The sequence below is a fragment of the Streptomyces sp. NBC_00986 genome (genome assembly GCF_045162565.1).
Taxonomy (GTDB): Bacteria; Actinomycetota; Actinomycetes; order Streptomycetales; family Streptomycetaceae; genus Streptomyces.
Genome location: NZ_CP108733.1, coordinates 4,135,916 through 4,597,288, shown reverse-complemented (window position 1 = coordinate 4,597,288; position 461,373 = coordinate 4,135,916). Strand labels below are relative to the sequence as shown.

The 461,373-nt window shown below is 69.6% G+C and carries 405 protein-coding genes, 3 tRNA genes, 3 pseudogenes and 1 riboswitch (2 of these 412 only partly in view); of the genes and pseudogenes, 227 read left to right on the top strand and 184 right to left on the bottom strand.

The window, feature by feature from the left end; all coding sequences use genetic code 11:
* Positions 1-498: the 3' portion of a hypothetical protein gene (locus tag OG504_RS19795; protein WP_403583959.1), read on the top strand. Its footprint begins 294 nt before the window's first position; only the last 498 of its 792 coding nucleotides appear in the window; its start codon lies beyond the left edge, outside the window; the stop codon is at positions 496-498.
* Positions 499-511: 13 nt separating this feature from the next.
* On the opposite strand, the gene OG504_RS19790 is transcribed toward OG504_RS19795, so the two are convergent.
* Together OG504_RS19790 and OG504_RS19785 are read right to left on the bottom strand one after the other, a co-directional pair.
* The gene (locus OG504_RS19790) at positions 512-1,891 is read right to left on the bottom strand and encodes an ATP-binding protein (protein WP_405990996.1); all 1,380 of its coding nucleotides are present in this window, start codon (positions 1,889-1,891) and stop codon (positions 512-514) included.
* Positions 1,892-2,129: 238 nt separating this feature from the next.
* Positions 2,130-2,792, bottom strand: coding sequence for a response regulator transcription factor (locus OG504_RS19785; protein ID WP_405990995.1), 663 nt, complete (start codon positions 2,790-2,792; stop codon positions 2,130-2,132).
* A gap of 118 nt (positions 2,793-2,910) precedes the next feature.
* On the opposite strand from OG504_RS19785, the gene OG504_RS19780 reads away from it, so the two are divergent.
* Complete coding sequence (locus OG504_RS19780; RefSeq protein ID WP_405990994.1) at positions 2,911-3,735, top strand: hypothetical protein; 825 nt, start codon at positions 2,911-2,913, stop codon at positions 3,733-3,735.
* A 21-nt stretch (positions 3,736-3,756) separates the two neighbouring features.
* On the opposite strand, the gene OG504_RS19775 is transcribed toward OG504_RS19780, so the two are convergent.
* The 3 genes from OG504_RS19775 to OG504_RS19765 form a co-directional block, all read right to left on the bottom strand.
* Positions 3,757-4,386 carry a hypothetical protein gene (locus OG504_RS19775; protein ID WP_405990993.1) on the bottom strand — a complete coding sequence of 210 codons (630 nt, stop codon included), beginning with the start codon at positions 4,384-4,386 and terminating at the stop codon, positions 3,757-3,759.
* Between the two features lie 39 nt (positions 4,387-4,425).
* Entirely contained in the window at positions 4,426-5,862 is a 1,437-nt protein-coding gene (locus OG504_RS19770; RefSeq protein WP_405990992.1) for an NAD(P)/FAD-dependent oxidoreductase, read from the bottom strand.
* 123 nt (positions 5,863-5,985) lie between these two features.
* Positions 5,986-6,402 (bottom strand): SsgA family sporulation/cell division regulator, encoded by a 417-nt coding sequence (locus OG504_RS19765; protein ID WP_318018619.1) that lies wholly within the window; start codon positions 6,400-6,402, stop codon positions 5,986-5,988.
* A gap of 208 nt (positions 6,403-6,610) precedes the next feature.
* Between OG504_RS19765 and OG504_RS19760 the strand changes: the two genes are divergently transcribed.
* The gene (locus OG504_RS19760; RefSeq protein ID WP_405990991.1) at positions 6,611-8,296 is read left to right on the top strand and encodes a sigma-70 family RNA polymerase sigma factor; all 1,686 of its coding nucleotides are present in this window, start codon (positions 6,611-6,613) and stop codon (positions 8,294-8,296) included.
* Here the strand turns inward: OG504_RS19760 and OG504_RS19755 are convergent.
* On the bottom strand, positions 8,258-9,850 hold the full coding sequence (locus tag OG504_RS19755; protein ID WP_405990990.1) for a hypothetical protein: 1,593 nt from the start codon (positions 9,848-9,850) through the stop codon (positions 8,258-8,260). The genes OG504_RS19760 and OG504_RS19755 overlap by 39 nt on opposite strands.
* A 96-nt stretch (positions 9,851-9,946) precedes the next feature.
* The gene (locus tag OG504_RS19750; protein WP_405990989.1) at positions 9,947-10,855 is read right to left on the bottom strand and encodes a LysR family transcriptional regulator; all 909 of its coding nucleotides are present in this window, start codon (positions 10,853-10,855) and stop codon (positions 9,947-9,949) included.
* A gap of 89 nt (positions 10,856-10,944) precedes the next feature.
* On the opposite strand from OG504_RS19750, the gene OG504_RS19745 reads away from it, so the two are divergent.
* Complete coding sequence (locus OG504_RS19745) at positions 10,945-11,775, top strand: oxidoreductase (protein ID WP_405990988.1); 831 nt, start codon at positions 10,945-10,947, stop codon at positions 11,773-11,775.
* Positions 11,776-11,875: 100 nt separating this feature from the next.
* A complete protein-coding gene (locus tag OG504_RS19740) occupies positions 11,876-14,089 on the top strand; it encodes a DEAD/DEAH box helicase (RefSeq protein ID WP_405990987.1) in 2,214 nt (737 codons plus the stop codon).
* A 25-nt stretch (positions 14,090-14,114) separates the two neighbouring features.
* Here the strand turns inward: OG504_RS19740 and OG504_RS19735 are convergent, their stop codons facing one another.
* The 3 genes from OG504_RS19735 to OG504_RS19725 all read right to left on the bottom strand — a co-directional run bounded on the left by OG504_RS19735 (position 14,115) and on the right by OG504_RS19725 (position 19,465).
* Positions 14,115-16,739: a discoidin domain-containing protein gene (locus OG504_RS19735; RefSeq protein WP_405990986.1), complete on the bottom strand. Its 2,625-nt coding sequence runs from the start codon at positions 16,737-16,739 to the stop codon at positions 14,115-14,117.
* A 220-nt stretch (positions 16,740-16,959) separates the two neighbouring features.
* A complete protein-coding gene (locus tag OG504_RS19730; RefSeq protein ID WP_405990985.1) occupies positions 16,960-18,192 on the bottom strand; it encodes a serpin family protein in 1,233 nt (410 codons plus the stop codon).
* Between the two features lie 73 nt (positions 18,193-18,265).
* Complete coding sequence (locus OG504_RS19725; protein ID WP_405990984.1) at positions 18,266-19,465, bottom strand: serpin family protein; 1,200 nt, start codon at positions 19,463-19,465, stop codon at positions 18,266-18,268.
* A 114-nt stretch (positions 19,466-19,579) separates the two neighbouring features.
* Here OG504_RS19725 and OG504_RS19720 point away from each other — a divergent pair, with 114 nt between their 5' ends.
* The 6 genes from OG504_RS19720 (at position 19,580) to OG504_RS19695 (ending at position 26,398) form a co-directional block, all read left to right on the top strand.
* A complete protein-coding gene (locus tag OG504_RS19720; protein ID WP_405990983.1) occupies positions 19,580-20,983 on the top strand; it encodes a DUF4190 domain-containing protein in 1,404 nt (467 codons plus the stop codon).
* Positions 20,984-21,130: 147 nt separating this feature from the next.
* A complete protein-coding gene (locus OG504_RS19715) occupies positions 21,131-21,883 on the top strand; it encodes a GntR family transcriptional regulator (protein ID WP_405990982.1) in 753 nt (250 codons plus the stop codon).
* A 342-nt stretch (positions 21,884-22,225) separates the two neighbouring features.
* Entirely contained in the window at positions 22,226-22,417 is a 192-nt protein-coding gene (locus tag OG504_RS19710; protein ID WP_033286475.1) for an SPOR domain-containing protein, read from the top strand.
* Between the two features lie 31 nt (positions 22,418-22,448).
* Positions 22,449-22,859: a (deoxy)nucleoside triphosphate pyrophosphohydrolase gene (locus OG504_RS19705; protein ID WP_405990981.1), complete on the top strand. Its 411-nt coding sequence runs from the start codon at positions 22,449-22,451 to the stop codon at positions 22,857-22,859.
* A gap of 154 nt (positions 22,860-23,013) precedes the next feature.
* A complete protein-coding gene (locus tag OG504_RS19700; protein ID WP_405996380.1) occupies positions 23,014-23,421 on the top strand; it encodes an ATP-binding protein in 408 nt (135 codons plus the stop codon).
* Positions 23,422-23,683: 262 nt separating this feature from the next.
* Positions 23,684-26,398, top strand: coding sequence for a SpoIIE family protein phosphatase (locus OG504_RS19695; RefSeq protein ID WP_405990980.1), 2,715 nt, complete (start codon positions 23,684-23,686; stop codon positions 26,396-26,398).
* A 137-nt stretch (positions 26,399-26,535) separates the two neighbouring features.
* Here OG504_RS19695 and OG504_RS19690 read toward each other — a convergent pair whose 3' ends face one another.
* Positions 26,536-28,020, bottom strand: coding sequence for a hypothetical protein (locus OG504_RS19690; protein ID WP_405996379.1), 1,485 nt, complete (start codon positions 28,018-28,020; stop codon positions 26,536-26,538).
* Between the two features lie 433 nt (positions 28,021-28,453).
* Here OG504_RS19690 and OG504_RS19685 point away from each other — a divergent pair, with 433 nt between their 5' ends.
* The 4 genes from OG504_RS19685 to OG504_RS19670 all read left to right on the top strand — a co-directional run bounded on the left by OG504_RS19685 (position 28,454) and on the right by OG504_RS19670 (position 31,353).
* Positions 28,454-29,683 carry a hypothetical protein gene (locus OG504_RS19685; RefSeq protein ID WP_405996378.1) on the top strand — a complete coding sequence of 410 codons (1,230 nt, stop codon included), beginning with the start codon at positions 28,454-28,456 and terminating at the stop codon, positions 29,681-29,683.
* An 82-nt stretch (positions 29,684-29,765) separates the two neighbouring features.
* Complete coding sequence (locus tag OG504_RS19680) at positions 29,766-30,053, top strand: hypothetical protein (RefSeq protein WP_405990979.1); 288 nt, start codon at positions 29,766-29,768, stop codon at positions 30,051-30,053.
* Positions 30,050-31,051, top strand: a complete 1,002-nt coding sequence (locus OG504_RS19675; RefSeq protein ID WP_405990978.1) for a phosphotransferase family protein — start codon at positions 30,050-30,052, stop codon at positions 31,049-31,051. The genes OG504_RS19680 and OG504_RS19675 overlap by 4 nt, the downstream gene beginning before the upstream one ends.
* Complete coding sequence (locus OG504_RS19670; protein WP_405990977.1) at positions 31,048-31,353, top strand: hypothetical protein; 306 nt, start codon at positions 31,048-31,050, stop codon at positions 31,351-31,353. The genes OG504_RS19675 and OG504_RS19670 overlap by 4 nt, the downstream gene beginning before the upstream one ends.
* On the opposite strand, the gene OG504_RS19665 is transcribed toward OG504_RS19670, so the two are convergent.
* Genes OG504_RS19665 through OG504_RS19650 form a run of 4 tightly spaced genes read right to left on the bottom strand, consistent with a single transcriptional unit; the run spans position 31,334 to position 35,198 of the window.
* A complete protein-coding gene (locus OG504_RS19665; protein ID WP_405990976.1) occupies positions 31,334-32,104 on the bottom strand; it encodes a succinate dehydrogenase/fumarate reductase iron-sulfur subunit in 771 nt (256 codons plus the stop codon). The two genes, OG504_RS19670 and OG504_RS19665, sit on opposite strands and share 20 nt — an antisense overlap.
* On the bottom strand, positions 32,101-34,068 hold the full coding sequence (locus tag OG504_RS19660; protein ID WP_405990975.1) for a fumarate reductase/succinate dehydrogenase flavoprotein subunit: 1,968 nt from the start codon (positions 34,066-34,068) through the stop codon (positions 32,101-32,103). The genes OG504_RS19665 and OG504_RS19660 overlap by 4 nt, the downstream gene beginning before the upstream one ends.
* Positions 34,068-34,889 carry a hypothetical protein gene (locus OG504_RS19655; protein WP_033287170.1) on the bottom strand — a complete coding sequence of 274 codons (822 nt, stop codon included), beginning with the start codon at positions 34,887-34,889 and terminating at the stop codon, positions 34,068-34,070. Before OG504_RS19655 ends, OG504_RS19660 begins: the two co-directional genes overlap by 1 nt.
* An 18-nt stretch (positions 34,890-34,907) precedes the next feature.
* On the bottom strand, positions 34,908-35,198 hold the full coding sequence (locus OG504_RS19650) for a hypothetical protein (protein WP_019058435.1): 291 nt from the start codon (positions 35,196-35,198) through the stop codon (positions 34,908-34,910).
* A 293-nt stretch (positions 35,199-35,491) separates the two neighbouring features.
* Here OG504_RS19650 and OG504_RS19645 point away from each other — a divergent pair, with 293 nt between their 5' ends.
* The 7 genes from OG504_RS19645 to OG504_RS19615 all read left to right on the top strand — a co-directional run bounded on the left by OG504_RS19645 (position 35,492) and on the right by OG504_RS19615 (position 47,355).
* The gene (locus OG504_RS19645; RefSeq protein ID WP_405990974.1) at positions 35,492-37,672 is read left to right on the top strand and encodes an ABC transporter family substrate-binding protein; all 2,181 of its coding nucleotides are present in this window, start codon (positions 35,492-35,494) and stop codon (positions 37,670-37,672) included.
* A gap of 844 nt (positions 37,673-38,516) precedes the next feature.
* Entirely contained in the window at positions 38,517-40,424 is a 1,908-nt protein-coding gene (gene typA, locus OG504_RS19640; RefSeq protein ID WP_405996377.1) for a translational GTPase TypA, read from the top strand.
* A gap of 684 nt (positions 40,425-41,108) precedes the next feature.
* Positions 41,109-42,143 (top strand): ABC transporter permease, encoded by a 1,035-nt coding sequence (locus tag OG504_RS19635; RefSeq protein WP_405990973.1) that lies wholly within the window; start codon positions 41,109-41,111, stop codon positions 42,141-42,143.
* Positions 42,144-42,268: 125 nt separating this feature from the next.
* Positions 42,269-44,077: an ABC transporter substrate-binding protein gene (locus tag OG504_RS19630; protein WP_405990972.1), complete on the top strand. Its 1,809-nt coding sequence runs from the start codon at positions 42,269-42,271 to the stop codon at positions 44,075-44,077.
* A 94-nt stretch (positions 44,078-44,171) separates the two neighbouring features.
* Positions 44,172-45,152 (top strand): ABC transporter permease, encoded by a 981-nt coding sequence (locus OG504_RS19625; protein ID WP_405990971.1) that lies wholly within the window; start codon positions 44,172-44,174, stop codon positions 45,150-45,152.
* 8 nt (positions 45,153-45,160) lie between these two features.
* Entirely contained in the window at positions 45,161-46,222 is a 1,062-nt protein-coding gene (locus OG504_RS19620) for an ABC transporter ATP-binding protein (protein WP_405990970.1), read from the top strand.
* A gap of 11 nt (positions 46,223-46,233) precedes the next feature.
* On the top strand, positions 46,234-47,355 hold the full coding sequence (locus OG504_RS19615) for an ABC transporter ATP-binding protein (protein ID WP_405990969.1): 1,122 nt from the start codon (positions 46,234-46,236) through the stop codon (positions 47,353-47,355).
* 1,182 nt (positions 47,356-48,537) lie between these two features.
* Here OG504_RS19615 and OG504_RS19610 read toward each other — a convergent pair.
* The 6 genes from OG504_RS19610 to OG504_RS19585 form a co-directional block, all read right to left on the bottom strand.
* On the bottom strand, positions 48,538-49,290 hold the full coding sequence (locus OG504_RS19610) for a class I SAM-dependent methyltransferase (protein WP_405990968.1): 753 nt from the start codon (positions 49,288-49,290) through the stop codon (positions 48,538-48,540).
* A gap of 163 nt (positions 49,291-49,453) precedes the next feature.
* Complete coding sequence (locus OG504_RS19605) at positions 49,454-50,500, bottom strand: ABC transporter ATP-binding protein (RefSeq protein ID WP_405990967.1); 1,047 nt, start codon at positions 50,498-50,500, stop codon at positions 49,454-49,456.
* 25 nt (positions 50,501-50,525) lie between these two features.
* The gene (locus OG504_RS19600; protein ID WP_405990966.1) at positions 50,526-51,566 is read right to left on the bottom strand and encodes an ABC transporter ATP-binding protein; all 1,041 of its coding nucleotides are present in this window, start codon (positions 51,564-51,566) and stop codon (positions 50,526-50,528) included.
* Positions 51,567-51,615: 49 nt separating this feature from the next.
* A complete protein-coding gene (locus OG504_RS19595) occupies positions 51,616-52,596 on the bottom strand; it encodes an ABC transporter permease (RefSeq protein WP_405843835.1) in 981 nt (326 codons plus the stop codon).
* Between the two features lie 102 nt (positions 52,597-52,698).
* Positions 52,699-54,429, bottom strand: coding sequence for an ABC transporter substrate-binding protein (locus OG504_RS19590; protein WP_405990965.1), 1,731 nt, complete (start codon positions 54,427-54,429; stop codon positions 52,699-52,701).
* 94 nt (positions 54,430-54,523) lie between these two features.
* Complete coding sequence (locus OG504_RS19585) at positions 54,524-55,549, bottom strand: ABC transporter permease (RefSeq protein WP_405990964.1); 1,026 nt, start codon at positions 55,547-55,549, stop codon at positions 54,524-54,526.
* 448 nt (positions 55,550-55,997) lie between these two features.
* Between OG504_RS19585 and OG504_RS19580 the strand changes: the two genes are divergently transcribed.
* From OG504_RS19580 to OG504_RS19560, 5 genes are read left to right on the top strand one after another with little or no spacing between them, the layout of a single operon-like run.
* Positions 55,998-57,632 (top strand): ABC transporter substrate-binding protein, encoded by a 1,635-nt coding sequence (locus OG504_RS19580; protein WP_405990963.1) that lies wholly within the window; start codon positions 55,998-56,000, stop codon positions 57,630-57,632.
* 60 nt (positions 57,633-57,692) lie between these two features.
* Complete coding sequence (locus tag OG504_RS19575) at positions 57,693-58,616, top strand: ABC transporter permease (RefSeq protein WP_405990962.1); 924 nt, start codon at positions 57,693-57,695, stop codon at positions 58,614-58,616.
* A complete protein-coding gene (locus OG504_RS19570; protein ID WP_318018654.1) occupies positions 58,609-59,589 on the top strand; it encodes an ABC transporter permease in 981 nt (326 codons plus the stop codon). The genes OG504_RS19575 and OG504_RS19570 overlap by 8 nt, the downstream gene beginning before the upstream one ends.
* A gap of 8 nt (positions 59,590-59,597) precedes the next feature.
* Positions 59,598-60,572 (top strand): ABC transporter ATP-binding protein, encoded by a 975-nt coding sequence (locus OG504_RS19565; RefSeq protein ID WP_366489662.1) that lies wholly within the window; start codon positions 59,598-59,600, stop codon positions 60,570-60,572.
* Positions 60,565-61,638, top strand: coding sequence for an ABC transporter ATP-binding protein (locus OG504_RS19560; RefSeq protein ID WP_405990961.1), 1,074 nt, complete (start codon positions 60,565-60,567; stop codon positions 61,636-61,638). The genes OG504_RS19565 and OG504_RS19560 overlap by 8 nt, the downstream gene beginning before the upstream one ends.
* A 238-nt stretch (positions 61,639-61,876) precedes the next feature.
* On the opposite strand, the gene OG504_RS19555 is transcribed toward OG504_RS19560, so the two are convergent.
* Positions 61,877-64,000 (bottom strand): prolyl oligopeptidase family serine peptidase, encoded by a 2,124-nt coding sequence (locus tag OG504_RS19555; protein WP_405990960.1) that lies wholly within the window; start codon positions 63,998-64,000, stop codon positions 61,877-61,879.
* A gap of 217 nt (positions 64,001-64,217) precedes the next feature.
* Between OG504_RS19555 and OG504_RS19550 the strand changes: the two genes are divergently transcribed.
* From OG504_RS19550 to OG504_RS19515, 8 genes are all read left to right on the top strand, one after another.
* Complete coding sequence (locus OG504_RS19550) at positions 64,218-64,412, top strand: hypothetical protein (protein WP_019058412.1); 195 nt, start codon at positions 64,218-64,220, stop codon at positions 64,410-64,412.
* A 23-nt stretch (positions 64,413-64,435) separates the two neighbouring features.
* Positions 64,436-65,344 carry an N-acetyl-1-D-myo-inositol-2-amino-2-deoxy-alpha-D-glucopyranoside deacetylase gene (mshB, locus tag OG504_RS19545; RefSeq protein ID WP_405990959.1) on the top strand — a complete coding sequence of 303 codons (909 nt, stop codon included), beginning with the start codon at positions 64,436-64,438 and terminating at the stop codon, positions 65,342-65,344.
* On the top strand, positions 65,344-65,760 hold the full coding sequence (locus OG504_RS19540) for a DUF6113 family protein (protein ID WP_405990958.1): 417 nt from the start codon (positions 65,344-65,346) through the stop codon (positions 65,758-65,760). Before mshB ends, OG504_RS19540 begins: the two co-directional genes overlap by 1 nt.
* Positions 65,761-65,910: 150 nt before the next feature.
* Positions 65,911-68,538: a hypothetical protein gene (locus OG504_RS19535; RefSeq protein ID WP_405990957.1), complete on the top strand. Its 2,628-nt coding sequence runs from the start codon at positions 65,911-65,913 to the stop codon at positions 68,536-68,538.
* Positions 68,539-68,688: 150 nt separating this feature from the next.
* Entirely contained in the window at positions 68,689-69,615 is a 927-nt protein-coding gene (locus OG504_RS19530) for an ABC transporter ATP-binding protein (RefSeq protein WP_405990956.1), read from the top strand.
* A complete protein-coding gene (locus tag OG504_RS19525; protein WP_405990955.1) occupies positions 69,612-70,352 on the top strand; it encodes an ABC transporter permease in 741 nt (246 codons plus the stop codon). Before OG504_RS19530 ends, OG504_RS19525 begins: the two co-directional genes overlap by 4 nt.
* Positions 70,349-71,563, top strand: coding sequence for a sensor histidine kinase (locus OG504_RS19520; protein WP_405990954.1), 1,215 nt, complete (start codon positions 70,349-70,351; stop codon positions 71,561-71,563). Before OG504_RS19525 ends, OG504_RS19520 begins: the two co-directional genes overlap by 4 nt.
* Positions 71,560-72,174, top strand: a complete 615-nt coding sequence (locus tag OG504_RS19515) for a response regulator (RefSeq protein WP_405990953.1) — start codon at positions 71,560-71,562, stop codon at positions 72,172-72,174. The genes OG504_RS19520 and OG504_RS19515 overlap by 4 nt, the downstream gene beginning before the upstream one ends.
* Before the next feature lie 132 nt (positions 72,175-72,306).
* Here the strand turns inward: OG504_RS19515 and OG504_RS19510 are convergent, their stop codons facing one another.
* Entirely contained in the window at positions 72,307-73,179 is an 873-nt protein-coding gene (locus tag OG504_RS19510) for a tetratricopeptide repeat protein (protein WP_405990952.1), read from the bottom strand.
* Positions 73,176-74,189 (bottom strand): GNAT family N-acetyltransferase, encoded by a 1,014-nt coding sequence (locus tag OG504_RS19505; protein WP_405990951.1) that lies wholly within the window; start codon positions 74,187-74,189, stop codon positions 73,176-73,178. Before OG504_RS19505 ends, OG504_RS19510 begins: the two co-directional genes overlap by 4 nt.
* 140 nt (positions 74,190-74,329) lie before the next feature.
* On the opposite strand from OG504_RS19505, the gene fdxA reads away from it, so the two are divergent.
* Together fdxA and OG504_RS19495 are read left to right on the top strand one after the other, a co-directional pair.
* Entirely contained in the window at positions 74,330-74,650 is a 321-nt protein-coding gene (fdxA, locus tag OG504_RS19500; protein ID WP_019058397.1) for a ferredoxin, read from the top strand.
* A 143-nt stretch (positions 74,651-74,793) separates the two neighbouring features.
* Complete coding sequence (locus OG504_RS19495) at positions 74,794-75,888, top strand: bifunctional succinyldiaminopimelate transaminase/glutamate-prephenate aminotransferase (RefSeq protein ID WP_405990950.1); 1,095 nt, start codon at positions 74,794-74,796, stop codon at positions 75,886-75,888.
* A gap of 118 nt (positions 75,889-76,006) precedes the next feature.
* On the opposite strand, the gene OG504_RS19490 is transcribed toward OG504_RS19495, so the two are convergent.
* Both OG504_RS19490 and OG504_RS19485 read right to left on the bottom strand, forming a co-directional pair.
* Positions 76,007-76,459, bottom strand: coding sequence for an ATP-binding protein (locus OG504_RS19490; protein ID WP_266861847.1), 453 nt, complete (start codon positions 76,457-76,459; stop codon positions 76,007-76,009).
* A 297-nt stretch (positions 76,460-76,756) separates the two neighbouring features.
* Positions 76,757-77,734, bottom strand: coding sequence for a heavy metal transporter (locus OG504_RS19485; RefSeq protein ID WP_405990949.1), 978 nt, complete (start codon positions 77,732-77,734; stop codon positions 76,757-76,759).
* Positions 77,735-77,819: 85 nt separating this feature from the next.
* Here OG504_RS19485 and dapE point away from each other — a divergent pair, with 85 nt between their 5' ends.
* Together dapE and OG504_RS19475 are read left to right on the top strand one after the other, a co-directional pair.
* Positions 77,820-78,899 carry a succinyl-diaminopimelate desuccinylase gene (gene dapE, locus OG504_RS19480; protein WP_405990948.1) on the top strand — a complete coding sequence of 360 codons (1,080 nt, stop codon included), beginning with the start codon at positions 77,820-77,822 and terminating at the stop codon, positions 78,897-78,899.
* A gap of 76 nt (positions 78,900-78,975) precedes the next feature.
* Positions 78,976-79,734, top strand: coding sequence for a TIGR00730 family Rossman fold protein (locus OG504_RS19475; protein WP_318018671.1), 759 nt, complete (start codon positions 78,976-78,978; stop codon positions 79,732-79,734).
* Between the two features lie 144 nt (positions 79,735-79,878).
* Here the strand turns inward: OG504_RS19475 and folP are convergent, their stop codons facing one another.
* Positions 79,879-80,739 carry a dihydropteroate synthase gene (gene folP, locus OG504_RS19470; RefSeq protein ID WP_405990947.1) on the bottom strand — a complete coding sequence of 287 codons (861 nt, stop codon included), beginning with the start codon at positions 80,737-80,739 and terminating at the stop codon, positions 79,879-79,881.
* 135 nt (positions 80,740-80,874) lie between these two features.
* Here folP and OG504_RS19465 point away from each other — a divergent pair, with 135 nt between their 5' ends.
* The gene (locus OG504_RS19465; RefSeq protein ID WP_405996376.1) at positions 80,875-81,225 is read left to right on the top strand and encodes a DivIVA domain-containing protein; all 351 of its coding nucleotides are present in this window, start codon (positions 80,875-80,877) and stop codon (positions 81,223-81,225) included.
* A complete protein-coding gene (locus OG504_RS19460; protein WP_405990946.1) occupies positions 81,222-81,803 on the top strand; it encodes a DNA-3-methyladenine glycosylase I in 582 nt (193 codons plus the stop codon). Before OG504_RS19465 ends, OG504_RS19460 begins: the two co-directional genes overlap by 4 nt.
* A gap of 75 nt (positions 81,804-81,878) precedes the next feature.
* Here the strand turns inward: OG504_RS19460 and OG504_RS19455 are convergent, their stop codons facing one another.
* On the bottom strand, positions 81,879-82,682 hold the full coding sequence (locus OG504_RS19455) for an enoyl-CoA hydratase/isomerase family protein (RefSeq protein WP_405990945.1): 804 nt from the start codon (positions 82,680-82,682) through the stop codon (positions 81,879-81,881).
* Between the two features lie 375 nt (positions 82,683-83,057).
* Here OG504_RS19455 and OG504_RS19450 point away from each other — a divergent pair, with 375 nt between their 5' ends.
* Positions 83,058-83,225, top strand: a complete 168-nt coding sequence (locus tag OG504_RS19450; RefSeq protein WP_003966491.1) for a DUF3117 domain-containing protein — start codon at positions 83,058-83,060, stop codon at positions 83,223-83,225.
* 120 nt (positions 83,226-83,345) lie between these two features.
* On the opposite strand, the gene OG504_RS19445 is transcribed toward OG504_RS19450, so the two are convergent.
* Positions 83,346-84,044 (bottom strand): O-methyltransferase, encoded by a 699-nt coding sequence (locus OG504_RS19445; RefSeq protein ID WP_078622928.1) that lies wholly within the window; start codon positions 84,042-84,044, stop codon positions 83,346-83,348.
* A 270-nt stretch (positions 84,045-84,314) separates the two neighbouring features.
* Between OG504_RS19445 and sigE the strand changes: the two genes are divergently transcribed.
* Both sigE and OG504_RS19435 read left to right on the top strand, forming a co-directional pair.
* On the top strand, positions 84,315-85,016 hold the full coding sequence (sigE, locus tag OG504_RS19440; protein WP_019072074.1) for an RNA polymerase sigma factor SigE: 702 nt from the start codon (positions 84,315-84,317) through the stop codon (positions 85,014-85,016).
* Positions 85,013-86,029, top strand: a complete 1,017-nt coding sequence (locus OG504_RS19435; protein ID WP_405990944.1) for an anti-sigma factor family protein — start codon at positions 85,013-85,015, stop codon at positions 86,027-86,029. Before sigE ends, OG504_RS19435 begins: the two co-directional genes overlap by 4 nt.
* A gap of 695 nt (positions 86,030-86,724) precedes the next feature.
* Here OG504_RS19435 and OG504_RS19430 read toward each other — a convergent pair.
* Positions 86,725-86,895 carry a hypothetical protein gene (locus OG504_RS19430; protein WP_405990943.1) on the bottom strand — a complete coding sequence of 57 codons (171 nt, stop codon included), beginning with the start codon at positions 86,893-86,895 and terminating at the stop codon, positions 86,725-86,727.
* Positions 86,896-87,338: 443 nt separating this feature from the next.
* The gene (locus tag OG504_RS19425) at positions 87,339-88,433 is read right to left on the bottom strand and encodes a hypothetical protein (RefSeq protein ID WP_405990942.1); all 1,095 of its coding nucleotides are present in this window, start codon (positions 88,431-88,433) and stop codon (positions 87,339-87,341) included.
* 82 nt (positions 88,434-88,515) lie between these two features.
* Here OG504_RS19425 and OG504_RS19420 point away from each other — a divergent pair, with 82 nt between their 5' ends.
* From OG504_RS19420 to OG504_RS19410, 3 genes are all read left to right on the top strand, one after another.
* Entirely contained in the window at positions 88,516-89,910 is a 1,395-nt protein-coding gene (locus tag OG504_RS19420; protein WP_405990941.1) for a trypsin-like peptidase domain-containing protein, read from the top strand.
* A gap of 201 nt (positions 89,911-90,111) precedes the next feature.
* On the top strand, positions 90,112-90,552 hold the full coding sequence (locus tag OG504_RS19415) for a sec-independent translocase (protein ID WP_405990940.1): 441 nt from the start codon (positions 90,112-90,114) through the stop codon (positions 90,550-90,552).
* 334 nt (positions 90,553-90,886) lie between these two features.
* On the top strand, positions 90,887-91,549 hold the full coding sequence (locus OG504_RS19410; RefSeq protein WP_318018677.1) for a hypothetical protein: 663 nt from the start codon (positions 90,887-90,889) through the stop codon (positions 91,547-91,549).
* 74 nt (positions 91,550-91,623) lie between these two features.
* On the opposite strand, the gene OG504_RS19405 is transcribed toward OG504_RS19410, so the two are convergent.
* Genes OG504_RS19405 through OG504_RS19395 form a run of 3 tightly spaced genes read right to left on the bottom strand, consistent with a single transcriptional unit; the run spans position 91,624 to position 94,745 of the window.
* The gene (locus OG504_RS19405; RefSeq protein WP_405990939.1) at positions 91,624-92,757 is read right to left on the bottom strand and encodes an Mrp/NBP35 family ATP-binding protein; all 1,134 of its coding nucleotides are present in this window, start codon (positions 92,755-92,757) and stop codon (positions 91,624-91,626) included.
* A 43-nt stretch (positions 92,758-92,800) separates the two neighbouring features.
* On the bottom strand, positions 92,801-93,394 hold the full coding sequence (locus OG504_RS19400) for a DUF1003 domain-containing protein (RefSeq protein ID WP_405990938.1): 594 nt from the start codon (positions 93,392-93,394) through the stop codon (positions 92,801-92,803).
* On the bottom strand, positions 93,384-94,745 hold the full coding sequence (locus OG504_RS19395) for a magnesium transporter MgtE N-terminal domain-containing protein (protein ID WP_405990937.1): 1,362 nt from the start codon (positions 94,743-94,745) through the stop codon (positions 93,384-93,386). The genes OG504_RS19400 and OG504_RS19395 overlap by 11 nt, the downstream gene beginning before the upstream one ends.
* A 209-nt stretch (positions 94,746-94,954) precedes the next feature.
* Between OG504_RS19395 and OG504_RS19390 the strand changes: the two genes are divergently transcribed.
* Positions 94,955-95,674, top strand: a complete 720-nt coding sequence (locus tag OG504_RS19390) for a hypothetical protein (RefSeq protein WP_405990936.1) — start codon at positions 94,955-94,957, stop codon at positions 95,672-95,674.
* 6 nt (positions 95,675-95,680) lie between these two features.
* Here OG504_RS19390 and OG504_RS19385 read toward each other — a convergent pair whose 3' ends face one another.
* Both OG504_RS19385 and OG504_RS19380 read right to left on the bottom strand, forming a co-directional pair.
* A complete protein-coding gene (locus OG504_RS19385; protein WP_405990935.1) occupies positions 95,681-96,196 on the bottom strand; it encodes a hypothetical protein in 516 nt (171 codons plus the stop codon).
* Between the two features lie 22 nt (positions 96,197-96,218).
* Positions 96,219-97,337: a magnesium and cobalt transport protein CorA gene (locus OG504_RS19380; RefSeq protein WP_405990934.1), complete on the bottom strand. Its 1,119-nt coding sequence runs from the start codon at positions 97,335-97,337 to the stop codon at positions 96,219-96,221.
* A 521-nt stretch (positions 97,338-97,858) separates the two neighbouring features.
* Here OG504_RS19380 and OG504_RS19375 point away from each other — a divergent pair.
* On the top strand, positions 97,859-98,455 hold the full coding sequence (locus tag OG504_RS19375; protein WP_405990933.1) for a suppressor of fused domain protein: 597 nt from the start codon (positions 97,859-97,861) through the stop codon (positions 98,453-98,455).
* 41 nt (positions 98,456-98,496) lie between these two features.
* On the opposite strand, the gene OG504_RS19370 is transcribed toward OG504_RS19375, so the two are convergent.
* Complete coding sequence (locus OG504_RS19370; protein ID WP_405990932.1) at positions 98,497-99,735, bottom strand: MFS transporter; 1,239 nt, start codon at positions 99,733-99,735, stop codon at positions 98,497-98,499.
* A gap of 147 nt (positions 99,736-99,882) precedes the next feature.
* On the opposite strand from OG504_RS19370, the gene OG504_RS19365 reads away from it, so the two are divergent.
* The 3 genes from OG504_RS19365 (at position 99,883) to OG504_RS19355 (ending at position 102,219) form a co-directional block, all read left to right on the top strand.
* Entirely contained in the window at positions 99,883-100,524 is a 642-nt protein-coding gene (locus OG504_RS19365) for a DUF6758 family protein (protein ID WP_033282004.1), read from the top strand.
* A gap of 172 nt (positions 100,525-100,696) precedes the next feature.
* Complete coding sequence (locus OG504_RS19360) at positions 100,697-101,554, top strand: PHP domain-containing protein (RefSeq protein WP_405990931.1); 858 nt, start codon at positions 100,697-100,699, stop codon at positions 101,552-101,554.
* A gap of 59 nt (positions 101,555-101,613) precedes the next feature.
* Positions 101,614-102,219 (top strand): MarC family protein, encoded by a 606-nt coding sequence (locus OG504_RS19355; RefSeq protein WP_033282006.1) that lies wholly within the window; start codon positions 101,614-101,616, stop codon positions 102,217-102,219.
* Between the two features lie 168 nt (positions 102,220-102,387).
* On the opposite strand, the gene OG504_RS19350 is transcribed toward OG504_RS19355, so the two are convergent.
* Positions 102,388-102,540: a hypothetical protein gene (locus tag OG504_RS19350; RefSeq protein ID WP_019058373.1), complete on the bottom strand. Its 153-nt coding sequence runs from the start codon at positions 102,538-102,540 to the stop codon at positions 102,388-102,390.
* Positions 102,541-102,735: 195 nt separating this feature from the next.
* Between OG504_RS19350 and OG504_RS19345 the strand changes: the two genes are divergently transcribed.
* Complete coding sequence (locus OG504_RS19345; protein WP_033282007.1) at positions 102,736-103,629, top strand: NYN domain-containing protein; 894 nt, start codon at positions 102,736-102,738, stop codon at positions 103,627-103,629.
* A gap of 4 nt (positions 103,630-103,633) precedes the next feature.
* Here OG504_RS19345 and OG504_RS19340 read toward each other — a convergent pair whose 3' ends face one another.
* Positions 103,634-104,512 (bottom strand): alpha/beta fold hydrolase, encoded by an 879-nt coding sequence (locus OG504_RS19340; protein WP_405990930.1) that lies wholly within the window; start codon positions 104,510-104,512, stop codon positions 103,634-103,636.
* Between the two features lie 129 nt (positions 104,513-104,641).
* The gene (locus OG504_RS19335) at positions 104,642-107,287 is read right to left on the bottom strand and encodes a DEAD/DEAH box helicase (protein ID WP_405990929.1); all 2,646 of its coding nucleotides are present in this window, start codon (positions 107,285-107,287) and stop codon (positions 104,642-104,644) included.
* Positions 107,288-107,767: 480 nt separating this feature from the next.
* On the opposite strand from OG504_RS19335, the gene OG504_RS19330 reads away from it, so the two are divergent.
* Positions 107,768-108,505 (top strand): ferritin-like fold-containing protein, encoded by a 738-nt coding sequence (locus OG504_RS19330; protein WP_033282009.1) that lies wholly within the window; start codon positions 107,768-107,770, stop codon positions 108,503-108,505.
* 6 nt (positions 108,506-108,511) lie between these two features.
* On the opposite strand, the gene OG504_RS19325 is transcribed toward OG504_RS19330, so the two are convergent.
* The 4 genes from OG504_RS19325 to OG504_RS19310 form a co-directional block, all read right to left on the bottom strand.
* Positions 108,512-108,781 carry a hypothetical protein gene (locus OG504_RS19325; RefSeq protein ID WP_327407088.1) on the bottom strand — a complete coding sequence of 90 codons (270 nt, stop codon included), beginning with the start codon at positions 108,779-108,781 and terminating at the stop codon, positions 108,512-108,514.
* A 191-nt stretch (positions 108,782-108,972) separates the two neighbouring features.
* Complete coding sequence (locus tag OG504_RS19320; RefSeq protein ID WP_019072095.1) at positions 108,973-109,200, bottom strand: DUF3107 domain-containing protein; 228 nt, start codon at positions 109,198-109,200, stop codon at positions 108,973-108,975.
* A gap of 171 nt (positions 109,201-109,371) precedes the next feature.
* Positions 109,372-110,016 carry a TetR/AcrR family transcriptional regulator gene (locus OG504_RS19315; protein WP_366489710.1) on the bottom strand — a complete coding sequence of 215 codons (645 nt, stop codon included), beginning with the start codon at positions 110,014-110,016 and terminating at the stop codon, positions 109,372-109,374.
* Positions 110,017-110,264: 248 nt separating this feature from the next.
* Positions 110,265-110,450, bottom strand: coding sequence for a hypothetical protein (locus OG504_RS19310; protein ID WP_405990928.1), 186 nt, complete (start codon positions 110,448-110,450; stop codon positions 110,265-110,267).
* A 163-nt stretch (positions 110,451-110,613) separates the two neighbouring features.
* Between OG504_RS19310 and OG504_RS19305 the strand changes: the two genes are divergently transcribed.
* The 12 genes from OG504_RS19305 to moeZ all read left to right on the top strand — a co-directional run bounded on the left by OG504_RS19305 (position 110,614) and on the right by moeZ (position 126,784).
* Positions 110,614-111,828 carry an alpha/beta fold hydrolase gene (locus OG504_RS19305; RefSeq protein ID WP_405990927.1) on the top strand — a complete coding sequence of 405 codons (1,215 nt, stop codon included), beginning with the start codon at positions 110,614-110,616 and terminating at the stop codon, positions 111,826-111,828.
* Between the two features lie 981 nt (positions 111,829-112,809).
* Positions 112,810-114,330, top strand: coding sequence for a DUF3152 domain-containing protein (locus OG504_RS19300; RefSeq protein WP_405990926.1), 1,521 nt, complete (start codon positions 112,810-112,812; stop codon positions 114,328-114,330).
* 56 nt (positions 114,331-114,386) lie between these two features.
* On the top strand, positions 114,387-114,479 hold the full coding sequence (locus OG504_RS19295; protein WP_317773309.1) for an Ms4533A family Cys-rich leader peptide: 93 nt from the start codon (positions 114,387-114,389) through the stop codon (positions 114,477-114,479).
* Between the two features lie 207 nt (positions 114,480-114,686).
* On the top strand, positions 114,687-116,405 hold the full coding sequence (locus OG504_RS19290) for an ABC transporter substrate-binding protein (protein WP_405990925.1): 1,719 nt from the start codon (positions 114,687-114,689) through the stop codon (positions 116,403-116,405).
* A gap of 4 nt (positions 116,406-116,409) precedes the next feature.
* Positions 116,410-117,507 carry an ABC transporter permease gene (locus OG504_RS19285; RefSeq protein ID WP_405990924.1) on the top strand — a complete coding sequence of 366 codons (1,098 nt, stop codon included), beginning with the start codon at positions 116,410-116,412 and terminating at the stop codon, positions 117,505-117,507.
* On the top strand, positions 117,504-118,502 hold the full coding sequence (locus tag OG504_RS19280; protein WP_405990923.1) for an ABC transporter permease: 999 nt from the start codon (positions 117,504-117,506) through the stop codon (positions 118,500-118,502). The genes OG504_RS19285 and OG504_RS19280 overlap by 4 nt, the downstream gene beginning before the upstream one ends.
* A 14-nt stretch (positions 118,503-118,516) precedes the next feature.
* Complete coding sequence (locus tag OG504_RS19275; protein WP_405990922.1) at positions 118,517-120,118, top strand: dipeptide ABC transporter ATP-binding protein; 1,602 nt, start codon at positions 118,517-118,519, stop codon at positions 120,116-120,118.
* Between the two features lie 281 nt (positions 120,119-120,399).
* On the top strand, positions 120,400-122,136 hold the full coding sequence (locus OG504_RS19270; protein WP_405990921.1) for a DUF3492 domain-containing protein: 1,737 nt from the start codon (positions 120,400-120,402) through the stop codon (positions 122,134-122,136).
* A complete protein-coding gene (locus OG504_RS19265; RefSeq protein WP_405990920.1) occupies positions 122,133-123,701 on the top strand; it encodes a hypothetical protein in 1,569 nt (522 codons plus the stop codon). Before OG504_RS19270 ends, OG504_RS19265 begins: the two co-directional genes overlap by 4 nt.
* A 144-nt stretch (positions 123,702-123,845) precedes the next feature.
* Positions 123,846-124,805 (top strand): NAD(P)-dependent oxidoreductase, encoded by a 960-nt coding sequence (locus OG504_RS19260; protein WP_033282020.1) that lies wholly within the window; start codon positions 123,846-123,848, stop codon positions 124,803-124,805.
* Positions 124,793-125,542 (top strand): spherulation-specific family 4 protein, encoded by a 750-nt coding sequence (locus OG504_RS19255; RefSeq protein ID WP_405990919.1) that lies wholly within the window; start codon positions 124,793-124,795, stop codon positions 125,540-125,542. Before OG504_RS19260 ends, OG504_RS19255 begins: the two co-directional genes overlap by 13 nt.
* A gap of 63 nt (positions 125,543-125,605) precedes the next feature.
* Positions 125,606-126,784 carry an adenylyltransferase/sulfurtransferase MoeZ gene (gene moeZ / locus OG504_RS19250; protein ID WP_384162523.1) on the top strand — a complete coding sequence of 393 codons (1,179 nt, stop codon included), beginning with the start codon at positions 125,606-125,608 and terminating at the stop codon, positions 126,782-126,784.
* A 98-nt stretch (positions 126,785-126,882) separates the two neighbouring features.
* Here the strand turns inward: moeZ and OG504_RS19245 are convergent, their stop codons facing one another.
* From OG504_RS19245 to OG504_RS19235, 3 genes are all read right to left on the bottom strand, one after another.
* Positions 126,883-128,439, bottom strand: a complete 1,557-nt coding sequence (locus OG504_RS19245; protein WP_405990918.1) for an alpha/beta hydrolase — start codon at positions 128,437-128,439, stop codon at positions 126,883-126,885.
* 138 nt (positions 128,440-128,577) lie between these two features.
* Positions 128,578-130,122: an alpha/beta hydrolase gene (locus tag OG504_RS19240; RefSeq protein WP_405990917.1), complete on the bottom strand. Its 1,545-nt coding sequence runs from the start codon at positions 130,120-130,122 to the stop codon at positions 128,578-128,580.
* Positions 130,123-130,253: 131 nt separating this feature from the next.
* The gene (locus OG504_RS19235) at positions 130,254-133,019 is read right to left on the bottom strand and encodes a lysylphosphatidylglycerol synthase domain-containing protein (protein ID WP_405990916.1); all 2,766 of its coding nucleotides are present in this window, start codon (positions 133,017-133,019) and stop codon (positions 130,254-130,256) included.
* Positions 133,020-133,205: 186 nt separating this feature from the next.
* On the opposite strand from OG504_RS19235, the gene OG504_RS19230 reads away from it, so the two are divergent.
* The 7 genes and pseudogenes from OG504_RS19230 (at position 133,206) to OG504_RS19200 (ending at position 144,080) form a co-directional block, all read left to right on the top strand.
* Positions 133,206-133,592 carry an MGMT family protein gene (locus OG504_RS19230; RefSeq protein ID WP_405990915.1) on the top strand — a complete coding sequence of 129 codons (387 nt, stop codon included), beginning with the start codon at positions 133,206-133,208 and terminating at the stop codon, positions 133,590-133,592.
* Positions 133,593-133,849: 257 nt separating this feature from the next.
* Entirely contained in the window at positions 133,850-137,224 is a 3,375-nt protein-coding gene (locus tag OG504_RS19225) for an ATP-dependent helicase (RefSeq protein WP_405990914.1), read from the top strand.
* A gap of 100 nt (positions 137,225-137,324) precedes the next feature.
* Positions 137,325-140,903: a UvrD-helicase domain-containing protein gene (locus OG504_RS19220; protein WP_405990913.1), complete on the top strand. Its 3,579-nt coding sequence runs from the start codon at positions 137,325-137,327 to the stop codon at positions 140,901-140,903.
* Between the two features lie 10 nt (positions 140,904-140,913).
* A complete protein-coding gene (locus OG504_RS19215) occupies positions 140,914-142,326 on the top strand; it encodes a dipeptidase (protein WP_405990912.1) in 1,413 nt (470 codons plus the stop codon).
* A 155-nt stretch (positions 142,327-142,481) separates the two neighbouring features.
* Positions 142,482-143,426 carry an NAD(+) diphosphatase gene (gene nudC / locus OG504_RS19210; RefSeq protein WP_019058345.1) on the top strand — a complete coding sequence of 315 codons (945 nt, stop codon included), beginning with the start codon at positions 142,482-142,484 and terminating at the stop codon, positions 143,424-143,426.
* Between the two features lie 31 nt (positions 143,427-143,457).
* A pseudogene (locus OG504_RS19205) lies at positions 143,458-143,777 on the top strand (class I SAM-dependent methyltransferase); the annotation flags it as partial.
* 12 nt (positions 143,778-143,789) lie between these two features.
* Positions 143,790-144,080: a hypothetical protein gene (locus OG504_RS19200; protein ID WP_405996645.1), complete on the top strand. Its 291-nt coding sequence runs from the start codon at positions 143,790-143,792 to the stop codon at positions 144,078-144,080.
* 89 nt (positions 144,081-144,169) lie between these two features.
* Here the strand turns inward: OG504_RS19200 and OG504_RS19195 are convergent, their stop codons facing one another.
* Positions 144,170-144,427 (bottom strand): mycoredoxin, encoded by a 258-nt coding sequence (locus OG504_RS19195; RefSeq protein WP_328679211.1) that lies wholly within the window; start codon positions 144,425-144,427, stop codon positions 144,170-144,172.
* 184 nt (positions 144,428-144,611) lie between these two features.
* Here OG504_RS19195 and OG504_RS19190 point away from each other — a divergent pair, with 184 nt between their 5' ends.
* From OG504_RS19190 to OG504_RS19170, 5 genes are all read left to right on the top strand, one after another.
* On the top strand, positions 144,612-146,810 hold the full coding sequence (locus OG504_RS19190; RefSeq protein WP_405990911.1) for an ATP-dependent DNA helicase UvrD2: 2,199 nt from the start codon (positions 144,612-144,614) through the stop codon (positions 146,808-146,810).
* Between the two features lie 168 nt (positions 146,811-146,978).
* On the top strand, positions 146,979-147,296 hold the full coding sequence (locus OG504_RS19185) for a hypothetical protein (RefSeq protein WP_366433828.1): 318 nt from the start codon (positions 146,979-146,981) through the stop codon (positions 147,294-147,296).
* 173 nt (positions 147,297-147,469) lie between these two features.
* Complete coding sequence (locus OG504_RS19180; protein WP_019058340.1) at positions 147,470-147,838, top strand: WhiB family transcriptional regulator; 369 nt, start codon at positions 147,470-147,472, stop codon at positions 147,836-147,838.
* Positions 147,835-148,161 carry a hypothetical protein gene (locus OG504_RS19175; protein WP_405990910.1) on the top strand — a complete coding sequence of 109 codons (327 nt, stop codon included), beginning with the start codon at positions 147,835-147,837 and terminating at the stop codon, positions 148,159-148,161. The genes OG504_RS19180 and OG504_RS19175 overlap by 4 nt, the downstream gene beginning before the upstream one ends.
* A gap of 134 nt (positions 148,162-148,295) precedes the next feature.
* Positions 148,296-148,505, top strand: coding sequence for a hypothetical protein (locus OG504_RS19170; protein WP_405990909.1), 210 nt, complete (start codon positions 148,296-148,298; stop codon positions 148,503-148,505).
* Positions 148,506-148,575: 70 nt separating this feature from the next.
* Here OG504_RS19170 and OG504_RS19165 read toward each other — a convergent pair whose 3' ends face one another.
* Both OG504_RS19165 and OG504_RS19160 read right to left on the bottom strand, forming a co-directional pair.
* Positions 148,576-149,964: an ABC1 kinase family protein gene (locus tag OG504_RS19165; RefSeq protein ID WP_405990908.1), complete on the bottom strand. Its 1,389-nt coding sequence runs from the start codon at positions 149,962-149,964 to the stop codon at positions 148,576-148,578.
* Entirely contained in the window at positions 149,957-151,183 is a 1,227-nt protein-coding gene (locus tag OG504_RS19160) for a TOMM precursor leader peptide-binding protein (RefSeq protein ID WP_405990907.1), read from the bottom strand. The genes OG504_RS19165 and OG504_RS19160 overlap by 8 nt, the downstream gene beginning before the upstream one ends.
* Positions 151,184-151,401: 218 nt before the next feature.
* Here OG504_RS19160 and OG504_RS19155 point away from each other — a divergent pair, with 218 nt between their 5' ends.
* The 4 genes from OG504_RS19155 to OG504_RS19140 all read left to right on the top strand — a co-directional run bounded on the left by OG504_RS19155 (position 151,402) and on the right by OG504_RS19140 (position 155,259).
* A complete protein-coding gene (locus OG504_RS19155) occupies positions 151,402-151,998 on the top strand; it encodes a M48 family metallopeptidase (RefSeq protein ID WP_328679205.1) in 597 nt (198 codons plus the stop codon).
* A 113-nt stretch (positions 151,999-152,111) separates the two neighbouring features.
* A complete protein-coding gene (locus OG504_RS19150) occupies positions 152,112-153,794 on the top strand; it encodes a TerD family protein (RefSeq protein WP_405990906.1) in 1,683 nt (560 codons plus the stop codon).
* Positions 153,795-153,805: 11 nt separating this feature from the next.
* On the top strand, positions 153,806-154,486 hold the full coding sequence (locus OG504_RS19145; protein WP_405990905.1) for an AIM24 family protein: 681 nt from the start codon (positions 153,806-153,808) through the stop codon (positions 154,484-154,486).
* Positions 154,487-154,503: 17 nt separating this feature from the next.
* Positions 154,504-155,259 carry an AIM24 family protein gene (locus OG504_RS19140; protein ID WP_033282040.1) on the top strand — a complete coding sequence of 252 codons (756 nt, stop codon included), beginning with the start codon at positions 154,504-154,506 and terminating at the stop codon, positions 155,257-155,259.
* Positions 155,260-155,335: 76 nt separating this feature from the next.
* Here OG504_RS19140 and OG504_RS19135 read toward each other — a convergent pair whose 3' ends face one another.
* Positions 155,336-155,857 (bottom strand): NUDIX hydrolase, encoded by a 522-nt coding sequence (locus OG504_RS19135; protein ID WP_405990904.1) that lies wholly within the window; start codon positions 155,855-155,857, stop codon positions 155,336-155,338.
* A complete protein-coding gene (locus OG504_RS19130) occupies positions 155,854-157,293 on the bottom strand; it encodes a zinc-dependent metalloprotease (RefSeq protein WP_405990903.1) in 1,440 nt (479 codons plus the stop codon). The genes OG504_RS19135 and OG504_RS19130 overlap by 4 nt, the downstream gene beginning before the upstream one ends.
* Before the next feature lie 192 nt (positions 157,294-157,485).
* Between OG504_RS19130 and OG504_RS19125 the strand changes: the two genes are divergently transcribed.
* The 4 genes from OG504_RS19125 to OG504_RS19110 all read left to right on the top strand — a co-directional run bounded on the left by OG504_RS19125 (position 157,486) and on the right by OG504_RS19110 (position 160,621).
* The gene (locus OG504_RS19125) at positions 157,486-158,598 is read left to right on the top strand and encodes an SDR family oxidoreductase (RefSeq protein WP_266772347.1); all 1,113 of its coding nucleotides are present in this window, start codon (positions 157,486-157,488) and stop codon (positions 158,596-158,598) included.
* A 112-nt stretch (positions 158,599-158,710) separates the two neighbouring features.
* Positions 158,711-159,172, top strand: coding sequence for a molybdenum cofactor biosynthesis protein MoaE (locus OG504_RS19120; RefSeq protein WP_405990902.1), 462 nt, complete (start codon positions 158,711-158,713; stop codon positions 159,170-159,172).
* Positions 159,173-159,272: 100 nt separating this feature from the next.
* Positions 159,273-159,470: a hypothetical protein gene (locus tag OG504_RS19115; RefSeq protein WP_405996644.1), complete on the top strand. Its 198-nt coding sequence runs from the start codon at positions 159,273-159,275 to the stop codon at positions 159,468-159,470.
* 53 nt (positions 159,471-159,523) lie between these two features.
* Positions 159,524-160,621, top strand: coding sequence for a PDZ domain-containing protein (locus OG504_RS19110; RefSeq protein ID WP_405990901.1), 1,098 nt, complete (start codon positions 159,524-159,526; stop codon positions 160,619-160,621).
* Positions 160,622-160,726: 105 nt separating this feature from the next.
* Here OG504_RS19110 and OG504_RS19105 read toward each other — a convergent pair whose 3' ends face one another.
* Positions 160,727-161,269, bottom strand: a complete 543-nt coding sequence (locus OG504_RS19105; protein ID WP_405990900.1) for a PPA1309 family protein — start codon at positions 161,267-161,269, stop codon at positions 160,727-160,729.
* Positions 161,270-161,443: 174 nt separating this feature from the next.
* On the opposite strand from OG504_RS19105, the gene OG504_RS19100 reads away from it, so the two are divergent.
* The 4 genes from OG504_RS19100 to OG504_RS19085 all read left to right on the top strand — a co-directional run bounded on the left by OG504_RS19100 (position 161,444) and on the right by OG504_RS19085 (position 166,831).
* Positions 161,444-164,389, top strand: coding sequence for a UPF0182 family protein (locus tag OG504_RS19100; protein WP_405996375.1), 2,946 nt, complete (start codon positions 161,444-161,446; stop codon positions 164,387-164,389).
* Positions 164,390-164,432: 43 nt separating this feature from the next.
* A tRNA-Met gene (locus OG504_RS19095) sits at positions 164,433-164,506 on the top strand.
* A gap of 205 nt (positions 164,507-164,711) precedes the next feature.
* Positions 164,712-166,550 (top strand): tetratricopeptide repeat protein, encoded by a 1,839-nt coding sequence (locus OG504_RS19090; RefSeq protein ID WP_405990899.1) that lies wholly within the window; start codon positions 164,712-164,714, stop codon positions 166,548-166,550.
* Between the two features lie 207 nt (positions 166,551-166,757).
* Positions 166,758-166,831, top strand: a tRNA-Met gene (locus OG504_RS19085).
* A gap of 48 nt (positions 166,832-166,879) precedes the next feature.
* On the opposite strand, the gene OG504_RS19080 is transcribed toward OG504_RS19085, so the two are convergent.
* The 6 genes from OG504_RS19080 to hisN all read right to left on the bottom strand — a co-directional run bounded on the left by OG504_RS19080 (position 166,880) and on the right by hisN (position 171,718).
* A complete protein-coding gene (locus tag OG504_RS19080) occupies positions 166,880-168,025 on the bottom strand; it encodes an ABC transporter substrate-binding protein (protein ID WP_405990898.1) in 1,146 nt (381 codons plus the stop codon).
* The gene (locus tag OG504_RS19075) at positions 168,022-168,885 is read right to left on the bottom strand and encodes an ABC transporter permease (protein ID WP_405990897.1); all 864 of its coding nucleotides are present in this window, start codon (positions 168,883-168,885) and stop codon (positions 168,022-168,024) included. The genes OG504_RS19080 and OG504_RS19075 overlap by 4 nt, the downstream gene beginning before the upstream one ends.
* Positions 168,882-169,649 carry an ABC transporter ATP-binding protein gene (locus OG504_RS19070; RefSeq protein WP_405990896.1) on the bottom strand — a complete coding sequence of 256 codons (768 nt, stop codon included), beginning with the start codon at positions 169,647-169,649 and terminating at the stop codon, positions 168,882-168,884. The genes OG504_RS19075 and OG504_RS19070 overlap by 4 nt, the downstream gene beginning before the upstream one ends.
* 151 nt (positions 169,650-169,800) lie before the next feature.
* Positions 169,801-170,217, bottom strand: a complete 417-nt coding sequence (locus tag OG504_RS19065) for a Fur family transcriptional regulator (RefSeq protein ID WP_405990895.1) — start codon at positions 170,215-170,217, stop codon at positions 169,801-169,803.
* Positions 170,218-170,305: 88 nt separating this feature from the next.
* Positions 170,306-170,680 (bottom strand): cyclic nucleotide-binding/CBS domain-containing protein, encoded by a 375-nt coding sequence (locus OG504_RS19060; RefSeq protein ID WP_033282054.1) that lies wholly within the window; start codon positions 170,678-170,680, stop codon positions 170,306-170,308.
* 237 nt (positions 170,681-170,917) lie between these two features.
* Positions 170,918-171,718, bottom strand: a complete 801-nt coding sequence (gene hisN, locus OG504_RS19055) for a histidinol-phosphatase (RefSeq protein ID WP_366433843.1) — start codon at positions 171,716-171,718, stop codon at positions 170,918-170,920.
* 218 nt (positions 171,719-171,936) lie between these two features.
* Here hisN and OG504_RS19050 point away from each other — a divergent pair, with 218 nt between their 5' ends.
* Complete coding sequence (locus OG504_RS19050) at positions 171,937-172,554, top strand: TetR/AcrR family transcriptional regulator (RefSeq protein ID WP_405990894.1); 618 nt, start codon at positions 171,937-171,939, stop codon at positions 172,552-172,554.
* A gap of 9 nt (positions 172,555-172,563) precedes the next feature.
* On the opposite strand, the gene OG504_RS19045 is transcribed toward OG504_RS19050, so the two are convergent.
* From OG504_RS19045 to OG504_RS19030, 4 genes are all read right to left on the bottom strand, one after another.
* Complete coding sequence (locus tag OG504_RS19045; protein ID WP_033282057.1) at positions 172,564-172,887, bottom strand: multidrug efflux SMR transporter; 324 nt, start codon at positions 172,885-172,887, stop codon at positions 172,564-172,566.
* 87 nt (positions 172,888-172,974) lie between these two features.
* Positions 172,975-173,985 (bottom strand): ribosome small subunit-dependent GTPase A, encoded by a 1,011-nt coding sequence (gene rsgA / locus OG504_RS19040; protein WP_318018722.1) that lies wholly within the window; start codon positions 173,983-173,985, stop codon positions 172,975-172,977.
* Positions 173,986-173,997: 12 nt separating this feature from the next.
* Complete coding sequence (aroA, locus tag OG504_RS19035; protein ID WP_405990893.1) at positions 173,998-175,326, bottom strand: 3-phosphoshikimate 1-carboxyvinyltransferase; 1,329 nt, start codon at positions 175,324-175,326, stop codon at positions 173,998-174,000.
* Between the two features lie 124 nt (positions 175,327-175,450).
* Complete coding sequence (locus OG504_RS19030; protein WP_393763259.1) at positions 175,451-176,173, bottom strand: M50 family metallopeptidase; 723 nt, start codon at positions 176,171-176,173, stop codon at positions 175,451-175,453.
* Between the two features lie 50 nt (positions 176,174-176,223).
* Between OG504_RS19030 and OG504_RS19025 the strand changes: the two genes are divergently transcribed.
* The 10 genes from OG504_RS19025 (at position 176,224) to OG504_RS18980 (ending at position 186,323) form a co-directional block, all read left to right on the top strand.
* Positions 176,224-177,039: an SOS response-associated peptidase gene (locus OG504_RS19025; RefSeq protein ID WP_405990892.1), complete on the top strand. Its 816-nt coding sequence runs from the start codon at positions 176,224-176,226 to the stop codon at positions 177,037-177,039.
* A 1-nt stretch (position 177,040) separates the two neighbouring features.
* Entirely contained in the window at positions 177,041-177,700 is a 660-nt protein-coding gene (locus OG504_RS19020) for an alpha/beta family hydrolase (protein WP_405990891.1), read from the top strand.
* 236 nt (positions 177,701-177,936) lie between these two features.
* Complete coding sequence (gene sigR, locus OG504_RS19015) at positions 177,937-178,629, top strand: RNA polymerase sigma factor SigR (RefSeq protein ID WP_033282150.1); 693 nt, start codon at positions 177,937-177,939, stop codon at positions 178,627-178,629.
* Entirely contained in the window at positions 178,626-178,928 is a 303-nt protein-coding gene (gene rsrA / locus OG504_RS19010) for a mycothiol system anti-sigma-R factor (protein WP_366433849.1), read from the top strand. Before sigR ends, rsrA begins: the two co-directional genes overlap by 4 nt.
* Before the next feature lie 133 nt (positions 178,929-179,061).
* Positions 179,062-180,369 (top strand): HD-GYP domain-containing protein, encoded by a 1,308-nt coding sequence (locus tag OG504_RS19005; protein WP_405990890.1) that lies wholly within the window; start codon positions 179,062-179,064, stop codon positions 180,367-180,369.
* Between the two features lie 4 nt (positions 180,370-180,373).
* Entirely contained in the window at positions 180,374-181,624 is a 1,251-nt protein-coding gene (locus OG504_RS19000; RefSeq protein WP_405990889.1) for an HD-GYP domain-containing protein, read from the top strand.
* Positions 181,625-181,728: 104 nt separating this feature from the next.
* Positions 181,729-182,709 carry a tetratricopeptide repeat domain-containing protein gene (locus OG504_RS18995; protein ID WP_033282065.1) on the top strand — a complete coding sequence of 327 codons (981 nt, stop codon included), beginning with the start codon at positions 181,729-181,731 and terminating at the stop codon, positions 182,707-182,709.
* Between the two features lie 201 nt (positions 182,710-182,910).
* A complete protein-coding gene (def, locus tag OG504_RS18990; protein ID WP_393763249.1) occupies positions 182,911-183,561 on the top strand; it encodes a peptide deformylase in 651 nt (216 codons plus the stop codon).
* Between the two features lie 297 nt (positions 183,562-183,858).
* Positions 183,859-184,956 (top strand): epi-isozizaene synthase, encoded by a 1,098-nt coding sequence (gene cyc1, locus OG504_RS18985; RefSeq protein ID WP_405990888.1) that lies wholly within the window; start codon positions 183,859-183,861, stop codon positions 184,954-184,956.
* Positions 184,953-186,323 carry a cytochrome P450 gene (locus OG504_RS18980; protein ID WP_405990887.1) on the top strand — a complete coding sequence of 457 codons (1,371 nt, stop codon included), beginning with the start codon at positions 184,953-184,955 and terminating at the stop codon, positions 186,321-186,323. The genes cyc1 and OG504_RS18980 overlap by 4 nt, the downstream gene beginning before the upstream one ends.
* 16 nt (positions 186,324-186,339) lie before the next feature.
* Here the strand turns inward: OG504_RS18980 and OG504_RS18975 are convergent, their stop codons facing one another.
* Positions 186,340-187,302 carry a GlxA family transcriptional regulator gene (locus OG504_RS18975; RefSeq protein ID WP_405990886.1) on the bottom strand — a complete coding sequence of 321 codons (963 nt, stop codon included), beginning with the start codon at positions 187,300-187,302 and terminating at the stop codon, positions 186,340-186,342.
* 87 nt (positions 187,303-187,389) lie between these two features.
* Here OG504_RS18975 and OG504_RS18970 point away from each other — a divergent pair, with 87 nt between their 5' ends.
* Complete coding sequence (locus tag OG504_RS18970; protein ID WP_329257156.1) at positions 187,390-187,554, top strand: hypothetical protein; 165 nt, start codon at positions 187,390-187,392, stop codon at positions 187,552-187,554.
* Here the strand turns inward: OG504_RS18970 and OG504_RS18965 are convergent.
* The 10 genes from OG504_RS18965 to OG504_RS18920 form a co-directional block, all read right to left on the bottom strand.
* Complete coding sequence (locus tag OG504_RS18965) at positions 187,532-187,990, bottom strand: hypothetical protein (RefSeq protein WP_405990885.1); 459 nt, start codon at positions 187,988-187,990, stop codon at positions 187,532-187,534. The two genes, OG504_RS18970 and OG504_RS18965, sit on opposite strands and share 23 nt — an antisense overlap.
* Before the next feature lie 127 nt (positions 187,991-188,117).
* Positions 188,118-190,202: a putative Ig domain-containing protein gene (locus tag OG504_RS18960; protein ID WP_405990884.1), complete on the bottom strand. Its 2,085-nt coding sequence runs from the start codon at positions 190,200-190,202 to the stop codon at positions 188,118-188,120.
* 298 nt (positions 190,203-190,500) lie between these two features.
* Entirely contained in the window at positions 190,501-191,514 is a 1,014-nt protein-coding gene (locus OG504_RS18955; RefSeq protein ID WP_365305138.1) for a ribonucleotide-diphosphate reductase subunit beta, read from the bottom strand.
* Complete coding sequence (locus tag OG504_RS18950; RefSeq protein ID WP_405996374.1) at positions 191,514-193,904, bottom strand: ribonucleoside-diphosphate reductase subunit alpha; 2,391 nt, start codon at positions 193,902-193,904, stop codon at positions 191,514-191,516. The genes OG504_RS18955 and OG504_RS18950 overlap by 1 nt, the downstream gene beginning before the upstream one ends.
* A gap of 175 nt (positions 193,905-194,079) precedes the next feature.
* Positions 194,080-194,239, bottom strand: a riboswitch (cobalamin riboswitch).
* Between the two features lie 17 nt (positions 194,240-194,256).
* Positions 194,257-194,763 (bottom strand): GNAT family N-acetyltransferase, encoded by a 507-nt coding sequence (locus OG504_RS18945; RefSeq protein WP_405990883.1) that lies wholly within the window; start codon positions 194,761-194,763, stop codon positions 194,257-194,259.
* A gap of 120 nt (positions 194,764-194,883) precedes the next feature.
* Positions 194,884-196,494: a monocarboxylate uptake permease MctP gene (mctP, locus tag OG504_RS18940; RefSeq protein ID WP_405990882.1), complete on the bottom strand. Its 1,611-nt coding sequence runs from the start codon at positions 196,492-196,494 to the stop codon at positions 194,884-194,886.
* The gene (locus OG504_RS18935; RefSeq protein ID WP_405990881.1) at positions 196,491-196,742 is read right to left on the bottom strand and encodes a DUF3311 domain-containing protein; all 252 of its coding nucleotides are present in this window, start codon (positions 196,740-196,742) and stop codon (positions 196,491-196,493) included. The genes mctP and OG504_RS18935 overlap by 4 nt, the downstream gene beginning before the upstream one ends.
* A gap of 136 nt (positions 196,743-196,878) precedes the next feature.
* Positions 196,879-197,079, bottom strand: a complete 201-nt coding sequence (locus tag OG504_RS18930) for a YbdD/YjiX family protein (RefSeq protein ID WP_405990880.1) — start codon at positions 197,077-197,079, stop codon at positions 196,879-196,881.
* A complete protein-coding gene (locus OG504_RS18925) occupies positions 197,051-199,195 on the bottom strand; it encodes a carbon starvation CstA family protein (protein ID WP_405990879.1) in 2,145 nt (714 codons plus the stop codon). Before OG504_RS18925 ends, OG504_RS18930 begins: the two co-directional genes overlap by 29 nt.
* Positions 199,196-199,296: 101 nt before the next feature.
* The gene (locus tag OG504_RS18920; RefSeq protein ID WP_033282079.1) at positions 199,297-200,061 is read right to left on the bottom strand and encodes a GntR family transcriptional regulator; all 765 of its coding nucleotides are present in this window, start codon (positions 200,059-200,061) and stop codon (positions 199,297-199,299) included.
* A gap of 309 nt (positions 200,062-200,370) precedes the next feature.
* Between OG504_RS18920 and OG504_RS18915 the strand changes: the two genes are divergently transcribed.
* From OG504_RS18915 to OG504_RS18900, 4 genes are all read left to right on the top strand, one after another.
* Positions 200,371-201,657, top strand: coding sequence for an extracellular solute-binding protein (locus OG504_RS18915; RefSeq protein ID WP_405990878.1), 1,287 nt, complete (start codon positions 200,371-200,373; stop codon positions 201,655-201,657).
* 106 nt (positions 201,658-201,763) lie between these two features.
* Positions 201,764-202,747 (top strand): carbohydrate ABC transporter permease, encoded by a 984-nt coding sequence (locus OG504_RS18910; RefSeq protein WP_405990877.1) that lies wholly within the window; start codon positions 201,764-201,766, stop codon positions 202,745-202,747.
* Positions 202,744-203,607: a carbohydrate ABC transporter permease gene (locus OG504_RS18905; RefSeq protein WP_405990876.1), complete on the top strand. Its 864-nt coding sequence runs from the start codon at positions 202,744-202,746 to the stop codon at positions 203,605-203,607. The genes OG504_RS18910 and OG504_RS18905 overlap by 4 nt, the downstream gene beginning before the upstream one ends.
* 8 nt (positions 203,608-203,615) lie before the next feature.
* On the top strand, positions 203,616-205,136 hold the full coding sequence (locus OG504_RS18900) for a glycoside hydrolase family 3 protein (RefSeq protein WP_405990875.1): 1,521 nt from the start codon (positions 203,616-203,618) through the stop codon (positions 205,134-205,136).
* Positions 205,137-205,244: 108 nt separating this feature from the next.
* Here the strand turns inward: OG504_RS18900 and nagB are convergent, their stop codons facing one another.
* Positions 205,245-206,030, bottom strand: a complete 786-nt coding sequence (gene nagB / locus OG504_RS18895; RefSeq protein WP_405990874.1) for a glucosamine-6-phosphate deaminase — start codon at positions 206,028-206,030, stop codon at positions 205,245-205,247.
* Between the two features lie 213 nt (positions 206,031-206,243).
* On the opposite strand from nagB, the gene OG504_RS18890 reads away from it, so the two are divergent.
* Together OG504_RS18890 and OG504_RS18885 are read left to right on the top strand one after the other, a co-directional pair.
* A complete protein-coding gene (locus OG504_RS18890) occupies positions 206,244-207,314 on the top strand; it encodes an SIS domain-containing protein (protein ID WP_405990873.1) in 1,071 nt (356 codons plus the stop codon).
* Positions 207,315-207,675: 361 nt separating this feature from the next.
* Positions 207,676-209,142: a sensor histidine kinase gene (locus tag OG504_RS18885; RefSeq protein ID WP_405996373.1), complete on the top strand. Its 1,467-nt coding sequence runs from the start codon at positions 207,676-207,678 to the stop codon at positions 209,140-209,142.
* A gap of 258 nt (positions 209,143-209,400) precedes the next feature.
* Here OG504_RS18885 and OG504_RS18880 read toward each other — a convergent pair whose 3' ends face one another.
* Both OG504_RS18880 and OG504_RS18875 read right to left on the bottom strand, forming a co-directional pair.
* Complete coding sequence (locus OG504_RS18880; protein ID WP_006142322.1) at positions 209,401-209,658, bottom strand: WhiB family transcriptional regulator; 258 nt, start codon at positions 209,656-209,658, stop codon at positions 209,401-209,403.
* Between the two features lie 320 nt (positions 209,659-209,978).
* Positions 209,979-210,947: a diacylglycerol kinase family protein gene (locus tag OG504_RS18875; protein ID WP_318018745.1), complete on the bottom strand. Its 969-nt coding sequence runs from the start codon at positions 210,945-210,947 to the stop codon at positions 209,979-209,981.
* Between the two features lie 116 nt (positions 210,948-211,063).
* Here OG504_RS18875 and OG504_RS18870 point away from each other — a divergent pair, with 116 nt between their 5' ends.
* Positions 211,064-211,522, top strand: a complete 459-nt coding sequence (locus OG504_RS18870; RefSeq protein ID WP_405990872.1) for a hypothetical protein — start codon at positions 211,064-211,066, stop codon at positions 211,520-211,522.
* Positions 211,523-211,535: 13 nt separating this feature from the next.
* On the opposite strand, the gene OG504_RS18865 is transcribed toward OG504_RS18870, so the two are convergent.
* The 3 genes from OG504_RS18865 to OG504_RS18855 form a co-directional block, all read right to left on the bottom strand.
* On the bottom strand, positions 211,536-212,669 hold the full coding sequence (locus OG504_RS18865) for an RNA polymerase sigma factor SigF (RefSeq protein WP_405990871.1): 1,134 nt from the start codon (positions 212,667-212,669) through the stop codon (positions 211,536-211,538).
* Complete coding sequence (locus tag OG504_RS18860) at positions 212,666-213,079, bottom strand: anti-sigma regulatory factor (RefSeq protein WP_004925829.1); 414 nt, start codon at positions 213,077-213,079, stop codon at positions 212,666-212,668. Before OG504_RS18860 ends, OG504_RS18865 begins: the two co-directional genes overlap by 4 nt.
* A gap of 266 nt (positions 213,080-213,345) precedes the next feature.
* Positions 213,346-213,606: a UBP-type zinc finger domain-containing protein gene (locus OG504_RS18855; RefSeq protein WP_405990870.1), complete on the bottom strand. Its 261-nt coding sequence runs from the start codon at positions 213,604-213,606 to the stop codon at positions 213,346-213,348.
* Positions 213,607-213,668: 62 nt separating this feature from the next.
* On the opposite strand from OG504_RS18855, the gene OG504_RS18850 reads away from it, so the two are divergent.
* Positions 213,669-215,264, top strand: coding sequence for a Na+/H+ antiporter (locus OG504_RS18850; protein ID WP_405990869.1), 1,596 nt, complete (start codon positions 213,669-213,671; stop codon positions 215,262-215,264).
* 32 nt (positions 215,265-215,296) lie between these two features.
* Here OG504_RS18850 and OG504_RS18845 read toward each other — a convergent pair whose 3' ends face one another.
* Both OG504_RS18845 and OG504_RS18840 read right to left on the bottom strand, forming a co-directional pair.
* Complete coding sequence (locus OG504_RS18845; protein ID WP_405990868.1) at positions 215,297-216,214, bottom strand: 1-aminocyclopropane-1-carboxylate deaminase/D-cysteine desulfhydrase; 918 nt, start codon at positions 216,212-216,214, stop codon at positions 215,297-215,299.
* A gap of 659 nt (positions 216,215-216,873) precedes the next feature.
* Positions 216,874-217,464 carry an N-acetylmuramoyl-L-alanine amidase gene (locus tag OG504_RS18840; protein WP_405990867.1) on the bottom strand — a complete coding sequence of 197 codons (591 nt, stop codon included), beginning with the start codon at positions 217,462-217,464 and terminating at the stop codon, positions 216,874-216,876.
* Between the two features lie 297 nt (positions 217,465-217,761).
* On the opposite strand from OG504_RS18840, the gene OG504_RS18835 reads away from it, so the two are divergent.
* The 5 genes from OG504_RS18835 (at position 217,762) to OG504_RS18815 (ending at position 221,869) form a co-directional block, all read left to right on the top strand.
* On the top strand, positions 217,762-219,168 hold the full coding sequence (locus tag OG504_RS18835; RefSeq protein ID WP_405990866.1) for a family 2B encapsulin nanocompartment shell protein: 1,407 nt from the start codon (positions 217,762-217,764) through the stop codon (positions 219,166-219,168).
* Positions 219,169-219,305: 137 nt separating this feature from the next.
* Positions 219,306-220,382, top strand: a complete 1,077-nt coding sequence (locus OG504_RS18830; protein ID WP_405996372.1) for a family 2 encapsulin nanocompartment cargo protein polyprenyl transferase — start codon at positions 219,306-219,308, stop codon at positions 220,380-220,382.
* A gap of 318 nt (positions 220,383-220,700) precedes the next feature.
* A complete protein-coding gene (locus OG504_RS18825) occupies positions 220,701-221,297 on the top strand; it encodes a GNAT family N-acetyltransferase (RefSeq protein WP_405990865.1) in 597 nt (198 codons plus the stop codon).
* Positions 221,298-221,306: 9 nt separating this feature from the next.
* The gene (locus OG504_RS18820; protein WP_405990864.1) at positions 221,307-221,654 is read left to right on the top strand and encodes a DUF952 domain-containing protein; all 348 of its coding nucleotides are present in this window, start codon (positions 221,307-221,309) and stop codon (positions 221,652-221,654) included.
* Positions 221,642-221,869 carry a hypothetical protein gene (locus OG504_RS18815; RefSeq protein WP_405990863.1) on the top strand — a complete coding sequence of 76 codons (228 nt, stop codon included), beginning with the start codon at positions 221,642-221,644 and terminating at the stop codon, positions 221,867-221,869. Before OG504_RS18820 ends, OG504_RS18815 begins: the two co-directional genes overlap by 13 nt.
* Here the strand turns inward: OG504_RS18815 and OG504_RS18810 are convergent.
* The 4 genes from OG504_RS18810 to sodN form a co-directional block, all read right to left on the bottom strand.
* Complete coding sequence (locus tag OG504_RS18810; RefSeq protein WP_405990862.1) at positions 221,866-222,615, bottom strand: VOC family protein; 750 nt, start codon at positions 222,613-222,615, stop codon at positions 221,866-221,868. The genes OG504_RS18815 and OG504_RS18810 overlap by 4 nt on opposite strands.
* 76 nt (positions 222,616-222,691) lie before the next feature.
* Positions 222,692-223,108: a VOC family protein gene (locus OG504_RS18805; protein WP_318018756.1), complete on the bottom strand. Its 417-nt coding sequence runs from the start codon at positions 223,106-223,108 to the stop codon at positions 222,692-222,694.
* Between the two features lie 10 nt (positions 223,109-223,118).
* A complete protein-coding gene (locus OG504_RS18800; RefSeq protein WP_019058262.1) occupies positions 223,119-223,529 on the bottom strand; it encodes a helix-turn-helix transcriptional regulator in 411 nt (136 codons plus the stop codon).
* Between the two features lie 147 nt (positions 223,530-223,676).
* Positions 223,677-224,072 carry a superoxide dismutase, Ni gene (sodN, locus tag OG504_RS18795; RefSeq protein WP_019058247.1) on the bottom strand — a complete coding sequence of 132 codons (396 nt, stop codon included), beginning with the start codon at positions 224,070-224,072 and terminating at the stop codon, positions 223,677-223,679.
* Positions 224,073-224,217: 145 nt separating this feature from the next.
* On the opposite strand from sodN, the gene sodX reads away from it, so the two are divergent.
* A complete protein-coding gene (sodX, locus tag OG504_RS18790) occupies positions 224,218-224,652 on the top strand; it encodes a nickel-type superoxide dismutase maturation protease (RefSeq protein ID WP_405990861.1) in 435 nt (144 codons plus the stop codon).
* Here sodX and OG504_RS18785 read toward each other — a convergent pair.
* Positions 224,556-225,185, bottom strand: a complete 630-nt coding sequence (locus tag OG504_RS18785) for a CGNR zinc finger domain-containing protein (protein WP_405990860.1) — start codon at positions 225,183-225,185, stop codon at positions 224,556-224,558. The two genes, sodX and OG504_RS18785, sit on opposite strands and share 97 nt — an antisense overlap.
* A gap of 100 nt (positions 225,186-225,285) precedes the next feature.
* On the opposite strand from OG504_RS18785, the gene OG504_RS18780 reads away from it, so the two are divergent.
* From OG504_RS18780 to OG504_RS18770, 3 genes are all read left to right on the top strand, one after another.
* Positions 225,286-226,044 (top strand): class I SAM-dependent methyltransferase, encoded by a 759-nt coding sequence (locus OG504_RS18780; protein ID WP_405990859.1) that lies wholly within the window; start codon positions 225,286-225,288, stop codon positions 226,042-226,044.
* Positions 226,045-226,173: 129 nt separating this feature from the next.
* Positions 226,174-226,668: a SigE family RNA polymerase sigma factor gene (locus OG504_RS18775; RefSeq protein WP_405990858.1), complete on the top strand. Its 495-nt coding sequence runs from the start codon at positions 226,174-226,176 to the stop codon at positions 226,666-226,668.
* A complete protein-coding gene (locus tag OG504_RS18770) occupies positions 226,665-227,456 on the top strand; it encodes a hypothetical protein (protein WP_405990857.1) in 792 nt (263 codons plus the stop codon). The genes OG504_RS18775 and OG504_RS18770 overlap by 4 nt, the downstream gene beginning before the upstream one ends.
* 56 nt (positions 227,457-227,512) lie before the next feature.
* Here OG504_RS18770 and OG504_RS18765 read toward each other — a convergent pair whose 3' ends face one another.
* Genes OG504_RS18765 through OG504_RS18755 form a run of 3 tightly spaced genes read right to left on the bottom strand, consistent with a single transcriptional unit; the run spans position 227,513 to position 230,242 of the window.
* Positions 227,513-228,265 carry an amino acid ABC transporter ATP-binding protein gene (locus tag OG504_RS18765; protein WP_328686347.1) on the bottom strand — a complete coding sequence of 251 codons (753 nt, stop codon included), beginning with the start codon at positions 228,263-228,265 and terminating at the stop codon, positions 227,513-227,515.
* Between the two features lie 53 nt (positions 228,266-228,318).
* The gene (locus OG504_RS18760; protein ID WP_405990856.1) at positions 228,319-229,257 is read right to left on the bottom strand and encodes an amino acid ABC transporter permease; all 939 of its coding nucleotides are present in this window, start codon (positions 229,255-229,257) and stop codon (positions 228,319-228,321) included.
* 34 nt (positions 229,258-229,291) lie between these two features.
* On the bottom strand, positions 229,292-230,242 hold the full coding sequence (locus OG504_RS18755) for an ABC transporter substrate-binding protein (RefSeq protein WP_405990855.1): 951 nt from the start codon (positions 230,240-230,242) through the stop codon (positions 229,292-229,294).
* Positions 230,243-230,742: 500 nt separating this feature from the next.
* On the opposite strand from OG504_RS18755, the gene OG504_RS18750 reads away from it, so the two are divergent.
* The 4 genes from OG504_RS18750 (at position 230,743) to OG504_RS18735 (ending at position 234,307) form a co-directional block, all read left to right on the top strand.
* Positions 230,743-231,966, top strand: a complete 1,224-nt coding sequence (locus OG504_RS18750; protein WP_405990854.1) for an NADP-dependent malic enzyme — start codon at positions 230,743-230,745, stop codon at positions 231,964-231,966.
* A 470-nt stretch (positions 231,967-232,436) separates the two neighbouring features.
* Positions 232,437-233,402: a zinc-binding dehydrogenase gene (locus OG504_RS18745; RefSeq protein ID WP_405990853.1), complete on the top strand. Its 966-nt coding sequence runs from the start codon at positions 232,437-232,439 to the stop codon at positions 233,400-233,402.
* 123 nt (positions 233,403-233,525) lie between these two features.
* Positions 233,526-233,735 (top strand): helix-turn-helix domain-containing protein, encoded by a 210-nt coding sequence (locus tag OG504_RS18740; protein ID WP_266772466.1) that lies wholly within the window; start codon positions 233,526-233,528, stop codon positions 233,733-233,735.
* The gene (locus OG504_RS18735) at positions 233,735-234,307 is read left to right on the top strand and encodes a Clp protease N-terminal domain-containing protein (RefSeq protein WP_405990852.1); all 573 of its coding nucleotides are present in this window, start codon (positions 233,735-233,737) and stop codon (positions 234,305-234,307) included. The genes OG504_RS18740 and OG504_RS18735 overlap by 1 nt, the downstream gene beginning before the upstream one ends.
* A gap of 129 nt (positions 234,308-234,436) precedes the next feature.
* Here the strand turns inward: OG504_RS18735 and OG504_RS18730 are convergent, their stop codons facing one another.
* Both OG504_RS18730 and OG504_RS18725 read right to left on the bottom strand, forming a co-directional pair.
* Entirely contained in the window at positions 234,437-235,558 is a 1,122-nt protein-coding gene (locus OG504_RS18730) for a helix-turn-helix transcriptional regulator (protein ID WP_405990851.1), read from the bottom strand.
* A gap of 397 nt (positions 235,559-235,955) precedes the next feature.
* Positions 235,956-236,786, bottom strand: a pseudogene (locus OG504_RS18725) (DUF4097 family beta strand repeat-containing protein); the annotation flags it as partial.
* 184 nt (positions 236,787-236,970) lie between these two features.
* Between OG504_RS18725 and OG504_RS18720 the strand changes: the two are divergent.
* Positions 236,971-237,816 (top strand): hypothetical protein, encoded by an 846-nt coding sequence (locus tag OG504_RS18720; protein WP_405990850.1) that lies wholly within the window; start codon positions 236,971-236,973, stop codon positions 237,814-237,816.
* Positions 237,817-237,842: 26 nt separating this feature from the next.
* On the opposite strand, the gene OG504_RS18715 is transcribed toward OG504_RS18720, so the two are convergent.
* From OG504_RS18715 to OG504_RS18695, 5 genes are all read right to left on the bottom strand, one after another.
* Positions 237,843-238,025: a DUF6104 family protein gene (locus OG504_RS18715; RefSeq protein WP_019075209.1), complete on the bottom strand. Its 183-nt coding sequence runs from the start codon at positions 238,023-238,025 to the stop codon at positions 237,843-237,845.
* A gap of 85 nt (positions 238,026-238,110) precedes the next feature.
* Positions 238,111-241,938: a multifunctional oxoglutarate decarboxylase/oxoglutarate dehydrogenase thiamine pyrophosphate-binding subunit/dihydrolipoyllysine-residue succinyltransferase subunit gene (locus tag OG504_RS18710; protein WP_405990849.1), complete on the bottom strand. Its 3,828-nt coding sequence runs from the start codon at positions 241,936-241,938 to the stop codon at positions 238,111-238,113.
* Between the two features lie 281 nt (positions 241,939-242,219).
* On the bottom strand, positions 242,220-243,326 hold the full coding sequence (locus tag OG504_RS18705; protein ID WP_405990848.1) for a sensor histidine kinase: 1,107 nt from the start codon (positions 243,324-243,326) through the stop codon (positions 242,220-242,222).
* Complete coding sequence (locus OG504_RS18700) at positions 243,323-244,063, bottom strand: response regulator transcription factor (protein WP_033282112.1); 741 nt, start codon at positions 244,061-244,063, stop codon at positions 243,323-243,325. Before OG504_RS18700 ends, OG504_RS18705 begins: the two co-directional genes overlap by 4 nt.
* A 113-nt stretch (positions 244,064-244,176) precedes the next feature.
* Entirely contained in the window at positions 244,177-244,872 is a 696-nt protein-coding gene (locus OG504_RS18695) for a spermidine synthase (protein WP_405990847.1), read from the bottom strand.
* Between the two features lie 171 nt (positions 244,873-245,043).
* Here OG504_RS18695 and OG504_RS18690 point away from each other — a divergent pair, with 171 nt between their 5' ends.
* Positions 245,044-245,982: a rhomboid-like protein gene (locus tag OG504_RS18690; RefSeq protein ID WP_405990846.1), complete on the top strand. Its 939-nt coding sequence runs from the start codon at positions 245,044-245,046 to the stop codon at positions 245,980-245,982.
* A 22-nt stretch (positions 245,983-246,004) separates the two neighbouring features.
* On the opposite strand, the gene OG504_RS18685 is transcribed toward OG504_RS18690, so the two are convergent.
* Genes OG504_RS18685 through OG504_RS18670 form a run of 4 tightly spaced genes read right to left on the bottom strand, consistent with a single transcriptional unit; the run spans position 246,005 to position 248,167 of the window.
* Entirely contained in the window at positions 246,005-246,856 is an 852-nt protein-coding gene (locus OG504_RS18685) for a GNAT family N-acetyltransferase (protein WP_405990845.1), read from the bottom strand.
* A gap of 41 nt (positions 246,857-246,897) precedes the next feature.
* The gene (locus OG504_RS18680; protein ID WP_405990844.1) at positions 246,898-247,086 is read right to left on the bottom strand and encodes a DUF397 domain-containing protein; all 189 of its coding nucleotides are present in this window, start codon (positions 247,084-247,086) and stop codon (positions 246,898-246,900) included.
* A gap of 20 nt (positions 247,087-247,106) precedes the next feature.
* Positions 247,107-247,304 carry a DUF397 domain-containing protein gene (locus OG504_RS18675; RefSeq protein ID WP_405990843.1) on the bottom strand — a complete coding sequence of 66 codons (198 nt, stop codon included), beginning with the start codon at positions 247,302-247,304 and terminating at the stop codon, positions 247,107-247,109.
* Positions 247,305-247,315: 11 nt separating this feature from the next.
* The gene (locus OG504_RS18670; protein ID WP_405990842.1) at positions 247,316-248,167 is read right to left on the bottom strand and encodes a Scr1 family TA system antitoxin-like transcriptional regulator; all 852 of its coding nucleotides are present in this window, start codon (positions 248,165-248,167) and stop codon (positions 247,316-247,318) included.
* A 146-nt stretch (positions 248,168-248,313) separates the two neighbouring features.
* On the opposite strand from OG504_RS18670, the gene OG504_RS18665 reads away from it, so the two are divergent.
* Positions 248,314-248,679 carry an ATP-binding protein gene (locus OG504_RS18665; RefSeq protein ID WP_405990841.1) on the top strand — a complete coding sequence of 122 codons (366 nt, stop codon included), beginning with the start codon at positions 248,314-248,316 and terminating at the stop codon, positions 248,677-248,679.
* Positions 248,680-248,830: 151 nt separating this feature from the next.
* On the opposite strand, the gene OG504_RS18660 is transcribed toward OG504_RS18665, so the two are convergent.
* From OG504_RS18660 to OG504_RS18650, 3 genes are read right to left on the bottom strand one after another with little or no spacing between them, the layout of a single operon-like run.
* Entirely contained in the window at positions 248,831-249,034 is a 204-nt protein-coding gene (locus OG504_RS18660; protein ID WP_317773233.1) for a hypothetical protein, read from the bottom strand.
* A 29-nt stretch (positions 249,035-249,063) separates the two neighbouring features.
* Positions 249,064-249,474, bottom strand: coding sequence for a hypothetical protein (locus OG504_RS18655; protein ID WP_405990840.1), 411 nt, complete (start codon positions 249,472-249,474; stop codon positions 249,064-249,066).
* A gap of 48 nt (positions 249,475-249,522) precedes the next feature.
* Positions 249,523-249,948 carry a DUF4259 domain-containing protein gene (locus OG504_RS18650; protein ID WP_405990839.1) on the bottom strand — a complete coding sequence of 142 codons (426 nt, stop codon included), beginning with the start codon at positions 249,946-249,948 and terminating at the stop codon, positions 249,523-249,525.
* 335 nt (positions 249,949-250,283) lie between these two features.
* Here OG504_RS18650 and lon point away from each other — a divergent pair, with 335 nt between their 5' ends.
* The gene (gene lon / locus OG504_RS18645; RefSeq protein ID WP_405990838.1) at positions 250,284-252,701 is read left to right on the top strand and encodes an endopeptidase La; all 2,418 of its coding nucleotides are present in this window, start codon (positions 250,284-250,286) and stop codon (positions 252,699-252,701) included.
* Between the two features lie 78 nt (positions 252,702-252,779).
* Here the strand turns inward: lon and OG504_RS18640 are convergent, their stop codons facing one another.
* On the bottom strand, positions 252,780-253,598 hold the full coding sequence (locus tag OG504_RS18640; RefSeq protein WP_405990837.1) for a lysozyme: 819 nt from the start codon (positions 253,596-253,598) through the stop codon (positions 252,780-252,782).
* A gap of 237 nt (positions 253,599-253,835) precedes the next feature.
* Between OG504_RS18640 and OG504_RS18635 the strand changes: the two genes are divergently transcribed.
* A complete protein-coding gene (locus OG504_RS18635) occupies positions 253,836-254,381 on the top strand; it encodes a MarR family winged helix-turn-helix transcriptional regulator (protein ID WP_405990836.1) in 546 nt (181 codons plus the stop codon).
* A 158-nt stretch (positions 254,382-254,539) separates the two neighbouring features.
* Here OG504_RS18635 and OG504_RS18630 read toward each other — a convergent pair whose 3' ends face one another.
* On the bottom strand, positions 254,540-255,328 hold the full coding sequence (locus OG504_RS18630; protein WP_405990835.1) for a protein phosphatase 2C domain-containing protein: 789 nt from the start codon (positions 255,326-255,328) through the stop codon (positions 254,540-254,542).
* A gap of 341 nt (positions 255,329-255,669) precedes the next feature.
* Here OG504_RS18630 and OG504_RS18625 point away from each other — a divergent pair, with 341 nt between their 5' ends.
* Genes OG504_RS18625 through OG504_RS18605 form a run of 5 tightly spaced genes read left to right on the top strand, consistent with a single transcriptional unit; the run spans position 255,670 to position 261,405 of the window.
* Entirely contained in the window at positions 255,670-258,555 is a 2,886-nt protein-coding gene (locus tag OG504_RS18625) for a nitrate- and nitrite sensing domain-containing protein (RefSeq protein WP_405990834.1), read from the top strand.
* Entirely contained in the window at positions 258,552-259,055 is a 504-nt protein-coding gene (locus OG504_RS18620) for a roadblock/LC7 domain-containing protein (RefSeq protein ID WP_328679099.1), read from the top strand. Before OG504_RS18625 ends, OG504_RS18620 begins: the two co-directional genes overlap by 4 nt.
* Positions 259,052-259,462 carry a DUF742 domain-containing protein gene (locus OG504_RS18615; protein WP_019058213.1) on the top strand — a complete coding sequence of 137 codons (411 nt, stop codon included), beginning with the start codon at positions 259,052-259,054 and terminating at the stop codon, positions 259,460-259,462. Before OG504_RS18620 ends, OG504_RS18615 begins: the two co-directional genes overlap by 4 nt.
* On the top strand, positions 259,443-260,126 hold the full coding sequence (locus OG504_RS18610) for a GTP-binding protein (protein WP_405990833.1): 684 nt from the start codon (positions 259,443-259,445) through the stop codon (positions 260,124-260,126). Before OG504_RS18615 ends, OG504_RS18610 begins: the two co-directional genes overlap by 20 nt.
* A 25-nt stretch (positions 260,127-260,151) precedes the next feature.
* Positions 260,152-261,405 (top strand): styrene monooxygenase/indole monooxygenase family protein, encoded by a 1,254-nt coding sequence (locus tag OG504_RS18605; RefSeq protein WP_405990832.1) that lies wholly within the window; start codon positions 260,152-260,154, stop codon positions 261,403-261,405.
* Here OG504_RS18605 and OG504_RS18600 read toward each other — a convergent pair.
* The 4 genes from OG504_RS18600 to OG504_RS18585 all read right to left on the bottom strand — a co-directional run bounded on the left by OG504_RS18600 (position 261,378) and on the right by OG504_RS18585 (position 264,701).
* Complete coding sequence (locus tag OG504_RS18600; protein WP_405990831.1) at positions 261,378-262,526, bottom strand: NlpC/P60 family protein; 1,149 nt, start codon at positions 262,524-262,526, stop codon at positions 261,378-261,380. The two genes, OG504_RS18605 and OG504_RS18600, sit on opposite strands and share 28 nt — an antisense overlap.
* Positions 262,527-262,629: 103 nt before the next feature.
* Positions 262,630-262,956, bottom strand: a complete 327-nt coding sequence (locus tag OG504_RS18595) for a hypothetical protein (protein ID WP_405990830.1) — start codon at positions 262,954-262,956, stop codon at positions 262,630-262,632.
* Between the two features lie 10 nt (positions 262,957-262,966).
* On the bottom strand, positions 262,967-263,614 hold the full coding sequence (locus OG504_RS18590; RefSeq protein WP_405990829.1) for a TetR/AcrR family transcriptional regulator: 648 nt from the start codon (positions 263,612-263,614) through the stop codon (positions 262,967-262,969).
* A gap of 148 nt (positions 263,615-263,762) precedes the next feature.
* On the bottom strand, positions 263,763-264,701 hold the full coding sequence (locus OG504_RS18585; protein WP_405990828.1) for a diiron oxygenase: 939 nt from the start codon (positions 264,699-264,701) through the stop codon (positions 263,763-263,765).
* 144 nt (positions 264,702-264,845) lie between these two features.
* Here OG504_RS18585 and OG504_RS18580 point away from each other — a divergent pair, with 144 nt between their 5' ends.
* Positions 264,846-265,604, top strand: coding sequence for a hypothetical protein (locus OG504_RS18580; RefSeq protein WP_405990827.1), 759 nt, complete (start codon positions 264,846-264,848; stop codon positions 265,602-265,604).
* Between the two features lie 17 nt (positions 265,605-265,621).
* Here the strand turns inward: OG504_RS18580 and OG504_RS18575 are convergent, their stop codons facing one another.
* From OG504_RS18575 to OG504_RS18545, 7 genes are all read right to left on the bottom strand, one after another.
* Complete coding sequence (locus tag OG504_RS18575; RefSeq protein WP_405990826.1) at positions 265,622-266,143, bottom strand: DUF3291 domain-containing protein; 522 nt, start codon at positions 266,141-266,143, stop codon at positions 265,622-265,624.
* A 44-nt stretch (positions 266,144-266,187) separates the two neighbouring features.
* A complete protein-coding gene (locus OG504_RS18570) occupies positions 266,188-267,645 on the bottom strand; it encodes a penicillin-binding transpeptidase domain-containing protein (protein ID WP_405996371.1) in 1,458 nt (485 codons plus the stop codon).
* 8 nt (positions 267,646-267,653) lie between these two features.
* Complete coding sequence (locus OG504_RS18565) at positions 267,654-269,012, bottom strand: FtsW/RodA/SpoVE family cell cycle protein (protein ID WP_405990825.1); 1,359 nt, start codon at positions 269,010-269,012, stop codon at positions 267,654-267,656.
* Positions 269,013-269,073: 61 nt separating this feature from the next.
* Entirely contained in the window at positions 269,074-269,532 is a 459-nt protein-coding gene (locus OG504_RS18560) for an SH3 domain-containing protein (RefSeq protein ID WP_405990824.1), read from the bottom strand.
* 191 nt (positions 269,533-269,723) lie between these two features.
* On the bottom strand, positions 269,724-270,968 hold the full coding sequence (locus tag OG504_RS18555) for an ATP-binding protein (protein ID WP_405990823.1): 1,245 nt from the start codon (positions 270,966-270,968) through the stop codon (positions 269,724-269,726).
* Positions 270,968-271,732, bottom strand: coding sequence for a hypothetical protein (locus tag OG504_RS18550; protein ID WP_405990822.1), 765 nt, complete (start codon positions 271,730-271,732; stop codon positions 270,968-270,970). The genes OG504_RS18555 and OG504_RS18550 overlap by 1 nt, the downstream gene beginning before the upstream one ends.
* A gap of 100 nt (positions 271,733-271,832) precedes the next feature.
* A complete protein-coding gene (locus tag OG504_RS18545) occupies positions 271,833-272,339 on the bottom strand; it encodes a dual specificity protein phosphatase family protein (RefSeq protein ID WP_405990821.1) in 507 nt (168 codons plus the stop codon).
* A 96-nt stretch (positions 272,340-272,435) separates the two neighbouring features.
* Between OG504_RS18545 and OG504_RS18540 the strand changes: the two genes are divergently transcribed.
* On the top strand, positions 272,436-273,239 hold the full coding sequence (locus OG504_RS18540; RefSeq protein ID WP_405990820.1) for a nuclease-related domain-containing protein: 804 nt from the start codon (positions 272,436-272,438) through the stop codon (positions 273,237-273,239).
* 684 nt (positions 273,240-273,923) lie between these two features.
* On the opposite strand, the gene ligD is transcribed toward OG504_RS18540, so the two are convergent.
* Positions 273,924-274,805 (bottom strand): non-homologous end-joining DNA ligase, encoded by an 882-nt coding sequence (gene ligD, locus OG504_RS18535; RefSeq protein WP_405990819.1) that lies wholly within the window; start codon positions 274,803-274,805, stop codon positions 273,924-273,926.
* 77 nt (positions 274,806-274,882) lie between these two features.
* Here ligD and OG504_RS18530 point away from each other — a divergent pair, with 77 nt between their 5' ends.
* On the top strand, positions 274,883-275,926 hold the full coding sequence (locus OG504_RS18530; protein WP_405990818.1) for a Ku protein: 1,044 nt from the start codon (positions 274,883-274,885) through the stop codon (positions 275,924-275,926).
* Positions 275,927-276,094: 168 nt separating this feature from the next.
* On the opposite strand, the gene OG504_RS18525 is transcribed toward OG504_RS18530, so the two are convergent.
* Complete coding sequence (locus OG504_RS18525; protein ID WP_405990817.1) at positions 276,095-278,008, bottom strand: beta-ketoacyl-[acyl-carrier-protein] synthase family protein; 1,914 nt, start codon at positions 278,006-278,008, stop codon at positions 276,095-276,097.
* A 400-nt stretch (positions 278,009-278,408) separates the two neighbouring features.
* Between OG504_RS18525 and OG504_RS18520 the strand changes: the two genes are divergently transcribed.
* Complete coding sequence (locus tag OG504_RS18520) at positions 278,409-280,799, top strand: endonuclease/exonuclease/phosphatase family protein (protein ID WP_405996370.1); 2,391 nt, start codon at positions 278,409-278,411, stop codon at positions 280,797-280,799.
* A gap of 527 nt (positions 280,800-281,326) precedes the next feature.
* On the opposite strand, the gene OG504_RS18515 is transcribed toward OG504_RS18520, so the two are convergent.
* Entirely contained in the window at positions 281,327-282,661 is a 1,335-nt protein-coding gene (locus tag OG504_RS18515; protein ID WP_405990816.1) for an acyltransferase, read from the bottom strand.
* A 253-nt stretch (positions 282,662-282,914) separates the two neighbouring features.
* On the opposite strand from OG504_RS18515, the gene OG504_RS18510 reads away from it, so the two are divergent.
* From OG504_RS18510 to OG504_RS18490, 5 genes are all read left to right on the top strand, one after another.
* Positions 282,915-284,582 carry a chitinase gene (locus OG504_RS18510; protein ID WP_405990815.1) on the top strand — a complete coding sequence of 556 codons (1,668 nt, stop codon included), beginning with the start codon at positions 282,915-282,917 and terminating at the stop codon, positions 284,580-284,582.
* A 152-nt stretch (positions 284,583-284,734) separates the two neighbouring features.
* Entirely contained in the window at positions 284,735-287,401 is a 2,667-nt protein-coding gene (locus OG504_RS18505; RefSeq protein ID WP_405990814.1) for an MGH1-like glycoside hydrolase domain-containing protein, read from the top strand.
* Between the two features lie 27 nt (positions 287,402-287,428).
* Positions 287,429-288,982: a glycoside hydrolase family 16 protein gene (locus OG504_RS18500; protein WP_405990813.1), complete on the top strand. Its 1,554-nt coding sequence runs from the start codon at positions 287,429-287,431 to the stop codon at positions 288,980-288,982.
* A 329-nt stretch (positions 288,983-289,311) separates the two neighbouring features.
* Complete coding sequence (locus tag OG504_RS18495; protein WP_405990812.1) at positions 289,312-289,863, top strand: lamin tail domain-containing protein; 552 nt, start codon at positions 289,312-289,314, stop codon at positions 289,861-289,863.
* 156 nt (positions 289,864-290,019) lie between these two features.
* Positions 290,020-290,247 carry a hypothetical protein gene (locus OG504_RS18490; RefSeq protein ID WP_405990811.1) on the top strand — a complete coding sequence of 76 codons (228 nt, stop codon included), beginning with the start codon at positions 290,020-290,022 and terminating at the stop codon, positions 290,245-290,247.
* Positions 290,248-290,395: 148 nt separating this feature from the next.
* Here the strand turns inward: OG504_RS18490 and OG504_RS18485 are convergent, their stop codons facing one another.
* The 4 genes from OG504_RS18485 to OG504_RS18470 all read right to left on the bottom strand — a co-directional run bounded on the left by OG504_RS18485 (position 290,396) and on the right by OG504_RS18470 (position 292,975).
* The gene (locus tag OG504_RS18485) at positions 290,396-290,962 is read right to left on the bottom strand and encodes a hypothetical protein (RefSeq protein ID WP_405990810.1); all 567 of its coding nucleotides are present in this window, start codon (positions 290,960-290,962) and stop codon (positions 290,396-290,398) included.
* Positions 290,963-291,646: 684 nt separating this feature from the next.
* Positions 291,647-292,348: a hypothetical protein gene (locus OG504_RS18480; protein ID WP_405996643.1), complete on the bottom strand. Its 702-nt coding sequence runs from the start codon at positions 292,346-292,348 to the stop codon at positions 291,647-291,649.
* A gap of 37 nt (positions 292,349-292,385) precedes the next feature.
* On the bottom strand, positions 292,386-292,658 hold the full coding sequence (locus OG504_RS18475) for a DUF6313 family protein (RefSeq protein ID WP_405990809.1): 273 nt from the start codon (positions 292,656-292,658) through the stop codon (positions 292,386-292,388).
* Positions 292,655-292,975, bottom strand: coding sequence for a DUF6313 family protein (locus tag OG504_RS18470; RefSeq protein WP_405990808.1), 321 nt, complete (start codon positions 292,973-292,975; stop codon positions 292,655-292,657). The genes OG504_RS18475 and OG504_RS18470 overlap by 4 nt, the downstream gene beginning before the upstream one ends.
* A 742-nt stretch (positions 292,976-293,717) precedes the next feature.
* On the opposite strand from OG504_RS18470, the gene OG504_RS18465 reads away from it, so the two are divergent.
* Positions 293,718-294,880 (top strand): IS3 family transposase gene (locus tag OG504_RS18465; RefSeq protein ID WP_405990807.1). Its coding sequence is split into 2 segments (ribosomal slippage): positions 293,718-294,002 and positions 294,005-294,880, totalling 1,161 coding nucleotides; the frame shifts between segments, so codons are not numbered across the junction.
* Between the two features lie 137 nt (positions 294,881-295,017).
* On the opposite strand, the gene OG504_RS18460 is transcribed toward OG504_RS18465, so the two are convergent.
* Positions 295,018-295,941 carry a hypothetical protein gene (locus tag OG504_RS18460; RefSeq protein ID WP_405990806.1) on the bottom strand — a complete coding sequence of 308 codons (924 nt, stop codon included), beginning with the start codon at positions 295,939-295,941 and terminating at the stop codon, positions 295,018-295,020.
* A 984-nt stretch (positions 295,942-296,925) separates the two neighbouring features.
* Here OG504_RS18460 and OG504_RS18455 point away from each other — a divergent pair.
* Positions 296,926-297,279 carry a hypothetical protein gene (locus OG504_RS18455; protein ID WP_405990805.1) on the top strand — a complete coding sequence of 118 codons (354 nt, stop codon included), beginning with the start codon at positions 296,926-296,928 and terminating at the stop codon, positions 297,277-297,279.
* Between the two features lie 731 nt (positions 297,280-298,010).
* On the opposite strand, the gene OG504_RS18450 is transcribed toward OG504_RS18455, so the two are convergent.
* The gene (locus tag OG504_RS18450; protein ID WP_405990804.1) at positions 298,011-298,199 is read right to left on the bottom strand and encodes a hypothetical protein; all 189 of its coding nucleotides are present in this window, start codon (positions 298,197-298,199) and stop codon (positions 298,011-298,013) included.
* A gap of 114 nt (positions 298,200-298,313) precedes the next feature.
* Entirely contained in the window at positions 298,314-298,799 is a 486-nt protein-coding gene (locus OG504_RS18445; protein WP_405990803.1) for a DUF4265 domain-containing protein, read from the bottom strand.
* A gap of 462 nt (positions 298,800-299,261) precedes the next feature.
* On the opposite strand from OG504_RS18445, the gene OG504_RS18440 reads away from it, so the two are divergent.
* A complete protein-coding gene (locus OG504_RS18440) occupies positions 299,262-300,635 on the top strand; it encodes an AAA family ATPase (RefSeq protein ID WP_405990802.1) in 1,374 nt (457 codons plus the stop codon).
* 37 nt (positions 300,636-300,672) lie between these two features.
* Entirely contained in the window at positions 300,673-301,479 is an 807-nt protein-coding gene (locus OG504_RS18435) for a hypothetical protein (protein WP_405990801.1), read from the top strand.
* Between the two features lie 202 nt (positions 301,480-301,681).
* Here the strand turns inward: OG504_RS18435 and OG504_RS18430 are convergent, their stop codons facing one another.
* Positions 301,682-302,422: a GntR family transcriptional regulator gene (locus tag OG504_RS18430; RefSeq protein ID WP_405990800.1), complete on the bottom strand. Its 741-nt coding sequence runs from the start codon at positions 302,420-302,422 to the stop codon at positions 301,682-301,684.
* A 204-nt stretch (positions 302,423-302,626) separates the two neighbouring features.
* On the opposite strand from OG504_RS18430, the gene OG504_RS18425 reads away from it, so the two are divergent.
* The 8 genes from OG504_RS18425 to OG504_RS18390 all read left to right on the top strand — a co-directional run bounded on the left by OG504_RS18425 (position 302,627) and on the right by OG504_RS18390 (position 309,434).
* Positions 302,627-302,968, top strand: a complete 342-nt coding sequence (locus tag OG504_RS18425; RefSeq protein ID WP_266772555.1) for a hypothetical protein — start codon at positions 302,627-302,629, stop codon at positions 302,966-302,968.
* Positions 302,968-304,290, top strand: a complete 1,323-nt coding sequence (locus OG504_RS18420; RefSeq protein WP_405990799.1) for an FtsK/SpoIIIE domain-containing protein — start codon at positions 302,968-302,970, stop codon at positions 304,288-304,290. The genes OG504_RS18425 and OG504_RS18420 overlap by 1 nt, the downstream gene beginning before the upstream one ends.
* 12 nt (positions 304,291-304,302) lie before the next feature.
* Positions 304,303-304,497, top strand: a complete 195-nt coding sequence (locus tag OG504_RS18415) for a hypothetical protein (RefSeq protein WP_019060840.1) — start codon at positions 304,303-304,305, stop codon at positions 304,495-304,497.
* A 44-nt stretch (positions 304,498-304,541) separates the two neighbouring features.
* Entirely contained in the window at positions 304,542-304,832 is a 291-nt protein-coding gene (locus OG504_RS18410; RefSeq protein WP_405990798.1) for a hypothetical protein, read from the top strand.
* 358 nt (positions 304,833-305,190) lie between these two features.
* Complete coding sequence (locus OG504_RS18405) at positions 305,191-306,552, top strand: replication initiator (protein ID WP_405990797.1); 1,362 nt, start codon at positions 305,191-305,193, stop codon at positions 306,550-306,552.
* Positions 306,542-306,745 (top strand): helix-turn-helix transcriptional regulator, encoded by a 204-nt coding sequence (locus OG504_RS18400; RefSeq protein ID WP_405990796.1) that lies wholly within the window; start codon positions 306,542-306,544, stop codon positions 306,743-306,745. The genes OG504_RS18405 and OG504_RS18400 overlap by 11 nt, the downstream gene beginning before the upstream one ends.
* A complete protein-coding gene (locus OG504_RS18395) occupies positions 306,742-308,133 on the top strand; it encodes a tyrosine-type recombinase/integrase (RefSeq protein ID WP_405990795.1) in 1,392 nt (463 codons plus the stop codon). The genes OG504_RS18400 and OG504_RS18395 overlap by 4 nt, the downstream gene beginning before the upstream one ends.
* A gap of 884 nt (positions 308,134-309,017) precedes the next feature.
* On the top strand, positions 309,018-309,434 hold the full coding sequence (locus OG504_RS18390; RefSeq protein WP_405990794.1) for a hypothetical protein: 417 nt from the start codon (positions 309,018-309,020) through the stop codon (positions 309,432-309,434).
* Positions 309,435-309,705: 271 nt separating this feature from the next.
* Here OG504_RS18390 and OG504_RS18385 read toward each other — a convergent pair.
* Positions 309,706-309,777: transfer RNA gene (locus OG504_RS18385), tRNA-Arg, on the bottom strand.
* Positions 309,778-309,929: 152 nt separating this feature from the next.
* On the opposite strand from OG504_RS18385, the gene OG504_RS18380 reads away from it, so the two are divergent.
* From OG504_RS18380 to OG504_RS18255, 26 genes are all read left to right on the top strand, one after another.
* Positions 309,930-310,469 (top strand): response regulator, encoded by a 540-nt coding sequence (locus tag OG504_RS18380; RefSeq protein ID WP_405990793.1) that lies wholly within the window; start codon positions 309,930-309,932, stop codon positions 310,467-310,469.
* Between the two features lie 241 nt (positions 310,470-310,710).
* Complete coding sequence (gene nrtL, locus OG504_RS18375) at positions 310,711-311,895, top strand: ArgS-related anticodon-binding protein NrtL (protein ID WP_405990792.1); 1,185 nt, start codon at positions 310,711-310,713, stop codon at positions 311,893-311,895.
* A 62-nt stretch (positions 311,896-311,957) separates the two neighbouring features.
* Entirely contained in the window at positions 311,958-313,349 is a 1,392-nt protein-coding gene (gene lysA, locus OG504_RS18370) for a diaminopimelate decarboxylase (RefSeq protein WP_405990791.1), read from the top strand.
* A gap of 160 nt (positions 313,350-313,509) precedes the next feature.
* A complete protein-coding gene (locus OG504_RS18365) occupies positions 313,510-314,802 on the top strand; it encodes a homoserine dehydrogenase (protein WP_318018838.1) in 1,293 nt (430 codons plus the stop codon).
* A 6-nt stretch (positions 314,803-314,808) separates the two neighbouring features.
* Entirely contained in the window at positions 314,809-315,867 is a 1,059-nt protein-coding gene (gene thrC, locus OG504_RS18360; RefSeq protein ID WP_033285390.1) for a threonine synthase, read from the top strand.
* A gap of 247 nt (positions 315,868-316,114) precedes the next feature.
* Positions 316,115-317,044, top strand: coding sequence for a homoserine kinase (thrB, locus tag OG504_RS18355; RefSeq protein WP_405990790.1), 930 nt, complete (start codon positions 316,115-316,117; stop codon positions 317,042-317,044).
* A 429-nt stretch (positions 317,045-317,473) separates the two neighbouring features.
* Positions 317,474-319,567, top strand: coding sequence for a transcription termination factor Rho (rho, locus tag OG504_RS18350; RefSeq protein ID WP_405990789.1), 2,094 nt, complete (start codon positions 317,474-317,476; stop codon positions 319,565-319,567).
* A 150-nt stretch (positions 319,568-319,717) separates the two neighbouring features.
* The gene (locus OG504_RS18345; protein ID WP_405990788.1) at positions 319,718-321,559 is read left to right on the top strand and encodes a trypsin-like serine protease; all 1,842 of its coding nucleotides are present in this window, start codon (positions 319,718-319,720) and stop codon (positions 321,557-321,559) included.
* Positions 321,560-321,777: 218 nt separating this feature from the next.
* Positions 321,778-322,914: an LCP family protein gene (locus OG504_RS18340; RefSeq protein ID WP_405990787.1), complete on the top strand. Its 1,137-nt coding sequence runs from the start codon at positions 321,778-321,780 to the stop codon at positions 322,912-322,914.
* Positions 322,915-323,098: 184 nt separating this feature from the next.
* Positions 323,099-323,323, top strand: a complete 225-nt coding sequence (gene rpmE / locus OG504_RS18335) for a 50S ribosomal protein L31 (RefSeq protein ID WP_019060712.1) — start codon at positions 323,099-323,101, stop codon at positions 323,321-323,323.
* 105 nt (positions 323,324-323,428) lie between these two features.
* Positions 323,429-324,505, top strand: coding sequence for a peptide chain release factor 1 (gene prfA, locus OG504_RS18330; RefSeq protein ID WP_033285395.1), 1,077 nt, complete (start codon positions 323,429-323,431; stop codon positions 324,503-324,505).
* Between the two features lie 46 nt (positions 324,506-324,551).
* The gene (gene prmC / locus OG504_RS18325) at positions 324,552-325,397 is read left to right on the top strand and encodes a peptide chain release factor N(5)-glutamine methyltransferase (protein WP_362981927.1); all 846 of its coding nucleotides are present in this window, start codon (positions 324,552-324,554) and stop codon (positions 325,395-325,397) included.
* A 160-nt stretch (positions 325,398-325,557) separates the two neighbouring features.
* On the top strand, positions 325,558-326,205 hold the full coding sequence (locus tag OG504_RS18320) for an L-threonylcarbamoyladenylate synthase (protein ID WP_019060715.1): 648 nt from the start codon (positions 325,558-325,560) through the stop codon (positions 326,203-326,205).
* Positions 326,202-326,870 (top strand): low molecular weight phosphatase family protein, encoded by a 669-nt coding sequence (locus OG504_RS18315; RefSeq protein ID WP_043683118.1) that lies wholly within the window; start codon positions 326,202-326,204, stop codon positions 326,868-326,870. Before OG504_RS18320 ends, OG504_RS18315 begins: the two co-directional genes overlap by 4 nt.
* 274 nt (positions 326,871-327,144) lie before the next feature.
* Positions 327,145-328,383 carry a serine hydroxymethyltransferase gene (gene glyA, locus OG504_RS18310; RefSeq protein ID WP_405990786.1) on the top strand — a complete coding sequence of 413 codons (1,239 nt, stop codon included), beginning with the start codon at positions 327,145-327,147 and terminating at the stop codon, positions 328,381-328,383.
* 129 nt (positions 328,384-328,512) lie between these two features.
* Positions 328,513-329,832, top strand: a complete 1,320-nt coding sequence (locus OG504_RS18305) for an MraY family glycosyltransferase (RefSeq protein ID WP_033285399.1) — start codon at positions 328,513-328,515, stop codon at positions 329,830-329,832.
* 294 nt (positions 329,833-330,126) lie between these two features.
* On the top strand, positions 330,127-330,540 hold the full coding sequence (locus tag OG504_RS18300) for a hypothetical protein (RefSeq protein ID WP_405990785.1): 414 nt from the start codon (positions 330,127-330,129) through the stop codon (positions 330,538-330,540).
* 210 nt (positions 330,541-330,750) lie between these two features.
* Complete coding sequence (gene atpB, locus OG504_RS18295) at positions 330,751-331,587, top strand: F0F1 ATP synthase subunit A (protein ID WP_405996369.1); 837 nt, start codon at positions 330,751-330,753, stop codon at positions 331,585-331,587.
* A 76-nt stretch (positions 331,588-331,663) separates the two neighbouring features.
* A complete protein-coding gene (locus tag OG504_RS18290) occupies positions 331,664-331,906 on the top strand; it encodes a F0F1 ATP synthase subunit C (protein ID WP_093474678.1) in 243 nt (80 codons plus the stop codon).
* A 43-nt stretch (positions 331,907-331,949) separates the two neighbouring features.
* Positions 331,950-332,492, top strand: coding sequence for a F0F1 ATP synthase subunit B (locus OG504_RS18285; RefSeq protein ID WP_317882007.1), 543 nt, complete (start codon positions 331,950-331,952; stop codon positions 332,490-332,492).
* Positions 332,489-333,304, top strand: coding sequence for a F0F1 ATP synthase subunit delta (locus OG504_RS18280; protein WP_405990784.1), 816 nt, complete (start codon positions 332,489-332,491; stop codon positions 333,302-333,304). The genes OG504_RS18285 and OG504_RS18280 overlap by 4 nt, the downstream gene beginning before the upstream one ends.
* Positions 333,305-333,433: 129 nt before the next feature.
* On the top strand, positions 333,434-335,023 hold the full coding sequence (gene atpA / locus OG504_RS18275; RefSeq protein WP_019073174.1) for a F0F1 ATP synthase subunit alpha: 1,590 nt from the start codon (positions 333,434-333,436) through the stop codon (positions 335,021-335,023).
* Positions 335,024-335,043: 20 nt separating this feature from the next.
* A complete protein-coding gene (locus tag OG504_RS18270) occupies positions 335,044-335,958 on the top strand; it encodes a F0F1 ATP synthase subunit gamma (protein WP_405990783.1) in 915 nt (304 codons plus the stop codon).
* A complete protein-coding gene (atpD, locus tag OG504_RS18265; RefSeq protein WP_019060726.1) occupies positions 335,958-337,394 on the top strand; it encodes a F0F1 ATP synthase subunit beta in 1,437 nt (478 codons plus the stop codon). The genes OG504_RS18270 and atpD overlap by 1 nt, the downstream gene beginning before the upstream one ends.
* Positions 337,395-337,504: 110 nt before the next feature.
* Positions 337,505-337,879 (top strand): F0F1 ATP synthase subunit epsilon, encoded by a 375-nt coding sequence (locus OG504_RS18260; protein WP_266772606.1) that lies wholly within the window; start codon positions 337,505-337,507, stop codon positions 337,877-337,879.
* A 138-nt stretch (positions 337,880-338,017) separates the two neighbouring features.
* Positions 338,018-338,464 carry a DUF2550 domain-containing protein gene (locus OG504_RS18255; RefSeq protein ID WP_033285408.1) on the top strand — a complete coding sequence of 149 codons (447 nt, stop codon included), beginning with the start codon at positions 338,018-338,020 and terminating at the stop codon, positions 338,462-338,464.
* Here the strand turns inward: OG504_RS18255 and OG504_RS18250 are convergent.
* From OG504_RS18250 to OG504_RS18240, 3 genes are all read right to left on the bottom strand, one after another.
* On the bottom strand, positions 338,451-338,663 hold the full coding sequence (locus OG504_RS18250) for a hypothetical protein (RefSeq protein WP_405990782.1): 213 nt from the start codon (positions 338,661-338,663) through the stop codon (positions 338,451-338,453). The two genes, OG504_RS18255 and OG504_RS18250, sit on opposite strands and share 14 nt — an antisense overlap.
* A 231-nt stretch (positions 338,664-338,894) precedes the next feature.
* Entirely contained in the window at positions 338,895-340,721 is a 1,827-nt protein-coding gene (locus OG504_RS18245; RefSeq protein ID WP_405990781.1) for a glycosyl hydrolase family 18 protein, read from the bottom strand.
* Between the two features lie 448 nt (positions 340,722-341,169).
* Entirely contained in the window at positions 341,170-341,742 is a 573-nt protein-coding gene (locus OG504_RS18240; protein ID WP_405990780.1) for a cob(I)yrinic acid a,c-diamide adenosyltransferase, read from the bottom strand.
* A 194-nt stretch (positions 341,743-341,936) separates the two neighbouring features.
* Here OG504_RS18240 and OG504_RS18235 point away from each other — a divergent pair, with 194 nt between their 5' ends.
* The 3 genes from OG504_RS18235 (at position 341,937) to OG504_RS18225 (ending at position 346,078) form a co-directional block, all read left to right on the top strand.
* The gene (locus OG504_RS18235) at positions 341,937-342,785 is read left to right on the top strand and encodes a 3-hydroxyacyl-CoA dehydrogenase family protein (protein WP_318018851.1); all 849 of its coding nucleotides are present in this window, start codon (positions 341,937-341,939) and stop codon (positions 342,783-342,785) included.
* Positions 342,786-342,930: 145 nt separating this feature from the next.
* On the top strand, positions 342,931-343,254 hold the full coding sequence (locus tag OG504_RS18230; protein WP_019060737.1) for an STAS domain-containing protein: 324 nt from the start codon (positions 342,931-342,933) through the stop codon (positions 343,252-343,254).
* 289 nt (positions 343,255-343,543) lie between these two features.
* Complete coding sequence (locus tag OG504_RS18225) at positions 343,544-346,078, top strand: ATP-binding protein (protein WP_405990779.1); 2,535 nt, start codon at positions 343,544-343,546, stop codon at positions 346,076-346,078.
* A 97-nt stretch (positions 346,079-346,175) separates the two neighbouring features.
* Here OG504_RS18225 and nucS read toward each other — a convergent pair whose 3' ends face one another.
* Complete coding sequence (gene nucS / locus OG504_RS18220; RefSeq protein WP_405990778.1) at positions 346,176-346,847, bottom strand: endonuclease NucS; 672 nt, start codon at positions 346,845-346,847, stop codon at positions 346,176-346,178.
* A gap of 253 nt (positions 346,848-347,100) precedes the next feature.
* Here nucS and OG504_RS18215 point away from each other — a divergent pair, with 253 nt between their 5' ends.
* Complete coding sequence (locus OG504_RS18215) at positions 347,101-347,493, top strand: SCO5389 family protein (protein ID WP_033285417.1); 393 nt, start codon at positions 347,101-347,103, stop codon at positions 347,491-347,493.
* A 92-nt stretch (positions 347,494-347,585) separates the two neighbouring features.
* Here OG504_RS18215 and OG504_RS18210 read toward each other — a convergent pair whose 3' ends face one another.
* Complete coding sequence (locus tag OG504_RS18210) at positions 347,586-348,614, bottom strand: LLM class flavin-dependent oxidoreductase (RefSeq protein WP_405990777.1); 1,029 nt, start codon at positions 348,612-348,614, stop codon at positions 347,586-347,588.
* A gap of 221 nt (positions 348,615-348,835) precedes the next feature.
* Between OG504_RS18210 and OG504_RS18205 the strand changes: the two genes are divergently transcribed.
* The gene (locus OG504_RS18205) at positions 348,836-349,168 is read left to right on the top strand and encodes an ATP/GTP-binding protein (RefSeq protein ID WP_405990776.1); all 333 of its coding nucleotides are present in this window, start codon (positions 348,836-348,838) and stop codon (positions 349,166-349,168) included.
* A 26-nt stretch (positions 349,169-349,194) separates the two neighbouring features.
* Here the strand turns inward: OG504_RS18205 and OG504_RS18200 are convergent, their stop codons facing one another.
* The 5 genes from OG504_RS18200 to OG504_RS18180 form a co-directional block, all read right to left on the bottom strand.
* Complete coding sequence (locus OG504_RS18200) at positions 349,195-350,067, bottom strand: ABC transporter permease (RefSeq protein WP_405990775.1); 873 nt, start codon at positions 350,065-350,067, stop codon at positions 349,195-349,197.
* Positions 350,064-351,377, bottom strand: coding sequence for an ABC transporter ATP-binding protein (locus OG504_RS18195; RefSeq protein WP_405990774.1), 1,314 nt, complete (start codon positions 351,375-351,377; stop codon positions 350,064-350,066). Before OG504_RS18195 ends, OG504_RS18200 begins: the two co-directional genes overlap by 4 nt.
* 126 nt (positions 351,378-351,503) lie before the next feature.
* Positions 351,504-352,274 carry an ABC transporter permease gene (locus OG504_RS18190; RefSeq protein WP_405990773.1) on the bottom strand — a complete coding sequence of 257 codons (771 nt, stop codon included), beginning with the start codon at positions 352,272-352,274 and terminating at the stop codon, positions 351,504-351,506.
* Between the two features lies 1 nt (position 352,275).
* On the bottom strand, positions 352,276-353,244 hold the full coding sequence (locus OG504_RS18185) for an ABC transporter ATP-binding protein (RefSeq protein WP_405990772.1): 969 nt from the start codon (positions 353,242-353,244) through the stop codon (positions 352,276-352,278).
* Between the two features lie 9 nt (positions 353,245-353,253).
* Positions 353,254-354,618: an MDR family MFS transporter gene (locus tag OG504_RS18180; RefSeq protein WP_405990771.1), complete on the bottom strand. Its 1,365-nt coding sequence runs from the start codon at positions 354,616-354,618 to the stop codon at positions 353,254-353,256.
* A 101-nt stretch (positions 354,619-354,719) separates the two neighbouring features.
* Here OG504_RS18180 and OG504_RS18175 point away from each other — a divergent pair, with 101 nt between their 5' ends.
* A complete protein-coding gene (locus OG504_RS18175; RefSeq protein ID WP_405990770.1) occupies positions 354,720-355,295 on the top strand; it encodes a TetR/AcrR family transcriptional regulator in 576 nt (191 codons plus the stop codon).
* 52 nt (positions 355,296-355,347) lie between these two features.
* Here OG504_RS18175 and OG504_RS18170 read toward each other — a convergent pair whose 3' ends face one another.
* The 3 genes from OG504_RS18170 to mce all read right to left on the bottom strand — a co-directional run bounded on the left by OG504_RS18170 (position 355,348) and on the right by mce (position 360,966).
* Entirely contained in the window at positions 355,348-356,283 is a 936-nt protein-coding gene (locus OG504_RS18170; protein ID WP_405990769.1) for a cellulose-binding protein, read from the bottom strand.
* Positions 356,284-356,467: 184 nt separating this feature from the next.
* Positions 356,468-360,316 carry a polarized growth protein Scy gene (scy, locus tag OG504_RS18165; RefSeq protein WP_405990768.1) on the bottom strand — a complete coding sequence of 1,283 codons (3,849 nt, stop codon included), beginning with the start codon at positions 360,314-360,316 and terminating at the stop codon, positions 356,468-356,470.
* A gap of 209 nt (positions 360,317-360,525) precedes the next feature.
* Positions 360,526-360,966: a methylmalonyl-CoA epimerase gene (gene mce, locus OG504_RS18160; protein ID WP_033285428.1), complete on the bottom strand. Its 441-nt coding sequence runs from the start codon at positions 360,964-360,966 to the stop codon at positions 360,526-360,528.
* A 149-nt stretch (positions 360,967-361,115) separates the two neighbouring features.
* On the opposite strand from mce, the gene OG504_RS18155 reads away from it, so the two are divergent.
* From OG504_RS18155 to OG504_RS18145, 3 genes are all read left to right on the top strand, one after another.
* Positions 361,116-362,318, top strand: coding sequence for an acetyl-CoA C-acetyltransferase (locus OG504_RS18155; protein WP_405990767.1), 1,203 nt, complete (start codon positions 361,116-361,118; stop codon positions 362,316-362,318).
* A gap of 43 nt (positions 362,319-362,361) precedes the next feature.
* Positions 362,362-363,318 (top strand): methylmalonyl Co-A mutase-associated GTPase MeaB, encoded by a 957-nt coding sequence (gene meaB, locus OG504_RS18150; protein ID WP_405996368.1) that lies wholly within the window; start codon positions 362,362-362,364, stop codon positions 363,316-363,318.
* Between the two features lie 289 nt (positions 363,319-363,607).
* Complete coding sequence (locus tag OG504_RS18145) at positions 363,608-364,846, top strand: MFS transporter (protein WP_405990766.1); 1,239 nt, start codon at positions 363,608-363,610, stop codon at positions 364,844-364,846.
* 248 nt (positions 364,847-365,094) lie between these two features.
* Here the strand turns inward: OG504_RS18145 and OG504_RS18140 are convergent, their stop codons facing one another.
* The 5 genes from OG504_RS18140 to OG504_RS18120 all read right to left on the bottom strand — a co-directional run bounded on the left by OG504_RS18140 (position 365,095) and on the right by OG504_RS18120 (position 368,160).
* Entirely contained in the window at positions 365,095-365,571 is a 477-nt protein-coding gene (locus OG504_RS18140; protein WP_405990765.1) for a MarR family winged helix-turn-helix transcriptional regulator, read from the bottom strand.
* A gap of 92 nt (positions 365,572-365,663) precedes the next feature.
* Positions 365,664-366,461, bottom strand: coding sequence for an AIM24 family protein (locus OG504_RS18135; RefSeq protein WP_405990764.1), 798 nt, complete (start codon positions 366,459-366,461; stop codon positions 365,664-365,666).
* Complete coding sequence (locus tag OG504_RS18130; RefSeq protein WP_405990763.1) at positions 366,458-367,108, bottom strand: AIM24 family protein; 651 nt, start codon at positions 367,106-367,108, stop codon at positions 366,458-366,460. Before OG504_RS18130 ends, OG504_RS18135 begins: the two co-directional genes overlap by 4 nt.
* 1 nt (position 367,109) lies before the next feature.
* On the bottom strand, positions 367,110-367,742 hold the full coding sequence (locus OG504_RS18125; RefSeq protein WP_405996367.1) for an AIM24 family protein: 633 nt from the start codon (positions 367,740-367,742) through the stop codon (positions 367,110-367,112).
* Between the two features lie 88 nt (positions 367,743-367,830).
* Positions 367,831-368,160 carry a DUF6191 domain-containing protein gene (locus OG504_RS18120; RefSeq protein WP_405990762.1) on the bottom strand — a complete coding sequence of 110 codons (330 nt, stop codon included), beginning with the start codon at positions 368,158-368,160 and terminating at the stop codon, positions 367,831-367,833.
* Between the two features lie 123 nt (positions 368,161-368,283).
* Between OG504_RS18120 and OG504_RS18115 the strand changes: the two genes are divergently transcribed.
* Both OG504_RS18115 and OG504_RS18110 read left to right on the top strand, forming a co-directional pair.
* Positions 368,284-368,628, top strand: a complete 345-nt coding sequence (locus tag OG504_RS18115) for a DUF3817 domain-containing protein (protein WP_405990761.1) — start codon at positions 368,284-368,286, stop codon at positions 368,626-368,628.
* The gene (locus tag OG504_RS18110) at positions 368,625-368,918 is read left to right on the top strand and encodes an MTH1187 family thiamine-binding protein (RefSeq protein ID WP_405990760.1); all 294 of its coding nucleotides are present in this window, start codon (positions 368,625-368,627) and stop codon (positions 368,916-368,918) included. Before OG504_RS18115 ends, OG504_RS18110 begins: the two co-directional genes overlap by 4 nt.
* Before the next feature lie 113 nt (positions 368,919-369,031).
* Here OG504_RS18110 and OG504_RS18105 read toward each other — a convergent pair whose 3' ends face one another.
* The 3 genes from OG504_RS18105 to OG504_RS18095 are packed head-to-tail and all read right to left on the bottom strand — an operon-like array spanning position 369,032 to position 371,065.
* The gene (locus OG504_RS18105) at positions 369,032-369,301 is read right to left on the bottom strand and encodes a hypothetical protein (RefSeq protein ID WP_405990759.1); all 270 of its coding nucleotides are present in this window, start codon (positions 369,299-369,301) and stop codon (positions 369,032-369,034) included.
* Between the two features lie 8 nt (positions 369,302-369,309).
* Positions 369,310-369,978, bottom strand: a complete 669-nt coding sequence (locus tag OG504_RS18100) for a hypothetical protein (RefSeq protein ID WP_405990758.1) — start codon at positions 369,976-369,978, stop codon at positions 369,310-369,312.
* A 31-nt stretch (positions 369,979-370,009) separates the two neighbouring features.
* Positions 370,010-371,065: a phosphotransferase gene (locus OG504_RS18095; protein ID WP_405990757.1), complete on the bottom strand. Its 1,056-nt coding sequence runs from the start codon at positions 371,063-371,065 to the stop codon at positions 370,010-370,012.
* Positions 371,066-371,303: 238 nt separating this feature from the next.
* On the opposite strand from OG504_RS18095, the gene OG504_RS18090 reads away from it, so the two are divergent.
* Both OG504_RS18090 and OG504_RS18085 read left to right on the top strand, forming a co-directional pair.
* Positions 371,304-373,088 carry a glycosyltransferase family 2 protein gene (locus tag OG504_RS18090; protein ID WP_405990756.1) on the top strand — a complete coding sequence of 595 codons (1,785 nt, stop codon included), beginning with the start codon at positions 371,304-371,306 and terminating at the stop codon, positions 373,086-373,088.
* 3 nt (positions 373,089-373,091) lie between these two features.
* Positions 373,092-375,047: a galactose oxidase-like domain-containing protein gene (locus tag OG504_RS18085; protein WP_405990755.1), complete on the top strand. Its 1,956-nt coding sequence runs from the start codon at positions 373,092-373,094 to the stop codon at positions 375,045-375,047.
* A gap of 29 nt (positions 375,048-375,076) precedes the next feature.
* Here the strand turns inward: OG504_RS18085 and OG504_RS18080 are convergent, their stop codons facing one another.
* Entirely contained in the window at positions 375,077-376,069 is a 993-nt protein-coding gene (locus OG504_RS18080; RefSeq protein ID WP_405990754.1) for a glycoside hydrolase family 6 protein, read from the bottom strand.
* Positions 376,070-376,267: 198 nt separating this feature from the next.
* Between OG504_RS18080 and OG504_RS18075 the strand changes: the two genes are divergently transcribed.
* The 3 genes from OG504_RS18075 to OG504_RS18065 all read left to right on the top strand — a co-directional run bounded on the left by OG504_RS18075 (position 376,268) and on the right by OG504_RS18065 (position 378,968).
* Positions 376,268-376,777 (top strand): MarR family winged helix-turn-helix transcriptional regulator, encoded by a 510-nt coding sequence (locus OG504_RS18075; protein ID WP_405974060.1) that lies wholly within the window; start codon positions 376,268-376,270, stop codon positions 376,775-376,777.
* 67 nt (positions 376,778-376,844) lie between these two features.
* Positions 376,845-377,183, top strand: coding sequence for a DUF3817 domain-containing protein (locus OG504_RS18070; protein ID WP_318018875.1), 339 nt, complete (start codon positions 376,845-376,847; stop codon positions 377,181-377,183).
* Between the two features lie 84 nt (positions 377,184-377,267).
* Positions 377,268-378,968 carry a methylmalonyl-CoA mutase gene (locus tag OG504_RS18065; RefSeq protein WP_405990753.1) on the top strand — a complete coding sequence of 567 codons (1,701 nt, stop codon included), beginning with the start codon at positions 377,268-377,270 and terminating at the stop codon, positions 378,966-378,968.
* A gap of 474 nt (positions 378,969-379,442) precedes the next feature.
* Here the strand turns inward: OG504_RS18065 and OG504_RS18060 are convergent, their stop codons facing one another.
* A complete protein-coding gene (locus tag OG504_RS18060; RefSeq protein ID WP_405990752.1) occupies positions 379,443-380,069 on the bottom strand; it encodes a TetR/AcrR family transcriptional regulator in 627 nt (208 codons plus the stop codon).
* A 214-nt stretch (positions 380,070-380,283) separates the two neighbouring features.
* Between OG504_RS18060 and OG504_RS18055 the strand changes: the two genes are divergently transcribed.
* The 5 genes from OG504_RS18055 to OG504_RS18035 all read left to right on the top strand — a co-directional run bounded on the left by OG504_RS18055 (position 380,284) and on the right by OG504_RS18035 (position 385,210).
* On the top strand, positions 380,284-381,261 hold the full coding sequence (locus tag OG504_RS18055) for a tetratricopeptide repeat protein (protein ID WP_405990751.1): 978 nt from the start codon (positions 380,284-380,286) through the stop codon (positions 381,259-381,261).
* A gap of 645 nt (positions 381,262-381,906) precedes the next feature.
* Positions 381,907-382,557, top strand: coding sequence for a DUF6230 family protein (locus tag OG504_RS18050; RefSeq protein WP_405990750.1), 651 nt, complete (start codon positions 381,907-381,909; stop codon positions 382,555-382,557).
* Positions 382,558-382,674: 117 nt separating this feature from the next.
* Entirely contained in the window at positions 382,675-383,289 is a 615-nt protein-coding gene (locus OG504_RS18045) for a DUF6114 domain-containing protein (protein WP_405990749.1), read from the top strand.
* On the top strand, positions 383,279-384,607 hold the full coding sequence (locus tag OG504_RS18040; RefSeq protein WP_405990748.1) for a hypothetical protein: 1,329 nt from the start codon (positions 383,279-383,281) through the stop codon (positions 384,605-384,607). The genes OG504_RS18045 and OG504_RS18040 overlap by 11 nt, the downstream gene beginning before the upstream one ends.
* A 117-nt stretch (positions 384,608-384,724) precedes the next feature.
* A complete protein-coding gene (locus tag OG504_RS18035) occupies positions 384,725-385,210 on the top strand; it encodes a hypothetical protein (RefSeq protein ID WP_405990747.1) in 486 nt (161 codons plus the stop codon).
* Positions 385,211-385,288: 78 nt separating this feature from the next.
* Here the strand turns inward: OG504_RS18035 and pyk are convergent, their stop codons facing one another.
* From pyk to pta, 3 genes are all read right to left on the bottom strand, one after another.
* The gene (gene pyk / locus OG504_RS18030) at positions 385,289-386,719 is read right to left on the bottom strand and encodes a pyruvate kinase (RefSeq protein WP_405990746.1); all 1,431 of its coding nucleotides are present in this window, start codon (positions 386,717-386,719) and stop codon (positions 385,289-385,291) included.
* A 73-nt stretch (positions 386,720-386,792) separates the two neighbouring features.
* The gene (locus OG504_RS18025) at positions 386,793-388,016 is read right to left on the bottom strand and encodes an acetate kinase (RefSeq protein WP_405990745.1); all 1,224 of its coding nucleotides are present in this window, start codon (positions 388,014-388,016) and stop codon (positions 386,793-386,795) included.
* Positions 388,013-390,127 (bottom strand): phosphate acetyltransferase, encoded by a 2,115-nt coding sequence (gene pta, locus OG504_RS18020; protein WP_405990744.1) that lies wholly within the window; start codon positions 390,125-390,127, stop codon positions 388,013-388,015. The genes OG504_RS18025 and pta overlap by 4 nt, the downstream gene beginning before the upstream one ends.
* Before the next feature lie 271 nt (positions 390,128-390,398).
* Here pta and OG504_RS18015 point away from each other — a divergent pair, with 271 nt between their 5' ends.
* Positions 390,399-391,424, top strand: a complete 1,026-nt coding sequence (locus OG504_RS18015) for an ATP-dependent 6-phosphofructokinase (protein ID WP_405990743.1) — start codon at positions 390,399-390,401, stop codon at positions 391,422-391,424.
* A 60-nt stretch (positions 391,425-391,484) separates the two neighbouring features.
* Here OG504_RS18015 and OG504_RS18010 read toward each other — a convergent pair whose 3' ends face one another.
* Both OG504_RS18010 and OG504_RS18005 read right to left on the bottom strand, forming a co-directional pair.
* Positions 391,485-392,114, bottom strand: coding sequence for an XRE family transcriptional regulator (locus OG504_RS18010; protein ID WP_405996366.1), 630 nt, complete (start codon positions 392,112-392,114; stop codon positions 391,485-391,487).
* 498 nt (positions 392,115-392,612) lie between these two features.
* Entirely contained in the window at positions 392,613-393,161 is a 549-nt protein-coding gene (locus OG504_RS18005) for a flavoprotein (protein ID WP_405990742.1), read from the bottom strand.
* Between the two features lie 117 nt (positions 393,162-393,278).
* Here OG504_RS18005 and OG504_RS18000 point away from each other — a divergent pair, with 117 nt between their 5' ends.
* Both OG504_RS18000 and OG504_RS17995 read left to right on the top strand, forming a co-directional pair.
* Entirely contained in the window at positions 393,279-393,512 is a 234-nt protein-coding gene (locus OG504_RS18000; protein WP_405990741.1) for a hypothetical protein, read from the top strand.
* A 173-nt stretch (positions 393,513-393,685) separates the two neighbouring features.
* Positions 393,686-395,797 carry a tetratricopeptide repeat protein gene (locus tag OG504_RS17995; protein ID WP_405990740.1) on the top strand — a complete coding sequence of 704 codons (2,112 nt, stop codon included), beginning with the start codon at positions 393,686-393,688 and terminating at the stop codon, positions 395,795-395,797.
* On the opposite strand, the gene OG504_RS17990 is transcribed toward OG504_RS17995, so the two are convergent.
* The 5 genes from OG504_RS17990 to OG504_RS17970 all read right to left on the bottom strand — a co-directional run bounded on the left by OG504_RS17990 (position 395,787) and on the right by OG504_RS17970 (position 402,007).
* Positions 395,787-396,626, bottom strand: a complete 840-nt coding sequence (locus OG504_RS17990; RefSeq protein WP_405974068.1) for a carbohydrate ABC transporter permease — start codon at positions 396,624-396,626, stop codon at positions 395,787-395,789. The genes OG504_RS17995 and OG504_RS17990 overlap by 11 nt on opposite strands.
* A 3-nt stretch (positions 396,627-396,629) precedes the next feature.
* Positions 396,630-397,592 carry a carbohydrate ABC transporter permease gene (locus OG504_RS17985; protein WP_405990739.1) on the bottom strand — a complete coding sequence of 321 codons (963 nt, stop codon included), beginning with the start codon at positions 397,590-397,592 and terminating at the stop codon, positions 396,630-396,632.
* Between the two features lie 16 nt (positions 397,593-397,608).
* On the bottom strand, positions 397,609-399,012 hold the full coding sequence (locus OG504_RS17980; protein WP_405990738.1) for an extracellular solute-binding protein: 1,404 nt from the start codon (positions 399,010-399,012) through the stop codon (positions 397,609-397,611).
* Positions 399,013-399,084: 72 nt separating this feature from the next.
* A complete protein-coding gene (locus tag OG504_RS17975; protein ID WP_405990737.1) occupies positions 399,085-401,016 on the bottom strand; it encodes a tetratricopeptide repeat protein in 1,932 nt (643 codons plus the stop codon).
* 97 nt (positions 401,017-401,113) lie between these two features.
* Complete coding sequence (locus OG504_RS17970; RefSeq protein WP_405990736.1) at positions 401,114-402,007, bottom strand: 5'-methylthioadenosine/S-adenosylhomocysteine nucleosidase; 894 nt, start codon at positions 402,005-402,007, stop codon at positions 401,114-401,116.
* Between the two features lie 79 nt (positions 402,008-402,086).
* Here OG504_RS17970 and OG504_RS17965 point away from each other — a divergent pair, with 79 nt between their 5' ends.
* Positions 402,087-402,656, top strand: coding sequence for a hypothetical protein (locus OG504_RS17965; RefSeq protein ID WP_405990735.1), 570 nt, complete (start codon positions 402,087-402,089; stop codon positions 402,654-402,656).
* Here the strand turns inward: OG504_RS17965 and OG504_RS17960 are convergent.
* Positions 402,628-403,326, bottom strand: coding sequence for a response regulator (locus OG504_RS17960; protein WP_405990734.1), 699 nt, complete (start codon positions 403,324-403,326; stop codon positions 402,628-402,630). The two genes, OG504_RS17965 and OG504_RS17960, sit on opposite strands and share 29 nt — an antisense overlap.
* Entirely contained in the window at positions 403,323-405,038 is a 1,716-nt protein-coding gene (locus OG504_RS17955; RefSeq protein WP_405990733.1) for an ATP-binding protein, read from the bottom strand. Before OG504_RS17955 ends, OG504_RS17960 begins: the two co-directional genes overlap by 4 nt.
* A 256-nt stretch (positions 405,039-405,294) precedes the next feature.
* On the opposite strand from OG504_RS17955, the gene OG504_RS17950 reads away from it, so the two are divergent.
* The 5 genes from OG504_RS17950 (at position 405,295) to OG504_RS17930 (ending at position 410,938) form a co-directional block, all read left to right on the top strand.
* Positions 405,295-406,722 carry a cation:dicarboxylate symporter family transporter gene (locus tag OG504_RS17950; protein ID WP_405990732.1) on the top strand — a complete coding sequence of 476 codons (1,428 nt, stop codon included), beginning with the start codon at positions 405,295-405,297 and terminating at the stop codon, positions 406,720-406,722.
* A 215-nt stretch (positions 406,723-406,937) separates the two neighbouring features.
* On the top strand, positions 406,938-407,702 hold the full coding sequence (locus tag OG504_RS17945) for a DUF2127 domain-containing protein (protein WP_318021819.1): 765 nt from the start codon (positions 406,938-406,940) through the stop codon (positions 407,700-407,702).
* 124 nt (positions 407,703-407,826) lie between these two features.
* The gene (locus OG504_RS17940) at positions 407,827-408,213 is read left to right on the top strand and encodes a MerR family transcriptional regulator (protein WP_405990731.1); all 387 of its coding nucleotides are present in this window, start codon (positions 407,827-407,829) and stop codon (positions 408,211-408,213) included.
* Positions 408,213-408,533, top strand: coding sequence for a thioredoxin family protein (locus OG504_RS17935; protein ID WP_405996365.1), 321 nt, complete (start codon positions 408,213-408,215; stop codon positions 408,531-408,533). Before OG504_RS17940 ends, OG504_RS17935 begins: the two co-directional genes overlap by 1 nt.
* 173 nt (positions 408,534-408,706) lie before the next feature.
* Complete coding sequence (locus OG504_RS17930) at positions 408,707-410,938, top strand: HelD family protein (protein ID WP_405996364.1); 2,232 nt, start codon at positions 408,707-408,709, stop codon at positions 410,936-410,938.
* 144 nt (positions 410,939-411,082) lie between these two features.
* Here OG504_RS17930 and glgB read toward each other — a convergent pair whose 3' ends face one another.
* A complete protein-coding gene (gene glgB, locus OG504_RS17925) occupies positions 411,083-413,491 on the bottom strand; it encodes a 1,4-alpha-glucan branching enzyme (RefSeq protein ID WP_405996363.1) in 2,409 nt (802 codons plus the stop codon).
* Between glgB and OG504_RS17920 the strand changes: the two genes are divergently transcribed.
* From OG504_RS17920 to OG504_RS17910, 3 genes are all read left to right on the top strand, one after another.
* Entirely contained in the window at positions 413,460-413,693 is a 234-nt protein-coding gene (locus OG504_RS17920) for a hypothetical protein (protein WP_405996642.1), read from the top strand. The two genes, glgB and OG504_RS17920, sit on opposite strands and share 32 nt — an antisense overlap.
* A gap of 96 nt (positions 413,694-413,789) precedes the next feature.
* Complete coding sequence (locus OG504_RS17915) at positions 413,790-414,437, top strand: hypothetical protein (RefSeq protein WP_405990730.1); 648 nt, start codon at positions 413,790-413,792, stop codon at positions 414,435-414,437.
* Between the two features lie 198 nt (positions 414,438-414,635).
* The gene (locus OG504_RS17910) at positions 414,636-415,787 is read left to right on the top strand and encodes a hypothetical protein (protein WP_405990729.1); all 1,152 of its coding nucleotides are present in this window, start codon (positions 414,636-414,638) and stop codon (positions 415,785-415,787) included.
* Between the two features lie 46 nt (positions 415,788-415,833).
* Here OG504_RS17910 and OG504_RS17905 read toward each other — a convergent pair whose 3' ends face one another.
* From OG504_RS17905 to OG504_RS17890, 4 genes are all read right to left on the bottom strand, one after another.
* Positions 415,834-417,219: a maltokinase N-terminal cap-like domain-containing protein gene (locus OG504_RS17905; protein WP_405990728.1), complete on the bottom strand. Its 1,386-nt coding sequence runs from the start codon at positions 417,217-417,219 to the stop codon at positions 415,834-415,836.
* Positions 417,220-417,339: 120 nt separating this feature from the next.
* A complete protein-coding gene (gene treS / locus OG504_RS17900) occupies positions 417,340-419,040 on the bottom strand; it encodes a maltose alpha-D-glucosyltransferase (protein ID WP_405990727.1) in 1,701 nt (566 codons plus the stop codon).
* On the bottom strand, positions 419,037-421,136 hold the full coding sequence (locus OG504_RS17895; protein WP_405990726.1) for an alpha-1,4-glucan--maltose-1-phosphate maltosyltransferase: 2,100 nt from the start codon (positions 421,134-421,136) through the stop codon (positions 419,037-419,039). Before OG504_RS17895 ends, treS begins: the two co-directional genes overlap by 4 nt.
* A gap of 219 nt (positions 421,137-421,355) precedes the next feature.
* Positions 421,356-422,579: a S8 family peptidase gene (locus tag OG504_RS17890; protein WP_405990725.1), complete on the bottom strand. Its 1,224-nt coding sequence runs from the start codon at positions 422,577-422,579 to the stop codon at positions 421,356-421,358.
* A 279-nt stretch (positions 422,580-422,858) separates the two neighbouring features.
* Between OG504_RS17890 and OG504_RS17885 the strand changes: the two genes are divergently transcribed.
* The 3 genes and pseudogenes from OG504_RS17885 (at position 422,859) to OG504_RS17875 (ending at position 428,232) form a co-directional block, all read left to right on the top strand.
* A complete protein-coding gene (locus tag OG504_RS17885) occupies positions 422,859-425,477 on the top strand; it encodes a glycosyltransferase family 1 protein (RefSeq protein WP_405990724.1) in 2,619 nt (872 codons plus the stop codon).
* A 487-nt stretch (positions 425,478-425,964) separates the two neighbouring features.
* Positions 425,965-427,380, top strand: coding sequence for a hypothetical protein (locus OG504_RS17880; protein ID WP_405990723.1), 1,416 nt, complete (start codon positions 425,965-425,967; stop codon positions 427,378-427,380).
* A gap of 103 nt (positions 427,381-427,483) precedes the next feature.
* A pseudogene (locus tag OG504_RS17875) lies at positions 427,484-428,232 on the top strand (transposase family protein).
* 230 nt (positions 428,233-428,462) lie between these two features.
* Here OG504_RS17875 and OG504_RS17870 read toward each other — a convergent pair.
* The 3 genes from OG504_RS17870 to OG504_RS17860 form a co-directional block, all read right to left on the bottom strand.
* On the bottom strand, positions 428,463-428,972 hold the full coding sequence (locus OG504_RS17870) for a DUF1990 family protein (RefSeq protein WP_405990722.1): 510 nt from the start codon (positions 428,970-428,972) through the stop codon (positions 428,463-428,465).
* An 82-nt stretch (positions 428,973-429,054) separates the two neighbouring features.
* Positions 429,055-430,710, bottom strand: coding sequence for a M4 family metallopeptidase (locus OG504_RS17865; RefSeq protein WP_405990721.1), 1,656 nt, complete (start codon positions 430,708-430,710; stop codon positions 429,055-429,057).
* A 256-nt stretch (positions 430,711-430,966) separates the two neighbouring features.
* A complete protein-coding gene (locus tag OG504_RS17860) occupies positions 430,967-432,994 on the bottom strand; it encodes a M4 family metallopeptidase (protein ID WP_405990720.1) in 2,028 nt (675 codons plus the stop codon).
* A gap of 350 nt (positions 432,995-433,344) precedes the next feature.
* Between OG504_RS17860 and OG504_RS17855 the strand changes: the two genes are divergently transcribed.
* Positions 433,345-434,775 carry an ammonium transporter gene (locus OG504_RS17855; protein WP_405990719.1) on the top strand — a complete coding sequence of 477 codons (1,431 nt, stop codon included), beginning with the start codon at positions 433,345-433,347 and terminating at the stop codon, positions 434,773-434,775.
* 21 nt (positions 434,776-434,796) lie between these two features.
* Positions 434,797-435,132: a P-II family nitrogen regulator gene (locus tag OG504_RS17850; protein ID WP_405990718.1), complete on the top strand. Its 336-nt coding sequence runs from the start codon at positions 434,797-434,799 to the stop codon at positions 435,130-435,132.
* A 27-nt stretch (positions 435,133-435,159) separates the two neighbouring features.
* Here OG504_RS17850 and OG504_RS17845 read toward each other — a convergent pair whose 3' ends face one another.
* Positions 435,160-435,579, bottom strand: a complete 420-nt coding sequence (locus OG504_RS17845) for a Dabb family protein (RefSeq protein WP_405990717.1) — start codon at positions 435,577-435,579, stop codon at positions 435,160-435,162.
* Positions 435,580-435,648: 69 nt separating this feature from the next.
* Here OG504_RS17845 and OG504_RS17840 point away from each other — a divergent pair, with 69 nt between their 5' ends.
* Positions 435,649-436,278 (top strand): TetR/AcrR family transcriptional regulator, encoded by a 630-nt coding sequence (locus tag OG504_RS17840; RefSeq protein WP_405990716.1) that lies wholly within the window; start codon positions 435,649-435,651, stop codon positions 436,276-436,278.
* 61 nt (positions 436,279-436,339) lie between these two features.
* Here OG504_RS17840 and OG504_RS17835 read toward each other — a convergent pair whose 3' ends face one another.
* From OG504_RS17835 to OG504_RS17825, 3 genes are all read right to left on the bottom strand, one after another.
* Complete coding sequence (locus tag OG504_RS17835) at positions 436,340-438,106, bottom strand: ABC transporter ATP-binding protein (protein WP_405996362.1); 1,767 nt, start codon at positions 438,104-438,106, stop codon at positions 436,340-436,342.
* 11 nt (positions 438,107-438,117) lie between these two features.
* A complete protein-coding gene (locus tag OG504_RS17830; RefSeq protein ID WP_405990715.1) occupies positions 438,118-439,830 on the bottom strand; it encodes an ABC transporter ATP-binding protein in 1,713 nt (570 codons plus the stop codon).
* Between the two features lie 179 nt (positions 439,831-440,009).
* Positions 440,010-442,292, bottom strand: coding sequence for an LPXTG cell wall anchor domain-containing protein (locus tag OG504_RS17825; protein WP_405990714.1), 2,283 nt, complete (start codon positions 442,290-442,292; stop codon positions 440,010-440,012).
* A gap of 208 nt (positions 442,293-442,500) precedes the next feature.
* On the opposite strand from OG504_RS17825, the gene OG504_RS17820 reads away from it, so the two are divergent.
* On the top strand, positions 442,501-443,211 hold the full coding sequence (locus tag OG504_RS17820; RefSeq protein ID WP_405990713.1) for a DUF6333 family protein: 711 nt from the start codon (positions 442,501-442,503) through the stop codon (positions 443,209-443,211).
* A 20-nt stretch (positions 443,212-443,231) separates the two neighbouring features.
* Here OG504_RS17820 and OG504_RS17815 read toward each other — a convergent pair whose 3' ends face one another.
* From OG504_RS17815 to OG504_RS17795, 5 genes are all read right to left on the bottom strand, one after another.
* Positions 443,232-443,885 carry a cyclase family protein gene (locus OG504_RS17815; RefSeq protein WP_405990712.1) on the bottom strand — a complete coding sequence of 218 codons (654 nt, stop codon included), beginning with the start codon at positions 443,883-443,885 and terminating at the stop codon, positions 443,232-443,234.
* Between the two features lie 251 nt (positions 443,886-444,136).
* The gene (locus tag OG504_RS17810; protein WP_405990711.1) at positions 444,137-445,048 is read right to left on the bottom strand and encodes an alpha/beta hydrolase family protein; all 912 of its coding nucleotides are present in this window, start codon (positions 445,046-445,048) and stop codon (positions 444,137-444,139) included.
* 37 nt (positions 445,049-445,085) lie between these two features.
* Positions 445,086-446,105: an aldo/keto reductase gene (locus OG504_RS17805; protein WP_405990710.1), complete on the bottom strand. Its 1,020-nt coding sequence runs from the start codon at positions 446,103-446,105 to the stop codon at positions 445,086-445,088.
* A 247-nt stretch (positions 446,106-446,352) separates the two neighbouring features.
* Positions 446,353-448,221, bottom strand: a complete 1,869-nt coding sequence (locus OG504_RS17800; RefSeq protein WP_405990709.1) for an ABC transporter ATP-binding protein — start codon at positions 448,219-448,221, stop codon at positions 446,353-446,355.
* Positions 448,218-450,035, bottom strand: a complete 1,818-nt coding sequence (locus tag OG504_RS17795) for an ABC transporter ATP-binding protein (RefSeq protein WP_405990708.1) — start codon at positions 450,033-450,035, stop codon at positions 448,218-448,220. The genes OG504_RS17800 and OG504_RS17795 overlap by 4 nt, the downstream gene beginning before the upstream one ends.
* A gap of 206 nt (positions 450,036-450,241) precedes the next feature.
* Between OG504_RS17795 and OG504_RS17790 the strand changes: the two genes are divergently transcribed.
* Genes OG504_RS17790 through OG504_RS17775 form a run of 4 tightly spaced genes read left to right on the top strand, consistent with a single transcriptional unit; the run spans position 450,242 to position 453,825 of the window.
* On the top strand, positions 450,242-451,153 hold the full coding sequence (locus OG504_RS17790) for an ABC transporter ATP-binding protein (protein ID WP_405990707.1): 912 nt from the start codon (positions 450,242-450,244) through the stop codon (positions 451,151-451,153).
* Positions 451,150-451,884: an ABC transporter permease gene (locus OG504_RS17785; RefSeq protein WP_405990706.1), complete on the top strand. Its 735-nt coding sequence runs from the start codon at positions 451,150-451,152 to the stop codon at positions 451,882-451,884. Before OG504_RS17790 ends, OG504_RS17785 begins: the two co-directional genes overlap by 4 nt.
* Positions 451,885-451,910: 26 nt before the next feature.
* Complete coding sequence (locus OG504_RS17780) at positions 451,911-453,179, top strand: sensor histidine kinase (RefSeq protein WP_405990705.1); 1,269 nt, start codon at positions 451,911-451,913, stop codon at positions 453,177-453,179.
* Positions 453,172-453,825, top strand: a complete 654-nt coding sequence (locus OG504_RS17775; RefSeq protein WP_405990704.1) for a response regulator — start codon at positions 453,172-453,174, stop codon at positions 453,823-453,825. Before OG504_RS17780 ends, OG504_RS17775 begins: the two co-directional genes overlap by 8 nt.
* 9 nt (positions 453,826-453,834) lie before the next feature.
* Here the strand turns inward: OG504_RS17775 and OG504_RS17770 are convergent, their stop codons facing one another.
* From OG504_RS17770 to glgX, 3 genes are all read right to left on the bottom strand, one after another.
* Positions 453,835-454,566: a hypothetical protein gene (locus OG504_RS17770; RefSeq protein WP_405990703.1), complete on the bottom strand. Its 732-nt coding sequence runs from the start codon at positions 454,564-454,566 to the stop codon at positions 453,835-453,837.
* 9 nt (positions 454,567-454,575) lie between these two features.
* On the bottom strand, positions 454,576-455,526 hold the full coding sequence (locus OG504_RS17765) for a hypothetical protein (RefSeq protein ID WP_405990702.1): 951 nt from the start codon (positions 455,524-455,526) through the stop codon (positions 454,576-454,578).
* A 135-nt stretch (positions 455,527-455,661) separates the two neighbouring features.
* Positions 455,662-457,953 (bottom strand): glycogen debranching protein GlgX, encoded by a 2,292-nt coding sequence (gene glgX / locus OG504_RS17760; protein ID WP_405990701.1) that lies wholly within the window; start codon positions 457,951-457,953, stop codon positions 455,662-455,664.
* Positions 457,954-458,105: 152 nt separating this feature from the next.
* On the opposite strand from glgX, the gene OG504_RS17755 reads away from it, so the two are divergent.
* The 3 genes from OG504_RS17755 to OG504_RS17745 form a co-directional block, all read left to right on the top strand.
* Entirely contained in the window at positions 458,106-459,338 is a 1,233-nt protein-coding gene (locus OG504_RS17755) for an Ig-like domain-containing protein (protein WP_405990700.1), read from the top strand.
* A gap of 166 nt (positions 459,339-459,504) precedes the next feature.
* Positions 459,505-460,752: an Ig-like domain-containing protein gene (locus OG504_RS17750; RefSeq protein ID WP_405990699.1), complete on the top strand. Its 1,248-nt coding sequence runs from the start codon at positions 459,505-459,507 to the stop codon at positions 460,750-460,752.
* A gap of 80 nt (positions 460,753-460,832) precedes the next feature.
* On the top strand, positions 460,833-461,373 hold the 5' portion of the coding sequence (locus OG504_RS17745; RefSeq protein ID WP_405990698.1) for an enoyl-CoA hydratase/isomerase family protein. Its footprint extends 227 nt past the window's final position; only the first 541 of its 768 coding nucleotides appear in the window; it begins with the start codon at positions 460,833-460,835; its stop codon lies off the right edge, out of view.

Below are 461,373 nucleotides of genomic sequence, written 5' to 3'. Positions count from 1 at the left end.
GTCCTGCACGTCGGCCTCGGCGTGCCGTACGCGCTCTCGACACCGTTCTTCATGGTGGTCCTGGCCGCCGTCTTCGCCCTCTGGTACCGCGGCGAGGGCACCCTGTCGATCCACAGCATCCACACCCGGCGCCGCGAGGCCTTCTACTGGGCCGCCGTGCTCGCCACCTTCGCACTGGGCACGGCCTGCGGGGATCTCACCGCCACGATCGGCCTCGGCTACCTGGGCTCCGCCGTCCTCTACGGCGCCGCGATCGCGGTTCCGGCACTCGCGCACCGGTGGGGCAGGCTGAACGCGGTGGCCGCGTTCTGGGCGGCGTACGTCCTCACCCGCCCGCTGGGCGCGTCCGTCGCCGACTGGATGGCCGTCGGCCACCAACGGGGCGGTCTCGCCTGGGGACTCGGTCCGGTCACCCTGTCCTGGACGGTGGCCATCCTCGGCTTCGTCGGCTACCTCGCCGTCTCCCGCAAGGACATCCGGCACGACGCCGTGGCGTGAGCGCGGGGCACGGTCATCCGGCGGGCAGAACGACCACGAACCGCGCGCCGGGGGCGTGCCCGGCGTCGTACGTCACCTCGCCGCCGGCGGAGCGGGCCAGACGGCGCGCCAGCGGCAGTCCGAGGCCCGCGCCTCCGTGGCCGTCGCCGGGATCCGCGCGACGGCCGGGCTCGAAGAGCCGTCCGGCGAACGGGGGCGGTACGCCGGGGCCGTCGTCCACGATGTCGACGCGTACGCCGTCCGGTGCGCCGTACGCGCGGACGGTGACGACGGATGCGGCGTAGCGGCAGGCGTTGCCGAGCAGCGGGCTGACGATGCGTTCGAGGAGGGCGGGCGGTACTCCGGCGACGAGGTGCGGCCCCGCCACGGTGATCGTCAAGTGCCTTGAGGCGTACGGGACTTCGGCCAGGCCGCGCAGTACGGGCAGGACCTCGGCCGTGCCCGGCGCGGTGAGGGTGCCGTCGCGGGCGTCGTCCAGGAGGGTGTCGCAGATGCTGCGCATCGACTCGGCGGCGTCCGCGATGACCTGGTGGGTGGCACGGGTCTGATCGGCCGTGCGGGGGTGGGCCCGCCACCAGTCGAGTTCGGCGATGATCCGGCTCAACGGGGTGCGCAGCTCGTGCGAGAGCTCGCCGGTGAGCTGACGTTCGTAGCGGAGAAGAGTGCGGATGCGGTCCAGCAGGGCGTCCAACGACCCGCCGAGACGGGCGAGTTCGGCCGGATGCCGCATGCTGTCGAACCGTTCCTCGGAGGCGGTCGCGCTCCACTGGGTGGCCTGGTCGGTCATCGTGCGGACGGGGCGCAGCGCGCGGCCGACGGCCAGCCGGGTCAGGGCGTAGGTGCAGGCGAGCATGACGACGTCCAGCGCGAGCGATCCCAGGAGCAGGGTGTCGGCCGAGCTCCGGTAGGGGGAGAGGTCCAGCGCGGTGACCACCGTGGCCCGGCCGCCCGCTCCGGGTACCGGGCGGGAGCACAGGCGGAGCGGGTGGTGGACCGTGGTGGTCACGCACCGCCGTCCGCCCCGCACGGCGAGCGCGTCGGCGACGCGGGTCAACTGGCCTGCGGCCGGCGGCTGTTCGAGCAGGCGCCGGCCGGAGTAGATCCACACGTTCGCGTCGAGGAGGTCGTCGTGGGACGTCTCCAGCACCCGCACCGTCGACCCGCTGGTGTCGACCGTCGTCGCGACGGCGGCGGCCCGGGTGCGCAGCTCATCGTCCGCCTGATGCCGAAGCCTGTGCCCGGCCACGGAGTTGAACACCACGGTGAGCACCAGCATCAGCAACGCTGCCGTGAACAACGCCACGAGGGAGAGCCGACCGCGCAGCGTGCGGGGCGGCAGCCGCCGGAGAACAGCGGCGACGGCGGCCTGCGGCCGGTGCGGGGGGTTGCTCATGACGGGTGCTTGCCGGTGGTGCGGGGTGCCGGGTGGTGGTGGAGGGCGGTCGCGGGGCGCGGGGGCCGGTGCCGGGGGTTGCTCATGACGGGTGGTTGCCGATCGTCAGGTGCGTGCGGGGCGGCAGGTGGCGAAGGGCGGCGCTCATGGTGCCCGCAGCCGGTGTCGGGGACTCGCGCATGACGGCGGCGCCGATCCCGCAGCCCGCAGCCCGCAGCCCGTGATGAACCAACCCCGTTCACGACAGCCGGTGTCCGACCCCGCGGGCCGTCCCGATCGTCCTGGTGCTGCCCGCCTCGCGGAGTTTGCGGCGTAGGCGGGTCAGGTACTGGTCGAGGGTGTTGTCGTGGACCCGGGCGCCTTCGGGCCAGCCCGCGCGGATCAGTTCGCGGCGGCTGACGATGCCGCCGGAGGCCGCCATGAGCGCGGCCAGGAGCCGGAACTCGGTCGGGGTCAGGTCGACCCGGGTGTCCCGCATGTCGACCGTGTGCCGGACGGCGTCCAGCACCAGGTCTCCCGCCGTGGCGGCGGGCGCCGGCGCCGCCCGCTTGAGCGCCGCCCGCAGCCGGGCCGCGAGTTCCGCGAGATGGAACGGCTTGGGAAGGTAGTCGTCGCCCCCGGCCGAGAACGCGGAGAGCCGGTCGGGCAGCCGGTGATGCGCGCTGAGGAAGATGACCGGCGAGAGGAACCCGTTCGCCCGCATCGCCTGGCACACGTCCCGCCCGTCGGCGTCGGGCAGCCCGATGTCGAGTACGGCGGCGGAGACATCGGCGGTGGCCAGGCGCAGGGCGGTGGCGCCGTCCGGCGCGGGGACGGTGTCGTAGTCCTCGTCGCGCAGCCCGCGCATCAGCACGTCCCGCAGGGCGTGATCGTCCTCGACGACCAGGATCGTCCGGCGCATGGTCCTCCCTGACTACAATCCTGTAGACGGTCTACGGAACTGTAGACGATGCTGGGGCGCGAGTGCGCCGCGCGGCAGTCAGGATGCGTTCAGGTGCCCGATGGCACGGTCGGGCCCCATGACATACGAGACATCCGAGACCTCTACGACCGGCACGACCGGCGTCGCACATCCGCCGCGCTGGAACAAGGTGCCCGAGGTCACCGCCTACTTCTGGATCATCAAGGTGCTGTGCACGACCGTCGGCGAGACCGCGGCCGATCTGCTGAACGAGAAGGCCGGCCTGGGCCTGACCGGTGTGTCGGTGCTGATGAGCGGGCTGCTGGCGGTGGTGCTGGTGGTCCAGTTCCGTACGACCGCCTACCGCGCCGGCGTCTACTGGCTCGCCGTGGCGCTGATCAGTGTCGTGGGAACGCTCATCAGCGACAATCTGACCGACAACATGGGCGTGCCGCTGGAGACGAGCACCGCGGTGTTCGCCGTCGCCCTCGGGATCGTGTTCGTGGTCTGGTACCGGCGCGAGCGGACGCTGTCCATCCACAGCATCGACACCACCGGCCGCGAGGCCTTCTACTGGCTCGCCGTGCTGTTCACCTTCGCCCTGGGCACCGCCGCCGGTGACCTGGTCTCCGAGCGCATGAACCTCGGCTACTGGCTGTCCGCGGTCCTGTTCGCCCTGGCCATCGGGGCGGTGGCGGTCGCCCACTTCGCCCTCGGCCTGGACGCGGTGCGCAGCTTCTGGATCGCCTACGTCCTCACCCGCCCGCTGGGTGCCTCGATCGGCGACTACCTCTCCCAGCCGGCCGGCGACGGCGGCCTCGGCTTCGGCACCGTCGTCACCAGCGCGCTGTTCCTGGCGGTCATCCTCGGCCTGGTGGTGTACCTCGCGGTGACCCGCAGGGACGTCATCGACCGCGGGGGTGTCGTGCGACGGACGGCCTGATCCGCCGGTGAGGGGGTGTTCTCACGCGGTTCCCGCCGCCAGCGCCGTCACGATCGCCGGGGTCACGGGGTGTCCCGCGAGGACATGGCGGACGGCATCGAGGGGCACGGGGCGCTCGTAGTAGTCCTCGAAGTGGGCCCGGACAGTCTCCGGGGAACGGTCGGTGAGGAGGTGGAAGAGGAAACCGGAGCCGTCCGGGCTCCCGTGACCCGCGGGGAAGTCGATGCCCGAGCCGGCGCGCCACGCGGTGTCACCGGTCTCGCGCCACAGACAGACGGTGACGCGAGTGAAGTCGAACCCTTCGTCGCGGAAGGCGGGGTCGTCCAGCAACGGGCGTAGCGCGGCGGGCACTTCGTCGACCACACCGGGCCAGACCTCCTCGTCCTCCGTCCCGTACGGACTCATCGCCGACTCGTGGTCGAAGCCGCGGATGAGCACGCCGGCCGGGGCGAAGAGGACGGAGAAGTCGTCCCCCGAGCCGTTGTCCATCAGGGCCGCCTCCTCGTCCGGGCCCCAGTCGGCGTCGAAGGCGTAAACGCAGAACTGCGGATCGTCGCCGATCGTCGAGTCCAGGACCGCCAACGCCCGCAGATGGACGCGGAGTTCGGCGGGATCGGGGAGGAGGGCGGCGGCCTCGTACACGGTGCTCATGCCCTCATGGAAGCAGCCGCCACTGACAATCCCGGCGCGCTACTCGGTGATCCCGGGCAACGAGATCCCCGCCTCGGCCAGCAACGCCCGCTCCCCATCCGTGAACGTCGGCCCGCCGAGTTGTGGTCGCAGCGGCCCGATCGCCGCCGCCGCAAGCACACTTGGCCGGAGCAGTGCCGTGCCCGGGGACTGGAGGGTCAGTACCTCCGTCATCGCGGTCGCCACGCGGTACGAGCCCGTGGCCGTATGCGAGAGTCGGCTGACATAGCGCTGGAGGAGGCGGTCGAGGGTGCCCGCGCTCCGGCCCTTCGTCGTTTCGTAGTGGATGTCCTGGCCCACGGCGAGACTCCAAGCGAGTTCGACAGGTCTCGCGATGGCCCGTTGCGCCTTGCGGGAGAGGCCGTCGGTGAGGCCGAGGGACGTCAGTCGGGCGCGGAGCGCCACCGCGCCGAGGGCCGCCACCGACATGCCGTGGCCGTAGATCGGGTTGAACGCGGCGACCGAGTCACCCAGGGCGACCAGGCCTTCGGGCCAGGACTTCAGACGTTCGTAGTAGTAACGGCGGTTGACCGTGCTGTGGGTCAGGGCGACGTCGGTGAGGGGCTCGGCGTGGGACAGGAGGTCGGCGACGACGGGGTGGCGCAGGGTGCGGGCGTACGGCTCGAACTCGGCCGCCTCGCGGGTGGGTTGGGCGCCCGGGGTGCCGATCAGGCTGACGTGCCAGCGGCCGTCCTCGATCGGGAGGATGCCGCCCGTGCGGCCGGGTTCGCCCGATCGCGGGTCTGCCTGGAGGTTGATCACGGGCCAGTTGAGGGTGGACACCGGGGCGCGGTAGATACGGCTGGCGTACGCGATGCCGGAGTCGATGCGGTCCTCGGCCGGGCCAGGGACGCCCAACTCGCCCAGCCACTGCGGAGTTCGGGACGCTCGTCCGGAGGCGTCGATCACCAGGTCCGCGGTCAGGTCGCTCCCGGTGCCGTCGGCCGCGCGCAGCCGTACGCCGGTGACGCGGCGCGAACTCCCCAGCAGAGCCGTGACTTTGGTGTGCGGGCGCACGCGGACGCGCGGGTCCTTCAGCACCTGTCTGCGGACGACGGAGTCCGTGAGGTCGCGGCTCGCGGTGATCAGGTAGTGGCTGTCCCGCTCCCAGCGGCGGTACCAGCCCTCGGGCGAGCAGATCAGCATGTTCGTGGTCATGGGCACCCGGTTGGCGCCCGCGGACAGCAACTCCTTGAGCGTGCCCGGCAGCAGCTCCTCGATCGCGTTGGCCCCACCGGACAACAGGACGTGGAAATGGGCCGCTTGGGGAACGCCCGGACGTGCCTCGGGCCCTTCGGGCAGGCCGTGCGTCTCGATGATCTCGACGCTGTCGACGAAGTCCCTCACCGCTGCGGCGGCGAGCATGCCGGCGAGGCTGCCGCCGACGACGACGGCACGGGTGGACAACTGGGGCGTCCGGGGCGGCGATTCGCTCATGGGGGGCTGCTTTCTCCAGACGGGCACCGTTCGTGCGGGGCGGGGGTACCGGCGAACCGGATCACATCAAGAGGCCTCGCAGAATATGCCAATCGCAAGGGGACCGGAACGGGGCCGTCGGCCTCACGCGCCGTCGAGCAGCGAGGCGAGGCCCCGGTCGAGGGACGGCTCCAGTGCCTCCCGGCCCGGCTCGGTCACCCGGTAGGTGCGGCGCAGGAAGTGGTGCAGCGCGACCGTGTCGAAGCGGATCATCGCGATGCCCTCCGGCGAGTGGAACTCAACGGCCGTGTGGGCGGGGCCGTAGGGACGGATGTGCACGTTGCCCATCCCGGCCGGGGTGGCGAGCCCCTCCTCCAGGAGTGCCCGTGCGAAGGTCCACGTCACCTTCTTGCCGTCGAGCGATATCCAGGCGGGGAACAGGAGTTGGACGGCGAAGGGGTCGCCGGAGGAGTAGCGCAGGGTGACCGTGACGGCCAGCTCCTGGTCGTCGTCGGCGATCAGGCGGGCGCTGGTGGGCTGTTCCAGGGTGACGTGGCGCATGGACGGTCTCCGATTCGGGTGGGACGGCGGCCGGTTGTGCCGACTCACCCTGCTTGAGCGCGCGGAGGGGCGCTTGATTACGCCGTTGCGCAAGAAGGTTGATGTGATCTGGGTCACCTTCTGGTGGCGCTGCAACTTTAGTTGAAAGTTTCGGCATCTAGGCTTACAAATCTTCCCCGCCCCCCTTGGCAACTGGAGCGTTGCTGCCATGAACGACGGTCCCACCGCCGAGTACGCCCGGATCTACGAGGAGCAGCAGCCGCGCCTCGTCGCCTACGCCCGCTCGCTCACCCGGAACACCTGGGTCGCCGAAGACCTCGTCGCCGAGGCGCACTTCAGGGTGTGGCGCAGGCTGTCCGCCGGCCATGAGATCGACAACGTACCGGCGTACCTCATGACGACCGTGAAGCACCTCGCCACGGCCGCGGGGAGCGCCGCACGCGAGACACCGCGCGATCCGCAGGCCGACGAGCGGGCCGATGTGAACCACGCGCACGTCCACGGGGGCGACCCGGCCGAGCAGGTGTCTTCAACAGACCTGCTGGTACGGGTACTTGAGCAACTGCCCGAGCGCTGGGTGAAGGCACTGTGGCTGGCCGAGGCGGAAGGCCTCCCGCTGGCCGCGATCGGCCCCCAACTCGGCACCAAGCAGGGCGCGACGGCCGTACTGCTGCACCGCGCGCGCGAGGGCATGCGGCAGGCGTTCCTGCGCGAGCAGACCGGCGCCCCGGACGATCCCGCGTGCCAGGTCCACTGGGCCCGTATGCCCGCGTACGTGCGCGGCGGCGCCACCGAGCGGCAGTCCGAACGCCTCCTCGGCCACGTCGACGCGTGCGACGACTGCGCCGCCCGCCTCGCGGCCCTGATGCGCGCCAACGACCGCCTCCCCGCACTCGTCGCACCGGCCCTGCTGGTGTTCGTGCTCGGCGGCACGGGCAAGTTCCTGCTCGCCGCGTTCGGCGCGGGCTCCGCGGGAGCGGCCACGGCCGCGGCCGCGGCGGGTGGCCATGGTGCCGGACTGCTGCACGGCGTACGGCACGCGGCGGTCGGCGCCTCCAAGACACAGATGGCGGCCGCCGTCGGTACGGCCGTGGCGGGCGCCGTCGCGGTCGTCGTCCTCTTCGGCGGCGGCGACGCCACCGAAGTCCCGGTGGCGAAGGGCCCAGTGGCCGAAGTCCCGGTCACCCAGGCCCCGGTGGCGTCCGAGCCGCGCTCGGGGAAGCCCTCGAAGGCACCGGGCAGGAGCACGGGGTCTACGTCCCCTGCGCCGGACGGGTCCATAAGTGCCGTGCCTCCGGCCGCACTTGGCGCCACGGGGGGCGGGTCGGGCGTGACACCGGTGGGGGGTGATGGGCCGACTCCGGTTCCCACGGCTCCTGTTGAGCCGCCGCCGGTGACCACTGAACCGACTCCGGCTCCGACCCCGCCTCCGACTCCTGCTCCACCGGTGACCACGAAGCCGGAACCCGAGCCGACTCCCACGCCACCGGTGGTCACCGAACCGAAGCCGGAACCGACGCCGACGGACCCCACACCGACGGACCCCACACCGACGGACCCCACACCGACGGATCCCACACCGACGGATCCCACACCGACGGAACCGACGCCGACGGATCCCACACCGACGGAACCGACGCCGACGGAACCTACTCCCACGCCTCCGAAGAGCGACGAGCCGACGCCGGAGCCGAGTAACCCCGTGCAGGAGACCCCGGATCCCGTCACCACCCCGGAGCCCACGACCCCGTCCGAGCCCTCGACGTCACCCACGCCCGAACCGTCCAACCCGGCCGGGGACCAGCCCTGTTCAGACGGAGGCGGAGCCGGCGGCCGGGACGGGAACGGGAGCGGATCAGCCGATGGCGTAGGCGCGGTAGACGGTCTCCACTGACGTGCCGCCGGCGGAGTCGGTCACCTGGGAGCGCAGGGCGACCGCGCCGGAGGCCGGGTTGTGCACGGACGCCTTCCAGGAGGAACCGGAGCGGGTGACCGTAGCGGCCTTCCAGGTCTTGCCACCGTCCGAAGACGCCCAGACCTTCAGGGACTTGACCGTCGACTTGGTGAACTTGACGTCCGGGCCCTGGGATCCGCGGCCCGCGCTGACGGTGACCGAGGTGGTGCTGCTCGCCTTGGCCCGGTTGCGGCTGTCGAGGCCGGCGGGCAGGAAGCGGGTCATGAAGACGGGGGCGACCACCGACTTGGCCGGGTCGGCCTTGAACCGCCAGTCCAGGGTGACGCGTGAGGACAGCATGCCGGCCGGGAAGGTGATGCCCGGGCGGTAGCGGTGGGCGTCCACGGTCAGCCGGTAGGTGCCGGCCGAGTGGATGCGGGCGGCGAAGTCGGCGTCGCCGTCACCCCAGTTGGTCAGGGTCTGCTTCTTGACGGTGGCGCTCCCCTTGGACAGGACCACCGTCTCCTTCGTCGGGTCGGCGCCGCTCGTGCCCACGTCGGGGTCGCCGATCAGCGCGTCCGGGACGAAGTTCACCGACTTCTGCCAGACCGTCGGCAGATAGTGCATCGGACTCCACACGGCCCGCCCGAAGGACTGGGTGAAACTCTGCCCCGCCGCCAGCGTCCGCACCGCCGGGAAGCCGCCGCCGATGTCGTCACCGTTGCTCGCGAAGATGTCGTCGCGCGACTGCCAACTCCCGGGCGTCACATGGGTGGTGGCGCTGTAGGGCGCGTTGTCGTCACGTACCTGCGCCATCAGGTCGGTCGTGCAGTTGTCGGTCTTGGGCGTGGCCTGGAGCGCGACGTCGTGCTGGTTCGCCATCTGCGTTCCGCCGCGCACGGAGAACCGCATCGTCGCCAGCTTCGACCGCTTGAACGACCCGCCGGGCGCGGCCGGGATGCCGGTCGTGTTCTTCACCGCGACATAGCTGTCGTTCCCCGACCACTGCGCCAGGTATCCGAACTGCAGCAGCTTGGAGGAGTTGGGGATGGCGTAGAGGGACCCGGCGTAGTTCCAGCCGCCCGCGCTGAAGGCGGAGGGCATGCCGGTACCGGCGGCGCACACCTGCGCGCTGATCCGGGCCGGCTCCGTCACATCGGCCGGGGTGTCCAGCGACACCTCCACGGCCTTGCCCTTACGGGCGTCCAGCGTCACGGACTTGGCCCCCGACACCGTCACCACCTGCGCGCCGATCGTGTCGGTGCCCAGACCGTCGGTGGCGCTCTCGTAGATGTCGGTCATCGCGAGGTACCTGCCCGCCGGCAGGCTGAGCCGCTTGCCCGACTTGACGGTACGTGTCTCACCCGACGACGCGTTGACGACGGTGATCGTCGTCGCGACCTTGGCGCCGTGCCGCCCCAGCGTGGTCACGGTCAGCGAGCCCGACGCCGCCTGCGCGGACGCGGCGGGCACGAGCAACGGCCCCGCGAGCGCGGCCACTCCGACGAACGCGAGCGATGCGACCGGCGTGCGTCTTGCCCCTCGTACGGACATGCTTCCCCCTGTGGACATGGTTCCCCTCCGGGCCCCGAACCCTGAATCCCAACCCCCGAAAACGGCTCATCGTAACCGTGTCGCAGACGCGTTCGATCAGCGCCCCGCCACCAGACGACACGCCTCCGCGTACGCCCGGACCAGCGGCCGTACACCGTCCTCCCGCCGCCACGCGAGGGCATAACGGCTCGGCGAAATCCCGTGCACCGGGCGGGTGATGACACCGCCGAGGGTGATCAGGTGCGCGTTGCCCGTGGCCACCAGGCAGATGCCCAGACCGGCGACCAGCGCCTCGTACGTCTCCTCCGTGCTCGCGATCTCCGCGCCGATACGCGGGAGTTGGCCACCCCGCTCGTCGAGGGCGAGCCAATGGTCGCGCAGGGGACCCGAGTCGGTCGGCAGGGCGAGGAACGGCTCGTCGGCGAGGTCCGCGAAGTCGACCTCGGCGCGAGCGGCCAGCGGATGGCTCTCCGGGAGCGCGACCAGGCGGGGTTCCTCCGCCACGACCGTCCAGTCGTAGCGCTCCGCGTCGGGCAGCGGCAGCCAGACGAACGCGACATCCGCGTCGCCGTCCGCGAGACCCGCCGTCGGATCGTCCCAACTCACCTGCCGCAGCCGTACGGTGCCCTCCGGACGCGTGGCCGTGAACCGGGAGCGGATCGCGGGCAGCAGGCCACCCCGGCCGGGGCTGGTGCTCATGCCGACCACCAGGGTGCTGCGCCCGGCCGCGCTCACCTCCGCCAGCGCGGACGCGCCCTCCGCCCAGACCGCCAACACCCGCTCGGCGTACGGCAGTAGGGCCGCACCGGCGGCCGTGAGCGCCACGCCCTGCCGGTCGCGCCGGAACAGTTCGGCGCCCAACTGCCGTTCCAGCGCCCGGATCTGCTTGCTCAGGGCGGGCTGCGAGACGTACAGCCTCTCGGCCGCGCGTGTGAAGTGGAGCTCCTCGGCGACCGCGACGAAGTAGCGCAGGTCCCGTACGTGGACGTCCGTCGTCATAGCCATGGGTTATCAGCGTAGGTCTTGGACCGGGGAGTGGGGGCGGGCGCAGGCTGGTCGGCAGTTGGGCAACAGGGGATCTCAAGGGAGACGTCATGAACAAGGTGTGGCTGGTCACCGGTGCGAGCAGCGGGTTCGGGCGGGCGATCGTCGAGGCGGCGCTGGCGGCCGGTGACGTGGTGGTCGGTGCGGCCCGGCGGACCGAGGGGCTGGACGATCTCGTCGCCGCGCGTCCCGACCAGATGGAGGCGCTGCGCCTGGACGTCACCGACACGGGGGCGGCGGAGGCGGCCGTACGGGACGTGGTGGCGCGGCACGGGCGGATCGACGTGCTCGTCAACAACGCGGGCCGTACGCACGTCGGGGCCTTCGAGGAGACCACCGAGCAGGAGCTGCGGGACCTGTTCGACCTGCATGTCTTCGGGCCCGCGGCCCTCACGCGCGCGGTGCTGCCGTTCATGCGGGAACGGCGGTCCGGGGCGGTCGTGCAGATGAGCAGCATGGGCGGGCAGATGTCCTTCGCGGGCTTCTCGGCGTACAGCGGAACGAAGTTCGCCCTGGAGGGGCTCTCCGAAGGGCTCGCGGACGAGGTCGCCGAGTACGGCATCAAGGTGCTGATCGTCGAGCCGGGCGCCTTCCGCACCGCCCTCTTCGACACGAGCCGGGCCGGGGTCAGCGCCGACAGCGGGGTGTACGCCAAGGTGAGCGAGACCCGCGGCTTCGTCTCCGGCGGTGACGGCGCCCAGGCCGGCGACCCCGAGAAGGCGGCGGCCCTCATTCTCGCCGCCCTCGACGCCGAGGACACCCCGCTGCACCTGCCGCTGGGTGACGACGCGGTCGACGCCGTGCTCGGGCACCTGGAGCAGGTACGCGGTGACATCGCGGCGTGGGAGAAACGGACCCGGGCGACGGGGTTCGACGCGTGAGGAAGGCGTGAGGAAGGGCTGAGAAGCCGGGCCCGCTCCCGTTGTCAGTGCCGCGTGCCACGATGGGTGCACAGCGAGACGTATGGGGAGCGGGGGTGACATGGAGGGCGAGTTTCCGCGGGCCGGACGGCGGGCCAGGGAGCTGTGCGCACGGGGCACGCGGCTCTACGACGTGGCGCGCGCCCTGCGTGAGGACCACACCCGCGCCCTCGGCACCGTCCGCTCCGCACTGGAGCCGCTGCGGGCCGAACTCGTCGCGCAGGAGCTGGAGTCCATCCCGGTCGCCCGGCTGAAGGACGTCACCGAGGGGCGGTTGCGGCTCGGGGCCGTGGAGGCGGCGGGGCTGACCTCCGTGCGCGCGGTGCACGAGGCGAGCCGGTACGAGCTGCGGCAACTGCCCGGCGTAGGACAGCAGACCGCCGACCGGGCCCTCGCCGCCGCCCGGCAGATCGCGCGGGCCGTCGCGGAGACCGTGTCCGTCCGCATCGACGTCGACCACCCCGAACCCCGCACCACCGCCCTGGTCATCGCGCTGCAACGGCTCGTCGAGGCAGGGCCCGAGCTGCGCCGCGCCCTGGACGCCGCGAACCGGCTCGACGAGCGGCTCGGCGCCCTGCTGCCCGTGGCCCGGCCCGCCAGCAGCAGGCTGCTGATGGCGCTCGCCGGGCGCAAGCGGCGGGAGAGCGCGCTCGCCGCGGTCGCCGAACTCCACGAACTGGTCGCCGACTCGGCCGCCAAGGACGTACGGCTGCTGATCGCCCAGGCCTCCACCGACCTGTTGCGCCCGCCGGTCTCCGACATCGAGGCGTGGGTCGACTTCGAGCTGCGTTCCGCCGAGTACTACAGCCAGCTCGCCGAGGTCGACGGACAGCAGCCGGACCTCGCGGCGAGCGAGGGCTTCCTGCCGGCGGAGCTGGCCGAGCGCGTGCACGCCCAGCCGCTCGACGACACCCACCGCCGGGTCTCCCTGCGCGGATACCAGTCCTTCGGCGCCCGCTTCGCCCTTGCCCAGCGCCGGGTCGTCCTCGGGGATGAGATGGGACTCGGCAAGACCGTCCAGGCCATCGCGGCGCTCGCCCATCTCGCGGCCGAGGGGCAGAGTCACTTCCTGGTGGTCTGCCCGGCCAGCGTGCTGATCAACTGGACCCGCGAGATCGGCGCCCGCAGCACCCTGCGCGCGCTGCCGGTGCACGGCCCGGACCGGCACGAGGCCTACGCGGAGTGGGGTGAGCGCGGCGGGGTCGCGATCACGACCTTCGACACGCTGCACACCTTGCCAACGCCGGCCGACACGTCACCGAAGGGGAAACGGGCGAAGGCTGACGCCCCTCCCGGCCCCACCCCGGGCATGCTCGTCGTGGACGAGGCCCACTACGTGAAGAACCCGGACACCCGCCGCACCAAGTCGGTCGCCCTGTGGACCGAGCGCTGCGACCGCGTCCTGTTCCTCACCGGCACGCCCATGGAGAACCGCGTCGAGGAGTTCCGCACCCTCGTCCGCCATCTCCGCCCCGACCTCCTGCCGACCGTCCGCAACGGCACCGCGGCGGCCGGACCGCACGCCTTCCGCAAGTCCGTCGCCCCCGCCTATCTGCGCCGCAACCAGGAGGACGTGCTCACCGAGCTGCCCGCCCTGGTCCAGGTCGACGAGTGGGTCGAGCTCGGCGTCGCCGACCGTGAGGCGTACGCCCGCGCGGTCGGCGACGGCAACTTCATGGCGATGCGCCGGGCCGCCTACGCCGACACCGAGAAGTCCGCGAAGCTGCAACGCCTGCGCGAGCTGGTCGCCGAGGCCGCGGACAACGGCGTGAAGGTGGTGGTCTTCTCGTACTTCCGGGATGTCCTCGCCGCGGTGGAACAGGCCCTGGAGAAGGGGGTGTTCGGGCCCATCTCCGGAAGCGTCCCGGCGGCCCGCCGACAGCAACTCGTCGACGACTTCACCCAGGCCCCCGGCCACGCCGTCCTGCTCTCCCAGATCGAGGCGGGCGGGGTCGGCCTCAACCTCCAGGCCGCCTCCCTGGTCATCCTCTGCGAACCCCAGGTCAAGCCGACGGTGGAGCACCAGGCCGTGGCCCGCGTCCACCGCATGGGCCAGATACGCACGGTCCAGGTGCACCGCATGCTCGCCACGGACAGCGTGGACGACCGGCTCCTGACCATCCTCAAGAACAAGGACCGCCTCTTCGACGCCTTCGCCCGGCGCAGCGCCCTGGCGGACGCCACCCCGGACGCGATCGACATCTCCGACGCCACGCTGGCCCGCCGGATCGTGGAGGAGGAACAGCAGCGACTGGCGGCGGAGGCCACCAACTGACCGTTCCCTCAGGGGAGTTGGACCGTCACGAGCGCACGTCGAGCTCGGCGAGAGCGGCGCCCTTGCCGCCACTCCGCACGGTGACGCGGACGTACCGGGCGGGTGTCCCGTCGGGCTTGTGCCAGGTATGGCGGTCGGTCGAGACGTCGACGGTGTACGACCCCGGCTGCTTCGTCCACGTGGGCCGAACCGTCCCCACGCGCGCAGACCGCCCCAGGTCGACGGTGAGGGAGGCGCGGTCGGCGTCCGGCGACCAGGCGGTCGCGGGGCTGCCGTCCACGGCCGCCTCCGGGTAGAGGCCGGAGGTCGAGGAGGTCGCCGTCGCCGGGCGGCAGCGGGCCAGGTCGGTGGTGGGGGTGAGGTCCGGACGCCGGGTCCTGAGAGTGACCGTGCCGGCGAGAGTGCGGCGCCCCTCGGGGGTGTCCAGCGAGAAGGGCGCGCCCGACCGCAGCCGTACCGTCGTCGTCTTCGCCCCGATCGCGATGTCGTACGTACGATCCCGCCAGCGCAGCCCCGACAGGCGTACGCCGTCCGGGAGTTGGGGCGGCAGGGTCGGGTCGAGGTGGAGGGCGTCGGGGCGCAGGCGCAGGCCGGTGAGGCCGTGGGTGAAGACCTGGAGGAAGCCGCCCTTGCCGGTGAGGAAGTCCTGCGCGGGGGAGCCCGCGAGGGGGTCGGACGCGCCCGCCTTGTCGCCGCGCGACTCGGAGAAGAGGGCGAACGGGCCGCGCGCGAAGGGCTGGTAGGCCCGCCGCAGGAAGGTGTACGCGGCACAGCCCGGTTCGCCGATCGCCGCCGCGTCGATCGCGTGGACGGCGTCGGTCATGGCGGGGCCGTCCGGGTCGGTGCGCTGGGCGTAGTAGTCGAGGGTGGCGGCCGCGGCACCGGCCGGCATGGGCCACTCCAGCGGATAGACCAGCAGCACGGTGTCGGCCTGCTTGATCTGGGAGCCGTTGTAGCCGTCGTACTGGAGGAAGATCTTGCGCTTCGGGTCGTAGGGGATGCGCAGGCCGTTCGCGACGGTGAGCCAGTCGGCGGGGGCGTCGGTGCCCAGGGCGCGGGCCGCGTCGGTCGCGGCGCGCAGCGCGGTGGAAGCGACGGCGTTGGTGTAGACGCCGTCGTTGACGCCGTTGCTGTACTCGTCGGGTCCGGCGACCTCCTTGACCGAGTACGAGCCGTCGGTGTTCTTGGTCGCCCTCGAAGTCCAGTACTGGGCAAGGCCGTTGAGGAGGGGCCAGCCGCGGGTGCGGAGCCAGGTGCGGTCGCCGGTGGCGAGGTAGTACTGCCAGGCGGCGAGGGCGATGTCGCCCTGGAGGTGGTTCTGGGTGACGCAGTGCGGCGGCTGCCAGCTCTGGCACTCGCTCCACAGCCGCCCGTGACTTGCGCTGGTCCACGGGAAGAACAGGCCCTTCACCGCGGTCTTCGCGGCGTTCTCGGCGGCGGCCGTGCGGGTGCGGTAGCGGTATTCGAGGACCGGGCGGGCGAGCTCGGGGTGGGTGGCGAGCAGCGCGGGGAACATCCAGGTCTCGGCGTCCCAGAAGACCATGCCGGCGTAGTTGTCGCTGGTCAGCCCGGCGGGCGCGATGCTGTTCCGGGCGCCCGGCCGCAGCGCGGACAACAGCCCGTACTGCGCGGAACGGGCCCAGAGTTGCAGATCCGGATGCCCCGGAACCTCGATGTCCGACGACCACAACGCCCGCCAGGCGGCACTGTGCGAGGCGAGCAGCGCACCCCAACCCCGCCGCGCGGCCAGCCCGGCGGCGTCCTGGGCGGCGGAACGGGGGTCGTGGGAGGTGAGGGCGGTATCGACACCGACGTACTTGGTGGCGGTGTAGGTACGGCCGGAGCGGACGGGGAGGTGGGTGGACTGGCTGGCGCTCAACCCACCCTGTTTGGAGGCCTGTTGATGGCTCCCGGGCGCATCCAGCACAGACGCGACGGCACCGTCGACACCCGTCCCCTCCGTGCGGAACGCAACCCCGATGGTGTGTTCGCCGACGTGTCCGCCGTCGGTCTGCGTGATCCGGCGGGCGCCGCGGCCGTCGAGGCGGTCGGTGAGGGTGAGTTCGCCGTCCCAGTGCGGGGTCACGCGCAGGTGTACGGCGCCGGTGTGCGGGGCGTCGCGGGCGGCGAGGACGTCGTAGACGAGGTCGGTGCGGCGGTCGTCGGTGGTGGTCCAGGTGAGGGACGTACGGACGTACCCGCAACGGAGGTTGAGAGTCTGGCGGTAGTGACTGACCCGGCCGCTGTTCTCCCCGCCGTAGGTCTCGGCGCCCGCCGTGACGTCGAGGCCGGTCCAGTTCGGGAGCGCGGCGAGGGCCTCGCGGCCGGCCGTGTTCGCGGGGCCCCGCGCATAGAGGCCGGAGACGAACGCGCCGTCGTAGCGCGGTGTGTAGAGCGGCCAGCCGGTCTTCTCACCGGACGCGGCGTAGCCGGCGCCGGCGGGCGGGACCCGGGTGCCGAGGTAACCGTTACCGACGTAGGGGTGGTACGTGTCGGTCGGGTCGATCCGGGTGGCCGACGGCGCCCAGCCGCGCGCGTCGCAGTCGTCGCGGGGGCGGGGGAGGGGCGCGGCTGACGCCGGGGGGAGCGGAAGGGGGAGGAGCAGGGCGGCGGCGAGGAGCGGGAACAGCAGACGGGTCGGCTTGGTCACCGTTCGACGATGGGGTGCGCTGCGGGGCACAGGCGGGTGGCGCGCGGGGGGTTCCCACGGACGGGGGCGGTCGAAGGGCGGGTGCTGTCCACCGGCCGATGGGGGTACGGCGTCGGATCAGCGCGTGGGGTGCGAGAGGGCTCCGGCGAACGGGGTCGGTCGCGGGGCGGGTGCTCGCCCTGGGCCGCCGGCCACCGGCCGATGGGGACACACCGCCGCGTCAGCGCACGGCATTCGACCCGTTCCCGTACGGCGTCGGATCCGTGACCCAGCCCGCCGTCAGGATCAGGCGGGACTCCCGGTGTACGGCCAGGAAGCCGAACGGGCGGTCGAAGCGGGCCGTGACGACGGTGGTCGTGTGGCGGAGGTCGGGCCGGGCGCCGCCGTAGAGGGGCGCGACCGCGGTCACCGCGGCGGCGCGGAAGCCGAGGGCGCCGAACTGGGCCAGCGTGGACTGTTCGGCCTGGCCGATGGCCAGCGGGGTCGGGCTGATGCCGGGGAAGTGGCCGGCGCCGGTGTCCATCGCCGTCGTGAGCCCGAACAGGCCGTGCAGGTCCAGGAGATCGTGCCGCGCCCGCAGGTCGTACGCCACGGTCGTGATGGACAGCTCCGGCGGTTGCGGTGTGGCGCACCGCTGTTGCTCGACGCGCAGGCCCGGTCCCACGTCGCCGTACGGGAGTTGGCCGCTCGGGACCACGGGGAGCCGGCGGGCCAGCACGTCAACTCCCGTGCCCAGCACCTGGCCTGGCGTCATGCGCTGTTCGCCGAGCAGCAGGTGGACGTCGATCCCGTCGCCGCCGGGGACCTTCAGCTCGGTGACGTAACCGTGCGGGCCGCTCACCACGCCGACCCGGTCGAGGCGGACGCCGGTGCGGTGCAGGCCCGCCAACTGCCGTCCCTGCCAGGGACCGGCGTCCGGGCTGAGCCTCAACCCGCCGAAGGGGCGCGGCCATTCGGTACGGAGCGCGAGCGCGCTCGCCAGGACCATCAGCACGCCCTCGTCCAAGGTGACCGGCATCCGCTCGATCAGCCCGCCCGTCCGTTCGGCCGCCCACGCGTCCAACGCCCGCTGCGAGGCCGGGAGATCCTCGGTGAGCACACCGTGCGTGCCCGCCGCCAGCCCCGCCCGCCACTCCTCCCGGACGGCGAGTTCGCGCCGGGTCCACAGGCCGAGCGCGGAGTTCAGCCCGGGTATCGACCCCATCGCGCCCAGCAACTCCCGTGCGGCGGCGGCCGCTTGGTCGGCGGGCATCCCCACCGCGTCCGCCAGCTCCGCCCGCGCGGCGCCCGACGCCCCGTCGGCGAGGAACGCGAGCAGCGGCCACACCCCGGCCGCCGAGAAGACCGAGCCACCGGTCACCGCGTCCGCCCAACGCGCCGTCAGCCGGTTGACCGCGTCGACCGTCCCCCCGACCGCCGTGCCCCCGACCAGCGCGCCCTGAACCGCTCCCAATTCCGCCCCCGTGAGTGCCGTAGCGCAAGATCGCGCACGGGAAGGCTATCGTCGCCCGCCCGGCATCCGACGCTCAGCCCCAGTCCCCCTGGTCCTGCCCGGGGTAGGACTCCGGTTCCGTGACCCAGCCCGCCGCCAGTACCAACCCCGTGTGGCGGTGCAGGGCGAGGAAGGCGAAGGGGCGGTCGAAGCGGGCGGTGATGGTGGTGGTCACGTAGCGCAGGGCGGGCGCGGCACCGCCGGGGATGGCGGCGAAGGCCGTCACCGCCGCCGCGCGGAAGCCGCGTGCGCCGAATCTCGCCATCGTGGACTGTTCCGCCGACCCGATGGCCAGCGGGAACTCGCTGATCCCGGGGAAGTGACCCACCCTGGAGTCCCGCGCCGTCGTGAGCCCGAACAGGCGGTGCAGGCGCAGGAGATCATGGTGCGCACTCATGTCGTACGCCACCGTCGTCACGTCGAGCGAGGGTGGCTGTGGGCTCGTGCAGCGTTCCTTCGCCACGCTCAGGCCCGGTCCCGGTTCCCCGTAGGGGAGTCGGTCCCCGGGTACTACGGGATGACGCCCGTCCAGGATGCCCACGCCCGCGCCGAGCACCTGCCCGGACGTCATCCCCTCCTCCCCGAGCAGGAGATGGACGTCGACCGCCGCATTGCCCAGCACCTTCAGCCGGGTGACGTGACCGTCCGGTGTGTCGGCCACGCCGATCCGGTCCAGGAGGGCCGTGCTGCGGAACAGGCCGAGCGGGACCCGGTCGCTCCAGTACGCGCTCTCCATCGGCACCTCGTCGAACGGCCGCAGCCACTCCGTGCGCAGGGCCAGCGCGCTCGCCAGGACCAGTTCGGTGTCGTCGGTCAGCGCCACCGGCATCCGCTCGATCAGCCCGCCGGTGCGCTTCGCCGCCCACGCGTCCAGGGCCGCGCCGTCGGCGTCGAGATCGCCCGTGAGTACTCCGTGCGCCTCGGCCGGCAGCCCCGCCGCCCACGCCTCCCGCAGCTCCAGCGTCCGCTTCGTCCACAGCCCGAGCGCCGAGTCCACGCCTCGCATCGCCGCCAGCCCACCCAGCAACTCCCGTGCCGCGGCGGCCGATCGGTCCGCCGGCAGCCCCACCGCGTCCGCCAGCTCCGCCCGCGCCGCACCCCCGGCACCGTCCGCCAGCAGGGCCGGCAGCGGCCACACCCCGGCCGCCGAGAACACCGTGCCCCCGTCGGCGACCCCGGCCCACCGCGCCGTAAGCGCGTTCACCGCCCGTACGGTCCCCCGCGCAACCCGCATTCCGCCCCCACTGATCTCACGCTTACCATGCGCCAAGTCGTACGTCAGTTCCGCATCTGAAGATCTCCAGCTCTCCTTCCGGAGATCCCCGCCTGAACCAGGAGCACGGTACCCGTGTCCATACCTCCGCCCCCGGAGTCCCAAGGTCCGCCCACCCAGGGCCCCGAGAGCCCCCAGGACCAGCCCCCGGCCCAGGCTCCCTCCCCGCAGGCATCCACCCCGTACAACCCGTACGCACCACCGTCACAGGACCCGTACGCACCACCGTCACAGGACCCGTACGCCCCGCCCGCGCAGGACCCGTACACCCCCTACGGCGCGCAGCCCCAACCCCCTTACGGCACACAGCCGCAGAGCCCTTACGCCCCGTACCCCCAAGGTCCGCAGACCCCTCCGGGTCCCCCGAGCCCCAGCCCTTACGGCCCGCAGCCCTACCAGACCTGGGCCCAGGGCTACACCCCGTACAACACCCCCGCGCCCCTCAACGGCATGTCCGTCGCCGCCCTCGTGCTCGGCATCCTGTGCTGCATACCGGGGGTCGGGGTCGTCCTCGGGCTGATCTCGCTGAACCAGATCAAGAAGCGGGGCGAGCGCGGGCGGAGCATGGCGGCGGCCGGGATGGTGCTGTCGGCGTTCGGGCTGATGGTGTGGGTGCTCGGGGCGACGGGTGCGGCGACCGGTTTCTGGGACGAGGTCAAGGACAGCGCGCGGGACAACTCGAGCGCCTCTCCCGTGAAGGGCGAGTGCTTCGACGCGCCCAGCGGTTCGCTGGAGGGCATGACGTACGACTTCGACGTGGTGTCCTGCGACGGCGAGCACGACGGGGAGGTGTTCGCCGTCGTGCGGATGGGCGGCGGCGCGTACCCCGGGGACAAGAAGGTCACCGCCACCGCCGACGACAAGTGCTACGCGCTCCAGGACGCCTACGCCATGGACGGCTGGGCCGTGCCCGACGACGTGGACATCTACTACGTCACCCCGACCTCGCAGAGCTGGAGCCTGGGCGACCGCGAGATCACCTGCGTGTTCGGCAACACCGACGAGGAGGCGAGCCTGCCCGGGGGTTCGCTGCGCAACGACGCCACGACCCTCGACTCCGACCAGGTCGCGTACCTGAAGGCGGCCCACGTCCTCAACTCGGCGCTGGACACGGCCCCCGACGCGCAGTACGTCGAGGACGACCTGCCGGGGCACAAGGCCTGGGCCGGCCGGGTCTCAACTGCCCTGACCCAGCAGGCCGATCTGCTGGAGAGCCATGAGTGGCCCGGCGGTTCCGCCAAGCCCGTCGCGGCCCTGGTCAAGGATCTGCGGGCGGCGCAGAAGGAGTGGGCGAAGGCGGCGAAGGCCTCCGACGCCGACGAGTTCTACGCGCACTACGACAAGGGCGCCGACCTGATCGACCCCCAGAAGTCGGTCACCGCCCGCGAAGCTCTGGGGCTCGCAACGACCCCTCCGACGTACGACCAGAACGACGGCGGCGGGGACGGCGGGGGAGGCGCCGGCGGCATGGAGGTGTGACGGCTCCTATAGCGGGGAGAAAGTGCCTGGGTAAAGCCCACACCGGGGATAAGTCATCACATCGAGTGATTCTCTGGCCTTTGCTTGCATGGCACAACCCACGGTTGCCAGGCTGTTGCTGTCTGTACAACCTGATGGGAGCGGCCAGTGACATTCGGTGAGCAGCCGGCGTATCTGCGCGTCGCGGGTGATCTCCGCAAGAAGATCGTCGACGGCCAGCTGCCCCCGCACACCCGGCTGCCCTCGCAGGCCAGGATCCGCGAGGAGTACGGGGTCTCCGACACGGTCGCGCTGGAGGCGCGCAAGGTGCTGATGGCCGAGGGGCTGGTCGAGGGCCGCTCCGGGTCGGGGACGTACGTGCGCGAGCGCCCCGTGCCGCGGCGCGTCTCCCGCTCCGGGTTCCGGCCGCCGGCCGGCGCGACCCCGTTCCGGCAGGAGCAGTCCGAGGGGGAGGCGCGCGGCACCTGGGAGTCCAGCAGCGAGCAGACCGAGGCGAGCGTCACGATCGCCGAGCGGCTCGCGCTCCAGCCCGGTGAGCGCGTGATGTGCACGAAGTACGTGTTCCGGGACGCCGGCGAGACGATGATGCTCTCCACGTCCTGGGAGCCCCTCGCGGTGACCGGCCGTACGCCCGTGATGCTCCCGGAGGAAGGGCCGCTCGGCGGCATGGGGGTCGTCGAGCGGATGCGCGCCATCGACGTCGTCGTCGACAACGTCACCGAGGAGGTCGGCGCCCGGCCGGGTCTCGCCGAGGAGTTGCTCGCGCTGGGAGGAGTCCCCGGGCATGTGGTCCTCGTCATCCAGCGGACGTACTACGCCTCGGGGCGCCCGGTGGAGACGGCCGACGTCGTGGTCCCGGCCGACCGGTACCGGATCGCCTACCACTTGCCGGTCAAGTAGCGCACTGAGTAGTGCGCTTCGTGTGAAGTAGTCCACCCCTTGCGGCATTTGTCGCCGGAACCGGTCAATCCGCCCTGCCCCGGGCGCCGTTGGATTCCGGTCTTTCTCGCAGGTCGTTCACCGCGCCTGTAGCGTGCCTCTCACCGGATGCATCGAGGTGCGCCAGCGGCGCGTTCGTCATCGTGCGCCCCCTCCGTCCTGGCTGGTTGCGTACCTCTTTGTGAAAACCCGTATTCGCTGCGTGAAGGTTAGGCGTAGGCTCCGGCATATGCGGATTGCGGTTTCCTTATGGGGTGGGGCACGGCACGAACCGCGAGCAGGAGGCGGAGGGGCGCGATGGCGATGAACGACGGCACGATCACTCTTCCCTGGCTCGTGATACGGCAGGACGACAACGGCAATCGCTACCGCGTGGGGCGGTACGCGACCCGCGCCGAGGCCCAGAAGATCGCGGACAGCCTCGACGACCGCGGACACAAGCAGCTGTACTGGGTCGAGCGGATCGGGCAGAGCGAGGACGCCACCCGCAATTGACCGCGCCCCCGCACCCCGTAGGCTCCGGCGCATGACGACACGGATCGTGGTGGTCGGAGCCGCCCTGTTCGACGGCGGCCGACTGCTCGCCGCGCGCCGCAGCGCACCCCCTGAACTGGCCGGGCGCTGGGAACTCCCCGGCGGCAAGGTCGAACCCGGCGAGCGCCCCGATGCCGCGCTGGTGCGCGAGTTGCGCGAGGAACTCGGCGTCGACGCCGAGACCGTCACGCGCGTCCCGGGCGAGTGGCCGCTGAAGCCGCCGTACGTCCTCCAGGTCTGGACAGCCAGGCTGCTTCCTGGTTCGGCGGAGCCCGAGCCGCTCGAGGACCACGACGAACTGCGCTGGCTCGCCCCCGCCGACATCTGGACCGTCGACTGGCTCGACCAGGACGTGCCCGCCGTACGGGAGACGCTCGCGCTGCTCGATGCGGGGGCGCGCTGAAGTCGTCGTAGGCCGAGACGGTGGCGCGCGCCGAACTCGGCGTACGCCGTTCGTGCCACAGTGCGCCCTCGGGGACGGTACCGGGCCCTGAATATCGGGTATGTGCCCATTAACCCCATGAAATCGGACATGGGTGAGCTGGCTGGCCCGGGATGTGATCGGCTTGATCGACACCGAAGGCGACTGCGCCGAGTGGACCTTTCCCGCGGACCCCGGAGCCGTCCGCACCGCACGCACCGCCGTCCGCGGCCAGTTGCGGGACTGGGACCTCGACACCCTCGCCGACATCGCGGCGCTCCTGGTCAGCGAGTTGGTGACCAACGCGCTGCGGCACGCCACCGGCCCCATCGGCGTCCGGCTGGTCCGGCCCGTCGGCCCGGCCGGTGTGCTGCTGGTCGAGGTCTCCGACCCGCTGCCCGACCCGCCCCGCGAGCGCGTCGCCCGCCCCGAGGACGAGAGCGGCCGGGGTCTCCAACTCGTCGCCGGCGCCTGCGTCCGCTGGGGCACCCGGCCCGGCGGGACGGGCAAGACCGTGTGGTTCGAGCTGGCCGTACCCGGGTGAATCCGGGCCGAACACAGCTGTACGGACCGGACAGTCGTGTCCATCGACTGGTTCAGGCCTGTGACGGTTGTCGATCGGCGTGGTTCGACCACGTGTCCGCTGGTTAGAAGACTGGGAGTGTTGTCGCAGGCAGGTCCGAAATGCATCGGGATTGTCCTGTGATCGTGAACACCGTGTTGTGCGGCGCCGTAGTGCTGGATACTGCGGGCAGCCGCCCCCGGTGACCGGTGCCGGACGCGGTGAGCTGGAGGGGACGGTTCGCGTGAGCGAGATACCAGCGAAGGCCACGGAGTCCGAGGACCCGTCGGACCGCGCGAGGGCTGAGGCCGCGGGTTACCTCGACGTGCCCGGAGGCGACGGAGTGTCCGCCGCCGACGTCATGTCGGGTGTGCCCGGCGGTGACGCGATGACCGTCGGCGACGCCATGTGGCAGAGCAGCCCACCCGGTTCGATCTACGACTACATCAAGGTCGCCTCCTTCTCCATAGGCCCCGACGGGCTCGTCGACCAGTGGAGCCTGCGGGCCGAGCAACTGTTCGGCATCCCCACGGAGCGCGCGGTGGGCATGGATCCCATCGAGGCGTTCGTCGACCCCGAACTGCACGAGCGCGGCCAGCGGAAGATGGCCGAGATCCTGGACGGCCGGGAGTGGACCGGAGTGGTCCCCTTCAAGGTGCCGGGGACCGCGGACGGTGAGCCGGGCAAGGAGGGTCTCGCCGAGGTCTATGTGATGCCGACGCGGACCGAGGAGGGCGAGCGGGCCGCCGTCTGCATCGTCGTCGACGTCCGCATCCTGCGTCGTATCGAGACCGATCTCGCCGCCTCGCAGTCGATATTCGGTCAATCTCCGTTCGGGTTCCTGCTGATCGACCCCGACCTGCGGGTCCGGCGGGCCAACCAGCAGATCGCCAACACCTTCGGCGGCAGCCCCGAGGACCACCGCGGCCGGGGCGTCCAGGACTATCTGCAGAGCCCCGAGGCCGAGCGGGTCACCGCGACCCTGCGCCGCGTCCTGGAGACCGGCAACTCCATCACGGACATGCATGTCACCGGCCTCGTGCCGGGCTCCGAGGAGCGCCGCCACTGGTCCATCAACCTCTACCGCGTGCACAGCGGAAGCGGCCGCCCCATCGGCATCGCCTGGCTCGGCACCGACGTCACCGCCCGCCGCGCCGCCGCCCGCGAAGCCGCCTCCGCGCGGCGCAATCTCGCCCTTCTGAACGAGGCCGGCGCCCGCATCGGGAACTCCCTCGACCTGGAGACCACGGCCCGCGAACTCCTCGACGTCGTCGTCCCCGGCTTCTGCGACCTCGCGACCGTCGACCTCTACCAGGGACTCCTGGCCGGCGACGAGACCCCGCCGGGCCGCGCCGACGGCAGCGCGGAACTCCGCCGGGTCGCCTTCGCCAGCGCGGTCTCCGACGCCCCCTTCGTGGGCGGCGGCGCACCCGTGGCCGTGGGCGCGGTCCACCACTACCCCTTCAACTCGCCCTGCGCGGACGCCCTGCGCACCGCCCGCCCGCAGTACGTCCCCGCCGAGGAGGGCGGCCCGGTCCAGTCCACGCTGGCCGTTCCGATGGTCGCCCACGACACCGTCGTAGGACTCGCGCAGTTCGCCCGTACGAAGGGCAGCGAGCCGTTCGGGGACCGGGACCGGGATCTCGCGGTGGAGCTGGCGGCGCGGGCCGCCGTCTGTATCGACAACGCGCGGCTGTACCGGCGCGAGCACGAACGGGCGTTGATACTGCAGCGGTCCCTCCTCCCGCCCGGCGACCCGGAGGCCTCCGGCCTCGACATCGCCTGCCGCTACCTGCCCGGGAACGCGGCGACGGAGGTCGGCGGCGACTGGTTCGACGTCATCGAACTCCCCGGCCACCGCACCGCGTTGGTGGTGGGAGACGTGATGGGGCGAGGTCTACGCGCGGCGGTGGCGATGGGCGAACTCCGCACGGCCGTCCGCACATTGGCCCTCCTGGACCTCGAACCGGCCGAAGTCCTCTCGGCGTTGGACGAGATCGCCCGGGGCCTGGGCACCCCCGGCGGAGTCCAGCAGGCGACGAGGGCGGCCCGCCGCCCCCGCGAGGCGGACCTCGCAGAGGTGTATCTGGCCACCTGTATCTACGCGGTCTACGACTCGGTGACCAGGCGCTGCACGTTCGCCAACGCGGGCCATCTCCCGCCGGTCCTGGTGGAACCGGGCGAGGCCGCGCTGATGCTCGACGTCCCGCCCGGCATGCCCCTGGGGGTAGGCGGCGAGCCCTTCGAGGAGGTGGAGGTCGAACTCCCCGAGGGCGCACTGCTGGCGCTCTACACGGATGGACTGGTCGAATCCCGCGACCACCCGCTGGACGAGGGCCTCCAGGCGTTCGTGGGCGCGCTGACCGACCCGGCGACGCGCAACTCGTCCGACGACCACCCCCACGCCAAGGCGGCCCTGAACGCGGAGACCCACCGCGACCTGGAGGACGTCTGCGACCACGTCCTCAGCACCCTCGACACCCACCACGGCGAGGACGACATCGCGCTCCTCATGGCCCGCGTCCAGGGCCTGCCGGCCGACTCGGTCGGCGACTGGACGCTGCCGCGCGAACCCCGCAGCGTGGGCCGCGCCCGTGAGTACGCCCGCGCCCGTCTCCAGTCCTGGGACCTCGAACCCCTCATCGACACGGCCGAGTTGCTGGTCAGCGAACTGGTGACGAACGCGCTGCGGTACGGCGAGGGCGAGATCCGGCTCCGTCTCCTGCTGGACCGCACCCTGGTCTGCGAGGTCTGGGACGCGGGCCTGGTCCAACCGCGCCGCCGCCGAGCCCGCGACACGGACGAGGGCGGCCGGGGCCTCCAACTCGTCGGCCTCCTGTCGGCGGCATGGGGCTCACGCCGGACGCCACGCGGCAAGACGGTGTGGTTCGAACTGCCGTTGCCGGACGGGGAGAACGGCTTGGTGGATCCGGCGGAGGCGTTGCTGAGCCTGTTCTGACGGCTCCGACGACTGCGCGGGTTCTGATCGATCCGGCTGCCTGGACGGCTTCGGCTGTTCCGGGGCGGCCGGGTGCTGTGCCGGCCTGCCGCGATGGCCGCCGATACCTGCCAACTGCCCATACCGGCTGCGGAGTTCTACGTCGGCGGAGGGACGCGGCGCTTCCGTGTGGCCGGTCCGCCGAAGGTGAGGGGTGGGCCGCCGTCCGGGTCCTCGCCGAGGAGGATCCCGCCGAGGACCGCCCCGCCGACCCCGCTCGTGCGCTCGTCGGCGGCACCGGCGTACGGGTTCCCGTGCACACGGACGTCCTGCTCGGCCAACTCCCGGGCCTCCAGCGCGGGTTCGTCGGCTGCGGCGGGGTCGGTGGTGAGCAGCAGCTCCGCTTCGGCGAGCCGGGTCCGGGCTTCCACGCCCACGGCACCCCGGTGCGTCGCCACGAAACCGTCCGCCGAGCCGATGTCGCTCCGCCCGACGAGCCACGCGGCTGCACCGAGGACGCCGTCCCGCGTCCCGCCCAGCGGCAGCATGGCCTGGACGATGCGGCGCAGGGCGTCGAGGGGGTCGTGGTCGTAGGGGCGGCCGCCGGTGAGTTCTTCCCGTACGGCGGCGAGGGTGGTGTGGGCGTGGGCGAGGCGGGTGTGGAGCGGCCCTGTCGGTGACTCGGCCGTTGTCGCCCTGGCGATGTCGGCTTCCGCGCCGGTGAGTGTGGCGGGCACCAACTCCGTTGCGGCGGCGAGGGAGTCGGCGAGCCGGTCGACGTCGTTCAGGAGGGCGTCGGCCTGACTGATGGCGCCCTCGGCGGAGCGGAGGGAGCGTATGGCCTCGCCGGTGTGTCCCAGGTCGGCTGCCTGGCGGGCCTGGTTGAGGTGGGTGGTGGCGAACACGAGCCGGTCCTTGGCCTGTTCGACGTACCCGGTGACGGTGGTGGTGGTCGCGGTCGCGGCAGCGGGTGCCGAGTAACGGGCGTGCAGGCCGGCGAGGGTGGCGTCCACGCCCCCTGTACGGGCGGCCAGTTCGCGGAACCGGGCCTCCGCGATGCCGAGCGCTTCGTTCATCTCCTGCTCCAACGCCCGGAGTTGATCGAAGGCGGGTGCTTCGGCATCCAACCGCCGCCCGGCCTCGGCACACCGTCCGACGATGCCGGCGAGGGCCTGCCGCCGGGCGGTTTCTTCTTCCGGTTCCGGGACGCCCCGGTCGTAGCGCAGGCGTATCGCGAAGGCGGCGGAGAGCTCGCGCTCGGCGTCCCGCAGGGCCCGTACGAACGGTTCGACGGCCGCCGCCCCGAACCGGGCCTCGGCGAAGGCGAGTTCCTCACGGCTGGTGCGCAGGCAGTCGTCGGCCTGGACGAGGGCGGCACCGGCCTGGCGTTCGAGCACGGGGAGTGGGGTGACGGGGGGTCGGGGTGACACGACCCCGACCCCGGGAGTCGTACGGGTACGGGCCCTACGGGTGCGCCGCACATACCCGTACCCCGCGAGTACGGCTGCTCCGCCGACGGCGACGAGGGGGAGGACGAGGTCGGCGCCGGAGCCCTCGTCAGCCTCTTGCTGCCCGTGTCCACCCGCACCGGCGACGGGCCCGCCCCGGGCGGTCGCAACCGGAACCTCCGCATTGATCGTCATCACCGGCAACACCAGCCACACGACCCCGACCGCCCCACCCAGCACGGCATGCCCCACCCGCACGGATATGTGGGAGCTCCCGCGCCGCGGCCGGCCGCGTATCAAGGATGACGTCACATTTCGGAGCGTATGAGCAGGATTGCGGACGCGCGACCGGGGTGGGCCTGGGGTGAGGCGTGGGGGTGGATGAGGTACGAGGTGTTCGGCTATGGGGAGGGGCGGCGCGGGGATGGGGCGTGCAGGGGGTTCGGGGGCGGAGTCGGGGATGGGCTCGGGGCGAGTGGGTGTGGGGGAAGGGGAAGGGGGAGCGGAGGGTGGGTCGGAGGCCGGGGAGACGGCTGCGTCGGCTGAGCTGGGGATTGATGGGGGAGGTGTGCCGGTGGGTGCGGGTGATCCGGATCCGGAGATACGTGGGGGAGACCTGTCTGCGGGTCTGGAGTACGGGGGGCGGGAGGCGGAGATTGGTCCGGCGGACGGGGACCGGGACCGGGACGTTCCAGTTGGTCCGGAGCCCGGGGAACCGGAGATCGGGGAGCGCGGCGGGAGCGAAGCGAACGGCGGGCTTGCGGCGACCGGTCCGCCCGAGGTTGCCGACGGTGGCGTACCCCCACAAGGGCCACCCGCACCCGACGACGAAAGCAGCACGGGTGGGCGGGGTGGGAAAACCAAGTGGGTTCGGCGGAGCCTCGTCGCGCTGGTGCTTGCCCTGTTGCTGCCTGCCCTCGGTGCCGAGATCGCCCTGCGCGTGAATTACGCCGGTGAGATCGCCGACGGCACGTACACCCGGGGGCAGGACGCGATCTGGCTGGGGCATGCGTGGGTGGACGGGCGTAAGACCGACGCGGACATGGCAGCACTGGCCCGGCGGCTGAAAAGCACCGGTATCCGGGACCTGTACGTCCATTCGGGCCCCCTGGAGCACGACGGCACCCTCCCGGAGTCGGACTACCCCAAGGCGGCGTGGTTGATCGAGTCGGTGCACAGGGAGCTGCCCGGGGTCCGGGTACAGGCCTGGCTGGGTGACAAGCTCGCCACCGAGAGTCCGGACGGCCTGCGCCTGCAGAACCCCGCGACCCGTACCGCCATCGTCACCTCGACCCGCCAGATCCTCGCCGCCGGCTTCGAGGGCGCCCACTTCGACCTGGAACCCCTCCACTCGGGCGACGCGAACTACCTCGACCTCCTCGAGAGACTCCACGAGGTCACCCGGGCCAACCACGCCCAACTCTCCGTCGCCGCCCACCAGATCGACCCGCTCCCCGCCTTCCACTCCTTCTGGGGCACCGTCACCAACCACCCCAAGTGGTGGTCGCAGGCGTACTTCGGCCAGGTCGCCCGCCGCGTCGACCAGATCGCCGTCATGTCGTACGACACGATGCAACCCCTGCAGAGCCTCTACGGCGGCTACGTCGCCCAGCAGACCTCGCTCGCCCTGGAGGTCACTCCGGACTCCACCGACCTCCTCATGGGCCTGCCCTTCTTCCACGAGAACCGCTTCGGCCACCGCGGCGCCGCCGAGACCGTCCCCGCCGCCGTACGCGGCGTACGCCTCGGCCTGTCCCGCACGGACGCGGACCGTCCGAACTTCGGTGTCGCCCTGTACGTCGACTTCGCGGCGACGGAGGCGGACTGGACGGCGTACCGGGAGGGCTGGGTGCGTTGAGCGCAGGCTCAAGTGCCCTGAAAACACAGCGCGGTTCACAGTCGAGGATGCGATGATCTGCCACGTCTGATGGGGGTGGACGATGGTGTGGACGGGACTGGCCGTGGCGGCCTGTCTGCTGATGGCCTTGAGCGGAGTCGTCGCGGTGACGACCGGCCGGATGCTGCCGACGGTTCAAGGCCGAGTCGTACGGCCGGAGTTGTGGGGATACGGGCAGCTGGTCTTCGCACTGGGCATGGCAACGGGGATCTCCCTGCGCTGGTGGGCAGGTTCCCTGGCCGTGGGCGACGCGGGCGCGGCGATGGCGTTCATCCTGATCGTCCTCGGCAGTGTGCTGCAGTGGCGCGCGCAGCGCCCCGCGTTCCCGTGACCACCACCCGCAAGACCCTCACCCGCACCGACCTGGCCCCGTTCGCCCACGCCCTCGGCCACACCCTGAACGACGTGACCCGCCTCCGCGGCGGTTCGAAGAAGGGCGTCTACCGCCTCGCCTTCCAGGGCGGTTCGACCGCCGTGGCCTACGTCTGGTCCCCGGACGAGGACCTCTGGGACGCGGGCCCCGGCGACCCCCGCGACCCCTTCTCCCACGCCTCCGGCCTCACCCTCTTCATCGCGGCGGCGCACCGCCTCGCCGCAGCCGGCGTCCGCGCCCCCCGACTCCTCCACGCCGACCCAACGCACGCCCACCTCCCGGCGGACGTGGCGATCGTCGAGGACCTCCCGGGCGGCACCCTGGAGGACCTGCTGGACGACGACAAGGCCGCCGTACCGAAGTCGAAGGCGGAGTCGCTGGAGCGGACGGCGGCCCTCCTCGACACCCTGCACGCCTGCACGGGCCCGCGCTTCGGGAAGGTCGCGGTCGTGGACAACGGCGGTTCCTCGTACGGCGGTTCGTGCGAGACGGTCGTAGCCGAACGAGCCCTGAGCGACCTCGACGAACTACCGGCCCGTGACCCGCGAGCAGCAGCCGCTCACCCCCAACTGGCCGATGCGATACGGATGTTGGCCGCCCAGGTCCGACCCCGCACCGAGCCTCCCACCCTCATCCACGGCGAACTCGGCCCCGACCACGTCCGCGTGACCCTCGACGGAGACCTCGCCCTCGTCGACATCGAGGGCCTCATGTACTTCGACGCCGAGTGGGAACACGCCTTCCTCCGCCTGCGCTTCGGCCCCCACTACGACCCGCTGCGCACCGAGGGCCTGGACGAGGACCGGCTGCGCCTCTACCGCCTGGCGATGCACCTCTCCCTCGTGGCCGGCCCCCTACGCCTCCTGGACGTCGGGGACTTCCACGACCCGGAGTTCATGCGCGGCATCGCGGAACACAACCTCCGGCAGGCGCTGTCCTTCGTGGAGCGGACATGAGTGGCGTCGAAATGGGCGTCTCCGCGCTGCTGATCACCGTTCTCGCCGGTGTCGGCGCCGGGGCGATCACGCGCGGCTGGACCCCGCTCGTCCGCCGGAACCGCATCGCGCGCCCCCGGTTGTGGGGCTACGGCATCCTGGTCAGCGACGCGGGCCTGGCCGGGTTGATCTACTTCGGCCCCTACTCCAGCCCGGACTCGCTCGGGCCCCTCGCGGTGGCCGGCATGTGCGTGGCGATCGTCGGGATCGTCGTCCAGCAGGTCGCCGCGAGGCCCGCGAAGCCTAGGAAGAACGCCTCCTGATCTTCGACCCCAGCCACACCAGCGGGTCGTACTTGCGGTCAACTGCCCGTTCCTTCAAGGGAATCAGCGCGTTGTCCGTGATGTGGATGCCCTCGGGGCAGACCTCGGTGCAGCATTTGGTGATGTTGCAGTAGCCGAGGCCGTGTTCGTCCTGGGCGGTCTTCTTGCGGTCGAGGCCGCTCTCGGCCGCCGCGTCCAGCGGGTGCATGTCCAACTCCGCGACCCGCATGAGGAATCGGGGACCGGCGAACGCCGTCTTGTTCTCCTCGTGGTCGCGGACGACGTGACAGGTGTCCTGGCACAGGAAGCACTCGATGCACTTGCGGAACTCCTGCGAGCGGTCGACGTCCTCCTGCATCATCCGGTACTCGCCGGGCGCGACACCCTCCGGCGGTACGAACGCCGGAACCTCCCTGGCCTTCTGGTAGTTGAAGCCGACGTCCGTGACCAGGTCGCGGATCACGGGGAAGGCACGGAGAGGCGTGACCGTGATCGTCTCCTCGCGGGTGAACACCGACATGCGGGTCATGCACATCAGCCGGGGGCGGCCGTTGATCTCCGCCGAGCACGAACCGCACTTGCCCGCCTTGCAGTTCCAGCGCACGGCGAGGTCGGAGGCCTGGGTGGCCTGGATGCGGTGGATGATGTCGAGGATCACCTCGCCGTCGTTGACCTCGACCTCGTAGTCCTCCAGGCCGCCGCCCTCGACGTCCCCCCGCCACACCTTGAAGCGGGCCTCGTAGCTGCTCACTCGTAGAGCTCCTCTTCGGCGAGGTACTTGACCAGCTCTTCCTTCTCGAAGAGGGCGAGCAGGTCGGCGCGGATGGGGTCGGTCGTCTCGCGGGCCAGGGTGATCTGGCCGGACACCGGGTCCGTTGCCGCCAACCCGCCATTGGGGTTGGTCAGTTGGCAGATCAGGTTGATGCGGCGCCAGTCGCGGTTCATACCGGGGTGGTCCTCGCGGGTGTGCCCGCCGCGCGACTCGGTGCGCTCCAGCGCGGCCCGGGCCACGCACTCGCTGACCAGCAGCATGTTCCGCAGGTCCAGCGAGAGATGCCAGCCGGGGTTGAACTGCCTGTGGCCCTCGACTCCCGCGCGGCGGGCCCGTACTCGAAGGTCGGCGAGCTTCTCCAGCGCCTGTTCCATCTCGCCCTCGCGGCGGATGATGCCGACGAGGTCGTTCATGGTCTGCTGGAGTTCCTGGTGGAGGGTGTACGGGTTCTCGGGCGGGCGTCCGTTCTCTTGACCGGGTTCAGGGCCCTCCGCCGAGAAGGGGCGCAGTGCCTCCGCCGCCGCCAGGTCGACCTCCGTGTCGTCCACGAGCGGGCGGCTGTCCGCCAGGTCGGCCGCGTGGTCCGCCGCGTGCCAGCCCGCCCGGCGGCCGAACACCAGCAGGTCGGACAGGGAGTTGCCGCCGAGCCGGTTGGAGCCGTGCATGCCGCCGGCCACCTCACCGGCCGCGAACAGCCCCTCCACTCCGCGTGCCGCCGCGGTGTCCGACTCGACCGCGATCCCGCCCATCACGTAGTGACAGGTCGGCCCGACCTCCATCGCCTCCGCGGTGATGTCGACGTCGGCCAACTCCTTGAACTGGTGGTACATGGACGGGAGTCGGCGCCGGATCACCTCCGCCGGCATACGCGTCGACACGTCCAGGAAGACCCCGCCGTGCGGTGAGCCGCGGCCCGCCTTCACCTCGGAGTTGATGGCGCGGGCGACCTCGTCGCGGGGGAGCAGTTCGGGGGGACGGCGGTTGGTGTCGGGGTCCTCGTACCAGCGGTCGCCCTCGGCCTCCGACTCGGCGTACTTCTCCTTGAAGACGTCGGGGATGTAGTCGAACATGAACCGCTTGCCCTCGGAGTTGCGCAGCACCCCGCCGTCGCCGCGCACCGACTCGGTGACGAGGATGCCCTTCACGGACGGCGGCCAGACCATGCCCGTCGGGTGGAACTGCACGAACTCCATGTTGAGGAGGGGCGCGCCCGCCAGCAGCGCCAGCGCGTGGCCGTCGCCCGTGTACTCCCACGAATTCGACGTCACCTTGAAGGACTTGCCGATCCCGCCGGTCGCGATCACCACGGAGGGGGCTTCGAGGACCATGAAGCGGCCGGTCTCGCGCTCGTAGGCGAAGACTCCGGACACCCGGCCCGCGGCGGAGCCGCCAATGGCTGCAGTGTCCTTCAACACCCGTGTGACCGTGCACTCCTGATAGACCTTCAGACGGGACTCGTAGTCGCCGGTCTCTTTGTAGTCCTCCTGCTGGAGCGACACGATCTTCTGCTGGAGCGTGCGGATCAGCTCAAGTCCCGTACGGTCGCCGACGTGGGCGAGGCGCGGGTACTCGTGGCCGCCGAAGTTGCGCTGGGAGATCCTGCCGTCCTTCGTGCGGTCGAAGAGGGCGCCCCAGGTCTCCAACTCCCAGACCCGGTCCGGGGCTTCCTTCGCGTGCAGCTCCGACATGCGCCACTGGTTGAGGAACTTGCCGCCGCGCAGGGTGTCGCGGAAGTGGACCTGCCAGCTGTCGTGGGAGTTGACGTTGCCCATCGCCGCCGCGATGCCGCCCTCGGCCATCACCGTATGGGCCTTGCCGAACAGTGACTTGCAGATCACCGCCGTACGGGCACCGCGCTCGCGCGCCTCGATGGCGGCCCGCAGACCGGCGCCACCGGCACCGACCACGACGACGTCCCACTCCTGTCGCTCGACCACGGACATCAGAAGAACCTCGGATCGTTGAAAGCGCCGGAGGCGACCAGGTACACGTAGAAGTCGGCAGCCGCGACGCTGATCAACGACGCCCAGGCCAGCTGCATGTGACGGTTGTTCAGCTTCCCGACGAACTTCCACGCCTTGTAGCGCACGGGATGCCTGGAGAAGTGCTTGAGCTTGCCGCCGACGATGTGGCGGCAGGAGTGGCAGGACAGGGTGTACGCCCAGATCAGCACGATGTTGGCCACGAAGACGAGGGTGCCCAGGCCCATGTGGCCCCAGTGGTAGTGCTCGTCGCGGAAGGTCAGCACGGTGTCGTACGTCAGCGTGCCCGCCACCAGGAGCGCCGCGTAGAAGAAGTACCGGTGGACGTTCTGCAGGATCAGCGGGAAGCGGGTCTCACCGCTGTACTTCTTGTGCGGCTCGGCCACCGCGCAGGCCGGGGGCGAGGCCCAGAAGCCCCGGTAGTAGGCCTTGCGGTAGTAGTAGCAGGTCAGCCGGAAGCCGAGCGGGAAGATCAGGATGATGATGGCGGGGGAGATGCCCCACCAGCTCCCGAAGAGGTCGGCGTTCGGGCCCGCGTGCATGGTTCTGCAGCGGTCGGCCAGACAGGGCGAGTAGAACGGCGAGACATAGGGCGCCGAGTAGTAGTTCGAGTCCGCGAAGGCCCGCCAGGTCGAGTAGACGACGAAGGCCAGCAGTCCGGCGGCGGTGACGGCCGGGGCCAGCCACCAGCGGTCGGTCCGCAGATGCGGGGCGTCGATCGCGGCGCGCGTACCGGTGTGTACGCCGCCGCTCTTCGGTTGGGGTTCCGTACCAGTGGCCAAGTCAGGACTCCGGTCGGTTCAGGGTGCGTGGCGGTCGTGGGCGCCGAGTCCTTCGTCGTCCGAGTCCGTCCACAGGGTGTTGTCGTAGGGGGTGTCGGGGATGGAGACGAGATCGGGGCGCCGGGGGCGCTCGATCCCTGGTGCGGCGTCTCGCAGCAGCGCGACGCTCTCGCGCAGCCGGTCGGCGTCGGCCTTGACCCTGCGCATCTCCAGGCCGCCGCTGCCGAATTGGTTCTCCAGTCGTCCCACCGACCTGAACAGGTCGTCGAGACAGCGCTGGACTGACGTCAGTTCGTCGTGCACGGACATGACGTGACCTCACTTCCGCGGGCGTCGGCCCTGGACGGCAACGTTCATGCGCCTGCGAGTGTTGCGCGTCACACCTACCGGTGGGAAGCGGTGTGCACGGATTGGCCGGGGTGCGTTGGTGTGTACGGGGGCAGATTCGAACATTGCGCCGCACGGGTGGGCTTCCCGGCGCCCCTCGCCGTGTCGCCCTTCATGGCCGAACCGTTTCCTCTTCAGTGGCCGCAAAGATCTGATCAGCTCCATATACGCCCAAACGTGATCAGAAGTCCCGCGGTCTACCGGAGGTAGCAGTGATGTCCCACGACGGCGTCAGACTGCGCGCGGTCATGCGCTCGGTCGTCTTCCTCACCGCGGGCGCGCTCGCGGTGACCACCCTCGCGGCGTGCAGTTCCGAGGACGAATCGGGCAAGCCGCTGGCCGGACAGGACATCGCGCCGGTCGGCCGTGACCTGGTCGCCGACGGCGGCACCCTGAACTGGGCCGTCGACGACGTACCCGAGACCCTCAACACCTTCCAGTCGGACGCCGACGACGCCACCACCCGCGTCGCCCAGGCCGTCCTGCCCGCGATGTTCCGGCTCGACGCGCAGGGCCGCCCGCAGCGCGACGCCGACTACCTGGAGTCCGCGAAGGTCGTCGACACCGAGCCCAAGCAGGTCGTCCTCTACAAGCTGGACCAGCAGGCGGTGTGGAGCGACGGCCGCGAGATCGGCGCCGCCGACTTCGCCGCCCAGTGGCGCGCCCTGTCCGGCAAGGACTCCGCGTACTGGACCGCGCGCAACGCCGGTTACGACCGCATCGAGAAGATCGAGCGCGGCGCCAACAACCTCGAGGTCAAGGTCACCTTCAGCAGGCCGTACGCCGACTGGAAGGCGCTGTTCTCGCCGCTGTACCCCAAGGACGTCATGGGCACCCCGGACGCCTTCAACGACGGCGCGCGCCGCAAGCTGAAGGTCACCGCCGGGGCGTTCTCCCTGCAGAAGGTCGACCGCAAGGACAAGGAGATCGTCCTCGCCCGCAACCCGCACTGGTGGGGCCGGCCCGCGAAGCTCTCCCAGCTCGTGCTGCACGCCGTACCGCTCGACAAGCGGGCCGCCGCGCTCGCCGACGGCACGGTCGACCTGGCCGAGATCGACCCCGCCGACGCGAGCCGTATCTCGCTCGCGGGCCGTGCGAAGGGGACGAGCACCCCGCTCCAGGGCGCGAGCCCGACGGGCAAGGACGAGAACAAGAACGAGAGCCGGCAGAAGAAGAAGCTCAGCAAGAAGGAGCGCAAGGCGCTCGCCAAGTACCTGCGCCAGCAGGACGAGTTGCGCGCCTTCACCGTCCGCCGCTCCCTCGAACCCGCGTACACGCAGCTCGCCCTCAACGGCTCCGAGGGCCCCCTCGCCGACGAGCGCGTCCGGCGTGCGGTGGCCCGCGCGCTCGACCGCACCGAGCTGGCGAAGGTCGTCCTCAAGCCGCTGGGCCTGCCCGCCGTGCCGGTCGGCAGCCACCTCGCGCTCTCCGGGCAGGCCGCGTACGCCGACAACAGCGGCGCGCTCGGCGACCACGACACCGCGGAGGCGCAGGCGCTGCTCGCCGACGCCGGCTGGGTGCCCGGCGGTCCGCTCAAGGACAAGGGCGAGAAGGCGGCCGGTTCCGAGAGCAAGAAGGGCAAGAAGTCCGACGACGATGCCGAGTCCGAGGGCGGTTCCGACGGGCAGTACATCGTCGGCGAGGACAACAAGGACCCGCAGGACCACACCAAGAAGCACGACAAGGCTTCCGGGCGCGGCGGCGACGAGGGCTCCAAGCACCTCGCCGACGGCAAGCAGTACGACGGCCGCAAGGTGAAGCAGGGCGGCGCGCCCGGCGCGTACGCCCCCAAGGGCACGGCCGCCCCGGCGGGCGCGAAGACCGGGCCGCTCGCCAAGGACGGCAAGCCGCTCACCCTCCGCTTCGTGCTCCCCTCCGGTACCGGTTCGGAGTCGCTGAGCGCGGTCGCCGACAGCATCTCCCGGATGCTGGAGAAGGTCGGCATCCGCACGGAGATCACCAAGGTCTCCGACGACAGCTACTTCAAGGACCACATCGCGTCCGGCCAGTACGACCTCGCCCTCTACTCCTGGCCCGCGTCCGCCTACCCCGCCACCGACGCCCGCCCGATCTTCGCCAAGCCGGTCCCGGCCGCGGACGGCTCCCTGAACGTCGAGCAGAACTACACCCGCGTCGGCACCGACCAGGTCGACCAGCTCTTCGACCAGGCCGCCTCGACCCTCGACCAGGACGAGTCCGCCGCCCTGGTCCGCAAGGCCGACGCCCGCATCTGGGCGGCGGCCGGCTCGATCCCCCTCTACCAGCGCCCCCAGCTCACGGCCGCCCGCAGGACCGTCGTCAACGCCGGCTCCTTCGGCTTCCAGACCCCGGTCTACGAGGACATGGGCTTCCTGAAGAAGGGCGCCCACCCCTCGGCGAGCCCGACCAAGGACTGAGGGATTGGCATCACCCGCACATGACGAGCACGGCCGCCGTCCCGCAGCAACATGCGGGGCGGCGGTCGTCGTACGGGGGTGGGACATGCGGGGCTGGGGAGCGGCGGTGGCCGTGGTGTTGCTGGGTGCGGGTTCGGCGGGGTGTGGTGTCACGGCGGGTGAGAGCCGGCTGTCCGCCGACGCGGCCACGATCTGCGCGCACGGGACGTACGCCTGGTCCGGCATCCGGCACGTCGAGCGGCTGACCGGGCTGCCCGACCGGATCACGTACGCCGACGGCGGGTACCAGGGTGTCATCGAACACGTCTCCGGCACCGTCTACCGCCCCACCGTGACCCGTCCGCCCGAGGGGGTCGGCCCCGCCCGGGTGATCAAGGCCCTGGGTTCCCACCTGAAGACGGACGAGCCGCTCGCCGGACCCTCCGAGAGGGCCGGGGGCGAGGAGACGGATCTCTTCAACGAGATCGGCGGATCCCGGCAGCCGTACTACACCTGGGAGTCGATCGACATGGTTGAGGCCGACTTCACTTATAGCTGCGGACTGAACCCGCCGGTGCACGGCCACGTACACACCTGGGACACGTTCGGCGGCGGGTTCCTGCCCTGCTCCGAGCCCTCCGAGGGCGCCCCGGCCAAGGTCGCCGCCGCGAAACTGTGCCCCGCCGGGTCCCATGCCGTGACGGGCGTCCGACCCCTCCCGCCGCCACCCGTAAGGCCCTGCGGAGGCCCCGTCCCCGTACGCCACGTACGATGGGGTAAGGCCGTGGCGTGTCCAGCCCGGCAGGGTCCGCGTAACACAGACGTACGCGCAGGCCTTCCTCACTCTCCGGGAGTTCGCCGCAATATGGCCACGCGCCACGACATCCGCAACGTCGCCATCGTCGCCCACGTCGACCACGGGAAGACGACCCTCGTCGACGCCATGCTGAAGCAGGCCGGTGCCTTCGCCGCGCACGCCGCCGAATCGCTCGACGACCGAATGATGGACTCGAACGATCTGGAGCGTGAGAAGGGCATCACGATCCTGGCCAAGAACACGGCCGTGAAGTACCACCCGAAGGATGGCGGCGACGTCATCACCATCAACATCATCGACACCCCGGGCCACGCCGACTTCGGTGGCGAGGTCGAGCGCGGTCTGTCGATGGTGGACGCGGTGGTGCTGCTCGTCGACGCGTCCGAGGGCCCGCTGCCCCAGACCCGCTTCGTGCTGCGCAAGGCGCTCCAGCAGCGCCTGCCCGTCATCCTGTGCATCAACAAGACGGACCGCCCCGACTCCCGGATCGACGAGGTCGTCAACGAGACCTACGACCTGTTCCTGGACCTGGACGCGGACGAGGAGCAGATCGAGTTCCCCATCGTCTACGCGTGTGCGCGTGACGGCGTGGCCTCGCTGACCAAGCCGGAGAACGGCACGGTCCCGCAGGACAGCGACAACCTGGAGCCCTTCTTCTCCACGATCCTGTCGCACGTCCCGGCCCCGCAGTTCGACGAGGCCGCCCCCCTCCAGGCGCACGTCACCAACCTGGACGCCGACAACTTCCTCGGCCGTATCGCGCTGCTCCGCGTCGAGCAGGGCGAGCTGCGCAAGGGCCAGACCGTCACGTGGATCAAGCGCGACGGCACGATGTCCAACGTGCGCATCACCGAGCTGCTGATGACCGAGGCGCTCACCCGCAAGCCGGCCGAGATGGCGGGCCCCGGTGACATCTGCGCCGTGGCCGGTATCCCGGACATCATGATCGGCGAGACCCTCGCCGACCCCGAGAACCCGATCGCGCTGCCGCTCATCACGGTCGACGAGCCGGCGATCTCCATGACCATCGGTACGAACACCTCGCCGCTGGTCGGCCGCGGCGGCACCGGCAAGGGCGCCTCCGCGAAGGCGGCCGTCAAGGACCGCAAGGTGACCGCCCGTCAGGTCAAGGACCGCCTGGACCGCGAGCTGATCGGTAACGTCTCGCTGCGCGTCCTGGACACCGAGCGCCCCGACGCCTGGGAGGTGCAGGGCCGCGGTGAGCTGGCGCTGGCCATCCTGGTCGAGCAGATGCGCCGCGAGGGCTTCGAGCTGACCATCGGCAAGCCGCAGGTCGTCACCCAGCAGGTCGAGGGCAAGACGTACGAGCCCGTCGAGCGCATGACGATCGACGTGCCCGAGGAGCACATGGGCGCGGTCACGCAGCTCATGGGTGTCCGCAAGGGCCGGATGGACAACATGTCCAACCACGGCTCCGGTTGGGTCCGCCTGGAGTTCGTCGTCCCGTCCCGCGGTCTCATCGGCTTCCGTACCGAGTTCCTGACCGGTACGCGCGGCACGGGCATCGCCCACTCCATCCACGAGGGCCACGAGCCGTGGTTCGGCGTGCTGACGACCCGTAACAACGGTTCGCTGGTCGCCGACCGCGCGGGCGCCGTCACCGCGTTCGCGATGACGAACCTCCAGGAGCGCGGTGTGCTGTTCACCGACCCCGGCACCGAGGTGTACGAGGGCATGATCGTCGGCGAGAACTCGCGCGCCGACGACATGGACGTGAACATCACCAAGGAGAAGAAGCTCACCAACATGCGCTCGGCCGCCGCCGACTCGTTCGAGGCGATCGTGCCGCCGCGCAAGCTCTCCCTGGAGCAGTCCCTGGAGTTCTGCCGCGACGACGAGTGCGTCGAGGTGACCCCGGAGGCCGTTCGCATCCGCAAGGTCGTCCTCGACCAGAAGGAGCGCGGCCGCTCCGCGAGCCGCGCCAAGCACGGCTGACGCATACGATCGCAGGCGTTCGAGGCGCTGTTACCGGCCAACTGAGCCCGGGTGCCCCCATCTTGGGGGTGCCCGGGCTTTTTGCAACTGATTTTCGCCCTGCTCCCCGGGACGGTCTGTCCGTAATGCGGAGATCCTCGCCCGATACCCATGTAACAAGTCCGTTTCGTGGCCTTCTCGCATCGAACAGTTTGTCCATGTTTTGGAAGATGTACGGGTGAGCTGTGACTGAATTGAGATTTAAAGACAGTGGTCGGCACCTGGCACATGGCAGATAGTTAGCCGCGTAGCGCTCGGGTCAATGGGTCACCGCGCCGTGGGGACGGCGCCGACTCGCGAGCACCAGGGGGTGTCTGACCCTCCGCCAGGGGTGGCGGAGGAAAGACGTGAACCCCCTCCTGTTGGTGAACACGTGGAGTCATGAGGAGGAGCCCCATGCGTGGTGTCACGAACGCCAGGTGGGACACGCCGTCCGTCAGTAGCAACTTCGCCCGCCCATACGGAGATTGGCTCTGAGGAGTCGGCCGGCGGTCTAGTGCCGCCGTTCAACTACGCGCGTCCGGCTGCGGGATCTCCCGCCGCACCGGGACGCTCCGGACCTCTTTCCTAGCTCCGGCCGGTGACCGCGCACACCCTGCGCCGGTCGCCCGCTCGGCACACCCACACCTGTGAAATGGGCGAACAGTGACAAGTCCTATCGACATTGAGGGCGGCGGAACCTCGGTCGTCGTCGACGGCGAACCAGGGCCGCAGGCGGAGCCCGAGGCCAAGAAGATGGAGGGCCGGTCGCCCGGCCAGCTGATGTGGATCCGCTTCAAGCGCGACCGCACCGGCGTGATCTCGGCCTACGTCGTGGCCTTCTTCTTCCTCGTCGGGCTCCTCGCACCACTGATCTCCAAGCTGTACGGCAAGGACCCGTACACCGTGTACGCGGACGAACGCCCCGAGCTCTTCGACAGCGCGGGCGTCCCGCTGCAGCCCAACGGCGGGATCAGCAGCCAGTTCTGGTTCGGCCTCGAACCGGGCAACGGCTACGACGTGTTCACCAAGCTCCTCTACGGCATCCGCACCTCGCTGATGATCTCCATCTGCGTGACGATCGCGACCGTCCTCACCGGCATCCTGCTCGGCGTCGCGGCCGGCTACCTCGGCGGCAAGTCCGACTACTTCATCAGCCGGGTCATCGACTTCCTGCTGGCCTTCCCCTCCCAGCTGTTCTTCATCGCCAGCATGCCGGTCGTCGTGTCGCTCTTCGTGAGCCCGACCGACGAGACACCGACGTACGTCCGTGTCGTGGCCCTCATCGCGGTGCAGTGGTTCCTGGGCTGGATGAGCCTCGCCCGTATCCTGCGCGGCACCAGTCTGGCGCTGCGCGAACGGGAGTTCATCGAGGCGGCGAAGGTCAGCGGGGCCTCGCCCTGGCGGATCATCAGCAAGGAGATCCTGCCGAACGTGGTCACGCCGATCCTGGTGCAGTCCACGTACATGCTTCCCGGCTTCGTGACCGCCGAGGCCGGACTGTCCTACCTGGGTGTGGGCATCGTCGAACCGACGCCGGACTGGGGACAGATGTTCTCCAAGGCGTCCACCGAACTCGTGATGCAGAACGACATCACCTACATGTTCTTCCCGGGTGTCTCGATGATCATCTTCATCGTGGCCTTCAACCTGCTCGGGGACTCGGTCCGGGACGCCTTCGATCCCAAGACGGCACGCTGACCGTCCGTTGGTGGGCGTCCTCGCCCGGATACCGCACGGCAACACAGCACAGCGATCCAGCACGGCGATCCAGCACGGGAATTCCTTTGTGCACTGGTGACACACAGATGGGTGGAAACTGAGTGATGAGTAGGGGCGGACGCCACGTATACGCCGCGCTCTCCGTGCTCGCGGCCGGGGCTCTTGTGCTCACCGGTTGCAGCAAGGGCGGCAGCGACGCGAGCGACAACAACAAGCAGGACAAGGAGAACGCGGCAAGACAGCAGAAGTCGATCAAGTTCGGCGACACCGCGGACTCCACCGGACCGGCCGCGGCCGTGGCCGGCGCCAAGTCGGGCGGCACGATGGAGGTCCTCCAGCGTGACAGCTTCGCCCACCTCGACCCGGGCCAGATCTACGTCTCCGACGAGATGGCCCTGTCGCAGCTGATCCACCGAGGCCTGACCGGTTACAAGGCGACCAGCACCGACGGCAAGTCGCACGAGGTCGTCGGCGACCTCGCCACCGACTCCGGTACCACCACGGACGGCGGCAAGACCTGGAAGTACACGCTCAAGGACGGCATCAAGTTCCAGGACGGCACGCCGATCACGTCCAAGGACATACGCCAGACCGTCGAGCGGCTCTTCGCGCCCTTCATCAACCAGGGCCCGTCCTACCTCCAGCAGTGGCTGGCCAACACCTCCGGCGCCGACTACCGCAAGCTGCTGCCGGACGGCCCGTACAAGGGCAAGCACCTGCCGAGCAGCGTCCTGGAGACGCCGGACGCGAAGACCATCATCTTCCACTTCAAGACACCGCACTCGGACCTGCCGTACGCGCTCGCCATGGCCGGCTACTCGGTCGTGTCCGCCAAGGGCGACACCCAGGCGAAGTACGACAAGACCCCGGTGGTGACCGGTCCTTACAAGATCCAGTCGTTCAAGTCCGGCAAGTCGATGGTGCTCGTGAAGAACACCAACTGGGACCCGAAGACGGACCCGATCCGTCACCAGTACGTGGACCAGTTCAACTTCACGTTCAACCAGCAGTTCGAGACGTCGACGAAGGCGCTCCTCGCGGACAGCGGCGCGGACCAGACCGGTGTGAGCCTCAGCAACCAGGTCGACGCGGGCAACCTGTCCAGCGTGCTCAAGGACCCGAAGATGAAGTCCCGCACGATCTCCGGCTACCAGCCGTACGTGGGACAGATGAACATCAACATGAGCCACCCGGCCATGAAGGACAAGACGGTCCGTGAGGCCATCGCCTACGCGCTGCCCATCACCCCGTTCGTCCGCGCCTTCGGCGGCACCGACGCGATGGAGGTCGCCGGCGGTCTGATCAGCCCGACCGTCTCCGGCTACGACCCCACGTTCGACCCGTTCGGCAAGAAGAAGAAGCCCGCCGGTGACCCGGTCAAGGCCAAGGCGCTGCTGAAGAAGGCCGGCAAGCTCGGCATGAAGCTCACCTTCGGCTACACCAACACCCCCGAGGGCCAGCAGTACTCCACCGCCATGGCGGCAGGCCTGAAGAAGGCCGGCTTCAACGTCCAGCGCCAGGAGATCCCGGCCGAGACCTACTACGACCAGGTCTCCAAGCTGGACAACAACTACGACATCTTCCACACCGCGTGGGGCGCCGACTGGCCGTCCGCCTCGACCGTCATCCCGCCGCTCTACGACGGACGCGTGATCGCCGACGGTGCGCAGAACTACTCGCAGATCAACGACCCCAAGGTCAACAGCGAGATCGACCGCATCAACAAGATCACCGACCCGGTCAAGGCCGCGGCCGAGTGGGAGAAGCTCGACCAGTACATCGTGAAGGACGTCGTCAACGTCGTCCCGACCGCGTACTACAAGCAGACCCAGATCGCCGGCTCCAAGGTCGGCGGACTCGTCTACGACGACGTCATCGGCGGCGTCGACCCGCGACGCCTGTTCGTCAAGTAACCGCAGTCCGTCCGGCACCCGGTGCTCCCGCCCCTCTCCGGGGCGACGCACCGGGTGCCGGACGGCCCGCCGACGTCAGAGAGCTGCCCCTGTCATGCTGCGCTTCCTCTTCCGCCGGTTCCTCGGCGCCGTCGTCATCCTCTTCCTGCTGAGCATCATCACGTTCCTGCTGTTCTTCGGGATGCCACGCGACCCGGGCCTGCTGATGTGCGGCAAGACCTGCAACCCGACCAGCCTCGCGAACATCCACCACGTGCTCGGCCTCGACAAGCCGATCAGCACGCAGTACGGGATCTTCCTGAAGAACCTCGTCATGGGCAGCAACGGCTTCGCCCAAGGTCCCTGCCCCGCCCCGTGCTTCGGGTACTCGTACCACACCAACGACCAGGTCTGGGCCACGCTGATCGACCGGCTGCCCATCACGGTCTCGCTCACCCTCGGCGCAGCCTTCTTCTTCCTGCTCATCGGCCTCGGCACCGGCCTGCTCGCCGCCTGGAAGCGCGGCACGGTCATCGACAAGGCGGCCACGGCCGGGGCGATGGTGCTCAGTTCGATGCAGATCTACTTCCTGGGACCACTGGCACTGGCACTGCTCGTCTACCAGACCCACATCTTCGACAAACCGGCGTACAACAGCTTCACCGCTGACCCGATCACCTGGTTCACCGGCCTGATCATCCCCTGGGTCGTGCTGTCCACGATCTTCGCCGCGCAGTACACCCGTATGGCGCGCTCGGCGATGATCGAACAGCTCCAGGAGGAACACGTCCGTACGGCCAAGGCGAAGGGCATGTCCCGCAGATACGTCTTCTTCCGCTACGCCTGGCGCGGTTCGCTGATCCCCATCGTCACCATCTTCGGCATCGACCTGGGCACACTGCTCGGCGGCGCGATCATCACCGAGGTCACGTTCAGCCTGCCGGGCCTCGGCCAACTCGCCGTACAGTCCGTCTTCTTCAGCGACCTGCCGCTGCTGCTGGGCGTGATGCTGTTCTCCGCCACCATGATCCTTCTCTTCAACATCATCGTCGACGCCTGCTACGCCTTCATCGACCCGCGCGTGCGGCTGGCCTAGGAGCACTCGTGACCACATTGACCAAGGAAGCCGGAGCTCCCTCGCCGGCCGACGCGGGTGCCTTTCTCTCGGTGCGGGACCTGCACGTCAGCTTCAAGACCGAGGACGGCGTCGTCCGTGCCGTCGACGGTCTCTCCTTCGACGTCGAACGCGGCAAGACGCTGGGCATCGTCGGGGAGTCGGGCTCCGGCAAGTCGGTCACCAACCTGACGATCCTCGGCCTGCACAACCCGATGTTCACCACCGTCGAGGGCGAAATCCTCCTGGACGGCCAGGAGTTGACCACGGCACGCGAGTCCGAGATGGAGAAGCTGCGCGGCAACAAGGTCGCCATGATCTTCCAGGACCCGCTGACCGCCCTCTCCCCGTACTACACGGTGGGTCGCCAGATCGCCGAGCCGTACATGAAGCACCTGGGCGCCTCGAAGAAGGCCGCGTGGGCGCGTGCGGTGGAGATGCTCGGCAAGGTCGGTATCCCCAACCCGAAGGAACGGGCGAAGGACTACCCGCACCAGTTCTCCGGCGGTATGCGCCAGCGCGCGATGATCGCGATGGCGCTGGTCTGCGACCCCGACCTGCTGATCGCCGACGAGCCGACAACGGCCCTCGACGTCACGGTCCAGGCCCAGATCCTCGACCTCCTGAAGGACCTCCAGCAGGAGTTCGGCTCCGGGATCGTCTTCATCACTCACGACCTCGGCGTGATCGCCGACATGGCCGACGACATCATGGTGATGTACGCGGGCAACGCGGTGGAACGCGGCTCGACGAACGAGGTCCTCCGCTCACCCCAACACCCCTACACCTGGGGCCTGTTGAACTCCATGCCCCGCCTGGACTCGGACCTGAGCGCGCCCCTGGACCCGATCCCCGGCGCCCCGCCCTCCCTCCTGAACCCGCCCTCGGGCTGCCGCTTCCACCCCCGCTGTACCTTCCAGGACCGGGTCGGCGGCACCCGCTGTGTCACCGAACGCCCGCTGCTCGCCCCCGACCGCGCCTCGGCCTGCCACCTCACGGCGGACCAGAAGCGCAGCATCTTCATCGAAGAGATCAAGCCCCGACTGGGCTAGGAGGAGACGTCATGACAGAGGACCTCGTCCTGCCCGCCCCGCGCGACGCGGTACCGGAAGCCTCCGGCGACCCGTTGCTGGTCGTGGAGGGCCTGACCAAACACTTCCCGGTGAAGGGCGGCTTCCCGATCCGCCGTACCGTCGGCGCCGTCCAGGCCGTCGACGGCATCGACCTGACCGTGCACGTGGGCGAGAGCTTCGGCCTGGTCGGCGAGTCGGGCTGCGGCAAGTCGACGACGGGCCGGTTGATCACCCGCCTGCTGGAGCCGAGCGCGGGCACGATCACCTACAGCGGCCAGGACATCACCCACGCCTCCCGCAAACAACTGGCCCCGATCCGCTCCGAGATCCAGATGATCTTCCAGGACCCGTACTCGTCGCTGAACCCGCGGCAGACGGTCGGCAAGATCATCTCGGGCCCGATGGAGATCAACGACATCCAGCCGGAGGGCGGCCGTGAGGCCCGCGTCCGCGAACTGCTGGAGATCGTCGGTCTCAACCCCGAGCACTACAACCGCTTCCCGCACGAGTTCTCCGGCGGCCAGCGCCAACGCATCGGTGTCGCCCGCGCGTTGGCCCTCGAACCGAAGCTGATCGTCGCGGACGAACCAGTGTCGGCCCTGGACGTCTCGATCCAGGCGCAGGTGGTGAACCTGCTCCAGAAGGTCCAGAAGGAACTCGGCATCGCGTTCCTGTTCATCGCCCACGACCTCGCAGTCGTACGACACTTCTCGCACCGCGTGGCGGTCATGTACCTCGGCAAGATCATCGAGGTGGGCGACCGCGACTCCATCTACACCCGCCCCCGGCACCCGTACACCCACGCCCTGTTGTCCGCGGTGCCCGAGGTGAACCTCAGCGACAACGAGACAGCCGGCCGCGAACGCATCCGCCTCGCCGGCGACGTTCCCTCCCCGATTTCACCTCCCTCCGGCTGCCGCTTCCGCACCCGCTGCTGGAAGGCCCAGGAAAAGTGCGCGACCGAGGAACCGCCACTGATCCAGATCGAGGGCAACCGCCCCGCCCACCTGACGGCCTGCCACTTCCCGGAGGAGCCGACGATCGAGGCGCGGGACGAGGACATCGTGCTGGACCCGGCGTTGGCTGCGCTGGAGGAGTCGTTGGAGGAGTAGGGAGTTGCTGCGGCCCTGGGTTGTGATGTGGACGTTGGGCCGCCCGCTTCTTGGTCAGTGTCGGGATTGCGGGAGCCGAGTAAAGGGCGCTCCCTGCGGTCGCGTCGGCTGCGCCGATTCCGCTGCGCTCCACCCTTGACTCGTCTCCCGCAATCCCGTTTCAGAAGCGAGCGGGCGGCCCAGGGGGATGGGTGGCCCAGGTAGGAATCCCCTTGCCTGTACTGCGTTGCGGGCCGGTGCGGAGGGGACGCGTTCGCGTCTCGCCAGCACGCCGGGCGGGCTTAGCGGCTACCGGCCGGTGGGGTGCGAGGGTGCGAGGGTGCGAGGGTGCGCGCTGCCGCCTCGCCAGCACGCCCCCTCGGCTCAGCGGCCAACGGTGGATGGGGGAGTGGGCGGGGGTGGGTCGATGGGTGGGTGGGTGGTTGCTGGAGGCTGTAGGTAAAACTAACCACCTTCATGCCCTTTGGCTGGTTAGAAAGGACCCCGGCTTCCGGAGGTGGCGGGGTCAAGGTCGGGGTTGGGGGCGTGCTGGCGTCTCGGCTGTATGCCGGTTCGGCTCGGCGGCTGTCGGCCGGTGGGGGCTTCCCGGCCGTCGGTTCTGGGCGACGGCCCGGGCGATGGCCTAGGTGATGGCCTGGGTGAGGGCGCGGGTGGTGACTTCCGCTTGCCAACCGCCTCTCCCGGGGCACCTGGTCCGTAGAAGTGTGACAGTTGAAGCGGAAGTGTCACACTTTCCAGCCCCACCCCACCCCACCCCACCCCACCCCACCCCGGCCCACCCTGGCCCTCGGCCCCGCCCCCTCTTGAGGCTGGGGCCATCTCTAACCAGTCAAAGGGCATGACGGTGGTTAGTTTTACCTGCAGCCTCCAGCAACCACTCATCCACCCACCCCCGCCCACTCACCGTTGGCCGCTGAGCCGACCCGGCGTGCTGGCGAGACGGCAGCGCGTCCCTCCGTACCGGCCCGCAACGCAGTACAGGTACGGCATATGTACCTGGCCACCCGTTCCTCCGGGCCGCTCGCTCGCTTCTGAAACGGGCTGGAGCGGACCGTGTCAAGGGTGGAGCGGAGCGGAATCGGCGCAGCCGACGCGACCGCAGGGAGCGCCCTTTACTCGGGCCGTGGAAGCCCGACACTGGCCAAGAAGCGAGTGGCCCAACGGCAACTGCGAAACGCCGCCCTAGCTACACCGGCTCGTAGTCTCAGCCACGGTAATGATCTCGGGACTGTCCAGCGCCAACGCCCCCCGCCCCCAGTCGCCGTACCGCTCCACGACGACAAACCCGGCCTCGCTCAGGAAGCCGTCGAGGGTATCGGTGTCGAGGAACCTCAGGGTGGTTCGGTCGACTTGAGGCCGTTCCCACTGGGTGCCTTCGAAGGTCTCCGTGAACGTCACGCGTCCCTCGCCGGCCGCCACGGACTCGACCTCGTGCCACACGCGTACGACCCCACCACGCCCGTCGGGAATCTCCCGCACCCGGTCCGGCGTCCACGTCTCCCACGCCCGGGCCCCCGGATTCCGCGTCTCGAACACGAACCGCCCACCGGCCACGAGAGCGGCACGTACGGCCCGTAGGGCGAGGCACAACTCCTCGTCGCCGAGCAGTACTTGGAAGGCGTGTCCGGTCATGACGGCGAGTTCGAACTCACCGTGCCACTCCCGTGCGCGTAGATCTCCGAGCACCCACTCGACGTCAGGTTCATGAGCCCGCGCCTGCACCAGCATTGCCGCGGCGGGATCGAGCCCCATGAGCCGTCCCCGATGCCCCTCTTGCCGGGCCCGCCCGAGCAACCGCCCGGTGCCGCACCCGACATCGAGCACGGAGTCGGCGCGCCTGACCAGCCCGAGACAGAAGTCGTCGCCGGGCCCCCACGGGTTGAGGGTGTCGTACAGGGCGGCGAGCGAAGGATCCGCGAACGAACGATCAACCACCGCGGAAGTGTGTCACGCCGAACCCTGGCACGTCCGTTCATGACGAAGGCCCGCGCCTGGGTGGGCGCGGGCCTTCGTCCCCTGGAAGCGGACATTCATGGGCTCGGGTCAATGGGCCGGTGAAAGTCCGTTCCTGAAGGGGGCGGCTGACTAAAGGGGTGTGTCAGGCCGCCGCCTCGGGGTCCTTGGAGAGACGGGGTGCCGGAACGGTGTCCGCCGTCTCGGGGTAGTGGCATGCGGTCAGGTGGCCCGGCTTGTTGCCCTCGACCTGTACCAGCGGCGGAGCCTCCGTCGCGCACTTCTCCGTCGCCTTCCAGCAACGGGTACGGAAACGGCAGCCCGTGGGCGGGTTGATCGGCGACGGCACGTCACCGACCAGCCGGATGCGGTCCCGGGCGGGCGTCTCGTCCACCGTGGCCTCGGGCACGGCGGACAACAGGGCCCGCGTATAGGGGTGGCGCGGGTTGCCGTACAGGTCGTCGCGGTCGGCGATCTCCACGATCTTGCCGAGGTACATTACCGCGACTCGCTGTGAGAAGTGCCGGACGATCGCCAGGTCGTGGGCGATGAACACGAACGCGATGCCGAGTTCCTTCTGGACCTTCTGGAGCAGGTTCACGACCTGGGCCTGGATCGAGACGTCCAGCGCCGATACCGGTTCGTCCGCGACGATCAGCTTCGGTTCGAGGGCCAACGCGCGGGCGACACCGATGCGTTGGCGCTGGCCGCCGGAGAACTCGTGCGGGAAGCGGTTGTAGTGCTCGGGGTTGAGGCCGACGATCTCCAGCAGCTCACGGACGCGCGCCTCGCGGCCGCCGGCCGGGTTGATGTCGTTGATCTCCATCGGGCCGGCCACGATCTTGCCGACCGTCTGCCGCGGGTTCAGCGAGGCGTACGGGTCCTGGAAGATCATCTGGATCTCGGACCGGATGGGCGCCAACTGCTTGCGGCCCGCGTGGGTGATGTCCTGGCCGCGGTAGGAGATCTTGCCGCCGGTCGGCTCCAGGAGCCGGGTGATCAGGCGGCCCGTCGTCGACTTGCCGCAGCCGGACTCGCCGACCAGGCCCAGGCTCTCGCCCTCGCCGACCTGGAAGTCCAGCCCGTCGACGGCCTGCACGGCACCGACCGTACGCCGGATCGGGAAGCCGCCCTTGATCGGGAAGTGTTTGGTCAGCCCGCTGACGTCCAGGAGGGGGTTCGCGTTGCTCATGATGGGAAGTCCCGTTTCTAGTACGTCAGTTGTGCTGGGCTACGGCGAGAAGGTCGGCGAAGAGTTCCTGGCGCTGCTGGGTGGTGAGGTGGCAGGCGGAGCCCCGGCCGTCGACCACCTCCAGCACGGGCCGCTCGCTGGAGCACAGGCCGCCCTCGACCTTCTCGGCGAAGGTGCAGCGCGGGTGGAAGCGGCAGCCGGACGGCGGATTGAGCAGCGAGGGCGGCGAGCCCGGGATCGGCATCAGCGGTACGTCGACCGGTCCTTCGAGGCTCGGCATGGAGCTCAGCAGACCGAGGGTGTAGGGGTGCTGCGGGTCCGTCAGCACCTCCTTCTTGGTGCCGCGCTCCACACACCGGCCGCCGTACATCACGAGGACGTCGTCGGCGATGTCGGCGATGACGCCGAGGTCGTGCGTGATGAACACGATGGCGGTGCCGAACTCCTGCTGGAGGTCCTTCAGCAGGTCCATGATCTGGGCCTGGACCGTCACGTCGAGGGCCGTCGTCGGCTCGTCGGCGATCAGCAGTTCCGGGTCGCAGACCAGCGCCATGGCGATCATCGCGCGCTGACGCATACCGCCCGAGAACAGGTGCGGGTAGTCGTCCACCCGGACCTCGGGCTGGGGGATCCCGACCCGCTTCAGCATCTCGATCGCCCGCGCGCGGGACTCCTTCTTGGAGGCGCCGGTGTGCTTGCGGTACACCTCGCTGATCTGCTTGCCGACCGTGTGGTACGGCGACAGCGAGGCCAGCGCGTCCTGGAAGATCATGGACATCTTGTTGCCGCGCAGTCGCTCCAGTTCCCGCTCGCTCGCGGTGAGCAACTCCTTGCCGTCGAGCAGGATCTCGCCCTCGATCGCCGTACGGTCGCGGTCGTGGAGGCCCAGGATCGTCAGGTTGGTGACGGACTTGCCGGAGCCCGACTCGCCGACGATGCCGAGCGTCTTGCCCTTGGCGAGGTCGAAGGAGAGCCCGTCGACGGCCTTGACGATGCCGTCCTCGGTGGAGAAGTGGACTTTGAGATCCCTGACGGAGAGGAAGGGCTGCTGATCGGTGCTCGTCACGGAGACGCTCCTGGGGGCGATGCGGGGGGTAGGGGGTACGGCCGGAGGGTCAGGCGAGCCGGATCCGCGGGTCGATGAAGGCGTAGGCGGCGTCGACGATGATGTTGAAGAAGACGATCGCGGCGGCCGCCAGCACGGTGACGCCGAGCAGCATCGGCAGGTCGCTCTGGATGACGGAGATCACCGCGAGGCGGCCGATGCCCTGGAGGCTGAAGACCTGCTCGGTGATGATCGCGCCGCCGATCAGCGTGCCCAGGTCGATGCCGAACACCGTGACGATCGGACCCATCGCGCCACGCCAGGCGAAGCGCAGGAACACGTTGGCACGGGAGAGGCCCTTGGCGCGCGCGGTCCGGACGTAGTCCTCGCTGAGCTGCTCGACCAGCTGGGAGCGGGCCATACGGGTGTAGTTGGCGGTGAAGATGATCGACAGCACCAGCCACGGCAGCAGCAGGCCGGAGAACCACGACACGGGGTTGTCGGTCAGCGGCGTGTACGAGGGCTGGTCGAGGATGCCCGTCTTGAAGACCAGGAAGTACAGCGCGATGTAGCCGACGAAGTAGATCTGGAGCGAGGAGCCGAGCAGCGAGGCCGAGGTGGCGAGCTTGTCCAGGAACTTGCCCTGCTTGAGCGCGGCGATCATGCCGGTGCCCACACCGAAGATCAGGAAGATGACGGCCGAACCGAAGGCGAGCGAGAGGGTCAGCGGCAGTCGGTCCATGATCGTGCCGAAGACGGGCTCGTTGTTGGCGAAGGAGTAGCCGAGGCACGGAGCGTTGCACATTCCGAAGCCGCTGTAGTCCCGCCCGACGAAGATCCCCTTCAGCCAGTACCAGTACTGCACCGGGATCGGATGGTCGATGCCCAGGTTGTGCCGGATCTGCGCGAGCGAGGCCGGCGTGCAGTTCTTGCCGCAGGACATCATGGCCGGGTCACGCGGGACGGCGTAGAAGAGCCAGAAGGTGATGGCGCTGATGATCAGCAGAATGACCAGCGCGCCGATCGTACGGCGGACAAGGAAGCGGAACATGGGGTCAGGACTCTCCGGGCGAGGCGCCGTTGCCGGGGCGTGAGGGGTGTGGGGCCGGTGGGGGGGGGCCCGGTGGGGCCGCCCCCTGGTGGCGTGTGGCGCCTACGCCTTGGCGTAGAGCCTCGTGAGCGCGAGGCCGGTGTTTCCGGCGTCGTAGACGAAGCCGCCGAGCTTCGAACCGTGCATCCAGTTGCGGATGGCGTGGTAGTCCGGGACGCAGGCCGCGAGCTCCATGACCTGCTTGTCGATGGCGCCCCAGGCCTTGTTGGCCGCGTCCGCGTCGGTGATCTGCGAGGCGGCGGCGATCGCCTTGTCGACGCTCGCGTTCTTCAGCTGCGCGTAGTTGCTGCGGCCGTCGCCGATGTTGGCCCCGTCCCAGCAGGGGTAGAAGACCGAGTAACCGCCCGGCCAGTCCGGGCTCCAGCCGGCCGCGAACAGGTCGTACTGGTTGTCGATCTTGCCGATCTGGGTGTAGAAGGTCGACTTGTCGATCTGCTTGTTGACGACCGTGAAGCCGGCCGCCTCCAGCGCGTTCTTGATCGCCACGGCCTGCTTCACCGCGTTGTCCGACGTCTGGTAGGCGATGACCAGCTTCTGCCCGACCTTGCCGGCCTCCTTGAGGAGGGCCTTGGCCTTGACCGGGTCGCCGCCGGGCTTCTTGGTCTTGCCGTACAGGTCGAATTCCGTGTAACCGGGCGTCACCGGGCTGAAGATCGTGGTCGCGATCTCGCTGGTGGACGCGCCACCGCGGATGGTCTGCAACTGCTGGTTCGGCCAGGCGTAGTTGATGGCCTGGCGGACCTTGACGTCCGTGATCCGGGTGGTGTTGATCGGCCAGTAGTAGGTGACCGTGTCGACCGCGGTGAGCACCCGCTGCTTGAGCTTCGCGTTGGTGAGGACCGTGGCGATCCGCTCGGGGGCGACCTCGTTGAAGATCGACATCGTGTACTGGTCGTTGCCCTTGTCCGCTATGTAGCGGTCGGTCGAGGCCAGCAGTTCGAAGCCGAACTGGAAGAGGTACTTGTCCGGGTAGGCGTTGCGGATCGGGTCCGTCGCCGCGTCCCAGTGCTCGTTGCGGGTGTACGTCATGGACTTGCCGACGTCGCGGGCGGAGATCTTGTACGGGCCGCAGGAGAACGGCTGCTTGTCGTACTTCTCCTTGGTGTCCTTCGACTTCTTCACGAAGGAGTACGCCCGCTCGGCGAGCGTGAAGTTGAAGTCACCACGGGCCTCGTTGAGGCGGAAGGTGATGGTCTTGCCGTCGATCTCGATGGAGTCGAGGTTCTTGCCCTCGTAGGGGCCGGTGTACTTGTCGCCGCCCACCAGGAACTGCTGGACGTAGCGCGGGCCCTCGGTGACGAAGGAGGCGAAGAGGCGCTCGAAGGTGTGCCGGACGTCGTCCATGGAGAGGTCGGAGCCGTCCTCCCACTTGATGCCGTCCTTGATGGTGAACGACCAGGTCTTGCCGCCGTCCTTGGCCGTGCCCGCGTCCGTGGCCGCGTCGCCGACCAGGGTGGCGCCGCCCTTGGAGTCCAGCTTGTAGCCGGTCAGGCCGCGCATGATCGGCGTGGTGATGAGGATCTCGGTGGAGACGTAGATCTGCGCCGGGTCCAGGTGGTCCATGTCGAACTGGTCGAGCCCGTAGATCGTCCCACCCTTGACCGCGCCGGCGACCTCGGGAGCCGGGCCGGTCGAGTCGGCCTTCGTGCCGACCTCGATCTTGCTCTGCTTGGCCTTGCTGACGGAGGGGACCTTGCTGTTCGAGGTCGAGTTGCCGCCGCCACAGGCGGTCAGCACCGAGCTCGACGCGGCCACCACGCCGGTGGCGATCATGAAGTTTCTACGGGAAAAAGACACAGTAACCCTGCCTTACGGGTGGGACGGGACCAGCCGGACGACATTGACCGGGCCGGAGATGAGAGATGGGTCAGCGCTTGGACTTCGGGTCGAGCGCATCGCGCGCCGAGTCGCCGAGCAGGTTGAACGCCAGGACGAAGATCACCATGGCCAGGCCCGGGAAGAGCATGAAGGTGAAGTCCTGGGTGTAGAACTGGGCGCCCCGCTGGATCATGACGCCCCAGTCGGGGGTCGGGTCGATCATGCCGACACCGAGAAAGGCGAAGCCCGCCTCAGCGGTCACGTAGGCCGGGAGCATGAGCGTGGACTGGATGAGGATCGGGGTCCACAGGTTGGGCAGCAGTTCCTTGAACACGATGCGCGCCGGTGACGCCCCGGTCACCTTGGCGGCCTCGACGAACTCCCGCTCGCGCAGACCGAGTACCTGGCCGCGCAGCAGACGGGCGATCGACGCCCAGCCGAAGAAGGACATCATGATGATGAGCGCGGTGGCCCGCAGCCAGGTCGGGATGTTGTCGTCGGCGGCGACGAAGAGCCCGAACACCACCGGCATGAAGGCGATGATGAACAGCGTCGAGGGGATCGACAGCACGATGTCGATGATCCGGCCGACGAAGTAGTCCGTCTTGCCGCCCAGGTAGCCCGCGGTCACGCCGACCACGACGCCGACGGCGGTGGTGATCAGGGTGGCGGCCAGGGCGATGCCCAGCGAGGTCCGGATGCCGTAGATCAGGAAGGTGAAGACGTCGCGGCCCAGCTGCGGCTCGATGCCGAACCAGAACTGCGAGCTCATGCCGCCGTTGGGACCCGCCGGGTACGAGAAGGCGTCGAGCAGACCCGGGTCCTGGCTCGCGTACGTCGTGTACGGATCTTTCCCGTAGAGCTTGGATATCAGCGGTGCCGCCAGCGCGATCGCGAAGAAGAAGATCACGATGATCGCCGATATGACGCCCGTACGGTCCCGTTTGAAACGGCGCCACGCGAGCTGACCCGGGGACCGGCTCTCGTTGGCCTTCGAGGCGGGAGAAGTGATCGACTTCTCAAGGCTCTCGTCGGTTACTTCGAGCGGGACCGCGGATGAGGTTGGGGGGATCATGCTGCTCCTGGCCCAAGGGGGTCTGATGAGACTCCGCAGGGCACTCCCCTACGGGCTACGCCGGACTTTTTCAACGCAATTCATGCAAGGTCAATAAAATCTGGGCCGACTTGGGTTTCTCTTTACCTTCTTTACTTCCTCATGGTCAGTCCGTAGCTACGCGGGTAGCATGCCGTGATCGATCCGTGCTTTATATCGGGCCAACTGCACTAAACGGGCAATGAGTTCGTTATGCGGACGCCTCTGTATCGGAATGCGTACACCGGGGCGTCACAATCCAACGGTTCTGCATCGCTTCGTGGTGATCCATTGTGCGCTACACCGAAGATCCTCTGAACGGACGTCAGGGGTCCCCCGAAAGGGTGGGCCCGCAGGCGATGTGCTCCTTTTCGGTCGATATTGACCGGTAACGGATCGGCATGGATCGGCTTTCCTGAGGAGGCACTCGATGCGTGGAGCCACGCACGCCAAATGGGCCGCTTGCGCGGCGGCGGTAGCCCTCGCGGCGACCGCCTGTGGGGGCGGCGGAAGCAGCAGCAGCGGCGGCGGTGACGGCAGCGCGGTGCTCAGCGCCTCCTGGGGTGACCCGCAGAACCCGCTGGAGCCGGCCAACACCAACGAGGTGCAGGGCGGCAAGGTCCTCGACATGGTCTTCCGCGGGCTGAAGCGGTACGACCCGAAGTCCGGCAAGGCCGAGGACATGCTCGCCGACAAGATCGAGACCACGGACTCGCAGAACTTCACGGTGACGATCAAGAGCGGCTGGAAGTTCAGCAACGGCGAGGCCGTCACCGCGAAGTCGTTCGTCGACGCGTGGAACTACGGGGCCAGCCTCAAGAACAACCAGAAGAACGCGTACTTCTTCGGGTACATCGAGGGCTACGACAAGGTCCACCCCGACAGCGGCTCGCAGTCCGCCACCACGCTCACCGGGCTCAAGGTGACCGGCACGGACACCTTCACCATCAAGCTCACCCAGAAGTTCTCGACCTTCCCCGACACCCTCGGGTATGCGGCCTACTCGCCGCTGCCGTCGACGTTCTTCTCGGACCACGCGGCCTGGCTGAAGAAGCCCGTCGGGAACGGGCCGTACACCATCTCGTCGTACACCAAGGGCTCGCAGATGCAGCTCAAGAAGTGGGACGGGTACACCGGGACGGACAAGGCGCAGAACGGTGGGGTGACCCTCAAGGTCTACACCGACAACAACACCGCCTACACCGACCTGATGGCCGGCAACCTCGACCTCGTCGACGACATCCCGGCCTCGCAGCTCAAGAACGTCAAGAGCGACCTCGGCGGCCGGTACATCAACACGCCCGCCGGCATCATCCAGACCCTCGCGTTCCCGTACTACGACAAGAACTGGAACAAGAGCGGCTCGGACAAGGTCCGCCAGGGACTGTCCATGGCGATCAACCGGGACCAGATCACCAACACGATCTTCCAGAAGACCCGCACCCCGGCCACCGACTGGACCTCCCCGGTGCTCGGCACCGCGGGCGGCTTCCAGGACGGGCTGTGCGGGGACGCCTGCAAGTACAACCCGACCGAGGCGAAGAAGCTGGTCCAGGAGGGCGGCGGCATTCCCGGCGGCCAGGTCAAGATCACGTACAACGCGGACACGGGCTCGCACAAGGAGTGGGTGGACGCGGTGTGCAACTCCATCAACAACGCGCTCGGCAACGACAAGGCGTGCGTCGGCAACCCGGTCGGCACCTTCGCCGACTTCAGGAACCAGATCGGTCAGCACAAGATGACGGGCCCGTTCCGCGCCGGCTGGCAGATGGACTACCCGCTCATCCAGAACTTCCTGCAGCCGCTGTACTACACCAAGGCCTCCTCCAACGACGGCCTGTGGTCCAACAAGGACTTCGACAAGCTCGTGAACCAGGCCAACGCGGAGACGGACACGAGCAAGGCGATCAAGCTCTTCCAGCAGGCCGAGGGCGTCGTACGGGACAACATGGCCGCCATCCCGCTCTGGTACCAGAACGGCAGCGCGGGCTACTCCGACCGGCTCTCCAACGTGGCGCTCAACCCGTTCAGCGTCCCCGTCTACAGCGAGATCAAGGTCAGCTGAGCCGTAGCCGTACAGGGGGCGGGCCCGCCGTGGGCCGCCCCCGTGATCCCCGGAGCCCTCATGGGACGGTACGTAATCCGGCGTCTGCTGCAGATGATCCCGGTCTTCATCGGCGCCACACTGTTGATCTTCCTGATGGTGAACGTGATGGGCGACCCCATCGCGGGCCTGTGCGGCGACCGGCAGTGCGACCCGGCGACGGCCGCCCAGCTGAAGCGGGAGTTCGGCCTCGACAAGCCCGTGTGGCAGCAGTACCTGACCTACATGGGGAACGTCTTCACCGGTGACTTCGGGACGGCGTTCAACGGCCAGAAGGTCACCGAGCTGATGTCGACCGCGTTCCCGGTCACCATCCGGCTGACCCTCGTGGCGATCGTCATCGAGGTCGTCGTCGGCATCGCGCTCGGTGTGATCACCGGCCTCAAGCGGGGCCGCCCGATCGACACCGGCGTGCTGCTGCTCACCCTCGTCGTCATCTCCATCCCGACCTTCGTCACCGGCTTGCTGCTGCAACTGCTCCTCGGCGTCGAATGGGGCTGGATCAAACCGTCCGTCTCACCGGAGGCGACCTTCAGCGAACTGCTCGTCCCCGGGCTGGTGTTGGCCTCGGTCTCCCTCGCGTACGTGACCCGGCTGACCCGGACGTCCATCGCGGAGAACCGGCGCTCCGACTACGTCCGTACGGCCGTCGCGAAGGGCCTGCCCAGGCGCCGGGTGATCGTCCGCCACCTTCTCCGGAATTCCCTCATCCCGGTGGTCACCTTCATCGGCACCGACATCGGCGCCCTGATGGGCGGCGCGATCGTCACCGAGCGGATCTTCAACATCCACGGCGTCGGCTTCCAGCTCTACCAGGGGATCGTGCGCCAGAACACGCAGACCGTGGTCGGCTTCGTGACGGTCCTCGTCCTGGTCTTCCTGGTCGCGAATCTTCTCGTCGACCTCCTCTACGCCGTACTCGACCCGAGGATCCGCTATGCCTGAGCAGCCGTTCGAACCGGAGCGCGCCATCGCCGGCACCGGCATGGGCGGCCCGATGGACCTCGCGACGAGCGAGGCGGAGACCTTGGAGAAGACCCCGGGCGGACCGGAGGGAACAGGCCCCGCCGGCAAACCCCGCTCCCTCTGGTCCGACGCCTGGCGCGACCTGCGTCGCAACCCGGTCTTCATCATCTCCGCGCTCGTCATCCTCTTCCTGGTGGTCATCTCCCTCTGGCCCTCCCTGATCGCCTCGGGCAACCCCCTCAAGTGCGACCTCGCCAAGGCCCAGGAGGGCTCCCAGCCGGGCCACCCCTTCGGCTACGACGGCCAGGGCTGCGATGTCTACACGCGCACGGTCTACGGCACCCGTACGTCGGTGACGGTCGGCGTGCTCGCCACGCTGGGGGTCGCGATCTTCGGGTCGGTGCTGGGCGGACTCGCCGGTTTCTTCGGAGGGATCTGGGACTCGATCCTGTCCCGCCTCACGGACATCTTCTTCGCGATCCCGGTCGTCCTCGGCGGCCTGGTGCTCCTGTCCGTGGTGACGAGCAACACGGTCTGGCCGGTCATCGGGTTCATGGTGCTGCTCGGCTGGCCGCAGATCTCCCGCATCGCCCGCGGCTCGGTCATCACCGCCAAACAGAACGACTACGTCCAGGCCGCGCGTGCCCTCGGCGCCTCCAACTCCCGTCTCCTGCTGCGCCACATCACCCCGAACGCGGTCGCCCCGGTGATCGTCGTCGCGACCATCGCGCTCGGCACCTACATCTCGCTGGAGGCGACCCTGTCGTACCTCGGCGTGGGCCTGAAGCCGCCCACGGTCAGCTGGGGCATCGACATCTCCGCCGCCTCCCAGTACATCCGCAACGCCCCGCACATGCTCCTCTGGCCCGCCGGAGCCCTGGCGATCACGGTCCTCGCGTTCATCATGCTCGGCGACGCGGTGCGCGACGCCCTCGACCCGAAGCTGAGGTGACCGGCGTCATGCTGCTCGAAGTGCGGGACCTGCACGTGGAGTTCAGGACCAGGGACGGGGTCGCCAAGGCCGTCAACGGCGTCAACTACAGCGTGGACGAAGGGGAGACCCTGGCCGTGCTGGGGGAGTCGGGGTCCGGGAAGTCCGTGACCGCGCAGGCCGTGATGGGGATCCTCGATGTGCCGCCGGGGAAGATCACCGGCGGGGAGATCCTCTTCCGGGGCAAGGACCTGCTGAAGTTCAAGGAAGAGGAACGGCGCAAGGTCCGCGGCGCCGAGATGGCGATGATCTTCCAGGACGCGCTGTCCTCGCTCAACCCCGTGCTCTCCGTGGGCGACCAGCTCGGCGAGATGTTCATCGTGCACCGGGGAATGTCCCGAAAGGACGCACGGACCAAGGCGGTCGAGCTGATGGACCGGGTGCGGATCCCGGGAGCGGCGCAGCGTGTGCGCGACTACCCGCACCAGTTCTCCGGCGGTATGCGCCAGCGCATCATGATCGCCATGGCGCTCGCGCTGGAGCCGGCGCTCATCATCGCCGACGAACCCACCACCGCCCTCGACGTCACCGTCCAGGCCCAGGTCATGGACCTGCTGGCCGAGTTGCAGCGCGAGCTGCACATGGGGCTCATCCTCATCACCCACGACCTCGGAGTGGTCGCGGACGTCGCCGACAAGATCGCCGTGATGTACGCGGGCCGGATCGTCGAGTCGGCCCCCGTCCACGACATCTACAAGGCGCCCGCCCATCCGTACACGCGCGGTCTGTTGGACTCCATCCCGCGTCTGGACCAGAAGGGGCAGGAGCTCTACGCCATCAAGGGCCTGCCGCCGAACCTCATGCACATCCCGCCCGGCTGTGCCTTCAACCCCCGCTGCCCGATGGCCCAGGACGTGTGCCGGACCGACGAACCCGAGCTGTACGAGGTGGATCAACACCGGGGCAGCGCCTGCCACTTCTGGAGGGAGTGCCTCAATGGCTGAGTCGATCCTGGAGGTGACCGGGCTCGTCAAGCACTACCCGTTGACCCAGGGCATCCTCTTCAAGAAACAGGTCGGTGCCGTCAAGGCCGTCGACGGGGTGGACTTCACGCTCGACAGAGGCGAGACCCTCGGCATCGTGGGGGAGTCCGGGTGCGGTAAGTCAACCGTCGCCAAGATGCTGGTCAACCTCGAGCGGCCGACCGAAGGGTCGATCAAGTTCAAGGGCGAGGACATCAGCAAGATGTCCGGCCGCGCCCTGAAGGCCGCCCGGCGCAACATCCAGATGGTGTTCCAGGACCCGTACACCTCCCTCAACCCCCGTATGACGGTGGGCGACATCATCGGGGAGCCGTACGAGATCCACCCCGAGGTGGCGCCGAAGGGCGACCGGCGCAAGCGGGTTCAGGATCTGCTGGACGTGGTCGGGCTCAACCCCGAGTACATCAACCGGTATCCGCACCAGTTCTCCGGCGGCCAGCGCCAACGCATCGGCATCGCACGGGGGTTGGCGCTGCGCCCCGAGGTCATCGTCGCCGACGAACCCGTCTCCGCGCTCGACGTCTCCGTGCAGGCCCAGGTCATCAACCTCCTCGACCGGCTCCAGGACGAGTTCGACCTGTCGTACATCTTCATCGCGCACGACCTGTCGATCGTCCGGCACATCTCGGACCGGGTCGGGGTGATGTACCTCGGCCGGATCGTGGAGATCGGCAAGGACGAGGAGATCTACGACCACCCGACGCACCCGTACACCCAGGCGCTGCTGTCCGCGGTGCCCGTGCCCGACCCGGACGCGCGGGACCACCGGGAGCGGATCATCCTCGCGGGTGACGTGCCGTCGCCGACGAACATCCCGTCCGGGTGCCGCTTCCGCACCCGTTGCTGGAAGGCGCAGGAGCGCTGCTCACTGGAGGTGCCGCTGCTCGCGGTGCCCGCGGAGTTCCGGCTCGTGAGCGGGCCCGCCGCGCACGACTCGGCCTGTCACTTCGCCGAGGAGAAGACGGTCGTACCGAAGGAGGAAACCCCCGAAGCGACCCCGGACGATCTTGCGGATGGGGCGGAATAACACCACAAACAGGCATCAAACGCGTTAACACGCAGGCAACTCGGCCGACCCGGTCTCGATATACGGACGCGTCAATCTGAATGACGTACGGCCGTGCGGGTGCCGTAAACGGACCGGGGCGCGCCATGTCGCCCCGGTCCGTTGCCCTTTTTTGCGCCTAAACCGGCGCCGCTCTCGCGGACCTGGCTGGTGCTTCGTCGTGGTTCCTCAATTAATGGCTGCGGTGGTCCGTGGAGTACTACCGCCCGGCCAGGCCGAGAGCGCGCCGCAGGAAGTCCACTTGGAGCAGCAGGAGATTCTCCGCGACCTGTTCCTGCGGGGTCATGTGCGTGACGCCCGACAGCGGCAGCACCTCGTGCGGGCGGCCGGCGGCCAGCAGCGCGGAGGACAGCCGCAGGGAGTGCGCGACCACCACGTTGTCGTCGGCGAGACCGTGCACGACCATCAGCGGGCGGTGCGGGTCGGCGGGCGCCGACAGTCCGTCGTCCGTGATCAGACTGCTCTTCGCGTACGACTCCGGGTCCTTGGCCGGGTCGCCGAGGTACCGCTCCGTGTAGTGGGTGTCGTAGAGCCGCCAGTCGGTGACCGGGGCGCCCGCGATGCCCGCGTGGAAGACGTCCGGGCGGCGGAGGACGGCGAGCCCCGCGAGCCAACCCCCGTACGACCAGCCGCGGATGGCCACCCGGGAGAGGTCCAGGGGGTGGCTCTTCGCGAGGTCCTGGAGGGCGTCGACCTGGTCGTCGAGGGAGAGGGTGAAGTCGCGGTGGATCGCCTTCTCCCAGGCCGGTGAGCGGCCCGGGGTGCCGCGCCCGTCGGCGACGACGACCGCGAAACCCTGGTCGGCGAACCACTGCGAGGTGAGGTGCGCGTTGTGCGCGGCGACCACGCGGGGGCCGTGCGGACCGCCGTAGGGGTCCATCAAAACCGGAAGCGGACTGCTGCCGTCGTAGTCCTGTGGCATAAGCAGGGCGCACGGGACGCGCCGTGCGCCCCCCTCGGTGAACGTGATGCGCGGGGACAGGCCGGGATCTTCGGCGTACGACGCGATCGGCACCGCCTTCCTGCCCTCGCGCAGCACCTGGACCTGTGTGCCCGGCCGGTCCGGCACCGCTGAGATCAGCACGGTCACGCCCCCGGCGCGTACCGCCGAGTGCACGCCGGGCTCCTGCGAGAGGCGCTCCAGGCCGAGCTCGTTGACGCGGTAGACGTGCACCTCGCCGGTCTCCGGGGTCGGCGCGTCCTCGCCCGCCGACGCCGAGATCAACACGTGGTCGTCGGAGACGTCGAGCACCGCGCGGACGTGCAACTGCGGCCCTGTGAGCAGGCGTTCACCCACCGCGAGCACCCGCGCGCCACCCTCGTCGGCGATCCGCACGAGCCGTCCCGAGGGGCTCCAGCACGGCACGCCAGGGAAAAGATCAAGCCAAATTGGATCTTCGTCGGCATGCACCATCCGGGTCGCCCCCGAGTCGGGCTCCACGGCGAGGAACAGCTGGCTGCGCTGGTCCCTGGCCTGCACGAGCAGCAGCGGCGCACCCGCCGCTGACCAGTGCACTCGCGCCAGATACGGGTAACGGACGCGGTCCCAGACGACCTCCGTGCGCGTCCCGTCCAGCCCGATCACGTACAGCCGCACGTCCGCGTTGGCCGTGCCCGCCGCCGGGTACGCGACCCGCTGCGGCTCGCGCTCGGGGTGGGCGGGGTCGGCGATCCACCAGCGCTGGACCGGCGTGTCGTCCGCGCGCGCGACCAGCAGTCGGTCCGACTCCGGCGACCACCAGAAGCCGCGCGTCCGGCTCATCTCCTCGGCCGCGATGAACTCGGCCAGTCCATAGGTGACTTGGTCCGACTCCGGCTCGGCGAGCGCCCGGTCACCGTCGCCGTCGGCTCCCACGACGCGCAGGGCGCCGCCCGTGACGTAGGCGATGTGCTGCCCGTCGGGGGCCGGGCGGGGGTCGATCACCGGTCCGGGGACCGGGAGTTCGCGTGCCGTGCCGGCCCGCAGGTCCGCCGTGAAAAGCCGCCCTGACAAGGCGAAAGACGCCAGCTCGGCCTCGCTGTCGGTGGCGTAGCCGATGATCCCCGCGCCGCCCTCGCGGGTGCGTTCGCGGCGGGCCCGCTCCTCGGGCGAGAGGTGTTCCGAGGCGCCGCCCAGGAGGGCGCGCGGGTCGGCCGCGACGCGCTCCTCGCCGACCGCCGGATCGAGGACCCACAGCGCGTTCGCCCGGTCCGTGCCGGAGGGGGAGCGCAGGAACACGACCCGCGAACCGTCAGGTGACACGGTGAACGCGCGCGGCGCGCCGAGCGTGAACCGCTGGGTACGGGCGTGCCGTCGGGGGAAGGAGTCAGCCTCGGTCGTCATGCCCCGACCATATTGGCCATGCGCCCCCTTGTGCGGCTGTGCGCCGAGCGATGCGCGAGCGCGGATAGTTATGATCACTAGCGCTGCGTGGGTATGAACCTGCTGGCTCCTGTATGGATTTGCTCTACCGATTTGCGCTGAGGATCCACCCCATGGATCCATTGCCCCCATAGTCCGACCCCCCCCTAGTCCCTGGGATCATTGGAGGTGAGCCGCCGTGGCACTCTCGATTTCGGCGGTGGTGCTGCTGGCGATCGTCGTCTTCCTTCTGGTCAAGAAATCAGGGCTGAAGGGCGGGCACGCGGTCGTCTGTGTCCTCCTCGGGTTCTATCTGGCCTCCTCGACCATCGCGCCCACGATCAGCGATCTCACGACGAACATCGCGAGCATGATCGGCAGCATCAAGTTCTGACGGCTCGCCTTTAGGGTGGGTCCATGACGGAACTGCCCTCCCCCACCCTGCGGGCGGGGGGACCCCCATCTCGCTGCGCTCGTCGTCTGCTGCTGGTGCACGCGCACCCGGACGACGAGTCGATCAACAACGGCGCGACGATGGCCAAGTACGCGGCCGAGGGTGCCCACGTGACGCTGATCACGTGCACCCTCGGAGAGCGCGGCGAGGTCATCCCGCCCGCACTGCGGCATCTGTTGGGCGCCGGACTGGCCGAGGAGCGGGAGCGCGAGCTCACGGCCGCCATGAAGGCGCTCGGGGTCACCGACCACGGCTTCCTGGGCGGCCTCGGCAGATACCGCGACTCCGGGATGATGGGCACCTCGGACAACGACGACCCCGCCTGCTTCTGGCAGGCCGACGTCGACGAGGCCGCCGGACATCTCGTCGAGGTCATCCGCGAGGTCCGTCCGCAGGTCCTCGTCACCTACGACCCCGACGGCGGCTACGGCCATCCCGACCACATCCAGGCCCACCGCGTGGCCATGCGCGCGGCCGAACTCGCCGGCGACGCGGGGCAGTCGATCGCCAAGGTCTACTGGAACCGCGTCCCCAGGACCGTCGTGGAAGAGGGCTTCGCGCGGCTGCGTGACGCGCTGCCGGAGCTGCCCTTCGCCGAGACGGCCGCCGTGGACGACGTGCCGGGTGTCGTGGACGACGGGCGGATCACCACCGTGATCGACGGCACCGCGTACGCCGCCGCCAAGACCGCCGCGTTGCGCGCGCACGCCACGCAGGTCGAAGTGGCCCCGGAACAGCCGTACTTCGTGCTCTCCAACTATCTCGCGCAGCCCGTGTTCACCACCGAGTACTACGAGTTGGTGCATTCTTCTGTGAACGGCGGGCGCGGCGGGGCGACTGAGTCCGATCTCTTCGAAGGGCTGGGCCTGTGATGAGCGCAACCAACGGCGGGAGTCTGCTCGCGCAGCCGCTGCAACGGCCGTCCGCGCTGCGGGTGTTGGCCTACCTCGGACTCTTCGCGCTCGGCGCGGTCGTCGGGGCGGCCGGGGCCCTCGTGCAGGCCGCGTGGTTCCCGGGCGGGCTGCTGCTCGCGCTCGTGGGAGCCGCCGGACTGTTCCTCGGCGGGGCGAGAGCGACCGACGGGAGGGGCGGGGCCGTGGCGCCCGCCGCGGGCTGGATGGTCGCCGTCATCCTGCTCACCGCCAGCCGTCCGGAAGGAGACTTCCTGTTCGGCGCGGGAGTCGGTTCCTATCTCTTCCTGCTCGGTGGGATGGCCGTAGCTGTGATCTGTGCCACGTTGGGTTTGGGGCGGCAACCAACCAGCCCTGACGTCCGACTTGGCAAGTGACGTACCACTTCGCGGTGACGCGCGCGTGCGAGTCCGGTGTGGGTTTCCCCAGCGGCCGTGGGATAGCGCCAAGAAGTGGCCAGTATGGTGGTGCGCGCCGCCGAGTCGCCCGTGGGTGTCGGGCGGCGGAGCCAACCGGGAGAACCTGCCTTGAGTCGTGAAACTGACACTCCGTCCTCCGGGCCCGACGGGCGCGGCGGAGCCGCTTACCCCTCGGGGACCCCGCCGTACGGGACGCCGGCGGCTTCCGACGACCGTACGGATGCGGGGCGTTCGGCCGCGCAGCCGGAGGAACGCAAGACCGAGACGACGCTGACGACCCGGATCCGGATCAACATCCCCGGTTCGCGGCCCATTCCGCCTGTCGTCGTGCGCACGCCCGTCGCGGACACCGGGTCCGGCGACGGATCCACGACCGCCGAGGTGCAGCTGCCGAGTTCCGCGCTGCCCACCGGCGGCGTCGTCGAGCCGTCCGCCGAACTCGCGCTGCCCGGCGCCGAGGAGAAGACGAGCGACTGGTTCGCACCCCGCAAGTCCGGCCCCGCGAAGGGCGGTCAGGGCGGTGGCGGCACCAACGGCGCCGGGATTCCCGGCGGTTCGGCCGCGGGCACCCCGAGTGCGCCCGCTTCCGGTGCGCCCGGTGCGGGCCGGCCGGGTGCCGGTCGTCCCGGTGGTGTGGTCGGCGGCATGAACGTGACGGGCGCCGCCCGGCAGGCCGCCGCGAACGGCGGCACGAACGGCGCCGGAATGGGCGGCGCCACCGGCGCCGGACCCGTCGCCCCCGGACACGGTGGCGGCACGGGTTCCTTCGACGTGACGGAAGCACTGGCGGCCGGCAACGGGCCGCGCCCGAACGGTGGCGGCCCCAACGGCGGCCCCGGCGAACCGCGCCGCGACGACCTGCCGTACTTCTCGGACAACGGGCAGCAGGGCGGCTACCCCGGGCCCAACGGCCAGGGCGGACAGGGTGGTTACCCCGAGCCCAACGCTCAGGGCGGGCAGGGCGGTTACCCCGAGTCCAACGGCCAGGGCGAGCTGGGCGGTTTCCCTGGGGGCAACGGCCTCGGCGGGCGAGCCGAGCAGTTCCCCGGGCCGAACGGTCAGGGCATGGGTTCCGGAGGCCCGGGCGGTCCCGGTGGTCCGGGTGGACCCAACGGTTTCAACGGCCCGAACGGGCGCGGCGGTCCGGGCGGTCCCGAGGGTCCCGCGGGCCCGACCGGCGGTCCGGTCACCGGCAACGGCCTGATGCTCCCGCCCGGCCCCATGGGCGGAGCACCGGGCGCGCCCAGCGCGCTGAGCGGCTACGCGGACGGGCCTGGACCTGGCGGCACGAACGGAGGCCCCGGTGGACCGGGTGGTCCCGGTGCCCCGGGTGCGCCCTCCGGCCGGCACGGCGGCGGTCGCGGCAGGGGCCCTGGCGGTCCCGGCACAGGGCCTGGCGGTCCCGGCGCGGGTCCCGGCGGCCCGGGTTCGGTCCCCGGCGGTCCCGGCATGGGACCCGGTGGCCCGGGCATGGGCCCCGGCGGCGCGAGCATCCCCGGCATGATCCCCGGCGGTGGTCTCAGCGACGACACCGCGATCCTCACCCCGCAGAAGCCGGCCCCCGAACCCGGTGGCCCCGGCTACGGCGCCCCCGCCGACCAGGTCTCCGGACACACCGTCACCAGCGGGATGCCGGTCATCCCGGGCGCGGGGAACGCGCCGTTCGGCACGGGCACCCACCCCGACGGACCGCTGCCGCACACGCCTCCGAAGTTGCCCGAGCCCGGTGCGGCGCAGAGCGCGCCCGCCGCGGCCAAGAACACCGGCAAGAGCGCGAAGAAAAAGAAGAAGGGCCGCAGCAAGCTGGTCCTGCTCTGCGTCGGCGTGATCGTCATCGGCGGCGGCGCCTACTGCGCGGGCCTGCTGATGAACCACACCGACGTCCCCAAGGGCACCACCGTGCTCGGTCTCGACATCGGCGGCGGCACCCGTGACGACGCCGTCAAGAAGCTCGACGACGCGTTCGGCGACCGCGTGAACAAGCCGCTGAAGCTGTCGGTCGGCGGTAAGACGGTCTCGCTCAAGCCGGACCAGGCGGGGCTCCAGTTCGACACCACGGCCACCGTCAGCGCGGCGGCCACCAGCGACTACAACCCGGTCTCCGTGATCGGCTCGCTCTTCGGCCAGCACCGGGTCGTCGCCCCGGTCATGCCGGTCGACGAGGAGAAGCTGCACGCGGCCCTCTCCGACCTCGGCGGCGGCTCCGGCTCCGGCGCGGTCACCGAGGGCACGATCCAGTTCACGTCCGGCAAGGCCGTCGCGGTCTACGGCAAGGCGGGCAAGGCGATCGACGCGGCCGCGTCCACCGACGCCGTCGAGGAGGCGTACCGCACCGAGGTGGAGACCGGCACGGCCACCGCGGTGACCGTCCCGACGACCACCAAGCAGCCGACGGTCTCGAACGCCGAGGTCGACCGCGAGATGAAGGCCTTCGCGGAACCCGCGATGTCCGCCCTCGTCACGGTCAAGACGGACACCGGCGTCACCCTGCCGCTGAGCCCGAACAAATCCCTGTGGAAGTTCCTCAGGGTGAAGGCCGTGAACGGCAAGCTCACCGACAGCCCCGACCTCACCGCCCTCAAGACGCTCTACGGCAGCACCTTCGACGGCGTGACGATCACCCGGGCCACCGGCCAGAAGACGGCCGTCACCCCCGAGGACGTCTACGGCGCCCTGCGCCAGGCCCTCATCAGCAAGACCAACCGGGTCGGGACCATCGTCACGAACCCCAGCTAGCGCACGACGACCGCACGAAGGGGCACCCGGCACAGCGCCGGGTGCCCCTTCGTCGTAGGAAGGCAGTCGTCGTCCCATGACATCTGTCATGCGGCACACCGGACCGCCGACACTGCCGGGCACCGGCCCCCGGCGGCCACGATGGGTGGCATGACGACAACAGCGGGGACCGCGACCACAGCGGTGGTCGGGTTCGATCAGGTGAGCAAGAGCTACGGCGAGGTCCGGGCCGTCGACGGGCTGTCGCTCGTGCTGCACCCGGGGGAGACGGTGGCCCTGCTCGGTCCGAACGGGGCCGGCAAGTCGACCACCCTCGATCTGCTGCTCGGCCTCAAGCAGGCCGACACCGGCAAGGTCGAGGTCTTCGGGACCAGCCCGCGGGATGCCATCGTCGCCGGGCGGGTGGGCGCGATGCTGCAGAGCGGCGGGCTGATGGACGAGGTCACGGTCGCCGAACTGGTCCGGCTGGCCTGCGACTTGCACCCCAAGCCGTACAAGGTCGCGGACGTGATCGCCCGTGCGGGCATCGCGCAGATCGCCGACCGCAAGGTCAACAAGCTCTCCGGCGGCCAGGCCCAGCGCGTCCGCTTCGCCCTCGCGACCGCGGGCGACAGCGACCTGATCGTCCTCGACGAGCCGACCACCGGCATGGACGTCACCGCCCGCCAGGCCTTCTGGGCCACCATGCGCGAACAGGCCGACCAGGGCCGTACGGTCCTCTTCGCCACCCACTACCTCGAAGAGGCCGACGCCATCGCGGACCGCGTACTGGTCCTGCACCGCGGCCGGCTGCTCGCGGACGGCACCGCCGCCGAGATCAAGGCGAAGGCCGGCGCACGCAAGGTCGCCTTCGACCTGGAGGGCGAGATCGACGAGGCCCCTCTGCGGTCCCTCCCGTTCCTGACGTCGATCGACATAAGCGGCTCCACGATCCGCATCCAGTCCACCGACGCCGACGCGACCGTCCACGCGCTCTACGGCCTCGGTGTCTACCCCCGCAACCTCGAAGTCGCCGGGCTCGGCCTGGAGCAGGCCTTCGTCGCCATCACCGCCGCCGAGGAGGCCAAGCAGTCATGAACAGCCTGATCAAACTGGAACTCACCCGCGCCCTGCGCAACCGCAAGTTCCTGTTCTTCTCGGTGATCTACCCCTCGGCCCTGTTCCTGCTGATCGCGGGCAGCGCGGGCAGCACGGACAAGGTCGACGGCACGGGCCTGACCGTGGCGACGTACATGATGGTCTCGATGGCCTCCTTCGGCGCCCTGACCGCCGTCCTGATGGGCAACAGCGAACGCATCGCGAAGGAGCGGGAGAGCGGCTGGGTACGGCAGTTGAGGCTGACCCCGCTGCCGGGCCGCGGCTATGTGATCGCGAAGACGGCCAGCGCCGCGGTGGTCAGCCTGCCCTCCATCGTCGTCGTGTTCATCGTCGCCGCGACCGTGAAGAACGTACGGCTGGACGCCTGGCAGTGGTTCGCGCTGACCGGCGCGATCTGGGCCGGCAGCCTGGTCTTCGCCGCGCTCGGGGTGGCCATCGGGTACATGGCGAGCGGGGACGCGGTGCGCCCGATCACCATGATCACGTACTTCGGACTGTCGATGCTGGGCGGCCTGTGGATGCCCGCCACGACGTTCCCCGACTGGCTGCAGTCCATCGCGAAGTGGCTGCCCACCCACGCGTACGCTGCCCTCGGCCAGGCGATCGAGCAGAGCCGGTCGCCCCACGCCAAGGACGTCACCCTCCTCGTCGTCTACTTCGCCCTGTTCGCGGGCGGGGCGGCGTGGCTGTACCGGAAGGACACGCTGAAGGCGTGAGCGCGATGACCGAAGACCCGCTGCCGGAGAAGGCCAGGGTGGAGCGGCTGATCCGGATCGGACAGCCGCCCCGCGACCGGGGCGAGGTGCTGCGCAAGCTGGTGTGGATCCTGCCCTGGCTGGTCTTCCTCGGCGCACCCGTGCAGGACCTGCTGGGCGACCACCACACCACCGCTGCCACGACGGCCGGCTGGGCGGGTCTGGTGGCCTTCACCGGGATCTACCTGGCGGTCGTCTTCCGCACCATGGGCCGCCCCTACTCCGGCTGGCTCGTCGGCGCCATGGTCGCCGTCCTGTGGGTACTGGCGGTGGCCCTGACCCTCTCCCTCGGCCACTCCTGGCTCGGCCTCTTCGTCTACGTCTCCGTCACCTGCGGGGTCACCCTCCCGCTGACCGCCGCGTACTGGACGATCCCGCTGACCACCGCCGCGATGATGCTGGCGGGCTGGTTCGTCGACGACCTGGACGACGCCTGGGGCCTGTTCCTGATCGTGCTCCTTGTGGGCTACTCCATGACGGGAGTACGGCAACTCGTGCGCACGACGGTCGAGTTGCGCAAGGCGCGGGCCACGGTGGCCCAACTGGCGGCGAACGAGGAGAGGTTGCGCCTGGCCCGAGACCTGCACGACCTCCTCGGCCACTCCCTCTCCCTGATCACGCTGAAGAGCGAACTGGCCGGCCGGATGCTCCCCGACCACCCCGACAAGGCGGCCCAGCAGGTCACCGACATCGAACAGGTCAGCCGCCAGGCCCTGGTGGACGTCCGCGAGGCGGTCACCGGCTACCGCCGCCCGCGCCTGGCCGGCGAACTGGCGGGCGCGCAGGTCGCGTTGGCGGCGGCGGGAGTCATCGCGGACCTTCCCTCCGAACCAGACCTGACGGCGGCGTCCGAGGGGAGCGAGTCGGCCCTGGCCTGGGCCCTGCGCGAGGCGATCACCAACGTCGTACGGCACAGCGGCGCCCAACGCTGCGTGGTCGAACTGGTGCGGCGCCACACCCTGGACGGCCCGATGCTCGAACTCTCCGTCGAGGACAACGGCTCGGGCGGCTCCGGCAAGGGCCCCGGCAACGGTCTGACGGGCCTCACCGAGCGCCTGGAGAAGGCCGGCGGCTCCCTGGAGACGACCCGCCTCAAACACGGCTTCCGGCTGGTGGCACGGGTGCCCGCCGACGCCCCGGCCGCCGTGACGGACGTAGGATCGCCCGCATGAGCCGTACGATCAAGGTCCTCCTCGCCGAGGACCAGTCGATGGTCCGCGAGGCACTGGCCGCACTGCTCGGCCTGGAGGACGACATCGAGGTCGTCGCCCAAGTGGCCCGCGGCGACGAGGTGTTGGCGGCGGCCCGAGAGCACGCCGTGGACGTGGCCCTCCTCGACATCGAAATGCCGGGCTGCACAGGCATCGAGGCGGCGGCCCAGGTCCACAAGGCACTCCCCGAGGTGAAGTTGGTGGTCCTGACGACCTTCGGCCGCCCCGGTTACCTCCGCAGCGCGATGGAAGCGGGAGCGGACGCCTTCCTGGTGAAGGACGCCCCGGCGGCCCAACTGGCCGAAGCGGTAAGGAAGGTGCTCGCGGGGGAGCGGGTCATCGACCCCACGTTGGCGGCAGCGGCACTGGCGGAGGGGGCCAACCCTTTGACAGACCGTGAGCGGGAGGTTTTGCGGGCGGCGGCGGACGGGTCGACGAACGCTGAACTGGCGAAGGCCCTGCATTTGTCGCAGGGGACGGTCCGCAACTACCTGTCGACAGCGATCCAGAAGCTGGCGGTACGGAACAGGGCAGAGGCGGTGCGCATCGCAAGGGAGAAAGGCTGGCTGTAAAACACAGGCAAGGGCGGTTCCGGCAGGGGCGTGGGGCTGTATCGATGTGCGGCTCCGCCGCGTGGGCGCGACCAGCCCCAACGCGCCATCAGACGCAAGACGACCAAGGCCCCAACGGCGAATAGGCGAAAGTCAGTTCAACATCGCCCGAGCCGAATGAGCCTGCCCCCGCACTCGATCCGCAGCAGGCTCATCCACGGCCGCCACCACCTCGGCATACGCGTCCAGTTCAGCCGCGCCGGTCAAGAAATCCCCGCGCTGAACCAGCAGTTGAGCCCGCTCATACCGCAACCGGGCCGCATGAGACGGCAACACCAACGCCAACTCCACAGCCCACAGGGCGACATCGGACCGCTCAGGCCGAGCCGCAGCCCACGCCCGAATGTTGTTCAGGACGCGCGAAACAACCTCCAGAGGCGCCGCAGGCACAAGCATGGACGGCTCCAGCGCACCCCCCGTCGCCCCCGCCACCAACAACTCCGCATCGCCGCCCGACAACACCCGCCCCCCGTCGAAGGGATCGGCCAGCACCTGCTCCTCCGCCGGCCCGAACCCCACGACAAAGTGCCCCGGCAACGCGACCCCGTACACCGGCGCCCCCGCCCGCCGGGCAACTTCCATCCACACCAGGGAGAGCAGGATCGGCAGCCCGCGCCGCCGCCGCAGCACCGCATGCAGCAACGAGGACTCCAACCGCTGATAGTCACCGGGCGAGCCCCGGAACTCGAACCGCTCGCCCAGGAGTCGACGCAACGCGCTCGCCCAGGCAGCGGGCCCGCCGGGGCGATACGGCACCTGCCCGGCCAGCCGGTCCAGCTCCATCTGCGCCGCGTCGATGCCCGCGTCGTCCAGCGCCCCGTCCGCCGCAGCCCCCACGAGCAGGCACAGCACGGCCAGATCGGGCCGTTCCGACCGCACCTCCTCGGCGAACAGCTGACGTACCTCGGCGGCCCGCTCGGGGGGCGGGGGACAGGGACCGGACACGGCGAACTCGTAACCCGTCACGACGAACCGTCGCCGGAGTCACGGGAGTCGCGGTAGTGGTGATAGGCGTGATGCGCGGAGAACCCCATCCCGGAGTACAACGCCCGCGCCCCCACGTTCTCCGCCTCGACCTGCAACCACGCGGCCGAAGCCCCCTCCTCCAATGCCCGCGAGGCCAACGCGGCCATGACGACCGACCCCAGCCCCCGCCGCCGTAGCGCCGGATCGACCTCGACCGCGGCGAACCCGGCCCACCGCCCGTCGACGACACACCGCCCGATGGCAGCTGGCTCGGCCCCCTCGCCGGGCACGGTCGCGAACCACACCGAGGGCCCACTCCCCAGCACCTTCAGGGCCACCTCGCTCACCCCCTTGCGCTGATAGCGGGCCAGCCACGCCTCGTCGGCGGACCGGGACAGCACGACCCCGGACGCGTCGGCGCGGTCGGCGACCGGGGCCAGGGCCCCGACCCACAGCTCGGCCGTCACCTCGCGGGTCCAGCCGCGCCGTTCCAGCTCGGCGCAGAGCAGCTCCTGGGTGCCCTCCGCGCCGGTCGCGGTCTGGATGTACGCGGGCAGGCCCCGGTCGCCGTACCACCGTCGTACGGCGGTCAGGGCCTCGTCGAGGGGTGGGCCCGGATCGCCGAGGGGCAGTACGGAGTTGGCGCGGCGGGTGTATCCGGCGGCGGCGCGCAGCTCCCACTCGCCGAGCCGCTCGCTCTCCACCGGCCGCCACGCGCGCGAGGAGACGTGGGCCAACTCCCGGTAGCCGGCGGACGGTCCTCGCCGTCGGGCCGGAGCGGCCGGGACGACCTTGCCCGCGACCAGCGAGGATTCCGAAATACGGACGGACGCGCCACCCTTCCGTGTGATCGTCAGCACACCGCTGTCCCATGATGTGAGAACACCCACCGTGTCGGTGAACTTCTCCGTCGTGTCTTCAGCATCTGTCAAGCACCTGACGGACACCCGTTTGCCCACGTCAGCAGCGGTTATGCGGACCTCAAGACGTCCCGCCGCAGAGATTTCCACAGGTCAGTTCACCCCTCCTGTATGGATCACGCCCCGGAACGGAGATACTAGGTGCGGGCATGGACGACGCCGCGCTCCCGCGCGCCGGGCGGCGGAGCCTACGGAGGCCCGCCAGCGCCCTATCGAGGAGGAACGACAGCGTGACCTACGTCATCGCGCAGCCTTGTGTAGACGTCAAGGACAAGGCGTGCATCGAGGAGTGCCCGGTCGACTGCATTTACGAGGGCTCACGGTCCTTGTACATCCACCCGGACGAATGCGTCGACTGCGGAGCCTGTGAGCCGGTGTGCCCGGTCGAGGCGATCTTCTACGAGGACGACACTCCCGAGGAGTGGAAGGACTACTACAAGGCCAACGTCGAGTTCTTCGACGAGCTCGGCTCCCCCGGCGGCGCCAGCAAGCTGGGCCTGATCGAGCGCGACCACCCCTTCGTCGCCGCGCTGCCGCCGCAGAACCAGTAAGAGCGGCCCGCACAGACGCGCCGCCTCGGTCCCGTACGGCCTGATCACGCCCGATCAGCGCCCTACGGGGCCGAGGCGTTTGCCGTACAGCGGTCTGACGACGGCTGTACGGGGCGCACGCACCAGAAAGTGAGCCAGTCATCGTGTCCGCAGTAACCGACCGCCTGCCCACCTTCCCCTGGGACAAGCTGGAGCCGTACAAGAAGACGGCCGCGGCGCACCCGGACGGCATCGTCGACCTGTCGGTCGGCACCCCGGTGGACCCGGTTCCCGACCTGATCCAGAAAGCGCTGATCGCCGCGGCCGACTCGCCCGGCTATCCGACGGTCTGGGGCACACCGGCACTGCGCGACGCGATCACGGGCTGGGTGGAGCGCCGCCTGGGCGCCCGCGACGTGACCCACCGCCACGTCCTGCCCATCGTCGGCTCCAAGGAACTCGTCGCCTGGCTCCCGACCCAGCTGGGCCTGGGCCCCGGCGACCGCGTGGCCTACCCGCGCCTCGCGTACCCCACGTACGAGGTCGGCGCCCGCCTGGCCCGAGCCGAGTACGAGACCTACGACGACCCGACACAGCTGAACCCCGAGGGCCTGAAGCTCCTCTGGCTCAACTCCCCGTCGAACCCCACCGGCGAGGTCCTGCCGAAGGACGAGCTGACCCGGATCGTCGCCTGGGCCCGCGAGCACGACATCCTGATCTTCTCCGACGAGTGCTACCTCGAACTCGGCTGGGAGGCCGACCCGGTCTCGGTCCTCCACCCGGACGTCAACGCCGGTTCCTACGACGGGATCGTCGCCGTCCACTCCCTCTCCAAGCGCTCCAACCTCGCCGGTTACCGCGCGGCCTTCCTCGCCGGCGACCCGGAGGTCCTGGCCCCGCTCCTGGAGATCCGCAAGCACGGCGGCATGATGACCTCGGCCCCGACGCAGGCGGCAGTGGTGGCGGCCCTAGGGGACGACACCCACGTCCAGGAACAGCGCGAGCGCTACCTGACCCGCCGCACGGCCCTCCGCGAGGCCTTGCTGAAGCACGGCTTCCGCATCGAACACAGCGAGGCGAGCCTCTACCTCTGGGCGACCAGGGACGAATCCTGCTGGACGACGGTGGCCCACCTGGCCGACCTCGGCATCCTGGTGGCTCCGGGCGATTTCTACGGCGAGGCGGGCGAGAACTTCGTAAGGGTGGCTTTGACGGCGACGGACGAGCGAGTACAGGCAGCTGTAAACAGGCTCAGCTGAAGGTCTTTTGCTTTTAGGGGCGCGGGGAACTGCGCGACCAGCCCCCACCGGCCGCAAGCCGAAGAACGACGCAAAAAGGGGTCCAGGGAACTCCCTGGACCCCTTCAACGCAGGGCGCTTAGCCGAGCGGCAGCCCCTTCAACGGCAGCTCCTGCGCGGTCGGCAGCCCACCCTTGGTGACCGCGTCCGTCGGCAACCCGCCACCCGCAGTCGCCGTCTTCGCGGTCTCACCGAGCAGACCCCCGGCCTGCCCCGCCGTGTCCCCGGCAACGTGCTGCGCAGCCGGAGCCACCGTCTTGGCAACCTTCCCACCGGTCTTGCCCGCGGCCGGCACCGCCTTCTCCAGGGCCTGGCCACCGGACTTGCCGGCGACCCCCGTGACGTTCTGGCTCGCGCCGTCGACCGTGTTGCCGACGCTCGCCCCGTCCAGGGCGGTCAGTGCGCCCAGGTTCGGGGTGGCCGGCAGGGAGGGGGCCGCACTGGCGGAGCCGGCCGCACCGACCCCGGCTGCCGCTCCCGCTGCGACGAGCAGCGCGGCACGGGCGATCCGGCGGGTCAGGGGGAGGGACATGATGCTCCTTGTGTTGATCTCCGGGCTCGGACGCAGTGACTACCGCTCGAAGCGCGCGAAGGTTGCGGAGCGGCAACGTAAAGAGTTGGCAATGCGTCGCATAATCAGCTACGGATAAAAACGGACAAAGAGCGCCCGGTGTGAAAGCCTGCCAAATGCTCGCAGCCCTTTGTTTTCAAGGACTTCGGTGCACGCCAGGGCGACCGCACGAAAACCTGCGTACGCCCGGACCCGCATCGACCACGCATAACCCCTACGGGTGACGACCCGTACGACTGCCCGGTCATTGCCTCTCGGCTACTTCTGCCCGCCCTGCCGCTCGGTCACTATCCGCACCCCACCGGAGGCCTTCGTGGCGGTCGAGTGCCACGGGTCGTCCGCACTGCCGGCGGCCCACTCGCGGCCGGCGTACGACACGCGCTCGATGTGCAGCACCGAGGAGTTGGCCACCGCCCAGTGCGCGAGCTGCCAGCCGGTCCGCGTGCTGCCGGACCCCACCGGCAGGGTCACCGTGCTGCTCCCGCCGGTCGCACTCGCGCTGGGCGACGGCGTCGACTTGGCCGTCGACTTGGCCTTGGAGGTAGATCCGCCGGTCACCTCCGCGCCCGTCTCCTTCAGCACCGTGCGCCCGAAGTCCCGTACCAGCGCGGCCCGTACGGCGTCCGGGCCGGTGTCCGCCTGGGTGGTGTCCGGGAGGCCCTGGCAGGTCAGCGTGGCGGCCGCCTGCCCGGTGAGGGCGGCGGACAGCAGCGTGGCCTCGGGCTCGTGCTTGGCGTACGCCTCCGGGTAGCCGCTGCGCTGCACGCGCTGCGCGGCGACCGTGAGGGGGAGCGTTTGGTAGTCGTTCACCTTGGCCAGGTGCTCGTAGAAGACGCCCGCCGCGTACGTCGGGTCCAGGATCTCCTTCTTGGTGCCCCAGCCCTGTGAGGGCCGCTGCTGGAACAGGCCGAGCGAATCCAGGTCGCCGTGCTGGATGTTGACGAGCTGCGACTCCTGGAGGGCGGTCGCGAGCGCGATCGTCACGGCCCGCTCCGGCATCCCGCGCCCGGTGCCGACGGCGGCGATCGTCGCCGCGTTCATCGTCTGCTCCTGCGAGAACTCGTACGCCTGGCCGTCGTCCTTGCCGGAGACCACCTTGCAACCGGGCCCGCCCCGGCCGCCGGTGACGTACTGGACGACGAGATAGCCCGCGACCGCGAGCAGCACCACGAGCGCCGAGGAGAACCGGAAGAGGCGGCCGCGTCGACGCTTCTTGGGGGTGGGGGACTGGAGCATCCCCACAAGGTACTGGAGGCTCCTGTTACCGCTGCGCCGGGTGTGGACAAACGGTGGAGAGGCCCTTCGCGTTAGGGTCGATGCCATGGCCGACACCGCACTTGACCTCACGCTGGACGCCGCGCGGCTCACCGCGCAGCTCGTCGACTTCCCCTCGGAGAGCGGCACCGAGAAGCCCCTCGCCGACGCGATCGAGACCGCCCTGCGCACCCTGCCGCACCTGACGGTCGACCGGTACGGCAACAACGTCGTCGCCCGCACGAACCTCGGTCGCCCCGAACGCGTCGTCCTGGCCGGCCACATCGACACCGTCCCGATCGCCGACAACGTCCCCTCGCGCCTCGACGAGAACGGCGTCCTGTGGGGCTGCGGCACCTGCGACATGAAGTCCGGAGTGGCGGTCCAACTCCGTATCGCGGCAACGGTGTTGGCCCCCAACCGCGACCTGACGTTCGTCTTCTACGACAACGAGGAGGTCGCCGCCCACCTCAACGGACTCAAGCACGTCTCCGAGGCCCATCCGGACTGGCTGGAGGGCGACTTCGCGGTCCTCCTGGAGCCGACGGACGGTCAGGTCGAGGGCGGCTGCCAGGGCACGCTCCGGGTGTTCCTGAAGTTCAAGGGTGAACGAGCGCACTCCGCGCGCGCGTGGATGGGCTCCAACGCGATCCACGCGGCCTCAAGGGCACTGGCCAAGCTCGCCGCGTACGAGCCCCGCACACCCGTCGTGGACGGCCTCCAGTTCCACGAGGGCCTCAACGCGGTGCGCGTCGAAGGGGGTGTGGCCACCAACGTCATCCCCGACGCGTGCACCCTGGTTGTCAACTTCCGCTATGCGCCCGACCGCAGCGAGGAGGAGGCGGAGGCCTTCGTACGGGACTACTTCGCGGACTGCGGGGTCGACGAGTTCGTCGTCGACGACCACACCGGAGGGGCCCGCCCCGGCCTGACCCACCCGGCCGCCGCTGCCTTCATGGCGGCCGTCGGCGGCGAGGCCCGGCCCAAGTTCGGCTGGACCGACGTGGCCCGCTTCAGCGCGCTCGGCGTGCCCGCGGTGAACTACGGCCCCGGCGCCCAACTCCTCGCCCACAAGGTCGACGAGCGGGTCGAGGCGGCCCTGATCCCCGAGGCCGAACGGCGGCTCGTGGACTGGCTGACGGGCTGACATCCGTACGTCCCCCCGCTGTAACCCGCGTAGACCTACGCTGAGGTGGAAACACCTGCAAGTGGAGGGAGCGCACATGGCTACAGGCAACCCCGAGGGCAAGCAGCAGCCACCGGAGGAGCAGCGCCTGGGACCGGTCCTCCGGCGGCGCGGCCAGGTGACCGCGAGCACGACCGACCAGCGCCTCCTGGACGCGGGCGGCCCCTCGGACTGGGTCCACACCGACCCGTGGCGCGTCCTGCGGATCCAGTCGGAGTTCATCGAGGGCTTCGGCACCCTGGCCGAACTGCCGCCCGCGATCAGCGTGTTCGGCTCGGCCCGCACCAAGCCGGACTCACCGGAGTACGAAGCGGGCGTACGCCTCGGACGCGCCCTCGTGGAGGCCGGGTGGGCCGTGATCACCGGCGGCGGCCCCGGCGCCATGGAGGCGGCCAACAAGGGCGCCCTGGAGGCCAAGGGCATCTCCGTCGGCCTCGGCATCGAGCTGCCCTTCGAGCAGGGCCTCAACGCCTACGTCGACATCGGGCTGAACTTCCGTTACTTCTTCGTCCGCAAGATGATGTTCGTCAAGTACGCCCAGGGCTTCGTGGTCCTCCCCGGCGGCCTCGGCACCCTCGACGAACTCTTCGAGGCCCTCACCCTCGTACAGACCCAGAAGGTCACCCGCTTCCCGATCGTCCTCTTCGGGAGCGAGTACTGGGGCGGCCTGGTCGACTGGCTGAAGAACACGCTGATCGCCCAGGGCAAGGCGTCGGAGAAGGACCTGCTTCTGTTCCACGTCACGGATGACGTCGATGAGGCGGTAGCGCTGGTGTCGAAGGAAGCGGGACGGTAGTGAACAGCCCGCTCACTTCTGAACTCGGGCCGGCTCCACTCAGCCTGTCCGGCGTTTGAGGACGAGGCCGTCCAGGCCGAAGCGGGGGTCTGGGGGCGCAGCCCCCAGGGATGGGACGGGTAGGGGCGGCGGGGGCGAGAAAACTTACGCCAGCCCCCGCCTGCCCACCGCCGGAGGCCGGTGCCCCGCGATCGACGCCACCATGTCCAACACCTGCCGCGTCTCCGCGACTTCGTGCACCCGGTACACCTGCGCACCCAGCCACGCAGACACCGCGGTGGTCGCGAGCGTGCCGACAACCCGCTCCTTGACCGGCTTGTCGAGCGTCTCGCCCACGAAGTCCTTGTTGGACAGCGAGACCAGCACGGGCCACCCCGTGTCGACCATCTCCCCGAGCCGCCGCGTCGCCTCCAGGCTGTGCCGCGTGTTCTTCCCGAAGTCATGCCCGGGATCGATCAGAACGGACTCCCTGGGGACCCCGAGTTCCACGGCCCGCTCGGCGAGCCCTACGGTCACGCGCAGGATGTCGGCCATGACGTCGTCGTACGTCACCCGGTGCGGCCGGGTACGCGGCTCCGCGCCACCGGCGTGCGTGCACACCAGCCCCACCCCGTACCGCGCGGCGACCTCCGCGAGCCGGGGATCGACACCGCCCCACGCGTCGTTCAGGAGATCCGCGCCGACCTCGCAGACGGCCTCGCCGACCTCGTGCCGCCAGGTGTCGACGCTGATGATGACGTCGGGGAAGCGCCGCCGTACCTCGGCCACGAAGCCGACCGTGCGCTGCGCCTCCTCGTCGGCGGTGACCTCCTCGCCGGGACCGGCCTTGACCCCGCCGATGTCGATGATCGCGGCGCCCTCGGCCACCGCCTGCTCCACGCGCGCGAGGGCGGGCTCGTCGCGGAACGTGGCCCCCTGGTCGTAGAAGGAGTCCGGGGTCCGGTTCACGATCGCCATGATCACCGGCTCGTGCGTGTCGAATTCACGCCTGCCCAGCCTGAGCATCCCCTGTGACCTCTCCTAGTACGTACCGGTCTTCAGCCGCCTGTGACCCTAACTGTCAGCGTCGCATGGCACGATCGGACCCTGACACATTCGGCTTCGGCACGTCCGACATCGACGCCCGTGGAGACCTCAGAGATGTTCATGTTCCTGTTCCTGGTCGTCGGGCTCGCCGTCGTGGTCGGCGCCGTGACCCTCTCGGTGATCGGCGGCGGCGAGAACGCCCCGCTGCCCGACGCCACGCCCGAGCGCCTCGACGACCCGCTGCCCCCGGACCGCCCGGTGAACCACGCCGACATCGAGACCCTCCGCTTCCCGCTCGCCGCGCGGGGCTACCGCATGGCCGAGGTGGACGACGCGCTGGGCCGCATCGCCGCCGAACTCGCCGAGCGCGACGCTCGGATCGCCGACCTGGAGCACGCCCTCGCGGGCGCCCAGGCCAGCGCCCACGTCTCCATGCACAAGCCGGTCGAAGGCGACCAGCAGTGACCGAGGGCGGGGCCGTCGCGGGCCCGGACGGCGCCCTGCGCTGCCCCTGGGCACTCTCCACGGAGGACTACGTCGCGTACCACGACGAGGAGTGGGGCCGCCCGGTCCACGGCGACGACGCCCTCTACGAGCGCCTCAGCCTGGAGGCCTTCCAGTCGGGCCTCTCCTGGATCACGATCCTGCGCCGCCGCGAGGGCTTCCGGGCGGCGTTCGACGGCTTCCAGATCTCCAAGGTCGCCACCTTCACGGACACCGACCGCGAACGCCTCCTCGCCGACGTGGGCATCATCCGCAACCGCCTCAAGATCGACGCGACGATCGCCAACGCGCGCGTGCTGGTCGACTGGGCTCCGGGAGAGCTGGACGAGTTCATCTGGTCCCACGCCCCGAAGCCGGGGCCGGCCCCGAAGAAACTCGGGGACGTCCCGGCGGTGACGGCCGAGTCGACGGCTCTGTCGAAGGCCCTGAAGAAGCGGGGCCTGAAGTTCGTAGGCCCGACGACGGCGTACGCCCTGATGCAGGCGTGCGGGTTGGTGAACGACCACTTGAAAACCTGCGTGGCGAGAAGCGCTCCGTAAGAGGCGCGGGGCTGTGTCGATTTGCGGCTCCGCCGCGTGAGCGCGACCAGCCCCACACACCCGCAGCTTCAGAACTCAGCGACCCAAGTACTTCGGCTTCTCCTTGTTGACGAAGGCCTGCACGGCGATCGCGTGGTCCTCCGACGCGCCCGCCCAAGATTGCAGTTCGTCTTCTTTCTCCAGCGTCTCCTCAAGGGTGTGCGTCAGCCCGAAGGCAACGGCCTCCTTCAGCGCCGCGTAAGCCACCGTCGGCCCGTCCGCCAGCTGCCGGGCCACCTTCTCCGCCTCGGCGTGCAGCTCACCAACAGGGACGAGACGGTTGGCGATCCCGAGGTCGTACGCGTCCTGCGCCTTGATGGTCCGCGGAAACAGCAGCAGGTCGGAAGCACGTCCCGGACCAACGACCCGCGGCAGGGTCCAGGAGATGCCGGAGTCCGCGGTCAGGGCGACCCCCGCGAAGGACGTGTTGAAGCCGGCCGTGTCCGCCACGACCCGGTAGTCCGCGGCCAGGGCGAGCCCGAAACCGGCGCCCGCGGCGACCCCGTTGACCCCGGCGACAACGGGCTTCGCCATCCCGGCCAGCGCCCGCACGATGGGGTTGTAGTGCTCCTTGACCGTGGTCATCGTGGCCCCGGTCCCGGCCTCCCGGTCGGAGGCCAGCAGCGTGATGTGCTCCTTCAGGTCCTGGCCCACGCAGAACGCCCGCTCCCCGGCCGCCGTCAGCAGCACGGCCCGTACGGCGTCGTCGGCCGCCGCGGACCGGACCGCCTCCCGGAGGGCGACCTTGGTCGCGATGTTCAGCGCGTTCATCGCCTCGGGGCGGTTCAGCGTGATCGTCGCGAGTCCGTCGCTCACCTCGTAGAGCACGGTGTCGGCCATGGCGTATCCCCTCGGGTGTCGCGGCTCCGGCGTACCGGTCGGTAGGCCGTACGTCCGTAGGACAGCATGGCGGAGATCGCCGTCCACGACCCGGACCGGACGTGTGACCTGCGTCAAAGAATTCTGGTCCGGATCGGGTCGGCCGGGGTCCGCGCGGCGGCGGAGTATCGCAGTCACATCGGCGAATTGAGTGGTTTTGCTCGCGCGCGTTGCCCAAGCGATGCCGACTGATGTTGGTCATCGGGTCCTGAGATGCGGGATAATGGCTTGGAAGCAATGTGTTCGATGCCGGTGACGCGTGTCTCATTAGGGGCCGCGCGTGCCCTCCATGGGGCCGTCGGCGACGATGAGCTGGTTTCAGGAAGGGGAACGAGCATGGCGGCCATGAAGCCGCGGACGGGCGATGGCCCGCTCGAGGTGACCAAGGAGGGGCGGGGCATCGTCATGCGCGTTCCGCTCGAAGGCGGCGGGCGGCTCGTCGTCGAGCTGACCCCTGACGAGGCCGACGCGCTGGGCGACGCCCTCAAGAAGGTCGTCGGCTGACGCGGCGGAACGCGACCATACCCCTTCAGCTGCCCCGGCATCCGAGACGGTGCCGGGGCAGCTGTTTGCCCGGAGTCCTGAGTTCGGATTTCTACGGCAGGTCCGGCGTTCGGCGCCTGTCTACCGCTTGACGGCGCACAGCAGGCCGTCGCCCACCGGGAGCAGCGACGGCACCAGCTCCGGGCTCTCGCGCACGGCGCGCAGCAGCTCGCGCAGTCGGAGGACCTCGGTGGGCTGGGGGCTCGAGTCGACGGTGCGGCCGTTGGCGAAGACGCCCTCGAAGACCACCAGGCCACCCGGACGCAGCAGGCGCAACGATTCAGCGAGATAGTCCAGGAACTCCAGCCGGTCACCGTCGCAGAACACGAGGTCGTAGCCCGCGTCCGCGAGCCGGGGCAGCACGTCCAGGGCGCGGCCCGGGATGAAGCGGGCCCGGTTGCTGGCGAAGCCGCACGCGCGGAAGGCCTGGCGGGCGAACTGCTGGTGGTCCGGCTCCGGGTCGACGGTGGTCAGTACCCCGTCCGGCCGCATGCCGTACAGAAGATGCATTCCGGAGACGCCCGTCCCGGTTCCGATCTCGGCCACCGCTTTCGCGTCCACGGTGGCGGCGAGCATCCGCAGCGCGGCGCCCGTGCCGGGCGACACCGAGCGCAGCCCTGCCTCGCGGGCCCGGTCCCGGGCCCAGCGCAGTGCTTCGTCCTCGGCGACATAGGCGTCGGCGAACGCCCAGCTCGTCTGCCGGTTGCCGGTAATGACCCTCTCCTGTCCCCGTGGTTGCCTGGGCGTGACTGTATCCGTTGGTGCCGGGAACCTGCTGATGGGACCGGGCGTTTAGAGGGGGAGGAATGCACTCGGGGACGCGACCGGAGGGAAGGGCGGGGGATGACGATGGATCAGGTCGTCGAGCTGGACGTCGAGCAAGGTCGCGAGCATCGGCTCGCACCACCGCCAGGTCGGTATGAGCGTGTATCAAATTCTCGTAAAACCGCTTATCCGGAGCTAACGGGCGAGGTGGCTATGGTAGGGGCTCCACTGGACACCACCAGAGCCGACAGGGGAGGTGCGGCTGTACCTGTGGATCGGGGAGGAGTGCTTCGGCGCTTTCTCGGATCGGCGGGCAGGCCGAAATCCGTGAACGACACCGCTGCTGACCACAGCCACGCCGCTGACCATGCCCAGACCGCGACCTTCTCCACCGACGCGGACGGGCAGGCGTGGACTCCGCCCACCTGGGAGGAGATCGTCAGCACCCACAGCGGCCGTGTGTACCGGCTCGCGTACCGCCTGACGGGGAACCAGCATGACGCCGAGGACCTGACGCAAGAGGTCTTCGTCCGGGTCTTCCGTTCCCTGTCGACGTACACGCCCGGCACCTTCGAGGGCTGGCTGCACCGCATCACCACCAACCTCTTCCTGGACATGGTCCGCCGCAAGCAGCGCATCCGTTTCGACGCGCTGGGGGAGGACGCGGCCGAGCGACTGCCCAGCCGCGAGCCGTCACCCCAGCAGGTCTTCAACGACGCGCACTTCGACGCCGACGTCCAGCAGGCCCTGGACACCCTCGCCCCGGAGTTCCGGGCGGCGGTCGTCCTGTGCGACATCGAGGGTCTCTCGTACGAGGAGATCGCCGCGACCCTGGGCGTCAAGCTCGGTACGGTCCGTTCCCGGATCCACCGCGGCCGCTCCCAGCTCCGCAAGGCCCTCGCGCACCGCTCGCCGGAAGCACGGGCCGAGCGCCGTTCCTTCGTGGCGCGTGTGCCCGCGCTGGGGGGAGGGGGCGCGACCGCGTGAGTGGATCACGTCCTACGCCTGCGGAGCAGCATCTGGGAGACCGACTTTCCGCCCTGGTGGACGGGGAGCTCGGTCATGAGTCGCGCGAGCGCGTACTGGCGCACCTGGCCACCTGTACGAAGTGCAAGGCCGAGGCCGACGCGCAGCGCCGACTGAAGAACGTGTTCGCGGAAATGGCCCCACCGCCCCCCTCCGAGAGCTTCCTGGCCCGACTGCAGGGGCTCCCCGGGGGCGGCGGCGACACGGACGGCGAGGAGCCGCCCGGCGGGGGACTGTTCGCCGCCGGGATCGGCGTCTTCGGCGTCAAAAGAGACGGCCCGCTCGACGCGTTCGAGTTCGGCTACGTCCCCGCGGGCCCACACGTGGCCAGGGCCCTGACTCCGTCGGCCCCGTCTCCAGCTACATCTGCATCCCCGTCTTCGTCCCGGTCCGCCCGCGAAGGCTTCCGTATCCATGACGTCAGCCGGCACGACGCCGACCGCTCCGCCTCGCGCGGGATGCGGTTCGCGTTCGTCGCCGCCGGGGCGGTCTCGTTGGCCGCGATCGCGCTGGGCGGGGTGGCCACGGTCGCTCCTGGCGACACGGCTGCGGAGGCGCGGGGCGGTACGGGTGTGACGCCGGCGCGTACCCAGGGCACGGGCGCGGCGGCCACCACCGACGCCGGGCGCCGCCGCGGGGTCGGCCCCCTGCTCGCCCAGGGCACGAGCCAGCGCTCGATGCTCGGCGACACGGCGGTCCCTACCTCGGTCTCCGCACCGCTGCTCCCCGGAGTGCCGTCGCCCGCGGCGGTCCAGGGTGACGAGGTCATGCACACGTTGACCGCGCCGGTGATGGCCGGAGCGGCGGTCATGTCGCCCCTGATACGCCCGCTCAACGCGACCCCGCCGGTCGCCCTCACGTCCTGGTCCACGGCCCCTGAGGTCATGACCCCGGGCCTGCTCCGAACACCGGCTCCCGACGCCACCTCGTCTCCCTCTTCCGCCCCCTCGTTCCCCGCCCACCCGCTCCACTGACCGGCCTCTGCGCCACGGCCCGCGAACCTGGTTGAATCCGGGGAGTACGGGGTGGCGCGGGCAGTCGTGGGGGGACGGGAACCATGAACGAGGGGACGCCGGAGCGGGGGCCTGCGAGGACGAAGTGGTGGGCTCGGGGTCGGGGCCCCGCGGCGCCGGATCACCCGGTACCGGGCACGGCTGACGCGCAGGATGCTGCACCGGGACCTTTGGGTGATGCCGGGGTCCGTGTCCGTGGGGCTGACGTCGACGGGGATACCGGCGCGGATACCGAGGGTGTCGGGGATGCCGACGGGGACTTTGCGTTGCGGCCGCCGGGTGCGGGGGTTGGCGACGGGGACTTCGAGTTGCGGGCACCTGCTGATGGGCTGAGCGGTGAAGTGGCTTCCGGTGGGGGTGACTTCGAGCTGGGGCGCCCTGTGTCGGGGGGCTTGGCCGGGGGTGCGGCTGAGGATGCCGGCGGTGACGTCGAGTTGGGTCGGCCGGTGGGTGGGGCTCCAACTGGCGGTGCGGTTGCGGGCGTTGACGGTGAGGTCGACCCGGGGCGTCGTGCTGTGGAGTCCCTGGTCGGCGGTGCGGTTGCGGGTGTTGACGGTGATTTCGAGTTGGGGCGTGCCGCGTCGGCGTCCCCGGCCGATGGTGTGGTCGTGGGCGAGGGCGGTGACTCAGAGCTGGACCGGCCTGTGGTCGAGTCTTCAACTGGGCTTGCTGCGGCGGACGTTGGTGTCCAGCTGGGGCATCCGGTCTCGGGGTCCCAGGCCGACGGGGTGGTCGTAGACGCCGGCGGTGACTTCGAGTTGAGCCACCCCGTGTCGGGTTTCCCGGGCGGTGGCGTGGGCGCCGACGGTGTTTCCGGGCTGGGTCATCCCGGGTTGGTCTTCCCGACGGGCGCCGCGGCTGTGGGCGGCGGCGCTGATTTCGGACCGGAACCTTCCGAGGTGGGTCATCCCGTGTCGGTCTCCCCGGCTGGCGCCGCGTCTGTGGGCGTCGGCGCTGATTTCGGACCGGAATCTTCCGAGGTGGGTCATCCCGTGTCGGTCTCCCCGGCTGGCGCCGCGTCTGTGGGCGTCGGCGCTGATTTCGGACCGGAACCTTCCGAGGTGGGTCATCCCGCGTCGGTTTCTCCGACCGGTGTCGCGGCTGTAGGCGTCGGCGCTGATTTCGAGGCGGAACCCTCCCGTCCCGTACCCCCGACGACGCCCAGCGAGGTCCTCTCGCCCACCGGCAGGCCCAAGCCTCTGCACGACCCCGACCCCTACAGCACCCCGCCGTACGGCGAGCCGGGGCCCTGGGCGCCCGCGCCGCCTGTTCAGCACCCGGCGGTCACCTCTGCGCCCGGCGTGGCCACACAGGCCCACACAGCAGCTCCTGACACTCCAGCCCCGGTGGTCCCGTACAGCGCTCCCGCGTCTCCGGGGGCTCCTGCACCATCTCTTGCTGATACCGCGCCCCTCGGTGCTCCCGCCCTGTACTCCGCTCCCGCGGCTGCTGACACTCCTGCGCCGCCGTTCGACGACACCGCGCCTCCAGGCATCCCCGCACCACGTATCGCCGATGCCTCAGCCCGCAGTGCCTCCGCGCCCTCCGTCGCGACCCCGACATCCTCCGCCCCCTCCGCGCCCGCGCTTGGCGTCGATGCCTCAACCGCCGGCGTCTCCGCGCCCTCCGTCGCGACCCCGGCGTCCTTCGCTCCCTCGGTACCGCCCGGCAACCCCGCGCCCGCGCTTGGCGTCGACGCCTCAACCGCCGGCGTCTCCGCGCCCTCCGTCGCGACCCCGGCGTCCTTCGCTCCCTCGGTACCGCCCGGCAACCCCGCGCCCGCGCTTGGCGTCGACGCCTCAACCGCCGGCGTCTCCGCGCCCTCCGTCGCGACCCCGGCGTCCTTCGCTCCCTCGGTACCGCCCGGCAACCCCGCGCCCGCGCTTGGCGTCGATGCCTCAACCGCCGGCGTCTCCGCGCCCTCCGTCGCGACCCCGGCGTCCTTCGCTCCCTCGGTACCGCCCGGCAACCCCGCGCCCGCGCTTGGCGTCGATGCCTCAACCGCCGGCGTCTCCGCGCCCTCCGTCGCGACCCCGGCGTCCTTCGCTCCCTCGGTACCGCCCGGCAACCCCGCGCCCGCGCTTGGCGTCGATGCCTCAACCGCCGGCGTCTCCGCCTCCTCCGTCGCGACCCCGGCGTCCTTCGCTCCCTCGGTACCGCCCGGCAACCCCGCGCCCGCGCTTGGCGTCGATGCCTCAACCGCTGGCGTCTCCGCCTCCTCCGTCGCGACCCCGGCGTCCTTCGCTCCCCCGGTACCGCCCGGCAACCCCGCGCCCGCGCTTGGCGTCGACGCCTCAGCCTCCAGCGCCTCCGCGCCCTCCCTCACAACCCAGGCATCCTTCCCTCCCGCCGCACCGCCCTTCACCGATACCGCGCCTCCCGGCACCCCCGCGCTTGGCGCCGGTGCCTCAGCCCCCGGCGTCTCCGCACCCCCTGTCGCAACCCCGGTGCCCTTCGCTCCCCCCACACCGCCCCTCTCCGACACCTCAACCCCCGCCCCCCTCACCCCTGTTGTCCCGGACCAGGCCCCCGCCCCCGGCCTGAACCCTTCACGCACCCCCACCCCCGCCCGGCACCCTTCACTCACCCCCTCCTCAGCCCTCACCCCCGAACCCACCCCACCCACCAACCCCTGGCACCGCTACGACCCCTGGGCCACCCCCGCCCCCCTCCAGCAGACCGGCGCCCCAGCCCTCACCCCTGAACAGCGCCGCACCCGCACGCGGAAACTCCTGGCTGTCTCCGCCCTTGTCCTGGCTCTTGTCTCCGGCGGTGTCGGTGGTGTCGTAGGTGCGCGGCTGGAGCGGGACGGGATCGGTGGGGGCGTCGTGTTGCCGCAGGCCGGGAAGGAAGACGGTCAGCGGGCGCCCGGGAGTGTGGCCGGGATTGCCGCTCGGGCTCTGCCGAGTGTGGTGACTCTGCATGTGAGCGGGGATGAGGAGTCGGGGACCGGGACAGGGATCGTGCTGGATACGCGGGGGCACATCCTCACCAACAACCATGTCGTGCGGGTCGCCGGTGGTGACGGGGCGATATCCGTCAGGTTCAGTGGGGGGCAGACCGTCAAGGGCACAGTCGTCGGGCGGGACACCGGGTACGACCTCGCCGTCGTACAGGTGCGTGGGGTGCGCGGGCTGACGCCGATGCCGCTCGGGAACTCCGACAACGTGCGGGTGGGGGACCCCGTTGTGGCGATCGGCGCGCCCTTCGATCTCGACAACACCGTGACCTCCGGGATCATCAGCGCCAAGGAGCGGCCCATCACGGCCGGGGGTGAGTCGTCGGACGGGAGTGATGTGTCGTATGTGGATGCGTTGCAGACCGACGCGCCGATCAATCCCGGGAACTCCGGTGGGCCGTTGCTCGACGCGCGGGGGCGGCTGGTCGGGGTCAACTCGGCTATCCGGTCCGCCGATTACGGGGATGGGGGCGGGGACGGGGACGGTACAGAGAGTGGGCAGGCCGGGTCGATCGGGCTCGGGTTCGCCATTCCCGTCAATCTGGCCAAGCGGGTTGCCGAGGAACTGATCAATACCGGGAAGGCGACCCACCCGGTCATCGGCGTCACCCTCGACATGGACTACGCGGGGGACGGGGCCCGTGTCGCCACGAAGGGCAGCGGCGACGGGCCCGCCGTCACCGCGGGCGGGCCCGGTGCCAAGGCGGGACTCAAGGCCGGCGACGTCATCACCCAGGTCGACGGCGAGCCTGTTCACTCCGGGAACGAGCTCATCGTCAGGACGCGCGCTCATCGGCCCGGCGACCACCTGCGGCTGACTTTGCGGCGAGGCGGCAAGGACATGACCTTGACGCTCGTCCTGGGCTCGGCGACCGGTGATTGACAGAAACGTCACAGGTGAGAGGCCCGCGCCCCGTCCCACTAGGCAAACAACCCGGAAAACCGGTGGTGTACACCCACTCGTAGCCCCCGGGACAGTACCGGTCGGGTGGGATCGCCGGGTACCGTGGACCCGGCCCGGACCACGGAAGACCCGCACAGACCACCGAGGGCCGAGGACCGAGGACATCGCAAGGAGCTTCAGGTGTTCAATGACATAGGACCGCTCGAGCTGGTGACGATCATTGTGCTCGCCGTGCTCGTCTTCGGTCCGGACAAGCTCCCGAAGGTCATCCAGGACGTCATGCGGACGATCCGGAAGATCCGAGAGTTCTCGGAGAGCGCCAAGGCGGACATCCGCGAGGAGCTCGGTCCGGAGTTCAAGGACTTCGACTTCGAGGACCTCAACCCCAAGACGTTCCTGCGCAAGCAGCTGGACAACGACGAACTGGGGCTCAAGGAGATCCGCAACGGCTTCGACCTGAAGAAGGAGATGGCCGAGGTCACGGAGGCCGTGCAGAGCGCGGACACCCCCTCCACTTCCTCGCCGTCCTCGTCCTCCGGCAGCGGTCGTCTCGACATGACCAAGAAGCCCGAGGACCCGGAGAAGGACGACCGCCCACCCTTCGACGCGGACGCCACCTGAGCCGTAAACGGACGCCACCTGAGCCGTAAACGGACGCCACCTGAGCCGTAAACGGACGCCACCTGAGCCGTAAGCGGACGACATCCGAGCCGTACGCCACCAGTTGCTTCACCGCGTCCTACGTGACGCGTTTCATACCTCTCCAGCCTCTTCCACGCATCCATAAGGCCTCCGTACGGCCTGAACAAGGCCCCCGTGCGCCTCGCGCGCCGGGCGCTTTCCGGGCTGCCTCGCACGAGGTGGCTATGCTGCCGAGTTGTTGTGCGGACCGGGCGAGTCGCCCGAAGGGGGGCGGGCCGCCCCGGTCCGACGAGAACGAGGAGGCGTCCGGAGCATGGAGACGACGAGTCGGGTAGGCGCGCAGGCGCCGGCCGCGGAGGGTGGACAACAACTCCCCTCCGCCCGGCGCACGGTCGACGGCTACCTGCTGGCGCCCTTCCCGTGGTACGGCCTCGACGAGGCCTTCACGGGACCGCGCTGGCTGATGCAGGTGGGCATGGCGGCGGACGGAGCCGTCGAGCACGGTTCGATCGGGCACGGCGACGAGCCCTCCGTACGCAACGAAGGCACGGAGGACAAGGAGAAGTTCGCGGTGGTCGTCACCGTCGCGGGCAACCCCGCCCGGCGCACCGCCGACGGCACGGGCCTCCTGGAGGCCACCTCGGTCTCCTCGGCGGCCTGGCTCGCCGGTGTGGGGCTGTTGTCCTTCACCTGGCCCGGGCAGATGGACCACACCCTGCGGGACGACTGGCTGGAGCAGCAGACCGAGACGGCCTGGGTCCTGGCCGACGACCTCGCCGGCGACGACTGGTCGACCCTGTCCCTCCCCGTGGACGGCGTGCCGACGCCCTTCCACTACCGCGAGTCCGAGTTCGGCTGGGTGCTGGCCGGGTCGACTCAGGAGGGCGTCCACGTGGGCGCGTACGGCCGGGGCATGAGCGCGTATGGGCTCGGCTTCGCCATGATCAAGGACATCACGACCTACGCAGCCCAGTAGCGGCTACGACGATGGGGGCGCCGTCTCACCGGACGGCGCCCCCATCGTCGTAGAAAAACCGCGTACGAAGATCCCTAGAACTTGTTCCTCGGGGTGATCCCCAGCGACATGCCCGAGAGGCCGCGCTGCCGGCCGCCCAGCTTGCCCGCGATCGCGCGCAGCGCCGCGCCCGCCGGGGAGTCCGGGTCCGTCAGGACGACCGGCTTGCCCTCGTCGCCGCCCTCGCGGAGGCGGACGTCGATCGGGATGCTGCCCAGCACCGGGACGCTGGCGCCCGTCGTGCGGGTCAGGCCGTCCGCCACCGACTGGCCGCCGCCCGTGCCGAAGACGTCGACCATCTCGCCGCAGTGCGGGCACGGCAGGCCCGCCATGTTCTCGACGACGCCGACGATCTTCTGGTGGGTCTGTACGGCGATGGAGCCGGCCCGCTCGGCGACCTCGGCCGCTGCCTGCTGAGGGGTCGTCACGACCAGGATCTCGGCGTTCGGGACGAGTTGGGCAACGGAGATCGCGATGTCGCCCGTGCCCGGGGGCAGGTCCAACAGCAGGACGTCCAGGTCGCCCCAGTACACGTCCGCCAGGAACTGCTGGAGCGCGCGGTGCAGCATCGGGCCGCGCCACACCACCGGTGCGTTGCCCGGCGTGAACATGCCGATGGAGATGACCTTCACGCCGTGTGCCGACGGCGGCATGATCATGTTCTCGACCTGCGTGGGACTGCCGTCGGCGCCGAGCATGCGCGGGACCGAGTGGCCGTAGATGTCGGCGTCGACGACGCCGACCTTGAGGCCGTCGGCGGCCATCGCGGCCGCGAGGTTCACCGTCACCGAGGACTTGCCGACGCCGCCCTTGCCGGAGGCGACCGCGTACACGCGGGTGAGGGAGCCGGGCTGCGCGAAGGGGACCTCGCGCTCGGTCTTGCCACCGCGCAGGGCGGTCGCGAGTTCCTTGCGCTGCTCGTCGCTCATCACGTCCAGGGTCACGTCGACGCCGGTGACGCCCTCGACACCCAGGACCGCCTCCGTCACGCGCTGCGTGATCGTCTCGCGCATGGGGCAGCCGGAGACCGTCAGGTACACGGTGACCGCGACCGCTCCGTCCGCACCGATCTCCACCGACTTGACCATCCCCAACTCGGTGATGGGTCGGTTGATCTCGGGGTCGTTCACCGTCGACAGCGCTTCACGCACCGCGTCTTCCGTAGCCATAGGGTCGATGGTACGGCGCCGCGCGGGGCCCCCGGTAAGCCCGTCACCGGTCGTCTACGTCACGTCCGTGCGACCGTTCCGCCGGGAATACGACGTGTTTGTGGTGGCTGTTCTCGCGTTCCTCGAGCTCTTTCACCAGATCCTGGAGTTCGGAGCGGATCCAGTCCCTGGTCGCGACCTCGCCGAGGCCGATGCGCAGGGCGGCGATCTCGCGGGTGAGGTACTCGGTGTCGGCGATCGACCGCTCGTTCTGCTTGCGGTCCTGCTCCAGGTTGACCTTGTCGCGGTCGTCCTGCCGGTTCTGCGCGAGCAGGATCAGCGGGGCCGCGTAGGACGCCTGGAGCGACAGCATCAGCGTGAGGAAGATGAACGGGTAGTTGTCGAACCGCACGTCCCGCGGCGCGAAGATGTTCCACAGCACCCACGCGATGATGACGACCGTCATCCAGACGATGAACCGCCCGGTCCCCAGGAACCGCGCGATCCGCTCCGACAGCCGCCCGAACGCCTCCGGGTCGTACTCGGGCAGGAACCGCCGCTTGGGCGAACGCGGCTGGTCGAGCCGGGCCCGGGTCCGGGTGGTGGCGGTCGCGCCCGCCGGGGTCCGCTCGCGCGTGGACTCGCGCTCAGGAGTCATGAGCCGCCACCTCCTCGGCCTCTGTCGAAGCGTCTGCCGATGTCTCTTCCGATGCCTCTGCCTCGTTCTCGCGGTCGCCCTCGTTCTCGCCCTCGTCGAGATGGAACTCGGTCTCCCGCCAGTCCTCCGGCAGCATGTGGTCCAGCACGTCGTCCACGGTCACCGCCCCGAGCAGCGACCCGGTCTCGTCGACCACGGGCGCCGCGACCATGTCGTACGTCGCGAAGAACCCGGCGATCAGCTGCAGTGACGCGTCCGGGTCCAGCGGCTGCAGGTCGTCGTCGATGATCGCGCTGACCAGGGTGTACGGCGGGTCGCGCAGCAGCCGCTGGAAGTGGACCGTGCCGAGGTACTTGCCGGTCGGGGTGTCGTCGGGCGGGCGGCAGACGTAGACCTGGGCGGCGAGCGCGGGGGAGAGGTCGGCGCTGCGGACCCGGGCGAGCGCGTCGGCGACGGTCGCGTCCGGCCGTAGGACGATCGGTTCGGTCGTCATGAGGCCGCCTGCGGTGTGCTCCTCGTACGACATCAGGCGGCGTACGTCGGCTGCCTCGGAGGGCTGCATCAGGTTGAGCAGGCGCTCCTTGTCGTCCTCGGGGAGTTCGGACAGGAGGTCGGCCGCGTCGTCCGGGTCCATCGCCTCCAGGACGTCGGCCGCGCGCTCCTCCTTCAGCTTGCCGAGGATCTCGATCTGGTCGTCCTCCGGGAGCTCTTCGAGGACGTCGGCGAGGCGGTCGTCGTCCAGGGCGGCGGCGACCTCGGCCCGGCGCTTGGGGGAGAGGTGGTGCAGGACGTTGGCGAGGTCGGCGGGGCGCAGCTGCTCGAAGGTGGCCAGGAGGCTCTCCGCGCCCTGTCCCTGCTCCTCGAGGGAGAAACCGGTGACGCTGGACCAGTCCACGGTCAGCGTCTCGCCCTTGGCCCTCCTGAAGGCTCCGCCGGTCCTGCCCTTGCGGACGAAGATCCGGTCGATCTCCCAGTCCCGGCGGGCCGGCAGATGCTGCACCGACAGGTCGAGCACGGTGACCTCCTCGTCGGTCTCGACGAGGGTGACGCGCCGGTCCAGGAGCTCGCCGAACACCAGCCGCTCGGTGGGCCGTTGCTCGAAGCGGCGGACGTTCAGCACACCGGTCGTGATGACCTGTCCCGACTCGATACCGGTGACGCGGGTCATCGGGAGGAAGATGCGGCGCCGGGTGGAGAGTTCGACGACGAGGCCGAGCAGCCGCGGGGGCCGTCGGCCGACGCGGAGCATGGCGACGAGGTCGCGGACGCGGCCGACCTGGTCGCCGTTCGGGTCGAAGACGGCGACACCGGAGAGGTGCGACACGAAGACTCGGGGAGCGCCGGCTGCCATGGCCGCACCTCCTTCTTTCTCTTCTGATCTACCGATGGATTCTGTGGTTTCCGGATGTTCCGAAATGCCTGCTCGGACGGGCTTCAGGCTAGCCCGTCCCTATGTGATCCGCGCTGGTGGGCGGTCCGGACGGACTGGCTCCGCCGGCGCCTCGCGGCCCCGGTACGCTGCCGTACGCCATCGCCCCCCGCACGGAAGGCAACCCACCTGTGACTGCGATCCCCCAGGTCCGAAACCGTCGTGCGGCGCTGCTCGGCGCGGTCTGTGTCGTGGCCCTCGCGGGGTGCGGCGGCGGGGACCCGGACGCGGGGACCAACGGGGTCGGCAAGCTGGCCGCCGACAAGATCCAGTCCAGGTCGGTGACGGCCGCGGGCGCCGCCGACGCCGTACGGCTGTCCGGGACCGTCGTCACCAGCGGGCGGACGTACACGCTCGACATGCGGCTGAAGTCCGACGGCGGCAGCGGGTCGGTCACCTCGAAGGGGTCGACCTTCGGGCTGCTGCGGATCGGCGAGCAGCTGTACCTGAAGGCCGACGCGGACTTCTGGAACAGCAACGGGGACTCGGGCGCCGGCGACTCGCTGCACGGCAAGTACGTGAAGGTGCCGCAGGGCGACCCCTCGTACACGAAGTTCAGTGGTTTCACGGACAAGGACGTCCTCCTCTCCAGCTTGCTGACCCTGCACGGTTCACTCGCGACGGACGGGCACCACGCGCAGAACGGCGTCCGGACGATCCGCATCACCGGTGACAAGGGTTCCGGCGGCACCCTCGACGTGTCCCTGGAGGGCAAGCCGTATCCGCTCCGGTTGGTCCGCGCGGGCGGCGCGGGCACGCTGACCTTCTCGGACTGGGGCAAGAGCTTCACGGTGACGCAGCCGAAGGGCGACGACACTGTCGACTACGGCAAGCAACTGCCGTCTTCCTGAAGGCAGTTACCGGCGTTTGCGTTTCTTCAGGAGCAGGCGCGGCAGGCCGGCCGGGACCGGTTGCCGGGTCGTCGCGGGCGACGGCAACGGGGGCTCCGCCAGCGAACCCTCCGGCAGGTCGGCCGTCGCTCCCGTCGGTTCCAGGCGCAGCACCCGGCACTCGCGGGCCCAGCGGGCCGTCATCGCCTCGCCGTCGGGGGCGTTGAGGCGCTTGCCCTTCAGCTCGGCGACGGCCGCCGTCCAGGCCTCGGACTCCGGGGCCAGCTCGACGACCTTCGCCGTCCACGAGACGAGCCGGCCGCCCTTGTCCTTGCTGCGGACCGTGACCTCGGCGGGGCCGCCGTCGGTCAGTCCCGGCAGCGGCTGCTCGCCCGGTCCGTCGCCGATCAGGCAGGCCGCCCCCTCGTGCCAGACGTGCCACAGGGCGCGGGCCGGGACGCCGGGACCGTTGACCCAGACGAGGCCGGACTTCTTCGTGGCCTCCTCGACGAGGGCCTGGTCGAGCAGCTCGCTGCTAGTCATGGGCTCAGCCTATCCAGGCCGCTCACAGCCAGCCGTTGCGCTTCAGCGTGCGGTGGATGGCCAGACAGACGCCGACCGTGAAGGTCAGCACCATCGGGTAGCCGTACTTCGCGTGCAGTTCGGGCATGTGCTCGAAGTTCATGCCGTACACGCCCGTCACCATCGTCGGTACGGCGATGATCGCGGCCCAGGCGGTGATCTTCCGCATGTCCTCGTTCTGGGCGACGGACGCCTGCGCGAGGTTGGCCTGGAGGATCGAGTTGAGTAGTTCGTCGAAGCCGATGACCTGCTCGTGGACCCGGGCGAGGTGGTCGGCGACATCGCGGAAGTACTTCTGGATGTCCGGGTCGATCAGCCGCATCGGCCGCTCGCTCAGCAGCTGCATGGGACGCAGCAGCGGCGACACCGCGCGCTTGAACTCCAGTACCTCGCGCTTGAGTTGGTAGATCCGCGCCGAGTCGACACCGCGCGAGACCCCGCCCTTGCGGCCCGGCGTGAACACCTCGGTCTCGACCTCGTCGATGTCGTCCTGCACCGCGTCCGCGACCGCGACATAGCCGTCGACGACGTGGTCGGCGATCGAGTGCAGCACCGCGGAGGGGCCGCGAGCGAGCAACTCGGGGTCGTCCTGCAGCCGGTGCCGCAGCGCCCGCAGCGAGCCCTGGCCGCCGTGCCGGACGGTGATGAAGAAGTCCCGCCCGGTGAAGCACATGACCTCGCCGGTCTCGACTACCTCGCTGTTGGCCGTGAGTTGGTCGTGCTCGACGTAGTGGATGGTCTTGAAGACGGTGAAGAGGGAGTCGTCGTAGCGCTCCAGCTTGGGGCGCTGGTGGGCCTGCACGGCGTCCTCGACGGCGAGTGGGTGGAGTCCGAACTCCCGGGCGATGACGGCGAATTCGGCCTCGGTCGGCTCGTGCAGGCCGATCCACACGAAGCCGCCGTCACGGCGCACCAGGCGCATCGCCTCGTGCGGGGTGAGCGGCTTGCCGGCGTCGAGGCGGGCGCCGTCGCGGTACACGGCGCAGTCGACGACGGCCGAGGGGGTGCCGGGGTCGCGGGTCGTGTCGTACGCGCCGCCGTCCTTGCGCAGGGAGGGACGGGACGGGCGGACCACGGCACGCAGGTCGCGGATCATCGACATGGCGGGCTCCTTCGCGTCGAGCAACGAAAGGCGCCGGCGGACGGTTGGAACTGCCCGGAATGGGGACGTCCTGAGGTACGGATGTTTGGCACGTCCACAAAGCGGGGAGCACCGCACCGTCGCGGTGGCGAACTTCGCTACTGATACAGGCACTGACTTCGGAACAGACAGATCGGTCGGATCGAACACGCCGGACAGATCAGGCAGATCAGGAAAAAGAAACGAAGTGCTCTTCCGCGACAGTGAAGAAGTGCGAGAGGCGGCGGCAGCCGGCTGGAGGCTAGAAGCAGAGCCAGAGCGACGACATCAGCGGCCGGAAGAGCGGGTGGTACTGCCAGGCCGACTTCGGTCCATTGCAGCCCCACCTCCTCCGGCCGGTCCCCCGTGGGGGAGTGTCAACGGCGTCGGGACTTGATCGCGACGCTTCTGCGTGCTGCCCCGAACGACCGGCCAAGACTATCAGCCGACTGAACTGTCAAGGCGCTGCTTTGCCCGGTACTGACGAGTTCTATGCTCACCGCATGGTTGATGTTCTTGCTCTGGTGGAGGCACGGTTGCGTACCGCGCTGGGCGAACCGGACGCCCGCGCCGCGGTCACCTTCCTCGGCACGGACCGCGTCGAGGTCCTGCGCTTCCCGGGCGACAACCAGGACGGGACCGTCGTCCGCTATGCCACCCTCGGCATGTCGGCGCAGCCGATGAGCGACCCCACGGCGATGCTCGCCGACCCGGTCGCGGGCCCCCGCGCCGAGCTGGTCCTCTCCGTCCGCGCCGGCCTCGCCGACACCGACAAGGTGCTGCGACCCCTTGCCGTGCTCGCCGCGTCCCCGCAGGTCGAGGGCGTGGTCGTGGCCCCCGGCGCCTCGCTCGACGTGGGCGAACCGCTGTGGCCCGGCGCCCCGTTCACCTCGGTGCTGGTCGCCGAGCCGGGCGGGCTGGTCGAGGACCTGGAACTCGACGCGCCCCTCGACCCGGTCCGCTTCCTGCCGCTGCTCCCCATGACCCCGAACGAGGCCGCCTGGAAGCGCGTCCACGGCGCGCAGGCCCTCCAGGAGCGCTGGTTGACGAACGGGACGGACCTACGGGATCCGTCCCGTAGATCCGTCCCGCTCGACTGAGACCCGAGTGAGCAAGCTCACCAACGGCGGCCGGGAATCGGCTAGTTGGCGAACACCGCCACGCTGTCCTCCACCGCGTGCCGCGGCTCCAGCTCCTCGGCCTCGTGCGTGAGCGCGTTCCGTCGTACGAGGACCACCAGCGCGCCCAGCGCCGCGGTGATCGCCGCGACCACGAACGGGATGTGGATGTTGCTCCACCCCTCGATCTTCGGGGCGAAGAACGGTGCGGCCGCCGCCGCGAACCAGCGCACGAAGTTGTAGCCCGCGCTCGCCACCGGGCGGGGCGCGTCCGACACACCCAGGGCCAGCTCGGTGTAGACGGTGTTGTTCACGCCGATGAAGGCGCCGGACAGGATCGTGCAGACGACGGCGGTGGTGTGGCTGCCGTAGCCGAGGACGAGCACGTCGACGGCGAGGAGCACGAGTGAACCGCCGAGCACCTTCAGGGAGCCGAACCGGGCCTGTAGGCGCGGGGCGACGAAGACCGAGAAGACGGCGAGCAGGACACCCCAGGCGAAGAACACGGCACCGGACTTGTACGGGGTCATGTTCAGCACGAACGGGGTGAAGGCCAGCACGGTGAAGAACGTGTAGTTGTAGAAGAACGAGGAGACGGCCGCGGAGGCCAGGCCGCCGTGGCCGAGGGCCTTGAGCGGGTCGAGCAGTGACGTCTTCTGGGCGGGCTTCGGCTGTTCCTTCAGGAACACCGTGATGCACAGGAAGCCGATCGCCATCAGGAACGCGGTGCCGAAGAAGGGGTAGCGCCAGCTCTGGTTGCCCAGCAGGGCGCCGAGCAGCGGGCCACAGGCCATGCCGAGGCCCAGGGCGGACTCGTAGAGCAGGATCGCCGCGGCGCTGCCGCCGGCCGCCGCGCCGACGATGACGGCGAGGGCGGTCGAGACGAACAGCGCATTGCCGAGGCCCCAGCCGGCTCGGAAGCCGACCAGTTCGCCGACCGAGCCGGAGGTGCCGGCGAGACCGGCGAAGACCACGACGAGGGCGAGGCCGAGCAGCAGGGTCTTCTTGCCGCCGATGCGGCTGGAGACGAAGCCGGTCACCAGCATCGCGATGGCGGTGATCAGGAAGTACGAGGTGAAGAGCAGGGACACCTGGCTCGCCGTGGCGTCCAGGCCCTTGGCGATCGACGGCAGGATCGGGTCGACGAGTCCGATGCCCATGAAGGCGACGACCGAGGCGCCCGCGGTGGCCCAGACCGCCTTGGGCTGCCGCAGGATGCTGCCCGAGCCGGTGTCGGCTCCCTTGTCGAAGGGGTCGTCCATGCTTCCTCCCAAGTAGTTGGTATATGCACATAGTAAGTTAGACAAGGTAATGAATGCAAGTTACATCTAGTTTCGCTCCGTGAGTGGCCCGGCCGGACGGGTGATCGTCCTTGACGTGCGCGGGTGAGGGTAGGACCGTGGGGCCCTATGAGGGGCGAACCCAGTTGCCCGAAGTGTGGTGGCCGGGTCAGGGCTCCCGGACTCTTCGCCGATTCCTGGCAGTGCGATGTGCACGGGACGGTGCATCCGTTGCAGCCCGTGATCCCGCCCAGCGTCGAGGCGCTCAGTGTCGTGGTGCATCGGACGAAGGTGCCGGTGTGGATGCCGTGGCCGTTGCCGGTCGGGTGGCTGTTCACCGGTGTGGCCTGCGCGGGGGACGACCGTAGTGGGGGGCGGGCTACGGCCGTTGCGTGTTCCGGGCCGGGGCCGCTTGGGGGAATCGGGGAGTTGATCCTTGTTGCCGAGGAGCTCGGGGTTGGGCTCGGGGCGCGGTATGCGGGGATCGATGGGCCGGATCCTGGGCCCTACATGAACGTCGAGAAGCCTCCTCAGGCGAAGTTGCTTGCCGCGGGGCGGCCTACGCCGTTGTGGCATGTTTCTACGGCGCCGGATGATCGGGCGGTTTTCGCCGGCGAGGCGTTGGGGTTGTGGCTGTGGGCGGTTGTCTGGCCTGAGCAGTCGGGGTTGTTGATGTATGACGAGCTTGTGCTTACGGATTTGCGGGATGCCGGGGCTGAGGTTGATCTGGTGCCGTGTGGGGCGTTGTCGCCGCGCTTGCTGGAGCCGTAGCGCCTAGGGGGGTGCCGGGTTCTGCTGTGGGGCGTGTGCGGGCTCGTTGTGGCTGGTCGCGCAGTTCCCCGCGCCCCTTGGGGGATTGGCCTCAGCGTGTTCGAAGGGGCCCCTGGGATGCCGTTACCCTTGAGTGGTCCCTTGTTGAGTCGTTGCTGTTTGGAGTCTGCGCGTGCGTATCGATCTGCACACCCACTCCACGGCCTCGGACGGTACGGACTCGCCCGCTGAACTGGTGCGGAACGCCGGGGCTGCTGGGCTGGATGTTGTTGCGTTGACCGATCACGACACCAGTCGGGGGTATGCCGAGGCGATCGGCGCGTTGCCCTCGGGGCTCACTCTTGTCACCGGGGCCGAGATGTCCTGTCGGATCGACGGGGTGTCCATGCACATGCTGGCTTATCTCTTCGACCCGGAGGAGCCGGCTCTGCTCGCCGAGCGGGAGCTGGTTCGGGACGATCGGGTGCCTCGGGCTCGGGCGATGGTGGGACGGCTTCAGGAACTGGGGGTGCCGGTCACCTGGGAGCAGGTTGCCCGGATCGCCGGGGAAGGGTCCGTCGGGCGGCCTCATGTCGCCACCGCGCTCGTCGAGTTGGGCGTTGTGCCCACCGTGAACGACGCGTTCACCGTGGAGTGGCTCGCCGACGGGGGGCGCGCTCATGTGGCCAAGCATGAGACCGATCCCTTTGAGGCCATTCGGCTGGTGAAGGCTGCGGGGGGCGTGACCGTGTTCGCGCACCCCGGCGCCAGCAAGCGCGGGCATACCGTGCCCGAAGCCGCCATCGCCGAGATGGCTGCCGCCGGGCTCGACGGGATCGAGGTCGAGCACATGGATCACGATGCCGAGACGCGGGTGCGGTTGCGGGGGCTCGCCAAGGAGCTCGGGCTGCTGGCCACCGGGTCCAGCGACTATCACGGGAGCCGGAAGAGCGTGCAGCTCGGGGAGTACACGACCGATCCCGAGGTGTACGGCGAGATCACGCGGCGCGCCACCGGGGCGTTCCCGGTGCCGGGGGCCGGCGGAGTCTGACCCCCGCCTCCGTCCGTTCGTCTCCGCTCACTCTCACCTGCAAGGCTCGTGGCTCACCCATGTTCGACGTCGCCGTCTTCGGCTCCCTCTTCCTGACCCTTTTTGTCATCATGGATCCCCCTGGGATCACCCCGATCTTCCTCGCGCTGACCGCCGGACGACCGTCCAAGGTGCAGAAGCGCATGGCCTTCCAGGCCGTGTGTGTCGCGGGTGGTGTGATCACCGTCTTCGGACTGCTCGGGCATCAGATCCTCGACTACCTGCATGTCTCCGTGCCCGCGCTGATGATCGCGGGCGGGCTGCTGCTCCTGCTGATCGCGCTCGACCTGCTCACCGGCAAGACCGACGAGCCCAAGCAGACCAAGGACGTCAACGTCGCCCTCGTACCGCTGGGCATGCCACTGCTCGCCGGGCCCGGTGCGATCGTGTCCGTCATCCTCGCCGTGCAGAAGGCCGACAGTGTGGCCACGCAGGTGTCGGTGTGGACGGCGATCCTCGCCATCCATGTCGTGCTGTGGCTGGTGATGCGGTACTCGCTGCTGATCATCCGGGTCATCAAGGATGGAGGGGTCGTGCTCGTCACGCGGCTCGCCGGGATGATGCTCTCCGCCATCGCCGTGCAGCAGATCATCAACGGGATCACCCAGGTCGTTCGCGCGAGTTGAGCCCCCGGTGCCTGGCGCAACGCAGAACCCCCGCACGGCGTCGGTGCCGTACGGGGGTCCTGAAGTGTGGTCGCGATCCGTACAAGGGCCGCGGGCTCTGTCGTAGGTATTACGTCGTCAGTGTTACGTCGTAGGTGTTACGTCGTACATGTTGCTCGGCCTTGAGTGTTACGAGGCCTTGGTCTCGGCGGGGCGGATCCACAGGCGCTGTCCAATGGCGGCGGCCTGTTGCACGATCCGATTGACGGAGGCGGCGTCCACGACGGTGCTGTCCACGGTGGTGCCGTCGACCTCGTCGAGACGCATGATTTCGAAGCGCATGGCTTCTCCCTTCGTCTGGTCATCCTCCTGAGGAGAACTACTTGGTTACTGATGTAGTCAACGGGATGCGTGTTACAAACATTCCCTACGCTAAGGAAATTTTTCGAACGCCTAATTACTGACCGGTAAGAGATCGCCGCGAGACTGACCGGGACCGGTTGTGTTCGCAGCGTGACCGCCGGGACAATGGAGGCGATGAACGACGACCTCGCGGCCCTCAGTGCCCGCATCGACCGCACGAACGAGCTGCTGCAGCGCATGCTCGCCGAAGTGGCGAAGACGCCCTCGACGCATGCGATCTTCGTCGACGCCGGGTATTTGTATGCAGCCGCGGGCCGGCTCGTCTCAGGGACCGAGGACCGACGCACCTTCGACCTCGACACCGAGGGCCTCATCGAGGCCCTCATCGACAAGGCCCGGACCATCTTCGCGGACAGTCGACTGCTGCGGGTCTACTGGTACGACGGTGCGCGGCGGCGGATCCACACCGCCGAGCAGCAGGCCATCGCCGAACTCCCGGACGTGAAGGTGCGGTTGGGCAATCTCAACGCCAACAACCAGCAGAAGGGCGTCGATTCACTCATCCGCTCCGACCTGGAGTCCCTCGCCCGGCACCGCGCCATCAGCGACGCGGCCCTCATCGGCGGCGACGAGGACCTGGTCTCGGCGGTCGAGGCGGCCCAAGGGTACGGCGCCCGCGTCCACTTGTGGGGCATCGAGGCGCCGGAGGGCCGTAACCAGGCGGAGCCGCTCCTCTGGGAGGTCGACAGCCAGCGCACCTTCGACCTCGACTTCTTCAAGCCGTACGTCTCCCGGCGCGCGTCCGCCGTCTACGAAGCCGCCGCCACCCGGCCCACCCGCGACGACGTCCGCTTCGTGGGCGCGCAGATCGCGGCGAAGTGGCTCGCGGCGCGGGGGAGGGAGGCGCTGGTCGAGCTGCTGCCCGGGCATCCGTATCTGCCGGGGTCCGTCGACCAGGACCTGCTGGTCGAGGCGGAAGGGCTGCTGCAGTACTCGTTGCGCGGGCAGGCCGATCTGCGGCGGGCGCTGCGGGACGGGTTCTGGGAGCACCTGCAGACGCAGTACTGATCCCCTAGGGGGCGGTGACGTCCCAGAAGTCGGCTATGGCCTTGGCCGTCGCGGCCGGCTGGTCCGTGTTCGGTGAGTGCTCGGCCCGCGCGATGACCGTCCGCCGCGCCTTCAGCCGTACGGCCATGTCGTCCAGGAGCGGCACCGGCCAGGTGTCGTCGCGCGAACCCGACAGGACGTGGACGGGGAGGGGGACCGCGGCCAGTTCGGCCACCCGGTCCGGCTCCACGCACAACTGGCGTCCCGCGGCGAGGAGTTGAGCCGGCTTGGTGCCCAGCCAGCGGCGGCGCAGGTCGGCCCGGTCGTCGAGCCCCTCGTCCAGCCCGCCGCCGGTCTCGGTCTCCTCCGGTGCCTCCATCGCCTGGATCGCGTCCCACACCTCGGCCATCGACATCACGGCGAGCGCGTCCCGCAACAGCTTCACGCGCTGCTGCTGGGAGGCCGAGATCTCCGCCGGCCCGGACGCCATGAGCGTCAGCGACACGAACGGCGTGGGGTCGAGCAGTACGGCGGCCCGCGCGACCTGCCCGCCGAAGGAGTGCCCGAGCAGATGCACGGGCGCGCCCACGGTCTCGGCCAGCGCGAGCACGTCCCGCGCCAACTCGTCCTGGGCGTAAGGGGATTCGTCCTCGACCGGGCCGTCCGACTCGTACTGGCCCCGTCCGTCCACGGCCACGGACCGGTACCCGCGGGCGCCGAACGCCTCGTGCAAGGGGTTGAAGTCCTCCTTGCTCCCGGTGAACCCCGGCAGCAACAGAGCGACCCCCTTCGCCTCGACACCGTCGCCCACGGGCGAGTCCACGACGGCGAACTCACCGCGAGCGGTCCGCAGCGGGTACGCGCGAGCGCCGGGGGGCGGGGTGAAGGAGGGCGGCTTGCTCATGGGTCGAGGTTAACCGGCGAGGCTGAGCGGGATGGGGACGGGAGGGTGTAACCGGGGTTAACGAGCTGGTGGAACGCCGATGGCCCGACCCACGTGAAGTGGACCGGGCCATCGGCGTTACTGGTTTGGTCAGCTCTCGGTGGCCTCAGCTGCCACCGCGGCCTTGCGCGGACGGCGCACCCTCGGCTTCGCCTCGGGCGCCTCCGCCGTCTCCGTGACGACCGGGGCCTCGGCGGCCTTGCGGGTCGTACGACGACGCGGCTTGGCCTCCGCCTCCTCGGCCACCTGGGCCGGGATCTCGGCGGCGGCTGCCGTCTTCCGGGTCCGACGCGGCTTGGCCTCGACAGCCTCGGCCGTGTCCACGGCGGCGACCGCGGCCTTACGGGTCCGACGCGGCTTGGTCTCGACGACCTCCGCCGGTGCCTCGACGGCAACGGCCGTCTTCCGGGCCCGACGCGGCTTGCTCTCGACAGCCTCGGCCGTGTCCACGGCGGCGACCGCGGCCTTGCGAGTGCGACGCGGCTTGGTCTCGACGACCTCCGCCGGTGCCTCGACGGCAACGGCCGTCTTCCGGGCCCGACGCGGCTTGGCCTCGACGGCCTCGGCGGTGTCCACGGCGACGACCTCGGCCGGAGCCGCGGTCTTCCGGGTCCGCCGCGGCTTGGTCTCCGCCACGACCGGCGTCTCCACGGCTTCCACCACCGGCTCCGCGACCTTGCGGGTACGGCGCCGGGGAGTGGTCTCTACGGCGCTGCCCTGCTCCTCGACCACCTGGGCGGGGATGTCGGCGACGGCCTTGCGGGTCGCGGTACGGCGACGCGGCTTGGTCTCCTCGACGGCCTCGACCGTGTTGACGACCTCGACCGTCTCCACCGGAGCCGCGGTCTTCCGCGCCCGGGTCCGACGCGGCTTGGCCTCGACGGCCTCGGCCGTGTCGACCGCGGCCACGGCGGCGGGTTCGGCAGCAGCGGGGGCTGCGGCCTCGACCGGCTCCGCGGCCTGAGCGGCCTTACGGGTCCGGCGGCGCGGCTTGGTCTCCTCGACCGGCGTCACGACCACGGCGGCCTCGACCACCGGCGTCACGACCACCGGCGTCACGACCTCGGCCTCGACCGCGGCGACCGCAGGCTCCGCCGACTTCCGCGTACGGCGGCGACGAGACGTCGTCGGAGCGTCCAGGGCCGGACCTTCAGCCGAAGCCACGGCGCTTTCCGCGACCTCGGATGCGGGCGTGGAGGTGACTGCCGTGGCCGGCAGCTGCTCTCCCGCCGCTCCGTTGCGCGTGCGGCGACGACGGCGCGGGGTGCGGGTCGCGGTGTCCTCGGAGGCGGCCAGCGCGGTCTCCTCCGGAGTGGACGACGTCACGGCCGTAGCCGCCGAAGTCCCTTCCATCGGGGCGCCGTTGCGGGTCCGACGGCGGCGGCGCGGGGTGCGCGCCGCGCGCTCGGTGTCGGCGGAACGGGACTCGTCGCGGCTGTTGTCACGACCGCTGTCGCGACCGCCCCTGCCGCCGTCACGGCCACTGTCACGACCGCCGTCGCGGCCACCACGACCGCCCCGGCCACGCGGGCCGCCGCGGCCGCCGGTCTCGCCGAGGTCCTCGACCTCCTCGGCGGCCAGCCCGGCGCGCGTGCGCTCCGAGCGGGGCAGGACACCCTTGGTGCCCGCGGGGATGTTCATCTCCTCGAAGAAGTGCGGGGACGTGGAGTACGTCTCCGGCGGGTTCGGGAAACCGAGGTCCAGCGCCTTGTTGATGAGCTGCCAGCGCGGGATGTCGTCCCAGTCGACGAGGGTGACCGCGATGCCCTTGGCGCCCGCGCGGCCGGTGCGGCCGATGCGGTGCAGGTAGGTCTTCTCGTCCTCGGGGGACTGGTAGTTGATGACGTGCGTGACGCCCTCGACGTCGATACCGCGAGCGGCGACGTCGGTGCAGACGAGCACGTCCACCTTGCCGTTGCGGAACGCGCGCAGCGCCTGCTCGCGGGCGCCCTGGCCGAGGTCGCCGTGGACCGCGCCGGAGGCGAAACCGCGCTGCTGGAGCTGGTCGGCGAGGTCGGCCGCCGTGCGCTTCGTACGGCAGAAGACCATGACCGGGCCCCGGCCCTCGGCCTGCAGGATGCGGGCGACGAGCTCGGGCTTGTCCATGTTGTGCGCGCGGTAGACGAACTGCTTGGTGTTCGCGACCGTCGCGCCCTCGTCGTCCGGCGACGTGGCGCGGATGTGCGTGGGCTGCGACATGTAGCGGCGCGCGAGACCGATGACCGCACCCGGCATGGTCGCCGAGAACAGCATCGTCTGACGCTTGGCCGGAAGGAAGTTGATGATCTTCTCGACGTCGGGCAGGAAGCCCAGGTCGAGCATCTCGTCGGCCTCGTCCAGGACGAGCGACCTGATGTGCTTGAGGTCGAGCTTCTTCTGGCCGGCCAGGTCCAGCAGGCGGCCCGGGGTGCCGACGACGACGTCGACGCCCTTGCGGAGCGCCTCGACCTGCGGCTCGTAGGCCCGGCCGCCGTAGATGGCGAGGACGCGGACGTTGCGCACCTTGCCCGCGGTCAGCAGGTCGTTCGTGACCTGCGTGCACAGCTCGCGCGTGGGGACCACGACGAGCGCCTGCGGGGCGTCGGTCAGCTGCTCGGGCTTGGCGCGGCCGGCCTCGACGTCGGCGGGGACGGTCACGCGCTCCAGGAGCGGGAGGCCGAAGCCCAGCGTCTTGCCGGTGCCGGTCTTGGCCTGGCCGATGACGTCCGTGCCGGAAAGGGCGACGGGGAGCGTCATCTCCTGGATCGGGAAGGGGGAGACGATACCGACGGCCTCAAGGGCCTCAGCGGTCTCGGGAAGGATTCCGAGCTCTCGGAAAGTAGTCAGGGTGCTGCCTCTTCTGTGTGCGCGGTGCGAGGCGAGCGCGGGGGTCGTGTCAGGACCGTGCCGGGGACGTCGGCTGCCTTACGGACAACCCGTGAGGGCAAGCCGTACTGCACGGGACCACTGCCGACGCTCTAGCGCTCGAACCGCTGAGGGTCCCCCTCCGAACGACGTACGCAACGTGCCGTACGGGCGAGGAGGGCTGTCGGGTCGGAGCCGATCGGGCCACCGACCGGGCATCCTCATTCGTGCGGCCCGGCGAATACTCGGCGGGCGCATTACCACCATACCCCGGAATCACGCACATGCGTTGGCCGATTTGGTCACGTTGTCGTCGTCACACTGATTGACCAGGGACTTCCGCCGTGCTGTGAGCGGGCTATTGTGCGCTTCATGACGACCGCTGACAACGCCTCCGACGCGCCCGCCGAACCCACCGGAGTCGCCGCCCAGGACTGGGCCACGGCCTCCGTCGACCCGCAGTACCGCAACGCGGTCGTGGACCTGCTCGGCGCGCTCGCGTACGGCGAGCTGGCGGCGTTCGAGCGGCTCGCGGAGGACGCCAAGCTGGCGCCGACGCTCGCGGACAAGGCGGAGCTGGCGAAGATGGCGTCGGCCGAGTTCCACCACTTCGAGCAGCTCAGGGACCGGCTCACGGAGATCGGCGCCGAGCCGACCGACGCGATGCAGCCGTTCGTCGCCGCGCTCGACGGCTTCCACAAGCAGACGGCGCCCTCGGACTGGCTGGAAGGCCTCGTCAAGGCGTACGTCGGCGACTCGATCGCCAGCGACTTCTACCGCGAGGTCGCCGCCCGCCTCGACAAGGACTCCCGCCTGCTGGTGCTCGGGGTACTCGACGATACGGGGCACGCCAGCTTCGCCGTGGAGAAGGTACGCGCGGCGATCGACGCTGACCCGCGCGTGGGGGGCCGACTCGCCCTGTGGGCACGGCGGTTGATGGGTGAGGCGTTGTCGCAGTCCCAGCGGGTTGTCGCCGACCGGGATGCCCTGTCGACGATGCTCGTGGGCGGTGTGGCGGACGGCTTCGACCTCGCGGAGGTGGGCCGGATGTTCTCCCGGATCACCGAGGCGCACACCAAGCGGATGGCGGCACTGGGGCTCGCCGCCTAACCACGGCTATGCGGGGGCGGATCGTCCCCGGAGGCGTCGCGAGGGTCGAAGGAGCAGCGACAGCGAGGCCGCCGAGACGACCGCGGCGCCGAGCAGGCTCGCAAGGCCGCTGCCGGGGCCCAGCGCGCTGTGGGTGACGAAGTCACCGAAAAGGGCTCCGGCGACGCCCGTGGAGAACACCAGGGGGCGGGTCGGCAGACGGTGTGCGAGCCGGTGTGTGGCAGCCCAGGCGAGCAGCACACCCAGCACAGCGGAGCCGAGCGCTTCCAGGATCATCACGGGGGGTCCCTCCCACGGCCGGCGTCGTTGTGCGGTCGTAGCCGGTCATACCCGTGACCTGCGGAATGCAATCCTCCCCTGTGGGTGACTTGTGCTCCATCTGTGGTGAAAACGCAGATAAGAACAGCGGCGGAAACGCGAGGGGCCCGGTGACCTCCACGGTCACCGGGCCCCTCGTCCGTTCGCGACTACAGCGCGCCGAAGCCCACCTTGCGCGGGGCCGCCTCACCGAGCTCGACATAGGCGAGCCGGTCGGCGGGGACGAGGACCTTGCGGCCGTGCTCGTCCACCAGGCTCAGCAGCGGAGCCTTCCCGGTCAGCGCCTCGGCCACGGCCTGCTCGACCTCTTCGGCGCTCTGACCGGTCTCCAGAACGATCTCGCGAGGCGTGTGCAGCACGCCGATCTTGACCTCCACGGCTATGTCCCTCCGACGGTCAGCAAAGTGCGCGATCTTCCGCGCCGTACGCAGCACACACTAGCCCGGCGAGGGGACGTAGATGTTCCGCGCCGGAACGCCAAGAGCGAACAGCGTGTGGGAACAAACGGCCGCCATGGCTCGCGCGGCCTTCATGTCGGTCTACGGCGGTCAGTGGTGCTGTTCGTTGCCGTGCAGCGGGAAACCGGCGATGCCGCGCCACGCCAGCGAGGCCAGCAGCTGGACCGCCTGGTCGCGCGGGACGCTGCGGTCACTGTGCAGCCAGGAGCGGGCGACGACCTGGGCGAGACCGCCCAGCCCCGAGGCCAGCAGCATCGACTCGGCCCGCGACAGGCCGGTGTCCTCGGCGATGACGTCGCAGATCGCCTCGGCGCACTCGTTCGTCACCTTGTCGACGCGCTCGCGCACGGCGGGCTCGTTCGTCAGGTCCGACTCGAAGACCAGCCGGAAGGCGCCGCCGTCGTCCTCGACGTACGCGAAGTACGCGTCCATGGTCGCCCGGACGCGCTGCTTGTTGTCCGACGTCGACGCGAGCGCGGTGCGCACCGCCTGGATCAGTGACTCGCAGTGCTGGTCGAGGAGAGCGAGGTAGAGGTCGAGCTTGCCGGGGAAGTGCTGGTAGAGCACCGGCTTGCTGACGCCGGCGCGCTCGGCGATGTCGTCCATCGCGGCCGCGTGGTAGCCCTGCGCGACGAAGACCTCCTGGGCGGCGCCCAGCAGCTGGTTCCGTCGGGCACGGCGCGGCAGGCGGGTGCCCCGCGGGCGCGCCGCCTCTGTCTGCTCGATGGCTGTCACGCCGCCTCCCAAATGTCGTCCTCATGCGGTGAGCGCCGCGCCGCCATCGTACTTTTCGGTAACCGTGGTGTGCGCGGTGCGAGCGCAGAATTTCACGTACCGGACGATGGTGAAAGCCGTGCGAATGCCCCTAGAAGGGGATGTAGAGGTCGCGGGTGGTCGGAGGTAAGTGGCTTCTTCTTACTGAAGGGGCGCGGTCCGCCTGCTGGATCGCCTACTGGTCCGCTTGCTGAAGGGGCCGGTCGAGGTCACCGGTAGTCGTCCTCGTCGAGGGCGACGACGCGGGCCTGTTCGGCGACATCGGCCTCGTTGGCCTTGGCCGGGTCGAGGTCGGTCGGTTGTTCGTCGGTGGGGTCGTCCTCGGGGGCTTCGACATCGAACGGGGTGTCGCTCTCGTCCTCGAACGTCTCCGGATCGCTGGGGTCGACGGTCATGGCGGGCTCCCTTCCTGCTACGTCCTGAGCCTAGGAGACAGCGGGCAGGGGTGCCATGGCGGACGCCGTAGAGCTGTCGCAGGGCTGTCGGTCGTAGGGCCGTCACAGTGCTTGTGATGGCGAACACACGAGCCATTGCGTGATCGTCTCGTAACATTGCCGCATGTCTTCGACAGAGCTGCCTTCCGTGTCGGCCGCCAGCGTGCTCCCCAAGGTGGCGCCCGTCAGGGTCGGCGAGGGGGAGCGGCTCAGGTCGGTCGGGCTGCCGGGGATCACGCTGACGGTGCGGTCGAGAGCGGCGGTGCGCGAAGGGCTGCCGCCCGCGCTGTACGTCCACGGGCTCGGCGGTTCCTCGCAGAACTGGTCGCAGCTCATGGCCGAGTTCGACGGCCTGGTCGACAGTGAGGCCCTGGACCTGCCGGGCTTCGGCGACTCCCCGCCACCGGACGACGGCGACTACTCCGTCACGGGGCACGCGCGCGCCGTCATCCGTTACCTCGACGCGGCCGAGCGCGGCCCGGTGCACCTCTTCGGCAACTCGCTCGGCGGCGCGATCACCACGCGCGTGGCCGCGGTGCGCCCGGACCTCGTCCGTACGCTCACGCTGATCTCCCCGGCCCTGCCGGAGATCCGCGTCCAGCGCTCGGCGGTGCCGACGGCGCTGCTCGGCGTCCCGGGGATCGCGTCCCTGTTCACCCGCATCAGCAGGGAGTGGACTGCCGAACAGCGCGTCCGTGGCGTCCTCGGCCTCTGCTACGGCGATCCCGGGATGGTGACCCCGGAGGCGTTCCGGTACGCGGTCGAGGAGCTGGAGCGGCGCCTCCAACTGCCGTACTTCTGGGACGCGATGGCCCGTTCCTCCCGGGGCATCGTCAACGCGTACACCCTGGGCGGCCAACACGGCCTCTGGCGCCAGGCCGAACGCGTCCTCGCCCCCACCCTCCTCGTCTACGGCGGCCGAGACCAGCTCGTCGGCTACCGCATGGCCCGGCGCGCGGCCCGCACCTTCCGCGACTCCCGCCTGCTGTCCCTGCCGGACGCGGGACACGTCGCGATGATGGAGTACCCGGAGACGGTGGCGGCGGCGTTCCGTGAACTTCTCGCGGACGCGGGGGAGTTGGGGGAGCAGGGAGAGTTCGGGAAACCGGGGAGGTCGGCAGGCTCCGGTGCGGAAAGCGCCGCCGATGCCGGTCCCGTGCGGGGACGTCGTGCTGTCGAGGCGGATGGTTTCGGCCGAGGTGGCGTGGGCGGTACGCGGGGGTCCCGGGGCGGCGGTTCGGTGAGTACGGTGAGTGATGCCGGCGGCGCGGGAGCGGGCACGGGATCCGGCTCCGGTGCCGGGGGCGATGGCAACGACGATACGAACGCGGGGAGTTGAGGGGGCGACGTGGGACGCCATAGTCGCCGTAGGTCCCCTGCGAAGGGTGACGCCGCGGACGTGGGTACAGAGGTGGGGAAGGGCGGGACAGGTGCGCGGGGCGCGTCTGGGGACGCGCTTGGGGACGCTCAGGGGATGCCGAGGACTCGGGGGGCTCAGGGGGCCAGGGAGTCACAGAGGGGGCAGGGCAGCCGGCCTGGGGCTCCTGGTTCTGGGCCTGGGGTGATACCTGGCCAGCAGCAGTCTTCGGGGAACGGGACTCCGGGATACGGGGCGTCGAGGCTTCCGGACGGGACTCCGGATCGGGGGATACCGGGGTCGGGCGGGGACGACGGCACGGGTGCGCGGGGAGTTCCGCGGGTACCGGGGGCGGCGGCTGGCCAGAGGGGGCCGCGTTCCCAGGGTGGGGCTCCGGCGCATGGCGTGCCGGGTTTTCCGGGTGGGACTCCGGCCCACGGGGTGCCGCGCTATCAGGGGGCGTCGCCCGAGCAGGGTGCACGGCGTCCTGCGGACGGGACTTCCGCTCAGGGGGTGCCGCGCTTCCAGGGTCAGTCGCCGGTTCAGGGTGGGCAGCGTCCTCAGGACGGGACTCCGGCTCACGGTGTACCGGGTTTCGGGGGTGGGACTCCGGCTCATGGAGTGCCGCGCTTCGAGGGGTCGCCTCCCGTGCAGGGTGCGCCGCGTTCCGCGGACGGGACTCCCGCTCAGGGGGTGCCGCGCTATCAAGGTCAGTCGCCGGCTCAAGGCGGGCCGCGCCCTCAGGACGGGACACCCGCTCACGGCGTACCGCGCTTCCAGGGCCAGCCTTCCGGTCAAGGTGGGCCGCGTCCCCCAGAGGGGACTCCCGCTCACGGGGCACCGCGTTTTCAGGGGCAGCCGCCCGCTCAAGGTGGGCCGCGCCTTCCTGACGGGAACCCGGCTCATGGGTCGCCGCGTTTCTTCGGGGGTGGTCCTGCGGCTGATGGCACTCCCGCGCGCGGGGTGCCGCGTTTGCCGGATGGCTGGTCGGCGCAGGGGGTGCCGCGTTCCGCTGACGGCACTCCGGCGCACGGCGTTCCCAGGCTTCCGGACGGCACGCCGGCCCATGGGTTTCCCCGGTTGGCCAACGGCACTCCGGCCCATGGGTTTCCGAGGCTGCCTGATGGCACACCGGCTCGTGGTGTTCCGCGTGCGCCGGACGGTGCCTCCGCGCCCGGCACTGCCCGTTTTCCTGACGGCACTCCGGCCCATGGGTTTCCGAGGCTGCCCGATGGCACTCCCGCGCGCGGTGTCTCGCGGCTGCCCGATGGCACTCCACGCGCGCGTGCCGGGCATCCCGAGCAGCCTGAATCCGGGGGTGCCTGGGGTGAGTTGAGGGGGCGGGGCGGTGTGGGACCCGGCGCTTCGCACGCCTCGCCCGGCGCACCCGGGATGCCCCAGACCCCCGGCGCCGGTTCGGGCCCGGGGTTGCCCATCCCGCGGCAGCGGCAGGCCCCCCAAACCGGTCCCGGGCGAGGCGGGCAGGCCGGTCGTGGGCCTCGTCCTCGGCAGGATTACGTCGACGCCTTCGAAGCGGACGCGGACGGCGACGATGTCTTCGCGCCCCGGACCGAGGTCGCCACGCACCCCTCCGACCCGTACGGCTCCGTCACCACCTGGACCCCCGAGAGCGACGCCGACGCCGACGACGCGACCCCCGCCAGTCCTGACTCCGCGCCCGCCAAGGGCCGTAAGGGACGGACGTACACCGGTATCGCGGCCGCCGCCGTCACCACCGTGCTGGCCGTCATCGTGGCCGGGCAGGTCGCCAAGGACGGTGACAGCGACGGGGCGCGGTCGCAGGCGGCGACCGATCGGGCCCGGGATGCCAGGGAGTCGGCCTCGCCGCAGGCCCGCCCGTCGAGTTCGCCGCGCCTGGTGGCACTGACGTACGCGCAGAAGATGGACAAGAAGTACCCGCTCAGCGCGAAGCTCAAGGGGCCGGACAAGTTCGACGCGGTGCCCGGTGTCGACAAGGCGCCCGGCAAGGGGCGCAAGTACACGTACCGCGTGGACGTGGAGCAGGGGCTCGGGCTCGACGGGACGCTCTTCGCGCAGGCCGTGCAGAAGACGCTGAACGACAAGCGGAGTTGGGCCCACAACGGCGCCCGTACCTTCGAGCGGATCTACACGGGCAAACCGGACTTCGTGATCACCCTCGCCAGTCCTGGTACCACCGCCACGTGGTGCGCCAAGTCCGGGCTCGACACCACCGAGGACAATGTGTCGTGCGACTCGGCGGCCACCGAACGCGTGATGATCAACGCGTATCGATGGGCGCAGGGGTCGTCGACATATGGGGACAAGATGTACGCGTACCGGCAGATGTTGATCAACCACGAAGTCGGTCATCGCCTCGGCTACGGCCACGTCACCTGCGACAAGGACGGCGAGTTGGCTCCGGTCATGCAGCAGCAGACCAAGTTCCTCGACCATGACGGGATCCACTGCCTGGCGAACCCCTGGCCGTACCCGGGCAGTTGACGGGCGACGCTTATGTCACATTGACACGAGCCGCAACTTCCATCATATTTTTGCGCATGTGGTCTAGTCATGTCCCGAACCGCGCCGCCATCGAGCTGGCGCTCATCGGCGTGACCCCGCTCTGCGTGGCCGACATCCTCTGTCGCTGAACACCGCCCCTGGCGTTCGTGTCGCGACCCGCACCACCACGCTCTTGCCCGTGTGACTTCGGCAGGGCTTTCTCGACGACCTGACGCCGGGGCAGACGGCTGTTCACTTCCGTCTCACTCCTCGTCCATCCGTCTCACTATTCGAGAGATCTGCGCGAGATCCGCGAAAGATCCTCGAAGGTCCCCCCTCGAGAGGTCGTCATTCCGATGCGTCAACCGTCCGTCATAGCCCGGCGCGTGGCCGTGGCATCCGTCAGCCTGGCCGTGGCAGCGGGCGCCGCCGCCTGCGGGCCGAAGGACAACGATGCCAAGGGCTCCGGTGGCGACTCCACGCCCCACAAGGGCGGCACGCTCACGGTCCTGAACGCGCAGCCCCAGGAGGACTTCGACCCGGCCCGCCTGTACACCTCCGGCGGCGGCAACGTCCCCTCCCTCGTCTTCCGTACGCTCACCACCCGCAACCGCGAGAACGGCGCGGCCGGTGCCAAGGTCGTCCCGGACCTCGCCACCGACACCGGGCGCCCGAACAAGGACGCGACCGTGTGGACGTACACCCTGAAGAAGGGCCTCAAGTACGAGGACGGTACGGCGATCACCTCGGCCGACATCAAGTACGGCATCGAGCGCTCCTTCGCCCCCGAACTCTCCGGCGGCGCGCCCTACTTGCGGGACTGGCTGGTCGGCGCGGCCGACTACCAGGGGCCGTACAAGGACAAGAAGGGGCTCAGCGCGATCGAGACTCCCGACAGCCGGACCATCGTCTTCCACCTGAACAAGCCCGAGGGCGAGTTCCCGTACCTCGCCACGCAGACGCAGTTCACGCCCGTCCCGAAGGGCAAGGACACCGGGACGAAGTACGAGGAGCACCCGGTCTCGTCCGGCCCGTACAAGGTCGTCAGCAACCAGAACGACGGTGAGACGATCGTCCTGGAGCGCAACAAGTACTGGTCCACGGCGACGGATGCCGAGCGCAAGGCCTACCCGGACAAGATCGACGTGAAGTCGGGGCTCGACTCGTCCGTGATCAACCAACGGTTGTCCGCGTCCCAGGGGGCCGATGCCGCCGCTGTCACCACCGACACCAACCTCGGTCCCGCCGAGCTCGCCAAGGTGACCGGCGACAAGGAGCTCGCGGCGCGCGTCGGCACCGGGCACTTCGGTTACACGAACTACATCGCGTTCAACCCGAAGGTCGCGCCGTTCAACAACGCCAAGGTGCGGCAGGCGATCTCGTACGCCATCGACCGCTCGTCGGTGGTGAACGCGGCGGGCGGTTCGTCGCTGGCCGAGGCCGCGACCACCTTCCTGCCGAACCAGAAGTCCTTCGGCTACGACCCCTACGACCTCTTCCCGGCGGGCGCGTCCGGCAACGCGGCGAAGGCCAAGGAGCTGCTCAAGGAGGCCGGTTACCCGAAGGGGATCACGGTCACGCTGACGCACTCCAACGACAAGGACTTCGAGACCAGCCCCGAGATCGCGACCGCGATCCAGGACGCGCTCAAGAAGGCCGGCATCACCGTCAAGCTCCAGGGCCTGGAGATCAACGACTACAAGGACAAGATCCACAGCGTCAAGACCGAGCCGGGCTTCTTCCTCGCCCACTGGGGTGCCGACTGGCCCTCCGGCGGTCCCTTCCTCGCCCCGATCTTCGACGGCCGCCAGATCGTCAAGGACGGCGCGAACTTCAACACCGGCATGCTCAACGACAAGTCGGTCAATGACGAGATTGACGCGATCAACAAGTTGACGAATCTTGACGAGGCCGCCAAGCGGTGGGGTGCACTGGACAAGAAGATCGGCGAGCAGGCCCTGACCGTGCCGCTGTTCCACCCCGTCTACAAGCGACTGGTCGGCAAGGACATCAGGAACGTCGTCATCAGCGACTGGACCGGCGTCCTGGACATCTCCCAGGTCGCGGTCAAGTAACCCCATGAGCGAGGCACTTGTCGCCTCCCAGACCGCCGGGACGGACCTCTCCGTCCCGGCGGTCTCGGGGGCCCGTCAGTTCTGGCGGCGGCTGCGTGCGCAGCGCGCCGCCCTCGTCGCGGCGGCCGTCGTCGCCCTGCTCGTCCTGGTCGCGCTCGCCGCGCCGCTGCTCACCGCGGTCGAGGACCAGGACCCGTTCACCTACCACCCCTCGCTGATCGACTCCGCGCGCGGAGGTGTGCCGACCGGCTCCTTCGGCGGCCTCACCGGCGACCACTGGCTCGGCGTCGAACCGCAGACCGGGCGCGACCTGTTCGCCCGGCTCGCGTACGGCGCCCGGGTCTCGCTCGGCGTCGCCCTCGGGGCGACCGTCGTGCAGGTCACCATCGGGGTCGTCATCGGAGTCGCCGCCGCACTCGGCAGTCGATGGGTTGATCAACTGTTGAGCCGGATCACCGACATCATCGTGGCGATGCCGTTGATGATCATGTCGTTGGCGCTGCTCGCGATCGTGCCCAGCAGCTTCCCGCGCCCTCTGCTGGTCGCGCTCGTCATCGGGCTCATCGCCTGGGGCAACATCGCGAAGATCGTGCGCGCCCAGACGCTCACCCTGAAGGAACTCGACTACGTCTCCGCCGCCCGGCTCAGCGGCTGGGGCACCTGGCGCATCGCCCGCCGCGAACTGCTGCCCGGGCTGGCCGCGCCCGTCATCACCTACGCGGCGCTCCTCGTACCGATCAACATCACCACCGAAGCCGCGCTGTCCTTCCTCGGCGTCGGCGTGAAGCCCCCGACGCCCTCCTGGGGACAGATGCTCACCGCCGCCGACGTCTGGTACCAGGCCGCCCCGCAGTACCTGCTGCTGCCCGCCGGCGCCCTCTTCGTCACCGTCCTGGCGCTGACCGTCCTGGGCGACGGCATCCGCACGGCCCTCGACCCGCGCGCGGCCTCCCGCCTGCGTATCGGCACGGGCCGCAAGCGCGAGGCCAAGGCGGACGCGAGCGCCAAGAAGGCGACGGCGGACGGGAACTCCGGTCAGTCAACAGTTGACCCGAGCGTCAATGCGGTCAATACGAGCGGCGAGAAGGAGGACCCGGCATGAGCGGCTTCGGAGGCTTCGTCCTGCGCCGCGGCATCGGCACCGTGATCACCCTGCTCGCCATCTCGGTGATCGTCTACGTCGTCTTCTTCGTCACCCCCGGGAACGTCGCCCAGATCACCTGCGGCCCGCGCTGCTCCCCGGAGCAAGTGCACCAGGTGGCCCAGCAGTTGAGGCTCGACGACCCGCTGTACCTGCGCTACTGGCACTTCCTCCAGGGCATCCTCGTCGGCCAGGACTACTCCACGGGCACCTCGGTGGAGCACTGCTCGGCGCCCTGCCTCGGGCTGTCGTACCAGGGCGACCAGCAGGTCACGCAGCTGATCCTGTCGAAGCTGCCGGTCAGCCTGTCCCTCGTGTTCGGCGCGATGGTCCTGTGGCTGATCCTCGGCGTCGGCACGGGCGTCCTGTCCGCGTGGCGGCGCGGCCGGTTCACCGAGCGACTGCTGACCGGCATCACGCTCGCGGGTGTCGCCACCCCGGTGTTCGTGATCGGCCTGGTGCTGATGATCGTCGTCTGCGGGCAGCTGCAACTGCTGCCCTTCCCGCAGTACGTCGCCCTCACCGACGACCCCGAACAGTGGGCCTGGAACCTGCTGTTGCCCTGGCTCTCCCTGGCCCTCATCGAGGCCGCCGCGTTCGCCCGGCTCACCCGGGCGTCGATGCTGGAGACGCTCGCAGAGGACCACATCCGCACCTTCCGCGCGTACGGCGTGGGGGAGCGGTCGATCATCGGGCGGCACGCGCTGCGCGGGGCGTTCGCGCCGATCATCGCGCTCAACGCCAACAACGTCGGCTCGGCGGTCGGCGGCGCGGTGCTCACCGAGACGCTCTTCGGGCTGCCCGGCATCGGACAGGAACTCGTCCACGCCGTCAATGTCGTCGACCTGCCGGTGGTCGTCGGCATGGTCCTGGTCATCGGCTTCTTCGTGGTCATCGCCAACGCCGTCGCGGACGTGCTGTACGCGGTGGCCGACCGACGGGTGGTGCTCGCATGAGCTCGGGTACTGGCATGAGTCCTGTGGACGCCTTGGTGGAAGTCACCGACCTGACGGTCGGGTTCGGGTCCCTGCGTGCCGTGGACGGGCTCTCCTTCCGGCTGGAGAAGGGCGCCGCGCTGGGCCTGGTCGGCGAGTCCGGCTCGGGCAAGTCCACGGTCGCCTCGGCCCTGTTGGGGCTGCACCGCGGCACGGGCGCCGACGTCGGCGGCTCGGTGCGGGTGGCCGGCATCGACGTACAGGAGGCGTCCGACGCGGACCTGCACCGGCTGCGCGGCGGCAAGGCCGCGATGGTCTTCCAGGACCCGCTGTCGTCCCTGGACCCGTACTACGCGATCGGCGACCAGATAGCCGAGGTCTACCGGGTGCACACGCGCGTGTCCCGTCGGGCCGCACGCGCGCGTGCCGTCGACGTACTGGACCGGGTCGGCATTCCGGACGCGGCACGGCGGTCCCGTTCGCGCCCGCACGAGTTCAGCGGCGGCATGCGGCAACGCGCCCTGATCGCCATGGCGTTGGCGTGCGAGCCCGACCTCCTGATCGCCGACGAGCCCACGACCGCGCTCGACGTGACCGTCCAGGCGCAGATCCTCGACCTGCTGCACACGCTGCGCGAGGAGACCGGCCTGGGACTGCTGCTCGTCACGCACGACGTGGGTGTCGCCGCCGAGAGCGTCGACGAGATCCTGGTCATGCGGCACGGGCGGGCCGTCGAACACGGGCCGGTGGGCACCGTCCTCGGGGCACCGACCGAGCCGTACACTCGCGACCTGCTCGGCGCGGTCCCGCGCGTGGACGCGCCGCGCGCCCGCTCAGCGGCGTCCTCGGCGCCCGCGGAGGTCGTCCTGGAGGCGACGGGCCTGCGGCGTGAATTCGGGCGCGGAAAGCGGGCGTTCGCGGCCGTGGACGACGTGTCGCTGACGATCCACCGGGGCGAGACCCTCGGCATCGTGGGCGAGAGCGGCAGCGGCAAGACGACGCTGGGCCGGATGCTGGTCGGGCTCCTGAAGCCGACGGCCGGCGAGATCAAGCCCGGCGGCGGCGTACGCCCCGACGTCCAGATGGTGTTCCAGGACCCCGTCTCCTCCCTCAACCCCCGCCGCAGCGTGGGCGAGTCGATCGCCGACCCGCTCCGCGCGCGTGGAGAACGCGACGAGGAGACCATCCGGGGGCGCGTACACGAACTCCTGGAGCGCGTGGGGCTCGAAGGGGCGCACTACGACCGCTACCCGCACGAGTTCAGCGGCGGCCAGCGCCAGCGCGTGGGCATCGCACGGGCGCTCGCGGCCGACCCGCGCGTCATCGTGTGCGACGAGCCGGTCTCCGCGCTCGACGTCACCACCCAGGCGCAGGTCGTCGCCCTGCTGGGCGAACTCCAGCGCGAACTCGGCCTAGCGCTCGTGTTCGTCGCCCACGACCTCGCCGTCGTCCGCCAGGTCAGCGACCGGGTCGCGGTGATGCGACGCGGGAGAATCGTTGAACAAGGCCCCGCCGACGAGGTCTACGACGCTCCCCAGGACCCGTACACGAAGCAGCTCCTGGCCGCCGTACCGGCCCTCGATCCCCAGGTCGCGGCCCGACGCAGGGCGGCCAGGCGGGAGTTGGCGGCGACGTGACGGTGCCGTCGCGACGACGCGACGGTAGCGTCCCCACGACGTGACGGCATCGTCGCTACGGACCCGTAGCGACGGCACGACCGCGGCCTGACGTTGCGTGCGCGATTGATCTCTTAGCGCGACCGAACGCGAACCGCACGGGAAAGTTACGACCGTTCACCCCTTTTGGTGGCGCGATGGACAACCGTCCGTCGCGCCACCGCCTTGTCCGCATACGTTCGTCCCGCTGCGAGCCGCCGGGTCAACGGCGGCTCCCCATATGGGAGATCGGGGGTGTGCCCGTGCGCATAGGACTGCTTACGGAGGGTGGCTATCCGTATGTGAGCGGTGACGCCAGACTCTGGTGCGACCGGCTCGTACGCGGGCTCGGGCAGCACGAGTTCGACATCTACGCGCTCAGCCGCAGCGAGCGCCAGGAGGACGAGGGCTGGCTCGAACTGCCGCCCCAGGTCGGCCGGGTGCGTACCGCGCCGCTGTGGACCGCCGAGGACGACGGGGTGACCCTCGGGCGCCGTGCGCGCCGGCGGTTCGCCGAGTGCTACGAGGAGCTGGCGGCCGTGCTGTGCGAGGGCGACGGCCAGGCCTCCTCGGAGGTGGCGGAAGGGGTGCCGGGTGAGCCGGGGGTGCTCTCCGCCGATGTGGCGGACCGTTTCGCCAACGCGCTGTACGGGCTCGCCGAACTCGCCCGCGACGAGGGCGGACTCGTGGCCGCGCTGCGCTCCGAGAGCGCCGTGCGTGCGCTGGAACGCGCCTGTCGTGCGCCCGGCGCACTCCGTACGGCACGCGAGGCGCGTGTGCCCGAACTCCTCACCGTCGCCGCGCAGTTGGAGCGCGCGCTGCGCCCCCTCTCGCTCGACTGGTACGAGGACGACGCCCTCGGCTCCGTGGACCTCTGCCACGCGACCGCCGGCGGCACCGCGGCCCTGCCCGGGTTGCTCGCGCGGCACTTCGCCGGCGTACCGCTGCTGGTGACCGAGTACGGCGTACAACTGCGGACGCACTACCTGGCCTCCGCCGACGCGCCGCCCGCCGTACGGGCGCTACTCGCCGCCTTCCACGGCAGGCTGGCCACCGAGACCTACCGGCAGGCTGAGGTGATCACCCCGGGCAACAGCCACACCCGCCGCTGGCAGGAACGCTGCGGCGCCGACCGTACGAAACTCCGCACGGTCCACCCCGGCATGGAGGCGACCCGCTTCGCGGAGGTCGGCGAGGCGCCCGACGGCGCGGACCCGGACACGCTGGTGTGGGTCGGCCGGGTCGAACCCGCGAAGGACCTGATCTCCCTGCTCCACGCCTTCGCGGAGATCCGCAAGGACGAGCCCAAGGCACGCCTGCGGATCGTCGGCGCTCCGTCCGGGGCCGAGGGCGAGGCCTACCTCGGCCACTGCCGGGCGCTGGCCGCCCAGCTCTTCCCCGACGAGGCCGAGGGCGTGCACGCGGTCGGCGACAACCCGGTGTCCTTCGAGGAGATCGGCGGCCCGGAGGCCCCCACGCTCGCCGAGGCGTACGCGGCCGGCACGGTGATCGTCCTGTCGAGTGTCGTCGAGGGCTTCCCCCTGAGTCTCGTCGAGGCCATGTTCTGCGGCCGGGCGACCGTGTCCACGGACGTCGGCGCGGTGGTCGAGGTCATCGGCGGTACGGGGCTGGTCGTGCCCCCGCGCAATCCGCGGGCGCTCGCGGAGGCGTGCGTGAGCCTGCTGCGTGCCCCGGAGCGCCGTGAGCGCCTGGGCGCCGCCGCCCGCGCCCGAGCGCTCGAACTGTTCACCGTCGAGCAGAACATCGCGGCATTTCACGGCATTTACCTGGAGATCGTCTCGCACTCCCCGGTCCGCCGCGTCGTCCTGAACGAGGCAGGCGAACCCCTCCCCTTCGCGGCCCCCGCCGAGTCCCACGTCCCCGGCCGCTGGACCGGCCCGATGGCCCGCGTCGTGGCCCGCGGCGGCCCCACATGGGCGACGACCGGAGCGCCGGTACGCGCCACAACTCCCTTGCCGGCCACGGAGGCAGCCCGATGAGCGGCCTCGGCGAACTCGACCGCCCCGGGACGCCCGGGAGCGCGGGGGCGTGGGACGCGCGGTCGGAGGAGTGGCTCGGGGGGAGTGGGGAGTCGGAGGCGGCGGAGGGAGTGGCGCCGGGCGAGCCGTCGGTTGCCTGGCAGGACGCGGGTGACGTGCGTGGTGCCGTCGCCGGCGACGAAGTCCCCTCACCGGCTGCCGGCGACGGCAACGGTCACGTCCGTGTCGCCGCCGGCCGCGACGAAGCCGTGCCGGTCGCCGACCAGGACACCGGTGACGTCCATGTCGCCGTAGAGCGTGACGAAGCCGCGCCGGCCGCAGGCCCGGACCTCTACGCCTCCGCTCGGATCTCCGCCGCCCCCGCTCCAGGGGCCGCCCGCCCCGCAGTTGACGCGCAGCAGCCATACCCCCGCACGGCGCCCGAACCGACCTCCCGCGCGACCGACCGCAAGCCCGCCCCCACCCGTCGCGGTGCCGCCGACCCCGTGAAGGCGCTGATGCACCGTCACCGCGAGCTGTGCGAAAGGGCCGTCGACCCGCTGGAGATCGCCGCGGGGCTGGAGGCGCACGGCGTCACCGATCGGACCGCCGCCCGCTTCCGGCACCGGGACGTGTTCTCGCTCGCCGAGGAGATGTACGCACGCGTGCCCCGCGACGACGCGGCGGCCCCGCCCTCCGACACCGTGGCCGCGCAGCCACCCCGCGCGGGCTGGGCCGTACTCGCCCTCCTGCCCGGCGTCCTGTGTGCCGCGGCCGTGGTCGGGGTGCGGCTCACGGACGGTCGGCTGCGGCTGACGGTGGCCGTCGTCGGTGTGCTCGCCGTGGCGCTCGCGGTGCGCATCGCCCTCGGCCGCGGCCCGCTGAGCAACCCGCCCGGCACGCACGCGTGGCGCACGCCCCCCGGCACCCGCCTGTGGACGTACTGGCTGCTGGCCTACGCCCTCCTCGGCGACGGACTGCTCCGTGCCGCGGACGACGGCGGGCCCGACGGCCTACCGACCGGCCTCGCGGGCGGAACCTGGTCCACGGCCACCGCACCGGTCCTGGCCCTCACCCTGGCCTGTGCCCCCGCCGCCTGGTGCGCCCACCGCTTCGCCGTACGCGCCCGGCGAAAGCTCGCTACCAGTCGCGGACTTGAGGACTTCGCCGACTCAGTGCGACCGCTGTTGCTCGGCACGTTCGCCCTGTTCCTGTGCGCCCTGACCACCCTCCTCGCCCTCTGCGGCGCGGCCCTGGACGAGCCTGCCGCGTACGCCCAAGCCCTCACCCTGGGCGCCCTGTTGCTGCTCGCCCGCCTCCTCACCGTCCACGGTTTCACCCGCGCCCCGACCCTCGCCCTCGGCGCGGCGGCCGCGACGGAGGCGATGGCCCTGGCCCTGGACCTCATCGGCCGGCTCCCCGGCTGTGGCTTCCTGGCCACCCCCGTCGAAACCGTCCTGGAGTCCTGGGGCCCGGCCGGTATCCCCGTCCTGGCCTGCGGAGCAGCCGCCCTGGCCCTCCTGTTCCACACCACCCGCACGCTGACCAGAGCCTCCGCGCACGCGCCGGCGAACGAGCCGCGGTGACGCCGCCGATGACCCGCACCAACCAGACGCGTCACCCGGCCGCAGGCGCCCGGCCCCACCGCCGGAGGCAACCGCATCACCCTGTGAAGGAGAACACCAGATGATCACCTCCCGATCCGGAGAGTCGGCCCCGGGAGCCGTCCGATGAGGGTCCTGCTGATCGGAGCCAACGGCTACCTCGGCCGCTTCGTCGCCGACCGCCTGCTCGCCGACCCGGCCGTCCAGCTCACCGCGCTCGGCCGCGGCGACGACGCCGACGTCCGCTTCGACCTCGCGACCGGCAGCCCCGGAGCGCTCACCCGCTTCCTGGACGCCGTCCACCCAGGAGTCGTCATCAACTGCGCCGGTGCCACCAGAGGCGGCGCCCGCGAACTCACCCGGCACAACACCGTCGCCGTCGCCACCGTCTGCGAGGCCCTGCGTCGCAGCGGCTGCGGAGCCCGGCTGGTGCAGATCGGGTGCGGCGCGGAGTACGGCCCCAGCCAGCCCGGTTCCTCCACGGCCGAGGACGCCGTACCCCGCCCCGGCGGCCCGTACGGCGTCAGCAAACTCGCCGCCACCGAACTGGTCCTGGGCTCCGGCCTCGACGCCGTGGTGCTGCGCGTCTTCTCACCCGCCGGACCCGGCACTCCCGCCGGTTCCCCGCTGGGTCGGCTCGCCGAGGCCATGCGCCGGGCCATGCAGTCCGGCGACGGCGAACTCAAACTCGGCGGCCTGGGCGCGCAGCGCGACTTCGTCGACGTACGGGACGTGGCCCGCGCGGTCCACGCGGCCTCGCTCTCCGCCGCGCAGGGCGTCATCAACATCGGCTCGGGCCGCGCGGTCCGGCTGCGCGACGCCGCCGCCGTCCTCGCCCGCGTGGCCGGATACGGCGGCGCGCTGCACGAACTCGACGGCCCGCCCGGCCCGTTGAGGGCGGCCATCGGGCACCCCCGCACCGACCCCGACCACGCGGCACCGGTCGCGTACCCGTACCCGGACGGCTGCGGGAGCTGGCAGCAGGCCGATGTGCGCACCGCGCGCGACCGGCTCGGCTGGCGGCCCCGGATCAACCTGGAGGAGTCCCTCGCCGACATCTGGATGGAGGCGGCATGCCGCATCTGACCAGCAGGACCCTGGGCACCGCGAGCACCGGCGTCCGCACCGGCTTCGGCATCCCCGGCTACGCGCACCCCCTGGTCGCACCGACCGAATGGGGCGAACTCACCCGCCCCGGCACCCCCTTGCACTGGGTCGTCCTCAATGTCTCCTCCGGCCCGGGGGCCCGCCCCGACCCGCACTGCCTGGAGGCGGCCGGGCGGCTCCGCAACACCGGCGTCCGCGTCCTCGGCCACCTGGACGCCGCGCACGGCGCCCGCACCTTCGGCGACCTGATCTCCGAGGCGCACCGCTACCGCGACTGGTACCAGGTCGACGGCTTCCTCCTGGACCGCTGCCCCACCGACCGGGCCGCGCTCCCCGAGGCCCGCCGCACGGTCGGCGCGCTCCGTGAGATCCGGGACGGCGCCCACATCGTCCTGGGGCACGGCACCCACCCGCACCCCGGATACGCCGAGTGCGCCGACCAGTTGGTGACCTTCTCCGGCCCGTGGAGCGACTACCGCTGGTCCCAGGTCGCCGAGTGGACCGCCGACTACCCGCCCGAGCGCTTCTGCCACTTCGTGCACGGCGTCCCGCGCGGTCATCTCGACGAGGCGCTGCGCATCGCCCGCTGGCAGGGCGCCTCGACCATCTACTTCACCGACCGCACCGATCACGGCGGCCGCACCGACCCCTGGGAGACCCTGCCCGGCTACTGGGACGAGATCGTCTCGCGGATCGGAACGGGTGTCTCGGAATGAAGAAGGGCATGGCAGTGTTACGGAGAGAACAACTGTAGTGATTGACCGACCAACGGAGTCCCCGTGTCGCTGCCACCCCTGGTCGAGCCGGCTGCCGAGCTCACCGTAGACGAGGTCCGCAGGTACTCCCGCCACCTGATCATCCCCGACGTGGGCATGGACGGGCAGAAGCGGCTGAAGAACGCCAAGGTGCTCTGTGTGGGCGCCGGCGGTCTGGGCTCGCCGGCGCTGATGTACCTGGCCGCGGCGGGCGTGGGCACGCTCGGCATCGTGGAGTTCGACGAGGTCGACGAGTCGAACCTGCAGCGCCAGATCATCCACAGCCAGGCCGACATCGGCCGCTCCAAGGCCGAGTCGGCGCGCGACTCCGTGCTGGGCATCAACCCGTACGTGAACGTGATCCTCCACGAAGAGCGGCTCGAGGCCGAGAACGTGATGGACATCTTCAGCCAGTACGACCTGATCGTCGACGGCACGGACAACTTCGCGACGCGCTACCTGGTCAACGACGCCGCCGTGCTGCTGAACAAGCCGTACGTGTGGGGTTCGATCTACCGCTTCGACGGCCAGGCCTCCGTCTTCTGGTCCGAGCACGGTCCGTGCTACCGCTGCCTCTACCCGGAGCCCCCGCCCCCCGGCATGGTCCCCTCCTGCGCCGAGGGCGGCGTCCTGGGCGTGCTGTGCGCGTCCATCGGCTCCATCCAGGTCACCGAGGCGATCAAGGTCCTGACCGGCATCGGCGACCCGCTGGTCGGCCGCCTGATGATCTACGACGCCCTGGAGATGCAGTACCGCCAGGTCAAGGTCCGCAAGGACCCCAACTGCGCGGTCTGCGGCCCGAACGCGACCGTCACCGAGCTCATCGACTACGAGGCCTTCTGCGGCGTCGTCTCCGAGGAGGCCCAGCAGGCGGCCGCCGGCTCGACGATCACTCCCAAGCAGCTCAAGGAGTGGATCGACGACGGCGAGAACATCGAGATCATCGACGTCCGCGAGATCAACGAGTACGAGATCGTCTCGATCCCCGGCGCCAAGCTGATCCCGAAGAACGAGTTCCTCATGGGCACCGCCCTGGAGACGCTCCCGCAGGACAAGAAGATCGTCCTCCACTGCAAGACGGGTGTCCGCAGTGCAGAGGTCCTCGCCGTCCTCAAGTCGGCCGGCTTCGCGGACGCGGTCCACGTCGGCGGCGGCGTGATCGGCTGGGTCAACCAGATCGAGCCCGACAAGCCCGTCTACTAGACCCACGCTTTCCCGGGAGGGGCTCGGCACGACATGTGCCGGGCCCCTTTCCGCTGCCCCCGTTGTCCCTGTCGCCCCCGTCGCTCCGACCGCCCCGGCTACGAGGCGCAGATCTTCCCGTCCTGGGGAACCGTCCCCTTCAGCAGATACGCGTCCACCGTCGAGTCCACACAGTCGCTCCCACTCCCGTACGCCCCGTGCCCCTCGCCCTTCCAGGTGAGCTCCACACCGACGCCCTTGCCCAGCTCGTCGACCATCTTGCGGGCACCCTCGTACGGCGTCGCCGGGTCCCCGGTGTTGCCGACCACCAGGATCGGCGCCGCACCGGGCGCGCTGACCTCCGGGGTGTCGTACTGCCCGGCCACCGGCCAGTCGTGACACCACCCGGCCGTGTCCCAGCCCAGGAAGTCGCCGAACACGGGGGAGATCTTCTCGAACTCGGGCAGCAGCTTCTCCGTCTGCGCGGGCGTCGGCCGCTGCTTGTCGTCCAAGCACGATATGACCCGTTGGGAATGGGTCGTCGTGCCGTAGTGCCCCGCGCTGTCACGGTCGTTGTAGCCGTCGGCGAGCGCCAGCAGCTCCGAACCGTCGCCCTCCTCCGCGGAGTTCAGGGCGCTGGTCAGCGTGGGCCAGCTCTCCTTGCTGTACAGCGGGAGGACGATGCCGGTCAGCGCGAGGGTGTCGGTCAGCTTCCGGCCGGTCGAGGTGGCCAGCGGCTCGGCGTCGATCCGCTTCAGCAGGGCCGCGATCTTCTTCGAGCCCTGGGCCGGGTCCTGGTCCGTCGACTTGAGGTAGTCGTCCAGCGCGCGCTGGAAACCCCGGGTCTGGTTCAGCGCGTGGCCCACCGAGTCGGCGCTCGGGTCGACGACCGCGTCCAGGATCAGCCGTCCCACGTTCTTCGGGAACAAGTGGGCGTAGACACCGCCGAGTTCGGTGCCGTACGAGATGCCGAAGTAGTGCATCTTCGTGTCACCCAGCACCTGGCGCATCAGGTCCATGTCGCGGGCCGTGTCGGTCGTCGACACATGCGCCATCAGCTTCCCGGCGGCCTTCTCGCAGCCCTTGCCGAAGTCGGCGGCGTCCTGGAAGTACGCCTTCTCCTCGGCCGGTGTGTCCGGCGTCGCGTCGATGTCCTCGGTGGCCTGGATCGCCTTGTCGCTGCGGCAGCGGACGCCCTCGCTGGCGGCGACCCCGCGCGGGTCCCAGCTCACCAGGTCGTAGCGCTCGTGCAGCGCGGAAACCGTGGTGGCGTACGCCGGCATGTAGTCCACGCCCGAGCCGCCGGGGCCGCCGAAGTTGAACAGCAGCGAGCCGATGCGGTCGCCGCCCGTCGACTTGGAGCGGATCAGCGCGAGCCCGATGGTGGTGCCGCCCGGCTTCGCCCAGTCCAGCGGTACCTTGAGCGTCGCGCACTGCCAGTCGCCGCTCGGCGCGGCCGAGTCGGCGGTGGCCTTGCAGCGTGCCCAGTCGAGCTTCTGTCCGGTCAGTGACGCGGGCAGCGCGGCCGTAGTGGAAGAGGACGAGTCGGCTGCGGACGGCTTGGCGTCCCCCGCGCCCGCGCCGTCCTTGCCGTCGTCGGACGAGCCGCCGCTACAGCCGGCCGTCAGCAGTGCGGCGGCGGCCATCAGGGCCGTCCACCGTACGAATCGCGCCATGTGCTTTTCCCCCCTCGCAGGCCGTCCGCGTCACGCAGCGGATGGCGGTCAGGCCATAGTAGGCGGCGCGAGCCGAGCCCGTGACAGCCTGTGGATAACCTTTTGACCTGCGCTTTTGACCGGATTTCGGGGGTGGGTTCAGGAGCAGACGGTGCCGGCCGCCGGGACTTTCCCGTTCAGCAGATAGCCGTTCACCGCGCTCTGCACGCACTTGTTCTTGCTGTCGTACGCCCCGTGCCCCTGGCCCTTGTACGTCAGCTCGACCGCGACGCCCTTGCCCAGCGCGTCCACCATCTTCCGCGCACCTTCGTACGGCGTCGCCGGGTCACCGGTGTTGCCCACGACGAGGATCGGCGCCGACCCGGCCGCGCTCACATCGGGATGGTCGGCCGCGCCCGGCACGGCCCAGTCGGTGCAGCTGACCATTCCCCAGGCGAGGAAGTCGCCGAAGAGGGGAGAGGCGGCCCGGAACTCGGGCAGCTTCCGCTCCACGTCGGCGGCGGTGTATCTCGGCTTGTCGTCGGCGCAGTTGATCGCGATGTTCGCCGCGGTGATGTTGCTGTACTCGCCGTTCTCGCTGCGCCCGTTCATCGAGTCGGACAACGCCATGAGGACCTTGCCGTCACCGCTGTAGGCCTGTTCGAGGCCCTCGGTGAGGTACTCCCAGAAGTCCTTCGAGTACAGCGCCTGCGCGATGCCGTTGGTGGCGGCGGTCTGGGTCAACTGGCGGGGGAAGATGCCCGGGATCGGCTTGCTGTCGAGGCTCTTGAGCAGCTTGGCGATGCGGTCCTTGACGTCCTGCGCGGTGTCGCCGATCGGGCAGTCCGTGGTCTTCGACGTGCAGTCGTCGGCGAAGTTGTCGAGAGCGAGCTGGAAGCCCTCGGCCTGTCCCAGGGAGCCCTGTTCGGAGTTCTGGGTGGGGTCGACGACCGCGTCGAAGACGGCGCGCCCCACGTGCTTGGGGAACAAGTGGGCGTAGACGCCGCCGAGTTCGGTGCCGTAGGAGATGCCGAAGTAGTGCAGCTTGTCGTCGCCGAGGACCTGGCGCATCAGGTCCATGTCGCGGGCCGCGTCGGTGGTGCGCACCTGGGGGAGCATCTTCTTGGAGTGCTTCTCGCAGGCCGCGTTGAACTCCTTGGTGTTGGCCAGGAGCTCGGTGCGCTCGGCCGCGGTGTCCGGGGTCGCGTCCTGCTGGAAGTACTGGTCGAGCTGGGAGTCGCTCTCGCACTCGACGCCGGCGCTGCGGCCGACTCCGCGCGGGTCGAAGCTCACCAGGTCGTAGCGGGTGCGGAGGGTCGCGTAGTCCTCGCCGAACGCGGGCAGCGTGGTGACGCCCGAGCCGCCGGGGCCGCCGAAGTTGAAGACGAGCGATCCGATCCGCTTGCTCTTGTCGCCGCTGGCCTTCGCCCGCACCAGGGCGAGTCCGATCGTGTCGCCCTTGGGCTTGCTCCAGTCGAGCGGCGCCTTCATGGTGGCGCACTGCCACTTGGTGCCGTTCGCCAGCGGCGACGGCGCGGCGCCGCCGCCCTCCGCCTCGGACGGGGCCGGACAGTCCTTCCAGCTCAGCTTCTGGGCCGTCGGATCCTCGTCCTTGGAGTCGCCGCCGCAGCCCGCCAGCGTGGCGGACAGCAGGACGACGGTGGCGGTCAGGGCAGCGGCACGCAGCCGGGAGGGGTTCGGCATGATCCCATCCTGGGGTCGTACGCGGCGCTGCGCTCGGGGCGCGGGCCGTACGAGGTACGCACGCGTGTGTGCCCTGCATGCCTACGTGGTGCGGCACGCGTGCGCGTGCCAAGTGCGTTCCTGCGCGTGCTCTACAGGGAGCCCTTGCGGGACAGGTGGTTGAAGAACAGCCAGCCCGGCAGCACCGGGATCCACAGTGTCAGCAACCGGTACAGCAGCACCGCCGGAGCGGCGACCTCCTTGGGGAGGCCCACGGCGATCAGACCAAGCGTCAGGCTCGCCTCGACCGCGCCCACACCACCCGGGGTCGGCGCCGCGGAACCGAGCGCGTTGCCCGCGAGGAAGACGACCGCGACGCTGGCCAGGCTGAGCGACGTCGAGTCGTCACCGAACGCCCGGATCGACGCGTCCAGGCACATCACGAAGCAGGCCGTCAGCAGCAGCATGCCGCCGATGCCGGTGACCAGTTTCTGCGGCCGCTGGAGCACGTCCAGCATGCGCGGGATGACGCCCGCGAAAAGCGACCGCACGCGCGTGACGAGGAACTTCCGCAGGAACGGCACCGAGGTCACCACGAGCACGAGCACCGCGACCGTCAGCAGACCGGCGATGACAGTCCGGGACGGCGACAGGGACGGCGTCTTCTCGGTGCCGGTCAGATAGCCGAACGACAGCAGCATCAGGATGTGGCAGCCGAGACCGAACAGCTGCGACGCGCCGACACTCGCCACCGCGAGCCCGGGCCGCACCCCGGCACGCTGCAGGAAGCGCGTGTTCAGGGCGACACCGCCGACCGCGGCCGGGGCCACGATCTTCACGAACGACCCGGCGACCTGCGCCCCCACGGCCCGCAGGAACGGCACCCGCTCCGGCACAAACCCCAGGAGGGCCATCGCCGCCGCGAAGTAGCTCAGCGCCGAGAACAGCACGGCCGCGGCCACCCAGCCCCACTGGGCGTTGGCGACGAGCGGGCCGAACTCGATGTGCGTGAGCTGCGTCAGCAGGAAGTACGCGCCGATCGCGCCCGCGATGAAACTGATCAGCGTGCGCGGCCGCACCCGCTCCAGACGCGCCGGTTCGACGTGCGCCTGCGGCCTGATCAGCAGCACCTGATGACGGATCTGGGTGAGCAGATCCTCCTCGCGCGCCTCGTCCAACGCCTCGTCGATGGCCCGCTTCTCGGCCCGCTGCTCCGCGCGCACGGCCTTCTTGTCGGGCTTCTCCAGGACGGGAGTGGAGCCCTCCGAGGCCTCCTCCGCGCGGGCCAGCCTGGTCTGCCGGGACGCCTCCAGGATCGCGTCGCGCTCCCGCTGAGCGCGTTCCCGGGACAGGCGTCGCAGCGTCGCGCGCGTGGAGCGCGACAACGCGATCGGCTGGAGCATCGGCAGACAGTCGGCCACGGCGTCGGGCCCGAGGACACCGACCGCCGAGGCCACCGCGCGCTCGGCGCCCACCCGTAGGCCGATCGTCGTCACCAACTGGGCGACGTCCATGCGCAGCAGCAGCTCACGGGCCGCGATCTCACCGCCGCGCAGGTCCGTGAGGATCACCGTGCCGGAACGATCCACCAGAATCGCGTCACCGGCGAGCCTGCGATGGGCGATGCGCCGCGACTGCAGCGCCTGCACCTGGTGCCAGGTCAGGCGCAGCAGATCGTCGGTGATCTCCTCGTCCGCGAGCGAGTCGAGCGTGCGCCCGCCGGTGTGCTCGTAGACGAGCATCACGGCGTCGGGGCCGAGTTCCGAGGTCGCGATCAGCTTCGGGGCGTTGGCCCCGGCGGCGATCGCCGCGTACGCCAGCAGGGCCTCCTGCTCCAGCGCCTGGCGCAGCGACTGGAGGCTGCTGCGGGTCGCGAAGCCGCGCAGTGTCAGATTGCGCCACGCCCGGTAGAAGAAGCCCTGTGCCTGCTGTTCGCGGTCGACCACGGTGACGTCCAGCGGCGGACCGTCCTCCAGGGTCACGAAGTAGCGCCGGCCGCGGTCGCCGTTCTCCGTGTCGACGACTTCCTCGCGGGCCGCGCCCACGGGGTGGAAGCCGACCGTCCGCAGGCCCGCCATCAGCGTCCGTCCGGTGGGCCGCACGTTCGGCGAGCCCACCGCGTACAGCGTCCCGTAGGCAACGGTCCAGCCGATGAGCACCGTCAGGATGATCGAGAACGGCGTCGTGTACCCGGTGACCAGCATCGAGAAGGCGTCGAGCAGGAGCACGATCCACAGCACGGAGCGCCAGCGCGGCCTCCGGGACATGCCTACGGCCGTCATGTAGGCGATGACGGGCGCCAGATAGCCGTGCACCGGGTCGGTGAGGGCGTGGATGTCGCCGGGGGAGGGCTGGGTGAGTGCCTCCTGGATGGAGCCCGGGGCGGCTTTGGCGACCCACAGGTCCGTGGCGAGTGTCACTCCGTGGGCGAGGACCGCCGCGAGCACGCCGTCGGCGATGCGCAGCCCGTCCCGCTTGATCAGCCGCTCGATCGCGAAGGCGACCGGTACCAGCAGGATGGCGATGCTGGACGCCAGCCCCGCGATCTTGATCAGTAGGTCGGGGGCCTGCCCGGTGCCCTTGTTGATGTCCTGTTCGAGCCCCGAGGTCGTGCCGTGCGCGAACGCGGCGATCGCGAGCAGTACGACGATCGCGAGAAAGCCCACCAGGAGACGCATGAGATCGGAGGGGCGGTGCACGCGCGCGGGGAGCAGCGGTTCGTCGCCCTCGACCTCTTCGACGTGCGGGTCGTCGCCGCAGTCGTCGAGACCGGGCACGGGACCAGGCGTGGGACCGGGCGCGGGCTTCTCGGCGGACCCCTCCGGGGGGTCCTGTTCGTGGGCCTCGGCGGTGTCCGGGCGCGACGCAGCGTCAGAGGTGCCCTCCGCGTCTTCGGGGTGCACACCCTGCTGCTTCATCGTCTCTTCTTGATCTCGTATCACCGGTCACCGCCCGCACGATGGTGGCATGCCCCACCGACACACGGGGGCATCAGGGTGCAAATGCGGGGGCGCACAGTCTGCCCCACGCGCCGCTCCGGGGCGAGGGATACGCACAGTCGCCAGCGCGTCGCACTGTCGGTGGGGTGCGGCAGGATGGGACGGATGAGCGAGGAGAGCCTTCCGGACGACACCGGCCCCGAGCACGGCGACGCGCTGCCCGAGTACGCGGAGCGCGTCCTCGACGTGGCCGAACGCATTCCGCCCGGGCGCGTCATGACCTACGGGGACGTCGCCGAATGGCTGGAGGAGGGTGGCCCGCGCCAGGTCGGCCGCGTGATGGCCCTCTACGGGGGAGCCGTTCCGTGGTGGCGGGTCGTCCGCGCGGACGGCGTGTTGCTCCCCGGCCACGAACTGCGGGCGCTCGACAGCTACCGCACGGAGGGCACTCCTCTGAAGGAGGCGAGCAGATCTGCCGAGGGGCACCTGCCGCGCGTCGACATGAAACGGGCGCGATGGGACGGCGGCGAGCGCGCGGACGGTCACACCTGACAGCTTCCGCCATCGGACGCGCCCCGGGGCGACCTGTGGCCCGTACGGGGGAAACCCGGCACGTCCGCGGCATGCCGTACGTTCGAGGGGCGAGAGACACGAGGGGCGCGCGAGCCGTGAGGGAACGCGCGGAAGTCCTGCTTCCCGGCGACCCGTCGGCGTAGCGTCGGCTGCACCTGTCCCCCTCACCTCGCGGTCACCGCCCTCCACGCGCGGTGGTCAGGCAACCAGCACACCCACCAGGACCGGCGAACCACGTGAGCTCCTCTTCCTCCACCAGGCGCCTGTCGCACCCCCAGGTGCGACAGGGGAACCGTGGCGCTTACCGACTGGTGCGTACCCCGCCGACCCGGCCGGCTCCCCCTCACCTGGACGCGCCGCAGCGCTCCGTGGTTGACCACCAGGCCGGTCCGCTGCTCGTCCTCGCAGGTCCGGGCACCGGCAAGACCACCACCCTGGTGGAGTCCGTCGCCGCACGGATCGCCCGGGGAGGTGACCCCGCGCGGATCCTCGTGCTGACGTTCAGCCGCAAGGCGGCCGTCGAGCTCCGCGACCGCATGGCGCTGCGCATCGGCGCCGCCCACGCGCCCCGCGCGACCACCTTCCACTCGTTCTGCTACGCCCTGGTCCGCGCGCACCAGGACACCGACCTGTTCGTCGAGCCCCTACGGCTGCTGTCCGGCCCCGAACAGGACGTCGCCGTACGCGAACTGCTCGCCGGCCAGCCCGACCTGGAGCGGCTCGGCCTCGCCCACGTGCGCTGGCCCGACGAACTGCGGGCCTGCCTCACCACACGCGGCTTCGCCGACGAGGTCCGCGCGGTCCTCGCCCGCAGCCGCGAACTGGGCCTGGGCCCCGGCTCCCTGGACGCCTTCGCCCGCCGTATCGGCCGCCCCGACTGGCGCGCCGCTGCCGCCTTCCTCGCCGAGTACCTCGACGTACTCGACCTCCAAGGAGTGCTCGACTACGCGGAACTCGTCCACCGCGCGGTGCTCCTCGCCCAGCGCCCCGAGGTCGCCGAGCGGCTCGCCGCGCAGTACGACGCCGTGTTCGTGGACGAGTACCAGGACACCGACCCGGCCCAGGTACGGCTGCTGCACGCCCTGGCAGGCGGTGGCCGCACCCTCGTCGCCTTCGGCGACCCCGACCAGTCGATCTACACGTTCCGGGGCGCCGACGTGAACGGCATCCTGGAGTTCCCGAACGCCTTCCCGCGCGCGGGCGGCCGTCCGGCTCCCGTGGAGGTGCTCCGGACCTCCCGCCGCTCCGGCGCCGACCTGCTGACCGCCACCCGCCTGCTCACCCAGCGCATGCCCCTGACCAGGCTCCCGGTGCAGAAGGTGCGCGCCCACCGCGAGTTGTCCCCGGTACGGGACGGCGGGCGCGTCGAGGTGTACACGTACCCGACGTCCGGCACGGAGCTGGACAACATCGCCGACATCCTCCGTAGGGCACACCTGGAGGACGGCGTCCCCTGGAGCGACATGGCCGTCCTGGTACGCGCCGGCTCCCGGACCATCCCCACGATCCGACGCGCCCTCTCAGCGGCCGGCGTCCCCCTGGACATCGACGGCGACGACCTGCCCCTGCGCCACGAACCCGCGGTGGCACCGCTGCTGACAGCACTGCGGGCGGTGGCGGCAGCGGAGGCGTCCGTGGGCGCTCCCGCCGAAGCGGACGCCCCCAACTCCGACGCGTCCGACGAGAGCCCCACGGGCACCGCTTCCGAGGAGCCGCCCCAGTACACCTCCTGGCTCGACACCGAAGCCGCCCTCACCCTCCTCGCCTCCCCGCTCGCCGCCATGGACGCCGCCGACCTGCGTCGTCTGGGCCGGGCGCTGCGCGAGGAGGAGCGGGCCGGTGGCAATCCCGTGCCGCCGCCCTCGGACGAACTGCTCACGCGGGCGCTCGCCGAGCCGGAGCGGCTGGTCGCGCACGATCCGACGTACGCGCGGGGAGCCCAGCGCCTGGGCGCGCTGTTGCGCAAGGCGCGGGAGCGGCTGGCGGGCGGCGGTACGGCCGAGGAGGCGCTGTGGGACCTCTGGCAGGGCACACCGTGGCCCGGGCGCCTGGAGCGGGCCGCACTGCGCGGCGGCGCGGCCGGGCGCAACGCCGACCGCGACCTGGACGCCGTCTGCGCGCTGTTCGCGACCGCCGCCCGCGCGGAGGAGCGCACCGGGGGCCGGGGCGCCCTCAACTTCCTGGAGGAGATCGACGCCGAGGACATCGCCGCCGACACCCTCACGCGGCGTGCCGTACGCCCCGAAGCCGTACGCCTGATGACCGCGCACCGCTCCAAGGGGCTGGAGTGGCGCCTGGTCGTCGTGGCCGGCGTCCAGGAGGGCCTGTGGCCGGACCTGCGCCGACGCGGCTCCCTCCTGGAGGCCGACCGCATCGGCCGCGACGGACTCGCCGAACCGCTCACCCCGGGGGCCCTGCTCGCCGAGGAACGCCGCCTGTTCTACGTCGCCGCCACACGCGCGCGTGAACGCCTCGTCGTCACCGCCGTGAAGGCACCCGCGGACGACGGCGACCAGCCGTCCCGCTTCCTCACCGAACTCGGCGTCGAGCCCAAGGACGTCACCGGCCGCCCCCGCCGCCCGCTGTCGGTCGCCGCCCTGGTCGCCGAGCTGCGCGCCACGACCGTCGACCCGCGCGTGTCCGAGACCCTCCGGGAGGCCGCCGCGCGCCGGCTGGCCAAGCTGGCCGCGCTCGCCGACGAGGACGGCCGAGCGCTGGTCCCGTCCGCGCACCCGTACCGCTGGTGGGGCATGTACGACCCGACCGAGAGCAAGGTGCCGCTGCGCGACCGCGACCAGCCCGTCGTGCTCTCCGGAAGCGCCCTCGACCAGCTCGCCAACACCTGTGCCCTGCAATGGTTCCTGGGCCGTGAGGTGAAGGCCGACGCGCCCGCGACCGCCGCCCAGGGCTTCGGGAACGTGGTGCACGTCCTCGCCGACGAGGTCGCCTCCGGACGCACCCCCGCCGACCTCGACGCCCTCATGGAGCGCCTCGACACCGTGTGGAACGCGCTCGCCTTCGACGCGCCCTGGAAGTCGGCGCAGGAGAAGGACAACGCGCGCGTGGCGCTCGAACGCTTCCTGAAGTGGCACGTCGACTCCAACGGCATCCGCACCGGCCGTACGCCCGTCGCCAGCGAGCACGACTTCGACGTCACCCTCGAAGCGGGCGACTACGAAGTGCGCATCCGCGGCTCCATGGACCGCGTCGAGGCGGACGGCGAAGGACGTGCCTACGTAGTCGACTTCAAGACCGGCAAGCAGACGCCCACCGCCCGCGAGGTGGAGCGCCACCCCCAACTCGCCGTCTACCAGCTCGCGGTCCGCGAGGGCGCCGTGGACGAGGCCTTCGACGGGGTGCGTCCCGAACCGGGCGGTGCCGAACTCGTCCAGCTGCGCCAGGGCGCCGCCCAACGGGACGGCGGCGAGACCCTGCCCAAGGTGCAGGCCCAGGAGCCCCTGGAGGGGGAGTGGGCCGGTGAGCTGCTGGCCACGGCCGCGGGCAAGGTCCTCGACGAACGGTTCACGCCCACGGCCGGACAGCACTGCACACACTGCGCGTTCCGGGCGTCGTGCAGCGCGCGGCCCGAGGGACGTCACGTCGTCGAGTAACTCGCGTGACGTATCGCACCACATGTGTTGACCTGCGCTTCTTCTGCCCCTGAGGGCGATTGGTCCTCGACTGTCAGTGGCCGCCGCTAGCCTTCCCGACATGCCCGCCCGTATCACCGATCCCGATCAGCTCAAGGAGCTCCTCGGCATCCCCTTCACCCCGGAGCAGACGGCCTGCATCATCGCGCCGCCCGCCCCGCAGGTGATCGTGGCCGGGGCCGGGTCGGGCAAGACGACGGTGATGGCGGCCCGCGTGGTGTGGCTGGTCGGCACCGGCCAGGTGGCCCCCGAGCAGGTCCTCGGCCTGACCTTCACCAACAAGGCCGCCGGTGAACTCGCAGAGCGCGTCCGCAAGGCGCTCATCAAGGCGGGCGTCACCGACCCCGACGTCATCGACCCGGACAACCCCCCGGGCGAGCCCGTGATCTCGACGTACCACGCCTTCGCGGGCCGTCTCCTGACCGACCACGGCCTGCGCATCGGACTCGAACCGACGGCCCGTCTGCTCGCCGACGCCACCCGCTTCCAGCTCGCCGCGCGCGTGCTGCGCGAGGCCCCGGGCCCCTACCCGGCGCTCACCCGCTCCTTCCCGGACCTCGTCAGCGACCTCCTCACCCTCGACGGCGAGCTGTCCGAACACCTCGTACGCCCCGAGGAGTTGCGCGCCTACGACGCCGAGCTGCTGCGCGACCTGGAGGGCCGCAAGCTCAGCAACGCCGAGCTGCGCAAGGTTCCCGAGGCGGCCGCCGCGCGGCGTGAACTCACCGAGCTGGTGAGCCGCTACCGGACCGCCAAGCGCGAGCGCGACCTACTCGACTTCGGTGACCAGATCGCCCTCTCCGCGACCCTGGCCCGCACCCGCCCCGAGGTCGGCGACATCCTGCGCGACGAGTTCCGGGTCGTGCTGCTCGACGAGTACCAGGACACCTCGGTCGCCCAACGCATCCTCCTGGCAGGCCTGTTCGGCGCCGGCACGGGCCACCCGGTGACCGCCGTCGGCGACCCCTGCCAGGCGATCTACGGCTGGCGCGGCGCGTCCGTCGCCAACCTCGACGACTTCCCGGAGCACTTCGCGCACGCCGACGGCCGCCTCGCCGCCCGCCAGTCGCTCAGCGAGAACCGCCGCAGCGGCGGCCGCCTCCTCGACCTCGCCAACAACCTCGCGGAACCCCTGCGCGCCATGCACGCGGGCGTGGAGGCCCTCCGCCCGGCCCCCGGCGCCGAGCGCGACGGCATGGTCCGCTGCGCGCTGCTGCCCACCCACACCGAGGAGATCGACTGGCTCGCCGACTCCATCGCCCACCTCGTGCGGACCGGGAAGGCGCCCGGCGAGATCGCCGTCCTGTGCCGCACCGCCACCGACTTCGCCGAGATCCAGGGCGCCCTCGTAGCCCGCGACATCCCGGTCGAGGTGGTCGGCCTCTCCGGGCTGCTGCACCTCCCCGAGGTCGCCGACCTCGTCGCCGTCTGCGAGGTCCTCCAGGACCCCGGCGCCAACGCCTCCCTGGTCCGGCTGCTGACCGGCCCGCGCTGGCGCATCGGCCCCCGCGACCTCGCCCTCCTGGGCCGACGTGCCCGGCTCCTCGTGTCCCACACGCGCGTGGGGGCCGACGAGGACCCCGACCGCCGACTCGCCGAGGCCGTCGAGGGGGTCGACCCCTCCGAGGTGATATCGCTCGCCGACGCCCTCGACACGTTCCTGGAGACACCCCTCTACGGCGCCGACCGCACCGGGGACGACGACGGGCTGCCCTTCTCGCCGGACGCGCGCGTGCGCTTCGCCCACCTCGCCACCGAACTGCGCGACCTGCGCCGCTCCCTGTCCGACCCCCTGATGGATGTTCTGCACCGCGTCCTCGCCGTCACCGGCCTGGAGGTCGAACTGGCGGCGTCCCCGCGCGCGTTGGCCGCCCGCCGCCGCGAGACCCTGTCGAACTTCCTGGACGTCGCCGCCTCCTTCGCCGCGGGCGACGGTGAGGCGACCTTGCTCGCCTTCCTGGGCTTTCTGCGCACCGCCGCCCAGTACGAGAAGGGCCTCGACAACGCCCTGCCCGGCGGCGAGAACACCGTCAAGGTGCTCACCGCACACAAGTCCAAGGGCCTGGAGTGGGACGTGGTGGCCGTCCCCGGCCTGGTCACCGGGACCTTCCCCAGCAGCCAGGGCCGTGAGAAGTGGACCGCCCAGGGCAAGGTCCTCCCGCACGCGCTGCGCGGCGACACCGCCACCCTGCCCGACGTCGCGTCCTGGGACTCCAGAGGCCTGAAGGCCTTCCAGGAGGCCATGAAGGATCACCAGCACACTGAGGAACTCCGCCTCGGCTACGTCACGTTCACCCGCCCCCGCTCCCTGTTGCTCGGCTCCGGCCACTGGTGGGGTCCCACCCAGAAGAAGCCCCGCGGCCCCTCCGACTTCCTCCAGGCCCTGTACGACCACTGCACGGCCGGACACGGCGAGATCGAGGCCTGGGCGGACGAACCCGAGGAGGGCGAGGAGAACCCCGCCCTGCACACGGCCACCGCCGACCAGGCCTGGCCGCTGCCCCTGGACGACGTGGCGATGGCCCACCGCCACAAGGCGGCCAAGCTGGTCATGAACCACTTGGAGTACCTCGCCTCCCACGACGAGGGCCACCCCGCGGCCACGCACGACCCGAACGCCCACGACGACCCGGACTGGCCCCCACCACCGGAGGACGACGAACCGCCGTACGACGAGCCCCCCTTCGGGGAGCCTCCCTACGAGGAAACGCTCCCCGAAGCCGAAGGCCGAGGCGAACGCGACGACAGCCTCCCGGAGGACGACCCCGCCGACTGGGACGCCTGGACCACGGACCGTCCGACCGTCCCGCACCAGGCGACGGCCCCGCACACCGCCGAACACTCCAGTCCGCCAGGGGGCGCACGCCCACACCCCGCGGATCCGCCCGGCGCACCCCTCACCCCCGAGGAAGCCCGCGCCATCGACTCCTGGGACCGCGACCTCGACGCCCTCACCGGCGAACTCCTGCGCGCCCGCCGAGGCGTCACCGACGTCCCCCTGCCGGCCTCCCTCACGGCCACCCAGCTGATGCTCCTGGCTGCCGACCCGGACGCCCTCGCGCAGGAGCTCGCCCGCCCGCTGCCGCGCCCGCCGCAACCCGCCGCACGCCGGGGCACCCGCTTCCACGCCTGGGTGGAATCACGCTTCGAAGAGCTGACCCTGCCCATGCTGGAGCCGGACGAACTGCCCGGCAGCGAGGCCGAGATCGCCGACGAACGCGACCTGGAAGCCCTCAAGGAAGCCTTCGAACGCACCGAGTACGCCCGGCGCACGCCCTACCGCGTCGAGACCCCCTTCCAGCTCGCGATCGCCGGCCGCGTCGTACGGGGCCGTATCGACGCCGTCTACAGACAGGGCGACGGCGACGGGGCGACGTACGAGATCCTCGACTGGAAGACCAGCCGCACCCGTACCGCCGACCCGCTCCAGCTCGCGATCTACCGGCTGGCCTGGGCCGAGCGGCAGGGCGTGCCCCTGGAGGCGGTCACGGCCGCGTTCCTGTACGTGCGTGGCGGCGAGGTCGTACGGCCGGAGAACCTCCCGGACCGGGCCGCGCTGGAGCGGCTGCTGCTGGAGGAGCCGGGCGCGCAAGCAAACTGTGAGGAACCGCCCACCGAGGATGTCAGTGCGGGCCGATAGGCTCGTGACCATGAGCCACACCGTTGACAGTGCCGTCAGCGCGGTCCGCACGTACATCGAGCAGCACCGCGCAGTCTTCCTCGACGACCTCGCCGAGTGGCTGCGCATCCCGTCCGTGTCGGCGCAGCCCGACCACGCGCCCGACGTCCGGCGCAGCGCGGACTGGCTCGCCGCCACCCTCCGGGAGACCGGCTTCCCCACCGCCGAGGTCTGGCCGACCCCGGGCGCCCCCGCCGTCTTCGCCGAGTGGCCCTCCGACGACCTCGATGCACCCACGGTCCTCGTCTACGGCCATCACGACGTCCAGCCCGCCGCCCGCGAGGACGGCTGGCACAGCGAGCCCTTCGAGCCCGTCATCCGCGAGAACCGCCTCTACGCGCGCGGGGCGGCCGACGACAAGGGCCAGGTGTTCTTCCACACACTCGGCGTCCGCGCCCACCTCGCCGCCACCGGCCGCACCGCCCCGGCCGTGCACCTGAAGCTGCTCGTCGAGGGCGAGGAGGAGTCCGGCTCCCCGCACTTCAGGGCGCTCGTCGAGGAGCACGCCGACCGGCTCGCTGCCGACGCCGTGATCGTCTCCGACACCGGCATGTGGTCCGAGGACACCCCCACGGTGTGCACCGGTATGCGTGGCCTCGCGGAGTGCGAGATCCGGCTGTTGGGCCCCGACCAGGACATCCACTCCGGCTCGTTCGGCGGCGCCGTGCCCAACCCGGCGACCGCCGCCGCCTGCCTCGTCGCCGCGCTGCACGACGAGCACGCACGCGTGGCGGTCCCCGGCTTCTACGACGGCATCATCGAACTCACCGACCAGGAGCGCGAGCTCTTCGCCGAGCTGCCCTTCGACGAGAAGGAGTGGCTGCGCACCGCCAAGTCGCACGCCACCCACGGTGAGGCCGGACACACCACCCTGGAGCGCGTCTGGGCCCGCCCCACCGCCGAGGTCAACGGCATCGGCGGTGGCTACCAGGGCCCCGGCAGCAAGACGATCATCCCGTCCTCGGCCATGGTGAAGCTGTCGTTCAGGCTGGTCGCAGGCCAGGACCCCGACCACATCGAGAAGGTCGTCCGAGCCTGGGCCGACCGGCAGGTGCCCGCCGGAATCCGCCAGGAGATCACCTTCAGCGCGGCCACGCGCCCGTGCCTGACACCCCTGGACCACCCGGCCCTGCAGTCCGTCGTCCGCGCGATGGGCCAAGCCTTCGAGAAACCGGTCCTCTTCACCCGCGAGGGTGGCTCCGGACCGGCCGCAGACCTCCAGGAAGTCCTCGGAGCACCCGTGCTCTTCCTGGGCATCTCCGTCCCCTCCGACGGCTGGCACGCCCCGAACGAGAAGGTGGAGCTCGACCTCCTCCTGAAGGGCGTCGAAACCACCGCCCACCTGTGGGGAGACCTCGCCGACACCTGGCGCCGAGCGCCCTGACGAACCCGCGCGACCGGAACGGCCACGCGCGCGAGGCACACTGGAAGAACCGCCCCGCACACCCCGTCCCCGCCGGACCCGGTCGCCCCTTGCCGTACGTCCCGCTGAACCGCCCGCCGAAACAATCCGCATTGCCGGGGGAGTTGGAAGCACCCGTGACCACCTGGACCGACCACACAGCCGACCGACCCATCTCGCTCACCGCCCCGAGCGGCATCGACCGAGCCGCCCACCACCGGCTCGACGAGGCCTGGCTCGCCGCGGCGTGGAGCCACCCCACCACCCGCTGCTTCGTGGTCTCCGGCGGCCAGGTTCTCATCGACGAGACACCCGACGGCAAGACCGAACTCGTCATGACCCCGTCCTTCGAGGCCCCCCTCACCGAGGCGCACCGCTACTTCCTGGGCACCGACGACGACGGCGTCAGCTACTTCGCCCTCCAGAAGGACGCCCTGCCCGGCCGTATCGACCAGTCGGCGCGACCCGCGGGTCTGCGCGAGGCGGGTCTGCTGCTGTCGCCCCGGGACGTGGGCCTCATGGTGCACGCGGTCGCCCTGGAGAACTGGCAGCGCCTGCACCGCTTCTGCTCCCGCTGCGGCGAGCGCACGGTGATCGCCGCGGCCGGCCACATCCGCCGCTGCCCGGCCTGCGGCGCCGAGCACTATCCGCGCACCGACCCCGCCGTGATCATGGCCGTCACCGACGAGGAGGACCGCATCCTGCTCGGCCGCCAGGTCCACTGGCCCGAGGGCCGCTTCTCGACGCTCGCCGGCTTCGTGGAGCCCGGCGAGTCCATCGAGCAGTCGGTGCGCCGCGAGGTCTTCGAGGAGGCCGGCATCACCGTCGGCCACGTCGAGTACGTCGCCAGCCAGCCCTGGCCCTTCCCGTCCAGCCTCATGCTCGGCTTCATGGCCCGTGCCACCTCGACCGACATCAACGTCGACGGCGACGAGATCCACGAAGCCCGCTGGTTCTCCCGCGAGGAACTACGCGCGGCCTTCGAGTCCGAAGAGGTACTGCCCCCGTACGGCATCTCGATCGCGGCCCGCCTGATCGAGCTCTGGTACGGCAAGCCGCTGCCGACGCGGACCTTCGTCTGAGGCGACCCGGGGCGCGGATGGCAGGGCGCGGATGAGTGGGGCACGGGTTGCCGACCCGTACTGGAACCACAACGTCCACTACCACCCCGTGGTGGTGGACGCCGTGCCCGACAGCTGCCGTGCCGCTCTGGACGTCGGCTGTGGAGACGGCCTGCTCGCCCGCAAGCTGGCGAGCAGAGCCGGGTTCGTGACAGGCGTCGACCGCTCGCCGCAGATGATCCGGCTCGCCCGCGCGCGGACGTACCGCCGGAAAACGTCACCTTCGTAGAGGCCGACTACCTCGACGGCACCGCACTCGACGAAGGCACGTACGACTACGTCAGCGCGGTCGCCGTCGTCCACCACACGGAGTTCGAGGACGCCGTGGCGCGGCTGGTGAGCCTGCTGGCCCCCGGCGGCCGACTGGTGATCGTCGGCCTGGCGTACAACCGCACATTCCTGGATTGGGCGATCAGCGGCTGCGGTCTGCCCGTGAGCCGGTTCCTGGCACGACGGAACGGCGGGAAACTCGGCCCCGTCGGCATGCCGATCGAGGACTCGGCCATGTGCTGGGGAGAGGTACGCGAGGCCGTCCGGAGCCTACTGCCCGGGGCCCGGTTCCGGCGTCGGCTGCTGTGGCGCTACGTCGCCGTATGGGACAAGCCGGTCGCGTGAGGACGACGACAACTTGAGGACGACGGCAAAGAGGGCGGCCCCTGGCATCAGGGGCCGCCCTCTTCGGAGCTGCGTGCGCCGACCGTCGTTCAGGCGCCGAGGGCCTGCTTCACCTGGGCGAGGCTCGGGTTCGTCATGACGACCTCGGAGCCGCCCTGGGAGGGAATTACCAGAACGGTAGGCACCGTCTGGTTTCCGCCATTCGCCTTCTCGACGAACGCCGCAGAAGCCGGGTCCTGCTCGATGTTGATCTCGTTGTACGCGATTCCCTCACGGTCCATCTGGCTCTTCAGCCGACGGCAGTAACCGCACCACGTGGTGCTGTACATCGTCACAGTGCCCGACATTCTCTCGCGCTCCTCAACAGCTCGGGGGATACGACCTCGCAGTCGTGGAAACGTACGCGACACGGCGGCCATTCCCGCCGGGGGCGTCCCGCGGCACGTGACGCCTGCCGCATTAGTACGACTGCGGGGGCCTCCCTGTGGACAACCGACTCACCTGTCTCCGGCGACCTGGCAGCATGGCCGTGTGACAGCAGCAACGCACTCCTCCCTCTTCCCGCAGGTACCGGACTCGGCCGACGCGGTGCTCGAAGGGCTCGACCCCGAGCAACGCGAGGTGGCGACCGCCCTGCGCGGTCCGGTGTGCGTGCTGGCAGGCGCCGGCACGGGCAAGACACGGGCGATCACCCACCGGATCGCCTACGGAGTGCGCGCCGGGGTCCTGCAGTCCTCCAGCGTGCTGGCCGTCACCTTCACCAACCGCGCCGCCGGCGAGATGCGCGGCCGGCTGCGCCAGCTCGGCGCCACCGGAGTCCAGGCACGCACGTTCCACTCGGCTGCGCTGCGCCAGCTCCAGTACTTCTGGCCGAAAGCGATCGGCGGCAGCATGCCCCGGCTCGTCGACCGCAAGATCCAGCTCGTCGCCGACGCGGCCGCCGCCTGCCGCATCCGCCTCGACCGCGGCGAACTGCGGGACGTCACCGCCGAGATCGAGTGGTCCAAGGTCACCCAGACCGTCCCCTCCGACTACGCGGCCGCGGCGGCCAAAGCGGGCCGCGACGTTCCCCGCGCCCCCGCCGAGATCGCCCAGCTGTACGCCACCTACGAGGACGTCAAGCGCGACCGCGCGGTCATCGACTTCGAGGACGTCCTGCTGCTCACCGTCGCCGTCCTCCAGGACCGGCACGACATCGCCGAACAGGTCCGCTCGCAGTACCAGCACTTCGTGGTCGACGAGTACCAGGACGTCAGCCCGCTCCAGCAGCGCCTCCTGGAGCTGTGGCTGGGCGACCGCGACAACCTGTGCGTCGTCGGCGACGCCAGCCAGACGATCTACTCCTTCACCGGGGCGACGCCGGACCACCTGCTCGACTTCCGCACCCGCCACCCCGGCGCCACCGTCGTCAAGCTGGTCCGCGACTACCGCTCCACACCGCAGGTCGTCCACCTCGCCAACGGACTGCTCTCCCAGGCCCGCGGCCGTGCCGCCGACCACCGGCTGGAGCTGATCTCCCAGCGCACTGCGGGCCCCGAGCCCGTCTACGCCGAGTACACCGACGAGCCCGCCGAGGCCGAGGGCGCCGCCCGCCGCATCCGCGACCTCATGGACGCGGGCGTCCCGGCGAGCGAGATCGCGATCCTGGTCCGCACGAACTCCCAGTCCGAGACCTACGAACAGGCCCTCGCCGACGCCGGAGTGCCCTACCAACTGCGGGGCGCCGAGCGGTTCTTCGATCGCCCCGAGGTCCGCAAGGCCGGCATCGCCCTGCGCGGCGCGGCCCGTTTCGGCGGCAACGACTCCCTCCTGGACGACGTCATCGACCTGCCCTCCCAGGTCCGTGCCGTCCTCTCCGGCGAGGGCTGGACCACCGAGCCCCCGGCCGGCTCCGGCGCCGTCAGAGAGCGCTGGGAGTCGCTGGCGGCCCTGGTCAACCTCGCCCAGGACTTCGCCGCGGCGAAACCCGGGGCCACCCTCGCCGACCTGGTCGCCGAACTCGACGAGCGGGCCAACGCCCAGCACGCCCCGACCGTCCAGGGCGTCACCCTCGCCTCCCTGCACTCGGCCAAGGGCCTGGAGTGGGACGTCGTCTTCCTGGTCGGCGTAGCCGAGGGCATGATGCCCATCACGTACGCGAAGACCGACGAACAGATCGAGGAGGAGCGCCGCCTCCTCTACGTCGGCGTCACCCGTGCCAGAGAGCGGCTCCACGTCTCCTGGGCCCTCTCCCGCTCACCCGGCGGCCGCCCCAACCGCCGCCCCAGCCGCTTCCTGGACGGCCTGCGCCCCGGCTCGACCGGCGGCGCGGCCAGACCCGGCACGGTCGCCCCCGGAGGCATCGAGCGCGGCTTCACGGGCAGCGGCCCCAAAGCCGTCCCGCGGCGGCCCCAGCGCACCGTGGCCCGCTGCCGGGTCTGCGGCCGCACCCTCACCGAGGCCGGCGAGATGAAGCTGATGCGCTGCGAGGACTGCCCCTCGGACATGGACGAGGGCCTCTACGAGCGGTTGCGCGAGTGGCGGGAGGTCCAGGCGCAGCGCAGCGGTCAGCCCGCCTTCTGCGTCTTCACCGACAAGACGCTGATGGCCATCGCGGAGACCGTCCCCGACGACGACGGCGAACTCGCGCGGATCCCCGGCGTCGGCGTCCGCAAGCTCAACCGCTACGGAGCCGACGTCCTGGCCATCTGCGGCGGTCAGGAGCCTGCGGAGGGTGTCGCGGAGGACTGATTCAAACTCGTCGAGAAAATAGTTTGCGCATGCCCCAGCAATCCCCATAGGTTCTTAGACACGGGAACAGGGGGCCTTCTCGAAGGCCCTGATTCCGTGCTGTACTTGCCTAACCGAAGGACCGGTCTCACCCCCGGTCCCCCGAGACGCCGAGAGGAGGCGATTCCAGTGATCAGCATCAACACCCGCTCCAGCAGCACCGTGAAAATGACCGATCCCTCGGTCGTCTCCCTGTGCATCCTCGGCGTTTCGAACCTGGGCACCGGTCTGTCCGGCATTTCTGCCGCCCGTCCGGCGTCCGCCCTGTCTCTCGCGGTCCTTCCCGTCCGTGAGCGCAATGAGCGACCGACCAAGGCACTGGAAGCAGTAGGGGCACAGGCGCAGGCCTATGCCTTTGCACCCGGTGCCGGAAGCCGGAAGCAGACGACGCAGCACCACCAGATGTGGGCCTTCCGTGGGCCAGAACCCTGGAGTGATCCAGCCTGATCGATCAGGCCGGCGCCTTCAGGGCCGCGGAACCCCATCCGGGATCCGCGGCCCTTCTGTTTTCCCCGAACGGGGACGACGGAGCGAAGGGGCCTCGGGACAAGAAAAGAACCCGGTACCAAGCCGACAACCGGCCCAACAGGGCCGGACCGACCAGACGAGGAAGAACAACCGTGCAACTCGAAGCGCACGCCCCGTCCGTACCGCCTTCCGAAACGATCCCCCCGCCCGGCCTCACGGAGGACTCCACCTTGACTCCGCTCACTACGCTCACCGCGCTCGACGACGCCATCGAGAACCTGGGCGTGCCCGTCCCCTGCCGTTCCTACGACCCGGAGGTCTTCTTCGCCGAGTCGCCGGCAGATGTCGAGTACGCCAAGTCCCTCTGCCGCACCTGCCCGCTGATCGAGGCCTGCCTCGCCGGCGCCAAGGAGCGGCGTGAGCCCTGGGGCGTCTGGGGTGGCGAGCTCTTCGTCCAGGGTGTCGTCGTGGCCCGCAAGCGGCCGCGTGGCCGTCCGCGCAAGAACCCGGTCACGGCATGAACATCTTCGGAACGATCGACCGCCCCCTCACGCACGACCCCAAGAAGCAGGCCCCGATGAAGCCGTCCACTCCCAGCGAGCCCGCGGGCTCCGCGATCCCAGACTTCACCACCCCGGGTGCGACCGAGTCGCGCCAGAACAGGACCCGAGAGATGCAACTCATCCCAGAAGCCCTGGCTCGTGCGCATATGCACGACCGCCTGCACGAGGCCGAGAGGGAACGCCGGGCCGTGCGCCTGGTGACCGCCCGCCGGATGCAGCGCCGGGCCGAGCGCGCCTCGATGCGCGCCCGCCGTGCGCTCGCCATGGCCGTCATGCAGTAACCGATCCCACCTGAAGCGGTGGCCTCCCGGCCTCGGGAGGTGAAAGCTCCCTCGCGGGGCCGGTCCGTCCGAACGGACCGGCCCCGCGGTGCGTTCCGGCCGCCGATCCCTGGCCGCGGAGATATCGTCGCCGCGTGACGAGTCTTCCCGGAGGCAGTGACACCAGCGCCTCCACCACGGAACCGCGGTCCCTCGTGTGCGCCCGCTGCGGCACCCGGTCCGAAGGCCCACAGCCCACCTGGACCTGCTCCGTGGAGAACGGGACCCGGCACTACTTCTGCGACACCTGCGCCAGGGAGAACCTCAGGGCGATCGAGGGACGGCTGGACTCGGCCTGGTGGTAGGCCGCACCCGCACCACCAGCTACCCGACTCGCGCCGTCGGCGGCCCGGCTCACTTCACCCACGGCTCGGCTCACGCCTCCGCCGCGGGGTCCTCCTCGTCCAGAAACTCGTCGTACGCGTCCGGATCCTCCGGTACGAACCCCGGCAGCCACTCCTCCAGCTCGTCGCGCAGCCGCACCGTCGCGCCCAACTGGCACAGCACGCCGATTGTGCTCAATGTCACCCGGTGTATCAGGAGATACGCCGGAGGCAGGTTGAGCTGCTTGCCCAACTGGTGGGCGGGGGAGCGGGGGTCGGCGATACGGGCCGCCTGGCTGCGCATCCAGCCGCGGCTGAAGGTGAACGCGTCGACCTGGGCCGGCTCGATGATCGGCACGAGGTAGTCGAGGACGGCGTCGGGGTCCAGCTCTATCGACTCCTTGACGAAGCCCTCCGTGCGCAGCAACTCGTAGACCCCCTCGGCGTCGCCGTCGAGCGTCATGCGCAGGGAGTCGCCGATGGGCGTCGGCAGACCGCCGGGGAGGCGGTCGACCGTGCCGAAGTCCAGGACGCCAAGACGCCAGTCGCCCTTGCCGTCCGGATCGGCGGGCAGCAGACGGAAGTTGCCCGGATGCGGATCCGCGTGGAGGAGACCCGTGCGGGCCGGGCCGGAGAAGAGGAAGCGGGCCAGGAGCTGGCCTGCCCGGTCACGCTGCTCCTGGGTGCCGTCGGCGATCACCTCCGACAGCGGGATCCCGTCGATCCACTCCGTGACCAGGACCTGGTCGCACTGGTGGACCACGGCGGGCACCACGACGTCCGGGTCGCCCTCGAACTCCTCCGCGTGCGCCTGCTGGGCCTGCGCCTCCAGGCCGTAGTCCAGCTCCTCGGAGACCCGGTCGCGGAGCTCGGCGATGAGGGGCTTGATGTCCATCCCGGGGATGAGTGGGCCCAACAGGCGGGCGAATCGGCTCAGTTGGGTCAGGTCGGACAGGAGGGCCTCGCCGGCGCCCGGGTACTGCACCTTGACCGCGACCTCGCGGCCGTCGTGCCACACCGCCCGGTGCACCTGGCCGATCGACGCCGCCGCCGCGGGCTTGTCCTCGAACTCCAGGAACAGCTCCCGCCAGTCCTCGCCGAGCCGCTCCGCCAGCACACCGTGCACGGTGCGCGTCGGCATCGGCGGCGCCGCCTCCTGGAGCTTGGTCAGCGCGGCACGGTAGGGGCCGGCGACCTCCTCGGGCAGCGCCGACTCGAAGACGGACAGCGCCTGCCCGAACTTCATCGCACCGCCCTTGAGCTCGCCGAGCACCTTGAACAGCTGCTCCGCCGTGCGCTGTTGCAGCTCGCGGCCGACGATCTCCGCGGACTCGCCCACGATCCGTTTCCCGAGCCCCCACGTCGCTCTCCCGGCGAAGCCGAGCGGGAGCGCGGCGAGCTTGGCGGTGCGGGTGACCGCCTTGCGGGGAAGATCAGACATGCGCCCTCCAAGTCCCGGCCGGCCGGGCCGAGTCTGCCTTACGGCGCACATCCCTCGACGGCCGGTCCCCTCCCATTGTCGCGTGTCGATCCTCGTCCGTAGAGGTGTGTCCCTCCTTACCTTTCTTCGCACCCTTCTCCGCGGCTCCGCACGGGCAGGAGGAATGCGCCCAGACCGGTCGCGCGTGCCAGTGCAGACCGGGCAGCGAGACCTCCCACCGGGCGCCCGCGCTCGACGGAGACCGCCCGTCCAGGAAGGCCAGCGCGTGCGCGGCCGCGAGCCCGGCGACGGCCGTGGCCAGCGTCAGATCGCACGGCCGTACCCGCGGCTGTTTGCCGGAGCGCCACTGCGCGACCAGTCGCGGCCAGGTCGGGTCCCGGTCGGTGCGCGCATGGTGCAGGCAGCCCGCGCAGGACGTCTCGCCGGGCAGGACCAGCGGACCCACGACACCGGTGCCCTCCACCACACCGGCGTACAGATGAGGGGTCCCCGAGACGATCAGGCCGGTGGCGGCGGCCGGGTCGGGCGCATACACGGCGACGTCGTCGCGCGGGGCGAGGATCACCAGGGAGAAACCCGGGTCGCTCTCCTCTGCCGTGGACCGCGAGGTCCGGCGGGGCGGGCGGTCCGGTGCGGCCCGACGTACCGCGCGGCGCGCCGCCTCGTCCCGGCGCTCGCCGACCGCCTCCGCGGGCAGCCCGCCCGGAGCGACGTCCCAGGGCTCGGTGTGACCGCCGTCGCGCACGTCGACCTCGCCGACGCCCGCGCCCGACAACAGCGCGGCCAGCACCGCGCCCACCCGGCCCGCGCCTCTCACCTGTACCCGCAGTTCGCGACGCGCCGCCAGACGGCCCATCGACTCGCCCGGCTCGCCGGTCATCAGGGAGAGCGACGCGAGGTCCGGGCGCAGCCGGTCTAGGACGTCCTTCTTCGCACGGAGCGCGTCGGCCGCAGGCCCGCCGCCCCTCGCGTCGTCGAGCAGTCCCGCGTGCGTGAGCCTCTCCACCAGCTGGTCCACCTGGCCCTCGGGCAGATCTCTCCGGTGGCCCTCCTCGCGCAGGAGGGGCAGTCCGCGCGTGCCGTTGAGCAGGTCCAGGAAACCGCCCGTCGCCGTGTCCATCGGGCCCAACGTCAGGGCGTGCGCCGGTGTCATCCCGAACTGCACGGTGTGGAGATCGCGCCAGCCGCGCCGCAGCGCGGGCTTCACCATCGGATGCATGACAGGCCCCCGTAGCCCTAGGAAGTACGTCCCGTGTGCCGGCGGAACCGGTCGGTGTTCCGCCTGCGATGCCAGCCTGCCCGGCCCGGGCGTCGGGTGCAGAAAGTTGTCCACAGGCTGTGGGATTCGTCGTACAAATCAAACGCTTGGTGGCGGATCGATACCGAAACCGCCCCGGAGTCGGGACTTCCCGCGTGTGCAGAGGGTAACGTCGTGGCGTGCCCGCCGACCCACTGCACAGCGCCGGAAAACCACAGCGCAGTACGACGAGCCAGCCGCCAAGCGGCTCGGGGGCGAGCGCGATCGAGGTCCGCAGGAGTGCGCGTCGGCGCAGAACGGTCTCCGCGTACCGCGAGGGCGATCGCACCGTCGTGCTCATCCCCGCCCGCATGTCCGAGGCGGAGGAGAAGCGCTGGGTCACCGTCATGCTCGACAAGCTGGCCGCCCAGGAAAGCAAACGCGTGCTGGGCGACGCCGAGCTGTCCGAGCGCGCCGAGCGACTGTCGGCCCAGTACTTCGACGGCCGCGCCCGGCCGACCTCCGTGCGCTGGGTGACCAACCAGAACACGCGCTGGGGCTCCTGCACGCCATCCGAGGGCAGTATTCGCCTCTCCCACCGGCTGCAGGGCATGCCCGAGTACGTCGTCGACTACGTGCTGCTGCACGAGCTGGCGCATCTCCTGGTGCCCGGACACGGGCCGCGGTTCTGGCGGCTCCTGGAGGCGTATCCGCGGACCGAGCGGGCCAAGGGCTACCTCGAAGGCGTGGTCGCGGCCGAGCGGCTGCCCCATCCGCCGGGCGCCCGCGACGAGTGAGGCCCTCTTGTGGGGGATTGTGTACCGGGTCTGTACCGACTTCCTCCGGTGTCAGTGATTGCCGTTAGCCTGGCGCGACTCACTTGCATCGGGATGGGGGACGGTCGTTACGCATGGCCAGGGAATTCCAACGCGGCCACAAGGCCAAGATCAGTGACCTCACCGCGGGCACGGATCTGTACGTAGGTGTGCAGATCACCGGCCCCGGACTGACGTTCGACATCAGCTGCTTCGGCCTCGACGCCGAGGAGCGGCTCTCGGACGACCGGTACTTCGTGTTCTTCAACCAGCCGAAGTCCCCCGAGGAGTCCATCCAGCTCCTGGGTGCCCAGGCGGGCGACTCGGAGTCCTTCCGGGTCACGCTCGACAAGATCCCGCCGCAGATCCACAAGCTGGCGTTCACGGCGACGCTCGACGGCGCCGGGCAGATGTCGCAGATCGCCCCCGGGTACGTCCGTATCGTCGCGGGTGGCGAGGAGGTGGCCCGCTATTCGTTCAGCGGTTCGGAGTTCACCACCGAGCGGGCCGTGATGCTGGGCGACTTCTACCTGAAGGACGTCTGGCGGTTCGCGGCCGTCGGCCAGGGCTTCGACGGCGGCCTCGAAGCGCTGCTGAAGAACTTCGGCGGCGAGGTCGCCGAGGAGGAGACCCCCGAGCCGCAGCAGGCGCAGCCCGCGCCGCCGCAGTCCGGTGCCGCCCCCGGCTTCGCCCCGCCAGCGTTCGGCGCCCCCGCGGCTCCGGCACCCGCCCCGGCCCCCCAGCCCGTCGCGCAGGGGTACACACCCCCGCCGGCGCCCGCGCCCTCCGTGCATGCCGCGCCGACCATCATCGCGCCCATGACCCCGCCCGGGGCGGGCACCGTGCCGCCCCCGGGTCCCGTGCCCGCGCCCTACGGTCAGCCGCAGGCGCCGTACGGACAGCAGGCCCCCGGCCAGACCCCGCCTCCGCCGCCCGGCTACGCGCAGCCCCAGGCCCCGCACGCGCCGGGTCCGCCGCCCGGGTACGGTCAGCCGACTCCGCCCCCCGGCTACGGCCAGCCGCCCGCGCCTCCCGGCTACGGGCAGCAACAGCCTCCCTTCGGGCAGGTCCCGGGCCAGGCCGCCGGCTACGGAGTGCCCCAGGGCTCTCCCCAGGGCGCCGGTGTGTCGGCCGCGCTGGAGAAGTTCAAGGAGACGCCCACCGGGCAGCGCTGGACGCAGCAGAACAAGAAGCTCATCCGCGTCGACCTCGGCATCGGCGGCCAGCCCGTGCTGGCCCGTCAGGGCAGCATGGTGCTCTACCAGGGCAAGGTCGACTTCGGCTACAAGGGCGCCGGATTCGCCGGACGGATCGTGGGCAACGCGACCGGCCAGGAGATGCAGCTGATGCGCTGCACGGGCCAGGGCCAGGTGTTCCTCGCCGAGAACTCGACCAACCTGCACCCCGTCGAGCTCCAGGGGGACGCGATCTGCGTCTCCGCCGAGAACGTCCTCGCCTTCGACGAGAGCCTCCAGCACGAGGTCAGACGCATCGAGGGACACGGCATCCCCGGGGGCGCGCTGTTCACGATGCAGTTCCAGGGGACCGGCACCGTTGTCGTGAAGACCCACGGCGAGCCCGTCGTCCTGCCGGTCACGCCGACCACGTTCGCCGACTGCAACGCGGTCGTCGCCTGGTCCGCGGCCGCCCAGGTGATCGTCTCCAGCCAGGTCCGGATGCGCCGCAACGCGTACCCCGGAGACACCGGGGAGAGCGTCAACCTGCAGTTCCGGGCCGCCCCCGGAAACTTCATCGTCGTCCAGCCGTACGAGGTCTGAGGGAGCCCGTCATGAACCAGCCGCTCGCGGGCTACGCCCCCGCACCCGTTTCCGCCCGCATGGAGAACCACGGCAACAACATGCTGAAGGTCGCCATGCAGACCGGAAGCGACCTCTTCGCGCGCGTGGGCTCGATGATCGCCTACGAAGGCTTCATCCAGTACGAGCCCAACCCGCCGGCCGTGCGCCAGATCGCGCGCGACTGGATGACCGGCGAGGGCGCGCCCCTGATGAAGTGCTCCGGGGACGGACTGCTCTACCTCGCCGACTACGGCGCCGACGTCGTCGTGATCAACCTCAACGGCGACGGGATCTCCGTCAACGCCACCAACCTGCTCGCCTTCGACGCCCACCTCACCTGGGGCGTGGAGCGGGTCAAGGGGCTGGCGAAGTTCGCAGGCCAGGGCCTGTGGAACACCAAGATCACCGGCCAGGGCTGGGTCGCGCTGACCTCCCGCGGCAAGCCGATCGTCGTCGACTGCGGCGGCGGCGAGGACGAGACGTACGTCGACCCGGACGCGCTCGTCGCCTGGTCCCCGAACCTCAAGGTGAAGGGCAAGCGCAGCTTCAAGGCGCAGTCGCTGATCGGGCGCGGCAGCGGCGAGGCCTACCAGATGGCCTTCTCCGGGACGGGCTTCGTCGTCGTCCAGCCCAGCGAGGACAGCACCGACCGTCTCCGGTTCCGGGGCTGAGGGGGGAACACGACACCATGCAGAGCCCGCTTTTCGCGTTCAACGACTCGCAGTCCCAGGACCGCTACAGCCTGCAGAACAAGCAGATGCTGCGCATCGTCCTGGAGGGCCACGACGACATCCTCGCCCGCAAGGGCACGATGGTCGCCTACCAGGGGCTCGTCGAGTTCGACGCCGAGTACCAGAACACCCAGCAGGCCTACGCGCGTGCGGCCACCGGCGAGGGCCTCAGCCTGATGCGCTGCCACGGGCAGGGCACGGTCTTCCTCGCCAACCTCGCCCAGCACATCCACGTAGTGGATGTGGAACAGGACGGCCTGACCGTCGACAGCAGCTACGTCCTCGCGATGGACTCCTCGCTGCACCACGAGGTCATCGCCGTGGACAGCCAGTACGGCATCTCCGGCTCCGGGAAGTACCAGCTCAACATCACCGGCCGCGGCAAGGTCGCCCTTATGACCTCGGGCGCGCCCCTGATGATGCAGGTCACGCCCGACAAGTACGTCAACTGCGACGCCGACGCCATCGTCGCCTGGTCCACCGGCCTGCGCGTTCAGATGCAGGCCCAGACGCACTCCTCCGGGGTGTGGCGGCGCCGCGGCAACACCGGTGAGGGCTGGGAGCTGAGCTTCATGGGCAGCGGTTACGCGCTCGTCCAGCCCAGCGAACTGCTCCCGCCGCAGAACGCCGCGATCGGCCAGGGCCTCGCCGCCCAGTTCGGCATGGGCCAGCAGGGCGTGCACGCCCAGAACCAGGGCAACGCCTGGAGCTGACCGTCCGGAAAACCAACGTAAGGGGCGCCCGCAGTCGCGGGCGCCCCTTACACGTTCAACGCTTCCCCCACCCCGCTCAGAGCCTGGCGCGCGTCGCCTCCAGCAGCCGTAGGACCGACTCGTCCGCTACGGCAGCCACCTCGTCGTAGGGGAACCAGCGCAGGTCGAGGGACTCGTCGCTGATCTCCTGGACGGCGCCCGGAGCTGCCACGGCCGCGTACTGGACGTCGTAGTGGAAGTGGCACGGTGCCGGGATGCGATGGAGGTCGAGGCGGACCGGGCCGCCTGGCAGCAGTGTCAGTCCGGTGATGCCCGACTCCTCCGTGGCCTCGCGCAGGGCCGCCGCCTCCAGGGAGGTGTCCTCCGGCTCGCAGTGGCCGCCCATCTGGAGCCACATCCGCAGCTTCTTGTGCAGGGTGAGCAGCACGCGACCCTGCTCGGGGTCGATCACCAGGGCGCTCGCCGTCACGTGCCCGGTGTGGCAGGACTTCCACATGCCGTCCGGGTGGGCGGCCAGGTGGTCCAGGTAGGCCTGGCGCAGGTCCGTCTGGTCCTCGTAGCTCTTCAGTACGAGGACCGCGTCGTCGTACAGGCTCACTCGGTGTCGTCGTCCTTGGAGTCCTCGTCCTTCGTCAGGTTCGGCTTCTCCGCGGTGCCGCTCGCCGCCTCGCCGAGCATCTTGTCCAGCTCGGAGAAGTCCAGCTGCTCGCGGTGCACGAAGCCGTCCGGGTCGTCCAGGTCCGAGGCCGTCGGCAGCATGTCCGGGTGGGCCCACAGACCGTCCCGGCCGTCGACACCGCGCGCGTCCGTGAGCGAGGCCCACAGGCGGGAGGCGTCACGCAGTCGGCGCGGGCGCAGTTCAAGGCCGATCAGCGTGGCGAACGTCTGCTCGGCGGGACCACCCGTCGCACGACGGCGCCGCAGGGTCTCGCGCAACGCGTCGGCGGACGTCAGACGCGGCTTCGCGGCCGCGTGGACCACCGCGTCGACCCAGCCCTCGACGAGCGCCAGAGCCGTCTCCAGACGGGCCAGGGCGGCCTTCTGCTCCGGTGTGTCCTCCGGCTGGAACATGCCCTGCTGGAGGGCGTCCTGCAACTGCTCCGGGTTCGCCGGGTCGAACTGGCCGACCACGTCCTCCAGCTTCGCGGTGTCGACCTTGATCCCGCGCGCGTACCCGTCGACCGCGCCGTACAGGTGCGAGCGCAGCCACGGCACGTGCGCGAACAGGCGCTGGTGGGCCGCCTCGCGCAGAGCGAGGTAGAGCCGCACCTCCTCCTGCGGGACGCCCAGGTCCTTGCCGAAGGCCTCGATGTTCAGCGGCAGCAGCGCGGCCTTGCCGACCGGGCCGAGCGGCAGACCGATGTCGGTCGAGCCGACGACCTCGCCCGCGAGGGTGCCCACGGCCTGCCCGATCTGCGTGCCGAACATGGCGCCGCCCATCGAGCGCATCATGCCGATCAGCGGGCCCGCCATGGCCTGCATCTCCTCCGGCAGGACGTCACCCATGGCCGCGCCGACGCGCTCGGCGACCGGGTCCACGAGCTCCTTCCAGGCCGGAAGGGTGGCCTCGACCCACTCCGCGCGGGACCACGCCACGGCGGTGCCCGCGCCGGACGGCAGCGACGTCGCGTCGTCCAGCCACAGGTCGGCCAGGCGCACCGCCTCCTCGACCGCGCTGCGGTCGGCGGGGCCGATGCTCGCGTCCTTGACGCCGTCCTGCGTGCCCTGGGAGACCGTCTGGCGGGCGATCTGCTTGGCCATGTCCCAGTTCACCGGGCCGCCCTCGTACGAGAGCATCTGGCCCAGCTGCTGGAACGCGGCGCCCAGGTCATTGGGGTTCAGCGAGCCGAACATGGCTGCGAGCGGATTGTCCGCGCCGGGGCCGCCAAAGCCCCCGGCACCTGGCAGGCCGCCAAAACCGAACGGGTTGGCCGGTCCCTGACCACCACCGCTCTCCTGGTCCTTCTTCTTGCCCTCGTCGCCGTCGTCCGGCTCCTCCGGCGGAAGGCCGAATCCGAATGGGGTGTCACTCACGGGATTCCTCGGCTGTTAAGGCCGCCGGTTCTCTCCGACGGCGCGACTGCCCTTCAACACCACCCAGCGTAGACACCGCGGGCCGATCGGGCCTCAGTGCTTCGCCGAGACCCGGCCTGCGGCAGGATGGATGCCACCTGGTCCGGACGCGTCACGCGCATCCGTACTGAAGACAACCGCTGGAGACGCCCGGTGAGTTCCCCAGATCCGCAGGTTCGCGCAGCGCGAAACCACTCAACCAGTCCCGCCGTGCGCGGGCCCGTCGTCGCGGTCACCGGCGCCGCGTCCGGGATCGGGGCGCTGCTGACCGAGCGGCTCGCCGCCTCCGAGGAGATCAAGCAGGTCATCGCCATCGACGAGCGGCGCGGCGAGTGCGCGGCGGCGCAGTGGCACATCCTCGACGTACGGGATCCGGCCATCGCGGAGAAGCTGCGCGGCGCGGACGTCGTCGTCCATCTGGCGCTCGACCTCGATCTGGAGACCGACCCGGCCGCCCGTTCGGCGTACAACGTGCGGGGGACGCAGACCGTGCTGACCGCGGCCGCGGCGGCCGGCGTCCACCGGGTCGTGCTGTGCACCTCGGCGATGGTCTACGGAGCGCTGCCCGACAACGAACTGCCGCTGTCGGAGGACGCCGAACTGCGCGCCACCGCCGAGGCCACCGGCGTCGGCGACCTGCTCGAGGTCGAGCGTCTCGCACGGCGCGCGCCCCGGGCGCATCCCGGGCTCAACGTGACCGTCGTCCGCCCCGGAGTGCTCGTCGGCGGCACCGACACCGCGCTGACCAGGTACTTCGAGTCACCCCGGCTGCTGGTGGTGGCCGGGTCGCGGCCCGCCTGGCAGTTCTGCCACGTCGAGGACCTGTGCAGCGCCCTGGAGTACGCCGTCCTGGAGAAGGTCGAGGGCGAGCTTGCAGTCGGGTGCGACGGATGGCTGGAGCAGGAGGAGGTCGAGGAGCTCAGCGGGATCCGCCGCATGGAGCTGCCCTCCGCGGTCGCGCTCGGCGCGGCGGCCCGGCTGCACCGCATCGGGCTCACCCCGTCCCCGGCCGGCGACCTCGCGTACACGATGTACCCCTGGGTGGTGAGCGGGAGCCGGCTGCACGACGCGGGCTGGCGGCCGCAGTGGACCAACGAGGAAGTGCTCGCGGAGCTGCTGGAGGAGGTCTCCGGGCGGCACACGGTCGTCGGGCGACGGCTCGGCCGCAAGGACGCGACGGCGGCGGGTGCCGCGGGCGCGACGGTCGCACTGCTGGGCGCGGCGGCGGTCGTACGACGGGCACGGAAGGCCCGGCGGCGGATCTGACCCGTTCCCCGGTCGGGAGTCACCCTCCTGTAGGAGGCTCCAAGTCCCCACACGCGTGTGCCTGGTGAAAGTGCTATTCCTCGCTGTCCGCGAGGTGCGGCACGATGGAGGCATGGCACCCACGATCGACCATCCCGGTGAGCAGGCCGCGCAGGATCCCATCAAGCTGATCGGGATCCGGGAGACGCCGCTCTCCGTGGACGAGGTCTTCCGGGCCGTGGGGGACGACGCGGCCGGTGGGATGGCCCTCTTCGTGGGGACCGTGCGCAACCACGACGGCGGGGCCGACGTCGACGAGCTGGGGTACTCGGCCCACCCCAGTGCCGAGGACGAGATGCGGCGCGTCGCCGAGAAGGTCGTCGCGGAGTATCCGGTACGGGCGCTCGCCGCCGTCCACCGTGTGGGGGATCTCGGCATCGGGGACCTCGCGGTCGTCGTCGGCGTGTCCTGTCCGCACCGGGGCGATGCCTTCGAGGCCTGCCGGAAGCTGATCGACGACCTCAAGCACGAGGTGCCCATCTGGAAGCACCAGAAGTTCTCCGACGGCACCGAGGAGTGGGTCGGCGCCTGTTGACGCACGATCACGCGCCTGTCGTCCGCCGCCCTCCGGTTGCGTAACCGCCCCCCGGGCACGAGCGTTGTCAGTGGGGCTGGCTAATCTGCTGATCAGTCAGTTGAGGTCACTCATCCGGGGTTGGGAGGTCGGCATGGCGGCACTCGCCTGGTTGTTGATTCCGCTGGCGGCTGCGATAGGTGCCGGCGTGTGGGGAAGTTGGGCCAACCGGACCCGCAGGATGCGCAGCGACGGCCCGGAACTGGACGGCTATGCCCGGTTCCGCGAGGCCATGGAGAAGTCCCACTCCGGCACATGATCGGAAGGCGGCCCTGACGGTGCGCTGACAGACGCGTCCCGTACTGTCGTGCCATGCCACGCCGCACCGCGACGATGCTCGCCTCCACCCTGATGCTGATCGCGCTCTTGTGCGCGGGAGTCCTCATCAACGTCCCGTACGCGGAGATGTCGCCGGGCCCGACGGTGAACACGCTCGGGGACCACGACGGCGAGCCGGTACTGCAGATCAACGGGCGCAAGACCTACCCGACGACCGGTCACCTGAACATGACGACGGTCCGCGTCACCAGCGCCGACTACAACATGAACCTCATCGAGGCCGTGTACGGCTGGCTCGCCCACGACGACAAGATCGTTCCGCACGACACGCTGTACCCCGACGGCAAGACGGAGCAGCAGTCGACCCAGGAGAACGCCGAGGAGTTCAGCCAGTCCCAGGAGAGCGCCAAGGTCGCCGCCCTGGACCAGCTGGGTGTCCCGGTGAAGTCCTGGGTGATCGTCTCGACGGTCGTCAAGGGCACCCCGGCCGAGGGCAAGCTGCACGCCGGTGACGTCATCAAGGCCGTCGACGGTACGGCGGTGAAGCAGCCCGACGACGTCGCGAAGCTGGTCACCAAGCACAAGCCCGGCGAGAACGTCGTGTTCACGATCGTGCCCGCCAAGGAGCAGGCCGCCGCCGTGAAGGCGAACAAGACGGCCACCGCGACGAAGAACATCACGATCACCACCGCGACCTCCGACGACACCGGCACGAAGCGCGCCATCGTCGGTATCTCCGCCGGAACCGATCACACGTTCCCGTTCACCATCGACATCAAGCTCGCCGACGTCGGCGGCCCCAGCGCCGGCCTGATGTTCGCGCTCGGCATCTACGACAAGCTCACCCCGGGCGACCTCACCGGCGGCAAGTTCGTCGCGGGCACCGGCACGATCGACGACGACGGCAAGGTCGGCCCGATCGGCGGCATCTCGATGAAGACGGTCGGCGCGCGCAGCAAGGGCGCCCAGTACTTCCTGACGCCCGCCGACAACTGTGCTGAAGCTGCCAAGGACACCCCCAGTGGCCTCAGGCTCGTCAAGGTCGACACCATCAAGGACGCGATCAGCGACCTCAAGCTGATCAACAGCGGCAAGACCGACGACCTCCCGAAGTGCAGCACCAAGAGCTGAACGACCCCCTTCTTAAGAAGACCTCGCCTACGACTCCGGGGGCGCCCTGACACAGAGGGCGCCCCCGGAGTCGTACCCGAGGAACCGCAGTCGTAGCGGACGGCGTCAGTCCTCGAAGGTCGCCGACAGGGCCTCCGCGAGGCCGGGGACCAGGGCGCCGCCCGTGAGGACCTCCGTGGGGGAGTCCTTCTCGCGCAGGCGCAGGGCCGAGTCGCGGGTGCCGTCGCGCAGGACCGCGACCGTCATCCGGACCTCCTGACGGTCCGGGTGCTGGGCGACCCACTCGGTGAGCTTCTTCCCGCTCAAGCCCTCCGGGACGGAGGCCTCGGCGGACGGCGGCAGCATCAGGCGCTCGACGGTGAGCGCGCAGCCGGCCACCGCGTCGGGCCAGGCGATCGTGCCGAGGAACTCGTCCAGCGGCTTTCCGGCCGGAATCTCCTCCTGCTCGATCGGGGTGAGAGCGGTGGTCTCGGGCTCGTCCCGCAGGCCGAGTTGGGCCGCGAGGCCGGGTTCCTGGGCCCGCAGCCGCGCGGTGTCTACCAGGGCGAAGAGGCGAGCGGGCTGGTCCCAGCCGAGCCCGGCGGCGTACTCGTCGATCTCGAGTACGGCCCGGGTGAGGGGGTTCGCTGCCATGGGAGTGTTGGACATGGTCACAATCCTGCCTCGTTCATGGCCGGAATCGGGAACCGAGTAAACGGTGAGTAAGTTGCATAGGTGTGGGCCCGCGATCACGTGGGGCTACGGAGGGCCCTCGACACCGGGGACCTGACGCAACGACAGCGACCAACAGCGAACTTCGAGGTGCGCACCTTGGCTTTCCAGATGCCGGACCGCGGCGGAGGCCCGACAGGGCCGCGGATCAGAGTGGGCCGCCCGTCCCGGCGCGTCCGGACTTTGCTCATGACACTGGGCGTCCTTGCCGTACTCGGCATGGCGTTCACGATGTTCGCGGGCTTCTGGACGGACTGGCTCTGGTACCGGTCGGTGCATTACTCGTCCGTGTTCACCACCACCCTGACGACGAAGATCGGGCTGTTCTTCGTCTTCGGCCTTCTGATGGCGGCCGCGGTGGGCGTGAACATCTGGCTGGCGCACCGCCTGCGCCCGCCGCTCAGCGCGATGTCGATGGAGCAGCAGAGCCTCGACCGCTACCGGATGGGCATCGCCCCGTACAAGAAGTGGCTGCTTCTGGCGATCACCGCTCTGGTCGGGCTGATCGCGGGGGCGTCCGCGTCCAGTCAGTGGCGGGTCTGGCTGATGTGGGTCAACGGAGTGCCCTTCCACCAGAAGGACCCGCAGTTCCACCTCGACGTGTCCTTCTACGCGTTCGACCTGCCCTGGTACCGCTTCCTGCTCGGCTTCGGCTTCGCCGCCGCGATCCTCTCGCTGCTCGCCGCAGCGCTGACGCACTACCTGTACGGCGGCCTGCGCATCACCAGCCCGGGCGCGCGCGCCACGGCCGCGGCCACCGGGCATCTGTCGGTGCTGCTCGGCATCTTCGTCGCGCTCAAGGCGGTGGCCTACTGGCTCGACCGGTACGGACTCGCCGTGAAGTCCAGCGACTTCAAGGCGACCGGTGACTGGACGGGCCTGAGATACGTCGACGCGAACGCGTATCTGCCGGCCAAGACGATCCTGTTCTGCATCGCCGTCATCTGCGCGCTGCTGTTCTTCGCCACCCTGTGGCGGCGCACCTGGCAGCTGCCCGTCATCGGCTTCGGCCTGATGGTGCTCTCCGCGATCCTCATCGGCGGCCTGTACCCGGCGATCGTCCAGAAGTTCACGGTCCAGCCGAACGAGCAGGCCAAGGAAGCCCCGTACGTCCAGAAGAACCTCAAGGCGACGCGCGAGGCCTACGGCATCGACGACACCAAGGTCACGGAGTACTCGGGGACGAGCACCACCAAGGACAAGACCAAGCTGCGCTCCGACGTCGACTCCACGGCGAGCATCCGGATCGTGGACCCGAACGTCGTGTCGCCCACGTTCCAGCAGCTCCAGCAGATCAGGAACTACTACGCGTTCCCGACCAACCTGGATGTCGACCGCTACAGCGAGGACGGCAAGGACCAGGACACGGTCATCGGTCTGCGTGAGCTGAACCTCAACGGCATCCCGAAGAACAACTGGATCAACGACCACTTCCGCTACACGCACGGCTACGGCGTGGTCGCCGCCAAGGGCACCGAGGTCGACTCCGAGGGCCGCCCGGTCTTCACCGAGTCCGATCTGCCGTCCACGGGTGACCTCGGGACGTACAAGCAGCAGATCTACTACGGCGAGAAGACCACCACGTACTCGATCGTCGGCGGTCCCCAGAAGGAGATCGACTACTCCGACGACAGCGGCGAGAAGACCACCAGCTACACCGGCAAGAGCGGGGTCAACCTCTCCAACCCGCTCAACCGGGCCGCGTACGCGGTGGCGTTCAACGAGCCGCAGATCCTGTACTCCGGTGCGATCGGCGAGGGTTCGCGGATCCTGTACAACCGCACGCCCAAGGAGCGCGTCGAGGCGGTGGCGCCCTGGTTGACCATCGACGGTGACGCCTACCCGGCGGTCGTGGACGGCCGTATCCAGTGGATCGTCGACGCGTACACGACGAGCAACGGATACCCGTACGCCTCGCGTACGACCCTCGGCGACACCACGGCGGACTCGCTGACGGCGACGAACAACAACCGCGCGGTGGTGGCCCAGCAGAACCAGGTCAACTACATCCGCAACTCGGTGAAGGCGACCGTCGACGCGTACACCGGTGCCGTCAAGCTCTACCAGTGGGACACCGAGGACCCGGTCCTGAAGACCTGGATGAAGGCGTTCCCGAACACGGTCGAGCCCAAGAAGGACATCTCGTCCTCGCTGATGGCCCATCTCCGGTACCCGCAGGACCTGTTCAAGGTCCAGCGCGAACTCCTCACCCGCTACCACGTGACGGACGCGCAGACGTTCCTCAGCGGCAGCGAGGTGTGGCAGGTCCCGAACGACCCGACGAACCAGTCCAACAGTGCGGTGCCGCCGTACTACTTGAGCATGAAGATGCCGGACCAGTCCGCGCAGGCCTTCTCGTTGACGACGACGTTCACACCGAACGGCAGAGACAACCTCAGCGCCTTCATGGCCGTCGACTCCGAGGCAGGCACCCCGGACTACGGCAAGATCAGAATCCTGAAGCTGCCGACCAGTACGACCGTCGGCGGGCCTAAACAGGTGCAGAGCGCCTTCAACTCCCAACAGGACATCGCCGAATCCATCAAGCTGCTCAAGGGCGGCGACTCCGACATCGAGTACGGCAACCTGCTGACGGTGCCGCTCGACGGGGGACTGCTGTACGTGGAGCCCGTCTACGTACGCGGTGGTGGACTCAAGTACCCGCTCCTGCGCAAGGTGTTGGTGGCCTACGGGAACAAGACCGCCTTCGAGGACACCCTGGACGAGGGGTTGAACAAGGTCTTCGGCGCGGAGAGCACCACGACTCCGCCACCGGACGAGACCACCACTCCACCGACGTCCAGCAACCCCACGGTCCAGGCCGCGTTGACCGACGCCCAGAAGGCATTCGACGCCGGGCAACAGGCGTTGAAGAAGGGCGACTGGGAGGCGTACGGGCAGGCGCAGAAGGATCTCCAGTCCGCGCTGCAGCGGGCCGAGGACGCGCAGGCCGCGGCCGACAAGAGCAAGAACGGCAGCGGTAGCAGCGGCAAGAGCAGCAGTAGTCCTAGTCCCAGTAAGAGTCCGAGTCCGAGCAGCAGCCCCAGTAGCGGATAGGGAAAAGCCCACTTCACGCCGTGGTACGGTTGCAACACAACGGCGCGGGGTGGAGCAGCTCGGTAGCTCGCTGGGCTCATAACCCAGAGGTCGCAGGTTCAAATCCTGTCCCCGCTACTGAACGCGAAGGCCCGGATCCTTTAAGGATCCGGGCCTTCGCGCTGTGCGAACGCATGTGCCGACGAGGGTGACGGCCGTGCCGCCGGGGCGAGTTGGTGAAACCGTGTTTGTGTTGTCTCTCTGTGGGCATGTCGACAAAACGCTGTAGAGACCTCACTGGCTGCGGTATACCAGGTGTACCCAGGTTGCAGGTGGTGCGACGATGGACGTTATGGGGGACAAGGCAACTCTGTTGGATACAGGGCGTTTTGTGCAGCCTTCCGACCGGGACGAGACCGGTGACGGGGAGGCTGTCGACGAGGCACGCACACGGCTCGCCGCACAGGCCGGCGACGTCGAGGCGACGAGTGTCCTCGGAGCGATGCTGCTGCGCCGCGGTGATCTCGACGGAGCCGAGCCCCTGCTGCGTGCCGCCACCGCCGAGGGCGACCGGGCCGCGGCCAACAACCTCGGCGTCCTCCTGCACCAGCGCGGATACACCGACGACGCCGCCGGCTGGTGGCGGATCGCCGCCGTGGCGGGATCCGCAGCCGCCGCGCACGCGCTCGGCCGATACCACCGCGAGCGCGGCGACGAACCCGCCGCCGAGTACTGGCTGCGCCAGTCCGCCGAACAGGGCCACGCGCTGGGCGCGTATGCGCTCGCCGATCTGCTGGAGCACCGCGGGGACACCGCGGCCGAGCAGTGGATGCGGTCCGCCGCCGAGCGCGGGCACCGCGAGGCCGCCTATCGGCTTGCGCGGGCGCTTGATCGTCGGGCGCCGCACGAGGACGAGGGTGGGGCTGACAACGGTGTCGGGTCGGCGCCCGGAGCCCCGGAGACCTCAGGGGACCCCGGGAACGAGGCCGAGCAGTGGTACCGGCAGGCCGCCGCGCGCGGGCATCAGCGGGCCGCGCTGCAGCTCGGGGCGATCCTGGAGCGGCGGGGCGAGCTCAAGGAGGCCGGGCGCTGGTACCTGACGTCCGCGAAGGACGGGGAGGCGCGGGCCGCCTGCGCGCTCGGGTTCCTGCTGCGCGACGCCGGCGACACCGAGAGCGCCGCCGTGTGGTGGCTCCGGGCCGCCCAGGACGGCGACGGCAACGCGGCCAACGCGCTGGGCGCGCTGCACGCCGAGCGCGGTGAGACGCAGACCGCCGAGCGGTGGTACCGGGCCGCGATGGACGCCGGGGACGTGAACGGCGCGTACAACCTCGGGCTCCTGTGCGCCGAGCAGACGCGTACCGCGCAGGCCGAGCAGTGGTACCGGCGGGCCGCCTACGCCGGGCACCGGGAGGCCGCCAACGCGCTGGCCGTGCTGCTGCTCCAGGGTGGCGACGCGACCGGGGCCGAGCCGTGGTTCTCCAAGGCCGCGGAGGCCGGGAGCGTGGACGCGGCGTTCAACCTCGGGATTCTCTTCGCCGGGCGGGGTGAGGAGGGCGTCGCGCTGCCCTGGTACGAGCGGGCCGCCGCTGCCGGGCACACGGAGGCGGCGTTGCAGGTCGGGATCGCCCGGCTTCGGGACGGGGACGAGCGGGAGGCCGAGCGGCATCTGCGGTGTGCGGCCGGTGGGGGCAGTGCGGAGGCCGCGTACCGGCTGGCCTCGGTGCTTGACGCCCGGCGGCCGCCTGCGCCCGCGCATGAGCTGGGTGAGCAGGTGCATGAGAAGACCGAGTGCGAGGAGTGGTACGAGCGGGCGGCTTCTCAGGGGCATCGGCGGGCGCAGGTTCGGGTCGGGATGCTGGCCGCTGCGCGGGGCGATGTCGTCGAGGCGGCTCGGTGGTACCGGGAGGCTGCCGAGGCCGGGTCTCGTAACGGGGCTTTCAATCTTGGGCTGTTGCTTGCCCGGGAGGGGAGTGAGCCTGAGGCTGCCGTGTGGTGGGCTCGGGCCGCTGATGCGGGGCATGGGCGGGCGGCGTTGCGGCTGGCCCTGGTGTACGCGCGTCGGGGGGAGCTGGCCGAGGGACAGCGGTGGGCTGATCGGGCGGTGACGCTGGGGCCCCGGGAGGTTTCCGAGCGGGCGGCTCGGTTGCGGGATGCGTTGCGGCAGGAGTTGACGGCGTAGTTTTTCGCCCCCGCCGCCCCTACCCGTCCCATCACTGGGAGCTGCCGCCCCCAGGCCCCCGCTTCGGCCTGGACGGCCTCGTCCTCAAACGCCGGACGGGCTGAGTGAAGCCGGCCTGCGCTCAAAAGTGACGCTGTGAAGCTGGCCTGGGTTGATAAGCGATTTGCTTCTGTCCGGTCGTCTGACGTAGCGTTGCAATCACAACGGCGCGGGGTGGAGCAGCTCGGTAGCTCGCTGGGCTCATAACCCAGAGGTCGCAGGTTCAAATCCTGTCCCCGCTACTGAAGGCCGAGGGCCGGAACCCGAAAGGGTTCCGGCCCTCGGTGTTTCTACGGCTGGTGGCCCACCGCCTCTTCGTACAGCGAGCGGTCGACCGTCTTGGACTCCGGCAGCGCGGGCCCCTTCAGAACGCCCGCTGCCTTGTACGCCGACTGCAGCCGGGTCGTCGTCCCCGCGCGGATCTCCCAGTCCATCGTGAGCGACGGGGTCGACTTGAGGACCGTCTCGTCCGTCTTCAGGAGTTTCGCCAGGTAGGCGACGAAGGACGCGTCCGCCTTGTAGTCGCCCGCGAAGTACGTGTTCACCGTGCGGATGTAGGCGCGGAGGAGGGCCACGCCAGCGTCCACGTCGTCGTTCAGGAGGCTGGGGCCGTACAGCATGCCGCCCAGGGGCTCGCCCAGCGGTTGGCCGCCCAAGAAGGCGTACTGGGGGTTGTCGTCGACCTTGCGCCAGACCGGGTCCAGGAGCCAGGCCGAGTCGACGCCGCCGTTCTGGAGGGCGGTGAGGACGTCGGCCGAGCCGAGTTGCTGGTACTGGATCTTGTCGAGGCCGCCGCCGTGGGTCGCCAGGGCCTTCTCCATGGGGTACGCGATCACCGAGCCCTTGCCGATCATCGTGCCCATCCTGCGGCCGGCCATCCTGACGTCCGCCGCTGCCTCGCCCTTCTTCAGCTTCACCCACAGGCCGCTCTTCGACTGGGGGTCGGGTGAGAAGTTGCCGGCGACCCACTTGACGTCGAAGCCGCCCTTGACGCCGTTCATGACGGCCGCCTCCGGGGCCGCCCACATCGCGTCGATGTCTCCCTTGGCCAGGAGTGGCAGAGCGTCGGGAGTGGGGAGGACCTTGAGGGTGACGTCCAGGCCCTCCTTCTTGAACTCGCCCTTGTCCACGGCGACTTCGAGCGGGGCCACGTACTCCGCGCTCAGTGTTCCCGTCGCGATCGTCAACTTCCGGGTTTTGGTGAGGGGTTGGGGGGAGGGGGCGAGGGGCCGGCAGCGGGCCGGGACGCGGGTGGGGGAGAGGTCCGCCGGGTCCGTCCAGGAGGACTCGCCGCAGCCGTCCACCGGTGTGACCGTGCGGTGGCCCGCGGCGGTTGTGCCCGAAGTCCCGCTGTCCCCCGCGTACTTGGACGAGCAGCCCACCGACGCCAGCAGGGCCGCCACGACAACCGCCGTACCGTACGCACGCCTTCTCATGACTGGCCCCGTCCTCGGTCCCTCGGTGCCCACGGTGTGAGCAACCGGCCTGCCACCCGCACCAGTTCGGAGAAGACGACCCCCAGGACCGCCACGCACACGATGCCCACGAACATCACGTCGTTCTCGAACAGCGCGCGGGAGTCGAAGATCAGGTGGCCCAGGCCGTTCGTCGCCGCGATCTGTTCCGAGGCGACGATGACCAGGACCGCGACGCCCGCCGCTATGCGCGCGCCCACCAGGACCGTGGGGAGGGAGGCGGGGAGGAGGACATGGCGGAACATCTGCCATGGCGTGGCGCCGAAGACCTGGCCCGCGTCACGGTGGCCGGAGGGGATCGCCATCACCGCCGACATCGTCGAGATCCAGACGAAGAAGAAGACCGTCGCCGCCACGAGTGCTATCTGTGGGCCTTCTCCCAAGCCGAACATGTTCAGGAAGATGGGGAGCAGGGCCAGTTTCGGTACCACGTACAGGGCGTCCAGCAGCGGTTCGAGCGCGGCTCGGACCAGGGGCAGGGAGCCCATCAGCAGGCCCAGGGCGTAGCCCGTCGCCGTGCCGATCGTGTAGCCGCCCAGGACGCGTTCGGTGGTGGCCCAGACGTCCGGCCAGAGGTCGCCCGCCGCCGCCCTGGACCAGCCGTCGGAGAGGATCGTGGACGGGGACGGGTAGACGCGGGGGTCTATCCAGCCCTGGGTGGCGGCCAGTTGCCACCAGAGGACCAGGGCCACGGGGACGGCTGCGGCGAGGGTGAGTTCCAGGGCGCGTCGGCGGCGGTGGGTGCGTACGGGGTGGAGTTCGTGGGGGCCGGGGCGGCGGACCAGGACCGACTCCTGGCGGTCGGGGGTGATGGTGGTCATGCCGGTACCGCCTCCTTCCGCAGCAGTTCCCACAACTCGCTTTTCAGGGCGGTGAATTCGGGGGTGTCGCGGATGTCGCCGGTGCGTGGGCGGGGGAACGGCGGGCGGTGCTCGGCGATGATCCGGCCCGGGCGGGCGGACATCACCAGGACACGGTCACCCAGGACCAGCGCCTCCTCCAGGCTGTGCGTGATGAAGAGGGTGGTGGTGTGCAACGTCTGTGTGAGGTCGAGGAGTTCGTCCTGGAGGATCGTGCGGAGCTGGGCGTCCAAGGCGGCGAACGGCTCGTCCATCAGGAGCAGTTCGGGTTCTACGGCCAGTGCGCGGGCGATGGCCACCCGCTGGCGCATACCGCCCGAGAGAGTCGCGGGGTAGGCGTGCGCGAAGTCGGCGAGGCCCATGCGGGTCAGCCACTCGGTGGCGCGGGCGTTCGCCTCGCGGCGCGGGACGCGCTGGATGTCCAGGCCGAAGCGCACGTTCGCCCTGACCGACTTCCAGTCGTAGATGCCGTAGTCCTGGAAGATCATGGCCGCCGGGCGAAGGGTCGATGTGCGGATCTCCAGGGTGCCTGTGGTGGGGCGCAGCAGGCCTGCGGCTATGCGGAGGAGCGTGGACTTGCCGCAGCCGGAGGGGCCCACCAGACAGACGAACTCGCCCGGGGCGACGGTGAGTTCGAGGGGGCCGAGGGCGTCCACCTGGTGTGGGGGGCGGCCGAAGGTGCGGGTCAGTTGGGTGGCGTGGAGTTTTGGGTGCGGGTCTCCCACGGTTGCTCCTTGCGGAGGGCGGTACGTCTGTCGGTACGGGTGGGGGGTGCCGCACGACGATATGACGGACCGTCAGATTCGGGAAGCCCGTACGCAGCACAAAGCCCCGGCGTCCGCGTCGAGCGAATACCGGGGCCTGTAAAGGGAGTTGCTACGCGCTCGCGCAGTTCGGGCACAGCCCGCGGTACGTCACCTCTACGTCCGAGACCGTGAAGCCGAAGCGCTCCGAGTCGGGGAGGTCGGCCAGCGGGTTGCCGTCCGGGTGGACGTCGCGGATCTGGCCGCACTGGGCGCAGACCAGGTGGTGGTGCGGGCGGTGCGCGTTCGGGTCGTAGCGCTTGGCGCGCTTGTCCGTGGAGACTTCGAGGACCTCGCCGAGCGAGACCAGCTCGCCCAGCGTGTTGTAGACCGTCGCCCGGGAGATCTCGGGGAGCCTGGTCACGGCGCGGGAGTGGACCTCGTCGGCGGTCAGGTGGACGTGGTCGCCGTCGAGCACTTCGGCCACGACGCGCCGCTGTGCGGTCATCCGCCATCCGCGTCCGCGCAGCCGCTCCAGAAGGTCACTCATGCTCGCCAGCTTAACAGTCGGGTGACCAGTTTCCGAATAGGTGTGATTTTGGAGAGCTCCTGGACTTGGACTGAATCCAAGCGACTCGTCAGGCCGGTACCTGCTGTCGGGCGGGTGCCCAGCAGCGGATGATGTCGCGGACCGAGACGATGCCGGCGGGCTCGCTCCGGTCGAGGACGATGAGGTGGCGGAAGCCGCCGTGGGCCATCGCGCTGGCCGCGTCCTCCAGGGTCCAGGCCGGGGTGGCGAAGACGACATCGGTGGTGGTGTGGGCGTGGGCGCGCTCGGTGTCCGGGTTCTGGCCCCGGCCCAGCGAGTTGAGGATGTCGCGTTCGGTGAGGATGCCGATGCCGCCGGCGTCCGGATCGAGGACCACGGCCGCGCCGACGTGACGCGAGGCCATCAGGGCGGCTGCCTGGCGGAGGGTGTGGGCGGGGCCGATGGTGAGGACCACCGTGCTCATGGCGTCGCGGACCAGCGTGGACTGTGGAGTCGATTGCGGTGTGGGTTGCGGCGTTGGATGCAGCATGGGGTGAGGCCACCTCCTAGTGGAATCCGCGTGGGTCACGGACCGTGGGTCCGTTAGTTACCGGATTCACAAGTTCACAAGTGGGGGGACTCTCAGAGTTGCAGGTAAAGCACGGGTCAACAAGAGGGCGCGTGCGGCTGGTTGGGGGCGTGGGCAGGCGTCCTGTGGTGCTCAGTAGCGCATGTTGAGATACCCCAGGAACTCGTCGTGCAGGATGCCGTTCGACGCGGCCGCGTTGCCGCTGTGCGGGCCCGGGCGGCCGTCGAGGCCCGTGAAGGTGCCGCCGGCCTCGGTGACGATGATCGCGGTGGCCGCCATGTCCCAGAGGTTGAGTTCGGGTTCGGCGCAGATGTCGACCGCGCCCTCGGCGACCATCATGTAGGGCCAGAAGTCGCCGTACGCGCGCGTGCGCCACACCTCGCGGGTCAGGTCCAGGAAGCCGCCCAGGCGCCCTTGGTCCTCCCAGCCGGTGAGCGAGGAGTACGCGAAGGAGGCGTCCGTCAGCTTCGAGACCTGGGAGACGCGCAGCCGGGACGCGGAGGACAGGCTGCGGCCGGTGTAGGCGCCGTGGCCCTTCGCGGCCCACCAGCGGCGGCCGAGCGCGGGCGCGGAGACCAGGCCGACGACCGGCTGGAAGCCGCCCTCCGCCGCCTCCATCAGGGAGATCAGCGTGGCCCAGACCGGGACGCCGCGTACGTAGTTCTTGGTGCCGTCGATCGGGTCGATCACCCAGCGGCGCGGGCCGGTGCCCTCGCTGCCGTACTCCTCGCCGATGACCGCGTCGCGCGGGCGTGCGCGCTGCAGATGACCGCGGATGACTTCCTCGGCCGCCTTGTCCGCCTCGGTCACCGGAGTCATGTCCGGCTTGGTCTCGACCTTGAGATCGAGCGCCTTGAACCGCGCGGTCGTCGCGGCGTCGGCGGCGTCCGCGAGGACGTGGGCGAGGCGCAGGTCATCGTGATAGTCGGCCATGCGTGAACCGTATCTTCAGGGGTCGCGCCGGGGCTACAGGGTCCGGTGGGCGAAACGGGAGGTGGGGGACCATCGCGTCCCTCCCTGAGCGGCACTCCTCCGTCAACTCCCGCGCGCAATGGCCGAAGTGCGCCCCCCGGCACCGCCGCGAACCCTTGACAGTGCTCCCGTGCGCGTCAAATCTGGGCGCAGAGCCGCTCGCCCCCGGGAGGCGAAAGATGCCTGCAGCGCGGGAATCCCTGCTGGACGCCGCCTATACGGCGCTGGCGCGCCGGTCGTGGTCCACCGTACGGATGGTGGACGTGGCCGCTGCCGCCGGAGTGTCCCGGCAGACGCTGTACAACGAGTTCGGCAGCAAGGAGGGGCTCGCGCGGGCGCTGGTCAGAAGGGAGGCCGACGGGTATCTCGTCGGTGTCGAGCGGGCGCTCGGGAGTCACAGCGACGCCCGCGAGCAGCTGACCGCGACCGCCGAGTGGACCACGTCGGCGGCCCGCGAGAACGCGCTGGTACGAGCCATGCTCACCGGCTGCTGGAGCGAGCGGCTGCCCTCGCCGACCCTGTCCGCGGTGCCGTCCTCCTCCGCCGTACCGGCACAGCGTCGGGCCGACGGGCCGCTGCCCTCACCCGGTGACTTCGTGGCCGTCGTCCGCGACCGTGCCGTGGCGGCACTCGCCGGACCCGGGGCTGCCAAGCCGGACACCGTCGACCTGGCACGGTCCTGCGAACTCGTCGTACGGCTGGCGCTGTCCTGTGTGGCGGCACCGCCGGGCGAGGGCGGGGTCGGTGAGCTGGTGCGCGGCGCGCTGACGCCGACCCATCGGATCCTGGGTGCCTGACGGGCCTGCCTAGTGCGCGGAGCCCGACAGTTGGAGTCCGATCACGCCGATGATGACGAAGCTGATCGACACGATCTTCAGGGTCGACACCAGGTCGCCGAGGAAGACCATGCCGTAGATCGCGGTGCCGGCCGCGCCGATGCCGGTCCACACCGCGTAGGCGGGGCCCACGTCGAGCTTCTTCAGGGAGAGGGTGAGCAGACCGAAGCTGCCCAGCGCGAAGGAGCAGAAGGCGACCGTCGGCCACAGGCGCGTGAAGCCGTGGGACAGCTTCAGGCACACGGCGAACCCGGTCTCCAGAATTCCGGCCACGACAACCAGCAGCCACGCCATTGTGCTGTCCTCCCGTTTGTCCGGCTCGGTGCGATTATGCACTTACCGAACTTGAGTCCCCACAAACACGCGGTGGTCAGGCGGTGATCAGTCGCCCTCGGTTCGCTCACGGGTCGCCAGCAGCCGCCGTAGCGAGTACAGCCGCTGCGGGTCCGCGTGGCCGTCGGCCACCCACTGGTCCAGGGCGCAGTCCGGCTCGTCGTGGCTGCACGCGCGCGGGCAGTTCTCCGTGCCCGGCTCCAGGTCGGGGAAGGCCTTGATGACCCGGGACGGGTCCACGTGGTGCAGGCCGAAGGAGCGGACGCCCGGGGTGTCGACGACCCAGCCCGAGTCGTCGGGCAGCGGGATCATGCGCGCCGAGGTCGTGGTGTGCCGGCCGCGGCCGGTGACGGCGTTGACGATGCCGGTGCTGCGCCGCCGCTCCAGCGAGACCAGCGCGTTCACGAGGGTCGTCTTGCCGACACCGGAGTGGCCGACGAACGCCGTGATCTTGCCGTCCAGTTGCTTGCGGACCCGTTCCACCGCGGTGCCGTTCTCCAGCTCCTCGCGGCTCGTGACGACGTACGGGACGCCCAACGCGCCGTACATCTCCAGGAGTTCGTCCGGGGAGGCCAGGTCCGACTTGGTCAGGACGAGCAGCGGGTCGAGGCCGCCGTCGTAGGCCGCGACCAGGCAGCGGTCGATGAGACGGGGGCGTGGCTCGGGGTCGGCGAGGGCGGTGACGATGGCCAGTTGGTCGGCGTTGGCGACGACCACGCGCTCGTACGGGTCGTCGTCGTCGGCCGTGCGGCGCAGCACCGAGGTGCGCGGCTCGATGCGGATGATGCGGGCGAGGGTGTCCTTGTCGCCGGAGAGGTCGCCGATGATGCCGACGCGGTCACCGACCACCGCCGCCTTCCGGCCCAGTTCGCGGGCCTTGACGGCCATCACGACCCGGTCCTCGACCAGGCACGTCAGCCGGCCCCGGTCGACGGTGACGACCATGCCCTCGACCGCCTCCTCGTGCTTGGGGCGGATGTTGGTGCGCGGCCGGTTGCCCTTGCGGTTCGGGCGCTGACGGATGTCGTCCTCGTCGGTGTTCTTGCCGTAGCGACGCATGGCGTGTGTCCCCTACGCCCCGTCGCTCCCGAGCATCCCGGTCCACAGGTCGGGGAAGTCCGGGAGGGTTTTCGCCGTCGTCGCCACGTTCTCGATCTGCACGCCCTCGACCGCGAGGCCGATGATCGCGCCCGCGGTGGCCATGCGGTGGTCCTCGTACGTGTGGAAGATCCCGCCGTGCAGACGGCGCGGGCGGATGTGCAGACCGTCGGCGGTCTCGGTCACGTCACCGCCCAGCTCGTTGATCTCCTTGGTGAGCGCGGCGAGCCGGTCGGTCTCGTGCAGCCGCAGGTGCGAGACGCCCCGCAGGGTCGAGGGGGAGTCCGCGAGGGCGGCCACGGCCGCGATGCCGGGGGTCAGTTCGCCGACCTCGCCCAGGTCCACGTCAATGCCGTGGATGGCACCCGAACCGGTGAACTCCAGCCCGTACTCGGTGAGTTCGCAGGAACCACCCATCTCGGTGAAGATCTCCCGCAGCCGGTCACCGGGCTGGGTGGTCCGGGCCGGCCAGTCCGGTACGACGACCTTGCCGCCCGCGACGAGAGCCGCCGCGAGGAACGGCTGCGCGTTCGACAGATCCGGCTCGACGGTCAGGTCCCGGCCGAGCAGCGCGCCCGGGGTCACCCGCCAGACGTTGGGCTCGCCGCCCGACTCCGGGGTGTCCACCTGGGCGCCGACCGCGCGGAGCATGTCGACCGTCATCCGGATGTGCGGCATCGAGGGGAGCGAGGAGCCGGTGTGGCGGACCTCCACGCCCTGGTTGAAGCGCGGGCCGGAGAGGAGCAGGGCGGACACGAACTGAGACGACGAGGACGCGTCGATCTCCACCGGGCCGCCGTCCAGTGCGCCGCCGCCGTGCACGGTCAGCGGCAGTGCGCCCCTGCCGTCGTCGTCGATGCGGGCGCCGAGGACGCGGAGGGCGTCGATCACGCCGTGCAGGGGGCGTTCGTACGAGCGCGGGTCGCCGTCGAAGCGGATGGGGCCGTTGGCCAGGGCGGCGACGGGGGGCAGGAAGCGCATCACCGTGCCCGCGTTGCCGACGTCGACCGTGGCCGGGCCGTGGAGGCCTGAGGGGATGACCCGCCAGAACTCGCCGGAGCCCTTCTCCGTGCCGACGCCCTCCTCGATGCCTACGCCCATCGCGCGGAGGGCGGCCGCCATCAGGAGGGTGTCCCGGGAGCGGAGGGGGCGGCGCAGCCAGCCCGGTTCGCTGGCGAGGGAGGCGAGGACGAGGGCGCGGTTCGTTACGGACTTGGACCCCGGGACGTGGACCGTCGCGTCGACGGCTCCGTGGGCGTGGGGAGCGGGCCAGAGGGCGGTTTGGTCGTTGTTCGGGGCCATGTGACCCACTGTATAAGTAGGCCGTCTTTCGGGTGCCGCGCCGTTGGGGCTGGTCGCGCCCGCGCGGCGGAGCCGCGAATAGATACAGCCCCGCGCCCGTGGACGCCTGCCCCTTCGGGGCGCGTCATAGCTCCAGTAGCCAGCGTCCCCCGCCTATCAGAGAGCACAGGGAGACGAGGTGGAACAAGAAGAACCACAGGCCTGCGGGTACGTGGGTCAAGCGCGCCAGTTGGTCCGCGTCCGAGTCTCCCGCGCCGCCCCTCGCCCTCTTTGCCTGGAGCTCGAATGCGGGGCGGACTCCTCCCAGCAACAAGAACCACACCACCGCGTACGCGAAGGCTGCCTGCACCTGGGGGCCCGTCAGCCAGGACACGAGGAGGAAGGCTGCTCCGCTGAGGATGACCGTGAGGGCGCCGTAGGCGTTGCGGATCATCACCAGCATGGCTATCAGCAACAGGGTCGACAGCCACAGGAGGAGCGTGATGTGGCCGGCGCCCAGGAGGGCCGCGCCGCCGAGGCCCAGGAGTGGGGGAGCCGTGTAGCCGGCGGCCGCCGTGAGGATCATGCCGAGGCCGTGGGGCTTGCCTCGGCTGACCGTGAGGCCGCTGGTGTCGGAGTGGAGGCGGATGCCGGTGAGGGTACGGCCGGTGAGCAGGGCCACCAGGCCGTGGCCGCCCTCGTGGGCGATGGTGATGGCATTGCGGGAGAGGCGCCACAGGCCGTGCGGGACGACCACGGCCAGCGCGGCGACCATGGTGGCGATGACCACCCACAGATCAGGGTCGGGCTGACTGCCGAAGACCTCGTCCCAGAGGGCGCTGAACGAGGTGATTGCGGTGCTGTCCATTGGCGGCGGAGGCTCCCGTGGTGGTCGTCGAATCTGGCAGTCTGGCACGTATGTGCGGACGGTATGCAGCGAGTCGTGGGCCCGAGGATCTCGCAGGAGTCTTTGAGGTCGAGAAGTGGGAGCCCGAGGAGGTTCTGGCCCCCGACTACAACGTGGCCCCGACCAAAGAGGTCTATGCAGTCCTCGACCGTCCACTTAAAGACGCGGACAGCCCGAAGCCGGTTCGCCAGCTCCGTCGGCTCAAGTGGGGGCTCGTGCCGAGCTGGTCGAAGACGCCCGAGGGCGGGGCGCGGATGATCAACGCACGTGCCGAGACCGTGCACGAGAAGCCGTCGTACCGTCGCGCCTTCTCGACCCGGCGGTGCATCATCCCCGCCGACGGCTACTACGAGTGGGTCACCGCCAAGGACGAGCGGGAGCTGGAGGTCGAGGGCAGGAAGAAGCGGCAGCGCAAGCAGCCGTACTTCGTGCTGCCCGCCGACGGTTCGGTCTTCGCGATGGCCGGGCTGTACGAGTTCTGGCGGGACCGGACCCTGCCCGACGACCATCCGCTCGCCTGGTGGGTCACCTGCTCGGTGATCACCACCGAGGCGGAGACGACCCCGCTGGCGGTGCCCCCGGCCGAGGGGCCGCAGACGCTGGCCGACATCCATCCCCGGATGCCCCTGATGCTCACCCCGGACCGCTGGGACTCCTGGCTCGACCCCGCCCGCACCGACCCGGACGACCTGCGCGAGCTGCTCGCCCCGCCGCCCGCCGGGCTGATGCGCGCGTACCCGGTGTCCACGGCCGTGAGCAACGTCCGCAACAACGGACCGGAGCTGCTGAAGGAGCTGGAGGGGCCCGAGGAGGGCACACTCTTCTAGCGTGAGCGAGATCATTTCCAGCGAGACCGTCGAGACTGTCGAGACCGTCGAGACCGACGCGGGGACCGCCCGCGTCACCTGGCACCCGGCCGAGAAGGCGCGGCTCGTCCTCGCCGTCAGTCATGGTGCCGGTGGCGGCATCGAGGCGCGGGATCTGCGGGCCCTTGCCGCTGTCCTCCCCGGGCACGGGGTGAGCGTGGCGCTGGTCGAGCAGCCGTGGCGGGTCGCCGGGAAGAAGGTGGCGCCCGCGCCCAAGACGCTCGACGTGGGGTGGCGGGGGATCTGGCCGGCGGTTGCGAAGCCCGGCCTGCCGGTGATCTCCGGGGGCCGCAGCGCCGGAGCCCGCGTGGCCTGTCGTACGGCTACGGAGCTGGGTGCCGCTGCCGTCCTCGCCCTGAGCTTCCCGCTGCATCCGCCGGGCAAGCCGGAGAAGTCCCGCGCCGGCGAACTGCTCGGCGCCGGGGTGCCCACGCTCGTCGTGCAGGGCGGGAACGACCCCTTCGGGAAACCGGCGGAGTTCCCGGAGGGAGACTTCGGGCTGGTCGAGGTGCCGTACGGCGATCACGGGTTCGCGGTGCCGAAGCGGGCGGAGATCGGGCAGGACGAGGCTCTGGAGATCATCACGGGGCGCGTGGTGGAGTGGACTCGAACACTCGGGTAAAGCGCGGGAATGCCGGGGCCCCTACCACTGTTGTGGCGGACATAGAGAGTCGTAGAAAGGAAGTCCGCCGCATGGGTTCGACCTTCTGCCCGGCCCGTAGCAGCCGCCCCGACCTGGACTGGTCGGTGCTGCACGCGACCAAGGCCACCCCCATTGGGGCGGCGGGCGGACCGGATCGTCGTCTATCCTCCGATTCTGGTGGCATCGGCTTCGAGGCCACCCGGAATCTTGAGGAGGTGGGTCCGGTTCCCGGTACCGACGCAGGGACCGAACACGGCCAGGCGGAGCAGCCCGAGGGCCAGGGCACGAGCGAGGTCACAGCGGAATCGACCTCGGAGCGCAGTGCGCGCTTCGAGCGGGACGCGCTCGAATTCCTCGACCAGATGTACTCGGCCGCGCTGCGCATGACGCGAAACCCGGCCGACGCCGAGGACCTGGTGCAGGAGACGTACGCGAAGGCGTACGCGTCCTTCCACCAGTTCCGCGAGGGCACCAACCTCAAGGCGTGGCTGTACCGGATTCTCACCAACACGTTCATCAACTCGTACCGCAAGAAGCAGCGTGAACCCCAGCGCTCCGCGGCCGAGGAGATCGAGGACTGGCAGCTCGCGCGTGCCGAGTCGCACATGTCGACCGGTCTGCGCTCCGCCGAGTCGCAGGCGCTCGACCACCTGCCCGACTCGGATGTGAAGGAAGCGCTCCAGGCGATCCCCGAGGAATTCCGCATCGCCGTCTATCTCGCGGACGTCGAGGGCTTTGCCTACAAGGAGATCGCGGACATCATGGGGACACCCATCGGTACGGTGATGTCCCGGCTGCACCGCGGCCGTCGTCAACTGCGCGGCATGCTCGAGGACTACGCGCGTGACCGCGGACTGGTCCCGGCCGGCGCCGGAGAGTCGAACGAAGCGAAAGGCTCGGGCTCATGAGCTGCGGAGAGCCGCACGAAACGGACTGCAGTGAGGTCCTCGACCATCTCTACGAGTTCCTCGACAGCGAGATGCCGGACGTCGACCGCGCCAAGTTCAAGCAGCACTTCACGGAGTGCTCGCCGTGCCTGGAGAAGTACGGGCTCGAAGAGGCCGTGAAGAAGCTGGTCAAGCGGTGCTGCGGGCAGGACGACGTACCGACCGACCTGCGGGCCAAGGTCCTGGGACGGCTCGATCTGATCCGTTCCGGGCAGACCGTGCCCGAGCACGACCTGACGGCCGCCCCCCAGGAGTCCTGACGCCCCGACGGTTTCCTGAACGGGCGATCGTCACTCGAACGTGCTAATCCGCGGGTGATACGCCCGCAGGCCGCCCCCGACCGCCCTAGGCTCCTCGGCCTGGACAGGCATGGTCGGGGGAAGGGCGTCAGCCATGGAGGCGACACCGGCACGGGCACGTGCGTACGTCGTCTGTGTCGTCGCCGGCGCCCTGTGGTGCCTGCTTCCGCTGCCGACCGTCCACACACCCTGGTGGGCGGTCGCGCTGCTGGCCGCGCTCTACGCCGGCTGCGAGCAGGTCGCCCGGCGCCGCTTCGCGGGCACCTTCTACCCGGTGCTGCTCGCCGCGGCCTTCCTCCTCCCGCCCCCCGCCGCCGCCCTCGTGCCGCTGCCGGGGGCGCTGTTCTCCCGCGTCGAGCAGGGCTCGCCCTGGCTGCGGCGCGGCTGGCGGGCCGCGCAGCTCGCGCTGGGCGTGTGGGCGGCGGCACGCGTGCACTGGGCGCTGGGCGGGCGGAACGCCGTCGTCGCCTCCGACTTCCCGTACGCGCTGGTGCCCGCCCTGGCCGCCGTCCTCGCCTTCTGCCTGGTCCTCACCGTGCTCGACGGCGGGATCCTCGCGCTGGCCGAGCGGATGCCGGTACGGCGGGCCTGGGGCGGTCTGTTCCTACGGTCCCTGGCGCCCATCGGCGTGCACGGGCTCGCCGGGCTGATGATGGCCGTCCTGTGGCGCAGTCCCTACGGCCCTGTCGCCGCGCTGCTCGTGCTGCTGCCGATGGGGGTGTCCTGGTGGGTGTTCGCCCAGTACCACCAGGAACGCGCCGCCCATCAGGCCACCATCCGCGCCCTCGTCCAGGCCGTCGACATCAAGGACGGGTACACCCGCGGGCACAGCGAACGGGTCGGGCAGGCGTCGATGATGATCGCGCGGGAGCTGGGGATGGACGACTCCCGGGTCGAAGTGCTGCGCTTCGCCGGGATCCTGCACGACGTCGGGAAGCTGGGCGTCCCCACGCGGTTGCTGCGCAAGGACGGGCCGCTGACTCCCGAGGAGCGGCGGGTGATCGAGCTGCATCCCGAGTACGGCCACGAGATGGTGCGGGGCATCGGCTTTCTGGGGGAGGCCCGTGCGGCTGTCCTGCACCACCACGAACGGTTGGACGGGAGCGGGTATCCGTACGGGCTGTTGGGGAGTCAGATCCCGGAGTCCGCACGGGTAGTTGCTGTGGCTGATGCGTTTGACGCCATGACGTCTACTCGGTCTTACCGTCGCGCTCGGCCGGTGTCTGTCGCGCTGGAGGAGTTGTCGCGCTGTGCCGGTACGCAGTTCGACCCGTTGATGGTCCGGGCGCTGGCGCGGGCGCTGGGGCGGTGTGGGTGGCATCCGGCGGTGACAGCCGACGAGGTCCAGTCGTCCATTGTCTTCCCACCCGGCCCGCCCGTTTCCACTGTGCTGAGGGGCTGACGAAATGCCCTCACCCCGCCCCCCTCTCATCCTCACCCTCATCCACACCTCCGCCGCCCTCCTCGCCCTCACCTCCCTGACCCTCACCCTCCGCACCGGCCTCGAAGAACCCCCCGTCGCCCTCGCCTTCGGACTCCTCGTAGCCGTAGGCGAGTTGAGCCGGTGGAACGGCACGACCGGTCTCAGGGAAACCGCCCCGCTCGGCGCAGCCGGAGCCCTCTCCTACGCTCTCCTCGGCGCCGACGCAGGCGACCCCACCCACCACGGCGTCTTCCAGACCGTCGCTGTGGTCGTCGCCGCCACCCTCGTCGGCTGCGTCCCGCACATCGCCCGCGGCCACAGCCGCACCCCCGACCACATGGCCCGCCGCATCCTGACGGTCGGCTTCGCGGCCGTCTGCTTCCAACCCCTGTACAACCAGGGCGTGTTCAGACACTGGGGCGGCCCCGCCTACGCCCTGCTCCTGCTCGCGCTGCTCTCCCTCACCGCGCTCTGCGACGCCGTGCTCGCCGCCGCGCTCGCGCACTCGCGCACCCGGTGGCCGTTCGGGCCGCTGCTGCGGGACGAGCTGCGGGGGATGCTCGGGATCGGGTCGGCGGTGTGCGCGACCGGCGCGGTGATGGCGCTGGCGGTCGCCGTCGTGGGGCTGTGGGCGCTGCCCGTGTTCTCGCTGCCGCTGTTGCTGACCCAGCTGTCCTTCCGGCGGTACGCGGCCGTACGGGACACCTACCGGCAGACCATCGCCTCCCTCGCCCGGTCCACCGAGATAGCCGGATACACGCCTGCCGGGCACGCCCGCCGGGTCGCCGCGCTGTGCCAGGCGGTCGGCCGGGACCTGGGGCTGTCCGAGCCCGACCTCACCGTCCTGGAGTACGCAGCCCTGATGCACGACATCGGCCAGCTCAGCCTCGTCGACCCGGTACCGGCCGGCGCCACCGCCGTACTCCCCGCGGAGGAGCAGCGGCGGATAGCCCTGCTCGGCGGGGCCGTCGTACGGCAGACCGGGGTGAGTCCTCAGGTGGCGGCCGTCGTGGAGCGGCAGGCCGACCCGTGCCGGGAGCAGCCGCTGTCCGCGCGGATCGTCCGGGCCGTGAACGCGTACGAGGAGAAAACCCGGGCAGGCGGCCCCGGCGGGCCTCTGCAGGCGCTGGAGGAGCTGCGCCTCGGGACCGCCGGGGACTACGCTCCCGAGGTCGTGGAAGCACTGGCCCGGGTACTGTCCCGGGACTGTCTGACCTTGCCTTCGGCTGGGTAACCCATGGGTAATGAGCGCCCTCCCAGCCGTACGTGGTTGGATGCGAAGAAGAGGGTGTCCGGGGGCAGAGCCAGCCCACTGAACGGAACTGGCAGGCGGGAATCGTGAGGATCTTCGGCAAGGGACGGCACCGGCCCTCCGCCTCCTGGCGGCAGGCCACAGACCGCGCGTTCACGCTGATCGGCGACGGTCGGTACGAGGACGCGGGCGCGCTGCTGACGCGGGCCGCCGATCTGGAGCCCTGGCTGTCCGAGTCCTGGTTCAACCTCGCCCTTCTCCACAAGTTCCGGCACGACTGGGAGCAGGCGCGGGCGGCCGGGCTGCGGGCCGTCGCGCTGCTCGACCGGGAGGCCGGCGCGCCTGACTGGTGGAACGTCGGTATCGCGGCCACCGCGCTCCAGGACTGGCCGCTGGCGCGGCGGGCCTGGCAGGCGTACGGGCTGCGGGTGCCGGGTGGGGTCACCGGGGCGGGTGAGCCGGCGGGCATGGATCTCGGCAGTGCGGCCGTGCGGCTGTCTCCGGAAGGGGAGGCCGAGGTGGTGTGGGGGCGGCGGCTGGATCCCGCGCGGATCGAGGTGCTGTCCATTCCGCTTCCCTCGTCCGGGCGGCGGTGGGGTGAGGTCGTGCTCCACGACGGGGTGCCGCACGGGGAGCGGACGACCGCCGCCGGGCACTCGTATCCCGTGTTCGACGAGATCGAGTTGTGGGCGCCGTCTCCTGTGCCTACGTGGGTTGTCCTGCTGGAGGCTGCCGCCGAGGCCGATCGGGATGCGCTGGAGCAGTTGGCTGCGGATGCGGGGTTCGCGGCGGAGGACTGGTCTTCTTCCGTGCGGTTGCTGTGCCGGATGTGTTCCGAGTCCCGGATGCCCTCCGATGAGGGGGACGGGGAGCATCTTGATCCGCATGATCACAGTGAGCCGGGGCATCCTGGGCCGCTGGGGCATCGGACGGACGGGCAGTTGTGGGTGCCGGAGCGGGAGTGTGGGCTTGCGGCGCCGGCGTCGCTTGTTCGGGGGTTGTTGGACGGGTGGGTTGCCGACAGCCCTGACTCTCGGGACTGGCGAGATCTGGAAGAGGTCTGCTGAGGACTTCGTTCGGCCGCGGGTCCGTTGTGGCTGGTCGCGCAGTTCCCCGCGCCCCTGAAAGACAAAAGACAGGGCGTTGTCGCTGGTGGCGCCCACGCGGCGGAGCCGCATTGAGCACAGCCCCGCGCCCCTGTCGGGGCGCTGCACGTACCCTGTATTCGCAGTAATCCCCCCTTGGTTTTGAGGAAGGCGTTCGTCGGCATGGCGCAGCAGGACACCGATCAGCAGCACGTGGGCGTGCTCCCCGTGGATGACGAGGGTTTTGTCATCGACACCGAGGGGACCGAGGAGCGTGAGGCGGCCTGGCGGGAGCGGGGGGTCTCGCGGGCGATCACGGTCGTCGGGAATCCGGTGCTGCACAAGGAGTGCAGGGACGTCACCGACTTCGGCGCGGAGCTGGAGACGCTGGTGGCCGACATGTTCGCCTCGCAGCGCACCGCCGAGGGCGTCGGCCTCGCCGCCAACCAGGTCGGCGTCGACCTGAAGGTCTTCGTCTACGACTGCATGGACGACGAGGGCAAACGGCACGTCGGTGTCGTCTGCAATCCCAAGCTCGTCGATCTGCCCGCCGACAAGCGGCATCTGGACGAGAGCAACGAGGGGTGTCTGTCCGTGCCGACCGCGTATGCGCCGCTCGCACGGCCCGACTACGCCGAGGTGACCGGGCAGGACGAGAAGGGCAACCCGATCAAGGTCCGCGGCACCGGCTACTTCGCTCGGTGTTTGCAGCACGAGACCGATCACCTCTACGGCTACCTCTACATCGACCGGCTGTCCAAGCGTGACCGCAAGGACGCGCTGCGGCAGATGGCCGAGAACGAGCCCCGCTACCCCGTGGTCGCCAACGACTGATCCGGCCGACCCCATCGGTCGACACATCTCCCTTACGTACGGCGTCTGTTCAGGTGCAACTCCCTGACCAGGCGCCGTTCGTCTGTCCCTCGCACATTCGGTCGTTTGTGCTCGCTTAGTGATCCAAAATCGGTCACGCAAGGGGGGATTCTCGGCACTTGGGGGTAGTGAAGGGAGCAAATCCGTTCCCAGAACGGTCAGTTGTGGTGCTGAATAGGAAGTGCGGGGATACGCAACGGCGCACGCCCGGTACGGCGGGAGGGGCGTGCGCAACTGGCGGCTGAGAGGGGTTTGTTCGTGCCTGCTTTCTCACACAGCACCACATCGACAACGGCAACGGTAACGACGGCGATCGCGGTTCCACCGTCGCTCTCTCTCCCGGTGATCGAGGCCGCGTTTCCCCGGCAACTGCATCCGTATTGGCCCAGGCTCCAGGAGAGGACACGTGTCTGGCTGCTGGAAAAGCGCCTCATGTCGGGGGACAAGGTAAGGGAATATGCCGACGGTCTTTGCTACACGGACCTGATGGCCGGGTATTACTTGGGCGCACCGGACGAGGTGCTCCAGGCGATAGCGGACTACAGCGCGTGGTTCTTCGTCTGGGACGACCGCCACGACCGGGACATCGTGCACCAACGCCCCGACGCCTGGCGGCGGTTGAGGTTCCGGTTGCACGCGGCACTGGATTCACCACGGCACCATCTGCTCCACCCGGATCCCCTGGTCGTCGGGTTCGCCGACAGCATGATGCGGATCTACTCGTTCCTGCCCGACACCTGGAACGCGCGGTTCGCCCGGCACTTCCACGCGGTCATCGAGGCCTACGACCGTGAATTCCGCAACCGCACCGAGGGGACCGTCCCCACGGTCGAGGAATACCTCGCACTGCGCCGGCTCACCTTCGCCCACTGGATCTGGACCGATCTGCTGGAGGCGAGTGCGGGGCTCGAACTCCCGGACTCCGTAAGGAAACACCCGGGATATCGGCGGGCGGCACTGCTCAGTCAGGAATTCGCCGCCTGGTACAACGACCTCTGCTCCCTGCCCAAGGAGATCGCGGGCGACGAGGTCCACAATCTCGGAATAAGCCTCATCAAACACGAGGGGCTGACCCTTGAGGACGCGGTCGCCGAACTGAGGCGCCGTATCGAGGAATGCATAGCCGAATTCCTCGTCGCCGAACAGGACACCTTACGTCTCGCCGAACAGCTCGACGACGGCACCGTGCGCGGAATGGAACTGAGCGCCGCGGTAAGGACCTGCCTCGGCAATATGCGGAACTGGTTCAGCACCGTCTACTGGTTCCACCACGAGTCCGGCCGCTACATGGTCGACAGCTGGGACGACCGGTCCACACCCCCGTACGTCAACAACGAAGCGGCAGGTGAGAAATGACCGTCGAGTCTGTGAAGCCCGCGGCACCCGAGGTGCCGGAGCTGCTTGAGCCGCCCGTCGCGGGCGGCCGGGTCCCGCTTCTCGGCCACGGCTGGAAGCTGGTCCGCGACCCGCTGGCCTTCATGGCCCAACTCCGCGACCACGGTGACGTCGTGAGGCTCCGCCTCGGCCCCAAGACGGTCTACGCCGTCACCGCGCCCGCTCTCACCGGCGCCCTGGCGCTGAACCCCGAGTTCATCATCGCGGGCCCGCTGTGGGAGTCCCTGGAGGGACTGCTCGGCAAGGAGGGCGTGGCCACCGCCAACGGGTCCCTGCACCGGCGCCAACGGCGCATCATCCAGCCCGCGTTCCGGCTCGACGCGATCCCCGGCTACGGGCCGATCATGGAGGAGGAGGCGCACGCGCTCACCGAGCGGTGGAAGTCCGGCGAGACGATCGACTGCACCTCCGAGTCCTTCCGGGTCGCCGTGCGGGTCGCGGCCCGCTGTCTGCTGCGCGGCGACTTCATGGACGAGCGCGCCGAGCGGCTGTGCGTCGCGCTCGCCACCGTCTTCCGGGGCATGTACCGGCGGATGGTGGTACCGGCAGGACCGCTCTACCGGCTGCCCCTCCCGGCCAACCGCCAATTCAACCGGGCATTGGCCGATTTGCATCTCCTGGTCGACGAGATCGTCGCCGAGCGGCGCGAATCCGGTCAAAAGCCGGACGATTTGCTGACAGCATTGCTGGAGGCGACGGACGACAATGGCGACCCGATCGGGGAACAGGAGATCCACGACCAGGTCGTCGCGATCCTCACCCCCGGAAGCGAGACAATCGCGTCCACGATCATGTCGCTGCTCCAGGTCCTCACCGAACACCCGGAACACGCCGACAAGATACGCGAAGAGGTTGAATCCGTAACGGGCGGCCGCCCGGTGGCATTCGACGACGTCCGCAGGCTCACGTACACGAACAATGTCGTCGTCGAGACACTGCGGCTGCTTCCCGCCGTATGGATATTGACGCGGCGGGCGGTCGCCGACACCGAACTGGGCGGCTATCGGATTCCGGCCGGGGCCGACATCATCTACAGCCCCTACGCCATCCAGCGCGACCCGCGTTCGTATGACCGAAACGAGGACTTCGACCCCGACCGCTGGCTTCCGGAACGGTCCAAGGACGTACCGAAGTTCGCCATGAGCCCGTTCAGCAACGGCAACCGGAAGTGTCCCAGCGACCACTTCTCGATGGCCCTGCTGAGCCTGCTCACGGCGGCGGTGGCGACGAGGTACCGCTTCGAGCAGGTGTCCGGCTCGAACGACGCCACCCGCATCGGCATCACCCTCCACCCGCACCGGCTGCTGCTCAGGCCCCTGCCGAGGTGAGGTGACGGGCGTGCGTTCAGGCGGCTTCCGGGCCCCTGAACGTGCGTCGGTAGGCGTTCGGGGTGGTGCCGAGCGCCCGGACGAACTGGTGGCGCAGGGCGGGCGCGGTGCCGAAGCCGGCGCGCCAGGCGATCGCGTCCATCGTCTCGTCCGTCCCCTCCAGCAACTGCTGGGCCAGCAGCACCCGTTGACGCAGGATCCAGCGGTACGGCGTGGTCCCGGTCTCCTGCTGGAAGCGGCGGGCGAAGGTGCGCGGTGACATGAGGGCGCGGGCGGCGAGCTGTTCGACGGTGACCTCCTGGTCGAGGTGCTCCGCCATCCACACCAGCACCTCGCCCACCGTGTCGCACTGCGAGCGCGGCAGCGGCCGCTCGATGTACTGGGCCTGGCCGCCGTCGCGGTGCGGCGGCACGACCATCCGCCGCGCGATGGCGTTGGCGACCTCCGGACCCTGCTCCTTGCGCACGAGGTGCAGACAGGCGTCGATCCCGGCCGCGGTGCCGGCGGACGTGATCACCGGGTCCTCGTCGACGTACAGCACGTCCGGCTCCACGACGACCTTCGGATACCGCCGGGCGAGCAGCTCCGCGTGGTGCCAGTGCACCGCGCACCGCCGCCCGTCCAGCAGTCCGGCGGCGGCCAGCACGAACACCCCCGAGCAGACGCTGAGCACCCGGGCACCCCGGTCCACGCCCCGTCGCAGGGCGTCGAGCAGCTCCTCCGGGTACTCCCGTTCCGTATAGGTCGCGCCGGCCGGTACGGCGATGAGGTCCGCGGTCTCCAGGCGCTCCAGGCCGTGTTCGACCGTCAGGGAGAAGCCCGCGTGGGTGGTCAGGGTCGGGCCCTCGGCCGAGGCGACGGCGAAGTCGTAGACCGGCAGGCCCTCGTCGCTGCGGTCGAGGCCGAACACCTCGCAGACGACGCCGAGTTCGAAGGGGGCGACTCCGTCGAGCAGGACCACGGCCACGTTTTTCAGCATGGGGTCAGTGTGCGCCTCGACTGGCAGTAAATCGAGGGTGTACGGCAGTCCTGCCACTCACGGTAAGGAGTCAAAAGGACGAGACTCATGTCCATGAACACAGCCATGGACAACCTCATCGCCCTCCTCACCGTCGTCGGCATCCTCGTGGCCGTGACCTTCCCGTCGCTGCTCGGCATCGCGCACGACCGGCGCATCGACCGTCAGATCCGGACCGCCCACCGGATGATCACTTCGACACCACGACGGTGACCGACCATTCCTGAATGCCCTTGCACGAGATCTTGTGCGGCGCGGTCGCACACAGCGGCCGGGACGACGTGAGCTTCACGGTCCCGGCCGAGACCGCCTCGTACGCGTTGCTCGCGTCGCCGGGGCGGATCAGGATCCCGCTGTTGGTGGCCTTCAGGCCGCTGCCCACGGTCTTCACCGGCGCCCAGGGACGGGTCGTCGTCCCGTCCAGCAGGATGCGGACGGTGTTGCCGGTCGTCACGCAGAACGTGCCGTTCGTGTCGGTCGCGGCGAGGGTCTCCTTCGCCGTACAGGCCGACCGGCTCTTGCTCGGCGTGGGGGAGGACGACGGCGACACACTGCCGCTGCCGGTGTCGGACTTCGTACCGCCGCAGCCCGTGAGGGCGAGCGCCAGGGTGGCGACGGCGAGGGACGGACCAAGAATCGATCGGCGCATGGGGGGCCTCCTTTGCCCCTTTGACGTGTCACGGACGCATCCGGATCCCTCCTGAGCAGTGCAATATCCGTGGACATGACAGAACCCCGGCCGCTGCGAGACGGCCGGGGTCCAGCTCATACGAGGGTCAGCTGGTCGTCACGGCGGTGTCGTCGACGACGAAGCTGGTCTGGAGCGAGGAGTCCTCGACCCCGCTGAACTTCAGCGTGACGGTCGAGCCGGCGTACGCGGAGAGGCTGATGCTCTTCTGGACGTACCCGGTGGCCGCGTTGAGGTTGGAGTAGCTGGCCAGGGTGGTCGATCCGGCGGTGACCGTCAGCTTGTCGTAAGCCGTGCTGCTGGTCTCCGCCGTGTCGATGTGCAGGTAGAAGGTGAACGTCGTGCCCGTGCAGCCGGACGGGATCGTCACCGACTGGGACAGCGTGTCGGTGTGGGTCGAGCCGTAGCCGTCGAGCCAGGCCTTGTACGAACCGGCGTGGGCCGCCTCGTCGGTGTCGTTGGTGATGACCCCGCTGGTCGCGGTCCAGGTGGTGTTCCCGGACTCGAAGCCCGCGTTGCCCAGGAGCTGGGTCGAGGTGCAGGTGCCGCCGCCACCGGAGGTGCTGACCGTCCAGGTGAAGGAGGCCGAGCCGGAGGCGCCGGTGGAGTCGGTCGCGGTCACCGTGACGGCGTAGGTGCCGGCGGTGGACGCGGTGCCGGAGATCAGCCCGGTGGAACTGCTGATCGACAGGCCGGTCGGCAGCCCGCTCGCGCTGTAGGTGAGAGTCGCGCTCGCGCTGTCGGTGGCGGAGATCTGCAGGCTCGCCGTGGAGCCGGTCACGGTGGACTGGCTGCCCGGGTTGGTGACGGTCACCGTGTTGCCCGTGGTGGTGCCGGAGGTGAAGGCGGCGGTGCCGTCCGGGGTGCCCCAGCCGGTCGGGCCGTCGTAGCCGGTGCCCGCGGTGCAGAAGTAACTCGTCGAGCAGGAGCCGTTGTTGCCGCTCGTGACGTCGTACAGGTTGCTGGTGTGGGAGTAGGGGTACTTCGCCGGGTAGTCACTGGAGCCGGGGGTGCCGGCCAGCGCGTAGACGCCCGCGATGATCGGGGACGAGGCGCTGGTGCCGCCGTAGACCGCCCAGCCGGAGCCGCCGTAGGTGTCGTAGACGGCCACGCCGGTGGCGGGGTCGGCCACGGCGGAGACGTCGGCCTCCATGCGCTTGGTGCAGCCCGTGTCGGTCTGCCAGGTCGGCTTCGCGTCGTAGGCGGAGCAGCCGGAGCCGCCGCCCTCGGTGCTGCTGGTCTTCCACACGGACTCGGTCCAGCCGCGGGAGTTGGACGACGTCGACAGCGCGGTGCCGCCGACTGCCGTCACGTACTGGGACGTTGCCGGGTACTCGGCGCCGTAGGCCTCGTCACCGGAGGAGACGGTGATCGCGACACCCGGGTGCTTGAAGTACGAGGTGTCCTCGGAGGTCTGCGTGGAGGCCTCGTCGCCGCCCCAGCTGTTGGACACGAACTTCGCGCCCAGGGTGACGGCCTCGTTCTCGGCGGTGCCGAGGTTGGCGTCGGTGGCCGAAGTGGCCTCCACCAGAATGATGTTGCAGTTCGGGCAGACCGCGCTGACCATGTCGATGTCGAGCGCTTCCTCGCCCGCCCAGCCGGTGTCGTTCGTCGGCAGGGAGGTGGTCGAGCCGGTCTGGCTGACCTGCTTGAAGCAGCCGCTCGCCTTGGTGCAGGCGGAGAGGCCGAAGTTCGAGCGGTAAGTGGCCAGGTCCGACTCGGCGTTGGGGTCGTTGTACGCGTCGACCACCGCGACCGTCAGGCCGGAGCCACCGGTCGAGGGAAGCGCGTACGCGCTGTGCAGGTTGGCCGGGCTCAGCCCGGACACCGCGGCCGCGGCGTCCGCGTGCACGGCGGAGGCCAGTTGCTGCTTGATGTCGGTGCGCCGCTGGGCGAAGCAGGATGCAGAACCCGGGGCCGCGGTCGCGCAGAGGCGCTCGGTCGGTACCTTCTGCCCGGCCTTGCCGGTCGAGTGGACGGTCTGGGCCGCGGGGGCGGTCAGGGCCTTGGAGTTCTGGGTGACCTTGGAGACCTGGGCGGACTGGACGGCGGCCTGTGGGGCGGGCTGCGCGTCGGCGGGGGAGGCCGCCACGAGCCCGAAGACGCTGAGGGTGAGGGCGGGTATGGCGGCGGTCAGCAGTCTTCGCAGACTCCGTCTGGGCTTTTCACGCATGGGGGTACTGCCTCCATCGTGGGAGTGGGGTTCCTCGGCGTGGTGGCAGGCCTGTGACGCGCGTAGCGGCGGCAGATGGCATCGTCATGGGCATGACACTTTGAGCGTCCTGTGGGGTCATTGGTGAATGACATGAACAGGACGGGTGGAACGTAGCCGGGGTGACGAGACCGCGAACAGACGCGCCCCATGAACTTTGCCGCTCCATAGAAACTCCATGGACGGCCCATGGAAGCTCCATGGGCCGTCCGCGAAGTAAGAGGCAGATAAAGGGGACTGGCGGTCCTCTAGGGGAGTCCTAGAAGTCCTCGTCCAGGTCGACCGTGCCTTCTACGGCCACCTGGTACGCCGACGGGCGGCGCTCGAAGAAGTTCGTCAGCTCCTGCACACCCTGCAACTCCATGAAGGAGAAGGGGTTCTCGGAACCGTAGACCGGAGCGAAGCCCAGCCGCTGGAGCCGCTGGTCCGCGACGCACTCCAGGTACTGGCGCATCGAGTCGGTGTTCATGCCCGGCAGACCCTCACCGCACAGGTCGCGCCCGAACTGCAGCTCCGCCTCGACGGCTTCGCGCAGCATGTCGGTCACCTCCTGCTGGAGTTGGTCGTCGAAGAGCTCCGGCTCCTCCTTGCGGACGGTGTCGACCACCTCGAACGCGAAGCTCATGTGCATGGTCTCGTCGCGGAACACCCAGTTGGTGCCGGTGGCGAGACCGTGCAGGAGACCCCGGCTGCGGAACCAGTAGACGTACGCGAACGCGCCGTAGAAGAACAGCCCCTCGATGCACGCGGCGAAGCAGATCAGGTTGAGCAGGAAACGACGGCGGTCGGCCTGGGTCTGGAGGCTGTCCAGCTTCTCGACCTCGTTGATCCACTTGAAGCAGAACTCGGCCTTCTCGCGGATGGAGGGGATGTTCTCCACCGCGTCGAAGGCGGCCGCCCGGTCCTCCGGGTCGGGGAGGTAGGTGTCCAGCAGCGTCAGGTAGAACTGGACGTGCACGGCCTCCTCGAAGAGCTGGCGGCTCAAGTACAGCCGCGCCTCGGGGGAGTTGATGTGCTTGTACAGCGTCAGCACGAGGTTGTTCGCCACGATCGAGTCACCCGTCGCGAAGAACGCGACCAGCCGCCCGATCATGTGCTGCTCACCCGGCGTCAGCTTCGCGAGATCGGCGACGTCCGAGTGGAGGTCGACCTCCTCGACGGTCCAGGTGTTCTTGATCGCGTCCCGGTAGCGCTCGTAGAAGTCCGGGTAGCGCATGGGGCGGAGGGTCAGCTCGAAGCCCGGGTCGAGGAGGTTCTTTTCGGTGGAGCTCATTACTGGCACGCCTCGCAGGACTCGGGGTTCTCAAGGGAGCAGGCGACCGCGTCTTCGTCGGGGGTCAACTGCTGTACGGGGATGGGGGTTTGGGCCTGGGCCTGGGCCGCGCGGGCGATGCGGGTCGCCGGGCGGGAGCGCAGGTAGTACGTCGTCTTCAGGCCCTGCTTCCAGGCGTACGCGTACATCGAGGAGAGCTTGCCGATCGTCGGCGTCTCCAGGAACAGGTTCAGGGACTGGGACTGGTCCAGGAACGGGGTGCGGGCGGCGGCCATGTCGATCAGGCCGCGCTGCGGGATCTCCCACGCCGTGCGGTAAAGGGCGCGGACGTCCTCCGGGATCCAACTGAAGCCCTGCACCGAGCCGTTGGCCTCGCGCAGGGCCTCGCGGGTGCGGGCGTCCCACACGCCGAGCTGCTTCAACTCGTCGACCAGGTAGGAGTTGACCTGCAGGAACTCGCCGGAGAGCGTCTCGCGCTTGAAGAGGTTCGAGACCTGCGGCTCGATGCACTCGTACACGCCCGCGATCGAGGCGATCGTCGCCGTGGGGGCGATCGCCAGCAACAGGCTGTTGCGCATGCCGGTCTGGGCGATACGTTCCCGCAGTGCCGACCAGCGCTCGGGCCAGGTCAGTTCCACGCCGTAGTGGTCGGGGTGCAGGACACCGCGGGCCGTGCGGGTCTTCTCCCAGGCCGGGAGCGGACCGTTGCGCTCGGCGAGGTCGGCGGAGGCCTCGTACGCGGCGAGCATGATGCGCTCGGCGATGCGGGTGGAAAGGGCCTGCGCCTGCGGGGAGTCGAAGGGGACACGGAGTTTGAAGAAGACGTCCTGGAGGCCCATCGCGCCCAGGCCGACCGGGCGCCAGCGGGCGTTGGAACGGCCCGCCTGCTCGGTCGGGTAGAAGTTGATGTCGACCACGCGGTCCAGGAAGGTGACGGCCGTGCGGACCGTCTCGTCCAGACGCTCCCAGTCGATGTCGTCACCGACCACGAATGCGCCCAGGTTCACCGAACCCAGGTTGCAGACCGCCGTCTCGCCGTCGTCCGTGACCTCCAGGATTTCCGTGCAGAGGTTCGAGGAGTGGACCGTGTGGCCCGGCTCGGCGGTCTGGTTGGCGGTGCGGTTGGCCGCGTCCTTGAAGGTCATCCAGCCGTTGCCGGTCTGCGCGAGGGTGCGCATCATGCGGCCGTAGAGGTCACGGGCCGGGATGGTCTTCTTCGCCAGCCCCTGCGCCTCCGCCCTGCGGTAGGCCGCGTCGAACTCGTCGCCCCACAGGTCGACCAGCTCGGGCACGTCGGCGGGGGAGAAGAGCGACCAGTCGCCGTTCTCGTTCACCCGGCGCATGAACTCGTCCGGGATCCAGTGCGCCAGGTTCAGGTTGTGCGTACGGCGGGCGTCCTCACCGGTGTTGTCCCGCAGCTCCAGGAACTCCTCGATGTCGGAGTGCCAGGTCTCCAGGTACACCGCGGCCGCACCCTTGCGCCGGCCGCCCTGGTTCACCGCGGCGACCGAGGCGTCCAGCGTCTTCAGGAACGGGACGATGCCGTTGGAGTGCCCGTTCGTGCCCCGGATCAGCGAACCCCGGCTGCGGATGCGGGAGTACGACAGTCCGATGCCACCCGCGTGCTTCGAGAGGCGGGCGACCTGGTGGTAGCGGTCGTAGATGGAGTCCAGCTCGTCCAGCGGGGAGTCGAGGAGGTAGCAGGACGACATCTGGGGGTGCCGGGTGCCGGAGTTGAAGAGCGTGGGGGAGGACGGGAGGTAGTCCAGGCGGCTCATCAGGCGGTAGAGCGCGGCCACTTCGTCCAGGGCGCGGGTCGAGTCGTCCTCCGCGAGACCGGCGGCCACGCGCAGCATGAAGTGCTGGGGCGTCTCGATGACCTTGCGGGTGATCGGGTGGCGGAGGAGGTAGCGGCTGTACAGGGTGCGCAGGCCGAAGTAGCCGAAGCGGTCGTCGGCGCCCTCATCGAAGGAGGCGGCGATCAGCGCGTCGAGGCGGGCCGCGTGCAGCGTCGCGAACTCGGCGGTGCGGTCGGCGATGAGGCCCTCGCGGTGGCCCACGGCGACGGACTCGGTGAACGTCGTGACGCCCTGGGAGGCGGCCTCGGCGGCGATGCTGATCGTCAGCAGCCGGGCGGCGAGGCGGGAGTAGACCGGGTCCTCGGAGATGAGGCCGGCGGCCGCCTCCGTCGCCAGCTCGCGCAGTTCCGCCAGGTCCGCGTGCGCGGACCGGCCGCGCAACGTGGCGGCGGCGACCCGGCCGGGGTCGGCGTCGGGGAGGTCGGCGGTCAGCGCGGTCAGGGTCCGCAGGATCGCGGTACCGGGGCCGTCGGCGTCCTGAACAACCGTTCCGGGAAGCTCGGTTCCGGGTCCGGTCGCGGTCGCTGCGATCGCCTCGTTCGCCTGGGTCGCTGATGCCGGCTCTGCTGGCGCGATGGTCACGGTGGGGCTCTCCCTCGCTCGGCACGGGGCCTCGCCGAGGGCAGGCGGCAGTACACGAGCGCACGGGGCGTCGCGTCCACCGGCCCACTCCACGAGGCCCGGACGTCATGCGCCCTGGCCGGGTGGCCGGACGCGCGCCGTCGGCAGGTCCTCGGACTGACCATGCGTGCATATGCACGTAAGTACACCGTTGCGGGACAGTTCCGGATTCGCACCGGATTCCCCTGCGGCGACAGCGAGCATGAGCATACATCTTGTGCCGGGCTGTCGTGGCACCACCAGATGTTGTGTCGCGGCGGTTTCAGAGCGTCAGTTGATAGGTGAGCAGAGTGAGATCGTCCAGGTGTGGCACGGGATTCCAGTCCCGGTCGGGTGTGCGGACGAAACCCAGGCGTTCGTAGATGCGGTGGGCCGCGTGCATGGAGCTCTGGGTCGACAGCACTACGGCCGTGCAGCCCTCGGTGGCTCGGGCGCGGTCGATGCAGGCGCGGACGAGGGCCTCGCCGGCGCCGCGGCCTCTGGCGGTGCGGGCGATCGCGAGGGCGCGGATTTCCGTCTCTCCAGGGCGCGCTATGTCTGCGACGGGGCCGGGGCCGGGGACGAAGGTGACGCCGCCGAGGAGGTGGTCGCCGTCCACCACGACGAGGACTTCGGCGGCTGCGGCTCGGCTTGCTACGTCCTTGAGCACGGGGAGGTAGGGGTCGGTCTCGCCGTAGTCGAGGAGGCCGTCGGTCAGGTAGGCGTCTGCTGTGAGGGTGCCGAGGGGGTCGTATTCGGTGGGGATTGCTCGGCGGATGAGGATGTCCATGTGGGTCAGTGTGTACGAACAGCGGGCCGCCGAGGGGGGTGCTCTCGGTGGCCCGCTATGGGTCGTGTGTGGCTGGTCGCGCAGTTCCCCGCGCCCCTTAAGTTGGCACACTCACCTGCGCTAGTGGGTTGCCCCTGCTGTTGCCGGAGGTAGCTCTACCTCCACGCCCGGGTCGCCCGCGTCTGCCGTGTAGTCGCCGGGGCTCGTCTCGTCCACGCCCTCCGGAGCCTTGAAGGCCTTCAGGGCGAAGGTGAGGACCACTGTCACCACCACGTTCATCACGAACGCCGTCAGGCCGATGTAGCCGATTTCGCCGATGCCGGGGATCTTCTTGGAGGAGCCGCCGAAGTGGTCCTGGGTCGGGGAGGCGACGCCGTAGGCCGCGAGGGTGCCGTAGATCATGCCGACCGCCCAGCCGGCCAGGAGGGCCCAGCGGTGGGGCCAGCGGGTGAAGAGGCCGCCCACCAGGGACGGGAAGGTCTGGAGGATCCAGATGCCGCCCAGGAGCTGGAAGTTGATGGCGACTGTCTTGTCCATCGTCAGGACGAAGGCCAGGGCGCCGACCTTCACCAGGAGGGAGACGATCTTCGAGACCTTTGTCTCCTGGGCCGGGGTTGCGTCCGGCTTGATGAAGTCCTTGTAGATGTTGCGGGTGAAGAGGTTCGCCGCCGCGATGGACATGATGGCCGCGGGGACCAGGGCGCCGATGCCGATCGCGGCGAAGGCCACGCCCGCGAACCAGTCCGGGAACATGTTCTCGAAGAGCTGCGGGATCGCCAACTGGCCGTTGGTGACCTTGACTCCGGCCGCGATCGCCATGAAGCCGAGCAGCGCGAGCAGGCCCAGCATCAGTGAATACAGCGGCAGGATCGTGGTGTTGCGGCGGATCACGTTGCGGCTCTTGGACGACAGGGTCGCGGTGATCGAGTGCGGGTACATGAACAGGGCCAGTGCCGAGCCCAACGCCAGTGTCGCGTACGTCCATTGGCCCGCCGGCGCGGGCACGAGCCCGCCCGTTCCCGCCGCCTTGAACTTGGCGCCCGCCGCGCTGAAGATGTCGTCGAAGCCGCCGAGCTTGATCGGGATGTAGATGATCGCCACCGCGATCACGATGTAGATCAGCCCGTCCTTCACGAACGCGATCAGCGCGGGTGCGCGCAGGCCGGACGAGTAGGTGTACGCCGCCAGCACGGCGAACGCGATCAGCAGCGGCAGGTCCTTCACGAACCAGTTGGAGTTCGCGCTGCCGCCGACGCCCATGACGTCCAACACGGCCTGGATGCCGACCAGTTGGAGGGCGATGTACGGCATCGTCGCGAGGATGCCGGTGACCGCCACCGCCAGCGAAAGACCTTTGGAGCCGAAGCGGCCGCGCACGAAGTCCGAGGTCGTCACGTATCCGTGCTTGTGCGACACCGACCAGAGCCGGGGCAGGAACGTGAAGATGAGCGGGTACACGAGGATCGTGTAGGGCACCGCGAAGAAGCCGGCCGCGCCCGCCGCGTAGACCGCCGCCGGGACCGCCACGAACGTATACGCCGTGTAGAGGTCGCCGCCGAGCAGGAACCAGGTGACCCAGGTGCCGAACGACCGTCCGCCCAGGCCCCATTCGTCGAGGCTCTGCTCGTTGTCGGCCCGGCGCCAGCGCGCGGCCAGGAAGCCCAGGGCCGTGACGGCCAGGAAGAAGAAGATGAAGACGCCGAGGGCGACGCCGTTCACGCCGTCGTTCACCGGTTACCTCCATGGCGGGTCCGCTGGTCGCGCTGCCACAGCTTGTAGGCGGTCATCGTCAACACCGTCGAGATCAGCACCCAGAGCATCTGGTACCAGTAGAAGAACGGCACGCCGATGAACGTCGGGTCGATCTTCGTGTAGGAGCCGACCCAGAGCAGCGCCACGAACGGCGCGAACAGGCACACGGCGATGATGACGCGGACCGGTGTCACCACTGGATGTCTCACTTCAGGCACATCTGACATTTCGTGGCCGTCCCCTCACTGATCGCCTGTGTAACGCGCAGGCAATGTAGGTCACCGTGTCACGTGAGCGAAAGACCTCGTCCGCATATCGTCATGTCGATTTCGTGAAGGCGTGACATCGCTGTCAACCCGGGCGTCAACAGCAGCGGAATCCCTGTCGTGGGTCGGCCTCCTGGCGGTCTGTCCGCATGCGTTCGAAACCCCGGCGACCTGGGACCTCGGCCTCGGGATGGTTCCGGCGTACGTGCGCGACATACCGGTCGTACGCCGACTCGTCCATCAGCTCCCGGACGTACCAGCGCACTCCACTAGTCGCCCGCCTGAACGCCGACCACATCACGTGCCGCCACCTCCTCCTTCTCCTCCCGGGTCGGGATCAGCCCGGCCGGTGCCACGATGTTCGACTCGACGTACGGCGTCTCGCTCAGCGTGGAGAGCGCGGGGCGGCGGATGTGTCGAACGCAGACGCGAAGGGCGTCCGCGATCACGACCACGACCAGCACCGCGAGAATGGCCGAAAGCACCCCGTCCACCGTGGAGTTGGTGACGACGGTGTGCATGTCGTCCATGGACTTGGCCGGAGGCAGGACCTTGCCCGCGTCGATCGCGTCCTGGAACACGGACCGTTGCTTGAAGAAGCCCACCTTCGGGTCGCCGGAGAACACCTTCTGCCAGCTCGCGGTCAGGGTGACCGTCGCGTCCCAGGCGAGCGGAATCCCGGTGATCCAGGCCCACTTGAGGCGCCCGGACTTCACCAGGAGGGTGGTGCAGACGGCCAGCGCGACCGCCGCGAGGAGCTGGTTGGCGATGCCGAAGATCGGGAAGAGCTGGTTGATCCCGCCGAGGGGTTCGTGGACACCGACCCAGAGGAAGTAGCCCCACAGGGCGCACACGATCGCACTCGTCAGGGCCAGGCCCGGCCGCCAACTCACGTTCTTGAACGGCCGGTAGACGTTCCCGAGCATGTCCTGGAGCATGAACCGGCCCACCCGCGTGCCCGCGTCCAGCGCGGTCAGGATGAACAGCGCCTCGAACATGATCGCGAAGTGGTACCAGAAGGCGCGCAGGCTCCCGCCGGTCACCTTGGAGAAGATCTCCGAGACGCCGACCGCGAGCGTGGGTGCCCCGCCGGTACGGGACAGCAGACTCGCCTCGTCGACGTTCTTCGCGGCCTGCGCGAGGTCGGCGGGGGAGATGTGATAGCCCCAACTGCTCACCACCTGCGAGGCGTTCTGCACCGTCGTGCCGATCGCGCCCGCCGGGGCGTTCATCGCGAAGTACAGACCCGGGTCGATGATGCTCGCGGCGACCAGGGCCATCACGGCGACGGACGACTCCATGAGCATGGCGCCGTAGCCGATCATGCGGATCTGGGTTTCCTTCTGGATCATCTTCGGGGTCGTGCCGCTGGAGATGAGCGAGTGGAAGCCGGACAGGGCGCCGCAGGCGATCGTGATGAAGACGAAGGGGAAGAGCGAGCCGGCGAAGACCGGGCCGTTGCCGTGCTTCGCGAAGTCGGTGACGGCGGGCATCTTCAGGGCGGGCAGGGCGACCACGACCCCGATCGCCAGCAGGCCGATGGTGCCGATCTTCATGAAGGTGGAGAGGTAGTCGCGCGGGGCGAGCAGGGTCCAGACGGGGAGGATCGAGGCGACGAAGCCGTACGCCACCAGCCAGATCACCAGCGTCGAGGGCGCGAGGGTGAAGGTGCCGGCCCAGGACGACTCGGCGACCCAGCGGCCCGCGACCAGGGCGAGCAGCAGCAGGGCCACGCCGATGAGGGAGACCTCGGAGACCTTGCCTGGGCGAAGTACCCGTAGGTAGAAGCCCATCAGGAGGGCGATCGGGATGGTCATGCCGATGGAGAAGGTGCCCCAGGGCGAGGAGGCCAGCGCGTTCACGACGACCAGGGCCAGCACGCCGAGCAGGATGATCATGATGGCGAAGGTGGCGAGCAGGGCCGCCGCGCCGCCGAACGGGCCGATCTCCTCGCGGGCCATCTGGCCAAGGGACTTGCCGTCGCGCCGGGTTGAGAAGAACAGCACCACCATGTCCTGGACCGCGCCCGCGAAGATGACCCCGGCGATGATCCACACTGTGCCGGGCAAGTAGCCCATCTGCGCGGCGAGTACGGGTCCGACGAGCGGGCCCGCGCCGGCGATCGCGGCGAAGTGGTGGCCGAGCAGGACGCGGCGGTCGGTGGGGTGGTAGTCGATGCCGTTGTCGAGGCGTTCGGCCGGGGTGGCCCGGGTGCCGTCGACCTTCAGGACCTTGTACGCGATGAACTTCGCGTAGAAGCGGTAGGCGATGGCGTACGAGCCGAGGGCGGCGGCGACCATCCAGGCGGCCGACACGTTCTCGCCCCGCGCCAGCGCGAGCACGGACCAGCCCGCCGCGCCGACGAGCGCGACGAGGGTCCAGACGACGATGGTTCGGACGTTCGCGGTACGCACCGGGGAGTCCTCCCGTCCATGCGGCGACGGGAGGAACGTAGAGCAACCTCGGTAACTCCGTAAGTCCCTTAGTCCTGTGGGCGCTTGAGTCGCGCCACGGACTAGTCCTGCGGGCGCTTGAGGCGGGCCACGAATTTGTACCTGTCCCCCCGGTACACCGACCGCACCCACTCCACCGGCTTGCCCTCCTTGTCGAGGGAGTGGCGGGAGAGCATCAGCATCGGGAGGCCGACGTCGGTGCTGAGGAGGCCGGCCTCGCGCGGGGTGGCCAGCGAGGTCTCGATGGTCTCCTCGGCCTCGGCGAGATGGACGTCGTAGACCTCGGCCAACGCGGTATAGAGAGACGTGTACTTGACGAGCGACCTGCGCAGGGCGGGGAAGCGCTTCGCGCTGAGGTGGGTCGTCTCGATGGCCATCGGTTCGGCGTTGGCCATGCGAAGGCGCTCGATGCGCAGGACCCGGCCGCCGGCGGTGATGTCGAGCAGGTCGGCGAGGGTGTCGTCGGCGGTGATGTAGCCGATGTCCAGGAGCTGCGAGGTCGGTTCGAGGCCCTGGGCGCGCATGTCCTCGGTGTACGAGGTGAGTTGGAGGGCCTGGGAGACCTTCGGCTTGGCGACGAACGTGCCCTTGCCCTGGATACGCTCCAGGCGGCCCTCGACGACCAGTTCCTGAAGTGCCTGGCGGACGGTGGTGCGCGAGGTGTCGAACTCCGCGGCCAGGGTGCGCTCGGGCGGGACCGGGGTGCCGGGCGGCAGCGTCTCCGTCATGTCGAGGAGGTGCTTCTTCAGGCGGTAGTACTTCGGCACACGCGCGGTGCGGACGGTGGCCCCACCCTCGTTCTCCGCACTGCTGACGTCGGTGCTCATGCTCCGCCTTCCCGGCTCCGGACAAGGGTCACTTGGTGATCCCCTCTGTATACCGTCGCCGTCTCTTTTGGTCTAGTCCACAGCGCCAAGTGGTCTAGCGGAAGAGAGTACTCCGGCACCGTTGTTTTCGCTGCCTTCTTACTTAAAGGTTCCTGCATATGTAGGTCGCATAACGGCTGGTCAGGGGTGTTTCGGGGGCTCTTGACAGGCTCTGTGGTCTGGTCCAAGCTCCCGGTACTGGTCTACACCATTGGTTCAGGTCCCGGCTCTTGGGCGGGAGGTGTGGCAGGCATCCCTGAGGAGGGTGGCGTGAAGCGCAAGCTGATAGCCGCGATCGGTATCGCGGGCATGATGGTCTCCATCGCGGCGTGCGGGGGCAACGACGACAAGGGCTCTTCGAACAGCGGCGCCGACGCCAAGGAGCTGACCGTCTGGCTCACCGTCGACGCGCAGAACAACTGGCCCCAGCTGGTGAAGGCGGCCGACGCGGCCGTGCAGAAGGCGCACCCGGGCGTCAAGATCAAGCACGAGTACTACGGCTGGCCGGACAAGAACACCAAGCTCGACGCGGTCCTCGCCACCGACAAGGCCCCCGACGTGGTCGAGATGGGCAACACCGAGATGCTGAGCTACATGGTCAAGGGCGCCTTCGCACCCGTGGACCCGGCCAAGTTCACCAACTCCTCCGCCTGGCTCGACGGCCTCAAGGCCTCCGTGACCTACGACGGCAAGACGTACGGCGTCCCCTACTACGCCGGTGGCCGCGTCGCCAACTGGCGCAAGGACATCGCCGCTTCGGTCGGCGTCAAGGCGCCCCCGACGACGTACACCGAGCTGACCGCCGACCTGGACAAGATCCAGAAGAAGGAAGGCAGCAAGTTCAGCGCCTGGTACCAGCCCACCCGTGACTGGTACGCGGCCATGTCCTTCGTCTACGACGCCGGCGGCGCCATCGCCACCCAGTCCGGCAGTGACTGGAAGGCCAGCCTCTCCTCGCCCGAGTCCATCAAGGGGCTCAACGAGTGGAAGTCGGTCATCGACAAGTACATGCACGGCGACAAGACCAAGGACGAGTCCGACCGTTACATCGTCTACGGCCAGGGCAAGGCGTCCATGATCTTCGCCGCCGCGTGGGAGGGCGCGACCGCCGCCGACCCGAAGAACGACAAGACCGGCGGCAAGCTGAAGACCGACCTCGTCAACTTCGTGATGCCCGGCCCGTCCGGCAAGAACATGCCCGTGTTCCTGGGCGGTTCGGACCTCGCCGTTCCGGTGAAGTCCAAGGCGCAGGCCCTCGCCGCCGAGTGGATCAACGCCTTCACCGGTCCGTCCGGCCAGAAGGGCCTGATGGCCAAGGGCAACCTGCCGAACAACAAGACCGACCTCGCGACGCTGAAGAGCGACCCCGCGACGGCGGTCCCGGCCACCGCGGCCGAGTCCAACTGGTTCGTCCCGATGGCACCGGGCTGGGGCCAGGTCGAGAAGGCCCAGGTCCTGCAGACCATGCTGCAGAACATCGGCACCGGCAAGCAGTCGGTCGAGGACGCCGCGAAGGCCGCGGACACCGCGATCGACAAGGTCATCAACACCAAGTGACCTGAGTGCGGGGCCCTGTTGGACGCCGGGTGCGTCCTCGGGGCAGGGCCCCGCATCTCGTACGAAGCACGGCCGTACGACCTGAGGGATCGCTGAGGAGCGCGCGATGAGTGCCGACACGACCACCCCCGCCAAGGTGCCGCCGCCGCGGCAGGCGCCCCCACCGCGCGTCTCCGGCGCACCCCGCAGACGGCGGACGTCGAGAGGCACCGGGATCCCCTGGCTGCTGCTCGCGCCCTGTCTGCTCATCCTCGCCCTGGTCATGGGCTATCCGCTGGTCCGCCTGGTCACCCTGTCGTTCCAGTCCTTTGGCCAGTCCCAGCTGTGGGGCTTCAAGTCCGCCGAGTGGATCGGCTTCGACAACTTCTCGGGCATCCTCGGCGACGGCGAGTTCTGGGGCGTCGTCGTCCGCACGATCGTCTTCGCGGCCGGCTCGGTCATCTTCACGATGGTCGCCGGCATGGCCCTCGCCCTGCTCCAGCAGAAGGTCTCCGGCTGGGTGAAGACGCTCATCAACGTTGTCCTGGTGGCCAGTTGGGGCATGCCGGTCATCGTCGCGACCACCGTCTTCAAGTGGCTCTTCGACTCGGACTACGGCGTCTTCAACGCCCTGCTCAGCAAGTTGCCCGGCGTCGACATGATCGGCCACAACTGGTTCGCCAGCGGACCGCAGGGCCTCCTCGTCATCATGCTGCTGGTGGTGTGGGGCGCGGTGCCCTTCGTGGTCATCACGCTCAGCGCCGGACTCACCCAGGTCCCCCAGGAGTTGGAGGAGGCCGCCCGCCTCGACGGCGCCGGCGCGTGGGGCGTCTTCCGGTACGTCACCCTGCCCATCCTCAAGCCGATCATCGTGATGCTCACGACCCTGTCGGTGATCTGGGACATGGGCGTCTTCCCCCAGGTGTTCGTGATGCGCGGCGGTCACCCCGAGGCCGACTTCCAACTGCTCAGCACCTACTCGTACGACCGCGCTTTCGTCGTCAACGACTACGGACAGGGTTCCGCGATAGCCCTGGTCACGGTGGTGCTGCTGCTCGGGGTCGTCGCCGTCTACATGCGTCAGATGCTTCAGATCGGAGAGGTCGAATGAGCGCGCTCACGACCGACGCGCCCCGGAAGCCGACCGGTGGGCGCCGGAAGTCCAAGGTCGGCTGGAACCTCCTCGGCCTGCTCGTCTTCGTCGTCGTCGGCTTCCCCCTCTACTGGATGCTCGACACGGCGTTCAAACCGGCGAAGGACGCCATCGACCCGGACCCGAGCCTGCTGCCCACCGGCATCACGCTCGACAACTTCCGCCGGGCGCTGGACATCGCCGACTTCTGGGGCCCGGTCGGCCGCAGCCTCATCGTGTCCCTGTCGGTGGTCGTGATCGGCGTCGTCGTCGGCCTGCTGGCCGCGCTCGCCATCTCCCGCTTCGCCTTCCGCGGCCGCAAGATCGTGATCGTCGGCATCCTCGCGGTCCAGATGGTCCCGCTGGTCTCGATGATCATCCCGGTCTTCCTGCTCCTGAACGACCTCGACCAGTACGACAAGCTCTCGGGCCTGATCATCACGTACCTGACCTTCATCCTCCCGTTCACGGTGTGGACCCTGCGCGGCTTCATCGTCAACATCCCAAAGGAGCTGGAGGAGGCGGCCATGGTCGATGGCTGCTCCCGCACCGGCGCCTTCATCCGGGTCGTCTTCCCCCTCCTCGCCCCGGGCATGGTCGCCACCTCGGTCTACGGCTTCATCCAGGCCTGGAACGAGTACCTGTACGCCCTGATGCTGCTCAGCCAGGAGCACCAGACGGCGACCGTCTGGCTCGGCAACTTCACCACCAAGCACGGCACCGAGTACGCCCCGATGATGGCCGGCGCCACGATGATGGCCGTGCCGATCGTCGTCCTGTTCCTCATCGTCCAGCGCAAGATGGCCGCGGGCCTGACCGCGGGCGCTGTGAAGGGATAACGCCACCGATGACGACACTCGCCAGCGGTACAGACACCCTGACGCGCGACGCCCTCACCGTCCTGCAGCCGGGCTTCCCCGGCACCACGGCCCCCGACTGGCTGCTGAGGCGCCTCGGCGAAGGCCTGGCCTCGGTGGGCCTGTTCGGCCGCAACATCGCGTCACCCGAGCAACTCTCGTCGCTGACGGCCCAGTTGAGGTCCGAGCGGGACGACGTGCTGGTCGCCATCGACGAGGAGGGCGGCGACGTCACCCGCCTGGAGGCCCGTACCGGCTCCTCCTTCCCGGGCAACCACGCCCTGGGCGCGGTGGACGACGTAGAACTCACCAGGGCGGTGGCCCACGAACTGGGCCGCAGACTCGCGGCCTGCGGCGTGAACCTGAACTGGGCCCCCTCCGCGGACGTCAACTCGAACCCCTCCAACCCGGTCATCGGCGTCCGGTCCTTCGGCGCCGACCCTGAACTGGTCGCCCGGCACACGGCGGCCTACGTCACCGGCCTCCAGTCGGCGGGCGTCGCCGCCTGCACGAAACACTTCCCGGGCCACGGCGACACGGCGGTCGACTCCCACCACGCCCTGCCGCGCATCGACGCCGGGTCGACGGTCCTGGAGCAGCGCGAACTGCTCCCGTTCCGCGCGGCCATCGCCGCCGGCTCCCGCGCGGTGATGAGCGCCCACATCCTGGTCCCCACCCTGGACCCGGACCGCCCGGCCACCCTCTCCCTCCGCATCCTCACCGACCTCCTTCGAGGCCAACTCGCCTACGACGGCCTCATCGTCACCGACGGCATGGAGATGCAGGCCATCGCCGCCACCTACGGCATCGAACGCGGCAGCGTCCTCGCCATCGCCGCCGGCGCCGACGCGATCTGCGTGGGCGGCGGCCTCGCGGACGACGAGACGGTACGACGGCTGCGGGACGCGCTGGTGGGGGCGGTGCGGTCGGGAGAGCTGCCGGAGGAACGCCTGGCCGAAGCGGCGGAACGGGTGCGGGGACTGGCACAGTGGACGGCTTCCGCTGCCGCTTCGGAATCGGCACCCGATGAGCGGACGGGCTCCGCCTCAGCGGGAAGCGTGACGCGCGTCGACATCGGTCTCGTCGCCGCCCGCCGCGCCCTCACGGTCACCGGTGCCGAGGACTTCACCCCGCTCACCGAACCGCCGTACGTCGCGCTCCTCACCCCGGTCGCCAACATCGCCGTAGGAGACGAGACCCCCTGGGGCGTGGCCGCGGAACTGGCCCGGCTCCTGCCCGGCACGGAGACGGCCGGGTTCGCCGGGGAGGACGCGGGGGGCGTGATCCTGAAGGCGGCGGGGACGCGGCGCATCGTGGCCGTGGTCCGGGACGAGCACCGGCACCCCTGGATGGCGGCCGCTCTCGACACCCTCCTGGCCGCCCGCCCCGACACCGTGGTGGTGGAGATGGGCGTCCCGCAGGCACCGTCCCGAGGCGCCCTGCACATCGCGACTCACGGCGCGGCCCGCGTCTGTGGCCACGCGGCGGCGGAGGTCATCGCGGGCGCGTGACCGTGAGCCGGGGGGAGTGACCCCGACCAGGGAACACCCCCCGAACACACCGGTGCCGGGCCTTCCACGAGCGGGCCCGGCACCGGCTTGTGCAGATGTGAGACAGCGTCAGATTCCTTGCCAGTCCGGCTTGTTGACGAACGTGTGCCGGAAGTAGTCCGCGAGCTTCAGCTTCGACGCGGCACCCTCGTCGACGACGACCGTCGCATGCCGGTGCAGCTGGAGTGCCGACGCCGGGCACACCGCGGCGACCGGTCCCTCCACGGTCGCGGCGACCGCGTCCGCCTTGCCCTCGCCGGTCGCGAGGAGGACCAGGTGTCGGGCTTCCAGGATGGTGCCGATGCCCTGGGTGATGACGTGGTGCGGCACCTGCTCGATGTCGCCGTCGAAGAACCGCGCGTTGTCCACCCGCGTCTGCTCGGTCAGCGTCTTGATCCGGGTCCGCGAGGCGAGCGACGAGCACGGTTCGTTGAACCCGATGTGTCCGTCGGTCCCGATGCCCAGCACCTGGAGATCGACCCCGCCGGCCTCGCCCAGCGCCCGGTCGTACGCCTCGCACGCCGCCTGTACGTCCTCGGCGGTCCCGTCCGGTCCGAGGAAGGCGTCCATCCCGATTCCGAGCGGCTCCAGCACCTCGCGCCGCAGGACCGAGCGGTACGACTCCGGGTGCTCGGCGGGCAGCCCCACGTACTCGTCGAGCTGGGCGATCCGGGCCCGCGAGGTGTCCACGGCCCCGGCGCGGACCTTGGCGGCGAGGGCTTCGTAGATGGGCAGCGGCGTCGACCCGGTGGCCACGCCGAGAAGGGCGTCCGGCGTGCGCCGGAGCAGCTGTGCCATGGCCTCGGCGATGAGTTCGCCGCCCGACTTGGCGTCCGGAACGATGACAACTTCCACGCTGGCCTGCCGTTCTGCAGAGGGGCTTCGAGGAACCCGGAAGAGCTGTGTGGTTTAGACCAATCCGCGCACCAATCTAACAGAGGAGGCCCTTGCCTCCCAGAGTTCGCCGCCTGTCCGAGAACCGGTAACCGCCCAACAGGGGCGCGTCTCGCGCAGAGGGGGTGAAATGGACACCGCAGCACTGCCCGACCGACCTCCGGAGGACCCCGCATGACCGCCACGACCCCGGCCCCCGACAGCGAACTCCCCGGCCGGATCATGGCCCGCGAGATGGCCGAGCAGCCCGCGGTCCTGCGCCGCATCCTGGAGGAGGGCGCCCCGCGCATCCGCCAGGTCGCCCAGGAGGTCGCCGCCCGCAAGCCCCGCTTCGTGCTGCTCACCGCCCGCGGCACCTCCGACAACGCGGCCCTCTACGCCAAGTACCTCCTGGAGATCCGCCTCGGCCTGCCCTGCGGACTCACCTCGATGTCCACGACCACGGCCTACGGCGCCCGCCCCGACCTGACCGACGTCCTCGTCGTCACCGTCAGCCAGTCCGGCGGCTCCCCGGACCTGGTCGCCTCGACCCGGGCCGCCCGCGAGGCCGGCGCGATCACGGTCGCCGTGACCAACAACCCGGACTCACCGCTGGCCGCCGTGTCCGAGTACCACGTCGACATCATGGCGGGCCCGGAGAAGGCCCTCCCCGCGACCAAGACGTACACGGCCTCCCTCCTCGCGCTCTACCTCTTCGTCGAGGGCCTGCGCGGCGGCGACGGCGCGGCCGCCAAGGCGCTGCCCGACCTCGCCGAGCAGCTCCTCGCCCGCCAGGACGAGGTCCGCGCCCTCGCCTCCCGCTACCGCTTCGCCGAACGCATGGTGATCACCTCGCGCGGCTACGGCTATCCCACCGCCAAGGAAGCCGCCCTCAAGCTGATGGAGACCAGCTACATCCCCGCCCTCGCCTACTCCGGCGCCGACCTCCTGCACGGCCCCCTCGCCATGGTCGACAACGTCTCCCCGGTCATCGCGGTCGTGACGGCGGGCAAGGGCGGCGCAGCCCTCCAGCCCGTCCTGGACCGGCTGCGCGGCCGGGGCGCCGACCTGGTCGTCATCGGCCCGGCCGGCCAGGTCGAGCAGGCCTCGGCCGGTTTCGTCCTGCCCGTCGAGGGCGTCCCCGAGGAACTCCAGCCGATCCTGGAGATCCTTCCGCTCCAGCTCCTGGCCTACGAGGTCACCATCGCCCGCGGCCAGGACCCGGACGCGCCCCGCGCGCTGGCCAAGGTGACGGAGACCCGCTGAGTCCGGGTCCGTGGTGCGGCCAGGGAAATTCCCATGACCAATCAGTCCCGCACAGGACCCGACACCGTTAGGCTCATCAACGTCCTTCAAAGCATGGACACCGCATGTGGTCTAGTCCACAATGTGTTAAGGCGTAAGCCTCCGTCCTCCCCGCACAGGAGGACGGACCGAGGAACCGAGGCTCTCTGCCCTGACTGCCCCGGCTCCTCATCCATCGGCCGATCGGGACCGCACACCCCGTGGCCGTTGCTGCTCCGGGCTGCGGTGCCGAGAGGGCTGAGGGTCCCTCTCAGGCGCCGCGGCCCGCGGGTGTTTTTAGGACAGGTACAGACCGGCGGGTACGCTCGCAGACGTGCCCTCCATGAACGAACTCGTACGCCAGCACACAGCACTCGACGACTCCGATCTCGAGTGGCTCCACCTGCTGGTCTCGGAGTGGCAGCTGCTCTCCGACCTCTCCTTCGCCGACCTGGTCCTGTGGGTCCCCACGCGCGATGGCACCCGCTATGTCTCCGTCGCCCAGATGCGGCCGAACACGGGCCCCACCTCGTACCAGGACGACATGGTCGGCCACCTCGTCCCGCGCGGCCGCCGCCCCATGCTGGACGCGGCCCTGGACGAGGGCCGGATCGTCCGCGAGGGCGACCCCGAGTGGCGCGAAGAGGTCCCCGTCCGGGTCGAGTCGATTCCGGTACGACGGGACGGGCGCGTCCTGGGTGTCATCGCGCGCAACACCAATCTCCTCACCGTGCGTACCCCGAGCCGCCTCGAACTCACCTATCTGCAGAGCGCGTCGGACCTCGCGCAGATGATCGCGGCCGGTTCCTTCCCGTTCCCGAACCAGCAGGTCGACATGGACGCCTCGCCGCGCGTCGGCGATGGACTGATCCGCCTCGACGGCGAAGGCATCGTGCAGTACGCCTCGCCCAACGCGCTCTCCGCGTACCACCGGATGGGCCTCGCCACCGACCTCGTCGGCCAGCCGCTGGGCGTGACCACCGCCGAACTCGCCCCGACCCGGGGCCCGGTGGACGAGGCGCTCGCCAAGGTCGCCAGCGGATGGGCGCCGCGCGAGTTCGAGATCGAGGCACGCGACGGGGTGATCCAGTTCCGGGCGATCCCCCTCAAACCCAAGGGCACCCGCATCGGTTCGCTGGTGCTGCTCCGGGACGTCACCGAACTGCGGCGTCGCGAGCGGGAGTTGATCACCAAGGACGCGACCATCCGGGAGATCCACCACCGGGTGAAGAACAACCTCCAGACGGTCGCCGCCCTGTTGCGCCTCCAGGCCCGCCGCATCGACTCCGAGAGCGGCCGCGAGGCCCTGGAGGAGGCCGTGCGCCGGGTCGGCTCGATCGCGATCGTGCACGAGACGCTGTCCCAGAACCTGGACGAGCGCGTGGAGTTCGACGAGATCGCCGACCGGGTGCTCGCGATGGTCGCGGAGATCTCCCCGGGCAAGGTCACCGGCCGGCGCAGCGGCCGCTTCGGGATACTGGACGCCGAGGTCGCGACCCCGCTCTCCATGGTCCTCACCGAGATCCTGCAGAACGCCCTCGAACACGGCTTCCGCGAGGGCGAGACGGGCACGGTCGAGGTCTCGGCCGTCCGCGGCGGCACCTCGAAGGAGGCCCGCCTCCTGGTCACCGTGCAGGACGACGGCGTAGGCCTCCCCGAGGGATTCGACCCGCACCGCTCGGGCAACCTGGGCCTGCAGATCGTACGGACGCTGGTGGAGGGCGAGTTGGGCGGCACGTTCGACATGGTGCCGGGGCCGGAGCGGGGGACCCGGGTGATCCTGGACGTGCCGGTGCAGGCGCACAAGTGACGTACGTGCACACGACCTTCACACGCGCGTGCGTCAACGGCCGCACGCGTAGCTGTACTTGAAGGGCTCTACGCGCGGGGACACGGATGGTCGTACCCGCCCGGATCTGAACAGCAAAGAGCCCCGGACCAGTTGATGGTCCGGGGCCAGTCGCTCGTTGCTATGCGCATCGGGGGGTACTGCGCGCTGCGGCTCGGGGGCGGGAGATGCGTACTCGCTGTACGCGCCGCCAAGCTCAGGCTGTTAGCGGGGTGGGCGTCAGGCGGAGGCCTGACGGGCACGGTTGCGAGCGGCGCGGCGCTTCATGGCGCGGCGCTCGTCCTCGCTGAGACCACCCCAGACGCCGGAGTCCTGGCCGGACTCGAGCGCCCACTGCAGACACTGGTCCATAACGGGACAGCGACGGCAGACGGCCTTGGCTTCCTCGATCTGCAGCAGCGCAGGACCGGTGTTGCCGATGGGGAAGAAGAGCTCGGGGTCTTCCTCGCGGCAAACGGCGTTGTGACGCCAGTCCATGGCTGCTACCTCTCCTTGGTATTACGTGCGGGTTGCTTGTGAATGTGAACGCTTTCACGAATCCCTCAACAAGTGAAGGGCCGAACGCCAGGTTCACTGGCGGAGGTCCTGTGGATTGAAGAGGGGTTCCGGTGATCCGTGGAGGCCGGTGTTGCGGGCCGTCTCGATCGCCACGTAGAGACTCGCAAACCTCAGCGGCGGATACAACCCCTTCCGGAAAGTTTTTTTTGATTCCTCGGTGTCGACTAGGTCACAGCCGTACTTCCATGGGGTGGACCCTGGTCTAAACGTTCGAGTGAAAGGACTTCAGCCCTTTCTGCTCACACAATCACACGCAGTGCACGGCGTACGCCTGTGAACGTCACGCTCGTACGCAGTCCGAGGTGGTCGCCGTCCATCTGGAGGGGCAGGGGGACCTTCGAATGCAAGGTGAACTCACTCAGGTCGTGCAGAGCCGCAGCGTGCTTGCCATGAGGCCCGCGTTCGGGGGACGAAGTGAGCAACTGCGTGCCATACCGGGCAACCGCGGCGCTGGACAGGCGGCTGAGACCGAGTACGTCGAGGCCTTTATCGAACGACGCCTTAGGTGACGTGTACATCGGGCGATTGCCGAGATACGTCCAGGGCGAGGTGTTCGAGACTATGGCCACCACCAGATCGGTGACCGGGTCCTCGCCGGGCTGCTCCAACGTGATCGTCCCGTGCCGGCGGTGCTGCTCGCCGAGGAACTGCCGGACCACCTGACGCACGTAGAGCGCGTGCGTCGATTTCTTACCCTGCTCCCGCTGCTGCTCGACCCGCCCGACCACTCCCGCGTCGAACCCGAGCCCGGCGTTGAAGGTGAACCAGCGCGAGGGCACGGCCTCGTCCTCGGTGCCGGGCGTCCCGGAGGTCAGCCCGAGGCCGACCGTGCGCTCGCGGCCCTCGCGCAGGGCGTCCAGGATGGCGCCGGTCGCTTCCACGGCGTCGTTGGGCAGGCCCAGGGCGCGGGCGAAGACATTGGTGGAGCCGCCGGGGACCACGGCGAGACCGGGCAGGCGCTCCGGGTCGGGGCCGGTGTGGAGCAGGCCGTTGACGACCTCGTTGACCGTGCCGTCGCCGCCGAGGGCCACGACCAGATCGACGTTCCCGCTCTCCGCCGCCTGCCGGCCGAGGTCCCGCGCGTGCCCTCTGTACTCGGTCGTGACCGCTTCCAGCTTCATCTCGCTCGCGAGCGCGTGGAGCAGGACGTCGCGCGTACGTGCGCTTGTGGTGGTTGCCGCCGGATTGACCACGAGAAGTGCACGCATGAGTTGCAGCGTACCTACTGGGGGGTACTCGGCCCATACCGAGGTAGGCGTTGGGTAAGAGGAGACGGCGTGAGCCTGAACACCTGGGGCCGTATCCCGAGGGCTACCCTTCTGGGGTGAGTGCTGAGCAGACCCCCGCCCCGGAGACCGACGGCCCCGACGGACCCCGCCCGCGCCGCCTGACCTACGCGGCGGTCCTCGTCGCGCTGGAGGGCCTCGCGCTCGCCGTCGCCGGGGTGTGGATTCTCGTCCTGGGACTCACCGGCGAACCGGACGACCGCCAGCAGGCCGTGACCGGGGGCGTGACCCTGGTGGTGCTCGCGCTGCTGCCGCTGCTGGCCGCCCGCGGACTGATCGGGCAGCGCAGCTGGAGCCGGGGCCCGGCCGTCATCACCCAGGTCATGGCACTGCCCGTGGCCTACAACCTGCTCCAGGCCGACAGCGTGGCCATCCCGGCCGGCATCGCGCTCGCGGTGATCGCCATCGCCGCGCTGGTGCTGCTGGTGAACCCGGCGACGACACAGGCCCTCGGAATCCGAGGGCCTGGTCGTGGAGCCGAAGAGCCGAAGAGCTGATCCCGGCCGGGGTCTACTCCTCGACGAGAAGCTTCTCCCGCAGCTGGGCCAGCGTCCGGGCCAGCAGCCGGGACACGTGCATCTGAGAGATGCCGACCTCCTGCGCGATCTGCGACTGCGTCATGTTGCCGAAGAACCGGAGCAGCAGAATGCGCTTCTCCCGGGGCGGCAGGTCCTCCAGCAGCGGCTTGAGCGACTCGCGGTACTCGACGCCCTCCAGGGCCTCGTCGTACGCGCCGAGCGTGTCCGCGACCGCAGGGGACTCGTCGTCCGTGTCCGGGACGTCCAGGGACAGCGTGGAGTAGGCGTTGGCCGACTCCAGGCCCTCCAGGACCTCCTCCTCCGAGATGCCCAGCTTCTCGGCCAGCTCGTGGACCGTGGGGGAGCGGCCGTGCCGCTGCGAGAGCTCCGCCGTCGCCGTGGTCAGCGACAGGCGCAGCTCCTGGAGCCTGCGCGGGACGCGCACCGCCCAGCCCTTGTCGCGGAAGTGCCGCTTGATCTCGCCGACGACCGTCGGGGTCGCGTACGTCGAGAACTCGACACCGCGCTCCGGGTCGAAGCGGTCGACCGACTTGATCAGGCCGATGGTGGCGACCTGGGTCAGGTCGTCCAGCGGCTCGCCGCGGTTGCGGAAGCGGCGCGCGAGGTGCTCGACGAGCGGCAGGTGCATACGGACCAGCCGGTTGCGCAGCTCCGCGTACTCGACGCTGCCGTCCTTGAGCGTGCGCAGCTCGATGAAGAGTGCGCGCGCCCCGCTGCGGTCCTGGGGGTCGTGCCGTGTGACCTGCACGCTCTGCGTGCCCGCCACGTTGTCCCGCTCGTGCTCGCTCATCGCCTGGCCCGTCGCCCCTTCCCGAGCTTTCGCCTCCTCCCCCGCGCTCGACCCAGTCGGAGCGGGGGGACCCCCGGCAACGGGGGAGACCCCACCAATACGCACGCCACCGTCCTGCTCACGTTGACCGTCGTCCATCACACCGGCCTCCGAGGGTTCTTCCTCCGGGTGCGGCCGGGCCTGCTCGGGGATCTGGCCGCGTGGCACGAGGGCGCCGTCGTCCGCCGTGCGGCGGGATCCGCCTGGGCCGCCCTCGGCCGGCAGCTCCCGTGTGCCGCGCTCTTCGTCCCGCACCGGCCCGTCCCCGTTCCTCACGCCGGCCCGGGTCCCGCGCCGCGCTGTTTGTAGAGGCTGATCGAAACGGTCTTGTCCTCGTCGACTGCCGATGAGACCTTGCCCGCGAGGGCCGAGAGCACGGTCCAGGCGAAGGTGTCGCGCGAGGGGGCGTGACCGTCCGTCGTCGGGGCGGAGACGGTGACTTCGAGCGAGTCGTCCACGAGGCGGAAGACACAGCTGAGCACCGAGCCCGGCACGGCCTGCTGGAGCAGGATCGCGCAGGCCTCGTCCACCGCGATGCGAAGGTCCTCGATCTCGTCGAGGGTGAAGTCCAAACGGGCCGCGAGGCCGGCCGTGGCCGTACGCAGCACCGACAGGTAGGCACCCGCAGCCGGCAGCCGGACTTCCACGAAGTCCTGGGTCGCGGGCTCGCCTGCGATCTGGGACACCCTCACCTCCAAGGTGGTACAAGCTCTTTCGGGGGCCCAGGGGTCGCCCCCCGGGGTAACGCGATACTTGGTTCAGCGGTGACGCTACCGCGCTCCGAACTTTTCTGTCCCCGGGACCCCAACCCCATGCTGTCACTCATAGTAAACCTACGGATACGCTCCGTGGCTAGGGGTCCTGCGGGCCCAATTGGGAAGAGCGCGCGCCGGGTTGACGTACCCAGACGTCAGACGGTCGAACCGTCGAAACCGGGGGTCGGATTACGGCGTCACAGGAGGACGTGGTCGACGAAGCACCAGCGCCAGCTCTCCCCGACCTCGAACGTCCGCATCACCGGATGTCCGGAATCCTTGTGGTGAGCTGTCGCGTGACGGGCGGGGGAGGAGTCGCAGCAGGCGACATGGCCGCAGAAGAGGCACAGTCTCAGCTGCACCGGGTGGGTGCCGGCCGCCAGACACTCCAGACAGGTATCGCTCTGGGGCCCCGGTTCAGGGAGCGGCAGCGCGTCGGCGTGCGTGCACTGTTTCATGATTGCCAGATTACGACGGGTGTGCGGTTGGCCGCGCGAAAAAACGAGGGCGGGCGAGAACGATGGACGTGATGCCACTGCTGTTGCTGGTGGCGGGGAGCGCGGTGGTGGCCGCCGGGGCCCGGCGCACCCCGGTTCCGGCGCCGCTGCTGCTGGTCGCGGTCGGGCTGGTCGTCTCGTACGTCCCGGGGGTGCCCGACTACACCCTCGACCCGGAGGTCGTGCTGCCGCTGCTGCTGCCCCCGCTGCTGTACACCTCGGCCACCGACAGCTCGTACCTCGATCTGCGGGCCCAGGTGCGGCCCGTGGCGCTGCTGTCGGTCGGCTACGTGCTCTTCGCCACGTTCGTCGTCGGCTGGGCCGCGTACGTGATCGTGCCGGGGCTGCCGCTGACCGCCGCCCTGGTGCTGGGCGCGGTGGTGGCGCCGCCGGACGCGGTCGCGGCGACGGCGGTGGCCCGCCGGGTGGGACTGCCGTCCCGGATCACGACGATCCTCCAGGGCGAGTCCCTGCTGAACGACGCGACCGCGATCACCGCCTACAAGGTGGCCCTCGCGGCCGCGGTCGGCGAGGGCGCGACCTGGGCCGGCGGCATCTGGGAGTTCCTGCTCGCGGCCGTGGGCGGGGTCGGGGTCGGGCTCCTGATGATGGTGCCGATCCACTGGCTGCGCACGCACCTCAAGGAGGCGCTGCTGCAGAACACGCTCTCCCTGCTGATCCCGTTCGTCGCCTACGGGGTCGCCGAGCAGGTGCACGCCTCCGGGGTGCTCGCCGTCGTGGTCGTGGCGCTCTATCTGGGGCACCGCGCGTGGGAGGTCGATTTCGCGACCCGCCTCCAGGAGGAGGCCGTCTGGAAGATGGTCGCCTTCGTCCTGGAGTCCGCGGTGTTCGCCCTGATCGGGCTCCAACTGCCGGTGGTCCTCAAGGGACTTGGCGAGTACCGGGGCCTGGACGCAGCCTGGTATGCGATCGCCGTCTTCCTGGTGGTCGTCGCGACCCGGTTCGTGTGGGTGTATCCGGCGGCCTTCATCCCCCGCATCCTGTCGGCGCGGATCAGGGAGCGAGAGGACAGCCCCACCTGGAAGGGGGCGATGACCACCGCGTGGGCCGGCATGAGAGGCGTGGTCTCGCTGGCCATCGCCTTCTCGATCCCGCTCACGGTGCACGGCGGCGACCCCTTCCCGCAGCGCAACCTCATCCTGTTCCTGACCTTCACGACGGTCATCGGGACCCTGGTGGTGCAGGGCCTGAGCCTGCCCCCGATCATCCGCCTCCTGAAATTCCCCGGCCGCGACCAGCAGGCCGAGACGCTCGCCGAGGCCAACGCCCAGGCACAGGCCTCCCGGGTCGCCGAAAAACGCCTGGAGGCCCTTCTGGAGGACGAACGCAACGCCCTGCCGCCTCCGCTCGCCGACCGCCTCCGCGAGGTCCTGGAGCGCCGCCGCAACGCCGTCTGGGAGCGCCTCGGTGCCACCAACCCCGTCACCGGCGAGACCGTCGACGACACCTACCGCCGCCTCTCCCGCGAGATGATCAGCGCCGAACGCTCGATGTTCGTCCGCCTCCGAGACGGCCGCTACATCGACGACGAGATGCTCCGCACCCTGCTGCGCCGCCTCGACCTGGAGGAGGCGGCGGCTTACCGGGAGGCGGCGTAGCGGTCCCGGTTTCTACGGCCCCTGAAGTCGGCTTACGGGAACGGTCGCCCGGTGATCACCGCGGCGACCGTGCTCCCGCGCGGGAAGGCGCCTTCACCGGCGAGGGCGACAAGTCCGTACAGCAACTTGGCGACATAGAGACGCTCTACGCCCACCCCGTGCCGCTGCTCGAAGTCCTCGGCGAAGGCGTCGAGTTCGACCGGCACGCGCGCGTAGCCGCCGAAATGGAAGCGGTCGTCGAGGGACCAGTCGCCCCGCCGGCCACCGAAGGCGCGCTCCTGCAGCTCCTCTATGCCGGCGCTCAGGAAGCCGCCCTTGAGGACCGGTATCCCCAAAGCGCGCTGGTCAGGACCGAGACCGGCGGCGAGCCCGGCCAACGTGCCACCGGTCCCGCACGCCAGGGCGACCACATCGACATGGGCATCGACATCGGCACGCGCGCGTAGTTCCTCACCCAGGGCCCGGCAGCCGCGTACGGCAAGGGAGTTGCTGCCACCCTCGGGGACGACGTACGCGTCCTCCGCCTGGGCCGCGCGCAGGATCGCGGCCAGTGTCTCCGGCTCGGACTTGCGCCGGTACGTCGACCTGTCGACGAAGTGGAGGCGCATCCCGTCGGCCGTGCACCGGGCCAGGGACGGGTTGAGCGGGCGGTCGGACAGCTCCTGGCCGCGGACCACGCCGACCGTGGCCAGACCCAGGAGGCGGCCCGCGGCGGCGGTGGCACGCAGGTGGTTGGAGTAGGCACCGCCGAACGTCACGACCGTACGGCCGACCGCCGCCGTGAGGTTCGGCGCGAGCTTGCGCCACTTGTTGCCGATGAGATCCGGGTGGATCAGATCGTCCCGCTTGAGCAGCAGCCGGACGCTGTGCCGTCCGAAACGCCCGTCCGCGATCTCCTCCAACGGCGACGGGAGCCGGGGCCGCAGCGCGGCGAGGTCGGGGCTGGTCACGGCACCATTGTCACCCGAGGCACCTGTGCGGGCCGGGTCGCCCGGGTTGCCAGGGGCGTGCATGCCGGTGGCGGCCGGATCGCCTGGGCTGGCCGAGGGGGCCGTGTCCCCCCGGATCGCCCCAGGCACCCGTGCCGCCCGAGGCACCCGGGTAGTTCGGGAGACCCGGGTAGTTCGGGAGACCCGAGTCACCCGCGTCACCCATGTCGCCGGGGTTGTCCGAGGTGTCCGTGCCACCGATGTCGCCCAGGCCGTCCGAGGCACTCGTATCGCCCGTGTTGCCCGAGGCGCCCGCGTGGCCCATGTCGCCGGGGTTGCCCGAGGTGCGCGTGCCACCGATGTCGCCCAGGTCGTCCGAGGCATGCGTGTCGCCCGGCTAGCTCGGGGGACCTCTGTCAGTCATGTCGCCGGGTTGCCCGAGGCGCCCGCGTGGCCCATGTCGCCGGGTTGTCCGAGGAGCCCGTGCCACCGATGTCGTCCGGGTTGCCCGAGGTCCCCGTGCCACCGATGTCACGCGGGTTGTCCGAGGCATCCGTGTCGCTCGCCCGGGTAGCTCGGGGACCCGTGTCACCCGCGTCACCCGCGTCACCCACGTCGCCGGTATCGCCCGTGGCCCCCGTGGCCCCCGAGTTCCCCGCATGCCCCACGCCACCCGGCGGTCACTTCAGTCGGTCGCGGACCCGGTCCCGTAGCCATGACATCGTGAATCCCCGCGGGTCCACCTTTCCGGGCTGCCACTCCAGATGTCCGATCACCGACCGTTCCGACCAGCCGTGGTGGCGGCAGATCGCCGCGCAGACCTTCTCGATGGTCGCCAACTGGGCCTCGGGCCAGGGGTCCTCGCCGTCGCCGAGGTTCTCGCACTCGAAGCCGTAGAAGTGCCGGTTGCCGTCGGTGTTGGCCTCGTTGTCGTGCGGCAGTGCCTTCTCGGCGATCACCGCGCGGAGCACGTCGTCGTCGCCGAGACCCGCGTGGTTGGCGCGGCCGTAGCCGACCAGGTGGAGGTGGCCGTCCTTGATGATGACGCCGTGGCAGAGCGGGCCGGGGAGGTCCGGGCGGCCCTCGCGGCACAACTCCACCGTGGCCGCGCTGCCCTTGGTGACCGTGTGGTGGATCATCACGCCGTGGACGGGCCCCCACGCGCCCTTGTGGTTGCGGTTGTGGTGCTCCCAGTCGCCGACCTCGACGACGCTGACGCCCTCCGCTTTCAGACCGGCCAGGAAACCGCCCGCGGACATGGGTGAGGCCATGACGCCTCCTTCGTGCTGTGCGACGGCCGCCGTACAAGGCCGTCTCGTATCGCTGCTTGTACCGAAAAAGCGCGGTACGGACGACTTGTTCGTACGGTGTGCGAGCCGATCCGGACACCCCGGACATCAGCCGCCACTCGAACAACATTCGACGTAAACGGCCCCTGTGCCCAGCAGTTGAAGATCCATTCCCGCTCTTTCGGGTAATACCATCAGCACGCTCCGTGAGGAAGGCTGGTGCGCGAGAACGATGCCGGGCGCACAGGTGCCGGGCATGAATGGGGAGGGCATTTCTCTATGTCGGTAGGCGAAGAGGTCCGCGCGGAGCAGAACAAGCCGCAGCAGAGTCTTGGTACGGCGGCTGCGCGGAACCTGGCCACGACCACGAAGTCCGCGCCGCAGATGCAGGAGATCAGCTCGCGCTGGCTGCTGCGCACACTGCCGTGGGTGAACGTGCAGGGTGGCACATACCGGGTGAACCGACGGCTGAGTTACTCCGTGGGCGACGGCCGGGTGACATTCGTGAAGACCGGCGACCGCGTCGAGGTCATCCCCGCGGAGCTCGGCGAACTGCCCGCGCTGCGGGACTACGAGGACGAGGAGGTGCTCTCGGAGCTGGCCACCCGCTGCCGGCAGCGCGAGTACGCCCCGGGGGAGGCGATCGCGTCGTTCGGCGGCCAGGCCGACGAGGTCTACCTGCTGGCGCACGGCAGGGTGGAGAAGGTCGGCACGGGCCCGTACGGCGACGACACGGTCCTCGGGGTCCTCGCCGACGGCGCCTACTTCGGCGACCAGGCACTGCTCGACCCGGATGCCATCTGGGAGTACACGGCCCGCGCGGACACCGCCTGCACGGTGCTGATCCTGGCCCGCGGAGACGTCGAGCAGGTCGCGGAGCGCTCCGAGACCCTCCGGGACCACCTCGCGCAGCTGCGGGCGATCCCGGAGCAGCGCACCAACAAGTACGGCGAGAAGTCCATCGACCTCGCCTCGGGCCACTCCGGCGAGCCGGACATCCCGCACACGTTCGTCGACTACGACGCCCGGCCGCGCGAGTACGAGCTGAGCGTCGCCCAGACCGTCCTGCGCATCCACTCGCGCGTGGCCGATCTCTACAACCAGCCGATGAACCAGACGGAGCAGCAACTCCGGCTCACCGTCGAGGCGTTGAAGGAGCGCCAGGAGCACGAACTCATCAACAACCGCGAGTTCGGCCTGCTCAACAACTGCGAGTACGACCAGCGGCTCCAGCCCCACGACGGCGTCCCCGGCCCGGACGACCTGGACGAACTGCTCAGCAGGCGGCGCGGCACCAGGATGCTCCTCGCCCACCCGCGCGCGATCTCCGCGATCGGCCGCGAGCTCAACAAGCGCGGACTGGTCCCGGAGTCCATCGACGTCGGCGGCAACCGCATCCCGACCTGGCGCGGCGTGCCGATCTACCCGTGCAACAAGATCCCGGTCAGTGACCGGCGGACCACCTCGATCATCGCCATGCGTACCGGCGAGGCCGACCAGGGTGTCATCGGCCTTCAGCAGGCCGGCATCCCGGACGAGATCGAGCCGAGCCTGTCGGTGCGCTTCATGGGCATCAACGAACAGGCGGTCATCAACTACCTCGTGACGGCCTACTACTCGGCGGCCGTCCTCGTGCCGGACGCCCTCGGCGTCCTGGAGAACGTCGAGATCGGCCGTTGGAGGTGACGTTTCAGCAGCTGGACGCGGTGTTCCCGCCCGGAAGGGCGGGTACACCCCGGTCCGACGCGACCGGCCGCGGCGGAAGCGTCACCGTCCGCGGACTCTCCGAGGGGGACCCCGTGGCCGAGTCGAGGGGGGAGTCCATGGCCGAGTTCAGGACGGAGACGAAACAGCACCCCGACGGCGGGCGGCAGCCCGACGGGCACGAGGCGGCGGTGATCCTGGAGGGGGCCAGGACGTCCGTCGACCCCGAACTGCGCGCGGCGATCGACTCGTTGCCCGGCTCGATGCGCAGGGTCGCGCTCTACCACTTCGGGTGGGAGCACGCGGACGGCACACCGGCGGCGGGCAACGCGGGCAAGGCGATCCGCCCCGCCCTCGTCCTGGCCGCCGCCACCGCGCTCGGCGGCGAGCAGGCACGGGCGAGCGCGGTGCGGGCCGCCGCGGCGGTGGAGCTGGTCCACAACTTCACGTTGCTGCACGACGATGTGATGGACCGGGACACCACCCGCAGACACCGGCCCACCGCGTGGACCGTGTTCGGCGACGCCGACGCGATCCTCGCCGGGGACGCCCTCCAGGCGCTGGCCCTCCGGCTGCTCGCCGAGGACCCGCACCCGGCGTCCGCGGCCGCCGCGGCCCGCCTCGCGGACTGCGTCGTCGAACTGTGCGAGGGCCAGCACGCGGACACCGCCATGGAGAAGCGGGCCCCCGCCGAGGTCACCCTCGACGAGGTGCTCGCCATGGCCGAGGCCAAGACCGGCGCGCTCCTCGGCTGCGCCTGTGCCGTGGGGGCCCTGTATGCGGGGGCGTCCGCCGAGGACGTCGAGGCGCTGGACGCGTTCGGCCGCCAGGCCGGGCTCGCCTTCCAGCTCATCGACGACGTCATCGGGATATGGGGCGACCCCGGCCGCACGGGCAAACCGGCCGGCGCCGACCTCGCCGTCCGCAAGAAGTCCCTGCCCGTGGTCGCCGCCCTCACCTCGGGCACCCCGGCGGCCGCGGAACTCGCGGAACTGTACGGACTGCCGTACGAGGAAGGGGAGTTGGAGCGCACCGCGCTCGCCGTCGAGCGGGCGGGGGGCCGGGACTGGGCGCAGGACCAGGCGGCCGACCGGATGGCGCGGGCCGTGCAGGAGCTGGCCCGGGCGATCCCGGACCCGCAGGACGCGGGCGGTCTGCTGGCGCTGGCCGAGTTCGTGACCCGGCGCAGCAGTTGATGACTCCGGAGCCCTCGGGAGCGGTGCGGCCCTGACTCCGCACGGCCACCGGGGCTCCGGACGGGCGGGTCCCGCGCATCCCCACGGTGCGCGGGGCGCGCCTTTTTTGGGAGCTCGGTTCGCCCCAGGGGCGCCGCTGTGTTCAATATGCGCCTACCTGCGCGTGGCGGTGTCGAGAGGCCGACCGTGCTCGACCCTGCGGGCCTCCGCGCGCTCGGCCTCTCGACACCGACGCGCCCCTTCGACTCACTCGCCCCGCAAGTCCCGTTAGGCTCAACACCCTTTCAAGTGACGGTGGTTGAGAGCTAGGGGCGGGACATGGGTGTGGCGATACGGGCGGCGGGCGAGGGTGACAGAGAGCTGGTCGTCCGGCTGTTGGACGAGGCCTTCCAGGACGATCCGGTCAGCGGCTGGGTCTTCCCCGACGCCGAGTACCGCCGCACGACCCACCACAGGCTGATGGCCGCCTTCACCGACGCGGTGTTCGCCGACGGCCGTATCGACCTCGCCGAGGACGGCGCGGCGTGCGCGCTGTGGCTGTCGGTACCGGGCGAGGCGCATGCGGAGGACGGGGAGGACGAAGCCGTAGGGCTACGGGAGTTGGTCGATCCCGACAACGAGCGGGTCGAGACGATCGCCCGCCTCATGGCGGAGTCGCATCCCGCCGGGCGGGCGCACGAATACCTGTGGATGATCGCCGTGGCCCCGGATCGGCAGGGTGAGGGCCTCGGTGCCGCGCTCATCCGGCACGTCCTGGACCGCTGTGACCGCGAGGGCCTCCCCGCCTACCTGGAGGCGAGCAGCGAGCGCAGTACCAAGCTGTACGAGCGCCTCGGCTACACGTTCACCGAGCACACCCTCGACCTCCCGGACGGCCCGCGCATGTACCCGATGTGGCGCGAGCCGAGGCCGTAGCGTGGGCTTATGTCTGAACAGGAACTCACCACCACCCCCATCCTCCACATCACCGAGCGCGCCCTCTGGGACGCGGCCCGCGAGCGGGGGAGCTACGAGTGGTCGACGCGTGGCCGCACCCTCCAGGAGGAGGGCTTCATCCACTGCTCGACCCGCGCCCAACTCCCGCGCGTGGCGGCATTTTTGTACGGTTCCTACGACGGCCCCGACGAGCTGGTGGTCCTGGTCGTGGACCCGGGGAAGCTGGGTGTACCGCTGAAGTACGAGGCGCCGGAGCCGGGTGGGGAGGAGTTCCCGCATGTGTACGGGGCGATTCCGGTCGGCGCGGTGGTGGACGTGGAGGTGTGGACGGCTTGAGCCGGTTGTGGCGCCGGGCCCTGGTCGTGTGGGTGGCCGCGGTGGCCGTCGGGGGCGGGCTCACGGTGTGGTTGCAGGACTCCGGCGCGTCGCACCCGCCCGGCGAGACGCGTACGCCGCTGTCGCGGCAGGACGGGGAGAGCGCCTGTCCCATGCCGACGGACTCGCGGCGTGACGACCATCGGGTGCTCGTCGTCTGCGTCAGGGGCGGTTAGGGCCGGTTAGGGAGCCCGCCGGTCTCCGGGTCGCGGCCCGTCAGGCAGTAGGTGCCGCCGGCCGGGTCCCGCATCACGGTCCAGTGCTTGCCGTGGGCGACGACGGTCGCGCCGAGGCTCTCGTGGCGGGCGACGGCCGTGTCGATGTCCGCGCAGGCCAGGTCGAGATGGGCGGCGGCGGGGCGTTCCTCGCCGAGGCGTTGGAGCAGGATGCGGATCGGCAGGCCGGGCGGGGGCTTGAGCACGTGGAACTCGGGGAGCGCGCCCGACAGCGAGGCCCAGTCGGGCAACAGGGCGCTCCAGAAGGCGACTTCGGCGTCGTAGGAGCCGGGGCCGATGTCGAGGGAGACCTGGTCGAGGCGGGTGCCGGCCACGACGGGCGGCCGTACGGACTCGCCGTGCCAGGGGACCGCGCAGAACAACTCCCCGGCGGGGGACCGGAGTACGGCCCAGCCGTCGTGCTCGGCGACGGTCTCCGCGCCGAGTCGCAGGGCGGCGCCCACGAACGCCGGTACGTCCTCGACGGAGAAGTCGAGATGGGCGCCGCCCGGGCCGGCCTCGACGCCCTGGACCTTTACGCAGGCGTCCGCGCCCTCGGGCAGCAGGGTGACGAACTCGCCCTCGTCACCCCGGAGTTCGGACGGCCGGGTGTCCGTGACCGCCGTCCAGAAGTCGCGGGCGGGGTCGACGCGGCCGTGCGGGCGGTCGACGAAGGCGTAGGTCCAGCGGATGCTCGTAGCGCTCATGGCGTGATGGTAGGCGCGAGGCGGCGACCCGCCCGAGAGTTTTTCAGCCCCCTCGGCCTCCCTTCGGTCCCGTCCCTCAGTCCTCGCTCCGCTGCATGAACCGCAGCATGTTCCCGGCCGGGTCGCGGAACGCGCAGTCGCGGACGCCGTACGGCTGGTCGGTCGGCTCCTGGACCACCTCGGCGCCGGACTCCTGGACGCGGGCGTAGAGGGCGTCGCAGTCGGCGGTGGTGAAGTTGACCCCGCGCAGGGTGCCCTTGGCGAGCAGTTCGGCCATGGCCTGCTTGTCCGCGGGGGAGGCGTCCGGGTTCGCGGCCGGCGGCTCCAGGACGATCTCCACGTCCGGCTGCAACGGCGACCCCACGGTCACCCACCGCATGCCCTCGAAACCGACGTCGTTACGGATTTCCAGCTCCAGGACGTCGCAGTAGAAGGCGAGCGCCTTGTCGTGGTCGTCGACGGCGATGAAGCACTGGCGGAGTTTCAGGTCCATGCAGGACAGGCTAGGGGCGGAGCGGCGGTCCCGCCCGGTTCGGCCGGGTAAAGGTGCGGGCCACACAGGACGGGATCACGGCGCCGGCCTCGTGGGAGCGGGCGCGGTACGCGCTAGGGGTCTCGCCGACCAGCTCGGTGAAGCGGGAGCTGAAGGAACCGAGGGACGTGCACCCGACGGCCATGCACACCTCGGTCACGCTGAGGTCGCCGCGCCGGAGGAGGGCCTTCGCCCGCTCTATCCGCCGGGTCATGAGATAGCTGTACGGCGTCTCCCCGTACGCGGCGCGGAAGCTGCGCTGGAAGTGGCCCGGGGACATCAGCGCGGTCCGCGCGATCGAGGCCATGTCGAGCGGTTCGGCGTACTCGCGGTTCATGCGGTCACGGGCCTGGCGCAGCCGTACGAGGTCGTCGCGGTTCACGTCGTCCAGGATGGCACGGGGGCTGCTGCTGCCGGGCCGGGTACGGGGAAGGGGCCCCGCCGGTGAACCGGTGGAGCCCCTTCCTCAAACCCACTGACCTGCGATGGTGCACCGATCGCCGGTCGGTCGGGACAGGCCGACTGGGTGTCAGGCCTTCTTCGTCTCCCAGAAAATCTTGTCGATCTGGGCGATGTAGTCGAGCGCCTTCTGGCCCGTCGCCGGGTCGGTGGACGCCTTGGCGGCCGAGAGGGCCTTCAGGGTGTCGTTGACCAGCTGGTGCAGCTCCGGGTACTTCTCGAAGTGCGGGGGCTTGAAGTAGTCGCTCCAGAGCACCGAGACGTGGTGCTTCGCGAGCTCGGCGCGCTGCTCCTTGATGACGATGGCGCGCGCCTGGAAGTGCGGGTCGTCGTTGGCGGCCATCTTGTCCTGCACGGCCTTCACCGACTCCGCCTCGATGCGGGCCTGGGCCGGGTCGTACACACCGCAGGGCAGGTCGCAGTGCGCGCTGACCTTCACCTTGGGGGCAAACAGGCGGGAAAGCATGGAGCGTTCCTTCCTCGTGATCGTCTTCTCAGGTGGGACATTACTCCCTGGAGAAGCTGATTTCGCGAGTGCCCCCATGGGCTTAGGACAAAAGTCCAGGGTCGGACTCAGACTGGTGGAGGATAGGACCGGGGAGGTGCCGGGGATGCCGGAGCTGTCGCAGGAGACCGAGCGCGGGAGGGCCGCACTGCCCTTCGGGACGGCCGAGGTGACCGGGCCGTCCATGGTGCCGACACTGCTGCACGGGGATCTGCTCGTGGTGCAGTACGGGGCGCGGATCAGGCCCGGTGACATCGTCGTGCTGCGCCATCCGTTCCAGCAGGACCTGCTGGTCGTCAAGCGGGCGGCGGAGCGGCGGGACGGGGGGTGGTGGGTGCTCGGGGACAACGCGTTCGCCGGTGGGGACAGTACGGACTACGGCACCGTGCCCGAGGATCTGGTGCTGGGCAAGGTGCGTTTCCGGTACCGGCCGCCGAAGGCCGGTCAGCGTTCGCCGGTCGCGCTCGTCCGCTGGGCGCTCTCGGCGGCCAGGCCCGTGCTCCCCGACCGGTCGGCCTCCAGGCGCTTCCGGGCCCGGTAGGCGGCCACGTTGGCGCGGGTCGCGCAGCGGTCCGAGCAGTAGCGCCGGGAGCGGTTCGTCGAGGTGTCCAGGTAGGCGTTGCGGCACGGCGCCGCCTCGCACAGGCCCAGGCGGTCGACGCCGTACTCGGTGAGGTGGAAGGCCAGGCCCATCGCCGCGATCGCCGCGTAGCCGGCCGTCGCGTTCGACGGGTGGTCCGCGAGGTGCATGTGCCACAGCGGGCGGCCGTCGTCGTCCCGGAAGTTGTGGCCCGAGATCTGCGGGCTGACCGGGAACTCCAGCAGGAGCGAGTTCAGCAGGTTCACGGAGAGGGTCTCGTCGCCGCCGTCCGCCGCCTCGAAGACCGCCCGCAGCCGGGCCCGGACCGAGCGGAAGCGGGTGACGTCGGCGTCGGCGGCGCGGCGGGCCGCCTCCTGGTTGGTGCCGAACAGGTCCCGCACGGCCTCGACCGAGGTGAGGGCGTCCTTGCCCCGCGCCGGTTCCTCGGTGTTGACGAGGCGTACGGCGTAGTCCGAGTAATAGGCCAGTTCCACTTGTAGTCCTTACGGAGGCGCTCTATGGTCGTGGATGCGGTCGGGTAACAGCTGATCGTGCTTCCAGGGTATTACGACAGTGAGTGGACAGGGGGTCCTCATGACGACCGGTGTCGGAACCGACTGGCAGGCCTGGCAGGAGAGCTGGGACCGGCAGCAGGAGTGGTACATGCCCGACCGGGAGGACCGCTTCCGGATCATGCTCGACATGGTCGAGGCCCTCACCGGCCCCGCACCCCGCGTGCTCGACCTCGCCTGCGGCACCGGCAGCATCACCGCCCGGCTGCTCGCCCGCTTCCCGGACGCCACCAGCACCGGTGTCGACCTCGACCCGGCCCTCCTCGCCATCGCCGAGGGCACCTTCGCGGACGACGAGCGGGTCACCTTCGTGACGGCCGACCTCAAGGACCCGGAGTGGACGACGAGGCTGCCGTACGACTCGTACGACGCCGTGCTGACCGCCACGGCCCTCCACTGGCTGCACAGCGAACCCCTCGCGGCCCTCTACGGTCAGGTCGCGGGACTCGTCCGCGACGGCGGTGTCTTCATGAACGCGGACCACATGATCGACGAGTCGACGCCCAGGATCAACGCGGCGGAGCGCGCGCACCGGCACGCACAGATGGATCAGGCCAAGCGGAACGGCGCCCTCGACTGGGCCGAGTGGTGGCAGCTCGCCGCCCAGGACCCCGTCCTCGCCGGGCCGACGGCCCGCCGCTACGAGATCTACGGCGAGCACGCGGACGGTGACATGCCCTCGGCGGCGTGGCACGCGCGCGTGCTGCGCGAGCAGGGGTTCGGGGAGGCGCGTGCGGTGTGGTGCTCGCCCTCCGACACCGTGCTGCTCGCGCTGAAGTAGGACCGCGGGAGATCAGACAGAGGCGGTACGGGAAATCCGTACCGCCTCTGCTGCGTCCTGACCGGTGCTCCGCCGCACTGATAGGAGTGAGGCGGCCCCTCGCGAAGTGCGGGCCGGGGAGGGGGAGTGGTGGGGAGAGGCGCGGAGACGGCGTTGCACGCCTTTGTCGAAGGCAGACGCACGGCGCTGTTCCGCAGCGCGTATCTGCTGTGCGGGAACCGGGACGAGGCGGAGGACCTCGTCCAGACGGCGCTGGTGAAGGTGGTGCTCGGCGCGCGCCGGCACGGGCGGCTGGACAACCTCGAGGCGTATGCGCGCAAGACGCTGGTCAACACCTTCATCGCGGGGCGGCGACGGTTCTGGCGGCGCGAGCAGGCGTACGGCGAACTCCCGGACGCGCCGGGGGAGTTGGCGGACAACGACACGGGGCTGGTGGTGCGGGCGGCGCTCGCGACGCTCACGCCCAAGCAGCGGGCCGTGCTGGTGCTGCGCTACTGGGAGGACCTCAGCGTGGCCGCCACCGCGGAGCTGCTGGACATGCGGGAGAGCACGGTCAAGAGCCACGCGGCGAGGGGGCTCGCGGCGATGAAGGCCGCGGTGCGGGAGGAAGGGGAACACGTATGAGGACCGACGAGGTCGAGCCGCCCGAGGTGAGGGAGTGGCTGGGGCAGGCGCTGGAGGGGGTGCCGGTTCCGCAGGGGGGCGGCACGGAGGCGGTGTTCGCACGGGCCGCGCGGGTGCGGGCGCGCCGCAGGGCAGTGCTGGCGGGCGTCGTCACCGCCGTGGCCGCGGGGAGCGTGGTGGTCGGGCCCGGGCTGCTGCCGGGAGGCGGAAGGGGCACGAAGGACGGGAAGCCCCAGGTGACGCAGGCCCCCGGCGCGCGCACCGCGAAAGCGGCCGCCTTCGCGAAGCTGCTGCCCGCGGGCGTCGGGGAGATCCGCGAAGTGAGCATGGACTACGTGCTCTGGCGGGAGACGCACTTCCCGATGTCCGGCCCGGTCGGCTCGTACTACGGCAGCTACGCGGTCAGCAGGGACGGCGGGGTCGGCTTCGTCAGGGTCCTCAACTTCACCAGCCCGAAGGCGGTCGCCGGCTGGAGCCACCCCTGTGACATGCCGACCAAGGAGGACGTCGGGACGTGCAGCTTCGAGAGGCTGCCGAACGGGAACGTCCTGGAGTTCCGCAAGAACTGGACCCACCTCGCTGTCATGCAGGACAAACGCCAGAAGTGGGGCGAGTACCTCATGGTCACGCTCTATCTGAAGAAGGGCGGCACCCTCCAGGTCGACGACACCGCCGGCTTCACGGGCCGGAACTCCCTGGGCCCGCTGCTCACGACCCCGCCGCTGACCAAGAGCCAGCTGCGTGAACTGGCCCTGAATCCGCAGCTGTTGATGAAGAGCCAGCGGTAGGGAACGCCGAAGGGCCGGTACGAGGATCTCGTACCGCCCCTTCAACTCGCCTACTGCTACAGCACCTTGGACAAGAAGCCCTGGGTGCGCTCGTGCTGAGGGTTCGTCAGGACGTCGCGCGGGTGGCCGGATTCGACCACCACGCCGCCGTCCATGAAGACGAGGCTGTCGCCGACCTCGCGGGCGAAGCCCATCTCGTGGGTGACGACGATCATCGTCATCCCGGACTCGGCGAGGTCGCGCATGACGTCGAGGACGTCACCGACCAGCTCCGGGTCGAGGGCCGAGGTCGGCTCGTCGAAGAGCATCAGCTTCGGGTCCATCGCCAACGCCCGCGCGATGGCCACCCGTTGCTGCTGGCCGCCGGAGAGCTGCGAGGGGTAGTTCTGCGCCTTGTCGGACAGCCCCACCCGCTCCAGGAGCTGCATCGCGCGCTCCCTGGCCTGGCCCTTGTTGACGCCCCTGACCTGCACCGGCGCCTCGATGATGTTCTCCACGGCCGTCATGTGCGGGAACAGGTTGAAGCGCTGGAACACCATGCCGATGTCCCGGCGCTTCACCGCGACCTCGCGATCGCGCAACTCGTAGAGCTTGTCGCCCTGTTGGCGGTAGCCGACCAGCTCGCCGTCGACGTACAGCCGGCCCGCGTTGACCTTCTCCAGGTGGTTGATGCACCGCAGGAAGGTCGACTTGCCGGAGCCGGAGGGGCCGATGAGGCAGAACACCTCGCCGGACTTCACCTCCAGGTCGATGCCCTTGAGGACCTCGACCGGGCCGAACGACTTGTGCACGCCCTCGGACTTGACCATCGGGACCGACGGGTCGGTCGTAGCGGCGCCGTCGGTCTTGCTGAGTTCGGGACTCATGCCGCGCCTCCCTTCGGACGGCCGATGGACAGCATGTTCGCCTTGATCTTCTGGTACGGCGTCGCCGGCAGCGCGCGGCTGGAACCGCGGGCGTAGTAGCGCTCGACGTAGTACTGCCCGACGCTCAGGACCGACGTCATGATCAGGTACCAGGCGGCGGCGAGGAAGTACATCTCCACCGGGGCGCCGGAGTTCTGGCCGATGTCCTGGGCGTAGCGGAAGAGTTCCGGATACTGGACGGCCGCCACGAGCGAGGTCGTCTTCAGCATGTTGATCACTTCGTTGCCCGTGGGCGGCACGATCACGCGCATCGCCTGCGGGATCACGATCCGGCGCAGCGTCTTGGCGTGGCTCATGCCCAGCGCGTGCGAGGCCTCGGTCTGGCCCTCGTCGACGGCGAGCAGACCGGCGCGGCAGATCTCCGCCATGTACGCGGCCTCGTTGAGGCCGAGGCCGAGCAGCGCCGTCAGCAGCGGCGTCATGAAGTCCGACCAGTAGTTCTTGTAGATCGGACCGAGGTTGATGTACTCGAAGACCAGGCCCAGGTTGAACCAGAGGAACAGCTGGACCAGGACCGGGGTGCCGCGGAAGAACCAGATGTAGAACCAGGCGATCGACGAGGTCACCGGGTTCTTCGACAGCCGCATCACCGCGAGGCCGATGCCGCCGACGATGCCGATGACCATCGACAGGACCGTCAGGAGGAGGGTCTTGTAGACACCGGTCATGATCCGGTGGTCGAAGAAGTAGTCCGGTACGGCATGCCAGTTGATCTTGCCCTGGCCGAACGCGTAGATGATCGAGACCAGGATGCCGATCGCGATCACGGCGGAGACGTAGCGGCCGTAGTGCCGGACCGGAATGGCCTTGATGGGTTTCGGGGCGGCCGGGGGTGTGTCCAGCGGCCCCGGCGCCCCGTCGATGTCAGTAGTCACGGATGTTGCCTCTCAGCGACGGCGGGTTCCGCGGTCACTTGCCGCCGTTGATCACGGACGACTTGACGGCACCGTCCTCGGCGCCCCACTTCGTCAGGATCTTCTGGTACTCACCGCTCTTGATCACTGCGTCCATCGCGGCCTGCAGCGCGTCCCGCAGCTGCGTGTCGCTCTTGGCGACCGCGATACCGTACGGCGCCGCCTCGACCTGGTCGCCGACGAGCTGGAAGTCCTTGCCGCCGCCGGAGGTCTTCACGGCGTAGGCCGCGACCGGGAAGTCGGAGGAGGCCGCGTCCGCGCCGCCCGAGCGCAGCCGGGTCTGGGCCTGCTGGTCGTCGTCGAAGGGCTCGATGGTGATCTTCTTGCCGCCCGTACACTTCTTCGTCTCGGTCTTGGCGAGGTCCTCGGAGACCGTGCCGCGCTCGACCGCGAGCTTCTTGCCGCACAGGTCGGACCACGAGGCGATGTTCTCGGTGTCGCCCTTGCGCGTGTAGATCGAGACACCGGCGGTCAGGTAGTCGACGAAGTCGACGCCCTCGCCGACCTTCTTGCCCGTGTCGGGGTCGACGCCGTCCTGGCGGTTCTTGTTGTCCGTCATCGCCGACATGGCGATGTCGTAACGGTTGGACCGCAGACCCGTGAGCAGTGCGTCGAAGGTGCCGTTCTGGAACTCGAACTTCACCCCGAGCTGCTTGCCCATCGCGGCGCCGAGGTCCGGGTCGAGACCGACGACCTTGCCGGCGTTGTCCTTGAACTCGACCGGCGCGTACGCGATGTCCGAGCCGACCGTGATGACGCCCTTGTCGCGGATCGCGGAGGGCAGCTTGCTCGCCAGCGGGGCCGAACTGGCGGACGAACTGGAGTCGTCCTTCTTGGTCTGGTCACCACAGCCGGTGAGCAGCAGGGTGCCGGCGACCGCGATCGCACCGACCGCGGTGAGCCGGGTGTGCGCGGCGGTCGTACGACGGGTGAATCGTGCGGTCATGGTGGGTTCCTCCGGCGGATGGATGGCGGTGCCGACGGGTCGGCGAGAACACACACCTTCGGGTGTCGCGACCTCGTGTGATTAGGGCATCTTGCCATTCGGACTGAACCATTCAGGGGAGCAGCCATGTCAAAATCGGATAACGGGTGAACCCCGAATCGCATCAGGTCGGTACATCAGGACGGCCCCACCCCGGACCATCTACGGGAATCACTCCTTCCGGCCGGAAGACCTTCGGCATGTCTCACGATGTGATCGATCATTGTTCCGCCCTAGGCGGACGAGATGTGACCTTGCGCCTATTGGACTCGTCCTCGGCGGTGTCCGTCCGGTAAGAAGGGTCTCTACACCCCTCATCCGGGGCTCAGGGCGCGTGTGCGGCGCGCCCGTCGCGCAGGTGCTCGTACGCATCAATTCTCTGGGCCCTGCGCGGTGCCCGCCCACCCCTCACCAGGGAGTGGCCACCCTCAAATCAATGAAGACTTAAGGGGTAAGACAAAGTGGCAGCGGAGATCGTCAATCCTCGCAGCGACAGCAGTACGGATCAGGACGGCGGGGCCGAGCCCCTCGATTCCTTCGATCCGGCGTTCGCGCTGCACCGCGGCGGCAAGATGGCCGTGCAGGCCACCGTGCCGATCCGCGACAAGGACGACCTGTCCCTCGCGTACACACCCGGCGTCGCGCGTGTGTGCACCGCGATCGCGGAGCAGCCGGAACTCGTCCACGACTACACATGGAAGTCGTCCGTGGTCGCCGTCGTGACGGACGGTACGGCGGTGCTCGGACTCGGCGACATCGGTCCCGAGGCCTCCCTCCCCGTCATGGAGGGCAAGGCGATCCTGTTCAAGCAGTTCGGCGGCGTGGACGCGGTGCCGATCGCGCTGGACTGCACCGGCGTCGACGAGATCATCGAGACCGTCGTGCGGCTCGCGCCCTCCTTCGGGGGCGTCAACCTGGAGGACATCTCGGCGCCGCGCTGCTTCGAGATCGAGCGCCGGCTCCAGGAGCGGCTGGACATCCCGGTCTTCCACGACGACCAGCACGGTACGGCGATCGTGACACTGGCGGCACTGCGGAACGCCGCGCGGCTGACCGGGCGGGAGCTGGGCGACCTGCGGGCCGTCATCTCCGGTGCGGGTGCGGCCGGCGTGGCCATCGCCAAGTTCCTGCTCGAGGCCGGGCTGGGCGATGTCGCCGTCGCGGACCGCAAGGGTGTCGTCTCGCGTGACCGGGACGACCTCACGCCCGTCAAGCGTGAACTCGCCGAGATCACCAACAAGGCGGGTATCTCCGGGTCGTTGGAGGCGGCACTGGAAGGTGCCGACGTCTTCATCGGCGTTTCCGGGGGTACGGTGCCGGAGCCTGCCGTGGCTTCCATGGCGGAGGGTGCGTTCGTCTTCGCCATGGCCAACCCGGATCCCGAGGTGCACCCGGATGTGGCGCACAAGTACGCGGCGGTCGTCGCCACCGGGCGGTCGGACTTCCCGAACCAGATCAACAACGTGCTGGCGTTTCCGGGGATCTTCGCGGGGGCGCTGCAGGTGCGGGCGTCCCGGATCACGGAGGGGATGAAGATCGCGGCGGCGGAGGCGTTGGCGGGTGTTGTCGGGGACGACCTCGCCGCGGACTATGTCATCCCGTCACCCTTCGACGAGCGGGTCGCGCCTGCGGTCACCGCGGCTGTGGCTGCGGCGGCGCGGGCGGAGGGGGTTGCCCGTCGGTAGCGGCGTGAAGGGTCCCGTCCGTTTGGGCGGGGCCCCTTTTCCCACCCGCCCGCCCGTGCGGGTGACTTGGGGGGTGGGCGTTTGCCGTGGGTGGTCCGGGTGCGGTGGCGGCTGCGGGTCGTGGGGGCTTGTGCTTTCCCACCCGCCCGCCCGTTCGGGGGATTGAAGGGGCGACGTTGCCCGTGGGTGGTCCGGTCGTTCGGCGGCTGACGGCTGACGGCTGACGGCTGACGGCTGACGGCTGACGGCTGACGGCTGACGGGTGGCGGGTGCGCTTTGCGGACGGCGGTCGCCCCTCAGCCCGTCCGGCGTTTGAGGACGAGGCCGTTCAGGCCGATAGCGGCGGGGGGTCTGGGGGCGCAGCCCCCAGGAGACGGCCAAGCAGACACCCCGCACCCCTCGTGCAAGAGGGCATGTGTCACAACCCGAGGTAGTTCCCTGGTCAACCGGCGGAGCCTATCGTCGGGGGCATGTTCGCCGTCTACGCCGCCCGAATCGACCGCGACCAGCCGCTCTCCGGCCTTGAGTCGGGGGAGCGCCCCGCCCCCGAGGCCCGGCCGGGCTGGAGTGTCGTCGACGTCAGGGCCGCCTCCCTCAACCACCATGACCTCTGGTCCCTGCGCGGCGTCGGCCTCGCGGAGGACAAGCTGCCGATGATCCTCGGCTGCGACGCCGCCGGTGTCGACGAGGACGGCAACGAGGTCGTCCTGCACTCCGTCATCGGCCAGACCGGTCACGGCGTCGGTCCCAAGGAACCCCGTTCCATCCTCACCGAGCACTACCAGGGCACCTTCGCCGAGCGGGTCGCCGTACCGACGTGGAACGTGCTGCCGAAGCCGAAGGAACTCTCCTTCGCCGAAGCCGCCTGTCTGCCTACCGCCTGGCTGACGGCTTACCGCATGCTCTTCACCAACTCCGGTGTACGGCCCGGTGATTCGGTGCTCGTGCAGGGTGCCGGCGGGGGCGTCGCCACTGCCGCCATCGTCCTTGCCAAGGCGGCGGGACTGCGCGTCTTCGCGACCAGCCGGGACGAGGCCAAGCGGAAGCGGGCGCTGGAGCTCGGCGCCCTGGAGGCGGTGGAACCGGGGGCGCGGCTGCCGCAGCGCGTCGACGCCGTCATCGAGACCGTCGGCGCCGCCACCTGGTCCCACTCGGTCAAGTCCCTGAAGCCCGGTGGCACGATCGTCATCTCCGGTGCCACCAGCGGCGACCGGCCCTCGCACGCCGAACTGACCCGCATCTTCTTCCTCGAACTCAAGGTCGTCGGCTCGACCATGGGCACCAAGGACGAGCTGGAGGACCTGCTCGCCTTCTGCGCCGCCACCGGTGTACGGCCGGTCATCGACGAGGTGCTGCCGATGGACCGCGCCCGCGAAGGCTTCGAACGCCTCGACTCCGGCGGCCAGTTCGGCAAGATCGTGCTCACCAACAGCTAGCCCTTTCCCCCGCGTTGCTAGGCCTGACGGCCGGTCCGGTTCTCCGGGCCGGCCGGCGGCGTTTGCCGGTACCGGTCGTCAACTTTGGTTGACATGCGAAGCGTGTCAACGTAGGTTGACATCATGACCGAAGCAACGGATCTCGCCGAGCGTGCGGGTGACCGTGATCCACGGGTCGGCCTGCGTGCCGTCTCCGCGCTGCGCAGGCTGGTGGAGCAGTTGGAGGCGGTGCAGGTGCGCAGTGCGCGCAACCAGGGCTGGTCGTGGCAGGAGATCGCCGCGGAACTCGGTGTCAGCAGGCAGGCCGTGCACAAGAAGTACGGGAGGCAGTGATGTTCGAACGGTTCACGAAGGACGCCCGCGCCGTGGTGCAGGGCGCGGTGGGGCATCGCGAGCGGTCGGGGCCCGGTTCCGTCGACCCCGAGCATCTGCTGCTGGCCCTCCTCGACCGCCGGGGCAGCCGCGCCTCCTTCGTCCTGACCGCCCTCGGTCTCGCTCCCGAGGAACGCAAGGAGTCCGTACGACAGGCTCTGGGCGACGCGCGTCGGCGTGCGGGGCTCTCGCAGGCCGAGGCCGACGCGCTCGCCGGGCTCGGCATCGACGTCTCGGAGATCGTCGCCCGGGTCGAGGAGGTGCACGGCGTCGGGGCGATGTCCGGCGAGCGGAGGTTCAAGGAGTCGTGGTCGGGCCGCCGCACCTTCAGCCGCGGTGCCAAGAACGTCCTGGAGAAGTCCCTGCGCATCGCCGTCGCCCACCGCGACCGGCACATCGGCGACGAGCACCTCCTCCTCGCCCTGACCATCCTCCCCGGGGTGCCCGGTGAGGTGCTCGCCGACCACGGGGTGACTCACGAGGCGGCGACGCGCGTGCTGTACGGCGGGGGAGAGGCGAGGGCGGCGGGCTGAGGAGCCCGGGGGATGGGGGGCTGGGGGGCCCAGAGCTTGGGGCTTGGGGTATCTGCGCGGCGGGGTGGTGCGCCTGGGGTTGATTCCTGGGCGCACCACCTGCGGTTCGCGGCGTCTCGCGGCGTCGGGTCAGGCCTTGCGGCCGCCGCGCAGCACCGCCCCGATGTGTGCCGCCGCCGCGGACAAGTGGCGGCGGGTGTCGCGGAGTTGGTCCTCGGTGACGCCATGGTCGCGGGCCGCGTCACGGATGTCGTCCCGGAAGCGGTCGAGGAGCCGGTCCAGATCGCGGGCCGGTTCACCGGTGGAGTCCTCGTGGGCCCAGGTCGGTTCGTACTCGGCGGGGAAGTCCTCCGGGGTCTGGCTGTACTCGGGTGCCGACGGAGTGGCCGCTGCCGAGGCCGACTTGCCCGCACCAGCACCAGCACCAGCACCCGCACCCGCGCCTGTCCCCGCACCCGTGCCCGGTCGTCCGAACCCGAAGTCCTTGCCGAACTCCTTCCCGAAGTCGCCGAACTCCTTGGCCAGTTCGGTCAGGCTCTCCCGTACCCCCGTGGGCCAGTCGCCGCGCGCGAAGTGGTCCTGCGCGTGCTCCTGGACCTGGCGGCCGATGCGCTGCATCTCCTCCTGGGCCTGCGCCCACGCCCGCGCCTGCGCCTCCTTGGCCTGGCGCCGGGCCTGCTGGGCCTCCTCGCGGGCCCGTCGGCTCTCGTCCTTGGCGCGGCGGGCCTGTTCCTTCCACTCCTGCTTGGCGCGGCGCATCTCCTCCTTGGCGGCGCGCCACGACTCCTTGTCGGCGAAGTCCGTGAAGTCGCCAACAGGGCCTTCGTGTTCGTTCCGTCGGCCCCGTCCGGCACCGGCTCCCTGCCGGGCCTCGGTGGCCGCCGCGCGCATCTCGCGGCGCAGGTCGCCCGCCGCGCCCCGGACGTCGGCCCGGATCTCGGCGGCGAGTTCGGCGACCGACTCGCGGATCTCCAGCTCCAGGTCGGCCAACTCGCCGCTGCGGTCGGCCAGTTCGGCGCGGCCGGCGTCCGTGATGGCGTACACCTTGCGGCCGCCCTCGGTGGTGTGGGTGACCAGGCCCTCGGCCTCCAGCTTGGACAGCCGCGGGTAGACCGTGCCCGCCGACGGTGCGTACAGCCCCTGGAAGCGCTCCTCCAGGAGGCGGATGACCTCGTAGCCGTGTCGGGGGGCCTCGTCCAGCAGCTTCAGCAGGTAGAGGCGGAGGCGGCCGTGGGCGAAGACGGGAGGCATGTCAGAGCACCTTCTTGTCGGTCGTGCCGTCGGCCACGTCGGTGCCGGAAGCACCGCCCGGGCCGGAAACGGAATTGTCCCCCGAGTCGCTCTGAACCCCGTCCACAGGGGCACCGGAAGCGTCGTCCGAAGCGTCCGGGGCGCTGGTCTCCCCGGGTCCCGCCTCCCCGGCGGTGTCGTCCGCAGCGCCCGGCGCAGGCGCGTCCGCAGAGGTGTCCGACGCGTCCAGCTCCTTCTCCTCGGGCCCGGCGTCCTCAGCCGTGCCGCCCGGGGCACTGTCCTCGGGGCCCGTCGCCGCATCGGGCGCCGCCGTAGCGTCGGGCACCTTCCTCATGTCGGGCCGAGGTGTCTTGTCGGCCCGAGTCGCCGAGACGGTCGCCTCCGTGTCCCCGTCCCACGGCCCGTCGTCCTCGCCCTCGTACTCCGTCGCCGGGCGGCGGAGCAGCGCGATCGAACCGGAGACGGTTGTAGCGCGCAGCTTCCCCGTGCCCGCGCCCAGCCGTCCGGTGATCTTGTGGGCGCCCCACTGGCCGTGCACCCGCAGTCCGTCGAAGGCGTTGGAGATCGAACCGCTCGCCGTGTTGGCCTCGACGTCCGCGTCCGCCGGGTGCGGCAACCGGATGGCGATCTCGCCCGAGACGTTGGTCAGTCGGACGTCGGTCGGGCCGTCCGGGTCGAGGTCCACGATCATCGAGCCGCTCACGGACTCGGCGCGCACGGACGGGCCCGAGCCCTCGACGACGGTGAGATCGCCGGAGACCGAGTTGAAGCGCAGGTCACCGGTGACGGCCTGGGCCTCCAGGTTCCCGGAGACCGTCTCGGCGCGGACGGACCCGGAGAGGCTGACGAGGGTCGTGTCGCCGGTGACCCCCCGCACCACCGAGGGCCCGCTGATCCCGGAGACGACGGCCGCCGCACCGACCACCCCGACCTCGACGCGCGTGCTCGCGGGCACGGCCAGGGAGACCACCGCGCTGCGGCGCCAGCCCTTCCGGTCGAGCCACTTGAGGAAGCCCTTCCAGGGGAGGTCCTCGTACGCCACCGTCAGCGTGCCGTTCTGCTGGGTCACCACCAGAGGCGGCCCGTCGATCTCGGAGATCTCCATGCGGGCGGAACCCTCGTCCGTCCCCACGACATTCACCGTTCCGTTCACGATGCGCACGTGGAGATCGCTCACGGGCTCGTCGAACGTGAGCTTCTTGGGCTCTGCGACGGACCACTCGGACATGATGCAGACCTCCTCGGCCTAACCGGACGGAACACGACGCGCCATATCGCGTCTTCCGAGAAACACGATATATCGCGGATGGGGAAAGTCAAGACACTCGTTCCGGTGATCGGCGGAGGTCGGCTGTCGAGCGCCAGGCGTCGAACAACCGGCGGAAATGGGTGCATTGCCCTAGCGTGTGACCATGTCGACGGAGAAGCCGCAGGCCAGACACCGGACCGGTGCAACCCCGGGCGCCCTGCTGCTGTGCCGGGCGGACCCCGAGTCCGTCGCCCAGGCGGCCCACCCGCTCCGCGAACGCATGCTGCTGACCCGCGCGGGCGACGACTGGAGCGTGCTCGTCCCCGAGGGCAAGCCCTGGCTGCACGGCGGGGAACCGGTCGACCGCGTCCTCACCGGCTGGGCCACCGCGCTCGCCGTCGGCGCCCCCTGGCCCGTGCTCGCCCTGTGGTGGGACGCCGACCGCGCGGGCTACACCCTGGCCTCGGGATTCCGCCGCCCCGTCGGCTACGTCTGGCTCACCGACGGCACCCCGGCCGGCGAGGACGAGGCGATGCGCACCTTCGCAGCCCGCCTGGGCCTGGATCCCGTACTGGACCTGCAGTCCCTGGACCAGCTCACGAAACCGGACTCCGAAGCCGACGCCCGTGCCCGCCTCCGGGGCCTCCTGGCGGTCCTCACGCGCGCGGGAGTGGCTCTCCCCACCGGCCTCACCCCGGGCGAACCCGCCGACCGCCTCCGGGAGATCGCCCGCGTCCGCCCCGATGCCCAGCAGGTCGAATGGGCGGGCTGGCGCGAGGCCGTCCGCGCGGAACTCGACGCCGTCGACAGCAGCCGCCTCGGTCCCTGGATGCCCTGGTCCGGCACCCCCAGGGCACGCGCACTCGCCCTGACCCAGATGGCAGCGGGCCTCCCGCTCACGACCTGGGGCCTACGACGCCGTAGCGGAGGCTGGATCGTCGCGGGGGCACTGCTCCTGGCCCACGGCACGCTGGGCCTCGCCTACGACCTCGCCCGTCCGCGCGACTGACGCTCCCGACGAGGCCGTCGTAGGAACTACTCGTCGTCGTCCTCGTCGTCCAGTCGCGCCAGCCAGGTCGCCAGGCGTTCCACCGGGACCTCGAAGTCCGGGTTCAGATCGACGAACGTCCGCAGCTGTTCGGCGAGCCACTCGAAGGTGACTTCTTCCTCGCCGCGCCGCTTCTCCAGTTCTTCGATGCCACGGTCCGTGAAGTACATGGGTCAAGGATAAGTGCGCGCAAACGGCCGGGCCGCACCCCCGGAGTGGGGGTGCGGCCCGGCCGCGTACGACAGTGCGGGGCGCTTACGCCTCGAACACCTCACGCACCAACTGCTCCTGCTCAGCCTGGTGGCGCTTGGCCGAACCCACCGCCGGCGACGAGCCGTGCGGGCGGGAGATCCGGCGCAGGCGCTCGCCGTGGGGCACGTCCGCGCCGACCGCCAGGTCCAGGTGGTCGATCAGGTTCAGGGCGATGAACGGCCAGGCACCCTGGTTGGCCGGCTCCTCCTGGGCCCAGAGGTACTTCTCGGCGTTCGGGTACTTGGCGATCTCGGCCTGTACCTCGGCACCGGGCAGCGGGTACAGCCGCTCAAGGCGGATGATCGCCGTGTCCGTGGTGCCGCGCTTGGCGCGCTCGGCCTCGAGGTCGTAGTACAGCTTGCCGGTGACGAAGACGACCTTGCGGACGGACGCGGGGTCCGTCACCGTCGCGTCGCCGATGACCGGGCGGAACTGACCCGTCGTGAACTCCTCCGTCTTCGACGCGGCGGCCTTGAGGCGCAGCATCGACTTCGGGGTGAAGACCACCAGCGGCTTGTGGTGCGGGTTGTGCACCTGCCACCGCAGGAGGTGGAAGTAGTTCGACGGGAGCGTCGGCATCGCGACCGTCATGTTGTTCTGCGCGCAGAGCTGCAGGAAGCGCTCCACACGGGCCGAGGAGTGGTCCGGGCCCTGGCCCTCGTAGCCGTGGGGGAGCAGGAGCGTGACGCCGGACGTCTGGCCCCACTTCTGCTCCGCCGCCGAGATGTACTCGTCGACCACGGACTGCGCGCCGTTGACGAAGTCGCCGAACTGCGCCTCCCACATCACGAGCGCGTCGGGGCGGGCCAGCGAGTAGCCGTACTCGAAGCCCATGACCGCGTACTCGGAGAGGAGCGAGTCGTAGACGTTGTAGCGCGCCTGCTCCTCGGAGAGGTACTGGAGCGGGGTGTAGTCCTCGCCCGTCTGACGGTCGATGAGGACCGCGTGGCGCTGGCCGAACGTGCCTCGGCGGGAGTCCTGACCGGAGAGGCGCACCGGAGTGCCCTCCAGCAGCAGCGAGCCGATCGCGATCGTCTCGCCCATGCCCCAGTCGATCGTCCCGTCCTCGACCATCGTCGCCCGGCGCTGCAGCTGGGGCAGCAGACGCGGGTGGACGTGGAAGTTGTCCGGGATGTTGACCTGGGACTCGGCGATGCGCTTGACGACCTCGGAGGAGATCGCCGTGGAGACCGCGACCGGGAACTCCGCCTGCGGGTCCGACATCGGGGCGGCGCCGGGCTGCGCGGTGGCCTCGCGGACCTCCGTGAAGACCTTCTCCAGCTGGCCCTGGTAGTCCTGGAGCGCTTGCTCGGCCTCTTCCAGGGTGATGTCGCCGCGACCGATGAGGGACTCGGTGTACAGCTTGCGCACCGAGCGCTTCTTGTCGATCAGGTCGTACATCAGGGGCTGGGTGAAGGCCGGGTTGTCCGACTCGTTGTGACCGCGGCGGCGGTAGCAGATGAGGTCGATCACCACGTCCTTGTTGAACGCCTGACGGAACTCGAAGGCCAGGCGGGCCACACGGACCACGGCCTCCGGGTCGTCGCCGTTCACGTGGAAGATCGGGGCCTCGATCATCCGCGCCACGTCCGTCGCGTACATCGAAGAGCGCGAGGACTCCGGGGCGGCGGTGAAGCCGACCTGGTTGTTGATGACGATGTGGATCGTGCCGCCGGTGCGGTAGCCGCGCAGCTGGGACATGTTGAGCGTCTCGGCCACGACGCCCTGGCCCGCGAAGGCCGCGTCACCGTGCAGGGCGAGGGGCAGGACCGTGAAGTCCGTGCCGCCCTTGTTGATGATGTCCTGGCGGGCGCGGACGATGCCCTCGATGATCGGGTCGACCGTCTCCAGGTGGGACGGGTTCGCCGCCAGCGTGACCTTGATCTGCTCGCCGTCCAGGCCGGTGAACGTGCCCTGGGCGCCCAGGTGGTACTTCACGTCGCCGGAGCCGTGCATCGACTTCGGGTCGAGGTTGCCCTCGAACTCGCGGAAGATCTGGGCGTACGACTTGCCGACGATGTTCGCGAGCACGTTCAGGCGGCCGCGGTGGGCCATGCCGATGACGACCTCGTCGAGGCGCGACTCGGCCGCGCTGTCGATGACCGCGTCCAGCAGCGGGATGACCGACTCGCCGCCTTCGAGCGAGAAGCGCTTCTGGCCGACGTACTTCGTCTGCAGGAAGGTCTCGAAGGCCTCCGCGGCGTTCAGGCGGCGCAGGATGCGCAGCTGCTCCTCGCGCTCCGGCTTGGAGTGCGAGCGCTCGATGCGGTCCTGGATCCACTTGCGCTGCTTCGGGTCCTGGATGTGCATGAACTCGATGCCGGTGGTGCGGCAGTACGAGTCGCGCAGCACGCCCAGGATGTCGCGCAGCTTCATCAGGGACTTGCCGGCGAAGCCGCCGACCGCGAACTCCCGCTCCAGGTCCCACAGGGTGAGGCCGTGCTCGGTGATGTCCAGGTCGGGGTGCTTGCGCTGGCGGTACTCCAGCGGGTCGGTGTCGGCCATGACGTGGCCGCGGACCCGGTAGGAGTGGATCAGCTCGAAGACGCGGGCGGCCTTCGTCACGTCGTTGTCGTGCGACGCGTCGATGTCCTTGAGCCAGCGGACCGGCTCGTACGGGATCCGCAGCGCCTCGAAGATCTCGTCGTAGAAGCCGCTCTCGCCGAGCAGGAGGTTCGCGACGATCCGCAGGAACTCGCCGGAGGCGGCGCCCTGGATGACCCGGTGGTCGTAGGTCGACGTGAGCGTCATGACCTTCGAGATGCCGAGCTTGTTCAGGGTGTCCTGGGACGTGCCCTGGAACTCCGCCGGGTAGTCCATCGAGCCGACGCCCATGATGACCGACTGACCGGGCATCAGACGCGGCACCGAGTGGACCGTGCCGAGGCCGCCGGGGTTGGTCAACGACACGGTGACGCCCGTGAAGTCGTCCATCGTCAGCTTGCCGTCGCGGGCGCGGCGGACGATGTCCTCGTAGGCCTGCCAGAACTCGAAGAAGTTCAGCGTCTCGGCCTTCTTGATGCCGGCGACGACGAGCTGGCGGTCGCCGTTGGGCTTCACCAGGTCGATGGCGAGACCGAAGTTGACGTGCTCCGGCTTGACCAGGGTCGGCTTGCCGTCCTTCTCCACGAAGGAGTAGTTCATCGACGGCATGGCCTTGATGGCCTGCACCATCGCGTAGCCGATGAGGTGGGTGAAGGAGATCTTCCCGCCCCGGGCACGCTTCAGGTGGTTGTTGATGACGATGCGGTTGTCGAAGAGCAGCTTGACCGGGACCGCGCGCACGGACGTCGCCGTGGGGACCTCGACCGAAGCGTTCATGTTCTTCGCGACCGCGGCGGCCGGGCCGCGCAGCGTGACGAACTCCGGGCCACCGGTGGCCTCGGCCGCGGGCTCCGCCTTCTTCGGCTGAGCGGCCGGGGCCGCCGCCTTCGCAGGCGCAGGAGCCGGGGCTACGGCCTTCACCGGCGCCGGAGCGGCGGCTGCGGGAGCCGGCGCGGGGACCGCCGGAGCGGCAGGCGCGGCGGGCGCAGCAGGTGCGGCCGGAGCTGGAGCCGGGGCGGCGGGTGCCGCCGGGGCCGGGGTGGTTCCTACGGCCCCCGCGGCCGCAGTACCCGCCGAAGTCGAGGTCGGGGCGGCAGCCGCGCCCGGCTTGTAGTCGGCGAAGAAGTCCCACCAGGCTCGGTCAACCGAGTTCGGATCCTGGAGGTACTGCTGATAGATCTCGTCGACGAGCCACTCGTTGGGCCCGAACGCCGCCGCGGGATTCTTACCCGCGGCTTGGTCGGACTCGGTCGAGATGGTCGAGTTACTGGGGGACTGTGACGACACGGCGGCAACCGCCCTCTTCCGCTTCACAAGGTGATGGACAGCGGGAATTAAGGCTACGCCCCCATGACGGCCAAGGTCAGGTCGGGCCGGTCCATCGTCGCGTAAGTCACATCGGAAAGTGTGTTTCGAGCGCTGAAATGGCGGGAAACAAGCGTGGTTCCGCTGCGGAAGGGGCGCGTCGATGCGGGCCGGACGCGCCGATGGCGCGGGCCTGTGCCTGATCACACGTGTCCGTCAGCACGGGCCGTCGTGGATCTTGGGGCTCCGGGTCGAACTTTACGTCAACTTGGCACGGAGGACAGTCCCGGGAGAGTGACGATAATCCTGCAGCCACGGTCGGATTCGGCCACGCCGATCCGGCCGCCGTGCAGATCCACCGCCCAGCGGGCGATCGCCAGGCCGAGGCCCGTACCGCCGTCGCTGCCCGGTCCGTGCGGCGAGCTGACCGCTCCCCGGTTGAACCGCTCGAAGATGTGCGCCCACTGCGCCTTCGGAATGCCGGGCCCCTCGTCCAGGACCTCAAGCTCCAGCGACTCCGGCCGCGACCCGCGCCGCGCCTTCACCGTCACCCGGCCGTGCGCGGGGCTGTGCTTGACCGCGTTGTCGATCAGGTTGGCGACGACCTGGTGGATGCGCTCCGGGTCGGCGAGCGCGGTCAGCTCCGGCGGGGACACGTCCAGGTGCAGATGGACGTCGGTCCGCGTGTGACTGCCCGAGCCCGACGCGATGCCCGCGCGCGCGGAGGCGACCATGTTGGCCTCCTTGAGCACGCCCGAGAGATACGGCCACACCTCGAACCGGCGGGTCTTCAGCGGTACGACCCCGTTGTCCAGCCGGGAGAGGTCGAGCAGCGTCTCCACGAGACGTCCCAGCCGCTCGGTCTGCTTCAGCGCCGTCCGCATGGTCTCCGGATCGGCGGCCGAGACGCCGTCGACGACGTTCTCCAGTACGGCGCGCAGGCCCGCGATGGGGGTGCGCAGCTCGTGCGAGACGTTCGCGACGAGTTCCTTGCGCTGGCGCTCCTGCGCCTCCAGCTCGTCGGCCATGACGTTGATCGTCCCGGCCAGGTCGCCCAGTTCGTCACGGCGGTTCTCGCGCACCCGGCGGGTGTAGTCGCCGCGCGAGATGGACCGGGCCACCGTGTTCATCTCGTCCAGCGGCGCGGTGAGCGAATGGGCCACGAACTGCGTTATCAGCAGTGTGGCGATCATCGAGAAGACCGTGATGAAGCGCAGCTCCGTCGCCGTGCGCATGGCGATCATCATCAGACCGGTGGTGATGAGCACCGCGATGACGACCAGCGCGCCCAGCTTGGTCTTGATCGAGAACGGGCGTACGCCGCCCCAGGGTTCCCCGGGGCTCCTCCGTGACGTCGGCCCTTCGCTCATGGCGTCGGTGTCTCCAGTGCGTAGCCGACGCCGTGCACCGTGCGGATCCGCTCGGCGCCGATCTTCCGGCGCAGCGCCTTGATGTGGCTGTCGACCGTGCGGGTGCCGGAGGCGTCCGCCCAGTCCCACACCTCGGCGAGCAGCTGCTCGCGCGAGAGCACGGCACGCGGGGTGTTCGCCAGGCACACCAGCAGGTCGAACTCGGTGGGCGTGAGATGAACGTCCTCGCTGCGCACCCGTACCCGGCGCTGCGCGTGGTCGATCTCCAGCTCGCCGAGGCGCAGGATGCCCGAGCGCGGGGTGGACGCGGCCACCACGGCACGCTCCACCCGGCGCAGCAGGACGTGCACCCGCGCGGCCAGCTCCCGCATCGAGAACGGCTTGGTCATGTAGTCGTCGGCGCCGACCCCGAGCCCGACCAGCATGTCGGTCTCGTCGTCGCGCGCGGTGAGCATCAGCACCGGCACCGGGCGGGCGGCCTGCACACGGCGGCAGACCTCCAGCCCGTCGAAGCCGGGCAGCATGATGTCGAGGATCAGCAGATCGGGCTGCCAGGCCTCGGCGGTGTCGACGGCCGAAGGCCCGTCGCCCGCGGTCTGCACGAGAAATCCCTCGGCGCGCAGACGGGCCGCGATGGCGTCGACGATCGTCGGGTCGTCCTCGACCACCAGCACCCGGCGCTGCGCGCCCGGCGTGGCCGTGGCCGTACCGTTGTGGGAGGTGTGTGTCTGCTCCATCGCCCGCCCCTGAAGTGTGCTTTCCGGAACCAGTGGGGTGATCCCATGACTGCGCTTGACGCTTGAATGATCGGCGTCAGGGAAGCAGAGTACGGGGAGTGACGTCGCCTTTGCTATCCAGGTCGTACGGCGAGGTGCACGACGTCGGGAACTCCTCGGGCAACCGGGATCTCTTCGGTACGCACCTGCTGGAACCCGGCATTCCATAAGGTTCGCTCAAATTCCGGAGAGGGCTGCGCCGACCACACGGCGAGTACCCCGCCAGGCCTCAACACCCTTGCGCAGCTTGCCAGTCCGGCCTGCGAGTAGAGGTTGTCGTTGCTGTCGGTGACGGTCCAGCCGGGGCCGTTGTCGATGTCGAGACAGAGCGCGTCGAAAGTGGCGCAAGTCTCATTGACGAATGCGACTAGATCCGTTTTCACAATTTCGGTCCGCGGATCGGCGCGAGCGGCCGCGGAGAGGGCCGACAAGGGCCCCGATCGATGCCATTCGACGATCGCGGGTTCCCGTTCGACGACCGTGATGTGACCCCACCGGGCGTCGGCGGCGGCATGCGCGAGCGAGAACCCGACACCGAGCCCGCCGATCAGCACGTGCGGTTCGGGGCGCGGGTCGAGGGCATCGCGTGCGGCGTCGACCAGGAGCCGCTCCGACCGCCCGTCCGAAGTGTCCATCAGGAAGCACCCGTTGGCGATGATCTGGAGCAACTCCCCATGGCGGCGCAGCACGACCTCGCCGTAGGGGCCCTCGCGACGGTCCAGGACAACAGGGGTGTCGTACGCGGGAGCACTGTCGTACGCGGTGGTCATGCGACTCATCCTGGCAGTTTCACCGGATCGTGCAGCCGAATTAACCCAGGGCGAACACGTCCGGGTGCAAGGTACCTGCGGACGCGCAAGAAGGCTTTCAGGTTGCTGTGAATCGGCTCTCGCGTGGCGTCGGTCATAGACAGGTGCAGGTGGGACGGCGAAGGGTGGGGTGTGAACCGGAAGGAGCGCCTCACCGTGGAACGGATCGCGACGGCCGACACCCAGGCCTCCGCCACGCCTCCGGGCGGGCCCCCGGCCGATGAGTCCGGGTCGGCTCTGTCCCTGGATTCCGGGCTGCTGGACGCGATGCCGAGACAGCGGGAAGCGCTGGACGGGGCCGGGGAGTTGAGGTTCGCCACTCCGACTCCGGTGGCGGTCTCGGTCTCCGCGTCCACCCCTGCCGTCCCCGGAGAATCGCGCGCCCTGCTCGCACTCCACCGCCTGCACCCCTGGCGGCTGCTGCCCACGCCCACGGGGACGCCGTTCACCTTCTGTTACGGGCTGCTGCTCGTCGTGACGTCGCTGGTGGCGCAGTACGCCGATCCGACCTTCGTGAACCAACTCCACCAGGCGTCCAGCACCGACGTCACCCACCTCCTCCGCGACCCGTTCCTCGTGCTGGTCGCCAGCGCGCTGTGGATCGTGGGCGGGATGGTCTCGCCGTACGCGTTCCTGTTCCTGCTGGTGCTGACCGCGCTGGAACGCCGGATCGGCGGGATACGGGCGGCCGGAGTCTTCCTGACCGGGCACATCCTGGCCACGCTGGCGACCGAAGGGACCGTGGGAGTCGCCGTGTTGGTGGGCCACCTCCCCAACAGCTCCCTCCACCGCCTCGACTACGGCATCAGCTTCGGAGTGGCGACGAGCATAGGGGCGCTGGCCGGCCTCCTCAGGCCCTGGCTGGGCCTGCCGCTGGTCGCCCTGTTCGGCTGGACCCTGGTCCAGGACCTGATCGCCTTCACCGACCCCATGACGAACTGGGGCCACCTGATCTCCCTGACGATAGGCGTCGCGACCTGGCCGTTGATACGGCGCTGGGCGCGGGCGGCGCAGGTGGAACGGGTGGCAAGGGCGGCTGAGGCGGCTCGGGTTGAGGCCGCGGGGGTCTGACTCCCCGCCTTCCTGGCTGCGTTCAGGTTCTTCTCTGGGCGCGGGATGCCAAGTCGACGATCCTGCTGGTCGGTTGCTTCGGTGACCACACGTACGGCGTGGTCGTGGTGATCGCCCGGAAGCCCAGCCGGCGCAGGATCGGCGCGCTGTCGTCCGTGGCGTCCACCTGTAGATACGGCACTCCGCGGGCGACGGCGAGAGCGGCTCGGGTGGCGACGAGGGCGCGGTAGATGCCCTTGCCGCGCCACTCGGCGAGTGTCGAGCCGCCCAGCATGTTGGCGAACTCCGTGCCCGGCCGGAAGGCGAGCCAGGCCGCGGAGACCATCTCGCCCTCCGCCTCGACGGCGTAGACGGCCATGTCGTCCGGCGCGGCGGCGATCCGGCCGAGCAGGTCGGTGGCCAGCCAGTTCAGGTCCATGTCCCAGATGGCCGACTGGAGGGCGCCGAGCCGTCGCAGGTCGGCCTCGGCGGTGATCCGGCGGATCGTGACCCCGTCCGGCAACACCGGCTCCCGTACGGCCATCTCCTCGGCCGGCCCGATCAGCACGGTCTCCTGCTCCTCGGGCACGAACCCCGCGGCGCGCAGCCGGTCGGTGAGGTCGGCGGGCACGTCATGGGAGCGGGTCTTCCACTCCACGCTCTCCCCGCGAGCCGCGAAGAACTCCCGCTGCCGGGCGATGAGTTCGTCCAGTTCCGGTCCCTCCACCCCCAGGTCGTGCGGGCCGCTCACGAACCCCCGGAACTGCCCGACGATCCGTAGCAGAGGCCCGTCCTTCTCGTACGTCACTCCGGCGGGCGGGGTGGGTGGGGTGGCGCGCAGCTGGTTGTCGTAGGCGGAGAGGAGGGTCTGCGTCTCGGTTTCCGGTTCTGTCACGGGGTGACGGTACGGGGAGGTGTACGAGCCGGGGCAACTGGTTATCGACGGGGGGTGGTGGTCTTGATGTGCCTTAGGAGGGCGGTGAGTTGGGGGTGGTCGGTGTGGAGCACGGTGGTGGGGGCGTCGCTCTCGCGGAGGGCGAGGGTGGTGTCCGATGCCGCGAGTTCGACGCAGTTGTTGTCCGCCGAACCGGAGTAGGACGACTTCTGCCAGGTGATCTCGGACATGTCCCCAACTTTCAAGTGCTTCACGGGGAGACGGTACGAGGGGTGGTGGCCCTGATGTGCCCTAGGAGGGCGGTGAGTTGGGGATGGTCGGTGTGGAGTACGACCGTGGGGTTGTCGCTTTCGCGGAGGGCGAGAGTGTGTGGAGTGGCGCCGATTTCAACGCAGTTCGTCTCTCCCGAGCCGGAGTAGGACGACTTCTGCCAGGCGATCTCGGACATGTCCCCAACTTTCAAGTGCTGTCCGCAAGGGTGCGGATGAATTCCCGTGACTCCTTCACGGGGAGCGCGGCCTTGGTGATGCGCTCCATCAGTGCACGGTAGTTCGCCAGTTGGGTCTGCGCATCAAGGAATTCAGTCGTGGTCGCCCTGTCGAGCTGAACGGTGTCGAGCTGCGGTACCGCGCCGGAGGCGTACGTCACGGTGAGCCCGGGGACGGGGAAGCCGCCCGCGCTGAACGGGATCACCCGCAAGGTGACGTTCCGGCGTCGTGAGGCGTCGACCAGCTCCTGCAACTGGCCCCGCATGATCTCCCGGCCGCCGAACTGGAGCCGTAGCGCTGCCTCGTGGATCACGAAGGTGCAGGTGGGCGGGTCGTCCCGATCGAGGATGTCGCGGCGCCGCATGCGGTATGAGAGCCATCGTCGGAGCTCCGGCATGGGCCAGGCCGGAACGGTCTCGGACAACACGGCACGCGCGTACTGCTCGGTCTGCAGCAGGCCCGGCACGTGCATGGCGACGAAGACCCGCAGACTCGTGGAGTGGTATTCGAGTTCGGCAAGGTCGAGACCGCTCGCCGTGATGGCCCCTCGATAGCCCTCCCACCACCCGCGCGTGCGGTCCCCGGCCATCGCGCCAAGGGCGTCCACGTAGTCGGTGTCCGGGCAGTCGTAGAGGGCGGCCAGCGTGCGCACGCGCTCCGCGCTCACCCCGAAGCGGGCCAGCTCCATGTTCGTGACGTGCGAGCGGTTCGTGCCGAGTCGGTCGGCCGCCTCCTGGATGGTCAGCCCGCAGTTCTCGCGCATGCGCCGTAGCTCGGTGCCCAGCCGCCGTTGGCGCTCGGTGATGAAGGTCCGTGAAGCCATGGCCCTTTCCTACCGGGCGCCGGACGGCATGTCGTCACTCGTTCGGGTTATTCAGCTGCCAATCTGCACCATTCGGTGGCACTAGTTAGGCGTGCCAGCCTACGGTGAGCTTCGAATCAACTCCACCTCGGCATGGGAGAGTTGCCATGGACGAACGCCTGCCCGAACCCCCCTCCGAGTGGCGCTACACCCTCCGCGTCCCCCAGGACCCCCTCGCCCCCGCCGTCCTGTTGACCTCCGAACTCCTCACCAACACCTGGCGTCACGCACCCGGCCCCGCCTCCCTCAGCCTCAAGTGGGCCGACAAGCGGCTGCGGGCCAGCTTCTGGGACGCGGGTTTCCTGGTGCCGTACCCGACGGGCTGTCCGGAGCCGTATGCCGAAGGTGGTCGTGGGCTCGCCCTCGTGGAGCTCTGTGTTGATGCCTGGGGGAGCTTCGCGATGGGGCCGGCCCAGGGCAAGGTCGTGTGGTTCGAGCTGATGTCAGGCGTGCCGGGGCGCGTGGCGGCGTGAGATCGTCGCCGCCCCCCCCCGCCGGAGGAGACCCTCCCCGTAGAAACGTGACACATCGGCCCAAAGTGTCACACTTTCGCGCCTCACCCTCCGTGAGCGCCGAGCCTCCCCGCACGTTCGGGCCGGGCACGCTTCGGCCGAGTCGGTTGGATCAGGAGTAGAAGCCTCGGCCGTATTCGTCCCGGCTCAGATCGAAGTCGTCCGGACGATCACGGCGCAGCCCTTCGTACCGCTCCGCGAAGACATCGATCGCCTGGTGGATGGTGCACCCCAGGGTTTCGCGGATGGTGGCGATCGCGGCGATGATCCGGTGCTCCAGGATGTCCCGGTCCACGCTCTCGGGCAGTTGTTCCATGACGCTGTGAGCCTACCCGGCGAGGATGATCAGCCCTTTTCGGAGGGGCTGAACATGCGGTCGCGAAACTCCTGGAACGCGTGCCAGCCCGAGGACCCTCCCGGAGTGATCAGGTCTCCTGAGGAGCAGTCCAGCACCTTGCAGCCGAGGGCGCCCGCGAGGCGGAAGACGGAGGCGAGCACGTCGTCGCCGGAGCCGCGGATGTGGAGCATGACCGAGTCCACGGGATCATCCGAGCCGATGTTGAGTTCGATGGACCAGGTGGGTCCGGTGAGGTCGCCCCAGGTGGGATCCGAGAGGTCGGCTGAGGGCTCGGCCCGGCTCACGGTCGCGAGGACCTCGTGCAGTGGGCCGAGTGGGCGCGGGGTGTAGTCGTCGGGTATGTCCTGCGCCGAGGTGATGTCGTCGGGCAGGTTGAGGAGAAGAACGTCCCAGCTCATGTGGACCTTCCGGATGAGGAACGGGCGGTTGTGTTGCTGCTGCGCGGGTCAGCTCAGGTGGAGCTGTTCTTCCGGTGGCCGGGGCGTGAGTGTGCCGCGGAGCCGGTTGATCGTCGTCTGCCAGGGGTCGCCGTCCGGTCCGTCCCAGAGCTCCAGGAGTTCGGACGGCTCGGTCATGACGCGGTCGAGGGCCTGGAGGGCGAGGGCACGTAGACCGGTCAGGTCGGGGACGGGCTCGTCCGGTCCGTAGTGGGGGTGGGCGGGCTCTCCGTCGGGGTGTTGTGCGGCGACCAGGGCCGCTGCCGCGATGGCTTCGTCGGCGATGCGTGCGTCGAGGTAATCGATGGTGTCGGCCGCTCGGGCGAGTGCGTCCCGCACAAAGCCCTGACGCGTGTCCGGGGAGGCGTCGTCGAGGTCGCCGCACCAGTCCGCAGCGGTGTCGTTGTCGAAGGGGCCGACGTCCCAGGTGCCCATGCGTCTCTCCTGATCGTGATCGTGATGGCGTCGCGTCAGGGGATCGTGGCAGGCGCCACTGACATCGGCCGCCGAGGTCGGGTGCCGAGGTCGGCCGCCGCGGTCGACCGTCGAAGCCGGGTGTCGAGGTCGGCCGTCGTGATCGGGCGGCCAGCCCCGGCCACCCCGTCAGACCACCCCGTTCCCCGGGAAGCCCCCGCCCCGTTTCCGTGTTGACCTGCGCAGAGCCCGGGGCGCCACGCCTGATCGCTCACGGCGAACAACCGGTGGGGAACAATCGAAGACGCCCAAGCATTGAGTCGGCATAGCTCAACTTGACTGCCTAAGGGGAGATCATGGCTTCGACGTCCACACCGCTCACCCTGCCCGTGCTGCCGCTCGACGACGAGGTCGTGCTGCCCGGAATGGTGGTTCCGCTGGACCTGAACGACACCGATGTACGCGCCGCCGTGGAGGCCGCTCAGGCTGCCGCGCGGTCCGAGCCCGGAAAGCCCAAGGTCCTGCTGGTGCCACGGATCGACGGGACCTACGCGACCACGGGTGTGCTCGGCACTATCGAGCAGGTCGGCCGGCTGGCCGACGGTGACCCGGGTGCGCTGATCCGCGGCCGTAGCCGCGTGAAGATCGGGGCCGGGACCACCGGGCCCGGTGCCGCGCTCTGGGTCGAGGGCACCGCGCTCGACGAGAGCCTGCCCGAACCCTTGCCCGGCTCCGTTTCCGAGCTGGTGAAGGAATACAAGGCGCTGGCCACGGCATGGCTGCGCAAGCGCGGGGCCTGGCAGGTCGTCGACCGCGTGCAGGCCATTGACGATGTGTCCACGCTCGCCGACAACTCCGGTTACTCGCCCTTCCTCACCACCGAGCAGAAGATCGAGCTGCTGGAGACCGCCGATCCGGTGGCCCGGCTGAAGCTCGCCACCCAGCACCTGCGCGACCACCTCGCCGAGCAGGACGTTGCCGAGACCATCGCCAAGGACGTGCAGGAAGGCGTCGACAAGCAGCAGCGTGAGTTCCTGCTGCGGCGCCAGCTCGAAGCCGTCCGCAAGGAACTGCGCGAGCTGAACGGGGACACGAGCGACGGCGAGGAGTCCGACGACTACCGGGCTCGCGTCGAGGCCGCCGATCTTCCCGAGAAGGTCCGTGAGGCCGCGCTCAAGGAGGTCGAGAAGCTGGAGCGGTCCTCCGACCAGTCGCCCGAGGGGTCGTGGATCCGCACCTGGCTGGACACCGTTCTTGAACTGCCTTGGAACGAAAGGACCCAGGACGAGTACGACATCCAGGGCGCCAAGGCGATCCTCGACGCCGAGCACGCCGGTCTGAACGACGTGAAGGAGCGCATCACCGAGTACCTGGCCGTGCGCAAGCGGCGTGCGGAGCGGGGCCTGGGAGTTGTCGGAGGCCGGCGCGGTGGTGCCGTGCTCGCCCTCGTCGGTCCGCCCGGTGTCGGCAAGACCTCGCTCGGTGAGTCCGTCGCGCACGCCATGGGGCGGAAGTTCGTCCGGGTCGCGCTGGGCGGGGTTCGCGACGAGGCCGAGATCCGCGGTCACCGGCGTACGTACGTCGGTGCGCTGCCCGGTCGTATCGTCCGGGCCATCAAGGAGGCCGGGTCCATGAACCCGGTGGTCCTGCTGGACGAGATCGACAAGGTGGGGTCCGACTACCGGGGCGACCCGGCGGCGGCTCTGCTCGAAGTGCTCGACCCCGCGCAGAACCACACCTTCCGCGACCACTACCTGGAGGTCGAACTCGACCTGAGCGATGTGGTGTTCCTGGCGACGGCCAACGTGCTCGAAGCCATCCCGGAGGCGCTGCTCGACCGGATGGAACTGGTCCGGCTGGACGGTTACACCGAGGACGAGAAGGTCGTCATCGCCCGTGACCACCTGCTCCCGCGTCAGCTGGAGCGGGCGGGGCTCAAGGACGACGAGGTCGTCATCGACGAGAGCGCGCTGCGCAAGCTCGCCGGCGAGTACACCCGTGAGGCGGGCGTCCGTACCCTGGAGCGGTCCGTCGCCCGGCTGCTGCGCAAGATCGCGGCCCAGCACGAACTGGGCCAGCGGGAGCTGCCGTTCACGGTGACCGACGCCGACCTGCGCGCGCTGATCGGACGGCCGCACCACGTGCCCGAGTCCGCCCAGGACCCGGCCGAGCGCCGCACGGCCGTACCCGGTGTCGCCACCGGACTCGCGGTCACCGGCGCGGGCGGTGACGTCCTCTACGTCGAGGCGTCGCTGGCCGACCCGGAGACGGGCGCGGCGGGTCTGACCCTGACCGGTCAGCTCGGTGACGTGATGAAGGAGAGCGCGCAGATCGCCCTGTCCTTCCTCCGCTCGCACGGCGCCGAACTGGAGCTGCCCGTGGGCGACTTGAAGGACCGGGGTGTGCACATCCACTTCCCGGCGGGTTCGGTGCCGAAGGACGGCCCGAGCGCGGGTGTCACGATGACGACGGCCCTGGCGTCGCTGCTCAGCGGCCGCCTGGTCCGCACGGACGTGGCGATGACGGGTGAGGTCTCCCTGACCGGTCGGGTCCTCCCGATCGGCGGCGTGAAGCAGAAGCTGCTCGCCGCGCACCAGGCCGGGGTCACCACCGTCATCATCCCGAAGCGCAACGAGCCCGACCTGGACGACGTCCCGGCCGAGGTCCTGGACAAGCTCGACGTCCACGCGGTGACGGACGTCCGCCAGGTCCTGGAGCTGGCGCTGGCGCCGGCCACGAACGGCGCGACGTCGGAGGTTCCGGTGGCGGCGTGACGGACGTCCACCGGTAGGTGAAGGCCCGGGTCCCTTCAAGGGAGGCCCGGGCCTTCGCCGTAGTACGGGGACGGCTCGTCAGCCGTTGGCGAGCGCGACCACCCGGTCCAGCGCGCCGTTGAACTTGTCGTGGTCCCCGACCGTCGTCCCGGACGACGTGTACTGCCACATCGTGTAGAAGCCCCATCCCGCCGGCAGCGTCCCCGGGTCCGAGGCGTACCGCGCGATCCACAGTGGATTGGCCGAAGCGAAGGCACTGGAGTTGCCCGTGCAGTCGCTCCACCAGCTCGTCGCCGTGTAGATCACCGCGTCACGGCCGGTCCGGGACTTGTACGTGGACAGGAAGTCGGCGATCCAACTCACCATCGCCGCGGCCGACTTGCCGTAGCAGGACGCGCCGTACGGGTTCCACTCGATGTCGAGGACACCGGGGAGGGTCCTGCCGTCCTTGGACCAGCCGCCGCCGTGGTCGACGAAGTAGTTGGCCTGGGTGGCGCCGCTCGTCGTGTCCGGGGTCGCGAAGTGGTAGGCACCGCGGATCATGCCGACGCCGTAGGAGCCGTTGTACTGCTGGGCGAAGTACGGGTTCGTGTAGTACGTCCCCTCGGTCGCCTTCGTGTAGGCCCATTTGACCCCGCTGCTCCACAGGGTCGACCAGGCGGCGTTGCCCTGGTAGCCGCTGACGTCGACGCCCTCCGTCTGGGTGGCGTCACCGCCGGTCGGGGTGCCGTCCTGGCCGTCGTGCGCCAGGACGCCGATGCCGAGGTAGGCGGAGCCGCGGGTGGGGACCGTGGCGGCGCCGGCCGGGTGGGAGAGGCCCGCCAGCAGGAGTCCGGAGAGGGCGAGGGCGAGGGAGAGGTGCCGCAGGCGTGGTGTTCGGGGTCTGAGCACAGGCATGGGCGCGGGCATGGCGTGCCTCCGAGGGCGCGGTGGAGCGCGGTGGGGGAGTGGGGGAAGGTGTGTTGATGTTGGCGTGGCCATGCCAGTCGTTGCCTGATAAGGAAGCTACGCACCGAGAAGACCGCGTGGGAAGGGGGTCCGGACGACGCCGTTGGTCTAGCCCTGCGAAATACTGGCGGAGCTGCGGCGATGACGGTGTTTGGCGGAAACTTTCACGATCGGGAAAGCGGACCAATGGGTGCTGACGTGCACAAGGGTGAGGACAGGAACGGCGGTGGGCTTCCCGCGGACGGCGGCGGCCTGTCCGGGGCCGGCGGCGCGCTGCCCGTGGGTCCCGACGGGCTTGCCGTCGACCACGAATACCTGTCCCTGGAGCGCGAGTTGACGTTCCTCTTCCGCCGGGCCCGGGCCAACCAGGGCGAGATGGCCCGTGAGGTCCACCCCGACCTGGAGTCCGCCGCGTACGGCCTGCTGGTCCGGCTGGACGAGTACGGCAGGCAGCGCGCCACCGAGCTGGCCGCCTACATCGGCGTCGGCAAGGCCACCATGTCCCGCCAGCTGCGCGCCCTGGAGGACCTCGGCCTGATCGCCCGCGAGCCCGACCCGGCGGACGGCCGCGCCTGGCTGGTCGACCTCACCGACGAGGGCCGCCGCCGGGTCGCCCACGTCCGCGAGGCCCGGCGGGCCCGCTACGTCAGCCAGCTCTCCCACTGGGACCGCCGCGAGGTCGCCGAACTGGCCCGCCTGATCCACCAGTTGAACGGGGTCATGGAGAAGTGACGCCGGGGTGGCGGCTGTTCGGGGTTCGGCGTGCGCGGGAGAAGCGGCGCCGGCGTGGCGGCCGTTCACAGGTCGACGTACGCGGAGAAGTGACCCGGACGTGGCGGCCGGTCGCAGCTCGTCGTACACCGGAGTAGTGACACCGACACAGCGGCCGTTCACAGCTCGGCGTACACGACCGTCGCGTCGTCGTGCGTCTTGCTCCGGCGCAGATACGTCCGCTCCTCCGCGTCGGCCCGCTCCAGCGCCCGGACCCGGTTCACCAACTCCGGTGCGCCTTCCTTCCGTACGAGGGTGAAGCAGTCCGCCCAGTCGCCCTGGCCGAACTTCTCCACCCAGCGCGTCGCCCCGTCCGTCAGGGCGACGAGGGTGCGGACCTCGGCGCGGGGGAGCGAGCCGGTGACCGCCCGGGCAGCGACCGACGGATCGGCGGCGGCCGTGAAGAAGCCGCCCTCCTTGTTACGGAGCGTGGTGTCGATCATGGCGTCCGTCGCGAGAGCGGAGCGGGGGAGGCGGGAGAGTCGGTCGTCCAGTACGACGGTCACCTCCCCGGACGGGGATTCGGCCAGCAGCGCCGAGTCCGAGAGGACCAGGTATTCGACCTCCTGGGGGGACCAGCGGGCCAGCACCACGGTTGCCTGTGGGGTGCGTGGGTGAGAAAGGTCACAGGTGGTGGCGTGGGCCTCAGCTGTTCGGAGGATCGCCCGGGAGAGAATCTCCGCCAGGGTCAGATCCCGGTAGGAAACGGTCAGTTCGGTCAGCGCTCCACCCAGGCGGGCGGTGTACCAGGGGACCGAATGCAGACACCCCGTCTCGCCGCTCGGCGGTGTCACGCCGTCCAGGACGATCAGCGAACCGCCCTGTCCCGAGGCCGGAAGGCCGACGCTCGCGAAGTCCTCGTTGGGGCGGTCCGGGTCGCCGGGTTCCGACACAAGTTCCGTACGCATACGGCCAGTCTGCACGACCTCTTCACAGGCTCCGCGAAACGTTGGCACTCATGGTCGAATGGGCGCAGTCGTGCAGGTCAGACGCCTGGTTTGGGCTGGAATGGATCACTCCGGGAATGCGTGGCGGCGAATCCTGCCAAAGCATGCCGCTCACGTCCAACCGGCGCGGCGCGCGGGCCCCTTGGACCGCCCGTCGGAACTTGCCCGCCAACTCCCGTCCGGGGTTCACTCCTTCGGGTGGCGGGCCGGACGATGCGCGACCACTGCCTACCGGCACTGGGAGGGTCGCCGTACCGGGATGACGGAGCGTCACCCGGGCCCATGGGTACCACGAGTCAGGAATGCGAGCACCGGTGCAGAAGAAGCGGCCGCGGCGCACAGGCAAGCAGACGGCCCCTCAGGGGGGCGCCACCGGTGCCGCCGTGCCCGACCCCGCGGGCAGCGGGCGCCGTACCCACGTGCGCAACCGGCTCATCATCGCCGTGGCTGTCGTGGCCGCCGCCATCGCCGCGGCCGGTGTCCCCTCCCTCGTCACCGCCTCGGGCCAACTGAGCGACTCCCAGGACCTGGTGACGCTCGCCGGGCAGACGCAGGACGCGCTGTCGCTGGCCCACTCGCTCGCCGACGAGCGGGACGAGGTCACCTCGTACATCGCCGCCGGACGCCCCAAGTCCCAGGCCCCCGACGAGGACCGCAGCGCCCGCGTCGACCGCCAGGTCGAGGAACTCCGCGCCGACACCGACATCTCCGCCGCGCTCCGCTCGGACCTCGACGACGTCGCCGCCGTACGACGGGCCGCGCTCACCGGGAAGAGCAGCGCCCTGGAGGCGCACGACGCGTACTCCGGTGCCATCACCGAACTGCACCGGCTGGCCGAGCAGTTGGCGGAGAAGATGCCGCCGCGGGCCGGTTCCGGCGCCTACGCGCTCGCCGAACTCGACGCCGCCGTCCAACAGGCCGCCGCCACAAGGGGACTGCTCCTCGCGGCCCTGAACGTGCCGTCGACCACCGAGACGGTCACCAGTGCCATCACGGGCCTCCCGGTCACCGAGACCACCTCCACGAAGGCCCAGACGAAGGAGCGCGACGCCCTCAGCGCCGCCGCCCAGCAGGCCCGGCTGCGCTCCGACGCGGCCCTCGCCGACTTCCGTGACGGCGCGACGAAGGACGCCGTAGCGGGCTACGACTCCACGGTCACCGGGTCCGAGGTCAACTCCGCCGAGAAGTACCTCACCTCCCTCACCGCCCAACCCACCCTGTCCGACGACCAGTTGGACACCAGCACGAAGAAGCTCGACGCGGCGCTCTCCGCCCGCGTCGACCTGATGCGCGGCGAGGAGTCCGCGCTCTACGTCGACCGCGCCAAGGACCTCGCCCAACTCCGCGACGACGACGTCAAGGCGCTGGAACTCCGCATCGCGATCCTCGGCGCCCTCATGCTGCTGGCCGTGGGCATCGCGACCGCCATGGCGCGCACCCTCACCCGCCCCCTCTCTGTCCTGCGCCGCGGCTCGACGCGGCTGGCCGAGGCCGAGGACCCGGCGGCCGAGGAGCCCATCAAGTTCACCGGCCGCAACGACGAGTTCGCCCAGGTCGTCCGCTCGGTCAACTCCCTGCACGCGCACGCCGCCGCCCTCCACGAGCGCATCGTCACCCTGGAGGCCGACCGCAAGCACCTCGTCGGCCAGCGCCAGAAGATGGCCGACGCCCGCGAGGAACTCCGCGCCGAAGTCACCGACTCCGCAGGGCAGTTGGAGCGGCTGCGCACCAGCATCGGCGGCACCTTCGTCAACCTCGCGCTGCGCACCCTGGGCCTGGTCGAGCGCCAACTCGCCGTCATCGAGGGCCTGGAGGAGCGCGAGCAGGACCCCGACCGCCTCTCCACCCTCTTCAAGCTCGACCACTTCGCCACGGTCATGCGCCGCCACAGCGAGAACCTCCTTGTCCTCGCCGGCACCGAACACGTCCAACAGCACGCCGGACCCGTCCCGTTGGTCGACGTGGTCCGCGCGGCGGTCAGTGAGATCGAGCGCTACGAACGCGTCCGCATCTCGGCACTCCCCCCGCACGCGCACGTGGCGGGCTTCGCGGCCGACGACCTCAGCCACCTCCTGGCCGAACTGATGGAGAACGCAAGCTCGTTCTCCCCGCCGGACGCCCCCGTGGAGATCTCAGGCTGGCTCCTGGAGAACGGCGAGGTCATGCTCTCCGTCCAGGACGAGGGCATCGGCATGACCGACGACCGCATGATCAGCCTCAACACCCGCCTCACCGAGTTCGACCCGGAGTCCCCCTACGACCAGGAGGGCGAGGAGGGCCTGGGCCTGGGCCTGTACGTCGTGGCCCGCCTGGCCCACCGCCACGGCGTCCGAGTCCAGCTCCGCGACCAGAAACAGGGCGGCATCGCGGCGGTGGTGGTCCTCCCGAGCCCGTTGCTGGCACCGGCCCCCACATTGGCGGTCCCGTCATCCACGCCCCTGTCCGGCGACACCCACTCCTACTCCCTCCCCGGCGCCTCCGCAGAGGCCAACTCCAACGTCCTGCACGGCCGTTCGGACCACACGGACCCCCTGGTGGCCCTGGCGGAACAGGCGGTACGGGAGACCCCGGCGGAAACGTCGACGGAGGCTCCGGCGGGAAACCCGGTGGAGATCCCGCCGGAGTCTCCCGCGGAGATGACGATGGAACTCCTGCTGCCACTGGTGGCGGAGGACCGAGCACCGACGGAAGCCCCGGGAGCGGTAGCCGGACGGGGAGCAGACGCACGGCCGACCGCGCACGAACGGCCGGTCGCGCAAGAACGGCCGACCGCGCACGAACGGCCGGTCGCCGACGGCGAGTTCGCCCCACAGGGGCCACCCGCACCCGACGACGATGGCCGCACGGGCGGTGCGGGTGGGAACAGATTCACGGCTGAAGGCGAAGCCGAAGCCGTAGAACACGAACGAGCCCAGGACGAGGACCCCGTCACGGACAAGGGCCTCCCCAAACGCACCCCCAAGATCACCCACCCCGCCCAAGCCCCGCGCCAGCGGACCGGCACAGTCGACGCGGACGCCCTGCGCCGCAGACTGGGCGGCTTCCGCGCGGGAGCCTCCGCGGGCTACAAGGACGTAGAAGCGGAAATCGCCGAAAAGACCGGCCAGAACCCGGTCCCGGCCCCGCGAAGCGCACCCGCACGATCCGAAGAACGCACGGGGGGCACCGTCGAGGAGGCAAGCAGTTGACCGCGCCCAGTACCTTCGGACTGAGCAGTGAAGCCCGCAACCTGCACTGGCTGCTGAGCAACCTCGTCGAGGAGGTGCCCGGCATCCAGTCGGTCGCGGTCGTCTCCTCCGACGGCCTGCTGCTCCTCTCCTCCGATCCGGGGAGGAACGCCGAGGCCAAGGAAGCCCTCGAAGCCAAGCGCACCGGCCCGCGAGGCTCCGCCGCGGACCTGGCCACCATCGTCTCCGGCATCGGCAGCCTCACCGTCGGCGCCGCGAAGCTGATGGACTCCGGCCCGGTGAAGCACACCATGGTCGCGATGGAGGACGGCAGCCTCTTCGTGATGTCGATCAGCGACGGTTCGCTGCTCGGCGTGCACGGCTCCGCGGACTGCGACATGAGCGTCGTGGCGTACCACATGGCGCTCTTCGTCGGCCGCGCCGGCCACGTCCTGACGCCCGAACTCCGCAGCGAGCTACGGAAATCCCTCGAAGACGCGACCTCGGGGAGTGCGCGATGAGCCGTACGCCCAACAAGCTTCCGGTGCGTGGCGGCGAACGCAAACCCGCCCGGGTACGTCCCTACTCGCTCACCGGCGGCCGTACCCGATTCGGCCATGTCCTCCTCGTGGAGACCTTCGTGGCGGCGCTCGAAGCCCCGGAGGAGCGCAAGGAGTTGACGAACGGCTCCCTCAACACCCGGGTCATGCCGGAGATGCGGGCCATCGTCGAACTCTGCCGCCGTATGCGCACGGTGGCCGAGATCGCCGCGCTGCTGAAGATGCCGCTCGGTGTGGTCCGCGTGCTCCTGAGCGATCTCGCGGACCAGGGAAAGATCCGTGTGTACGGAACCGGAACCGCTCACGGTACGGGCCGTCCTGACCGCGCTCTGCTGGAAAAGGTGCTGAGTGGACTCCGCCGTCTCTGACGCCGCCGCCTACGGCGTCTCCCCGCTCCTCGACGACGAGAAGCGACTGCGCAACGACGAGAAGCAACTCCTCGACGACGAGGAGCAGTTGCGGCCCTGGCAGCAGGACCGCACGCGCGCGCCCGTCGCCACGAAGATCGTGGTGGCCGGCGGCTTCGGCGTCGGCAAGACCACCATGGTCGGCGCCGTCTCCGAGATCCAGCCCCTCCAGACGGAGGCGCTGATGACCGAGGCCAGCGAGGAGACCGACGACCTCACCGGCACCCCGGACAAGGTGACCACCACGGTCGCCATGGACTACGGCCGTCTCACGCTCGACGACGACCTGGTGCTCTACCTCTTCGGTACGCCGGGACAGCAGCGGTTCTGGTTCATGTGGGACGACCTGGTGCGCGGCGCGATAGGCGCCGTCGTGCTGGCCGACACCCGGCGCCTCAAGGACTGCTTCCCCGCGCTGGACTACTTCGAGAGCTGCGGGCTGCCGTACGTCGTCGCGGTCAACCACTTCGTCGGCAGCGAGCGGTTCGAACCGGAGGACGTGCGGGAGGCGTTGACGGTCCCCGCGCACGTACCTGTCATGATCATGGATGCGCGGCGGCGGATTTCGGCCATCGAGACCCTGCTCGCGCTCGTCGCCCACGCGCTGGACGTCACCCCCGAGTAGTCGCGACCAAGGAGCCACCACCCGTATGCGGAAGATACTCGTCGTCGGAGCCGGCCAGTCCGGGCTCCAACTCGCCCTCGGACTCCAGTCGCACGGGTACGAGGTCACCCTGATGTCCAACCGGACGGCGGACGAGATCCGCTCCGGGCGGGTCATGTCGACGCAGTGCATGTTCACCACGGCACTGCAGTACGAGCGCGATCTCCAGCTGAACTTCTGGGAGTCCCAGGCCCCGAAGATCGAAGGACTCGGCGTCTCGGTCGCCGCCCCCGGCTCGCACGACCCGGGGCCGACACAGCGCGCGATCGACTGGGTGGGCAAGCTCGACGGGTACGCGCAGTCGGTCGACCAGCGGGTGAAGATGGCCGGCTGGATGGAGACGTTCGCCCAGCGCGGCGGCCAACTGGTCATCCACGGCGCGGCTGTCGGGGACCTCGACTACTTCTCCCGTACGTACGATCTCGTGCTGGTGTCGGCGGGCAAGGGCGAGTTGGTGTCGATGTTCGCCCGCGACCCGGAGCGGTCTCCGCACACGGAGCCGCAGCGCGCGCTGGCGGTTTCCTACGTCCATGGTCTCGGCCCGCGGCCGGAGCACCCGGAGTTCGACGCGGTCCGCTGCAACCTGGTGCCCGGCGTCGGCGAGTTGTTCGTCATGCCGACGCTCACCACGTCGGGCCGTGCGGACATCCTGTTCTGGGAGGGCATACCCGGCGGCCCGTTGGACGTCTTCAACGGCATCAAGGACCCGGCCCAGCACCTCTCCCTGACCCTGGAACTCATGGAGAAGTTCACGCCGTGGGAGTACGAGCGGGCGCGGGATGTCGAACTCACGGATGCGGGTGGAACGTTGGCCGGGCGGTACGCGCCCACCGTGCGTAACCCGGTCGGTCAACTGCCGGGCGGTGGGCTGGTGTTGGGTGTCGCGGATGTCGTCGTCGCGAACGACCCGATCACCGGGCAGGGGTCCAACTCCGCGTCCAAGTGCGCCGCTTCGTATCTCGCGTCGATTCTTGAGCACGGGGAGAAGGAGTTCGACCGGGACTGGATGACCGCCACGTTCGAGCGGTACTGGGGGACTGCGCAGCACGTCACGAAGTGGACCAACGCGATGTTGGCTCCGCCGCCGGAGCACATTCTCAACCTCATTGGGGCGGCTGGGCAGTTGCAGCCGGTGGCGGATCGGTTCGCCAACGCGTTTGATGATCCGGCTGATTTTGAGAACTTCTTTTATGAGCCGGAGAAGACTGGGGCTTACCTGGCTTCTGTTGCCGGGGCCTGAACGCCGTTGGGGTTGTGGGGAGTTGGCGGCTGCGAGTCCGTTGTGGCTGGTCGCGCAGTTCCCCGCGCCCCTTCAGGGCGACTGTCTGGACGTACTGCTCCAAGGATCGGGTAGGACGCGATGGGTGACACCTGGACCTTCTCGCCTGTGCGGGGGGCCTGCACCACTTGGCCCGCGCCTAGATACAACGCCACGTGTGTCGCCTTGGGGAAGTAGATGACCAGGTCGCCAGGGCGGAGTTCGTTGAGCGGGACTCTGGGCAGCTCGGCCCACTGTTCCTCGCTCGTCCTCGGGATCGGTGTCCCCGCGTAGCCCCAGGCCTCGGATGTCAGGCCTGAGCAGTCGTACGTCTTCGGGCCCTCCGCTCCCCACTCGTACGGCTTGCCGATCTGCTGGACGGCGTAGCGGAGGGCGCGGTCGCCCTCTCGGGAGGGTTCGCGTTGGTCGTCTCCCAGGGCGCCTGAAGTGACGAGCTTCTGCTGGGACTTGTCGACGTCGGTCTTCTCGAAGGCTGCCAGGGCGGTGAGTTGGTCGGGGGTGAGGGACGTGAGGAGTTTCTCGACGTCGGCGAGGCGCTTGTGGACGTCGTCCTGGGCCTTCTTCTGGCGGGTGGCCAGGGTGAGTTGGGTGTCCAGGGCCTTGCGGGCCTCGCGGGCCAGGCCGTCGCTCTTCTTCTCGCTGCCGACCAGCCTGCCGATCGTCTCGGCGCGCTCCCGTGCCAACTGGCCGATGACATGGCCCTCGTCGAGCGCGTGCTGCGGATCGCGGGCGAGGAGGAGGCGGACGTACGGGGAGATGGCGGTGCTGTTCTGGTACTGCTCGCGGGCCAGTCGGCCCGCGGCGCCTCGGCTGTCGTGGAGGGAGAGGCGGGCGCGGGAGAGTTCGGAGTCGAGGCGGTCGACCTCGGCGCGCTGCTTCTTCAGCTTCTCCTCGGTGGCGTTGTACGTCTCCGTGGCCTGTTCGGCGTCCTGGTAGAGGGTCTGAAGGTCTGTCAGGAGTTCGGCCACGGGGCGCTGTCCGGGGGCCGGGGGTTCCGGTACGGCCGCGGCGGGCAGCGGTGCGAGGACGGTGCCGGCCGCCACCGTTGCCGTACAGACCAGACGCAGAAGCCTTCCTGACACGTCATCACCTCCGGTGCGCGGCGGGCCCTCCGCCCCGCACCGTGAGCATCAGTCGGGGGCGGCGGGTCCGCGCGCCGGGTGTGCGCGGTTCGGCGTAACCCGGTCACCCGTGGGTGTCGTCCGGCTTGCCGCCCGGCGTGGCGTCTGGTGCGGAGTCCGGCTTGGCGTCGGGTTTGGTCCAGGGCCAGCGCAGAGTGCCGCCGCGCTTGCCTTCGGGGTCGTATTCGTACTTCCAGCCCTTCGGCAGACCGAGCCGTTTGCTGTGGGCGCGGGGGACCCTGCGGTACACGAGGACCGTGGGCGGGCCGCCGGCGTCGTCGGGGACCGGGATGCGGTACGTCTTCGGCGGGGTGCCGGTCGGGCCGAGCAGCACGGGCAGGGAGCGCCCGTCCATCGGGCCGCCCTCGAACGGGGTCTCTTCGCTCTTCACGGGACCAGTCTCAGCCATCCGCCGCGAGGCCCTGGACCAGCGCGGCCGTCTGCGGGTCCCGCCGCGCCGTCACCGACAGCACCGCCCCGAACTGCTCGACCAGCCAGTCCCGCAACTCGTCGAGCGGCGGCTGCTTGTCCTCGTCGAGCCAGATGAGAGACGCGGCTTCCACGGCTGTGATCCACATCCGTACGGTCATCCGGAGGCGGGGTCCGGGGTCCGTGACTCCGAGGTGGCTGAGGATGTGCAGGGCCGCTGCCCTGCGGACGCCGTCCACGATGGCTGTCGTACGAGAGGTCTCTACGACGCTGCCGCCCTGGAGAAGGGCGCTGAAACCGGCGTCGTGCTGGTCGACGAAGCCGAGGTAGCGGTCCAGGGCGCGGGCGAGGCGGGGGAGGAGCGGGCCCTCGCGGGGTTCGTCGAAGCACTGCTGGAGTTCGTCGGCGGCGGAGCGCAGGGCGGCTTCGTAGAGCTGCTGCTTGCCGCCCGGGAAGTACCGGTACACCAGGGGGCGTGAGACCCCGGCCGCCTCCGCCACGTCGTCGAGGGAGATCTCTTCGGGGGCGCGGTGCGCGAAGAGGGTGAGCGAGGCGTCCAGGAGCTGGCTGCGCCGCTCCTCGACGCCCAGTCGACGGTATGCGGGGGTGGCAGGGGGCATGGGGGAAGGGTAGTCGGGCGGGTGCGGGTTGCGTTGTGGCTGGTCGCGCCGTTCCCCGCGCCCCTAAAAGATGGCCCGTTGCAGCCAGCTTGCTTTTAAGGGGCGCGGGGAACTGCGCGACCAGCCCCCACCGGGCCGCACTCCGAAATCAAGCCAATAGCCCCGAGGCCTTCCACAGCCGTCGCCCCGCACCCCGCAGCACACCAATATCGTCAAGGAAGTCCGTCAGCTTCCTCGACCCGTTCTGCATGACCTCCCGCCGATGCCCACTCGCCCGCACCTGAGCCACCGCCTCCGCCCGATCAAGCCCTACGTTCGTGTAGACATCGGGGTTGACGAAGGCGATGGAGAAGATCCGCGCGAACTCCCCGGAAGTGACCCGCGTGAACTCCTGGGACCACCTGGGCGCGGTGATCATCTGCCGCCGCAACTCCTCCCGGGCGTAACGGACATGGCGAGCCTCCTCGACGACGTGGATACGGGTCACACCCCGGACCAGCGTCTGCACCCGCTCATCCGGAAACGTCAACCTCTGCATCCAGTCGAGGACTTCCTCGCCCAGCAGCGTCGCCGTGAACGAACCAGGCGTCGTGGAGATGGTCTTGAAGAGCCGCCCGAGGTTCTGATGGGCACGGCTCACCGGATACCAGGGCGCGTCCCCACGCGAGATCAACCGGGCGAACATCTTCGAGTGCCGGCACTCGTCCTCGATCTCGGTCAGCGCGTAGCGCACGTGCGCACTCGTCGCCGCCTTGTCGTAGATGTGCCGCACGAGCAGCTGCATCAGGATCAGCTCGAACCAGATACCCAGCGAGGCGAGCGCAGCGGCCTCGTGCTGGGAGAGCAGGATGCGCTGTTCCTCGCCCATCCGTTTCCACAGCGGGGTGTCGTACAGGGACACCAACTCCGGCGGCCAGAACCACTTCCCGTCCTCGAAGGGCGCGTCCCAGTCCAGCTCCTTGTCGGGGTCGAAGGAGTGCCTGGCGGAGGACGCGAGCAACCGCTCGGCCACTTGCTCACGGTCCTTGAGCAGGCCGAGCGCGTCACGCAGCCCGTCGACCGCGTCGGCTTCGGTCAGGGTCGTCATGGTTCTCCCACCTCGCGGATCGGTGTGTTACCCGGGGTCACATCCTCCGACGTCTTATGAGACTGCTTGTCAGCAAGCTCGTCAACCCTCGTGCGGGACTTATTGGCCGCGCGACGACGATCCGCACACCTGTACGGTGCTGGCGTGTCCATGCTTCCCTCGCCGCCGCAGCCCCCGGAGCCGTCACAGCCTCCTCCGCCGGAGAGCCCCTACGGCCCGTCCGCCGCCCACGGCTGGGGAGTTCAGCCCGTCCCGGCACCGCCCTCCCCGCTTCGGCGGAGGACCCAACTCGCCCTGCGGGTCCTGGCCGTGGTGCTCGGGCTCGGCTTCGTGGTCAACGTGGCGATCGTGCGGGTCCGGGAGGCGACCGCGGCCGAATTCCCCAAGGCGGAGTACGAATTGACCCTCCCCGGGACACTGCTCGACGGCCGCTACCGACTCGCGCACGACCTCTCGGGCACCACCGGCCGGGAGCTGGAGGAGAAGCTGTCCCACAGCCGGAACTCCCGGGTCAACCACGCCGTCGTCGCCCGCTACAGCCTCTACGGCGAGGCCCGCCAGGGCGCGTTGGTGATCTCCGGCTTCTCCGGCCGGCTCAGGAACACCGGCGCGATCCGCGCGGGCGCGCTGAAGGGCTTCGGGGCCGGTGCCGGCAAGACGGTGATCGTCCCGCCGAAGGACGTCACCCCGGCCGGCTCGGGCACCGGGATCAGCTGCGAGATCGTCACCGACAACTCGGCCGGCCCGACCTACACCTTCCCGGTTTGCGCCTGGGCCGACGGCAACACGTCCGCGCTGGTCGCCGAGATGACCTTCGGCGGGGTCAGCGCGGACCTGGACCTGAAGTCGGCCGCCAGGACGGTGCTCGTCGTCCGCTCGGAGGTGCGCACGCCGATCAAGTAGGCGGACGGTCCGGTCCGCTAGACCGAACAGCCCAGCCCCTCCGGGATGTTGACCCGTCCGACCGGCTCCGCCCCCTGTGCCGGGAACGACGTCCTCAACGTGAACGCGTACGGCGTCGGGCCGTGCGCCCGCAGGTGCAGCAGGCGGTCCTCCGCCTCCGCGACCGTGGGCCGGTGGCCCGTCGGGACCCACCACAGGACCGCCATCGCCTCCCGCATTCGCTCGAACCACTCACGGCGGCGGGCCAGCAACTCCCGGTGCCGGCCTTGGTACATGAACGTGGTGAGGGCGTCCACGTCGCGCCACACCGACATGTTGATGATCAGCCAGTCGTCGCCGAGGACGGGGACGTCCGTCGCGTTGCCGGAGTCGGACTGGAGGCGCCAGACGAAGCCCTCGGCGGTGTCGGAGGTGGCGTTCACCGGGTCGAGAGCGGCCACGAAGTCCTTCAACTCCGGGGAATCCAGCGGGAACTTGAGGCGGCCGACGTTGGCCTGGGCGAGTTCGTACGCGGGTGTTGTCAAGCGATGGTTGGTCATGACCGAACGGTAGGTCGGCCCGCTCGGGCTTCGGTACCCCCGTCTCAGGAACCGAGCACCGCCTCCATCACCGCCTTCGCGATCGGTGCCGCGTCCCCGCCGCCGCTGATGTCCGACCGGTCCGCCGACGCGTCCTCCACCACCACCGCGACCGCCACCTTCGGCTCGATGTCCCGTTCGCCCTGCGCCCAGGACACGAACCAGGCATACGGCGTACCGGAGTTGCCGATGCCGTGCTGCGCGGTGCCGGTCTTGCCGCCGACGGTCGCGCCGGGGATGGCCGCGTTCGTGCCGGTGCCTTCCGTGACCACGTCCTCCATAAGTTCCTTCATCTGTACGGCGGTTGCGGGGTGCATGGCCTGGCGGACCGGGCGGGACCCGGGCGTCGACACCGTCTCGCCGCCCCGCCTCGTCGTCCGTTCCACCAGGTACGGCTCCCGCACCTGCCCGCCGTTCGCGACCGCCGCCGCGACCATCGCCATCTGCAACGGTGTGGCCCGCGTGTTGTACTGCCCGATCGAGGACAGCGCCAACTGGGCTTTGTCCAGCGTCGTGTCGAAGGTGCTGGGGGAGACGGAGAAGGGGATCCGCGCGTCGGTGTCGTTGAAGCCGAACGCCTCCGCCGTGGTGCTCATGTTCCGCACGCCGACATCCACGCCGAGCTTCGCGAACACCGTGTTGCACGACCACTCGAAGGCGGAGCGGAGCGGCGCGTCCACACAGCCGTCCCCCTCGTTCGTGAGGGTCGTCGTCGTGCCGGGGAGGGTGTACGGGTCGGGGGAGTTGGTCGCCGCGTCGAGGTCCGTCACCACACCGGCGTCGAGCGCGGCCGCCGCTGTGACCACCTTGAACGTCGAACCCGGCGGATAGGTCTGCCGTACCGCCCGGTTGAGCATCGGCTTGTCCGGGTCGGCGTTCAGGCGGGCCCAACTGCGGTTCGCGGCACGGCTGTTGCCCGACAGGGTGGCGGGGTCGTAGGACGGGGTCGAGACGAGAGCGAGGATGCGGCCGGTCGACGGTTCGATCGCGGCCACCGCGCCCGTGCGCGTGCCGAGTCCGGCGTACGCCGCCTGCTGTGCGGCCGGGTTGAGGGTGGTGACGACGTTGCCGCCGGGGTTCTGGGCGCGGGTCAGGTCGTTCCAGAGGGGGAACGGCGAGAGCATCGAATCGGTGCCGGAGAGGATGCCGTCCTCGGAGTGCTCCAGGAACGTCGTGCCGTACTCCTGCGAGGCGAAGCCGGTGACCGGCGCGTACAACGGGCCGTTCCTGTACGTCCGTTCGTAGCGGAGCTGCTCGCCGGAGTCGCGCGAGCCGGTGATCGGTTTGCCGCCGACGAGGATGCGGCCCCTCGGCTGGTCGTAACGGGCGATGGTGTGGCGGCGGTTGGCGATGTTGTCGTCGTAGGAGCGGGACTCGAAGATCTGGACGCGGGTGGCGTTCACCAGCAGGGCCAGCAGGAGCAGGGTGCAGAAGGCCGCGGCGAGGCGGATGTGGCGGGTCATGGAGTCGGTCACGCGGCCACCTCGATGTCGTACTGACGGCGGGACGAGTCGCTCAGCCGGATCAGCAGGGCCACGATGGCCCAGTTGGTGACGACCGAGGAGCCGCCCTGGGCGAGGAACGGCATCGCCATGCCGGTCAGCGGGATCAGGCCGGTCACCCCGCCCGCGATCACGAACACCTGGAGCGCGACGATCGAGGCGAGCCCGACCGCGAGCAGCCGGCCGAAGGGGTCGCGCAGCGCCAGGCCCGCCCGGTAGCCGCGCTCCACGAGCAGGCCGTAGAGGATGAAGATCGCGGAGAGGCCGGCCAGGCCCAGTTCCTCGCCCGCCGTGGCCAGGATGAAGTCCGACTTCGCGGCGAAGCCGATGAGGATGGAGTGGCCGAGGCCCAGGCCCGTGCCGAGCATGCCGCCGGCCGCGAACGCGAAGAGGGACTGGGCGAGTTGATTGGGTCCGTGGCCCGCGTCGATGGACGCGAAGGGGTGCAGCCAGTCCTGGACCCGGCTGTGGACGTGCGGTTCAAGCCAGCCGACGGCGACCGCGCCGAGGGCGGCGAGCAGCAGGCCGACCGCGATCCAGCCGGTGCGGCCGGTGGCGACGTAGAGGAGGGTCACGAACAGGCCGAAGAAGAGGAGCGAGGTGCCGAGGTCGCGTTCCATGACCAGGACGCCGACGCTCAGCAGCCAGATCGCGACGATCGGGCCCAGCACGCGGCCGGTGGGGAGCTGGAGGCGCCAGACGCGGCGGCCCGCGTAGGCGAGCGCGTTGCGGTTGGCCGCGAGGCACGCGGCGAAGAAGACCGCGAGCAACACCTTCGCGAACTCGCCCGGCTGGATGGAGAATCCGGCGATCCGGATCCAGATCCGGGCCCCGTTCACGGCGGGGAAGAGGACCGGGAGGGTCAGCAGGACGAGGGCGGCGGCCACGCAGACGTAGGCGTAGCGCTGGAGCACGCGGTGATCGCGGAGGGCCAGCACTACGACGATGAAGAGGGCCACGCCCAGGGTGGACCACACGAGTTGAGTGGGCGCCGCCCGGTCGCCCGGGGTCTCCAGATCGAGCCGGTAGATGAGGACGAGGCCGAGACCGTTGAGGAGGACCCCGATCGGGAGGAGGAGCGGGTCGGCGTACGGGGCCCGCAGGCGCACCGCGATGTGCGCGAGCAGGGCGAGCACGCCGAGCCCGGCGCCGTAGCCGGCGGCGCCGGGCGGGACCGTGCCGTTCTTGGCGAGACCGACAGCGCAGTAGCCGTACACGGAGAGGAGTACGGCCACGACGATGAGGGTGAGTTCGATGCCACGGCGCCGGGGGAGGCGTACAGCGGGTGTGGGAAGGTCCGCTGTGACGGTGGTTCCGGCGTTGGTCATGTCCGGAACTTACCCAAATGGTGCGGGTTGTGTGCCTTGGGTGGTGCGTGTGTCTCGTCCGTCAGCACCAGCGGGGCGCGGGTCCGATGTTGTCGATGTAGCGCGCCGAGCCCCAGGCCCAGGTGCCGTCCGTGAGGAGGTACCAGAGCGGGTTGCCCTGGACGTTCGAGCCGCCGGTCTTGCAGAAGATCGAGACGTGCTCGCCGCGGTAGGCGTACCGGATGATCCTGCTGCCACGGTCCGGGCGGGAACGCAGGGCGAGTTGACCGGCCGTGACGACACCGCGGTAGAGGCGCGGGTTGTCGTGGTCGCCGTGGTCGCCCTGGTTGTCGTGGTCACCGCGACCGCCGAAGTCGTCGTCGCCCTGCTGGTTCCACCCGCCGTCGTCCTGACGGCTGACGCCCGGGTCTTCGTCGCCCCATTCGTCGTCGGCCACGGCGGGGGTGACAGCGGCGGCGGTGACCAGCGCACCGGCGGCGACCGCTATACCGAGACGGCGGAGGGAGAGGCTGAGGGACATGGGGGAACCTCCAGGGGTGGGGCGAAGCTGACTTATCGCCACATTAGGAGGGGGGAGGGGGGCTTCGCTCATCACGCTGGGCCACACGAGCATGGCCCGCCTGGGCGCGCCCCAAAGGGGCGCGGGGAACTGCGCGACCAGCCACAGCCGGTCCGCACCCGACAACTCACCCGCAGCCCCGAGCTCTCCACTCATCCAAGCGTCAACGTCGCAAGCGCCCCACCACCATCACCGGCGTCCACATTCGAGAACTCCAGCCGCGCCCCCAACACCTCCGCCTGCCCCAACGCGATGGTCAGCCCCAGCCCATGACCCGTAGCCCCACCCTCCGTACGGAACCGCTGAGGCCCATGCTCCACGAGGTACTCCGGATACCCGTCCCCGTGATCCCGCACAGTCACGACCGCCCCGTCGACGGTCACCACAACCGGCCCCCGCCCATGCCGATGCCCATTGGCGACGAGATTCCCCAGCACCCGTTCCAGCCGCCGCCGATCCGTCTCCACCCACTCGTCCCGCACAACCCGGACCTCGGTATCCGTCCCCGCCGCCCGCACGACCCGCTCGGCCACCGCCCCCAACTGCTCGGTGTCCAGCTCGAGTTTCTCCCGCCGCGTATCGAGCCGAGAGATCTCCAACAGGTCCTCGGTCAGCGTCCGCAACGCGGCGACCCGATCCCGCACCAGCTCCGTCGGCCGCCCCGGAGGCAACAACTCGGCCGCCGCATGCAACCCGGTCAACGGCGTGCGCAACTCGTGCGCCACATCCGCCGTGAACCGCTGCTCGCTCAGCAGCTTCCCCTGCAACGACGAGGCCATCGTGTCCAGCGCGGCGGCCACCGCGGCCACCTCGTCCTGTGGCAGGGTCGCGTCCTTCGTGCGGGGATCGTCGACCCGCGCGTCCAGGTCACCCGCACTGATCCGCCGGGCGACCTGCGCCGTCCCGTGCAACCGCCGCGTCACCCGGGTCACCGCGAACGCGCCGACCAGCAGCGTCGCCCCGATCGCCAGCGCGGAGGACCAGACGATCGCCCGGTCCAGTCCGGCGATGGTGCTCGACCCCTGCGAGTAGTCGACCCCGACGGCCAGCACCCGGTCACCGGAGGCCGGGCCCGCCGCCCACATCGTGGGGCGCCCCCGGTGCCTGCCGACCATCGTGCCGCGCTCCCCGGCCCCGGCCAGTTGCCGTAGCGGAACGGGCAGGTCCTCGGGATCGACGCCGGCGCCATGGACGAGCGAGTCCCCGGCCTCGTACTGCGTCGTCGCCTCCTTCAGCCGCGACAACGCGAGGTCACGGGCCTGGCCGACGGTCTGGTCGGTCACCGAGACATGCACGAGTACGCCGAGGAGCGCGGCCAGCGCGCAGCACATCACGGTGATGAACACGCCGGCCTTGAAGGCGAGGGTCCCGGCCCAGCGGGGCAGCGCGAGCCTCATCACGGGGTCGCCGAGGGGGACGTGGGCGAGGTGGGGGAGCCGGGCGGGGCCGGGGTCGCGCGGCGGACTCCGTGCTTGCGGCTGCCCGTGCGCAGGAACTCGTCGTGGGTCAGCAGCATCGCCTTCTGGTCCGCGTCCCAGGTCCACTGCACGCGGTACTCGTACCCCGCGAGCTCCGAAGGCGAGCGGATGATCACGGAACGCCCGGCCAGTTCGACCCCGCTCACGGCGTCGTCGTTGGCCATGACCCGCACGAGCCTGTGCTTCTCGACGGTGTAGACGCGGACGGCGGTCATCTTGGTCGGCAGCAGCCGGAACCCGAGCGTGAGGTCGTCGCGTCCGTCGCCGGTGAGGTCGCGGTAGTAGGGCTTGAGGACGGGACAGGCGCCACGGCCCCCGCCTGTCTCGCAGTCGCCGATCCGCTCGGCGGTCCCCCGGTACGGCGCCTTGGAGCCGGCGTAGTCACTCGGGTTCGCGGCGATCTCGGCGCGTACGACGGCGATCGGGTCCACCTTGCGGATGTCGTCGCCGGGGACGGTGATGCCCTTCACGGTCTCCGTGTCCGCCTCGTCGAAGTCGTAGGCGGGGGAGGAGGCGGGCGACAGATTCGGCCAAAGCTTGGCCGGACTGGTCGCGGTCGGGGTCGCTCCCGCACCGCGCAGGGCGCCGGTGTCGCCGCAGGCCACCGCGGTCGCGAGGAGCAGGGCGACGGCGGTGGTGGTGCGGGCGGCGCGCACGGGACGACCGGGGCGACTGGGGGGCACTGCTCTCCTGCGGGGCGCTGGTGTGGGACCCGTACACCCTATTCGTAGGGAAGTCCTTTTTGTTCATATGTGCGGGTGGGTTGAGGGAACGATTACTCGGCTACTCGGCCAGTTCCTCCAGCAGCCGGGCCGTGGACAGTCCCGTCCGCAGGTACTCGACGAACAGTTCGTTGTGGAGAGCCCACGGGGACCGGCGGGAGCGGATCAGCCGTATCGCCTCGTCGGTGGAGTACCCGCGGCGGACCAGCGCGTGGGCGACGACCAGCCCCGACCTGTTGTAACCGTGATAGCAGCGGACGAGGACCTTCCGCCCCTCGTCCAGCGCGTCGCACGCGGCGACGGCCAGCCGCATCACGCCGGCCAGCTGCGTCCCGTCCAGCGGCCCGTCCGGAATCGGCCACACATGGTGCTCGACGCCGGGGTCGGGCCCGTGCCCGGGCAGCCGTAGCAGCGTCTGTACGAGATCGAACTCGTCCCGCACCACCGCGAACTCCAGTTGCCCCGAGCGCCCCCTGAACTCGTGCCCGCCCATCCACAGACCGGGCGTGATCTCGCTCCACGGACGGTCCGGAGCGGGTACGTCGGGTTGCTTCCTGCGCGTCCGCAACGGCGCCTCCCCAAGCCCCAGCGACTGACCCAAAGGTAACCGGGTTCTTGCCCCTTGAGCACCCCGCCTGTTCCCATGGTCGAGGGGTGATGGTGCATGAGCGGACTGCGCGTCATACCGACCTGGCGCCACGGTCAGGAACGGCTGTACGTCTGTCACACCGACGGAAGGAACGTCGCCTGGTACGACAGGGAGGCGGCCCGGATCAATCTGCTGAGCGAGGACCGCAGGGAGGACGTCCTGCACGCCCTCGGTCCCTTCCTCACCGGCCCGGTCACGGTGGGCCCACCACCGGTACCGACCCCCGCGGAACTGGCCCGCCTGACCCTCCACCCCGACGACGACCTGGCCCCCAACCGCCCCGGCGAGGCCCTCCACGTGGCCCTGGACCGAGACCCGGGCCCGCAACACCGCCTCCGCCCCGACCCCCGCCGCCGAGCCCTGACCGCGGAACAAGCGGTAGGCGAAGCCCTGGACGCTCTCGACGGCGCGGGCTGGCACGCCCTCCACTCGATCCCCCTCCCCGGCGGCGACCGCCTCCATCACCTGCTGATCGGTCCCGGCGGCCTCTTCGCCGTCCACACCCTGCACGCCCGCAAACAACGCGTCCAGATCGCCGACCCCATGGTCACCCTGGGCCGCCGCGACCCGCTCCCCCTGCTCCGCCGGGCCCGCTCCGACGCGGCCCGCGCGTCCTACGCACTGACGGCCGAGGTCCACCCGGTCCTCGCCCTCTCCGGCCCGGCGGACGTCAGGGTGACGACTCCGCTGCGCGAGGTCCGCGTACTCCAGGACACGGAGTTGTCCGGACTGGCAAGAACGGGAGGGGTGTTGAAGCCGGCGGATGTGGAGGCGCTGCACGCGATGGCGAGGGACCGGCATACGTGGGGGAGGGTTTGAGGCTCGCCTCTTGGGGCGAGTTCGTCGCGTGTGTTTTCAAGTGGACGTTGGGCCGCCCGCTTCTTGGCCAGTGTCGGGCTTCCGCGGCCCGAGTAAAGGGCGCTCCGCTGCGCTACGCGTCGCCTGCGGCGATGGCCCTGCGGGCCACCCTTGACTAGGGCCGCTCCAGCCCGATTGAGAAGCGAGCGAGCGGCCCCGAAAGACGGTTGCCCAGGGAGAGGGCCCCTTACGGCGGTTGCGTGGCCGGCCGGTGTTGAGGAGCGCGCTCGCGCCTCGCCAGTACGCCGCGTCGGCTCAGCGGCTAACGCCGGGTGGAGTGGAGTGGAGTGGGGTGGGGTGGGGTGGGGTGGGGTGGCCGGGGGTCGCGTGGGGTGGAGTGTGCTGATGGAGCAGGGCGGAGTGGGGTGGAGTAGGGCTCGGCGGAACGGGCGGAACGGGCGGAACTGGGCGGGGCGGAGCAGGTGGTGTGCGAAGCAGGTGGTGTCAGGAAGCTGTCGCGAAAATAACCGGCTATCTGCCACTTGACCGGTTAGAAGAACACCCAGCTTTCCGGACCCCCTCGCACCGCCTCCGGGCGACATCCTCGAGACCGGGCGAACGCGCCACCCACCACTCGGAGTTGGCCGCCGAGCCGACCCGGCGTTCACTTGAAGAGAGCCATGCGTATCCCCACCCAACCCCTCGTCAAGGCAGGGCTCCTGCTCGTCCGGCGTCGAGCAACGGTTCCAGCAGATCGCCGTACTCAAGCAGTCGTACCTCCAACTCCCTCGCCGTAATAGTGAGTTGATCCGGTTCCCCGCACATCGACACCTCCTCCCACGTCACCGGTGTCGACACGCACTCCGCCGCCCGAGCCCGCAACGTATAGGGCGTGGCCGTGGTCTTCCGCGCGGCGTTCTGGCTCCAGTCGACGAACACCTTTCCCACCCGCAGACTCCGCGTCATCCGATGCACGACAAGCCGAGGCATGGCCGCCTCCGCCTCCACGGCCAACGCCTTCGCATACTCGACGGCCCGTTCCGACGACACCGGCGCCACCCCCGCCAACAGGTGCAACCCCTTCGCCCCGGACGTCTTGACGTACGCCTCGATCCCATCCGCAGCCAGCCGCTCCCGCAGCCACACCGCAACCTCACAACACTCCACGACGGTCGCGGGCGCCCCCGGATCGAGGTCGAAGACGAGCCGGTCGGCAAGGCCGGGCGCCCCGATCACCCACTGCGGCGTATGGAACTCGGTGACAAGATTCGCCGCCCACATCAAGGACGCCAGATCCTGCACCAGCACCATCCGCGCCGGCCCCTCCGACCGGGGGACTTCGGCCGTGGTGACCCAGTCGGGCGTACCCGGAGGCACGTTCTTGGTGAAGAACACCTGCCCCTCGGGCCCGTCCGGATACCGCAGAAAGGACACGGGCCGGTCGCGCAGATGGGGCAGCAGAACCTCGGCGGTGGTCGCGTAGTAGTGCAGAACCTCGCCCTTGGTGAACCCGGTCGCCGGGTACAGCACCTTGTCCAGGTTGCTGAGCGCGACCCTTCGCCCCTCCACCTCTGTGATCGGCGTCATACGATGAGAATCCCATGGAAACGTGACGAACCGGACGCGAGCCGAGAACGTGAACCGGAACCGGATTCGGAAGGCAGGTGCGGCAGGTGCGATCCATATGGAACGGCGCCATATCCTTCGGCCTGGTCAGCATCCCGATCAAGCTGGTGAACGCGACCGAGAACCACTCCATCTCCTTCCGCCAGATCCACACGGAGGACGGCGGCCGCATCCGCTACCGCAAGGTCTGCGAACTGGAGGACCGCGAGGTTGCCCAGGCCGAGATCGGCAAGGCGTACGAGGACGCGGACGGCACGATGATCCCGATCACGGACGAGGATCTGGCGCAGCTGCCGATCCCGACGGCGAAGACGATCGAGATCGTGGCGTTCGTGCCGGCCGACCGGATCGATCCGCTCCAGATGGACGCGGCGTACTACCTCTCCGCGAACGGCGTCCCCGCGGCCAAGCCGTACACCCTGCTGCGCGAGGCGCTGAAGCGCAGCCAGAAGGTGGCCATCGCGAAGTACGCGCTGCGGGGCCGCGAACGCCTTGGCATGCTGCGTGTGGTCGACGACGTGATCGCCATGCACGGCCTGCTCTGGCCGGACGAGATCCGCGTCCCCGAGGGCGTCGCCCCCGACACGAACGTCACCGTCCGCGACAAGGAACTCGACCTGGCGGACGCCCTGATGGACACGCTGGGCGAGGTCGACCTCGCGGATCTCCACGACGACTACCGCGAGGCGGTCGAGGAGATGATCACCGCGAAGGCCTCCGGCGAACAGCCCGCGACGACCCCGTCCCCGGCCCCCGGAGCCAAGGTCCTGGACCTGATGGCGGCCCTGGAGAAGAGCGTCCGCGAGGCCAAGGAATCGCGAGGCGAGGAACCGGAAGCCAAGGAAACGGGAGCGAAGGCCGAGGTCAGACGCATCTCACCCCGAGCGACCCCCAAACAGACCCCCGGCAAGAAGTCGACCTCCACGGCAACGAAGAAGACGACACCGGCGAAGAAGTCCCAGGCCCAGGCCCCGGCAAAGAAATCGACGCGCACCACCAAGAAGACAACGGCGACAAAGTCCACCGCGACCGCGAAGAAGACCCAGGCAAAGAAGGCAACTCCCCGCAAGCGAACGGCTTGAGCCGCAGCCTCCTCGCCGGTCCCCGCACAGGCCACCACCGCGACCACCGCCGCCTCGACCAGCTCACCGCGCCCGCGAAGAAACCCCGGCAGGGACCCAGGCAGAAACCCCGGCAAAGCCCCCCCACAAACAACCAGCCCGAGCCGCCTCCCCCCGCCCCTCGCCGGGCTACCCCACCCGCCGCAACGCCAACACCGCGTTGTGCCCCCCGAACCCGAACGAGTTGCTCAACGCGAGATCCCCGGCCCCGGCCTCGCCCCGAGGCAACTCCCGCGCCACCCCCGTCACCACATCCAGCCCGATCGAGTCATCCAGCTCACTCGCCGCCCCGACGGTCGCCGGCACCACTCCGTGATGCAACGAGAGCACCGTCGCCACAGCCTCAACCCCACCCGCAGCCCCCTGCAGATGCCCGAGATGCCCCTTGATCGCGGTAACAGGAACGTTTCTGCGGCCGAACACCGCCCGCAACGCCCCCGCCTCGGCGAGATCCCCCTCCACCGTCGCCGTCGCGTGCGCGTTCACATGGACGACGTCCACGACATGCCCGCCCGCGTCCCGCACCGCCCGCCGCACGGCGAGCGCGACCCCGGCGCCGGACGGATCGGGCGCCGCCATGTGGTGCGCGTCGGCGGACAGCCCCCACCCGGCGGCCTCGCAGTAGATCCGCGCTCCACGCGCACGTGCGTGTTCCTCGGCCTCCAGGACGAGCACCCCCGCACCCTCCCCGTTCACGAACCCGTCCCGGTCCTTGCCGAACGGCCGTGACGGCGACGACCCGTCCGCCAACCCCCGCGTGGACAACGCCCGCATCGCCGCGAACGACGCCATGATCGCCGGCGTGACGACCGCCTCGGCCCCGCCCGCGAGGGCGATGTCGACACGGCCGTACCGTATGCGGTCGATGGCCGCCCCGATCGCCTCCGTGCCGGAGGCACACGCCGCGGTGACCGTGCGGGCCTCGCCGGTGATGTGCAGGTCGAGGGAGACCTGGGACGCGGCCTGCGACGGAACGGTCATGGGCGTGGTGAGCGGCGAGACACCGCGCGGCCCCTTGTCCCGCAGCTTGCGGTCGCCGCCGACGAGCACGGACGCGTCCCCGAGGATCGCCCCGAGACTGACCCCGACCCGTTCGGGATCGAGCCCGCTCTCCCGCGTCCCGCCCGCCACGAACCCGGCGTCACTCCATGCCTCCCGCGCGGCCAGCACCGCGAACTGCGCGGCCCGGTTCATCCGCCGCGCCGCCTGCCTCGGCAGCAGCTCGGCCGGATCGACGGGCACGGTCCCGGCCACCCGCACGGGCAGCTCAGCGAACTCCTCGTCGTCCAGTTCCCGTATCCCGTGCCGCCCGTCGAGCAGCCCCCGCCACAACTCGTCGACCCCGACCCCGAGCGGCGTCACGGCCCCCAGCCCGGTGACCACGACCCGCCGCGGCCCACCCGCGGCCGCCACCCGCTCAGGCCGCGGATGATGCCGTACGACGAACTCGCCACCGCCCCCCACACCGGCACCCGGCGTTTCGGCACCGCCCCGCGCACCGGCGCCCGGCGTCTCCACACCACCCCCCGCACCAGCACCCAAGTCCTCCGACCCGGCCCGCACGCCGGCCCCCGCCACCGGAGCCGCACCCCACCCCCGAACCTCCGCATCGGTCAGCACGTCATCCCCCGACCCCCCGTCCAGATCCCGGTGCCACACTCCCCACCGCCGCACGTACGACACCTCGTCCGCCCCCGGATCCACCACCCGCAACGAACTCACCCGGTCGCCCTCCCGGAACTCGACGGACGCGAGGTCGTCGGAGACGAGTCGCGGCACCGCACCGACGTCCAGTCGCCGGCACCCGCTGATCACCCGGCGGTCGCGGCCGAGCACCTCGTCGTGGTCCGTGCCGCCGAGCGGTGGCCGCAGGGAGACGCGGATCGTCTCGGGGGTCTCGGGGAGGGTGTGGGTGACGACGTACCAGCAGGCGCGTTCGGCATCGGCCGGGGTCAGGGCGATCAGGTCGCCCGGGATGACCTCGGCGGCGGTCACGGGGTGGGGAGCGAACGGGACTTGTGACGAATCGGATGAATTGGACATATCTCGCACACGCTTCCTGGGGACTGAACGGACTTATGCCCTACGGCAAACCATCCCGAGTGAACTGGACGAAACCGGAAAAAGCCACGGTTGAAAGATGAACCTGTTGCGCCCCGGGAGCTCTCAAGGTCGGCTGAAATAGGGCGAGTTGTCCAATTGGTCACCGGGGTTATGTGTGGAACGTCACTTTCATGGCCGTCACAGCCGCCCCCGCACTCACTTGTTCCCTGGATTTAACGTGAGGCCCTCTGGCAACTCCCTTTCTACGCGCGTAACTTGAGCCGACTCCCCACAGGCACCCGGTATCGGCAGCTACACGAAGCACGAGGAGACCGCCAGCGTGTCCAGACCTGAAGGGCGCAGACCCCGCGCCCGCCGCACCGCCCAAGCGATCGTCTCGGTGGGCGCGGCGGGAGCGTTCGCCTTCACCGCCCTGCCCGCCGCGTCCGCAACTCCCTCCGCCTCGGCGGTCGTTGCCGAGGTGTACGGCGGCGGGGGCAACTCGGGAGCCACCCTGACCCGCGACTTCGTCGAACTCGGCAACGCCGGTTCGGCGGCCTACGACCTGTCGGGCTACAGCGTCCAGTACCTGCCCGGTACGCCGTCCGCCGGCTCCACTTGGCAGGTCACCGCCCTCACCGGCGCGATCGCCCCCGGCGCCCGCTACCTGGTCGGCGAGGGCACCGGCAGCGGCGGCACCACAGCGCTGCCCACCACCGACGCCACCGGCTCGATCGCGATGAGCGCGACTTCCGGCACGATCGCCCTGGTCTCCGGCACCACCGCGCTGACCTGCAAGACCGCCGCGGACTGCGCGGCCGACCCGAGCATCGTCGACCTCGCGGGCTACGGCACCGCGGTCGTCCGCGAGGGCAGCGGCCCGGCCACCGGCGCCTCCAACACGGCCGCGGTCGCCCGCGCCGACTCGCTCGCCGACACCGACGACAACGCGGCCGACTTCACGAGCGCCACCCCGACACCGGTCAACTCGGCGGGCCAGACGCCCGGTTCGGGTGACGGCGGTGGCGATGGCGGCGGCGACGGCGGTTCGCCGACCGACCCCGGCACGGTCCGCGTCCACGACATCCAGGGCACGACCCGCCTCTCGCCGTACTCCGGCCAGACGGTCACCCGAGTCCCCGGCATCGTCACCGGCGTCCGCTCCACCGGCTCCCTCGGCTACTGGATCCAGGACCCGACCCCCGACACCGACCCGCGCACCAGCGAGGCGGTCTTCGTCTACACCGGCTCCACCAAGCCGACCGTGGCGGTGGGCGATTCGGTCCTGGTCACCGGCAAGGTCAGCGAGTACTACCCGAGCAGCACCAGCCAGTCGAACACCGAGATCGGCGGCCCGACCACCACGGTCCTCTCCAGCGGCAACGCGCTGCCCGACGCCGTCGCGCTGAACGCCACCTCGGTCCCGGACGCCTACATCCCGACCGCGTCCGGCGGCAGCATCGAGTCCCTCGCGCTCCAACCGACCGTCTACGCCCAGGACTTCTACGAGTCCCTGGAGGGCATGCGGGTCACCTTCGCCGACGCCCGCGTGGTCGGCGCGAGCGACGCGTACGGCGAGCTGTGGGTCACCGTGAAGCCGAACGAGAACGCCACCGCCCGCGGCGGGACCCTGTACTCCTCCTACGACCAGCCCAACACCGGTCGTATCGAGGTGATGTCGCTCGACACGGCCTCAACCTTCCCCGCGGCCAACGTAGGTGACGAACTCTCAGGTACGACCACGGGCCCCCTCGACTACTCCACCTACGGCGGCTACAACGTCCAGGCCACCCAGCTCGGCACCCTCGTCGACAAGGGCCTGAAGCAGGAAGTGACCCGCCGTCAGAAGAAGGACGAGCTCGCGGTCGCCACGTACAACGTGGAGAACCTGGACGCGCTCGACACCCAGGAGAAGTTCGACCGGCTCGCCGAGGGCGTCGCGGTCAACCTCAACTCGCCCGACATCGTGGCCCTGGAGGAGATCCAGGACGACAACGGCGCGACGAACGACGGCACGGTGACGGCCGAGGGCACCCTGAAGCGCTTCACGGACGCGGTCCGCGCGGCCGGCGGCCCGGCGTACAAGTGGCGTTACATCTCGCCGACGAACAACGCGGACGGCGGCGAGCCCGGCGGCAACATCCGCCAGGTCTTCCTCTACAACCCCAAGCGGGTCTCCTTCACCGACCACAAGGGCGGCGACGCGACCACCGCCACGAGCGTGGTGAAGACCCGCAAGGGCGTCGAACTCACCTACTCCCCGGGCCGTATCGACCCGACCAACGCGGCCTGGGAGGACAGCCGCAAGCCCCTGGTGGGCGAGTTCACCTTCCAGGGCGAGCAGGTCTTTGTGATCGCCAACCACTTCATCTCCAAGGGCGGCGACCAGCCGATCCACGGCCGCTACCAGCCCCCGGCCCGCAGCTCGGAGACCCAGCGCGCGGCCCAGGCGGCGGAGGTCAACACCTTCGTCAAGTCCCTCCTGGCGGCGGACAAGAACGCCAAGGCGATAGTCCTCGGCGACCTGAACGACTACGAGTTCTCCCAGACGGTGACCACCCTGACGGCCGGCAAGGTCCTCAAGCCCCTGATCACCACCCTCCCCGCCGCCGAGCGCTACACCTACGTCTACGACGGCAACTCCCAGACCCTGGACCACATCCTGACCAGCCCCGCGGTGACGTCCTTCAACTACGACGTCGTCCACATCAACGCGGAGTTCGCGGACCAGGCAAGCGACCACGACCCCCAGATCGTCCGAATCGACCTCTCGAAGTGCGGTAGGCGCTAAGACTGTTGAAGGCCAACGGGGCGGAACGACGCAAGCCGCCCCGCCCCGTCAGCCTCCCGGTCCCGCCCAAGGCACCCCCCCCAAGGGGCGCGGGGCTGTGCCATTTGCGGCTCCGCCGCGCGCCTCCTGCCTCGCGGTCCTGGCCGAGGCAACCCCCCAGGGGGTGCGGGGCTGTGCCATTTGCGGCTCCGCCGCGCGCCTCCTGCCTCGCGGTCCTGGCCGAGGCAACCCCCCAGGGGGTGCGGGGCTGTGCCATTTGCGGCTCCGCCGCGCGCCTCCTGCCTCGCGGTCCTGGCCGAGGCAACCCTCCAGGGGGTGCGGGGCTGTGCCATTTGCGGCTCCGCCGCGCGCCTCCTGCCTCGCGGTCCTGGCCGAGGCAACCCTCCAGGGGGTGCGGGGCTGTGCCATTTGCGGCTCCGCCGCGCGCCTCGTGCCTCCCGGTCCTGGCCGAGGCAACCCCCCAAGGGGCGCGGGGAACTGCGCGACCAGCCGCAACGTGCCCGCACTCGCAAGACAACACAAGCCACTCAGACGCCAAGGCGCACGCCCCGGTCCACCGCACTCCGCCCCGTCCCCATGACCAGCCCGACCCCCACGGCCAGCCCCAACGCCGGCAACACCGGGAACCGCCCTCCATAGGCGAACCCATGCCCGGCGAACCAGACCAGCGCACTCACACTCGCCGCCATCCCAACCCACAACGCCCAAGGCCGACGCGGCAGTTCAAGCGGCAGATCCTCCGGCCGAGTCCGCTCGTACACCACCGCGAGCCCCCGCTCCAACGGCCCCAACGCCCCTACGACCCCCACCAACACGACCCCGAGCACGACCAGCCACGGCACCCGCAGAACCCACCAACTCCCCGACCTATAGGCCGGTTCGGGAGCGAGCCCGGTGAGATAGAAGCCCGCGGCGACGATCAGCACCGGCAACATGTGCCACAGGTAGAGCGTCATACTGGCTCCGCCCAACGGCCGTACAAGCCCCCAGAGTTGCTCCCGCTCCAACAGCCGCCGCAGCACAGGCGCGAGCAACAGCGCCACCCCGACCTGCCCAACCGCCCAGGCCAGCATGGCGGCGGACGGGGGATTGGTGTTGCTGGGACTCTGCCCGGTCACCAGGATCAGACTCACCGGGAAGGGCCCGAACGCGACCAGCGCGGCGAAGGCAGCGGCACCGCCCGCGGCCATGCAGACAGGCAGGGCGGACCGTTCGGCGAGCAGCAGGTCCCGCCAACAGAAGCCCAGTTGATAGGCAACGCCCCACACCAGCACGTAGTTGAGCAGCCCGACGAACGGCGCGTGCACGGTGACCACAAGTGCGTCCGCGACCAGAGCGACCACCCCCATCACCACCGGCACCCGCAACCCCCACCGCCGATGCGCCGCGTGCAGCACGGGAGTTGCCGCACTGAGCAGCAGATACACCGGCAGGAACCAGAACTGCATCGCCATCGCCCACCCGACGAGCGCGAGGATGCCCGGGTCCACCCCGACCGCCGAGCAGATCGCCACGGCGACCAGCACCAGCCCGCTGTACACCCCGGCAGGCAGCAGCAGCCGTAGCGCCCGCTGCCCCACCCAACCGGTCGCCGTACGGCCCTCGTTGCGGGCCCGCGCCCAGGAGCCGCCGGCCGCGTGCCCGCCGGCCAGGAAGAACAGCGGCATGATCTGGAACCCCAGGGTGAGCCACTGGGTCCAGTGCACGGTCGCGAGCAACTCCGGTGCGGTGATTACCCCGTTGGGGTCCCGCACCAGCCCGGTGATCAGCCAGTGCCCGAACACCACCAGCACGATCGCCCACGCCCGCAAGAAGTCGACGTAGCGATCCCGGCCCCCGCTGCCCACGCTCAAGTCCCCCATGGGACGCCATGGTGCCGCCGGTGGGCGGCAGTTGTGGGGGAGCGGCGCCGTCCCGCAACCAATCCGTGCCCGTCACGACACCCGTCACCGATCCGCGGTGGGCCCGCCGTCGCTCCCCAAATCCCTTGACCCGCCCTTGCCTTGACTCGCCCCTGTCAACACTGCTTCCCTGAGCCCACACAGCGAATTGGTCTGCACCAATATCGCGCAGGGATTGAATCGATTCACCCCCCGTCCCCCGTGGAGGTCGCGCATGCGTACCCGATCGAGATCCCGTTCCCTGACCCGTCCTCTCACCCGTTCCCTGTCCCGCTCCCTTCTCTCCGCCACCCTGCTGACCGGAGCCCTCGCGGCCGCCGGTCTCACCACGGCGGCCCCCGCGTCGGCGGCCTCCGCCCCCAACGCCTGGCCCGCCCACGTCTTCGCGCCGTACTTCGACGCGGGCTCGGGAAACGTTTCCCTCACCGACGTGGCCAACAACTACGGCACCAAGTTCTTCACGGCCGCGTTCGTCGACGGCCCCGGCTGTCAGTGGCAGGTACCGGGCCAGTCCGCCCTCCAGTCGCAGATCGACGGCATCCGCGGCCTGGGCGGCGACGTCTCCGTCTCCTTCGGCGGCTACACCTCCGACACCGCGCTCACCGAGATCGGCGACTCCTGTTCCAGCCCGGAGGCGGCGGCAGCGCAGATCGAGAGCGTCATCACCACCTTCAACCTCTCGCACGTCGACTTCGACATCGAGTCGGCGTCCCTCACCAACTCCTCCGGTATCGACCGACGCGACAAGGCCCTTGCCCAGGTGCGCACTTGGGCCGCGAACAACGGCCGCGCGCTGTCGATCTCCGTCACCCTCCCCGCCCTCCCCGGCGGCCTCTCGGGTGACGGCCTGAACGTCCTCAACAACGCGCGCTCCAACGGCTTCACCCCGGACGTCGTCAACCTGATGACCATGGACTACGGCTCCTCGGGCACCGACATGGGCAACGCGGCCAACACGTCCGTGGACGCGGCGGCCGGCCAGGTCGCGAGCGTCTTTGGCATCTCCACCTCCGCCGCCTACGCCAAGCTCGGCAATACCCCGATGATCGGCCAGAACGACAGCGCCGGCGAGGTCTTCACCCTGGACAACGCCCGCAGTGTCGAGGCCTTCGACGCCTCGCGGGGGATCGCGCTCACGTCGTACTGGTCGCAGAACCGCGACAACGGCGGCTGCGCGGGCTCGACTTCGGCGCAGAGCACGTGCAGCGGCGTCAGTCAGAACTCCGGTGACTTCGCCCGCATCTTCCAGGCGTTCACCTCCGGCAGCAGCAGCGGTGGCGGGGGAACCGGCTCAACTGTGCAGTCTCTGCCCGGGACTTGGGCCCAGTGCGCGAGCGAGAACGGCACCTGCGGGGTCAGCGGCACGACCGCCGTTGCCTACGGCGCGAGCGGCAGGTTCAACTACGCGACGGAGACCGGCTCCACCCCCTGCACCAACGCGGTCTTCGGCGACCCGATCTCCGGCACCGCCAAGTCCTGCTACGGCCAGAGCGCCCCGCCCGCGACCAACGTCTGGACCTCCTGCGCCGCCGAGGGCGGCACCTGCGCCTTCTCCGGCGTGATGACGGTGGCCTACGGCGCGGGCAGTTCGTTCGCCTACGCGACCCTGCCCGGCGGTACGGCGTGCTCCAACGCCGTGTTCGGCGACCCGGCCGCCAACACCGCCAAGTCCTGCTACCTGATCGGCGCACCGCCCTCCTTCGCCACGTGGACCAACTGCGCGGCAGAAGACGGCACTTGCACCTTCTCCGGCACCCACGAGGTGGCGTACGGCGCGGCCGGACGGTACGTGTACCGGTCCGTGTCCGGGTCCACGGGGTGCAGCAACGCGGTCTTCGGCGACCCCGTGTCCGGTACGGCGAAGTCCTGCTATGTGCAGTAGCCGTACCTCTGAAGTCGGCACCAACTCCCCTTGATCTCCGCTCGGTTGGCCGGTGGATTGAACGTTTCAATCGGTTTCGATCCACCGGCCGCCGGCTCCCGCCCGGCTTCACCCCTCCCCGTACCGCCGCTCGAACGAGGAGAACCAGCCTCATGAAACGCACGTTCCGCATCGCGCTCGTCGTCGCGCTGGGCCTGGCGTTCGGCGGCGCGGTATCGCTCGAATCCCCACCGCCCGCGGCCGCGGCGTCAACGGCGGCTGCCGCTACGGCAGTTGCCGCGACCCAGGGTGACGCCTACAACCTCTCCCCGACCTCCCGGACCCTCGCCCCCACCGCCGTCTACGGCACGAGCGGTTCCGTCAGCAACCCGACGAACGTGCTGTCCCACCAGTCAACTCGCCTGAACGGCAACGGTTCCGCGGTCACCCTGGACTTCGGCAAGGAGGTCGGGGGGATCGTCACCCTGAACTTCGCCGGTGCCAGCGGGGCGGGCCAGAGCGTGGGCCTGGCGTTCAGCGAGTCCTCGCTCTACACCGGCACCAGCAGCGACAACTCGGCCGGCGGCACGGACGGCGCGATCTACGCCACCGTGGGCGGCGCGGGCAGTTGGACGATGCCCACCGACAAACTGCGCGGCGGCTTCCGCTACTTGACGCTGTTCCTCAACTCCGGTGGCTGGGTGGACGTCAACGGCGTCTCCCTCAACTTCACCGCAGCCCCCGGAGCGTCGAACCCGGCCGCCTACCCGGACTACTTCTACTCCAACGACGACGAGCTGAACCGGATCTGGTACGCGGGTGCGTACACCGTGCAGCTGAACACCATCGACCCCACCCAGGGCCGCGTGTACCCACCGGTGTCCTCCGGCTGGGAGAACAACGCCACGGTGGGCGTGGGCAGCGAGGTCCTGGTCGACGGCGCCAAGCGCGACCGCTCCGTCTGGCCGGGCGACCTGGGCATCTCCCTCCCCACCGCCTACGTCAGCACGGACGACCTGACCGCCGCCCGCAACTCCCTCACCACGCTCTACCAGATCCAGAAGTCGACCGGCGAACTCCCGTGGGGCGGCCCGGAGTTCAACTTCTTCGGCTCGGACACGTACCACATGTGGACGCTCATCGGCACGTCCACGTACTACCTCGACACCGCCGACAAGGCCTGGCTGGACGGTATTTGGGCCCAGTACAAGCGGGGCGTCGACTTCATCACCGCGAAGATCGACAACAACGGTCTCCTCAACGTCACCGGCACCCTCGACTGGGCCCGCAGCGGCCAGGGCGGCGAGAACATCGCGGCCAACGCCATGCTCTACCGCGTCCTGACCACCGGCGCGACCCTGGCCCAGACGGAGGGGGACAGCAGCCTGGCCGCGACCTACGCCAGCAAGGCCGTGTCCCTCAAGTCCCAGATAAACGCCCGCCTTTGGGACTCGTCGACAGGCGCCTACAAGGACAACCCGACCAGCTCGCTCCACCCGCAGGACGGCAACTCCCTGGCCGTCTGGTACGGCGTCGTCCCCGCCACCACCCAAGCCCGCAGCGTGGCCGCCTACTTGCGCACCAACTGGGGCAGCCGAGGCGCCCAGACCCCGGAGTTCAGCAACAACATCTCGCCCTTCACCGGCTCCATGGAGGTGTACGCGCACTTCGCTGCGGGCGACGACACCAACGCGCTGAACCTCATCAGGACCGAGTGGGGCTTCATGCTCGACTCGCCGATCGGCACCAAGAGCACGTTCTGGGAAGGCTATTCACCCCAGGGCGACCTCACCGCCTACCCCGGCTCGTTCACGAGCATGGCCCACGGCTGGTCCACCGGCCCGACCGGCGCCCTCACCTCCGACGTCCTGGGCATCGCCCCGACGACCGCGGGCGGCGCCGCCTATCAGGTCGTACCGCACCCCGGAAACCTCACCCACGTCGAGGGCACCCTGACGGTCGCCACCGGCAAAACCGTCCACGCGAGCTACGACCACCCGGCCGACGGCAGCTTCACCCTCCAGGTGGACACGGGCACCAACTCCGGTTCCACAGGCGTGATCGCGGTCCCGCGCTTCGGCCAGAACCACACCGTCACCATCAACGGCAGCACCGCCTGGAACGGCAGCTCCTTCACCGGCGCGACGGGAGTGACGAGCGCCGACCAGGACGCCGACTACATCTACTTCCGCGGCGTCCAACCGGGTTCGTACACCCTGGGCTACGCGGCCACCGGCACGGTCTCCCCGACCGAAAACCCTGCCCTGCCCGGCACTTGGACCCAGTGCGCACTGGAGGGCGGCACCTGTGCGGTCTCCGGCACCAAGACGATCGCGTTCGGAGCACAGGGCAAGTTCACCTACACGACGGCCGGTTCAGGCACGGCCTGCACCACCGCGACCTTCGGCGACCCGGCGAGCGGCATCGCAAAGGCCTGCTACGTCCAGCCCGCACCCCCGACCACGAACGTCTGGTCGCAGTGCGCGAGCGAGAACAACACCTGTGCTTTCACCGGGGTGATGACGGTCGCGTACGGTGCCGCAGGTTCGTACCGCTACGCGACTCTGTCGGGCGGCACCCCCTGCACCAACGCGGTCTTCGGCGACCCGATCTCCGGCACGGCGAAGTCCTGCTACCTCACCGGAGCACCCCCGACCGCCGCGACCTGGACGACCTGCGCCGCGGAGAACGGCACCTGCACCTTCACCGGCACCCACGAGGTCGCCTTCGGCGCCAACGGCCAGTACTTCTACGGCAGTTACACGGGCGGCACCCCGTGCACGAACACGGTCTTCGGCGACCCGATCTCCGGAACGAGCAAGTCCTGTTACGTCCAGTAACGCACTCCTCACGAGGAAGGCCGGACGATGTTCAGATCGAAGTTGAAACGGCGGGCCGGGCGCACCGCCGTAGGTAGGCCGAGGTCGAGGTCGAGGTCGAGACGCCTGGTCTGGCTGGCGGCCCTGGCCCCGATGGTCGCCCTGCTCTACGGCACCACGACCGCGCAGCCCGCGCTGGCGGCGGCCCCCGGAGCCCCCGCCGGCTGGTCCACCGTCTTCACGGACGACTTCAACGGCTCGGCGGGAGCGGCCCCTTCGTCGGCCAACTGGAAGTTCGACACCGGCCCGGGTTCCAGTTTCGGGACCGGTGAGATCGAGACGATGACCGATTCGACGGCCAACACCCACCTCGACGGCAACGGCAACCTCGACATCACGGCCCTGGGCTCCGGCAGTTCGTGGACCTCGGGCCGTATCCAGACCCCGACCGCGAACGTGGGCGCACCGGCGGGCGGCAAGCTGGAGGTCGCCGCGTCCATCCAACAGCCCAGTCCCTCAAGCGGGTTGGGTTACTGGCCGGCGTTCTGGATGCTGGGCCCGGGCCAGTGGCCGGAGAACGGCGAGATCGACATCATGGAGGACGTCAACGCCCTCTCCGACGTGGCCGGCACGATCCACTGCGGCACCTCCCCGGGCGGTCCCTGCAACGAGGGCACGGGCATCAGCAGCGGCCTGCGCGCCTGTTCCGGCTGCCAGAGCGGTTTCCACACGTACGCGATGATCCTCGACCGCACCAACACCTCGGCGGAGACGATCACGTTCTACCTGGACGGCAACGCCTACGACTCGGTCTCCGAGTCCCAGGTGGGCACGGCCACTTGGCAGGCGGCCTTCGACCACAACCAGTCGATCATCCTGGACCTGGCGATGGGCGGCACGTTCCCGAACGCGGCCTGCGGCTGCACGACACCGTCCAGCTCGACGTCGTCGGGCGGCACCCTGAGCGTCGACTACGTAGCGGCGTACACCACAACGGGAAGCACCACAGGCTCCACCACCCAAGTCCTGCCCGGCACTTGGCCCCAATGCGCCGCGGAGAACGGCACCTGCACACTCAACGGCACCTCGGCGGTGGCCTTCGGCGCGAACGGCCGCTTCAACTACACAACGGCGACCGGCTCGACTCCCTGCACCACGACGGTCTTTGGCGACCCGTCCTCCGGAGTGGTGAAGTCCTGCTACGCGGAAGCCGCACCCCCGGCCACGAACATCTGGTCCCCGTGCGCGTCCGAGAACAACACCTGCTCGTTCTCCGGCGTGATGACGGTCGCGTACGGCGCCGCCGGCTCGTACCGCTACGCCACGCTGCCGGGCGGAACCCCGTGCACCAACGCGGTCTTCGGCGACCCGATCTCGGGCACGGCGAAGTCCTGCTACCTCATGGGCCCGCCACCGTCGTTCGCGACCTGGACGACGTGCGCGGCGGAGAACGGAACCTGCTCCTTCTCGGGCACGCACGAGGTGGCGTACGGAGCGAACGGCCAGTACTTCTACGGGTCGTTCAACGGGGGCACCTCGTGCACCAACGGGGTGTTCGGTGACCCGGCATCAGGAACGGCTAAGAACTGTTACTACCAGTAACAATGCGCAGGTGGGAGGCCCGTCGTTACTCACTTTCGGGTGACGCTCCCGGCGGGCCCGGGGTGGCGCACCCTGGCGAACTCGGAGCCCGGCCCAAGGCTGGCAAGGCCCGTCGGCTCGCCGGGGCGTCAACCTGGTGCATCACGTACATAAATGGACGGTACAGGCGACAGTCACGGAAACACGACTGACTCGTAACACGATTCACGTATCGCTCATATCCCGACCGCCAGGTGGAGAAGGTGTGGGTGTGCGGCCAACAGGCCGCCACCCGCACACCGCACAGCCCGGGATCCGGCCGTAGCCGTATCCAGGGAGGTGCCCGCACCATGCTGGGGGAACCCGTGACCTCTTCACCTTCCGTGTCCGTCCGCCGTCTGGCCGCTGCCGCTCTCGCGGCCGGCGCTCTCGTCGGCGCGGCGGCACTGCCGGCGACCGCTGCCGACCACCACGCGGCCCGGGCGAACGTGGAGATCAGCCGCGTGCAGTACGACTCTCCGGGACCGGAGGACCGCTCCAACCGCTCCCTGAACAACGAGTGGGTGGAGATCACCAACCACACCCGCAGCGCCGTCAACCTCGACGGCTGGAAGCTCTCTAACAAGGACGGCCAGACCTACACCTTCCACCACTACCGCCTGGACGGCCACGCCACCGTCCGCGTCCACACCGGTGTCGGCCGCGACACCAACCGCGACCTCTACCAGGACCGCCACAACTACACCTGGGACAACCGCTCCGACACCGCCACCCTCCGCAACGACCACCGCCGCCTCGTCGACGACACGTCGTGGGGCAACCACGGGGGCGGCCACGGGGGTGGCGGTCACAACGGTGGCGGTCACAACGGCGGCGGTCACGGTGGCGGCGGCCACCACTGAACCACCCCGCACCACACCGTCATGACACCCGAGCGGTGACGTGACATCTGCGGCGCGCTTCCCCAGCCAGGGGCGGCGCGCCGCTGACGTCTGCGCCGGACCTCGACCCGGGTAGCCTCGCCCTGACCACACGACAGGGACGGGGGCGTTCGCACGATGGCGAAGAAGCCGGTACGCGCAGCGGTGGGGGACATCTGGCTCAAGTGCCAGATCTGCCAAGGAGATCTGTTCCGCGACCGGGGCATCCTCCTCAACAGCACCGGCATGGAATTCATGAAACTGGCCTGGGCCGACGAGAACGCCACCGGCCTGATCTGCTGGCGCTGCGGCTACGTCCACCTGTTCGTGAACAAGGACATCAAGCTGTACCGGGCGGACAAGTAGCGGAGACCGCGAAGCCAAGTGGACGGGCCGGCTGGCGTGTTGGGGTCGGCGGCCCGGGCAACAGGTCCGCAGCCGGGGCGGACGGAAACTCCGGACCGCGAGGAGCGAGGGGCTTGGCCGTACGGCTCCGGATGCTGCTCCACGGCCGCTAACCGCACGAGTCGCAAACGCCCGTCGCGGGGAGCTGGACGAAGCAACCGACACAGACCTGCGGAGGCTTTTCGGCGCGCTCGCGTCGGCGTTCGACGGCCGCCTGATGTTTGGGAGCGAGCGCGGGGACGCCACCGTCGGGCGGCAGGATCGCTCCGAAGTGCCGATAGCAGGCGAGTCGGGCGTCGGCGGCATGCTGCTCGCGCTCCAACACGTCCTCCACCGGCGGTTCTCCAGCGACCTCCAGCACTTCCTTGTAGCCGTTGCCCACCATGCCGTCGTCGCTGTGAACCACCAGCGCGGTCAGTGGCGGATGGCCACGACGATGCGCTTCACGGACCACTTTGCCGAGCGTGGAGCCGATCCAGTGATGCAAGCGAACTCTGGTACGGAATCCCGTCCCGCTCTGGATCTCCTCAGCCAACTCCTTGTAGGTGATGACGGCGTGGTAGCTGCGCGCCACACCCACGAGGACGGAGTACGCCTCTGCGGCCCAGGCTTCGCGAATCTCCTGCGCTGTCGGCACAGCCCCGCCGGCCTCAGGCTCAGGCTCGCTGTCCTTCATTCCCCACCTCACCATGGACTCGTTGAATGATGCCCCGCCGCATCCTCCTCCGAAGAACGATCGAGGCGCCATCGATCGCACCGGTTGTTGCCACGATGAGCCGGTCGAGTCCCAGCACGTGCGTATCCCCGCGACCAGGCGCAGGGATACGCAGAACCCCTGCCGACCTGTCAGAAGACCTTTCGAGATCAACACGCCATTGCACCGCGATCACTGACAAACGGCGGCTTTCATCGAACCCGCCCGCACATACGCGAAGACCCCGTCCTCAGCTGAAGCGCTGATGGCGGGGTCTTTGGGCACCCAATACAAGGTGCCCCCGGCAGGATTCGAACCTGCGCACACGGCTCCGGAGAGCATACGCACGACGTGTAAAAGTATAGCCCTGACCTGCAAGGGAGCCGAGTAGGCCGCGTGATCTCGTCTTGCTCACACGCTCCTCACACGAATGCAGGGGCTGGAGGTCACCTCCGGCTGTTGAGGCCAGACGGGAGACGACGTGAGGCGCTGCAACACCCCGGGGTGTTACAGCCCTGTACTCAAGCCGGGCAGGTGAGACACTGGTGAATCTGGCTGTCCGACCTGTTTGTACAGGTCAAATATCTAACCGGACAGTCGGACACATGGGGCGGGGAGTGGAGTCGACTGGTCGAGGGGAAGACGGGTGGCAGCTGCCTCGCCTTCTCACTTTCTCTGCTCGCGCTCCTGCCGGCGAGCCTCCAGGGGGCGCTCGCGCTGGTAGCGGCGCTCCCACCTGGTCTGCTTGTCACGGCGGTCGCGGTAGGCGCGGTAATCCATGGGCATGGGGCCTCCGGATGACCTGCGGACTGCCCTGGCAGAACGACCTATCTTGCGTGAGAGCGGTGGGTCGGTCCTCGACAGAACGAAAAAGATGACGAGCGAGAGGACGCTTGGGCCCGCTAGGAGAGCTGCCAGCCAGGGAGTCTCCTGGCTGACTGTTACCGCAGCGGCGATCAGTGCAGTGGAAACGATGCAACCTGCGATCAAACCGACGACTTGGGTGACATAAGTACGCCTTGAAGCCGCCTCTGCCACACGAAGCCGGTGTTCGCGCTCAAGTTGAGTCGACACAGCTGCAAGGGCGGCCGCCAGCTGCTCGGGCTTGAGCTTGGACCATTCCCGAATGGCTTCGAGGGCCTCAACAGGCGCTGGCTCGCCATCCCTATCAGACCTTATGGTCCGGCTCTGCTGAGCTTCTCCGTTCAGCAGAGCAACCGCCTCCGCGATTTCGCCTTGGCTGAGGCGCTGGTCGTCGGCGGAGATGATCAGCGCAGCTGTGGACTCACGGGCGCTGGCCGGCGCATCTCGGCAGGCCAAGTAGAGCAGTTCACGCAGCTCGTCGGCTGATGCTCTGTTCTCCACCATGACTCCAGAGTAAGGCGGTTGGTTGGGGCAGGCGAGGCTATGCGTTGGTCGCGCAGATTGGGCACCTGCTGTCACGGACGGGCAGGCTGGTCGCTGCGAAGTTCTGGATGATCATCTCGGCCTGTCGCAGAGCGCTCTCCGGGGAGTGCATATCCATGGTTTTTGCCTTGAGCATCCTGCTGACGAGCTGTTCCCAGTGATCTTCCGCTGCGTTCCAGTCGTCGGCGTGCCACCGGCTGGCGAACTGCTCCGCGATCTCCGCTGCGTCGCCGCCCTCTTCGTGCAGGTCGTAGAGGGACCGCATCGTCATGGCCCCGGTGGCTGCTGCGCGGGCAGTGATAGGCGCCGCAGCTCGGAGAGGATCACGTCAACGTCTTGTTGGCGGTGAGAATCAATCTGCTGTGTCACGAGGTAGCCCACGAAGCCACCGATGAACGCAGGGACCGCCGCCCATCCGGCAACAGATAGCAACCAAGCGCACCACTTCGTCGTGGCGTCGCCTGGGGAATCGATACCCACCAACAGGTTGTAGGCGCCGACCCAGCCGTCTACCGTTCCGTCAACAATGAATAAGGCGCACAGGGCAAGCAGGCCAGGCAGCGCCCTCAACAGTAGCCAGTGGTGCACCCGCGACAGTGCATCACGCGAGCGCCACAAACGGCGGACCCGGCGGGACCACGTAGGCCGAGGGGGCGGCGTCCTCGGGGGTGCAGCGCTGGGGGGAGAGACTGATGTCACGGCCGGAATCTAGCGAAGTTCGGCATGACGTATACCACTTTCGGGTCATCCGTTAAGACGTCCTTGCTCTGCTGGACAGGGCATGCCCGCCGTTGTGATCGTTCCCTCTGTCAAGTTGCTACGGGGTTGAAACACTTCGGAATTACGAGGGCGCAGCGACGCCAAGTTCCTCGCGAACGGACGCCTGGAATGCGGTTATTGGATCTTTCATCGCCAAGACCGCATGGAAGGCTGCATCTTGGGCGCCGCGGGTTGTCTCTAGGGCGCCGGCCGCGTCCCATGCGGTTTCGAGCATGACTGACGCGGTATCTGGCGTAGCTCCCGCTGACAGGATGGAGATCTCAGCAGTCAGGTGCTCTGCCTCTTCAAGGAGCCCGTGCACCTGCTGTAACGCCTCCCGGACGATCTCTTGGTGCACGGAATCGAAGACCCTCGTATCGTCGCTGGGCTGAGGTACATCGGTTTCGCGGACGGTGAGTAGCGTCGTGTACCCGGCCCGCCGAAGCCGCGCGTACTCCTCCTCGTTGGGGAGGGAGGCGCACGCACTCCAGAGGACGCGTTCGGGTCTGCTGCACGATCGGGTGACATCTGAACTGGCTTGTCCTGTGGGGCGGGTGGGAAGGATGTCGCTGTGACCAAGCCTTATCCGGAAGAGTTCCGCGAGGACGTTGTACGGGTCGCGAGGAACCGCGGCCCAAACGTGACGGTCGAGCAGGTGGCTGCCGACTTCGGAGTGCACGCGATGACGCTGTGGAAATGGATGCGTCGCGCGGACATCGACGACGGGACCAAGCCGGGAACGACCAGCCAGGACAACGCGGAACTACGGGAAGCGCGTCGGCGGATCAAGCTGCTGGAGCAGGAGAACGAGGTCCTGCGCCGGGCCGCGGCTTACCTGTCACAGGCCCATCTGCCGGGAAAAGGATCTACCCGCTCGTGAAAGAGCTGGCTACGGGCGGAATTCCCGTCACTCTCACGTGCAGGGTCCTGAAACTTGCACGCCAGCCCTACTACCGTTGGCTGGAGCGGCCGGTGACCGATGCCGAGTTCGAGCAGGCCACGCGCGCGAACGCGTTGTTCGACGCGCACCGCGAGGATCCGGAGTTCGGCTACCGGTTCCTGGCCGACGAAGCCCGCAGCGCGGGATCCGGCATGGCCGACCGGACCGCGTGGCGGATCTGCCGGGACAACAACTGGTGGAGCGTGTTCGGCAAGAAGAGCGGCAGGAACAAGAAGGCCGGCCCGCCGGTGCACGACGACCTGGTCCGCCGTGACTTCACCGCGACCGGCCCCAACCGGCTGTGGCTCACCGACATCACCGAACACGCCACCGGCGAAGGGAAGTTGTATCTCTGCGCGATCAAGGACGTCTTCAGCAGGAGGATCGTCGGCTACTCGATCGACACGCGGATGAAGTCCCGCCTGGCCGTCACAGCCCTCAACAACGCTGTTGCCCGGCGTGGACACGTCGACGGGTGCATTCTGCACAGCGATCGCGGATCGCAGTTCCGGTCACGGAAGTTCGTCCGGGCACTCGACCACCACCGGATCGTCGGCTCGACAGGGCGGGTAGGGGCGGCAGGCGACAACGCGGCCATGGAGCCCTTCTTCAGCCTGCTGCAGAAGAACGTCCTCGACCGCCGATCCTGGGCCACCCGCGAGGAACTGCGCATCGCGATCGTGACCTGGATCGAGAGGACCTACCACCGGCGCCGCCGACAAGCCGCACTCGGCCGCCTGACCCCCGTCGAATTCGAGACCGTCATGACCACACCGGCCCTCCAGGCCGCGTGACCGAACCTGTCACCCAAACCTGCACCAGACCCTACCAATCGTCGAAGACTCCTCCCAGGCCCACATATGGCCCAGAGCTTCCCGAAACAGACTGCCCAGGGCCCGACTCTTCGTCGAGCCCGATGGCTCCACATCTTTCAGTCGGGAAGCTCGACCAGAAGCCGACCAGCCAAGAGGTCTGCGACGAACAACTCAAGACTGGCGGCCAGAAGCCCCACCTCCCGATGGTCGGGACGCGGCACATGTCCGTGGGTGAGCGCACTGCGCATCTCATAGCAACGGGTAAAGAAGGCGGCCGGTGGTCTGCCGTCGTACTTACGGGGCTCCAGAGTTCGGGCGAGTCGCCGCCCGGCTTGTCCGATGGATTCATCTTGTAGCCACTGGAGACTTCCTCGTAGCGAGCTGCGCTCAGCAGGGGTCAGGTCCGGATTGGTTTCGGTAGCTTCGATCATGGCGTTCACGTGCGCTTGAGCGACATTTGAGCGGGGTTGAGGGTCGAGCAAGGTCTCAATCGCCATGGTCAACATCAAGAGCCGTGAGTCTGCTGAGACCTGGAAGAATGAGCCGCTGTAGAGGTCGAAAGCCAACCTCTCAGGAGCTGCTAGCGGGTCATGGAGCTGTGCAGCCTGAGTGAGCACTCGACGATTCCAGTCCTCAGAGGGGCGTCTGCAACCCTCTGCTGCTGGCACGCTGACGAATCGAAGATCCTGCTGATCCTCGAAGACGGTGACGCCAGGCACAGCACCGCGCACAGGATGCCCGAAGAGTTCACCCATCCATGCCTCACCGGCCGTGGTCAGGATGCCTGACGGCTTTCGGTCGGCGAAGTCGGCAGCGAGATGGATCCGGGCGAAAGCACGGCTAATGACATCCCGCCAGCGCTCACCCTCCCGCGCTGCCTCGTCATCGGTGCCATAGCCCTGACCTCTAACCACGAGTTCGGCGGCGTCGCACAGGCACTGGTCCTCCTTCTGGGAGGACTTCAGCCAAACCTGAACCTCGCCTTGCTCCTGGATCAGGAACTGCGTCTCGGTCAGTCCGAGCCGCGCCTGACTCGGCATCGCGAAGGGGAGACGAAAGCAGTACACAGGCAAACCCCCTACAGTACGGCGAACGCTTGGAAAGCCTAGTGTTCAGACCCCTGTAGTGCAGGGAGTTACGAGCAGGCCGATCAAGAGGCGAGTCGACAGCTAGATCAGCCGCAACTGAAGATCTCGGCTACTGTCCGTAAGGGATATGAGCGTCACATCCGCAGCCCACCACGCTCGCCACGACGTGCCCGCGGCCGGGAACGGCCCCCGCTCCCACTCGATCCCCCGTTGGGCGGCCACCGACGCAAGCCCCCAGCTGTTTGCTCGGTCCGGGCCTTCCGCCAGCGGAGGACACGCCCCCAACACGCTTTCCAATTGTGGTGGTGGGATGCGGGGGCGTTCACCAGGGTTCGTGGGCGGCTGGCCGCCCACGCGGGGACGGCTTCAGGTCTCCGCTGAACGCCCGTGAACGGGCCTGAATGAGACGGGAAATGAGACGGCCGTGCGCGATCCGTACCTTCTCGTTGGAGTGGTGGGCCCGAGGGCGCGTAGGCCTTGCTGGCCAAATAGGCATGCTTGTCCGGCTTCTTGGCATGTCCTCACACTTCCGGCATGGTGTATCGGTGCCGTGCGCAGACCGACGACGGGACGTTGTGCAAGAACCGAGTGACTGGGCCAGACCTGCGGTGTCACCGCCATCGCGGTCGGCCGGCTGGACGCGTTCCCACGCCCCGTAAGCAACCTGCGAAGCGGGCCCAACCCCCGCGCCGAGCACCGCGGCAGTCGACCACACCCAGGGCCGCCGCTCGGCCTCAACAACGTCCCCAGCCTCGCACGACACCAGCCACCCGAGATCAGCAGAGGGCGGAGCAAGCCGCACGGCTGTGTCTGGACGTCATCGAAAATGGCAGCACCGCAGTCATCGCCGAGCGGGCGTCCGACTACGTCTCGGACGAGACGTGGAAAACACTTGTCAAGCGCCATCGCCGTACAGGCTGTGATGATCTCGCCGAGTTGGCGCGTGGCATCCTCAAGGGCAAAGACAGGTTGCACGAAGTCGTTGGCCGCGCAGCCGGCGGCCTCTTCGGTCTGTTGGGGCGCCCCCGGATCGAGCTGGTCTTCGCCCAAGAGCTGGCCCGGAGGATTCCGCTGCCTATCGACGCGAAACTCACGGCAGCGGCGCGGGGCTTACAGATCGCAGGCATCTACATCTGCGTCGTTGGCAACAGGGATCTGGCCGGCTGCGCCTGCCTGCGAGACGTGCTCAAGGTCGAAGGCAAGGAACGCTTACAGCGACTGATGCAGGGCGCGATGGAGGACTGGCGGTTGCTTCCGCGCCGCATGCGCGATGGCGCAGCCGAGGTATGAGAGATCCTGCGGGGTCAACTCCTGGAGCTGACTCTTAGCTTGGGAAGCTGAGGTGATCGACGGGCGGATGCTCGGCTGAGCTGGGCCGAAACGTTCCTGAGGCCCGGTCGCTCGTAGAGATGCTGCCCGGTGTTCCCCGCACGATCTGGCACAGGTCTGGCCCGCCGACCCAGCGGCCGTTCAGCTGGCCCAGCCGTGACTGGCCAACTGCGTGCAGAAGGACAGGAATAACAGTTCGCTGCCTGGCATAGAGATAACGCATGGACTCTCTTCTCCTTTCCCTATCCGGAATGATCGGGACCCTCGTCGGTAGCGGTTTGACGGGATTTCTTTCTCTGAGGTCAGAACGCGCGCGACAGCAGGCTCTAGAGGGACAGGAAGAACGTCAGTCTCACAGGCAGCAGATCTTGCAGGAGCTGGACCTTCGTTTGGAGCATCACCGATGGAGAAGGGATCACGGAAGGGAGATATATCAAGAATTCGCCGAAAAAGCTCAGGTCGCTCGGGGGGCAGCTCTTGATTACCACAGGTCTTGCCTGCAGGAAACTCATGGCTCAGAGCGAGTGGCTGGCCTGCGTTTGGAGGGGAGGAGGGCGCACAGAGAAGCTGTAGTGACTTCCTATGGAGTTGGGTTGCAAGGCCCCGAAGAGGTGGCGGCTAGGGCGAATGACTGTATTGCCAGCCTTCGAGAGTTGTTGAATTGCGCAGAAGAGCATGAAATGAGATCATCTTCAGGTCTGCCAACCGAGGATGCTATTGCTGAAATGGAGGAGCAAATAGCGGTTCGCTTCATCGATATGCAGAACAAGCTTCAACTCTTCATTCGCGCGGGACGTGTTGCTCTCGACCGGCCGATGCCGCAGGCTTGATGTCTTCTTGCCCTGGGTGTTGTCGGGGATCTTGGTGACCTGCGTTTTCACTGCTCAAGGGCGGTGAGATCGTGCGCCTGGTGGTCGTCGTTGATCGTCCTTGGCCGACGGTGAGCGACCTCGGACGGCCCAGGGACGGCCCGGCTATGGGTCACATGAACGGCATCAGCCGGCGGATGTGGCCCGCCATTGTGGGGTGATGCACCCCTCTTCCATGTGCCACCACTCCTTGGCAACGCCGTGGTTGAGGAGCCGTTGCACCTTGGCAAGATCGGCGGTGGGTGGGACGTCCAGGGCAACCATGCTGAAACGCTCTATGCCCTCGCCGCGGACTCCGAGTTCGTGAAACGCGTTGATCACACTTTGCCCTGCGGCTCCCGAACCGCTGTCCCGCAACACGATGAGGCGGATGGTGCAGTTCTCGGAACGCCGAACCACCTCACCGGCCCATCGCATACCCTCCTCGTCAGGGTCGGTGGCCACGATGTCTCCGCAGGCGATGCCTCGGACGAACCAGGGGATGTTGTCGAGCCGTGCGGTGCCGTGACCTTGGTCGACCGCCCACAGGCTCTCCACCGATGCCGGGGGCCAGTCGTCTTCGATCTCAAGCCGGAAGTGCACCTTCACGTAAGGGCCCTCGGGGTTCGTCATGGTTCCCAGGATGCAGAACCCTGATGCGCCGGCCGCAGGTGGGTGACGGATGACGTCTGCTCAAAGCTGGATACGGGTTGGTTCTTGCCCCGGCCGACGACAGTCAGCCACGACGGCGAGGCGGCCGACCGATCACGGGCGCGTATGCCTCGCTGCGCCCCCACCGGCCTCAGCCAAGTTGCCGGTGTCGTCGACCCGAGCAAGTCACGACGGTAAACCCACACGGCGATGCCTGAATCCCCATCAGCTTGGGAAGATGAGGTGATCTCCGTTCGGTTTCCCGGCAGGTCTGGCGAGGAACCTGTCATCGTGAGCCGGCTCGCCGAGTCAGTGCCCGGCGTTCCCTGCACGGTCTGGCACGTTCTCACCACGACGGATTTCCAACTGCACTCGTCCAGACAGGCGCTACCGTGATATATCGGTCGTCTGGGGACTTGATGGTCCGTCAAGGAAGGGACAGATGTGAGCGACGATCTTTCATCCAAATCCGACGAGGGTATTGACCCTAATTCGGCAGATCCCAACGAAGTGCGTAGTTTTGGAAGTCTCCAGCACTATGCGGCTTATGGACTATTCGGCTCACCCCTGCGAGAGTTTTCACTCGATGTTCGCGAACCAACGATGCTTACAGGAGCGAACGGCACCGGTAAATCCACGGTGCTACGCACCATCGATTGGATCAGTCACGGCGACTGGATTTCCTTGCTAGGAATTCCATTCGATCGCATCGTTTTGGAATTCGAGAGAGCCCGTCTCGAAGTGATCAATAGGTCCGGCAGCGTTCTGAGCGTCGTATTGAATCGTCCTCGACTTACACCTAAGAATTGGAGATACTCACGACATCCGAGGCATCTATTCCCTGACGATGTTGAATGGAATTCCCTAAGCGAGTCGGCCCGGCAGTTCTATCTTGATAGGATTCTCGCTAGAGAGTGGGCCGATATGGAATCCGATGAGCGGGCCCGGATTCTACGCATGGCCTCGCGTCATCAGAAAGACTCGACGCCGCCCACCTGGGTCAATCAAATTCCTCAATCCTTCCCTGCTCTGCTTGTTTCGGATCAGCGACTTGCCCCTGAGCGCAGGAAGCGCCCGAATAAACGAGGGACAGGCGACACCGTTGACACGGTGACTGCCATTGAGGCCGCCGTGATTCATATCAATGAGGAAGTCACACGGTTCAAGTCGCAGTACGGAACCGCTTCTCAAAACCTTGATCGCGACTTCCCTAGGCGAGTATTTGCTGCAATAAGCTCGCAACGAACATTTAGGGCGGCCGATAATATCGCAAGCGAATTCGAGGAAGTGCAGAGCTTGCGTGCGTCATTGGCGGCAACAGGGCTAATCGATGCGGCAGAGATTGAAGAATCCATCAATGACCTGCCTCTTGAGAATCCTGACTCTCGTGCGCTTATTTCCACGTACCTGTCCGACACTAAGGAAAAGCTAGCCACATTTACGCCGCTCGTTCGACGTTTGGAGCCCTTTATGGACTTCTTGCGTCGGCACTATAAAGGTAAGGCTGTCCGCATCGATGAGGATAAAGGTTTCCGGATCGTCTCAGAGGTGACAGGTGAATATATCAGTCCTGCACATCTGTCGAGCGGCGAACAGCAGATGTTTGTGCTGGCTCACAAGCTACTGTTCGGGGCAATCCCGGGAACACTGGTTATGATCGATGAGCCCGAGCTGTCTTTGCATGTTCTCTGGCAATCCACTTTTGTGGATGATCTCGCAGAAATTTCTAAAGTTTCTGGCACTTATTTCCTCCTCGCTACACATTCGCCCACCTTGATCGCAGGACGCACGGATCTGCGGCGCTCACTGGACGGGTGACTACGTGCCTGAATACACCAACGCATATGATCTGCTCATGGACGCTGAATTGCGTGCCGATGGCCTCGGGTCATCTCGGGCGATTCTTGTAGTTGAGGGGCCGGACGACAAAAGGGTATTCGCACGTCACGTCTTGGACCCCGCTCAAATTCTGCCAGCTGGCGGCCGGAAGCTACTGCTGAGTGCACACGAAAAAGCGAATGTACATCAGAGGGCAAAGATCGTATTTGTGACCGATTGTGATTATGAGGTGCGCAGGGGAGCGCTTCACGGCTCACCAGACCTCATCATTACTACCCTTACTGATATGGAGAGTGACCTTATTGCATTGGGGCTCGTCGAGCCTCTGGTGCTGGAATTGGTACCGCAAGCCCTTGAGTCTCAAGCCGTATGTCACTCAATCTGCGTCAGCGTCCTAGCTAAAGCAAAAAAGATTTCAATTCCTCTAGGGAGATTGCGCATGGCGGCTCAGCCGCTCGGCATACCTCTCGATCTAGATGATGTAAAGATTTCGCGATATTGGAATTCCAAGACTGCCTCCATGAACTTCGCCAGACTCGTAGACGCGATGCATTCGAAGGTTTCCGATGTGGTCAGTTTCAACGATTGGCGAGCCTTAGTCGCAGAGTCGCCCGATGATATGGGTATGTGTCACGGGAAGGACTTGCTCAGATCGGTAGCTTATGTGCTGAAATCGGAGTACCGCGTTGCTGATATGACGAGTGATCTTCTTGCCAGGCTGATGCGAGCCCATTTGACTGGCGACTACCTTGAAAAATGGGATGTCATTCGCCGCATAAAGACGTGGCAGCAAGCTAGTCAGCGATACGTCCTGCTGGCCTAGCCTCGGAGCCGACCGCCACAGCTATGACGTACCCCTTCTCTGGCGTCAGGTGGCTGATGCTGTGAGCGCGGCGCGGGCGCCGGCCGGGCTGGAGCGGGGCGGAGACAGGAGTGCTGGCCCGGCCGGGGGCCGGGTCGCGCGCGGGGAGCGGAGCGAGCCGCACTTGATGACGTGGAGAAAGTCTGAACCAACTCAGGCTCTGTTAGAGCCTGAAGGACAGTTCCAAATCGTCGCCTGGGAGCTGGAACTCCTCCAAGGCCAACGGCCTATCTCCCTCGGCGAGCGTCACGCGGATGACGTGTAGAAGCGGTACACCTTCGGGCAGACGGAGGGCCTGGGCCTGGTCCGGCAGAGGCATGCGAGTGCGGATGTACTCCGTGAAGTGGAGTTCGTGGCCCAACGCGGCAAGCGAGACGTAGAGCTCCGGCGCCGGCGGCGGTGCCTCCTCCTCGTACTTTGTGTCGACCAGGACAGAGAACGGCACGTACGTGCGGTGGAGTTGGCGGAGGCGGCCGTGGTCGGCTGTCTGCAAGGCGTCGTAGGTGAACATCGGCTCGCCGGGCGGGATGCGGAGGAGATCCGCCAATGCCAAGGGGGCGTCCGTGCGAGTGGCTACCGGTGGCTCGGCGTTCGTCCACTGGATGCCGTCGGCCTCCATGTACCGGCCGTCGGGGGCCAGGCGCACGCCGCGTGGGCGCGTGAGGCTTGGGCGGCTCTGGGGTGAGCGGGCGAATGTGCCTCGGCCCATGATCACCTCGACCAGGCCGGATGCCCGTAGCTCCGTGAGGCCCTGACGGACTGTGGGACGCGTCACGCCGAACTGCTTTGCCAACGCCTCCTCAGAGGGGAGCGGCTGGCCGGCGGGGAAGGTGCCGTTCAGAATGCCTTCGCGCAGGTAGTCGGCGATCTGCCGATACTTCGGCTGCGTGTTCTTCGGCGGCATGCGGGCCCTCCGTGGCCGTGATCGTCTCTCGGCTGTGCGTCTGCGTGGACAGTTCGTCCACGTGCGTAGACAGCCTCTCTCATCACAAGACGGTTGACAACCCGTACTACGGGTCGCACTCTGGACTCCGGTCACCCGTACTACGGGTGGTCTAGCAACCCGAAGGATCAGCCTTCGGGTGCCAGAGATTAGGAGTTCAGATCAGTGGCAAGCCTTCCGATCGACACCGCGAAGTTCACGGGGATCATCTGTGCCGTACCCCCGGCTCCGCGGGTTGCGAATCGTGAGACCGGTCAGCTTCGTGTTGACCGTGACACCGGCAAGACCGTGTACCAGGTCGGTCTTTGCCTGATGGCCGGGTCATCGGCGGACGTGGTGAACGTGAGTGTCGCCGGTGAGCCGGCCGGTGTGCAGCTCGGTATGCCGGTGGCCGTACGGGACTTGGTCGCCACGCCGTGGGAGAACGACGGGCGCCATGGGGTCGCATTCCGTGCGGCGGAGATCCGGCCCCTGAGCGCTCCGGCGGGGAAGGGGGCCGGGCAGTGATGACCCTGACCTCCTCCACCTCCTCGGCCGGGACGGTCTGGCCGAGTTGGGTTCTGGTGGTGGCCGCAGTGCTGGTGTCGGGTCTGCTTCTCGCAGGCCCGGCCCTGCGCCGCCGCTCCCCCGTGGCCTGGTGGCTGTTACTTGGCTTCCCGGTCATGGTCGTCCAAGTGGTGCGCACCTGGCGGCCGTTGATGGCTGGGTGCGGACTCGCCGTGAGTCGTCGGCCGGCGCTGACTGTGGTGGCCGGGCTTGTTGGCAACGGGGCACCTCCTCCTCAGCCGCGTGTCCCGCGGCACGGGCTCATACGTCCGACCGGTGGCGGATTCTGGCTGCTGGTGCGGCTGTTGCCTGGACAGGTGCCCGAGGACTTCGTCAAGGCGGGGCCCGCCATGGCGGAGGACTGGCAGGTCCATGGGGTGCGGGTCACCTCCTGGAGGCCGGGAGTCGTACGGATCGCCGCCTCGGTGGCCGATCCGCTGACCGCTCCTCGGCTGCCGAAACAGCGCGGGCCCGCGCAGTTGCTCCGAGTCGTCGTGGGCGTGCTGGAAACCGGTGCCGGTTGGGTCATCGACCTGCGGCGTGTGCCGCACTGGCTGATCGTCGGTGCCACGCGGTCCGGCAAGTCGACGTTGATCAACGCACTCGTAGCGGGCCTGGCTCCGCAACCGGTCGCTCTGGTCGGCATCGACTGCAAGGGCGGCATGGAACTGTCGCTCTACGAGCCCCGGTTGTCCGCGCTGGCGACCAACCGCGAGCAGGCGGTTCGACTCCTGGCGGCGCTCGTCGATCTGACGCTCGACCGCATGACCGTCTGTCGGTCGGCGCGCGTACGGAACATCTGGGGTCTGTCGGAGGAGGAACGACCGGTCCCCGTCGTCGTGATCGTCGACGAGATCGCGGAACTGTTCCTCGTCGCGAGCCGCAATGAGAAGGACGAAGCACACGCGGCCGGTACGGCGTTGATCCGACTCGCTCAACTCGGCGCGGCACTCGGGGTGTTCCTCGTCGTGGCCGGCCAACGGGTGGGCTCCGACTTGGGGCCGGGCGTCACGGCACTGCGTGCCCAACTCGGCGGACGCGTGTGCCACCGGGTGGCCGATCCCGGTACAGCGGAAATGGCGCTCGGAGATCTCAACCCCGACGCGCTCAAGGCCGCACAGGCCATCACTCCGGAACAGGCGGGTACGGCCGTGCTGGCCTCCGGCGACGGCTGGGAACGAGCCCGCTCGCACCTGGTCACCGAGACGGACGCGGAAGTCATCGCGGCCGAGTACGCGCACCTCGCCCCGGTCCTTCCCGAACTGCTCACCGCGGCCAAGTGAGAGGGGACTGCCGTGCTGGTGTCTATGTCGGCCGTACTGCTGCTCGGCCTGTTCATCTGGTTCCTGCTGCGCATCCGCTACCTGCGCTGGGCGGACACCCTGCTCTGCGGGACCTTCGGCTTCCTGGTGGCAAAGACCGTGGCCGCGCCGGTGGTTCAGGCGGTCCTCGTCGCGGTCAGCGGCTTCCTCGGCCAACTCCGCTTCTGAAGCGACCTCACCCGATGTCCGAACAACAGAGAGGTGGGCGAGCCATGTCCACGTACGAAATCCGCTCTGGCGACCGGGCTGCGTTCATCGCTGGCCTGCGCGAACTGGCGGACTTCCTCACCGCGAACCCCAGTGTCCTCGTACCGCGCAGCGCGTCGTTCGGCGTCTTCGTCGACGCGGCCGACTCCACCGCTCGTAGGGAGGGCGCGGAACACGTTGCCGCTCCGCTCGGCGTCCCGGTGGAGGACCTAGGCCAGGGCTACTACGACGCACGCCGCACCTTCGGATCGATCGCGTACAGCGTCGTCGCGATCCCGCCCAAGGAACAGCAGTGATCGCCCGTTTGACGGGCTCCCGACGGGGCGCGAAGTCGCCAAACCCGACCCCGTCAGGAACCCACTCCATCCGCCACATGAGCAGTGAAAGGAGTACTCACACTTTGTCCACCGCGCATCGATCGCGCAAATCCCCTCTGCCCGAGTGCGAATTGAGGGTCGTTGACTCCGAGGTGTCGACCTGCGACGGACGGGAACAGATCGTCCTCGTCGGGCTCGACGGCTTCGAACGGCATCTGTGCCCGGCACACGCCGCCGCACTCTGGCTCACAGACCCGACACTCCGATTCAGCGCCAAGACCCGTACGGAAGCAATCGCTGCCGTGATGTGGCAGGCATTCGGAGGCGGTGGTCGGCAATGACCGCGTCCATACCGACGAACGTTGTTGCTCTGCTCACCAGGGCAGCAGAGCCGGAGTTCGCAGCCTGGCGGCGCAACATCGTCAGCCTCGCCGGCTGCACCAACCCGATCCACCTGGTCGGCGGGGCAACCGTCGTCGACACGACTACGGGGGAGGCCCTGTTCTCGTACGCGTCGGACGTCTACGGCGGTCGGCTTCTGACCGCATGCGGCAACCGGCGTGCGTCAGTCTGCCCGTCCTGCTCCCGCCTCTACCGAGCCGACACCTATCAACTGATCCGGGCTGGACTGGTCGGTGGCAAGAACGTCACGGAGTCGGTGAGCGGGCACCCTCGGGTGTTCGCCACCCTCACCGCTCCCGGCTTCGGCCCGGTTCACACCCGTCGTGAACGTGCGGGGCGTGTACGGGCATGCCGTCCCCGGAAGGTGGGGGAGTGCTGCCCGCATGGCTCGCCCATCGGATGCCATGAGCGACACGCAGAGGGTGAGCCCCGTCTCGGTGAGCCTCTGTGCCCGCGCTGCTACGACTACGCCGGGGCTGTCCTATGGCAGGCGTACGCCGGGCAGTTGTGGCACCGGTTCGCGCTGGAGTTGCGTCGCGAGATCGCACGGCGGGCTGGGCTGTCCCGTACCGAACTCGGGGACGTGGCCCGGTTGTCGTACGCGAAGGTGGCTGAGTATCAGCGGCGGGGGTTGGTCCACTTCCATGCCGTGGTCCGCCTCGACGGACCGGACGGACCAGTCTCGGCTCCGCCCGGTTGGGCGACAACAGCTCTGCTGATGGACGCGATACAGGCGGTCGTCGGCCGCGTGCGGCTCGTCGCTCCTGGCGCGGATGTCGTGGGCGCTCGTGCGCTGCGCTTCGGCGAACAGGTCGACGTGCGGCCTATCGCGGCGTTCGGAGCGGGGGAGCGGCTGACCCCCGCGGCTGTTGCGGGCTACATCGCGAAGTACGCCACGAAGGGTGCCGAGTCCGCCGGCGCGGTCGACGGGCGGATTCACCAGGCGCGGGAACTGGTCATGTTGCCGGTACGGGCTCACGTCCTCCGCATGATCAGTACGTGTTGGTGGCTGGGCGGTCTGCCTCCCTTCGAGCCTCTGGGGCTCCGGCGTTGGGCCCACATGCTCGGCTACGGCGGCCACTTCTCCACCAAGTCACGGCGTTACTCGACCACTCTTACCGCACTCCGTGAGGCGCGTGCAGAACATCGTGCGGAGGAGCAGCGGACCGCCCTCGGCATCGGCGGGCGGACAACCGTCACCATCGGCCAGTGGCGCTATGCAGGGCGCGGCTACTCGCCGGAGGCGGCACTCCTGGCGGCCTCCGTACGGGAGGTCGGTGGTCCTCATGGCGCGTGAGAAGACGGCCGAACTACTCACCGTGCTGCAGGTGCTCGAAGAGCTGGGCGGGATCTCCCGGCGCACCTTCTATCGCTGGCGGGAACTGCGCCTCGCGCCGGCCTGCATCCGCTTACCCAACGGGGAGTTGAGGGTTCGCCGCGACGTGCTCAACGACTGTTTGGCGGAGCGCGCAGAGGGGGCCGCGTCGTGAAGTCGTACAAGGTCTCCGTGTGGAAGCTCTCGGTCAACAAGACGACCAAGAAGCCAACTCATGTCGTCCGATGGGTCGTTGACGGGGAAGTGTTCAGCGAGTCGTACAAGACATCGGCACTGGCCGACCGCTTCAGGGCCAAGCTGCTGCGAGCCGTCGACAAGGGCGAGCCCTTCGACACGGTGTCGGGGCTGCCCGACTCACTGCGTGGTGGCAAGGCGGCGCTGACGTACCTGGAGCTGGTGCTCAAGTACATCGATGCGCGCTGGGCTGAGGCGTCCGCGAAGCAGCGTGGCAGCATGACCGACGCATTGGCGACGGTCGTCCCTGTACTGGTCAAGCCGGTTCGGGGACGGCCAACTCCGCAGATAGTGCGGCGTGCGCTGCGCTCGTACCTCCTTCCTGTGTCACGGAGGAAGCAGGATCGGCCGGAGGAGATTGCTTCGGCGGTGCGCTGGATCGAGCGGGCTTCTTTGCCCGTAGCGGAGTTGCTGGAGATCGCTCGCGTGCATGAGCTGATCGACGGTCTCGGACGCAAGCTGGACGGCAAGCCCGCGGCCACGCAGACGTATCGGCGGCGGCGAGCGGTTGTGTTCAACTCGCTTGAGTACGCAGTCGAGTTGGAGCTTCTACAGTCCAACCCGCTGAGCCGAGTACGCCGCAAGCGTGGCAAGCGGGCGGTGCAAGAGGTCGACCGCCGAGTCGTGGTCAATCCGCGGCAGGCGCGGGAGTTGCTGGCTGCGGTGACATACGTCGGCGGCTACGAGAGGGCGAGTGGTCGGCGGCTGCGCGCGTTCTTCGGGTGCCTGTACTACGCCGCTATGCGCCCCGGGGAAGCGCTCGGCCTGCGTCGGTCGGATTGCGTGCTCCCGGCGTCGGGCTGGGGGCGTATTGAGCTGGCCGAGACGCGTCCGACGGCAGGCAAGGCGTGGACGGACTCCGGGGAGGCGCACGACCGACGGGGCCTGAAGCAGCGTGCGGAGGGTGAGGTGCGCATCGTGCCCATCCCACCTCCGCTGGTGCGTTTGCTCCGTGAGCATCTGAAGGGGTTCGGCACTGCCAAGGACGGCCGGCTCTTTGCCAGTGAGCGGGGCAACGTCGTGGCGGCCTCGTCGTACTCGCGCGTGTGGAAGCAGACGCGAGAGCTGGCGTTCCTGCCCGAACAGGTCTCCTCGGTGCTCGCCTTCCGGCCGTACGACCTGCGACACGCAGGCGTGTCCCAATGGCTCAACTCCGGTGTGCCCGCACCGGAAGTGGCGGCGCGCGCAGGCCACTCGGTTGACGTCCTGCTGAAGATCTACGCCAAGTGCATCGACGGCCAGGAGCGGGAGATGAACGACCGGATCCTGAAGGGTCTGGGAGAGGAGGGCGACACCTCCGAAAAGTGAAACGGTCCGCAGGACCGATCGATGCGAAGCCCCGGTGTGGCTGAGTGCTTCAGTAGGCGAGCTCGTGCTTGAGTCGGCGAAAGCGAGCGCCACGGTTGGCGGACGGGGCAGCCGTGGCGCCGTTAGCTGAGGCCTGGCGACATCGCGTCGTTGGACGATGGCGACCCGGTCCACCCTGGCGTGAAGCGCCGGCTCGGTTCATCCCAAGTGGGCATGATGGTCGGATGCCGCGCACCGATACTCCACCGCCGCCGACGCAGCCGAACCTCTGCCCCTTGTGCGCGACGCGCAGGCTGGGCGGGCCCGTTCCGGACCCGATCGGACGGTACTCACTGGCCTACGGCTCGCAGTACCGCTGCTCAGCGTGCGATGCATGGCTGTGCGTGACTTGCGGCGGCAAGCCCGTGCCAGATTCAGGTGTCCGCTGCGGTGTGTGCTCCACTCCGCAGGAGTCGCAGAAGCCGCAGGTATCTCCTCCCCACGCCATGCTCCCCAGGTCGGAGGACGAGGCGACGTGCATCCGGGTGACAAAGACCAAGGCACGCCCCTGTCAGAGCAGGCCGACGGAGTGGCCCGCGATCCCGGGAGAGCCGGCGCCTGTCCCGGCCTGTTGGGTCCACCTCAGCGAAGAGGAGCGCCAGAACTGCACCAGAGCGCGGGACCTAAGGCGCGCGGAACGGGCAAGGATCTGGGCAGAGGGAGAGCCGGAACGCCAACGCCGCGCAACCGAAGCTGAGGCCGAACGGCGCGTGCGGCTGGCGGCGTGCCCATGCAAGGAGCGGCTGCCTGAAAAGGCGGGAATGCGCTCCGGGCGCTACCCCGCCCCAAACCGCTGCACAGGGTGCGACTCCTGGCTGTGCGCGTCGTGCGACCGGGTACGTGTGGTGACCGAGGGCGCTCAGTGTGAAACCTGCCGCCCGCACGTCACCGAACCCGGGTGCAACGGCGATCACACGGAGGAGGGCGACCCTTACTACCGGATCACAGTGGGTGGCCTGGAGTGCTTCGATGAGGCGATGTGCCTGTTGATCCGCGCGGGGGCGCAGAACGGGGGCGCTCCCCGCGTATTCGTGGTTCGCCTCCCGATCTGCGACAGCCAGGCGGAAGCCCTGGAGGCACTGGAAACGTTCGACTCTGGATCGGACGCGGGGAGTATTGAGGTGGAGTTGGTCCCCGAAGGTACGAAGGCGACGGTAGCCCCAGGCCTGCCGGAACCGGACCTGTCTGGTTTGGGCGACATCGAAAGCTGGTGGCTCGCCAACGGATACCCGGCTGGCGATAAGAGACACCGGCTGCGGTGAGCCGGTTAGAGCCGACTGCAACGGTCAGCCTCACCAACTGAATTGCTCAGTCGCCCCGGAGAGATCCGGGGCTTTCGTCATGCCCGAACCACTACGCTGAGGGAGCTGAAAGTGGCGCGTGACCTGCGGCGAAGGCGCTCAAGATCAACACGCTATTACAACGTGATCACCGGCAAACGGCTGCTTTCGGCGGCACTCGCCTGCACAAACGCTAAGACCCCGTCTTCAGCTAAAGCGCTGATGGCGGGGTCTTTAGGCACCTCATAACAGGTGCCCCCGGCAGGATTCGAACCTGCGCACACGGCTCCGGAGGCCGTTGCTCTATCCCCTGAGCTACGGGGGCGTGTCCGTCGCGGTGATCGCGGCGACGGGTAGAACCCTACCAGCTCCTAACCGGTGTCCATGAACAGGTTTCTCGGTGATCAGGGGGGTGGTCAGGAAGGTGGGCGGGGAGGTGGTCGGAGAGGTGTGCCGGGTCGCTCGCAGGGGGTGGAAGTGGGGAAAACCCGGACGCGGTGGCCGGGACGGACCTACTCTCGAGTTGTGCCAGGCGCGTCGGGTCGGGTGCTTGTTGTGGACGACAACAAGGTCATCCGGCAGTTGATCAGGGTCAATCTCGAGCTGGAGGGTCTCGAGGTCGTGACCGCGGCCGATGGTGCCGAGTGTCTGGATGTCATTCACCAGGTTCAGCCTGATGTGGTCACCCTCGATGTCGTCATGCCCCGGCTGGACGGGCTGCGTACCGCCGCTCGGCTGCGTAGCGATCCCCGGACCCGTGATCTGCCCCTCGCCATCGTCAGCGCCTGTACCCAGTACGAGGTCGACAGCGGGCTCGACGTCGGCGTCGACGCGTTTCTCGCCAAGCCTTTCGAACCTGCCGAACTCATCGCTCTCGTAAGGCAGTTGATCGAGCGGGGGCGGCTGCGTGAGCCGCGTGATCCCGCCGATGGCCTCTCCATCGGCGGTGCCTTCGGTGCGGGCGCCGGCAGCGGTGAGGGTGAGCGGGCTGGGCGGGGCGGGCGTAGCGGCGGCTGAGGCTTCCCTCCTTGGTAGCTCGGGTAGCTCGGGTAGCTCGGGTAGCTCCGGTTGCTCGGGTAGCTCCGGCAGCTTCATCTCCGCTCCCCATATACACGGCCCCTGCTCCCCGTACCCCCCTCGATTCGCTCCCCTTCCTCACACGCAGACCCACCGCCGTATACAGACCCCCCGTCCACATCCCGGACCCCCGGCCAAACCGGCTGGCCTACCCACCCCCCTCCTCCCATACGCTTGTCCCGTGACCCCCGTCGAGCTCTCCCGTACCGTGCTGCGCGCGGTGCGTCGTGCTGTCGAGGACGGGGAGCTGCGGGTCGTCGTACCGGAGAAGGCATCCGTGACCGTGCCGGGGGCCGGTGGGTGGGGGGACTACGCCACCAACATCGCCCTCCAGCTCGCCCGGCCCGCGGGGGAGACCCCCCGCCGCGTCGCCGAACTGCTGCGGCCGCATCTCGTCGGTGCCCATGGCGTCAGCGGTGTCGAGATCACCGGGCCCGGGTTTCTCAACATCAGCCTCGGGAGTACGGCCTCCACCGCCCTCGTCGAGGAGATCCTGCGGCGCGGACCGCGGTACGGGTTCGTCGACCAGGCCGCCACCACCAGTCATGGCGATCTCCCCCCGGGCCAAGCCGCCACCACCGCCCGCCTTGTCCGACTCCACGCCCCCGACGAACCCCGCGCCCTCGTCGTCATGGACGTCGTCGCCCGCCTCCTGCGCTCGCAGGGCACCCCCGTCCGCACCCGCTGCGACAGCCGCCCCGAGCCCGCATGGCCGGCCCTTCTCGGTGCCGAGATCGAGGCCGACGCGTACGGTCCCCCGGAAGCACCAGCTCTGCGCGATGCCGATGCCGACGCCGATGTCGACGCCGACGTGCACGTCAACGTACGGCCCGTCCCGGCCCCCGCCCCCGCCGACCTCCTCACCCTCGGCCGCGACGCCGCCCGCTGGGCCCTCCTCCATCCCGCCGCCCACGACCGGCCCCGCCTCACCGCCGAGCACCTCGTGCAGCGGGAGAGCAACCCTCTCTTCCGGGTCCGTTACGCCTACGCCCGCACCCGGGCCGTCAGCCGCAACGCCGCCGACCTCGGTTTCACCGCCACACCCGGCGACGTACAACAAGACGCTCAACACGACGTACAAGAGGGCACCACCCCCCTCACCTCAGAGGCTCCCCTCCTCACCCACCTCGCCGACCACCCCCGCCTCCTCGCCCGCGCAGCAGCCCACCGTGCCCCCGACCTGCTCGCCCGTCACCTGGTCGCCGTAGCCGATGCGGCTCTCCCTCTCCTCCCCGCCGCGCTTCCGCTCGGGGACGAGAAACCCTCGGCCGCCCACCGTGCCCGGCTCGCGCTCGCCGAAGCCGCCGGGGCGGTGCTCGCCGGTGGCCTGTCCCTGCTCGGCATCGACGCCCCCGAACACCTCTGAGCGCCACGACCGACAAGACACTGCACGATCCGAGCGCCAGGAAGAGACAGAAGAGACAAGTCATGAGCCGTTCCGCACATCCCGCCGGTCCCCGTCACGCCGACGTCCTGCCCGAGGGGCACTACTCCGCCCCGGCCGCCGACCTCAACGCACTCGACCCCAAGGTGTGGGCGCAGACCGTCGGTCGTGACGCGGACGGTGTCGTCACCGTCGGCGGTATCGACGTGAAGACGCTCGCCGAGCAGCACGGCACCCCGGCCTACGTTCTCGACGAGGCCGATTTCCGGGAGCGGGCCCGGGCCTGGCGCACCGCGTTCGGGCCGGACGCCGACGTCTTCTACGCCGGCAAGGCGTTCCTCTCCCGTGCCGTCGTGCGGTGGCTGCACGACGAAGGGCTCAATCTTGATGTGTGTTCCGGTGGTGAGCTCGCCACCGCCCTCTCCGCCGGGATGCCTGCCGACCGCATCGCCTTCCACGGCAACAACAAGTCCGTCGGCGAGATCACGCGGGCCGTCGAGGCCGGCGTAGGCCGCATCGTTCTCGACTCCTTCCAGGAGATCGTGCGGGTCGCTCATATCGCCCAGTCCCTCGGCAGGCGGCAACGCGTGCAGATCCGGATCACCGTGGGCGTGGAGGCGCACACCCACGAGTTCATCGCCACCGCGCACGAGGACCAGAAGTTCGGGATTCCGCTGGCCGGCGGGCAGGCCGCCGAGGCCGTGCGCCGCGCCCTGCAGCTCGACGGGCTCGAACTCATCGGGATCCACAGCCACATCGGGTCGCAGATCTTCGACATGTCCGGGTTCGAGGTCGCCGCCCATCGGGTTGTCGGGCTGCTCAAGGCCGTCCGCGACGAGCACGGTGTCGAGCTTCCCGAGATCGACCTCGGCGGCGGGCTCGGGATCGCGTACACCAGCGACGACGACCCCCGCGAGCCGCACGAGATCGCCAAGGCGCTCACCGAGATCGTCACCCGCGAGTGCGAGTCCGCCAAGCTGCGGACTCCTCGTATCTCCGTCGAGCCGGGGCGCGCCGTCGTCGGGCCGACCGCCTTCACGCTCTACGAAGTCGGCACCATCAAGCCCCTCGACGGGCTGCGCACGTACGTCTCCGTCGACGGCGGCATGTCCGACAACATCCGGACGGCGCTCTACGACGCGGAGTACAGCGTCGCTCTCGTGTCCCGCCGCTCCGACGCCGAGCCCATGCTCACTCGCGTCGTCGGCAAGCACTGCGAGAGCGGGGACATCGTGGTCAAGGACGCGTTCCTGCCGGGGGACCTGGCACCGGGTGACCTGATCGCCGTACCGGCGACGGGCGCGTACTGCCGTTCCATGGCGAGCAATTACAACCATGTGCTCCGGCCGCCGGTCGTCGCCGTGAAGGATGGGGAGTCGCGGGTCATCGTCCGTCGGGAGACGGAGGACGACCTCTTGCGTCTCGACGTCGGCTGAATAAGAGGGAGCAAGAGAAGCGAGAAAGGGGTGGAAGATCTACGGTCTTCCACCCCTGTGGAAATGAAATCGATGTCTCACGATCCGGACCATGGATAGAAACTCCCGTCCGGTGAGTGAGACTGGTCCAACCGATGACGGTATGAGGAAACGAGGTCGGATGATGCGTACGCGTCCGCTGAAGGTGGCGCTGCTGGGCTGCGGAGTGGTCGGCTCAGAGGTGGCGCGCATCATGACGACGCACGCCGACGACCTCGCCGCCCGCATCGGCGCACCCGTCGAGCTCGCGGGCGTCGCCGTACGGCGGCCCTCCAAGGTCCGCGAAGGCATCGACCCCGCCCTCGTCACCACCGACGCCACCGCCCTCGTCAAGCGCGGGGACATTGATGTCGTCGTCGAGGTCATCGGCGGTATCGAGCCCGCCCGTTCCCTCATCACCGCCGCCTTCGAGCACGGCGCGTCCGTCGTCTCCGCCAACAAGGCGCTGCTCGCCCAGGACGGCGCCGCGCTGCACGCCGCCGCCGAGCAGCAGGGCAAGGACCTGTACTACGAGGCCGCCGTCGCGGGTGCGATTCCGCTGATCCGGCCGCTGCGCGAGTCCCTCGCCGGTGACAAGGTCAACCGGGTGCTCGGGATCGTCAACGGGACCACCAACTTCATCCTCGACAAGATGGACAGCACGGGCGCGGGTTATCAGGAGGCCCTCGACGAGGCCACCGCCCTCGGGTACGCCGAAGCCGATCCCACCGCCGATGTCGAGGGTTTCGACGCCGCAGCCAAGGCCGCCATCCTCGCCGGAATCGCCTTCCACACGCGCGTGCGTCTCGACGACGTCTACCGCGAGGGCATGACCGAGGTCACCGCCTCCGACTTCGCCTCCGCGAAGAACATGGGCTGCACCATCAAGCTGCTGGCCATTTGTGAGCGCGCCGAGGACGGTGGCAGCGTCACCGCGCGCGTGCATCCCGCGATGATCCCGCTCAGCCACCCGCTCGCCTCCGTACGCGGCGCCTACAACGCCGTGTTCGTCGAGTCCGACGCCTCCGGCCAGCTGATGTTCTACGGCCCCGGCGCGGGCGGCGCCCCCACCGCCTCCGCTGTTCTCGGTGACCTCGTCGCCGTGTGCCGCAACCGGCTCAACGGGACCACAGGGCCCGGCGAGTCGGCGTACGCCGGACTGCCCGTGTCGGGCATGGGCGAGGTCGTCACGCGGTACCACATCAGCCTCGACGTCGCCGACAAACCAGGTGTTCTCGCACAGGTCGCCACCGTGTTCGCCGAGCACGGTGTCTCGATCGATACGGTTCGGCAGCAGGGGAAGGACGGCGAGGCATCCCTCGTCGTCGTCACGCACCGCGCGTCCGACGCCGCCCTGGGCGGGACCGTCGAGGCGTTGCGCAAGCTCGACACCGTGCGGGGTGTCGCCAGCATCATGCGGGTTGAAGGAGAGTAACCAGCAATGACCCACCAGTGGCGCGGAATCATCGAGGAGTACCGGGACCGGCTCCCGGTGTCCGACAGCACGCCGGTCGTCTCCCTCCGCGAGGGCGGCACGCCCCTCGTGCCCGCGCAGGTGCTCTCCGAGCGCACCGGCTGCGAGGTCCACCTCAAGGTGGAGGGTGCCAACCCCACCGGGTCCTTCAAGGACCGCGGTATGACCATGGCCATCACGCGGGCCAAGGAGGAGGGCGCGCAGGCCGTCATCTGCGCCTCCACCGGCAACACGTCGGCCTCCGCAGCCGCCTACGCCGTACGCGCCGGGATGGTCTGTGCCGTCCTCGTGCCGCGCGGCAAGATCGCGCTCGGCAAGATGGGCCAGGCCCTCGTGCACGGCGCGAAGATCCTCCAGGTCGACGGGAACTTCGACGACTGCCTCACCCTCGCCCGCGAGCTGAGCGACAACTACCCTGTGGCGCTGGTGAATTCGGTCAACCCGGTGCGCATCGAGGGCCAGAAGACGGCCGCCTTCGAGATCGTCGACATGCTCGGCGACGCGCCCGACATCCACGTCCTGCCGGTGGGCAACGCGGGCAACATCACCGCGTACTGGAAGGGCTACAAGGAGTACGCCGGCGACGGCATCGCCGCCAAGTCGCCCCGCATGTGGGGTTTCCAGGCCTCCGGTTCCGCGCCCATCGTGCGCGGCGAGATCGTCAAGGACCCCTCGACGATCGCCACCGCGATCCGCATCGGCAACCCCGCGTCCTGGCAGTTCGCGCTGGACGCGCGGGACGAGTCCGGCGGGTTCATCGACGAGGTGACGGACCGTGAGATCCTGCGCGCCTACCGGCTGTTGGCCGCTCAGGAGGGCGTTTTCGTCGAGCCCGCCTCCGCCGCTTCCGTCGCCGGTCTGCTGAAGGCGGCCGAGCAGGGCAAGGTCGACCCGGGCCAGACCATCGTCTGCACGGTCACCGGAAACGGCCTCAAGGACCCCGACTGGGCCGTCGCGGGAGCCCCGCAGCCCGTCACGATCCCGGTCGACGCGCCGACGGCCGCCGAACGCCTCGGTCTGGCGTAAAGCCGCCTGGCGGGTATTCGCCACGGGGGGTGCACAGGGGGCTTACGACACGCATCGTGCGCCTCCTGTGCGCCCTATGTCGCCACAGAACCTTCCTTCGATAGGCTGTACCGAACCCGCCCGCCGCATATGCCTGCGCGCATGGCTCGGCACCGCGCCGTCTCCACGGCCCGAGGGTCTTCACGTACCTATCGAATCTCATCGAATGTCTTCGACAGTCACGCAGCTCAAGGAGAGTCATCGAGCGATGGCCGGTCCAGCCTTCCGCGCCGCCGCCGTCCGGGTGCGCGTCCCCGCCACCAGCGCCAACCTCGGCCCGGGCTTCGACGCCTTCGGCCTCTCGCTGGGGCTCTACGACGACGTCGTCGTCCGTGTCGCCGACTCCGGGCTGCTCATCGACATCGCGGGCGAGGGCAGCGAGACCCTCCCGCGCGACGAGAACCACCTCCTCGTACGAGCCCTGCGCACCGCCTTCGACCTGCTCGGCGGACAGCCGCGCGGCCTCGAGATCGTGTGCGCCAACCGCATTCCGCACGGCCGCGGCCTGGGCTCCTCCTCCGCCGCCATCTGCGCCGGCATCGTCGCCGCACGCGCGGTGACCATAGGCGGGGACTCCCGGCTCGACGACACGGCCCTGCTGGAACTCGCCACCGAGATCGAGGGCCACCCCGACAACGTCGCGGCCTGTCTGCTGGGCGGCTTCACGCTCTCCTGGATGGACGGCGGCGCCGCGCGGGCGATCAGGATGGACCCCGCCGATTCCATCGTTCCGGTGGTTTTCGTGCCCGGGAAACCGGTGCTCACCGAGACCGCGCGCGGCCTGCTCCCGCGCAGCGTCCCGCACGTCGACGCCGCCGCCAACGCGGGCCGCGCCGCACTGCTCGTCGAGGCCCTCACCCGGCGCCCCGAGCTGCTGCTGCCCGCCACCGAGGACCGGCTGCACCAGGAATACCGCGCTCCGGCGATGCCCGAAAGCGCGGCGCTAGTGGACCGCTTGAGGGCGGACGGAGTTCCGGCCGTCATCTCCGGTGCGGGGCCCACTGTGTTGGCACTTGTCGACGCCGACAACGCCGACAAGGTGTCCCACCTCGCCGGTGAGGGCTGGGCCGCCAACCGGCTTGATCTCGACGCACAGGGCGCCTGCGTACTGCCGCTCGCGGCCCCCAGCGCCAATTGACTACGTACCGTCGCCGGATTTCGAGAGGGGGAATGTTTGTTGGATCCGGTAGTGTTAATCTCAAGTCTGCACCCGACCCCACCATGGCGAGGTGCTTGTTGTCCCCGTCCGGGACAGACATTCTTCCGGGAGCCTCCCAAGCCGCACTGTGTTTCGTACGACGTACGCGGGCAGTACCTCGTACGCGGACACTGAGCGGTTCGCCGGGCACGCTCCGGAAGCCGGGCAAGCTCCGGAATTGGTGCGACCAAGCCACGTGACACAGACACTCGGTGCCACTGCTTCGGGAAGCGCCGTCACCAGCAATCTCTTCCGCCGCTTAGGCGGACCACCGCCCCGGCACGGTTCACACAGCAAGAACCGAAGCCGGACAGCACAACCGGTCGCCGAGCCAGACAGGCCGACGTCCGCTCCAGGGAAGGACCCTTCGTGAGCGACACCACCGATCTGATGGGCGCGCGTGTCGAGGAGACCGCTGCCGCGCCCGCCACGGACGCCTCCGCGCCTGCCACCGGTGCCGGCTCCCGGCGGCGCCGCGGTACCGGCCTCGACGGCATGGTGCTGGCCGAGCTGCAGCAGGTCGCATCCGGCCTCGGCATCAGGGGCACCGCGCGGATGCGCAAGAGCCAGCTGATCGAGGTCATCAAGGACGCGCAGGCGGGCGGAGGTGCTCCGGCCAAGGCCGAGACCGCCACCGAGACCAAGCCGAAGCGCCGCGCCACCTCCAAGACCCGTACGGGCGACGAGGCGGTCGCCCCGGCCGAGCAGAAGGCCGAGAAGGTCGCCGCCGAGAAGGCCGTGGCCCAGCAGCAGATCGAGATCCCCGGCCAGCCCGCTGGGGGCCCCTCCCGCTCGAGCGAAGCCGAGAGTGGGGGAGACGACGCCCCTGTGGAGCGCCGTCGTCGCCGCGCGACCGCCGAGGCCGGCAGCCCGGAGACGGTCACCGCCGAGGCGAAGAGCGAGCCGAAGGCCGAGACGCCCGCCGCCGCGCAGGGCGAGGCCCGGGGCGACGCCGGTGACGACGGCCGTCAGGGCCGCCGGGACCGTCGCGACCGCGACCGCAGTGGCCGTCAGGACCGCCAGGACCGTGACCGCGGCGACCGCCGCAAGGACAACGAGCAGCAGGGCGGCGGCCAGCAGCAGAGCGGCGGCCGTCAGGACCGCCAGCAGGACCGCCAGCAGGGCGGTCAGCAGCAGGACCGTCAGCAGCAGAGCAGTGGCCGCCAGGACCGTCAGGACCGGCAGCAGCGCGACAACGGCCCGCAGGACGACGACGACTTCGAGGGCGGCCGTCGCGGCCGTCGCGGCCGGTACCGGGACCGCCGTGGCCGTCGCGGACGCGACGAGTTCGGTGGCGGCGCCGCGGGCGAGCCGCAGGTCGCCGACGACGATGTGCTGATCCCCGTCGCGGGCATCCTCGACATCCTCGACAACTACGCGTTCATCCGTACGTCCGGCTACCTGCCGGGCCCGAACGACGTGTACGTGTCCCTCGCCCAGGTCCGCAAGAACGGCCTGCGCAAGGGCGACCACGTCACCGGCGCGGTCCGCCAGCCCAAGGACGGCGAGCGCCGCGAGAAGTTCAACGCGCTGGTCCGCCTCGACTCGGCGAACGGCATGGGTGCCGAATCCGGGCGCGGACGGCCGGAGTTCAACAAGCTGACGCCGCTGTACCCGCAGGACCGGCTCCGGCTGGAGACCGACCCGGGTGTGCTGACGACCCGCATCATCGACCTCGTCGCGCCGATCGGTAAGGGCCAGCGCGGTCTGATCGTGGCCCCGCCGAAGACCGGCAAGACCATGATCATGCAGGCGATCGCCAACGCGATCACGCACAACAACCCCGAGTGCCACCTGATGGTCGTCCTGGTCGACGAGCGTCCGGAAGAGGTCACCGACATGCAGCGGTCGGTGAAGGGCGAGGTCATCTCCTCGACCTTCGACCGTCCCGCCGAGGACCACACCACGGTCGCCGAGCTCGCCATCGAGCGCGCCAAGCGGCTGGTGGAGCTGGGCCACGACGTCGTCGTACTGCTCGACTCGATCACGCGTCTCGGCCGTGCGTACAACCTCGCCGCGCCCGCCTCCGGCCGCATCCTCTCCGGTGGTGTCGACTCCACGGCGCTGTACCCGCCCAAGCGCTTCTTCGGCGCCGCGCGCAACATCGAGGACGGCGGTTCGCTGACCATCCTCGCCACGGCACTCGTCGACACCGGTTCGCGCATGGACGAGGTCATCTTCGAGGAGTTCAAGGGCACGGGCAACGCCGAGCTGAAGCTCGACCGGAAGCTCGCGGACAAGCGCATCTTCCCGGCGGTGGATGTCGACGCGTCCGGTACCCGTAAGGAAGAAATCCTGCTCGGCAGCGACGAGTTGGCTGTCACCTGGAAGCTGCGCCGTGTGCTGCACGCGCTCGACCAGCAGCAGGCGATCGAACTGCTCCTCGACAAAATGAAGCAGACGAAGTCGAACGCCGAGTTCCTGCTCCAGATCCAGAAGACCACTCCCGGCAACGGCGACTGAGGCAAGTCAGCGTTATCAAAGGGCCGCTCCCTGTTAAGGGGGCGGCCCTTCGCGTTGTCAGTGGCTCGCTGTACGATCGCGCCCTTCGGACTTGCTTTCGACAATCGTCCGAACTTCTGATCCCGAGGGGGGACTTGAGTGGGTACGCCCATGCCTGGGGCTGGTCGGCACAGACGCCGGATACGTTTCGGCCTGCCTGTTGCCGCGGCCGGTATCGCCGCCGCTGTGACCGCCGCACTGATGACGACGTCCGCCGGCGCGGCCACCGCGCTGCCGACGCCGACCGTGAAGCCCGCCGTGAGCACGACGTCGCTCGCCACGCTGAAGAAGCGCGTCGCGGGCGCCGAGGCCGGTGACGACATCGCCGGGGAGACGACCAAGAAGGCGTCCCTGAGCGCGAGCACCACCGGCACGGCCGCCAGCCCGAAGATCATCGGCGGCACGACGACCACCATCAACACCGCGCCGTTCATGGCGCAGCTCTGGTACTACGACGACAAGGGCACCACCGACGAGAGCGACGACCTCGGCTTCTTCTGCGGCGGCTCGGTCATCTCGCCCTCGAAGATCCTGACGGCCTCGCACTGCGTCAAGGGCTACAACTGGGCCAAGTACGGCGCCGTCGTCACCAGCGCCACCGTGCTGCCGACCACGGACGCCGACGGCAACACCGACCTGCACGGTGGCCAGGCCACCGCGGTCCTGCGCCAGTGGAACCACCCGTCGTACAACGCGACGACGATCGACAACGACATCGCGGTCCTCACCCTGGCGGCCCCCGTCAAGGCGACCCCGATCCGGATGACGACGTACGGCGACACGGCGTCCTACACGGGCACGCCCGCCAAGACCGCCAAGGTCTACGGCTGGGGCCGCACCAGCTCCCAGACCGAGGACATCTCCGAGACGCTGAAGACGGCCACGCTGCCGATCCAGTCGGACGCCACCTGCACCGGCGCCTACGGCAGCCTCGTCATCAAGGCCCACATGGTCTGCGCGGGCACGCCCGCCACGGGCAGCGACACCGGTACGACGACGATCTGCAACGGCGACTCCGGCGGCCCGCTGGTCGTCGGCGGCCGGATCGTCGGTGTCGTCTCCTGGAGCGGCGACGACGGTGACGCCACCACCGTCAACGACTGCGTCGTCGAGGGCACCTACGGCGTCTTCACGAAGGTCAGCGCCTACGTCGGCGCGGCCTACGCACAGGTCGACGACGGCAACCTGAGCTACAGCGACAACAAGGCCGACGTCTACGCCCGCAAGTCCTCCAACAAGGTGGGCTACGAGCTGGACTCCAAGGGCACCTCGCTGGCCACCCGCGTCTCCCTGGGCGACTGGGGCGGCGTCAACCTGGTCCGGTCCGCCGACCTGAACCGGGACGGCTACCAGGACTGGATCTACCGGACCACCGCAGGCGCGGTCTACTGGGACCACTTCCAGCTCAACAGCGCCCGGGACGACGGCAGTTGGGTCAGCACGAAGATCTTCGCCAACTGGAAGACCCGCACCCGGATCATCGCCCCCGGCGATGTCACCGGCGACTACCTGCCCGACCTGGTCTCGGTCGACAGCGCCGGCGTGCTGTGGATCTACCCGGGCAAGGGCAACGGCACCTTCTCCTCGCCGTCGCGGGTCGGCGGGGGCTGGAGCCAGTACAACACCCTGGTCGGCCACGGCGACTTCAACGGTGACGGCAAGGCCGACCTGCTCGCCCGCAACAAGAGCACCGGCGTCGTCTACCTGTACAAGGGCGCCGGCAAGTCCGGCACGGGTGCCTTCGCGGCCCGCGTGAAGGTGCGCACCTGGGGCAGCTACAACGCCTTCGACGCCGTCGGTGACTTCACCGGCGACGGCAAGGCGGACCTCCTGATCCGCAACGCGAGCAACGCGCTGTACCTCTACCCGGGCACCGGCAAGGCCACGAGCGAGATCTTCGGCACACCGAAGTCGCTCGGCACCGGTTTCCAGCAGTACGACATCTTCGGCTGAAATCGCAGGTGAGCGGGGCGTAACCCGCTGACGCGACTACACAGAGTGCCCATCGCCGTACGCGATGGGCACTCTGCGTTGTGCAACCCTTTCCCGAGTTTCCCTGTCTGACCTGGCGGAGCGACCATAGAGCGAGGATTGAGCGGTATCAGTCGCTTCGGCCAGGCCTGACCCTGAAAGCAGGGGGTAACCGACCCGGAACGAGATGCGAGGAGCCCATGTCCGCCGAGAGCACGCCGGAGCCCGCCATACCGGGCAAGGACGGCACCAACGGCCCGCGCCACCGCGCCGGAGGCCGTAAGAAGGACCGCAGTCCGCGCCACAAGGCCCTGCTGATCACGGCCTGGGTCGCGGCCGGCGTCGTCGTGCTGGGCGGCACCGGCGCCGGGTACGTGTACTTCAAGCTCAACGGCAACATCAAGAGCGTCGACATCAACCAGGCCCTCGGCACCGACCGGCCGGTCAAGGTCGACAACGGCTCGGAGAACATCCTGGTCCTGGGCTCGGACAGCCGCTCCGGCACGAACAAGAAGCTGGGCGGCGGCACGGACGACGGCAGTGCGCGCTCCGACACCGCGATGATCGTGCACGTCTACAAGGGCCACAAGAAGGCCAGCGTGGTGTCCATCCCGCGCGACACCCTCGTCGACCGCCCCGAGTGCACCGACACCAAGGGCGTCACGCACGACGCGGCGTCCGACGTGATGTTCAACGAGGCGTACTCCACGGGCGGCGCCGCCTGCACGGTGAAGACCGTTGAGTCCGTCACCGGCCTGCGCATGGACCACTACCTCGAGGTCGACTTCGCCGGCTTCGAGAAGCTCATCGACGAACTCGGCGGCGTCCCGGTCACCACCACCAAGGCCATCAAGGACCCGCAGAGCCACCTCGACCTCAAGGCCGGCACCCACACGCTCAACGGCCAGCAGGCCCTGGGCCTGGTCCGCACCCGGCACGGCGTCGGCGACGGCTCCGACCTCGGCCGCATCCAGCTCCAGCAGGCCTTCATCAAGGCCCTGGTCAACCAGGTCAAGCACGTCGGCGTCCTGACCAGCCCGACGAAGCTGTACGAGCTGGCCAACACCGCCACCAAGGCCGTCACCACCGACTCCGACCTCGGCTCCGTGAACTCCCTCACGTCCTTCGCCAACGGCCTCAAGAGCATCAGCTCCTCCCACATGAACATGGTCACGATGCCGGTCGAGTACGACCCGGCCAACCCGAACCGCGTGATCGTGGAGAAGTCCAAGGCCCAGATGGTCTGGACGGCCCTGAAGAACGACCGCCCGATCCCGGCGGCAGCAACAAAGGGCACGGCAACAGGCGAAGCCAAGGGCGTAGTAACAGCTGGCTAGGGCGCAACCCCCCAGGGGCGCGGGGAACTGCGCGACAAGCCCCCACCGGCCCGCAGGGAATAGACAACGAGAACCCCCGGTTTTGGGAGATGGCTCCAGTGCTGGCAGACTGGTACGTCGGCCCCGGTTCACGCCCCGCAACCCGCGAAGCGACCCGGCGCCCTCCCGAAACTAGGAGACACCCTTGAAGCGCGAGATCCACCCCGAGTACGTCGAGACCCAGGTCAGCTGCACCTGTGGCGCGTCGTTCACCACCCGCAGCACGATCACGAGCGGCAACATCCGCGCCGAGGTCTGCTCCGAGTGCCACCCGTTCTACACGGGCAAGCAGAAGATCCTCGACACCGGTGGCCGCGTGGCCCGCTTCGAGGCCCGCTTCGGCAAGGCTGCTGCCGGCTCCACGAAGTAGCGAGCTTCCATTTCGCCGGTCCCCGGCCACGCCCTCCACAGGCGTGCCGGGACCGGCGTTTTTGGTCGCCCGCCTTCCCTTCCGTACGCATTTCAGGAGCCCAAGATGTTCGAGGCTGTCGAGGACCTCATCGGCGAGCACGCCGACCTTGAGACGAAGCTCGCCGACCCGTCGGTCCACGCCGACCAGGCCAACGCGCGCAAGCTGAACAAGCGCTACGCCGAGCTCACCCCGATCGTCGCCACGTACCGCTCCTGGAAGCAGACCGGCGACGACATCGAGACCGCGCGTGAACTCGGCGCCGACGACCCGGAGTTCGCGGCCGAGGTCAAGGAGCTGGAGAAGCACCGCGACGAGATCACGGAGAAGCTGCGCCTCCTGCTGGTCCCGCGCGACCCCAGCGACGACAAGGACGTCATCCTCGAGATCAAGGCGGGCGCCGGCGGCGACGAGTCCGCGCTGTTCGCGGGTGACCTGCTTCGCATGTACCTGCGGTACGCGGAGCGCGTCGGCTGGAAGACCGAGATCATCGACGCCACCGAGTCCGAGCTGGGCGGCTACAAGGACGTCCAGGTCGCCGTGAAGACCAAGGGCGGCAACGGCGCGACCGAGCCCGGCCAGGGTGTCTGGGCCCGCCTGAAGTACGAGGGCGGCGTGCACCGCGTGCAGCGCGTCCCGGCGACCGAGTCCGCGGGCCGTATCCACACCTCGGCGGCCGGCGTCCTGGTCACGCCCGAGGCGGAGGAGGTCGACGTCGAGATCAACCCGAACGACCTCCGCATCGACGTCTACCGCTCCTCGGGCCCCGGCGGGCAGTCCGTCAACACGACCGACTCCGCGGTGCGCATCACGCACATTCCGACCGGAGTCGTCGCTTCCTGCCAGAACGAGAAGAGCCAGCTGCAGAACAAGGAGCAGGCACTGCGTATCCTGCGCTCCAGGCTGCTCGCCGCGGCGCAGGAGGAGGCGGAGCGGAACGCCGCCGACGCCCGCCGCAGCCAGGTCCGCACGGTCGACCGCTCCGAGAAGATCCGTACGTACAACTTCCCGGAGAACCGCATCTCGGACCACCGCGTCGGATTCAAGGCGTACAACCTCGACCAGGTCCTCGACGGGGACCTCGACGCGATGATCCAGGCTTGCGTGGACGCGGACTCGGCCGCCAAGCTCGCGGCGGCGTAAGGCACGGCACGGTTCGGCACGGACGAGTACGACACGGAGGACTTGCGTGAACCTGCTGCTAGCAGAGGTGGCCCAGGCCACCCAGCGGCTGGCCGACGCCGGCGTGCCCTCGCCGCGCAACGACGCGGAGGAGCTCGCCGCGTTCGTGCACGGTGTGAAGCGGGGCGAGCTGCACTCCGTGAAGGACGTGGACTTCGACGCCCGCTACTGGGAGACCATCGCCCGGCGCGAGCAGCGTGAGCCGCTCCAGCACATCACCGGCCGCGCCTTCTTCCGGTACCTGGAACTCCAGGTCGGGCCGGGGGTGTTCGTGCCGCGTCCCGAGACCGAGTCGGTGGTCGGCTGGGCCATAGACGCGGTCCGCGCGATGGACGTCGTGGAGCCGCTGATCGTGGACCTCTGCACCGGCTCCGGCGCCATCGCGCTCGCCCTCGCGCAGGAGGTCCCGCGCTCCCGGGTGCACGCCGTGGAGCTGTCCGAGGACGCCCTCCAGTGGACCCGCAAGAACATGGACGGCTCCCGCGTCGACCTGCGGCAGGGCAACGCCCTGGACGCCTTCCCCGACCTCGACGGCCATGTCGACCTGGTCATCTCCAACCCGCCGTACATCCCGCTCACGGAGTGGGAGTACGTCGCTCCCGAGGCGCGGGACTACGACCCCGAACTCGCCCTGTTCTCAGGGGAGGACGGCCTCGACCTGATCCGCGGCATCGAACGCACCGCGCACCGGCTTCTCCGCCCGGGCGGTGTCGTCGTCATCGAGCACGCCGACACCCAGGGCGGCCAGGTGCCGTGGATCTTCACCGAGGAGCGTGGCTGGGCCGACGCGGCCGACCACCCCGATCTCAACAACCGCCCGCGCTTCGCGACCGCCCGCAGGGCTACGCCATGACAGCCGCCGCCAGGCAACCAGCGAGTGAGCCGGAGGGGCGCGTCGGTGTCGAGAGCACGAGCGCGCGGAGGCCCGAAGGGCTGAGCACGGTCGTGCTCTCGACACCGACAACAGGCGCCCCGGAGGCGAACCGGGCGACAAAAAAAGGAGACCGCTAGACATGGCACGGCGATACGACACCAATGACGCGACCGACCGCACGACGGGTCTGCGCGAGGCCGCGTCCGCCGTCCGCCGGGGCGAACTCGTGGTCCTGCCGACCGACACGGTCTACGGCATCGGGGCCGACGCGTTCTCCTCGGAGGCCGTCGCCGATCTCCTGGACGCCAAGGGCCGGGGCCGCAACATGCCCACCCCTGTCCTCATCGGCTCCCCGAACACGCTGCACGGCCTCGTCACGGACTTCTCCGAGCTGGCCTGGGAACTCGTCGACGCGTTCTGGCCGGGCGCCCTCACGCTGGTCGCCAAGCACCAGCCGTCCCTGCAGTGGGACCTGGGGGACACCCGGGGCACGGTCGCCGTCCGTATGCCGCTGCACCCCGTCGCGATCGAGCTGCTGACCGAGGTCGGCCCGATGGCGGTCTCCTCGGCGAACCTCACCGGGCACCCCGCGCCGGAGGACTGTGACGCGGCCCAGCAGATGCTCGGCGACTCGGTCTCCGTGTACCTCGACGGCGGTCCGACGCCCGGCAACGTGCCGTCGTCGATCGTCGACGTCACGCGCGAGGTCCCGCTGCTGCTGCGCGCGGGCGCGATCTCGGCGGAGGAGCTGCGCAAGGTCGTACCCGACCTCGAGGTGGCGAATTGACAGCCCCTGACGCGGGGCGTGGCATAGGCAACGGGGAAGTGACGGGGACCTTCGGGCTTCCCATGGACAGCTTCCGCATCCTCCACGTCAGCACCGGCAACGTGTGCCGCTCGCCGATCACCGAGCGGCTGACCCGTCATGCCCTGGCGGACCGGCTCGGCGACCCCCTGTGGGGCGGGCTGATCGTGGAGAGCGCCGGCACGTGGGGCCATGAGGGCGCACCCATGGAGACCAACGCGGCGACCGTCCTCACCGACTTCGGCGCGGACCCCTCCGGGTTCACCGGCCGCGAGCTGCTCGACGACCACGTGATCCGCGCCGACCTGGTCCTGACGGCCACCCGTGACCACCGCGCCCAGGTCATCTCGATGGGCCACTCGGCGGGCCTGCGCACCTTCACCCTCAAGGAGTTCACCCGCCTGGTGAAGGCGATAGACCCCGCGACCCTCCCACCCCTGGAGGACGGCATGGTGGCCCGCGCCCGCGCCCTGGTCCGCGCGGCAGCGGCCCTACGCGGCTGGCTCCTGGCCCCCACGGCGGAAGCGGACGAGGTCTTCGACCCGTACGGCGCACCCCTGCCGTTCTTCCGCTCCATCGGGGACGAGATAAACCAGGCGATCGACCCGGTGGTCACGGCGCTGACGGGTGTACCTGCGCGGACTTGATCCGGCGGGAGCGCAGCCGGCGGACGGAGTCTGCCGCAGCGGCTCGGAGCCTGGGGGCCTGTCAGGGCCGAGCAGTGCGAGGGTCGCGTCGGGGATGGGGCTAAGTCAGGCGATCGTCCCGGTGGTGACGGCCCTTACGGGTGTTCCCGCGCGGACTTGATCCGACGGCCAGGACGCTGACGGGCGTCCCCGCGAAGACGTGGCAACGCCCGCGCGCCCCACCCGCCCCGGGCCTACATTGGACGTACGTCACCGTCGACGCCCGGAGCCCACCATGTCGGTCATCCCTGTCCTCGAGGCCGATGTCCTGCGTCGGCAGGACCCCGAGCTGGCCGAGATCCTGCTCGGGGAGCTGGCGCGGCAGTCGACGACGCTCCAGCTGATCGCCGCCGAGAACTTCACCTCGCCCGCCGTGCTGGCCGCGCTCGGCTCCCCGCTCGCCAACAAGTACGCCGAGGGATACCCCGGCGCCCGCCACCACGGCGGCTGCGAGATCGTCGACGTCGCCGAGCGCGTCGCCGTAGAACGGGCGAAGGCGCTGTTCGGGGCCGAGCACGCCAACGTGCAGGCGCACTCCGGGTCTTCGGCCGTGCTGGCCGCGTACGCCGCGCTGCTGCGGCCTGGTGACACCGTCCTCGCGCTCGGGCTGCCGTACGGCGGGCATCTCACGCACGGGTCGCCCGCGAACTTCTCCGGGCGGTGGTTCGACTTCGTGGGCTACGGGGTCGACGCCGAGACCGGGCTCATCGATTACCCGCAGGTGCGTTCCCTCGCCCGTACGCATCGGCCCAAGGCGATCGTCTGCGGCTCCATCTCCTATCCCCGGCACATCGACTACGCCTTCTTCCGCGAGGTCGCCGACGAGGTGGGCGCTTATCTCATCGCCGATGCCGCGCATCCCATCGGGCTCGTCGCCGGGGGAGCGGCGCCGAACCCGGTGCCGTACGCCGACGTCGTCTGCGCGACCACGCACAAGGTGCTGCGCGGGCCGCGCGGCGGGATGCTGCTGTGCGGGAGCGAGCTGGCGGAGCGGGTCGACCGGGCCGTTTTTCCGTTCACCCAGGGCGGTGCCCAGATGCACACCATCGCGGCCAAGGCCGTCGCGTTCGGCGAGGCGGCGACGCCGGCCTTCACGGCGTACGCCCATCAGGTGGTCGCCAACGCACGGGTGCTCGCGGCCGGGCTGGCGGCGGAGGGGCTCGTCGTCACCACCGGCGGGACCGACACCCACCTCATCACCGCCGACCCGCTGCCCCTCGGCGTCGACGGACGCGTCGCGCGCGGTCAACTCGCCGCCGCGGGAATGGTGTTGGACTGCTGCGCGCTCCCGCACGGAGACTCGCGCGGGCTGCGGCTGGGTACCGCCGCGGTGACCACGCAGGGCATGGGGGAGGGCGAGATGGCGGGGATCGCGGCGCTGATGGCGGGGGTGCTGCGCGGGCGGGTGGACGCCAGGTCGGCCCGTGACGAAGTGCGGGATCTTGTGGGTGGATTCCTGCCCTATCCGGGCTGAACGGGGGTACGCGTACTCAGGTACACAGCCACACGTGCAACCATCGTCGCTACCCGGAAGTCCCCAACCATATGCGTCCCTCGCTAGGGTGTGGGGCTGTGATGGCCAGCGAGACCTGTGGGGAAGCCTGTGCGTGAATACCTGCTGACGCTCTGCGTGACGGCCGCGGTGACGTATCTGCTGACCGGGCCGGTGCGGAAGTTCGCGATCGTGGCCGGAGCGATGCCCGAGATCAGGGCCCGTGACGTGCACCGGGAACCCACTCCGCGGCTCGGCGGTATCGCCATGTTCTTCGGTCTCTGCGCCGGTCTGCTGGTCGCCGACCACCTGACCAACCTCAGCGAGGTCTTCCAGAACTCGAACGAGCCGCGCGCCCTGCTCTCCGGAGCGGCCCTGATCTGGCTGATCGGGGTCCTGGACGACAAGTTCGAGATCGACGCCCTGATCAAGCTGGGCGGCCAGATGATCGCCGCCGGCGTGATGGTCATGCAGGGTCTGACGATCCTGTGGCTGCCCATCCCGGGCATCGGCAACGTGGCGCTGACCCAGTGGCAGGGCACCCTGCTCACGGTCGCCCTGGTCGTCATCACCATCAACGCGGTCAACTTCGTCGACGGCCTCGACGGCCTGGCCTCCGGCATGGTCTGCATCGCCGCCGCGGCGTTCTTCCTGTACGCGTACCGGATCTGGTACTCGTACGGCATCGAGGCCGCCGCCCCGGCCACGCTCTTCTCGGCGATCCTGATGGGCATGTGCCTGGGCTTCCTGCCGCACAACATGCACCCCGCGCGGATCTTCATGGGCGACTCCGGGTCGATGCTGATCGGCCTGGTGCTGGCCGCGGGTGCGATCTCCATCACGGGACAGGTCGACCCGGACGCGCTGCAGCTGTTCGTCGGCTCCGAGAAGGCGGCGGTGCACCAGACGGTGCCCGTGTACATCCCGCTGCTGCTGCCGCTGACGATCATCGCGGTGCCGGCCGCCGACCTGGTGCTGGCGATCGTGCGCCGCACCTGGCGCGGCCAGTCGCCTTTCGCCGCGGACCGCGGCCATCTGCACCACCGGCTCCTGGAGATCGGCCACTCGCACAGCCGGGCGGTGCTGATCATGTACTTCTGGTCGGCGCTGATCGCCTTCGGGGCGCTGTCCTACTCGGTCAACTCGGCCTCGATGTGGATCGTCCTCGGCATCGTGTTCCTGAGCGCGATCGGCCTGGTGCTGCTCCTGCTGCCGCGCTTCACGCCGCGTGCGCCGCGTTGGGCCGAGCACCTGGTGCCGCCGCGATATCGCCGTCGCAGGGCCGGAGTTGACCCTGTCGTGGTGCTGGCGGAGGAGGACCGTGACCCGCGTCCTCCGGTTGTCACCGGAGTGTCAGGAGTCAACGGGGCGACCGCAGTCGGCCCCCGTTCACGCCTTCTTGACGGACGTAAAGCGGAGTCCTCGCGCTGACGCCAAGGTAAGAATCTGACTAAAGCGTTGCCATCTCGTGGGCAGACAAAGCACCCCTATACCAGACAAGTTGGCCGCTATTTTGCACAGACGCGCACTGTCACTCTCATGTGTGACAGCAAGCACACCTTCTAGGTAAAGACCGCATCAAATAGTTTGTGATACGGTTCACGAGAACCCGGGACAGAGCCGAAGGACCGTAGTGCGACGGTCCATTGGCGTGAGGTTCTCTCTCATCCCGGGACTACGCTCGTCCATGACGACACGCCCCCCTTAGCAAGCGGAGTTGCCGCCATGCCGTCCAATGACGCCCGGATTCTCCTTCAAGCCGCTGTGCCCACAGCTGCCGTCGGCGCGATTGCCGCCGTCGTCAGTGGTGTGGTCGCCGGCGGCAAAGGAGCTATTGGGGCAGCCGTTGCGACGCTGATCGTGATCCTCTTCATGGGAATCGGGCTCTACGTTCTGCAGCGCACTGCCAAATCGCTTCCGCACCTGTTCCAGGCGATGGGCCTCATGCTCTTCGCGGCGCAGATTCTGCTGTTGTTCATTTTCCTCGCCGCGTTCAAGCACACCACGCTGTTCAATCCCAAGGCCTTCGCGTTCACGCTGCTCGTCGACACCATCATCTGGACCGCCGCGCAGACCCGTGCCCACATGAAGGCCAAAATCCTCTACGTCGAGCCCGAGAAGTCGGAGCACTCGTCGTGAGAGGTAGGGCCGGGATAAGAGCACGTAAGCGACCCTGCTATCGTCCGGTGCCAACTGCGGCATCGCGGGCGCGGGCATCTGAGCTGACGCCTGCTCAATCGCGAGGCTCGATGCCCCACTGCCGCCCCCACATCCGTAACACCAGTCCAGTGCCGAACCGCGGCTGTCCGCCGCGCCGACACAACGAGGTTGCCGTACCTATGCGCCACGCTGAAGGAGCCCGCGGTGAGTGCTGACCCGACGCAGGTGCTCGCCTTCGAGACCGACTGCCACATCTTCGACGGCTGTGGCTTCCCGGCTCCCGGCCTGCACTCGTTCCTGTTCAAGCCCCTTCTGGGGGACGGCGACAGCAACGTGTACTTCAACAAGCCGATGCTGCTGGCGCTGATCGGCTCGGTCATCGTCGTCGGTTTCTTCTGGGCCGCCTTCCGCAAGCCGAAGGTCGTTCCCGGCAAGCTGCAGATGGTCGCCGAGTCCGGCTACGACTTCATCCGCCGCGGAGTCGTCTACGAGACGATCGGAAAGAAGGAGGGCGAGAAGTACGTACCGCTGGTCGTCTCGCTGTTCTTCTTCATCTGGATGATGAACCTCTGGTCGATCGTCCCGGTCGCCCAGTTCCCGGTGACGTCGATCATCGCGTACCCCATCGTCCTCGCGGCGATCGTGTACATCGTCTGGGTCTCGCTGACGTTCAAGCGGCACGGATTCGTCGGCGCCTTCAAGAACTTCAGCGGTTACGACAAGTCGCTCGGCGCGGTTCTCCCGCTGGCGATGGGCATCGAGCTGCTCTCGAACCTGATCGTCCGGCCGTTCACGCACGCGGTGCGACTGTTCGCGAACATGTTCGCGGGCCACACCCTGCTGCTGCTCTTCACGATCGCCAGCTGGTACCTGCTCAACGGCATCGGCATCGCCTACGCGGGTGTCTCGTTCGTCATGGTCCTCGTGATGACGGCCTTCGAACTCTTCATCCAGGCCCTGCAGGCATATGTCTTCGTGCTCTTGACCTGCACCTTCATCCAGGGTGCGCTCGCCGAGAACCACTGAGCAGCACCCCCTCCAAGACCCCCTGAGCGTCCGGTGGCCAACCTCCGCCGGTCCGTATAGATAAGGAAGAATCGGCATGTCCGCTCTCCAGACCCTTGCTGCCGACGGCGTCCACGGCTCCCTCGGTTCCATCGGCTACGGCCTCGCCGCCATCGGCCCCGGCGTCGGCGTCGGCATCATCTTCGGCAACGGCACCCAGGCTCTTGCCCGTCAGCCCGAAGCTGCCGGCCTGATCCGCGCCAACCAGATCCTCGGCTTCGCCTTCTGTGAGGCCCTTGCCCTCATCGGCCTGGTCATGCCGTTCGTCTACGGCACCTGATCGACCGCGATCAGCGACAGCCCACTAGACGAAAGGCACTGACATGAGCCAGTTGCTCATTCTGGCGGCCGAGAAGGAAAACCCTCTCATCCCGCCGATCCCCGAGCTCGTCATCGGCCTGATCGCCTTCGTCATCGTCTTCGGCTTCCTCGCCAAGAAGCTCCTCCCGAACATCAACAAGGTTCTGGACGAGCGCCGCGAGGCCATCGAGGGCGGTATCGAGAAGGCCGAGGCCGCCCAGACCGAGGCACAGAGCGTGCTTGAGCAGTACAAGGCTCAGCTCGCCGAGGCCCGGCACGAGGCCGCGCGGCTGCGCCAGGAGGCGCAGGAGCAGGGCGCCACGCTCATCGCCGAGATGCGCGCGGAAGGCCAGCGGCAGCGCGAGGAGATCGTCGCCGCCGGTCACACGCAGATCGACGCCGACCGCAAGGCCGCTTCGCAGGCGCTGCGCCAGGACGTGGGCAAGCTCGCCACCGACCTGGCCGGCAAGCTCGTCGGCGAGTCCCTCGAGGACCACGCCCGGCAGAGCCGTGTGATCGACCGTTTCCTCGATGAACTCGAGGAGAAGGCCGAGGCCGCACGATGAACGGAGCGAGCCGCGAGGCCCTGGCAGCCGCACGTGAGCGTCTCGACGCGCTGACGGACTCCACGTCCGTGAACGCGGCGCAGCTCGCCGACGAGCTGGCCGCCGTCACCGCGCTGCTCGGCCGTGAGGTGTCCCTGCGCCGGGTCCTCACCGACCCGGCGCAGGACGGCGAGGCCAAGGCCCAGCTTGCCGAGCGCCTGCTCGGCGGCCAGGTCGGCGGCCCCGCCCTCGACCTGCTGTCCGGCATGGTGCGCTCCCGCTGGTCGCAGTCCCGCGACCTGGTGGACGCGCTGGAGGAGCTGGCGGCCACCGCCGACCTCACCGCCGCCCAGCAGTCGGGCGAGCTCGACGACGTCGAGGACGAGCTGTTCCGGTTCGGCCGGATCGTCTCCTCGAACACCGGACTGCGCGCCGCGCTGACCGACCGCGCCGCCGGCACCGCGGCCAAGAGCGAGCTGCTCGGCAGCCTGCTCGGCGGCCGTGCCAAGCCGGCCACCGAGCGACTGGTGACCCGCCTGGTGACCGCGCCCCGGGGACGTAGCCTGGAAGCGGGACTCGAGTCCCTGTCCAAGCTCGCCGCCGAGCGCCGCAGCCGCCTGGTCGCGGTCGTCACCACGGCGGTCCCGCTGAGCGACCCGCAGAAGCAGCGCCTGGGCGCCGCCCTCGCGAAGCTCTACGGCCGCCACATGCACCTGAACATCGACGTGGACCCCGAGGTCCTCGGCGGTATCCGGGTGCAGGTCGGCGACGAGGTCATCAACGGCTCCATCGCGGACCGGCTCGATGACGCCGCCCGCCGCATGGCGAGCTAGCAGCACCACAACAAAGACGTAGTAAGGCGGCCCGAGTTGGGCCGTGCAGAGGATTCACCTCGTCACGGGGGGAGTCCCCCATCCCCCCAAGTGAAACTTCGGGCCCAACAAGGAGAGCAGGGAACCCAGATGGCGGAGCTCACGATCCGGCCGGAGGAGATCCGGGACGCGCTGGAGAACTTCGTCCAGTCGTACAAGCCGGACGCGGCCTCGCGCGAGGAGGTCGGTACGGTCACCCTTGCCGGCGACGGCATCGCGAAGGTCGAGGGCCTCCCCTCGGCCATGGCCAACGAACTGCTGAAGTTCGAGGACGGCACCCTCGGTCTCGCGCTCAACCTCGAAGAGCGTGAGATCGGTACCGTCATCCTCGGCGAGTTCAGCGGTGTCGAGGAGGGCCAGCCGGTCACCCGCACCGGAGAGGTCCTGTCCGTCGCCGTCGGCGAGGGCTACCTCGGCCGTGTCGTCGACCCGCTCGGCAACCCGATCGACGGCCTCGGCGAGATCGAGACCACCGGCCGCCGCGCGCTGGAGCTGCAGGCCCCGGGCGTCATGGTCCGCAAGTCGGTGCACGAGCCGATGGAGACGGGCTACAAGGCCGTCGACGCGATGACCCCGATCGGCCGCGGCCAGCGCCAGCTGATCATCGGTGACCGCCAGACGGGCAAGACCGCCCTGGCCGTCGACACGATCATCAACCAGCGCGACAACTGGCGCTCGGGCGACGTGAACAAGCAGGTCCGCTGCATCTACGTCGCCATCGGTCAGAAGGGCTCCACCATCGCCTCCGTGCGTGGTGCGCTCGAAGAGGCCGGCGCCCTGGAGTACACGACCATCGTCGCCGCCCCGGCGTCCGACCCGGCCGGCTTCAAGTACCTCGCCCCGTACACCGGTTCGGCCATCGGCCAGCACTGGATGTACGACGGCAAGCACGTCCTCATCATCTTCGACGACCTCTCGAAGCAGGCCGACGCCTACCGCGCCGTGTCCCTGCTGCTGCGCCGTCCGCCGGGCCGCGAGGCCTACCCGGGTGACGTCTTCTACCTGCACTCCCGTCTGCTGGAGCGCTGCGCGAAGCTCTCCGACGAGATGGGCAAGGGCTCGATGACCGGTCTGCCGATCGTCGAGACCAAGGCCAACGACGTGTCGGCGTTCATCCCGACCAACGTCATCTCCATCACCGACGGCCAGTGCTTCCTGGAGTCGGACCTCTTCAACGCCGGTCAGCGCCCCGCGCTGAACGTCGGTATCTCCGTCTCCCGAGTCGGTGGTTCCGCGCAGCACAAGGCGATGAAGCAGGTCTCCGGCCGACTGCGCCTCGACCTCGCCCAGTACCGCGAGCTGGAGGCGTTCGCCGCCTTCGGTTCCGACCTGGACGCCGCGTCGAAGGCCCAGCTGGAGCGCGGTCAGCGTCTGGTCGAGCTGCTCAAGCAGCCGCAGTACCAGCCGATGCCCACCGAGGACCAGGTCGTCTCCGTGTGGTCCGCGACCACCGGCAAGATGGACGACGTACCGGTCGACGACATCCGCCGCTTCGAGAAGGAGCTCCTGGAGTACCTGCACCGCAAGGAGCAGGGCCTCATGACCTCCATCAAGGAGGGCGGCAAGATGTCGGACGACACCCTCACCGCCGCCGCGGACGCGATCACCGAGTTCAAGAAGCAGTTCGAGACCTCGGACGGCAAGCTCCTCGGCGAGGACGCCCCGGCCGCGGCCAAGTGACGTAGGAAGGGACCTGACTCATGGGAGCCCAGCTCCGGGTCTACAAGCGTCGCATCCGATCCGTCACCGCGACCAAGAAGATCACCAAGGCGATGGAGATGATCGCCGCCTCGCGCGTCGTCAAGGCGCACCGCAAGGTGCAGGCCTCGACGCCGTACGCGAAGGAACTGACGCGCGCGGTCACGGCGGTCGGTACGGGTTCCAACACCCGGCACCCGCTGACCACCGAGGCCGAGACGCCGACCCGTTCCGCTGTGCTGCTCCTCACGAGCGACCGCGGTCTGGCCGGCGCCTTCAACTCCAACGCCATCAAGGCGGCGGAGCAGCTGACCGCGCGTCTTGAGGCCGAGGGCAAGGAGGTCGACACGTACATCGTCGGCCGCCGCGGTGTCGCCCACTACAACTTCCGCGAGCGCAAGATCGCGGAGCAGTGGACCGGCTTCACCGACGAGCCCACGTACGCGGACGCGAAGAAGGTCGCGGGTCCGCTGATCGAGGCCATCGAGCTGGACACGGCGGAGGGCGGCGTGGACGAACTCCACATCGTCTACACCGAGTTCGTCTCGATGATGACGCAGACGCCGATCGACAGCCGGCTGCTGCCCCTCAGCCTCGAAGAGGTCGCGGAGGACGTGCCCCAGGGCGAGATCCTTCCGCTGTACGACTTCGAGCCGTCGGCGGAGGACGTCCTGGACGCCCTGCTGCCGCGGTACGTCGAGAGCCGTATCTACAACGCGCTGCTCCAGTCGGCTGCCTCCAAGCACGCCGCCACCCGCCGCGCGATGAAGTCGGCGACCGACAACGCGGGAGACCTGATCACCACGCTCTCCCGTCTTGCCAACGCGGCCCGCCAGGCCGAAATCACCCAGGAAATCAGCGAGATCGTCGGTGGCTCCGCAGCCCTGGCCGACGCGACCGCGGGGAGTGACAAGTAATGACGACGACAGTTGAGACGGCCGTTGCCACGGGCCGCGTCGCCCGGGTCATCGGCCCGGTCGTCGACGTGGAGTTCCCCGTCGACGCGATGCCGGAGATCTACAACGCTCTGCACGTCGAGGTGGCCGACCCGGCCCTGGACGGCGCGAAGAAGACGCTGACCCTTGAGGTCGCCCAGCACCTGGGTGACGGACTGGTCCGCACGATCTCGATGCAGCCCACCGACGGTCTGGTCCGCCAGGCCGCCGTCACCGACACCGGCACGGGCATCACCGTCCCGGTCGGTGACTTCACCAAGGGCAAGGTTTTCAACACCCTCGGTGAGGTGCTGAACAGCGACGAGAAGTACACGGGCGAGCGCTGGTCCATCCACCGCAAGGCCCCGCGCTTCGACGAGCTCGAGTCGAAGACCGAGATGTTCGAGACCGGCGTCAAGGTCATCGACCTGCTGACCCCGTACGTCAAGGGCGGCAAGATCGGCCTGTTCGGCGGTGCCGGTGTCGGCAAGACGGTGCTCATCCAGGAGATGATCTACCGCGTCGCCAACAACCACGACGGTGTCTCCGTGTTCGCCGGTGTCGGCGAGCGCACCCGTGAGGGCAACGACCTCATCGAGGAGATGGCCGACTCGGGCGTCATCGACAAGACGGCGCTTGTCTTCGGCCAGATGGACGAGCCCCCGGGCACCCGTCTGCGCGTGGCCCTGGCCGGTCTGACCATGGCGGAGTACTTCCGCGATGTGCAGAACCAGGACGTGCTGTTCTTCATCGACAACATCTTCCGGTTCACGCAGGCCGGTTCCGAGGTCTCGACCCTGCTCGGCCGCATGCCCTCCGCGGTGGGCTACCAGCCGAACCTGGCCGACGAGATGGGTCTCCTCCAGGAGCGCATCACCTCGACCCGCGGTCACTCGATCACCTCGATGCAGGCGATCTACGTCCCCGCGGACGACCTGACCGACCCGGCCCCGGCCACCACCTTCGCCCACCTCGACGCGACGACGGTTCTGTCCCGTCCGATCTCCGAGAAGGGCATCTACCCGGCCGTGGACCCGCTGGACTCCACGTCCCGCATCCTCGACCCGCGCTACATCGCGGCGGAGCACTACAACACCGCGATGCGCGTCAAGACGGTCCTCCAGAAGTACAAGGACCTTCAGGACATCATCGCGATCCTCGGTATCGACGAGCTGGGCGAGGAGGACAAGCTCACCGTCCACCGTGCCCGTCGCGTGGAGCGCTTCCTGTCCCAGAACACCCACGTCGCCAAGCAGTTCACCGGCGTCGACGGGTCGGACGTCCCGCTGGACGAGTCGATCGTGGCCTTCAACTCGATCATCGACGGCGAGTACGACCACTTCCCGGAGCAGGCGTTCTTCCTCTGCGGTGGTATCGAGGACCTGAAGGCGAACGCGAAGGAGCTGGGCGTCTCCTGACCCCGTGCTTCACCTGAGGGGGTGGGGCGTGTCCCACCCCCTCTTTCATGCCTACTAGAATTGAACCCACACCCGGCACGACCGCCGGGTGGTGACCCGAGGAGCCCACCTTGGCTGCTGAGCTGCATGTCGAGCTCGTCGCCGCGGACCGCCAGGTCTGGTCCGGCGAGGCCACCCTGGTCGTCGCGCGTACCACGTCCGGCGACATCGGCGTCATGCCCGGTCACCAGCCGCTGCTCGGTGTGCTGGAGTCGGGCCCGGTGACCATCCGTACGAGCGACGGAGGGACGGTCGTCGCCGCGGTGCACGGCGGTTTCATCTCGTTCGCGGACAACAAGCTGTCGCTGCTCGCCGAGATCGCCGAGCTGTCGGACGAGATCGACGTCCAGCGCGTGGAGCGGGAACTGGAGCGTGCGAAGGCGGAGGGCGACGAGTCCGCCGAGCGCCGCGCGGACGTCCGACTGCGTGCGGTGGAGACGCGCTGAACCCAGCTTTGACGCGATGACGTGACTCAGCCGCGGCTGGGACCGGAGGAATCCGGCCCCAGCCGCGGCTGAGGCGAATGTGGGTGTTTTTTCCGTTCCGTTACCTGTTTTACCTAGGAGACGAGGAGGTCGGTGTCGATGGTCCTCGCTCTGACTGCGTGCGGAATTGTGGTGGCCCTGGTAGTGGTGGGGCTGTTCGTCTTCGGCCTGCGCCGCAGACTCATCCAGCGCTCCGGCGGCACCTTCGACTGTTCGCTCCGCTGGGACGTCCCGGAGAAACCCGACACCAACGGCAAGGGCTGGAGCTACGGCGTCGCCCGCTACAACGGCGACCGCATCGAGTGGTATCGCGTCTTCTCCTACGCCTACCGCCCGCGCCGCACGCTTGAGCGCTCGGCGATCGAGGTCGCCGGCCGCCGCCTCCCCGAGGGCGAGGAGGAGCTGGCCCTGCTCTCCGACGCGCTCATCCTGACCTGTCTGCACCGGGGCACGCGCCTCGAACTCGCCATGAGCGAGGACGCGTTGACGGGTTTCCTGGCCTGGCTGGAGGCGGCTCCGCCCGGCCAGCGGGTCAACGTGGCATGACCGGACACACCGGGTTGGGTACGTCGGCCTGACTGACGACGACGACCGTGTGGGGTTCGGAGCCGAGTGTCACGGTGACGTCCACGGGACAGGCGGCCATGAGGGCGGCGGCGACCGCCCCGGCGAGGGAGCCCGCGGACGCGGCCCAGGTGCGGACGGGCTTCTTGACGGTGCGGGACGTGGTCGGCCTGCGCTTCATGTGTTCCCCCGTGGTGCGCTGTTCCGTTTGTCGCTGGGCGACCACGATGCCCCGGGCCGACCGACTGTCCCCAGGCCCCGTCCGGCCCGTGCCGAGGGCCGAAGGACCCCGGGTGGTGCACGCCGGGGGCGCTCGAAGTGCACAACGCGCCGCACGCGACGGTCCGTACGCAGCGCACCGCGGACAGACCGGAGAGGTCTGTCCGCGGTGGGGTGCTGAGCAGCGTGGGGTTCAGCTCAGCCCGCTGTTGATGGCGGTCACCAGCTCACCGTTGCTGGTGTCGCCGCTGAAGTCCCAGAAGAACGCGCCGCCCAGACCCTGGGTCTTGGCCCAGCTCATCTTTCCGGCGATCGTGCTCGGGGTGTCGTACGACCACCAGTTGTTGCCGCAGTAGGCGTACGCCGTGCCGGCGATCGTGCCGGTGGCCGGGCAGGACGTCTTGAGGACCTTGTAGTCCTCGATGCCCTGCTCGTAGGTGCCCGCCGCCGGACCGGTCGCCGAACCGCCGGGTGCGGCCTGGGTCACGCCGGTCCAGCCTCTGCCGTAGAAGCCGATGCCGATGAGCAGCTTGTTCGCGGGGACGCCCTTCGACTTGAACTTGGCGATCGCGTCGGCCGTGGTGAAGCCGGGGGTCGGGATGCCGCTGTAGGTGGTGAGCGGGGAGTGCGGGGCGGTCGGGCCGTCCGCGTCGAAGGCGCCGAAGAAGTCGTACGTCATCACGTTGTACCAGTCGACGTACTGGGCCGCGCCCGCGTAGTCGGCGGCGTCGATCTTGCCGCCGGAGGTGCCGTCCGCCGTGGTGGCGGCGGTGACCAGGTTGCCGGTGCCGAACTTGGCGCGCAGGGCCTGCATCAGGTTCTTGTAGGCCGCCGCGCCGCTGGTGTCACAGGACAGGCCGCAGGCGTTCGGGTACTCCCAGTCGATGTCGATGCCGTCGAAGACGTCGGCCCAGCGCGGGTCCTCGACCAGGTTGTAGCAGGACTGCGCGAACGCGGTCGGGTTGGCCGCCGCCTGGGCGAAGCCGCCGGACCAGGTCCAGCCGCCGAAGGACCAGAGGATCTTGATGTTCGGGTACTTGGCCTTCAGCTCGCGCAGCTGGTTGAAGTTGCCGGCGATCGGCTGGTCCCAGGTGTCGGCGACGCCGCTGACCGACTGGTCGGCGGTGAACGTCTTCTGGTAGTCGGCGTAGGCGTCACCGATCGCGCACTGCCCGTTGGTGACGTTGCCGAAGGCGTAGTTGATGTGCGTGATCTTCGCGGCCGAGCCGGAGGTCACCAGGTTCTTGACCTGGTAGTTGCGCTGGTACGTGCCCCACTCGGTGAGGTACCCGAGCTTGACCTTGCTGCCGCCGGCCGGGGGAGTGGTCGTACCGCCCGTGGTGTGCACGGCGACCGCGCCGCTGACCGGGCCCGTCTGGTCCGCGGTGTCGCGGGCCTGCACGGTGTACGAGTAGTCGGTGCCGGCGGTCAGGCCGGTGTTCGTGTACGACGTCGTCGTCACGGTGGCGACCTTGGTGCCGTCGCGCAGGACGTCGTAGTTCTTGACGCCCTTGTCGTCGGTGGCGGCCGACCAGGAGAGGTTCACCGAGGTGTCGGTGATGGAGGAGGCGGTGGGGGTGCCGGGCGCGGAGGGGGCCGCGTCACCGGGGACGGTGGTGCCGCCGTCACAACTGCCGCCGTTCAGGAGGCAGTTGGAGGGCGAGCCGCTGCCGGCGCCGTTGAAGCCGAAGGAGACGGAGGCGCCAGCGGCGATGGTGCCGTTGTAGGACTTGTTCTTCGCGGTCCAGTGGTTCCCGGAGTTGGTGACGTCCGCGTCCCAGGCCGAGGTGACGGACGTACCGGAGGGGAAGTCCCACTCGACCGTCCATGAACTGATCGCGCTGGTACCGGTGTTCTTCACGGTCCACTGCCCGCCGAAGCCGGTACCCCAGTCGCTGGACTTGGTGAAGGTGGCGGTGGCGGTCGACGCGGCCTCGGCCGGCGCGGCCAGACCGACGAGAGCGGCGAGCGGAAGCAGCAGGGTCGCGAACCCGGCAACTGCTCGATGTCTGAAGCGCATTGAGCGCCTCCTCTTTTGTTTTACGCCTCCGGCGCACTGGAGACGGTGTCGGGGGTGTCGGGGCGCGACTGAGCCTTCGCACCCACAGTGCCGCGAGAATAGAAAGGTCTGGACCACGGGTCAATAGGTCTGGACCACTTTGGTATGGGTGTGCTAAACCCCAATTCACGCACCGGCAAAGCCACTTGAACCCGGCCGTGCGGCCCCGACTCGGCCGCCACCTCGCTGACGTGCGTCTTCATCGCCCAGCGCGATCCGCACGCCACCCTCGCGGACGTGCTCGCGGACATCTTCGGCAGGCCGGCGCCGGGCGGGGCGTGACGTAGGCCCGCGAGTTCATCGCCACCGGCCGAAGGCCGGCAACCGGACGACGGCTCCGCGCGGCCTCCATGCGCCGAGCCGCCTCGGCGACGACCTGTATCGACTACCCGCAGTCTCTGACAGTCGCTCAGCGCTCCCCGCCGGGAACCCAAAGGACGTCCCCCGCCTCCTTGTTGGCCGATCGGGCCAGGATGAACAGCAGGTCGGACAAGCGGTTGAGGTAGGTCGCCGTCAACGGGTTCATCACCTCCCCGTGCACCTCCAGCGCCGCCCAGGTCGACCGCTCCGCGCGACGTACGACCGTGCACGCCTGGTGGAGCAGGGCCGCGCCCGGGGTGCCACCGGGGAGGATGAAGGAGCGGAGCTTCTCCAGCTGCTCGTTGAAGTGGTCGCAGTCCGCCTCCAGTTTGTCGACGTAGAACTGCTCGACACGCAAGGGCGGGAACTCCGGGTTCTCGACCACCGGCGTGCACAGGTCCGCGCCCACGTCGAAGAGGTCGTTCTGGACGCGGGTGAGGACCTTGGTGATGTCCTCGGGGAGGGCGCCGAGGGCGATGGCCGTGCCGATCGCCGCGTTCGCCTCGTTCGTGTCGGCGTACGCCGAGATCCGGACGTCCGTCTTGGCGACCCGGCTCATGTCGCCGAGGGCGGTGGTGCCCTGGTCGCCGGTCCTGGTGTAGATGCGCGTCAGATTGACCATGCGGCCAGCGTAGTCAGGGTGTGCGGGTGCTCAACTAGGCCGTACGGGGGGTCGAATGACCCGTGCCGGTGTGATGTCCGTCAGATGAGACGTGACGCGCGTTACTAACCGGTCACACAGCGCCGCAGCTTCGCTAGTGTCCGCCGAGAGGCATTTGGATACACGCTGTAAGCGTTTCAAAGGGGAGTCGCACAGTGGCACGGAAGCTTGCCGTCATCGGCGCCGGACTCATGGGTTCCGGTATCGCCCAGGTCTCCGCGCAGGCGGGCTGGGACGTCGTCCTGCGCGATGTCACCGACGAAGCCCTGAAGCGTGGCACCGACGGCATCAAGGCCTCGTACGACAAGTTCGTGAGCAAGGGCAAGCTGGAGGCGCACGACGCCGACGCGGCCCTCGGCCGGATCACCGCGACCACCGATCTCGACGCCGTCGCCGACGCGGACATCGTCGTCGAGGCCGTCTTCGAGAAGCTCGAAATCAAGCACGAGATCTTCCGCGCGCTGGACAAGATCGTGCGCGAGGACGCCGTCCTCGCCTCCAACACCTCCGCCATCCCGATCACGAAGATCGCGGCCGTGACGGAGCGTCCGGAGCGCGTCGTGGGAACGCACTTCTTCTCACCGGTCCCGATGATGGGCCTGTGCGAGCTGGTGCGCGGTTACAAGACGAGCGACGAAACCCTCGCCACCGCAAGGGAGTTCGCCGAATCCGTCGGCAAGACCTGCATCGTCGTCAACCGTGACGTGGCCGGGTTCGTGACGACCCGTCTCATCTCGGCGCTCGTCGTCGAGGCGGCGAAGCTGTACGAGTCGGGCGTCGCCACCGCCGAGGACATCGACCTCGCCTGCAAGCTGGGCTTCGGTCACGCGATGGGCCCGCTGGCCACCGCGGACCTCACCGGCGTCGACATCCTGCTGCACGCGACGAGCAACATCTACACCGAGTCGCAGGACGAGAAGTTCGCCCCGCCGGAGCTGATGCGCCGAATGGTGGACGCCGGTGACATCGGACGCAAGAGCGGGCAGGGCTTCTACAAGCACTGAAACCGCACACGCCCCTGCCCCATCACACGCACGGGTGAATTCGGTATCGGTTCGCTCACAGACGGCAACCTCGTGGCACTTCACGCAGTCAGAGGTTGCATCACCTACATCACGGAGTACGCCACCGCACTCACGGGGAGCGCATATGTACATCAGGGGCGACCACGTCGAGCTGGTCGTCGGGGGCCGCCTCGACGTCCGCAGCGCGGCGGACGCCCGTACGGTCCTGCACTCGGCCGTCGACGACGGAGTCGGCGATCTGGTGCTGGACCTGTCCGAGCTCGATTCCTGGGACGCCACCGGCCTCGGCGTCATCATGGGAGCCCACCGACGGGCCGGCCGCTGCGGCCGCCGCCTGGTGCTGCGCCGCGTACCGCCGCAGATGCAGCGCCTGCTCGTGGCCACCCGGCTGCACCGCATCCTCGCCATCGAGGGCGGGATCGGGGTCGAGTCCCTTCCCAGGGTGTGATCCCAAAGTGTGACACTTTCGCTGAAAGTGGCACGCTTTTCGGAAGAGGCCCGGTCGGGGGCTCGCGAAACACGTACCGCGCACAATCCTCATGAGACTGTGACGTCTCGGACGGCGCGGTACCCCGGGCTGTCGTAGATACTGTGCCAAGGTTTAGGGTTCGGTCGCCCGCTGCCTTACAACCCTTCGAGCGGGCCCGGACCAGAAGCGACAGCGCGGTGTGCACAAGGCCGGGAGGGGCCTTGGGTCCTGTCGACCCGCACACGACGCTTTTGGGGGGCTTGGACCTATGGACCCGATCGACCGGGGACCCGAGGAGTACGGCCATGACGGCGACGACACGTCGTCACGTCAGCGCCCGCCCCGGGAACCCCTCACACCCGACTTCGGCCAGCACACACCCGCACTCGCCCGCACCGTGCAACTGGTCACCGGTGACTTCCTGCTCACCGTCAACCCCGTCGACGGCAGCGAGATCGAGGCCTGCCCGCCCGGACAGCGGCCCGGCCGGCCCGCGAAGTTCGGCGCTGCCGAGCGCGCCGAGGCGGCCCGCGCCGCCAGGCCCCCGGTCCCGCCCGGCCTGAACCGCCCCGAACTGCCGCTCCTGGAGCGCCAGGACGAGCGCGAGCGTCTCGTACGGCTGCTCGCCCGCGGCCGTTCCGTACGCCTCACCGGCCCCTCGGGCTCCGGCCGCACCAGCCTGCTCGACCTCGTCGCCGAGGACTGCCTGGACCTCGCCCCCGACGGCGTGATCCGCCTCACCGGCTTCCACCGCACCGCCGACGACCTTCTCCACGACCTCTTCTACGCCGTCTACGACGCACCCCTGCACCGGCCCGGCCGGGAGGAACTCCTCGCGCTGACGCGGGAGATCGGCGCGGTCGTCGTCCTGGACGACATCGAGTTCGGCGCCGCCGCCCTCGACGAACTCCTCGACGCGACGCCCGAGTGCGCCTTCCTGATCGCCGCGACCCCGGATGTCCCGGCACCGTCCGCGGACTCCGCCATCGAGGAGGTCTTCCTCGGCGGTCTGGGCCGTTCCGGCGCCGTGGAGGTCCTGGAGCACGCCGTGGGCCGCGTCCTCACCGAGGAGGAGGCGAACTGGGCGGGCGATCTGTACTTCGAGTCCGAGGGCCTGCCCCTGCGCTTCGTCCAGGCCGGTGCCCTGCTCCGCCAGCGCGACCAACTGCGCGTCGGCACCAGCGCCGTCGAGGAGTTCGGCGTCTTCCAGGACGCGCCCCCGGTCGACGAGCCCTTCGACGCCCCGCCGCTCGAACTGGACGAGGACGACGCCGTACCCCTGCCGTCCCTCGGGGAGGCCGCCGCGCCCGCGCCGCTGCTCGCCTCGCGGCTCAGCACGTCGGCCCGGGCCACCCTGCGCTTCGCCGTCGCGCTCGGCGGCGAGGTGCCGCACCAGGCGCATCTGCCCGCGCTCGTCGGCGACACCCACGCGGACGCCGCCCTCGGCGAACTCGCGGGCTGCGGACTGGTCTCCCCGGTCGGCTCCCGCTACCGGCTCGCCACCGGCGTCCAGACCCAGCTGGAGGCCGCCGGATACGGCGACGACGTCGCGTCCGGCGCCCTCATCGCCGCCCTGCACTACTCCTGGTGGGCCGGGCACCCCTCGGTCACGCCCGCGCGTGTGTGCGCCGAGGCGGACGCCCTGCTCGCCGCGCTCGTCGCCCTCCTGCCGGCGACAACCCCGCCCGGCGACGGCGAGGAGAGCACCACCGTCCATCTCGCCCGCACGGCGGCGCCCGCGTTCGCCGCCGGACTGCACTGGAGCGCCTGGGAGCGGGTGCTGCGCTCCGGCTTCGAGGCCGCGCAGCTCGCCGCCGATGTGAGTGAACAGGCCTATTTCCAGCACGAGTTGGGCGTCCTCGCGCTGTGTGAGGGCGACCTCGACCGGGCCCGCGCCGAACTGGAGTCGTCCATCGGCCTGCGCGGCGAGGCCGCCGACAAGCGCGGCGCCGTCGCCGGCCGCCGGGCCCTCGCCCTGGTCGCCGACCGTTCCGGCATCGCGCTCGGCCCCGGCGCCACGGCAGGCGAGGAAGTACCGGACGCGCGCTACGAGGAGTCGGCCACGCCGCCCGGCGGCATACCGACGCCCTTCCCGCCGCTCCAGCTGCCCGGCGACACCTCCTACACCCTCGTCGCGCACCAGCCCTCGCCCCCGAAGCCCCACAACAAGGCCCGGGGCGGCCTGCGCGGCTACGCCCGGCGCAACCTCGTCGCGGCCGGCGCGGGCGTCCTGCTCGCCGCCGTCCTCGGCACGGTCGTCACCCTCGGCGCCACGTCCAACAACAACGCCGACAACCCGTCCGACAAGGTCGGCGTCAACCCGTCCGCCAGCCAGGGCACCGACGACGACAGCCTCGGCGCCGACAAGGCGAAGAACGGCGACAAGAACGACACCGGTACGGCGACCAGCCGGCCCACCGACCCGGGCCCGGACGGGACTTACGGCACGTCGGACGACCCGACGCCGCCGGGCAGCAGCGGCCAGCCTTCGGACAACCCGACCGGGACGCACGGTTCGGGCAACGGGTCGACGACGCCGACGCCGTCCAAGCCCACGACGTCGAAACCTGCTTCGCCGAGCCCGTCCACGTCGAAGCCGACGACTCCGACCACCCCGGCTTCGCCGACCACCTCCGCGCCGACGGACACCACATCACCGTCGCCGTCGGACACGTCCAGCGCCCCGTCCACCGACACCTCGGCAAGCGGCGCAGCCTCAAGTGCCCCCGTCGAGACGACCAGTTCGGCCGCGCCCGAGAGTGCGAGCGCGGACACGTCGAGTAGTGCGGGTGCCGTCATCTGACCCTCCGTACGACACGAAAGGGCCGGCTCCGATGATCGGAACCGGCCCTTTTCGGCGTGGTGAAGTCGGTGTCTGGTGACGGTTGTTCAGAACGGGCTCAGAACAGGCGGAGCTTGTCGTCCTCGATGCCGCGCAGGGCGTTGTAGTCGAGGACCGTGCAGCCGATGCCGCGGTCGGTGGCGAGGACGCGGGCCTGGGGCTTGATCTCCTGGGCGGCGAAGATGCCGCGGACCGGGGCCAGGTGGGGATCGCGGTTCAACAGTTCCAGGTAGCGCGTGAGTTGCTCCACGCCGTCGATCTCGCCGCGCCGCTTGATCTCGATCGCGACGGTCTGGCCCTCGGCGTCCCGGCACAGGATGTCGACCGGGCCGATGGCCGTCATGTACTCGCGGCGGATCAGCGTGTAGCCCTCGCCGAGGGTGTCGATGCGGTCGGCGAGCAGCTCCTGGAGGTGCGCTTCCACGCCGTCCTTGATCAGGCCGGGGTCCACGCCGAGTTCGTGCGAGGAGTCGTGGAGGATCTCCTCCATCGTGATGATGAGCTTCTCGCCCGCCTTGTTGATGACGGTCCAGACGCCTTCGTCCTCGCCCGAACCCTCCTTCAACGTGCAGGGCGGAGACATCCAGTTGAGGGGCTTGTAGGCCCGGTCGTCCGCGTGGATCGAGACGCTGCCGTCCGCCTTCACCAGGATGAGACGGGGGGCGGAGGGCAGGTGGGCGGTGAGCCGGCCCGCGTAGTCCACGGAACACCGGGCAATGACGAGACGCATGGTCGGCAACGCTACTCGACTGGCGTAGGTGCACGCGATTCGCCCTGGAAGACCCGTGACGCCCGTTGTTCATTCATGGCCGATTGTGGGCCTATTGAGAGTTCCCTATGTACGCATTCTCCTGGTGCCGCCATCCTCCGTTGCCTACCGTATAAACGGGAGGTCGCGAGACGTGTACGCAGCGTGTTCGTAATCGCGGACTCCCTTACCTGTCCGGCAACCCCTGCGCGTTGGGGGTGCGAGAGGAGAACCCATGTCGCTCGACGTCTCACCGGCCCTACTCGAAAAGGCCGAGCGAGGCGAGGTCGACGAAGCTGAATTCGTCGACTGCGTCCGGACCTCCCTGCCTTACGCATGGGAGATGGTCAGCTCCCTGGTGGCTCAGCTGAAGGTCGACGGCGGTGCGTTCGCCGACAACCAGACGCCGCCGCCGGACGAGCAGGCACGCGGTCAGTTGCTGCGTGCGCTCGCGAGTGACGCGATACGCGGCGCGCTGCAGCGGCACTTCGGTGTACGCCTTGCCTTCCAGAACTGCCACCGGGTGGCGGTGTTCCCGCTGGACGGCTCGGTCGACGAGACGCTGGCCCGCTTCACCTCGGTGCGCAGTCAGCTGCTGAACCAGTCCCCGGAGTTCAGGGACTGCTGACGCGGCGGACGGCGCACTGCTTGCCGCTCCGTACGCGGGAGGTGCTCTGTACGGGGCGGCAGGCTCCCCGCGGATCGTCCAGCGCGGTTCGCTCAGCCGAGGTGGGGGAGCACCTCGGCGCCGAGCCGCCGTACGTTCTCCTCGGTCGCCGCGAGGTCCCCGGACCCCTCGACGAGCAGCGCGAAGCGGGAGATGCCGGTCCGCTCCGAGGTCGCCGCGAGCCGGTCGGCGCACAGCCGCGGGGTGCCCACCGGGTGCAGTCCGCAGAGGAGTTCGGTGTACGCGCGCGGGTCGCGCATCCGGCGCTCGCGGTCGTCCACCGTCACATGGGCGTCGAGCCCCTGCTTCAGCCAGCCCGGCATCGCCTTCACCAGGGCCTCCACCGCGTCGGCACGCCTGTCCGCGATCTGGCAGACACCGGCAGACACATGGGCCGCGCCGCGGATCTCCTCCGCCGGCCGCCCGGCCGCCCGCGCCGACTGCCGCCACAGGGCGACCATTTCGGCTTTCTCCTCGTCCCCGACATGCATGCCCAGGAGCATCGGCAGGCCCCGCTCGGCCGCCAGCCGCACGCTCGCGGGCGAGGTGCAGGCGACGACGACCTCGGGGCCCGGCGCGTCCGACAGCGCCTCCGACGGCCGTGGTACGACGGGCACTTCACGGAACGCGAAGCGGTCCCCGGTGCCCGCGACCGACGGCTCGCGCAGCCAGCGCATCAGCAGATCGAGTGATTCCGGGAACCCCTGTTCGTACGCGGCGAGACCCGAGCCGAACACCTCCAGGTCGACCCACGGCCCGCCGCGCCCCACGCCCAGCGAGAAGCGCCCGCCGCTCGTCACGTGCAGCAGCGCGGCCTGCTCGCCGAGGGCGACCGGGTGGACGGTGGGCAGCACGCTGACCGCGGTGCCGACGCGGATGCGCTGGGTGCGGCCCAGCAGTAACGCGGCCAGGGTGACCGCGGACGGGCAGGTGCCGTAGGGCACGAAGTGGTGCTCGGCCAGCCAGGCCGTGTCGAGACCGGCCTCCTCCGCGACCTCCACCGAGCGGACCGCGCGGTGCAGGGCCTCCCCCTGGCCCTGCCCCGGGAACTGGGCCGCCAACACAAAACTTCCGACGCGCATGGCTTTTCCTGCTTCCTTGGCTCCGACACGGAGCTCCCCCACCGGGCATAACCGCCCGACACGTGCCGAGGACACGGCCTGGCAGAGAGATTTGCGGATTGTCTGCAGAATGCGCGGTCCCGAGGGGGACTTGTACGGGTTGATGCCCTTCGCGTACCCCTGTCCGCGCCACGTAGGCTGGACACAGCCCTTGCCTCCTGTATAGCCCCGTGAGGTGTTCTGTGTCCCCGCGTCGCAACCGACCCAAGGAGTCCGGTTCCTCCGGCCAGAGTGCCGACGACGAGCCCTCGGGCCGCTACGGCGGCTGGCAGTCCACGGAGCACTGGCAGGGCGAGGAGTGGAGCGTGCGCCATGTCGCCGGGGCGAGCGCGCAGGGCAAGACGTACCGCTGCCCCGGCTGCGACCAGCAGATCCCCTCCGGCGTCCCGCACGTCGTGGCCTGGCCGGAGCACGCGGGCGTCGACGACCGCCGCCACTGGCACAAGGCCTGCTGGAACGCGAAGGACCGCCGCACCACACGGGTGCAGCGGTCCAGGAACGCGCCTCGGTTCTAGGTCGACCCTTCAAAGAGTGGTACTGCTCACACGTCCCGCTTCTCCAGCAGCGCGACCGCGCCCGCGAACGCCACGGCCGTCACGCCCACGATGATCCACAGCGGGTCCCAGCCCGAAGGGCCGGAATCCGAGAGGGAGTTGGAGTAGAAGACGCTCAGCTGGTTCGGGATCGAGTACTCGAACAGTTTCTGGCGTACGTCCTCCAGCGACTGCGAGAACATGAACAGCGCGATGACCAGTGGGGCGAGCACCGCGCCGATCATGACGGTGATAGCGCCCGCCGAGTGCCGGATGATCGAGCCGACGATCAGCGAGAGCAGCCCGAGCAGCGCGATGTAGAGCGAGACGCCGACGGTTCCCTTGAACCACTCGCCGGCGGACGGGTCCTTCGCGCCGTTGTTCTCCAGCAGCGAGGCGTCCACGAAGGCGATGAACCCCGAGGCCACCAGCGTCACCACGAAGGCGACCCCGAAGAACACGATCGACTTCGCGGCGAGGACCCGGCCGCGGCTGGGGCAGGCGGTCATCGTCGTGCGGATCATGCCCGTGCCGTACTCCGAGGCGGTGGTCAGCACGCCGAGCGTGATGATGCACATGCAGCCGAGCAGCAGCCCGAAGAAGCCGTAGGACAGCGGGTTCTCGCCGTTCAGCTCCGAGGAGGAGTTGCTGACCACGACGCCGGCGAGCAGGCCGATGCCGACGACGAGGACCACGAACACGCCGAGCGTCCAGATCGTCGAGCGCACCGACTTGATCTTCGTCCACTCGGAGGCGAGCGCGTGCCCGAGGTGCGTGCGCACCACCGGGATCGGCGAGGTGTACCCGCCGTACGAAGGACCGTTCGCCGCCTGCCAGTTGGGCGCGGCTGCCTGCGGCATCGGGGGCTGGGGCGTACTCATCGGGCGTCCTCGGGCTTGGTCAGGTCGGCGGCGGAGGAGGGGGCGGGAGCGGCGGGGGCCGGGGTCGCATCCGCGACCGGAGCGGGAGCGGCCGCCGGGGCCTGAACCGCCGGGGCACCCTGAGCCGGGCCCTGGGGCGGCTGTGTCGCCGCCTGCGGGGTCAGGGGTGCCGGAGGCCCGTACGGGCCGGGCGCTGCCGCCACGGGCGCCGCAGGGGCGCCGTACGGATTCGGGGTGCCGTAAGGATTCGCCGGGGGCCGGCCCATCGCGAACGGTTGGCCGCCCTGCTGCGGTGACGGCGGCGCGTACCAGCCCGGCTGGCCCTGGCCCGGTACCGGCATGGGCGGCTGCGCGCCCGGCGGCAGCTGCTGCATCAGACCGGCCTTCTGGTCGATCGTCGAGCGGTAGTCGACGGCGCCCTGCGTCATCCGCATGTACGCCTCCTCCAGCGAGGCCTGATGCGGGGACAGCTCCCACAGGCGTACGTCCGTGTCGTGGGCGATGTCGCTGATGCGCGGCAGCGGCAGCCCCGTGACGCGCAGCCCGCCGTCCTGCTCGGGCAGCACATGGCCGCCCGCCTCGGTCAGCGCGGAGGTGAGCTTCTCGCGCAGCTGGGGCTCGGTGTCCGGCGTGCGCACACGCGCGAAGTCGGCGGAGTTCGCCGAGATGAAGTCCCGCACGCTCATGTCGGAGAGGAGTTGCCCGCGCCCGATCACGATGAGGTGGTCCGCCGTCAGCGCCATCTCGCTCATGAGGTGCGAGGAGACGAAGACGGTACGGCCCTCCGCCGCGAGCGCCTTCATCAGGTTCCGCACCCAGAGGATGCCCTCGGGGTCGAGGCCGTTGACCGGCTCGTCGAAGAGCAGCACCTGGGGGTCGCCGAGGAGCGCGGCGGCGATGCCGAGCCGCTGGCCCATGCCGAGGGAGAAGCCCTTGGAGCGCTTTCTCGCCACGTCCTGGAGGCCCACGACCCCGAGCACCTCGTCCACACGCCGGGCCGGGATGCCCGAGAGCTGGGCCAGGCTCAGCAGATGGCTGCGGGCGCTGCGGCCGCCGTGCACGGCCTTGGCGTCGAGCAGGGCACCGACCTGTCTGGGGGCGTTCGGCAGTTTGCGGTAGGGGAAGCCGCCGATCGTCACCTGTCCTGACGTGGGGTTGTCCAGGCCGAGGATCATGCGCATCGTCGTCGACTTGCCCGAGCCGTTGGGCCCGAGGAAACCGGTGACGGCACCGGGCCGCACCTGGAAGGAAAGGTTGTACACGGCGGTCTTGTCGCCGTAGCGCTTGGTCAGGCCGACAGCCTCGATCATGCTCCGCACCCATCGAAAGGATCAGGACAGCAGGGCACACGCCCCCGTAAGGGTTAGGAGGATATCGGGGCGCTGACGGTTCCGCCCAAGAGAAAGTAAAGCAACGCCCGAAGTCGAGACCCCGAGTCAGGCGTCCCGGCGCTTCAGAAGGACGTAGGCGCCGACGAGCGAGGCGAGCACCCACAGGGCCATGATCCCGAACCCGCCCCAGGGTCCGTACGGCGCCGAGTCGTCCACCGGCGTGACCACCTGCATGATCTTGCTGCCGGCCTGGTCGGGCAGGTACTGGCCGATCTTCTTCGTGGCGGAGACGTTGCCGAGGATGTTGGAGATCAGGAAGAAGAACGGCATCAGGATGCCCAGCGACAGCATCGGCGAGCGCAGCATCGAGGCGACGCCCATGGAGAACAGCGCGATCAGGGTCATGTAGAGCCCGCCGCCGATCACCGCGCGCAGCACGCCCGGGTCGCCGATCTCCGCCTTGTGGGAGCCGAGCATCGCCTGCCCCAGGAAGAACGTGAGGAAGCTCGTCACCAGGCCGACCACGAGACACAGCCCCGCGGCCACCGCGATCTTGCTGAACAGGAAGGTGCCGCGCTGCGGGACGGCCGCGAGCGAGGTGCGGATCATGCCGGTGCTGTACTCGTTCGACACGACCAGCACCCCGAACACGATCATCGCGAGCTGACCGAGACTCATCCCGGCGAAGCTGATGAACGTCGGGTCGAAGGACAGCTTGTCCTTGGCGCTCATGTCGTCGAACTGGCTCTTCGACAGCGCCGAGATCAGCATGCCGAGCCCGATCGTCACCACCACGGCCAGCGAGAGCGTCCACACCGTCGACGCGACGGAACGGATCTTGGTCCACTCCGAGCGGATGACCTGGGTCGCCGCCATGTCAGCCCTTCTTCCAGCCGTCGCCCCAGCCCTGCTGCGGAGCAGGTGCCACGGGGGATGGTGCGTCGGAATGCGCGTGGTACTCCACCGACTCCGCGGTCAACTGCATGAACGCCTCCTCCAGGGAGGCCTGTTGGGGACTCAGCTCGTGCAGCACGAGCTGGTGCGACGCGGCCAGCTCACCGATCTGCTCGGACTTGGCCCCGTCGACTTCGAGGACCCCGCTGCCGGACTCGACCACGGTGATCCCGGCCTGGTGCAGCACGTCGAGCAGCCGCTCGCGCTGCGGGGTGCGGATCCGGACGTACGACCGCGAGTTCTGCTGGATGAAGTCCGCCATGGAGGTGTCCGCGAGGAGCCGGCCCTGGCCGATGACGACGAGGTGATCGGCCGTCAGCGCCATCTCGCTCATCAGGTGCGAGGAGACGAAGACCGTACGGCCTTGCGCGGCAAGGGACTTCATCAGGTTGCGGATCCAGTGGATGCCCTCGGGGTCGAGGCCGTTGACCGGCTCGTCGAACATCAGGATCTCCGGATCGCCGAGCAGCGCGCCGGCGATGCCGAGCCGCTGGCCCATGCCGAGAGAGAACCCCTTGGCCTTCTTCTTCGCGACGGCGGTGAGCCCGACGGTGTCGAGTACTTCGTGCACCCGGGCGTTCGAGATGCCGTTGCTCTGCGCGAGACACAGCAGGTGGTTGAAGGCGCTGCGGCCGCCGTGCATGGCCTTGGCGTCGAGGAGGGCGCCGATGTACTTCAGCGGGTCCTTGAGCTGGTCGTAGTGCTGGCCGTCGATGCGCACGTCCCCGGCGGTCGGCCGGTCGAGACCGAGCATCATGCGCATGGTCGTCGACTTGCCGGCGCCGTTCGGGCCGAGGAAGCCCGTGACGATGCCGGGTCTGACGGCGAAGGTGAGGTTGTTGACCGCCACCTTGTCGCCGTACCGCTTTGTCAGCCCCGAGAGCTCGATCATGCGGCCACGCTAAGACGGGCGTTCGGCGGATGCCACCCGAACGGGCAAACAGAGTCCGACAACGCAGGCAACAACGGTGAACGCCGTCGCCCAGGCGAACGCGTGCGGGAACGCCGTGCTGCCGTGCCCGTGCGCGAGGACCGTCGCCAGTACGGCGGTGCCCACGCTGCCGCCGAGCTGCTGCACGATCCGGACGGTGGTGCTCGCGTGCGGGATACGGGCCCGGTCGAGACCTTGGTACGCGCCCACCATGACCGCCATGTTGGCCGCGCTGACCCCGAGCCCGCGCACGACCAGCGCGCCGAGCAGCAGGCCGGCACCGGGGTGCGGGAGAAGGAAGGGGAGGGTGCCCAGCGCGCACAGCAGCATGCCCGCCACGGTGACCGGGCGCGGCCCGAGCCGGTCGGTCAACGGTCCGGTGACCCGGGCCAGCAGACTGCCGAGACCCTGCGGCGCCAGCAGCAGCCCGGCCGCGATCACGCCCTCGCCGCGCGCCTGTTGGTAGTAGAGGGGGAGCAGGAACATCCCGCCGAACAGGGCGAGCCCGTTCAGGAACGTCAGGATCGAGGAGACGGCGAACGCGCGGTCCCGGAACAGCCGTAGATCCACGAGGGGTTCGCGGACGCGCAGCGCGTGCCGGGCGAACAGGGCGATCAGTACGGCGCCCACCGGGATCGCCGTCGCGCGGGCGGCGCCGGTCTCGGACAGGCCGTAGACCAGCGTGGCGAGGCCGGGGGAGAGGAGCAGGAGGCCGGTCAGGTCCAGGCGGTGGCCGGGGCGCGGGGTGTCCTTCGGGACGCCGCGCCAGGCCAGGGCGAGGGCCAGGAGGCAGACGGGGAGGTTGACGTAGAAGATCCAGCGCCAGCTGAGGTGGCCGACGATCAGGCCGCCGACGACCGGGCCGAGGATCGGTACGACCATGGCGGGCAGGGTGATCACCGCCATCAGGCGGCCGAGGCTGCGGCCGCCGGCGGCGCGCATGACCAGGGTCTGCAGGACGGGCAGCAGCAGTCCGCCGCCGACTCCCTGGACGACCCGGAAGGCGATCAGCGAGCCGATGCTCCAGGCGAGCCCGCAGAGGAGCGATCCGGCGAGGAAGAGGACCAGCGCGCCGAGCCAGACGCGGCGGGAGTCGAAGCGTTCGACGGCCCAGCCGGAGACCGGGACGACCGTGGCGAGGGCGAGTAGATACGCGGTGCTGACCCATTGCAGGCTCGTCGTGGAGGCGCCCAGGTCGTGGCCCAGGGTGTGCAGGGCTATGGAGACGATCGTGCTGTCGAGGAGCGGGGCGAGGGCGCCGAGGACGAGGATGCCGGCGAGTTTGCGGACGGCCGGGTCGAGGTGTTCGGCGGGGCGGACGGTGGTGTCGGGCATGGCGGTTCCCCCTTTAGAGACGCTGCGTCTCTAAAGGGCCACGATAGGCTGGACCCGATAAGAGACGCAAGGTCTCCTAGTAGGAGTTGGGGGTGCCGGTGATGGCCGCAGAGCAGACGCGGCGGCGCGGGGCCGCGCTGGAGGCCGACATCCTGGACGCCGTGTGGGAGGAGCTGGCCGAGGTCGGTTACGCCCGGCTCACCATGGAGGGCGTCGCGGCCCGGGCCAGGACCGGCAAGCAGGTCCTCTACCGGCGCTGGGCCAACCGCGCCGAGCTCGTCAAGGCCGCCATGCCGCACCGCACCGGCTTCATCGTCGACCAGCTGCCCGATACCGGGGAGCTGCGCGCGGACGTGCTGACCCTGCTGCGGCTGATGGTCGTGCGGCAACGGGAGATCGGGCCCGATGTCATCCGGGGCCTGCTGGCGGAGGCGCCCGACCTGGACCCGAAGGTGTTCGGGATCATGCACGACATCCTGCTGACGCTGCTTCAACGGGCCGTGGAGCGGGGCGAGATCCCCACTGCCGACCTGCCCCGACGGGTCGTCACCGTCCCGGCCCAGCTGCTGCGCTACGAGATGGTCATCTCCCGCGACCCGGTCGCCGACTCCGCGCTCGTCGAGATCGTGGACGACGTGTATCTGCCGCTGCTGGCGGGACACGGCGGACACGGCTGAGGCCCGCACCCCCGAAGGGAATGCGGGCCTCAGCCGTGTGGCAAACGCTTGCTCAGCGGGACTGCTGAGCCGGAACTCCACGAGAGATCGGCTCTTCCTCGACCGGGGAGCTCGCGGCGGCCACCGCGGCTCCGGTGAGGGTCGCGAGCATCTCGCGCACGTTCGTCAGCTGGGCGTTGATGCTGTCGCGACGGTTCGTCAGGGCGGCCAGCTCGCGCTCGGACTCCGAACGGATGCGGTCGGCCTTGGCGTTGGCGTCGGCCACGATGTCCTCGGCCTGGCGCTGAGCCGTCTCCACCGTCTGACGGGCGCGACGCTCCGCGTCCGTACGCAGCTTCTCGGCCTCGAGCCGGAGCTGCTCCGCGCGGTGCTCGATCTCCGCGAGGCGCTTCTCGGCCTTCTGCTGACGCGACGCCAGATCGCGCTCGGACTGCTCGCGACGCTTGGCGAGGTTCGTCTCGAAGTCGGCGGCGGCCTGCGCGGCCTTGGCGCGGGTCTCCTCGAAGAGGGCGTCGGCCTCCTCGCGCTTCTGCTGCGCGTCCTTCTGAGCCTCGCCACGCAGCTGGGCGGAGTCGCTCTTGGCCTTCTCGACGATCCGGACGCCCTCGTCCTCGGCCTTGGACTTGCGCTCCGCAGCGAACGATTCTGCGTCGTTGCGGACCTGCTGGGCAGCGGACTCCGCGAGTTCGCGGTGCTGCTCGGCCGCGCGCCGTGCCTCCTCGCGCAGATCCTTGGCCTCTTCCTCGGCGAGGCGGAGGATCTTCTCGACCCGCGCGCCGAGGCCGGCGTACGACGGCTCGGCGTCGCTTACCTGGGCCGCGGCGTTCTGCGTTTCGAGGTGGAGCTCCTCGATGCGCTTCTCGAGAGCGGTGATACGGGCCAGAGCGCTGTCACGGTCGGAGACGAGCTTCGAGATGCGTTCGTCCACCTGAGCGCGGTCGTACCCACGCCGCACAAGCTCGAAGCCGTAGGGGGAAGTGTCGCTCATGGGGTTCCTGTCGAATGAGACCGGTGAGGTGATAGGTGGAATCCTAGGGGCCGAAGCGGTGTGTCATCGAGCGGATACGTGTTTGATCTGGAGAATGACACCTCTTTTGAGTGGCTAACCGTCCGACCGCTTGCCAAAGACCGGGTCAAAGGCCCCAGAACACCCCTAACCTCACAGGGGTTTCTTAACCTTCGACAGACTTGCCACCCGAACGAGTTGCGCCCGCCGTGGCTGCCGCCTTGACCCCGCCGTCCTTGGCCGCTGTCGGGGCCTCGAAAGACTCCAACGCTTCCAGGACGTCCTGGACACGGGAGATTTCGGCGTTGATGTCCTCGCGGCGGCGGACGAGCACTTCGAGGTCGCGCTTGCCCTCCTCGACCGTGCGGCGGGCCTCGCGGATCGCCTCCGCCTTCAGCTCCTCGGCCTCGCGGATGAGCGTGGACTTCTTCTGCTCGGCCTCCTTGAGGAGACCCTCGGCCTTCTTCACGGCGGCGATACGGACCTTGCCCGCCTCGGAGTTGGCCTCCGAGACCAGCTCCTTGGCCTTCATCTGGGCCTTGCCGAGCTGCTCCTCGGCCGCCTTGATGAGCGCGTCGCAGCGGTCGCCGGCCGACTTCATCGTCTCGGCGGACTCACGGCGGGCCCGCTCGTGCAGGTTCTCGATCTCGGCCGTGATGCGGTCGCGCAGCTCCTCGGACCGCTCCCTTATGGCGGTGGCGTCCCGGCGCGCGCCGACCAACAGCTCGTCCGCGTCCGTACGGGCCCGCTCCACCCGGGAGTTGCCCTCGACCGTGCCCTCGGACACCAGCCGGTCCGCCTCGGTGCGGGCCGCGCCGACCATCGAGTCGGCCTGTGCCTCGGCGTCCGCCGTGGTCTTCTGCGCCTGCTGCTGGGCCTCGCTGAGCAGTTTGTCGGCCTCGGCCGCCGTCTCCGTGATGAGGGTGTCGACCTGCTCGGCCGCCTCGGAGCGCCGTTTGTTGGCCTCCTTGCGGGCCTCGTCCAGCGTCCGCTCGGACTCCTCGCGCGCCGCCGAGGTGACCCGCTCCGCGTCCGCCTCCGCGTTCGCCTTGAGGCGGGCGGCCTCGCTGCGGATCCGCTCGGAGTGCTGCTGCGCGGAACCCACCGTGTCGGCGGCCTCGGCCCGCAGCCGCTCCGCGTCCCCGGTCGCGTCCGCGATGAGTTTCTCGGCCTTGGCCACGGCCTCGGACCGCACTCGCTCAGCCTCGTTGATGGTCTCCGTCTGGAGCCGCTCCGCCTCCGCCGTCACCTCGGTGATGAGGGTGTCGGCCTGCGTCGCCGCGTCCGAACGGATCCGGTTGGCGTCCTCGCGGGCGTCCGCCCGGGCCCGCGCCGCGTCCTGGTCGGCCTGCGCGATCGTGTCCGAGGCCTGCGTACGCACCTGCTGGGCGTGCTCGGCGGACTCCGACCGCAGCCGCTCCGCCTCCGCGATCGCGTCCGAAACGGTGCGCTCCGCAAGGGCCTTGGCGGCGTCCGTCTCCTCGGCCGCCCGGCGCCGGACGCGGTTGGCGTCCTCGGTGGCCCGCTCCCGCTCGCTGTACGCGTCGGCGCGGACCCGGTCCGCCTCCTCCTGCGCCTCGCGCCGGGTGCGGTCCGCCACGTGCTCGGCGGCCGACCTGATCCCGGCGATCTCCTCCTGCGCCTGCTCGTGCAGCCCGGCGACGGACTCCCGTACCTGCTGGGCGTGTTGCTCGGCGCCCGACACCATCTCGGTGGCGCGCCGGTCGGCCTCCTCGACCAGCCGTACGGCCTCGGACTGCGCCTCCTCGACGCGGTTGCGCGCCGAGGCCAGCAGCTCCTCGCTCTGCTCGCGGGCCCGCTCGCGCTCCTGCCCGGCCTCCTCACGGGCCGACCCGAGCAGCTCCTCGGCCTCACGACGACGTCGTACGGCCTCCTCCTGGGCGGCGGCCAGCGTCTCGGACGCCTCCGTGGCCAGCCGCTCGGCGGCGGCCTGCGCCTCCGCGCGGACCCGGTCGGCGGTGTCCTGCGCCTCGGTCTTGAGCCGCTCGGCCTCCGCGGACGCCTCGGACCGCAGGCGTACGGCGATGGCCTCGCCCTCGGCGCGGGAGGCGGACGCGTCGGCGGCGGCCTCGTTGCGCAGCCGGTCGGCCTCCGCCTCGGCCTGTGCCTGGAGGGAGCGGATGCGGTCGGCGGCCTCGCCGCGCAGCCGCTCGGTCTCCTCGGCGGCCTCGCGGCGGATCCGCTCGGCCTCCTCGCGGGCGTCGGTGAGCGCCTGCTCGGCAGCGGCGAGCCGCTCCTCGGTCTCCGTGTGCAGCCGCGTCAGGCCCTCGGCGGCCTCCTCGCGGCGTGCCTCTATGGCCCGCTCGGTCTCGTCGCGCAGGTCGCGGGCGGCCTGTTCGGCGTCGGCCTTGATGCCCTCGGACTGCTCGATGACCTCGGAGCGGTGCCGCTCGGCCTCCTTGCGGGTGCGGTCGAGGGTCTCCTCGGCCTGCCGGCGCAGGGTGGTGGCGCGCTCGATGGCCTCGGTGCGGACCTTCTCGCTGTCCGTGGTGGCGGTCTGGCGCAGCTCGTCGGCGTCCGCGCGGGCCTTGGACAGCAGTTCCTCGGCGGTCTTGGCCGCCTCCTCGATCTGCTGGACGGCCTCACGGCGGGCCTCGGCGCGGATGCGCTCGCCCTCGCCGACCGCGTCGGCGCGCAGCTGCTCGGCCTCGCCGCGCAGCCGGCGCGCCTCCTCCTGCAGCTCGACCGTCTTGGCCCGGTACTCCTTGGTGTCGTCCTTCGCCGCGCCCTTGAGGCCCTCGGCGATGTCGTGCGCCTGGGCGCGCAGCCGGTCGGCCTCGGCCTCCGCCTCGGAGCGGATCCGCTCGGCCTCCTCGGTGGCGGCCTTCGTGGTGTTCTTGGCCTCCTCGGACGCCTTGTCGAGGACGTCCTCGGCGGTACGGGCGGCCTTCGCGAGCTGGGAGGCGGTCTCCTCGGCGGTGAGGCTGCGCGCGTTCTCCTCGGCCTCCGCGACGATCTTGTCGGCCTTGGCCTGGGCCTCGGCGACGACCTGCTCGGCGTCCGACTTGGTGGACTCGGCCTCCTTGGTGGCCTCCGTCACCAGCCGGGCGACCTGCTCCTTCGCCGTACGGGTGCGCTGCTCGTTGGCCGACTCGGCGCTCGCGAGGGCCTTGGCGGCGGCTTCCTTCGCCTCGGAGAGGACCTTCTCCGCCTCGAGGCGCGCCTCGCGCAGTGAGGTTTCGGCCTCGGCCATGCGGGTCTCGGCGGCCCGGCTCAGCTCGGTGGCCTGACGGCGGGCGGAATCCGACTCGTTGACCGTGGAGCTGCGCAGCTGCTCGGCGTGGTCGGTGGCCTCCTGGGCCTGCGAGGACGCCGCGTTCAGCAGCCGCTCGGCGTCCGTGCGGGCGCGGCGCAGCAGCTGCTCGGCCTCCGCGCGGGCCGCCTCGGCGTCGATCTCCAGCCGCTGGCGGGCCTCGGTGGCGACGCGCTCGGCCTCGGCGCGGGCGGCGGCCAGCGCCTGCTCGGCCTCGGCGCGCGACTCGTCCACGAGCCGGCGGGCCTGCGACTCGGAGCGGGCGCGGAGCTGCTCGGCCCACGCCACGTTCTCGTTGACGTGCGACTCGACGGTCTGCCGGCGCTCGGCCAGCTCCTGGTCGAGCTGCTGGCGCCGGGTCACGGCCTCCGTGTGCAGCTCCGCCTGGAGGCGCGCGGCCTGCTCGGCGTGCTCCTGGAGGATGCGCTGGGTCTGCGCGCGGGCCTGGCTCAGCTCCCGCTCGGCGTCCTGCCGCAACTGGTCGGCCTGGACCTGGGCATTACGAAGCATCTGCTCGGCCTGATAGCCGATGTCACCGCCGTCGTAAGCCGGTCGGGACATGAGGGTGCGGCGCGCCTCGTGCAGCTTGGCGCGCAGCACCTCGACCTGGTAGCCGAGGTCCTCGGCATGCTGGATCGCCTTTTCCCGCTCGGTCTTCAGCCGCTCCATCTCGGCCTCGAACCGAGAGAGGTGGTCGACGTCAGCCGCCGGCTCTCGCTCCTGGCGTTCGTAGCCCCGCACTGCGCGGTCCCATCCGTCCCCTGGTCGCGGTTTACTCCAACGAGCGCCGTCCATCCACCGAACGGTGCTCCCGGGGAATGGTGTCAGATCAACGACGGAGCATGGGCTGCTGCCCGACGCTCGCCCCCCGAAACCCGGACCCCGGCATGCCGTTGCCCTGGTTGCGAGCGACGACCGACCCCAACCCTACCGGCCCATATGTACGAGGGTCAGTGCTCAGGTGACTCAACAGGCGCCGAAGTGACCAGTTCTGTCAGTACGCCATGGCAATCCTTTGGGTGCAGGAACGTGATCCGGGACCCCATGGAACCGCGCCGGGGCTCCTCGTACAGAACGCGTACGCCCTTCCCGCGGATGTCCTCGGAGTCGGTGTCGACGTCCGCCGTACCGAAGGCGATGTGGTGGACGCCCTCCCCGTTCTTGGCCAGCCACTTCCCCACGGCGGAGTCCTCGCGGGTGGGTTCGAGGAGCTGGAGGTAGGAGGCGCCGCCGTCGTCCGTGTTGTTGATCTTCAACATGGCCTCGCGCACGCCCTGCTCCTCGTTGACCTCGGAGTGGAACACCTCGAAGCCGTACGTGGCCCGGTAGAACTCGACTGTCTTGTCGAGGTCGAAGCAGGCGATCCCGATGTGGTCGATTCGCGTCAGCATGTATGTAGTGCAGCGCTCACGCGATGGTTACGCAACGTGCGCGCGATCACACCGACGGCCCGATGACGGGGCGGACTACCGCTCAGTACATTTCAAGTAAACCCTCGTTCACTCCTCAGCTGAAACACGCTGGAAGGGGATCGCACCTCATGTCTGGAACGAACAGCACGACCTCGGTGATCGTCTCGGGCGCCCGGACGCCCATGGGACGCCTGCTGGGCTCCCTGAAGTCCTTCTCCGGAGCCGATCTCGGCGGCTTCGCGATCAAGGCCGCCCTCGACCGTGCGGGTATCGGTGGCGACCAGGTGCAGTACGTGATCATGGGCCAGGTGCTCCAGGCCGGGGCAGGGCAGATCCCGGCACGCCAGGCCGCCGTCAAGGCGGGCATCCCCATGAGCGTCCCCGCGCTCACCATCAACAAGGTGTGCCTCTCGGGCCTCGACGCCATCGCGCTCGCCGACCAGCTCATCCGTGCAGGTGAGTTCGACGTGATCGTCGCGGGCGGCCAGGAGTCCATGACCAACGCCCCCCACCTGCTCCCCAAGTCCCGTGAGGGTTACAAGTACGGCGCGATCGAGATGCTCGACGCGATGGCCTACGACGGCCTGACCGACGCCTTCGAGAACATCGCGATGGGCGAGTCCACGGAGAAGCACAACACGCGCCTGGGCATCGCCCGCCCCGAGCAGGACGAGGTCGCCGCCCTGTCCCACCAGCGGGCGGCGGCCGCCCAGCAGAACGGCGTCTTCGAGGCCGAGATCACCCCCATCGAGATCCCGCAGCGCAAGGGCGAGCCGGTCGTCTTCAGCAAGGACGAGGGCATCCGCGCGGAGACCACGGTCGAGTCGCTCGGCAAGCTGCGCCCGGCGTTCACCAAGGACGGCACGATCACCGCCGGTACCTCCTCGCAGATCTCGGACGGTGCGGCGGCCGTGGTCGTGATGAGCAAGACCAAGGCGCAGGAGCTGGGCCTGGAGTGGATCGCCGAGATCGGCGCCCACGGAAATGTGGCGGGACCCGACAACTCCCTCCAGTCCCAGCCCTCGAACGCGATCCTGCACGCCCTCAAGAAGGAGGGCCTGGAGGTCGAGAGCCTCGACCTGATCGAGATCAACGAGGCCTTCGCCGCCGTGGCGGTCCAGTCAATGAAGGACCTCGGGGTGTCCACGGAAAAGGTGAACGTCAACGGCGGCGCCATCGCCCTGGGCCACCCCATCGGCATGTCGGGCGCCCGGCTCGTCCTGCACCTGGCCCTGGAGCTCAAGCGGCGCGGCGGCGGGGTCGGCGCGGCGGCGCTGTGCGGCGGCGGCGGTCAGGGTGACGCGCTGATCGTGCGGGTACCCAAGGCCTGAGCAGCAGTACCTTTTCGCACATCCGCAAGGGATCGGAGCCGTGATGCAGGACGTCGCCTCGCTGGTGGCCCAGGCCAGGGAAGGCCGGCCGCGGGCCGTGGCCCGGCTGATCTCCCTGGTGGAGGGGGCGTCCCCCCAACTCCGGGAGGTCATGGCGACCCTCGCACCGCTGACCGGCGGGGCCTACGTCGTGGGTCTCACGGGATCGCCGGGCGTAGGCAAGTCCACGTCCACGTCCGCGCTGGTCACGGCGTACCGCAAGCAGGGCAGGCGGGTCGGCGTCCTGGCCGTCGACCCGTCCTCGCCGTTCTCCGGCGGCGCCCTGCTCGGCGACCGCGTTCGGATGTCGGACCACTCCTCCGACCCCGGCGTCTACATCCGCTCGATGGCCACCCGCGGCCACCTCGGCGGTCTGGCCTGGTCCGCACCGCAGGCCATCCGCGTCCTCGACGCGGCGGGCTGCGACGTGATCCTGGTCGAGACGGTCGGGGTGGGCCAGTCGGAGGTCGAGATCGCCTCCCAGGCGGACACTTCTGTCGTGCTCCTGGCCCCCGGGATGGGCGACGGCATCCAGGCGGCGAAGGCCGGAATCCTGGAGATCGGCGATGTCTACGTCGTCAACAAGGCCGACCGCGACGGCGCCGACGCGACCGCCCGCGAGCTGAACCACATGCTCGGTCTCGGCGAGTCCCGCGGCCCCGGCGACTGGCGCCCCCCGATCGTCAAGACGGTCGCCTCCCGCGCGGAGGGCATCGACGAGGTCGTGGAGGCGCTGGAGAAGCACCGGGCGTGGATGGAGGAGCACGGTGTCCTCGCGGAGCGCCGCGCGGCCCGGGCGGCCCGTGAGGTCGAGACCATCGCGGTCACGGCCCTGCGCGCCCGCATCGGCGACCTGCACGGAGACCGCCGGTTGAGCGCGCTCGCGGAGCGGATCGTGGCGGGGGAGCTGGACCCGTACCGGGCGGCGGACGAGTTGGTGGCGGGGCTTACACAGGGGTGACGTGTATGTGGGTGCGGGGCGCCTTCCCGGCTGCCGGGTGCGCCTGCACGGCGCGTGCGGGTCGGTTGTGGCCGGTCGCGTCCCCGAGGGCGCCGGCCGACGCCGGTGTTGACGATGCCTGCTCGGAAAAGCCTTGGTCAACCCCCGCCCCCCGCTGTTAAGTTGCCCCACGTGTTCCTCCTCTTGGCATAGGGCCCGCCCGGCCCGCGCACGGCAGACACCAGTCGCATCGCCGTCGCGCGGCGCACAGGCGTCCCCTTCTCCTGCCTCCAGTTGAGGAACATCTCGCATGTCCGCGTCTTCTTCCACGCCGGCTTCGGCGTGCCCTTCGTATGCCGCCGTACTCCAAGTCCCGTACGCCCGCCGCACGTTCACCGCGGCGCTGGTCGGCCGTCTGTCGTACGGAATGGTCTCCCCGGCGGTCCTGCTCGCGGTGGTCCGCGCAACCGGCTCCTACGCCGCCGCCGGCACGATCATGGCCGTCTTCGGCACCGCGACCGTCCTCCTCCTGCCCCTGCGCGCGGCCCTGGTCGACCGCCACGGCCCGCGCCGCGCCCTCCTCCCCATGGCGATGCTCTACGGCGGTCTCCTGTGCGTCCTCGCGGCGGTGAGCTGGAGCCCCGGGACGCCGGAGGTGGTGCTGGGTGCGGTGGCCGCGCTGACGGGTATGTGCGCGCCCCCACTTGGACCCACGATGCGCTCCGTGTGGGCCGAACTCGTCGGTGACCGTGGGCTGTTGCAGCGCGCGTACAGCCTCGACGGCGTCGCGGAGGAACTCCTGTACGTCATCGGCCCGTTGGCGGTCGGCGCGCTGCTGACCTTCGCTCCACCGGCTGCCGGGGTGCTGCTCAGCGCGGCCCTCATCGTGACCGGGACGATCGCCTTCGTCATGTCACCGGCGCTGTCCGGAGTACGCGTATCCGCGGGCGCCGGGCGGGGGTTGAGGACGGCCCGGGTTCGTGGGCTGCTCGGTCCGGTGGTCGTGGCCGGGGGGATGGGGCTCGCGTTGAGTGCGGTCTCTCTGTTGGTGATGGCGTTCGTGGGGCAGCGGGGGTACGGCGACGATGTCGTGCCCTGGGTGCTGGCGGCGCTGTCGGCGGGCAGTGCGGTGGGTGGGCTTCTGAACGGGGCGGTCAACTGGCGTGTGGTCGCGCGGGTTCGGTTGTCCGGGGCCGCGTTGGGGCTCGGGGTGGTGTTGGCCGCGGCCGGGTTTGCCTCGGGGGTGTGGTCACTCACCGTGGCTGTGGGGTGTGCGGGGGTCTTTGTGGCGCCGGCGCTGACCACGGCGTATCTGCTCGCCGATGAGGTGGCTTCGCCGGAGGCGCGGACGCAGGCGGGGGCGTGGGTCAACATGGCGGTGAACGCGGGGAGTTCGGGTGGGTCGGTGGTGACGGGGCTGCTTGTGGGGCGGCTGCCGTTGGGAGTTTGTTTCGTGGTCGCCGGGGTGGTGGTGGGGGGTGCGGGGGTTGTGTCTTGGCTGCCGGTGTGCCGTGGCCGGTCGCGCCCACGCGGCGGAGCCGCAAATTGATACAGCCCCGCGCCCCTAAAAGGCGGACGTTGTCCTGCACCGGATTTCAGTGGACCCGGCCTCATGACGAGGTCGGAGCAATTCGGCCTGTCTTACGCCTAATCAGTGCAGGTCGGCATAATTCGATCCGCCCAGGGCCTCGTCAACGCAGGTCGGCAATATTCAGCCCGTCCGGCGTTTGAGGACGAGGCCCGTTCAGGGCCGACGGGGGTCTGGGGGCGGAGCCCCCAGACGGCCCGCTCACGGCGTCAGGGGCGTCCCCGCTGGCCCCGCAGATGTTCCGCGATCGGCTTCAGGGTCTTGCTGAGGTCCGACAGGCCCTCGGGGGTGACGAGGTCGATGAAGTGCCGGCGTACGGATGCCACGTGGTGGGGCGCGACCTTCTTCATCGTCTCCAGGCCGTGATCGGTCAGCACCGCGTACAGCCCCCGGCGGTCCGACTCGCAGTTCTCCCGGCGGACCAGATCCGCGTTCTCCATGCGGGTGATCTGGTGCGAGAGGCGGCTCTTGGACTGGAGGGTCGCGGCCGCGAGGTCGCTCATCCGCAGTCGTACGCCCTCCGCCTCGGAGAGGTTCACCAGGATCTCGTAGTCGTTCATCGTCAGGCCGAACGGCTGCAGGTCCTTCTCGAGTTGGTACGTCAGCAGCCTGTTGACCTCCAGATGGGTGCGCCAGGCGCACTGCTCCTCATCGGTCAGCCAGCGCGTGGCCGTCTCGGTCTCCATGAATGAAGTCTACCTAAAATGTTGAAAGGCGAACTAGTGAGGGTGGCGTGACGGCGCGCACACGTTCGACGTCACACTCCGCAGACTACCGCTCACAGCCCGAAGCGACGCTGGAGGTCCCCCAGCTGTCCGGGAAGGCGCGGTGCGCCCGCCTGCTGTGAGGGGCCTGTGGGAACCCCGCCTCCACTCGGTACCCCCGGCTCGTGCGGCACGACCCCTGTGGCCTGCTCGGGCATCAGGTTCTCCGACGACTGGAGCAGCACCGTGCCCGCCCCGACGAACTCGAACTGGTGCTCCTCCCCGGAGGCCCCGCCGATGCCCGTCATCGCACGTAGGCCGCCCATCAGGCCGGTCATGTACGCGTGGTCGTAGTGATGGCAGGGGGAGGGACAGTCGGCCCAGCCGACCAGGGCCTGCGGGTCCACCCGGATCGGGGGTTCCACGAACACCACCGGGCCGCTCGACGCGGCCACGATCTTGCCGGTTCCGATGAGTGTCAGAAACCCGGGAACAATCGACTGCTTGAGAGCGAGACTTGGCTGAAAAGCGAGCAGGTTGCCCGAGCGAATGGTCATGTTGGCGTCTTCGAGGTCGTACGCGTTGACATCGAAGGCCCGGTCGGCGAGCAGCATCTTGCCCGAGCCGTCCGCCACGACCCAGTCGCTCGCGTGCAGAGGCGAATGGAAGGACGTACGGACAAGTCGGTCGAGTCGCCCGTGCCCGATGCCGTTGAACTCCATCGAGCCGTAGTAGGCGATCATCTTCCCCTTCTGCAGGAACCACTGGCTCCCCTTGAGCTCCACGCAGAAGGTGTACTTGTTGACGTTGTCGTCGACCGGGAGGGTCATCGGGTCGAAGACCGTGGGGCCGGACCCCGCGTACTGGCTCACAGCTTCTCCTCCGACGCCTGGACGTACACCGCGCCGTTGCCGCTCAGCTCCAGCTGGAAGGCCTCGCCGGAGCCCCGGCCCACCATGTCGCGCCAACCGAGCGCCGTGGACAGCTTGTTGCGTACGTCGCCGTGGTGGGCGACGTAGGCCTGCGGGTCGACGTGGACCGGACGACCCGGGGTGATCGGGACCTCGAAGACACCGCCGTGGGCCATCACGGCGACCGAGCCCTGCCCCTGGAGCGTGGTCGTGAACAGGCCCTGGCCGGTGACCTGGCCGCGGACCATGCCCATGACGCCGCCCTGGGAGCCCATGAACATCGTGCCCTGCTGGAGGGTGCCCTCGAAGGCGAGGAGGCGGTCGGCCTCCACGTAGAGGGTGTCCCCGGTGAGGTTGATGATCTGGATGTGGTGGCCGCCGTGACCGAACATCACGGTGCCGCTGCCCTCGACGGTCATCAGGGGGGTCGCCTCGTTCGCCACCCGGCGCCCGAGCATCGACATCACACCGCCCTGGCCGCCCTGGATGTTGGGCGTGAAGGACACGTCGCCCTTGTAGGCGAGCATCGCGCCGCGCTGGCTGTACAGCCGCTGGCCCGGCATGACCGTGGCCTGGATCATCTTCGAGTTGATCTCGGTGAACGCCATGTCACACGTCCCCCGCGATCGTGTTCCGCTCACTGGGCTGGACGTAGACGAGTCCGTCGCCCTCGAAGCGGATCTGGAAGGCCTCGCCGCCGCCCTCCCCGAAGAACGTGCGGAAGGTCACACCGGACTGGAAGGACTGCTGCAGGTTCCCCTGGTGCGCGATGTACGCGCCGGGGTCGACGGTCAGCGGATACTGCCGGCTGACCCGCAGCACCACCGCCGGACCGTCCGACATGATCGCCGCCTGGCCGTGGCCCTCGACGGTCGTCGTGAACAGCCCGTTGCCCTGCGAGGCGCCGCGCAGCCCGGTGAACGTGGTCCCCGTCCGCAACCCCGCGTCGGTCACGAGCAGATTGCTCGACTCCACGTACAGCTTGTCCCCCTGGAGATTTACGAGGTTGATCTCGGAGGCCCGGTCCGCGAACCAGCACGTCCCCTGCCCCCTCACCTCCATCACCGTCATCTGTTCACCGGTGAGCCGCCGGGTCACCATCCCCCGGATGCCCTCACCGCCGCCGCTCATCTTCTTGAAGGCCATCTGCCCGTCGTACGCGACCATCGAGCCGTTCTTCGCCTTCACGGCGTCCCCGGTCATGTCGACGGCGAGCACCTTGCTGCCCTGGAGCCGAAACATCGCCACGCTGCGAAGGTAGCCGGAGGGATGCGGTCGAGGACAGGGCCTGTGGGTGGAGAACGACCCTGACCTGCCCCCTGAGGGCGGCCTATGGCGTGTCGCGGGGTGCGTTCGCGGTCAGCCGGATGACGGCGGTCCCCGCGCGCAGGTCGACGGTCGACCAGGGCGGGTCCCCGTCCTCCTCGTCGTCCCGCATCACCAGCGCGCTCTGGCGTTCCTTCAGCTCGGTCTGCTTCCCCGGGGACAGGCTCGCGTGCAGTTGCTCGAAGCCGGTCGCGGATATCTGGCCCTGCCGGCCGGAGTTCCGCCAGGGGAGCATTCCGGCGCGGCCCATCTTCAGGAGCAGCTGGTCGAGGAACGCGAGCGCGGTCAGCAGGACCACCAGCCCGGGCAGCGTCATGAAGAAAACGAACTGCACGGGCACTCCCGGGGGCTCGGCTGCGGACCCCCAGTCTCGGCTCGCTCAGCCGTTTGCCACAATGGGTGAACGTTTGTGCTCGCGTTCACAAACTGTGGACGTCTCCCTCACCGAAGGTGACCTGTGGACATCAAGACCGCCACCGCCATCCGCCGCCTCCGCCTGGTGTCGGCCCCCGAGGCCGTGTCCTTCCTCCTGCTGCTCGTCTGCTCGGTGCTGAAGCGGACCACGGACTTCAACGCGGTGCCCGTCATGGGCATGGTCCACGGTGTCCTCTTCATCCTCTACGTCCTTTTCTGGGCCGACGCCTGGAACCGCACGAAGTGGGGTGCGAAGACCGCGGCCTTCTACTTCATCCTCTCCGTGCTGCCCACCGGCGGCTTCTTCGCCGAGCGCAAGCTCAAGCGCGAGGCCGAGAACGCGGTCATCGCCTCCCGCGCCCGCCAGGAAGGGGTCGTGAACGCATGATCGTCGCCTTCTCCGTGACGCCCCTCGGTGTCGGCGAGGACGTGGGGGAGTACGTCGCCGACGCCGTCCGCGTGGTCCGCGAGTCCGGCCTGCCCAACCGCACCGACGCGATGTTCACGTCCATCGAGGGCGAGTGGGACGAGGTGATGGACGTGGTCAAGCGCGCGGTGGCCGCCGTCGAGGCCCGCGCCCCGCGCGTCTCCGTCGTCCTCAAGGCAGACATCCGCCCCGGCGTGACGAACGGCCTCACGTCCAAGGTGGAGACGGTCGAACGACACCTGGCGGAGTAGCGGGAGCGCCGTCCGGCGAGGCGGGCCGGGGAGGCCGTAGGAGTCGAGAAAGCCGGGGGTTGCCCACCGCGTACGCGGCGATCTCCCCGACGTACAAGTCGATCCAAGTCGATCTACTCCGGCTCTTCCCGCTTCCCGGCCCGGGACAGCGCGGCCCCGGCATCCTCGAAGTCTGGGGAGCGCGCATGGGAGCCAGGACTTGAGACCTTCTCCCGCCACGACAAGCACCCCTGTACGACGTTCCGCCCGCGCCCCAGGTACATCACCGCCGACCCGAGACCGGCGATGGACGGGTTCACGTCGTAGGCGGCGAGCTTGCCGACGTACCGGTCGGGCCGGTCCAGCCCTTCCCGCTCCCAGCCCGGGACAGCGCGCCCCGACATCCCCGAAGTCAGGGGAGCTGCGGGAGCCAGGGCTCGATGCCCTGCCCCACCGCCCCCAGCACCTCGCCCGGAGTCAGCTCATCGGCTCGTTCCACCACGACGAGTCCCCACCCGTGCCGCCGCACCGCGTCGAGCGTCACCTCCCGCTCGCGTCTCAGGTACGTCACCGCCGACCCGAGGTCTGACACGGGCGGGTTCACCTCGTACGCGGCGAGCTTGCCGACGTACCGGTCGAGCCACTCCGGTCCCTCCCGTTCCACGGCCCGGGACAGCGCGACCCCGGCATCCCCGTCGAGGAAGACCACGGCCGTGCGGACCGGTGCCAGCACGCGCGTGAGATCGGCCATGAACGCGTCGATCACCTCGTCGTCGTGGCCCATCGCCAGCAGCGTCGGTACGAACGGCACCAGTGCGTCCGCGACCGCCACATCGTCGTCGCCCGCCAGAATCGAAGCGACAAACCGCTCCGTCGCCGCGACCAGCGTCTCCAGCGACACAGTTCCCGTCGCCCCGAACTCCTCCGCCACCGCGCCGAATTGAGGCCGACTCAGGATCTCCTCCTCGCGGAAGTGATCCACCCGCAGCCCCGCCCCGGCGAGCGACCGGGACAGCCCGGCGCACAGCGTCGACTTGCCGATCCCGGGAGCCGCTCCCCATATCGACACCAGAATCGTCATCCCCAACTCCCCACCCCGGCCCCGAAGTCGCTCACCACACCTGCCCCACCGCCGCACTCAACCGCGACACCACCCCCAACTCCGGCACCCAACCCATCGCGGCGACCACCTGCCCGCTCCCGAACTCCCGCTGCGCCGCCGTCACCGCCGGGTCGATCGCGCACTCGGCCTGTACCCGCACATAGTTCAGCGCGGTGGCGAAGAGCATCGAGAACGACCGCGGACCCTGTACGACGGCACGCCCCCCGGCGCTCCGGTACGCCCGCGCCACCCGCACGCCCGCCTCCACGTCCCCCTCGTTCCCGCCCGACCACGCGAACAGGGCGCGGGCCAACTCCCGTTCCGCGGAAGCGGATCCGGCGTTGTCCCAGTCGAGGAGGACGGGACCGTCCGGGCCGACCAGGACGTTCTGGGGTTGCAGGTCGAGGTGGGACGTCACCAGGTCGGCGGGGTCCGACGGGGTCACCCAGGACGCCAACTCCCTTGCGGAGGTGGCGATGAAGCGGCCCAGCTCGTCCGCCCACGGCATCCCCGCCCGCCGGACCTCCGCGTGCAGCGCCGCCCACTCGTCGTCTCCCGGGCACCGTTCGTACCAGGAACTCGGCAGCTCCCTCTCGCCCTCGCCCGCCCGGTGCAGCAGCGCCATGGTCCGCCCGAACCAGTCCAGGACCTCCGGGTCGGACACGTCCGCCGGGGTGCCGTGGATCCAGTCGTACAGCTTGATGTGGGAGCCGGCGGACGGGCTGGAACCGGAGCCGGGGCCGGAGCTGGAATCGGAGCTGGCGCCGGAGTCGGCGTCCAGGTACGAGACATACGCCCCCTCCCGATTCGGCATCAGCCGCGGCGACGCGATCCCCAGCCTCTCCGAGGCCTCCCGTAACGCGGCCTCCCGGCGGACCTGGTCCTCGTCGCAGCCGAAGAGGAGTTCCTTGACGGCCCACGAGGACCTCGACCCCGCGCCCGACTCCTCTCCGTCGCCGGACAGCTTCCAGATCTGCCCCAGCGCGCCCCGGGTGACGGGCGCCAACGTCCACGGTCCGGCGCCGAGCGCGTAGGTCTCGGCGATGAGATCTGCGGTGTCGTGCATGCGGATGCCTTTCGGAGGGCTGGAGATCACCAACGGCGGCATTCTCTCCGAGCCGCTCTCCAGTCGGGGCTCGGCCGGGGTTCGGCCGCCGGAGTCAACTCCCCACCCACCTGGACGCACCCAGTTCGACACGCCCCCATATCTCCACTTGTGTGTGGGTATCGGCCCGGTCGATCTTCGGAACCCAGCGGTTCCTCGGACCCGGGCGTCGATCACTCCTCAATCATTGGAGGGCGCTGTGCGGCCGGAGGGCTACGACTACGACACCTACAGCCGACTGGCCGGACCGCTCACCGAGCCGTCCGGTGCGTCGTACCAGGTGCAGTACACCTCGCTCCTCTCGCGCGAGCCCCACCGAATACGCGCTGTCCTCCTGATGAGCCTCGCCCCGGTGCTCACCGCCGCCCTGCTCGTCTATCTCGTCTGGCCCTCCCACTGGGTCGAGCGCGAGGGCGGTCAGGAGTGGATGGTCGGGCTCGACGTCACGATGCTGATAGCCATCGGCCTCATCGAGCTGTTCATGGTCGTCAACGTCGCCTCCGTCGCCCACGCCACGCTGGTCGCCCGCGACCCGATCCCCGTCGTCCCCGCCCCCGGCACCCGCGTCGCCTTCCTCACGACGTACGTCCCGGGCAAGGAACCTCTGTCCATGGTCCGCGCGACTCTTGAGGGCGCGGTCAACGTGACCCACACCGGGCCCGTCGACGTGTGGCTCCTCGACGAGGATGACGACGAGCAAGCCAAGGCCCTGTGCGCCGAGTTGGGCGTACGGCACTTCACGCGGCACGGAGTTCCCGAGTGGAACCGCCCCAAGGGTGTCCACAAGGCCCGTACGAAGCACGGGAATTACAACGCCTGGATCGCGATGCACGGCGGCGACTACGAGTTCTTCGCCTCCGTCGACACCGACCACGTGCCGCTCCCCAACTTCCTTGAGCGGATGATGGGTTACTTCCGCGACCCGGACGTCGCCTTCGTCGTAGGACCGCAGGTGTACGGGAACTACCACAACCCCGTCACCAAGGCCGCCGAGTCGCAGCAGTTCCTCTTCCACGCGCTGATCCAGCGCGCCGGAAACCGCTACCGGGCCCCCATGTTCGTCGGCACCAACAACGTCGTACGGATGGCAGCCGTCAAGCAGATCGGCGGGCTGTACGACTCCATCACCGAGGACATGGCCACCGGGTTCGAACTCCACCGGCATCGCAACCCGTTGACCCGTACGCACTGGCGGTCCGTCTACACGCCCGACGTGCTCGCCGTGGGGGAGGGGCCGGCCTCCTGGACCGACTTCTTCACGCAGCAGATGCGGTGGTCGCGCGGGACGTACGAGACGCTGATCAAGCAGTACTGGAAGGCGCCGTTCACGATGCCTCCGGGGCGGCTGTTCTCGTACACGATGATGCTCGTCTACTACCCGATGACGGCCGTCAACTGGCTGCTGGGCATCATGAGTTGCTTCCTGTTCCTGTGGTTCGGGGCGTCCGGTACGCAGGTCGCCGCGTCGGTGTGGCTGATGCTCTACAGCGATGCCGCGGCCCTTCAGATCGGGCTGTATCTGTGGAACCGGCGGCACAATGTCTCCCCGCACGAGCCGGAAGGGTCGGGTGGGCTGGCGGGCATGGCGATGTCCGCGCTCTCCGCGCCCATCTACCTCAAGTCCTTCGGTGAGGCGCTCATCCGTCGGCCGAGCCGGTTCGTCGTCACTCCCAAGGGCGGTGACGCCAGTCCGGACCGGGTGATGACCTTCCGGATCCATCTCTTCTGGGCGATCCTCCTGGCGACCTCGCTGGCCGGGTCGGTCGTCCTCGACCACACCCACGCGGCCATGCGCACCTGGGCGGTCCTCGCGATGGTCATCTCCCTTGCCCCGCTGGGGGTCTGGGTCGGCTCGCTGCTCAAGGAGCGCCGGGAACGCCGGTCACTGCTCGGCGGCGCGCGGACCCTCGACACCGCCGAGCCCGCGCTCGCCACCACCGGGGCCGGTGCGTCCGTCTCCAGCACCACGACAGGGGGCAACTAGACCATGGCCTTCCATCCGTCCCAGAAAACCAGGAAGACCGTCCTCGGCATCGGAGGCATCGCAGTCCTGGCCGGTCTCAACGCCCCGGCCGCCCTCGACTTCGCCGGCGAGCAGTACCACGAGTACAAGATCACGCGGCCCGACTACATGGCCAAGTACGGCTCCTGGGACCAGATCGACATCCCGAAGAAGTACCGGACCAACGCCATCCACGCCTCGCTCCTGCACACCGGCAAGGTGCTGATCGTGGCCGGGTCAGGCAATGAGCAGAAGAAGTTCAACGCCGGTTCCTTCGACACCGTGTTGTGGGATCCGAAGGCCAACACCTTCAAGAAGATCCCGACCCCGGTCGACTTCTTCTGCGGCGGACACAGCCAACTCCCCAGCGGCAACCTGCTGGTGGCGGGCGGTACCGCCCGCTACGAACTCCTCGACGGCGAGGTCAAGCGGGCCGGCGGCGGGATGCGCGTCAAGAACGAGAGCCCGAACAAGGCGATGTTCCTCAAGAAGGGCACCGTCTTCCGCTCACCGGCCGGCGTCGACTACGTCAGCAGGTTCGACGTCACCGTCCCCAAGGCCAAGCGCGAGTTCAAGGTCACGTACAACGCCCGTGGTGTGATGCAGCCCTGGCAGACCAAGGTCACCGCGAGCGAGGTCCGCGTCTTCGTCGAGGCCGCCGAGGCGGGCCCGATGTCGGTCACCGAGAACCAGGCCCAGTACGACATCGTCGGCCTCAAGGGCAAGGACGCGAACAACACGTACGGCCTCTCCGAGAAGATCACCCTGGAGAAGCAGGACTACCAAGGCATCCGCGCCGCCTACGAGTTCGACCCGAAGGCCGAGCGGTACATCCCCGTCGACCCGATGGAGAAGGCCCGTTGGTACCCGACCCTCGTCGGCCTCGACGACGGCCGCGTCCTCGCCGTCTCCGGGCTCGACGACGTCGGTGTCATCGACCAGGGCGACAACGAGATCTACGACCCGAAGACCAAGAAGTGGACCCCGGGCCCCAAGCGCTACTTCCCCACCTACCCGGCCCTCTTCCTCACCAAGGGCGGCAAGCTCTTCTACCCGGCCTCCAACGCCGGGTACGGACCCGCCACCAAGGGCCGTGAGCCCGGGCTCTGGGACCTGAAGACCAACAAGTTCACCAAGGTCGCCGGGCTGCGCGACCCCGACGAGACCGAGACCTCGTCCTCGCTGCTCCTGCCGCCCGCGCAGGACCAGAAGGTGATGATCCTCGGCGGCGGAGGCGTCGGCGAGTCCAAGAAGTCGACCCCGCGCACCGCGGTCGTCGACCTCAAGCAGGACAGCCCCGTCTTCAAGGACGGCCCCGATCTCCCGCAGGGCACGCGGTACTTGAACAGCGTGATCATGCCGGACGACTCGGTCTTCACCACCAACGGCTCCTCGGACTACCGCGGCCGCAGCGCCAGCAACATCTTCAAGGCGCAGTTCTACGACCCGAAGGGCAACGCCTTCCGTGAGGCCGCCGCCCCGATGGTCGGCCGCAACTACCACTCCGAGGCACTGCTGTTGCCCGACGGCAGAGTCGTCACGTTCGGCTCCGACCCGCTCTTCGACGACCAGGCCAACACCAAGCTGGGTCACTTCGAGCAGCGCATGGAGATCTTCACCCCGCCCGCGCTGCACAAGAACGGCGGCAACAGGCCCGTACTGCAGGACGGTCCGGAGACCCTGGACCGGCACCACCGCGCGACCTTCCGCACCGACCACCCCGACCGGGTCGTCAAGGCCCGCCTGATGCGCCCGAGTTCGGTCACGCACACGACGGACGTCGAGCAGCGCTCCATCGAACTCGGCCTCGTCAAGGACGGCAAGTCGGTGACGGTGGACGTCCCGAACGACCGGGCACTGGTGCCGCCCGGCTGGTACATGCTCTTCGTGACGGACGCCCAGGGCACGCCGTCGGAGGCCAAGTGGATCCAGGTGCAGTGAAGTTGACCGTGGCCAACTGAAGTGCCTTGCTACGCCTTGGAGTTGCGCGCCAGCTCCAAGGCGTACTCCGGCCACCACTGCCCGGCGTCGGGACCGCCCTCACAGGTGCCGTCCGAGGCGCCGGGCCGCTTGATCCACAGATAGGCGTCCAGGGACTGCTCGCCGGTGTCGGTGGTCGGCCGGGTGCCCAGGCCGCGGCCCGGCGGGTTGCACCAGGCGCCGTCCAGCGGGCCGTTGCCGTTGCGGCTGGTGTCGACGACGAAGTGCTTGCCGCCGAGATCGCGCGACAGCTGGACGCCGTACTTCTTCGTCACCGCGTCCGTCTGGAAGTTGGACACGTTGAGCGAGAACCCGTCGGCCTCCTCGACCCCGGCCCGCTTCAACGGCTCCACGAGCTTCGAAGAGTCCCGGATCCAGGCCGGGTTGCCCGCGTCGAGATACACCTTCGTGCCCGACTGCTGCTTCAGCCGGACGACCGCCTCGCTCAGCAACTGCTCCCGCTCGCCCTGGTATTCGCCGGGCGTGCAGCCGTCCACCATGTGCGCGACGGCATCGGGTTCGAGCACGACGACTGCCTTCGCGTCACCCAGCGCCTCGGCGAACTTCCCGATCCACGCGCGGTAGGCATCGGCGTCCCCCGCCCCGCCGGCCGAGTGCTGACCGCAGTCGCGGTGCGGAATGTCGTACGCCACGAAGAGAGACGTACGACCCTCCTGGCGCGCGGCCGCCGTCGCCGACCTGATCACCGGGCCGGGGTCGATCTCACCGGCCGGCCACAGGGCGGTCGGCTCGTCGGCGATCCGCTTGAGCAGGGCGGCGTCCTGCTTGCGCCCCTCCCGCTCCCACATCTGGATCTGCTCGGCCGCCGGGCTCGCCGGGTCGACCCAGAAGGTCATGTCGCCCATCGGCCCCTTGGACCGGGCACCGGCGACGGAGGCCTCGTCGACGTCGGACGCGGACGAACAGCCCACCGCGAGCCCGAGGACCGCGAGCGCCGCGAACGTGCGGATCAGCCGGGACATGCTGCTCCCTTGCGCGAGGGTGACATTCAGTGACAATCAGTCAGTAATCCTGGCACAAGGCGCACGGCCCGCTCCGACGCGACACCGGGCACACGGGTACGACTCCGCGGCGCCTCGCGGAACTTCGCGGCCACCTCCCGCGACCGATGGGCGAGACGGGGCTGACCACGATGTGACCGGCCGGTAAGGTCTGGTGCCGTGTCAAAGCCGCTCAGCCTTCCTTTCGACCCCATCGCCCGCGCCGACGAACACTGGAAACAGCGCTGGGGAAACGTGCCGTCCATGGCCGCCATCACCTCGATCATGCGGGCCCAGCAGATCCTGCTCGCCGAGGTCGACGCGGTCGTCAGGCCGTACGGACTGACCTTCGCGCGCTACGAGGCACTCGTGCTGCTCACCTTCTCCAAGGCGGGCGAGCTGCCGATGTCCAAGATCGGCGAGCGGCTCATGGTGCACCCCACGTCCGTGACGAACACCGTGGACCGGCTGGTCAGATCCGGGCTCGTCGCCAAGCGCCCCAACCCCAACGACGGCCGCGGCACCCTCGCCTCCATCACCGACAAGGGCCGCGAGGTCTGCGACGCGGCCACCCGCGACCTGATGGAGATGGACTTCGGTCTCGGCGCCTACGACGCCGAGGAGTGCGGGGAGATCTTCGCGATGCTGCGGCCGCTGAGGGTCGCCGCGGAGGACTTCGACGAGGAGTGACCCGGGGGCTCGGGCGGCGGCCGACCCGGGGAAAGATCGCCCGGAACGGGTGGTTACGCTCGTCCTCATGAAAAAGAGCGTGTTCACCCGCTACCGCGTTTTGGCGTACACCACGGGTGTGCTGCTGGTCCTGCTCTGCCTGAGCATGATCGCCAAGTACCTCCTGAAGATCGACGGCGCCGGGAGCTTCACCGAGGTCGTCGCCATCGCGCACGGCTGGCTGTACGTCGTGTACCTGCTCTTCGCCTTCGACCTGGGCTCCAAGGCGAAGTGGCCGGTCGGCAAGCAGCTCTGGGTGCTCCTCGCGGGCACGATCCCGACGGCCGCGTTCTTCGTCGAGCGGAAGATCAGCCACGAGCTGGAGGGGCACTTCGCCGAGCCGGCTCCGGTCGCCGCGAAGGTCTGAGCCGCACCGCTTCCACCGCCGTACGGGTCGCGTACGGCGGTCAGCCATCGACATTTACTAGGACGTCCTAGTAAATTCGAAGGTATGGACGCTGACGCCATCGCAGAGGGCCGCCGACGCTGGCAGGCCCGGTTCGACGCCGCACGCACGCGTGAGGCCGATTTCACCACGCTCTCGGGGGACGCCGTAGAGCCGGTGTACGGGCCCCGGTCCGGGGACAGGTACGACGGCTTCGAGCGGATCGGGTGGCCCGGCGAGTACCCCTACACGCGCGGGCTGTACGCGACGGGCTACCGGGGGCGGACGTGGACGATCCGGCAGTTCGCCGGGTTCGGGAACGCCGAGCAGACCAACGAGCGGTACAAGAAGATCCTGGCCAACGGCGGCGGAGGCCTCTCCGTGGCCTTCGACATGCCGACCCTCATGGGCCGCGACTCCGACGACCCGCGCTCGCTCGGCGAGGTCGGGCACTGCGGGGTCGCCATCGACTCCGCCGCCGACATGGAGGTCCTCTTCCAGGACATCCCGCTCGGTGACGTCACCACGTCGATGACGATCAGCGGACCGGCAGTCCCCGTCTTCTGCATGTACCTGGTGGCGGCCGAGCGGCAGGGCGTGGACCCCGCCGTCCTCAACGGCACGCTCCAGACGGACATCTTCAAGGAGTACATCGCCCAGAAGGAGTGGCTCTTCCAGCCCGAGCCGCACCTGCGCCTCATCGGCGACCTCATGGAGTACTGCGCGACCGGCATCCGCAACTACAAGCCGCTGTCGGTCTCCGGCTACCACATCCGCGAGGCCGGCTCCACGGCCGCGCAGGAGCTGGCGTACACCCTGGCCGACGGCTTCGGGTACGTCGAACTCGGCCTGTCCCGGGGGATGGACGTGGACGTCTTCGCGCCCGGCCTGTCCTTCTTCTTCGACGCGCACGTCGACTTCTTCGAGGAGATCGCCAAGTTCCGCGCGGCGCGCCGCATTTGGGCCCGCTGGATGCGGGACGTCTACGGCGCCAAGTCCGAGAAGGCCCAGTGGCTGCGCTTCCACACCCAGACCGCCGGCGTCTCACTGACCGCGCAGCAGCCGTACAACAACGTGGTCCGTACGGCAGTTGAAGCGCTCGCCGCTGTCCTCGGCGGGACCAACTCGCTGCACACCAACGCCCTGGACGAGACCCTCGCGCTGCCCAGTGAGCAGGCCGCGGAGATCGCGCTGCGCACGCAGCAGGTGCTGATGGAGGAGACCGGGGTCGCCAACGTCGCGGATCCGCTGGGCGGTTCGTGGTACGTCGAGCAGCTCACCGACCGGATCGAGGCGGACGCCGAGAAGATCTTCGAGCAGATCAGGGAGCGCGGGCTGCGGGCCCACCCGGACGGACAGCACCCGATCGGGCCGATCACCTCCGGCATCCTGCGCGGCATCGAGGACGGCTGGTTCACCGGCGAGATCGCCGAGGCCGCGTTCCAGTACCAGCGGTCGGTGGAGAAGGGCGACAAGCGGGTCGTCGGCGTCAACGTCCACCACGGCTCCGTCACCGGCGACCTCGAGATCCTGCGCGTCAGCCATGAGGTGGAGCGGGACCAGATCCGGGAACTGGGCACGCGCAAGGACGTACGGGACGAGGCGGCCGTAGCGGCGGCCCTGGACGCGATGCTCGCGGCGGCACGCGACGGCTCGAACATGATCGGCCCGATGCTGGACGCCGCGCGGGCGGAAGCGACGCTGGGGGAGATCTGCGGGGTGCTGCGGGACGAGTGGGGGGTCTACACGGAGCCCGCCGGGTTCTAGGGCCGGTTCGGTGGAGCGGGTCGCGGGGGATTGGCGGGCCCGATCGGCGCCGGTGAGCGGGGCCCGGTGCGTGACACCGCGAGGCGGAGGCGGGCGAAGCCGAGGGCGGGAGTCGCGGCGGCCGGCGGCTGCGCCTCAGGTGTGCGTGTTGGGCCCGGTGTCTGCGGTGGGGGTGATGTCGGGAGCGGGGGCCTCGGCGGCCGATGGCAGCGTCGCCGGTGTGGGTGCCGGCTCCGCGTCCGAGGCGGTGGGTGAAGCCGAGGGCGGGAGTCGGGGCGGTCGGCGGCTGCGCCTCAGGTGTGCGTGTTGGGCCCGGTGTCTGATGACAACGCCGTAGATGTGCCTGCCAGGCCTCGTGTCCGCGGAGGTGGGTGGAGCCGGGAGCGGGGGAGTCGGTGGTCGGCGGCAGCGTCGCCGGTGTGCGTGCCGGGCCTGCGTCTGCGGCCGTATGCGGCGGACAGGTCCTAGGGGGTCCTAGGGGTTGCTGAGCGACGTCAGGCCCAGCAGCAGGACCTGGGTGAAGCTGTGGACCCAGCGTTCGTCGGCCGGTTCCGCGCTCACCAGGGTGCGGTGGACCACCGCGCCCGCTACCACGTCGAAGATGAGGTCGGCTGTGCGGGCGGCTTCCTCCGGGTCGGATTCCGGGGGGAGTTCGCCGCGGGCCTGGGCGCGGGCTCTGCCCTCCAGGACCAGGCATTTCTGGCGGTCGACGATCGATTCGCGGATGCGGTCCCGCAGGGCGTCGTCGCGGATCGACTCGGCCACCACCGCCATCAGGCCGCTCTTGGCCTCCGGGCGGGCCAGGATCGCCGCGAACTGGAGGACCACGCCCTCGATGTCGGCGGCCAGTGTGCCCCGGTCGGGGAGGCGGAGTTCGTCGAAGAGTTCCGCCACCGCGTCGACGACGAGTTCGTTCTTGCCTGCCCAGCGGCGGTAGAGGGTGGTTTTTGCAACCCCCGCGCGCGTGGCGACGTCTCCCAACGTGAGCTTGGACCAGCCGAGTTCGACCAGGGCCTCCCGGGTCGCCGCCAGGATCGCGGTGTCCGCGGTGGCGCTGCGGGGGCGTCCCGCGGCGCGTGGGACGGGAGTGCTGCTCTGCATCCCTTGACCATAACCGGCGGTTCCTGTGGTGCAGTGAGGGAGATCACCGGGTATCCGTATCCAGGATGGGGCCCGTGCTATTACGCTACGGGTCGTAGCGTAACCACTGGGCGCGGGGTGGGGACCCGGCGCCGAACAGCTCACAACTGGCTTGCAACAGACCGGCTTTCACAACGCTTTTCATTCACACGCGCGGACGGGGGAGGATAGACGCATGCAGCCACGGAACATGTCCATGAGCGGAGTCGTCGACCTCGCCGCGGTGAAGGCGGCCCAGGAGGCCAAGGTCAAGGCGGAGCAGGCGCGCGCCGAGACCGCCAGGCAGGGCGGCGGCGGTGCCGTCTCCCCGGCCGACCTGGTGATCGACGTAGATGAGGCGGGGTTCGAGAGCGAGGTCCTGCAGCGGTCCACCGAGGTCCCGGTCGTCATCGACTTCTGGGCCGAGTGGTGCGAGCCGTGCAAGCAGCTGAGCCCGCTCCTGGAGCGGCTGGCGCTTGATTACAACGGGCGCTTCGTCCTTGCCAAGATCGACGTCGACGCCAATCAGATGCTGATGCAGCAGTTCGGGGTGCAGGGCATCCCGGCCGTCTTCGCGGTGGTCGCCGGCCAGGCGCTCCCGCTCTTCCAGGGGGCCGCCGCCGAGTCGCAGATCCGGCAGACCCTCGACCAGTTGATCCAGGTCGCCGAACAGCGCTTCGGCCTGACCGGTCTCGACGTCGACCCCGATTCCGCCCCGGGCGACCGGCCCGAGGCCGTCGCCGAGGTGCCGGCGGGACCGTACGACGCGCTGCTCGAAGCCGCCGTACAGGCCCTGGACGCGGGGGACTTCGGCGGGGCCGTGCAGGCGTACAAGAACGTGCTGAGCGACGACCCGGGCAACTCCGAGGCCAAACTGGGGCTCGCCCAGGCCGAGTTGCTGCACCGTGTCTCGACGCTCGACCCGCAGCAGGTGCGCACCGAGGCCGCCGAGAAGCCGGGTGACGTGCCCGCGCAGATCGCCGCCGCCGACCTGGATCTGGTGGGCGGTCATGTCGAGGACGCCTTCAGCCGGCTGATCGACACCGTGCGGCGCACGGTGGGTGACGACCGGGACGCCGTACGGCTGCGGCTGCTGGAGCTGTTCGAGGTCGTCGGGGCCGATGACCCCAGGGTGACGGCGGCCCGGCGGGCACTGGCGCGGGCGCTGTTCTGAGCGGGGCGCGGGGCCGGTTCTGACCAGTCGGTAAACCTTGTGACCTGTGATGCCGGAGTGAAAGATTTGCCGACGGAGTGTCACTGCGGCCGCGCTTTACCAAATCTTGGTAATCGCGGCCGCTGTTACTTGGAGTAAGTCGGGGGCGTTGATCTGTCGGATTCCGCCCAGGTGTCGACTGATTTGTCCTGGCCCACGATGACACCCAGCGTCGCCGACCGATACCGGCGGGTCGTTGTTCGGTTATCCGGCCGTTACTACCCAGTAACGAAGCCCCTTGTGCGGGCGGCGAGAATGCACCACGATCGGCGACGCTCGGTCCATTTCCGTACCCCGACAGCCGGTCGGGCCGACGGAGTTTCCTGGGTCCCCACCGAGTAGAGCCGGAACAATGGAGTCGGCTCTTGGGCAGGGGGGTCTTCGCCGTACGGCGGAGCCTGTCCAGCAAGGTTGTGCGTGATGTGCGTCAGGCGCGACCAGTGGTTGTCGCTCGGGGGTGATCGCCGGTGATCGGTGCGCGGTTCGCGCCTCCGAGGACGGGCGCTCCCCTTCCCGAGGACGTAGCACTTCTCCCATCCCTGCCCGGCTGAGCCGCCAACTGGGGGCAGTCAGGGCCAGGAGATGTACGTCCGAGAAGGAGGAAATATGGAGTCCCAGGTGCGTGGCGGGACGAGATGGAAGCGCTTCGCTGTGGTCATGGTGCCCAGCGTCGCCGCTACGGCGTGTATAGGTGTGGCCCTCGCGCAGGGCGCTCTCGCCGCGTCATTCAGCGTTTCTGGCCAGTCGTTCAAGGTGACGGCTGACTCGCTCAACGGCAAGGGCTTCGCCCAGTACGGAGCCCTCGACTCGGGCTACAACCTGGACGGCAGCAAGTCGCTCCACCCCGTCGCCGTCTCGTCGTTCACGTCGGCGTCGATCACCAACATGTGCCAGTCGGTGGTCACCCCGAACATCCCGCTGCTCGGGTCCGTCAGCCTCGTGCTGCGGGCGGGCGGCGGCGGTACGCCGGTCGAGGCGACGAACCTGTACATCGACGTCGAGGACCTCAGCGCCGACGCTGTGTTCCACAACATCGACATCGGTGTGGCGGCCGGTAACACGGGCGCCGACAAGGGCGGCAAGGGTCCGGGCATGAAGGGCGGCAGCGAGGCTGCCAACCCCTACGGCTTCGCCCAGCAGGCCGAGTCGGCCGAGCTGACCGGAGTGAAGCAGACGGCGTGGGCCACCACCGCCGGAACCTTCAAGCTCAGTGGCCTGAAGATGTCGGTCTCGGCCGGCACCCACGAGTGCTACTAGGCACTTGACGGCGGGCGGGGGAGCCGGTGGCGCCCCCGCCCGTCCCACTTCCACCAGCGCCTTCACGCAAGGCGCACCTCTCCACCACAGCAACGCCGTACCAGGGAGCTGTTTTCCATGAGCGCCGAGACTCCTGCCGCACCCGGTCAGTTCACCCGCCGGAGGCTGCAGTTTCGTGCCTGGCGTGGCACGAGGCCGTTCTGGGCCGGTCTGTTCGTCATGCTCGGCGGACTCCCGATCGCCTACTTCCCGTACGCACACCTCCAGGTGGGCCATCTGACGCTGGCGATGGCCACCACCGCGGGCGCCGGGTCCCTGATCATCGGCGTGCTGCTGGTCGTCCTGGGCTTCAGCCTCTGGTTCCAGAAGCACGTCCGCACCTTCGCGGGTGTCGCGGCGATCCTGCTGGCGCTGGTGTCCATCCCCGTGTCCAACCTCGGCGGCTTCCTGATCGGCTTCCTCCTCGCCATGGTCGGCGGGGCACTGGCCGTGTCGTGGGCGCCGGGCGCACCGCCGGAGCCGCAGTCGCTCCAGGACGTGGCACAGGGAGAGGGCGGCGCCCCGGCCGCGGCCGCACCGTACGAGGCGGCGCCGCACGACTCCGCGTCGTACTACGCCAAGCCCCAGGAGCCCGCGCCGTACGAGTCCGCCGAGGGTACGGGCGAGCCGAACGATCTGTCAGGAACGAGCCCGGTGAACAACGGGGCGAACGGGAGGCACAGTGCCGGCTGACGAGGTGACCCACGGGACTGATGTGGACGAGTCCCGTGTGAGAACCGGGCCGCGGCATGCGGCACCCAAGAAGCCGCTGTTCACCAGGCTCCACATGCCCGCCGGCAAGGCGATAGCCACGGTGGCGATGCCGACCGCCGTGATCATGGGGATGGGCTTCACGTCCTCCCTCGCCCTCGCCGACAACGGGTCGACGACCTCGCCGTCGTCGAAGAGCCTGACGGCCGACGAGTACAAGGACTGTGTCGCCGCCCTCGCCGGGTCGACGGCGAGCCCCTCGGCGACGCCGTCCACGTCCGCGAGCGAGTCCGCCGACTCGTCCAAGGACGAGGCGACGCCCTCGGCCACGGCCACGGACGACGCGAAGTCCGACTCGGGCAAGACCTCTTCGTCGGATTCAGGTTCCGACGACAAGGCCGCCACGCCCACGCCGTCCGCGTCCGCGAGCAAGTCGGCGGACACGAGCGGCTCGTCGAGCGGCACCGCCACCGCGACGCCCTCCGCGTCCGCGAGCAGCGGCGGCCTGCTGGACAGCATCGGCGACGCCATCACCGGGATCCTCACCGGCGGTTCGTCGAGCTCCGGCTCCACGGCGAGCGCCACCCCGACGCCGACCGCGTCCGCCTCGGCGAGCGCCACGAAGGACGCGTCCTCGGACGGTTCCTCCAGCGTGTCCGACACCGTCAAGGACACGACGAAGAAGGTCACCGACACGGTGGACGACACCGTGAAGGACACGACCGACACGGCGTCCAAGGCGGCCGAGGACACCACCAAGGCAGCCGAGGACGCGGCCACCGCCACGGCCACCCCGAGCCCGTCCGCGAGCGAGAGCGCCGACACCTCGGACTGCCCGGTCGCCACGGACGACACCAGCGGCGTCGACAACAAGGTGCTGCTGCCCGACGACCCGTGGTACCTGAACGCCAGCTCGCTGCTGCTCAAGGGCGCCGACTACCAGGGCGTCGTCGAGGTGAAGACCGCCAGCGGCAAGGTCAAGAAGGTCCTGAAGTACGTCATCTCCGGCGGCACCGACATCGGCGACCTGCACCAGACGGTGAACGACAAGCAGTCCGGCAAGACGTACCACGTGCAGGCGGCCTCCGGCTCGACCTCCACGATCCGCGACGGCGACACCGTGATGTACACGGAGTCCATCTCCGGCAACCTGTTCGGTCTGATCCCGATCACGTTCGACCCGGACAACCCGCCGCCGCTGAACATCCCGTTGATCTACTTCACCAACGTGAAGGTGGTCCAGGCCGGCCAGTTCGGCGGCACGCTGACCGTCCCCGGTCTGCACAGCTACCAGAACTGAGCCCACCCACAAGCCCGTTCGGGAGCCGCGAAGGGACAGTGCCCCGCCGAGTACGCACTCGGCGGGGCACTGTCCTGTCCGGCGTCGGGGGCGCGGCTGCCCCACAAGGGAGACCAGATGATCGACTTCTCCTTCGCGCCCCGCGCCGACGACCCCTTCTGGTCCCCGGCGCGGCGACCGGAGCACCCTTACCGGCCGGAGCACCCGGAGCTGACCGGCGCGGACTTCTGCGCGAGCTTCTTCATGGCGGACGTACGGCTCGTCGTCCACGGCGTGGATCTCGGCCTGCGCACGCCGGGACTGCCCGTCGTCGACTTCGCTCTCATGCTGGAGTACGCGAGAAGAGAGCTGGAGACCCGGAGCGGCATCGCGGTGGAGACGACCGTGAGCGGCCACGTGTTCTCCCTCAGCCGTGGACCGGCGGAGGCCGTCACCCTCACGACGAACTACGCGCCGCGTGTGGCGGAGCTGGCCTGGACCGAGCTGCGGCAGCTCACCGACCGGGCGAAGGCCGACGCGTTCCGGCTGATCACCACCACCCACCCGGAGCTGCGCGCCGACGCATGGCTGCGGGAGACGGTCGGAACACCCTCGCCCGCGTGACCCCACGGCGAAAGGGCTGAGGGCGCCCCCCGTCACAGGGGGCGCCCTCAGCGCCGTACAAGGCCCTTCAGCGGTGCGTCAGTCGCGCTCGCCGCCGCCGAGGTGGTGGACGCGGAGCATGTTCGTGGTGCCGGGGACGCCGGGGGGCGAGCCGGCGGTGATGATGAGGGTGTCGCCCGGGTTGAAGCGGTTGATCTTGGCGATCTCCGCGTCGACCATGTCGACCATCTCGTCGGTGCTGTTCACGAACGGCACGACGTGCGACTCGACGCCCCAGCTGAGCGTCAGCTGGTTGCGGGTGCTCTCGTCCATCGTGAAGGCGACGATCGGCTGCGAGGCGCGGTAGCGGGAGAGCCGGCGGGCGGTGTCACCGGACTGCGTGAAGGCCACCAGGGCCCGGCCGCCGAGGAAGTCGGCGATCTCGCACGCGGCACGCGCGATCGAACCGCCCTGCGTCCGCGGCTTCTTGCCCGGCACGAGCGGCTGCAGGCCCTTGCTGAACAGCTCCTCCTCGGCCGCCTGGACGATCTTCGACATCGTCTGCACGGTCTCGATCGGGTAGGCGCCGACCGAGGACTCGGCGGACAGCATGACCGCGTCCGCGCCGTCCAGGATCGCGTTGGCCACGTCGGAGGCCTCGGCGCGCGTGGGGCGCGAGTTGGTGATCATCGACTCCATCATCTGGGTCGCCACGATCACCGGCTTGGCGTTGCGCCGGCAGAGCTCCACGAGGCGCTTCTGCACCATCGGGACCTTCTCCAGCGGGTACTCGACGGCGAGGTCGCCGCGGGCCACCATCACCGCGTCGAAGGCCGCGACCACGGCCTCCATGTTGGCGACCGCCTGCGGCTTCTCCACCTTGGCGATGACGGGGACCCGGCGGCCCTCCTCGTCCATCACCTTGTGGACGTCGTACACGTCGCTCGCGTCGCGCACGAAGGACAGGGCGACCATGTCGCAGCCCATCCGCAGGGCGAAGCGCAGGTCCTCGACGTCCTTCTCGGACAGCGCGGGCACGTTCACGGCCGTGCCGGGCAGGTTGATGCCCTTGTGGTCGGAGATGACGCCGCCCTCGATGACGATCGTCTTCACGCGCGGGCCCTCGACGCTCAGGACCTTCAGCTCGACGTTGCCGTCGTTGATGAGGATCTGGTCGCCGCGGGAGACGTCACCGGGCAGGCCCTTGTACGTCGTCCCGCAGATGGTCTTGTCGCCCTGGACGTCCTCGGTGGTGATGGTGAACTCGTCACCGCGCACCAGCTCGACGGGACCCTCGGCGAAGGTCTCCAGGCGGATCTTCGGGCCCTGCAGGTCGGCGAGGACGCCGATGGCACGGCCGGTCTCCTTGGCCGCGGCACGGACGCGGTCGTACCGCCCCTGGTGCTCGGCGTGGGTGCCGTGGCTGAAATTGAAACGGGCCACATTCATGCCGGCCTCGATCAGCGAGACCAGTTGTTCGTGGGAGTCGACCGCGGGGCCGAGAGTACAGACGATTTTCGAACGGCGCATGGGACGATCCTATCGGTTTGTTTCGCTACGGAATATTCCGTCTGGCGGAAGATACAAATGGGCGGGCATGCGCTCAGGCGTTGTAATTTCCGACCAGTGCATAGGTCTGTGTCGCGATCTCCAATTCCTCGTCCGTCGGCACCACCGCGACCGCGACCCGCCCGGACGCGGGCGAGATCAGCCGCGGCTCGTCACTCCGTACGGCGTTCAGCGCGCCGTCGACCTCGAGCCCCAGCAGCTCCAGGCCCGCCACGGCAGCCTCCCGCACGGCACTCGCGTTCTCCCCGACCCCCGCGGTGAAGGCGACCGCGTCCACCTTGCCGAGTACCGCGCAGTAGGCACCGATGTACTTCTTCAATCGGTGAATGTAGATGTCGAAGGCGAGTTCCGCCTGTTCGTCGCCCTCGTCGATCCGGCGCCGGATCTCCCGCATGTCGTTGTCCCCGCACAGCCCGATCAGACCGCTCTTCTTGTTGAGAAGAGTGTCGATCTCATCGGTGGACATTTCGCCAACACGCATCAAATGGAAGATGACGGCCGGATCCAGGTCTCCCGACCGCGTCCCCATCACCAGCCCCTCCAACGGCGTCAGCCCCATGGAGGTGTCCACACACCGCCCACCGCGCACCGCGGAGGCGGACGCCCCGTTCCCGAGATGCAGCACGATCACGTTGACGTCCTCGGGCGCCTTCCCCAGCAGCTTCGCCGTCGCCCGCGACACATACGCGTGCGAGGTCCCGTGGAACCCGTACCGCCGGATCCGGTACGCGTCCGCGGTCGCCACGTCGATCGCGTACCGCGCGGCCGACTCCGGCATCGTCGTGTGGAACGCCGTGTCGAACACGGCGACCTGCGGCAGATCGGGCCGCAACGCCATCGCGGTCCGGATTCCGACGAGGTTCGCCGGGTTGTGCAACGGCGCGACGGGGATGAGCCGTTCGATCTCGGTGACCACGGCGTCGTCGATGACGGTCGGCTCGGTGAAGACCAGCCCGCCATGCACGACCCGATGCCCGATGGCCGCCAACTCCGGTGAATCCAGCCCGAGTCGGTCCTTCGTCAGCTCTTCGGCCACGGCCTTCAGAGCGGCCTCGTGATCGGGGATCGGCCCGGTGGACTCCCGTACGGCACCGGTCGTGAGGCAGCTGTGCTTGAACCGGGAGGTCTCCTCGCCGATCCGCTCGACGAGTCCTACGGCGAGACGGGTGCCGGCCGCCATGTCGAGCAGCTGGTACTTCACCGACGAGGAGCCGGAGTTGAGGACGAGGACACGGGTCGGGGCGGGGGCGGGGCTCACTGGGCGGTTGCCTTCTCGGTCGGAGATGCGGTCGTGGGCACTGCGGGGGACTGCGCCTGGATCGCCGTGATGGCGACGGTGTTGACGATGTCCGAGACGAGCGCGCCCCGGGACAGGTCGTTGACCGGCTTGCGCAGCCCCTGCAGCACCGGCCCGACCGCGATCGCGCCGGCCGAACGCTGCACGGCCTTGTACGTGTTGTTGCCGGTGTTCAGGTCCGGAAAGATCAACACGCTTGCCTGACCGGCGACTTCGGACTCAGGCATCTTGGTGGCGGCGACACTCGGCTCGACGGCGGCGTCGTACTGGATCGGCCCCTCGATCCGCAGATCGGCCCGCCGCAGCCGGACCAGTTCGGTCGCCTCGCGCACCTTGTCGACGTCGGCGCCCGAGCCGGACGTACCGGTCGAGTACGACAGCATCGCGATCCGGGCCGCGACGCCGAACTGCTCGGCGGTGGCGGCCGACTGGATGGCGATGTCGGCCAACTGCTCCGCGTTCGGGTCGGGGTTGACCGCGCAGTCGCCGTACACCAGCACCTTGTCGGCGAGGCACATGAAGAAGACGGACGAGACGATGTCGGCGTCCGGCTTGGTCTTGATGATCTCGAAGGCGGGGCGGATGGTCGCGGCGGTGGAGTGCACGGCGCCGGAGACCATGCCGTCGGCGAGGCCTTCCTGGACCATGAGGGTCCCGAAGTAGTTGACGTCGGCGACGACGTCGTAGGCCAGCTCGACGGTCACGCCCTTGTGGGCGCGGAGCTTGGCGTACTTCTCGGCGAAGCGGTCGCGGAGTTCGGAGGTGGTGGGGTCGATCAACTGGGCTGCGGTCAGGTCGATGCCGAGGTCGGCGGCCTTCTTGCGGATCTGGTCCTCGGGGCCGAGGAGGGTCAACTCACAGACACCGCGCCGTAGTAGCACTTCGGCGGCGTGCAGGACGCGGGCCTCGGTGCCCTCGGGGAGGACGATGCGGCGCTTGTCGGAGCGGGCCCGCTCCAGGAGCGTGTGCTCGAACATCATCGGGGTGAGCCGGTCGCTGCTCGGCGCGGAGACCCGCTTGAGGAGGTCGCCGGTGTCGACGTACCGCTCGAAGAGGCCGAGCGCGGTCTCCGCCTTGCGCGGGGTGGCCGCGTTCAACTTCCCTTCCAGGGAGAAGAGTTCGGCGGCGGTGGGGAAGGAGGTACCGGCCACCGAGACCACCGGGGTGCCGGGCGCGAGGCGGGCGGCGAGGGTGAGGATCCCGTGGCTCGGGACCTCGTTCAGGGTGAGCAGGACGCCGGCTATCGGCGGGGTGCCGGCGCTGTGCGCGGCGAGTGCGCCGATGACGAGGTCGGCGCGGTCGCCCGGGGTGACGACCAGGCAGCCCGGGGTCAGTGCCTTGAGGAAGTTGGGCAGCATCGCGCCGCCGAAGACGAAGTCGAGCGCGTCCCGGGCGAGCCCGGAGTCGTCGCCGAGGAGGACCTTGCCGCCGAGGGCGTGGGTGATCTGGGCGACGGTCGGCGCGGAGAGCGCGGGCTCGTCCGGCACGACGTAACAGGGCACCGGCAGCCGGTTGTCGAGCCAGCCGGCGATCGCGTCGCGGTCCTCGCGGGCGACCCGGTTGGCGACCATGGCGAGGACGTCGCAGCCGAGGCCGTCGTACGCCCGATACGCGTTCCGGGTCTCCGCGAGCACGGACTCGGCGGTCTGCTTGCGGCCGCCGACGACGGGGATGACGGAGGCGCCGAACTCGTTCGCGAGGCGGGCGTTGAGGGACAGCTCGTCCGGGAACTGGGTGTCCGCGTAGTCGGTGCCCAGGACGAGGACGACGTCGTAGTCACGCGCGACGAGATGGAACCGGTCGACGAGCGTCGACACCAGCTCGTCCGTCCCCTGCTCGGCCTGGAGGGCGGAGGCCTCGTGGTAGTCCATGCCGTAGACGGTCGCGGGGTCCTGGGAGAGCCGGTAGCGCGCACGCAGCAGTTCGAAGAGGCGATCGGGGCCGTCGTGGACGAGGGGTCGGAACACCCCCACCCGGTCGACCTGGCGGGTCAGGAGCTCCATGACCCCCAGCTCGACGACCTGACGGCCGTCGCCGCGGTCGATCCCGGTCACGTACACGCTGCGGGTCACGCGTGGTCTCCCCTTCCGGCAGATTCTGACGGTTTCCGGTTCTGATTCCGGTTCTGATTCGGGCTCTGAGGACTTCTGGTTCTCAGGGCTTCTGGCTGCCCGTTTCGACGGTCGTAAAAATCGCCCACCTGGGTGAGCGGAACCCTCTTGACAGTACCTCCGGGGATGGTTAAGGCGCCCGCCAGTCCGGCGGGAGCGGCGTCGCCCTGAGGGACGTGAAACAATCGGGTCCGGCTCACCGGTGTCAACAGCGAGCAGGAGACACAGCACGATGCGTATCGGAGTTCTCACCGCAGGCGGCGACTGCCCCGGCCTGAACGCCGTGATCCGGTCGGTCGTGCACCGAGCGGTCGACAATTACGGCGACGAGGTCATCGGCTTCGAGGACGGCTATGCCGGACTGCTCGAAGGCCACTACCGCCCCCTCGACCTCGACGCGGTCAGCGGCATCCTCGCCCGCGGCGGCACGATCCTGGGTTCGTCCCGACTGGAGCGCGACCGCCTCCGCGAGGCCTGCGAGAACGCGCTGGACATCGCGCGGGACTTCGGGATCGACGCGCTGATCCCGATCGGCGGCGAGGGCACGCTGACGGCGGCGCGCATGCTGAGCGACGCGGGCCTGCCGGTCGTAGGGGTTCCCAAGACGATCGACAACGACATCTCGTCGACGGACCGCACGTTCGGCTTCGACACGGCGGTCGGGGTCGCGACGGAGGCGATGGACCGCCTGAAGACGACGGCGGAGTCCCACCAGCGGGTGATGGTCGTCGAGGTCATGGGCCGGCACGCGGGCTGGATCGCGCTGGAGTCCGGGATGGCGGCGGGCGCGCACGGCATCTGCCTCCCCGAGCGCCCCTTCGACCCGGCCGACCTGGTCAAGATGGTCGAGGAACGCTTCGCCCGCGGCAAGAGGTTCGCGGTCGTGTGCGTGGCCGAGGGCGCGCACCCCGCCGAGGGCTCCATGGACTACAACAAGGGCGAGATCGACCAGTTCGGCCACGAGCGCTTCCAGGGCATCGGCACGGCGCTGGCCTACGAGCTGGAACGCCGCCTCGGCAAGGAGGCCAAGCCGGTCATCCTCGGCCACATCCAGCGCGGCGGCGTACCGACCGCGTACGACCGGGTGCTCGCGACCCGCTTCGGCTGGCACGCGGTGGAGGCCGCGCACCAGGGGCAGTTCGGGCGGATGACCGCGCTGCGGGGGACGGACGTGGTGATGGTGCCGCTGGCGGAGGCGGTCACCGAGCTGAAGACGGTGCCGAAGGACCGGATGGACGAGGCGGAGTCGGTTTTCTAGCCGGTTCGCTCAGCGGGGTTCCTGCCGGTTCGCTCAGGAGGGATTCCGGTCGCTCCTTCTTCAATACGTACTCCTCTCGACCATGGACCAGAACCGGCTGATGATCTGGTCGAGGAAGTCACGGCCGGCCTCGCCCGCCTCGACGGCGGAGTTGCCGCCGCCCCAGCTCAGGGTGGCCACCATCTGCGCCTGGTAGTCCTCGTGCAACTCCTGGAGGGAGTCCTCCAGGAGCCGCCGGTCCAGAGGCACGATCTTGCCGATCGGACGCACGTACGCCTGCCACCGAGTGGTCATCGCGCTGCGCAGCAGTTCCGCGAGGCGGCTGTCGCGCCCGGTGACGCTGATGAAGTCGGGCAGCGCGAGGTCGAGCAGATCGGCGAGCGCGGAGGACTGACGCTCGGTACCGCGCCACTGGTCGTGCTCCTCCATCCGCAGATACGCGAGGAGTTCGAGCCCGACGGCCCGCGCGACGTCCTCCGGCGCGAGGCCGCGCGCGAGGCGATGCTCACGCAGCGTGCGTGGCTTGCCGATGAGTTCGGCCGGGGAACACCACAACACCCCCGACAGCGCGGTGAGTTCGGGCCCGGAGGGCGCGGTGAGCCCCCGCTCCCAGGCGATGACCAGGTCAGGCGTCACGTACGGCAGCCCGTACGAGGCACGCATGCCGTACGCGACGTGTTCCGGGCCCATGTTGAGCGCGGTACGGAGCCGGTGGGCGGCGGGCGCGTTGAAGGGCGGAGTCGGTGGTGTGGGCGGCGTGGACTGGCTGGGCTGAGCTGGGGGTCGGCGCACGGGCCACAAGCTAGGGGTGCCTGAGTGCGGTGACTACGGTCTGTTCGGCCAGGATTACGGATTGTAGGAACGTACGGATTCGGTCGCGCGGGCGTGCGTGGGGGCGGGTCGGGAGTGATCGTCCGGGGGTGGAGCGGGGGTGTTCGGTGACGCTGAGTGGTGGCTGTGGGGAGCGCGGGGGCGGCTGAGGGGTGGTGCATATGCCGCTCTACCTTGCCATTCGTCGGAGCGGCGGGGGGTCTCGGGCTGCCGGCGGCGGTTCGATCGGCGTCGGGTGTTTGGGCGGGGGTCGAAGGGGAGTGCGTTTGTGGTGGGGGTGATGATCGGGTGTGGGGGGAAGTGGGGGGTGGCGGGAATTCGATGGTGGGTGTCCGGGGGTGGGGGTGGCTGGGTTGTTCAGGTGCGGGTTGCGGCTACGGCCGCGTCTAGCACCAGCCGCCAGGGGAATTCCTTCGGCCTGCCCTGCCCGGGCTGGTTCGGCACGAATCCGCCTTCGCCGTAGAGGAGTTGGACGCCCATGGCACGCAACTCGGCGATGCTGCGCTCGAATTGGCGGTGCTGTACGTAGGCGGAGTTGACGCAGGGCATGGCGATGACGGGGATGTGCCTGCCGATGCCTTCGGCGACGACACCGACCACGAAGTCGTGAGTCAGGCCCAACGCCCATGAGTTGATCGTGTTGAAGGTCACCGGCGCGAACGCGATCACGTCCGCCTTCGGCCAGACGTCCGGCTCGCCCGGCATCTTGTACTCGCTGCGGACAGGGTGGCCTGTCAGCCGTGCCAGTTCGCCTAGTTGGGGTTCGAGCCAGCGGGCCGCGGTGGGGGTGAGGCCCAGGCATACGTCGAAGCCGCGGGACTGGGCGTCCTCGATGACCTTCACGATGTCGAAGACGGGCGGGGCTGCGGAGCCGAAGAGATAGAGCGCGCGGGAGGGCGTCGTCATGCGGCCTATCCGATCACACACAACCGTCCCTACTCCGGAGGGAGTCGGGGCGGAAGGGCGCGCCCGCGCAGCCCGGCCTGGGTACTGTTCCAGTGGCTGCTCAGAACGGGGACCGGTATGCCGACACTGGACGAGAACCACACGGGCGCCCGTATCAGGGAACAGCGCAGGCTGGCCCGACTCGCCCAGCGCCGGCTCGCCGCTCGGCTGCCCTATTCCCTGATCGTGCGTTCTGAGGCCTCGCCCAAGTCCACGACGAACCACGCCCACCCTTCTTCTCCTGAGCGGAGTTCCTGCTTACCTGTCCCAGGCCAGTCGATCACGTTGCAGAAGCACGTGCGCCTGCGGTGATCGGCTTGAACCGCGGGTGCCGGTGGGGTGTACCCGCTTCTCGATGTCTGTCAGGTGCGCACGTACTGCCGTGTATTCGGGCGGTTGTGCGGTTGGGACGGCGATCGTGGGCGGCGGCCGTGGGCGTACCGTGTTGGCACGCGATTCGGGGGCAGCGGCACGGGGACGGCACGATGGGCGAGCAGTACGGCGGGGATCACCAGGACTTCCGGGACGGGAAGTTCAACGGGCCCTTCACCGCGAAGGCGGAGTACCACCAGCACGGGCCGGCGCCCACCGCGCTGGATTCCCTGCCTCCGAAGGTCGCCGGGTTCACCGGCCGCGGTGACCAACTCGCGGAACTGCTCGGCGCGTTCGACCCGGCTGGTGGTGAAGCGCCGGGGGCTGTATTGGTCGCTGCGGTGTCCGGGCTCGGCGGTATCGGCAAGACCGCGCTCGCGGTGGAGGCGGTGCATGAGGCCTGTGACAAGGGGTGGTTCCCGGGTGGGGTCCTCTTCGTCAATCTCCATGGGTACGACGATGATCGCGTTACGGCGGAACAGGCGCTGGAGACCCTACTGAGGGCCCTGGGGACGCCTTCGGAGCACATTCCCAACGGGGTTGATGCGCGGGCATCCTTGTATCGATCGGTACTTGCGGCGCGTGAGCGGGAGTTGGGGACCGTGCTCGTCCTTGCCGACAACGCTTCCTCTGCGGAGCAGGTGCGTCCCTTGCATCCCGGAGGCGTGCGGCACCGGCTGCTTGCCACCTCGCGGAGCAAGTTGCCCCAACTGGGGGCGCGGCTCCTGCCGTTGGGTGAGCTGAGTCCGGACGAGGCGTACGAACTCCTGGACCGGGCGTTGCGGATCGCCGCTGCGGATGATGCGCGGGTCGCCAATGAGCGTGAGGCGGCTGCCGAACTCGCCTTGCTCTGTGGGCATTTGCCCCTGGCCCTTCAGATCGCCGCAGCCCTGCTCGTCCTCGACCGGGACAAGCCGGTGGCCGAACTGGTGGCGGAACTCGCCGAGTCTGGTGACCGACTCGTGCACCTTGACGACGGTGAGCGCAGCGTGCGGGCCGCCTTTGACCTGTCGTATCGGCGTCTGTCGGCTGAACAGGCCCGGTTGCTACGGCTGTTGGCCCTGGCTCCGGGGCACGAGGTGACGGCCGAGGTTGTCGCCGTACTGGACGGGGCGGACAGTCCGCCGGTGCGTGTGCTCGATGCGTTGTCTCGCGCTCATCTTGTTGAGCGGGGGAGTGGGCGTGGGCGGTGGCGGTTGCATGACTTGGTGCGGGCGTTCGAGGTGGGGTTGGTCAAGGAGGATGCGGGGTTGCGGGAGGAAGGGGAGGCTGCGCGGGAGCGGGTGCTTGGGTTCTACCACCGGTGGGCGACGGCGGCGGATGACCGGTTGCGGTGGCTGCCGGGGATGCCGGAGCCGCAGCGGTTCGAAGATCGGGCGGGGGCGTTGGCGTGGCTGGATTCGGAGCGGGCTGGGTTGGTGGCGGCGGTGCAGTGGGCGCGGGAGGAGCGGTACGCGGCCACGGCGGTGCGGCTGTCCGTGTACCTGAGGGAGTATCTGGAATTGCGGCGGTACTTCGACGACTGGATCACTGTCGCTGGTACTGCCAGGGAAGCCGCACACCATATTGGGAGCCGTCTCGGCGAGGCCGTCGCATGGGACAACCTCGGCAATGCCCTGCGGACAGCGGGCCGGGTGAAGGAGGCCATTGATGCTCTCACCCGTGCCCGTGACCTGTCCCAGGCCGAGGGGAATCGCCACAGTGAGGCTGGCGCGTGGACCAGTCTCGGCCTCGCCCTCTGGGAGGCGGGGCGAGTGGAGGAGGCGATCGACGCCCACATCTGCGCCCGTGACCTATCCCAGGACATCGGAGACCGCCACTACGAGGCCGTCGCGTGGGACAACCTCGGCGGCGCCCTGCGGACAGCGGGTCGGGCGGAGGAGGCCATCGACGCGCACACCCGCGCCCGCGGACTATTCCAGAACACTGGGGAGCGCCACCGTGAGGCTATGGCGTGGCACAACCTCGGCGTTGCCCAGCACCGGGCGGGGCGGGTTCGGGAGGCCATCGAGGCGTACTACAAGGCTCTGGATGTCGGCCAGGAGTTTGATGATGGGTACGGAACAGCCCAGACTCGCCAAAACCTGGCTCGTGCCTACGAGGCTGCCGACCGCCCCGCCGAGGCCCGCGCCCACCTCCTCCAGGCCGCCGACGCCTACGCTCAAGCCAACGCCCCCACCGAAGCCGCGCAATGTCGCACCTGGGCCGACGCCCTCACCCCTTAACAGCCCCACCCAAAGCAAACCCCCCACCCAACCGCCTCGCCACCAGCACGTACAGCAAAATCACCGGCGTCGAATAAACAACCGAGAACGCCGCCAACTGCCCATACGCCACCATCCCCCGGTTCCCGAAGAACTCATTGATGCTCACGCTCGCCGGCATCTGGTCCGGCGTGAGCAGCAGCATGAACGGGACGAAGAAGTTCCCCCACATCATCACGAACGAGAAGACGGTCACTACCGCCACCCCGGGCCCCATGAGCGGAAGAACAATCCGCACGAGGGACTGGAGCGACGACGCGCCGTCGGTCCACGCCGCCTCCTCCAACTCCTTCGGTACGCCGTCCATGAAGTTCTTCATCAGCCAGATGGCGAAGGGGAGTTGGGAGGCGGCGAAGAAGAAGATCGTGCCCTGCATGGTGTCGATGAGATTCACCTGCACGAACAACGCGTACACCGGCACCATGATCGCCGTTATCGGAAGGCTCGTCGCGAAGAGGATGGTCAGGAGGAAGGGGCGGTTCAGGCGCGACCGGAACCGCGACAGCGGATACGCCGCCAGCGCCGCGCACACCACCGTCAGCAGCGTTCCGAACCCGCACAGGATCAGGCTGTTGAGCAGGGGCGTGAAGGTGATGTCCGAGTTCAGGATCGCGTGGAAGTTGTCGAGGGTCAGGCCGTCGGGGGCCTTCACCTTGAGGTCCGCGTGGGCGTCGAGGGACGACAGGACCACCCAGAGCAGCGGCAGCGCGAACGTCGCCGCGACCACCAGCAGCCCCGCGTCCGCCGCCAGGCGTCGGCTCTTGCGGCGGGAGGAGAGGGTGAGTGCCATGGGTCAGACCTCCGTTCGCAGCAGGCGCATGTAGATCACCGAGAAGAGCGAGCCGACCAGAAGCAGGAGCAGCGCGACCGCCGTGGCGTAGCCGATCATGCTGTTCTGGAAGGCCTGTTCGTACATGTAGAGGGGGAGGGTCTGGCTCTTGTTTCCCGGGCCGCCTCTCGTCATCACCCAGATCAGGCCGAAGACGGACAGGGTCTGCAGCGTGTTCAGCATCAGGTTGGTGCCGATCGAGCGGCGGATCATCGGCAGCGTGATGTGCCACATCCGGCGCCAGCCGCTCGCGCCGTCGACCTCCGCCGCCTCCGTGATCTCCTTGGGGATCTCGTTCAGAGCCGCTGAGTACACCAGCATCGAGAACGCCGTTCCCCGCCACACGTTCGCGAAGGACACCGCCAGGATCGGAAGCGTGAACAGCCAGTTCTGGGAGGGGAGATGGAGCCAGACCAGGATGGCGTCCAGGGTGCCCTCGCGTCGGAAGAAGGCGTAGAGGAGGAAGCCGGCGACGACCTCCGGGAGTACCCATGCCGTGATCACGATCGCGCCCGTGAGCGTGCGCACCGGTTTCGACGCGCGCTGCATCAGTGCGGCCAAGGCCAGACCGATCGTGTTCTGGCCGATCAGGGACGACAGGACCGTGAACACCAGAGTCAGCCATACGGCGTTCAGGAATTCCGAGTCCTTGAAGGCCGTGCGGAAATTCGCGAAGCCTACGAAGGACGAGTGGGCCTGGCCGGTGAGTTGGAGGTCGGTGAAGGCGATGTAGGCGCAGTACGCGATCGGGCCGGCCAGGAAGAGGAGCAGGAGGATCAGGGCGGGGGAGAGGGGGAGGAGGCGTGTGATGGTTTGGGTGAACGGGCTTTTCTGGGCGGGGAGTTGGGGAGTCGAGGTGTCGGGGGCGCCGGGCCCGGAGGGGACTTTCGTCACGCCCGGGCCCGCGTGCTGCGGTGTCGTGGTCATCGGCGGTCGCCGCCGCTCATTTCTCGGTGACCTGGTTGTCCGTGGCCGACTTGAGTTCGTCGTCGTACGAACTCGCCGCCTTGTCCACCGACATGTCGCCCGTCGTCACGCCCTCCATCGCCTCCTGGATGGCGGTGGAGACCTTCGGGTACGCGGGGTAGGCCGGTCGGTAGTGCGTGCTCGCGACCAGGTCCGTGAAGAACTTGATGCCGGGCTGGGCGGTCGCGTAGGCGGGGTCGGCGGCGACGTCCTTCCGCACGGAGATACCGGAGTTGGCGATGTACCACTTCTCCGCGTTCGCCTTCGTCTGCATCGTCTTGATGAAGTCGAAGGCGAGGTCGGGGTTGCCGGCCTTGGAGGGGACAGCCCAGGTCCAGCCGCCGGACATGCTCACCTTGCCGGGGGCCTGCCCCTGCTGGGTCGGCATGTACGCGAGCCCCAACTCCTTTGACCAGTCCGGCCATTCATGCCCGCTGCCCTTCAACCAGGCCTGGGGCAGCCACGATCCGTCCAGCGCGATGCCGAGTTTGCCCTTGGGGAGCAGTTCACCGGCCACGTAGGTCTGGATGTTGGGGTCGAGGGCGTCGGACACGTCCGGGCCGAGCTTCTCCTTGTAGACCGTGTGGACGAAGGAGAGCGCGTCCTTGAAACCCTGGCCGCCGGCGATCCACTTCTTCGACGACTTGTCGTAAAGGGGGTCCGTGGAGCCGTCGTTGGTGCCGTAGAGCAGCATCTCGAAGCCCTGCATGGTCGCGGCCTCGCCGGCCGGCTTCCCCGTGTAGACGTTGAGCGGGGTGACGTTCGGGACCTTCTGCTTGATCGTGCGGGCCGCGGCGAGGACGTCGTCCCACGTCTTCGGCTGCCAATTCGCGGGCAGACCAGCCTTCTTGAAGATCCCCTTGTCGAACCAGAGGCCTCGGGTGTCCGTGCCGTCCGGGACGCCGTACGTCTTCCCGTCCTCGGCCTTCGCGGCGGACTTCGCCGTGTCGATGAACTGGTTCCAGTCCGGCCACTTGTTGAGGTAGGCGTCGAGGGGCTTCAAGTACCCGGACGTGATGTCGCTGTTGATGAGGAACGTGTCCTCGTAGACCAGATCCGGGGCCGTCTTCGGCGAGCGGAGCATCTGCTGGAGCTTGGTGTAGTACTCCGAGTCCGGTGCCTTGATCGGGACGAGCTCGACCTTCTTGCCGGGGTACTGCTTCTCGAACTGCTTCTTCATGTCGGCGAGGTAGGTGTCCATCACCTTGATGGAGTTGTCCGTCGACTGCTTGAAGGAGATCTTGACGGTGTCGGGGCTGCTGCCGGATCCGCTGCTGCAGGCGGTGAGGGTTGTCGCGGCGAGGGAGAGAGCGGCGAGAGCAACTAGGGGCGTGAGAACGGCAGTTCGGTGGGGTCGGGCGGCGGTGGGGCGCACGGGCATGACCTCCTACGGGCTCACTACGTTGTGGCCTGGGCGGATGGCTGCCCGGTGAAGGTAAGTGGAGTGGTCTAGTCAGGTCAATGAGTCTGCGCGGGATTGGGCACGGGCGGCTTCGGCGGGGGCGTTGGCTCGGGTGTAGGCGGTGGCGGCTTGGAGGTAGTGGGTGCGGGCCTCGGCGGGGCGGGCGGCGTCCGCGTGGGCGAGAGCCAGGTTGGAGAGGGTCTGGCCCGTCCCGTACCAGTCCTCGAACTCCGGGTAGCCTTCCAGGGCCTTCTCGTACGCCTCAATCACCTCCTCCACCCGGCCCGCGGCACGCAGGGCGGCGCCGAGGTTGTTCCACGCCCTGGCCTCGCCGTGGCGGTCCCCGATGGCCTGGTGCAGGTCGCGGGCATGGGTGTGGGCGTCGATGGCTTCCCCCGCCCGGCCCGTCTGCAGCAGGGCGATGCCGAGGTTGTCCCACGACATGGCCTCGCTGGAGCGGTTCCTGGCTGCCTGGAAGAGGTCGCGGGCGCGGGTGTGGGCGTCGATGGCTTCCCCCGCCCGGCCCGTCTGCAGCAGGGCGCCGCCGAGGTTGCCCCACGCCATGGCCTCGCGGAGGTGGTCCTCGACGGCCTGGAAGAGGTCGCGGGCGCGGGTGTGGGCGTCGATGGCTTCCCCCGCCCGGCCTGTCTGCTGTAGGGCGTTGCCGAGGCTGGTCCATGCGCTGGCCTCCCCCGCCCGGTTGCCGGAGTGGTGGGCGGCCTCCCGCGCGGTACCGCACACCGTGATCGTGTCGTCGAAAAGGCGCCGCCAGGCCAGATACTCTGCCAGGCGCTGGGACAGCCGTACCGCTGTGTCCGCGTACGGCTCCTCCCGCGCCCACTGTGCCGCCGCCACCAGCGCCGCCCGCTCGGAGTCCAGCCACGCCAACGCCTCCGCCCGGTCCGCAAACCGCTCCGGTTGTGGCATCCCCGGCAGCCACCGCAACCGGTCATCCGCCGCCCTCGCCCACCGCAGATAGAACCCCAGCACCCGCTCCCGCGCCGCCTCCCCCTCCTCCCACAACCCAGCATCCCCCTCAACCACACCCACCCCGAACACCCGCACCAGGTCATGCAACCGCCACCGCACGTCCGCCCCTCCCGGAACAGGCGTAACAAGGTGGGCAGCGGCGAGCTCTTCGAGCAGGTCGTACGTCCGGTCGACGCCGAGGTCTGCCACTGCGGCGGCCGTTTCGCTGCCGACTTCGGCCGCCGGAGCCAGGGCGAGCAGCCGCAGCAACCTGGCCTGCTCAGACGGAAGTTGCCGGTACGCCGCTTCGAAGAGCGGGCGGAGTCCGAGAGCCGCCGTCCGATCCTCGGCACCCCGCAACTCGTCCACGAGGGATGCGACGGACCGGTGGCGGCGCTTGCGCAGCATGCCAGCGGTTATCCTCAGCGCGAGCGCGTGGTGGCCGCAGAGTGTGGCGAGCTCCGACACAGCCCCCGGTTCGCGCGTCGCCCGATCGTCGCCGCGATCGCTGAGCCGCAAGGATCTGTCGATGAGGTCGGCGGCATCCTCCGCGTTGAGCACATCGAGGTCGATCAGCTGAGCGTCCAGTTCGGTGAGCCGATCCCGGGAGGTGACCAGCACCCGGTGATGATCCGTCCCCGGCACAAGCGGCATCACCTGGCCCGCATCCGACGCATTGTCGAGGACCAGCAACATCGACCGCCGCTCCTCCGCCAACAGCCGCCGATACAGCCCGTACTGCCCCACCACCGTCTGCGGAAGATCCGCCCCCCGCACCCCCATCCCGTCCAACAGCGCGACCACCGCCTGATCCGCCGTAACCGGATCCTCGTCGTACCCCCGAAAGTCGACGAACAGAGTCCCGCCCGGAAACCACCCGTCCTTGACCGCCTGATGGGCCGCACACAACGCCAACGACGTCTTCCCGATCCCGCCCAGCCCGGACACCGCGCAGATCACCACCGGCAGATCGGACTCCGCGCCCGGGTCCAGTACGGGAAACAGCCGTGCCATGTCCTCGTCCCGCCCGGTGAACCCCGCCGGCACCGCAGGCAACGCGGCCGTAGCAACCGGAACCGGACCGTGAACGGACCCGCGCCCCGCCCCGCTGTTACCGCTCCCCGTTCTCCCGTCCCACCCGCTTGGCAACGAACGGCCCGTTGAAGGTGCTCCCCCGGAAGTCGAGGTGATCCCCTCCGTACGTGGCCCCCGGCGCCCCCGTAGCCCCCCGATGGGGCCCCTCCTCGGAGTCCTCGACCTCCCTGTCGGAACCCCCGACCCGTCCACCACGGAACGGCCGCAGCTCCCGCAACACCGCCACCGCGGCAGCCGCCGCGTTCTCGGCGGCCCGGGGCTGCCAACCCTCCCCGTCCGTATGGGACTTGTCCGCGTCGGCCCGGTCGCTGATGCCCCGGATCACCAGGGCGTCCCCGCCGGCGAGATCCACGGCGCTCACGACTCCCGAGCCCTCCGTCTCGATGGCCGCCGCGTCGTTGTAGTGCCGCCGGAGGTGTTCCGCCAGGGCGGACTCGGGTGCGGCCAGGACGACGTCGCCCGCGGCGATCGGCTTCAGGTGGGCATGGGGGTCGTCCCGCAACGCGTCCCGGGCGGCCGCGGTCAGCCGGTGCGACGCCCGCCACGCCTCCGGACGTACGAGAAAGCCCTCCGGTGTCTCCTTGCCGCCGTGGATGCCGTACACCTTCGTCGCCACCACTACGTCGCCCAGCCCGATGTCGCTCTTCAGGCTTCCGGCAACCCCCACGAACAGCACCGCCTGCGGCTCCAGCCAGGTCATCACGCGCTCGGTGAGCGCGGCGGCCGCCAGGGTTCCCTCGCCCATCTCGACCAGGGCGACGGACCAGGGTGTTCCGGGGAGTTGGCCGACCGCGGCCCGGGTGCCTCGCGGATGCTCCCGCTTCCGTACGGCCGTGAGCTGGGCCTGTACGGCCTTGTACTCCAGCGGCAGTGCGGTCAGCACCGCGACAGTGGGTTGCAACTCAGGCATCTCAGACACTCCCTTAAGGTACTTCCAAGTCGCCTGCGCAGATGCTGTGTTGGCACCACTCGGGGGAGAGGCGAGGGCAATGCCGGAACGTGACGTCACCGTGGGCCAGTTGCTCCTCGCCGAGTACCAGACCGTCAAGGACGAGCAGAAGACCCGTATCGGCTTCCGCGACAACCTCCTCTACGTCACCCTCACCGTCGTCGCCGCCGTCATCGCCGCCGCGGCCCAGGCCAAGCAGTCCGAGATGCTGCTCGCGCTGCCCCCGGTGTGTGTCGTGCTCGGCTGGACCTACCTCGTGAACGACGAGAAGATCTCCGCGATCGGGACGTATGTACGGGACGACCTGGGACCCCGGCTCGACCATCTCGTCCGAGCCGAACTCCCCACCGCCGGAACGGCGTTCGGCTGGGAGACCGCCCACCGTTCCGACACCCGCCGCCGTTCCCGCAAGGTCATCCAGTGTGTGATCGACCTGCTGGCGTTCTGCGTCGTCCCGCTCGCCGGTCTCGTCGTCTACTGGTTCGCGGGGCAGACGTCCTCCGGCCTGTTCGTCCTGTCCGTGGCCGAGGCGCTCATCGTCGTCGGCCTCGGCCACCAGGTCCTCAGTTACGCGCGGCTCTTCAACTCGCCCCGCCCGCCTGCCCCTTGACCCACCGGTACTGCAACTCCGGCCGCCCCACAGTCCCGTACTGCGGACTCCGCGCCGCCCGCCCCGCCTCCACCAGGTGCTCCAGATACCGCCGAGCCGTGATCCGGGAAATCCCTACCGCCTCCGCGACTCCCGCAGCCGTAAGCCCCTCCCCGCAGTCCCGCAGCGCGACAGTCACCTTCTCCAATGTCGGCGCACTCAAGCCTTTCGGCAGCGCCGCAGGCGACGGCGCCCGCAACGCGGCCAGCGCCCGGTCCACCTCGTCCTGGCCGCTCGCCTCACCCGCGGCCGCATGGAACTCGGCGTACCGCACCAGCCGGTCCCGAAGGGTCGCGAACGTGAACGGCTTCAGTACGTACTGCACGACCCCCAGCGACACCCCCTCCCGCACCACGGCCAGATCCCGTGCCGAGGTCACCGCGATGACGTCGGCGTGATAGCCGGCCGCCCGCAAGGACCGCGCGAGTTGCAGTCCGTGCGCGTCCGGAAGGTGGAGGTCCAGCAGCAACAGGTCCACCTGTGTACGTTCCAGCGCCCGCCGCGCCTCCGCGCCCGTGTGCGCCTTGCCCACCGCCACGAAGCCCGGTACCCGGCCGACGTACATGACGTGCGCGTCGGCGGCGACGGGGTCGTCCTCGACGATGAGGACGCGGATCGGTTCGCCGGTCATGCGTCACCACCTCCGGACACAGCAGCACGAGAAGCCTCACCGGCACCAGAGGCCCCACCAGCACCAGAAGTCTCACCGGAACCGGAACTCGAACCCCCGCTACCCACCCCCCACAAAGGCAACCGCACCTCGAACACCGCCCCGCCCCCCTCCGCCTCGGCCACCGTCAACGTCCCCTCATGCCGGTTCACCGCCTGCCGCACCAACGCCAGCCCCAGCCCCCGGCCACCGGGCCCGGCCGGCTTCGTCGAGAAGCCCCGTTGGAACACCGCCTCCGCGTGTGCCGGATCCACCCCCGCGCCCGTGTCCGCGACCCGCAGCACCAGGGCCGAGCCGTCCGACCCCGCCTCCGTGCGCGCCGTCACCGTGACCCGCGCCCGCAGGCTCCCCTGTGCCGCGTCCACCGCGTTGTCGATCAGGTTCCCGAGGATGGTCACCAGGTCCCGCGCGGACAACGAGTCGGGCAGCAGGCCGTCGTCCATGCCGCTGTCCTCGGACACCACCAACTCCACGCCCCGCTCGTTCGATTGAGCCGTCTTGCCCAGCAACAGGGCAGCCAGCACAGGTTCGTTGACCGCCGAGACGACCTGGTCGGTCAGCGTCTGGGCCAGTTCCAGTTCGGCCGTCGCGAAGTCCACCGCCTCCTCCGCGCGCCCCAGCTCGATCAGCGAGACGACCGTGTGCAGACGGTTCGCCGCCTCGTGCGCCTGGGAGCGCAGCGCCTGCGTGAAGCCGCGCTCGGAGTCCAACTCGCCCATCAGGGCCTGGAGTTCGGTCACATCGCGCAGGGTCACCACCGTTCCCCTGCGCTCGCCTCCCGACACCGGTGACGTATTCACGACCAGCACGCGTGACGCCGTCAGATGCACCTCGTCCACCCGTTCCTCCGACGACAGGAGCGCCCCCGTCAGCGGCGCGGGCAGACCCAGGTCCGCCACCGAGCGGCCCACCACGTCCCCGGTCACCCCGAGCAACTCCCGCCCGCCGTCGTTCATCAGCGCCACCCGGTACTGACCGTCGAGCATCAGCAGTCCTTCGCGCACCGCGTGCAGCGCGGCCTGGTGGTAGTCGTGCATGTGGCTCAGCTCGGTCGCGTTCATGCCGTGGGTGTGGCGGCGCAGGCGGGCGTTGACGACGTACGTTCCTACGGCACCCAGTGCCAGGGCGCCCGCCGCCACCCCGATCAGTGCCGTGACCTGGTCCTGCACCCGCTGCGTGATCGCCTTGACGCGGATGCCGGCGCTGACCAGGCCGATGACCTTGCCGTCGCTCTCGACGGGGGTGACCGCGCGGACGGACGCGCCGAGGGTGCCGGTGTAGGTCTCCGTGAAGGAGTCGCCCTTCAGCGCGGGCTTGATGTGGCCGAGGAACTTCTTGCCGATCTGGTTCCGGTCCGGGTGGGTCCAGCGGATGCCCTGCGGATTCATGATCGTGACGAAGTCGACCTGGGTGTCCCGCTGGACCTTCAGGGAGTACGACTCCAGGTGCGCGGTGGGGTGCGACGTACCGATCGCCGCGATCACCGACGGCGAGTCCGCGACCGACCGCGCCACCGCCATGGCCTGGCGGCCCGCCGCGTCCTCGGCCTGGCTGCGGTCGCTGACGTAGGTGAACAGCGCGTATCCGGCGACGACGACCGCTATCAGCACCGCCTGCATGCCGAAGAGCTGGCCGGCGAGGCTGCGGGGGCGGGGGACGTGCGGGAGGCGCATGTCGTCAGTGTGCCTCGCAGGTTACGCATGAACTAAATGAACGGAAGGGTGACCGGCCTCACAAGCCGGGAGATAGTCACCGCAACCCCCGGAAGCAGCCGTCTCCCGGACCAGGCCGCACATCGACTCGGATCAGTGCGGACCGCCGTAGAACCCGAAGAACCCGTATAACCCGCAAGACCCATGAATCCCATGAATCCCCGGACGTGAGCCGCACTCGCCACCCGGGTTCCGCCGGTCGTGAGCCGCACGCCGGATGATGCCGACGACGTCGTCAAGGAGGGCAGCCGTGGCCAGCACCCCCGCACCCGCACCTGCCGCACCCGCAGCACCGCCCGTGAAGCGGGACCGCACCCACTACCTCTACATCGCGGTGATCATCGCGGTCGCCCTCGGCATCGCCGTCGGGTTCGCCGCGCCGGACTTCGCCGAGGAGCTCAAGCCGCTCGGGACGGGCTTCGTCGCGCTGATCAAGATGATGATCTCGCCGATCATCTTCTGCACGATCGTGCTCGGCGTCGGTTCCGTACGGAAGGCCGCTCAGGTCGGCAAGGTCGGCGGGCTCGCGCTCGCCTACTTCATCGCGATGTCGTTCGTGGCGCTGGCCATCGGCCTGGTCGTCGGCAACATCATCCACCCGGGCAGCGGCATGCACCTGACCGAGGCGGTCAAGGGCGTCGGACACACGCAGGCCCAGGCCGCCGCCGAGGGCCCGGTCGACTTCCTGCTCGGGATCATCCCGACCACCTTCGTGTCGGCGTTCACCGAGGGCCAGGTCCTCCAGACGCTGCTGATCGCGCTCCTCGCGGGCTTCGCGCTGCAGGCCATGGGCCGGACCGGCGAGCCGGTGCTGCGCGGTGTCGAGTACATCCAGAAGCTGGTCTTCCGCATCCTCGGCATGATCATGTGGGCCGCGCCCGTCGGTGCCTTCGGCGCGATGGCCGCCGTGATCGGCGAGACCGGCATGGACGCGCTGAAGGCACTGGGCGCGATCATGGCCGGCTTCTACATCACCTGTGCGCTCTTCATCGTCGTCGTGCTCGGCACGCTGACCAAGCTGGTCGCCAAGGTCAACCTCTTCCAGCTGCTGCGGTACCTCGGCCGTGAGTTCCTGCTGATCGTCTCCACCTCGTCGTCCGAGTCCGCGCTGCCGCGGCTCATCGCGAAGATGGAGCACCTGGGTGTCAGCCGCCCGGTCGTCGGCATCACCGTGCCGACCGGCTACTCCTTCAACCTCGACGGCACGATGATCTACCTGACGATGGCCTCGCTGTTCATCGCGGACGCGATGGACCAGCCGATGAGCATCGGCCAGCAGATCGGCCTGCTGCTCTTCATGATGGTCGCCTCCAAGGGTGCGGCCGGTGTCTCCGGCTCCGGTATCGCCGTACTCGCCAGTGGTCTGCAGTCGCACAAACCCGCGCTGGTCGACGGTGTCGGCCTGATCATCGGCATCGACCGCTTCATGAGCGAGGCCCGCGCGGTCACCAACTTCGCCGGCAACGCCGTCGCCACGCTCCTCATCGGCACCTGGACCGACCAGGTCGACAAGGAGCGGGTGAACCGGGTCCTCGCCGGTGAACTGCCCTTCGACGAGAAGACGTTGCTCGACGAGAAGGACGGCGACGACCACCTCGACGCCGTACCCGAGCAGGGCGGCGAGAAGGAACTCGCCAAGGCCTGAGCCTCGCCGACGCTCCCCGAGAGCGGGGCGCCCGGACCCACCTGAACTCGGTCCGGACGCCCCATGGACTCCGGGCGGCTGGGTGTCCCCCCGTCGCTCAGCCGCCCGGTCCTTACAGGGACGTAGTAGGGATGCACTAGCGTGCCGTGCCGTGCCGGAAACCTCCGGCGCGCACGGCACGTTCGCGTTCGGCGGGAGTCACGGGGGCCATGGGCATGAAGATCGACTGGGACCGGCGGCACTGCGCACGGCACGGGCACGCGACGTACGCGCCCGAGGAGACGGCCCTGCGGGAACGGCTGCGCGCCGAGACCGGGTTCGGGGAGGCCTGGCGCTGTCTGCGCTGCGGCGACTTCGTCCTCGGCGAACCGCACGGTTCGGGACCTGCCGAGCACGCTCCCCTGGTGCCGCGCGGGAAGGTGCTGCGGGACCTGTTCATCCTGCGGTTCCTCGCCATCGAGCGGGCCGTGCGCGGGGTGTTCATCGTGCTGGTCGCCGCCGCCGTCTGGAAGTTCAGCAACAGCCAGGACTCGGTGCGCCAGCTCTTCGACGAGTACCTCGACGTCTTCCGGCCCGTCTTCAAGCACTTCCACTACGACCTCGACCACTCGCCGATCGTCGGCACCATCCAGAAGACCTTCGGCTACAAGCACTCCACGCTGGTCCTGGTCGCCGTACTCCTGCTGGCGTACGCGCTGATCGAACTCGTCGAGGCCGGCGGGCTCTGGTACGCCAAGCGCTGGGCGGAGTATCTGACGGTGGTCGCCACCGCCGCGTTCCTGCCGCTGGAGATCTACGAACTCACCGAACACATCAGCTGGTTGAAGATCGCCACCCTCGTCCTCAACATACTCGCCGTCCTCTATATCGCCCTGGCCAAGCGGCTGTTCGGGCTGCGCGGCGGTCGGAAGGCCTTCGACGAGGAGCGGGAGAGCGCGTCCCTGCTGGAGGTGGAGACGTCGGCCGGGGTCATGGTCTGACACCCTTGCGGCGCTTTCCGACCGCGACCAGTTGACGCGTCGGTTGCTCGGGGTGCGTGGGCCGGGGAACGCGGGCGTCGGCGTCCTTGCCCTGACGCCGACGTCAAGGATTACCGTCGTAGACATGCGAATCGGCGAGCTGGCCGCGCGGGCCGGGACCACGACGCGGGCGTTGCGGTACTACGAGGCGCGGGGGCTGTTGCCCGCGCGGCGGGGCGGCAACGGGTATCGGACGTACGACGAGGGTGATCTGAAGCTGCTCCGGCAGATCAGGACCCTGCAGGACTTCGGGTTCGACCTGGAGGAGACGCGGCCCTTCGTGGAGTGTCTTCGGGCCGGCCATCCGGAGGGGGACTCGTGTCCGGCCTCGCTCGCCGTCTACCGGCGGAAGCTGGCCGAACTGGACTCCCTGATCGGGGAGTTGCAGGCGGTGCGCGCGGAGATCGGGGTGCGGCTGTCGACGGTCGAGGAACCGGTGCCGTTGTGCGAACTGGGAGGGCGGGAACTGTGATTGGCGTTACGGACGTTACGGACGAGGATTTCACCGCGGAGGTGATCCGGGCCGAGTTGCCGGTGCTGGTGGAGTTCACGGCGGACTGGTGTCCGCCGTGCCGGCAGATGGGACCGGTGCTGCGGGCTCTCGCCACCGAGGAGGCGGATCGGCTGAAAGTGGTGCAGTTGAACGTCGATCAGAATCCGGAGACCACGAACGCCTACAAGGTGCTCTCGATGCCCACGTTCATGGTCTTCCGGGGCGGTGAACCGGTGAAGGCCATGGTGGGGGCCCGGCCCAAGCGGCGGCTGCTGGAGGAACTGGCCGACGTGATCTGAGGGACCCGGGCCTCTTGAAGGCCCCTTGAACGAGAAAATCCCCTGAGCAATTGCGCTCGGGGGATTCTTTTGCGTATATTCAATGGTTCGCGACTTCGCGGGAATTGGGTCGCAAAGAGGCTTAGTGAGCACAGTATATATGTCCGGGAGTGGAATTGTCAAACAGCGATGAAATTCACGGTGAGCAGGAATTCATCGACGGTCTGTACGCACGCGTGGACGCGCTGCGCGGTGCCACCGAGGACTCCGTCACGGACGCGCTCGGGCAGGGCAACACGCCCATGCAGGCCCGGCTGGAGCGGGACATCCTGGTCGCCGAGCGCTCGGGGCTGCTCGCCGCGCTGAACGCCGTGGACGGCTCGCTCTGCTTCGGCCGGATCGACCTGACCTCCGGCGTCACCCACCACATCGGCCGTATCGGCATCCGCTCCGACGACGCCGACCTCACCCCGATCCTGATCGACTGGCGGGCCGATGTCGCCCGCCCCTTCTACCTGGCCACCGGCCACACCCCGATGGACCTGCGCCGCCGCCGGCACCTCACCACCGACGGGCGCCGCGTCACCGCCCTGCACGACGAGATCCTCGACCTGGGCGACGCCACCCGTACCGGTCACGAGGACCCGAGCGGCGACGCCGTCCTGCTCGCCGCGCTCAACTCCGCGCGCACCGGCCGGATGAGCGACATCGTGCAGACCATCCAGGCCGAGCAGGACGAGATCATCCGCGCGCCCTACCGCGGGGTGCTCGTCGTCGAGGGCGGCCCCGGCACCGGCAAGACCGCCGTCGCGCTGCACCGGGCCGCGTATCTCCTCTACGAATACCGGGAGTTGCTCGCCAAGCGGGCCGTGCTGATCGTCGGCCCGAACCCCGCGTTCCTCGGTTACATCGGCGAGGTGCTGCCCTCCCTCGGTGAGACCGGCGTGCTGCTGGCGACCGTCGGCGAACTGTTCCCGGGAGTGAAGGCGACGGCGACCGACAGCCGGGCGGCGGCCGCCGTGAAGGGCCGTGCCGACATGGCCGACGTGCTCGCCGCCGTCGTACGCGACTGGCAGTCGCTGCCCGACCCGGTGATCGCGATCGAGCACGACCGCGAGATCCTGATGCTCGACGACGGCCTCGTCCGCGTGGCCCGCGACCGCACCCGCGAGGCCGGGCTCCCGCACAACGCGGCCCGGGAGCACTTCGAGGGCCACATCCTCAACACGCTCACCGAACTGTTCGCCGAACGCATCGGCACCGACCCCTTCGACGGCAGCAACCTCCTCGACCCCAGCGACATCACCCAGATCCGCGACGAACTCGCCGAGAACCCCGAAGTCTGGGCCGCCATCGACCAGTTGTGGCCGCGGCTGACCCCGCAGTACCTCGTCGCGGACTTCCTCGCCGACCCTGTGGGCTACGTCTCCGACGACGACGCGGACGCGATCCGGCGCCCGGTGACCCGCGAGTGGACCGTGGCGGACGTACCGCTGCTCGACGAAGCCGCGGAACTCCTCGGGCGGGACGACCGGGTGCGGCTGGCCCGGGCCCAGCGTGAGCGGGAGGAGCAAGTGTCGTTCGCGCAGGGGGTGTTGGACGTGTCCTTCGCTTCCCGGACGTTCGAGTTCGAGGACAAGGAGGAGGGGGATCCCGAGGGGTCCGAGGTGCTGTCGGCGCACGACATCATCGACGCGGAGCGCTTCGCGGAGCGGCAGGAGGAGGAGGACCACCGCAGCGCCGCCGAGCGCGCGGCGGCCGACCGGACCTGGGCGTTCGGGCACATCATCGTCGACGAGGCGCAGGAACTCTCCCCGATGGCCTGGCGGTTGCTGATGCGCCGTAGTCCGACCCGCTCGATGACCCTGGTCGGCGACCCCGCCCAGACGGCCGAAGCGGCGGGCGTCGGCTCCTGGTCGGAGATCCTCGCCCCGTACGTCGAGGACCGCTACGACCACACCCGGCTCGGCGTCAACTACCGCACCCCCGCCGAGATCATGGACCTCGCGGCGGCGGTCGTCCGCGCGGAGAATCCGGACTTCGAGCCGCCGAGTTCCGTGCGGTCCACTGGTGTACGGCCTTGGGTGCGGGCGACTGACGATCTGCCGGGTGCTGTTGCCAAGGCCGTGGGTGAACTTGCCCCTGTGGAGGGGCGGTTGGCGGTGATCGCGCCGCGGGATCTGCATCGGCGGCTTGCGGCGCGGCTGGACGGGGTGACGGCCGGCGCCGAGCCGGATCTGACGCGGAGTGTCGTGTTGCTTGATCCTCGGCAGGCGAAGGGGCTGGAGTTCGACTCGGTGTTGGTTGTCGAGCCGGGGCGGTACGGGACGAGTGACTTGTACGTGGCGCTTACTCGGGCTACGCAGCGGTTGGGGGTGTTGCATACGGGCTCGCTGCCGCTGAGCTTGGCGGAAGCGGGGGCGTAGTGAGGGTGGCCGTGTTGGTTGCCGGTGTTGGTGTGGGTGTACCTGGGGGCTGCGCCCCCAGACCCCCATCGGCCCTGAAGGGGCCTCGTCCTCAAACGCCGGACGGGCTGAATAATGCCGGCCGGCGCCTACACCGTCAGGTTGCTACGCAGGGCGCAGCCAGACCGTTGCCAGCGGGGGGAGGGTCACTCGGATGCTGGTGGGGCGGCCGTGCCACGGTTGGGGTTCGGGCTTGATGGGGTCCGGGTTGGTGATGTCGCCGCCGCCGTAGAGGGCCGTGTCGGTGTTGAGGGTTTCGTGCCAGGCGGGGATGTCTTCGGGGGTGCCGAGGCGGTAGTCGTGGCGGACTACCGGGGAGAAGTTGCTGACGGCGAGGAGGGGGGAGCCGTCGGTGTCGTAGCGGAGGAAGGCGAAGACGTTGTCCTCGGCGGCGTCGCCGGTGATCCACTGGAAGCCGGACGGGTCGGTGTCCAGTTGCCACAGGGCCGGGGTGTGGCGGTAGACCGTGTTGAGGTCGCGGACGAGGTCGCGTACGCCTCGGTGGTCCGCTTCCGCGCCGTAGGCCGGGTCCAGGAGCCACCAGTCGGGGCCGTGGGTCTCGGACCACTCGGCGCCCTGGGCGAACTCCTGGCCCATGAAGAGGAGTTGCTTGCCGGGGTGGGCCCACATGAAGGCCAGGTAGGCGCGGAGGTTGGCGCGTTGTTGCCACCAGTCGCCGGGCATTTTCGACACCAACGACCGCTTGCCGTGGACGACTTCGTCGTGGGAGATCGGGAGGACGTAGTTCTCGCTGTACGCGTAGACCATCGAGAACGTCATCTCGCCGTGGTGGTGCTTGCGGTGGACGGGTTCGTGCGACATGTAGTCGAGCGAGTCGTGCATCCAGCCCATGTTCCACTTCAACCCGAAGCCCAGGCCGCCGAATCCGCCGGGTCCGACGTGGTCCGTGGCCCGCGTGACGCCGTCCCAGGCGGTGGACTCCTCGGCGATCGTCACGACACCGGGCACCCTGCGGTACACGGTCGCGTTCATCTCCTGGAGGAAGGCGACGGCGTCGAGGTTCTCCCGGCCGCCGTGCTCGTTCGGGGTCCACTGGCCCGGTTCGCGTGAGTAGTCGAGGTAGAGCATCGAGGCGACCGCGTCCACGCGCAGCCCGTCGATGTGGAACTCCTCGCACCAGTAGACGGCGTTCGCCACAAGGAAGTTGCGCACCTCGCGGCGGCCGAAGTCGAACTCCAGCGTGCCCCAGTCGGGGTGCGCGGCCCGGAGCGGGTCCTCGTGCTCGTACAGGGGGCGGCCGTCGAACTCGGCCAACGCCCAGTCGTCGCGCGGGAAGTGGGCCGGCACCCAGTCCATCAGGACGCCGATACCGGCCTGGTGCAGCGCGTCGACCAGGAACTTGAAGTCGTCGGGGGTGCCGAGGCGGGAGGTCGGGGCGTAGAAGCCGGTGACCTGGTAGCCCCACGAGCCGCCGTACGGGTGCTCGGCGACCGGCATCATCTCGACGTGGGTGAAGCCCAGGTCCTTGACGTAGGCGGGGAGTTGCTCGGCGAGCTGACGGTAGGTCAAACCCGGGCGCCAGGAGGCGAGATGGAGCTCGTAGATGGAGAGGGGGGCCGTGTGGGCGGGGAGCTCGGCGCGCTGGGCGAGCCATTCCGCGTCGTTCCACTCGTAGTGCGAGGCGTGGACGATCGAGGACGTGGCGGGCGGGACCTCGGTGTGGCGGGCCATCGGGTCGGCGCGCATCGTCTTCGAACCGTCCGGCCGGGTGATCTCGAACTTGTACAGCTCGCCCTCGCCGATGCCGGGCATGAACAGTTCCCAGACTCCGGTGCCGCCGAGTGAGCGCAGCGGGGCGCCGGTTCCGTCCCAGAAGTTGAAGGTACCGGCGAGGCGTACGCCCTGCGCGTCCGGCGCCCACACGGTGAAGCGGGTGCCGGTGACTCCCTGATGCGTCATCGTCCGCGCCCCGAGCGCCTGCCACAACTCCTCGTGCCGGCCCTCACCGATCAGGTGGAGATCCAGGTCGCCGAGCGCGGGCAGGAATCGGTAAGCGTCCTCGATCTCCTGCACGGCGCCGTCGTAGGCCACGGCGAGCCGGTACTCCGGCACGCCCTGCAACGGCAGCAACCCTGAGAAGAACCCGTCCCCGTCGTCGTGCAACTCGGCCTTCAACTGGCCTGCCACGACTGTGACTCCGAGGGCGAACGGCCGGAACACCCGGAAGGCTATTCCGCCGGGGACCGGGTGGGCGCCGAGTACGGAGTGGGGGGCGTGGTGGGTTCCGTGGAGGAGGCGGTCTCGGTCTGTGGCGTCCAGGGCGGGGGAGATGGTGGGGGTTGGGGGAGGGGTGGGCTGTGTGGCCGGCTCCGGGGTGTCGGCGGGGGCTGTCAGCGGGGTTGGTGCGGTGGGTGCGGGCGTGGATGTGGTTGGCTCCGCGGCCTCGGCTGAGGTCGGAGGGGTGGTTGGCTTCGGGGTGTCGGCCGCAGCCGTCAGCGGGGCTGGCGCCGAAGCGGGAGCGGTGGTTGAGGCCGGTGCGGTGGTCGGCGTCAGCGGGGTGGTCGGCTCCGGGGCGTCAGCCGCAGCCGTCAGCGGGATCGGCGTCGCAGCTGGAGCGGCGGGCGGGGCCGGTTCGGTGAGCGGGGTCGGCGGCGTCTGCGGTTCGGTCGGCTTCGGTGCGTCGGCCGAGGTCGGTGCGGTGGTCGGGGGTGCCATCGACTCCGAGGTGGTGGCCGGGGTCGTCGGCTGGATCTGAGTCGGAGCGGTTACCGGGGCCGGGGGTATGGCTGGCGGCTCCGGGGCGTCGGCCGGAGTCCGGTCCGGCGCGGATGCGGTTGGCGGCGACGGCGGTATGGCCGACTCATGTGCGTCGGTCGGGGCTATCAGTGGCGCCGGGGCCGGGGCCGGTGCGGTGGTCGGCGTCGGAGGTGTGGCCGGCTTCGGGGCGTCGGCCGATACCGGCAGCGTGGCGGGAGCGGGAGCGGGAGCCGGAGCGGTGGGCGAGGTCGGTGTGGCTGACGGGGGCGCCGGTGTGGCCGACTTCGGCTCCGGGGCCGGGGTATCGGCCGGGGTCGACAGCACCGCCGGAGCCGGAGCGATAGGCGACGTGGACGGGGTCGGCAGTGTGGCCGGCTTCCGCTCCGAGGCGTCGGCCGGGGTCGACAGCACCGCCGGAGCCGGAGCGATAGGCGACGTGGACGGGGTCGGCAGTGTGGCCGGCTTCCGCTCCGAGGTGCCGGCCGGAGTTGGCAACACCGCCGGAGCGGGTGCGGTGGGCGGCGTCGAGGACGTGGTCGGTTCGGCGGCCTCGATCACCGCCGGCGGCGAGGCCGACTCCGAGGCGGGACCTGCCTCTGAGATGGGACCCGGTTCCGAGGCGGGACCTGCCTCTGAGATGGGACCCGGTTCCGAGGCGGGAACGGGCTCTGAGGTTGGACCCGGCTCCGAGGGGAGACCCGGCTCCGAGGCGGACACGATGCCGGGGGCAGCAGCCTCCTGACCCGGTGTGGAAGCCGCCTGCTCTGCTGCGGAAGCCTGTTCTGCTATGGAAGCCTCCTGTGCTACGGAAGCCTCCCGCGCTACGGAAGCCACCTGCTCAGGTGCGGCTTCCGCGCCCTCCGATACGGAAGCCGCGCCTTCCCGCGAGGGAGAAGCCGGCCCCGAATCCCCCCCCGTGTCGGCGGTCACCGTCCTCCGCGTGGACTTCTCGTCAGCCGCGATCGCCTTCCTGGCCAGGCCCTTCTTCGCCGAGTTCTTCTTCCCGGCACCCTTCTTGGGCACAACCTTCTTCGCGGCGGCGTTCTTGGTCACGCCCTTCTTCGCTGCGGCCCTCTTCGTCACGGTCTTCCTCGCGCTGTCTGTCTCCGCCACGACGTCTTCTGCCGAGCCCGTCTCCGCCGGGATCTTCGCGGTCACGTTCGTCCTCTTCGCCGTACCCGTCTTCGCGGCGCTCGTCTTCGTCATGGCCTTCTCCGTCGCAGCTTCTGTCGCCGAGGTGTCTTCCGCCGAACCAGTCTTCGCCACGGCGTTCTTCTTCGTAGCCTGCTCGGCCGCGGCCTTCTTGAGCACGGCGTTCTTGGCCGCCGCCTTCGTTGCCGCTGCCTTCTTCGTACCGGCGTTCTTCGTCGTCGCCCTCTTGGCCGCGGCCTTCCCGGGCTCAGTCGCCTCGGCCGGCGTGTTCTTCTTCGCCGTTTTGGCCCCGGCCTTTCCAGGCTTGGCTGTCTCGGCCGGCGTGTTCTTCTTCGCTGTCTTGGCCGCGGCCTTCTCCGGCTCAGGCGTCTCGGCCGGCGTGTTCTTCTTCGCCGTCTTCGCCCCAGCCTTGCCAGACTCAGTCGCCGCGGCCGACGCGTTCTTCTTTGCTGCCTTGGCTCCGGCCGCTTTTCCAGACTCAGCCGTCTCAGCCTGCGCGTCCTTCGCCACCGACCTCGTGGCCCCGGCCTTACCGGCCTTACCGGGCGCAGCCGTTTCCGCCGCCGCCCCCTTCGCCCCGGCCTTCTTCGCGTCGGCGCTCCCCGTCCCGCCCCTCTTCTTCATCGCCTTCTCCGAAGCCGCCGTGTCCGAAGAAGCCGCCCCCTTGCTCGCAGCCTCTTCGTCGGCAGCCTCATTAACCCTGCCTCCATCGCCCACTGCCTTCTCGCCCGCAGCCCCCGTAACCGCGCCCCCCTCAACCCTGCTCCCCTTCCCCACAGCCTCGGCGCCCTTCCCCACCCCGCCGCCGCCCGCGCCCCCCTTCTCCAAAGGAGCCGTCGGCTGCACTTCCGCACCGCTCTTCCCCGCGGCCGTTTTCCTGCTCGGCTTTGGATCGGAACCGTTGGAGGGGGGACGCGGGGTCACGGGTAGAGCCTCCTGAGCGGGGTGGGTTCGAGGCGGGTGGGATGCGGTTGAGGTGGGGCGGGTCACGTCGTGGGGTTCGCCAGTCGCCGTATCGCCGACAAGGGGACCGGGAGCCAGTCCGGGCGGTGGCGGGCCTCGTAGAGGACTTCGTAGATCGCCTTGTCCGTCTCGTACGCGCGGAGCAGCACCGGATCCGTACGCGGATCCACCCCCGTCACCTCCGCGTACCCCGAGCAGTACGCCGCCCGGCACATGTCCGCCCAGTCGGGCGCAGCCGGTGTCGTCGAGTGGGCCGCGTAGTCGAAGGAACGGAGCATCCCCGCGATGTCCCGTACCGGAGGCTGGGGCATACGGCGTTCCGCGAGGGGCCTGGACGGCTCGCCCTCGAAGTCGATCAACGACCATTCCCCGGACGGCGAGTGCAGGCACTGGCCCAGGTGGAGGTCGCCGTGGATGCGTTGGGCGGTCCAGGTGTGGCCCTCCGCGGCCAGGTCCGCCAAGGCCGAGAACGCCGAGTGCAGGCCAGGGGCGTACGGGCGGAGCGCCGGGACCGCCTGCGCCGCCGCGTCCAGGCGCTCGGTCATGCCGTTCACCAGCTGTTCCAGTTGTGCGTGGCCCAACGTCATCGTCGGTAGCGCTCGCGCCAGGGCCACGTGGACCTCCGCCGTCGCCCTGCCCAGTGACCTCGCCTCCGTGCCGAAGTCCTCGCCCTTGGACAGTTCGCTCAGCGCCAGTTCCCAGCCGTCCGCCGCGCCCTGCACGAATGGTTGGAGGACTCCCAGGACGTACGGCTCGTCGGCGAACTCCGCCCGTAGCCACGCCGTCGGGGCCGGTACCCGCGGGCAGCCCTCCAGGGCCAGGGCCAGCGGGAGTTCCAGGTCGGGGTTGGTGCCGGGGACGATCCTGCGTAGGAGTTTCAGGATGTACGTGTCGCCGTAGACCACCGATGAGTTGGACTGTTCGGCCGTCATCAGGCGCGGGGTCAGGCCGGGGCCGATCTCCGGGCTGTCCGGGGCCCGTTCGAAGCGCAGCCCGCCGATGCGGGCCCGGGTGCGCAGCGCCTCCAGGAGCACCTCGGCGGGCCGGGGGTCGTACAGGGCCTCGTACACCGTGTGACCGGCGAGCGGGCCCTCCTCCACATGTCCGATCAGCGCGGGCGCGAGCCGGGGTGGCAGCGCCTCGCGCACGCCTATGAGGAGTTGGTAGCAGTCGCCGGGGGCGGGGGACTGGTGGGCGCGGACCAGGAGGTGGTACAGGCCCGGCTTGGTGCCGTCCACCGGGAGCAGCTCGGTCGCCGCCACCAGCGAGAAACCCGTGACGGGACGGCCCTTGCCCGCGAACCACCGCTGCCTCGGCAACCACTCCCGCAGGAGGGGGTCGAGGGACGCGAGGAGGCCGGGGCCAGGACCGGGACTGGTCCGGCCGGAAATTGTGACAGTCTCCGCCATAGGTGTCACATTCCTTTCCCCGGGGGTGGGTCGGGGTGTCACTGTTGCGTGCCCCGGGCGGGGCGGGGGAAACCGAAACCGCCCCGCCCCACCGGGATCCAGCCCGGATCCGGCAGCGATCTAGGCGGCTTCCTTGCGGAGCCGGAACCAGTAGAAGCCGTGCCCCGCCAGCGTCAGCAAGTACGGCAGCTCTCCTACGGCCGGAAAACGCACCCCGCCGAACAGTTCGACCGGATGCCTCCCATTGAACGCCCGCAGGTCCAGTTCCGTCGGCTGCGCGAACCGGGAGAAGTTGTTCACGCACAGCACGAGGTCGTCCTCGTACTCGCGCAGGAACGCGATCACCGCCGGATTGGACGACGGCAGCTCCCGGTACGAACCCAGCCCGAACGCCAGGTTCTGCTTACGGATCTCGATCATGCGGCGCGTCCAGTGCAGCAGCGAGGAGGGCGACGACATCGACGCCTCGACGTTGGTGACCTGGTAGCCGTAGACGGGGTCCATGATGGTCGGCAGCGACAGTCGGCCGGGGTCACAGGACGAAAAACCTGCGTTGCGATCCGGTGTCCACTGCATCGGCGTGCGCACGGCGTCGCGGTCGCCGAGCCAGATGTTGTCGCCCATGCCGATCTCGTCGCCGTAGTAGAGGATCGGCGAGCCGGGCAACGACAGCAGTAGGGCCGTGAAGAGTTCGATCTGGTTGCGGTCGTTGTCGAGCAACGGGGCCAGGCGCCGCCTGATACCGATGTTGGCTCGCATACGCGGGTCCTTCGCGTACTCCGCCCACATGTAGTCGCGTTCCTCGTCGGTGACCATTTCCAAGGTCAACTCGTCGTGGTTGCGCAGGAAGATGCCCCACTGGCAGCCGGACGGGATCGCCGGGGTCTTGGCCAGGATCTCCGAGACGGGGTAGCGGGACTCCCGGCGGACCGCCATGAAGATCCTCGGCATCACCGGGAAGTGGAACGCCATGTGGCATTCGTCGCCGCCGCTCTGGAAGTCGCCGAAGTAGTCGACGACGTCCTCGGGCCACTGGTTCGCCTCCGCCAGCACCACCGTGTCGGGGTACTGCGCGTCGATCTCCTTCCGCACCCGCCGCAGGAAGTCGTGGGTTGCCGGAAGGTTTTCGCAGTTGGTGCCCTCGGCCGCGAACAGGTACGGGACCGCGTCCAGACGGAAGCCGTCGATGCCCAGGTCCAGCCAGAACTTCAGCGCCGAGATGATCTCTTCCTGCACGGCCGGGTTCTCGTAGTTGAGGTCCGGCTGGTGGGAGAAGAAGCGGTGCCAGAAGTACTGCTTGCGGACGGGGTCGAAGGTCCAGTTGGAGGCTTCGGTGTCGACGAAGATGATGCGGGCGTCGGGGTACTGCTTGTCGTCGTCGGCCCACATGTAGTAGTCGCCGTACGGCCCGTCGGGGTCCTTGCGGGACTCCTGGAACCACGGGTGCTGGTCGCTGGTGTGGTTCATGACGAAGTCGATGATGACGCGCATGCCGCGTTGGTGGGCGGAGTCGACGAACTCGACGAAGTCGGCGAGGTCGCCGAATTCGGGGAGTACGGCGGTGTAGTCGGAGACGTCGTAACCGCCGTCGCGGAGTGGGGATTTGAAGAAGGGTGGCAGCCAGAGGCAGTCGACGCCGAGCCACTGGAGGTAGTCGAGTTTGGCGGTGATGCCCTTGAGGTCACCGACGCCGTCGCCGTTGCTGTCCTGGAAGGAGCGGACCAGGACCTCGTAGAAGACGGCGCGTTTGAACCACTCGGGGTCCCGGTCCTTGGCGGGAGTGTCCTCGAAGGTGTCCGGGACGGGCTCGTTGACGATCATATGGTGGGTGACCCTCCGATCTGCGGGGACGGTCGCAGGACGGTGAGGATGTGTGCGGGCCGGTTACCCGGCTCCAGGCGCACATAGTTGGCCCTGCCCCAGTGATAGGTCTCGCCGGTGAGCTCGTCGCGCACCGGCACCGACTCGTGCCATTCCAGGCCGAGTTGCGGCATGTCCAACGAGACCGTGGCCTCCTGGGTGTGGTGAGGGTCGAGGTTCGCGACCACCAGAACCGTGTTCGAACCGCTCCGCTTCGAGTACGCGATCACCGCCTCCTGATCCACATCGTGGAAGTGGAGATCGCGCAACTGCCGCAACGCCGGGCTGCGGCGCCGGATGTCGTTGAGCTTGCCCAGCAATGGCGCGATGCTACGTCCTTCCCGCTCGGCCGACACCCAGTCGCGGGGACGGAGTTGGTACTTCTCGGAGTTGAGATACTCCTCGCTGCCGGGCCGCAACGGAGTGTTCTCGCACAACTCATACCCGCTGTACACCCCCCACGTCGGGGCGAGGGTCGCGGCGAGCACCGCGCGCAGTTCGAAGGCCGGCCGGCCGCCGTCCTGGAGGAACTCGTGCAGGATGTCCGGGGTGTTCACGAACAGGTTCGGCCGCATGTAGGCAGCCGCCTCGCCCGACAACTCACTCAGATATTCGGTGAGTTCCTGCTTCGTGTTGCGCCAGGTGAAGTAGGTGTACGACTGCTGGAACCCGATCTGCGCGAGGGTGTGCATCATCGCGGGGCGGGTGAACGCCTCGGCCAGGAAGATGATGTCCGGGTCGGTGCCGTTGATCTCCGCGATCACCCGCTCCCAGAACACGACGGGCTTGGTGTGCGGGTTGTCGACGCGGAAGATCCGCACGCCGTGGTCCATCCAGTGCCGCAGCACGCGCACGGTCTCCGTGATCAGGCCGTCCATGTCCCGGTCGAAGGCGATCGGGTAGATGTCCTGGTACTTCTTCGGCGGGTTCTCCGCGTAGGCGATCGTCCCGTCGGGGCGGTGGTGGAACCACTCCGGGTGCTTCTCCACCCACGGATGGTCCGGGGAGCACTGGAGCGCGAAGTCGAGCGCGATCTCCATCCCCAGCTCGGCGGCCCGGGCGACGAACGCGTCGAAGTCCTCCAGCGTGCCCAGCTGCGGGTGGATCGCGTCGTGCCCGCCCTCGGGGGAGCCGATCGCCCAGGGGACGCCGACGTCTTCGCGCCCTGCGGACAGGGTGTTGTTCGGGCCCTTGCGGAAGGTCGTCCCGATCGGATGGATCGGCGGCAGGTATACGACGTCGAAGCCCATCGCCGCGATGCCGTCCAGGCGTTTCGCCGCTGTGCGGAACGTGCCGTGGGGCTGGGCCGGGGTGCCCTCGGAGCGCGGGAAGAACTCGTACCAGGCGCCGTAGAGGGCCCGCTCCCGCTCGACGAGAAGCGGCCGGGGTTCGGCGGCCGTGACCAGTTCCCGCAGGGGATACCGGGCCAGGACCCCGTCCACCTCCGGCGTCAGCGCGGCGGCGAGGCGGGACGCGGGCGGGCGGGTCTCGTCGCGGAGGGCGGACACGGCGGCGCGGAGGACGGGGCGGAGGCCCTTGCCCTTCGGGACGCCGGAGATGGCGCGTTCGTACAGGCGCGCGCCCTCCTCCAGGACCAGGTCCGTGTCCATTCCGGCCGGGATCTTGATCCGGGCGTGGTGGCGCCAGGTGGCGACCGGGTCGCTCCAGCCCTCCACGGTGTAGGTCCACCGGCCGGGTTCGCCGGGCGTGACCGTGGCGCCCCAGCGGTCGGAGCCCGGGGCGAGCTCCCGCATCGGGGTCCAGGGGCCGGGGCGGCCGTCCGGGTCGTAGAGGACGGCGTTGGCGGCGACCGCGTCGTGGCCCTCGCGGAAGACGATGGCCGAGACCTCGAACGCCTCACCGGTGACCGCCTTGGCGGACCGGTGGCCGTGCTGGACGACCGGCCGGACATCGAGGACGGGGATGCGTCCGATGCCGGGCGATGTGCCGTCCGCGGAGGGTGGCTCCGGGGCGGGTGGTGCCGTGCCGGCGGGGCGCACGGGGGGCGTGGCCTTGCCGGGTGTCGGGGGTGCTGACGAGTGGTGCGTGGCGGGCATGACCGCTCCTGTCCGCGTCAACGTGGGTGTGGGCGGATGGATGTGGGGAGGTGGGTCCTGCGAAGAAGATCCCGTGGTCCGCTGGGGGGCGTACCGGTGGAGCCTTCCCACCCTATTCGGGTTAGCAATCCGGCAGGTTGCTAACTACTTACGCGCAGGTCTCCACAAAAGATCCAGGCCCCGTCCTGGGCGAACGGGGCCCGAACCGTCACTCCCGCACTACGACCGCGGTACTTGCAGAAGTTTGTCCGGCGAACCGAGCCCGGCGCCGGACACCTTGCCGGAAACCGCCCCCGAGACGAGAGCCGCGGAGATCTGTGCCGGGGTGGCACGCGGGTGGCCGGCGAGATAGACGGCCGCCGCGCCGGCCGCGTGGGGTGATGCCATCGACGTACCGGAGAAGGTCGCCTTCCCCGTGTCGCTCGCGTACGACGTGGAGGTGATCGAGACGCCCGGGGCGAACAGGTCGACGGCCGGCCCGAAGTTCGAGAAGGCCGCCCGGGCGTCTGTCCTGTCGGTGGCGCCGACCGTGATGGCCTCCTTCACGTCCGCGGGGGAGTACAGGCCGGCCGACAGCCCGTCGTTGCCCGCCGCGACCGTGTACGTGACACCGGAGGCGATCGAGTTGCGTACGGCCGCGTCCAGCTGGGCGTTGTGGTAGCCGCCCAGGCTGAGATTGGCGACCGCGGGCTTGTGCGCGTGCCGGGTGACCCAGTCGATACCGGCGATGACCTGCGAGGTCGTACCGGCTCCTGCGTTGTCGAGGACCCGTACGGCGACGACCCCGGCCTTCTTGGCGACGCCGTACGTGGTGCCGGCGATCGTGCCGGCGACATGGGTGCCGTGGCCGTTGCCGTCCTGGGCGGTGGCGTCGTTGTCGACGAAGTCCCAGCCGTAGCTCGCCCGGCCGCCGAAGTCCTTGTGGGTGATGCGGATGCCGGTGTCGATCACGTACACCGTCACCCCGCTGCCCCCGGACTGCGGTGAGGTGTAGCTCCTGCTCAGCGGCAGGCTCGCCTGGTCGAGCCGGTCGAGCCCCCAGGACGGCGGATTGCGCTGGACGCGGGCGGCGCCACGGCTGCTGCCGTCCAGGGTGACCCGGGTGTCCTGGGTGACCGAGGCGACCCGCGCGTCCGCGGCGAGGAGTCTCGCCTGTCTCTCGTCGGCCTCGATGGCGTAGCCGTTGAGGGCGGTGCCGTAGGTGTGGCTTATCTTCGCCCCGTATTTCGTGGCGAGGCCCTTGCCTGCGGCCGACGGAGCCGCTGTTCCCCCTTTCAACGTCACCAGGTAGCTGCCGCTGACGGAACCGGGTTCACCGGCGCCGAGTATGGTCCCCTCCGGTGCGGCGTGCGCGGGCAGGGTGATGGCCGAAAGCACCACGACTGTGGTGACCGCGGTCAGGCCACCCGCCCGGCGCAGACGCCGCGTACGCGTCCGTGCCATGTCGAGTTCCCCTCCTTCAACTCTCCACAGGGCAGCCTCTCGTGAGGCGCGAAGCACCACAAGGGCGCATGAGGGCGCCTTTTCGGTACATGCCGGTTCAACTTCTTCAGCGCGGGCCGGCAACAACCAGCCCGTCCGGCGTTTGAGGACGAGGCCGTTCAGGCCGACGGGGGTCTGGGGGCGAAGCCCCAAGCGAGGGCGACACCATCGCCGGTACCGTCATCACACACGACGACACACATAGCCGTGTGTCATCCAGCGAAGCGCCGAGGTGGAGCTGTGAAGGCGATCCGTCGATTCACCGTCCGTCCCGTTCTCCCCGAACCCCTCCGACCTCTCAGTGATCTGGCGCGCAATCTGCGCTGGTCCTGGCACGCCGACACCCGTGATCTCTTCCAGTCCGTCGATCCCGAGCGCTGGACCGCCTCGGAACGCGATCCCGTACGACTCCTCGGCAGCGTCTCCGCCGAGCGGCTCGCGGAGCTGGCCGAGGACACCCGTTTCCTGCGCCGGCTGACCGAGGTCGCGGGCGACCTCGCCGACTACGTGGGCGGTGACCGCTGGTATCAGGCCCAGTCCGGTGAACTGCCCGCCGCCGTCGCCTACTTCTCACCCGAGTTCGGCGTGACGGCCGCCCTGCCGCAGTACTCCGGCGGCCTCGGTATCCTCGCCGGCGACCATCTCAAATCGGCCAGCGATCTCGGCGTACCGCTGATCGGCGTCGGACTCCTCTACCGGCACGGCTACTTCCGCCAGTCGCTGTCCCGGGACGGCTGGCAGCAGGAGCACTATCCCGTCCTCGACCCCAACGAACTCCCGGTGGCGCTGCTGCGGGAGGAGGACGGCTCCCCGGCCCAGGTCTCCCTCGCGCTGCCCGGTGGCCGCTCGCTGCGCGCCCGGATCTGGCTGGCCCAGGTCGGCCGGGTACCGCTGCTGATGCTCGACTCCGACGTCGAGGAGAACGACGTCGGCGAGCGCGGCGTGACCGATGTCCTCTACGGCGGCGGCAGTGAACACCGCCTGCTCCAGGAGATGTTGCTGGGTATAGGAGGGGTGCGGGCGGTCCGGACGTACTGCCGCCTCACCGGTCACCCCGAGCCCGAGGTGTTCCACACGAACGAAGGACACGCGGGCTTCCTCGGCCTGGAGCGGATCGCCGAACTCTGCGACGCGGGGCTGGACTTCGACGCCGGCCTGGAGGCGGTGCGGGCCGGCACGGTCTTCACCACGCACACCCCCGTACCGGCCGGAATCGACCGTTTCGACCGGGAGTTGGTGGCCCGGCACTTCGGTTCCGAGGCCGAACTCCCGCGCCTGGACGTCCAGCACATCCTGAGCCTCGGCATGGAGACCTACCCGGGCGGCGAACCCAACCTCTTCAACATGGCAGTGATGGGCCTGCGCCTGGGCCAACGGGCCAATGGCGTCTCCCTGTTGCACGGCCAGGTGAGCCGCGAGATGTTCTCCGGACTCTGGCCCGGGTTCGACGCCGAGGAGGTGCCGATCACCTCCGTGACCAACGGGGTGCACGCGCCGACCTGGGTCGCCCCCGAGGTGTTCCGGCTCGGCGCCCGGCAGATCGGTGCCCAACGCACCGAGGACGCGCTGACGGTGGGCGGTTCGGACCGCTGGGACGCGGTCGCGGAGATCCCGGATCAGGACATCTGGGAGCTGCGCCGCGATCTGCGCGAGCAGTTGGTCGTGGAGGTACGGGAGCGCCTGCGCGCGTCCTGGCGTCAACGCGGCGCCGGATCAGCCGAGTTGGGCTGGATCGACGGCGTCCTCGACCCCGACGTCCTCACGATCGGATTCGCGCGCCGCGTCCCGTCGTACAAGCGCCTGACGCTCATGCTGCGCGACCGCGACCGCTTGATGGACCTCCTCCTGCACCCGGACCACCCGATCCAGATCGTGGTGGCGGGCAAGGCGCACCCGGCGGACGACGGCGGCAAGCGGCTGGTCCAGGAGCTGGTGAAGTTCGCGGACGACCCGCGCGTCCGGCACCGGATCGTGTTCCTGCCCGACTACGGCATGGCGATGGCGCAGAAGCTGTACCCCGGCTGCGACATCTGGCTCAACAACCCGCTCCGCCCACTGGAGGCCTGCGGCACGAGCGGCATGAAGGCCGCCCTGAACGGCTGCCTCAACCTCTCGGTCCTGGACGGCTGGTGGGACGAATGGTTCCAGCCCGACTTCGGCTGGGCGATCCCCACGGCGGACGGTACGGGCACGGACCCCGACCACCGGGACGACGTGGAAGCCGCGGCCCTCTACGACCTTCTCGAACAGCGCGTCACCCCGCGCTTCTATGAGCGGGGCCAGGACGGGCTCCCCGACCGCTGGATCGAGATGGTCCGCCAGACCCTGACGTTGCTGGGCCCGAAGGTCCTTGCCGGGCGCATGGTCCGCGAGTACGTGGAGCGGCTCTACGGCCCCGCCGCGCACGCCCATCGCGCCATGACCCCGGACGCCGCCCGTGAACTGGCCGCCTGGAAGGGGCGGGTGCGCGCCGCTTGGCACGGGGTGACCGTCGACCACGTGGAGACGTCTGCGGCTACGGCCACGGCTGAACTTGGTACGACGTTGAATCTCCGGGTGCGGGTGGGGCTGGCGGGCCTCGCCCCGGACGACGTCGAAGTGCAGGCGGTTTCGGGGCGGGTGGATCCGGAGGACCGGATCGGGGACGCGACTACGGTCCCCTTGAAGTCGGCGGGAGGTCCGGACTCGGAGGGGCACTGGTTGTACGAGGGGCCGCTTGCCCTTGATCGCACCGGGCCCTATGGGTACACGGTGCGGATTCTGCCTGCGCACCGACTCCTCGCGTCCAGTGCGGAGTTGGGGTTGGTGGCGGTGCCTTTGGAGGATGGGGTCGAAGGCGCGGGGGTGTTGATGCGGTAGCCGTTGTTCCGAACCCCGTCGCCTGCCCGTGAACCCCGCGTCACCTGAGCGACCTGAGATCTTGGGGAATTCATGAAGGTCGCGCGACGGGGTGGGGTTGGGGCGTGGGCGGGGGCGTTTCGCGCTGCGTGGAACACGGGCGCGCTTACGGGGCAGGACGGTTCATCTCCGGTCTGACGGTTTCGGCGCTGTTGGCGGCGCTGCCTGTGTTGGGTACGGCCGCGCCGGTCGCGCATGCCGATGCCTCGGACGCGACGACGTCCGAGGCATCGGCCGCGCTGAAGCAGGCGGCTGCCTCCGGGGACCAGGTGGAAGTCGCCGGAGAGCGCCAGGAGTACTCCACGACCTACGCCAACCCGGATGGTTACTCCTACACCCTCGACCAGTCCGCCGTTCCGGTGCGTGTGGCGAAGCCGGGCGGTCGTGGGCGGCGTCGGATGCGACGCTGGAGCACCGGGCCGACGGTTCGATCGGCCCGAAGGCTTCCGTGGCCGACATCTCCTTCTCTGCCGGTGGCGACGGCGCGAGCCTGGTGAAACTCACCGAGAACGGGCGGTCGTTGAGCCTGGGCTGGCCCGGCACGCTGCCTGAGCCCACCCTGACCGGCGCTTCCGCCACATACGCGGAGGTGCTGCCCGGTGTGGACCTGAGAATGACGGCCACGGTCGAGGGCGTGAAGCAGGTGCTCATCGTCAAGTCCGCCGAAGCGGCGGCCAATCCGGATCTCAAGAGGATCGAGTTCTCGTTCAAGAGCCAGGGCCTCGTCGTCAGCGGCCGCTCTGGCGGCGGTCTGGCGGCGGTGGACGAGGACGGCAACACGGTGTTCCGCTCCCCGGCCGCACAGATGTGGGACTCGGCGGGTGATGTCGACACGAGCGGGACGACCACGATGTCGCTCGTGTCCAGCGCTGACGACGAACCGGTCCAGGACGGCGACGGCGAGACCTCCCCCGACCCGGCCAAGGGCCCCGGCGACGGCGACGCGTCGGCCGTACTGCCCGTCACGCTGACCGGGGATTCGGTCGCGGTCGAACCGGACGCGGGCCTGCTGAGCGGTGCGAACACGGTCTACCCGCTGTACGTCGACCCGGATGTCGCGCTGGAGGAGTCCGAGCGCACCGTGCTGTCCTCCGACGGCGACACCTTCTGCAACTTCTCCGGCGGCGGTGACGGCGAAGGCACCGGTTACTGCGGCACGTACGTGACCGGGGGCTACGCCTACTACTGCGGTTCGGGCTACAAGCAGCGCATGTACTTCGAGTTCGCGCCGGCCAAACTGGCGGGCAAGCGGGTATTGGACGCCGCCTTCCGGGCCACCGAGCGCTGGTCGATGTCGTGCACGAAGACGGTCGTCGACCTGGTGCGCACCGGCAACATCTCCTCCGCGACCCGCTGGCCGGGCCCGACGTCGAACTGGGACGTCATGGGAGACCGGACGGTGGCCGCGGGGCCGGGTTCGCTGTGCGATCCGGACCAGCCGGACGCCCCGATCGAGTTCAACGATGATCCGACCCAGAGCTACGAGAACCTCACCGCGACGGTCAGGAACTTCGCGGACGGCGACTTCTCTCGTCTGACGCTGATGCTCAAGGCGCACGACGAGTCCGATCCCAACGGCTGGAAGCGATCCAGCGGATCCTGGGTGACGAAATATCCCACGTCGACGTGTCAATCATCAAGATGGGAGGAGCCTTCGATAATGGGCCATTCATCGGGATCAAATGAGTGGACTTCCGGATTGGATCTCGACTGCTCTATATATGTCGATTCGGAAGATCGTGATTCTGTGCTGCGTTCCATTGCGCGGAAGATCGATGGGGAAGTCCAGGGATTTGGAAGTCTTGTGGCGCCCGCACTGAAGGCCTATGCGGCTCACAATGAGCGTTTTCAGTGTGGCCACTGATCGGGTGACGGGGGCAGTGTGACGTCGGGGTGCGCAACGGACAGGGCTCCCGTGCCGTTGAGGGAGGTGTTCGACGTCTCAATTCGACAGCACAGGAGCCCTGTTGGTTGCGTATCCTGCCGCACTCGACTGCCCCACGCCCTGGTCGAGTGGGTCACGATGCTCATCGTCACCCGTGAGGGTGACCGGCGGTGCAAGCTCCCGCCGCACCGCCGTGCGCTGGTCGCACTCGTGTACCTGCGGCGCCACGACACCCTCGCCCGTATCGCCGCGGGCTTCGGGATATCCGTCGGCACCGCCCACGCCTATGTCACCGCGGTCACCGGTCTGCTCGCCGCGCAGGCGCCAGGCCTGCTGAAGACGCTGCGCGCGCACGACCCGGACTTCGTCCTCCTGGACGGCACGCTCGCAGAGTGCGACCGCGTCGGCGACGGCAGGGGCGACTACTCCTCGAAACACAAGCGGCACGGGGTGAACGTGCAGGTCGTCACGGACCCAGCCGGCGAGATTCTGTGGCTGTCGCCGGCACTGCCGGGCCGGACCGACGATCTGACGGCCGCCCGCACCCACAAGATCCTCCGGATCTGCGCGCGCCAGGGCATCCCGATCCTCGCCGACATGGCCTACATCGGTGCAGGCGACTGGGTCACCACCGCCAAGCGCCGCCCGCCAGGCGGTGAACTCACCCTCACCGAGCGGACCGAGAACCGGGCCCTGTCCGCGGCCCGGGCACCTGTCGAACGAGGCATGGCACGGCTGAAGTCCTGGCAGATCTTCCGCAGATCCCGCATCAGCCCCAACCGCATGAGCGTCATCGCCAAGGCCGTCCTCACCCTGGAGAAGCAACGCTGAAAACGCTCAATGACTATGAGTCCGGCCTAGCGGATACTTCGGACTTCATCGAGTGGCCATCGGTTCTTGAGATCGATCCCGTTCCTGGAGTCGAAGCGGAAATATTCGTGAATGCCGTCAGTGTTTCCCTGGAAGCGTTGTGGGAGGCGGGGTTTCGAGCCGTGGCGGCTTGTGACTTCGAGTACCGCCTCCCGTGTTCCGGTGGAATTCATCGAATTTCCTGAGGCCCCTCACACCTCCGAATACGGCGCGCACATCTGGCGCAGTGTGCTGCCGATCTTTCGTGCGTACGCGTGCTGCAAGCCCCTCGTCGCCGGGCCGCCCATCCGTGCGTACCACTTGGCGCCGCGGCTGAAGGCCGACACCGTCAGCCAGACGGTGCCGTCGCCCGTGCGGTCGACCACGAACGCTTCCTCGCCGGATTCGGGGTGGCCGGGGAGGGTGCCGTAGGCCCAGCCGGCTCTGCGGTGTTCCTCGACCGTCCAGACGATGCGGCACGGGGCCTTGATGAGGCCGGCGAGGGTGACCGTCACGTCCACGCCGGGGGACGCCTTGTCCGCGGTGGCCTCGATGCCCACGCCCATCTCGCGGTGCAGTTCCCAGGTCAGGACCGCTTCGGCGGCCCGGCGGAAGACCTTCTCGCCCTCGCCGATCCGGGTGCGCACATACAGGGGGTGGAAGCCCGGGGGGCAGAAGCCGCGTTCGCGGGTCGCGCCGACGTCGTCGTACGTGAAGGACATGGAACCCAAGAGTAGGGCGGTACCCGGATATGCCTTCGCTCCGGGTACCGCCCTTATCGCTCAGCTGTCAACTCGGGTGCTGTCAGGTGACGTTGACGGCCGTCCAGGTCGCCGCCACCGCCGCGTACTCGGCGGAGCTGGAGCCGTAGAGCGCCGCCGCCGCCGACAGGGTGCCGGTGCGGGCCGACTTGTAGTTGGTCGTCGACGTGAAGTACGTCGTCAGCGCCTTGTACCAGATCTGCAGCGCCTTGGCGCGACCGATGCCGGCGAGCGTGGCGCCGTTGTACGTCGGGGAGTTGTAGGCCACCCCGTTGATCGTCTTCGAGCCACTGCCCTCGGACAGGAGGTAGAAGAAGTGGTTGGCGACACCCGACGAGTAGTGCACGTCGAGGTTGCCGACCGAGGAGGACCAGTAGTTGGCGGAGCCGCCGTCCTTGCTGGGCTGGTCCATGTAGCGCAGCGGGGTGCCGTCGCCGTTGATGTTGATCTTCTCGCCGATGAGGTAGTCACCCACGTCGGACGAGTTGTTGGCGTAGAACTCCACGCCGGTGCCGAAGATGTCCGAGGTCGCCTCGTTCAGGCCGCCGGACTCGCCCGAGTAGTTCAGGCCCGCGGTGTTGGAGGTGACGCCGTGGCTCATCTCGTGGCCGGCCACGTCGAGCGAGGTGAGCGGGTGGGTGTTGCTCGACCCGTCGCCGTACGTCATGCAGAAGCAGCTGTCGTCCCAGAACGCGTTCACGTACGAACTGCCGTAGTGGACACGGGAGTAGGCGCCGACACCGTTGTTCTTGATGCCGCTGCGGCCGAACGTGGCCTTGTAGAAGTCCCACGTCTCCTGGGCGCCGTAGGCGGCGTCCGCGGCGGCGGTCTGGTCGGTGGTGGAGCTGGAGGCCGCGCCGGTGCCCCAGACGTTGTCCGCGTCGGTGAACAGCGTGCCGGTGCCGGACGTCTTGTGCGCCAGGTTGTACGTCTTGTGGCTGCCGCGCGTGGCGTCGGTCAGGCTGTACGTCGAGCCCGACAGGGTCGTGTCGAGGCTGACGGTGCCCGAGTAGAGGGTCTTGCCGGTGCCGGTGGCGTTCTCGATGCCCTGGTACTCGAAGAGCTTCTTGCCGGAGGCCGCGTCGGTGATGACGTGCAGCTGGTTCGGGGTGCCGTCGTCCTGGAAGCCGCCGACGATCGTCTCGTAGGCGAGGACGGGGGTGCCGGTGCCGGCCCAGATGACCTTGCGGGCACCGTCGGCGGCGGTCTTGTCCGAGCCGGCGGCCTTGGCGATGGTCAGCGCCTGCTTCTCGGCCTTGGCGGTGGAGATCTTCGGCGTGACGGTGGAGACCTTGATGGTCGCCGCGTGCGCCTTGGTGACACCCTCGGTCTTGCCGGCCGGCGAGGTGTGCACGACGAGGTCGCCACCGAGGACCGGGAGGCCCGCGTAGGTGCGCTCGTAGCGGGTGTGGAGCGTGCCGTCGACGTCCTTGACGACGTCCTTGACGACCAGCTTCTCCTTGGTGCCGAGGCCTATCTGCTGGGCGGTCTCGGGCGCGGCGGCCTGCTTCTCCTGGACCAGCGCGGCGCGCGCGGAGTTGGAGAGGAGCTGCGGGGCGGCGGCGAGGGGCGCCGGCTTGGCCGCGGCGGGCTGTGCGGAGGCACCGGTGGTCACTCCGGTGGCGAGCAGGGCGCCGGCGGCGACCGCGGTGGCGATGGCCAGGGTGGTGCGCTTGTGACGCGCGTAGAGGGGGGTCACGCAAGCTCCTCTGTGGGGGAGTCCGGCAGTGTGGGGTTACTGACGGAGCGGGTTGTGAATTGGCTGTGCTGAAGCGGCGTGAGGGAAGAGTGGCACCAGGGGCGCGTACATGTCAGGACCCCCAAGTGATGTTGGCTGAAAATCGACTGTCCGGTGAACGTTGCCGCAATGTAAACGCCCACAACAGGGCGCCGCCCCGGAGTTGAAACCCCGGGGCGGCGTCTTGTTTGTGCGGCGTGAAGTGGACGGCTGGGTTTTACGGGAACGTAAGCTTCCAGCTGTTGATGTAGCCGGTGTCCTGTGCCGCCACGTCCTGGACCTTCAACTTCCATACGCCGTTGGCGACTTCGGAGGACGCGTTGACCGTGTAGGTGGCCTGCACGTTGTCCGCCGAGTCGGACGAGCTGGAGTTCTTCAGGCGGTACGTCGACCCGTCCGGAGCGACCAGGTCGATCACCAGGTCACCGCGCCAGGTGTGCACGATGTCGACCGCGACCGCGAGGTTCGTGGGTGCGTTGCCCGTTCGCCCGGACACGGTGACCGAGGACGTGACTGCCGCCCCGTTGTCCGGAATCGACACGTCGGCCGTGTTCTCGAACGACGTGCCGCCACCGCCGCCGCCACCGGAGCGCGCACCGACCGCGACGGCCGCCCACGCGTCCTGCACCGCCTTGTACTCGGCGCCCGTCGTGCCGTACAGCTCACCGGCCGCCGCGAGCGTCCCGGTGCGGGCCGCCGCGTAGTTGGTGGTGGACGTGAACTTCGTGGTGAGCGCGCGGTACCAGATCTGCAGCGCCTTGTCCCGGCCGATGCCGGTGACCGGAAGCCCGTCCGAGGTGGGCGAGTTGTAGCTGACGCCGTTGATGACCTTGGCGCCGCTGCCCTCGCTCAGCAGGTAGAAGAAGTGGTTGGCGATGCCCGACGAGTAGTGCACGTCGAGGTTGCCGACACCCGAGTACCAACTGTCCGCCGAGCCGCCGTCCTTGCTCGGCTTGTCCATGTAACGCAGCGGCGTGCCGTCGCCGTTGATGTCGATCTTCTCGCCGATGAGGTAGTCGCCCACGTCGGTCGAGTTGTTGGCGTAGAACTCGACGCCCGTGCCGAAGATGTCGGAGGTCGCCTCGTTCAACCCGCCTGATTCACCCGAGTAGTTGAGTCCGGCGGTGTTGGAGGTGACGCCGTGGCTCATTTCGTGCCCCGCCACGTCGAGGGCCGTCAGCGGGTCCGCGTTGCCGGAGCCGTCGCCGTACGTCATGCAGAAGCAGCTGTCGTCCCAGAACGCGTTGACGTACGAATTCCCGTAGTGGACACGGGAGTAGGCGCCGACGCCGTTGTTCTTGATGCCGCTGCGGCCGAACGTGTTCTTGTAGAAGTCCCAGGTCTCGGCCGCGCCGTAGTGCGCGTCGGCGCCGGCCGTCGCCGCGTTCGACGTGGTGCTGTTGCCCCAGGTGTTGCTGGTCTGCGAGAACAGCGTGCCGGTGCCGGACGTCCCGTGGTTCAGGTTGTACGTCTTGTGGCCGCCGCGGTCGCCGTCCGTCAGGGTGTAGTTCGAGCCCGACTGCGTCGTCGTCAGCGGGACCGAGCCGCTGTACTGGGTGTTGCCGGTGCCGGTGGCGTTCTCGATGCCCTGGTACTCGTAGAGCTTCTTGCCGGTGGCCGCGTCGGTGATGACGTGGAGCTCGTTCGGGGTGCCGTCGTCCTGAAGACCGCCGACGACCGTCTCGTAGGCGAGAACCGGCTTGCCGCTCGCGGCCCAGATCACCTTGCGGGCCGAGTCCGCGGCCGACTTGGTGGAGCCGAGCGCCTTGGCGCGGGAGACCGCCTGCTTCTCGGCCGCCGCCGTCGTGACGTCCGGGGTGAGGTCGGCGACCGCGATGGTGGCGTTCGTCGCCTTGATGACGCGCTCGGTGGCACCGGACTTGGCGGTGTCGACCACCAAGTCGCCGCCCAGGACCGGGAGTCCGCCGTAGGTGCGCTCGTAGCGCGTGTGGACCGTGCCGTCGGCGTCCTTGATGACGTCACGGACGACGAGCGCCTCCTTGGCGCCGAGGCCGATGTCCTTGGCCGTCGAGGTCCGCGCCGACGAGGCGTCGCGGAGCAGCTCGGCACGCTGCGAGGGGGAGAGCGAGAGGGCCGTGTGCGCCGGATTCCCCTTGCCGGCAAGGGGGTTGGCCGGAGCGGCGGAGGAGGTCGCGCCGGCCTGGACGGCCGCGGCGAGCAGAGCGGTGACGCCGGCTACGGCGACTATGTGGGAGGTGCGTCTGCGCGAGGAATTGCTTCTCAACACTGACTCCTTCGGGACGGTCGCGGGTCGCGCGACCTGGGGAGATCACAGGGATCACAGTGATCACTGGTGTGAAGCTGTGGGGTTGCTGTGAAGCGCCAGAGGGAAGAGTGGCAGCAGTCCGCGCTTTCTGTCAGGAGCGCGTCAGGAGGTTGGCCGGAATTCGTCCGTTGTCCGGATGTTCAAGTCCGTTATCCGGACCGTCACTTGACGATTCTTTGACCGTGAACAGAAATTTTCCGGGCCGACATGCCCCCGGAACCAACCCGTAAAAGATCCGGCACGATCCTGCCGTTCGAACCGGCGGTCCTGCCGGACCGCCGCTCCCACGAAGGGAGTTGACGGCTGCAGTGATTCCTTATCCCAACTGGCTGGACGCGGGCGACAACGCCTGGCAGCTCGTCGCGGCGACACTCGTCGGCCTGATGAGCATCCCCGGCATCGCGATCCTCTACGGCGGCCTGGTCCAGCGCAAATGGGTCGTGAACACCATGTTCATGGCCTTCACCGGCTTCTCACTGGTGCTGGTCGGCTGGGTCCTCTGGGAGTTCAAGATGGGGTTCGGTGAACCCCTGAACTCCCACTGGCCCGGCATCCTCGGCGCGTTCGTCGGCCGGCCCGGCACCATCGTCGGTTCGGCGAGCGAACAACAGCAGGCGTGGATACCGCTCGTCAACGGCAACGACCTGATGCCGAGCTTCCACTTCTCGCAGTCCACGCTCGCCTACTTCCACTTCGCGTTCGCGGCGATCACGCCCCTGTTGTTCATGGGCAGCGTGGTCGGCCGCATGAACATCCGCGCGTGGCTGCTGTTCGTCCCGCTGTGGTCGACGCTGGTCTACACGGTCAACGCCTTCCTGCTGTGGGGCGGCGGCTGGTGGGCGGCCAAGGGCGCGCTCGACTACTCCGGCGGCTACGTCATCCACCTCGCCGCCGGCACCTCGGGCTTCGTCGCGGCGGCGGTGATCGGACCCCGCCTCGCCCGTGACCGCGCACACGGCGTGCCCAACAACCTCCCCATGGTCGCCGTCGGCGCGGGCATCCTCTGGCTCGGCTGGAACGGCTTCAACGGCGGCGACATGTACTTCGGCGGCCACAACGCGGCCCTCGCGGTCCTCAACACCAATCTCTGTACGGCAGTTGCCCTGCTCGTCTGGGTGTTCTGGGACATGTTCGTCGGACCGCAGCGCAAGCCGACCTTCCTCGGCGGCATCAACGGCATGATCGTCGGTCTGGTGGCGATCACCCCGGCGGCAGGCTTCGTCACCGGGATCGGCGCGATCTACATCGGCGTCATCGCGTCCTCGATCGTCTGGCTGGCCTGGAACTACCTGTCCAAGGTCCCGCCGTTCAACAAGGTCGACGACGCGCTCGGCGTCGTCTACACCCACGGCATCGCGGGCCTGGCGGGCGGCATGCTCGTCGGCATCTTCGCCGACCCGGCGGTCGCCGTGTACCTCAACAAGGACGGCTCCACGGCGTGGTCCACCAGCGGCTGGCTCTACGGCAACGTCGACCAGCTGTGGAAGCAGGCGGGTTCGGCCGGAACGGTCATCCTCTACGACGCCGCGATGACGTTCCTCATCCTCAAGGCGATCGGCCTGTTCGTGAAACTGCGGGCGCCGGACGAGGTGTTGGAGGCCGGTGACATCGCGGTCCACGACGAGGAGGCGTATCCGGCGGAGTCGGCGGTGGCGTCCGCGTCCGTGCCCGAACCGGTGGCGGCAGTGGCGGCACCGGCGCCGCTCGCGGAGAAGGCCGGGGAACCGGACTCGGGCTGAGATGCCGGGAGTTGAGGCCGGGTGAAACTGGTGACCGCGGTCCTCCCTCCGCACCGCGTCCCGGACGTCATGAAGGCCCTCCAGCCGTTCGGGGTGCGCGGAGTGACCGTGACGGAGGTGCGGGCCTATGAGCCCCGGACGGTCCGGGTGGAGGTCTACCGCGGCAGCGAGTACCGGGTGAACCTCGCCCCGCGGCTCCGGCTCGACATCCTCACCCTGGACTTCGACGCCACCGACCTGGTCCGCGTGATCCGTGCCGCGGGAGTCCGCGGCACGGGTGGCGGCACGGTGTGGGTGACTCCGGTGGAGGAGGTGGTGCGCATCAGGACACGGGAGCGGGGGCCGGACGCGGTGTGAGCCGGGCATCCCGGAGGTTCGCGCACCTCAGCCGAACCGGGCCTCCGGGATCGACTCCAACTGCCTTACCCACTCCGGGTACTTGGCGGCCTTGGCGGCGGCGGCCCGGCCGACTTCCGCGCCGAGACCCGGGTCCATGTCGTCGGAGAAGCGGACGGCCGTGATGCGCTGGATGTGCGGCAGGATCGTGTAGTCCCCCTCCAGGTGGACCGGGTCGTGCAGGTACCGCTCCAGCGCGGCGAGGTCCGGCACGGCCGCGCAGTAGGTGTGCGTGTACCCGTCGTCCGGGCCGATGTCCTGGCCGACGACACCGAACGCGGCCGACTCCACGGACGCCGTGCGCCGCATCGCCGCGAGCACGGCGGCCTTGTCCTCCTCGGTCGTGCCGTCCTTGAAGCTGAACCGCAGGATGTTGACGATCACCGGACTCCCTCTCGGACGTCGCATGTCTCATCTGAACCAGCGGGTTCAATTTAGTGGTCCATCGAGTCAGACTCAAGGGGATACCCTGCGCAGATGACTGCGACGACCCGAGGAACCCGGGGGCGGATCGACAAGCGACAGGCGATCCTGGACGCGGCCTTCGCCGTCTTCGCCCGCCGGGGGTACGCGCAGGCGTGCGTGAAGGAGATCGCCGACGAGGCGGGCGTGGCCAAACCGACCGTCTACAACCACCTCACCGACAAGGAGACCCTCTTCCGGCACGCGGTGGAGGCCGCGGCCGACGCGGTGGCGGCGGAGAACCTCGCCGTCGTCGAACGGCTCCGCGACCCGGGTGACGATCTGCGCGGAGCCCTCGCGGACACCGGCCACCGACTGCTCGGGGTGTGCTGCGGCGAACGCTCCCGGGCGCTGCGCTGGCTGACGTACTCCCAGGTCGGCGGCTTCCCCGACCTGATCGAGGCCGTCCAGTCGCGGACGTCGGACCGGATCGCCGAGGCGCTCGCCGACCGGCTGGCCCGCCTCGTGCTGGCGGGCCGGCTGCGCTCCTGCGATCCGACGCTCGCGGCGGAACAGTTCCTTGCGCTCCTCGCCGGTCCGCTGGAAAGCCGTAGCCGCCTCGGTACGCACAAGGTGCCGGCCGCGGAGATCCGCGCGGTGGCGGACGCGGCGGTCGACACCTTTCTGCGGGCGTACGGGGTCTGAACTCCGCGCGGGAGCAAGGGAGTACGGGCCCGGCCGCCCGGTCGCCCGGTCGCCCCGTCGGTCAGGCGGCCCCGGTGCCCGGTCCCTCCCCGTGCCACGAATGCCACAGCGCCGCGTACGCCCCCTCCGCCGCCACCAGCTCCTCGTGCGGGCCGAGTTCGGTCAGCAGGCCGTTCTCCATCACCGCGACCCGGTCCGCGTCGTGCGCGGTGTGCAGGCGGTGCGCGATGGCGATGACGGTACGGCCCTCCAGTACGGCGGCCAGGGCGCGCTCGGTGTGGCGGGCGGTGGCCGGATCCAGCAGGGCCGTCGCCTCGTCCAGGATCAGGGTGTGCGGGTCGGCCAACACCACGCGGGCCAGCGCGAGTTGCTGGGCCTGCGAGCCGTCCGTGGCCGAACCGTGGGCACCCAGGCCGGTGTTGAGCCCGTCCGGCAGGTCCCGCACCCATTCCTCGGCGCCGACCGCGTTCAGCGCTGCCCACAACTCCTGGTCCGTGGCGGCCGGTTCGGCGATCAGGAGGTTGTCGCGCACCGAGCCCAGGAACACGTGGTGCTCCTGGGTGACCAGCACCACCTGGCGGCGCAGTGTCTCCGGTTCCAGCCCGTGGACCGGCACCCCGCCCACGGTCACCGTGCCCTCGGTCGGCGCGTCCACGCCCGCGAGCAGCCGGCTCAGCGTGGTCTTCCCGGCGCCCGACGGGCCGACCACCGCGAGCCGCTCGCCCGGCCGCACGGTCAGGTCGACGCCGTGCAGCACCTCGCCGCCGCGCTCGTAGGCGTACCGCACGCCGGTCACGTCGATCCGGTCGTCCGCCGGAGCCGGGGCATCGTCGTCGCCCTCCGCGCGAGGCCCCCGGGCCAGCCCCTCCACGCGGGCGAACGAGGCGCCGCTGCTCTGGAGTTGCTCGACCCGCATCAGGATCTGGTCCAGCGGTTCGGCGAACTGCCGCAGATACAGGGCGGCCGCCACCACGGCGCCCAGGCCCACCTCCCCGCGCCCGTGCAGCCACCCGCCGACGAACAGCACGCCCGCCACCGGGATCGTGTACGACATCTCGACCGCCGGGAAGAACACGGTCCGCAGGAACAGCGTGTACAACCGGCTCCGCAGCGCCGTCCGCAACGTGTCCCGGCTCGCGGTGACCCGCCGCTCCTGGAGCCGGAACGCCTCCACCGTGCGGGCCCCGGACACGGTCGCCGTGAGGATCTCGGCGACCTCCGAATTGGCCGCGCCCTCCGCGAGATAGCCGTCCCGGGCCCGGCGCAGATACCAGCGCAGCGCGAACCACACCGGCGTGAGCCCCAGCACCCCGAACAGCCCGAGCAGCGGGTCGAGGACGAACACCGCGCCCATCACGAACAGCGCCTGCACCGAGTTGACCAGCAGATCCGGCCCGACATCGCGCAGGGTCGTCCCCACGATCGCCACGTCCGCCGTGCCGCGCGCGGTCAGGTCACCCGTCCCGGCCCGCTCCACCACCGACGCGGGCAGTGCCAGCGCCCGGTCGACGAAGTCCTCCCGCACCCGCGCCAGTGTGCGCTCACCGAACCGGTGCCCCACGTACCGCGCCCACCGCGCCAGCAGCAACTGGGCCAGCGCGCACGCCACGATGACCAGGGCCAGCCGGTCCACCGTGCTCACCCGGGCCCCGGCCCGCACCTCGTCCACGATCCGCCCGAGCAGCCACGGCCCGGCGAGCCCGGCCGCGGCGGCCAGCGCGTTCACCACGAGCACGACGGCGAACGCCCGCCGGTCCGCCCGCACGAGACGCAGCGCGGCCCGCCGTACGTCCGCCCGTTCCGCGACGGGCAGTTGACCCTTGGCCAGTGAGGACTGCGTCACCGTACGACCTCCTCCGCGTCCGCGTCCCGGGCCACCAGCGCGCGGTAGCCGGGCTCCTCCGCCAGCAGCCGGCGGTGGCCGCCGCTGGCCGCGACCTTGCCGTCGACCAGGTAGTGCACGGTGTCCGCGTGATCGAGGACCAGGGGGGACGTCGTCGTCACCACCGTCGTACGGCCCGTGCGCTCCGCGTGCAGCCGTAGCGCGACCGCCGCCTCCGTATGCGCGTCGAGCGCCGAGGTCGGCTCCACCGCGAGCAGCACCTCGGGCTCGGCGAGCAACGCCCGTACCAGGCGCACCCGTTGACGCTGTCCTCCGGAGAGACTGCGCCCCTGCGCGGCCACCGCCGAGTCGAGCCCCTCCGGCAGCCCCTGCACGATGTCGTCGGCGGCGGACGCGTGCACGGCCCTCGCCACCGCCTCCGCCGACCGCTCCCACCGCCCCGACACCACCTCCGTCAACGGTCCGGCGAACAGGTCGGCCTCGTTGTCGGCGACCAGGATCCGCGCCCGCACCTGCTCCAGCGGAATCCCGTCGAGCCGCACCCCGCCCCACGTCACCACGGACGGCGCGTACCGCCCGAGCCGGTCCACCACCGCCAACGCGTCGGCGGGCCGCGCCCCCACCAGCGCGGTCATCCGCCCCGGCAGCACCCGCACCCCGGAGTCGGGATCGTGCAGGGCGGCCGGTTCGGCGGGAGCGTCCAACTCCCCGTGGTCCGGAGCCGGTTCGAGCCGCAGCAGCTCTACGACCCGCCGCGCGGCCACCACGCCCCGGCTCAGCTCGTAGACCATCTGCACGAAGAACGCCACCGGGCCGATCAGCACCGCGACATAGCCGTACACCGCGACCAACTCGCCGATGCTGAGCTGCCCTTGGGCCGCCAGCCGGGCCGCGAGCCAGGTCACCACGGCGAGGAACAGCGTCGGCAGCCCGAGCCCGATCGCCTGCACCCAGCTGGCCACCGCGCCCACTCGGTACCCCTGCGCCCGTAGTCGCTGCGAGTCACGGCGGAACGCGTCAGCGAACAGCCCCTTGCCGCCAAGGCCGTTGAGGACGCGCAGGCCGCCCGCGAGGTCGCCGATGCGCGCGGTGAGCACGCTCTGCCGCTCCCGGTACTCCGTCTCCACGCTCTGCAGCCGCAGCGTCAACGGCCCCGCGAGCAACGCGATCACCGGCACACCCAGCAGCACCACGGCGGCCAGTGGTGCCGAGATCGACAGCAGCACGCCCGCGACCAAGCCGTAGACGACGAGGGCACCGAAGCCGGGCCCCACGACGGTGAGGGACTGGGCGATCGTCCACACGTCGCCGACGCCGGTGGTGATGACCTCGCCGGCCTGCGCACGGCGGGAGAGCGCGGCGCCCAGCCGGACCGTCTGGCCGACGATCAGCTTGACCGTGCGGAAGTTGGCATCGATCCGGACCCGGGTCATCGTGCGGTGGCGCATGATGCTCAGCCACGAGTTGACCGCGCCGACCACGAACAGCGCCCCGGTCCACCGGGCCAGCGCGCCCATGTTCCCCGGCACCAGCCCGTCGTCGACGGCCCGGGACATCAGATACGGTGCCGCCGCCATCAGCACCATCCACACACTCGACAGCAGCGCCCCGGACACCGCCCGCCCCGGCTGTTGCCACACCAGCCACCACAGAAACCGCCAGCCACCCCGGCAGTCCGGTGTCCCGGGATCCTCGTACGCGTCGATCATGAGCCTCCTTGCTCAGGCTGCCGGGCGCGCGCAGCCGTGAGCGATCCGGGGGTGGTTGGAGGCAACGAAGATTACCGAGCGTGAGCGCGGTTGCCCATCGAATATCGCGTGCCCGGATGCCAAGGGGCCGGTACGCGGGATGCGCGTACCGGCCCCATCAGGTGTTCGTCCGCCGGGCGTTACCCCTGGGCGGTCCTACGGCGCCGCATCCACCACACGAGCGCTCCGCCCGCCACGGCGAGGGCGCCGGCGATGCCCGCGATCAGGCCGACCGGGGTGTCGTCGCCGGTGTGGGCGAGGTCGCCACCGGGGTTGTCGGGTGCCGGTGTCGTGGGTGCCGGTGCCGGGGTGCTCCCGCCGCCACCGCCACTGTGGGTCGGGGTGGGCGTCGGCTTCCCGGTGTGGGTCGGAGTGGGAGTCGGGGTCGGTGTGGGGGTGGACGTGCCGGTGTCGTCGGCGGCCGTGTTCGCGCCGAGGAGCACCTGCCCCGTCGTGTCGGTGTTGTCGGTGAGGGTCTTCACGCTGGTCTGCGTCTGCCGGGGCAAGTAGCGGTGCTGAGCGGTGAATTGGACCTTGCCGACGTTCTGCTTGGGCTGCTTGGAGAGGTCGACGCCGCCCACGATGTAGACCTGCACGGTGCCGTTGGCCGGGACGTCGTACGTGAACTCGCCGTGCGTGTAGATGTACCGGTACTTCTGGAACAGCGCCTCGCGGGTCCAGTTCTGGTTGGGCGCGCGCAGCGGCCAGCGCGTGGCGTCGCCGCTGTTGATGATGGCGTGGTAGTCGGTGGGCGCCTTGGCGTCCTGCTGGCGGATGTACTCGGCGGCGACGCGCGCGGTGTAGACGCGGCGCAGATCGGCGTACTGGGGCGCGGTGTTGATGGTCTTCTCCACCGCGGGCACGATCATCTGGTCGATGACCCGCTGGGCCGCCTTGGTCTGGGCCTCGTCCGGGGTGCAGATCGGCTCACCGGGACCGGGCGTGACCGTGGTCTGCGCGGTCGACTTCAGACGCAGCGGGGTGTCGAGGATGTAGATGCCGCCGTCCTGCTCACGGACCTGCGCGGTCTTCGGCTCGATCCAGTTGCGCAGCCCGGGCATGCAGGGCTTGCCGTTCACCTGGGGGAGAGCGGCCCAGTAGCGCTTGCCGAGGTCGGTGGCGGGATCCATGGCCTTGTAGAAGTCGTGCTTCATCTGGAGATCGGCCTCCAGCAGCACCCGACCCGCGTCCGTCCTGCCGAACTCGGCGTCCATGATGCGGTCCGGCTCGTCGGGGTTGAGGTTGACCCAGAACTTGTCCGGGGTCAGCGCGAGCCAGGTGAAGAACGCGTCCGAGATCAACTGGGAGTTGGCCTTGCCGCCCCACCCGGACTGCTCGGTGGGGTCCTCCTTGGCGTCGAACGCGAAGTCGACGCCCTTGCCCCTGACCGGCTTGCCGACGTACTTCAGGTCCAGGGTCGAGAAGTCGACGCCACCGGGACCGCGCGGCAGACCACCCGGGTTGGCGGCGTTCTTGGCGTTCAGGAAGTCCGCCATGGTCTTCGGGGTGGGCCGCGACTCACGGATCAGATCGGTGAGCCCGCCCCGCGTGGAACCGGACTGCCCGGGCGGCTGCATCAGCCCGCTGCTCGCGCGCTCTCCGACGCCCTTGGGCGCCAACTCCACGCGATCCGTACGGTAGTTGTACTCGGTGACCCGGTTGCCGGCCAGCTGCCGCATGTCCCCGAGGAACTTCTTCGCGTCCGCCTTCTGCGGCTCGGCGAAGACGTACTTGACCTTGCTGTCCTTCCACGCCGGGTCCTTGGCCCACGCCAGGTCCTTGGGCACCTGCGTACGGTCCGGGCTGCCGTTGGACTTGATCTCCAGGATCTGTCTCGTCCGCGTGTTGTACGCGTCGAGCTTGCGCCGGTAGGTCTTGCCGGTGTCGGGGTCCTTGAACTCGACCTCCTTCTGGCAGATCCACTCCGGCCCGACCAGCCCGTGATCCTTGATCACCTTCTGCTCGAAGGCCTTGCCGCGAGGGTCGTTCCCGGAGTTCGGGATGAAGACGGCGTCCCGATAGTCGGTGAAGTTCGGGTACTTGGCCTTCTGCTGGAGCCATCGCCACCAGACCCGGTCGGGCTGCGCGGCCGGTGCCTTGGTCAGCTCGGACAGCGCGGCCTGCTTGGCGGCGGACGGCGCCCCGAGCCCGTCCCACTCCTTGGCCGGATTGACGTACGAGTAGTCGTCCCACTGCGAGGTCGCGCGGGACGCGTCGAACTGCGGCAGCCCAGTGGTCGGTCGGGTCTTGCTCGGCAGGCCGTACAACTCGTCACAGCGCTTGCCCGGGTCCAGTGGTCTCGGCGCGGCCTCCGCCGCCGTGATGCCCGGAAGCCCGGTGAGGGCCATGACCGAGGCGCACGCGAGCGCGACGACCGACCGTCGCAGCGCGCGCAACCGCCGGGCGCGTATGGGTGTTTGCACGTGATGTCCCCGTGGGGGCCCCGTAGGCATGGGGTGTTCGCGCGGCACCAGGGGCCCCCGTGGTCGATGTGGCGCCGACGAACGGACCACACGCTAGACACGCCCATGTACATGCCGAAGCCGATCCGACCTTCGGTGACCGGGTCAACTCCCCTTCTCCACAGGGCGTTCACAGGTTGGCGTGGACTCGCGGCATACGCTCGGCCGCATGAGTCCCGTATCTCCCGGCACCCGGGTGGACCCCCGGCACAGCGGGCACGCGCATCTGGTCGTGGTCCAGCCGCCCTTCGCCCCTCCGCTACGGCCGGACGAGCGACCGTCCGTCCTGGCGCACGACCCGGAGGCGGCGAGGGCGGCTGTGTTGTCGCTGTCGTCGGTCGCGGGGATTCGCGGTGAGGAGGCGCCGTCGCGGCTGGGACATCCCGAAAGCCCAGTGGACCGGGGGGAGTTGGACCTCGTACGGGCTGCCGCGTGGGGGTCCACGGTGAAGGTGACGGACCCGGCGCTCGTCGAGGACGGGGTGTTGTCCAGTGCGCTGGAGGACGAGTTCCGGGCGCAGAAGAAACTGCATCCGGATGCGCGGATCGTCGCTGTCTGTGAACGGGACTTCGGGGCGGCCTACTTGAAGATCCTGGTCGCGGTGCCCGGTGCTCCTGATCTGACGGTCGAGGGTTTCGACGAGTTGGATGTCACCGGGGACCTCCGGGCCACGCTGGCGGTTGCGGGCATCTCTCCCGAACTGCTGGGTGAGGACGAGGAGTTCGGTGACGAAGGGTTCTGCGAGTACGACGGGTTGCTGCATGCGCTGACGGGGGGTGCGCTGTCCGTGTATGCGGATGAGGAGCGCTACGAGTCGGCGTTCGTCGTTGAGCGCAGCGAGGAGGGGGAGGCGAGCGTGCGCGAGGTGTGGTTTGCCTGAGGGGCGTCCCCTCCTGGCTCTCAGAAGACGGCGAGCGGGTTGACGGGAACTCCGGTCAGGCCGTGGATACGTGGGGCCGCGACCGTGAGCAGGAAGGTGTGACGGGACAACTCCCCGCACACGGCGGCCAGTTCCTCGACGTTCGCCGCGTCGATCAGCGGCATGCCCAGTAGGACGAGGCCGATGCCGTGCAGGGGGAGCGGTGCCTCGGGGTCCGGTGCGGGGAAGGCGTCGCCGGTGTCGCCCGCGTAGAGGGACACTCCTCGGCGGTGCATCCATCGCACGGCGTCGATGCTGACGCCGGGCATCGGTGGAGCGGGTGTGGTCGGCTGCCCGAACCGGACGACCAGCGCGTCGCCGGACTCGACCGTGACGCCTTGGCGTTTCTCGGCGGCGTCGAGGTCCTGTGCGGTGACGGCATGGCCGACGGGGAGCGGGCCGGTCGCCGCGAGATCGAGCAGCACCCCTCGCGTGACCACACCGGCGGCGAACGCCGTCGTAGAACCGTGGGTGACGCCGGCCGGGGACACGCTGTCGGTGAGGAGTCGGCCCGGGTAGACCCGGCCGTCGAGCGACTGGTGGGCGAGAGCGTCCAAGTGGGTTGAACGCGGGTGGTGGTTGGTGACCAGGACGACGTCCGTGGTCGCGTGTGCCGCTGGGCCGGTGTGGGCCATCAGCTGCTGGACCGGGGAGGCCTCCGTCGTGGTCGGGGTGAAGGGGCCGCTGATGAGGGGGGGTCGGGCGGATCGGCAGGGCCAGGGACACCGAGCGGCCGGTGCGGACCTCGGCGGCCGCTCGGGCGCGGGTCTTGTCGGTGATCAGGTTGAGCGTGCCGAGTTCGTCGTCGTCGCCCCATCGGCCCCAGTTGCTCGGCAGGTCGCTTGAGTCGGCCGAGTCCTCTGACTGCTCCGCGGCCATTGCTTCTCTACTCCTTGCTCTGCAGATTTCCCAACGGGTCGGGATCTCCGGCCAGTTCGGCGGCTGCCTTCTGCCACGCGGTGTCCTCGGGGTTGAGGGCGCTGCGCAGGAACGCCGTGGTGAGGCGCTGGAGCAGGGCGACGCGGGCGGGGCTTTCGTCCGTCGTCTCTGCTACCTCGTAACCGGGGATGCCGCCGAGTGAGTGCTCCGCGCCGTAGAGGGTGAGCAGGGTCTTGTCGCCCGGGCTGTAGGTGTACGGGTCGGTGAACCAGTCCGGGCCGCGGGTGGAGAGCTGGGACTGGTCGTGGTCCCCGGCGACGATCAGTGCCGGTGGGGTCATCGTGGCGAACGACGGCCTCATGAAAGGGAGTTGCTCGGCGGCGAACGGGGTCAGGTCGTCGCCCAGGCCGGTCAGGGCGAGGAGTACGCCCGCCTTGACGCGGGGGTCGGACAGGTCCTCGCCGGGTACGCCGTCGGGGTCGAGGACGCGGGCGCCCAGGAGCGTGCTCGCCGTCTGGGCTCCCCAGGAGTGACCGGCCACGGCGATGCGATCGCGGTCGAGGCGTCCGGCGAGGCCTGGCACGGAGGCTTCCAGGACGGTGAGTTCGTCCAGTGTGCGGGTGAGGTCCTCGATGCGGATGCGCCAGATCTCCGGGAAGCGAGGGTCCTCGTGCGGGATGCCGAGCGTCCTGGAGTCGAGGTGCGTGGGCTGGACGACCACGAAACCGTGGGCGGCCCAGTGGTCCGCCAGTGGGGCGTAGCCGTTCATCGACCAGCCGAAGCCGTGCGAGAAGACGACGACCGGTAGAGCGTCGCCGGTCACGGGTGCGGAGACGCGGACCTGGAGGTCCTCGCCCCGGCCTGGGGCGGGGAGGATCACCGGCTTCACGGACACGATGGCGGGGTTCGAGTCGGACATGGGTGTGCTTCCGTTCTGGGGGTGTGCCCCGTGGGCTTCAGCGGCGGCGCAGGGACGGGTCGAGGAGTGCGGGCGGGGTGTCGTTCTTCTCGTGGGCGGCGAGGTCGGTGCCGGGGGCGACGATCGTGTCGATCGCGTCCAGTACGTCGGCGGAGAGCACCGTGTCCGCGGCGGCGAGCTGGCTGTGCAGGTGGTCCAGGGTGCGCGGGCCGATCAGCGCGCTGGTCACGGCGGGGTGCGCGGTGACGAAACCGAGCGCGAGCTGGATCATCGTGAGCCCGGCCTCGTCGGCGACCTTGGCCAGCTGTTCGACGGCGTCGAGCTTGGCCCGGTTGGCGGGGACGGTGGTGTCGAAGCGCTGCGGCATGAACGCGGAGCGGCTGGTGGTGACCTCCCGGCCCTCGCGGATCGCGCCGGACAGCCAGCCCGAGGCGAGCGGGCTCCAGGCCAGGACGCCGAGGCCGTACTCCTCGGTCACGGGCAGGACGTGGGTCTCGATGCCGCGCTGGAGGATCGAGTAGCTGGGCTGCTCGGTGACGTAACGGCCCAGGTGGTTCTCCCGGGCGGCCCACTGCGCCTGGACGATGCGGTACGCGGGGAAGGTCGAGGAGCCGAAGTAGCGGATCTTTCCCGCGCGTTGGAGGTCCGTCAGCGCGGAGAGGGTCTCCTCGTCGCTGGTGCGGGGGTCCCAGCGGTGGATCTGGTAGAGGTCGACGTGGTCCACGCCGAGCCTGCGCAGGCTGTTGTCCAGCTCGGTCACCAGCCAGCGGCGCGAACCGCCCTGGTGGTTGCGCTCCTCGCCCATCGGCAGGCTCGCCTTCGTGGCCAGCACGATGTCGTCCCGGCGGCCGGCGATCGCCTTGCCGAGCAGCTCCTCCGACTCGCCGCCGCTGTACGCGTCCGCGGTGTCGATGAGATTGACCCCGCCCGCGAGAGCGGCGTCGACGATGGCCGTGACCTCCTCCTGGCTCGTCCGCCCGATCCTGCCGAAGTTCATCGCGCCGAGCGCGAGCGTGCTGACCTGTACGCCGGTGCGGCCGAGAGTGCGGTATTGCATGACCGGGGCCTCCGAGATCACGTAAGTGGAACCTTGTTCCGGTAACGATACGGAACGGGGTTCCGGTTAGCAAGCCGGGAGGGGTGGGGGGAGGTGCGTTGGCGGCTTGCGGTGCGTCGTGGCTGGTCGCGCAGTTCCCCGCGCCCCTAGAAGACACGGCGGGCCGGCATTTTCAGGGGCGCGGGGAACTGCGCGACCAGCCCCCACCGGCCGGTAGCCGAAAAACTGCCCAACTCGCGGACCCCGCTTACGCCAGGCTGTCCCGCCAGGCCCGGTGCAGATCCGCGAACCGCCCCGTCCCCGCGATGAGTTCGGCGGGGGTGCCGTCCTCGACGACTCGCCCGTGTTCCATGACCAGCACCCGGTCCGCGATCTCGACCGTGGACAGCCGGTGGGCGATCACCACCGCCGTACGGCCGCGCAGGACCGTCGACATGGCGCGCTGTACAGCCTGTTCGCCCGGGATGTCGAGGGAGCTGGTCGCCTCGTCGAGGATGAGGACGGCGGGGTCGGCGAGCAACGCCCGTGCGAACGCGACGAGTTGGCGCTGACCGGCCGAGATACGGCCACCCCGCTTGCGTACGTCCGTGTCGTAGCCGTCGGGCAGGGCGCTGATGAAGTCGTGCGCGCCGATCGCCTTCGCGGCCCGCTCGATCTCCTCGCGGGGTGCGTCCGGGCGCCCGATCGCGATGTTCTCGGCGACCGTGCCGGAGAACAGGAACGCCTCCTGCGTCACCATCACCACCCCGCGCCGCAGTTCGGGCGCGGAGAGGTCGCGCAGGTCGACTCCGTCGAGCAGTACCCGCCCCTCCGAAGGGTCGTAGAAGCGGGCCAGCAGCTTGGCCAGGGTGGACTTGCCCGCGCCGGTGGAGCCGACGACGGCGACGGTCTGGCCGGCCGGGAGGGTGAGGTCGAAGACGGGCAGGACCTCGCCGCCGGTGCGATAGCCGAAGCGGACGCCGTCGAAGACAACCTCGCGGCCGGGTTGATCTGTCTCAAGTGCCGGGAGCTGGACAGGGGTTGAGGCTTCGGGGACCGACGGGGTCTGGGCCAGCAACCCCGCGATCTTCTCCAGGGAAGCCGCGGCCGACTGGTATGAGTTGAGGAACATGCCGAGCCGGTCGATCGGGTCGTAGAGCCGCCGTAGATACAGCACCGCGGCGGCCAGTACGCCCAACTCCAGTGAGTCGTCCGCGACTCGGGTCGCGCCCCACAGCACGATCACCGCGACGGCCGTGTTGGCGACCAGGCGGGAGCCGGTGACATAGCGGGCCATCTCCAACAGGGCGTCGCCGTTGGAGCGTTCGTGCTGTTGGTTGAGGACGCGGAAGTCGGCGTCGTTGACGTCCTCGCGGCGGAACGCGCGGACCGGGCGGATGCCGTTCATCGTCTCCACGAACTTCACGATCACGCGCGCGATCGCCGTGGAACGGATCGCGTACACCCGTACCGCGCGCCGCTGGTAGACCCGCACCAGCAGGTACAACGGCACGAAGGACGCCACCGCGACCGCGCCGAGGCCCAGGTCCAGCCAGAGCAGCATCGCCGAGATGTACACGAACGACAGGATGACCGTGATCAGCTCCTGGAGCCCCTCGCTGAGCAGTTCGCGCAGGGCCTCGATGTCCGTGGTGGAACGGGAGATGAGCCGGCCGGACGTGTACCGCTCATGGAAGTCGATGCTGAGCGCCTGCGCGTGCCGGAAGATACGGCCGCGCAGATCGAGCAGCACGTCCTGGTTGACGCGGGCGGAGGCGCCGATGAAGGCGTACTGGAGTCCGCCGGAGATCAGCGCGCAGAGCAGGTAGCCCGCTCCTACGGCGATCAGCGGACCGTGGTCGTCGTTCCGGAACGCCGGTACCGCGCGGTCGATGGCGTACGCCACGAGGAGTGGGCCCACCTGTACGGCCGCCTGCTGTAGCAGCAGGATGAGGGTCGTGACGGTGACCCGTGCCTTCATGGGCGCGAGCAGGGAGCGCAGCAGGGCGCCGGTCGCGCCCGGGGGAGTGGGCAGGACGTCGTGGTCGAAAGGGTCGCCTGCGGTGGCGGGCGGGCGCGGGGGTTCGGGGTTGTCGTCGCCGCCGGTGGTGGGGGCGGAGGTGGTGGTCGCGGTCATCGTTCGTCCCCCTGGTGCTCGGCACCCGACATCAGGTACGCGTACTCCGTGTTCGTCCGCAGGAGTTCCTGGTGGGTGCCGACCGCAGTGATGCGGCCGTCGGACAGGAGGGCCACGCGGTCGGCGAGCAGCACCGTGGACGGGCGGTGGGCCACGATCAACGCCGTGGTGTCGGCCAGGACTTGGCGCAGGGCGGCCTCAACTGCGGCCTCGGTGTGGACGTCCAGGGCGGAGAGCGGGTCGTCCAGGACCAGGAAGCGGGGGTTGCCCACCACCGCTCTTGCCAGGGCGAGGCGTTGGCGTTGGCCGCCGGAGAGGCTCAGGCCCTGTTCGCCCACCTGGGTGTCCGTGCCCTGGGGCAGCGCGTGCACGAAGTCCGCCTGCGCGACGGCCAGGGCTTGTTCCAACTCCGGTTGTCCCGCGCCCTCTTCTGACCCCATGAGTACGTTCTCCCCGACGCTGGCCGAGAACAACGTGGGTTCCTCGAAGGCCACGGCGACGAGGGCGCGCAGCGATTCCCGGGGCATGGCGGTGATGTCCTTGCCGTCCAGTGTGATCTGGCCGGAGGTCACCTCGTGGAGGCGGGGGACGAGGGCGGTCAGGGTGGTTTTGCCGGTGCCTGTGGCGCCTACCAGGGCCATGGATTCGCCGGGTCTGATGTGCAGGTTGATGTTGTCGAGGGTGGGCGGGGAATCAGGCGGGGCGTCGGAGTAGCGGAAGGAGACTGAGGAGAAACGGATGCCATCGTTGTCGGGTGACGGCCGGTGGGGGCTGGTCGCGCAGTTCCCCGCGCCCCTGAAAGGCGCTTCCTCCTCCCGCGTTTCATCCATTACCTCAAAGAACCGCTCCGTCGCCGTCGCCGCCTCCTGGCTCATTGCCAGCAGGAAGCCGATCGACTCCACCGGCCAGCGCAGGGCGAGGGCCGTGGACAGGAACGCCACCAGCGTGCCCGCCGACAGACCCCCGTCCGCGACCTGCACCGTTCCCACCACCAGCGCCGCCCCTAGGGCCAGTTCGGGGAGGGTCACGATGACGCCCCAGATCGTGGCCAGGAGTTGAGCCTTGCGGAGTTCCGTGCCGCGCAGGGTGCGGGACAGGTCGCGGAAGGCGCGGGCCTGGGTGCGGTGGCGGCCGAAGCCCTTGATGATGCGGATGCCGAGGACGCTCTCCTCGACGACCGTCGTCAGGTCGCCGACCTGGTCCTGTGCGCGGCGCGCCACGTGCGCGTACCGCTGCTCGAAGATCACGCACGTGATGATCACCGGGATGGCGGGCCCGAGGATCACCAGCCCCAGTGTCCAGTCCTGGAGCAGCATGATGATCACGCCCACCAGGATCGTCACGGCGTTGACCAGCAGGAACGTCAGCGGGAAGGCGAGGAACATGCGGAGCAGCATCAGGTCCGTGGTGCCTCGGGAGAGGAGCTGGCCCGACGGCCATCTGTCGTGGAAGGACACCGGCAGGCGTTGCAAGTGCCGGTACAGGTCCGCCCGCATTTCCGCCTCGACGTGCGACAGCGGCCGTGCGACCAGCCACCGCCGCAGCCCGAACAGGCCCGCCTCCGCGATCCCGAGCAGCAGCAGATACAGCGCCCCGAGCCACACACCCGCCGTGTCCCGGTCGGCGACCGGCCCGTCCACCATCCACTTCAGGACGAGCGGGAACACCAGGCCCGTACAGGACGCTACGACGGCGACCCCGGCCGCGGCGAACAGCCGTACCCGCACGGGGCGGACGTACGGCCACAGCCGCGCGAGCGTGCGGACGGCGGACCGGTCGGAGTGGTCCTCGGCGGAGGCGGGTGTCGTGGTCATCACGGGCGAGCCTACGGACCACCACTGACATCGCCCACCGAGTTTTGGCCGGACCCGGATCGGCCGTTGGTCCTACGACCTGGGTGTTCGGGGGGTCGTAGCGGCACATCAAGGGGAGTCGTAGTCGCGCATCAACCGATCGGTTGATGTCCCTTCGAGCGCGATGGGCGATGTGGCGGACCCGGCGCCGGCGGGACCCTCGGTACATGCCAGCCACACCAGTCATCGAAGTCACCGCACTACGGAAGTCCTACGGCGGCCGGGCCGTCGTGGACGGGGTCTCCTTCGCCGTCGAGGAGGGCGAGATCTTCGGGATCCTCGGCCCGAACGGCGCCGGCAAGACCACCACCGTCGAGTGCGTCGAGGGCCTGCGGGTTCCCGACGCGGGCCGGGTCCGCGTCACCGGACTCGACCCCGTCGCCGACCACGAAGAGGTCGCCCGGGTCCTCGGCGCCCAGTTGCAGGAGAGCGAGCTCCAGGCCAAGCTCACCGTCCGCGAGGCGCTGGAGCTGTACGCGTCCTTCTATCCGCATCCCGCCGACTGGCAGCCGCTGGCCGAACGCCTGGGCCTGACCGCCAAGTTGGCCACCCGGTTCGCGAAACTGTCCGGCGGGCAGAAGCAGCGTCTGTTCATCGCGCTCGCGCTGATCGGCAACCCCCGTGTCGTCGTCCTCGACGAGCTGACCACCGGCCTCGACCCGCGTGCCCGCCGTGACACCTGGCAGCTGATCGAGGACGTGCGGGCGAGCGGGGTCACCGTCCTGCTGGTCACGCACTTCATGGAGGAGGCGCAGCGGCTGTGCGACCGGATCGCCGTGATCGACAAGGGGCGGGTGGCCGCCCTGGACACCCCGGAGGGGCTGATCCGGCGTTCGGCGGGCTCCACCGTCATCAGTTTCACGCCCTCCGCGGCGGTGGACGACGGTGATCTGAACGGGCTCCCCGCGCTCACCTCCGTGGCCCGCAAGGACGGCCGGATCACGCTCTCCGGCTCCGACGAGACCGTCAACGCGGTCATCACGCTGCTCGCCCGCAACCACATCACCGCCCACCAACTCCGGGTCTCCGACGCCACGTTGGACGACGCGTTCCTGGACCTGACGGAGGTCACCGCATGAACACCGCAGTCCTGCGCACCGAGTTGAAGCTCTTCCGCCGCGAACCGGGCGCCCTCTTCTGGATTTTGCTCTTCCCGACCCTGCTGCTGGTGATCCTGGGTTCCATCCCGGGCTTCCGCCACCACGAGGCCGACCTCGGCGGTCTGCGCACGATCGACGTGTACGTCCCGGTCGCCGTCCTGCTCGGCATGATCGTCGGCGCGCTCCAGTCGATGCCGCAGAACCTCACCGGCTACCGCGAACGCGGCATCCTCCGCCGTATGTCCGCCACCCCGGTCCGCCCGACCGCCCTGCTCTCCGCCCAGATGGTCGTCTACGGCCTGGCCGCCCTGGCCTCCGCCCTGTGCGCGCTGATCGTCGGCCGCCTGGCCTTCGACGTACGCCTGCCGAAGCAGCCCGCCGGCTATCTCCTCGCCCTGCTCCTCGCGATCCTGGCCGCGCTCGCGCTGGGCGCGGTGGTCTCGTCGCTGTCCCGGACGACGAAGATCGCCGGTGCGATCGGGTCGGCCGTGTTCTTCCCGATGATGTTCTGCGCGGGCGTGTGGATCCCGGTGAACTCCATGCCGGACGTCATGGCCCGCATCGTCGGCTACACCCCGTTCGGTGCCGCCGCCGAGGCCCTGAACCGGGCGGCGGCCGGGAACTGGCCGGGCTGGACGCACCTGGGCGTGCTGGTCGCCTGGACCGTGCTGCTGACCGCCGGCGCCTCGCGCTGGTTCCGCTGGGAGTAGGGGAGACCGCCGTGCAGACTGGGGAGATGACCACCAGGGACAGGCAGATCGACCGGCGCTGGGAGCAGCTGCACACCTGGGGACCGTACGGGCTGCTCGGTATCAGTGTCGTCCTCGCGTTCGCCTCCTCCGGTCTGTTCGACTACTCCTCCGCCCAGTGGTGGGCCGGCTGGTCCCTGGCCGGCGCCGGGCTCGTCCTCCAGCTGTGGTGGCACGGCACCCGCTCCCGCCGCCCCGGCCGCGGCCGGATTCCGTCGCGGGCGGGGACCGTGTACTACGTCGTCCGCTGGGCCATCGCCTTCGCCCTCACCTGGATCGACCCGTTCTTCGCGTTCTACGCGGCCTCCGGCTTCATGGACGCCGACGAACTGATCCCGGGCACGGTGGCGCAGCGGGTCGGGCTGTTCGCGAGCGCGGTCACCGTGGCCGGAGCGCAGGCCGGCGGGATGCCGTTCGGGAGCGGGCTCCAATGGGTGCTCTTCGCGGCGCTCGTGGCCGCCAACTCCGGCCTGCAGATGGCGATCGCGCATCTCACCGAGCAGGAGTCACTGCGCTCCCGCGAGCGCAACGAGACCATCACCGAACTCGAACGCGCCAACATCGCCCTCCAGCAGGCCCTAGACGAGAACGCCGCCCTGCACGCCCAACTCCTCGTCCAGGCAAGGGAAGCCGGGGTCGCCGACGAACGCCGACGCCTCGCCGCCGAGATCCACGACACGATCGCCCAGGGTCTGACCGGCATCATCGCGCAGCTCCAAGTCGTGGCGAACGCACCCGACTTGACCACCGCCCGTACCCACCTCGAACGCGCCTCCACCCTCGCCCGGCACAGCCTCGGCGAGGCCCGCCGCTCCGTGCAGAACCTCGCACCCATCGCCCTGGAGAACGACGGACTGCCCGAGGCCCTGAAGAACACGGTCGCGGAGTGGGGCGAACGCACCGCCGTCCGCGCCGAGTTCACCGTCACCGGCATCACCGAGCAGCTCCACGACGAGATCTCGGCGACCCTGCTGCGCATCGCCCAGGAGGCGTTGTCGAACGCGGCCCGGCACGCCCGCGCCACCCGCGTCGGCGTGACCCTCAGCTTCCTGGGCGACGAGGTCATCCTCGACATCCGCGACGACGGCCAAGGCTTCGACCCGCTCGCCCTCCCCGAACGCACCCGCACCGGCGGCTTCGGCCTCGACGGCATGCGCGCCCGCGCCGAACGCATCGCGGGCTCCCTCACCATCGAGTCCGAGCCGGGGCACGGCACGGCCCTGTCGGCTCGCGTACCGTTGGTCCGCCATGAGTGACGAGTTGCTGATCTCCCTGTTGATCGTCGACGACCATCCCGTCGTACGGGACGGTCTGCGCGGCATGTTCGAGTCCGCGCCCGGATTCCGCGTCCTGGGCGAGGCGTCCAACGGGGTGGAGGCCGTGGAGCGGGCCGCCGACCTCGACCCCGACGTGATCCTGATGGACCTGCGGATGCCGGGCGGCGCGGGCGTCGACGCCATCCGCGAACTGACCCGCCGGACCGCCCGCGCGAAGGTGCTCGTCCTGACGACGTACGACACCGACTCCGACACGCTCCCCGCGATCGAGGCGGGCGCGACGGGTTATCTGCTGAAGGACGCCCCGCGCGACGAACTCTTCGGCGCCGTCCGCGCGGCGGCGGAAGGCCGCACGGTCCTCTCACCCGCCGTCGCCTCCCGCCTGGTCTCCGCGGTCCGCAGCCCCCAGTCGCCGGGCAACGAACCGCTCTCCGCCCGCGAACGCGAGGTCCTCGCCCTGGTCGCCAAGGGCACCTCCAACCGCGAGATCGCCCGCGAACTCTTCATCAGCGAGGCGACCGTGAAGACCCATCTCACCCACCTGTACGGCAAGTTGGGCGTGAAGGACCGGGCGGCGGCCGTCGCGGTGGCGTACGACCGGGGCATCCTGGGCCGCCCCGGGTAGAGCGGGCCCTCAGCCCATCGCCGCGCGCAGACTGCGCACCCCGGCCAGCGGCCCGCGCAACCCGGTCGGGGTGCGGATGCCGTTCGCGGCCAGGAACTGGCGCACCGACCTGATGTTCGCGGCGCTCTCGATCGTGATCTGGGCCTCGACCGTCCGGTGCTCGAAGGCGTTGGTCACCTGCACGAGGAACCGGTACGGCGTGCGCGGACGCAGCGGGTGGTCCGTCGTGAACGTGCCCGAGTAGCGTGCGCCGGACGCGTCGATGCCATGGGAATAGAGCCGTGGCTGATCGTCCGGGCCCCAGAAGATAGTGCCCCCGGTGTAGGAGTACGACGCCCAGGAGATCGTGATCAGGTTCTCGTGCCCGAGGGTCTTCGGCTGCCGGTCGACCAGGCCCAGCACGGGCACGCGGGGCACCGGTTCGGGATTCCCGGGCGAGCCGCCGCCGGGGACCACGATCTGGAAGGCACCGGCCTGCACGTCGTCCGGCGGTCCGTTCCACTTGAACACCACGTCCCCCGTCAACAGGGTCCCCGTGTACGGCTGGAGCACGGCCTGGGGCAGGTCGGCCGAGCGGACCGACCCGTCCATGATCTCGGTGGCGATGCCGTGCGGGAGCTCCACCCACACCGCGTCGGGTTCCTCGGGGTCGGGGAAGAACCGGTCCAGGTCCCACTCCAGGTGCAGGGCACCCTCGTCCGTGATGGTGCCGACGATGTTCGCGGGCGGTTTGCGCGACATGATCGCCCCCTACTGGAGCGTGACGACGACGGGCAGCAGCCCGGCACCGTCCGTCATCGGGGCCAGCGCCTTGCCGACCACGGAGCCGTGCGTCCGGGTCGCGTCGGTGGCCTTCATCGCGTGTCCGGGGGTGGGGGACGAGGTGAGGAGGTCGCCCACCTCGATCGCCCCGAAGGAGGCGTCGACCCGGCAGTACGCCTTGCCCACCATGGCGATGGGCCGGGCCTCGTCGTCCGGGCGCCCGGAGTCGAGGATCAGCCCCGGCCGGTAGCTGCCCGCCCCGGCGACGACACCGACGACCCGCCTGTCGTAGGCGCGGTCGCTCGGAGCGATCCGGCCGTCCTCGTCGAGGCTCATCAGCGTGCCCGGCTCGCAGGTCCCGGCCTCGGCCCGGGTCTCGAAGAGTTCGGCGAGGTCACCGCCGGTGAGTCGGATGTCGCCGGTGACCTCGATGTCGCCGTTGACCACCAGCTTCCCCTGGAAGACGCCAGCGGGGCCGTTGCGGCTCGTGCCGAACACGCCGGCGCCGTTCACGCTCTGCCCGACGACTCCCGAGCCGTCGGCCTTGTTCTCGCCCCAGACGGCGGCGGCGCCCGTCGCGGCCGGGGAACTGGTCTCCCCGTAAACCCCGTGCCAGTGCTGGCTCTTGCCGATCACCCCGGGGCCGCCCGCGACGCCCTCGCCCATCACTCCGGCGCCGCCGGTGGTGCTGTCGGTTCTGCCGTAGACCCCCATCCAGCCGGTGCTCTCCCCGATCACACCGGGGCCGCCGCTGGTACTGCTGCCGTGGACCCCGGCGCCGCCGGTCGTGCTGGAACTGATGCCGGCGACTCCGTGCCAGGTGCCGCCGTCGCCGCGGACACCCACGGAACCGCCCTGTCCGAAGACAGCGATGCTGTCCCCCTCGGACACCCCGTGAAAAGCGGGTTCGCCATTGGTCCTGTTCTCGACGGTCGCCATCGACCCTCCACCCGTTGCGCGTCTCGTTGCCCGAGCCGTGCCCGGCGCCGAGGCGTCCGACACGGCGGCTCACTCGCGAGAGTGAGGAGGAAACGTTCGACCGTCAACACGGTGCCGCGGAATTCACCCCCGCCCTCAGTCCACCACCCACAGCAGCAGCACGGCCCTGGCCGGCACCGTGATCGCCGCCCCCGCACGGTGCACCACCCCCGGCGCCTCCCCCTGCTCCTCCCGTGACGTGTCGACGACCACCTCGTACCGCTCCGCCCACGGCGGCCCCGGCAGTACGAAGCTCACCGGCCGGTGCCCCGCGTGCAGGACGGCGAGGAAGCTGTCGTCGACGATCGGGGCGCCGCGTTCGTCGCGGCCGGGGATGTCCCGGCCCGAGAGGTACATGCCGAGGGTGGCGGCGGGCGCGTACCAGTCCCGTTCCGTCATCTCCGTGCCGCGCGCGGTGAACCAGGCCAAGTCCCTTATGCCGTCCGCCGAACGGGCCCGCCCGGAGAAGAACGCCCGGCGGCGCAGCACCGGATGGCGGTGGCGCAGGTCGATCAGCCGGGCGGTGAGATCGGTCAACGCCCGCCAGCCGGGGTCCTCTTGCAGACCCCAGTCCACCCAACTGATCTCGTTGTCCTGGCAGTAGGCGTTGTTGCTGCCCCGCTGCGTCCGCCCCAGCTCGTCACCCGCGACCAGCATCGGCACCCCCGTGGAGAGCAGCAGCGTGGTGAGGAGGTTCCTCAACTGCCGTCGCCGCAGCGCCTTTACGCGCTCGTCGTCCGTCTCGCCCTCGACCCCGCAGTTCCAGGACCGGTTGTCGTCGGTCCCGTCCCGGTTGCCCTCGCCGTTGGCCTCGTTGTGTTTGCGCTCGTACGACACCAGGTCCCGCAGGGTGTAACCGTCGTGCGCCGTGATGAAGTTGACCGAGGCGTACGGGCGCCGGCCTCCCCACGCGTACAGGTCGCTCGACCCCGACAGGCGGTACCCGAGATCCCGTACGTCCGGCAGCGCGCCGCGCCAGAAGTCCCGGACGGCGTTGCGATAGCGGTCGTTCCACTCCGTCCACAGCGGCGGGAACGCGCCCACCTGGTAGCCGCCCGAGCCGACGTCCCACGGCTCGGCGATGAGCTTCACCCGTCGTAGGACCGGGTCTTGAGCGATGACCGCGAGGAACGGGGAGAGCATGTCGACGTCGTGCATCGAGCGGGCCAGCGCCGCCGCGAGGTCGAAGCGGAAGCCGTCGACGCCCATCTCGGTGACCCAGTAGCGCAGGGAGTCGGTGATGAGCCGGAGCACGTGCGGCTGGACGACGTGCAGGGTGTTGCCGCAGCCGGTGTAGTCCGTGTAGCGGCGGGCGTCGCTCTGCAGGCGGTAGTAGCCGCGGTTGTCGATGCCCTTCAACGACAGCATCGGGCCCAACTCACCCGCTTCCGCGGTGTGGTTGTAGACCACGTCGAGGATGACCTCGATCCCGGCCTCGTGCAGCGCCCGCACCATCCGCTTGAACTCGCCGACCTGCTGGCCCGCGGTGCCGGTCGCCGCGTAGCCCGCGTGCGGGGCGAAGTAGCCGATCGAGTTGTAACCCCAGTAGTTCTTCAGGCCCCTGCGCAGCAGATGGTCCTCGTGCGCGAACTGGTGCACAGGGAGCAGCTCCACGGCCGTCACGCCCAGCTTCACCAGGTGCTCGATCGCCGCCGGGTGCGCCAACCCGGCGTAGGTGCCCCGGAGTTCCTCGGGTATGCCGGGGTGCAGCTTGGTGAAGCCGCCGACGTGGAGTTCGTAGATGACCGAGTCCGCCCACGGTGTCTTCGGGCGGCGGTCGTCCATCCACTCGTCGTCGGTGGTGTCGTCGTGGACGACGACGCCCTTCGGGACGTGGGGCGCGGAGTCGCGGTCGTCGCGCACGGTGTCCGCGACCTGCTGCTGGGGCCAGTCACGGACGTGCGCGTACACCTCGGGCGGCAGCCCGAACTCGCCGTCCACCGCGCGGGCGTAGGGGTCGAGGAGCAGCTTCGCCGGGTTCCAGCGGGCGCCGGTCCACGGGTCCCAGCGGCCGTGCACCCGGAAGCCGTAGCGCTGCCCGGGCAGTACACCCGGCAGGAAGCCGTGCCAGATCTCGTGCGTCAACTCGGTCAGCGGGGCCCGGGTCTCCACCCCGTCCTCGTCGAAGAGACACAGCTCGACCGCCTCCGCACCCCCCGCCCACAGCGCGAAGTTGGTGCCCGCCACCCCGTCCGGTCCGACCCGGTACCGGGCCCCCAACGGCATCGGCGTCCCCGGCCACACGGGCATCGGCGGCCCCGTGTGCGGGGCGCCGTTCAGGACGGGTGCGGCGCGTGGCGCTGGTATGGCCTCCACTGCGTGCTCCATCGGCACGCCGTCGTCGACGCCCTCCTCCTGTACGGCCTCCTGCTCGGCTGCGCTCGACACCGTCCGGCCTCCTGCGGCTCATGGAACGACGAGGTGAAGGGCGCACGGCGTCCCGGCCGCGTGAGCCTGTCATGTCGTTCTCCCCACTGTTCTGCCCAGAGCTTGGGTCGCACTCACGTTTCCCTGAGGCGTGCCCGCTCGTTGGGCACCCCGTGAGGCATGCACAAGGGCGCGCGCGGCGCGCGGGGGTCGCACTGGCCGCCGTACTGACATGGGCAGGACTGCTGGCCGGAGCCACCGGCTGTACTTCGGACGGCTCGGGCGGGGGCGGTATCGGCGAGATCTTCGGCAAGGCGCCGTCGCCCGAGGATGTGATCCGGATCTCGCCCGAAGACGCCAGCAAAGGCGTCAAACCCGGCCGGCGGCTCGTGGTCCGGGTGCCCAGCGGGCGGCTGGAGTCCGTGCAGGTCGTGAAGTCGCAGGACGCCCAGGACAGTCCGGTCCCCGGCCGCATCTCCGACGACGGACTGCGCTGGGAACCCGAGGACGGAAAGCTCGCGCTGGCCGCCGAGTACACCGTCGACGCGGTCGCCCTCGACGGCCAGGGCCGCCGCTCCGCCCGGCACACCACGTTCACGACCTACGTCCCCGACGAACGGTTCATCGCCTACGTCACCCCGGAGAACCGTGCCACCGTCGGCACCGGGATGATCGTCTCCCTCGGCTTCAACCGGGACATCGAGAACCGGGCCGCCGTCGAGCGCGCGATCCACGTCACCGCGAAACCGGCCGTCGAGATCCGCCCGCACTGGTTCGGCAGGACCCGCCTCGACCTCCGCCCCGAGGCCTACTGGAAACCCGGCACCCAGGTCACCGTCTCGCTGCGCCTGCGGGACGTGGAAGGCGCGAAGGGCGTCTACGGCCTCCAGTACAAGACGTTCTCCTTCACCGTCGGCCGCAGCCAGGTCTCCCTCGTCGACGCCGCCGAACACACGATGGAGGTGCGGCGCGACGGCGACCTGCTGGCCACCGTGCCCATCACCGCCGGCGCCCCCGGGAAGACCACGTACAACGGGAAAATGGTGGTCATGGAGATGCTGGAGGTGACCCGCATGAACAGCCGCACGGTCGGCTTCGGCGGCGAGTACGACATCCCCGATGTCCCGCACGCCATGAAGCTCACCGACTCCGGCACCTTCCTGCACGGCAACTACTGGGCACCGTCCGCTCCTGGGCACGTCAACGTCAGCCACGGGTGCGTGGGGCTGAGGGACGTCAAGGGCGGCAGCTCGGACACCCCGGCCGGGTGGTTCTTCGACCGCAGCATCATCGGGGACGTCGTCGAGGTCGTGCACAGCAACGACAAACAGGTCGCTCCGGACAACGGGCTCGGCGGGTGGAACCTGGATTGGAAGGAGTGGAAGGCGGGCAGTGCGCTGAGGTGACCCGAGAAGCGCCGGGTCCCTGTGTCAGGCGGCAGTTGAAGTTGCGACCGAACGGTGACATTCGCCTGACATGAAGCTCAAAACCTGGCGGTTAATATGCGCGGACGTGCACGTCAGATGCGCGAAGGGGTGCGGGCCGGACCGGGCCCGGCGAGGGGAGAAAGTCTTGAACGTGCGACCGATATCGGGGGCGTCGGTTGACGCGCGCGGCCGGAGAAACAAGGGGCTGCTGGCGCTGATCCTCGGCGTGCTGCTGCTCGCCGTCACCGCGTGCGGAGGCGGCGGTGGCTCCAACTCCGGGTCCGGCTCGGGCGACAGCAAGGCCAAGGGGTCGGACACGGCCGAGACCAAGCAGTCGCAGGCCGTCGTCACCATCGCCCCGAAGAACGGCTCGAAGTCCGTCGACACCAGCGGCGCCCTCAAGATCAGCGCCGCGAAGGGCAAGTTGACCGAGGTCGAGGTCAAGGACGCCGACGGCACCAAGGTCTCCGGCGCGATCACCGGCGGCGGCGCCAGCTGGACGCCGGCCACGCATCTCGCCGCGTCCACCAAGTACACCGTGCACGCGATCGCCAAGGACTCCGACGGCCGGGTCGCCGCCGAGGACTCCAGCTTCACCACGCTGACCCCGAAGAACACGTTCATCGGCGACTTCACCCCGGAGGACGGCTCCACGGTCGGCGTCGGGATGCCGTTCTCGGTCAACTTCACCCGGGGCATCACACACCCCGAGGACGTGAAGAAGGCCATCACCATCACGACCGTGCCGCCCGTCGACGTCGAGGGCCACTGGTTCGGCAACGACCGCCTCGACTTCCGTCCCGAGAACTACTGGAAGTCCGGCACCAAGGTCACCGTCAAGCTCAACCTCGACGGCGTCGAAGGCCGCCCGGGCGTCTACGGCAAGCAGGCCAAGACGGTCTCCTTCACCATCGGCCGCAACCAGGTCTCCGTGGTCGACGCCAAGAAGCACACCATGAAGGTCACCCAGGACGGGAAGACGATCAGGACCATCCCGGTCACCACCGGCAAGCCCGGCTACGACACGTGGAACGGCCAGATGGTCATGAGCGAGAAGCTCGAAGTGACCCGGATGAACGGTGAAACGGTCGGCTACGGCGGCGAGTACGACATCAAGGACGTCCCGCACGCCATCCGCCTGACCAGCTCCGGCACTTTCATCCACGGCAACTACTGGGGCGGCGGCGCCTTCGGCAACTACAACGCCAGCCACGGCTGCGTCGGCCTCCAGGACGTCAAGGGCGGCTACAGCAGCAGTGTTCCGGCCGCCTGGTTCTTCAACCACTCGATGATCGGTGACGTGGTCGTCGTCAAGCACTCCAACGACGAGATGGTCGCGCCGGACAACGGGCTCAACGGCTGGAACATGTCGTGGGCGAAGTGGAAGGCGTAAGCGGTTAGTTGACGTACGGGCCCGGTGCTGTGACACACAGCACCGGGCCCGTTGTCGTTAGCGGCGGTTAACCTGCCCCCATGACCGTGAATCTCGAAGTCGCCGAGGGCGTAGGCACGATCCGCCTCGACCGCCCGCCGATGAACGCGCTGGACGTCGCCATCCAGGACCGCCTCAGGGAACTCGCCGAGGAGGCCTCGCGTCGCGACGATGTGCGGGCCGTGGTGGTCTACGGCGGGGAGAAGGTGTTCGCGGCGGGTGCGGACATCAAGGAGATGCAGCGGATGGACCATGCGGCGATGGTCGTACGGTCGCGGGCGTTGCAGGAGTCGTTCACGGCGGTGGCCCGTATTCCGAAGCCGGTGGTCGCGGCGATCACCGGCTATGCGCTGGGCGGGGGTTGTGAGTTGGCGTTGTGCGCGGACTTCCGTATTGCCGCTGACAACGCGAAGTTGGGGCAGCCGGAGATTCTGCTGGGGCTGATTCCGGGGGCGGGTGGCACGCAGCGGCTGGCTCGGCTGATCGGTCCCTCGAAGGCGAAGGACCTGATCTTCACCGGCCGTATGGTCAAGGCCGATGAGGCTTTGGCGCTGGGTCTGGTGGACCGACTCGCCCCGGCCG

Coding starts and splice junctions, on each gene's coding strand:
- OG504_RS19790 (WP_405990996.1), bottom strand. CDS start 1,891: ATGAGCAACCCCCCGCACCGGCCGCAGGCCGCCGTCGCCGCTGTTCTC.
- OG504_RS19785 (WP_405990995.1), bottom strand. CDS start 2,792: ATGCGCCGGACGATCCTGGTCGTCGAGGACGATCACGCCCTGCGGGAC.
- OG504_RS19780 (WP_405990994.1), top strand. CDS start 2,911: ATGACATACGAGACATCCGAGACCTCTACGACCGGCACGACCGGCGTC.
- OG504_RS19775 (WP_405990993.1), bottom strand. CDS start 4,386: ATGAGCACCGTGTACGAGGCCGCCGCCCTCCTCCCCGATCCCGCCGAA.
- OG504_RS19770 (WP_405990992.1), bottom strand. CDS start 5,862: ATGAGCGAATCGCCGCCCCGGACGCCCCAGTTGTCCACCCGTGCCGTC.
- OG504_RS19765 (WP_318018619.1), bottom strand. CDS start 6,402: ATGCGCCACGTCACCCTGGAACAGCCCACCAGCGCCCGCCTGATCGCC.
- OG504_RS19760 (WP_405990991.1), top strand. CDS start 6,611: ATGAACGACGGTCCCACCGCCGAGTACGCCCGGATCTACGAGGAGCAG.
- OG504_RS19755 (WP_405990990.1), bottom strand. CDS start 9,850: ATGTCCGTACGAGGGGCAAGACGCACGCCGGTCGCATCGCTCGCGTTC.
- OG504_RS19750 (WP_405990989.1), bottom strand. CDS start 10,855: ATGGCTATGACGACGGACGTCCACGTACGGGACCTGCGCTACTTCGTC.
- OG504_RS19745 (WP_405990988.1), top strand. CDS start 10,945: ATGAACAAGGTGTGGCTGGTCACCGGTGCGAGCAGCGGGTTCGGGCGG.
- OG504_RS19740 (WP_405990987.1), top strand. CDS start 11,876: ATGGAGGGCGAGTTTCCGCGGGCCGGACGGCGGGCCAGGGAGCTGTGC.
- OG504_RS19725 (WP_405990984.1), bottom strand. CDS start 19,465: ATGCGGGTTGCGCGGGGGACCGTACGGGCGGTGAACGCGCTTACGGCG.
- OG504_RS19710 (WP_033286475.1), top strand. CDS start 22,226: ATGAACGACGGCACGATCACTCTTCCCTGGCTCGTGATACGGCAGGAC.
- OG504_RS19705 (WP_405990981.1), top strand. CDS start 22,449: ATGACGACACGGATCGTGGTGGTCGGAGCCGCCCTGTTCGACGGCGGC.
- OG504_RS19690 (WP_405996379.1), bottom strand. CDS start 28,020: ATGACGATCAATGCGGAGGTTCCGGTTGCGACCGCCCGGGGCGGGCCC.
- OG504_RS19680 (WP_405990979.1), top strand. CDS start 29,766: ATGGTGTGGACGGGACTGGCCGTGGCGGCCTGTCTGCTGATGGCCTTG.
- OG504_RS19670 (WP_405990977.1), top strand. CDS start 31,048: ATGAGTGGCGTCGAAATGGGCGTCTCCGCGCTGCTGATCACCGTTCTC.
- OG504_RS19660 (WP_405990975.1), bottom strand. CDS start 34,068: ATGTCCGTGGTCGAGCGACAGGAGTGGGACGTCGTCGTGGTCGGTGCC.
- OG504_RS19650 (WP_019058435.1), bottom strand. CDS start 35,198: ATGTCCGTGCACGACGAACTGACGTCAGTCCAGCGCTGTCTCGACGAC.
- OG504_RS19645 (WP_405990974.1), top strand. CDS start 35,492: ATGTCCCACGACGGCGTCAGACTGCGCGCGGTCATGCGCTCGGTCGTC.
- typA (WP_405996377.1), top strand. CDS start 38,517: ATGGCCACGCGCCACGACATCCGCAACGTCGCCATCGTCGCCCACGTC.
- OG504_RS19630 (WP_405990972.1), top strand. CDS start 42,269: ATGAGTAGGGGCGGACGCCACGTATACGCCGCGCTCTCCGTGCTCGCG.
- OG504_RS19625 (WP_405990971.1), top strand. CDS start 44,172: ATGCTGCGCTTCCTCTTCCGCCGGTTCCTCGGCGCCGTCGTCATCCTC.
- OG504_RS19615 (WP_405990969.1), top strand. CDS start 46,234: ATGACAGAGGACCTCGTCCTGCCCGCCCCGCGCGACGCGGTACCGGAA.
- OG504_RS19605 (WP_405990967.1), bottom strand. CDS start 50,500: ATGAGCAACGCGAACCCCCTCCTGGACGTCAGCGGGCTGACCAAACAC.
- OG504_RS19595 (WP_405843835.1), bottom strand. CDS start 52,596: ATGTTCCGCTTCCTTGTCCGCCGTACGATCGGCGCGCTGGTCATTCTG.
- OG504_RS19590 (WP_405990965.1), bottom strand. CDS start 54,429: ATGATCGCCACCGGCGTGGTGGCCGCGTCGAGCTCGGTGCTGACCGCC.
- OG504_RS19585 (WP_405990964.1), bottom strand. CDS start 55,549: ATGATCCCCCCAACCTCATCCGCGGTCCCGCTCGAAGTAACCGACGAG.
- OG504_RS19580 (WP_405990963.1), top strand. CDS start 55,998: ATGCGTGGAGCCACGCACGCCAAATGGGCCGCTTGCGCGGCGGCGGTA.
- OG504_RS19575 (WP_405990962.1), top strand. CDS start 57,693: ATGGGACGGTACGTAATCCGGCGTCTGCTGCAGATGATCCCGGTCTTC.
- OG504_RS19570 (WP_318018654.1), top strand. CDS start 58,609: ATGCCTGAGCAGCCGTTCGAACCGGAGCGCGCCATCGCCGGCACCGGC.
- OG504_RS19565 (WP_366489662.1), top strand. CDS start 59,598: ATGCTGCTCGAAGTGCGGGACCTGCACGTGGAGTTCAGGACCAGGGAC.
- OG504_RS19560 (WP_405990961.1), top strand. CDS start 60,565: ATGGCTGAGTCGATCCTGGAGGTGACCGGGCTCGTCAAGCACTACCCG.
- OG504_RS19555 (WP_405990960.1), bottom strand. CDS start 64,000: ATGACGACCGAGGCTGACTCCTTCCCCCGACGGCACGCCCGTACCCAG.
- mshB (WP_405990959.1), top strand. CDS start 64,436: ATGACGGAACTGCCCTCCCCCACCCTGCGGGCGGGGGGACCCCCATCT.
- OG504_RS19540 (WP_405990958.1), top strand. CDS start 65,344: ATGAGCGCAACCAACGGCGGGAGTCTGCTCGCGCAGCCGCTGCAACGG.
- OG504_RS19530 (WP_405990956.1), top strand. CDS start 68,689: ATGACGACAACAGCGGGGACCGCGACCACAGCGGTGGTCGGGTTCGAT.
- OG504_RS19525 (WP_405990955.1), top strand. CDS start 69,612: ATGAACAGCCTGATCAAACTGGAACTCACCCGCGCCCTGCGCAACCGC.
- OG504_RS19515 (WP_405990953.1), top strand. CDS start 71,560: ATGAGCCGTACGATCAAGGTCCTCCTCGCCGAGGACCAGTCGATGGTC.
- OG504_RS19490 (WP_266861847.1), bottom strand. CDS start 76,459: ATGTCCCTCCCCCTGACCCGCCGGATCGCCCGTGCCGCGCTGCTCGTC.
- OG504_RS19485 (WP_405990949.1), bottom strand. CDS start 77,734: ATGCTCCAGTCCCCCACCCCCAAGAAGCGTCGACGCGGCCGCCTCTTC.
- dapE (WP_405990948.1), top strand. CDS start 77,820: ATGGCCGACACCGCACTTGACCTCACGCTGGACGCCGCGCGGCTCACC.
- OG504_RS19475 (WP_318018671.1), top strand. CDS start 78,976: ATGGCTACAGGCAACCCCGAGGGCAAGCAGCAGCCACCGGAGGAGCAG.
- folP (WP_405990947.1), bottom strand. CDS start 80,739: ATGCTCAGGCTGGGCAGGCGTGAATTCGACACGCACGAGCCGGTGATC.
- OG504_RS19465 (WP_405996376.1), top strand. CDS start 80,875: ATGTTCATGTTCCTGTTCCTGGTCGTCGGGCTCGCCGTCGTGGTCGGC.
- OG504_RS19455 (WP_405990945.1), bottom strand. CDS start 82,682: ATGGCCGACACCGTGCTCTACGAGGTGAGCGACGGACTCGCGACGATC.
- OG504_RS19450 (WP_003966491.1), top strand. CDS start 83,058: ATGGCGGCCATGAAGCCGCGGACGGGCGATGGCCCGCTCGAGGTGACC.
- OG504_RS19430 (WP_405990943.1), bottom strand. CDS start 86,895: ATGACCCAGCCCGGAAACACCGTCGGCGCCCACGCCACCGCCCGGGAA.
- OG504_RS19410 (WP_318018677.1), top strand. CDS start 90,887: ATGGAGACGACGAGTCGGGTAGGCGCGCAGGCGCCGGCCGCGGAGGGT.
- OG504_RS19405 (WP_405990939.1), bottom strand. CDS start 92,757: ATGGCTACGGAAGACGCGGTGCGTGAAGCGCTGTCGACGGTGAACGAC.
- OG504_RS19400 (WP_405990938.1), bottom strand. CDS start 93,394: ATGACTCCTGAGCGCGAGTCCACGCGCGAGCGGACCCCGGCGGGCGCG.
- OG504_RS19395 (WP_405990937.1), bottom strand. CDS start 94,745: ATGGCAGCCGGCGCTCCCCGAGTCTTCGTGTCGCACCTCTCCGGTGTC.
- OG504_RS19385 (WP_405990935.1), bottom strand. CDS start 96,196: ATGACTAGCAGCGAGCTGCTCGACCAGGCCCTCGTCGAGGAGGCCACG.
- OG504_RS19380 (WP_405990934.1), bottom strand. CDS start 97,337: ATGTCGATGATCCGCGACCTGCGTGCCGTGGTCCGCCCGTCCCGTCCC.
- OG504_RS19375 (WP_405990933.1), top strand. CDS start 97,859: ATGGTTGATGTTCTTGCTCTGGTGGAGGCACGGTTGCGTACCGCGCTG.
- OG504_RS19370 (WP_405990932.1), bottom strand. CDS start 99,735: ATGGACGACCCCTTCGACAAGGGAGCCGACACCGGCTCGGGCAGCATC.
- OG504_RS19365 (WP_033282004.1), top strand. CDS start 99,883: ATGAGGGGCGAACCCAGTTGCCCGAAGTGTGGTGGCCGGGTCAGGGCT.
- OG504_RS19355 (WP_033282006.1), top strand. CDS start 101,614: ATGTTCGACGTCGCCGTCTTCGGCTCCCTCTTCCTGACCCTTTTTGTC.
- OG504_RS19350 (WP_019058373.1), bottom strand. CDS start 102,540: ATGCGCTTCGAAATCATGCGTCTCGACGAGGTCGACGGCACCACCGTG.
- OG504_RS19345 (WP_033282007.1), top strand. CDS start 102,736: ATGAACGACGACCTCGCGGCCCTCAGTGCCCGCATCGACCGCACGAAC.
- OG504_RS19340 (WP_405990930.1), bottom strand. CDS start 104,512: ATGAGCAAGCCGCCCTCCTTCACCCCGCCCCCCGGCGCTCGCGCGTAC.
- OG504_RS19335 (WP_405990929.1), bottom strand. CDS start 107,287: ATGACGCTCCCCGTCGCCCTTTCCGGCACGGACGTCATCGGCCAGGCC.
- OG504_RS19330 (WP_033282009.1), top strand. CDS start 107,768: ATGACGACCGCTGACAACGCCTCCGACGCGCCCGCCGAACCCACCGGA.
- OG504_RS19325 (WP_327407088.1), bottom strand. CDS start 108,781: ATGATCCTGGAAGCGCTCGGCTCCGCTGTGCTGGGTGTGCTGCTCGCC.
- OG504_RS19310 (WP_405990928.1), bottom strand. CDS start 110,450: ATGACCGTCGACCCCAGCGATCCGGAGACGTTCGAGGACGAGAGCGAC.
- OG504_RS19305 (WP_405990927.1), top strand. CDS start 110,614: ATGTCTTCGACAGAGCTGCCTTCCGTGTCGGCCGCCAGCGTGCTCCCC.
- OG504_RS19295 (WP_317773309.1), top strand. CDS start 114,387: ATGTGGTCTAGTCATGTCCCGAACCGCGCCGCCATCGAGCTGGCGCTC.
- OG504_RS19290 (WP_405990925.1), top strand. CDS start 114,687: ATGCGTCAACCGTCCGTCATAGCCCGGCGCGTGGCCGTGGCATCCGTC.
- OG504_RS19285 (WP_405990924.1), top strand. CDS start 116,410: ATGAGCGAGGCACTTGTCGCCTCCCAGACCGCCGGGACGGACCTCTCC.
- OG504_RS19280 (WP_405990923.1), top strand. CDS start 117,504: ATGAGCGGCTTCGGAGGCTTCGTCCTGCGCCGCGGCATCGGCACCGTG.
- OG504_RS19275 (WP_405990922.1), top strand. CDS start 118,517: ATGAGTCCTGTGGACGCCTTGGTGGAAGTCACCGACCTGACGGTCGGG.
- OG504_RS19265 (WP_405990920.1), top strand. CDS start 122,133: ATGAGCGGCCTCGGCGAACTCGACCGCCCCGGGACGCCCGGGAGCGCG.
- OG504_RS19260 (WP_033282020.1), top strand. CDS start 123,846: ATGAGGGTCCTGCTGATCGGAGCCAACGGCTACCTCGGCCGCTTCGTC.
- OG504_RS19255 (WP_405990919.1), top strand. CDS start 124,793: ATGCCGCATCTGACCAGCAGGACCCTGGGCACCGCGAGCACCGGCGTC.
- OG504_RS19245 (WP_405990918.1), bottom strand. CDS start 128,439: ATGGCGCGATTCGTACGGTGGACGGCCCTGATGGCCGCCGCCGCACTG.
- OG504_RS19240 (WP_405990917.1), bottom strand. CDS start 130,122: ATGCCGAACCCCTCCCGGCTGCGTGCCGCTGCCCTGACCGCCACCGTC.
- OG504_RS19235 (WP_405990916.1), bottom strand. CDS start 133,019: ATGAAGCAGCAGGGTGTGCACCCCGAAGACGCGGAGGGCACCTCTGAC.
- OG504_RS19230 (WP_405990915.1), top strand. CDS start 133,206: ATGAGCGAGGAGAGCCTTCCGGACGACACCGGCCCCGAGCACGGCGAC.
- OG504_RS19220 (WP_405990913.1), top strand. CDS start 137,325: ATGCCCGCCCGTATCACCGATCCCGATCAGCTCAAGGAGCTCCTCGGC.
- OG504_RS19215 (WP_405990912.1), top strand. CDS start 140,914: ATGAGCCACACCGTTGACAGTGCCGTCAGCGCGGTCCGCACGTACATC.
- OG504_RS19195 (WP_328679211.1), bottom strand. CDS start 144,427: ATGTCGGGCACTGTGACGATGTACAGCACCACGTGGTGCGGTTACTGC.
- OG504_RS19175 (WP_405990910.1), top strand. CDS start 147,835: ATGAACATCTTCGGAACGATCGACCGCCCCCTCACGCACGACCCCAAG.
- OG504_RS19165 (WP_405990908.1), bottom strand. CDS start 149,964: ATGTCTGATCTTCCCCGCAAGGCGGTCACCCGCACCGCCAAGCTCGCC.
- OG504_RS19160 (WP_405990907.1), bottom strand. CDS start 151,183: ATGCATCCGATGGTGAAGCCCGCGCTGCGGCGCGGCTGGCGCGATCTC.
- OG504_RS19150 (WP_405990906.1), top strand. CDS start 152,112: ATGGCCAGGGAATTCCAACGCGGCCACAAGGCCAAGATCAGTGACCTC.
- OG504_RS19145 (WP_405990905.1), top strand. CDS start 153,806: ATGAACCAGCCGCTCGCGGGCTACGCCCCCGCACCCGTTTCCGCCCGC.
- OG504_RS19140 (WP_033282040.1), top strand. CDS start 154,504: ATGCAGAGCCCGCTTTTCGCGTTCAACGACTCGCAGTCCCAGGACCGC.
- OG504_RS19120 (WP_405990902.1), top strand. CDS start 158,711: ATGGCACCCACGATCGACCATCCCGGTGAGCAGGCCGCGCAGGATCCC.
- OG504_RS19110 (WP_405990901.1), top strand. CDS start 159,524: ATGCCACGCCGCACCGCGACGATGCTCGCCTCCACCCTGATGCTGATC.
- OG504_RS19105 (WP_405990900.1), bottom strand. CDS start 161,269: ATGTCCAACACTCCCATGGCAGCGAACCCCCTCACCCGGGCCGTACTC.
- OG504_RS19100 (WP_405996375.1), top strand. CDS start 161,444: ATGCCGGACCGCGGCGGAGGCCCGACAGGGCCGCGGATCAGAGTGGGC.
- OG504_RS19090 (WP_405990899.1), top strand. CDS start 164,712: ATGGACGTTATGGGGGACAAGGCAACTCTGTTGGATACAGGGCGTTTT.
- OG504_RS19080 (WP_405990898.1), bottom strand. CDS start 168,025: ATGAGAAGGCGTGCGTACGGTACGGCGGTTGTCGTGGCGGCCCTGCTG.
- OG504_RS19075 (WP_405990897.1), bottom strand. CDS start 168,885: ATGACCACCATCACCCCCGACCGCCAGGAGTCGGTCCTGGTCCGCCGC.
- OG504_RS19065 (WP_405990895.1), bottom strand. CDS start 170,217: ATGAGTGACCTTCTGGAGCGGCTGCGCGGACGCGGATGGCGGATGACC.
- OG504_RS19060 (WP_033282054.1), bottom strand. CDS start 170,680: ATGAGCACGGTGGTCCTCACCATCGGCCCCGCCCACACCCTCCGCCAG.
- hisN (WP_366433843.1), bottom strand. CDS start 171,718: ATGGCCGACTATCACGATGACCTGCGCCTCGCCCACGTCCTCGCGGAC.
- OG504_RS19050 (WP_405990894.1), top strand. CDS start 171,937: ATGCCTGCAGCGCGGGAATCCCTGCTGGACGCCGCCTATACGGCGCTG.
- OG504_RS19045 (WP_033282057.1), bottom strand. CDS start 172,887: ATGGCGTGGCTGCTGGTTGTCGTGGCCGGAATTCTGGAGACCGGGTTC.
- rsgA (WP_318018722.1), bottom strand. CDS start 173,985: ATGCGTCGCTACGGCAAGAACACCGACGAGGACGACATCCGTCAGCGC.
- aroA (WP_405990893.1), bottom strand. CDS start 175,326: ATGGCCCCGAACAACGACCAAACCGCCCTCTGGCCCGCTCCCCACGCC.
- OG504_RS19030 (WP_393763259.1), bottom strand. CDS start 176,173: ATGGACAGCACCGCAATCACCTCGTTCAGCGCCCTCTGGGACGAGGTC.
- OG504_RS19025 (WP_405990892.1), top strand. CDS start 176,224: ATGTGCGGACGGTATGCAGCGAGTCGTGGGCCCGAGGATCTCGCAGGA.
- rsrA (WP_366433849.1), top strand. CDS start 178,626: ATGAGCTGCGGAGAGCCGCACGAAACGGACTGCAGTGAGGTCCTCGAC.
- OG504_RS19005 (WP_405990890.1), top strand. CDS start 179,062: ATGGAGGCGACACCGGCACGGGCACGTGCGTACGTCGTCTGTGTCGTC.
- OG504_RS19000 (WP_405990889.1), top strand. CDS start 180,374: ATGCCCTCACCCCGCCCCCCTCTCATCCTCACCCTCATCCACACCTCC.
- def (WP_393763249.1), top strand. CDS start 182,911: ATGGCGCAGCAGGACACCGATCAGCAGCACGTGGGCGTGCTCCCCGTG.
- OG504_RS18980 (WP_405990887.1), top strand. CDS start 184,953: ATGACCGTCGAGTCTGTGAAGCCCGCGGCACCCGAGGTGCCGGAGCTG.
- OG504_RS18975 (WP_405990886.1), bottom strand. CDS start 187,302: ATGCTGAAAAACGTGGCCGTGGTCCTGCTCGACGGAGTCGCCCCCTTC.
- OG504_RS18970 (WP_329257156.1), top strand. CDS start 187,390: ATGTCCATGAACACAGCCATGGACAACCTCATCGCCCTCCTCACCGTC.
- OG504_RS18965 (WP_405990885.1), bottom strand. CDS start 187,990: ATGCGCCGATCGATTCTTGGTCCGTCCCTCGCCGTCGCCACCCTGGCG.
- OG504_RS18960 (WP_405990884.1), bottom strand. CDS start 190,202: ATGCGTGAAAAGCCCAGACGGAGTCTGCGAAGACTGCTGACCGCCGCC.
- OG504_RS18955 (WP_365305138.1), bottom strand. CDS start 191,514: ATGAGCTCCACCGAAAAGAACCTCCTCGACCCGGGCTTCGAGCTGACC.
- OG504_RS18945 (WP_405990883.1), bottom strand. CDS start 194,763: ATGGACATCCTCATCCGCCGAGCAATCCCCACCGAATACGACCCCCTC.
- OG504_RS18935 (WP_405990881.1), bottom strand. CDS start 196,742: ATGTCAGATGTGCCTGAAGTGAGACATCCAGTGGTGACACCGGTCCGC.
- OG504_RS18930 (WP_405990880.1), bottom strand. CDS start 197,079: ATGTGGTCGGCGTTCAGGCGGGCGACTAGTGGAGTGCGCTGGTACGTC.
- OG504_RS18920 (WP_033282079.1), bottom strand. CDS start 200,061: ATGAGCACCGACGTCAGCAGTGCGGAGAACGAGGGTGGGGCCACCGTC.
- OG504_RS18910 (WP_405990877.1), top strand. CDS start 201,764: ATGAGTGCCGACACGACCACCCCCGCCAAGGTGCCGCCGCCGCGGCAG.
- OG504_RS18905 (WP_405990876.1), top strand. CDS start 202,744: ATGAGCGCGCTCACGACCGACGCGCCCCGGAAGCCGACCGGTGGGCGC.
- OG504_RS18900 (WP_405990875.1), top strand. CDS start 203,616: ATGACGACACTCGCCAGCGGTACAGACACCCTGACGCGCGACGCCCTC.
- OG504_RS18890 (WP_405990873.1), top strand. CDS start 206,244: ATGACCGCCACGACCCCGGCCCCCGACAGCGAACTCCCCGGCCGGATC.
- OG504_RS18885 (WP_405996373.1), top strand. CDS start 207,676: ATGAACGAACTCGTACGCCAGCACACAGCACTCGACGACTCCGATCTC.
- OG504_RS18880 (WP_006142322.1), bottom strand. CDS start 209,658: ATGGACTGGCGTCACAACGCCGTTTGCCGCGAGGAAGACCCCGAGCTC.
- OG504_RS18875 (WP_318018745.1), bottom strand. CDS start 210,947: ATGCGTGCACTTCTCGTGGTCAATCCGGCGGCAACCACCACAAGCGCA.
- OG504_RS18855 (WP_405990870.1), bottom strand. CDS start 213,606: ATGAAACAGTGCACGCACGCCGACGCGCTGCCGCTCCCTGAACCGGGG.
- OG504_RS18850 (WP_405990869.1), top strand. CDS start 213,669: ATGGACGTGATGCCACTGCTGTTGCTGGTGGCGGGGAGCGCGGTGGTG.
- OG504_RS18840 (WP_405990867.1), bottom strand. CDS start 217,464: ATGGCCTCACCCATGTCCGCGGGCGGTTTCCTGGCCGGTCTGAAAGCG.
- OG504_RS18835 (WP_405990866.1), top strand. CDS start 217,762: ATGTCGGTAGGCGAAGAGGTCCGCGCGGAGCAGAACAAGCCGCAGCAG.
- OG504_RS18830 (WP_405996372.1), top strand. CDS start 219,306: ATGGCCGAGTTCAGGACGGAGACGAAACAGCACCCCGACGGCGGGCGG.
- OG504_RS18825 (WP_405990865.1), top strand. CDS start 220,701: ATGGGTGTGGCGATACGGGCGGCGGGCGAGGGTGACAGAGAGCTGGTC.
- OG504_RS18820 (WP_405990864.1), top strand. CDS start 221,307: ATGTCTGAACAGGAACTCACCACCACCCCCATCCTCCACATCACCGAG.
- OG504_RS18810 (WP_405990862.1), bottom strand. CDS start 222,615: ATGAGCGCTACGAGCATCCGCTGGACCTACGCCTTCGTCGACCGCCCG.
- OG504_RS18805 (WP_318018756.1), bottom strand. CDS start 223,108: ATGGACCTGAAACTCCGCCAGTGCTTCATCGCCGTCGACGACCACGAC.
- sodN (WP_019058247.1), bottom strand. CDS start 224,072: ATGCTTTCCCGCCTGTTTGCCCCCAAGGTGAAGGTCAGCGCGCACTGC.
- sodX (WP_405990861.1), top strand. CDS start 224,218: ATGCCGGAGCTGTCGCAGGAGACCGAGCGCGGGAGGGCCGCACTGCCC.
- OG504_RS18780 (WP_405990859.1), top strand. CDS start 225,286: ATGACGACCGGTGTCGGAACCGACTGGCAGGCCTGGCAGGAGAGCTGG.
- OG504_RS18770 (WP_405990857.1), top strand. CDS start 226,665: ATGAGGACCGACGAGGTCGAGCCGCCCGAGGTGAGGGAGTGGCTGGGG.
- OG504_RS18765 (WP_328686347.1), bottom strand. CDS start 228,265: ATGGTCAAGTCCGAGGGCGTGCACAAGTCGTTCGGCCCGGTCGAGGTC.
- OG504_RS18755 (WP_405990855.1), bottom strand. CDS start 230,242: ATGACCGCACGATTCACCCGTCGTACGACCGCCGCGCACACCCGGCTC.
- OG504_RS18745 (WP_405990853.1), top strand. CDS start 232,437: ATGTTCGCCGTCTACGCCGCCCGAATCGACCGCGACCAGCCGCTCTCC.
- OG504_RS18740 (WP_266772466.1), top strand. CDS start 233,526: ATGACCGAAGCAACGGATCTCGCCGAGCGTGCGGGTGACCGTGATCCA.
- OG504_RS18735 (WP_405990852.1), top strand. CDS start 233,735: ATGTTCGAACGGTTCACGAAGGACGCCCGCGCCGTGGTGCAGGGCGCG.
- OG504_RS18730 (WP_405990851.1), bottom strand. CDS start 235,558: ATGCCTCCCGTCTTCGCCCACGGCCGCCTCCGCCTCTACCTGCTGAAG.
- OG504_RS18720 (WP_405990850.1), top strand. CDS start 236,971: ATGTCGACGGAGAAGCCGCAGGCCAGACACCGGACCGGTGCAACCCCG.
- OG504_RS18715 (WP_019075209.1), bottom strand. CDS start 238,025: ATGTACTTCACGGACCGTGGCATCGAAGAACTGGAGAAGCGGCGCGGC.
- OG504_RS18705 (WP_405990848.1), bottom strand. CDS start 243,326: ATGAGCGAAGGGCCGACGTCACGGAGGAGCCCCGGGGAACCCTGGGGC.
- OG504_RS18700 (WP_033282112.1), bottom strand. CDS start 244,063: ATGGAGCAGACACACACCTCCCACAACGGTACGGCCACGGCCACGCCG.
- OG504_RS18695 (WP_405990847.1), bottom strand. CDS start 244,872: ATGACCACCGCGTACGACAGTGCTCCCGCGTACGACACCCCTGTTGTC.
- OG504_RS18680 (WP_405990844.1), bottom strand. CDS start 247,086: ATGTCCGAGATCACCTGGCAGAAGTCGTCCTACTCCGGTTCGGCGGAC.
- OG504_RS18675 (WP_405990843.1), bottom strand. CDS start 247,304: ATGTCCGAGATCGCCTGGCAGAAGTCGTCCTACTCCGGCTCGGGAGAG.
- OG504_RS18670 (WP_405990842.1), bottom strand. CDS start 248,167: ATGGCTTCACGGACCTTCATCACCGAGCGCCAACGGCGGCTGGGCACC.
- OG504_RS18665 (WP_405990841.1), top strand. CDS start 248,314: ATGGACGAACGCCTGCCCGAACCCCCCTCCGAGTGGCGCTACACCCTC.
- OG504_RS18660 (WP_317773233.1), bottom strand. CDS start 249,034: ATGGAACAACTGCCCGAGAGCGTGGACCGGGACATCCTGGAGCACCGG.
- OG504_RS18655 (WP_405990840.1), bottom strand. CDS start 249,474: ATGAGCTGGGACGTTCTTCTCCTCAACCTGCCCGACGACATCACCTCG.
- OG504_RS18650 (WP_405990839.1), bottom strand. CDS start 249,948: ATGGGCACCTGGGACGTCGGCCCCTTCGACAACGACACCGCTGCGGAC.
- lon (WP_405990838.1), top strand. CDS start 250,284: ATGGCTTCGACGTCCACACCGCTCACCCTGCCCGTGCTGCCGCTCGAC.
- OG504_RS18640 (WP_405990837.1), bottom strand. CDS start 253,598: ATGCCTGTGCTCAGACCCCGAACACCACGCCTGCGGCACCTCTCCCTC.
- OG504_RS18635 (WP_405990836.1), top strand. CDS start 253,836: ATGGGTGCTGACGTGCACAAGGGTGAGGACAGGAACGGCGGTGGGCTT.
- OG504_RS18630 (WP_405990835.1), bottom strand. CDS start 255,328: ATGCGTACGGAACTTGTGTCGGAACCCGGCGACCCGGACCGCCCCAAC.
- OG504_RS18625 (WP_405990834.1), top strand. CDS start 255,670: ATGCGAGCACCGGTGCAGAAGAAGCGGCCGCGGCGCACAGGCAAGCAG.
- OG504_RS18615 (WP_019058213.1), top strand. CDS start 259,052: ATGAGCCGTACGCCCAACAAGCTTCCGGTGCGTGGCGGCGAACGCAAA.
- OG504_RS18605 (WP_405990832.1), top strand. CDS start 260,152: ATGCGGAAGATACTCGTCGTCGGAGCCGGCCAGTCCGGGCTCCAACTC.
- OG504_RS18590 (WP_405990829.1), bottom strand. CDS start 263,614: ATGCCCCCTGCCACCCCCGCATACCGTCGACTGGGCGTCGAGGAGCGG.
- OG504_RS18585 (WP_405990828.1), bottom strand. CDS start 264,701: ATGACGACCCTGACCGAAGCCGACGCGGTCGACGGGCTGCGTGACGCG.
- OG504_RS18575 (WP_405990826.1), bottom strand. CDS start 266,143: ATGACCAACCATCGCTTGACAACACCCGCGTACGAACTCGCCCAGGCC.
- OG504_RS18570 (WP_405996371.1), bottom strand. CDS start 267,645: ATGACCCGCCACATCCGCCTCGCCGCGGCCTTCTGCACCCTGCTCCTG.
- OG504_RS18565 (WP_405990825.1), bottom strand. CDS start 269,012: ATGACCAACGCCGGAACCACCGTCACAGCGGACCTTCCCACACCCGCT.
- OG504_RS18560 (WP_405990824.1), bottom strand. CDS start 269,532: ATGTCCCTCAGCCTCTCCCTCCGCCGTCTCGGTATAGCGGTCGCCGCC.
- OG504_RS18555 (WP_405990823.1), bottom strand. CDS start 270,968: ATGAGGCTCGCGCTGCCCCGCTGGGCCGGGACCCTCGCCTTCAAGGCC.
- OG504_RS18540 (WP_405990820.1), top strand. CDS start 272,436: ATGAGCGGACTGCGCGTCATACCGACCTGGCGCCACGGTCAGGAACGG.
- ligD (WP_405990819.1), bottom strand. CDS start 274,805: ATGACGCCGATCACAGAGGTGGAGGGGCGAAGGGTCGCGCTCAGCAAC.
- OG504_RS18525 (WP_405990817.1), bottom strand. CDS start 278,008: ATGTCCAATTCATCCGATTCGTCACAAGTCCCGTTCGCTCCCCACCCC.
- OG504_RS18515 (WP_405990816.1), bottom strand. CDS start 282,661: ATGGGGGACTTGAGCGTGGGCAGCGGGGGCCGGGATCGCTACGTCGAC.
- OG504_RS18510 (WP_405990815.1), top strand. CDS start 282,915: ATGCGTACCCGATCGAGATCCCGTTCCCTGACCCGTCCTCTCACCCGT.
- OG504_RS18505 (WP_405990814.1), top strand. CDS start 284,735: ATGAAACGCACGTTCCGCATCGCGCTCGTCGTCGCGCTGGGCCTGGCG.
- OG504_RS18500 (WP_405990813.1), top strand. CDS start 287,429: ATGTTCAGATCGAAGTTGAAACGGCGGGCCGGGCGCACCGCCGTAGGT.
- OG504_RS18495 (WP_405990812.1), top strand. CDS start 289,312: ATGCTGGGGGAACCCGTGACCTCTTCACCTTCCGTGTCCGTCCGCCGT.
- OG504_RS18490 (WP_405990811.1), top strand. CDS start 290,020: ATGGCGAAGAAGCCGGTACGCGCAGCGGTGGGGGACATCTGGCTCAAG.
- OG504_RS18485 (WP_405990810.1), bottom strand. CDS start 290,962: ATGAAGGACAGCGAGCCTGAGCCTGAGGCCGGCGGGGCTGTGCCGACA.
- OG504_RS18480 (WP_405996643.1), bottom strand. CDS start 292,348: ATGGTGGAGAACAGAGCATCAGCCGACGAGCTGCGTGAACTGCTCTAC.
- OG504_RS18475 (WP_405990809.1), bottom strand. CDS start 292,658: ATGACGATGCGGTCCCTCTACGACCTGCACGAAGAGGGCGGCGACGCA.
- OG504_RS18460 (WP_405990806.1), bottom strand. CDS start 295,941: ATGCCGAGTCAGGCGCGGCTCGGACTGACCGAGACGCAGTTCCTGATC.
- OG504_RS18445 (WP_405990803.1), bottom strand. CDS start 298,799: ATGACGAACCCCGAGGGCCCTTACGTGAAGGTGCACTTCCGGCTTGAG.
- OG504_RS18435 (WP_405990801.1), top strand. CDS start 300,673: ATGGACGCTGAATTGCGTGCCGATGGCCTCGGGTCATCTCGGGCGATT.
- OG504_RS18430 (WP_405990800.1), bottom strand. CDS start 302,422: ATGCCGCCGAAGAACACGCAGCCGAAGTATCGGCAGATCGCCGACTAC.
- OG504_RS18420 (WP_405990799.1), top strand. CDS start 302,968: ATGACCCTGACCTCCTCCACCTCCTCGGCCGGGACGGTCTGGCCGAGT.
- OG504_RS18410 (WP_405990798.1), top strand. CDS start 304,542: ATGTCCACGTACGAAATCCGCTCTGGCGACCGGGCTGCGTTCATCGCT.
- OG504_RS18405 (WP_405990797.1), top strand. CDS start 305,191: ATGACCGCGTCCATACCGACGAACGTTGTTGCTCTGCTCACCAGGGCA.
- OG504_RS18400 (WP_405990796.1), top strand. CDS start 306,542: ATGGCGCGTGAGAAGACGGCCGAACTACTCACCGTGCTGCAGGTGCTC.
- lysA (WP_405990791.1), top strand. CDS start 311,958: ATGAGCCGTTCCGCACATCCCGCCGGTCCCCGTCACGCCGACGTCCTG.
- OG504_RS18365 (WP_318018838.1), top strand. CDS start 313,510: ATGATGCGTACGCGTCCGCTGAAGGTGGCGCTGCTGGGCTGCGGAGTG.
- thrC (WP_033285390.1), top strand. CDS start 314,809: ATGACCCACCAGTGGCGCGGAATCATCGAGGAGTACCGGGACCGGCTC.
- thrB (WP_405990790.1), top strand. CDS start 316,115: ATGGCCGGTCCAGCCTTCCGCGCCGCCGCCGTCCGGGTGCGCGTCCCC.
- OG504_RS18345 (WP_405990788.1), top strand. CDS start 319,718: ATGCCTGGGGCTGGTCGGCACAGACGCCGGATACGTTTCGGCCTGCCT.
- OG504_RS18340 (WP_405990787.1), top strand. CDS start 321,778: ATGTCCGCCGAGAGCACGCCGGAGCCCGCCATACCGGGCAAGGACGGC.
- prfA (WP_033285395.1), top strand. CDS start 323,429: ATGTTCGAGGCTGTCGAGGACCTCATCGGCGAGCACGCCGACCTTGAG.
- OG504_RS18320 (WP_019060715.1), top strand. CDS start 325,558: ATGGCACGGCGATACGACACCAATGACGCGACCGACCGCACGACGGGT.
- glyA (WP_405990786.1), top strand. CDS start 327,145: ATGTCGGTCATCCCTGTCCTCGAGGCCGATGTCCTGCGTCGGCAGGAC.
- OG504_RS18300 (WP_405990785.1), top strand. CDS start 330,127: ATGCCGTCCAATGACGCCCGGATTCTCCTTCAAGCCGCTGTGCCCACA.
- OG504_RS18290 (WP_093474678.1), top strand. CDS start 331,664: ATGTCCGCTCTCCAGACCCTTGCTGCCGACGGCGTCCACGGCTCCCTC.
- OG504_RS18285 (WP_317882007.1), top strand. CDS start 331,950: ATGAGCCAGTTGCTCATTCTGGCGGCCGAGAAGGAAAACCCTCTCATC.
- OG504_RS18280 (WP_405990784.1), top strand. CDS start 332,489: ATGAACGGAGCGAGCCGCGAGGCCCTGGCAGCCGCACGTGAGCGTCTC.
- atpA (WP_019073174.1), top strand. CDS start 333,434: ATGGCGGAGCTCACGATCCGGCCGGAGGAGATCCGGGACGCGCTGGAG.
- OG504_RS18270 (WP_405990783.1), top strand. CDS start 335,044: ATGGGAGCCCAGCTCCGGGTCTACAAGCGTCGCATCCGATCCGTCACC.
- atpD (WP_019060726.1), top strand. CDS start 335,958: ATGACGACGACAGTTGAGACGGCCGTTGCCACGGGCCGCGTCGCCCGG.
- OG504_RS18255 (WP_033285408.1), top strand. CDS start 338,018: ATGGTCCTCGCTCTGACTGCGTGCGGAATTGTGGTGGCCCTGGTAGTG.
- OG504_RS18250 (WP_405990782.1), bottom strand. CDS start 338,663: ATGAAGCGCAGGCCGACCACGTCCCGCACCGTCAAGAAGCCCGTCCGC.
- OG504_RS18245 (WP_405990781.1), bottom strand. CDS start 340,721: ATGCGCTTCAGACATCGAGCAGTTGCCGGGTTCGCGACCCTGCTGCTT.
- OG504_RS18240 (WP_405990780.1), bottom strand. CDS start 341,742: ATGGTCAATCTGACGCGCATCTACACCAGGACCGGCGACCAGGGCACC.
- OG504_RS18230 (WP_019060737.1), top strand. CDS start 342,931: ATGTACATCAGGGGCGACCACGTCGAGCTGGTCGTCGGGGGCCGCCTC.
- OG504_RS18225 (WP_405990779.1), top strand. CDS start 343,544: ATGGACCCGATCGACCGGGGACCCGAGGAGTACGGCCATGACGGCGAC.
- nucS (WP_405990778.1), bottom strand. CDS start 346,847: ATGCGTCTCGTCATTGCCCGGTGTTCCGTGGACTACGCGGGCCGGCTC.
- OG504_RS18215 (WP_033285417.1), top strand. CDS start 347,101: ATGTCGCTCGACGTCTCACCGGCCCTACTCGAAAAGGCCGAGCGAGGC.
- OG504_RS18210 (WP_405990777.1), bottom strand. CDS start 348,614: ATGCGCGTCGGAAGTTTTGTGTTGGCGGCCCAGTTCCCGGGGCAGGGC.
- OG504_RS18200 (WP_405990775.1), bottom strand. CDS start 350,067: ATGAGTACGCCCCAGCCCCCGATGCCGCAGGCAGCCGCGCCCAACTGG.
- OG504_RS18195 (WP_405990774.1), bottom strand. CDS start 351,377: ATGATCGAGGCTGTCGGCCTGACCAAGCGCTACGGCGACAAGACCGCC.
- OG504_RS18190 (WP_405990773.1), bottom strand. CDS start 352,274: ATGGCGGCGACCCAGGTCATCCGCTCGGAGTGGACCAAGATCCGTTCC.
- OG504_RS18185 (WP_405990772.1), bottom strand. CDS start 353,244: ATGATCGAGCTCTCGGGGCTGACAAAGCGGTACGGCGACAAGGTGGCG.
- OG504_RS18180 (WP_405990771.1), bottom strand. CDS start 354,618: ATGCCCGACACCACCGTCCGCCCCGCCGAACACCTCGACCCGGCCGTC.
- OG504_RS18175 (WP_405990770.1), top strand. CDS start 354,720: ATGGCCGCAGAGCAGACGCGGCGGCGCGGGGCCGCGCTGGAGGCCGAC.
- OG504_RS18170 (WP_405990769.1), bottom strand. CDS start 356,283: ATGAGCGACACTTCCCCCTACGGCTTCGAGCTTGTGCGGCGTGGGTAC.
- mce (WP_033285428.1), bottom strand. CDS start 360,966: ATGCTGACGCGAATCGACCACATCGGGATCGCCTGCTTCGACCTCGAC.
- OG504_RS18155 (WP_405990767.1), top strand. CDS start 361,116: ATGTCTGGAACGAACAGCACGACCTCGGTGATCGTCTCGGGCGCCCGG.
- meaB (WP_405996368.1), top strand. CDS start 362,362: ATGCAGGACGTCGCCTCGCTGGTGGCCCAGGCCAGGGAAGGCCGGCCG.
- OG504_RS18145 (WP_405990766.1), top strand. CDS start 363,608: ATGTCCGCGTCTTCTTCCACGCCGGCTTCGGCGTGCCCTTCGTATGCC.
- OG504_RS18140 (WP_405990765.1), bottom strand. CDS start 365,571: ATGGAGACCGAGACGGCCACGCGCTGGCTGACCGATGAGGAGCAGTGC.
- OG504_RS18130 (WP_405990763.1), bottom strand. CDS start 367,108: ATGGCGTTCACCGAGATCAACTCGAAGATGATCCAGGCCACGGTCATG.
- OG504_RS18125 (WP_405996367.1), bottom strand. CDS start 367,742: ATGTTTCGGCTCCAGGGCAGCAAGGTGCTCGCCGTCGACATGACCGGG.
- OG504_RS18110 (WP_405990760.1), top strand. CDS start 368,625: ATGATCGTCGCCTTCTCCGTGACGCCCCTCGGTGTCGGCGAGGACGTG.
- OG504_RS18105 (WP_405990759.1), bottom strand. CDS start 369,301: ATGTCGGGGCGCGCTGTCCCGGGCTGGGAGCGGGAAGGGCTGGACCGG.
- OG504_RS18100 (WP_405990758.1), bottom strand. CDS start 369,978: ATGACGATTCTGGTGTCGATATGGGGAGCGGCTCCCGGGATCGGCAAG.
- OG504_RS18095 (WP_405990757.1), bottom strand. CDS start 371,065: ATGCACGACACCGCAGATCTCATCGCCGAGACCTACGCGCTCGGCGCC.
- OG504_RS18085 (WP_405990755.1), top strand. CDS start 373,092: ATGGCCTTCCATCCGTCCCAGAAAACCAGGAAGACCGTCCTCGGCATC.
- OG504_RS18080 (WP_405990754.1), bottom strand. CDS start 376,069: ATGTCCCGGCTGATCCGCACGTTCGCGGCGCTCGCGGTCCTCGGGCTC.
- OG504_RS18070 (WP_318018875.1), top strand. CDS start 376,845: ATGAAAAAGAGCGTGTTCACCCGCTACCGCGTTTTGGCGTACACCACG.
- OG504_RS18065 (WP_405990753.1), top strand. CDS start 377,268: ATGGACGCTGACGCCATCGCAGAGGGCCGCCGACGCTGGCAGGCCCGG.
- OG504_RS18060 (WP_405990752.1), bottom strand. CDS start 380,069: ATGCAGAGCAGCACTCCCGTCCCACGCGCCGCGGGACGCCCCCGCAGC.
- OG504_RS18055 (WP_405990751.1), top strand. CDS start 380,284: ATGCAGCCACGGAACATGTCCATGAGCGGAGTCGTCGACCTCGCCGCG.
- OG504_RS18050 (WP_405990750.1), top strand. CDS start 381,907: ATGGAGTCCCAGGTGCGTGGCGGGACGAGATGGAAGCGCTTCGCTGTG.
- OG504_RS18045 (WP_405990749.1), top strand. CDS start 382,675: ATGAGCGCCGAGACTCCTGCCGCACCCGGTCAGTTCACCCGCCGGAGG.
- OG504_RS18035 (WP_405990747.1), top strand. CDS start 384,725: ATGATCGACTTCTCCTTCGCGCCCCGCGCCGACGACCCCTTCTGGTCC.
- pyk (WP_405990746.1), bottom strand. CDS start 386,719: ATGCGCCGTTCGAAAATCGTCTGTACTCTCGGCCCCGCGGTCGACTCC.
- OG504_RS18015 (WP_405990743.1), top strand. CDS start 390,399: ATGCGTATCGGAGTTCTCACCGCAGGCGGCGACTGCCCCGGCCTGAAC.
- OG504_RS18010 (WP_405996366.1), bottom strand. CDS start 392,114: ATGGGCCCGGAACACGTCGCGTACGGCATGCGTGCCTCGTACGGGCTG.
- OG504_RS18005 (WP_405990742.1), bottom strand. CDS start 393,161: ATGACGACGCCCTCCCGCGCGCTCTATCTCTTCGGCTCCGCAGCCCCG.
- OG504_RS18000 (WP_405990741.1), top strand. CDS start 393,279: ATGCCGACACTGGACGAGAACCACACGGGCGCCCGTATCAGGGAACAG.
- OG504_RS17995 (WP_405990740.1), top strand. CDS start 393,686: ATGGGCGAGCAGTACGGCGGGGATCACCAGGACTTCCGGGACGGGAAG.
- OG504_RS17990 (WP_405974068.1), bottom strand. CDS start 396,626: ATGGCACTCACCCTCTCCTCCCGCCGCAAGAGCCGACGCCTGGCGGCG.
- OG504_RS17985 (WP_405990739.1), bottom strand. CDS start 397,592: ATGACCACGACACCGCAGCACGCGGGCCCGGGCGTGACGAAAGTCCCC.
- OG504_RS17980 (WP_405990738.1), bottom strand. CDS start 399,012: ATGCCCGTGCGCCCCACCGCCGCCCGACCCCACCGAACTGCCGTTCTC.
- OG504_RS17975 (WP_405990737.1), bottom strand. CDS start 401,016: ATGGCACGGCTGTTTCCCGTACTGGACCCGGGCGCGGAGTCCGATCTG.
- OG504_RS17970 (WP_405990736.1), bottom strand. CDS start 402,007: ATGCCTGAGTTGCAACCCACTGTCGCGGTGCTGACCGCACTGCCGCTG.
- OG504_RS17965 (WP_405990735.1), top strand. CDS start 402,087: ATGCCGGAACGTGACGTCACCGTGGGCCAGTTGCTCCTCGCCGAGTAC.
- OG504_RS17960 (WP_405990734.1), bottom strand. CDS start 403,326: ATGACCGGCGAACCGATCCGCGTCCTCATCGTCGAGGACGACCCCGTC.
- OG504_RS17955 (WP_405990733.1), bottom strand. CDS start 405,038: ATGCGCCTCCCGCACGTCCCCCGCCCCCGCAGCCTCGCCGGCCAGCTC.
- OG504_RS17950 (WP_405990732.1), top strand. CDS start 405,295: ATGATGCCGACGACGTCGTCAAGGAGGGCAGCCGTGGCCAGCACCCCC.
- OG504_RS17945 (WP_318021819.1), top strand. CDS start 406,938: ATGAAGATCGACTGGGACCGGCGGCACTGCGCACGGCACGGGCACGCG.
- OG504_RS17940 (WP_405990731.1), top strand. CDS start 407,827: ATGCGAATCGGCGAGCTGGCCGCGCGGGCCGGGACCACGACGCGGGCG.
- OG504_RS17915 (WP_405990730.1), top strand. CDS start 413,790: ATGGCCGACTCATGTGCGTCGGTCGGGGCTATCAGTGGCGCCGGGGCC.
- OG504_RS17905 (WP_405990728.1), bottom strand. CDS start 417,219: ATGGCGGAGACTGTCACAATTTCCGGCCGGACCAGTCCCGGTCCTGGC.
- treS (WP_405990727.1), bottom strand. CDS start 419,040: ATGATCGTCAACGAGCCCGTCCCGGACACCTTCGAGGACACTCCCGCC.
- OG504_RS17895 (WP_405990726.1), bottom strand. CDS start 421,136: ATGCCCGCCACGCACCACTCGTCAGCACCCCCGACACCCGGCAAGGCC.
- OG504_RS17890 (WP_405990725.1), bottom strand. CDS start 422,579: ATGGCACGGACGCGTACGCGGCGTCTGCGCCGGGCGGGTGGCCTGACC.
- OG504_RS17870 (WP_405990722.1), bottom strand. CDS start 428,972: ATGTCCTTCACGTACGACGACGTCGGCGCGACCCGCGAACGCGGCTTC.
- OG504_RS17845 (WP_405990717.1), bottom strand. CDS start 435,579: ATGCGACGTCCGAGAGGGAGTCCGGTGATCGTCAACATCCTGCGGTTC.
- OG504_RS17840 (WP_405990716.1), top strand. CDS start 435,649: ATGACTGCGACGACCCGAGGAACCCGGGGGCGGATCGACAAGCGACAG.
- OG504_RS17830 (WP_405990715.1), bottom strand. CDS start 439,830: ATGATCGACGCGTACGAGGATCCCGGGACACCGGACTGCCGGGGTGGC.
- OG504_RS17820 (WP_405990713.1), top strand. CDS start 442,501: ATGAGTCCCGTATCTCCCGGCACCCGGGTGGACCCCCGGCACAGCGGG.
- OG504_RS17815 (WP_405990712.1), bottom strand. CDS start 443,885: ATGGCCCACACCGGCCCAGCGGCACACGCGACCACGGACGTCGTCCTG.
- OG504_RS17810 (WP_405990711.1), bottom strand. CDS start 445,048: ATGTCCGACTCGAACCCCGCCATCGTGTCCGTGAAGCCGGTGATCCTC.
- OG504_RS17805 (WP_405990710.1), bottom strand. CDS start 446,105: ATGCAATACCGCACTCTCGGCCGCACCGGCGTACAGGTCAGCACGCTC.
- OG504_RS17800 (WP_405990709.1), bottom strand. CDS start 448,221: ATGACCGCGACCACCACCTCCGCCCCCACCACCGGCGGCGACGACAAC.
- OG504_RS17795 (WP_405990708.1), bottom strand. CDS start 450,035: ATGACCACGACACCCGCCTCCGCCGAGGACCACTCCGACCGGTCCGCC.
- OG504_RS17790 (WP_405990707.1), top strand. CDS start 450,242: ATGCCAGCCACACCAGTCATCGAAGTCACCGCACTACGGAAGTCCTAC.
- OG504_RS17785 (WP_405990706.1), top strand. CDS start 451,150: ATGAACACCGCAGTCCTGCGCACCGAGTTGAAGCTCTTCCGCCGCGAA.
- OG504_RS17780 (WP_405990705.1), top strand. CDS start 451,911: ATGACCACCAGGGACAGGCAGATCGACCGGCGCTGGGAGCAGCTGCAC.
- OG504_RS17775 (WP_405990704.1), top strand. CDS start 453,172: ATGAGTGACGAGTTGCTGATCTCCCTGTTGATCGTCGACGACCATCCC.
- OG504_RS17770 (WP_405990703.1), bottom strand. CDS start 454,566: ATGTCGCGCAAACCGCCCGCGAACATCGTCGGCACCATCACGGACGAG.
- OG504_RS17765 (WP_405990702.1), bottom strand. CDS start 455,526: ATGGCGACCGTCGAGAACAGGACCAATGGCGAACCCGCTTTTCACGGG.